Here is a 456264-nt window from a genome sequence, read left to right as displayed (position 1 = left end):
TCGATGCGATCGCGCCCGGCGAACATGCCAAGCTCGGCCCCCTGCTGCGCGAATACGCCGCGCGCGGCCAGGTCGGCGGCGACGTCTTCCGCGGCGAATGGCACAACGTCGGCACGATCGAACAACTGGAAGCATTGAACCCGCCTGGAGGCCCCCGCCCATGAGCTTCAACGCCACGCCCTTCGCCGAGCGCCGCGCGCGCCTGATCGCCAGCATGCAACAAGCCGGCGGCGGCGTCGCCATCATCCCGACCGCGCCGGAAGTCATGCGCAACCGGGATGCCGACTACCCCTATCGCCACGACAGCTATTTCTACTACCTGTCCGGCTTCACCGAGCCGGAGGCGGTGCTGGTGCTGATCGCCGGCCGCGAGAGTCGCAGCATCCTGTTCTGCCGCGACAAGAACCTGGAACGCGAGATCTGGGACGGCTACCGCTTCGGCCCGCAGGCCGCGCAGCAGCAGTTCGCCTTCGACGCCGCGCATCCCATCGACGAACTCGACAAGAGCATGCCGGCGCTGCTGGCCGACGCCCCTGCCGTGTACTACGCGCTGGGCCATGACGACAAGCGCGACGCCCAGTTGCAGCGCTGGATGCAAGGCGTGCGCGCACTCTCGCGCAGCGGCGTGGCCGCGCCCGGCTCGGTGGTCGACGTCAGCGTGCTGGTGGACGAGATGCGCCTGTTCAAGGACGCCTTCGAGATCGACCTCATGAAACGCGCTGGCGTGATTTCGGCCGAAGCGCATTGCCGCGCCATGCGCCTCTCGCGCCCCGGCCTGCGCGAATACCACCTGGAAGCCGAACTGTTGCACGAGTTCCGCCGCAACGGCTCGCAGTACCCGGCCTACGGCTCTATCGTCGCCACCGGCGCCAATTCCTGCGTGCTGCACTATCGCGCCGCCGATGCCGAGCTCAAGGACGGCGACCTGGTGCTGATCGACGCCGGCTGCGAACTCGACGGCTACGCCGCCGACATCACCCGCACCTTCCCCGCCAATGGCAGGTTCACCGGCCCGCAGCGCGAGCTCTACGACATCGTGCTGGCCGCGCAGGCCGCCGCCGTCGCCGAAACGGCGCCGGGCAAGCGCTTCATGGACGGCCACGACGCCGCCGTGCGGGTGCTGGCGCAGGGCATGCTGGACACCGGCCTGCTCGACAAGCGCAAGGTCGGCTCGCTGGAAGACGTGATCGAAAAAGGCGACTACCGCCAGTTCTACATGCACCGCACCGGCCATTGGCTGGGCATGGACGTGCACGACGTCGGCGACTACCGCGACCCGCCGGCGGCCGACGGCAGCAAGCCATGGCGCACGCTGCAGCCGGGCATGGTGCTCACCGTCGAACCGGGGATCTATGTGCGCCCGGGCGAAGGCGTGCCCGAGAAATACTGGAACATCGGCATCCGCATCGAGGATGACGCCCACGTCACGCCCACCGGCTGCGAGCTGCTGACCACCGGCGTGCCGAGCAAGGCCGACGACATCGAAGCGCTGATGCGCCAGGCCTGAACGGCAAGCGCAACACCGGCGGCATGCGCCGGATCAATTCCGCCGCATGCCGCTCCGCTACAATGACCGGGTCTTGTCTTCCGTCCACCTCATCCGTTCCGGCACCATGAATTCCGTCGACTACGACCTCATCATCTGCGGCGGTGGCCCCGTCGGCCAAAGCCTCGCCGGCCTGCTCGCCAGGCGCGGGCGCGCGGCCGCGCGCATCGCGCTGATCGACATGAAGACGCCGGAACAGGCCGCGCAGGATCCGCGCACCATCGCCCTCTCCTACGGCAGCCGCCAGATCCTCGACGAACTGGGCGCCTGGGACGCGGTGGGGAAGAACGCCACCGCCATCGAGCAGATCCACGTCTCGCGACGCGGCCACTTCGGCCGCACGCTGCTGGACCGCGAGGATTACGCGCTGCCGGCGCTGGGCTATGTGGCGCGCTATGGCGAGGTCAACCTGGCGCTGGCCAAGGCCACCGCCGACCTGGGCCTGACGTTCCTGCGCCCGGCCGAAGTGGCCGCCCTGGCAGAAGAGGAAGACCACGTCGCGGTGTCGCTGCAAGACGGCCGCGTGCTGCGCGCCACGCTGGCGATCCAGGCCGAGGGCGGCGTATTCGGCGAGCAGCGGCAAAGGAACCGCCAGCGCGACTACCGTCAGCTGGCGCTGATCGCCCATGTGCATGCCGACCAGGCCATCCCGCATCGCGCCTTCGAACGCTTCACCGACGAAGGTCCGCTGGCCCTGCTGCCGCAGGACGACGGCTACGCGCTGGTGTGGTGCGTGCGCCCCGCCACCGGCGAACGGCTGCTGGCGCTGGAGGACGGCGCCTTCCTGGCCGCGCTGAACCAGGCCTTCGGCCAGCGCCTGGGCCGCTTCACCCGCATCAGCCCGCGCCACTCCTATGCGCTCGGACTCAATGCCGGCCCCGGCCAGACGCGCCGCGTGGCGGCCATCGGCAACGCCGCGCAAACCCTGCACCCGGTGGCCGGCCAAGGCCTGAACCTGGGCCTGCGCGACGCCCGCGTGCTGGCCGATGTGCTGGCGCGCGAGCTCTCGCCCGCCACCCTGCAAGCCTTCGAGCGCCGGCGCGGCGGCGACCGCAGCCTCACCATCGGCCTGACCGACCTCATGGCGCGCGCATTCGCCGGCACGCCGCAGGGCTCGCTGTTGCAGGCCGCGCTCGGTCTCTCGCTGGGCCTGATCGACGCGCTGCCGGCGGCGCGCGACCTGCTGGCCGAACAGATGATGTTCGGCCGTCGCTGAAGGACGCGGCGGCCCGGGCAATACCGCCTCGGGCCGCGCCGTGAGACAATGCCGCATCGCGGCCGCGGCCGCACCAACACAGCCATTTCGTTTGCCGACATGAAACAAGACCCGCGCTTCAAGAACCTCTACATCCTCGATCACCCGCTGATCCAGCACAAGCTCACGCACATGCGCGACAAGCGCACCTCGACGCGCACCTTCCGCGATCTGCTGCGCGAGATCACACTGCTGATGGGTTACGAAATCACGCGCGACCTGCCGTTGACCACCGAGACCATCGAGACCCCGCTGGTGAGCTACCAGGCGCCGGTGATCGCCGGCCGCAAGTTGGCCATCGTGCCGGTGCTGCGCGCCGGCGTGGGCATGAGCGACGGCCTGCTGGAGCTGATCCCCTCGGCGCGCGTGGGCCACATCGGCGTCTACCGCGACGAAAACCACCAACCGGTCGAATATCTGGTCCGCCTGCCCGACCTGCAGGACCGCACCATGATCCTGTGCGACCCCATGGTCGCCACCGGCAACTCCGCCGTGTATGCGGTGGACGCGCTCAAGAAGCGCGGCGTGCCGTCGGCCAACATCATCTTCGTGGCGCTGGTGGCCGCGCCCGAGGGCGTGCAAGTGTTCGCCGACGCCCACCCCGACGTCAAGCTGTACGTCGCCTCGCTGGATTCGCACCTGGACAGCCACGCCTACATCGTGCCCGGCCTGGGCGATGCGGGCGACCGCATCTTCGGCACCAAGTAAGCGGGCTTGCTCCCGCCGCCGGGATAAAAAAAACGCCGCCGCGAATCGCTTCGCGGCGGCGTTTTTCATGCCTGGGAAAAACTCAGTCCACTGCCTTGACCATGTCCTCGATGACCTTCTTGGCGTCGCCGAAGACCATCATGGTCTTGTCCATGTAGAACAGCTCGTTGTCCAGGCCCGCATAGCCGGCGGCCATGGAGCGCTTGTTCACGATCACGGTCTTGGCCTTGTAGGCCTCCAGGATCGGCATGCCGGCGATCGGCGACTTGGGATCCTTGGCCGCGGGGTTGACCACGTCATTGGCGCCCAGCACCAGCACCACGTCGGCCTGGGCGAACTCGCTGTTGATGTCTTCCATCTCGAACACCTGGTCGTAGGGCACTTCGGCCTCGGCCAGCAGCACGTTCATGTGGCCGGGCATGCGGCCCGCCACCGGGTGGATCGCGTACTTCACGGTCACGCCGTTGTGGGTCAGTTTCTCGGTCAGCTCCTTCAGGGCATGCTGCGCGCGCGCCACCGCCAGGCCGTAGCCGGGGACGATGATCACGGTCTCGGCATTGCCCATCAGAAAGGCGGCGTCGTCAGCCGAGCCGGACTTGACGTTGCGCTGTTGCTGCGCCGCGCCGCCGGCGGCCGCGGCCTCGCCGCCGAAGCCGCCCAGGATCACGTTGAAGAACGAGCGGTTCATCGCCTTGCACATGATGTACGAGAGGATCGCGCCCGAGGAGCCCACCAGCGAACCGGAGATGATCAGCATCGGGTTGTTCAGCGAGAAGCCGATGCCGGCCGCCGCCCAGCCCGAGTAGCTGTTGAGCATCGAGACCACCACCGGCATGTCGGCGCCGCCGATGGGGATGATGATCAGCACGCCCAGCACGAAGGCGATCGCCGCCATGATGATGAAGGGCAGCCAGTTCTGGGTCAGCACGAAGATGATGCCGAAGCCGATCATGGCCACCGCCAGCAGCAGGTTCAGGAAGTGCTGGCCGGAAAAGTTCACCGGCGCGCCCTGGAACAGGCGGAACTTGTACTTGCCCGAGAGCTTGCCGAAGGCGATCACCGAACCGGAGAAGGTGATGGCGCCCACGAAGGTGCCGATGAACAGTTCCACGCGGTTGCCCACGGGGATGGGCATGCCGTGGCCGGAGATGCCCAGCGCCCACGGTTCGGCCACCGCCGCCACTGCGATGCAGACTGCGGCCAGACCGATCAGCGAGTGCATCGCCGCAACCAGTTCAGGCATCTTGGTCATCTCGACGCTGCGCGCCAGGTAGGCGCCGATGCCGCCACCCACGATCACGCCGGCGGCCACCAGCAGGTAGCCGATGTTGCCTGCCGAGTCAGCGCCGTCGCCCTTGAGCTTGACGATCAGGGCCAGCGTGGTCAGCACGGCGATCACCATGCCGGCGATGCCGAAACTGTTGCCGCGGCGCGCGGTGGCGGGATGGGACAGGCCCTTCAGGGACTGGATGAAGCAGATCGAGGCGATCAGGTACAGCAGGGTAACGAGGTTCATGCTCATGCTTGTGCTCCCGCCTTGGCCTTGGGCTCTTTCTTCTTGAACATTTCCAGCATGCGCTGGGTCACCATGAAGCCGCCGAACACGTTGACCGCGGCCAGCGCCACGCCCAGGGTGCCGGCGATGCGGCCCACCGGGCCCTCGGTGAGGCCGGCGGCCAGCATGGCGCCGATGATGATGATCGCCGAGATGGCGTTGGTGACCGCCATCAGCGGCGTGTGCAGCGCCGGGGTGACGGTCCAGACCACGTGGTAGCCGACGTAGATCGCCAGCACGAAGATGATCAGGTTGATGATGGTATGGCTGACTTCCATTTCTTGTTCCTCTCTTTATTGCGCGGCGCCGGGCCGCGGGTCAGATTGCGGGTCAGATCGCTTTCAGGCTGGTGATGCGGTTCTTGTCGTCCACGAACACCACCTTCGGCTTGTACTGCGCGACTTGCTCCTCGCTCATGGGCGCATAGGTGCAGATGATCAGCAGGTCGCCCAGGTGCGCCAGGCGGGCCGCCGCACCGTTGAGGGAGATCTCGCCGCTGCCACGCTTGCCGCGGATAGCGTAGGTGGAGAAGCGTTCGCCGTTGTTGACGTTGTAAAGCTCGATCTTTTCGAACTCGCGGATGTCGGCCGCTTCCAGCAGATCTTCGTCGATGCCGCAGGAGCCTTCATAGTTGAGGTCGCACTGGGTGACCGTTGCGCGATGGATCTTGGCGCGCAGCATGATGCGTTGCATGTACTTCTTTCCTTGTATTTCTTGAATTGCCGGACCGGCGGCGCGAGCGACGCCGCACGCGCCGGCGCGCTTACTTGCGCAGGATCTCGCCGCCCTGGCACAGCAGGGTGGCGGCCACGATGTCGTCTTCCCGGTTGACCACCAGCCGGCCTTCGGCGTCGATGACCAGCTTGAGGAAATCGAGCACGTTGCGCGCATACAGCGCCGAGGCGTCGGCCGCCACCAGGGCCGCCAGGTTGCCTTCGCCGATGATGTGCACGCCATGCTTGATGACCGTCTTGCCCGGTTCGGACAAGGGGCAGTTGCCGCCCTGATCGACCGCCATGTCGAGGATCACCGAGCCCGGCTTCATCGCCTTCACCGTCTCCTCGCTGATCAGCACCGGCGCCTTGCGGCCCGGGATCAGCGCAGTGGTGATGATGATGTCGGCCTGCTTGGCGCGCTCGTGGACCAGTTCGGCCTGGCGCTTCATCCAGTCGGGCGGCATCGGGCGCGCATAGCCGCCCACGCCCTGCGCGATTTCCTTTTCTTCATCGGTGATGAAGGGCACGTCGAGGAACTTGGCGCCGAGCGACTCGATCTGCTCCTTGACCGCCGGACGCACGTCCGACGCCTCGATCACCGCGCCCAGCCGCTTGGCCGTGGCGATCGCCTGCAAGCCCGCGACGCCGGCTCCCATGATCAGCATGCGCGCCGCCTTGACCGTGCCTGCGGCGGTCATCAGCATGGGCATGAAACGCTGGTACGTGTTGGCTGCCATCAGCACCGCTTTGTAACCGGCGATATTGGCTTGCGAGGACAGGACGTCCATCGACTGCGCACGGGTGGTGCGCGGCGCGGCTTCCAGCGCGAAGGCGGTCAGCCCCGCGCCGGCCATGGCCGCGATATTGTCGGTATCGAAGGGATTCAACATGCCGACGACAACAGTGCCAGCCTTGATCCGCGCGCGCTCCTGCTCATTCGGGGCGCGCACTTTGAGAATGACTTCTGCGGTATAGACGGCGTCGGCGCTGCCGATGCTGGCGCCCACGGCAACGAAAGCCTCGTCCGGGATGCTGGACTTCACGCCCGCGCCCGACTCGATCATCACCTCGTGCTTGGCGGCCACCAGTTTCTTGACGGTCTCCGGGGTCGCCGCTACACGCGTTTCTCCGTCCCGACTTTCGGCGGGAATACCTATCCTCATTCAAAGCTCCTGTTTGTTGATTCTTACCCGGATCTTACACGACAAAATTTAAAAACCGGCAACTTTACCGGGGCGCTACGGTAGACGGGGATCCGCGCGGCGCGGGGCTTTGCGCTGAAGAGTCCGGCGCAACCGGGTAAAATGGAGGATTAACGAGGCAATCGATGTCTGAAGTCTGGAAACCCTCCGTCACGGTCGCCGCGATCATCGAGCGGCAAGGCCGCTTCCTGATGGTCGAGGAGCAAAGCGGCGACGCCATTCGCATTAACCAGCCGGCCGGCCACCTGGAACCGGGCGAATCGCTGCTGGATGCCGTGGTGCGCGAGGCGCTGGAAGAGTCGGCGCGCAACTTTACGCCCACGGCGCTGGTCGGCACCTATCTTTCGCGCAACGTCTCTTCCTCGCGCGGCGGCATGAGCGTGAGCTACCTGCGCTTCGCCTTCGCCGGCGAGGTCGGCGAGGCGCTGGCCAGGCCGCTCGATGAAGGCATCCTGCGCACGGTCTGGATGACGCGCGACGAGCTGGCGGCCTGCGCCGGACGCCATCGCAGCCCGCTGGTGCTGCGCTGCGTGGACGACTGGCTGCGCGGCCAGCGGGCGCCGCTGGAACTGGTGCATGCCGATCCCAGCGCGATCGGCGATCTGGAATGACGGGTTTCAACGACGGGCATGGCCCCGATCAATTTACGGGCAATATCATGAGCAAGAAAAGAGTGGTCATCGGCATGTCGGGCGGCGTGGATTCGTCGGTTTCGGCGTGGCTGCTGAAGGAACAGGGTTACGAAGTGATCGGCCTGTTCATGAAAAACTGGGAAGACGACGACGATTCGGAATACTGCTCGACGCGCGAGGACTGGATCGACGCCGTCAGCGTGGCCGATGTGGTCGGCGTGGACATCGAAGCGGTCAACTTCGCCTCCGAGTACAAGGACCGCGTGTTCGCCGAGTTCCTGCGCGAGTACCAGGCCGGCCGCACGCCCAATCCGGACGTGCTGTGCAACGCCGAGATCAAGTTCAAGGCCTTCCTCGACCACGCCATGAAGCTCGGCGCGGACTACATCGCCACCGGCCACTACGCGCGCGTGCGCCAGAACCAGGCCGGCAGCTTCGAACTGCTCAAGGCGGTCGACGCCAGCAAGGACCAGAGCTACTTCCTGCACCGCCTGAACCAGGAACAGCTCTCGCGCACCGTATTTCCGTTGGGTGAAATCCACAAGACCGAAGTGCGCCGCATCGCCGAGCAGCTGCAGCTCCCCAATGCCAAGAAGAAAGATTCGACCGGCATCTGCTTCATCGGCGAGCGTCCGTTCCGCGAATTCCTGAACCGTTACCTGTCGTACAAGCCCGGTCCGATCAAGACCGCCGACGGCGACACCGTGGGCGAACACGTCGGCCTGTCCTTCTATACGCTGGGCCAGCGCAAAGGCATCGGCATCGGCGGCGTCAAGGCGCACCAGAACGCCGACGGCAACAGCGAGGCTTGGTACGTGGCGCGCAAGGACGTGGAAAACAACACGCTATATATCGTGCAGGGCCACGACCATCCCTGGCTGCTCACGCCCACGCTGTCGGCCGGCCAGATCAGTTGGGTCGCCGGCAGCGCGCCGGACAGGGAGGCGCTGTCGGCCAAGACGCGCTACCGCCAGGCCGACGTCGCCTGCCGTTTCGCGGCCGGCGACGGCCAGTTCTCGCTGCGCTTCGACGATGCCCAGTGGGCGGTCACGCCCGGCCAGTCCGCGGTGCTGTACGACGGCGATGTCTGCCTGGGCGGCGGCATCATCGAAACCGGAGCCTCCGCAGCCTGACATTCCCCCAAGGCAATACAAGACAACGCCCTGCCCGCAATATTTGCCGGCGGGGCGTTTCCTTTTTGGCAATCAGGACGGCTTTTCCTGGGCTGCGTCGGCCGATGATGCCCCGGGGAAATTCCCAGACGATAAAAATAATCAATCTCACTCATAAAGAGCTTGCAATCCGCCCGTAAATGGCAAATAATCTAAATAAGAATTGTTCGCATTTAATAGGAGGTGTTATGAGCCAACTGAACGAACACGGCATTGACCGTCGCAACAAGCCCGGCACGACCGCGAACGGCACTCCCATCACCCGCATCAAGAGCACGGACCTGTTCCGTCAGATGCGCGAACTGGAGATCGATCACGGCGGCCGTATCTACAAGCTGCGTCTGACCCAGCTGAACAAACTGATCCTCACGGCGTAGCCACGGATCGCAGTAACAGGTGGATAAACAGGCCAGCCAGCGTTGAAGCCATTTGACGTTTAGCCAGCAAAGCTAGCCAAGTGAGGAGAGTTTGATGGTTACCGACCAAATGCATTCCGCCTTCGCGGAACCCAACAGCGCGCCGGCCCAACCTGAACTTCTGGTTTCTGCCGTATTGCATCTGATGTCGCACTACACCGCCAACAACAATCAGGAAACTCAAAGCTGCGTCAAACTGGCGTCGGTCATCGAGAGGCACCTGAAAGCGCTGGCGGACCTGCCGAACCTGGCGCCGGTGTTGCGGGCAACCTGCCAGCAACTATCGGAACAGTGGGCAACCGTAGTGGAACGGACGATGCCGCAGCCGGAAAAATTTAAATTCTTCTCGCGCATAGTGTCAGGGGCGAGATCCGCATAGCCTGATAAAGCAGGCGGCAAGGCGTACAATGATCGTATGTGTTTGTAATAACATCTCCGAAGGCAAGATTCATCAGGCGGTTGATGCAGGCATGACATCCATGACCGAGCTGCGCAAGCAGCTCGGTGTCGGCACTTGCTGCGGCAAATGCCACTCTTGCGCCAAGCACGTACTGCGTGAGTGTCTCGACAAAGCCAATCAAACACATCAAGGCGCGCGGCCGATGGTTTTCCATCCATCGATGGCTGCAGCGTAATCCAAATTCATGAACGCAATTTCGCCGTCTGTTATGAGTAACAGCTCTCCCAGCGCATTGGTGCGCCAGGTTCGCAAGATCGGCCCGCTCGGGCTGATCATCCTTTTGCACATCGCTTTCTTCTGGGCCCTGCAAAGCGGCCTGGTGCATCAGGTCGCCAGCGCCATTCCCAAGGAAGTGATCGCCACCTTCATCGTGCCCGAGAAGGCGCCCGAACCGGCGCCGCCCAAGGCTGAACCGACGCCGCCGAAGGTCGTCAAGACCGTCAAGCCCGTCGTGACCCCGCCCAAGCCGATCCCGGTCACCCAGGCGCCCGCGCCGACCGCCATCACCGCGCCGCCGCAACCGCCGCAGCCGGCTGAACCGAGCCCGCAGGTGGCGGCCGCGCCGACTCCGGCGCCGGCATCGCCGCCGGGCCCGATCCTGCCCAAGCAGATCACCTCCGGCATCGAATACATCGAGCCGCCGCACGTGAACTATCCCGCCGTCTCCAAGCGCATGGGCGAAGAAGGCGTGGTGCAGTTCAAGGTCACGGTCAACACCAGCGGCCGCGCCACCGATGTCCAGATCACCAAGTCGTCCGGCTATCCGCGCCTGGACGAAGAAGCACGCCGCGCCGTCATGCGCGCTGTCTACAAGCCGTATATCGAAGATGGCAAAGCCATCGTCGTTGCCACCACGGGCAGCATTGCCTTCAAGTTAAATTCTTAATTCATAAACCATAAAGTAGCAAAGGGAAGTCATCATGGAAGTTAGTCCGTACGGATTGGAAAGCCTTTGGGCTCAAGGGGATTTCGTCACCAAGGGCGTCGCCGTCCTGTTGCTGGCCATGTCGATCGCATCCTGGTATGTGATCATCACCAAGGCGCTGCAGCTGCTGCGCTTCCGCAAGGCCTCCGACGCCGCCGGCCATCAGTTCTGGGACACCACCAGCCTGCCTGAAGGCGTGGCGACCCTGGGTCATGAAAACCCGTTCGCAGACGTCGCCAAGGCCGGCGTCACCGCGATGAGCCACCACACCGCCCACAAGGGCCACCTGCACGACCAGCTGTCGGTAAGCGACTGGGTCACCCTGTCGCTGCGCCAGGCCATCGACGAGGCTTCGGGCAAGCTGCAGGCCGGCATGGCCGTCTTGGCGTCGGTCGGTTCCACCGCGCCGTTCGTCGGCCTGTTCGGCACCGTCTGGGGCATCTACCACGCGCTGGTGTCGATCGGCACCACCGGCCAGGCCAGCATCGACAAGGTCGCCGGCCCCGTGGGCGAGGCGCTGATCATGACCGCGCTGGGCCTGGCGGTGGCGATTCCCGCCACCTTCGGCTACAACGCCCTGGTTCGCGGCAACAAGACCACCATCGCCAAGCTGAACAAGTTCGGCTTCGACCTGCACGCCCTGTTCGTGACCGGCTCGCGCTCCGCCTCCGAGGAGAGCGAAAAAAACGGCGCTAAGGCCAAGCTGACCGCCGTCGGGAGAGCGTAATGGCCATGGGTTCCCTGTCCGATTCGGACGACGACTTCAACCCGGAGATCAATACCACGCCGCTGGTCGACGTGATGCTGGTGCTGCTGATCATCTTCATCATCACCATTCCGGTGATGAACCACGCGGTGAAGATCGACCTGCCCAAGGCCAGCAGCCAGCCCGACGAGGTGAAACCGGAAAGCATCAACCTCTCCATCGACGCCGGCGGCGACGTGTTCTGGAACGAAGAGAAGATCGACAGCAACCAGCTGAGCCTGCGTATTGCAGCCGCCGCGCAGAAGCAGCCGCAACCCGAGCTGCACCTGCGCGCCGAACGCACCACGCAATACGAGAAGGTGGCCCAGGTCATGTCGGCGGCGCAGTCCGGCGGCTTGACCAAGATCGGCTTCGTGACGGATCCGGACAAGAAGTAAGCGCAACAATGCGGCGCCCGCATGGGCGCCGCGGCAAGACAAGAACCTCCCTCGCGCTGCGACGGAGGTTTTTTTGTTTTTCGGGGCCGCTGCGCCGCGCTTGCGGCCCTTAGTGCGCGGCATCACCCGGCGGGCCGCAAAGCCTTGCCGCGCCTGACTCCCGGACGACGGGCCCGGGCGCAAGGCAACGACGAACCATGACAAGAATGATTCGCGCTAATTAATGATGAAGAAACAAAGTGCCTGCGCTATGATGCGTCCGTTCTCGCCGCGTGGGTCTGCAGTCTGTTTTCCGACCGCCATGCGGCCTCCCCCATCTTCCAACGAATTCAGAGGTTTCCATGAAGGGCGATCCCGCAGTCATCAAGTTGCTCAATGCGCAATTGACCAACGAACTTACCGCAATCAATCAGTATTTCCTCCACGCCCGCATGTACAAGCACTGGGGCCTGGACAAGATCGGCGCCAAGGAATACGCCGAATCGATCGGCGAGATGAAGCACGCGGACAAGCTGATTGACCGCATCCTGATGCTGGACGGCCTGCCGAACCTGCAAGCGCTGCACAAGCTGATGATCGGTGAAAACACCAAGGAAATGATCGAGTGCGACCTGAAGCTGGAAAAGGCCGCGCACAAGACCGTCAAGGAAGGCATCGCCACCTGCGAACAGCACGGCGACTACGTCTCGCGCGAGCTGTTCCAGATGATCCTGGACGACACCGAAGAGCACATCGACTGGCTGGAAACGCAGCTGGACCTGATCGAAAAAGTCGGCATCCAGAACTACCTGCAAAGCCAGATGTCTCCGGCCGGCGAATAAGCCGTTCCGCCAGACGAAAAAAAGCGCGCTTCGTGAAGCGCGCTTTTTTCATTGCGCCGACGCGGCGCGCCGGCATCCGACCCTGGGCCTGCGATCAGATGTGGGGCACCGTGTCCTTGAACGACGGGCGCTCCGACACCTTGTCGAACAAGCGGGCCAGCTCGGGGTAGTCTTCCCGCCAGGGCATGTCGGGAAAACGAAACGCCATCCATCCCAGCGCACAGCCGACGGCGACGTCGGCCAGGCTGTAGTGGTTGCCCACGCAGAAGGGCTTTTCGCCCAGCCCCTCGGCCATCGCCTTGATCGAGGCTTCTACCTTGCTCCACTGGCGCTTGATCCACTCCGGGCTCTGCTGCTTGGTCGGGCGCATGGTCTTTTCCAGGCGCACCAACACGGCGGCGTCCAGCATGCCGTCGGCCAGCGCTTCCCAGCACTTGATCTCGGCGCGCTCGCGGCCGTTGGGCGGCAGCAACTTGCCTACCGGCGTCAGGGTGTCGAGGTATTCGACGATCACGCGCGAGTCGAACATGGCGCCGCCGTCGTCCATCAGCAGGCAAGGCACCTTGCCCAACGGATTGCTTTGCTGGATGGTGGTCGATGCGCTCCAGACGTCTTCCAGGATGAATTCGAAGTCGATCTTTTTTTCCGCCATCACCACGCGCACTTTGCGCACGTAAGGGCTGGCGTAGGAGCCTATGAGTTTGAGCATGGAATTTGGAGTAATTATGTGAGGCGATTATAACATTCGCATTTTCATCGAAATCCGCAGGCCTGCCGCACAACGTTGGAAAGCAACAGCCCGGTAAACTGGGCCGGTCGGCTCGCGGGTGGTAAAATCCTGCGTTCGGGCGCTTCGACTTTTGATTCCATTAACGTCAAAAGCCGGCCAAACTTCAGTCAACGTATCTCTTCCGTCTTTCATCCGTTTCCATCATGTCCCTCTCCGCTCTCTCGGCCCTGTCCCCGCTGGACGGCCGCTACGCCGCCAAAACCGACAAACTGCGTCCCATCCTGTCCGAAGCCGGCTTCATGCACCATCGCGTGAAGGTTGAGATTGCCTGGCTGCAAGCCCTGTCGGAAGCCGGCTTCGCCGAGATCAAGCCATTCTCCGCGGCCGGCAAGAGCCTGCTGGACAAGCTCGCCGCCGACTTCACCGAAGCCGACGCCGCCCGCATCAAGGAAATCGAAGCGGTCACCAACCACGACGTCAAGGCCGTGGAATACTGGCTGAAGGAAAAAGTGAAGGACGTGCCGGAGCTGGTAGCCGCCTCCGAATTCATCCACTTCGCCTGCACCTCGGAAGACATCAACAACACCTCGCACGGCATGATGCTCAAGGCTGCGCGCGACACGGTGATGCTGCCTTCGCTGCAAGGCGTGATCGCCAAGCTGACCGAGCTGGCGCATGAGCACGCGGCCGTGCCGATGCTCTCGCGCACCCATGGCCAGCCGGCCAGCCCGACCACCCTGGGCAAGGAAATCGCCAACGTGGTGGCGCGCCTGCAGCGCGCCGCCAAACGCATCGCCGCCGTCGAGATCCTGGGCAAGATGAACGGCGCGGTGGGCAACTACAACGCCCACCTGTCGGCCTACCCCGACACCGACTGGGCCGCGTTCTCCAAGGACGTGATCGAGCAGCGCCTGGGCCTGGCCTTCAATCCCTACACCATCCAGATCGAGCCGCACGACTACATGGCCGAGCTGTTCGACGCCGTGGCGCGCGCCAACACCATCCTGCTGGACCTGAACCGCGACATCTGGGGCTACATCTCGCTGGGCTACTTCAAGCAGCGCACCAAGGCCGGCGAAATCGGTTCCTCGACCATGCCGCACAAGGTCAACCCGATCGACTTCGAGAACTCCGAAGGCAACCTGGGCATGGCCAACGCGGTATTGAAGCACCTCTCCGAAAAGCTGCCGGTCTCGCGCTGGCAGCGCGACCTGACCGACTCCACCGTCCTGCGCAACATCGGGGTCGGCTTCGGCTACGCGCTGCTGGCGTATGACAGCTGCCTGCGCGGCCTGAACAAGCTGGAAGTCAACCCGCAACGCCTGGCCGACGACCTGGACGCCACTTGGGAAGTGCTGGCCGAGCCGGTGCAGACCGTCATGCGCCGCTACGGCATCGAAAATCCGTACGAGCAATTGAAGGAACTGACCCGCGGCAAGGGCATCTCGAAGGACGCCCTGCGCGACTTCATCAACGGCCTTGCGATTCCGCAGGAAGCCAAGGATCACCTGCTGGCCATGACACCGGCCAACTACATCGGCAGCGCCGTCGCGCTGGCCAAGCAGATCTGATCAGCAAGCCCGTCCTGCCGGCCTACCGGCAGGATTTGCCCAGAGATGGCGCGCATGCCCTGCGCGCCATTTTTATTTCCCAGCTCCAACGCCTGCCTCGGCGCCTGCCTGCATTACTCGCAAAAGCGGACGGCTGAAATTCCATTTGCGCAAGTAATGGCTTGCCGCAAAGCTCTTTATACTCACAAGCTGCCAAAAGAATGGCATGATGCAACGCACCCAATGCGTCCGCCGTCGCTGCATTGCTCGCATCGATGGCACGTCCTCACCGGCGAAACCATATTGGGCATTGCCGTTCCGACCGCAACAACAAGACTACGCTCGCTATGGACCGCTACACCAAACCCGCCGTGCTGCTGCATTGGCTGATCGCCCTGCTGATCATCTCCGCCTTCGGGCTCGGCCTGACCATGGTCAACATCCCCGGCCTGACGCCGACCAAGCTCAAGTACTTTTCCTGGCACAAGTGGATCGGCGTGACCGTGCTGGCACTGGCTTGCGTGCGCCTGCTGTGGCGCCTGACGCATAAAGCGCCCGCCTATCCGATCCACATGCCGCAATGGCAGCAGGCGGCTGCGCATTGGCTGCACCTGGGCCTGTATGCGCTGATGTTCGCCATCCCGGTGTCGGGCTACTTCTACAGCCTGTCGGCCGGCGTGCCGGTGGTGTACCTCGGCGTGGTGCCGCTGCCGGTGCTGATGGCGCCCAACCCCGAGTTGAAGCCTCTGCTCAAGGAAGCCCACTATCTGCTCAACATGACGCTGCTGGCCGCCTTCGCCATGCACGTTCTGGCCGCACTGAAGCACCAGTTCATCGACCGCGACAATATTTTCCGGCGCATGCTGCCGTAAGCGGCGCCGGTCCGGATACGCCGCACGCCAGCCGCCGCGGCGCGTTTCACTCGCATCACCAGCAAGATTTCCCCACGCCGCACCGTTTTTCCAGCTAGTTTTTACCGGGATCCGATATGACACTGAGAAGCATCTTCAAACCCACCCTGGCCGCCATCGGCGCCGCCGCCATCGCGGCCTCGGCGCACGCCGCGCCGCTCAAGGTCGATGCCGCCAAGAGCAGCGTCGTCGCCACCTTCAAGCAACTCAACGTGCCGGTCGACGCCAAGTTCAAGAAGTTCACCGCCGCCATCGATTTCGATACGGCCAAGCCGGAACAGGGCAAGGCCAGCCTCGATATCGACATTTCCAGCTTCGACCTGGGCGAAGCCGAGTACAACAAGGAAGTGCAGAAGAAGGAATGGTTCAACGCCGCGCAATTCCCCAAGGCGACCTTCGTAGCCAGCTCGATCAAGGCTGCCGGCGCCGGCAAGTTCGACGTCGCCGGCAAGCTGACCATCAAGGGCAAGAGCACCGATGTCAGCTTCCCGCTCGCGGTGAAGAAGGATGGCGCCGCCCAGGTATTCGACGGTAGCCTGCCCATCAAGCGCCTGACCTACAACGTCGGCGAAGGCGAATGGAAAGACACCGGCATGGTGGCCGATGAAGTCACCATCAAGTTCCACATCGTCGCGCAATAACAGCAATCCCCCCGGCCGCGCCTGGCGCGGCACCCCATCACCTCAAGGAACCGATACATGAAACTGAACCAGATCCTCGTCGCTGTGCTCGCCGTCGGCGCCGCCGCTTCCGCATTCGCCGCCGACACCTACACGATCGACCCGAACCACACCTACCCCAGCTTCGAAGCCGACCACATGGGCGGCGTGTCGGTCTGGCGCGGCAAGTTCACCAAGACCAGCGGCACCGTGACGCTGGATCGCGCCGCCAAGACCGGCAGCGTCGACATCACCGTCGACGCCTCGACCATCGACTTCGGCCACGCCAAGATGAACGAGCATGCCAAGGGCCCGGAGATGTTCGACGTCGCCAAGTTCCCGACCGCGGTCTACAAGGGCACCGCCGTGAAGTTCGACGGCGACAAGCCGGTATCGGTCGAAGGCACCCTGACCCTGCATGGCGTGACCAAGCCGGTGACGCTGGCCATCGACAAGTTCAAGTGCATCCAGCACCCGATGCTCAAGCGTGAAGTCTGCGGCGCCGACGCCACCGCCACCTTCGACCGCGCCGACTTCGGCGTGGACTACGGCGCCAAGTACGGCTTCTCGACCGTGACCAAGCTGGCCATCCAGGTCGAAGCGATCAAGAGCAACTGATCGCTCCCGCAGCACGCAAAAAGCCGATGCCCAGCATCGGCTTTTTTTATGCCCGGCGCATGGAGTATTCTTGCATTGGATCATTGAGCGCAACGGCTGCAAGCCGCACAATGGCTCGCATTCGCCGTTTTGCCCTTCTGCAAAACTTTTTAAAACGCGCTAACCTAGCGCTGTTCCATGAGGACCAAGTAGCATGTCGATAGCAGACCTACGTAAAGACTACAGCCGCGCCAGTTTGTCCGAACTCGAAACCGCCGCCGATCCGATTGATCAATTTGCAATCTGGTTCGACGAAGCGGCCAAAGCACAGATACCCGAGCACAACGCGATGAGCGTTGCCACCGTCGGGCCCGATGGAAGACCGTCTTCGCGCATCGTCCTGATCAAGCAATTCGATCGGGATGGCTTTACCTGGTTTACCAACTACGACAGCCGCAAGGGAAGGGATGTCGAGTCGAATCCGTATGTCGCCCTGTTGTTCCATTGGGTAGAACTTGAACGCCAGGTTCGCATCGAAGGAAGGATCACGCGCGTCGCCGCGGAAGAAAGCGATGCCTATTTCTTCAGCCGACCGCTGGGCAGCCAGCTGGGAGCCATTGCTTCCAACCAGAGCCAGGCAGTCGCCGATCGCGAAACACTGGAACAACAATTCGAAACGACGAAACGGCAATTCGGCGAACATCCGGTGCGCCCTGCCCACTGGGGCGGCTACCGGGTCATTCCTGACCGCATCGAATTCTGGCAAGGCCGGCCATCGCGCATGCACGACCGCGTGCTCTACACACGCACCGACGGCGAACAATGGCAACGGCGGCGCCTGCAGCCCTGACGCCCACCACGACGACAGGACTGTTAAGCATTCAACGTCACAACGCGGAGGACAATCGTGTTTTGGGAAAAGAAGCTTGACGCCTGGGTAGAGAACATTCGCAACGTATCGGCGCTGCCGCTGCGGCTGGTGCTGTGGAACGGACAGCAATACGACTTCAGCACGGGTACGCCTGAAGTCACGCTGAAGGTACCGCAGGCATCGGCCATCACCTCGCTGCTCAACCCCTCCCTCGCCAATCTCGGCGAGGCCTACGTCGAGGGCAAGATCGAGGTGGAGGGCGCGGTGAAGAACATCATCAAGGTCGCCAACGACCTTGCCTCCAGCACGCTGAAGGCGGAAGGAAAACTGGGCCGCATGGTGCGCAGCGTGACCCACAGCAAGAAGAAGGACGCCGAGGCGATCCAGTACCACTACGACGTCTCCAACGACTTCTACCAGCTGTTCCTGGACGAGAACATGGTCTACTCCTGCGCCTACTTCGAGAACGGCGACGAGGACCTCGCCACGGCGCAGATCAAGAAGATCGACCACATCCTCAACAAGATCCAGCTCCAGCCCGGCCAGACCCTGCTCGACATCGGTTGCGGCTGGGGGGCGCTGGTGCTGCGCGCGGCGCAGAAGTACGGCGCCAGGTGCGTCGGCGTCACGCTGTCGAAGAACCAGTACGCGCTGGCCCGCGAGCGCGTGGAGCGCGCCGGCCTCTCCGACCGCATCGAGATCCGCCTGCAGGACTACCGCGACGTGACCGGCAGCTTCGATCGCATCACCAGCGTGGGCATGTTCGAGCACGTCGGCATCAAGAACCTGCCGGCCTACTTCCGCCAGATCAACCGGCTGCTGGCCGACGGCGGCATGGTGATGAACCATGGCATCACCAGCACCGACATCGACAACGGCGAGTCGCCCTATGGCGCCGGCGAGTTCATCGACAAGTACGTGTTCCCGGCCGGCGAGTTGCCGCACATCAGCGCGGTGCTCAAGACCATGCAGGAGGGCGGCCTGGAAGCCTTCGACGTCGAGAACCTGCGGCGCCACTATGCCAAGACCTGCGCCATGTGGGCCGACAATTTCGAAACCAACACCGACGCCATCCGCAAGGTGACCGACGAGAAGCATTACCGCATCTGGCGCGTCTACCTGGCCGGCAGCTCGTACGGCTTCGAGCGCGATTGGATTTCCCTGTACCAGGTGGTGTGCACCAAGGCCGACACCAGCGCGCAGACGCTGCCCTGGTCGCGCAATTACGTCTACGGCAAGTAAGCCTGCGACAACGGGCAAGAAAAAACGGGCGCCGGCCTGGCCGGATGCCCGTTTTTTTTTTGCGCCGCGATGGCGGCAGCTATTCCGGCTTGCTCTTCTGCGCGAAGACCTCACGGAATTTCGCCAGCTTGGGCGCCACCACAAACGCGCAATATCCCTGGAAGGGATGCTGCTGGAAATAGTTCTGGTGATAGTCCTCAGCCTTGAAGTAAGGCTGCGGCGCGCTCAGCTCGGTGACGATGGGAGCGTCCCAGACCAGCGCCATCTCGGCGACGATGTGCCTGGCGATATCGTGCTGCTGCTCGTCCTGGTAGTAGATGACCGAGCGGTATTGCGTGCCGACATCGTTGCCCTGGCGGTTCAGCGTGGTCGGATCGTGGATGGTGAAGAAGATCTCCAGGATCTCGCGATAGCTGATCTGCAGCGGGTCGAAGCGCAACTTGATCACCTCGGCATGCCCGGTCTGGCCGCCGCACACTTGCTCGTAGCTGGGATGATCGACGGCGCCGCCGGTATAACCGGATTCGACGGCCTCAACACCCTTGACCTGCTGGTAGACGGCCTCCAGGCACCAGAAACAGCCACCACCCAGGACTGCGATTTCGCTAGCCATGTCGACTCCCTTTCTTGATTGCATTGATTGAAACTCTAACGCAAAACCGCAGCGGCCGCGCAAACCATGTTGGCGCACGCCAATGCGCTATTGCAACCCGGGCGCGACGCGCCGGGCCTTGATCCGCTATGATGTAGGCTTGCGGCCAGCGCCAAGCCGGCGCCGCCACCCAGAATCAAGCCCATATTTCAGATGCACACACGCTTTCCGCGCGCCGACACGCGCGAATTCGACGCCGCCCATTTCCGTCAGGCACTGTCCCAGTTCGCCACCGGCGTCACCGTGATCACCACGCGCCTGGCCGACGGCACCCTGCTCGGGCTGACCGCCAGCTCCTTCAACTCGGTCTCGCTGGATCCGCCGCTGGTGCTGTGGAGCCTGGGCACCAAGGCCAACAGCCTGCCGGTATTCTCGGGCAACTCGCACTACGTCATCAACATCCTCGGCGCCGACCAGGGGCATGTCGCCCAGCAGTTCGCCAGCCGCAAGGAAGACCGCTTCGAAGGCATCCCCTACTCGCTCTCGCGCACCGGCCAGCCTGTGCTCGACGGCGTGTCCGCCTGGTTCGAGTGCCATAACCGCAGCCAGTATCCGGAGGGCGATCACGTCATTTTCGTAGGTGAGGTCGAGCACTGCGAAATCAATCCGCAGGCCGCGCTGGTGTTTCACAACGGGCGCTTCGTCAAGACCGGAGAGATCTGAGCCTCCGCCCGCGAATGGCAGGAAATAAAAAAAGCGCCCGAAGGCGCTTTTTTTATTGGCGACGCGTTCAGCTCAGAACTTGTAACCGACCGACAGGAAGCTCACGATCGGGTCCAGGGTGATGCTGGTCTTGTAGCGCTGGGTGCCGAATGCGGCAGCCGGACCGGCGGGAGTCGCCGTGATGTCGGCATCGGTCTTCAGCGGGATGTAGGACACGGACAGGCTCAGCGACCAGCGGTCGTCGAAGTTGTAGGTCGCGCCCAGGTTCAGCACCGGCGCCAGCGAGGAGCTCAGCGATGCCGTGGCGGAGCCGCCCAAGGCACCCGAATTGAGCGCGGCGCGGTTCTGGAAGGAACTGGACAGCTTCACGTCCGAGTACCAGACGTAGGTCACGCCGGCGCCGACGAACGGACGGAACTTGCTGCTGGCGTCGCCGAAATAATACTTGGCCACGATCGCCGGGCTCCACTGCTTGGCCTTGCCAAGCTCGCCCAGGCCGGCCAGATCACCCTGGCCCGTCAGCTTGAAGGTCGGCGGGATGCCCAGGTCGGCGGTCAGCGCGAAGTTATCGGTGAAGAAATGGGTGAATGCGATGCCCAGCGTGTCGGCATCGCCGACGCTGGAATGGCTATTCGGATAGTAGCCGGCGGGAAGGCCGCCGTTGGTCAGCTTGGTCAGGCCGGCGCTCGAATCCTGCGGGCTCAGGTGGAACCAGCCGACGTTGACAATATTGCTGCCAGCCTGCTGCGCCATTGCCGGAGCGGCGCAGGCGGCCATGACGGACAGTGCGGCGATTTTGGGCAAAAGGGAAAATTGTTTCTGCATTTTTTGTCTCCAAGAGTTACGGGCTGTGCCCGGATTTTTATTCCCGTCGGCTGGCGTCGACGGGCTGTTTCCCAACGGCTGATTTACCGTTTTTCATTTTTTAGCGTAACTCGGGGTAATTGCTGCGCCCCTCGTACTTACAGTCCTCAGACAAAAAGAACGCGCGTGCTATTCTTCGGAGATACTATGCCAGCTTTGTTTCAATTTGTATAGAAGATGTAAGGCGATGTCTTGTTTTGACAACCGGCAACTGACCTGGCGGTCAGTACCGGTGCGCTTCGCAGCGCGGCAGGAGATGCCGCGAGCGCGCTCAGGCGCCCGTCAGGCGCTGCAGGATGCCTTGCGAATCGAAGGCGGCCCGGCGCAGGCGATCGTTGACGCCCTGCCACCGGGCGTCCACCGGCAAGGCCTCGACGACGATGATGTCGGCGCCGGTGTGGTCCATGTCGCGCAGCGCGGCGTACAGGTCGTGCGCATAGGCATGCGCGTCCTGCGGCATGGCTTGCGCGAAGGCGGTCCGATGGCCGTCCCGGGTGCGGAAGATCAGCGCAACCTTCTGGCCGGCCGCGTCCAGCTTGTCCAGCACTGCAGCCAGCGCTTGCGGCTCCACCTGCACCACCGGCGTATTGGGCGCGTAGTGCGCATCCAGCGTGCCGGAGGCGCGCGGTGCGGCGGCGTCGGGCATGGCGGGCGCCACGCCGAGCACGGCGGCGATCTGGTCCGCGCCGATGCGCCCCGGGCGCAGCAGCACCGGTCCGTGGGTCTCGATGCGCGAGAGGTCGACGATGGTCGACTCGATGCCGACCTCGCTCTGTCCGCCATCCAATATGTAATCCACCAGGCTGTCCCGGTCATCGCCGAACTCTTCTCGCACGTGCGCGGCGGTGGTGGGACTCACATGGCCGAACTTGTTGGCGGACGGCCCGGCGATGCCGCCCTTGCCGCCGCGGAATTCACGCAGCAATGCCTGCGCCACCGGATGCGAGGGGCAGCGCAGCCCGACCGAGTCCTGGCCGCCGGCCACCGCGTCGGGAATGTGCGGCGCGCGTTTCAGGATCAGGGTCAGCGGCCCAGGCCAGAACGAGGCGATCAGGCGGCGCGCTTCCACCGGCACCGATGCGGCCCAGTAACCGATATCGGCCTCGGGCGAGACGTGCACGATCACCGGGTGGTTGGCGGGACGCCCCTTGGCGGCGTAGATGGCGGCGATCGCCGCGGGATTCTCCGCATCGCCGCCCAGGCCGTAGACGGTCTCGGTCGGGAACGCCACCAGGCCGCCCTGCTCCAGCTTGCGCGCGGCCAGCATGACGGCCGCGGCATCGATGGGATGGTCGGTGGGGGTGCGCTTGTCGTCGCTCATCGCCGTTTCCTGCATGTCAGATGATTCGGATCAGGCGGCAATGCCGAGGATGGCGCAGGCGGCGGCCAGCTGCCGCTGCGCCTCGTCGATGGTGGCGGCGGTGAAGGTCACGTGGCCCATCTTGCGGCCGCGGCGCGCCTCCGCCTTGCCGTACAGGTGCAGGTGCGCGCCGGGCAACGCCAGCACTTTTTCCCACGCCGGTTCGCGCAGCGCCTCGCCGTCGTACCAGATGTCGCCCAGGATATTGAGCATCACCGCCGGCGAATGCTGGCGCGCGTCGCCCAGCGGCAGGCGGGCCATGGCGCGCGCCTGCTGCTCGAACTGGCTGGCGACGCAGGCGTCGATGGTGTAGTGACCGCTGTTGTGCGGGCGCGGCGCCATCTCGTTGACCACCAGCGAGCCGTCCTGCAGCACGAAGAATTCGATGCACAGCACACCCACGTACTGCATCGCGCCGATGATCTGCAGCGCCGCCTGCTGCGCGCGCTCGGCGGCTTCAGGCTTGATGTTGGGGCCGGGCACGGTGGTGGTGAACAGCACGCCGTCGCGATGCACGTTCTCGGCGATCGGGTAGACCACGGCCTGGCCGTCGTCGCCGCGCGCCACCAGCACCGAGACCTCGTAGGCCAGCGGCAGCATCTTCTCCAGCACGCAGGTCACGCCCTGCATGCCGGCGAACGCGGCGCGCACTTCGTCCTGGGTGCGCACGCGCACCTGGCCCTTGCCGTCGTAGCCCATGCGGGCGGTCTTGAGGATGCCGGGCAGCAGATCGTCGCCGATGTCGGCGATGTCGGCTGCGGTATGGATCACGCGGTACGGCGCCGGCAGCACGCCGGAATGCGTCCCGCATTCGGTGAAGAAGGCCTTCTCGGCGGTGCGGTCCTGGGCGATCGAGACGCCCGATGCGGCCGGCGCGACGAAGGTCTGCCCGGCCAGCGCGGCCAGGCTCTGCGCCGACACGTTCTCGAACTCAGTGGTCACGGCGGCGCACAGCGCGCCCAGCTCGGCCAGGGCGCGGGCGTCGTCATAGGGCGCGGCCAGCAGGCGGTCGGCCACTTGCCCTGCCGGGCAGTCGGCGTCGGCTTCCAGCACGGCGACCTTGAAGCCCATGCTCTGCGCGGCGTGGGCGAACATGCGGCCGAGCTGGCCGCCGCCCATCACGCCCAACCAGGTGGCGGGCGTGGTAGAAGGAATGGCGAAAGGCTGTTTCTTCACGGACTGCTGGGTCATACAGGCAACTTCATATCGAGGGCGACTTGCGTCTGGGTCTTGCGGAAGGCTTCCAGCTTGGCGGCCAATGCGTCGTCGGTGGTGGCCAGGATGGCGATGGCCGACAGCGCGGCGTTGGCGGCGCCGGCCTCGCCGATGGCGTAGGTCGCAACAGGAATACCCTTGGGCATCTGCACGATGGACAGCAGCGAGTCTTCGCCGCGCAGGTACTTGGACGGCACCGGCACGCCCAGCACCGGCACGATGGTCTTGGCCGCCACCATGCCCGGCAGGTGGGCGGCGCCGCCGGCGCCGGCGATGATGGCGCGCAGGCCGCGCTCGCGCGCCGTCTCGGCGTAGGCGAACATCTGGTCAGGCATGCGGTGCGCGGAAATCACCTGGGCCTCGAAGGGCACGCCGAAATCCTTGAGGATGGTCACGGCGTTCTGCATCACGTCCCAGTCCGACGAGGACCCCATGATGACGCCGACCAGCGGCTTGATCGCGTTGCTCATGACTCAGTCCTTCAGCTTGTTGCCGGTCAGGCGCTCCAGCGCTTCGCGGTACTTGGCGCCGGTCTTCTCGATCACGTCGGCCGGCAGCGGCGGCGCCGGCGGGGTCTTCTGCCAACCATCCACGGTTTCCAGGTAGTCGCGCACGAACTGCTTGTCGAAGGACGGCGGCGAGATGCCGACCTGGTAGCTGTCGGCCGGCCAGAAGCGCGAAGAGTCGGCGGTCAGCACTTCGTCCATCAGGTGCAGCACGCCCTTGTCGTCCAGGCCGAACTCGAACTTGGTGTCGGCGATGATGATGCCGCGGGTGGCGGCGTAGTCCGCGGCGGCGGTGTAGAGCGCGATGGCGGTGTCGCGGATCTTGTTGGCCAGCTCGGCGCCGATGCGCTCCACGGTTTCTTCGAAGCTGATGTTCTCGTCGTGCTCGCCCAGGTCGGCCTTGGCGGCCGGGGTGAAGATCGGTTGCTCCAGCTTGGAAGCCTGCTGCAGTCCGGCCGGCAGGGTGATGCCGCAGATCGCGCCGGTGGCCTGGTAGTCCTTCCAGCCCGAGCCGATGATGTAGCCGCGCACCACGGCCTCGACCAGGATGGGCTTCAAGCGCTTGGCCACCACGGCGCGTCCGCGCACCTGTTCCACCTCGGCCGGCGTCACCACCGACTCCGGATCCACGCCGGTCAGGTGGTTGGGCACGATATGGCCCAGCTTCTCGAACCAGAAATCGCTCATCTGGTTCAGCACCTTGCCCTTGCCGGGGATCGGTTCGTTCATGACGACGTCGAAGGCCGACAGGCGGTCGGTGGTCACGATCAGCAACTTGTCGTCGCCGACGGCGTAGTTTTCACGGACCTTGCCCGTGCCCAGGAGCGGCAGGGAGGTGATCGAGGATTTGTACAGACTGCTCATGGTGGTCTTCCGTAAAGTCAAAAAACCGGGACCGCTGCAAACGGATCCCGGTCGGTTGGTGCGTGGTGCGCGCTGCGGCTTACTGAACGATTTGCGACAGCTCGCCCTTCTTGTACTTCTCTGCGATCTTTTCCAGCGGCAGGGCCTTGATCTTGCCGGCCTGGCCTTCGCAGCCGAACGACAGGAAGCGCGCCTTGCAGACCAGCTTGGCGGCTTCGCGCGCAGGCTTCAGGTAGTCGCGCGGGTCGAACTTGGAAGGGTTCTCGAACAGGTAGCGGCGGATCGCGCCGGTCATCGCCAGGCGGATGTCGGTGTCGATGTTGATCTTGCGCACGCCGTGCTTGATGCCTTCCTGGATCTCTTCGACCGGCACGCCGTAGGTTTCCTTCATGTCGCCGCCGAACTCGCGGATCTCGGCCAGCAGTTCCTGCGGCACGGAGGAGGAACCGTGCATCACCAGGTGGGTGTTGGGAATGCGGGCGTGGATTTCCTTGATGCGATCGATCGCCAGGATGTCGCCGGTGGGCTTGCGCGAGAACTTGTAGGCGCCGTGCGAAGTGCCGATGGCGATGGCCAGCGCGTCGCACTGGGTCTGCTTGACGAAATCGGCCGCCTGGTCGACGTCGGTGAGCAGCTGTTCGCGGGTCATCTTGCCGTCCGCGCCGTGGCCGTCTTCCTTGTCGCCCATCATGGTTTCCAGCGAACCGAGCACGCCCAGTTCGGCTTCCACGGTCACGCCGATGGCGTGCGAGAACTCGACCACCTTGCGCGAGACTTCGACGTTGTACTCATAGCTGGCGACCGACTTGCCGTCTTCCATCAGCGAGCCGTCCATCATCACCGAGGAGAAGCCCGACTTGATCGCGGCCATGCACACCGCCGGCGACTGGCCGTGATCCTGGTGCATCACCACGGGAATGTGCGGATAGGCTTCCACGGCCGCCGAGATCAGGTGGCGCAGGAAGGCTTCGCCAGCGTACTTGCGGGCACCGGCCGAGGCTTGCATGATCACCGGCGAACCGACTTCGTCGGCGGCCTGCATGATCGCGGTGACCTGCTCCAGGTTGTTGACGTTGAATGCCGGCAGGCCATAGCCGTTTTCGGCGGCATGGTCCAGCAATTGACGCATGGATACGAGAGGCATGATGAAAACTCCAGAACGATAAAAAATCAGTACTCGCCGACCTTGAGGATCTTCAGGGCGTTGGTGCCGCCGACCTGGCCGATGGGCTCACCCCAGGTGACGACGACGAGATCCCCCTTCTGCACCACGCCCTTGGCCAGCAGCAGATCCTGCGCGCCCTTGAGCATGGTTTCGGTGTCGGCGCACTGCGCCAGTTCCAGCGTGTACACGTTGCGGAACAGCGCGGCCTTCTGGCGCGTGCCGACATTGGGGGTAATGGCGAAAATCGGGATATCGATGTTATGGCGGCTCATCCACAGCGCGGTCGAGCCGGACTCGGTCAGCGCCACGATGGCCTTCACGCGCAGGTGGTGCGCGGTAAACAGCGCGCCGTAGGCGATCGACTGGTCGACGCGGGTAAAGCGCTGGTTGATGAAATCGGCGTCGACCTTGGCTTCTTCCGAACGCTCTGCTTCCTCGCAGATGGCCGACATGGCTTCCACGGTTTCCACCGGATACTTGCCGGAGGCGGTCTCGGCCGAGGTCATCACGGCGTCGGTGCCGTCCAGCACGGCGTTGGCGACGTCGGACACTTCCGCGCGGGTCGGCACGGCGTTGACGATCATCGACTCCATCATCTGGGTCGCGGTGATGGTCAGCTTGTTGGAGGCGCGCGCCATCTTGATCATGCGCTTTTGCAAACCCGGCACGGCGGCGTTGCCCACTTCCACGGCCAGGTCGCCGCGCGCCACCATGATGCCGTCGGAGGCGTCGAGGATTTCCTGCAGCAGCGGGATGGCTTCGGCGCGCTCGATCTTGGCGATCATCATCGGCTTGTGGCCGTATGGCTCGGCGGCGACGTTGGAGAGCTGGCGCGCCATCTCCATGTCAGTCGCGTTCTTGGGGAAGGACACGGCCACGAAGTCGGCCTGGAAGCTCATCGCGGTCTTGATGTCGTCCATGTCCTTGGCGGTCAGCGCCGGCGCCGACAAGCCGCCGCCCTGGCGGTTGATGCCCTTGTTGTTGGACAGCTCGCCGCCGATCTTCACCACGGTGTGGATCTCGTTGCCCATCACGCGTTCGACCGTCAGCACGATCAGGCCGTCGTTCAACAGCAGCACGTCGTTGCCCTTGAGGTCGCGCGGCAGCGCCTTGTAGTCCAGGCCCACGCGCTCCTGGTTGCCCATCTGGCAGTCGGCGTCGAGGATGAACTTGTCGCCGTTGACCAACATGACGCGGCCGTTTTCGAACTTGCCCACGCGGATCTTCGGCCCCTGCAGGTCGGCCATGATGGCGACCTTGGTGCCGCATTCGTCAGCCACCTCGCGCACCAGGGCGGCGCGGTCGATGTGGTCCTGCGGCTTGCCGTGCGAGAAATTCAGGCGCACCACGTTCACGCCCGCGCGGATCATGCGGGTCAGGGTTTCGCGGTCGCTGGACGCAGGGCCGATGGTGGCGACGATCTTTGTTGCTCTGGACATGAGGACTTTCTATTTTCGACTTGATTAAGAAGCCCGCCAGGTCACGGCCTTGGCGCCGGGACTTGGCGGTTGGCTTCCCGCCCCGGAATGCGCGTCTCCTGCGCACCCTGTAATTCAAAACATGCGATACGACAGCAGCGCGGATTACTGCGCGCGCTGCAGCAGGATGTCGACGGCCGGCAGGGTCTTGCCTTCGAGGAACTCCAGGAAGGCGCCGCCGCCGGTCGAGATGTAGCCGATCTTGTCGGCGATGTTGTACTTGGCGATCGCCGCCAGTGTGTCGCCGCCGCCGGCGATCGAGAAGCCCTTGGAGGCGGCGATGGCGCGCGCCAGGGTTTCGGTGCCATGGCCGAACTGGTCGAACTCGAACACGCCCACCGGGCCGTTCCAGACGATGGTGCCGGCGCGGTCCAACTGCTCGGCCAGCAGGGCCGAGGTTTGCGGGCCGATGTCGAAGATCATGTCGTCGTCGGCCACGTCCTGCGCGCTCTTGACGGTGGCCGCCGCAGTCGGCGAGAACTCCTTGCCCACCACCACGTCGGTGGGGATCGGCACCGAGGCGCCGCGCTTGGCCATCATGTCGATGATGGCGCGGGCGTCTTCGACCAGGTCCGGCTCGGCCAGCGACTTGCCGATCTTGAGGCCGGCGGCCAGCATGAAGGTGTTGGCGATGCCGCCGCCGACGATCAGGTGGTCCACCTTGTCGGCCAGGGTCTTCAGGATGGTCAGCTTGGTGGAGACCTTGGAACCGGCCACGATGGCCACCAGCGGACGCGCCGGCTGGTTCAGCGCCTTGCCCAGCGCATCGAGCTCGGCCGCCAGCAGCGGACCGGCACAGGCCACCGGCGCGAACTTGGCCACGCCGTGGGTGGTGGCTTCGGCGCGGTGTGCGGTGCCGAAGGCGTCGTTGACGTAGACGTCGCACAGCTTGGCGATCTTCTGCGCCAGCTCGTCGCTGTTCTTCTTCTCGCCCTTGTTCAGGCGGCAATTTTCCAGCAGCACCACCTGGCCGGGCGCGACATCGACGCCATCGACCCAGTCGGAGACCAGCTTGACCTCGAAACCGAGCAGCTCCGAGAGACGGCGGGCGACCGGCGCCAGCGAGTCCTCGGGCTTGAATTCGCCCTCCACCGGACGACCCAGGTGCGAGGTGACCATCACCGCGGCGCCGGCCTTCTGCGCATCGCGAATTGCAGGAACCGAGGCGCGGATGCGGGTATCTTCGGTGATATTGCCGGCATCATCCTGCGGCACGTTCAGATCGGCGCGGATGAAGACACGTTTTCCTTGCAATTGGTTGGCGGAAATCAGGTCGCTCAGTCGGTTGAATTTCATGGGTCCGGATTCGAAAAAGGGGGCGAAAAACGCCGTATTTTACTCCAGCCTGACCTCTCCCTGACGGCTTTTTGGGACAGCGGCGGCAATCGGAGAGACGGCGGGCGCGGGGGCCGGAGCGGGCTGCGAGTCGTTTTATTGATGTGGCGGCAACATTTCCACCATGGAGCTCAGAGCACCAACCTCAGCATAGTAAAGAGTGCCATTCCGGCCACAATAGTTCCCAGAAGATGGCGCGTCGCAGCAAAGAAAATCGCGCCGCCCAGGCCGGCCAGCAATTTGGGATTGGCCAGGCTGAGGTCGATCGCGCCTCCGGCGACCACCAGGTCGGGGATGACGATGGCCGCCATGGCGGCCGCCGGCGCGTAGCTCAGCGCGTGCTTGAGGCGCGGCGGCAGCTTGACGGCATGGCCGAACAGGAAGAAGCCGCTGCGGGTGATCAGGGTCGACAGCGTCATCAGGGCGATCGCCGCCCACACGTACCAGTCGCTCATGCCGGCACCCCGCCGTCCTTATCATCCTTGTCGCCGGCCGGCAGCAGGCGGTCCACCGCCAGCGCCGCCGCCATGCCCAGCACCATTGCCGCCAGCAAACCCAGGCGATAGGGGAAGTTCAGCGCCAGCACCGCCACCGTGCCGGACACCACCACGCCGGCCAGCGCCGCGATATTGTTGGTCATGGGGATCATGATGGCGATCAGGGCCAGGGTGCCGGCGAAGCCGATGTTCCAACTCTCGGGAATCTGGCTGGCCAGCAGGATGCCCACCGTCGCGCCCAGCTGCCAGCTAAGCCAGCCGGGATAGCAGATCGCGGCAAAATAGCCGATCTTGCCGGGCGGCTGGCCGAAGGTGTGCGGCGGGAAGCGTTGCGGGAAGAAGGCCATGGAGATGTCGCCGTTGAAGAAGCCGTACCACACGCGGCGGTACCACGGCAGGTGCTCGAAATGCGGCGCCACGGCGGCCGAGAAGATGACGAAGCGCAGGTTGACGATCATCGCCGTGAAGAACACCACCAGCAGCGGCGTGCCCACCGCCAGCAGCGGCAGCACCGCGAACTGGGCCGAGCCGGCGTAGACCAGCAAGGTCATGCCCAGCGACTGGAAGATGCTCATGCCCGACTTGACCATGGCCATGCCCGACACCACGCCCCAGGCGAACACCGCCGGAATGGTCGAGGAGCTGGCGCGCCAGCCCTCCTGGAAGGCATCCTTTTCAATACGGCGCGCCTCGGACGCGCTACGGTCGTCCCGTGGCCCGGCGCCGCCTGTCTCCGTCTGCATTGTTGTTTCGCTTCGCGCTTTGCGCTCGATGGGGCCGGGTGTGCGTCCCCGGGTGCGCCCCCGGGTTGCGCGTCCACTTCCCGCCGATGGAAGGTGGCGCCGGCTTTCGGTATTTTTACCCAGGCCCAACATTCTATAGATGAAAGTTTTTGCTCGCTTGAATCCGCTAAAATGGAGCTCTTTCGTTCCGTTACCGATTCATCGCATCAACGTTTCAACGCTCAACAGCACCACCTACGGAGAACAACATGAGCCAGGCTCAAGCATCCCAGGCAGTCGTCCAACTCGAAGGCAAGGACCTTCCGGCCCACTGCCCCAACCCCAACATGACCAGCTGGAGTTCGCACCCGCGCGTGTTCCTCGAGCTGGACGAGCACGGCGCCGCCAAGTGCCCGTACTGCGGCACCCAGTACCAGGTCAAGCCTGGCACCGTGCTCAAGGGCCACTGAGCAGCACCGCAACGAAGAGGGCCGATGGCCCTCTTCTCATCTGATCCGGAGATTCCCATGCCTCGCGCCAAACTGATCCATGGTTCCCCCGACGAAATCGAAACCGCCTACTACGACGCCCTCGCGCGCGCCGACCTCGAAGCCCTGATGGACCTGTGGGCCGAGGAAGAGGAAATCGTCTGCGTCCACCCCGGCGCCCAGCGCCTGGTCGGCCATGCCGAGATCCGTTCGGTGTGGGAAGACATCCTCGGCAACGGCGGCCTGCACATCCGCCCGCGCCAGTTGCACGCCACGCAGAACATGATGACGGCGGTGCACAGCGTCATCGAGGAAATCGACCACGGCGACCAGCAGCAGCCTGACGTGCACGTCATCGCCACCAACGTCTATCTCAAGACGACCCTGGGCTGGCGCATGGTGATGCACCACGCCTCGGTGGCGCCCGGCGCGGCGCCGGCCGAACCGATCTCCAGCGGCGCCATGCTGCACTGACGGCGGCGCGCAACCACAGCAAGGCCAGGCAACATGCTTTACATCCCTCCCCGCTGGCTTCCCGGCGGCCACCTGCAGACCATCTATCCGTCGTCGTTCATTCCCAAGCCGCCGGTGGCTTACCGGCGCGAGCGCTGGGAAGCGCCGGATGGCGACTTCATCGACATCGACTTCGTCGACGGCCAGCCCGGCCGGCCGCTGGTGGTCCTGTTCCACGGCCTGGAGGGCTCATCCGACAGCCACTACTGCCGCGCGCTGATGGCCGAAGTGCGGCGACGCGGCTGGCACGGGGCGGTGCCGCATTTCCGCGGCTGCTCGGGCGAGATCAACCTGGCGCCGCGCTTCTATCACTCGGGCGACGCGGCCGAGCTGGACTGGATCCTGCGCCGGCTGAAACTGCGCCAGCAAGACCTGGCCGCCACCCACCTGTACGCCACCGGCGTCTCGCTGGGCGCCAACGCGCTGCTGCGCTGGCTGGGCGAGTCGCAGCATGAGGCCGAGATCGTCGACGCCGCCTGCGCGGTATCGGCGCCGCTGGACCTGGCCGGCGGCGGCGCGGCGCTGGCGCGTGGCTTCAACCGCCTCTACACCTGGGTGTTCCTGCGCACCATGCGCCCCAAGTGCCTGGAAAAGCTGGCGCAGTTCCCCGGCCTGTTCGACCGCGAGGCGCTGCTCTCGGCGCGCGACCTGTACGCTTTCGACAATATCGTGACCGCGCCCTTGCACGGCTACCGCGATACCGACGACTACTGGGACCGCGCCAGCGCCAAGCACATCCTGCACGACATTACCGTGCCCACCCTGGTGCTCAACGCGCAGAACGATCCCTTCCTGCCGGCGCGCCACCTGCCGCGCAGCGCGGCCGCCGAGGTGCGGCTGGAGTATCCTGAGCAGGGCGGCCATGTCGGCTTCGCCGCCGGCGGCCCGCCGGGCAGCCTGGAGTGGCTGCCGCGCCGCCTGCTGCACTTCCTCGAAGGCAAGGCGGAGACGGCCAGCCCGTCGCCGCGGCAACGGGAGCATGCGCATGGATGAGATCGTCCGCCAGGCCATGGCCAAGTGGCCCAATGTGCCGCACTGCTTCGGCTGGCTGCGGCTGGATGCGCGCGGCGGCTGGCGCATGCGCGACGAGCGCGCGCAGCACCTGGGCCTGCCCGGCGAACGCATCGCCCACCCCACCCTGCTGGCCTTCATCGAACGCAATTATGCGCATGACGAACAGGGACGCTGGTATTTCCAGAACGGGCCGCAACGCGTGTACGTGGATCTGGAACTGACGCCCTATATCGTGCGCACGCAGCCCGGGGCCGAGGGCCGGCTGCAGCTGCTGCTGCACACCGGAGAAACGATTGCGCAGCCCGACGCCGCCTGGCTCGACGAGCACGGCAGGCTCTACCTCAAAAGCGGGGAGAAATTCGGCGGCGTGGACGACCGCGATATGGCGCAACTGCTGCCGGCCCTGCACGCGGGCGACGGCGCCGACGAGGAAGCGCTGCTGCGCTGGATGGAGGGCGACGACGGCGTCCAAGCCCGCCTGATGCTGGGCGCGCGCCCGCTGCGGCTGGAACGCATCCAGTCGGCGCAACTGGCCGAGCGCTTCGGCTTCGTCGCTGCGCCGCGCAGCCCTGGGAACGCGGGCTAGCCGCGTTCCTTCATTTCCTTCGATTCATCCTTCCAGCGCTCCTTCCACTCGCGCTCGCGGGCATCGATCTGCGACTGGTCGTAGAAGGTCGCATCCGGCGACTTGCGCGCGATGCCCAGCTGTTCGATGGCCGACAGCAAACTGCCGTTGAGCGCATACGACTCCGCCAACGCCAAATGCTGCAGCGCCTGCTTGCCTTGCGCGGCATAGGCCTTGGCCAGCAAGCCCTGGATCTGGGCGTCGGAACGATAGAGCTGCGCCTGGTCGCGCAGGTAGGCCACCGCCTCGTCATAGCGCCGGGCCGCCGTCAGCGCCTCGGCATACTGGCGCGCCGCCACGCGCGAGATCGGGTACTGCTTGCGCATCGCGTCGGCCAGCTGCAGCGCCGCGGCCGGTTGCTTGCGGGCGATCTTGATATCGATTTCCAGGCTGGTGAGCATGATGCCGGTCTTCAGCGGCACGGCGGCCTCCTGCGCATCCTTGAGCACGGCATCGGCCTGCTCCAGCTTGTTCTGGCGATAGTACACATAGGCCAGCCCGTACTTGGCCGCGACCGTCTGCAGCTTGGTGTTTTGCTTCATCTGGTTCTGGAACCGCTCGGCCGACTCGCGCAGGCCCTGCCCGGAGTCGTTCTGCAGCACCTGGGTGCGCGCGCGCACCAGCTGGAATTCCGGGTTGTCGACGCGCTGCCGGTAGCGCTGGTCGCGGATGCGCCCCTCGATGTCGGCGATGCGGTCGGTGGTCAGCGGGTGCGTCAGCAAGTAGGGCGGCACGACGTCGCTGTAGTTGCGCGACGCCGCCTGCAGGCGGCCGAAGAAGGTGACCATGCCGGACGGGTCGAAGCCGCCGTCGCGCATGATGCCCAGGCCGATGCGGTCGGCCTCGCGCTCGGCGTCCCGGCTGAAGTTGAGCTGGCGCTGCACGGCGATGCCGGTGCCGCCCATCATGGTGGCCATGGCGGCGTCGCCGCCGGCCTTGGCGACGCCGGCCAGCGCGCCCAGCACGAGGGCGGCCAGCTGGATCATCGAGTTCTGCTTCTGCTGGCCCAGCATGCGCGCGATGTGGCGCTGGGCGACGTGGCCGATTTCGTGCGACAGCACGCCGGCCAGCTCGGACTCCGACTGCGCGGCCAGCACCAGGCCGCTATGCACGCCGATGAAACCGCCCGGCAGCGCGAAGGCGTTGAGCATGGGATCGCGCACCATGAAGAACTGGAAATCGAAGCCGGCCTCGCCGCGCACCTCGGGATGCACCGACACCAGGTTCAGACCGAAATTGTTGAGGTACTCCGAGACCGGACCGTCGTCGATGTAGTCGCGGTCGCTGCGGATGTCGCGCATGATCTGCTCGCCCAGCTTGCGCTCCGTCAGCGGCGACAGGCCTTCGCGTTCGGTGTCGCCCAGCGTCGGCAAGTTCTGCGCGACGCCGGCGACCGGCGCGATGGTCAGCGGGACGACGGGCAGCCACAACAGCGCGGCAGCCAGCATGCGCGCCAGCATCTTGCGCGCGGGACGGACGGGACGGCGTTCGGAAGGGATGGCGTATCGTTGCATGGGCGAAGACGAAAAGGAATGGCTTGCCGCTTGCGGCGAACAGGCATCCGGCTCGCCCGCGGCAGCTCGCCTGCTATGATACCCGCTCCGTTTCCATCCTCACCATTTTCAGCATCCGACATCATGAGCACATCCGGCGACCAGGACGCGCCCAACGGCGGCCTTACCCACTTCGACAACAGCGGCCAGGCCCACATGGTCGACGTCGGCGGCAAGCACGAGACGCATCGCGTGGCGGTGGCCAGCGGCGTGATCCGCATGAAGCCGGCAACGCTGGCCATCATCGAGTCCGGCACCGCCAAGAAGGGCGACGTCCTGGGCATCGCCCGCATCGCCGCCATCATGGCGGCCAAGCGCACCGGCGAGCTGATTCCCCTGTGCCACCCGCTGGCGCTGACCCACGTGTCGGTGGAGTTCGAGACCGACGCCGCCACTGCCAGCGTGCTGTGCACCGCGCGGGTGGAAACCTACGGCAAGACCGGGGTGGAAATGGAAGCGCTGACCGCCGTGCAGGTCGGCCTGCTGACGGTGTACGACATGAGCAAGGCGGTCGACAAGACCATGGTCATGACCGATATCTGCGTGACCGAGAAGCGTGGCGGGAAGAGCGATATCAGCATGGCGCGGCCTTGACCTTGAATCACGCGTTCCGCATGGCTGAAAAAAAAGCGCCTTGAAGGCGCTTTTTTATGTGGCTTGCTTTACCGCACCGGGACTTAACTGCGGCAATTGGCCGGCGCGAACTGCGCGGGAAGCGTGCCTGCAACAAAATCGGTGTTGTCGATCCCGCCGGCAGGTACAACCGCCTTCTTGACGCCGGCCGCCGCGCACTTCCATTGAATGGATCCCAGGCCCAGCGTCGGTGTCAGGGTCAGGCTTCCGCCTCCTCCGACGCGCTGATCGAAGGCAACGGTGATGACACCGCCCACACCGCGGGGGCTCATGGGCGACACCGTGATATTGCTCACATTGTCGGTCGGGGTGAACGTGGGCGACAAGCCGAGCTGATCCACGGTGAAGGTGCCATTGTTGGCTTGCGCCTGTTCGGCTACCGCCAGCTTGTACGGCGCCGCCAGGTTCAACCCCTCGGCCACGCGCGAACGCGCGATGTAGTCCTGATACTGCGAAGCGCCGATGGTGGCCAGGATGCCGATGATGGCGAGCGTCACCATCAGTTCCAGCAGGGTGAAGCCTGCTTGCTTGTTCTTGCGTGCGACTGGTTTCATTGAATCCCCAAAAAAGAAAAAAGGCCTTGCCAGTATCGGCAGCGCCGGCGCTGCGGCCTAGCGAATTAATTCCAAAACTATCAGGCTTTTTCGCCGGCAGCGCTGACGTGCGTCAAACCCCGTTCGATGCGGAGCGGAAGCTCCGGCGATGCCGAGAAAATAGATAAAAGATTTCGCCCTCATCGTCGTCAATCCGGGCGAGGACGGGCTGGCGTGCTTCAAGGCTGGCGCTGCTCCTGCTTCCTGCGCTTGAGGCTCAGGCCGATCAGCACCACGCCGATGGCGCCGACCAGGCCCGGCAGGCTCAGGTGCAAGTCGGCGCCCGGCACCACGAACTCGGTCTGCGGGATGAAGCCGTGCAGGTAGGCCTGGACGCCGGTGTCGCTGAAGATCATGCCGCCGGCGATGTAGCCCAGCAATGCCGCGCCCAGGGTGATGATAACCGGGAATTTTTCCATCAGCTTCAGCACCAGGGTGCTGCCCCAGACGATGATGGGAATGCTGACCACGATGCCGAACACCACCAGCGCCATCTGGTGCCGGCCGGCCTGCTCGGCGGCGCTCGCGATGGCGATCACGTTGTCCAGGCTCATCACCAGGTCGGCCACGATCACGGTCTTGACCGCGCCCCACAGGCGGTCGCTGCCGTCGACCTCGGCATGGTCGTCATCCTCGTTGAGCAGCTTGACGCCGATCCACAGCAGCAGCAGGCCACCGATCAGCTTGAGGAAGGGCAGCTCCAGCATGGTCACCGCGAATGCGATGAGCGCGATGCGGATCGCGATGGCGCCCACCGTGCCCCACAGGATGCCCTTCATGCGCAGCCTGGCCGGCAGGTTGCGGCAGGCCAGCGCGATCACGATGGCGTTGTCGCCGCCCAGCAGGATGTCGATCAGGATGATTTGCCCGACCGCCAGCCAGTTCAGGTTTGCCAGAAACTCCATGCCGGTCCTTGTCCTTATGAATTCTTGATATCCGTGAGATCCGCGATATCCGTGAAAAAACATGGGGAGCCGCAGCTCCCCATATTGGTCTTGCAGTGGCCATCCCAAGGCGCCAGGCGCTCCGGGACGACCACCATGACAGCATTGATTACAGCATGGCCTTCAGCAGACGCGCCATTTCGGACGGGTTACGCGTGGCCTTGATGCCGCACTCTTCCATGATCGCCAGCTTGGCTTCGGCAGTGTCGGCACCGCCCGAGATCAGCGCGCCGGCGTGGCCCATGCGCTTGCCCGGAGGCGCGGTGACGCCAGCGATGAAGCCAACGACCGGCTTCTTCATGTTGTCACGGACCCAGTACGACGCGTTGGCTTCGTCGGGACCACCGATTTCACCGATCATGATGACGGCATCGGTGTCCGGATCGTCGTTGAATGCCTTCATGATGTCGATGTGCTTCAGACCGTTGATCGGGTCGCCGCCAATACCGACTGCCGACGACTGACCCAGGCCCAGCGCGGTCAGCTGACCCACTGCTTCATAGGTCAGGGTGCCGGAACGGGAAACCACGCCGATGCGGCCCTTCTTGTGGATGTGACCCGGCATGATGCCGATCTTGATTTCGTCAGGGGTGATCAGGCCTGGGCAGTTCGGGCCCAGCAGCTTGGTCTTGGAACCGGCCTTCGCCATGCGGTCCTTCAGGGCCAGCATGTCGCGAACGGGGATGCCTTCGGTGATGCAGATGGCCAGGTCCAGGTCGGCTTCGACAGCTTCCCAGATGGCAGCGGCGGCGCCGGCGGGCGGCACGTAGATCACCGATACGGTAGCGCCGGTAGCCTTCTTGGCTTCGGTCACGTTGGCATAGATGGGGATGCCTTCGAAGTCTTCACCGGCCTTCTTCGGGTTCACGCCAGCGACGAAGGCGTTCTTGCCGTTCGCGTACTCACGGCACAAGCGGGTGTGGAACTGGCCGGTCTTGCCAGTGATGCCTTGCGTGATGACCTTGGTGTCTTTGTTGATGAGGATCGACATTTTTCTTCCTTGTCTGTGATGCCTGCACTGCTCGCGGCCGGGATGCGTCTTGTCGCACCTGGCGCAGCCGCAGCGGCGCAGACTTGCATGTATGAGTTCTTACTTGCCTGCGGCGGCAGCCACAACCGACTTCGCCGCCTCTTCCATCGAATCCGCCGAGATGATCGGCAGACCGGATTCGGCCAGCATCTTCTTGCCCAGGTCTTCGTTGGTGCCCTTCATGCGAACCACCAGCGGGACGCCCAGCGACACTGCCTTGGAGGCAGTGATGACGCCTTCGGCGATCACGTCACAGCGCATGATGCCACCGAAGATGTTGACCAGGATGGCCTTCAGGTCGGGGTTCTTCAGCATGATCTTGAAGGCTTCGGTGACCTTCTCGGCGGTGGCGCCGCCGCCCACGTCGAGGAAGTTGGCCGGCTCGCCGCCGAACAGCTTGATGGTATCCATGGTGGCCATGGCCAGGCCAGCGCCGTTCACCAGGCAACCGATGTTGCCGTCCAGCGAGATGTAGGCCAGGTCGAACTTGGAAGCTTCGACTTCAGCCGGATCTTCTTCATCCAGGTCGCGGTAGGCGACGATTTCCGGGTGGCGGAACAGGGCGTTGGAGTCGAAGTTGAACTTGGCGTCCAGGGCGATGACCTTGCCGTCGCCGGTCAGGATCAGCGGGTTGATTTCAGCCAGGGAAGCGTCGGTTTCCCAGTAAGCCTTGTACAGGCCTTGCAGGTTCTTGCGGGCTTCGGGGATGGAAGCGGCGGGCACGCCGATCTTGGCGGCCACGTCATCGGCGTCGGCATCGGTCAGGCCGGTGACGGGGTCGATGATCACGTTGTGGATCTTTTCCGGGTTGCTGTGGGCAACTTCTTCGATGTCCATGCCGCCTTCGCTGGAGGCCATCAGGACGACCTTCTGGCTCACGCGGTCGGTCACCAGGGAAACGTACAGTTCCTTCTTGATATCGGCGCCTTCTTCGATCAGCAGGCGGCGAACCTTCTGGCCTTCGGGACCGGTCTGGTGAGTCACCAGTTGCATGCCCATGATCTGGCCGGCGTATTCCTTGACCTGTTCGATCGACTTGGCCACCTTCACGCCGCCGCCCTTGCCGCGGCCGCCTGCGTGGATCTGGGCCTTCACGACCCAGACCGAGCCGCCCAGCGACTTGGCTGCCGCTTCGACTTCGTCGACCGACATGCAAGGAACGCCGCGCGGGACGGTTACGCCGAACTGGCGCAGGATTTCTTTACCCTGATACTCATGGATTTTCATGGGAGCTTCCCTTTAGACACTGAATGAATGAAACTTGCCGGATTGAAATTCTGCCGACGGCGTGATGCCGGCGGACGAGAAAGCAGACCGCAACCCGCAGGCGGGCGTCGCATCCGTCGCCGGATGGGAACTGGCGCAGGCGTGAGCTGCGCGGGTTGCGAAAGAATTCTTAGAATGGGGCATATGCATGCCGTCTGCATGAGTTGGTCTTGATATTCGTACACCGCCGGACGGCCGGCGGGATCCGCATTATCCATCTTCACTGCTGTCGCCAGCCTTACATCGATGCGCTGTTTTGAAAAACAGCTGCCGCCGATATCTCCTCAGGCTGCCGCGTCGCAGCAAAAACTTCCGAATTTTAGCACAGCCCAGATGGCCTGAACGCCGGTAGCGCTAACATCGCAGATAAACGGCGGAACGTGCGCTGCGGCAGGGCCGAACGCCGGCGCAGGCGCAAAGAAGGAAGCAAACGGACTTCGGCGAAGATGCGCCTCAGCCGTCCCCTTCCTCATCGGACCATGCCTGCTTGAGCGCATGACGGATGCTGCCGTGGGAAAAGCCGCGCTGCTGCAGGAAACGCATCTGTTTGGCGCGGGTCTCGGCATCACCGGCCGGCTCAGCAAATTTGCGCCTGAGCACCTGCGCGGCACGCGCCCCTTCTCCGGCGGCGAGATCGGCTTTCAGGTCGGCCAGCCCCTCCCCTTCGATGCCATGCCCATGCAATTCGGACAGGATGCGGTTGTTGCCGTAGCGTGCCGCGCGGCGGTTTACCAACGATTCGGAAAAACGTTCCTGGGAGAGAAAGCGCGACTGTTCAAGCCAGTTGAGCAGCGCGTCGATGTCATCGCCTTCTTGCGCGTAAGGGGTGAGCTTACGCGCAAGTTCCAGGCGACTATGCTCACGTGAAGAGAGATATTTGAGCGCCCGTGCTTTCAGGCTGATCGGCGGTCTGGGCATGACGTTCGACTACACGGACGATGATGCGGTTGGAACAATTGAAACGGATGGAGCGGGCGAAACGGATGAAGCTGATACAGCGGTAATGCGCACTACAGCCGCCGCGAAAACCTGCGATGCAGATCGATGGCATCCACGGCGATTACGACCACCGGCGGGACGGCGGCGGGCCAGGCAACCCTGGCCGCCACGCCGGCGTACTCGTTCTACGGGGATCGACAGGGAGTCGCCGATCAGGAAGCTTGCTCTTGCGCCTGGGCCTCGCCACCGGCCAGCTCGGGCACGCCCAGCGCGATGCGGACCTTGTTCTCGATCTCGCGCGCCAGTTCCGGGCGCTCCTTCAGGAAGTTGCGCGCGTTGTCCTTGCCCTGGCCGATCTTCTCGCCGTTGTAGCTGTACCAGGCGCCGGACTTCTCCACCACCTTGTGCTCGGAGCCGAGGTCCAGGATCTCGCCTTCGCGCGAGGTGCCTTCTCCATACAGGATATCGAAGTGCGCTTCGCGGAACGGCGGCGCGACCTTGTTCTTGACGACCTTGACGCGGGTTTCGCTGCCGATGACTTCGTCGCCGGACTTGATCGAACCGGTGCGGCGGATGTCCAGGCGCACGGAGGCGTAGAACTTCAGCGCATTGCCGCCGGTGGTGGTTTCCGGGTTGCCGAACATGACGCCGATCTTCATGCGGATCTGGTTGATGAAGATGACGGTGGTATTGGTGCGGTTGATGCTGCCGGTCAGCTTGCGCAGCGCCTGCGACATCAGGCGGGCCTGCAGGCCGGGCAGCGAGTCGCCCATGTCGCCTTCGATTTCAGCCTTGGGCGTGAGCGCCGCCACGGAGTCGACCACGATCAGGTCGACCGCGCCCGAGCGCACCAGGGCGTCGGTGATTTCAAGCGCCTGTTCGCCGGTGTCGGGCTGCGAGATCAGCAGGTCGGTCAGGTTGACGCCCAGCTTTTGCGCGTAGGTGACATCCAGCGCGTGCTCGGCGTCGATGAAGGCGCAGGTGCCGCCCAGTTTTTGCATTTCGGCAATGGCTTGCAGGGTCAGCGTGGTCTTGCCCGACGACTCCGGGCCGTAGATCTCGACGACGCGGCCGCGCGGCAGGCCGCCGACGCCCAGGGCGATGTCCAGCCCCAGCGAGCCGGTCGACACGACCTGGATTTCCTCGGCGACGCTGCCGTCCTCCATGCGCATCACGGAGCCCTTGCCAAACTGCTTTTCAATCTGCGCCAACGCGGCGGCCAGCGCTTTACCCTTTTCAGAGTTGTTCGCAGCTTTTTTGTCGTCCATAAATCTCTCTCGGCAAAAGGTCGTGAAGAATTGTCGTACAGGAAAGGTATTGCCTGATGCACCTGCCGCAGCCGGGCATGTTGCCGGGCGCCGCAGATCAACTAGGCAGTACTGTATAAAAAAACAGTGATTCGCGCAAGCGTTTTTGCGCGATAGTTGGAGGGCGCAATTATAAGAGACCCCGGGGATTACAGCGGCAGGGGACGAGAAAGAATGATGCAGGCCCGGCCAAAAACCGGCACACTCGCTGCTTCCCGAGAAATGCACAAGGATTCGGCCCCTATCTTTGCTAGGGATTCATGCCGAATTGATATACATTTCGGCTTAGCAATATAACGAGATAAATAAGACTGTTTTATAGACTGTTGTCATGAGTTTAGTTCCCTTTAGCCATATCAGCGCCCTACGCAGCCTGATCATCGACGACATGCCGACGATGCGCCAGAACATTCGGATGCATCTCGGCCAGCTCGGCGTGACCAAGGTAGACCAGGCAGCCACGCCGGACGAGGCGATTCGTTTCGTGCAGGCCGGAACTTACGACCTCATCATCTGCGACTACAACCTGAACAAGGAAAGCAACGGCCAGCAATTGCTGGAGTTCTTCCGCACCCAGAACATGCTCTCGCCGACCTCCATGTTCATCATGGTGACCGCCGAGAGCGGCTACAACCTCGTTGCCAGCGCCGCGGAGTTCCAGCCCGACGCCTACATGCTCAAGCCGCTGACGGCCAGCCGCATCGCCGAGCGCGTCGATCGCCTGCTGGAGAAGCAGCACGCCATGCTGCCGGTGACCGAGAAGATGAAGCGCAAGGATTTCGCCGGCGCCATCATCGAGTGCGACACCGTGCTCAAGAACGCGCCCAAGTGGATCGTCGAGATCATGAAGACCAAGGGCACGCTGCTCATCGAGCAGCGCCGCATCGACGAGGCGCGCGAGGTCTACGCCCAGGCGCTGGGCATGCGCGACGACCTGGTGTGGGCCAAGATCGGCCTGGCCCGCTGCAACATCGTGGCCGGCCAGCTCAATGACGCGCGCACCATCGTCGAAGACGTGCTGGCGCAAAACAAGCAGTTCATCGCCGCCTACGACCTGCTGGCGCAGATCGACGAGGCGCAGGGCAACCAGGAAGGCGCGCTGGCCGCGCTGACGACCTCCTCCGAGATCATCCCGTCGGCGCGCCGCAGCCGCCTGGTGGGCGAAGTGGCCTACCGCAGCGGCCATCTCGACCAGGCGCGCGAAGCCTACGACCGGGTGCTCAAGCACACCAAGGGCTCGCTCACCGCGCAGCCCACCGACCTGCTGTCGCTGGCCCAGGTGCACGTCGACAGCGGCGATCCGGACCAGGCGCTGCGCCTGCTGGAAAGCGCCCCGCGCCGCTACGAGGAATCCAGCGTCTTCACCTCGGCCCAGGCCGCGGTGCAGGCCCAGGCCTACGTGCAGCTGGGCGACACCATCTCGGCGCAACAGGCCTTCGAGACCGCCAAGCAAGCCGCCGGCAAGGATATCTCCGAAGTGGCCACGCTGGCGCTGGCCAAGGCCGCCTTCTCGATGGGCAAGGACGAGGAAGGCGCCAAGCTGATTGCCGACGCCATCAAGTCCGATCACGAGAACAAGACGCTGCAGACGCTGGCGCGCAAGGTACTGGCCGACACCGGCAAGACCGCGCTGGCCGAGGAGCTGATCGACGGCGCCGTCAAGCACTGCATGAGCATCATCGCCGAGGCCAACGCGCTCATGCGCAGCGCCAAGCCCGACGAGTCGCTGGTTAAGCTGGAGGAAGCCCTGGCCAGCATGCCGGAGAACACCGGCGTGCTGCTGGCGGCGGCGCAGCTGCACCTGCTGTGGATGAGTCAGCGCGGCTGGAACGACGAGTACGTCAAGCGGGTACGGCGCTATCTGGCCACCCTGGACCGCCTGATTCCGGGCAACGACCGTGTCGCCAAGATGCACAAGTTCCTGCGCGACACGCTGAGCAAAGTAGCCCCCAAGAGCTGACCATGGATCCCAAGCTTGCCGCGATCATCATTCACGACATCAAGAACTCCCTGGGCGTGCTGGAGGGCGAGCTGCGCCGTCTCTCCGACGACGTGCCGCGGGTGCAGCAGGCGCACGTCACCTGCCTGGCCCTGCAGGAAAAGCTGATCGCCTTCCTGACCCTGTACAAGGCCGACTCGCAGGGACTGCGCGCCCAGGTCGAGGCGGTCTCGCCGCTGGACTTCCTCGAAGCGCTGCTGCGCGAACAGAGCGTGGGCCGCAACGGCCAAGGCATCGATGTGCGCATCGACGAGACCGACATGCCGCTGATCGGCTTCTTCGACGAGCACCTGGTGGCGCTGGCGCTGGAAGCGGCAATGCAGAACGCCAGCCGCTTCGCCCGCGCGCGCATCGAGCTGGGATGCCGCAAGCATGCCGGCGGCGTGGTCTTCACCGTGCGCGACGACGGCCCCGGCATCGGCACACAGGAAAAAAAGCCCTCCACCGGGCTGGGCATGGATCTGTGCAACGCCATCGCCACCGCCCACAACAAGGAAAACCAGCACGGCGAGGCGCGCCTGTCCAATCATCCGGACGGCGGCGCGCTGTTCGAGCTCTGCCTGCCCTGAGCCTCCCCTCCGACTCCCGCGGCAGCCGCTGCGGGAGCATGCGCAAAGCGCATATCCAAGCGTGAAAATAGTCGTTCTGCCGCACCGCGTTCGTCCTTAGAGTGTTTGTCTGCACCGCAGACTCCCCCAACACGACAAGAACGGACCTCATGGAACGCAGACACTTCCTCCGCCTGGGCGCAGCCGCCGGACTGGCCGGCGCCGTCCCGCTGATCACACGCGCCGCGCAGGCGCCCAAGACCCTACGCCTGGACTACGCCTACTACTCGCCGCCCAGCCTGGTGCTGCGCAAGTTCGGCTGGCTGGAGGAAGACCTCAAGGCGCAGGGCACCGAGGTCAAGTGGGTGCTCAGCCAGGGCAGCAACCGGGCGCTCGAATACCTCAACAGCGACAGCGTCGACTTCGGCAGCACTGCCGGCCTGGCGGCGCTGCTGGCGCGCGCCAACGGCAACCCGATCAAGGCGGTGTATGTCTATTCGCGTCCGGAGTGGACCGCGCTGGCAGTCGCCAAGGACTCACCCATCAAGTCAGTGCGCGAGCTCAAGGGCAAGAAGGTGGCCGCCACCAAGGGCACCGATCCCTATCTGTTCCTGCTGCGCGCGCTGCACGAGAACGGCTTGAAGAAGGGGGAGGTCGAGATCGTCCACCTGCAACATCCGGACGGCCGCGCCGCGCTCGAACAGGGCCGCGTCGACGCCTGGGCCGGCCTCGATCCGCACCTCGCGGCCAGCGAGCTGGAAGCCGGATCACGCCTGATCTATCGCAACGTCAATTTCAACACCTACGGCTTCCTCAACGTCAGCGACACCTTCGCGGCCCGCCATCCGGACCAGGTCAAGCGCGTGATCGCCGCCTACGAAAAGGCGCGCGCGTGGATCATCGCCCATCCGGAGGACACCGTGGCGCTGCTGTCGGAAGAGTCCAAGCTCTCGCCGCAGGTGGCGCGCCTGCAACTGAAGCGCAACGACTTCTCGCATCCTCAGATCGGCCGCGAGCATATCGATGCCTTGCGCGCGGCCGCCCCCATCCTCACCGAGGAGGATCTGGTCAAGAGCGGCACCGACCTGCCGCGCACCATCAATGCGTTGATCGATCCGTCCTACGCGCAAGGCGTGGTGAAGGCGTGACGAGGGCCGGTCCATGAGCGAACCGGGATCCGGCAGCCTGCCGGCGCAAGCCCTCCCCGCCGCGCCGTCGGCAGCCCCGCGCCGCGCAGCCAGGCGCGGCTGGCCGCATGACGACGGCTATCGTCCCGGCAAATTCACCGGCTGGATCCTGCCGCTGGCCTTCTTCCTGCTAGTGGAGGCCGGCGCGCGCCTGGAACTGATTCCCGCGCGCCTGCTGCCGCCGCCCAGCGAACTGGCGCAAACGCTGTGGTCGCTGGCCGCGCGCGGCGAACTGCTGCCGCACATCTGGGCCAGCCTGACCCGGGTGTTGGCCGGCTTCGTCATCGGCAGCGCGCTGGCCATCGCGCTGGGACTGCTGGTGGGCACCAGCCGACGCGCCGAGGCGCTGCTGGAACCGAGCTTCCAGGCGCTGCGCGCCATTCCCAGCCTGGCGTGGATTCCCTTGCTGCTGCTATGGTTGGGCATCGATGAAACGCCCAAGATCGTGCTGATCGCCATCGGCGCCTTCTTCCCGGTCTACCTGAACCTGGTAGCCGGCATCCATGACATCGACCACAAGCTGGTCGAGGTCGGCACCAGCGCCGGCCTCGGCTCTGCCGAACTGATTCGCCATATCCTGCTGCCGGCCTCCCTGCCCTACCTGTTCGCCGGCCTGCGCGGCGGCCTGAGCCTGGCGTGGATGTTCCTGGTGGCGGCCGAGCTGATCGCCGCCACCCGCGGCGTCGGCTACCTGCTCTCCGACGGCCGTGAAAGCAGCCGGCCCGACCTGGTGCTGGCCGCCATCCTGATCCTGGCGCTGCTGGGCAAGCTCAGCGACAGCCTGCTGCGCCTGGCCGAACACAAGACGCTGCGCTGGCGCAACGCGCATCGCGTTGCGCGCGCCAAGCCCTGAACCCTCTTTCCGATCCGAACCGCCCCATGAAAAACACACCGACTCTCGACCTGTCCCGCCGTCGCCTGCTGCAATCCGGCGCGGCCCTGGCGGTCGCCGCCGCCCTGCCCTCCGCCGCGCTGGCCCAGGCCGGCGGCCGCGCGATCCGCATCGGCTACCAGAAATCCTCGACGCTGCTCACCGTCATCAAGGCCAACGGCACCCTGGAAAAACTGCTGGCGCCCGGCGGCGCCAAGATCAGCTGGCACGAATTCTCCAGCGGCCTGCCGCTGCTGGAGGCGCTCAATGTCGGCGGCGTCGACCTCAGCGCGGACGTGGCCGATACCGTGCCGGTGTTCGCCCAGGCCGCCGGCGCCAGGCTCACCTATCTGGCGCAGGAGTCGCCCTCGCCGTCGGCGCAGGCCATCGTGGTGCGCGCCGATTCTCCCATCCGCAACATCGCCGACCTCAAGCGCAAGAAGATCGCCGTGACCAAGGCCGCCGGCGTGCATTACCTGCTGATCGCCACGCTGGAGAAAGCCGGCCTGAAGTTCTCCGACGTCGACGCCGCCTACCTTTCGCCGGCCGACGGTCGCGCCGCCTTCGAGCGCGGCAGCGTGGACGCCTGGGTCACCTGGGATCCGTTCCTGGCCGGCGTGCAGCGCCAGTCGCAGGTGCGCGTGCTGTCCGACGGCCGCGGCGTCGCCGACTACCAGCGCTACTACCTGGCCGCCACGCCGTTCGCCGAGGCGAATCCGGACGTGCTGCGCGCCGTGTTCTCCGAATTGCAGAAGACCGGGCAATGGGTCAAGCAGCACCCCAAGGAAGCGGCGGCCTTCCTCGCGCCGCTGTGGGGCCTGGACGCCGACACCATCGAACTGGCCAACAGCCGCCGCAGCTATGAGGTGCGCGCGGTGAGGCTGGATGCGCTGGGCGAGCAGCAGCGCATCGCCGATGCCTTCTTCGGCGCCGGCCTGCTGCCCAGGAAGGTCAATACGGCCGACGTGGCGATCTGGAAACCGGCATAAGCACGGCAAGAGACAGGAGACTCGCGACATGGACGGACTCGACAAGATCACGCTGCTGCTGATGGTCTGCCTGGTGGTGGTGGCGCTGCTGTTCCCTCTGTCGGGCGGGCATCTGCCCCAGCGCAGGCGACGCTCCGAGGGCGAGCGCGAGAAAGAAAAGCGCCCCTGACGCTGCAAAAAAAAAAGCGCCGCTGATGCGGCGCTTTTTCATTGCGTGCCCCTTGATCAAACCAGCGTGGCCGTCACCGAGATGTCCGCATTCAGGACCTTTGAAACCGGGCAGCCGGCCTTGGCCGCCGCCACCGCCTCGTTGAATTTCTGCTCGTCGCGATCGTCCAGCTCGACCTTGACGGCCAGCTGGATGGTGGTAATGGTGAAGCCCGGATCGGTCTTCTCCAATGTCAGCGTGGCCTCGGTGTCGATGCGCTTGGGGCCCAGCGCCGCCTTCTCCAGGCGCGCCGACAGGTCCATCGAGAAGCAGCCGGCGTGCGCCGCTGCGATCAGCTCTTCAGGGTTGGTGCCCACGCCGTTCTCGAAACGGGTGGAAAACGAATACTGGGTGTCGGACAGCGTCTTGCTTTCGGTCGTGAGCGCGCCCTTGCCGTCCTTGAGATTGCCGATCCATACCGCCGATGCCTTGCGTTTCATTGCAGCCTCCTGTTCGCTTGTCGGAACGCGCGCAGCGTGCGCGCGAGTCTTCCATCATGCGTGCCCCGGGCAAGCGCGACGATAGGACAACAGCGCGCCCACGCGTAGGACTTCGCGAGGCCGGTCAACGCGTGCAATACGGAGGGGAAGATCGGCCGCAACGGCCAGGAAGGAAGAGTGCAGGAAGAATCGAACAGCGGACTTCAGGCGTGGAATGCAGATAAAAAAACCGCCGGCAGAGCCGGCGGTAAAACGGACTGGCGACGCTCATCCACTAACCGCCGCCTTCCGCGCCAAACTTTTACTGATGCATGAGCTTGCTCAAGCCGAAACGGGATCCAGCTGCTGGATGCCTGCCAGCACCCAGCCGCCCTGGCCGGCGGCCGGCTTGGACAGGTTCCAGATCTCGGCGAATTGGGCCGGCGACGCGTTCTGCTCTTCCTTGATGAAGCCGAAGAACTTCACGCTGGCGACGTAATCGTTGCCCACGGTTTCCACGCCCAGCACTTCCGCATCCAGCGACACCACGTCGGTCTGGTTGGCGGCCGCGCCGCGCTCCTGCAATTGCAGGCGCAGCTCGGCGAACATTTCCGGCGTGGTGAATTCGCGGATATCGTTGATGTCGGCCTTATCCCATGCCGCCTGCAGGCGGATGAAATAGGTCTTGGCGTTGCGCACGAAACCGACCGTGTCGAAACCTGCGGGCACGCCGTAGGCCACCGCTTCGGCATTGCCGAAACCGCCGCCGCCGAAGCCGCCCTGGGGTGCGACCGGAGGTTGCGCCGGCTCGAGCAGCGAGCCGATCTTGGGCGTCGCGGTGCTGTCGGCGGCCTGGCCTTCATTGGCGCCAGCCCAGGCCGGACGCGGCTGCGAAGCCTCCTGCTTGCGGCGGAACATGCGGTAGATGAACATCGCGGCCATGGCGATCAGGGCGACCATGAGGATGGTGCTGATCATGCTGGCCAGGGCGCCGCCCAGGCCGAAGTGCGAGAGCAGCGCGCCCAGGCCGAGGCCCAGCAGTGCGCCGCCCAGGATACCCTTCCATGGGCTGGGCTTGGGGGCGGCAGCCGGCGCCGCCGCAGGCGCGGCCGGCTTGGCGGCCGCGGCCTGGTTCTGCATCGGGGCCGGGCTCTGGGCCTGGCGGCTGGCGCCCGACGACTGTTTGCCGATCGAACCGCCGCCGCCGAGACGCTTGGCTTCGACCGTCGATATGCCAACAGACAGCGTCATCACCGCCACTATCAGCGCGACAAATGCTTTTTTCATACTATCTCCTAGATGGAATCTGATGTGATGCGGTCACATCGGCCGTATTGTCTGAAATGCTCGTTACCTGGTTGGGCGCCGGGGCAAACCGGCAAGCGAAAGTCGCGTGCGGACATGCGCATGCTGTCGCACGACGCGAAGCCACGGTTGGATCAGGAGCGGTTCAGCGGGCGCAGCAGGCATGTCGCGCGAGGCGACAGGATCAGGCCCGGGGAGGACGGCCGGCGAGCGGCAGGAACGGAGGCTGGCTGGCGTCGTCGCTGCGCAGAGCGGGAGCCAGGCTGGAGGTTTCCGGCAGGATTGCCAGGGATTGGATCAGCACCGGCTCGTCGCCAATGCCTGCATGGGTGGAGAAGTCTTCGCCGGCGTCGGCATAGCTGCTGCCGTCGTCGTCCGAGGAAGTCTTGTCGGCTACGGCGCCGTGTTGCTGCTCGTCGGCGACGGCGTGGTCGGCCACGGCGACGGTCTTGGACACGAGGTGCTTGACCGCGGCGCTGGATTGCACCTGCACTTGTTCAGGCGCCGAGAAATCGGTTGCGGCGATCGAGCTGGCGTACGTCAGCACCGCTGCAAATACTTGCACCGGGAACAGACAGATCAGCAAAAGAACCCACAAACGTTTCATCGAATTTTCCAGCAATGGATGCGAGAAATTATAACAACAAAAAATTACGCCAAGGACAAGGCCAACAAATTAATTACAGCAATCAGATTGGATCGAAAGTCCGATCTTCAAGGGCTGCCATCGCACTGTTACATTTGCGGCGATCGCATGGCGCCGATTTCCCCACGGCGGCCCCGAGACCCATTCGCCTACTCGCCTGCCCGGCATTGAATCATGGGCAGCCGCGTGAATTGCGAGCTTATATTCGGAACAATTCGGCACCACCATTTCCCTCATTTGCATTGGTGGTTGAATTAGTAGATTATGCGTGAAAATACCACAATAATTCCACAACACGAGACAAATCAGACGAGACTCCTCTCTGAGCCATCCCTATGCGCATCCTCCTTGCTGAAGACGACAGCGTTCTTGCCGACGGTTTGACGCGTTCGCTGCGCCATTCGGGCTATGCCGCCGATTGCGTCAAGAACGGCGTGGAAGCCGATTCCGCGCTCTCCACCCAGGACTTCGACCTGCTGATCCTGGACCTGGGCTTGCCCAAGATGTCAGGGCTGGAGGTGCTGCGCCGCCTGCGCGCGCGCAACTCGCGCCTGCCGGTGCTGATCCTGACGGCGGCCGATTCGGTCGAGCAGCGCGTGCAGGGACTCGATCTCGGCGCCGACGATTACATGGCCAAACCCTTCGCGCTGTCCGAACTGGAGGCGCGCGTGCGCGCGTTGACCCGGCGCGGCGCCGGCGGCGGCCCCACCGTCATCAAGCACGGCCCGCTGTCGTACGACCAGGTCGGCCGCATCGCCTACATCGGCGAGCAGATGCTGGAATTATCGGCGCGGGAACTGGGGCTTCTCGAAGTATTATTGCAACGCACGGGACGGCTGGTGTCCAAGGAACAGCTGGTCGACCATCTGTGCGAATGGGGAGAGGAAGTCAGCAACAATGCCATCGAGGTCTATGTCCATCGCTTGCGCAAGAAAATCGAAGTCGGCGGCGTGCGCATCGCTACCGTGCGCGGGCTGGGCTATTGCCTTGAAAAGCTGCCGGAAGCCGGCGCACCGCCCGCCCCTGCGCCTGCCGCCAGCGGCGCGGCCTGATCCGGCGCCGCCGCGGCGCCTCCTCGTTGCCCATCCCATGACCGCTCCCGCCGCGGCGCATGCCCATGCCCGCGCGTGAACCCGCGCCGCCCGCCCGCGAACCGGGCGGGATCGATCCGCCTCCCGCATCGCCGCGCAAGAAGCGGCGCGCCATCGCCACCCAGCCGGTGGAGCGCATCCAGCGCTCGCTGTTCGGCGAGATCCTCGACTGGATGCTGGCCCCGCTGCTGCTGCTGTGGCCCATGAGCATCGCCATCACCTACCTGATCGCGCAATCGATCGCCAACCAGCCCTTTGACCGCGCGCTCGAAGACAGCGTCACCGTGCTGGCGCAGCAGGTTTCCGAGATCAACGGCAAGGTGGTCGCGCGGCTGCCGGTCTCGGCGCGCGACCTGCTACGCGCCGACGATATCGACAACATCTACTACAAGGTCAGCGGCCCCGCCGGCGAATACGTCGAAGGCGATGTCGACATGCCGCAGCCCCCGCCCGACGACGACCGCAGCAACCTCGGCACGGTGCAGTTCCGCAATGACATCCTGCACGGCAGCGACGTGCGCATCGCCTACGTGCAAGTCGACCTGCGCCGCAGCGCCGCGCAGCGCGCCGCTTCGCACGAACCGCGGCTGGCCACGGTGCAGGTGGGCGAGACGCTCGAGAAGCGCGCCCAGCTGGCCAACGAAATCATCAAGGGCGTGATCCTGCCGCAGTTCATCATCCTGCCGGTGGCGCTGGCGCTGGTGTGGTTCGCGCTCTCGCGCGGCCTGTCGCCGCTGTCCGAACTGCAGCAGCGCATCCGCGCGCGCCGCCCCGACGATCTCTCGCCGATCGACTCCGGCCAGGTGCCCGAGGAAATCTCGCCGCTGGTGCGCTCCCTGAACGACATGCTGGCGCGCCTGTCGCAGACCATCGCCATCCAGAAGCGCTTCATTGCCGACGCCGCGCACCAGATGAAGACGCCGCTGGCGGGCATGCGCATGCAATCCGAGCTGGCGCTGCGCCAGGACGACCAGGTCGATGTGCGGCGCTCGCTGGAACAATTGGCCCAGAGTTCGGAGACCGCCACCCGCCTGGTCAATCAGCTGCTGTCGCTGGCGCGCGCCGAGAACCAGCAATCGCAGGCCGGCGGCATGGCGCCGGTGGAACTGAACGAGCTGGCGCGCACCGCGGTGCAGGACTGGGTGCCGATGTCCTTCACCCAGCGCATCGACCTGGGCTTCGAGCAGCCCGGCCATCCGATCATGATCACCGGCAACCCCATCATGCTGCGCGAGCTGCTCTCCAACCTGCTCGACAACGCCCTGCACTACACGCCGCACGACGGCAGCGGCCGCGTGACGGTGCGCGCGCGCACCGAGGAAGGCGGCGGGCTGGCGATCCTGGAAGTGGAAGACAATGGCCCCGGCATTGCGCCGGCCGAACGCGCGCACGTGTTCGAACGCTTCTACCGCATCCTCGGCACGCCCAGCACCGGCAGCGGTCTGGGGCTGGCCATCGTGCGCGAGATCGCGCAGCAGCACGACGCGCTGGTGGAAATCTCCAACAACCCGCGCAGCGCCGACCCCAAGCATCCGGGCAGCCTGTTTCGCGTCAGCTTCCGGTTGATGCCGCGCACGCCCTTCATCGACGACATCGGCTGACATGAACCAAGCCCCCTCCCACAGCACCGGCGACGCCGGCAACCATTGGAGCAAGACCCGGCGCCTCACCGCCGTGCTGCTGTCGGTATGGTTCCTGGTCACCTTCTTCTTCATCTTCTTCGCACGCGAGCTGGACCAGGTGCACCTGTTCGGCTGGCCGATCTCCTTCTACATGGCGGCCCAGGGCATGATGCTGATCTACCTGGCCATCGTGGTGATCTACATGCGGCGCATGAAGCGCATCGAACAGCTGATGTACGGCGACCAGGGCGAACACATCGAACAGGGCGAGCACCGGCATGGAGAGTAACCGCGACTTCTTCTGGCGGCTGACCCGCTACTACTCGCTGTACACGGCGGGCTTCATCGCCTTCCTGTGCGTGCTGGCCATCCTCGAGCACGAAGGCATGCCGCGCTCGTGGATCGGCTACCTGTTCCTGTTCGTCACCATCGGCCTGTACGCGGCCATCGGCGTGGTGTGCCGCACCTCGGACGTGCCCGAGTACTACGTCGCCGGGCGCCGCGTGCCGCCGCTGTTCAACGGCATGGCCACCGCCGCCGACTGGATCTCGGCGGCGACCTTCATCAGCCTGGCCGGCGGCCTCTACCTGCAAGGCTTCGACGGCCTGGCCTACATCCTGGGCTGGACCGGCGGCTATTGCCTGGTGGCGCTGCTGATCGCGCCCTACCTGCGCAAGTTCGGCCAGTACACCATCGCCGACTTCCTGGCCGCGCGTTACCCCGGCAAGTACGGCGGCAACCTGATCCGCATCCTGGCGGTGGCCGCCACCATCCTGATCTCCTTCACCTATGTGGTGGCGCAGATCTACGGCGTCGGCCTGATCACCTCGCGCTTCACCGGCATCGACTTCTCGATCGGCATCTTCCTCGGCCTGGCCAGCATCCTGGTGTGCTCCTTCCTGGGCGGCATGCGCGCCATCACCTGGACCCAGGTGGCGCAGTACATCATCATCCTGTTCGCCTACCTGATCCCGGTAATCTGGCTCTCGGCCAAGCACACCGCGGTGCCGGTGCCGCCGGTGGCTTACGGCGCGGTGCTGCCCAAGCTCAGCGCCATCGAGCACAAGCTGGAGAACGACCCGAAGGAGCAGGAAATCCGCAAGATCTTCCAGGCGCGCGCCGACGACTATGACGCCAAGCTGAAGAACCTGCCGCATTCGTGGGAAGAAGGCCGCCTCGAGGCGCAGCACCATATCGACGACGTCAAGCGCGACACGCGCGCCTCGCTGGCCGAGATCAAGGCCGCCAGCCGCGCGCTGTCGTCCTACCCCAAGACCCCGGAGGAGGCCGAGCGGCGCTGGAGCGATGCGCGCGCGGCCAACCTGGCGCGCGCGCAGCCGCCGATCTCGCAGACCGAACCCTTCCCCGGGCGCGGCAAGGGCCGGGAGCGGGAGAGCTCCGACATCCAGCGCAACAACTTCCTGGCGCTAGTGTTTTGCCTGATGCTGGGCACCGCCGCGCTGCCGCACATCCTGATGCGCTACTACACCACGCCCACGGTGTCGGCGGCGCGCAAGTCGGTGTTCTGGACCCTGTTCTTCATCATGCTGATCTACCTCACCGTGCCGGCGCTGACGGTGCTGGTGAAATACGACATCTACACCTCGCTGGTGGGCAGCAGCTACAGCCACCTGCCCGACTGGGTCTACTACTGGGCCAACATCGACAAGATCAATCCGCTGGTCTCGATCACCGACATGAATCGCGACGGCCTGGTGCAGCTGGGCGAAATCTCGATGGACGGCGACATCATCGTGCTGGCCATGCCGGAGATCGCCGGCCTGCCGTATTTCATCTCCGGCCTGGTAGCCGCCGGCGGCCTGGCGGCGGCGCTGTCGACTGCGGACGGCTTGCTGCTGACGATCTCCAACGCGCTCTCGCACGACATCTACTACAAGGTGGTCGACCCCAGCGCCTCCTCGCAGAAGCGCGTCACGATCTCCAAGCTGCTACTGCTGGTGGTGGCGCTGCTGGCCGCCTACGCCGCCTCGCTCAAGCCCGGCGACATCCTCTCCATGGTCGGCGCCGCCTTCTCGCTGGCCGGCTCCACGCTGTTCCCGGCGCTGGTGCTGGGCGTGTTCTGGAAGCGCGCCAACCAGGCCGGCGCGGTGGCCGGCATCGTGTGCGGTTTCCTGATGTGCGTGTACTACATGCTGCACACCAATCCCACTTTCGGCGGCAACGCGGCGGCGCAATGGTTCCACATCGCGCCGATCTCGGCCGGCGTGTTCGGCGTGCCGGTGGGGATCGCCGCCATGGTGATCGTCAGCCTGCTCACGCCGCCGCCCGACGAGGGCACGATCGCGCTGATCGACCACATCCGCACTCCCTGAAAAAAGCCGGCGGCGCCCATTGCGAACCGGAGCTCCGGCCCTACATGCGTTGGCAAAGCGCCATCAGGGAACTCCCGATGCCTGCGCGGCGGCCATCGGCTATCATGAAACGGCCAGCCATATCCCAATCGCCGCCACAAGCGGCGCCAGCCCGTACATGTCGCCACACGCCCAATTACCGCAGAGCAATGGGCCAGAGCCGGCCCACCGGCCATCGCCAATGCAGCACCCATGCTCCCTGCCGGGAGCCGCAGCACCTCATCCACGGCAATACCTCATACCGGCGCCGCCCGGCGCCTTCGCTCGTCACCAAGGGGAAAAACATGCCGTTCAAACAGACAAAGGTCGCGACCAAACTGGGACTGGGCTTCGGCCTGGTGCTCCTGCTGCTGGCCACCATCACCGCCATCGGCATCGCGCGCATGGTGCAGATCAACAGCCAGGTCGACAATATCGTCAACATCAACAACGTCGAGATCCGCGCCGTGATGACCATGCGCGCGGCCATCTTCGAACAGTCCATCGCCGTGCGCAACGTGGCATTGATGACCGACCGCGCCGCCATCGACCGCGAGCTCGACGGACTGCTGAAACAGGATGCGCGTTACAAACAGGCGCAGGCCAAGCTGCAGGAGATGTTCAGCATCGACCAGCAGACTTCCGGCCGCGAGAAGGAATTGCTTGCCGCCGCCACCGCCCAGTCGACCGCCGCCAGCGCCCTGTTCACGCGCGCGCTGGAACTCAGCCGCGGCGGTGAAGAGGCGGAGCTCAAACGCTTCATCACCGATGAGATCGGGCCGCGCCAGATCGAACGCCGCACCACCCTGGCCGAACTGGCCACGCTGGAGGACGAATCCAACCAGCAAGCCGGCCTGCACGCGCAAGAGGTCTACCAGAGCGCGCGCCTGCAGATGTTGGTGATCGGCGGCCTGGCGCTACTGATCGGCGTGATCGCCTCGCTGCTGATTGCGCGCAACCTGCTGCGCCAGCTGGGCGGCGAACCATCCTATGCGGCCGACATCGCCCAGAAGATCGCCCAGGGCGACCTGACGGTGGAGGTCGAGGTGGGCGATCAGGACAAAACCAGCATGCTGTTCGCCATGAAGCAGATGCGCGACGCGCTCACCCGCATCGTGGCCCAGGTGCGTCACGGCACCGATACCATCGCCACCGCCAGCGGCGAGATCGCGCGCGGCAACCTCGACCTGTCATCGCGCACCGAGCAGCAGGCCAGCTCGCTGGAAGAAACCGCCTCGTCGATGGAAGAACTCACCTCCACCGTGAAGCAGAACGCCGACAACGCGCGCCAGGCCAACCAGCTGGCCAGCTCGGCCTCCAGCGTCGCCTCCGAAGGCGGCCAGGTGGTGCAACAGGTGGTGGACACCATGGGATCGATCAACGCATCCTCGCGCAAGATCGTCGACATCATCGGCGTGATCGACGGCATCGCCTTCCAGACCAACATCCTGGCCTTGAACGCGGCGGTGGAAGCGGCGCGCGCCGGCGAACAGGGACGCGGCTTCGCCGTGGTGGCCTCGGAAGTGCGCACGCTGGCGCAGCGCTCGGCCTCGGCGGCCAAGGAGATCAAGCAGCTCATTGACGACTCGGTGGCCAAGGTCGACACCGGCAGCAAGCTGGTGGCGCAGGCCGGCGGCACCATGGACCAGGTGGTGGCGAGCGTGCGCCAGGTCACCGACATCGTAGCCGAGATCTCGGCCTCCAGCCGCGAGCAAAGCGAGGGCATCGAGCAGATCAACCAGGCGGTGCTGCAGATGGATCAGGTCACGCAGCAGAATGCCGCGCTGGTGGAAGAAGCGGCGGCGGCGGCGCAGTCGCTGCAGGATCAGGCCGACTCGCTGCAGCAGATCGTCAGCATCTTCCGCATCGACGGCCGCCAGTTGGCCGCCATGGGACGCCCAGCGAAATCGGAACCTCAGCGCAGCGCGCCGGCCGCGGTGGCGGCAGCTCCCGCGCCGCGCGCGCAACAGGCGCCGCAGTCGCGCCCGGCCTTGCCCGCCAAGCCGGCGCCGGAACGCAGCAAGGCGGTGGCCGGCGATGACGATTGGGAGCAGTTCTGAGTTATCGATAGAAAACGGCCGACGCCGGATGCCGTTCAGCCAGGTGCGGAACGGCATTTTTCTTTGTCAGAAGTCTTATTGAATCGACGCGCGCGAGAGAGAAAACGACGCTGGGCGCCTGCTTTCGCAGGGGCGACGGGGGTGGGGTTTCGGGTAATTTTTCCTCACTGGGAAAAGCGCGACCCAGTATGGTTGAGCGCATCTCGCCGGCCGCCTCAAATCGACAACTGCAAACCCTGCGCCTCCTCGCCCGGCATCACCGTCACCGCCACCTGCATGCTCTGCTGGCCGCCGCCGATCAGCACGCCGCGCAAGGGCGAGACGTCGAGGAAGTCGCGGCCCCAGCCCAGCGTGATGTGGCTGGTGTCGGCGAACACGCCATTGGTGGGATCGGCGTCGATCCACGCGCCGCCGTCCTCGCCCGGACAATACACCGAGACCCAGGCGTGCGAGGCGTCGGCGCCGATCAGGCGCGGCTGGCCCGGCGGCGGCTCGGTCAGCAGGTAGCCGCTGACGTAGCGCGCGGCCAGCCCGATCGAGCGCAGGCAGGAGAGCATCAGGTGCGCGAAGTCCTGGCACACGCCGCGGCGATTGGCGAAGACCTCGGTGACCGGCGTGGACACCGTGGTGGCGGCCGGGTCGAAGGCGAACTCCCGGTGGATGCGCAGCATCAGCGCGCGCACGCCTTCCACCACAGGCAGGCCGGGGCGGAAGCATTCGGCCGCGTAGCGGATGAACTCGCGCTTGATGCGCACATGCGAGGACTCGAACAGGAAGTTGGACGCATCCAGCATGCCTGGCGCCATCGACTGCGCGCCGTGGTAGGACATCAGCGCCACCGCCTCCTCCCATGACATGCCGGCCTGTGGCAGCCCGCGCGGCGTCAGCTCGACCCAGGAGTCGGCGTGGACGTCGAGGCTGGTGTGGTCGGTATCCAGCGAAAACGCCTTGATGACGTTGCCGAAGTTGTCTTCATAGCTGCGCACCAGCTGCGGCGCCGGCTGGATATCGACGTTGTGCGACAGGCAGCGCTGCCACGGCAGCTCGCGCGGCGTCAGGTGCAGCATCTGGTGCGACAGGCGCACCGGCAGCGCATAGCTGTAGGTGGTCTGGTGGCGGATCCGGTAGACCAGGCGTTCGGACCCGGCCGCGATATCTTGCGTCTGCATCTCAGACCCCCTGGCTGACCGGGGCGGTCAGCGGCGTGAAGTAGTGACGCGACAAATCGTCGGACAGCATGTAGCCGCCGTTGACGGCGTCGCGCATGAGTTGCGCCAGGCGCGCGTTGGCCTCGGCGGCGCCGGGCGATCCGTGCGCGAAGTCGGCCAGGTTCATCGCCTCCAACTGATGCGCCAGGTGCGAGGGAATGGTCATGCTGAGCAGGCCCAGCTGCTGCGCGATGTCGGCCAGGTATTGCTGCAGCATGCGGAACTGGTAGGCCATGCCGTGCGGATTGCTGATGTCGAACACCAGCAGGTGCAGCACCGGCAGCCACTCCGGCGTGCGCCGGTAACGCACGCGATAGGTGACGATGCTGCTGGCCGACTCCAGCAGCCAGGACAGCGCGGCGGTCTGGCGCTGCGGCGGCAGGCGCAGGAAATTGTCGAACAGCGTGGCCATGTTGGCCATGCGTTCGATGTGGCGCCCCACCATCAGGAACTGCCAGCCGGCGTCGCGCGTCATGTCGTCCAGCGCATGCCCGGCCAGGCCGGAGCAGGCATCGATCACGTTGCTCAGCACCTGCTGGGCGGCGGCCGGCGTGTTGGCGCGGTCCTGCACCATGGCCGGCATCTTGTTCAAGGCATGCCAGTTGTCCAGCGACAGGTGCTCGCGCACCTGGTAAGCGGCATTGGCCAGCTGGCGCAACTGGGTGGCGATGCTGACCGGCACCGACGGATCGACCACCGCCGCCTGCAGGCTTTGCTGCAGGCCGGTGATGGTCGGGCGCGGATCGGACTTGGGCATCTGCACGCCCAGCTGGCTGCAGATCCAGGACACGCTGCCCAGCATGCCGCGGCTTTCGGTCTGGCCGTCCATCGTGTATTGCAGCGTGGTGCGCAACAAGCGCGCGAGGTTCTTCACGCGCTCCGAATAGCGTCCCATCCAGAAGAGGTTCTCGCCGGCATGCGAAGAGACGTCTACCGTGCTGCGGATCAGCGTGCCGTCGGCGGCGGCGACGCCGGCCGCCTCGTCGCCCAGCTGGTCCGGCGCGGATTCGCCTTCGCGCAGGACCCACACGTCCTTGGTGGTGCCGCCCTGCTGCATCGACACCACGTCGCGCCGCTGGCGCGACGCCACGCGCGTCAGGCCGCCGGGCATGACGTGGTAACCGCCCTCGCCGTCGGCCACCGCGAACACGCGCAGGCTGACGGTGCGGCTCATGAGGCGGTAGTCGCCGCTGCGCGACATCACCGGCGCCTGCGACAGGCGCACCCACTCTTGCGCGGCATAGGCGTGCGGCTGCAGCTGCAGGCTTTCGATCAGGCGGCGCCGCGCAGCGCCCGTGACCGTGTGGCCGAACACCGGCAGCATGCGCATGCTGGAAAATGCCGGCACGATCACCAGGTCGTCGAAATGCTCCAGCGTGTAATCCAGCGCCGGCTTCTCGCCGCACCACCACGACGCCACCGCCGGCAGCATCAGCGTCTCGCCCAGCAGGCGCTCCGAGATGGCCGGCAGGAAACCGTGCAGCGCGGTCGACTCCAGCACGCCGCTGCCCAGCGAATTGGCCACCAGCACATTGCCCAGGCGCGCGGCCTGGGTCAGGCCGGGCACGCCCAGCGCGGAGTCGGCCCGCAATTCCAGCGGATCGCAGTAGTCGTCGTCCATGCGGCGCAGGATGGCGTGCACCCGGCGCAGGCCGTTCAAGGTCTTCAGGAACACCTGGTCGCCGCGCACCGTCAGGTCGACGCCCTCCACCAGCGGGAAGCCCAGCGTGTGCGCCAGGAAGGCGTGTTCGGAATAGGTTTCGTTGTACGGCCCGGGTGTGAGCAGCACGATCAGCGGCGCCTCGCCGTTGGCCGGCGCCAGCCGCGTGAGGGTGGAGCGCAGGGTATGGAAGTAGCCGTGCGGCGACTCCACCTGCATGTCGCGCAAGGCCTCGGGCATGGCGCGCGACATGATCTGCCGGTTCTGCAGCGCATAGCCGGTGCCCGAGGGCCCCTGGGTGCGGTCCGAGACCACCCACCAGGTGCCGTCGGCCGAGCGCGCCAGGTCGATCGCGTAGGCATGCAGGTGCACCCCGCCCGGCGGCTTCAGGCCGTGGCAAGGCATCAGGTAGCCGTGCTGGCCGAACACCAGCGCCGGCGGCAGCAGGCCTTCACCGATCATCGCCTGGTCGCCGTAGATGTCGGCCAGCACGGCATTCATCAGGCGCGCGCGCTGGCTTACCGCGCGCGACAGGAAGCGCCATTCGTCGGCCGCCACCACTTGCGGCAGCAGGTCCAGCTCCCAAGGCCGGTTGGCGCCCTTGGGATCGGCATAGACGTTGTAGGTGACGCCGTCCGAGGCGATGGCGTCGCGCACCTCGGTGGCGCGCCGGCGCAGCATGTCCGGCGACAGGTGTTCCAGCTGGTCGATGAGCGTTCGCCAGTGCGGCCGCAGGCTGCCGTCGGGCAGCAGCATCTCGTCGTAGCGATCGCTGCTGACCGGATAGCTTTCCAGTAAACGCTGGTGCATAGGTGAGGTCGAACCGGGCCGCGCGGATCGCCCGCGCCGGCGGCGCGGCGGGCCGCGCGGCCCGGCTGAGTTAGAAGTAGCGCAAGTCTAACGTAAAAGGAAACTCGATAGACGGCCGTCCCGGCTGGATATCGAATTTTCCCGGCGTATGGTTCAGGCGGAAGTAGCGCGCCAGGCGGCGGCTTTCCGCCTCGAAGGCGTTGACCGGGAAGGTCTCGTAGTTGCGCCCGCCCGGATGCACAACGTGGTACTGGCATCCGCCCAGGCTGCGGCCGTTCCAGGTGTCGACCAGGTCGAAGGTCAGCGGCGTGTCCACCGCGATGGTCGGATGCAGCGCCGACGGCGGCTGCCAGGCGCGGTAGCGGATCCCGGCCACGAACTGGCTCACCGTGCCGGTGGGCTGCAGCGGCACGGCCACGCCGTTGCAGGTGAGCACGTAGCGGTCGGGCGCCATGCCGGTCACCTTCACCTGCAGCCGCTCCAGCGAGGAATCGACATAGCGCGCGGTGCCGCCGGCGGTGCTTTCCTCGCCCAGCACGTGCCAGGGTTCGAGCGCGGTGCGCAGTTCGATCTCCATGCCCTTGACGGCGTAGTCGCCGATCTTGGGGCAGCGGAACTCCATGTGCGGCGCGAACCACTCCGCCTTCATCGGATAGCCGGCCTCGTTCATGTCGGCGATCACGTCGCCGAAATCCTGCTCGATGAAATGCGGCAGCAGGAAGCGGTCGTGCAGCTCGGTGCCCCAGCGCACCAGGCGCGCCGGCTTGTAGGGCTGCTTCCAGAAACGCGCCACCAGGCCGCGCAGCAGCAACTGCTGGGTCAGGCTCATGCGCGCATGCGGCGGCATCTCGAAGGCGCGCAGTTCCAGCAGGCCCAGGCGGCCGGTGGCGCTGTCGGGGGAGTACATCTTGTCGATGCAGAACTCGGCGCGGTGGGTGTTGCCGGTGACGTCGATCAGCAGGTTGCGCAGCAGGCGATCCACCAGCCACGGCGGGCATCCGCCGCGCGCGACCTGGCGCTCCATCTCGCTGAAGGCCAGCTCGATCTCCACGGTGGAGTCGTTGCGCGCCTCGTCGATGCGCGGCGCCTGCGAGGTGGGGCCGATGAACATGCCCGAGAACAGGTAGGACAGCGAGGGATGGTTGTGCCAGTAGGAGATCAGGCTGCGCAGCAGGTCCGGCCGCCGCAGGAAGGGCGAATCGCCGGTGGTGATGCCGCCCAGCACCATGTGGTTGCCGCCGCCGGTGCCGGAGTGATGGCCGTCGAGCATGAACTTCTCGGTGGTCAGGCGCGAGGCGCGCGCGGCGTCGTACAGGTGGGTGGTCTGCTCCACCAGCTCGTTCCAGTCGTTGGCCGGCTGGATGTTGACCTCGATCACGCCGGGGTCGGGCGTGACGCTGAACTTGCGCAGGCGCGGATCGTTGGGCGGCTCGTAGCCCTCCAGCAGCACCGGCTGCTTGAGCTCCTCGGCCACCGCTTCGATCGCGGCCACCAGTTCGAGGTAATGCTCCAGATGCGACAGCGGCGGCATGAAAAGGTAGAACACGCCGTTGCGCACCTCGGCGCACAGGCCGGTGCGGGTGATGTGCTTGGCCGACTCGAACGCGGCCGGCGCCGCGGAGGATGCCGCTGCCGATTCGCTGCCGGCCGCCGCCGGCGACGATGCTGCGCCCGCTCCCGCCGCGCCTACGCGCGCCACGAGCTCCTGCGGCCCGCCCGGCTGGCGGCGGATCATGGTCGCGCCGGGCAGCGGACGGAACAGCTGCGAAGGATCGGCCGCATGCACCGCCGGGTATTCGCTGTCGGTGACCCAGGGCAGCGAATCCAACGGCAGGCGATAGCCCAGCGGCGAATCGCCGGGATGCAGGTAGCAACGCTCGCTGCGCAGGAACCACGCGCCGCTCTGCCAGCCGCTCTCGTCGAAGCGGCGCGCCAGCGGCAGCACATGGCCGACCGCGCTTTGCAGGCCCTGGGTGAACACGCGCATCAGGCGCGCGCGCTCATGCTTGTCGTCCACGCGCGAGTCGAAGGGATCGACGTTGCCCGGCAGGCGGCGCTCGCGCCACATGTAGTAGAACACGTCCTCGTAGGCGGGGAAGACGTTCTTGCCGTCCACGCCCAGGCGCTGCGCCACGCGGTGCAGGAAGTGGCTGGTGACGATCTTGTCGGTGACGTTGGGACGGGTCTCGTCGCCGATCAGCGCCGGGTTGTGCCAGATCGGCTCGCCGTCGCGCCGCCAGTAGCAGTTCAGCGCCCAGCGCGGCAGCTGCTCGCCCGGATACCACTTGCCCTGGCCGAAGTGCGGCAGGCCCTGCGCGGCGTACCGGTCGCGCATGCGATGGTAGAGCTCGGCCGCCAGCGGCTTCTTGGTCGGCCCCATGGCGGCGGTGTTCCATTCCGGCTCGTCCGGGTAGTCCAGCGCCACGAAGGTCGGCTCGCCGCCCATGGTCAGGCGCACGTCGCCGGCGGCCAGGTCGGCGTCGATGGCGTGGCCCAGCGCCTCGATCGCGCTCCACTGCTCCTCGCTGTAGGGCTTGGTCACGCGCGGCGCTTCCCACACCCGCGTAACGCTCATCAGGTGCTCGAACTCCACTTCGCAGGGATCGACCAGGCCCGACACCGGCGCCGCCGAAGCCGGCTCCGGCGTGCACGATAAGGGAATATGGCCTTCTCCGGCGAACAGGCCCGAGGTCGGGTCCAGCCCGACCCAGCCGGCGCCCGGCAGGTAGACCTCGCACCAGGCGTGCAGGTCGGTGAAGTCGGCCTCGGGACCGGAGGGGCCGTCCAGCGATTTCTGGTCGGCCGTCAGCTGGATCAGGTAGCCGGAAACGAAGCGCGCCGCCAGGCCCAGGTGGCGCAGCAACTGCACCAGCAGCCAGGACGAATCGCGGCAGGAGCCCGACTTCAGCTTCAAGGTCTGCTCGGGCGTCTGCACGCCGGGTTCCATGCGGATGGTGTAGTCGATATGGTCGGCCAGCTGCTGGTTCAGGGCCACCAGGAAATTGGCGCTACCCATCTTCTCGCGCGGGATGCCGTCTAGGAACTTCTTGAACAGCGGCGACAGCGGCAGTTTCTGGCGGTACGGCAACAATTCGTTCTGCAGCTCTTGCGCATACTCGAACGGAAACTCTTCGGCGTAGGGCTCCAGGAAGAAATCGAAGGGATTGATGACCGACATCTCGGCCACCAGGTCGACCTCGATCTTGAATTCGGTGGTGGGCTCGGGGAACACCAGGCGGGCCAGGTAGTTGCCTTCCGGATCCTGCTGCCAGTTGATGAAATGCGGCTCCGGCAGGACCCGCAGCGAATAGCTCAGGATGCGGGTGCGGCTGTGCGGCGCCGGGCGCAGGCGGATGGTTTGCGGCCCCAGGTTGATGGCACGGTCATAGTGGTACGAGGTGACATGGTTCAACGCCACGTGAATTGACATGTAGATCCTTTACGGCGAGCAAATGGTTGAAGTGCTGACGATCTTGGCCGGCATGCCTGCCGTTCGATGCGGGCCGCATCCGAACGCACGGCGCTGCCGGATTGTTCTTACCGCTTCATTACCTGTTTTCCCGAGGGCCCGGCCATGCCGGCGCGCCTACCTGTGGTGCATATTAATGAAATCCCTCAGGCGCGGATAGATTTCGTTCTCCCAGCGGCGGCCGTTGAATACGCCATAGTGCCCTACCGCCGTCTGAACATGGTGCAAGCGCATGTAAGGCCGGATCGCGCTGCACATTTCCTGTGCGGCCAGGGTCTGGCCGACGGCGCAGATGTCGTCCTTCTCTCCTTCGATGGTGAACAGCGCGGTGCGCCGGATCGCAGCCGGCTTCACGGCGCGTCCGCAGTACTGCAATTTTCCCAGCGGCAGGGCATGCTCCTGGAAGACCGCGCGCACGGTCTCCAGGTAGAACTCCGCCGGCAGGTCGGCCATGGCGAAGTACTCCTCGTAGAAGGTCTTGATCTGCATGGCCTTCTCGTCCTCGCCCTCGACCAGGTGCTGGTAGAGGTTGCGGAAGGCGTCGACGTGGCGGTTCAGGTTCATGTTCATGAACGCCGTCAGCTGCACGAAGCCGGGATAGACCCGGCGTCCGGCGCCGCGGTGGCGCGCCGGCACGGTGCTGATCATGTTGTCCTCGAACCAGGCGATGGGCTTGCTCTTGGCCAGCGCGTTGACGGCGGTAGGATTGACCCGCGTGTCCAGCGGCCCGGCCATCAGCGTCAGGCTGCGCGGCTGCGCCGGGTTGCCGTCCTCGGCCATCACCGCGGCCGCGGTCAGCGCCGCCACCGTGGGCTGGCACACCGCCAGCAGGTGCGCGCCCGGGCCCAGCGTTTCCAGGAAGGAGATCACGTGGGAAACGTATTCATCCAGGCCGAAGCGGCCGTGCCCGGCCGCGACGTCGCGCGCGTTGTGCCAGTCGGTGATGTAGACGTCATGATGGCGCAGCAGGGTCTTGACGGTGCCGCGCAGCAGCGTGGCGAAGTGGCCCGACATCGGCGCCACCACCAGCACCTTGGGTTGGGCGTCGGATGTTTCCTTGCGAAAACGCAGCAGGCTGCAGAAGGGCGTGGCGGTCACGACTTCCTCATGCACCGCAATTGTGCGCCCACCATCTTCCACCTCGGGAATGCCGAAGTCCGGCCGGGCATGGGTGAGCTGGGTGCGCGCGAAGACGTCGCAGGCCGAGGCCAGCTTGCGCATGACGGGATGGGCCGGCAGGCCGGGCCACTGAACTCCGAACACAGGCGCCAGCATCCTGGCCGAGACCCTCAGCGGGTCGGTGGCGTCGGCGTATTGCTGGTAGAGCTGGTAGGTATTGATCATGAGGACGCCGCCCTTTTCGTTCTGACTCGTTTTTGTCTCTTCTAGCTGCCCGCTCGTCCCCCTTCGATGCAATATGCATGCCACGGACGGCGCCGGGCCAATACAGGCGCAGCCTCTGTTTGCCGACGCCTGGCGGCGACAAAACGATGGGCTGGCACGCGCTTTGCAAGCGCACAGGACAGGCGCTTGCATATGGGCCGCCTGCCCTCCCGGAGGAGTCGCGATGCGCGACGCCGGACGGCAGTTGCAACGTCGCCATCGCGCGCCTTGTGCGGCCACCGATACGACGTGCTCAAAGTCAACATTCGCGACAAGAGAGATAAAGGACTGACATGCCTAAGACGACTTTGCGCATCACCAGCAAGAACTACTCCTCGTGGTCGCTGCGCGGCTGGCTCCTGGCCAAGTTCGCGGGCCTGTCCTTCGAGGAAGACATCGTGCCGCCGGACGACCCGACGGCGCGCGCGGAGATCCTGCTCTTGTCTTCCTCCATCCTGGTGCCCAGCCTCAAACATGGCGAGGTGCTGGTGTGGGACACGCTGGCCATCGCCGAATACCTCAATGAAATCCGCCCGTCCGCCAAGCTGCTGCCGGCCGACCAGGCGGCGCGCGCGCATTGCCGCTCGGTCTGCGGCGAAATGCATTCGGGCTTCTCGGCGCTGCGCGCGGCGTTGCCGATGAACCTCAAGGCGCACTTCCCCAACTTCAAGGTGTGGTCGCGCGCCGAAGCCGACATCGTGCGCATCACCACCATCTGGAAGGAATGCCTGGCCAAGTACGGCGGCCCGTTCCTGTTCGGCGAGCAGCGCACCATGGCCGACGCCATGTATGCGCCGGTGGTGACGCGCTTCATGACCTACGACGTCAAGCTCGATCCGGTGTGCACGGCCTACGGCAAGCGCATCATGGCCATGCCGGAGATGCAGGCCTGGATCGCCGCGGCGAAGAAGGAGCCTGAGGATATCGATGAGCTGGACGTAGAGTTCTAGGACGCGCCCGAGTCGTTTTCAGCGAACGCGTCCGGGGGCGCGGCATCCGCCGCGCTCATTTGTCGCAAGCCGAATGCGGGACGCCGCAGAAAGGATGGATGTGATGAACACCGTAGCTGAAAGCGCATTGACGAAGAACAGTTTTTCCCATGTGTGCGAGGGCGACACGCCCTATGAATCCGGCGGCCTGCGCGACTTCTTCCTGTACCGCGACCTGGGCATCGCCGCGGCCACCGGAGGGCAGGTCGTGGCGCAGCTGGTGAAGGCCAACATGGCGCCGGAACAAGGCACGGGGTGGCACCGGCACGAGGCCAACTTCCATATCGTCATCATGCTCAAGGGCTGGGCGCGCTTCATGTACGGGCAGGAAGCGACGCTGGTGAAGGCGGGCGACTGCGTGCACCAGCGGCCGGGCATCGTGCATTTCCTGTTCGACTACTCGCCTGACATGGAGTACCTGGAGATCGTCAGTCCGGCCGACTTCACCACCATCGACATGCCGGCGCCCTGCGCGGTGCCGGCGCCGACGCCGTGGAGCTGAACAGCCGGATCGGACTAACTTTTCCAGAACGCGCCGGCCGCTCGCGTTGCGGCGCCGGCGCGGCATGCAATCGCAACGTAACCGGCAAGTCAAAACCATGAAATTTTCCACTGTCCAAAACCATATGCCTCTGATAGTCTTTAATCGCGCACGCCAGCAGGCGCGCGCAGTTTCAGCAGATCCCCTCGCCGCATTCGTCGTTTAATTCAACCTAAAAAAGTTCCTGTCCAGGCAGGAAAAAATGAATCAAGTCTATGGCACATTTTTTCGATGAGATGTATTCGGGAAGCGCCGCAAGCGACGACCCGCAAGTGCGTCAGCACTATGCCGAATTCGCCAACTGGCTGTCCGCGCAATCGGCTGAAACCATCGCCCGCAAACGTGCCGAATCCGATCTGATCTTCCGCCGCGTCGGCATCACCTTCGCGGTCTACGGCAACGACGCGGGCACGGAGCGGCTGATCCCGTTCGACATCATTCCGCGCATCATCCACAAGGCCGAGTGGGCCAAGCTGGAGGCCGGGCTGGTGCAGCGCGTCAAGGCGCTCAACATGTTCATCCACGACATCTATCACGAGCAGAAGATCGTCAAGGCCGGCATCATCCCGGCCGAGCAGATCTTCCAGAACGCGCAGTACCGGCGCGAGATGCAGGACGTGAACGTGGTCAACGACATCTACGCGCACATCGCAGGGGTCGACATCGTGCGCGCCGGCGAGGGTGAGTTCTACGTCCTGGAGGACAACCTGCGCGTGCCCTCCGGCGTGTCGTACATGCTGGAGAACCGCAAGATGATGATGCGGCTGTTCCCCGACCTGTTCACGCGCCACAAGATCGCGCCGGTGGATCATTACCCCGACCTGCTGCTGGACAACCTGCGCTCGGTCGCGCCGGCCGGCGTGACCGATCCGGTGGTGGTGGTGATGACGCCGGGCATGTACAACTCGGCCTACTTCGAACACGCCTTCCTGGCCCAGCAGATGGGCGTGGAGCTGGTCGAGGGCCAGGACCTGTTCGTCAAGGACAACGTGGTCTACATGCGCACCACGCGCGGCCCCAAGCGCGTGGACGTGATCTACCGCCGCATCGACGACGACTTCCTCGATCCGCTGGCCTTCCGCCCCGACTCCGCGCTGGGCGTGCCGGGCCTGCTGCAGGCCTACCGCGCCGGCAAGGTGACGCTGACCAACGCCATCGGCACCGGTGTGGCCGACGACAAGTCGATCTATCCGTACGTGCCGGACATGGTCAAGTTCTATCTCTCGGAAGAGCCCATCCTCAACAACGTGCCGACCTACCAGTGCCGCAAGAAGGAAGACCTGTCCTATACGCTGGCCAACCTCGACAAGCTGGTGGTCAAGGAAGTGCACGGCGCCGGCGGCTACGGCATGCTGGTGGGGCCGGCTTCCACCAAACAGGAAATCGAGGACTTCCGCGCCCGCGTCATCGCCAAGCCCGACGGCTACATCGCCCAGCCGACGCTGGCGCTGTCGGTGTGCCCGACCTATGTCGAGGCCGGCATCGCGCCACGCCACCTGGACCTGCGTCCGTTCGTGCTGTCCGGCAAGAACGTGACGATGGTCAAGGGCGGGCTGACGCGCGTGGCGCTCAAGGAAGGCTCGCTGGTGGTGAACTCGTCGCAGGGCGGCGGCACCAAGGACACCTGGATTCTGGAGAAATAAGATGCTCAGCCGTACCGCCGATCACCTGTTCTGGATGGCCCGCTACACCGAGCGCGCCGAAAACACCGCGCGCATGCTCGACGTGCATGTGCAGACCGCGCTGCTGCCGCAATCGACCGACGACGCCGAGCAAGGCTGGCGCGCCGTGCTCGGCATCTCCGAGCTGCTCTATGGCTACGACCAGAAATACGACAAGCTCACGCAGAAGGACGTCATCGACTTCATGGTGCGCGACCCCGACAACCCGTCGTCGATCGCCTCCTGCCTGCGCCAGGCGCGCGAGAACGCGCGCGCGGTGCGCGGCGCGCTGACCACCGAGGCCTGGGAAATCCAGAACGCCACCTGGATCAAGATGCAGTCCTACCTGCAGACCAATGCGCTGGAGCAGAACCCGAGCGACTTCTTCGAATGGGTCAAGCACCGCTCGCACCTCTCGCGCGGCGTCACCATCGGCACCATGCTCAAGGACGAGGCCTTCCACTTCATCCGCCTGGGCACCTTCCTGGAACGCGCCGACAACACGGCGCGCATCATCGACGTCAAGTTCCACGGCGCCAAGGAAAGCCAGTCGCAGAAACAGAACGGCCAGTTGCAATCGCAATCGCAGTCCGGCGTGGAAGACAGCAGCCAGATCGACTTCTACTACTGGGCCGCGATCCTGCGCTCGGTGTCGGGCTTCGAGATCTACCGCAAGGTCTACCGCGACGTCATCACCCCCGAGCGCGTGGCCGAGCTGCTGATCCTGCGCTCCGACATGCCGCGCTCGCTGCTGGCCTGCATGGGCCATGTGCTGTCGAACCTGAAGAACGTCCACAACGACGTCTCGGCCGATACCGAGCGCTTCGCCGGCAAGCTGCACGCCGACCTCAAGTTCGCGCGCCTGGAAGAGATCCTCGACGAGGGGCTGCACGACTACCTGACGGTGTTCCTGGAGCGCATCTTCGAGCTGGGCAATCGCATCAGCCGCGATTTTCTTGTTCCTTTGGCAGCATGAATATTCATTTATTGGAGCCCGCCGCCTAAGAAAATTCTGAATCGCGCCGTTAGTGTAGGTACACGGCGACAGTCCGGCCCGCCCGCAACTTTTGCCGGCGGGCCTTATTGTAAAATCCGGCTTTTACATTTTCAGATCACATCATGACCTATTGCGTTGCCATGCGCCTGAACACTGGCCTGGTATTCCTGTCCGATTCCCGTACCAACGCAGGCGTCGACCATATCGGCACGTTCCGCAAGATGAGTGTTTACGAGAATCCGGGCGACCGCGTCATGGTGATGATGACCGCAGGCAACCTCTCGATTTCGCAGTCGATCCGCCAGATGCTCAACGAGCGCACCAACGCCGAGGGCCGCACCATCTGGACCGCCACCTCGATGTATGAGGCCGCGCAGATCCTGGGCGACGCCATCCGCGCGGTGCACGACCGCGAGGCCGGCGAGCTGGGCAAGTTCGGCATCGACTTCAACGTCAGCATCATCTTCGGCGGCCAGATCAAGGGCGAGCGCTGCCGCCTGTTCCAGATGTACTCGGCAGGCAACTTCATCGAGTCGCACGACGAGAACACCTATTTCCAGATCGGCGAGGCCAAGTACGGCAAGCCCATCATCGATCGCGTCGTCACGCCGCAGACCACGCTGGACGAGGCCGCCAAGTGCGCGCTGATCTCAATGGACTCGACGCTCAAATCGAACATCTCGGTGGGCCTGCCGCTGGACCTGCTGATCTACCGCAGCGAAGAGCTGGCGGTGTCGCGCTTCGTCACCATCGACGAACAGAACCAGTATTTCCAGATGATCCGCCGCAGTTGGGGCTCGCAGCTCAAGCGCGTGTTCGAGGCGATCGACGATCCGGTCTGGGATGCGGCGCCGGAAGCCACCGCGAACGTGCTCTCTTCGGTGTCCGACCACAGCGAGCCGGTGCGCGTGCCGCCGCCGGCCGGCGTGGCGCGCGAGCCGCAGGCCGTGCCGCGCCAGATCCTGGCGCACCAGGACGGCGACTCGGAACAGGCCAGCTGACAAGGCATTTGCATCGAGGCAATAAAAAAGGCTGCAATCGCTTGCAGCCTTTTTGTTTCCCGCGGAGAACATGGCGCCCGCAGGCGCCATGGCTCGCCGTTCAGCGCACGATGGTCTGCGCTTCGCCTTCGGCGCGGGCGCGGATGGCGCCGATGCGGTAGACGGTCTCGCCGGCCGCCTTCAGGTGGGCTTCGGCGGCGTCCGCGTTTTCCTTGGAGACGATCACGGTCATGCCGATGCCGCAGTTGAAGACGCGGTGCATCTCGGCGTCAGCCACGCCGCCATGCTGCTGCAGCCAGGTGAACAGCGGCGGCATGGTCCAGGACTTGGCGTCCAGCTCGGCGGTCAGGTTGTCCTGCAGCACGCGCGGGATGTTTTCGACCAGGCCGCCGCCGGTGATGTGCACCATGCCCTTGACTTCCAGCTTCTCCATCAGCGACAGCAGCGGCTTGACGTAGATGCGGGTCGGGGCCATCAGCACGTCGGCCAGCTTGCGGCCGTGGAAGTCGGCGTTCAGGTCCGGCTTGGCGACTTCCAGGATCTTGCGCACCAGCGAGTAGCCGTTGGAGTGCGCGCCCGAGGAGGCCAGGCCCAGCACCACATCGCCCGGGGCGATCTTGGTGCCGTCGATGATCTTGGACTTTTCCACCGCGCCGACGGCGAAGCCGGCCAGGTCGTATTCGCCGTCCGGGTACATGGAGGGCATTTCGGCGGTCTCGCCGCCGATCAGGGCGCAGCCGGCCTGCTCGCAGCCGGCGGCGATGCCCTTGATGACGTCAGTGGCCGAGGGCACGTCCAGCTTGCCGCAGGCGAAGTAGTCGAGGAAGAACAGCGGCTCGGCGCCCTGCACCAGGATGTCGTTGACGCTCATGGCCACCAGGTCGATACCGACCGTATCGTGCTTGTTCAGGTGGAAAGCCAGCTTGAGCTTGGTGCCCACGCCGTCGGTGCCGGAAACCAGCACCGGCTCCTTGAATTTCTTGCTGATTTCGAACAGGGCGCCGAACCCGCCAATGCCGCCCAGCACGCCTTCACGGGTTGTACGCTTGGCAAAAGGCTTGATCGCCTCGACCAGGGCGTCGCCGGCATCGATGTCGACGCCCGCGTCGCGGTAGGAAAGGGAGACATTGGATGGTGAAGTCATGATGAAATATTGCCAGTGAAGACGGTAAAATAGGAAGTTCTGGGCGAAAATGCCCTGCCAAGCCGTGATTTTAACAAAACCGACACCCCCAAAGCCCGATTCCATGCCTTTTTCTTTGTCCGAAGAGCAAAAACAAAATCTGGTGTGGCTGATCGTCGGACTCCTGCTGTTGGCGCTGCTGGCCGCGCTGGGCCCCATGCTCTCGCCCTTCATCGCCGCCGGCATCATCGGCTATGCCTTGAATCCCGGCGTGGACTGGATCGCCAGCCGCCGCATCGGCCCGGTGCGGGTGCCGCGCTTCGTGGCCGTGACGGTGATGGTGCTGCTGCTGATCCTGGCGGCGCTGGCGCTGGCGCTGATCGTGGTGCCGCTGGTGCTGCGCCAGATCCCGCAGTTGCAGGCGCAGGTGCCGCCGCTGCTCGACAAGCTCAACGCCACCGTCTCCCCGCTGCTGCACCAGCTGGGCATCGACGTGCGCCTGGACCTGGCGGGCATCAAGGCCCTGCTGACGCAGCAGATCAGCACCAGCGGCGACGAACTGTGGGCCTCGGTGCTGGCCTCGGCCCGCGCGGGCGGCACCGCCCTGCTGGCCTGGGCCGCCAACCTGCTGTTCGTGCCGATGGTGCTGTTCTACCTGCTGCAGGACTGGCATCCTTTCCTCAAGCGCTTGCAGACCATGATCCCGCGCCGCTGGGCCGGCCGCATCAACACCATGGCCGTCGAGGTCGACAACCTGCTGGGCCAGTACCTGCGCGGCCAGTTGCTGGTGATGCTGGTGCTGGCGGTCTATTATTCGGCGGCGCTGAAGCTGGCCGGATTCGACAGCGCGCTGCCGGTGGGCGTGCTGACCGGGCTCCTGGTCTTCATTCCCTATGTCGGCTTCGGCATGGGCCTGGTGCTCGCCATCCTGGCCGCCATCCTGCAGTTCGACGGCATGGTCGGCCTGCTGTGGGTGGCGCTGATCTACGGCGCCGGCCAGGTGCTGGAGAGTTTCATCCTGACGCCCAAGCTGGTCGGCGAGCGCATCGGCTTGCATCCGCTGGTCGTCATTTTCGCCCTGCTGGCTTTCGGCCAGCTGTTCGGCTTCGTCGGCGTGCTGCTGGCGCTGCCGGCATCGGCCATCGTCTCGGTGATCGCCACGCATGTGCGCCGCGAGTACCTGGCCAGTCCTTTTTACAACCGCCAGTCATGAAACAGATTCCGCTCGATTTAAGCGCGGACCAGCCGCAAAGCTTTGACACTTTCGTTACTGGCCGCAATGAAGAACTGCTGCAACGCTTGCAGCAGCTGGCCGCGGCCGGCGCGGACAAGTCCGCGCACACCGCCAGCGCCAGCACCGATCGCTTCATCTACCTCTGGGCCGAAGCCGGCGCCGGCAAGAGCCACCTGCTGCACGCGGTGGCGCACCGGGCCGGCGCCGACGCCCGCCTGATCCCGGCCGGCGCGCCGGAATCGGCCTTCGACTACAGCCCGCAGGTCTCGCACTATTTGATCGACGGCGCCGACCAGCTCGGCCCCGAGACCCAGATCGCCGCCTTCAACCTGTTCAACCAGATCCGAGAACAGGGCGGCTGGCTGGTCTCGACCGGCGAACTGCCGCCGACCCGCCTGGAGCTGCGCGAAGACCTGCGCACGCGACTGGGCTGGGGCCTGATCTACCAGGTGCACGGTCTGTCGGACGACGAAAAAATCGCCGCGCTCACGCAAGCGGCGCAGGGTCGAGGACTGGAGCTGCCACCCGGCATGCTGCCTTATCTGCTGACCCACTACAGGCGCGACATGCCTTCGCTGTCGCGCATGCTCGATGCGCTGGACCGCTACTCGCTGGCGACCAAGCGCGCCATCACGCTGCCCTTGCTGCGCGATCTGTTACAACAGGAAGCTGAACAACAATGAACCTCGCCTTATTCGATCTCGACCACACCCTGCTGCCCCTCGACTCCGACCACGAGTGGGGCGAATTCCTGGCCCGCATCGGCGCGGTCGAAGCGGAAAGCTTCCGCAAAGCCAATGACGAATGGTTCGCCCACTACCAGGCCGGCACGCTCGATCCCATCAAGTATCTCGAATTCGCCTTCGGCATCCTGTCGCGCTTCCCGCGCGCGCAGCTCGACGAGATGCACCGCCGCTTCATGGAGGAAGTGGTGCGGCCGGCCATCCTCCCGCAATCCGTGGCGCTGGTGAAGAAGCACCTGGATGCCGGCGACCTGGTGGCCATCGTCACCGCCACCAACCACTTCGTGACCAAGCCCATCGCCGAGCAATTCGGCCGCGTGCACCTGATCGCCGCCATGCCCGAGCTCGACGCCGAGGGCAACATCACCGGCAAGCTGGTGGGCACGCCGACCCTGGGCGCGGGCAAGGTCACCCACACCGGCGCCTGGCTGGCGGGACTGGGCCACACGCTGGAGAAATTCGAGCGCAGCTACTTCTACAGCGACTCGCAGAACGACATCCCGCTGCTGGAGCTGGTGACCCATCCGGTGGCGACCAATCCCAATGCCAAGCTGCTGGCGCATGCGCAAGCGCGCGGCTGGCCGGTGCTGAACCTCTTCGACGAACACGCCCAATGATCAAGAAACTGATTCGCTCCATCCTGGGCAAAGGCAAGAAAACCGCAGGCGGCAGCGGCGGCAAATCGACCGAACCCGACGTGCTCGGCCCCAAGCAGCATGGCATCGATCCTTCGCTGGTCTCGCCCAACGCGGTGCGCGTGACGCAGACACTGCAGGAGGCAGGCTTCAAGGCCTTCATCGTCGGCGGCGCGGTGCGCGACCTGCTGCTGTCGATCAAGCCCAAGGATTTCGACGTCGCCACCAACGCCACGCCGGAGCAGGTCAAGTCGCTGTTCCGCCGCGCCTTCATCATCGGCCGCCGCTTCCAGATCGTGCACGTGATGTTCGGCCAGGAGCTGATCGAGGTCACCACCTTCCGCGGCTCCTCTTCCGACAATGCCCCCAAGGACGAGCACGGCCGCGTGCTGCGCGACAACACCTTCGGCGAACAGCATGAGGACGCCGAGCGGCGCGACTTCACCATCAACGCCATGTACTACGACCCGGCCTCGCAGACGGTGCTGGACTACCACGGCGGCATCGCCGACATCCGCGCCAAGAAGCTGCGCATCATCGGCGAACCGGAAGCGCGCTATCGCGAAGACCCGGTGCGCATGCTGCGCGTGGTGCGCTTCGCGGCCAAGCTCAAATTCACCATCGACCCGGCCAGCAGCGCGCCCATCCGCGTGATGGCGCCGCTCATCGACAACGTGCCGGCGGCGCGCGTGTTCGATGAAATGCTCAAGCTGCTCATGAGCGGCCACGCGCTGGCCTGCCTGCAGCAGCTGCGCAAGGAAGGCCTGCATCACGGCCTGCTGCCGCTGCTGGACGTGGTGCTGGAGCAGCCGCTGGGCGAGAAGTTCGTCACCCTGGCGCTGGCCAACACCGACGCCCGCGTCAAGCAGGGCAAGCCGGTGTCGCCGGGCTTCCTGTTCGCCTCGCTGCTGTGGCACCAGGTGCTGGAGAAGTGGCGCGCCTACCAGGCCGCCGGCGAGTATCCGATCCCGGCCCTGCACCTGGCCGCCGACGACGTGCTCGACGCCCAGACCGAGAAGCTGGCCCTGCAGCGCAAGATCGCGTCCGACATGCGCGACATCTGGGCCATGCAACCGCGCTTCGAGCGCCGCGTCGGCAAGGCGCCGTACAAGCTGCTGGAGCACCTGCGCCTGCGCGCCGGCTACGACTTCCTGCTGCTGCGCTGCGAATCGGGCGAGCTCGAGGCCGAGGTGGGCGAGTGGTGGGATGCATTCATCGCCGGCAACGGCGCCGAGCGCGAGGAGCTGATCGCGCGCAAGCCGGGCGACAGTTCCGCTGCCCCGGGTCCCAAGAAGCGCAAGCGCCGCGGCGGCCGCAACCGTTCCAAGAGCGGCGCGGACGAGCAGGCCGAAGCGGGCGACGACGAAGCCGCGCCGGCCGAACCGGCCCCGGCTCCCGCAGCCAGGCGCAATGCGCCAGTGCGCGAGGATGACGGCGATGTCGCGCCCGTCGAAGGCGAAGCGCCCAAGCGCCGACGTCGCCGCCGCAGCGGCGGCGCGGGCGGCAGCGGCGGTGGCGACGCCGCGCCTGCGGCCGACTGATCGGTTCATCCGCATGGATACGCGGCAGACCGTCGCCTACATCGGCATCGGCGGCAATCTCGGCGATGCCCGCGCCACGGTGGAACAGGCCATCGCGCGTCTGGCGGGCCTGCCGGACTCCCGGCTGCTGCGCACCTCCTCGCTGTACCGCACCGCGCCGGTGGACTCCGGCGGCGACGACTACGTCAACGCCGTGTCGCAGATCTCCACGTCCCTGGCGCCGCTCGAATTGCTGTACGCGTTGCAGCGCATCGAGCTGGACCACGGCCGTGAACGCCCCTACCGCAACGCCCCCCGCACGCTCGACCTCGACCTGCTGCTGTACGGCGAGCTGCGCATCGACAGCGCCGAGCTCTGCGTGCCGCATCCGCGCATGGCGCAGCGCGCCTTCGTGCTGGCGCCCCTGCTCGACATCGAGCCGGCCATCGACATCCCCGGCATCGGCGCGGCGCAAGCTTGCCTGGCCCGCATCGTCGACCAGCCCATCAGCAAGCTCTGACAGCGGCGCCGGCAATGCCGCCGGCGCGCGAACTTCACGACGTCATCCGGTTCTCAGCGTGAGAGGCGCCCCGCGCCCGTCTATCCACGCCAAGGAGATACGCATGAAACTGGAAGGATCCTGCCACTGCGGCGCCGTGCATTTCAGCCTGGAAAGCGACACGCCCTATCCCTATCAGCGCTGCTACTGCTCCATCTGCCGCAAGACCCAGGGCGGCGGCGGTTACGCCATCAACCTCGGCGGCGACTTCAGCACGCTCAGGGTGCGCGGCCGCAATGCCATCAGCATCTATCACGCCCGCATGAAGGAAGCCGGGGACAAGCGCGCCCGCCGCAGCACGGCCGAACGCCACTTCTGCAGCAAGTGCGGCAGCGCGCTGTGGCTGTATAGCCCGGAATGGCCGGACCTGGTGCACCCGTTCGCATCCGCCATCGATACGCCGCTGCCGGCGCCGCCTGAGCGCACGCACCTGCTGCTCGACTCGAAGGCGCCGTGGGTGGAGGTGGAGAAGAAAAAGAAGGACAAGAGCTTCCGGCATTTCCCGCAGGAGTCCTTGCTGGAATGGCACCAGCGCCTGGGCTTCGCCAAGCGCTAGCGGCGGCGGGACTGCGGGATCAGGCGGCGCCGCCCGACGAGAGCGGGCGCAATTCAGGCAGGCGGCGATGGTGCCCCTTCAACCATACCGGCAGCTCGTTGGCCGGCATCGGCTTGGCGATCAGGTAGCCCTGGCCGATGTTGCAGCCGGAGTCCTGCAGCAGCCGCCAGTCTTCCATGGTCTCGATGCCTTCGGCCACCGTCACCAGCTCCAGCCGATTGGCCATGTCCAGCGCAGACTGCAGGATCACGCGCAGGTTCTTGCGTTCATGCGCGCCGTGCACAAAGGAGCGGTCGATCTTCAGCTCGGTGAAGGGGATGCGCGCGAGCTGCTGCATCGATGAGAAGCCGGTGCCGTAGTCGTCGATCGAGAGCCCGAAGCCCTTCAACCGCAGGCGCGCCAGCATGCCCAGCGAGCTGCCTTTGTGCGCCACCACCGAGCTCTCCGTGATTTCCAGCACCACCTGGTCGGCCGGCAGCGCGTGGCGGCCCACCAGCTCCATGATGCGCTGCATGAAGTCGGGCTGCTCCAGCGACAGCGGCGACAGGTTCACCGCCACCTTGATCGCCAGGCCGCGGCTGTGCCAGATGGCGGCCTGCGCCATCGCGTGATCCATCATGCTGATGGTGAGGTCGTGGATCAGGCCGCACTGCTCGGCCATCGGGATGAAGCGATCCGGCGCGATCATGCCGCGCTCCGGATGGATCCAGCGCGCCAGCGCTTCCACGCCCTTGAGGATGCCGGTCTGCACGTCGACCTTGGGCTGGTAGTAGGGCACGATCTGGCCGCCGGTGATGGCCGAGTAAAGGTCGGCCTCGCACATCGACGGCGCCGGATCGGCGTTCTGATGGGCGTCGCCGCGCGCCGGCTTGAAGGTGCGCAGGGCCGATTGCAGCTTGTCCTGGTTCAATGGCTTTTGCAGGGCGCCGATGACGCGCATGCCCAGGGCCTGGATCATGGTTTCCACCGACAGCAGCAGCGAGGCCTCGCGGCTGGAGGCGACGATCAGCGGCATGTCCACGCCGTCCTGCTGCAGGTGCTGGATCAGTTCGATGCCGTCCATGCCCGGCATCTCCAGGTCGATCACGGCCAGGCCCGGCGGCAGCTTCAGCAAGGCCAGCAGCTCAAGCGCCTCGTTGCCGTCGCCGGCCTCGTAGATCATGTCGATCCCCAGCTCGCGCAGCAGGCCGACGGTGTGCTGCCGCTGCAGCGCACTGTCGTCGACCACCAGCGCCGACTCGATCAACTCACTCAGGTTCTCGGAAGCCATATCGTTCAATCACTGCAGAAATGTTTGCAAGAGGGACGACGTCGCCCACGCCCCCCAACTGTATCGCTTCTTTCGGCATGCCGAAGACGACGCTGCTGCGCTCGTCCTGGGCATAGGTGGCGGCGCCCCGCTGCGCCATTTCCTTCATGCCGCGCGCGCCGTCGTCGCCCATGCCGGTCATGATGATGCCCACCGCGTTGCCGCCGGCGGCCTTGGCCACCGAGCGGAACAACACATCCACCGAGGGCTTGTGCCTGCTCACGAGAGGGCCGTTGACGACCTCGACATAGTATTGCACGCCGTCCCGTTTCACGAGCAAGTGCATCCCGCCCGGCGCGATCAATACGCGGCCCGGCATCACCATGTCAAGGTGCTCGGCTTGTTTCACCTCGACTTGTGAAATTTTGTGAAGCCGTTCGGCGAAACTTTGCGTGAAGCGCTCCGGCATGTGCTGCACCACCACCACGCCGGGACTGTTCGCGCCCAATGCGCCCAGCACCCTCTCCAGCGCCTGCGGCCCGCCGGTGGAGGCGCCGATGGCGACGATCTTCGCCGTGGCCGGGGGAAAGGCGTCGGCCGGCCCCGGCGGCGGCAGCACCGCATCGGCGCTGTAGCGCTGCAGGTCCGTGGGCCAGCCTTGTGGATGCAGCAGCTCGCGCGGCGCGGCGCGGGCGGCCTTGGGGACGACGGCTGTGGCCGGCGCCGCGTGGCGCTGCGCGCCCGCCTGCACGGCGGCGCGGATGGCACGGGCCAGGTCGTCGCGGGCGACGTGCAGGAAGTCGCGCACGCCCAGCGCCGGCTTGGAGATCACGCTTACCGCGCCGGCTGCGAGCGCCTCGGCCACCAGGCGGGCGTCGCCGTTGCTGTGCGCCGTGCAGATGATCACCGGCGTGGGCCGCGTTGCCATGATCTGCCTGAGGAAGGTGATGCCGTCCATGCGCGGCATCTCGACGTCGAGCACGATCACATCCGGCCAGTCCTGGCTCATCTTGCGCATGGCGAAGATGGGATCGGACGCGGTCGCCACCACCTGGATGTCGCTGGTGGCCGTGAGCAGCTCCTGCATCAGCTGGCGCACCACCGAGGAATCGTCCACCACCATCACGCGGATCATGGCGCGCTCCCGACGGGAGGACTGCCGATGGCGGGCGCCGCGTTCATTGCGGCTTTCGGTAGATGGACGGCGAATGCATCTCCAGCCCGAGGTCCATGCCGTGCAGGGATTCGGAATGACCCACCACCAGGTAGCCGCCGGGCTTGAGCCGCTCAATCACCGAACGCACCACCTGCACCTTGGTCGGGAAGTCGAAGTAGATGATCACGTTGCGCAGGAAGATCAGGTCGAAATCGCCGTCGTCGGCGGCATCCAGGTCGGTCAGGTTGCGCTGGCCGAACTCCACCTTGCGGCGCAGCTCGCCGTCGACCAGGAAATGTCCCTCATACTCGCCGGTGCCGCGCAGGCAATAGCGGCGCAGGTAGGCCTTGGGAATGTTCTGTCCGCGCGCCATGGGATACAGCGCGCGCCGCGCGAAGCTGAGCACGCGCGTGCTGATGTCGGAGGCGAACACCGACCACGCGGCGTTGGGCCGGTGGTGGTCCAGCAGCATGGCCAGCGTATAAGCCTCCTCGCCGGTAGAGCTGGCCGCGCTCCAGGCGCGCAGCGTCTTGGCGCCGGACCAGGCGGGCAGGAACTCGCTGCAAAGGAAATCGAAGTGGCCCTGCTCGCGGAAGAAATAGGTCTCGTTGGTGGTGATCAGGTCGATCGCGCGCTGGCGCTCGGCGGCGCCGTCGGCGGCGGCGATCATGGCGTGGTACTGGCCCAGCTCGCGCAGGCCCAGTTCGTGCAGGCGGCCGCCCAGCCGGCTTTGCAGCAGGGCCTTCTTCGACACCGGGAGATGAAGGCCGATGTAGCGCTTGAACAGCTGCTGGAACAACAGCATGTCGCGGTCGCTGACATCGGGATCAACCAGTGCGGGGCCGCTGTGCATGGCGCTATTCCTCCCGCCCTTCGGCATGCGCGCGCAGCATCCGCTCTTCCGCGCCGGCCCGCTCGTCGCCGCCCAGCACGCCGTCCGAGCTCATGCCCAGCAGGCTCGCCAGCTCATCCACCGACAGCGCGCGCGGCACGTCCAGCACCACCACGAAACGCCCGTTGATGTTGATCATGCCCTCGATGAAATCGGCGCGGATGCCGGCGCCGAAAGAGGGGCGCGGCTCGATGCTGCCGGCCTCCACGCTGAGCACCGCGCTGACGGCGTCCACCATCACGCCCAGCAGCAACTGCTGCTCGTCCTGCAACAGCTCGAGGATGATGACGCAGGTGCGCTTGGCCACCACCGTGGGGGCGCGCCCGAAGCGCACCGCCAGGTCGATCACCGGCACCACCGCGCCGCGCAGGTTGATGACCCCGCGCAGGAAACTGGGCATCAGCGGCACCTCGGTCAGGCCGCCGAATTCGATGATCTCGCGGATACTGCCGATGGGCATCGCAAAACTCTCGGCGCCGACCAGGAAGGTCAGGAACTGGCGGCTCTCGACCGCTTCTTCCTGCTGACGCTTCTTGAAGGAATCGCCGTTCAACGACACGCTAGGCATTGCCTTCTCCCCTTGCTAAACCTGTTTCGTCCATCTTGCTCATGCCGGCCTCCGGGCCGGCCGCATGTCAAAAGCGCTTGAACGACGACTCGTCGATCGGCGGCTGGCCGTCGGCGCCGTCCAGCATCGACAGGCGCCGCACGCGCGGCTCCGCGCCGATATTGGGCTTCTGGTTCACCACCGTCTCCGGGCGTGTGGGCACCTTGCGCGCATCGCCCACGCGGAAGAAACGCATCAGGTCCTGCAGGTGGATCGCCTGCGCGCTCATTTCCTCCGAGGTCGACGACAGCTCTTCGGACGCCGACGCCGTCATCTGCGTAGTCTGCGCCATCTGGTGCACGGCGTTGTTGATCTGCTCCAGGCCGGCCGACTGTTCGTGGGAGGCCGCCGCGATCTCCTGCACCAGGTCGGCGGTCTTGCGGATCGACGGCACCATCTGGTTGAGCAGGCCGCCGGCCTTCTCGGCCAGGCCCACGCTCTGCTCGGCCACGGCGATGATTTCCTGGGCCGCGGTCTGCGAGCGCTCGGCCAGCTTGCGCACCTCGGCCGCCACCACCGCGAAGCCCTTGCCGTGCTCGCCGGCTCGCGCCGCCTCGATGGCCGCGTTCAGCGCCAGCAGGTTGGTCTGGTAGGCGATGTCGTCGATGATGCCGATCTTGCTGGCAATCTGCTTCATCGCCGCCACCGTCTCGCGCACCGCATCGCCGCCCTCCGTGGCCGCGCTGGCCGAGAGGCTGGCGATGCCGTCGGTGGTGCGCGCGTTCTCGGCGTTCTGGGCGATGGTGGCGGTGATCTGCTCCACCGAGGCGCTGGTTTCCTCGACGTTGGAGGCCTGCTGCGAAGCGTTGTGCGACAGCGCCTGCGAAGAGGAGGAAATCTGCTCCGAGGCCGAGGCCAGCGAGCTGGCGGTGCCGCCGACATCGCCGATCACGTCGGTCCACTTGTTGATCATCTGCTGGGTGCTGTAGAGCACGCTGACCTTGTCCTTCTTGCGCAGCGGCACCGCCACCGTGAGGTCGCCTTCGGCCACCCGCCGCAGCACCGTCATGGCGTCGCGCGGCTCGCCGCCGATCTGGGAACGGATCGTGCAGTAGGCGAACCACAGGCAGCCGAACAGCAACAGCACCGAGGCGCCCAGCAGCCAGAAGATCTTCTGCTCGAGGTCGACGTAGTCGCGCTGCGCACGCTCCACCTTGGCCTGGGTGCGCTCGTCGACCAGCCGCAGGAAGTCGTTGATCGGGCTCATCACACGGCCGAACAGGGCGCGATAGGTCTGGTCGAACACCAGCTCCTGGGCCATCGCCTGGTTGGGCGCGCCGACTACGGTGAACTTGCCCTCGCCGTCGTCGAACTCGCCCTTGACGGCGTGGAAGGCGGTGATGTCGATCCTGGAGAGCTGGTCGGCCACGCCGATGGCCTCCTGCATTTTGCCCAGCTCCTGCTCGGTGAAGCCGGACTGCTTCATCAGGTCGGTCAGCGGCACCGGCTTGGCGCCGGTGTCGGCCGGCAGCTTGCGCGCGCTGACCAGGTCCCAGTTGAAGCGTTCATAGTTCTTCGGACGCGCGCGCTTGCCGTTGCGGATGTCCATGATCATGTAGTAGCGGTCTTCGTCGTTGGGGTCTCCCGTGGTGACGTAGGCGCGCGCGAACTTGGTCATGTCCTCGGTGGTGCGGCGCAGTTCGTTGGCCAGCGCCGATGAGTAGTAGCGCGACTCGTGCGCGCGCTCCAGCGCCAGGTTGGCCTCCTTCAACGCGCCGGTCAGGCTGACCACCACCGCCACCAGGATGGACAGCACCAGCGCCAGCCAGATGAAGAGCTGCTTGATGCTCATCCTGTGGGTCATCGTATTTTGCATAGTGTCGTCCTCTGTGCCGGCATTTACTGTTCCGACGCCACGCCGCGTTCGGCCTGGGTCAGCGGATTGCTGTGTTCCTGCTGCTGCGTGTACTGCACCAGATGCGGGATATCGATGATCAGCGCCACCCGGCCGTCGCCCAGGATGGTCGATCCGGACAAGCCCTTGACCTTGCCGAACAGGCGGCCCAGCGGCTTGATCACGGCCTGGCATTCGCCCAGCAGGCCGTCCACCAGCAAGCCCGCGCGCAACTGGCCGTACTGCACGATCACCAGGCTGTTGCGCCCGCGCTCGCGCGCCGGCAGGTCGAACAGTTCGCGCAGGTGCACGAAGGGCAGCGGCTCGTCCCGTACCGAGACGATATTGTGCTCGGGGCGCTGCGGCGGCATGTCGATGCATTCCACCACCATATCCAGCGGAATCACGAACACCGCGTTGCCGACCATCACCTGGAAGCCGGAGATGATCGCCAGCGTCAGCGGCAGGCGCACGCGCACCACGGTGCCGCGCCCGCGCTCGGTATCGATGGCGACCTCGCCGTGCAGCGCGTCGATGTTGCGCTTGACCACGTCCATGCCGACGCCGCGGCCGGACAGCGCGGTCACCTGGCGGGCGGTGGAGAAACCCGGCTCGAACACGAAGCGATAGATGTCGGCGTCGGCGAGGTCGGCGTCCGCGGTGGTCAGGCCGCGCTGGATGGCGGTGGCCAGGATGCGGTCGCGATCCATGCCGCGGCCGTCGTCCATCACCTCGATCACCACGCTGCCCGATTCATGGGTGGCATTGAGCTGCAGCGTCGCCTTGGGCGGCTTGCCGGCGGCGATGCGCTCGGCCGCGGGTTCGATGCCATGGTCGATGGCGTTGCGCACGATGTGCATCAGCGGATCGGCGATGCGTTCGATCATCGACTTGTCGAGCTCGGTCTCGGAGCCGGTCAGCACCAGCTCGATGTCCTTGTCGAGGTCGCGTGCGATATCGCGCACGATGCGCGGGAAGCGCTGGAACACTTCGCTGACCTGGACCATGCGCAAGGTCAGCGCGGCGTCGCGGATCTGCTCCATCAGCGCGTCGATGGCCTGGGTGGCTTCCTCGAACTGGGCGTCCTTGCGGCGTCGCGCGACCAGTCGCGCGCTGGCGCCGGCGATCACCAGCTCGCCCACCAGATCGATCAGCTGATCGAGCTTGGAGACTTCGATCTTGATGAATTTCTGTTCCTGCGCGCGACGATCTTCCAGCGCGCGCGGACGCACGCCGTCCAGCGCCAGCGCGGCGGCAGGGGCCGCGCGCAGGTGCGGCAATTCGTGTTCCGGGCCGCGCTCGGCCGCGTGCGCATCGACGCCGGCGCCGCCCAGCCGGCCCCACTCCTCGTCGCTCAGCGCGCCGTGGCTGCGCCACATGCAACCCAGCGCGGCGGCGCCCTGCTCGCCCAGGCGCGCCAGCAAGGCGGCGTAATGGGCCATGGGGCTGTGCGGCGGCAGGATGTCGATGCGGCTGTCGTCGCGCACGAACTCGAACACGTTGTGCAGCGTCTCCAGCGTGGAATCCGAGACCAGGCAGATTTCAAAGCCCAGGTAGCAGCTCTCGGGATCCATCTGCGCGGCGTCCGGCATGTATTCCAGCACCGGCGTGATGGCGACGATGCGCCCCAGGGTGCGCAGGTAATGCAGGAAGGACAACGGGTCGAGGCCGTCGCGCAGCACGTCCTCGTTGAATTGCAGCGACAGGTGCCAATACGGGTTGGAGGCCGGCGCATCGCCGTCGACCAGGGCCAGCAATGCCCGCGCCAGATCGGCGTCGCGCGCCTGCCCGGCGCCGGCCGCAGGTTCCGCGCCCGGCGCCGCTGCGGCGTCCTGCGCTGCGGCCACGCGCTCCTCGGCCTTGCGCGCCATCGCGCGCAGTTCGGCTTCCAGCGCCTGGCGCCGGTTCAGGTCGGGTTCCTGGCCCTCCTCGCGGCGCTCGATGGCGTCGACCAGTTCGCCGATGTAGTCGCCGCACTGGAGCAGCAGCGACATCATGTGATCGTCCAGCGGCAGTTCCTCGTTGCGCACCTTGTCCAGCACGTGCTCCAGCTGGTGCGTGAACTGCACGATGCTGTCGAAGGCGAACAGGCCGGCCGAACCCTTGATGGTGTGGGCGGCGCGGAAGATGGCGTTGATGGTGTCCTTGCCCGGGCCGTCCATTTCGATCTGCAGCAGCGCGGCTTCCATGGCCACCAGCAGTTCGCGGGCCTCCTGCACCACGGCGTCGCGCGCGGAGTCCTTCCTCATGCGGCCCCCTCTTGCCCGGGGCCGGCGCCGAACAGGCCGTGCAGCTGCAGCAGGTCGAACACGGTCAGCACCGCCGGGCTGTACGCCGCGACGTCGATGCCGCGGCCGCCGCGACGCGCCTCGCGCTGCAGCAGCAACAGCAGCTGGACGCCGGCGGTGTCGATCTCGTCCACGCCCGACAGGTCCAGCGCAATGTCCTCGGCGGCCGACGACAGCGCGTGCAGCAGCTCAGGCTTGCGCTCGGCAGCCTGGAAGATGGTCAGCCCGCCGCCGATGGTCAGCAGCAGCTTGCCGTTGTGGACGGTGTGCTTGAGCGGCATGGTGAAACTCTTGGTTCTTTCCGTATTCGTTTTACGTGGCCGTCAGGGCTGCACCAGCTTGGCCACCGCGTCGAGCAGCACCGGCGGCTGGAACGGCTTGTTGACCCAGGCGCGGATGCCGATCGCCTTGCCCTCCTGCTTGCGCGCCTCGCTGCTCTCGGTGGTCAGCATGATCACCGGCGTGAACTTGTAGGCCGGCATCTGCTTCATCTCGCGCACGAAGGACAGGCCATCGAGGTTGGGCATGTTGAGGTCGGAGATGACCAGGTTGAACTTGCGGCCGTCCAGCGCCTTCAACGCCTCCTTGCCATCGGCCGCCTCGACGACCTGGTAGCCGGCGCCCTTCAGGGCGATCGAAATGGTCTGCCGCAGGCTGAATGAATCGTCGACGATCAATATGCATTTTTCCATGAAGGCTCCGTCAAAAGAAGTCCACTTGCGACTGCTGTGCGTTGTTGGTCTGCTGGCCGGCGTGCATCTGGCGCTGCTCCGGAGTGGTGTAGGTCTTTTCCAGGTCGGCCAGCCATTGCTCGGGCGATGGCAGCGCGGGCGCGACGGCGGCCTGCTGCAGGCGGCCGATGTCGCGCTGCACGTGGTCGAGGATCTGGCTGATGCGGTCCTGGAATTGCAGGTTGACCAGGATGTCGCACACCTCGCGGTCGACTTCCCGGTTCTCGCCCTCAAGCTGCTCGACGGAGGCCGAGAGCTTCAGCGCCGATTCGCGGAAGTCGGCCACGACGCGGTCGATCACTTCGCGCGGGTTCTCGATGATGCCGCCGGCGGCCACCGAGGCTTCGCCCGCGCTGCCGATGGCGGCGATGATCTGGTGCCGCACGTTCTTGGCGCGCGTGGCGATCTGGCGGCTGTTCTCGGCCGAGCGTCCGGCCAGCTCCTGCCAGCTCTGCTCGTCGCTGAGGAGGTCGGTGACGCCGGTACGGCCGGCCAGCTGTTCGTTCTCCTGCGCCAGCCGGCGGATCTCGTCATTGGCCGCAGCCAGCGTGTCGAGCCGGGCCAGCAGCGCCTGGCGCGAGGCCAGCACGCTCTCCAGCGCCGAGGCGATGCCATCGAGCTGCGTGGCCGCAGCTTGGATCGCCTGCAGCACGTCGGCATTCTTGCCGCTTTGCGACAGGTCGAGCGCGCCGCCCAGCCGCTCGTGGATGCCGACGAACCGCGCGGTCAGGTTGTCGATGGCGGACTTGGTCTGTCCGCGCGCCAGTTGCACATGTCCCTGCCAGACCGGCAGCAGGCGCTGCAACAGGCCGGCCAGCGCGCCGTCGGCCGCAACCTCGCCGGCCTGCGTCGGCGCGGGCAAGCCGGCGACCGGATCGGGCGCCGGCAGGCAGGTCAGGTAGAAAGAGCCTCCGATCAGCAGGCCCACCAGGCCGCCCAGCCACCAGTGCTGCGACAGCAGCATGAACAGCAGCAGGTTCACCAGGCACAGCACCGGCAAGATATTGCGTAGCGATTTCACAGCCACCCATCCAGAAAATGTTGTTGTTTTTACCAGCAGATACCGGAGTCCCCCCGGCGTCCATCCATCGTTATCGGCAAGCCTGAACTGTTTTTTTAGCAATATTCCGGGAATTTACCAAATATTGCCCTTCCTCAGCCTGCTGCGGGCATGCGCGGCCAAAGGCACTAATCGACCCGGCTTCCGGTCTATCATGCTGCGCATGCGGCGCCGCACGGCCGCAGCACGGAAGAAGGGGCAAGTTTATTGTGCAGGCTCCCCGGCAGCGGCCTTATGACGAATAAAGGCCGAATTCCTGCTGAGTTATCCGTCACATGCGCCGACGCCGCCTCAACATTATCAAAACACCAATTAGAAGAAGACAGCCACATGTTCAACTCCATTCCCGTCTGGGCGCAGACCGCCGGCCTGCTGACCCTGTCCAACCTGTTCATGACCTTCGCCTGGTACGGCCACCTGCGCAGCCTGGCGGCCAAGCCATGGTGGATCGCCGCCATCATCAGCTGGGCCATCGCCCTGTTCGAATACCTGCTGCAGGTGCCGGCCAACCGCATCGGCTATACCCAGTTCAGCCTGGCCCAGCTGAAGATCATGCAGGAGGCGATCACGCTCACCGTGTTCGTGCCCTTCGCCATGATCTACATGGACCAGCCGTTCAAGCTCGACTACCTGTGGGCAGGCCTGTGCCTGCTGGGCGCGGTGTTCTTCATCTTCCGCACCTGAACGTCGCGGCCGGGGCGCCGCGATGAAATCAACTACAATGCCGCACCCGGCGCATCCGGAAGGACCCATGGAACTGGAAAGCTACCGCTACATCGCAATCGAAGGCCCCATCGGGGTCGGCAAGACCTCGCTGGCCGCCCGCCTGGCGACGCTGTTCGGCGCGCAGGCGATCTTCGAGCAGCCGACTGCCAATCCTTTCCTGGAAGCGTTTTATCGCGACGCGCCCCGGCACGCATTTCAGACCCAGACGTTTTTCCTGCTGCAGCGCATGGCGCAATTGCAGGCGCCGCTGGATCCCGCGCTGCTCGCCGAGCGCTTTGTCGCCGACTTCATGCTGGAGAAGAACGTTCTGTTCTCTCAGCTGACCCTGGCCGGCGACGAACTCCAGCTGTACCAGGAACTGCATGCGCGGCTGCGTCCGCAAGTGCGCTTGCCGGACCTGGTGATCTATCTGCAGGCGCCGCCGGAGACCTTGCTGGAACGCATCGCGCAGCGCGGCATCGGCATGGAGGAAGCGATTTCCGCCGACTACCTGCAGCGTTTGTCCGAGCGCTACAGCGATTTTTTCTATCACTACGACGAGGCGCCGGTCTTGACCGTCAACACCGAACACCTGGATCCGGCGCACAGCGATGCCGATCTCCAGGTGCTGCTGCAGCACATCGAAACGATGCGCGGCATGCGCGCCTTTCTCAATCAGGGAGGTTGAACTTTCAATGGCAGGCTATCTTCAGGAACCGGGCGCGGCCCGCAGCAAGCCGGTGACCACGCACACGCTGCAGGCGATGCGCGCCAAGGGCGACAAGATCACCATGCTGACCTGCTACGACGCCAGCTTCGCCACGCTGATGGAACGCGCCGGCGTGGAGACGGTGCTCATCGGCGATTCGCTGGGCATGGTGTGCCAGGGCCACAATTCGACGCTGCCGGTGTCCATCGCCGACATCGCCTACCACACCGCCAGCGTGGCGCGCGGCGCCGGCACCATGCTGGTGATCGCCGACCTGCCCTTCGGCACCTACCCGACGCGCGAGGAGGCGTTCAGGAACGCCGCCATCCTGATGCAGGCCGGCGCGCAGATGGTCAAGCTGGAAGGCGGCGTGTGGCTGGCCGACACGATCAGGTTCCTGACCGAGCGCGGCATCCCGGTATGCGCCCACATCGGCCTGACGCCGCAATCGGTGCACCAGCTGGGCGGCTTCAAGGTGCAAGGCAAGACCAGCGACGGCGCCACCCAGCTGCACGCCGATGCGCTGGCGGTGCAGCAGGCCGGCGCATCGCTGGTGGTGATCGAGGCGGTGCCGGCCGCCTTGGGCAAAGAGGTCAGCGACCGCATCGCCATTCCCACCATCGGCATCGGCGCCGGTCCCGACTGCTCGGGCCAGGTGCTGGTGATGCACGACATGCTGGGCGTGTTCCCCGGCCACAAGAGCCGCTTCGTGCGCAACTTCATGGACGGCGCCACCGGCATCGAGGGGGCGGTCAAGGCCTATGTGGCGGCGGTCAAGGACGGCAGCTTCCCGGCGCAGGAACATTGCTTCTGAAGGCGCCGCGCATCGCATGGACGATGCGCGGATAAAAAAAGCCCGGCATGCGCCGGGCTTTTTTCTTGGCCGCGCCGGCCGCAATCAGCCGCGCACGTCGTCGTAGCGCACCAGCGCTTCGGCCAGGTGCGTCTGGCATTCCTCGGCGTTGCCGATGGACTTGGTCAGGTTGCGCAGCAGGCCGTCGTGCACGCCGTAGACCAGGCCATAGAAGGACAGCTCCTGGCCGCGCTCCCAGGCGTCGGTGACGATGGTGGTGCGGCAGATGTTGGCCATCTGCTCCAGCACGTTCAGTTCGCACAGGCGGTCGTGCTGCTCGGTGTGGGTCATGCCGTCATGGAAGCAGTGAGCGTGCTTCTCGTGCACGTCCTGCACGTGCTGCAGCCAGTTGTCGGCCAGGCCGACGCGACGCTTGGTCAGCGCCGCGGCCACACCCGCGCAGCCGTAGTGGCCGCAGATGATGACGTGCTTGACCTTCAGCACGTCGACGGCGAACTGCAGCACCGACAGGCAGTTCAGGTCGGTATGCACCACCACGTTGGCGATGTTGCGGTGGACGAACAGCTCGCCCGGCAGCAGGCCCAGCAGGTCGTTGGCGGGGACGCGGTTGTCGGAGCAGCCGATCCACATGTATTCGGGAGAGCGCTGGGCGCCGAGCTTGGTGAAGAAGTCCGGATCGCGTGCGGTGATTTCGGAGGCCCAGCGGCGGTTACCCTTGAGCAGCTGTTCCTGGATCATGTCTTGTGGGCTTGGTGTTGTCATGGTCGGCAAGATCTGGTTGTTCAGGCACACGCTCGCGCCACGCGCCGGGCGCGTCGCACAACATGTGCATGAGGTTGGATGAGCGAAAGACATGCGGCTTGCGGCCTCCGCGATCTTGTGGACGATCGCGGTGTTGCTGCCGGTGTCGCGCGCCCGCAAATGCGGCCCCTGCGCGACGCTGCTATCCGGCCCCTTGGGGCGCGGGTCTTTCGGCGTTGCCACGGCGCATCATGGTCTGCATGGTCTGATGCCGCGCCGCCCCGGGGATCCCGGCGCCGGCGCATCGCCGCGTGTGCATTGTATAGAAAAATGCACAAGAAAAACCGGCCGGCCTCGCGGCCGCCGGTCATGGACTGCTTACTCGAAGAATTCCTTGACCTTGTCCTTCCAGGTCTTGGTCTGCGGGCTGTGCTTGGCGCCGCCTTCGGTGGTCAGCTGCTCGAACTCGCGCAGCAGTTCCTTCTGGCGCTCGGTCAGCTTGACCGGGGTCTCGACCACCACGTGGCAGAACAGGTCGCCCGGGAAGCCCGAGCGCACGCCCTTGATGCCCTTGCCGCGCAGGCGGAAGGTCTTGCCCGACTGGGTGCCTTCGGGAATCGAGAACGAGGCCTTGCCGTTGAGCGTGGGCGCTTCGATCTCGCCGCCCAGGGCAGCCTTGGCGAAGGAAATCGGCATTTCGCAATGCAGGTCGTCGCCGTCGCGCTGGAACACGTCGTGCGGCTTGATGTGGATTTCCACGTACAGGTCGCCCGGCGGGCCGCCGTTGACGCCCGGCTCGCCGTTGCCGGAGGAGCGGATGCGCATGCCGTCGTCGATACCTTCCGGAATCTTCACTTCCAGCGTCTTGTTGCGCTTGATGCGGCCGGCGCCGGCGCAGGTCGGGCACGGCTCGGGAATCACCTTGCCGCTGCCGTGGCACTTGGGGCAGGTCTGCTGGATGCTGAAGAAGCCTTGCTGCATGCGCACCTGGCCGTGACCGCCGCAGGTGGCGCAGGTCACCGGCGTGGTGCCCGGCTTGGCGCCGTTGCCGTGGCAGGTATCGCACTCGTCCCAGGACGGCACGCGGATGGTGGTGTCGAAGCCGTGGGCGGCCTGCTCCAGCGTGATTTCCAGGTTGTAGCGCAGGTCGGCGCCGCGGTACACCTGCGGGCCCGAGCTGCGGCCGCGGCCACCGCCGCCACCGCCGAAGATGTCGCCGAAGATGTCGCCGAAGGCATCGGCGAAGCCGCCCGCGCCGGCGCCGCCGCCCGCGCCCATGTTGGGATCGACGCCGGCATGGCCGTAGCGGTCGTAGGCCTCGCGCTTCTGCGGATCGGACAGCATCTCGTAGGCTTCCTTGACCTCCTTGAACTTCTCTTCCGCGCCCTTGCTGTCGGGATTGCGGTCAGGATGGTACTTCATCGCCAGTTTGCGATAAGCCTTCTTGATTTCATCGTCGGTGGCGTTTTTCGCCAGGCCGAGAATTTCGTAAAAATCGCGTTTTGCCATGTTCTCTAACCACCTTGTTATTGTGCTGCGTCGCGTGCCGCGAAGCCTCGCCTCATCCGGCGGCGCTGCCGCAAGCCAACAATGTGAAAAAGCCGAGTTCAGCTTTTGGCTGCAGGACTCGGCGTATCCGGCCACGCAGTACTGCCGCGCCGGCCGGAGTGATGCATCTCAAAAATCCGCCCGGGCCGCGAAACCGGCACGGTTTCCCATGCCGGTTTCGCCCCGGGCGCGAGGCCAGATCTTGCGATCAGGCTCGGATTACTTCACTTCCTTGAAGTCCGCATCGACGACGTTGTCGTCCTTGGGCTGGCCGTGGCCGGCCGCGCCTTCAGCGGCGCCGGCGCCCGCCGCACCGGCGGCGCCGCCGGCCGCGGCTTGCGCCTGCTGGTCGGCATACATCTTCTCGCCCAGCTTTTGCGCGGCAGTGCCCAGCGCGGCGGTCTTGGCGTCGATGGCGGCCTTGTCGTCAGCCTTCAGGACGTCTTCCAGCTCCTTGATGGCGGCTTCGATGACTTCCTTCTCGCCGGCGGCCAGCTTGTCGCCGTATTCGCCCAAGGCCTTGCGGGTCGAGTGCACCAGGGCGTCGCCCTGGTTGCGGCTCTCGGCCAGCTCGCGCAGCTTCTTGTCTTCCTCGGCGTTGGCCTCGGCGTCGCGCACCATCTTTTCGATCTCGTCTTCGTTCAGGCCCGAGTTCGCCTTGATGGTGATCTTGTTTTCCTTGCCGGTGGCCTTGTCCTTGGCGCCCACGTGCAGGATGCCGTTGGCGTCGATGTCGAAGGTCACCTCGATCTGCGGGGTGCCGCGCGGCGCCGGCGGGATGCCTTCCAGGTTGAATTCGCCCAGGCCCTTGTTGCCGGCGGCCATCTCGCGTTCACCCTGGTAGACCTTGATGGTCACGGCCGGCTGGTTGTCGTCGGCGGTCGAGAACACCTGGCTGAACTTGGTCGGGATGGTGGTGTTCTTCTTGATCATCTTGGTCATGACGCCGCCCATGGTCTCGATGCCCAGCGACAGCGGGGTCACGTCCAGCAGCAGCACGTCCTTGCGGTCGCCCGAGAGCACCGAACCCTGGATCGCGGCGCCCACGGCGACGGCTTCATCCGGGTTGACGTCGCGGCGCGGATCCTTGCCGAAGAACTCCTTCACCTTCTCGATGACCTTGGGCATGCGGGTCATGCCGCCGACCAGGATCACGTCGTCGATCTCGGAAACCTTGACGCCGGCATCCTTGATGGCGGTGCGGCAAGGCTCGATGGTCTTGGCGATCAGCTCTTCCACCAGCGACTCCAGCTTGGCGCGGGTGATCTTCAGGTTCAGGTGAACCGGCGCGCCATTGGCCATGGCGATGTACGGCTCGTTGATTTCGGTCTGCTGCGAGGACGACAGCTCGATCTTGGCGCGCTCTGCCGATGCCTTGATGCGCTGCAGGGCGATGGCGTCCTTGGACAGGTCCAGGCCGTTGATCTTCTTGAACTCTTCGATGATGTAGTCGATCAGGCGCTGGTCGAAGTCTTCGCCACCCAGGAAGGTGTCGCCGTTGGTGGACAGCACTTCGAACTGCTTTTCGCCGTCGACGTCGGCGATCTCGATGATGGAGACGTCGAAGGTGCCGCCGCCGAGGTCATACACGGCGATCTTGCGGTCGCCCTTTTCGGCCTTGTCCAGGCCGAAGGCCAGCGCGGCCGCGGTCGGCTCGTTGATGATGCGCTTGACGTCCAGGCCGGCGATGCGGCCGGCGTCCTTGGTGGCCTGGCGCTGCGCGTCGTTGAAGTAGGCCGGCACGGTGATCACGGCTTCGGTGACTTCTTCGCCGAGGTAGTCTTCGGCGGTCTTCTTCATCTTGCGCAGCACTTCAGCCGAAATCTGCGGCGGCGCCAGCTTCTTGTCGCGCACGCCGATCCAGGCGTCGCCGTTGTCGGCGGCCACGATCTCGTAGGGCATCAGGTTGATGTCCTTCTGCACTTCCTTTTCCTGGAACTTGCGGCCGATCAGGCGCTTGGACGCGTAGATGGTGTTGCGCGGGTTGGTGACGGCCTGGCGCTTGGCGGGCGCGCCGACGAGGATCTCGCCGTCTTCCTGGTAAGCGATGATGGACGGCGTGGTGCGCGCGCCTTCCGAGTTTTCGATCACCTTGGGCACATTGCCTTCCATGACGGAAACGCAAGAGTTGGTGGTGCCCAGGTCAATACCGATGATTTTTCCCATGATTTTTCCTTCGTTCTTTCAGCCCTGGATGCCGGGCTACAGTAGTTTTTAATGGTTTTAATATGTGGAGGAAAGCCGGACTTTCAAGCGCCTGAGCCACGCCGAAAAGCAATTTCCATGCCTTTTTTTCTCAGGCGCCGGTCCGCTTACTTTCCCTGGGCCACCGTCACCAGCGCCGGGCGCAGCAGACGGTCGGAAATCATGTAGCCCTTCTGCAATACGGCCACCACGGTATTGGCGTCCTGCTCGGCGGGCACGGCCGAGACGGCCTGGTGCTTCATCGGGTCGAGCTTTTCGCCGGCCTGGGGGCTGACTTCCTGCAGTTTGTTCTTCTCGAAGGCCGAGGACAGTTGCTTCAAGGTCATGTCGACGCCTTCCTTCAGGGATTCCAGCGAGGCGTTTTCGATCTTCAGGGCCATTTCCAGGCTGTCCTTGACGGCCAGCAGCGATTCGGCGAAGCCTTCGATGGCGAACTTGTGGGCCTTGGCGATATCGTCCTGGGCGCGGCGGCGGATGTTCTCGCCTTCGGCGCGGGCGCGCAGGAAGGCGTCCTGCAGCTCGGCAGCCTTGGCTTCGGCGGCGGCCAGCTTGTCGGCCAGGGTCGGCTCGGCGGGAGCCGCCTGGGCGGCGTCAGCCGGGGCGTCGGCGGCAGTGCCGGCAGCAGCAGCGGCGGCTTGCGCGGCCTGTTGCTCGTTCTGCGCTTCCTGTTTTTCCATATCTTGCATTCCTGAATTACCTCCAACAAATCAATCAGTTATGTACGACTCGGGCGCCGGTGTCGCGACCTTTCCCGGCACACCTGCGCGGCAATGCCGCTCAAATAAGGCATACCCTTGGTTTTTCAAGGGCTTTCACCGCGCTTTTGCCCGGTTTTTGCCTGTTTCTCCTGCTGCAACCTGAAAACTGCCGGCGCCTCCCAAAACGATTTGCCGAGCCCATCGTCAAGTTGATACGCGCTTGTTCTACTATGAATTCAAGCCTGAGCCTGTTTGCGCTCAGCGCGAACTGGATACGGCACAGCCCGGTCTGGACCTCCGGGCCCCGTTCCTTCCGCCAAATGGGGTGACACCATGAAACTGCCACTGATCGCGGCCACCATCCTGGTCGCCGCCTACAGCCTCCTGGCTACCGCCTGGATCAGCTATTCTCACCTGGTCGGCCTGTACGCACTGTAGTCCTGTCGCGCGGCTGCGCGGCTGCGCGGCTGATTTCCCGCCGACGCCGCCCGCCTTCCGCCAGCCCCTCCCCTTCTTCTTTTGTCGAAGAGCATGCCGCGTCTTGTCGTTCCGGCAAGCGGCGCATTGCCCGCGCGCAACCGGGTAGCCCGCTATTCTAGCAGGCCGCAGGCGGCTTTCCGCCGAATCCGGGCGTCAGGAGAAAGGAAGAAGGGAAAAGCCGAGCCTCAGCCCGGCGCACCCATCGCGGCGGCGCGCTGCGCGGCGATCGCCGCCTGCCGCGCAGCGTCCTCGCGGGCGGCGGCATTGCTCATGGTCGGCCAGCCGGCCAGGTGCTGCTCGACGATGTCGACCATGCCGTCGATCCAGTCCGGAGCCTCGTTAAGGCAGGGGATGAAATGAAAGGCCTCGCCGCCCGCGTGCAGGAACTCGGCCTTGGCTTCCATGGCGATTTCTTCCAGCGTTTCCAGGCAGTCGCTGGTGAAGCCCGGGCACATCACATCGACCCGCCGCACACCCTGGCGCGCCAGCTCCTGCAGCGTCGGCGCGGTATAGGGCTGCAGCCATTCGGCCTTGCCGAAGCGCGACTGGAAGGTGACCAAGTACTGCTCCGGCGCCAGGCCCAGGGCCTCGGCCAGGAGGTGCGCGGTGCGATGGCATTCGCAGTGGTAAGGATCGCCCAGCAGCAGCGTGCGCCTGGGCACGCCGTGGAAGCTCATCACCAGCTTGTCCGGCCGGCCGTTAAGCGCCCAATGGTCGAGCACCGAGCGGCACAACGCCTGGATGTAGCCGTCGTGGTCGTGGTAATCGCGGATCATGCGCAGCTCGGGCACGTTGCGCACGCGGCGGTAGTGCTCGAACACCGAGTCGAAGATCGAGGCGGTGGTGGTGCCCGAATACTGCGGATAGGCCGGCAGCACCAGGATGCGGGTGCAGCCCTGCGCCTTGAGTTGGTCCAGCACCTCGGGCAGGGCCGGGCTGCCGTAGCGCATCGCGTAGACCACCCGCAGCTGGTGATGGCCGCGCGCATGCAGCTGCGCGCCCAGCGCGGCAGCCTGGCGTTCGGTATGCACCTTCAGCGGCGAACCCTGCTCGCTCCAGATGCTGGCGTACTTCTCGGCCGACTTCGAGGAGCGGAACGGCAGGATGATGCCGTGGAGGATGAACCACCAGACCGCGCGCGGTATTTCCACCACCCGCGAATCGGACAGGAATTGTTTCAGGTAGCGCCGCACGGCGCGCGCATCGGGCGCGTCCGGGGTGCCGAGGTTGACCAGCACCACCGCGCTGGACGGCGTGCTGCCATGGATATGGCTGGGTTCTGTGCGGAAGGCCATCGGTATCAGGTTCTCATGAAGCCAGCAGCTCGCGCGCGTGCTTGCGGGTGGTAGCGGTGATTTCCAGGCCGCCCAGCATGCGCGCGATCTCTTCCACGCGCGCCTTGGCGTCGAGGCCGTCGATCTGCGACAGCGTGCGGCCGGCCTCGTTTTTCTTGCTGACCTGGAAGTGCTGGTTGGCCTGGCTGGCCACCTGCGGCAAGTGGGTCACGCACAGCACCTGGCGCTCCTGCCCCAGGCGCTTCAACAGGCGGCCGACCACTTCGGCCACGGCGCCGCCGATGCCGCTGTCGACCTCATCGAAGATCAGCGTGGGGGTGCTGGTGGCGGCCGAGGCAATCACCGAGATGGCCAGCGAGATGCGCGCCAGTTCGCCGCCGGAGGCGACCTTGGCCAGCGGTCGCGGCGCCACGCCGGCGTGACCGGCCACCAGGAACTCGACCTGCTCCAGGCCATAGGCCGCGGGTTCGCAGTCGTTCAGGGCGATCGAGAAACGGCCGCCGGCCATCGACAGGTCCTGCATTGCCGCCGTCACCGCCTCGCCCAGCGCGGCGGCGGCCTTGGCACGCGCCTTGGAAAGCTTTTGCGCCTGGCCGAGATAGGCCGACTTGAGCTTGTCTTCCTGCGCGCGCATCGCGTCGAGGTCGCTGGCGTCGGCCAGCTGCTGCAGCTGTTCGGACAACGAGATGAACTCCTGCGGCAGGTCGTCCGCCGGCACATGGAACCGGCGCGCGGCCGAGTGCACCGCGTCGAGCCGCTCTTCCACCGCCTGCAGGCGCGCCGGATCGAGCTCGACCCGGCCCAGGTAATCATTGAGCGCGTACACCGCCTCCTGCAGCTGGATCTGCGCCGGCTCCAGCGCATCGAGCACCGGCTTCAAGGCGACATCCACGTCGACCAGCTTGCCCAGCTTCTGGGCGATGGCGGACAGCTGCGAGAGGATCGGCGACTCGGATTCGGAGATCGCCGCCAGCGCCTCCTGGGCGCCGCCGATCAGCGCGGCCGCGTGCGACAGGCGGCTGTGCTCGGCGCTGATCTCGGCCCACTCGCCGGGCTTGACGGCCAGCTTTTCCAGCTCGGCCACCTGCCACTCCAGGCGCTCGCGCTCCAGCAGCACGTTGCGCGCGTTCTGTTCGAATTCCTCGCGCTGCCTGGCCAGCGCGCGCCAGGTCTTATGGGCGGCGGCGACCTCGCGCGCCTGCTCCAGCAAGCCGGCCTGGCTGTCCAGCAACTGGCGCTGGGCATCCAGCTTCATCAGCGACTGGTGCGCATGCTGGCCGTGGATGTCGACCAGCATCTCGCCCAGCTCGCGCAACTGGCCGGCGGTGGCGGCGATGCCGTTGACGTAGGCCTTGGAGCGCCCGGCGTTGTCGATCACCCGGCGCAGCAGCACGCCGCCTTCCTCGTCGGCGAATTCGTGTTCGTCCAGCCACGCCTGCACCTCGGGGGTGGCGGCGAAATCGGCCGTGATGTCGGCCTTGGCGGCGCCCTCGCGCACCACGCTGGCGTCGCCGCGGCCGCCCAGGGCAAGCGCCAGCGCATCGATCAGGATGGACTTGCCGGCGCCGGTTTCACCGGTGAAGACGGAAAACCCGCGGGCGAATTCGAGCTCGATGGCATCGACAATCACAAAGTCGCGGATCGTAAGGGTACGCAGCATGGTGGTCTTGGAGTGTATTGTGAGCGAACTGCCAGTGTCGGGCGTCATCGTGACGCCCGGATGACGCCGCCGCTTATTGTAGTCTGCCCTCGATGGAGGGATATTCATTCCAGTGCAGCTTCTGCCGCAGGGTGTCGAAATAGCTCCATCCCTCGGGATGGAGGAAGGTGATCTTGTGCGCCGAGCGGCGGATCACGATGCGGTCACCGTGCAGCACGCTGGTCAGCGACTGCATGTCGAAGTTGGCGCTGACCTCGCGGCCGGCCACCACCTGGATCACGATCTCGCACGAGTCCGATACCGTGATGGGGCGGTTCGACAGCGCGTGCGGCGAGATCGGCACCAGCACGATGCCATGCAGGCTGGGATGCAGGATGGGGCCGCCGGCCGACAGCGAATACGCGGTGGAACCGGTGGGCGTGGCCACGATCAGGCCGTCCGAGCGCTGGTTGTACATGAAGCGGCCGTCGACCTCGACGCGCAGCTCGACCATGCCGGAAGTGGCGCCGCGCGCCACCACAACGTCGTTCAATGCCAGCGCGCGGAAGATCTCCGCGCCCTCGCGGTAGACCCGCGCTTCCAGCAGCGAACGCGACTCGGCCTCGACCTTGCCGTCCAGCATATCGCCCAGAGCCGGTATCATGCGATCCTGAGAGATGTCGGTAATGAAGCCCAGCCGTCCCTGGTTGATGCCGATCAGCGGCACGTTGTAGGGCGCGAGCTGGCGCGCGATGCCCAGCATGGTGCCGTCGCCGCCGACCACGATGGCGACGTCGGCATGCGTGCCGATCTGCTCCGGCGTCATGCTGTCATATCCCTGCAGCGCGACGTTGTCCGCAGTCTCCGCTTCGAACACCACGGTATGGCCGTGCGATTCGAGGAACACGGCGATCTCCGACAGGATCTGCGCGATGCCGACGGCCTGGAACTTGCCGACGATCGCGACGGTTTTGGGGACGGCTGCCTGGACGGGTAATTTGATGGGCCACATGCTGCGGATTAGACCATAATTTGAGATGACTTTGTAATGAAACCACCTGCCACCGCCCCCTCCTCCCCGACGTCGCCGGCCGCCTCCCGCGCCGCCATCAGGGCCGTGCTGTTCGACCTCGACGATACGCTCTGGGCGATCGAACCGGTGCTGGTGCGCGCCGAAGGCCTGCTCTACGAATGGCTGCGCGCCAACGCGCCGCGTGTGGCCGCCGCGCACACCGCCGCCACCCTGCGCGAGCGCCGTATGGCGCTGATGCAGAGCGACCCGCTCTACCGCATCGACCTGTGGAAGCTGCGCCATGCCGCGCTGACCGAGGTGTTCGCCGAGCATGGCGAGGACGTGGCGCGGGTGGATGAGGCGATGGCGCTGTTTTCCGAGGCGCGCAGCACCGTGGACCTGTTCGCCGACGTCGAACCGGCGCTGCAAAAGCTCAAGCGCACGCTGACACTGGGCTCGGTGTCCAATGGCTTCGCCGACCTTGAGCGGATCGGCCTGGCCGCCCATTTCGGCGTTTCCATCGCCGCCCACCGCTTCGGCCGCGCCAAGCCCGACGCCGCCATCTTCCACGCCGCCTGCGATGCGCTGGGCGTGGCGCCGGCCGAGACCGTGTATGTCGGCGACGACCTGCAGCTCGACGTGCAAGGCGCCCAGCAGGCCGGCCTGCGCGCGGTCTGGATGAACCGCTTCGGGCGCGTCCTGCCGCAGGGCATCGTGCCCGACGCCGTCTGCCGCGACCTGCACGAACTGGCCGACTGGCTGGACGCGCAGGCCGCTCAAACCTGAGCGGCGGCGAATAACGGCCGCTTCGCCCGATAACTCGTTAGAATATGGCTCATGCAACTCGATAACCGCGCCCGCACACTCTTGAAGGCGCTGGTCGAACGGTACATCGCCGACGGCCAGCCGGTGGGTTCGCGCGCGCTGTCGAAGCTGTCCGGCCTGGAACTGTCGCCGGCCACCATCCGCAACATCATGGCCGATCTCGAGGAGATGGGCTTCGTCGCCAGCCCGCACACCTCGGCCGGCCGCGTGCCGACGCCGCGCGGCTATCGGATGTTCGTCGACACCCTGCTGACGGTGGAGGCGATCGACGAGAGCGCGCTGGAAAGCCGCCTGCAAAACCGCCTGCAAAATTCCTCGCCGCAAAAGATCATCACCAACGCCGCCCAGGTGCTGTCCTCGCTGTCGCAGTTCGCCGGCGTGGTGCTCACGCCCAAGCGCGAGTCGGCGTTCCAGCAGATCGAGTTCCTGCGCCTGTCGGAAAAGCGCATCCTGCTGGTGATCGTCGACCATGGCGGCGATGTGCAAAACCGCATGCTGCTCACCGAGGTCGACTACACGCCCAGCCAGCTGACCCAGGCCGCCAACTACATCAACCAGCATTACGCCGGCCAGTCCTTCGAGCAGGTGCGCCTGCGCCTGCAGAGCGAGCTGCGCCAGCTGCGCGACGACATGACCGTGCTGATGCAGGCCGCCGTCGAGGCCGGCAGCGACGCCATGAGCGAAGACGCCGACAACAACGTGGTCATCTCCGGCGAACGCAACCTGCTGTCGGTCACCGACCTGTCGTCCAATATGAATTCGCTGCGCCGCCTGTTCGACATGTTCGAACAAAAGACCGGCCTGCTGCAGCTGCTGGACGTGTCCAGCAAGGCCACCGGCGTGCAGATCTTCATCGGCGGCGAATCACAGCTGGTGCCGATGGACGACATGAGCATCGTCACCGCGCCCTATGAAGTCAACGGCCGCATCGTCGGCACGCTGGGCGTGATCGGGCCGACCCGCATGGCCTACGAGCGCGTGATTCCCATCGTCGACATCACCGCCAAGCTGCTCTCCAGCGCGCTGAGCCAGCACTGAGCCAAGGTCGCGGCGCCCGCCGCAAAAAAGAAAAGCCACGTGCGCTCACGTGGCTTTTTCATTTTCTTGCCGCTGTAAAGCCGGGCAAAAATTCGTTGTGGTGATGGCGGCAAAGGCCGCCGTCATCTTCACATCACTTCTTCAGCTTCTTGCAATTCTTGCAATGACCGTACAGCGCCAGCGCGTGGTCGGCGATTTCGAAACCATGCTCCTGGGCGATCTTGAGCTGGCGCTTTTCGATCTCGGCGTCGAAGAATTCCTCGACCTTGCCGCAGTCCAAGCAGACCAGGTGATCGTGGTGCGAGCCTTCGTTGAGCTCGAACACGGCCTTGCCGGTCTCGAAGTGATTACGCTGCAGCAGGCCGGCCTGCTCGAACTGGGTCAGCACGCGGTAGACGGTTGCCAGGCCGACGTCCAGATTGTCGGACAGCAACTGTTTGTAGACGTCTTCGGCGCTGAGGTGGCGCACGGAGGTGTTCTGGAAGATCTCGAGGATCTTCAGCCGCGGCAGGGTGGCCTTGAGGCCGCTGGCTTTCAGTTCGGATGGATTATTAGGCATGGTTCAGTAAATTCCCGGTTATCTGGCTTATCATATAGTGTTTTAGGCCCATGGCTCAACCCGGTTGAAATCTTTATGCGAATGCTCTCCCGAATGAAGTCTCGTTACCAACCTGCCGCCGCCGTCCTGTGCGCGGCCCTCGCCGTTGTGCTGGCCGGCTGCTCCTCCACCAAGGCGCCGGAGAAGACCGCCGACGCCGACAACGCGGGCGTGAAGGTCTCCGGCAAGAGCAGCGGCGTGCTGGGCTTCTTCAAGCCCTATCGCATCGACATCCAGCAAGGCAACTTCGTCTCCAAGGAAATGGTCGCCCAGCTGCGCCCGGGCCTGACGCGCGACCAGGTCCGCTTCGTGCTGGGAACGCCGCTGCTCAACGACATCTTCCACTCCAACCGCTGGGACTACGACTTCCGCCTGCACAAGGGCAGCGGCGAGCTCATGACCAGCCGCGTCTCGGTATTCTTCAAGGACGACCTGCTGGAGCACGTAGAAGGCGGCCAGGACCTGCCCACCGAGAGCGAATACCTGACCCTGATCACCAATTCCAAGGTGGGCGCCAAGCCGGCGCTGTCGGACACCAACATCAAGCCGGCCTCGCCGTCGGCGCCGTCCTCCGCCAACCGGTAATCCCGAGATTCCTATGACCGTATTGAACGTCGCGGTAGCCGGCGCCTCCGGGCGCATGGGCCGCATGCTGATCGAAGCCATCCTCAACGCCGACGACCTGAAGCTGGCCGGCGCACTGGACGCCCCCGGCTCGGCCGCCGTCGGCACCGATCCCGGCGCCTTCCTGGGCAAGCCCACCGGCGTGACGATCGAATCCGACCTTGCCAGGGGCCTGGCCGGCGTCGACGTGCTGATCGATTTCACCCGCCCCGAAGGCACCCTGAAGCACATCGAGTACTGCGCCGCGCACGGCGTGAAAGTGGTGATCGGCACCACCGGCTTCGAACAGCCGGGCAAGGACGCCATCGCCGCAGCCGCCCAAAAGACCGCCATCATGGCCGCGCCCAACATGAGCGTGGGCGTGAACGTGACCCTCAAGCTGCTGGAAATGGCGGCCAAGAATTTCGCCCAGGGCTACGATATCGAGATCATCGAAGCGCACCACCGCTTCAAGGTCGACGCTCCCTCCGGCACCGCGCTGAAGATGGGCGAGGTGATCGCCGGCGCGCTCGGCCAGAAGCTCGACGACGTCGCCGTCTATGCGCGCGAAGGCGTGACCGGCGAACGCGATCCTTCCTCGATCGGCTTTGCCACCGTGCGCGGCGGCGACATCATCGGCGACCACACCGTGCTGTTCGCCGGCATCGGCGAGCGCATCGAGATCTCGCACAAGTCGTCCAGCCGCGTCGCCTACGCCATGGGCAGCCTGCGCGCCGCGCGCTTCCTGGGCGGCAAGCAGGCCGGCCTGTACGACATGCAGGACGTGCTGGGCTTGCGCTAAGTCCAGGCCCCACGAACCCGCCATGCGATTCGCTGCCGCACCCGCCCAGGTCCGGCAGCGAATTTTTTTGCGGCCCACCGCTCCAAGCACCAGGCGCTTACCCCTCCGCCCGGCCGGGCGATTTTTCCCGAAAGAATGACAACATGGAATCCAACGTAGGCTTTGCCCACTACTGGGCGCAAGGCGATGCCGTCTCCCATACCGTGGCCTACCTGCTGCTGATGATGTCGATCGCCAGTTGGTTCTACATCCTCTCCAAGGCCTGGGCCGCGTGGCGCATCCGCCGCAGCAGCAACGCGCTGGAGCAGTTCTGGCAGGCGCCCTCGCTGGGCGACGCCGTGGCCGCCATGCAAGGCGTCGACAGCGAACTGATCTACACCCCCATGGCCGAACGCGCCTCCGAGGCGGCCGGCATCTTCAACCGCCAGCAGGCCGCGCCCTCGCTCAACGCCGCCACCGCGCCCGACGAACTGATCACGCGCACGCTACGGCGCGAGATCAACCGCGTCTCGGCGCGCCTGGAACGCGGCCTGACGCTCCTGGCGTCGGTCGGCTCGACCGCGCCCTTCGTCGGCCTGTTCGGCACCGTCTGGGGCATCTATCACGCGCTGGCGGCGGTCTCGGCCAGCGGCACGGTGCAGATCGACAAGGTCGCCGGCCCGGTGGGCGAAGCGCTGATCATGACCGCGCTGGGCCTGGTGGTGGCGATCCCCGCCGTGCTGGCCTACAACGCCTTCACCCGCATCAACCGCGTGGTGCTGGCCGAGCTGGACGGCTTCGCGCACGACTTGCACGCCTATCTCACCACCGGCGAGCGCGTCGGCGGCGACCGGAGGCAGCCATGAGTTTCGGCGGCTTCAACGACAACCAGAACTCGGCGCCGATGGCCGACATCAACGTCACGCCCATGGTGGATGTGATGCTGGTGCTGCTGGTCATCTTCATCATCTCGGCGCCGATGTTCACGCACGCGCTCAAGCTCGACCTGCCCACCGCCAAGTCGCAGCCGGCGCCCGAAAAGCCCGAGACCGTCACGGTCGGCATCGACGCCGCCGGCAAGCTGTACTGGAACGACCAGCCGGTCAGCGCCGCCGACATGGACGCGCGCCTGGCCGCCGCCGCGGCCAGGAAGCCGCAACCGGAAATGCAGCTGCGCGCCGACAAATCCACCCGCTACGAAGCCATCGCCGAAGTCATGTCCGCCGCCCAGGGCGCGGGCCTGACCAAGCTGGGCTTCGTCACCGATCCCAAACCCGGCGCGGCGCAAGGCGCCCCGGCGACACAGTAGGCATACGCAATCATGGCAACCGTACAACTCGCGGGCGACCGCATCACCGACTGGGACAGCTTCCACACCGAATCGGCGCAAGCCTTCGGCTTCCCGGATTTCTATGGCCGCAACATGGATGCCTGGGTCGACTGCCTGTCCTACCTGCGCGATGAGGACGGCATGACCAGGTTCAGGCTCAAGCCCAAGGAAATGCTGCGCATCGAGATCAGCGGCAGCGCCGAGCTGCACAAGCGCCTGCCGGACCTGGTGGAAGATGTGGAATTCTGCTGCACGGCGATCAACGACCGCTGCGAGGATTACGAAGAAGCGCCGATGATCGAGCTGATCTGGAAATAAGCTCGGCCCTGCGCTGACGGGGGGTTGGGTAATGTGCAACGAGCGCCGCTGGGTCCCCGCTTCCGCGGGGACGACGGACTAAATGAAATAGCGCGCCGACGCATCGGTTGCGATTGCGCAGCCGAGCCTGATCAAGCGGCAAGGCCAGGCTGCCCGTCCCGGAAGAACTCACTCAGTCGATCAGCTCATCCCCATCGTAGAACGGATAAGGCCCCTCAAACTCGCCGATGGAAGCCGTATGGCTGACCAAACCCCGCGAGGCCTCATCCCACCAATGCAACTGGAACCCCGGCGGCTCCATCACGAAGCAGGACGGCGCGGCGGGATCCAGATCCAGCACCACCTGATGCGATACGCCCGGGCAAGTGGACGCCAGCGTCCCGCCAAAGCGGCGCTGGATGGAGCGATGCAAATGCCCGCACAGCACGCGCTCGACCTGCGGATGCTTGCGCACCACCGCCTCCAGCGCCTGCACGTCGGAACGCGCCAGCCCGATCTCGTCCATATGCCCGATCCCGGTGGTGAACGGCGGGTGGTGCATCGCGATCACGGTGGGCCGATCGGGTTCGGCCGCCAGCACATCGTCAAGCCAGCGCAGGCTGGCAGGCGACAACGCCCCCTTGCTGGAACGCGGGATCACCGTATCCAACGCGACGATGCGAACGGCATGATCCTCGATCACATACTCGATGCGATCGCCGCCTTGCTGCAGGTAGGCATGGTCGGGAAAGGCCGCGCGCAGCGCGGCGCGCTCGTCGTGGTTGCCCGGCAGCAGGTAGTAAGGCATGGCCAGCGGCGCCAGCAGGCGGCGCAAGAATTCATACTCCGACGGCTTGCCGAAATCGACCAGGTCGCCGGTGAACACCACCACGTCCGGCCGCTGCTTCAAGGCATTGACCTGCGCCACGCAGCGCCGCAGGCTCTCCGCCGTATCCACCACGCGGTAGGACTTCTTGCCGTCGGTCTTGATGTGCAGGTCGGAAATCTGTCCCAGTATCATGCTGCCTCCTTGCCCGGCGCGGCCGGCACCTTCACCAGCGCCGAGGCCGGCACCGACAGCGCCACGCGCTGCCCCGGCTGCCACACGCCGCGCCGGCTGGTCTCGGCGACCAGCGCGCGCTGTGCGCCGATGTCGATCTCGAAGCGGGTGCGGTCGCCCATGAAAAAGGTATTGACGATGGCGCCGCGCAGCGTGTCGCCGGCGGCATCCTCGGGCTCCAGCACCTGCACGTCCTCGGGCCGGAACATGGCGGTTGCCGGCTGGCCTTCGGCCGCGTCGTCCGGCAACGGCAGGCTACCGGCGGGCAGCCGCAGGCGCCCGCCCGAAGCGATGCCCTCGACGCGGTTCATGGCGCCGATGAACTCGGCCACGAAGGCGTTGGCCGGGCAATAGTAGATGTCCTGCGGGCTGCCGATCTGCGAGATCTTGCCGCGTTCCATGACCACGATGCGGTCGCCCAGCGCCATCGCTTCGCCCTGGTCGTGGGTGACGTAGACGGCGGTGATGCCGAGCTTGCGCAGCAGTTGGTTCAGGTCGCTGCGCACGGCTTCGCGCAGCTTGGCGTCGAGCGCGGTCAGCGGCTCGTCCAGCAACAGCACCTTGGGTTCCACCGCCAGCGCGCGGGCCAGCGCCACGCGCTGCTTCTGGCCGCCCGAGAGCTGGTCCACGCGACGGTGCGACAGGCCTTGCAGATGCACCATCCCCAACAGGCGTTCGACGCGCTCGGCGCGCTCTTCGGCCGGGATGCCGCGGATCTTCATGCCGTAGGCGATGTTCTCGCCCACCGTCATGTTGGGGAACAGCGCGTAGTTCTGGAACACCATGCCGACGCCGCGCTTCTCGATCGGCAGGCCGGTGACGTCCTCCTCGCCGAACTGCACGCGGCCGCCTTCGTCGGGGAACTCCAGCCCGGCGATCATGCGCAGCGTGGTGGTCTTGCCGCAGCCGGAAGGGCCCAGCAGCACCAGCGTCTCGCCGGCGCGGATCTCAAGGTCGAGCGGCTGCAGCGCGCGCGTACCGTTGGCAAAGGACTTGGCGCATTGCGTCAATCGTATCGAAACAGCTTGCTTCATAAACTAACTCTCTTGCGTGTCGCCTGGGTCACCCACTGCATGCCGATCAACAGCGGGATGATCATGAAAAAGAAAATCAAGGTATAGGCCGAACCGACCTCCAGCCGCATCGAGGCGTAGGCGTCGGCCAGGCCCACCGGCAGGGTCTGGGTCAGCGGCGTATGCAACATCCAGGTGATGTTGAATTCGCCGATCGACAACGTGACCACCATCAGCGCGCCGGCCAGGATGCCGGAGGCGACGTTGGGGATGACGATGCCGAAGAAGCGCCGCATCATGCCGGCGCCGAGGCTGGCCGCGGCCTCTTCCAGCTGGGCCAGCTGCGAGGACTGCATCACCGCCAGCACCGGGCGCACCATGAAGGGCAGCGTGAACAGCACATGCCCGACCAGGATGAAGGCGATGCTGGCGCGGAACTGGCGGTACTGGCCGTAGGCCATGATCAGCGCCAGCGCCGTGGCCAGGCCGGGCACGGCGACCGGCATCATCAGCAGTTCCTCGATGGCGCGCGCCAGGAAGCTCTTGCCGCCCTTGTAGCGCGCCAGCATGTAGGCCAGCGGCACGCCGACGACAACCGTCACGGCCAGGCAGGCCAGCGCGATGGCGACCGAGCGCCAGATGGTGGGCTGGTACATCTCCCACACCTGCGCCACCCAGCGCAGCGTCAGCCCGCTGGAGAGGCCGACGAAGAAGTTCTCGGTCACGCCGGCCAGCATGGACAGCAGCACCGGCACCACCAGGAAGGCGCAGACCAGGAGCGTGAAGCCCAGTTGCGCGTAGAAGCGGATATTGCGTTTCATCGCCGCTCCTTATGCCGCTGCGGCCACGCCGCTGCCGCTCAGCGAACGCGCCAGCGCCAGCACCAGCCAGGTGATCGCGCCCAGCACGATGGACAGCGAGGCGGCGGTGGCGAAGTTGGCGTAGCCGGTGAATTCGTTATAGATCGTCATGGGCAGCACGTCGATGTTGGCCGCCAGCGTGAAGGCGGTGCCGAAGGCGCCGACGCTGGTGGCGAAGCAGATAGCGCCCGACGAGACCAGCGCCGGCGACAGCGCCGGCAGCACCACGTGCGCCAGTATCTGGCGCGGCCTGGCGCCCAGGGAGCGGGCCGCCTCTTCCAGCGAGGGGTCGAGCTTTTCGGCGGCGGCCACCACGGTCAGGATCACGCGCGGGATCGAGAAATACAGGTAACCCAGGAACAGCCCCGGCAGCGAATAGGCGAACACCAGCGAGTCGCCGAACAGCCAGCCGGTGAAAGCGCCGATCAATCCCTGGCGGCCGGCCAGCATGATCACCATGAAGCCGACCACCACGCCGGGGAAGGCCAGCGGGAAGGTCAGCATGGCCAGCAGCAGCGACTGGCCGGCAAAACGGTTGCGCTGCAGGAACAGGCCCACGAACACCGAGATCGCCAGCGTGGCCAGGGTCACCGCGGCCGACAGCGCCAGCGTCGACACCAGGCTGGTGAAGTAATGGCGGTTGGTGAGCACCGCCAGGTACGCCGCCGCGCCGTCAGGGCCCGATGCGCCCACGCCCAGCAGGCGCGCCATCGGCAGCAGCCAGAAGGCGCAGAAGATGCTCAGGCCGGGCGCCGCGAACCACAGCCAGACATGGTCCGGACGGGTGCGCGGGCGGCCGCTTGCGGCCGGCTTGCCGGCGGTGGACGTTGGGAGCACGGTGTTCATGGTCTGTCCTGCAAGTTGCATCAGCGCACTTCCGCCAGGTAACGCTCGCCGAACTTGCGCTGGGCTTCAGCCATCTTGCCATAGTCCACCGACTTGGCGCGGGCGTACTCGGCGGCCGGCAGGAAGCGCGACTCGGCTTCCTTGGACATGGCCGAGGCGCGCACCGGGCGCAGGTAGGCGTTGGCCCAGATGGCCTGGCCCTGGTCGGACAACAGGAAGTCCAGCACCTTCCTGGCATCGGCCTGGTGCGGCGCGTTCTTCACCAGCGACACCACGTAGGGCACGGTCACGGTGCCTTCGCTGGGGATCACGAAGGCGACATTGGCGTGGTCCTTGTACTTGGCGCGGTAGGCGTCGAAGTCATAGCCCAGCAGGATGGGGATCTCGCCCGAGATCAGGCGCGCATACGAGGTCTGCTTGGGAACGATGGGCTGGTTCTTTTGCAGGTTCTTGAAGTAGGCGATGGCCGGCGAGAAGTCGTCCAGCGAGCCGCCCAGCGCCTGGTTGATGGCGACCGCGCCGACGTAGCCGACGAAGGCCGAAGCCGGGTCGAGGTAGCCGATCAGGCCCTTGTATTCAGGCTTTTGCAGGTCGGCCCAGGACTTCGGCACCGGCTTGCCCTTCAAGGCGTCGACGTTGACCATGATGCCCATGGTGCCGGAGTGGATGGTGAACCAGTAGCCGTCCGGATCCTTCAGGCCGTTGGGAATGTCGTTCCAGTTGGCCGGCTTGTACGGCGCGACCAGGTCCTTGCCCTTCGCCTCGATGCCGAAGGACACGCCCAGGTAGGTGAAGTCCGCCACCGGGCTGGCCTTCTCGGCCGTCAGCTGCGCCAGCGCCTGGCCGCTGTTCTTGTTGTCGGGCGGCACGGTGACGCCGGTCTTGTCCTTGATCGCCTTGATCTGGGCGGCCCAGTCGGCCCACTCCGGCGGACAGTTGTAGCAGATCGCGGTCTGCGCGGAAGCGGCGATGGATGCGGTCAGCAGCAAGGCGCCGGCGGCGGTTTGAACAACACGTTTCAGGAACATGTCGGATCCTTTCCATTGAGGGTGAATGACAAAAACACGGTGAAAAACAACTGGGATAAAAGCACTACACGATCATCACGGCTGGCCCGGCGCGGCGGCCGAGCCGCCCTCCCGCACCGTGTGCGGCAAGACCTGGCGCGTGGCGGCAACCGGCGCCCCGCCCGCGGCCGCGGCGGCGGCGCCGCGCTCGATGGCGGCCACCAGCGTGCGCAGGGCGACGTCGCCGATCTGCTCGGAGGGTTGCACCACGCTGGCCAGCACCGGCTCCATCAGCGCACCCACGGGGATGCCGTCGAAGCCCATCACCGAGATGTCGCGCGGCACGCGCAGGCCCAGCGCGCGCAGGTCGCGCATGGCGCTCATGGCCAGCAGGTCGTTGGAACAAAACAGGGCGGTCGGGCGCAGGGCCGGATCGGCCATCATTTGCTGGTAGTCGGCGGCCGCGGTCAGCGTGTGATGCTCGGCCTCGATCGCCGGCAGCGGCGCCAGGCCGGCCGCCTGCATGGCGTCGAGATAGCCGTAGTAGCGCTGGATCGCGCGGTCGGAGGCATTGAAGCGGCCCGACAGCATCTGGATGCGGCGGTGGCCGAGCCGGATCAGGTGCGCCACCGCGTCGCAGGCGGCGGCGCGGTTGTCGACCGAAACCGAGGCCCGCGACTGGGCCTGGCCCTCGGCCGCCGGCGCCAATTGGTTGTAGGTCAGCACGAAGGGAATCTTCTCGCGCTCAAGCAAATCCAGCGTGGCGTTGGCGCCGGCGTCGGCCACCGTCAGGATCACGCCGTCGACGCGGTGGCCCAGCAGCAGCTCGACTGCGGCCGACTCGTCCTGCGGCAGGTATTCGGTGGTGGTGAACATGACCGAGTAGTCCAGCTCGCGCGCGGCCAGTTCGATGCCCTGCAGGCATTGCGCAAAGACCGTGTTGGACAGCGTCGGCACCACCACGCCCACGGTGCGCGAATTGCCCGCGCGCAGGTTGCGGCCGGTGAAGTTGGGCCGGAAGCCCAGCTGCTCGATGCTGCGATGGATCTTCTCGGCGGTCTCCGCGCTGACCGATCCCGGTTTGTTCAGCAGGCGCGAGACGGTGGCGATGGACACGCCGGCCAGGTTGGCCACTTGCTTGATGGAAGGTCGCACGGAAATCGCCCGAGGAAGATGAAAACGATTACATCGTGCCTGTCCAATATGACGGCCTGATGACCTTCGCGCGCTTGTCCGCCCGGCAACACCGGCGGGAGTCGGCACATTGCCGCCAGGCAAGCGCGCCGCGCGTCGGGCGGGCGGTCTTTACATCCGCGCCCCGGCATCGCCGCCGGACTGCGTCGCCCGGGGGAACGAGCCGGTATAATGCAGGGTTTCGAATTCCAACCGCATTCCATCGCGTCCCACCGTTTATTACCGCTTCTCACGTCATGCAAGATAAATACAGCCCAGCCGAAGTAGAACAGTCCGCACAACAGCATTGGAACGCCATCGACGCCTACAAGACCGTCGAGAACGCCCGCGACAAGGAAGGCCGCGACAAGAAGAAGTTCTACGCCTGCTCGATGCTGCCCTACCCGTCCGGCAAGCTGCACATGGGCCACGTGCGCAACTACACCATCAACGACGTGATGTACCGCTACCTGCGCATGAGCGGCTACAACGTATTGATGCCGATGGGCTGGGATGCCTTCGGCATGCCGGCAGAGAACGCGGCCATGGCCAACGGCGTGCCGCCGGCGCAGTGGACCTACTCCAACATCGACTACATGAAGAAGCAGATGCAGTCGATGGGCCTGGCCATCGACTGGTCGCGCGAGATGACCGCCTGCCGTCCCGAGTACTACAAGTGGAACCAGTGGATGTTCCTGAAGATGCTGGAGAAAGGCGTCATCTACAAGAAGACCGGCACCGTGAACTGGGATCCGATCGACCAGACCGTGCTGGCCAACGAGCAGGTCATCGACGGCCGCGGCTGGCGCTCGGGCGCGCTGATCGAAAAGCGCGAGATCCCGATGTACTACGCCAAGATCACCGACTACGCCGACGAGCTGCTGGAACACGTCGAGACCAAGCTGCCCGGCTGGCCCGAGCGCGTGCGCCTGATGCAGGCCAACTGGATCGGCAAGTCCACCGGCGTGCGCTTCGCCTTCCCGCATGACATCAAGGGCGACGACGGCGTCCCGGTCAACGACGGCAAGCTGTACGTCTTCACCACCCGCGCCGACACCATCATGGGCGTGACCTTCTGCGCCGTGGCGCCGGAGCACGCGCTGGCCACGCTGGCGGCGCAGGACAATCCCGCGCTGCAAGCCTTCATCGCCGAATGCAAGCAAGGCAGCGTGATCGAAGCCGACATGGCGACGATGGAAAAGAAGGGCATGCCCACCGGCCTCTACGTCACCCATCCGCTGACCGGCGACAAGGTCGAGGTCTGGGTCGGCAACTACGTGCTGATCACCTACGGCGACGGCGCCGTGATGGGCGTGCCGGCGCACGACGAGCGCGACTTCGCCTTCGCCAAGAAATACAGCCTGCCGATCAAGCAGGTCATCGCGCTGGAAGGCAAGACCTACTCCACCGACGCCTGGGAAGAATGGTACGGCGACAAGGAAGCCGGCAAGACCATCGCCTCGGGCAAGTACGACGGCCTGAACTACCAGGCCGCCGTGGACGCGGTGGCTGCGGACCTGGCCGCCAAGGGCGTCGGCGAGAAGAAGGTGACCTTCCGCCTGCGCGACTGGGGCATCTCGCGCCAGCGCTACTGGGGCACCCCGATCCCCATCATCCACTGCCCGGATTGCGGCGACGTGCCGGTGCCCGAAAAGGACCTGCCGGTGGTGCTGCCGGAAGACTGCGTGCCGGACGGCAGCGGCAACCCGCTCAACAAGCACGAGCAGTTCCTGAAGGTCGATTGCCCCAGCTGCGGCAAGCCGGCCCGCCGCGAAACCGACACCATGGACACCTTCGTGGACTCGTCCTGGTACTACATGCGCTACACCTCGCCGGGCAGCGACAAGGCAATGGTCGACAGCCGCAACGACTACTGGATGCCGATGGACCAGTACATCGGCGGCATCGAGCACGCCGTGCTGCACCTGCTGTACGCGCGCTTCTGGACCAAGGTCATGCGCGACTTCGGCCTGGTCAAGTTCGACGAGCCCTTCACCAACCTGCTCACCCAGGGCATGGTGTTGAACGAAACCTACTTCCGCGAAGACGCGTCCGGCAAGAAGACCTGGATCAACCCCGAGGACGTCGAGCTGTCGTTCGACGACAAGGGCCGGCCGGTCTCGGCGCTGCTCAAGTCCGACGGCCAGCCGGTGGAAATCGGCGGCACCGAGAAGATGTCGAAGTCCAAGAACAACGGCATCGACCCGCAGGCCCAGATCGACCAGTACGGCGCCGACACCGCGCGCCTGTTCACCATGTTCGCCTCGCCGCCGGAGCAGACGCTGGAATGGTCGGGCGCCGGCGTGGAAGGCGCCAACCGCTTCCTGCGCCGCGTCTGGGCCTTCGGCCACAACAACGCGGCCCGCATCGCCGCGGCCGGCAAGCTCGACGCCGGCGCGCTGGACGACAAGCAGAAGGAACTGCGCCGCGAGGTCTACAAGGTGCTGCAGCAGGCCGACCACGACTTCAAGCGCATCCAGTACAACACCGTGGTCTCGGCCTGCATGAAGATGCTCAACACGCTGGAAGGCGCCAAGCTGGAAGACGGCGCGGCGGCCAACGCCGTGATCGCCGAAGGCTTCTCGGTGTTCCTGCGCGTGCTCAACCCGGTGGCGCCGCACATCACCCACGTGCTGTGGCAGGAACTGGGCTACGCCAAGGCCTTCGGCGACATCCTCGACGCCGAGTGGCCGCAGGTCGACGCCGCCGCGCTGGAACAAAGCGAGATCAAGCTGATGGTGCAGGTCAACGGCAAGCTGCGCGGCGACGTGACCGTGCCGAAGGAGGCCGACCGCGCCGCCATCGAGGCTGCCGCCCTGGCCAACGAGGACGTCAAGAAATTCCTGACCGGTGAACCCAAGAAGGTGATCGTGGTGCCCGGCAAGCTGGTCAACATCGTGGTCTGACGCTCAACCCAAACGACGGATATCCATGCACTCCTTCCGACATAGCAAACGCGCGCTGCAATGGCTGGCGATGCTGGCCGCCTGCCTGACGCTGGCGGCCTGCGGCTTCCACCTGCGCGGCGCGGCCGACCTGCCGTTCAAGACCATCTACATGGACTTCGCCCCCAACTCGCCGGTGGGCGTCGAGCTCAAGCGCAACCTCGCCGCCAGCGGCGCCCAGGTGGTGGATGACCGCGACGGCGCCGAGGCCAACCTCAAGGTGCTCAACGATACCCGCGGCAACCAGGTGCTCACGCTCAACACCAACGGCCGGGTGCGCGAGTACGCGCTGTTCCAGTACTTCACCTTCTCGGTGAGCGACGCCAAGGGCGCGGTGATCATCCCGCCCACCGCCATCACCCTGCGCCGCGTGATCACCTACGACGAAAACCAGGCGCTGGCCAAGCAATCCGAAGAAGCGCTGCTGTACCGCGACATGCAGTCCGACCTGGTGCAACAGATCCTGCGCCGCCTGTCGGCCTCGAAGTCGGCCCTGGCGACCGAAAAGTCCGCCACCGACGGCAACGACTGAACGGCGCGCCGACACCATGCAACTGCGGCACGACGCCCTCGACGCGCATCTCGGCAAGAACCTTGCCCCGTTGTACGTGATCGCCAGCGACGAGCACCTGCTGGCGCTGGAAGCCGCCGACAAGATCCGTCGCGCCGCGCGCGCCAACGGCTATACCGAGCGCGAGGTGCTGGTGGTCGAGCGCAGCTTCAAGTGGGGCGAGCTGCTGGCGGCCAACCAGTCGCAATCGCTGTTCGGCGACAAGAAGCTGATCGAGCTGCGCATCCCCACCGGCAAGCCCGGCAAGGATGGCGGCGCGGCGCTGCAGGACTACGCCGCCAGCTTGAGCCCGGACAACCTGACCATCATCACCCTGCCCAAGCTGGACTGGGCCACGCAGAAGGCGGCCTGGGTCGGCGCGCTGCAGCAGGCGGCGGTCTACATCGACATCCCGCTGGTGGAGCGCGCCCAGTTGCCAGGCTGGATCGGCAACCGCCTGGCCGCCCAGCAGCAGAGCGCCGACCGCCCTTGCCTGGATTTCATCGCCGACCGCGTGGAGGGCAACCTGCTGGCGGCGCACCAGGAGATCCAGAAGCTGGCCCTGCTCTACCCGTCCGGCAAGCTGTCCTTCGAGCAGGTGCAGGATGCGGTGCTCAACGTGGCCCGCTACGACGTCTTCAAGCTCAACGAAGCCATGCTCTCCGGCGACGTCGCGCGCCTGACGCGCATGATGGAAGGCCTGAAGGGTGAAGGCGAGGCGCTGCCGCTGGTGCTGTGGGCGGTGACCGAGGAGATCCGTACGCTGCTCAAGCTCAAGTCCGGCATGGCGCAGGGCAAGCCGGTCGGCTCGCTGCTCAAGGAATACCGCATCTGGGGACCGCGCGAAAAGCTGATGGAGCCGGCGCTGCGCCGCATCAGCCTGCCGGCCCTGCAGAACGCGCTGCGCGAGGCCGCGCTGATCGACCGCATGGTCAAGGGCCTGCGCGCCAAGGCCTTCGCCGGCGATCCCTGGGATGCGCTGTCGCAGCTGGGCCTCAAGCTGGCGCGCGGCCGCTGAGGCCGATCACATCGACAACAGGATTTGCCGGCAGCGCCGCCGCGAGCGCCCTGCCGATGAACGGGAAAGAAACGACATCATGGACAACATCGAGCTCTACATGAACGGCATCGGCAAGCAGGCGCGCGCGGCATCGCGCGCCATGGCCCGCGCCGACACCGCCGCCAAGAACCAGGCCCTGCTGCTGATCGCCGCCGCCATCCGGCGCGACGCCGATGCGCTGCGCGCGGCCAATGCGAAGGACCTGGACGCGGCGCGCGCCAACGGCCTGGCCGAGGCCATGCTGGACCGCCTGACGCTGTCGGACAAGGCCATCGCCACCATGGCCGAAGGCCTGGAACAGATCGCCGCCCTGCCCGACCCGATCGGCGAGATCAGCAACATGAAATACCGCCCCACCGGCATCCAGGTCGGCCAGATGCGCGTGCCGCTGGGCGTGATCGGCATCATCTATGAGGCCCGCCCGAACGTGACGGTGGACGCCGCCGGCCTGTGCATCAAGAGCGGCAACGCCACCATCCTGCGCGGCGGCTCGGAGGCGATCCATTGCAACCAGGCGCTGGCGAAGCTGGTCAGGGAAGGCCTGGCCGGGGCCGGCCTGCCCACAGAGGCGGTGCAGGTGGTCGAGACCACCGACCGCGCCGCGGTGGGCGCGCTGATCACGATGCAGGAATACGTCGACGTCATCGTGCCGCGCGGCGGCAAGGGCCTGATCGAGCGCCTGATCAAGGAGGCCAAGGTGCCGATGATCAAGCACCTGGACGGCATCTGCCATGTCTACATCGACGACAAGGCGGATGCGCGCAAGGCATTGGACGTGGCGTTCAACGCCAAGTGCCACCGCTACGGCACCTGCAACACCATGGAAACCCTGCTGGTGGCGCGCGGCGTCGCCGCCGCCATCCTGCCGCCGCTCTCCGAGCTGTACCGCGTCAAGGACGTGGAGCTGCGCTGCGACGCCGAGGCCGCCGAGATCCTGGCCGGCTATCCGCTGCTCAAGGCCGCCGTGGCCGAAGACTGGGACACCGAATACCTGGCGCCGATCCTGGCGGTGAAGGTGGTGGCCGACATCGAGGAAGCGATCGAGCACATCAACACGCACTCCTCGCAGCACACCGACAGCATCGTCACCGAGGACTACACGCGCGCCATGCGCTTCCTGCGCGAGGTGGATTCGGCCTCGGTGATGGTCAACGCCTCGACGCGCTTCGCCGACGGTTTCGAATACGGCCTGGGGGCCGAGATCGGCATCTCCAACGACAAGCTGCACGCGCGCGGCCCGGTCGGCCTGGAAGGCCTGACCTCGCTCAAGTACGTCGTATTGGGCCAGGGGCAAGTGCGCCAGTAAGCAGCACCCGCAGTAAGGTCTTCAGGCAGACACACGGCGCCGCCATCATGCCCCTCGGCAACGGCGGGCGCCGCGTGTCCCACCCATCGCCATCGTCAAGGAACGTCATGCTCTGGATCAAAGCCCTGCACATCGTCTTCATCGCCGCGTGGTTCGCCGGCCTGTTCTACCTGCCGCGCATCTACGTCAACCTGGCGCAGGAAACCGAACTGGTGGCGCGCGAGCGCCTGCTGGGCATGGCGCGCCGGCTGTACCGTTTCACCGGCATGACCGCGCTGGCCGCGCTCGGGCTGGGCGCCTGGCTGCTGGCGGTGACCTGGCAGTTCTGGAAGGGTCCGGGCAACGGCTGGCTGCACGCCAAGTTGTTCCTGGTGGTGCTGGTGATCGGCTACCACCATGCCTGCGGCTCGCTGCTCAAGAAGTTCGAGCTGGGCAAGAATACCCGCAGCCACGTCTGGTTCCGCTGGTTCAACGAGGTACCGGTGCTGCTGCTGCTGGCCATCGTGATCCTGGTCGTGGTCAAGCCGTTCTGAATACATGCATCAAGTCGTTTCGGTTTCAGGTCGTACACCATCCACTCTCATCAGCCATCCGGAGCCGGTCATGAGCAAAGTCTGTGAATACTTCTTCGCGCCGCATTCGCCGTTCGCCTACCTGGGCCACGACCGTTTCGTCGCGCTCGCCGAAAAATACCAGGTGCAGATCCTGCCCAAGCCCTTCGACCTGTCCAAGGTCTTCGGCGTCTCCGGCGGCCTGCCGCTGGCCAAGCGCGCGCCGCAGCGCCAGGCCTACCGCTTGAAGGAGCTGGCGCGCTGGAGCGAGTTCCTGGGCAAGCCGATGATCCTGCAGCCGACCTATTTCCCGGTCAACAGCGACACCGCGGCGCGCATGATCATCGCCTGCCAGCTGGCGCACGGCACCGCCGCCGCGCTCAGGCTGGCCGGCGCGGTGATGCGCGGCGTGTGGGAAGACCAGAAGAACATCGCCGACAACGACACCCTGGTGGCGATCGCCAACGCGCTGGAGCACGACGGCGCGGCGCTCCTGAAGTCCTCCGAGACCGCCAGCGCCCAGGCCGAGTTCGACCGTTTCACCGATGAAGCCAACGCCGCCAGCGTGTTCGGCGCGCCGTGGTTCGTCTACCAGGGCGAAGGCTACTGGGGCCAGGACCGGCTGGACTTCGTCGAGCGCGCATTCGCCGGATCCTGAGGTCTGGCGCGGTAAAATGACGCCGGGCCGCGCATCCGCGGCCCGGCGTCTGCATTTTTGACAACAGCAGTTTCACTACGGACAAAAGGTACTCCCATGCAATCGTTCCAAACCAGTTACTCCTACTTCTGCCCCTGCCCGCGCGGCCTGGAAGCCGCCCTGGCCGAAGAGCTCAACGAGATCGCCGGCCACGCCGGCCCGGCCGCCGCGCTCAAGGTGCATAACCAGGTGCCGGGCGGCGTGCACTGCTCGGGCACGCTCCTGGCGGCCTACCAGCTGAACCTGCATTCGCGCATCGCCAGCCGCGTGCTGCTGCGCATGGCGCACGGCGCCTACAAGACCGAAAACGACATCTATGACCTGACGCTGGCGCAGCCCTGGGAAGACTGGTTCAAGGTCAACCACACCATCCGCGTCGACATGACCGCGGTGAAGTCGCCCCTGCGCAGCCTGGAATTCACCACCCTGAAGATCAAGGACGCGATCTGCGACCGCTTCCTCGACCTGATGAAGCTGCGCCCCTCGGTCAACACCAAGACGCCCGACATGCGCATCGCCGGCTTCGTCGACGCGCACAACTACACCGTCTACCTCGACACCTCCGGCGAGGCGCTGTTCAAGCGCGGCTGGCGCGAAGAGACCGGCGACGCGCCGCTGCGCGAGAACCTGGCCGCGGGCCTCCTGCGCACCTCCGGCTGGAAGCCGGGCGTGCCGCTGTTCGACCCGATGTGCGGCTCCGGCACCATCCTGGCCGAGGCCGCGCAAATGGTGGCCGGCGTGCCGCCGGGCGCGCGGCGCCGCTTCGCCTTCGAGAAATTCAGCAACTTCAACGCCGAGGCCTGGCTGTCCATCAAGGGCGATTTCAAGCCCAATGCGCTGCCGACCACGCCGACGCTGTTCGGCAGCGACATCTCGGGCGACATGGTCGAACTCACGCGCGAGAACCTGCGCCGCGCCGGCATCCAGTTCGAGATCCCGCTGAAGCAGATCGAGGCCCAGGAAGTGAAGCCGCCGGTCGGCGCCGACGGCCGGCCGCTGGTCGGCATCATGCTGTCCAACCCGCCCTATGGCGAACGTATCGGCGTGCGCGGCGACCGCGCCCTGCCCACCGAGGAACTGTTCATACAATTCTTCAGCGCCTTCTCCACCACCCTCAAGCAGCGCTTCGCCGGCTGGAGCGTGTTCCTGTTCTCGGCCGACCTGGGCCTGCCCAAGCTGATGCGCCTGAAGGAGTCGCGCAAGACGCCGTTCTTCAACGGCGCTCTGGAGTGCCGCCTGTTCCGCTTCGACATGGTGGCCGGCTACAACCGCCGCGAAGAGGCCAAGCCGCAGCCGCGCGACGGCGAGGACTGAGCGCGCCTGCGGGCCGGATTGTCAACGCAGCATGGACGATCCATCCCGCCGGCGCCGGTTTATCCGGCGCCCATCTTTCCCTAGAGTGTCGTCAAAGGACACCGGCGGCGCCATGACGCCGACCGGCAACGCCATCCGATCGACACTCATCCGGGGAAAACATGACTACCGTTACCGTCAACACCAAAGCCGACTACGCCGCCCTCCTGCTGCGCGTGACCATGGGCATCTTCTTCCTGGCCCACGCGGCCCTGAAGATCTTCGTCTTCACACCCGCCGGCGCCGCCGGCTTCTTCGCCTCGCTGGGCGTGCCGGGCTGGCTGGCCTATCCGGTGATGCTGCTGGAAGTGGTCGGCGGCATCGCGCTGGTGCTGGGCTACTACGGCCGCTGGCTGGCCATTCCGCTGGCGCTGGACCTGCTGGGCGCGATCGTGCTGGTGCACGGCCCGGCCGGTTTCTTCTTCACCAATCCGCACGGCGGCTGGGAATACCTGGCGCTGTGGATCGTCGGCCTGGTCGCGTTGTTCCTGCTGGGCGACGGCGCCTATGCCCTCAAGCGCGAAGCGCGCAACTGACCAGCGCGCCGGGCCACCTGATGTTTTAATGATTTCAGTTTGATGCATGCTGCAAGGCGCACCTGGCGCCGCAGCCTTCGGAGCACCGCCATGACCGATACCAACCACCTGCCCTCGCTGTTCGTCTCGCACGGCTCGCCCATGCTGGCCGTAGAACCCGGCCGCACCGGCCCGCTGCTCGCCGACATCGGCGTCGCACTGCCCAAACCGCGCGCCATCGTAGTCGTCTCACCGCATTGGGAAACCGTGACCGCGCGCGTGGGCAACCAGTTGAAGCCGCCGGTGATCCATGACTTCGGCGGCTTCCCGCAGGCGCTCTACCAGCTCGACTATCCCGCGCCCGGCGCGCCGGCCCTGGCCGAGCACGTGGCGCGCCTGCTGCGCGACGGCGGCGTGGAAGCCGGCGCCGACGGCAGTTGGGGCCTGGACCACGGCACCTGGGTGCCGATGCGCTATCTCTATCCGCAAGCCGACGTGCCGGTGATCCAGCTCTCGCTGCAATCCCACATGCCGCCCGACTACCACTTCCGCGTCGGCCGGTTGCTGGCGCCGCTGGCGCAGGAGGGCATCCTGCTGGTCGGCTCCGGCAGCTTCACGCACAACCTGCGCGAACTGCGCCGCAACGATCCGGATGCGGAAGAACCGCCGCATACCGCCGAGTTCCTGCACTGGTTCCTCGACCGCATGCGCGCCGGCGACCTCGAGGGACTGTTCGGTTACCGCACCACCGCGCCGCACGCCGTGCGCACCCATCCCAGCGACGAACACCTGCTCACGCTGTTCTTCGCCATGGGCGCGGCCGACGATTGGACGCAGTTCGTGCACCTCGACAGCGGTTCGACGTATCATAGCCTGCGCATGGATGCCTTCGCCTTCGGCTCGGCCTCCAGACTGCTGGCACAACTACCGGCGGCCGCCTGAGCCACTCGTCCCCACCAACCCGGGAACGGCGCTCGCGCGGCGCCATTTCCAGGATTGCGGGGACAGGGAATTTGAACAAACTGCGGGAAATCGAATGCTTCGTGGCGGTGGCCGACCTGGGCAGCTTCGTCAAGGCCGCCGACGCGCTCGGCATCTCCAAGGCTGCGGTGTCGCGCACCGTGCTTGAACTGGAGGCGCGCCTGGGGTCGCGCCTGATGCAGCGGACCACGCGCCGGCTGTCGCTGACCGAAGCCGGCACGCTTTACCTGGAGCGCTGCAAGCAAATCGTAGCGGCCCTGGAAGAGGCCGACGACCTGCTGACCGCCGGCGCCTCCAATCCTGCCGGCCTGCTGCGCATCAACGCGCCGCAGACCTTCGGCGTGCTGCACCTGGCGCCGCTGTGGCCGATGTTCCTGGAGCGCCACCCGGGCGTGGCGCTCGACATCACGCTGTCGGACCGCATCGTCGACATCATCGACGAGGGCTTCGACATGGCCATCCGCATCGCCCGCCTGTCGGACTCCACGCTGGTGCACCGCAAGCTCACCACCACCAACCTGCAGGTGTGCGCCTCGCCGGCCTACCTGGAACAGCACGGCACGCCGCTGCACCCGCATGAACTGGCGCAGCACCAGGCGATCAGTTACAGCTACAACGCCAGCAAGGACGACTGGCAGTTTACCGGCCCCGAGGGCCCGGTCACGGTCAAGGTGAATTCGCGCATGCACGTCAACAACGGCGACAGCTGCGTGGCGGCGGCGCTGGGCGGCGTGGGCATCACCCGCCAGCCCACCTTCATGATCGACCAGCACCTGCGCAGCGGCCAGCTGGTGCCCATCCTGACCGACTACAGCTCGCCCGAACTGGGCATCTACGCGGTCTATCCCAGTCGCACCCACCTGCCGGCCAAGGTGCGCGCCATGCTGGACTTCCTCTCCGAGGCCTTCCGCCAGGTGCACTGGAACGGCTGATCCCGTCACGGCCGCATTGCGGCCGCCTTGCTCCCGCCGGCTGGGATGAATGCGCGCACGCGCAATTTTCATCGCTCCGGCGCGATGTTTTCACACCGCACTGGATTACACTTCGACCTCCGATAAATTGGTATTACCAATCTATTGGTCGGCAAGCTTGTCGCCGCCCGGCCACTTTTCGTCGGCGGGCTGCAGCGCAGGCTCGCGTTAATAACCGGTGCCGGATGTCGTTTCTCCCTCCGTCTTCCGGATGAAAACTGGCGGCGCTTGATGGCCGTCAATAAGTGCAGCTCGTTTTCATGCTGGATCCGGCTGCAAATCCCGCCTTGACAGACGTTTGGCGATCGCTCAAAGTGACCACATTACAGACTAAATGTCCATATAGTGAACATTAGTCCTGCGAATTGAACCCATGAGGAGAACCCAATGAGCGCGACCATGCCCGCCGATTCGAAGCTGATGCCGTACCAGTACCCCAATCCCAAGGAAGCCCCGCTGGAGATCGTGGTCAACCCCGCGATCCCCGAGGATGAGCGCATCTGGGTGCCGCAGGCCGAGAACGTCTGGTTCCGCCCGCTGTGCCTGAACGTGTCGCAAGGCTACTGGACCAACCTGCTGCGCGTGCGCAAGTCGGGCGTGCTGTCGCGCCACCGCCATCCGGCGCCGGTGCATGGCATGGTCTTGAAGGGCAAGTGGCGCTACCTGGAGCACAAGTGGATCGCCGAGCAAGGCAGCTACGTGTTCGAACCGCCGGGCGAAACGCACACCCTGTACGTGCCGGAAGACGTCGAGGAAATGATCACCTACTTCCACATCACCGGCGTGATGTTCTACTGCGATCCCTGGGGCAAGTTCGAGGGCTACGAGGACGTCTACACCAAGCTGGAAATGTGCCGCAAGCACTACGAAGCGGTCGGCCTGGGCGCCGACTACGTCAACCAGTTCGTGAGATGAGCATGGGCTACCGCAACGCCGAATACGATTTCAAGGATTGCGTGGCCGTCGTCACCGGCGGCAACGGCGGCATCGGCGCGGCCATCAGCGAGCGCCTGGCGCGCGCCGGCGCGCGGGTGGCGTGCTGGGACCTGAAGGCCGATCCGGCCTCGCCGTACCGCCAGTACCAGGTGGACATCGCCGACCCGGCCTCCACCGACGCCGCCGCGCGGCAGCTCGTGGCCGACTTCGGCCGCATCGACTTCCTGGTCAACAACGCCGGCTATGCCGGCTCCACCGTACCGCTGGACGAGTACGACGTGGCCGAGTGGCACCGCATCGTCAACGTCAACCTGCTGGGCGTGTTCCACGCCTGCCGCAGCGTGGTGCCGGCCATGCGCGCCGCCGGCTCGGGCCGCATCGTCAACATCGCCTCGCTGGCCGGCAAGGAGGGCACGCCCAACGCCTCGGCCTACAGCGCGGCCAAGGCCGGCGTGCTGGCGCTGACCAAGTCGCTGGGCAAGGAACTGGCCAACGCCGGGGTGCTGGTCAACGCCCTGGCGCCGGCGGCGGTGAAGACCTCGCTGCTGGAACAGATGGCGCCGGCGCACGTGCAGAACATGATCAACAAGAGTCCGATGGGCCGTCTGGGCACGGTGGACGAAGTGGCGGAGATGGTGGCCTGGCTATGCTCGGGCTCCTGCACCTTCAACACCGGCGCCGTGTTCGACCTCTCGGGCGGGCGCGCGACGTATTGAAGCAATGACGTGACGACACAAGGGCAGGCTGCGCGCAGCCTGCCCGCGAGAATGATCCGGGCAAGGGGCGATCGCGGCAAATACCACGGGGGTAAGCGCCGCGCCGGACGGGACGCAAATTCCCTCACAGACGCGCAGGCGGCATCCACAACGCCTGCGACGACAGCATCGCTTCCAAACAAGATAGCTTTCCGCATCAAGCGCCGCGACAAAGACGGCGTCGGGCAGGAAGCGACCAAATGGCTTACTCATTCACTTTGGAGACGTATTTCATGGAAGTTCAAAAAGACCCGGCCGCCCGGCCGGAAAAGAGCCCCCGGCTCAAACGCGTCCAGGTCATTGCCCTGACGTTCCTGATGCTGGCAGGCATCGTCAACTACCTTGACCGCAGCACCCTGTCCATCGCCAACCATTCCGTCAGCCAGGAGCTGGGCCTGTCGGCCTCGCAGATGGGCCTCTTGCTGTCGGCCTTCTCGCTGGCCTACGCCTTCTCACAACTGCCCATCGGCGCCATGCTCGACAAGTTCGGCGCGCGCGTGATGCTGGGCGCCGGCATGTTCATCTGGTCGGTGGCGCAATTGGCGGGCGGTTTCGTCAACTCGCTGCAGCAGTTCCTGGTGGCCCGCGTGTTCCTGGGCCTGGGCGAGGCGCCGCAGTTCCCGGCCGGCGCCAAGGTGGTGTCGGAGTGGTTCGCCATGCGCGAGCGCGGCGGCCCGACCGGCATCTTCGTGGCCTCCTCCACCATCGGCCCGGCCCTGGCGCCGCCGATCCTGACCATCCTGATGCTGTCCTTCGGCTGGCGCATGATGTTCGTCATCATGGGCCTGCTGGGCATCGCCGTGTCGGTGGGCTGGTACATCTTCTACCGCAACCGCAACGAGGTCGAGCTGACGCCGTCCGAAGTCCTGTACCTGGCCGACGACAACGACAATGATCCGAACGCCAACGCCAAGCTGACCTGGTCCGAGTGGAAGAGCCTGTTCAAGTACCGCACCACCTGGGGCATGCTGTTCGGCTTCATGGGCGTGATCTACATGGTCTGGCTGTACCTGACCTGGCTGCCGGCCTACCTGGAGCATGAGCGCCATCTCTCGATCGCGCGCACCGGCTGGGTGGTGGTGATCCCCTACATCTTCGGCACGCTGGGCATGCTGTCCTCGGGCTACATCGCCGACGGCCTGATGAAGCGCGGCATGCCTGCCATCCGCAGCCGCAAGTGGCCGATCTGCGCGGGCCTGATCGGCGCCGGCGCCTTCACCATCCCGGCCGCCTACACCCCGAGCACCACCATGGCGATCGTCTACATCTCGCTGGCCATGGCCTTCGTGAACATGGCTTCGGGCGGCGCCTGGGCGCTGGTCTCGGTGGCGATCCCGCGCCGCCTGGTGGCGTCGCTGGGCAGCATGCAGAACTTCGGCGGCTACCTGGGCGGCTCGCTGGCCCCGGTGATCACCGGCGTGGTGGTGGATCAAACCCACTCCTTCGTCAATGCGCTGCTGATCAGCGCGGCCGTGGCCTTCGCCGCCGCACTGGTCTACATGTTCGTGGTCAACAAACCCATCGACGCGCACGCCTGATGCGGCGCCGGCATGCCGCGGCCCACGCCCGGCATGCGCAGGAGCCTGACCCGATGGCATCGCCGCCCACGGCGGCGATGCCATCCAGCCAGTCCCCCGCATTCAAGTAAAGGAAACGACATGACTTTCTCCCCCGATCTGTTCAAGGGCAAGACCGCGCTGGTCACCGGCGGCACGCAAGGCATCGGCGGCGGCATCGCGCGCCAGCTGGCCGGCATGGGCGCCAAGGTGATCGCCGCCGGGCTGCCGCCGTTCGCCACCGATGAATTCAAGGGCACGGGCGTGACGCTGGTGGAAATGAACGTGGCCTCGGAAGAGAGCGTGCGCGGTGCCATCGCCGGCATCGACGAGCTCGACTTCGTGATCAACTGCGCCGGCATCATCAAGCGCGGCGCCGAGCTGGAAACCGAGGTGTTCGAGCAGGTGATCGCAGTCAACCTGACCGGCACCATGCGCGTATGCGCCGCCGCCCGTGAGCTGCTGAAGCAGTCCAAGGGGTGCATCGTCAATACCGCCTCGATGCTGAGCTTCTTCGGCGGCGGCCTGGTGCCGGGCTACAGCGCCAGCAAGGGCGGCGTGGCGCAGCTGACCAAATCGCTGGCGATCGCCTATGCCGCCGACGGCATCCGCGTCAACGCCGTCGCCCCGGGCTGGATCGCCACCCCGCTGACCCAGGCCCTGCAGGACGACCCGGCGCGCTCCGGCCCGATCCTGGCACGCACCCCGCTGGGCCGCTGGGGCACCCCCGAAGACATCGGCAATGTGGTGGCCTTCCTGTGCACCCCGGCCGCCTCCTTCATGACCGGCGCCATCGTCCCGGTGGACGGCGGCTACCTGGTCGCCTGATCCGCGGCACTGTAACCCTTGCATGCCATTTGCCCGCGCCTGCGCCTCCATGCCGGCGCGGGCTTTTTTATGATGGCAACGCCCATGGGCGGCAAATGCGCTCCGCTATAATTTGCCGCCGAACCACGACTCCGCAACGAACCCAGCCGCCTCCATGCCCGCACAAGACAAAGCCACGGAAGACCAGACCAAGATCGCCGGCACCGCCGCCTTCTCCAAGTTCGTGGCCGTGCTGCAGCTGATCGCCGACCAGGACGCGCCGCTGAGCATCGCCCAGCTGGCCGCGCTGTCGGGCTATCCGCGCCCCACCGTCTACCGCATCCTGGCCGCGCTGATGGCCGAAGGCATGGTAGTGGAAAATCCGCGCACCCGGCAGTTCGAAGTCGGCCCGCGCCTGATCAACCTGGCCAGCCGCGCCTGGGACCGCAGCGACATCCGCGCCACTGCCATCGACAGCCTGCGCGCGCTGCGCGACGCCACCCGCGAGACGGTGCACCTGGCCCTGCCCAGCGACGCCGGCATGGTCTACATCGAGAAGCTGGAAAGCCCGCAGGCGGTGCGCATGACCTCGCGCATCGGCACGCGCGTGACGCTTTACTCAAGCTCGGTCGGCAAGGCCTACCTGGCCGGCCTGGACGAGGAGCGGCGTGAACGCCTGATGGGCGCCATCCGCATGGAGCGCTTCACCGAACACACCATCACCGATGTGGCCGCGCTGCGCGCCGAGATCGGCGACACGCAACGGCGCGGTTACGCCGAGGACCGCGAAGAGAACGAGGCGCAGATCTTCTGCTACGGCGCCGCCATCATGGGCCCCGACGGCGTGCCGGCGGCCTGCATCAGCATCAGCATTCCGCTGTTCCGGCGCCAGCAGGATGCGCAGGCGACCTACATCCGCCCCCTGCTGGACACCTGCGCCGACATTTCGCGCAAGCTCGCCGGCCCCGGCTGATCAGGCCTCCGGCGGCAACTCGACCTTGTAGAGCTCGCGGCCGTCGACGTCGTGCAGCGACATCGTCAGGGCCCGGGTCTTCGCATCGATCTTTCCGATGCCGAAGAACTGGAACAGGTCGGCCGGCGAGCGGTTCTGCTTCATGTCGGCCGGAATGCCGACGAAGCGCACCTCCGGCCCAAAGGTCCGGTCGATCTCGCCGGGTCCGAAGGTGCCGGCGTTGAGCGGGCCGCCGACGAATTCCCAGAACGGCTTGAAATCGGTGAACTGCGCGCGCTCCGGCGCGTAATGCGTGGCCGAGGCGTAGTGCACGTCGGCCGTCACCCACACCACGTTCTTGATGTCGTGCCGCTTGATGAAGCGCAGCAGCTCGGCCACCTCCAGCTCGCGCCCCGACGGCTTGCCGTTGTCGGCGTTGGCCCAGGCCTCGAAGGTGCCCTTGGGCACGTCGGCGTTGAGGTCCGGCACCACGATGGAGATCGGCATGTCGCTGGCGATCACCTTCCACACCGAGCGTGAACGCAACAGCGCCTGCTTGATCCAGCGCATCTGCTGCGGGCCGAGGAAATCGGCGCCGCGCCCGCCCTGCTGGCGATTGGCCGAGTTGGCGCCCCGATAACTGCGCTCGTCCAGCATGAACACCTCCAGCAAGGGGCCGTGCCTGAAGGCGCGGTAGACGCGCTGCGGATCGGCGCCGTCGATGCGGAAAGGGTTGTGCTCGAACATCGCCTGGCGCGCCCGCGCCGCCAGCACATCCAGGCTGCGCTCGCCGTAGCGCGTCTCCTCCTTGCCGATCACCTGCCCCGGATACCAGTTGTTGCGCACCTCATGATCGTCCCACTGCACCAGGAACGGCACCTCCGCGCAGAAGCGGCGCTTGTTGGCGTCCAGCATGTTGTAGGCGAAATTGCCGCGGTAATCTTCCAGCGTCTGCGCCACCTTCGACTTGGCCTCGGTGACCAGGTTGCGCCACAGGCTGCCGTCGTCCAGCTTCACCTCGGCCTGGATCGGAGCATCGGCGTAGATCTGGTCGCCCGAGTGGATGAAGAAGTCGGGACGGAAACGGCGCATGCTTTCATAGATGCGGTAGCCGCCCCAGGCCTCGTTGATGCCCCAACCCTGGCCGGCCTCGTCGCCGGAGTAGGCAAAGCTGACATCCCTGACGGCGCCCTCCTGGGCGCCGGCCGGCACCATCAGGCTGCCCGACACCGGCTCGCTCAGCGCCGACTCATGCGTCAGGTCCTGGAAGCGTACGCGGTAGTACACGCGCCGGCCGGCGGGCAGGCCGCGCAGGTCCATGCGCGCGGTGTAGTCGTTGCGCGCCAGCGCCAGCGGTCCCTGGAGACGGATGGTGTCGGCGAAACTCTCATCGGCGGCATATTCGATCAGCATGCGCGCGTTGCGGTCGGCGCGGCTCCAGACGATGGCCGAGTCGCCGGTAACGTCGCCGCTCATCACGCCGGCCGGCAGTTGCGGACGCAATCGCTGCGACGTAACGATGGCGGCGGACTGCCCTTGTGCCGGCGACATGCCGGCAATCAACGCGCCGGCCCCGGCGGTGGCGACGGCGCTGTCGCGCAGGAAGCGGCGGCGGCCGCGATCAGCTGGATCCTTGTGGTCTGGCATGGCAACTCCCGTGGGCTGGATGAGGACGTTGCAATCTAGCAATCGGGTGTGACCGTTCGATGAAACCGGCCGTGCTTGCCACGATTTTCATGGATTGTGGAGATTTCCAGGCCATCCCATCGACGCACCAAAAAGTCTCCCGCCCTCCGGCGAGCCGGCCGTTTCGCACGAAGTTCGTGCAAATCACGATCTTCCCGGCAAGAAACTTCCAGCAATAAGGTTTTAAAATCAAACACCTGCACAATTTTCACCAAAATGGAACGAAACTTGCTTTAATCCGGGCTTTCGATTCTTGAGTTGCACAATTTTTGGGAGATTTTCAGGTGGAAGATCACAAAAACGGCGCAGACGCGCTGTTCATCCTGCTGGGCGCCATCATGATTTTGGCCATGCACGCCGGCTTCGCATTCCTTGAGCTGGGCACCGTGCGCAAGAAAAACCAGGTCAATGCCCTGGTCAAAATCCTGGCCGACTTCGCGGTCTCGACCATCGTCTACTTCTTCATCGGCTACTACGTCGCCTACGGCGTGTCCTTCTTCGCCGGCGCCGAGACGCTGGCCCAGAGAAGCGGCTTCGAGCTGGTGAAGTTCTTCTTCCTGTTGACCTTCGCCGCCGCCATCCCGGCGATCATCTCGGGCGGCATCGCCGAGCGCTCCAAGTTCAACCCGCAGCTGGCGGCAACCGCCGTGCTGGTGGGGCTGGTCTACCCCTTCTTCGAAGGCATCGCCTGGAACCAGCACTTCGGCGTGCAGGCCTGGCTGGCCGCCACCTTCGGCGCCGAGTTCCATGACTTCGCCGGCTCCATCGTGGTCCACGCGGTAGGCGGCTGGATCGCGCTGCCGGCGGTGCTGCTGCTGGGCGCACGCCGCGGCCGCTACAGCAAGGAAGGCGCGGTCGCCGCGCACCCGCCGTCGAACATTCCCTTCCTGGCGCTGGGCGCATGGATCCTGACGGTGGGCTGGTTCGGCTTCAACGTGATGAGCGCACAGACGCTGGACAAGATGAACGGCCTGGTCGCCATGAACTCGCTCATGGCCATGGCAGGGGGCACGCTGGCGGCGCTGCTGATGGGCAGGAACGACCCCGGCTTCGCCTACAACGGCCCGCTGGCCGGCCTGGTGGCGGTGTGCGCCGGCTCCGACCTGATGCACCCGCTGGGCGCGCTGGCCACCGGCGTCATCGCCGGCATCATCTTCGTGTGGATGTTCACCCGCACCCAGAACAAGTGGAAGATCGACGATGTGCTCGGCGTGTGGCCGCTGCACGGCCTGTGCGGCCTGTGGGGCGGACTGGCCGCCGGCATCTTCGGCCTGCAGGCGCTGGGCGGGCGCGGCGGCGTATCGCTCATGTCGCAGCTGATCGGCAGCGCCATGGGCATCGCCATCGCCGCGGCCGGCGGCTGGATCGTCTACGGCGCGCTGAAGAAAGCGGTCGGCATCCGCCTCGATCCGGAACAGGAATTCGAAGGCGCCGACCTCGCCATCCACAAGATCTCGTCGACCGCGGAGCGGGAGACCAGTTGGTGACTGATGATAATTAACAATAAAGTCTGTATTCGGAAAATAAAGTCTGCATGAAAGCGCAAAGTCTGCAAAAGGATTTGAGACCCTGCTGATTTCTTTGTCGCAAGACAAGTGTTCCAAAAGCAAAAGCCACCTTCTCTTGTGGCTTTTGCTTTTGGAACACTAATGATCATTCTCGCTAGTTGAGGTCTGCAATTGGCCGGTTGCTGCCGTTCCCGGTTAATTCGATGGTGGCGCAGCCGCGCAAATGGTGGGGCGTTTGAAATGCAATTACTTTGTGCTTTTAGACGCAATTAGGTGGGGCAAGTGGGTGCAAATATTCAATCGATGACTGCAACGAATAAAGTTGTCGGACATGATGACCGTCCGCTGACAGAAGCAAGAAAGCCCGCAGATGCGGGCTTTCTATTTCGTGGCCACCTTCACAGAGGTGAATAGACCGTATTCGGGAGGATATTCATCTCAGGTAAAAATATCCGAAGCTGCTTTCCGAACAGTGGCTACAAATTCGAGGCCCAAGATGTGAATCTTGGCCTGCTCATCCCCAAGTTTCACTCCCCAGCGGCGCTCCATGAAGGTGAGCAGCCTGACTCCCCTGGAAACAATTTCTTTTGCAGTCCAATCAGCCAATCGCGATACTTCGATCTCGCTGTAGCAACCATACGCATAACCGACGCTTTTCTCCGAGTTGCCCTTCTTCTCCTCAAAAGACTTGTTCCCGAGTGAAGCATTCTTCGGCGTTGAAAGTGGCAAAAGATTACCAATTGAATTTCTCAGAGTGTTTCGCTGTTTCACACTGTAAAGAGTGAATTTTTCTTTCCAATATGAATGCGTGGCTTTTTGAGGATAAATGTGTTCGATGCTGCGATAGTCGGAGTTATAGCCCTCTTTCGAGAACTCCTCCCAATCCAACTTTTTTCGGTCCGCCTTCGCCGTTTCAAGCAAGGACTGCTCATACTCGAAAAGAAAATATCGGGTCGCTTTCCAGCCATAAAACCCGTTTGTAGATTTTCCAAGGCTTGAAATAGCATCGTGAAACTCAGTGGATGAAAAATACAGTTCATTTACTCGAGCAATCTCGCCGATCGCCTCATGCACGTTTTTTTCTCCGCGAATAACTTCCAAGGCAAGCTTTTCTATATTTATGTCGTGTACTCCGCGTCGTCCAGCTGAGAAAAGCAATAACCTATCAAATTCTTTTAAGAATTCCACCTTTGTTTGCCACTTAGTCCCTTTGACACGATAAAAAGCAAACAAAAGAATGAGGGCACCATGGGCATTATGGCGAGCAATTCGCTCCAACCACACCTTCTCTTCACTCCTCAGAGCTGTAGATTCTCCAGGATTTTGCAGCTCGTAATAGAGCTTTACTGCCGCCTTGATATCATGTGCGTACTCATACACACGCGCCACATCAAGCTTTCCGAGCTTCGGATGATCGTCGGTTAATCTACGCGTAGAAAAAATGTCTTCTAGCAAGAGGTCCTTATAACTATCCTCCTTCGTGAAGTACCACAGAGGATAGCTACTTTCTTCCTTAGACTTCTCTATTAACGCAACGGAAAAGTAGATAAAGAAATGGGCCAGAAGAAAGTCGTCGTCATCAATAGGGCGATTCTGGTTCTTCCCTAAAAAGTGGTAAAGAGTTTTCCAACACTCATTAACAACCGACCTCAACCGATTCTTTTGTACGTCGTCAACGTCAAACTTAGTTGAGAGATAAATTAGGCGGTTTTTTAACAACTCCAAATGAGATAGCGGCTTCCCGCGGTTATTCATTGTCTCGAACGCGACGAACACATCAATATCGCGTGAAATTGTATAAATATTAAAAAGGAAATTCTGAGTAACTTTTCTGAAGACGGATTCAATTTCTTTCTTCCCGAGCTTCTCTATTTCATTTTCGAAGAACTCTTTGGCTCGCTTCAGATTTTTCGTATAAATCGTTTCTTCATTGGTGCTGTGACTGTCAGAGCTTTCTTGGTAAATATGAGTTTTTAGATACTCATAACTCGGATTGTCCTTCTCATACCCAAAAATATAGGATCGGGAAATATCCCTGTCTTTGGACAGGAAAATATACTTGCGCCTAATCTCTTCTTTGGTATCGAAGTTAAGCAAGTCCCCATCTGACAAGTGCTCAGTGATAACCTGAAGCAATATGATTATGGATGTAAGCCTCTGCTGGCCATCCACAACATAGTAAGGTACGAAACTCTTAGAATTGATGATCCAGAGATCCTCATTCCATTTTGAGTACGCCTCTTCAGAGGCTTCCTCAAGAGTTAGCACCCCCGTATAGTGGTTTTTTTTATCCTCGAGCTGAACTATGTCCATCCAAAAATCTTTAATGTGCTTACGTGTCCACGCATAGCCGCGTTGATAATCGGGAATGCGAAAAAGATTTTGGGAAAATATCTTGGCAATAGGTAGAAGATTGTTATCCAATTCCGGCCCCCATTCGTGGGTTTAATTGTTAGTTATCGCTATTGCGCCCATCGTGTTACGACATTCTGAATTTCTCTGATTGCACAGAAAAACTGCGCAAATGGAATGTATCAGGATTTCCATAAATACAACAATGACCTCGCCGTGCTTACCGGAAGTTCCCGACTCCCGATGAGTCGGCCACTGGCTCTTAAGAATCCACCCCAGCGATAGCAAAGCTTCTTAACGGGGCTTCAATTTCCGACCAAATTTATTCGGGTCCGACCAGCTTTAATCATTGCAGTCAGTGTTGTGACCACAATGATTAAAGTTGGTCGGACACGGAAGTCAGCTCCTGGCCGACTGCGGTCCTTAAAATTCTTCGGATTTCAATTTGCTAGCAAGCGAATAGATTTCTTGCCGCAATACTGAAAATTGTTCGTTTTCTGCAGATGGCACTATCAAACTGTTTCCGTCATAACGCTGCAGAACAACATCATTCAAGCTTCCCATTCCTCCGAATGCGCTTAAAAGATGCTCGATTCCGTAGAAATCTAATTGCAGAATCATGCGAGCATCTGTCATAAGCCAATCAGCCCATTCAATGTTCTGGTGGGCCTGCAATAGCTGCGTAGCCTCACGAAGCCTTAGCAAGAGCAATTCAATTTCTGGGTGCATTTTCTTGAGCATCGCTGGGTTCAAGGTTGACCGCTCCTGGCCGGAAGCGGACCTTCATGGATGCGCAAAGGTCGTTGACTGAGGATCGCTCTTCCGACCTGGATGCCCAATCCTAGGAAATAGCTAGTATGATTAATTTAAATTTAATCATATAAGTTCCGGGAATTTCTCCTTGAGAATGCCCGGAAGACACCACCTTTTCATGTTTCTCTCCCTTCGCGCCGTACTCAATGACTCCGCTCCCCGACTGAGGAACAAGGTCGTTAGCATCTATGCCTTTCTCATCCTCTTCAACGTCGCCACCTGGATAGCCACGTTCCTGGCCTTCAAGTATACGCCACTGCTGCTGGGAACCGCATTTCTGGCCTACAGCTTTGGCTTACGGCACGCGGTAGATGCCGACCACATTGCCGCCATCGACAACGTCACCCGCAAGTTGATGCAGGATGGGAAAAAGCCGGTAGCCGTCGGCCTGATGTTTTCGCTCGGGCACTCGACGGTCGTCATCCTGGCGTGTCTCCTCCTGGCGCTGAGCGCCATGGCCTTGAAGACGCACATGGAGTCATTCCACGAGATCGGCGGCATCATCGGGACGCTGGTCTCTGCTTTCTTCCTGCTGTTGATCGCAGTGCTCAACCTGATCGTGCTGATTTCCGTCTGGCGCAAGTTCCGGGATCTGCGCCAAGGCAAGCCTTATGTTGAGGAAGACGTGGATTTGCTGTTGAGCAATCGAGGTTTCATGGCGCGCATTTTCCGGCCCATGTTCAATCTCATCACCCGTAGCTGGCATATGTATCCGCTGGGTTTTTTGTTTGGTCTCGGCTTCGATACCGCTACCGAGATTTCTCTGCTTGGTATTTCGGCGACGCAAACCGCTAATGGTTTGCCGATCTGGTCGATCCTGCTGTTTCCGTTGTTGTTTACCGCTGCCATGTCACTGGTCGATACGACAGATGGCATTCTGATGCTGGGTGCTTATGGCTGGGCCTTCGTCAAGCCGGTGCGCAAGCTTTACTACAACATGACCATTACCTTCATGTCGGTCTTGGTGGCAGTTGCAGTCGGTAGTATTGAAGTACTGGGGCTTCTGGCGGAAAAACTGGAATTGTCAGGGGCGTTCTGGGATTTCGTCGGCGAGCTTAGCGACAATTTCGGCGTGATTGGCTATCTCATCATCGGCGTTTTCATGGCCGGCTGGCTGCTATCCCTGCTGATTTACAAGTGGCGCCGCTATGACGAGATGGAGTTGCCGCAGGCATCAGATGTCAGCTGAGAGCCCGGCGCCAAGGTAAGCAAGGCGGCGAGCAGGGATCGGCCGCTTGTACATTGACGCAAACAAGCGCCAGGCCACACGTCAGGTTTTCGGCTGGAAATGCACGTGGCCATGCCCGTGGCTGGCGCGCACATATTTCTCTTTCTTCATTTCCACTGGCACGATGTGAACGTTGCCGTGCCGTACGCCAGTTTGCGAAATGATTGCGTCGGCGCAGGCGCGCACTTCATCGAGGCGCCCCTTGAGAATCACGGTTTCCAGGCAATTGTCGTGATCGAGATGGACGTGCTGGGAAGCGGTGGCGACGTCGTGATGGTCGTGCTGCAGCTGGGTCAGTCGATTGGCCAGCATACGCTCGTGGTGGTCGTAGATGTAGCTGACGGTGGCGACGCACCACTTGGTCTTCCCATCGTCTATCTCAGACTGGCCCAGTTCCTTGCGCACCAGGTCGCGGAAGGCTTCGGAGCGGTTTGAGTAGCCCTTGCTTTCAACGAACTTATCGAAATCTTCCGCCAGGTCGTCATCGACCGAGATTGTCCAGCGCTGCATTGCCATTCCCCTAGAGTGATCACCGGATGATAGCAATGCAGCGCCGTGGCGGTCAAAATGCTCAGAAATTGCGCGTGAACGTCAGTCGGAAGGTACGCGGCTCAACCGGATGGAAGTGCACATCGTTGATGCCGTCGGTCGGCTCGCCGGCTAGGCGCGACGGATAGTAGTAGTCGATGTCGCTGGCCTGACGGTTGAACAGGTTGAACACGTCCAGGCTCAGCTTGGTCTTGCTGTCTACCTTGTAGCCCACGCGTGCGTAGGCCAGCGTGGTCGATTGCGAACGTACGCTGTTGTCCTCGATCAGCGGGCGCGGGCCGAAATAGCGCAACTGGAAGGCACCCGACCAGCGGCCGAGGTCGGTCAGCGTCACGCCAAAGGACGCCACCTTGTCGATGGAGCCTGGGATGTAGTTGCCAGCCGGATCATCTTGCGTATAGCGGGCACGCGAGGCGGCCAGGTCGATGTCGAACATCAGCCAGGAGTTGGCGATGTAGTGGTTGTTCCATTCCACACCATAGCGCTTGCTGGCGCGGCTGGGTTCGGTTTCGCCGGCATCACCCACAAACACCAGTTCCGAATCGATGTCGAGTCGCCACAAGGCCAACGAGCTTTGTAGGCCAGGCACGATTTCGGTGCGCGCGCCGATTTCATATCCCTTCGTACGCACTAAAGGCGTGACCGGTGAGGCGGGGTCGCCATTGGGCAGGCGCGTCTGCGTGGTACCGCGGGCATCGTTGCTATGAAAGCCGCTGCCGTAGTTGATGAAATACTCAGTCTTGGCCCAGGGGCCGAAGATCAGCGACAGCTTGGGCGAGACGATATGGTCGTTGGCCTTACCGGAATTGCCGTCGATGCTGCTGTTGACGTTGAAGTGATAGGCGTCGTAGCGGATGCCGGCGATGGTGCGGAATCTCTCCAGCCACTGCATGGTGTTTTCTGCATACAGGCCGATGCTTCCTTCGCGCACGTTGCTTTCGCTGATGACGCCGGTCTGCTGGCGCGCCGTGGTGCTGTACAGGCCAACCGGAGAGAGCCAGTCATAGCGGCCCTGCACGCCGAACTTGTTGGTCATGTCCATGCCGGCCAGCTTGCCATAGAGCGTCTGGCTGGCATCGAAGCCGGCGATACGGCGCTTCTCGCTCTGGTGGAATTGATCCCCATCGGTAGGATTACTCAGCAAATAGGTAAAGTCGCTGTACAAATCCAGTTTGGACTGGATGAAGTAGGCGTTCATCTGGAACAGGCCATTCTCGTCGCGCTTGTGCATGGAGTAAGAAAGGCTGTAGCGCGAGGTGTTGCCACCATCGGTCGGATCGAGCGAGCCGTAGCGTCCAATCTGGCCAGATTGAACGGCGCGCAACGGGATCTGATCGGTCGAATCCCAGCGGTTGCTGTAGGCCATCGCCGTGATCTCATAGCCGTCGGCCTTGGTGCCGCCGCTGTAGCGCAGCGTCCCGCTATATTTGCGCAGGCCTTCTGGGGTGTCCCAAGGGCCGTTGTTGCGAGTGACTTCCAGACCGTACAGCAGGTTGCCCGACCCCAACGCCAGGGAATCCGCCAGCAACGCGCGCTGGTAGCCGTGGCCGCCCACCGACAGCGAGGCAATACCTTGCGGCAGCGTGTTGGCGAATCGCATGTGGGCGGCGCCGGCCGATGCAAAATCGCCTTCGTCGGCGAAATACGGCCCCTTTTTGTAGTCGATACGATCAATCAGCTCGGGGATGATGAAATTCAGGTCGGTATATCCCTGGCCGTGCGCGTGGGTGCGCATGTTGATCGGCATGCCATCGATATAGGTCGCGAAATCGGTGCCGTGATCAAGATTGAAGCCGCGCAGGAAATACTGGTTGGCTTTGCCGTCGCCGCTGTGCTGGGTGACGATCATGCCGGGCACGAACTCCAGGATCTCGCCGGTACGCAACGTGGGCCGATTTGCGATCAAGGTGCTGTTGACGGTGCCCTGGCTGGCGGCATCCGAGCTGCCTACCGAGTTGTCGTAGTTGCCGACGACTTCTACCTGGCTGAGTCCGACACCCTGCGCGGCATTGGCGATATTAAATCCCTGGCTGGCGGCCAGGATGGCTAGGGCCATCTTCTTTTTGGTGCAGAACACTTACGCTCCTTTGTATGATTTTTTAAATAATTGTCATATCATGCAAATTTTATACCAAGAGAAAGATGTGCTACCCACACAATGGCTCGTTTTTCTTATTTGATATTTGCAACATAGTTGCATAAAATGTTGGGCTTACATCCAATACCCTGCATCCGGCCACGTATGGTTCGGCCAGCAGTCATCTCGGGGAAATCAATCAATGAAGTTGAAGGTTCTACGCGCCGCTGTTCTCGGTGCACTTGCATTTGGGCAGGCGCCGCTGATGGCAGCGGAAACTACGACTGACGTTGGAACCACGGGTGGCGATGGCCTCGGCCAAATTGTCATTACGGGGGAAAGCCAAAACGAACAATATCGGCCTGTTCGTTCTTCCAGCGCCACGCGTACCGATACACCGTTGCAAGAACTGCCGCAATCGGTACAGGTGGTGTCGCGGCAATTGATTGACGATCTCGGCGCCACGCGTTTGGACGATGTCTTGCTGTACGTCAGCGGCGTAGCGAAGCAGAACAATTTCGGCGGCATTTGGGACAACTACTCCATTCGTGGCTTTTCGGGCAACGAGAACGGCGGGATGAACATCCTGTGGAATGGTTTTGCCTCCAATCGCGGCTATGCCCCGCCTCGCGACATGGCCAATGTGGAGAGCGTTGACTTCCTCAAGGGGCCGGCAGCCGCACTCTACGGTAACAGTGAGCCCGGTGGCACCATCAATGTCGTGACCAAGAAGCCGCAGTTCAAGGCAGCTAATTCGCTGGACCTGTCGATTGGAACCCAGGATGCGTATCGCGCGGCCGTCGACTCCACTGGCGCGCTCAACAGCGAAGTAGCGTACCGCCTCAATGCGGCGATGGAAAACAAGGGCAGCATGCGCGATAACGTGCGCAATTCCCGTGAGTTCTTCGCGCCGGCATTTACCTGGGTGTTGAGCGATAGCACCGTTCTGAATTACGAAGGCGAATTCTTGCGGCAGAAGGCGCCGCTGGATCGCGGTGTGGTGGCCGTCAACGGCAATCCGAGTGTGTTGCCGGTCTCGCGCTTTTTGGGCGAGCCCAACGATGGCGACATCAAGATGGAGAACCAGAACCATCTGCTGACGCTGGAACACCGGCTCAACGAGAATTGGCATCTGCGCACCGGTATCTTCCACAAGGACGGGACGTTGGACGGCTACTCCACCGAAGCCTCGGCGCTGCTCGCAGACAACACCACCTTGCGACGCCAGCGCCGGTACCGCGACTTCTCGTGGCACGATACGTCGCTGCAAGCCGAGATCGGCGGGAAATTCCAGGCCGCAGGCGTAGGCCACGAAGTGCTCTTTGGTACTGAAGTGGACTGGCTGACGCTGGACCAGCGCATGCTGCGCATCAACCCGACTGCCGGCTCGCCGTATGCCGTCAATATCTACGATCCAGTCTACGGACAGGCGCAGCCGACACCTGTTGCTAATACCGATACCAGCGAACGCCAGATCAGTACTGGCTTGTATTTTCAGGATCAGATCAGCCTGTCGCAACAATGGAAACTGCTGGCCGGGGTTCGCGCGGACTCCTTCCGTTCGACGCTGGACAATCGTCGTACCGGCGCCACCACGCGGCAGGACAAGGGGGCCTTTTCGCCGCGTCTGGGCCTGACCTACCTGATCACGCAATCCTTGTCGGTCTATGCCAGTGCCAGCAAGTCCTTCCGTCCCAATACCGGCAGCGACGTCAACGGCAATGCCTTCGCCCCGGAAACCTCGCGTGCCGGCGAGGTCGGCCTGAAATTCCAAAGTGAAGACAAGCGCAGCGGTGCAACTCTGGCTGTCTTCGACATCACCAAACAGAATGTGCTGACCACCGATCCGGCCAATCCTGCATTCTCGATCTCTGCCGGAGAAGTGCGCAGCAAGGGTGTCGAGTTAGATTTCAGCGGCAAGATCGACCTGCATTGGCGTGTCACCGGCAACCTGGCCTATACCGACGCCTACGTCGCCAAGGACAATACACTGGCGGTCGGCTCGCGCCTGGTCAATGTTCCGCGCACTTCCGGCAGCCTGCTCGCCGTCTACGAGAGTGCGGATACCCGCGGCGCGCCTTATGGCATCGGCGGTGGTTTCAATTACGTGGGCGAGCGTACCGGCGACCAGGCGGGCAGCTTCAAGCTGCCCAGCTACGTGACGGCGCGGGCGCTGGCGTACTGGCAGTTCACGCCAAAGATGAAGCTGTCGCTGGATGTGAACAACCTGTTCAACAAGCGCTACTACGCCAGCTCCTACAGCAATCTGTGGATCATGCCGGGTGACGAACGCAGTGCAACGCTCGCGCTCAACGTGAAGTTCTGACACATGCACGACCCCACGATGAAATCTGCCGGCCGGCGCAGTTTGCTGGCGACCATGGCAATCGCTGCCGCGGGCACGTTGTTGCCGAGCAAGCAGGTTCTGGCGCATGGCGATGACGGTTCGCATACCCACGATATCGCACCGGTGTCGGCCGATATACTGACGGTGGTCGGGCCGTGGGAGATGACGGGCCTGGATCCGTCCCGCGCCGGCTACATGTTCGCCCGCATGGAAGTGGTCGAGACCCTCTTGGAAGTCGACGACAAGGGCCAATTGCAGCCGGGGCTCGCGTCATCCTGGCAGGCTGGTCCGGATGGCTTGCAGTGGCGTTTTACGCTGCGCTCCGGCCGCAGCTATCACGACGGCACGCCGGTCACGGCGACCAGTGTTCTGGCCTGCCTCAAACGAGCTCACGCCCGGCCGGGCGTGCTGCGCTTGGCCGACATCAAGGCCATTACCCTGGCGGAACATGACATTGTGGTGAACCTGGGGCGCCCCTTCAACGCCCTGCCTTACCTCCTCACGCACTATTCGACCCAGATCTTGGCGCCATCGTCGTTTGCCGCCGATGGCAAAGTGGAACGCATCGTCGGCAGCGGGCCGTTCCGGATCAGCTCGCTATCCCTGCCGCAGCAATTCAACGTAGAGCGCTTTGACGGATACGACGAGACGGGCAATCGGGCGGCCAGGCGGATACAGCGCGCCCGTTACATCAGCGTTGCTCGCTCGGAAACACGCACGCTGCTGGTTCAGAGCGGACAGGCGGATTTGGCCTTTTCGCTCGATCCGCCCAGTATCCGCGCGCTGCAGAATAGCGACAAAGCCGTGCTGCTGTCTGCCATGCTGCCGCGCACGACCTTCATCAAGCTCAATGCCGGCCATCCCTTCTTGTCGGACTTGCGCGTGCGACGTGCGATCGCCTTATGCGTGGAACGCCAGGGCATCGCACGCGCGTTGTTGCGCGATCCCGACTTGGGCGCTACGCAGCTGTTCCCGCCGTCGATGGCCTCATGGCATGACGCCGCATTGCCCGCATTACGCACCGATCCGGACGAGGCAAGGCGCTTACTCGACGCGGCCGGCTGGCGGTTGGCCGGTGACGGTATCCGCCGCCGTCATGGCGAGCGCTTCGAGCTGAGCTTGACGACCTTTGTCGACCGTCCCGAGTTACCGCTGATTGCGGCGGCGCTGCAAGAAGAGATGCGCCAGATCGGCATTGCAGTGCGCGTCGTCATCGGCAACTCCAGCGACATTCCCGCCGGCCACCGCAGCGGTACTCTCCAGATGGGCCTGGTGGCACGCAACTTCGGCAACTTGCCGGATCCGGCGGCCACCTTGCTGCAGGATTTCGGTCCGGAAGGCGGCGATTGGGGTGCCATGGGGTGGCGCAATGAGGAGTTGCTGCAAGTGCTGCAACGTCTGTCCAGCAGCCAGCGCGCCGATACGCTCGCCGGGCAGGCGGGGCGAGCAAAGGTGGCCGCCATTCTCCAGGCCGAGCTGCCCGTGATCCCCGTGGTCTGGTATCGACAGACCTGCGCTGTCAGCCGACGCATGGCCGGCGCCAGTATTGATCCCTTCGAACGTAGTTACAGAATCTCTCAATTGCGATGGATATAAGGATGCGACTCTCCGGCGGCATACCTGCATGGCGGCAGCTCGGTGGCGCGCTGACCCATCGCCTGCTGCAGGCGGCCATTGTGGCGTTGATCGTCGGCACCCTGTGTTTCTTCATGACGCGCATGCTGCCGGGCGACATGGCCTATCGGATCGCTGCCGGTCGCTACGGCTACGATATGGTCACCTCCGCCGCAGCGGAGGCAGTACGCCAGGAACTCGGTCTGGATCGGCCCTGGCTGCTCGCGCTGGGTGACTGGTGGGGCCGCCTGCTGCACCTTGACCTCGGTGTGTCGCAGGTGACGGCACAACCGGTGATCGTCGAAATTGCACATCAACTCGGGCCAACCCTGCGCCTGTCGTTGCTGGCGATGGCGTTTTCGTTGCTGATCGGCCCCACGCTGGGCGCGCTGGCAGGGCTCAATCCCGGCGGCCTGCTGGATCGGGCTACGCTGGCGATATCGGTCGTGCTGCGCGCCTTACCATCCTTCCTGCTGGGGCTGATCCTGGTGCTGATCTTTTCGGTCAGACTGGGGGCGCTGCCGGCGGCGGGGCACGATGACCACGGCAGCATCATGTTGCCGGCGCTGACGCTGGCATTGGGCATGGCCGCCGTCTCCTGCCGGGTAGCGCGCGATGCGATGACGAAGGTGCGTGGCTCCGCTTATTTCGCCTTCGCCTTGACCAAGGGGCTGAGCCTGCACCAAGCGCTGGCGAGGCATGGCCTGCGCAACGTCGCGGCCCCGGTGGTGGCCTATCTTGGCGTGCAGCTGGTATATCTGGTGGAGGGCGTGGTGCTGGTAGAGACCATCTTCGCCTGGCCGGGAATCGGCCATGCATTGGTACATGCCATCTTCGGGCGCGATGTACCGATGATCCAGGGCACTGCCCTGGTGCTGGGCCTGATGTTCGTGCTGTTCAATGCCTTGGTGGATGCGGCTTGTGCCTTCCTCGATCCGCGCCGTCGCGCATGACTCCGATGACATTCTCTTCACCTGAATTTCCTGATATTGCAGATTCCCGACGCCGACTCAGCCTGGGGCAAGCAACAGGTATTGCCACGCTTGCGGCGATCGTACTATTTGCTTTGTTCGGCCCCTGGCTGATCGGCATCGACCCGGCACGCCAGCAGTTGGATCACTTTCTTGAGGCGCCCAGCCTCATGCATCCGCTCGGTTTCGACCAGCTCGGCCGCAGCATGTTGTCACGGCTAGCCAACGGTGCGCGCCTGTCGCTCTCGCTGGCATTGATCAGCATGCTTTCGGCCGCTATCCCCGGTACGCTGCTTGGCCTGTTGGCCGCTTGGCGTGGCGGCTGGTTCGAACGCTCCTTGGCGGCGCTGGCCGATGCCGTGCTGGCGTTGCCGGGCCTGTTGCTGGTGCTGCTGCTTGCCGCCTTTACGCCGGGCGGTTTCTGGCCGCTTTACGTGGGTATTTCGCTGGCGCTGTGGGTGGAATACTTCCGCGTGGTGCGCGCCGCCAGCCGTATCCTGCTGGCTAGTCCGCAAGTGGAAGCTTCGCGCTTGCTTGGTTTCGGATCGGGCTACGTGGTTCGTCGCCATCTGTTGCCGGAGCTGCTGCCAAGGCTGTTCACGCTGATGCGGTTTGGTTTCGCCGGCGCGATCCTGGCGATGTCGGCGCTAGGCTTCGTCGGTGTCGGCCTGCAGCCGCCCACGCCCGAACTGGGCGTGATGATGATCGAGTTACTGCCCTACTACGGCGAGGCACCATGGCTGGTGGGGGCGCCTGTGCTTGTGCTATTCCTGACGCTGATGGGCTTGCTGTTGCTGTCTCCGGAAAAGGAGGCTGCATGATGGAAAAATCTGTATCGCCGGCGCTGGCGGTGGAGAAGTTGCGTGTGCTGCATGGCGCCCAGGAACTGGTACGCGGCATCTCTTTCTCCATCCCTGTCGGCGGCGTGCTCACGCTCTTGGGAGAAAGCGGCTCCGGCAAGTCCTTGCTGGCACAGGCCATCATGGGCAATCTCCCGTCCACGTTGCGTTGCGAAGGCGAGGTGAGCATCGGTGGCGAGCGCAGCGACGCAGCAGACCAGGCCAGCCGCCATGCTGGTTGGGGGCGCCGTCTGTCGTTGTTGCCGCAAGAGCCCTGGTTGGCCCTGGATCCGACCATGAAGGTGCGCCGTCAAATCGAGGAAACCTACGAACTGGTCAGCCATCCGGCCCTGAGTAGCCAGAATGACAGCCTGCATGCCGCCAAAGTGGGGGCCCGCGAACGTGCCATGCGTGCATTGGCAGGATTGGGACTGCAAGACGCAGCCGCCAAGTATCCCTTCATGATCTCCGGCGGCATGGCGCAACGCGTCGCTTTTCTTGCGACGCACGCAGCGGGTGCGCCGGTGATGATCATTGACGAGCCGACCAAGGGACTGGATATCGCGCGTCGCGACGAAGTCCTGGCTTTGCTGAAAAATGCACTCTCCGAAGGCATGAGTTTGTTGTGTATCACCCATGACGTCTGGTTGGCGCGTGCCCTTGGTGGACAACTTTCGGTGATGCTCGACGGCGCGATGATTGAGCACGGAGAGGCGCAGCAGGTCCTGGATGCGCCGTCTCATGACTACACACGCCGCCTCTTGCAAGCAGAACCAGGTAATTGGCCTCGACAGCTGGGAGGCTCTAGTACCAGCGCAAAGATCGTTGCGACGATGACTAACGTCGCCAAATCTTTTGGCCGCCAGAAACTCTTCTCAGGTATGAGCGCGGAGATCCGTGCCGGTGAAATCATTGCCGTCAGCGGCCCCAGCGGATCAGGCAAGACGACCTTTGGCAATGTTGTGCTGGGACTGGCGAAGCCGGATCAGGGGCAAGTGACACGTACGGCCGGCCTGCCAGCGACCGCGTTCCAGAAGATCTACCAGGATCCGGCTGCCGCTTTCGCCCCCGGTGCCAGTCTACGTCGCTCGTTACAGGATTTGGTGACCTTGCATCGGCTGGACTGGTCAGCGCTGGAAGCGCTGTTGTCTCGTATGCGCCTGACGCCGGCGCTGTTGGATCGCAAGCCGGGGCAGGTATCGGGGGGCGAGCTGCAACGCATTGCCTTGGCACGCGTGCTGCTGATGAAGCCCGCGCTCATTTTTGCCGACGAGCCTACGTCACGGCTGGATCCGGTCACTCAACAGGACGTTATTGCCTTGCTGATGGAGAAAACGCGTGCCAGTGGGTGTGCTGTGCTGCTCGTTACGCACGATGCAGATATCGCGAATAAAGTTGCAGACCGAAAACTCCAACTGGTTAGTTAGATGTCTGCTTCTGGCCGAAAGACGACATTTATTGTCGAGTCGCGATGCATTTGAATTGCATTTCGGGCGTCGCGTAGGAACCGATGGCGTTCTCGCGGGACAGATTCACGATTTGCTGCATCCGGCGTCCCTGGGCTTGGCAAAAACCGTCAGCCTTTTTAAGCATTACATCCTTCATGCCGTTCACCGATAAATTCCCGGTGTTGCTTATCGGGGGAAGCAAATAGATATCGGGCGCAACCATGACGATGCCTTGCGCTTCCGGGGCGGCGCATCCAACGAGAAGAGATGCGCTGAGCAGCGCTAAGAATAAATTTCCCGCCATTGCCTCCCCCTTCAAATATGGAATTTATTCGGTTTATTCCAGCTAATAACGTCTTCCACAATTTTGACTTCCGGCCGAGAACGGCCAGCCCAGCGAAATCGAGTGCTTAACTGCGCACTTCGCGTCTCATCGACTGTGGCGGCACACCAAAGCCACGCAGAAAAACCTCCCTCATGTGCCTGCGATCGCGAAAGCCGGTCTCGCGGGCAATGATTTCAAGCGGGTGGCGGCTTTTCTCAATCATCAGCCGTGCCGCTTCAAGGCGCAGGCCTTCGATAGCCTTTGCCGGAGACATGCCGGTCTCCGCCGTGAAGACCCGGCTGAACTGTCGCGGACTTAGATTCGCCTCTTCGGCCAGTTCGTCTACGGTCAACGCACGCGCCAGGTTTTTACGGGCATAGTTCATGGCGTTCTGGATGCGGTCGGATTTAGGGGCCAGCGTCAGCATTTCTGAGTGCTGCGACTGCCCGCCGGAGCGGTGCTGGTGCATCACCAGATTGTGCGCCACGCCGCGCGAGACTTCGTCTCCCAGGTCTTTCTCGACCATGGCCAAGGCCAGGTCAAGGCCGGCAGTCATGCCGGCTGAAGTCCAGATCGGGCCATCTACGATATAGATGCGATCATTTTCAACCTGGATATCCGGGAAAAGCGTTTGCATGTCGCGCGCGAACACCCAGTGCGTGGTTGCGCGACGCCGGTGCAGCAAGCCAGCCTCAGCCAGGACGAAGGCGCCGGTGCAAATGGCAGCTACTCTGCGCGCATCCTTGACGACATCCTGCAGGAAGGCGCGTTCTTCAGGGCTCGACGGCGATTCAAGCGGGTTGCCGACGCCGCACACTACCCAGGTGTCTATCTGGTCTGCGGTCGATGCCTTGCGAGTGGCGATCCCAACGCCCAGTGAGGATCGCTGATCACCGCCGGCGGCTGAGAAATTCTGCAGCACGTAGAACTCTTCTCCAGCGACCTTGTTGGCGTACTCGAACACCGTCTGCGTCGCCAGTCCCATCACCTGAAAACCTTCAGTCAGCAAATAGCCGATGTGATGCATGTCCGTTTCCCTGTTCTTTTTATGTCCTGAAACACGACCATATCCGTCATTCGGGAAATCGGCAAGATTTCTATCATTCACTCCATCAACCAACCCAACACAAGGAGTGAAACATGACACAGACCAAACGCGGCACCGCCCTGATCACCGGCGCTTCTTCGGGCATCGGCGCCATCTACGCCGATCGCCTGGCGCGCCGCGGCTATGACCTGATCTTGGTCGCCCGAAATCGCGAACGGCTCAATGCCCTGGCTGAGCGCATCACCACCGAAACTCGCCAGATGGTGGAGGTGCTGGAGGCCGATCTGAACGATCCGCGCTCTCTGGCTCAGGTGGAAGACAAACTGCGAACCGACGCCAGCATCACCTTGCTGGTGAACAACGCCGGCGTCGGCACGCATAGTGCCTTGCTGGAAAGCAAGGTGGACGACATGGCGGCGATGATTGCGCTGAACGTTACCGCGCCCACTCGCCTGACCTACGCCGCCGTACCTGGTTTCGTGAGCCGCGGCCATGGAGAGATCATCAACATCGCCTCCATCGTCAGCATCGCTCCGGAGCTGCTCAATGGCGTCTATGGCGGAAGCAAGGCCTTCATGCTGGCCTTCAGCCAGTCACTCCATCATGAACTCGCGGGCCGAGGTGTTCGCGTGCAAGCCGTGTTGCCGGGCGCTACCGCCACCGATTTCTGGGCTACCGGCGGCTTGCCGGTCGAGAACCTGGATCCCGCCATCGTCATGCCCGCCGGCCAGATGGTGGACGCCGCGCTGGTCGGTTTTGATCGCGGCGAGCTGGTCACCATCCCTTCGTTGCATGCCCTGGGCGAATGGGAGGCGTATGAAGCAGCGCGCCAGGCCATGCTTACCCAGCTCTCCAACAACACGCCGGCGCCACGCTATACCGTCGTCCACTAAAGCAGTGCTGCGCGGCTCTCCAGGGCAGGCGCATGCACTCTTTCGATTTCAAATTCAGCGTCACCAAACACGAAAGCCATCATCATGAAACTCACCGACAACACCATCTTCATCACCGGCGGCACCTCGGGCATCGGCCGCGCCCTGGCAGAGGCCTTCCACAAGCTGGGCAACACCGTGATCATCGGTGGTCGCCGCAAGCAATTGCTTGAACAGGTTACCGCCGCCAACCCAGGCATGGGGGCGATCGCGTTCGATGTCTCCGACCCGGCCAGCATTGACGTCGCTGCGGCCGAGCTCATGGCGCGCTATCCTGGACTCAATGTGCTGATCAATAACGCCGGCATCATGCCCTTCGACGATGCCGGCGCCAAGATGGACGACAGCGTCTCGCGCAGCATTCTCGACACCAACCTGCTGGGCCCCATCCGCCTGAGCTCGGCGCTGATCGAACAGCTCAAGCGTCAACCTAGCGCCACGATCATTCACAACACCTCGGTGCTGGCCTACGTGCCCCTGGCGGTCACCGCCGTGTATTCGGCATCGAAAGCGGCCCTGCACTCGTACGCGATGTCGCAGCGCTTTATGCTGCGCAATACCGGCGTGCGCGTGCAGGAGATCGCGCCGCCGTGGGTCGACACCGACCTGGTCAAGAAGAGCGGCGATCCGCGCGCCATGCCCTTGGACGCGTTCATCGCGGAGACGCTGACCAAGCTGGCCGGTGATGATGAAGAAATCATCGTCGACGCCATCAAGCCGATGCGCGCCAACCCGGGGCAGGGCGAACATGCGCTGGTCAACGGCTTCAACGAGGCGCTGATCGCCAATCCCATCCCCATGTAAGCGAGACCAGGCAGCAGGCTCCGGCGCAGGGGCCTGCGCTGCGACAGTGTGGCCGCCGAAGACAGATTGCAAAAATCACTCTATGACAAATCATGAAGAGACCAATTGAAGATCGCATGTCCGTCGCTGTCTCCGAGGCTGAGATATCCACTGGATTTTATCGGCGTTCGTTTCGCGCCGAGGTGGTGAAGCAGATCCGCCTGGTGCAAGGAATGTGGGTGATGAACGATCTGGCCATTGCAAACAGGCCGGGATTGATGATCGAAATGATCAGGAGAAAGCGGATTAATGGCTGCAATCTGGCTTATGTCGTTGCGGATGTGGCGGCGGCGTGCAAGGAGCTGGAGACTTCCGGCGCCAGAGTATGCACTCGCACGCGGAACGGCGAAATGGCATGCGTGTCATCTCCCGATGGCGTTTGCGCTGAACTGATCCCGCTCTCCGAAGGCCGGGTTGGAACTGCTGAGACCGGTCGCGCTGCCAGCCGCTGAACTCGGCGGAATTGACTTATTCCTTCGCGCCCGCCAGCCCGTACAGCTGCGGGCTGGCGACATTGGCGAGAGATGACAGCTTCTGGCCGGTAGCAGGCGTGACTCATCACTCGCCGAAGCGCTTCAATAAAGAAGCGCATGCCGGGGAACCAAATACTCTGGCTCGCTCCTCAGCTAAGTGTATTTCTGGCTGTAGTCCTGACGCGGGTTCCAAGTCGATGGAAATTACAGACTTTATTGTTAGTTATCACTGAGCAGTAAAAACAGAGTCTGCCAGGTTCCCGGATCCCCGTACCGGCGCCCCCAGACAAAAAGATGTTCGCCAATGCCAAGGCCGCCTCAAGAGGCGGCCTTTTTAACAATGCCAACCGGCCATCGTCATGGACATCCGTTCAGGCCGAGAACGCACGCTCCACGTGCTCGGCAAACGCGCGCGCCGACGGCTTGGCCGCTTTCCCGGCCGGAAACACCGCATGCAGCTCGACGCGCCCGCAGTCCCAGTCCGGCAGCACGCGCGCGAGCGCGCCATTGGCGAGCTCGGCGCGGCATCCCCAGTAGCTGGTCTGCACGATACCCAGGCCGGCCAGCGCCGACGCCATCGCCACCTCGTTGGTGGAGGCCTGCAAGCGGCAATCCACCCTGACCGACGCGCTGCGGCCGTTGCGCTGGAACTCCCAGGCGCGTACGCCCGTGGGGCCGAGGATGATGTCATGACCGGAGAGATCGGCCGGCGCCTGCGGCACGCCATGCCGCTCCAGATAGGCCGGCGCGGCCAGCAGCATGCGCGGCGAGATGGCCAGGCGCCGCGCGGTGGCGCTGGAGTCGGGCAGCACGCCAAAACGCAGCGCCAGGTCGGCGCCGTCCTGGACCAGGTCCTGCAGTTGGTCGTTGAGCAGCAATTCCAGCTTCAAGGCCGGATGGCTTTGCATGAACGCCGGCAGGATCGGCACCACCTCGCGCACCGCGATGCTGGAGGTGAGCGCCACGCGCAGGCGGCCGCGCAGTTCGCCGGTGCCGCGCACGGCATGGTCGGCCTCTTCCAGCGCCGCAAGGATGGGCTCGATGCGCGCCAGATAATCGCTGCCGGCCTCCGTCAGCGTGACCGCTCGGGTGGTGCGGGTAAACAGCGCGGCGCCGACGTCCCTCTCCAGCTCGGCGGCGATGCGCGAGACCGACGGCTGCGACAGCCCCAGTTCGCGACCGGCCTTGGAAAAGCTGCCGCCGCGGGCAATGCGGACGAATACGCGCAAGGAAAACAAACGGTCGCCCATGATGATCCATTCATTTGAAATATGAATAAATCATAGTTGCACAGGCCAACTTCTCGCAAGTATCCAAATGAAAGATAGTTCTCCTACGCCATGTGGCGCAACCAATCTGACCCAGGAGAACCAAGATGAAACTGCCCGAGAAACTCGCCGAATTTCGCCGCAACTTCGAAGCCGGCGGCCCGCCATACAACGCGCCCGCCTGGATCCACGAACCGATGCACCGCGCCACCGCCGAACTGGTAGCGTCGCACGCCGCCGAGCGCGCCCTGAAGGCCGGCGACCGCGCCCCGCAATTCGCGCTGCCGGACGCCGACGGCCGGTTGCACAGCTCCGAAGAACTGCTGGCGCGTGGCCCGCTGGTGCTGACTTTCTATCGCGGCGTATGGTGCCCGTATTGCAACATGGACCTGCAGGCGCTGCAGGAAGCGCTGCCGCAGATCGAAGCGCTGGGCGCGCAACTGGTGGCGGTGTCGCCGCAAACCGCGGCCAACACGCGCCGCTCGGTGCGCGAGAACAAGACCGCCTTCCCTATCCTGTCCGATCTCGGCAACGAGGTGGCGCAGCGCTTCGGCCTGCGCTTCACCCTGCCCGACTACCTGCAGGATCTGTACAAGAACGTGTTCAAGAACGACCTCGCCGTCAACAACGGCGAACCGAGCTGGACGCTGCCCATGCCGGCGCGCTATGTGATCGCACAAGACGGCACGATCGCCTACGCCGAGGTCAATCCGGATTACTCCGAACGTCCTGATCCGGAAGAACTGCTGCCGGTGCTGCAGCAACTGCAAGCCGGCAAGGCTTGAGGACGGAAGCGGCCGGCGCCGTCCGGCCGCGCAGGCGCACATGCCCACGGCCCGGCCGCGGCATGTGTGCGCCGACCATTTCGCTACCCGTCGTGAGCGAATATTGTTCGAAGAACGTCCGCAAGCCATCCGGTAATCCTCTAATCGGCGTGCCAGCCTCTGCATATCGGATCCGAGCGCTCGCTTTCGGAAGCGCTAACCTGGCGTCCCCCGCGCCTTCCTCTACTTCATTTCCCTCAGAGATATGCAGTCTCGGTTAGGATGGACATCTATCGACACTGAGAAGGGATGGCCCATGGAACACGAAAGCAGACGCCAGCCGTCCGACCGGCGCATTGCCTTGCTGATCGACGCCGACAACGTCTCGCACAGCAAGATCGCGGCAATGCTTGCGGAGCTGTCCAAGTACGGCACCGCCAACATCCGTCGCGCCTATGGCGACTGGAGCAGCGCCAGTCTCAAGGGTTGGAAGGACAAGCTGCACGAATTCGCCATTCGGCCGATCCAGCAGTTCAGCTATTCCAGCGGCAAGAACGCCACCGACATTGCCCTGGTGATCGACGCCATGGAGTTGCTCTATACGCAAAGGCCCGATGCCTTTTGCCTGGCCTCCAGTGATGCCGACTTTACGCCGCTGGTGATGCAGCTCAAGGCCAATGGTCACGATGTCTATGGCTTTGGCGAGCGCAAGACGCCGGCGCCATTCGTCAACGCCTGCACCACGTTCCTGTACCTGGACAGCCTGGGCGACAACGCGGCGGCGGTGGAAGCTCCCGCCAAGGACCAGCCTCGCCAGCGCAAGAAGGCAAGCGCGGAGTCTCCCAAGGTCGGAGCGAAGAACACAAGCAAGACTGCCGACAAGTCCTTGGAAAAGGCCGCGGTCAAGGCCGGCGACAAGTCGCTGGCGCAAGACAGCACGCTGGTGACCATCCTGCGCGGCGCAGTCGAGGCCGCGGCCCAGGAAGACGGCTGGGCCTCGCTCTCCGCGGCCGGCAGCGCCGTCAAACGCCAGGCGCCGATCGATCCGCGCAACTACGGCGTAAGGAACTTCCCGGCGCTGTTCGCAGCGACCGGCTTGTTCGACATCGTCAAGGGCGAAAACGGCTTGAGCTATGTGGCCGACAAGCGGAATCGGGACCGGACGGGCAAGCCGGGTGGATGAGGCGGCGCCATCGAGGCATCCGGGCAGTCCGGCAGCGATCGCCGGCCTCGCGGCACTGCCTGCGGCGTACGCCGGATCGTCGGCCTGTGCGCAATGATGGCGATGGCGGGCATGCGCCCCGGGCCCGCCATCCATCGCCGTATTTTCCGCGACTTTTTCACCTTCCGTCCCGCCCTCCTCCTGAGCAACCGGTATAACCGGAAGCAATACAAATATAAGAAGCTCTCAATGGTCACTCCACCAGTTTTCCGCTACGTTTGCGCTGAATCCAGACAAGAAAAAACAAGGTGAGAGACACACGCATGGCTGATATCCCCACTGCGCATTTGCCGCGATACCGCGGCCGCCTGGAATCGCAGGCGCCGACGCACGCAGGCTGCCCCGGGATCGGCCTTTTGAATTCCTAGCTAATTGATTGTCATGGCTGCCGCGCCGCCGTTCATCGGCCGTAGGCAGCCGCAATGCAACAGCCGCCGCCAGAGCGGTAGTACCAACGCCAACAATACAGGAGACATTCATGATGCTTGAAACATCGGCAGGCCCCATGCCGGCTGCCGCAATGATCGACGAGGAAAAGATCTTCAACAAGGTGGTCTGGCGCATCGTGCCGCTGATCATCGCCTGCTTCGTCGCCGCCTATCTGGACCGCGTCAACATCAGCTTCGCAAAATTGCAGATGCAGTCCCAGCTGGGATTGAGCGAAGCAGCATACGGCCTCGGCGCGAGCGCCTTCTTCGTCGGCTACCTGCTCTTCGAGATCCCCAGCAATGCCGTGATGGCAAGGACCGGTGCGCGGCTGTGGATCGCACGCATCATGATCAGCTGGGGCGCCGCCTCGGTGGCGATGATGTTCGTCAGGACCGAGGGATGGTTCTATTTCCTGCGTTTCCTGCTGGGCGCACTCGAGGCCGGTTTCGTGCCGGGCGTCCTGTACTACTACACGCAGTGGTTTCCCGCTTCGCGCCGCGGCCGCATCAATAACCTGTTCTTCGGCGCCATCGCGCTGTGCGGCATCATCGGCGGTCCTATCTCGGGCGGCATCCTGAAGTTCTTCGACGGCATGTACGACATGCCCGGCTGGCAATGGCTCTTCCTGCTCGAGGGGATTCCGTCGATCCTGCTGGGCGTGGTCGTGCTGCTGGTGCTGGAAGACCGCGTGGAGGACGCCAAGTGGCTCACCGCAGAGGAGAAGAAACAGCTCAGCGCCGCGCTTGCGCGCGATCCCCGCGTAGACAGCACCCATTCGTTCGCCATCGCGCTCAGGCGACCGGTGACCTATCTCTTTTCCTTCATTTACTTCGGCCTGTGCATGGGCATCTACGGCTTCCTGTTCTGGATGCCGCAGCTGGTCAAGACGGCGGGCACCAGCGATCCGCTGATGATCGGCCTCATCACCATGCTGCCGTACATCGCCGCCATGATCGGCACGGTCGCGCTCGGAAGAAGCTCGGATCGCAGCGGCGAACGCCGCTGGCACCTGGCAGGCTGTGCGCTGGCCGCGGCCATCGGCTACATCGTGAGCGCCGCCTATGGCGACAACACGGTAGTGCTGGTCATTGGCCTGAGCATCGCGGCCACCGGCGTGATCGCCTCGTTCGGGATCTTCTGGCTGTTCCCGGCGCGCGTGCTCACCGGGACGGCGGCGGCGGCCGGCGTGGCGCTGATCAACTCGATCGGACAGATCGGCGGGCTCATTGCGCCCTACATGGTCGGCAAGGTAAAGGACGTGACCGGGAGCGCCTCGATGGGCCTGTACGCCATTGCGCTGGTCTGCATACTCACTGCCGTACTGATTGCCTACGCGATGCCACAGCGGATCCGGTTCCGCGACGCTCGCATGGATCCCTGAACGCAGGCTGGTCGACCGCGACATTTGCCGCAACGCCGCCGCAAGAAAAAAGCGCCCGCAGGTCGCGGGCGCCTTGCGCGCTCAGGCGGTGGGCGCGCCGATGCCATCGAGGGCAGCAACTGCTTCCGGCGACAGCTTCAATTGCGCAGCGGCGATGTTCTGTCGCAGGTGGCCGACCGAAGAGGTTCCCGGGATCAGCAGAATGTTAGGCGAGCGCTGCAGCAGCCAGGCCAGTGCGGTTTGAAGCGGCGTCGCTGCGCATTCCATCGCCACGCGCTCGAGCGTGGACGACTGCAGCGGTGAGAAACCGCCCAGCGGGAAAAAGGGCACGTAGGCAATGCCGTCGTTCGCCAGTTGCGCCACCAACGCATCGTCGCCCCTGTGCGCCAGGTTGTACTGGTTCTGCACGCAGACGATATCGGTGATCTTCCTCGCTTGCGCGACCTGTTTCGCCGTCGCGTTGCTCAGCCCGATATGCCGCACCACCCCTTTGCGCTGCAACTCCGCTAGCGCTGTCAGGGGTTCCTCCAGATCTCCCTCCGCAGGCCCCATGACGTCGAACATCAGGCGCAGGTTCACCACATCCATCACGTCCAGGCCCAGGTTGCGCAGATTGTCGTAAACCGCCGACTCCAGTTCGACGGGCGACATCGCTTTCTGCCACGACGCATCGTCGCCGCGGCGCGCGCCGATCTTGGTGACGATCACCAGGTCGTCGCGGTAGGGATGCAGGGCCTCGCGGATTATCTGGTTGGTGACGTGCGGGCCATAGAAATCGCTCGTATCGATGTGGTCCACGCCCATCTCCACCGCAGCGCGCAACACGGCGATCGCCTGTTGGCGGTCTTTGGGCGGGCCGAATACATGCGAGCCGGCGAGCTGCATGGCGCCATAGCCCATGCGAGTGACATCGAGGTCGCCGAGCTGGTAATGGCCGGCGTGTTTGGCTTGGTTCATTTCTTTGCTCCTTGGTGGCTGAACAAGTGGGGACTGGAGAGCAGTCTAGGGACTTGTGCACTGTGCGACAATACCGCTCAATAGAACAGCTTGTGCCGAATTCAGGACAATTAGGAAAAGTTCATGGCGGATCTGCACGACATAAGCGCCTTCGTCGCCGTCGCCACCCATGGCGGCTTTCGCGGGGCCGCACGCATGACCGGCAGCAGCGCTTCGCAACTAAGCGAGGCGGTACGCCGGCTGGAAGCGCGCCTCGGTGTGCGCCTGCTCAACCGCACCACACGCAGCGTGGCCGCGACCGATGCCGGCCAGCGTCTTCTGGAAAACCTGACGCCGGCGCTGGACGCCATCGAATCGGCACTGGACGTGGTCAACGGCTTCCGTGACCGGCCCGCCGGACGATTGCGGCTGAACGTCCCGCTATCCGCCTCAAAGCTGGTATTGCCGCGCATTGTTCCTCAATTCCTTGCAGCCTATCCCGAGATCTGCCTGGAAGTGACCGTGGAAGATCGCTTCGTCGACCTGCTGCAGTCGGGCTGCGACGCCGGCATCCGCTATGAAGAAAGCATGGACCAGGACATGGTCGCCATTCCCATCGGCCCCCGGCTTCAGCGGATGGCGCTGGCCGCTTCCCCGTCCTATCTCACACAGCATGGCCGACCGCGCCATCCGGACGACCTGCGCAAACACATCTGCCTGGCGGGGCGCTTTTCCAGCGGCGCCATGCCGCCATGGTACTTCGAGCGCAAAGGCAGGTCCGTGACAGTGGAAACAAACGGCCCATTGATCGTGAACCTCGGCGCCGCCGCTGACTTGGCGGTGGATTGCGCGGCGGCCGGCACGGGCGTGATCTATTTGTTCGAGGAATGGCTGCAGCCCTACATCGACCGCGGCGAGCTGGAGCCACTACTGGAGCCTTGGTGGCCCAGTTTCACCGGTCCCTCGCTATACTATCCTGGCCGCCGCTACTTGCCTGCACCATTGCGGGCCTTCGTGGATTTCGTGCAGACCATGCGCTGGTAGCAGCCAGGGCGTTACGCGCTAGAATGAAGAGCGCTTGCTAGACGCTTACAGGCCTGATCATCAGGCTTTGACGTCAATCCCCGGTGCCGTGAATCGCTGCCGCCATTCAACAGCGGACATCCACGAAATGAAAAGCTCCCACGCGCGCTCTTTCATCGCTAGGCAAACAGGGATAGCCCTGCTGCGTTGGAAATCAATTCCAACGCCTTCATCGCCCGAACCGAATTGCCGCGCGCGTCCAGCCGCGGCGACCAGATGCAGATGCTCCCGCGTCCCGGCAGGATGGCCAGCACGCCACCGCCTACGCCGCTCTTGGTTGGCAGGCCGATGGCGAAGGCGGTCATGCCTGAATATTCGTAAGTCCCGGTAGTGAGCATCAATGCGCAAACGCGTTGCGCCTCGTGCGCCGACAGCAATTGTCGTCCTCCCTCGATGGCGCGGCCGCCATTGGCCAGGAACAGCCCGGCACGGGCCAGTTCCACACAAGAAGCTTCGATGGCGCAGCTGGCGCAATAGGCGCGAACCACTTCGCTGACCACGTTGGAGAAATTGCCGTGGCTCTGCATGAGATGGGCCGCGGCAAAATGCCGCGAGGCGCAACGCAGTTCGCTGTTGAAGACTTCCGAGTCATAGTTGATCCCGGCGCTGCCGGCCAGCTCGCGCAGCAACGCCACCATGGCGGACTCCAGATGCGTATGCCGGCTCAGCAAGGCATCGGTCACCACCAGCGCTCCCGGATTGAGGAAGGGATTGCGCGGGATGCCACGCTCCAGTTCCAGTTCGATCAGGGAATTGAAGGGATTGGTGCTCGGCGCTTGTCTCACCCGCTCCCACAGGCTCTCGCCATAGCTGCGATAGGCCAGCGACAGCAGGAAGACCTTGCTGATGCTCTGGATCGAAAAGCGCGTCGCGCAGTCTTCCACAGAATGGATGCTGCCATCGAGCGTGGCGACGGCGATACCGAATTGGTCGGGAGCCACACGCGCCAGGGCCGGAATGTAGTCGGCCAGTTGTCCGTCGTGACGGCAAACTGCGGACAACTGCGCTGCGTCTTCCAGGATCTGCCCCCAAGGCAGCGCGGCGAAATAGGCGGCGCGCGCAGAGCGTGACTGCTGTGCGGCATCGCCCATCACAGCTGCTTGTAACAGCATGGGATCGGTCACTGGCGACGTCAACCCGCTACGCCCAGATAGCGTTGCACCAATGCTGTCCAATACGCCACGCCGGCATCGATGATGTCGTCATTGAAATCGTAGAAGGGATTGTGCAATTCGCGCGAAGTGGCCTGTTGTCGGGACGCTTGCTCCGTAGCGATCAGGCCGTTGCCGAGGAAGGCGTAGCATCCCGGCTTGTGCTGCAGGTAGAAAGAAAAATCCTCGGAGGCGAAGGCCGGTTCGGTGTCGCCATCCACCTGCTCCGCGCCGACCGCCGCCATCATGGCCTGCATGGCCTGCCGGGTTTCTTCGGGATGGTTGACCAGCGCCGGATACAGGCGCTCAAAGTCGAACGATACGCTCAGGTCGAACATCTTGCCGGTGGCCTCGGCGATGGCGCCCATGCGGTGCTCGATCAGGTTCAGCGTGGCGGCGTCGAAGGCACGCACGGTACCCGAGAGAGTGGCCTGTTCAGGAATGACATTGTCGGCCGTGCCGGTGTGTATCTGGGTCACCGAGATCACCGCCCGGTGATTGGGATTGATGTTGCGCGTAAGGATGCTTTGCCAGGCCAGTGTGAGCTGGGCCGCCGCCACCACCGGATCGATGCCGCGATGCGGCTGGGCGGCATGCGCCCCGCGTCCGGACAGGGTTGCGCTGAAGGTATTGCTGGAAGCCATCAGCGGCCCGGGGCGTACACCGAAACTGCCGGCCGGCAGTCCCGGCCAGTTGTGTACACCAAAAATTGCGTCGGACGGAAAGCGCTCGAAGAGACCGTCTTCGATCATTGAGCGCGCACCTGCGCCGCCCTCCTCCGCCGGCTGGAACACAAGGTGCACAGTGCCGTCGAATTCGACCTCCCGACTCAGGCGCGCCGCCGCGCCGAGCAACATTGCGGTATGGCCGTCATGGCCACAGGCGTGCATTTTCCCCGGGCTGGAGGACGCATGGGCGAAGGTGTTTTCTTCCTTCATCGGCAATGCGTCCATGTCCGCGCGCAGTGTGATGGCGCGCGCCGAATTGCCTTTGCGCAGCGTGCCGACGACTCCGTAACCGCCGATGTTCTCCTGGACGGCGAGACCATATCCGCGCAGCAGCCCTGCAACGTAACCGGCCGTACGCTCTTCCTCGAATCGCAGCTCGGGATGGGCGTGCAGATGACGCCGGATGGTCACCAGGTCCAGTGCTTCGGGCAACGCCATCTGCCCACGATCAACTATATCCATGTAGCCCTTTCCAGGTTGATTGATTGACGACGGCGCGGGAAAGCGGACCTCAAGCCATCACGCTCTTGCGCTGCATGCGCACCAGCGTAGCGATCAGGGCCAGGCTCAGCAGCGCCGCAGCGGTCAGGTACAGGCCGATGATGAGCTTGTCGCCGCTGACCTGGATCAGGGTGGTGACGATCATCGGCGTCAGCCCCCCGAAGATCATCACGCCCAGGGCGTAGGAAGTGCCGATGCCGGTGGCGCGATAGCGCGTCGGGAAGATCTCCGACATGACCAGCGGCGCACAGGCGGCATACAGGCCCAGCGTGATGGAAATGGCGATCTGCACCATCAGCAGCACCGGCAAGGTCGGCGTGGCGGCCAGCATCTTGAACAGCGGATAGGCCAGCACGCCAGCCAGGCCTGCGCCCCAGGCCATGGGCTTGTAAGGGCCGATACGATCGGCCAGCATGCCCACCAGCGGGCAGATCAGCAGCAGGGTCAGGCCGGAGGCGATCTGGCCCAGGTAGGTCGAGGCCACCGGCATGTTCAGTTCACGCACGGCATAGGTGGTGAAGTAGTTGGAGACCTGGGTGGCGACGGTCCAGAAGATCATGATGGCAATACCGATCAGGATGCGGCCGGAGTTGGCCTTCACGCTGGTGAGGAAGGAATCGGCAGGTCCTTGCCGCGCGCTCCTCTCGAACTCCGGAGTCTCCGGCAGCGCGCGACGGATGTACCAGCCCACCGGGCCGATCACCAGGCCCACGATGAAGGCCAGGCGCCAGTAGTCCTGCAGCATGCGCTCCTGGCCGTAGACCACCGCGATGATGAAGCCGACCACGCCGCCCAGCAGCACCCCGCCGCCTTGGGCCATCTGCTGGAAGGAGCTGAACAGCGCGCGATTGCGCCCCGAGGCGTTTTCCACCAGCATGGCCACGTTGCTGCCGATCTCGCCGCCGGCCGAAAAGCCTTGCAGCAAGCGTCCCAGCACCAGGATCACGGTAGCCGCGATGCCGATCGAGTCGTAGGACGGGCACAGCGCCGGGACTATGGTGCCCAGCGCCATCAACAGCAGCGTGAAACTCAGGGCCTTCTTGCGGCCGACCTTGTCCGCGTACTGCCCGAGCACCAGCGCACCGATCGGACGCACCACGAAGCCGGCGGCGAAAGTCATGAAGGTGAACATCAACGCCGCATACTCGTCCCCACTAGGGAAGAACGTCCGGGAAATTGCCACAGCGAAGATGCCGAAGATGATGAAATCATAGATCTCAAGGACATTGCCGATGGTCGCCGCGATCACCGCACGGCGTTGCGTTTTCGGATCCAGGCCGTTGGCTTGGTTATTCATGGAGTCTCCAATTGTTATGTTTGGTGGGTGCAGTGTAGGTCTTATGCTCTATACTGAAAACTTCCTTTCAGATATAAAAAATATACCTACAAGGCATAGGTAATCCATCATGGAATTGCGTCATCTCCGATATTTCCTGGGTGTGGTCGAGCATGGCAGCGTGGCCGAAGCAGCCAGGCGCTTACACATCGCGCAGCCTGCGCTGAGCAGGCAGATCAAGGACCTGGAGGAGGAGTTGGGTGCAGTGCTGTTTGAGCGCAGCGTGCGCGGTGCGACGCTCACCACCGCAGGCCAGCAGCTGGCTGTCGATGCGCGCCGCATCCTGGCCGACCTGCAGAGTACGCGGCAGCGCGTGACGCGCGTAGCCGAAGGCCTGGAAGGTAATTTGCGAATGGGCATCACGCCCAACTTCGGCTGGCACCCCAAAATCCTGGGGTCGCTGCGCAGCTTCCACCAGGCCGAACCGCAGATTGCAATGTCTTTGGAACCCGGGTTGTCGGCCCGGCAACTGGAACGGATCAGGGAAGGTGAATTGGACGCAGGATTCCTGGCCTGGCGCTATCCTCCCAACGACCAGTTCCTGGCGCGAGAATTCGGCGAAATCCAGGTTTTCGAATGCCGGCTCAAGTTGGCGCTGCCGCGCGACAGCCGGCTGGCGCGTCAGGTGCCGGCGCACCTGTCGGCGCTGCGCGACGAGCCGGCGATCTGGTTCCCGGCCGAGGTGGCTCCCGGCTACGACCAGTTCCTGAATTACCAGTGCCAGACGGTCAACCTGGTACCGCGCAAGGCCCAGCTGGCCAGCGATGTACTGAGCATCCTGGGCCTGGTCGCAGCCGGCGTCGGCTATGCCATCGTCTCGGACGTAAGCGCATATACCTGCCCTGAGGGCGTGGCACTGGTTGACCATCCGGAACTCACCATGCGCCATCCGGTGTCCTTCGTCTATCGCGCCGACAATGGCAACCCGACACTGGACCGCTACATCGCCCACCTGGAACGCGCGCAACCCGACGGCGCGGCGGGCCGCCTCAGGGATTAGAAATCATCGGGGGCAACCGGGCGGGCGCATGTCCGCTATCGGCGGCGGTTTCAACCGGTGGCTGCAACAGATTGATAGAACCGTTGTGCCGGCGTTTCGTAGTCTAACGTTTTCCTGGGCCGTTCATTGAGTCGTCTGGCGATGGCATTGAGTTGCGCCTGCGAGTATCCGGAGATATCCAGCCCCTTAGGGAAGTACTGACGCAGCAAGCCGTTGATGTTCTCGTTCGATCCGCGTTGCCATGGGCTGCGTGGATCGCAGAAGTACACCTGGATGTCGGTCGAGAGTGTGAAGCGCTTGTGGTCGGCCAGCTCCTTGCCTCGGTCCCAGGTCAGCGACTTATACAGCTCCTGCGGTAACTTCCTGGCGTGCTTGATCAAGGCATCTACGACCGTCTGCGTGTCTTTCCGAGCTATTTTCACCAGCATCACGTAGCGGGTATGGCGCTCCACCAAGGTTGCAATCTGGCTGTTGGCGCTTCCGAACAGCAGATCGCCTTCCCAGTGACCTGGTACCGCACGATTCTCTACAGCGGCAGGCCGCTCGCTGATCGATACCGCATCGCTGATCTGGCCGTGGTTATCCGTCTTTTGCGTGTGATGCCGTGACCGGCGCATCACGCGTGTACGCCGCAAATGCTCAGTCAGTTCCTTCTTCAGCGCGCCACGCGCCTGGATGAACAAGGTCTTGTAGATGGTTTCGTGAGACACATGCAATTCCATATCGTCCGGATAGCTGTACTTGAGCCATCCTGCTATCTGTTGGGGAGACCATTGCTGACGCAGCTTGACGGCAACGAGCCGGGCCAGATGGCGATGCTCCAGTAGCTTACAAGGTTTAGGTCGATGCGCGCGATCCCAAGCCGCTTGGTCTGCATCAGATGGCGGTAGTGATCGGAACCACCATTGCGACTCAGCTCCCGGCTGATCGTTGAAGGCGAACGCCCTAAGTCCCTGGCGATAGCCCGTATCGATTGCCCGGCAACCATCGCTCTTGATATCTCTTCCCGTTCAGCGAGGGACAGGGCATTGGCGGCGCGCTTGCGCGGTGGAGGCCTGATTCCACCGGTGACTGACAGGATGTTGGAAACGGAAGAATGATTGCGATCAAACAGCTGAGCGATCTGCTGGAGGGAGTCTCCCTTCCTCCAACGATCCCACATCAACGCCTTCTGGCTATCGGTGTAGATGATCCTGGTTCTGCGTCCCATGGCAACACTCCTGCTATTTGCATAGCCTTAGTATGTTGCATTCACCGATTGAAACCGCCGACAAAAGCGGACCTTAGTCCTCAACTTCATAGGCTTCAAGCACACTCAGCATACTTATCAATCCGTGCTTAAACGCCCCATCCACAGCTCTGCCACTCCAGACTCCTGCCATTCGCCGCGAGATTGTTCAAAAAACTGAACAGTCAATTCGAAGCTCCCTTGTATATCCACGCAGCTGGCGTCGATAGAATTTCCACACCGAATTGCAGAACAATCCGGATGTCCCGAAATTGAAGGAGCGAACAGTGAGCACTGACATTCCCAGCCTGCCCACAGGCTACACGCCAGCCAAAGTTTGGAGCCCGAAAGCCGAATACGCTGGCACCTTTGGCAGTATCAACCGCCCGGTATCGGGCGCCCGTTTCCAGCGCGAACTTCCGGTGGGAAAGCACCCTTTGCAGTTGTACTCGCAAGGGACACCCAATGGCCAGAAGATCACCATCATGCTGGAGGAGTTGCTGGCGGCAGGTCATGCCGGGGCCGAATACGATGCCTGGCTGATTGACATCTTTAAGGGCGACCAATTCGGCAGCGGCTTTGTCGACATCAATCCCAACGCAAAGATTCCCGCGCTGGTGGACCGCAACATCGATCCGGCTCTGCCGCTGTTCGAGAGCGGCTCAATCCTGGTCTACCTGGCGGAACGCTTCGGAGCCTTCCTGCCGACGGAGCCGAGAGCGCGCGCAAAGACCTTCAACTGGCTGATGTGGCAGGTGGGCTCGGCGCCCTTCGTCGGCGGCGGCCTGGGTCACTTCTACGCCTACGCACCGGTCAAGATCGAATACGCGATCGACCGCTATGCAATGGAAACCAAGCGCCAGTTGCACGTACTCGATACCCACCTGGCCGTGCACGAATTCCTGGCCGGCGACCAGTACACCATCGCCGACATGGCGGTCTGGCCCTGGTATCCGGGCAGCCTCTACGGCGTCTATGGCACCCATGAATTCCTCGCCGTCGATGAATACAAGAATCTGCTGCGCTGGTACCGGACTATCGCTGAACGCCCTGCGGTGGCGCGCGGACGCGTCGTCAACCGGGCTTCCGGTGCGCCGGGGGAATTCCTGCCCGAACGCCATGACGCCGACGATTTTGACTCTCTCATCACTCCCAAATAGGAAGTTTCATGAAACTGTATTTCTCGCCCGGCTCCTGCGGCCTCGCTACCCAGATCACATTGCGCGAGGCGGGCCTGGACTTCGATCTGATTAAGGTCGACTTCCGCACCAAGACCACGATCGAGGGCGACTACTACCAGGTCACGCCCAAGGGCTTCATTCCCGCCCTGAAGCTGGACGACGGCGACATCCTGACCGAAGGCGCGGTGATCTTGCAGTGGATCGCCGACCATTACCCCGAAAGCGGCATGCTGCCGCCGGCCGGTTGCCGTGAACGCTACACCGCCATGGAGTGGCTCAACTACATCGCTACCGACCTGCACCGCGGCATGGCCGTGATGTTCTCGCCCTTCATCAACAAAGAGTCGAAGGCCCTTTTCGCCGAGGGCAACCTGCTCACCCGGTTCGAGTACATCAATGAGCATCTGTCGGACCGGGAGTTTGTGCTGGGTGAGAAATTCTCGTCAGTGGATGCTTACCTGTTCAACGTGCTGTCCTGGCCAGGACGTGTCGGCATCGACATCTCCGGATACGCTGCCATTCAACGCTTCATGGGCCGGATCGGGCAGATCCCCAGCGTCCGCGCCGCCCTGGAGGCGGAGAGCCTCGCCGCCGGTTGAGCGCTCTTGCCTCCCCGACTTTCACAGAAAATTTCCCTTCGATACAAACATGAATCACAGGAGCACACCATGAGCAAGCCATATGCCGATATCGGCGCCATCCGCGCCACGCAGGAGGCTGTAGGCAAACAACCCGCGCTGGGCAATGTCACCTTCAATGTCCAGGGCAAGTCCAGCGGCGGCCTGGCGTTTGTCGGCATCACCGGCCCGCTGGTGCAGAACGGCAAGGCCGACGACAGCCGTCGCGGCAAGTTCACACTGATCAGCGACGAACCGGCCTCGCTGCTGGGCGGCGACACCGGCGTCAGCCCAGCCGAATACCTGCTGCAAGGACTGGCCGGCTGCTACACCGTGACCCTGGCCTCGATGGCCGCCCACAAAGGAATCGAACTCGACACCATCGAGCTGAGCCTCGACTTCGACATCGACCTGAACGGCTTCCTCGGCCTGAACCAGCAGGTACGCAAGGGCGCGCAAGGCATCAGCGTCGATGTCAAGCTGGAAAGCGGCAGCGCCACCCGCGCCCAGTTGGAAGAACTGGTGCGCGAGTTGCCCCTGAATTCACCGATCCATGACACGCTGGCCAATCCGGTGAACGTCAAGACACGCCTGGCCTGAAAAACAGACCGCCTCGCGGTGGTCTTTCCCTGCGACCGGACGATGTGCAATCGCCCGGTCTCTTCGTGCAAGAATCACACGCTGTCTGGATGCACGAAGGCCGGCCAGCCGCGCATATGCGTGATGAAGCGCTCGCTCAGTCCGCCGCGGCGAAGATAATCGGCCGTAACCGGCAGCGCCGGACTGTCGTACCGCGGATTGGCCAGCACCTGCAGCGGGAAGTCTCGCTGCAGAATGCCGGCCCTTCCTATCAGCACAAAATCGCAACCTTCGTCCAGCAACTGCGTAGCGCGTTGCGCACTCATGATCTTGCCCGCTGCCCCGAGGCGTACGCCACGGCGGTCAAGGCTGGTAAAGACGCTCAGCATACTTTTCCCCCTGAACACTCCCTCCGCCACCACCTGCGCCGAATCCCAGAGCGCCAGATCGAGATAGTCGATCAGCTCGCGCGTCATGATCTCCGCAGTGACCTCACGCAACTCCTCCAGACGTAGCCCGTAACGCTCCACCGACAGCCGCCAGCCGATCTGGAAGTCAGGGCCGCACGCGCGACGTATGCCTTCGATCACCTCAATAGTCAGGCGCGACCGGTTTTCGATGCTACCGCCGTACTTGTCGGTCCGTTCATTCAGGTAGGGCGACATGAACTCGGACAAGATCCAGCCAAAGGCGCCGTGTACCGCCACACCGTCGAAACCGGCCAGTTCGGCGCGCCTGGCAGCAGCGATGAAACTGTCGCGGATGCGCTCCACCTGCTCCGTCGTCAGCGCCCGTATGCCCGGCAAGGTCGAACCCGACGCTGGCGCAGGAATCCCGCCCAGGCGGGGATTGGCACGATGCCCGGCATGATGCAACTGCACCGCGGAGAGGCCGCCGCCGGCGCGGATCGCGCTCGCCATCCCGGACAGGCCTGGCAAATGATCGTCGTGATGAATGCCGAGCTGGCGCGCGAACGCAATGCCGCCGGCCTCGACCGTCGTGGCGCAGGTCTGGATCAGCGCGTAGCCGCCTTGCGCCAGCTGTTCGATCCAGTCTTGGTCGAACTCGGAAGCGATACCGTCGACGCCGCTCTGCTGGTTGGTCAACGGGGCCATCATGAAGCGGTTTCTCATCGCCGGGCCGTGCATCAGCGATAGCGGCTTGAAAAGGTCGGAAACAGACATGCAATTTCTCCAGATGACAAAACAATGGATACGCCTCGCCCCAGTCGGCCGGGAAGGCAGACCAGGGCGCGACGACGGATGATGGAAACGGACGGAAAGTTAGCCGCGAGATCAGCCGCCGGCGTCGGAGAGTTCGGCGGCAGAAGATTGCCACCCACCTCCCAACGCCCGTACCAGATCGACCGTGGCGCGGGCGCGCGCTCCCTCGGACTGGATGAGCGACTGGCGGCTGTGCAGCAGCGTGCGTTCGGCATCGACCACCGTCAGGTAGTCGACATCGCCTTCGTCGAAGCGCGCCTTGGCGGCTGCGGCGACACGCGATGAAGCCTGCTCCGCGCCGCGTTGCTGGACAATGCGCGCATCGAGGGTTCGCATCGACGCCAGTGAGTCTTCGACCTCGCGGAAGGCCTGCAGCACGGTCTTGCGATACTCCGCTACCCGCTCCTGGTAGACCCCGCGTACACGCTCCACATCGGCCCGGCGTCGACCGCCGTCGAACAAGGGCATGCTCAGTGCGGCGCCCACCAGTGGGCCCAGCAGGAAGGTGCGCTGCGACCAGCGGGCTAGGTTGCCCAGCTCCGCCGACTCATAGCCCAACGATCCGGTCAGCGACAGTGACGGGAAGAACGCCGCCCTGGCCACACCGATACGGGCATTCTCAGCAGCCATGGCACGCTCGGCGGCGGCGATGTCAGGACGTCGCTCCAGCAGCGTCGACGGCATGCCGGCTGGCAGCTGCACGTCGATCGCCTGCAGCGGCTGGGCCTGGAGCGTGAATGAGGCCGGCGCCTTGCCTAGCAGGATCGCCAGCGCATGCGCTGACAGTGCATGCTGCTGCTCCAAAGCCAGCTGTTCGGCACGCGCAGTAAACAACTCCGTCCTGGCCTGGTCCAGTACGAACTGGGCCACGGCGCCGGCACCCAGCCTTTGCTCCAGCAAGGACACCGCGTCCGCCCTCAGCTTGGTGGTCTCGCGGAGCAATCGCAGTTCGCCTTCCAGCTGGCGCAGGCTGAAATACGTCCCCGCCACGTCAGCCTGCACCAACAGCAGCATCTGATGCGCCAGCGCCTGCTGCTGGGCCTCGTCGGCCCGGGCCGCCGCAACCGAGGACGACACACGCCCGAACAGGTCGGCCTCGTACGCAACGGAGACCTGGGCGCGCCACAGCGTTTGCGTGCTGGCCGGCGCACCGTCGCCGCGACCGGCCGAGGCGCCGGAGCTGCGCTGGCGGGTCGGACCGAAACCGGCATCGATCTCCGGCCAGCGCTCCGACTCGCCACGCGAGTTCAGTGCCCGTGCCTGCTTGAGGCGGGCCATCGCGATGGAAACGTCTGGATTGGCCTGCAGGGCTTCTTCCTCCAGCTGCACTAGAAGCGGATCGCCGAACACCTGCCACCAAGGCGAAGGCCGTTGCTGATCCGCCGGCTGCGCCGGCTGCCAGCGACCGGGGTCTTCCGCGGGCGTCAGCGAGGACGTCGACTGATGCGCTGACTCGGCGAATATCGCTGGGATCGCCAGCTCGGGCCGCTGCTCGACCGGCGCCAGCGAACATGCCGTCAACAGGATTACTCCGGCCGCAAGGGCGATCGCGTGCTTGGCCATGCGCGCCGCCGGCCGGCTGGGTTCAATTGCGTGCTTCATGCTTGGCCCTCCGGCTGCTTCGTATCGATGTGATGGGGGACGGTTACAGGCGCCTCATGGTGAGCCGCCGAATGCAACGGCCGCCCTCCGCTCAGCGCCCGCACGGTCACGTAGAACAGCGGCGTCAGGAACAGTCCGAACAGGGTCACACCCAGCATACCGAAGAACACCGAGATGCCCATGGCATGGCGCATTTCTGCGCCGGCGCCGCTCGACAGCACCAGCGGGATGACGCCCATGATGAAGGCCAGCGAGGTCATCAGGATGGGACGCAGGCGCAGGCGACAAGCCTCGATCACGGCCTTCAGCGTAGACATACCCGCCATCTCCAGTTCGCGGGCGAACTCGACGATCAGGATGGCGTTCTTCGAGGCCAGGCCGACCAGCACGATCAGGCCGATCTGGGTGAAGATGTTGTTGTCGCCCCTGGTCAGCCACACGCCCAGGAGCGCCGAGAAGATGCTCATCGGGATGATCAGGATGATCGCGAACGGCAAGGTCAGGCTCTCATATTGGGCGGCCAGCACGAAGAACACCAGCAGCACGCATAGCGGCAGGATCCACACCGCGCTGTTGCCGGCGATGATCTTCTGGTAGGTCAGGTCGGTCCATTCATAGGTCATTCCGGGCGGCAGGGTCTCGGCCGCGATACGCTGGATCGCCTCCATCGCCTGGTCCGAGGAGTAACCGGGCGCCGGGCTGCCGTTGATATCGGCGGCGGTGAAGCCGTTGTAGCGCACCACTTGGTCCGGACCGTAGGTCTGGCTGACCGTCAGCAGCGATCCCAGCGGCACCATCTGCCCGGATTCGCTGCGCACGTGCAGTTGTCCTATGTCGTCCGGCTTGGCGCGGAATTTGGCGTCGGCTTGCATGCGCACCTGATAGACGCGCCCCAGGAAGTTGAAGTCGTTGACGTAGTACGAGCCGAGGAAGGATTGCAGCGTGCTCAGCACCGCCGGTGTATCCACGCCCAGCTGTTGGCCCTTGGCACGATCGATGTCGAGCTTGAGCTGCGGCACGTTGACGGTGTAGGTCGAGTACAGTGGACTCAGCTCAGGTGCTTCGGCGGCTTTCTTGATGAAGGCCTGGGTTGCCTTGTACAGCGCCTCGTAGCCGAGGTCGGCACGATCCTCGATCTGCAGCTTGAAGCCGCCGGTGGTGCCCAGCCCGAACACCGGTGGCGCCGGGAAAACCGCCGTGAAAGCGTGACCGATGCTGCTGTATTCGCGATTCAGATCGGCCATGACCTGGTCGGCGCTCACGCCCGGACGATCCTTGAAAGGCTTGAGCAGGACGAAGGTCAGCGCGGTGCTGGAGCTCTTGGTGACGCCGTTGATCGACAGCCCGCTGTAGCCCGAGGTGCCCATCACCGCCGGGTGCCTGAGGGCGATCTCGTTCATGCGGTTCATGGTGGCCTCGGTTCGGTCCAGCGTCGAACCTTCCGGCAGCTGGGCCATGCTGACCAGGTACTCCTTGTCCTGCGCCGGCACGAAGCCGCCTGGAACATGGTCTGTCAGCCACCAGGTAGCCACCAGCAGCACCGCGTACACGGCCAGCATGGCGCCCTTGTGCCTGACCAGACCGCCGACACGGCCGCCGTATCCTTCCGAGGCGCGATCAAAGCCGCGGTTGAAGCGCACGAAGAAACCACCGAACAGGCGCTGCGTCAGGCGCGTCACGGTATCCGGGGCGGCGCCGTGCGGCTTGAGCAGCAACGCCGACAGCACCGGCGACAACGTCAGCGAGTTGAACGCCGAGATCAACGTGGAAATCGCAATGGTGACCGCGAATTGCTTGTAGAACTCACCAGTCAGGCCGCTCAGGAAAGCCAGCGGCAGGAACACCGCCGACAGCGTGAGCGCAATGGCAATGATGGGCCCGCTGACTTCGCGCATGGCCTGGTAGGTTGCTTCGCGCGGACTCAATCCGCGTGCGATGTTGCGCTCCACGTTCTCGACCACCACGATGGCATCGTCGACCACGATGCCGATGGCTACCACCAGCCCGAATAGCGAAAGCGTATTGATCGAATAGCCCGCCAGCAGCAGGAAGGTGAACGTGCCGACGATGGAAATCGGCACCGCCAGCAGCGGAATGATGGACGCGCGCCAGGTCTGCAGGAACAGGAACACCACCAGCACCACCAGCGCCACCGCCTCCAGCAGCGTCTCGACCACCGCCTCGATACCAGTCTGCACGGCCCGGCTGGGTTCATAGACCACGCGATAGACCACATCCTCGGGGAAGTCTTTTTCGAGCTCCCTCATGATCCGGTGCACATCGCGCGAAATCTCCAGCGAGTTCGCGCCCGGTGCTTCCTGCACGGTCACGGCGACGGCCGGGGCGTTGTCCAGGGTCGCGCGGATGCCGTAGTCCTCGGCGCCCAGTTCCACGCGGGCGACATCGCCCAGGCGCGTGATGGCGCCATGGGTATCGGATTTGATGACGATGCCCTTGAACTCCTCGGGCGTCTTCAGGCGGCCGTCGGCACTGACGTTGAGCTGGAACACGGTATCGGGCGTGGTCGGCGCGCTGCCGATAGTGCCCACCGCGGCCTGGATGTTCTGGCGGCGGATGGCTGCCGCGACGTCGCTCGCGCTCAATCCGCGCTCGGCCAGCGCGGCCGGATCCAGCCAGACACGCATGGCATAGCCGCCGGGTCCCCAGATTGCCACGTCGCCCACACCGTTGATCTTTGCCAGGCGGTCCCGCACGTGCAGGATGGCGTAGTTGCTGATGTAGTTGTTGTCATAGGTGCCCTTGGGCGACACCATGTGCACCGCGATGGTAATCACGGGCGAGTTCTTGACGGCGGTGACGCCCAGACGCTGCACGTCCTCGGGCAGGCGCGCCTGAGCCTGCGAGACTCGGGTCTGGACGAACTGCTGTGCGCGATCCGGATCGGTACCCAGCTTGAAGGTGACCGTCAGGTACAAATGACCGTCGCCGCTGGCCTTGGAGTCCATGTAGAGCATGTTCTCGACGCCGTTGATGGATTGCTCCAACGGCGCGGCGACCGTCTCGGCGATAGTCTTGGCATTGGCGCCCGGATACTGGGCGTGCACCACCACCGACGGCGGGATAACCTGGGGGTATTCCGAGACAGGCATGCTGAACGAAGCCACCACGCCTGCCAGCAGGATCAGCGCCGACAGCACGCAGGCGAAGATCGGCCGGTCAATGAAGAATCTGGAGATGTTCATGAACGGCCTCCGCGCAGTGCGCCGGCGGCTTCGGGTACTTCGGCGGCAACCGCCGACACCGCGGTGCCGGGCGGCGCGCGGAAGGCGCCATCGACGATCACCCGCGCGTCGGCATCAACACCGCTGCTCAGCACGCGTTCCTTGCCCTGCAGGCTGCCCAGCACGACGAAGCGGCGCTCGACCTTGTTGTCGGCGTTTACGATCAGCACATACTTTCGGTCTTGGTCAGTGCCGACCACGATGTCATCCACCATCACGGCGTCGTACGCCGTCGATCCCTGCAGTCGCACGCGCGCCTGCAGGCCGGGCAGCATCTCGGGGCTCACCTTGTCCAGGCGCGCGCGTACACGCACGGTACCGGAGCGCGTATCTATCTGGTTATCGACCGCTTCGATGGACGCTGTATAGGGGAATGCGCTGTCGTTGGCCAGGCCGACCTTGACCGTCGGCTGCTTTCCGTCGCGCAGCGATGGGGCGATCAGGCGCAGGTAGCTTTGCTCGTCGACGTTGAAGGAGGCATAGAGCTTGCCGTCGGAGACAATCCTGGTCAGCGGCGCTGCTTCGCCGCCGGCGCCGACCACGTTGCCGGTGGTGATTTCCGCGCGCGACACGCGTCCCGCGATCGGCGCCCGGACCTGGGTGTACCCCAATTGCAGCTGCGCATGCGCCAATGCGGCCTGCGCTCCCTTGAGCGAGGCCGCCGCTTCGCGTGCCGCATTGTCCAACGCATCGAACTCCCTGCGCGCAATGGCGTTCGACTCCAGCAGCCGGCGCGCACGCGCCTGCTCCATGTCGGCCAGGCGCTTGCGTTCCTCGACACCGGCCAGCGTAGCCTGCGCCTGACGCACCAGAGTCTCGAACGGCGCCGGGTCGATCGTGAACAGTAGCTCCCCTTTGCGCACGTGCTGGCCATCCTTGATATGCGCCGCCAGCAAGGTGCCGGGCACACGAGGACGCACCTCGACCAGATCCACCGCTTCCAGGCGGCCGGTGAAGTCTTGCGAATCGAATACTGCGCGCAGCACGGCCGGCCGGTACTTGACCAAGGGGAGCGCGGCGGCCGCCTCGGCGTGCGCTTCGGAGCCATGCTGCCAAAGCACGCCACCGGCGCCAGCCACCGCGAGGGCAGCTGTTGCCGCTGCCAGGCGATACTTTGTTAGGGAGTTCATACGACGAGTCGATCAAGTTGAAAGAGCTCGCAGTCTGGCCCAGCCGAACCTCAACATCTAGACTCGGATTTGGCTAAGTTTATTGCCTCATTTAGAATAATCAGGCCAGGCCCCTTTGATAAAATCGCCAAAAAACTGGCCCTCTATCGTTGATGAAAGCCCGATTTATTGCAGCAGGTGCAATTAATTTTCTTCACAGGAGAAGCAGAGTGGACCGCCTCCAGTCAATGCAGATTTTTGCTCGCGTGGTCGAGATGCACAGTTTCACGCGTGCCGCCGAAAGCCTTTCCCTGCCCTCCTCACGCGTCACGCGGGCGGTGAAGGAGCTGGAGGCGTTCCTCGGCGTGCGCCTGCTGCAGCGGACCACGCGCCACATCAGCCTGACGCCCGAGGGTACGCATTACTACGATCATTGCCGCCGACTGCTGGCCGACATCGAGGCGGTGGAATCGGGATTTCCGGGCAGCGCCGGCCAGCCGCGAGGTCGCCTGCGCGTGGATATGACGCTGTCGCTGGCGCGGCTGGTGGTGATACCGGCCATCAAGGATTTCCATTGCCGCTTCCCGGACGTTGAGCTGACGCTGACGATGAATGACCGCACCGTCGAACTGGTGCAGGAAGGCATCGATTGCGTGATCCGCGCGGGCACGCCCGAGGATTCGCCGACGCTGGTGGCGCGTCGCATCGGCTCCTTCGAATGGGTGACCTGCGCCTCGCCCGACTACCTGGAGCGGCACGGCGCGCCGCGTACGCTGGAAGACCTGTCCCGGCACCACGCGGTCGGTTACCTGTCGACACGCACAGCCCGTCCGCTGGAGTGGCACTTCGTGGTCGACGGGGAAGAACGTTTCGTGCGCATGCGCGAGCGTCTGATCGTCAACGACACCGACGGCTACGTCGCCTGCGGGCTGGAGGGACTGGGGCTGATTCGCGCCGGCAGTTACATGGTGCGCCAGCACCTGACCAACGGCCGCCTGCGCCGAGTTCTGACCGCCTACTCGTCGCCGGCCGTGCCGCTGTCGGTGCTGTATCCGAAGAACCGTCACCTTTCTCCCACGGTGCGAGCGTTCGCCGATTGGGTCGGTGAGGTCCTGCGCGAGGCCGAGACAGGCTGGCGCATCGACACCGACGCCGCGCCGCCGGCGTCCTGATCCCGCGCGACCGGCGCTCCTGAACCAACCACCGGAATAAACAGATGAACAAGCTCTTGGCGATGGAGGTATTTGTCCAGGTCGTCGACGCCGGCGGATTTACCCGCGCAGCCGAAAACATGAAATTTCCGAAGGCAACCGTCTCCACACTGGTGCAATCGCTGGAGACGGCGCTGGCCGTCAAGCTGCTGCACCGGACCACGCGCCATGTCAGCGTCACGCCAGACGGCGCCGCCTACTACGAGCGCTGCGTGCGCATCCTGTCCGACGTGCGCGACACCGAGGAATCGCTGTCCTGCACCCACATGAATCCTTCCGGGCGGCTGCGCGTGGACGCCCCCACCGGCCTGGCCAGCGAAGTCATCATCCCGGCGCTGCCGGAGTTCTTCGCGAAGTATCCGAGCATCCAGCTGGAGCTGGGCTGCAGCGACCGTCCGGTGGACCTGCTGGAGGAAGGCGTGGACTGCGCCGTACGCGGCGGCGAACTGGAAGACTCCAACCTGATCGCGCGCCGTGTCGGCACCATGCATTACATCACCTGCGCCTCGCCGGCCTATTTGGCTCGCCATGGCAGGCCGGCCCATCCCTGCGACCTGAAGCATCACCGCTGCGTGAATTATTTCTCCGCACGCACCGGCAAGATCTTCGACTGGGACTTCACGCGCGACGGCGAGCGCATCCAGGTCCCGATGGAAGGTCACATCGCGCTCAACGACAGCTATGCCTACACCGCAGCGGGGCTGGCGGGACTGGGCATCGTGCAGATGGCCAATTTCATGCTGGAGCCGATGATCAGGGCCGGACGCCTGGTGTCGGTACTGGACGACTGGGCCAACGACCCGATGCCGGTTCACGCCGTCTATCCGCACAACCGCCACCTGTCGGCCAAGGTGCGCGTGTTCGTCGACTGGATCGCCGACCTCTTCCTCAGCCATCCTTGCATGGGTAAGCCGTCAAATCCGGCATAGGGATTGCTCCATCACGAGCAATAGAATTAGCCAGATCTGGGCCTGTATATGCGCCTTGCGCGAATTCATACTGCACTCCGTCGTGAATTCATCAACGCAACCAAGGAGCTTGCATGCCCACGCTGTTCGACCCCGTCAAATTCGGCACCCTGCGTGCATCCAACCGCGCCGTCATGGCGCCCCTGACCCGCGCCCGCGCCACGCGCGAACACGTGCCCACCGCCATCATGGCCGACTACTACGCACAACGCGCCTCGGCTGGCCTGATCATCGGCGAAGCCACCGGTATCTCGCGCCAGGGTATCGGCTGGCCTTACGCGCCGGGCATCTGGTCCGACGAACAGGTGCAAGCGTGGAAGCCCGTCACGCAAGCGGTGCACAAGCAAGGCGGACTGATCGTGGCCCAACTGTGGCACATGGGCCGCATGGCGCATTCGGCCGTGACGGGAGTGCAGCCGGTATCCTCCAGCGCCACCGCCATGACGGGCGAGGCCCACACCTACAATGGCAAGAGTCCCTTCGAGATTGCGCGCCCGATGACGCTGGAGGAAATCCCCGGCCTGGTCGACGACTACGTGCGCGCAGCCCGAAACGCGATGGCCGCCGGCTTCGACGGCGTCCAGATCCACGCCGCCAACGGCCAGCTACTGGATCAGTTCCTGCGCGACAGCAGCAACGCGCGCAATGACCGCTACGGCGGCAGCGTCGAAAATCGTGTGCGCCTGCTCATCCAGGTCACGCAGGCGGTCGCCGACGCCATCGGCGCCGATCGCACCGCAGTGCGCCTGTCGCCCAACGGCGAAAGCTACGGCGTGGACGACAGCAATCCCGAACCGCTGTTCATTGCAACCGCGCAAGCGCTGGACGCTATCGGCATCGCCTTCCTGGAGCTGCGCGAGCCGGGTCCGAACGGCACCTTCGGCGCCACCGACGTGCCGCGACTGTCGCCAGTGCTGCGCACGCATTTCCGTGGCCCACTGGTGCTCAACAGCGACTACGACCTGGCGCGCGCCCGGCGCGACCTGGACAGCGGCCTGGCCGATGCCGTCAGCTTCGGACGTCCTTTCCTGGCCAATCCCGACCTGGTCGAACGACTGCGTCTCGGCACTCCGCTGAACCGGGACGACATGGCGACCTACTACAGCCAGCAGGCCGAGGGCTATACCGACTATCCCACGCTGACGAGCGGCAAGGCGGCTGCCTGATCGCTCGACTTTGCCATCAGAACTGCACCGAGGGATGAAATTTGGTATTTCATCCCGTAACAGCCGGCATCGCATCGGCTGACAGAAAAGAGGCCGGAGGATGAACGTCGGCCCCGACATGCCTGGAGGCGCATGCAAAACCGCCATTCTGCCCGCGATGCCAGCGACGGCATGCACGCTGGGGCTGACAATACGAAAAGACAATGTGGTGGACCAGCAACTGAAACCGTGGCCGATGCCATGCATGAAGCAATTGCCAGGAGCACATCCGAGAAAATCCGTAGCACCAAAATTTACATTTTTCCTTGCATGAAGAAAATCCAGCAGGTATTATTTGGAATCAATTGGTTCCAAATAATCCATGAGCTTATCCGATACCCCATCCGGACCAGGACGTCCGCGCGAATTTGAGATTGACGCCGCCGTCGAATCTGCGATGCAGGTCTTCTGGACGCGTGGCTATCACGGCACATCGCTTGTCGACCTGATTGATGGCACCGGTTTGTCGCGCGGCAGTCTCTACAAGGCTTTCGGCGATAAGCATGGTCTGTTTCTTTTCGCCCTCGACCGCTACATTTCCCAATCGCTCGTACGCTTGCTCTGCACCCTCCAAAAACCCGGATCGGCGAAGGCCGCAATACGGGAAACGGTGACACGCCTGGCGGAATTGTCTTGCAAGAAAGAGGGCCGTCGCGGCTGCATGCTGGTGGCGACGGCGACTGAAATGGTCCCGCACGACGACGCCATCGCTGAACGTGTCAACGCCATGATCGACCGCATCCGCCATGCGTATGCGGAAGCAATCGTACGTGGGCAGGCGAGCGGGGAAATTGCTCCGCACCACGATGCCCAGGCATTGGCAACGCTGATTGTTTGCCTGACCCACGGCATGCGGACACTTGGAAAGGTTGGCGCTGTAGACAAACAAATCAATGCGCTTGTCGACTCGGCGATGCGGCTGCTCGACTGAATTTTTTTTGCCTAATTTGGAACCTTTCGGTTCTTATTTAAATGAATCCTCCCGTTACCTCTTCGCTCGCAGAGCCTGCCCCTCATCCACGTCGATGGTTGGCGTTTGCCGTCTTGCTGGTCGGCGCATTCCTGCCGCCGCTCGATTTTTTCATTGTCAATGTCGCGCTCCCGTCGATTCGCGCCGGGTTGGGCGCGGATCCCGCTGAGGTGCAATTGGTGATATCCGGTTACGCGGCCGTCTATGCGGTGTTCTTGATTACCGGCGGACGGCTGGGAGACCTGTACGGACGAAAGAGGGTGTTTCTCGCAGGCTTGATGGGCTTTGGCCTGTCGTCAACGCTATGCGGTTTTGCGACTTCACCTGCGATATTGATCGCCGGACGGCTCTTGCAAGGCTTGAGCGCGGCGATCATGGCGCCGCAAGGATTGGCATCGATTCAAGCGCTTTTCCCCGAGCGCGAGCGGGCCCGGGCGTTGAGCATGTATGGCGCGACCATCGGACTGGCAGCCATTGCCGCCCAGGCGCTCGGCGGACTGCTGATCGCTGCCAATATTGGCGGCCTCCAATGGCGCGTCATCTTTCTGATCAACTTGCCGGTCGTGGCAATCGTATTCCTCGGAGGGATTCCCTTGTTACCCGATACGCGCAGCGCCAATCCTGCGCGACTGGATCGGATGGGAGTGCTTTTGTGCGCACTCTCGCTGGGCCTGCTGGTGGTGCCGCTGGTGAAGGGGCCGGAGGCCGGCTGGCCGTGGTGGACTTGTCTGATGCTGGTTTCGTCGCCAGGATTCGCCATCGCATTCTGGCGTTACGAGCTGGCACTCACACAACGCGGCGGAACTCCGCTGGTGAGTCCTCAACTGGCCAAGGCGCCAGGCCTCGTGGTCGCGCTGACCGGTGTGCTGTTCTTCTACGTGGTCTCGGCATTCTTTCTTACCTTCTCCATTTACCTGCAGGAGGCCATCGGGAAGAGCGCCTTTTCAACCGGGTTGATGTTTGTTCCTTGCGGCCTGGGTTTTCTGATCGGACCGTTGACGACACCAGCGGCGACTCGTTGGTTTGGGCGCTGGACGCCGGTATTGGGAATGGCGCTTGAGGTGGTTGGCTGCCTGGTCCTCAGTGCGGTGGTGGCCACTACACCCGTTGCGCATGCGCCGGCATTGGCAGGTGTCGTGGTGGCGCTGTCGCTGATCGGCTTCGGGCAGGGAATAGCCGTGCCGACCCTGGTGCGATCGGTGATCGATCGCGCCCCAACGGGCGGTTCCGGCATGGTGGCCGGCATTGTGAATTCCGCCTTGCAAATCAGCGCCGCGCTTGGCGTGGCAATCATTGGCAGCGTGTTTTTCAGCCTGGCCGGCTCCGGCCACACTCCGTCTTCCCTGGCGCATGCCTTCAGCTGGGCAATGCTATGCGTCGCCGCCAGCTTGACGGCGGCTGCGCTCCTGGTGGCCCGCGCGTCGCGTACACATGAAGACGCCGTCAAAGCAGCCATATCCGACCAATCTGCATGAATACCGGGTCGGACCGGGTCAGGCGCGTCCCGGCACAGGTATTCAATCCCAATGTTGTCCAACTTGATCAAGACAGGAATATCCGATGTCCCCTAAATTTTTGAACCACGTATCCGTTGTCACCGGCGGCTCCACTGGAATTGGATTGGCTATCGCCCAAGGATTGCTGGCCGAAGGCGCCAAGCGGGTTTACGTCACGGGGCGCTCCCCAAAGAACCTCGATGAGGCGATTGCCTTGCTGGGCGATTCTGCTGTGGCGATCGTGTCCGACGTGTCAAATCTCGCCGACCTGGAATATCTGAAAACCGAAATAGAGAAGCGCGGAGACCGCCTCGATTCGATTTTCGCCAATGCCGGCATTTGCGAAAAACACCCATTCGGCGCCACCGCCGAGGCGGACTACGACCGCACCTTCGATATCAATGTCAAAGGCGTCTTCTATACCGTGCAGACGCTGCTCCCGCTGCTCTCGGATGGCGGCTCCGTGGTGCTTACGTCCTCTATCTGCTCAAGCAACGGCATGGCGGAGCTCAGTGTCTACAACGCCTCCAAGGCGGCGGTGCGTTCCTTCGCACGCACCTGGACCAATGACTTGCGGGGGCGCAAGATTCGCGTCAATGCGCTTAGCCCGGGGTTTACGCGCACGCCGTTGATGGACAACAGCCTCAAACTCGACGACGCGCAGATCGATAGCCTGAAAGAGCATGTCTCCCAAATCACTCCGTTGGGATACATGGCTGATCCCGCGGAAATCGCGAGCGCCGGACTGTTCCTGGCGTCGGCTGATGCCCGCTACATTACCGGTATTGAACTGACGGTGGATGGCGGCCTGTCTCAAATCTAAGCGTTCTTCCAGCTCACCGCCGAACCTCATCGTCGGTCTGCGCCGGGGCGTTTCGGGTCGAACCCGTACGGCAGGAGTGCAGTCGCGCTGATCGCCACCCTCTCGGCAATGACGCGATTGCTGTAGCATCCCAATCTGCCGCCGGACGCGCCGGCAGCCTGGCAAGCGCAATCCCTTGAGGGTCGGCTCATTGAGCCGCCGCACGCACCACACAGGAACAACATGACTACCATGAAGAAACTGCATAAGGAGCAGGCCGGCTCGACATTCGAATTCGTCGTGCCGCTGCCACGGGGATACAAGCCGGTCGACGCGCTGACTTTCCACGGCCGCGACAAGGATGCGGTATCCGAGATCGTGACCGACTCCCGCCTGCGCAAGGGCATTCTCCTGAACGACCTGCCGGCCGTCTTCGATATCGACTTCGGGACGGCCAGGAACCAGGCTGCATGCCAGATAGCGGTGGATGGAAAAGTTTCCGCCGCCATGCGGCAGCAGGCCCTGGACATCACCGCCGGCCTGGTCGGCTTGCGCCTGGATCCCCGGGACTTTGCGACCTTTGTCGCAAGCGACCCTGTTTTTGGTCCGCTCACCAAACGACAAAAGGCGCTGCGCATCATCCAGTCCTCCTCCATCTTCGAGGCGTTGACCTGGGCAATCATGGGACAGCAGATCAACGTCTCCTTCGCGGTATCGCTTCGGCGCACCTTTGTGCGGCTGGCCGGGCGCCGGCATAGCAGCGGCCTGTGGTGCTATCCGTCGCCGGCCGATGCGGCCCGGCTGCCGCTGGAGGAGCTCACGACCAGGCAGTATTCGCGCTCCAAGGCCGAGACGATATTGCGCCTCGCGTCCCTGGTGGCCGGCGGCGAGCTGGATCTCCTCGCCGGCCCGGACAATCCGGTGGAGTCGATCTGCCAATCGCTGCTCAAGGTGAAAGGGATCGGACCATGGACCGTGAACTATGCAATGTTGCGCGGTTATGGGCATGCGGACTGCTCCCTGCATGGGGACGTGGCCGTCAGATCCGCCATCGCCAGGCTTTGGGGGCATGAGGTGCGCCCGGACATCGCAGCGACCGAGGCGTTTCTCAAGAAGTACAGTCCGCACAGGACAATGGCTGCGGCCCATCTTTGGGCCAGCTTGAATACGACATCCAGCTATTGAGCCCGATGGGGCCGCCCGGCAAATCCATAGCGATTTGGCAGGCTCGCGACATGGAGCGGAACCCGGACCATCGCGCGGCCGCCCGGCGGCAAAAGTTCAAAGCGCGCCAGGCGCGGCGATGTTGCGATATTGCCCCTTGAAATACAGCAATGGCTGCGCCGCAGCCGCTTCTTGCAGGCTCAACGCTTTCACTTCGCCGATCACGATCAGGTGGTCGCCGGCGGCGTGCTCGGCGTGGATGTCGCAATCAAGCCAGTGCAGGCTGCCGGCAATGATCGGATTGCCCAGCGGCGACTCCTGCCATTCGATCCCCTGCCACTTGTCCGTGCCTCGTCGAGCGAACTGGTTGGAAATCCCGACCTGCCCTTCCGCCAGGATGTTGACCGCGAAGCGGCCTGCCCGGCGAATCCTGGGATAGCTGGCCGAACCCGACATGACGCTGAACGACACCAGTGGCGGGCTCATCGATACGCTATGGAACGACTGGCAGGTGAAGCCGATCGGCTCGCCGTCAATGAGCGACGTAATCACCGTGATGCCGGAAGCGTAGTGCCCGAGCGCTTCGCGAAAGCGCGACGGCGCGATGGCGGTAGTGGAGAGTGACATGGCAGGAACCGGATACGGATGCAGCTCGAAGGTGGGTTGAAGAAGTACCTGCGCCGCCGGAGGGTGTCGGCAACCCGCGTCGGCAGACTTCGGCCCTTGCCGGGGTTGACATCGCGCGTCAATCGGCGCCGGCCGAAGGGCCCGGCGGCTCCCGGCGTTTGGCGTTTTGCCGCCGCGGGCAGTTCGCGGCGGCCGTTTCTCGCCGCGGAATTACCTGGCGAGTTCCTTGCGGACGATTTCTGCCCCGGCGCTCAATGCATTGAGCTTGCCCCTTGCGACATGACGCGACAAGGGAGCCATGCCGCAGTTGGTGCAAGGATAGAGCTTGTCCGCATCGACAAACTGCAGGGCCTTTCGCAAGGTGTCGGCGACTTCCTCGGGCGTCTCGATGGCATTGCTCGCCACGTCGATGGCGCCGACCATCACCTTCTTGCCCCGGATGAGCTCGATCAGATCCATCGGGACATGAGAGTTGTGGCATTCCAGCGAGACGATATCGATACTGGATTTTTGCAGCTTGGGGAACGCTTCCTCATATTGCCGCCACTCTGATCCCAACGTCTTCTTCCAATCCGTATTGGCCTTGATGCCGTAGCCGTAACAGATATGGACGGCGGTTTCGCATTTAAGGCCTTCAATGGCCCGTTCCAGGGTGGCGACGCCCCACTCGTTCACCTCGTCAAAGAAGACATTGAAGGCGGGCTCATCGAACTGGATGATGTCGACACCGGCCGCTTCCAGCTCCCTGGCTTCCTGGTTGAGGATCTTGGCGAATTCCCAGGCCAGCTTTTCACGGCTCTTGTAGTGGCTGTCATAGAGCGTGTCGATCATGGTCATGGGCCCCGGCAGCGCCCATTTGATCGGCTGCCGGGTCTGCTGGCGCAAGAACCTGGCGTCGTCGACAAAGACCGGCTTCTGGCGAGAGACCGCGCCGACGACCGTCGGCACGCTCGCGTCGTAGCGATCACGAATCCTGACGGTCTCGCGCTTCTCGAAATCAACGCCGTCGAGGTGCTCGATGAACGTCGTCACGAAATGCTGGCGCGTCTGTTCGCCGTCGCTGACGATATCGATCCCGGCGTGCAGCTGCTCCTGCAACGACAAACGCAAGGCGTCTTGCTTGCCGTCGCTCAATTCCTCGCCTTGCAGTTTCCATGGAGACCAGAGCTTCTCCGGCTCGGCAAGCCAGGAGGGTTTAGGAAGGCTGCCGGCAGTTGAAGTGGGTAATAGTTTGTTCACGGTAGATGACCTTGTTTTCTTGGGGCTTCAAAGAGCGTAGTGAGCGGACCATTGATCGAGAATCGCGCGGTATGGCTTGATAAAGTTCTCCTCGACGAACCGTCCCTGCTCGATAGCCAGCCGGCTGCGTTCTTCCCGATCGTAGACGATCCGCGTCAATGAATAATCCTGGTGCTTCAAGCTGGGCTGATAGGACTTTCCGGCCGCGGAATTCGCGTTATAGATCTCTGGCCGGTAAATCTTCTGGAAGGTGTCCATCGTGCTGATGGTGCTGATCAGCTCGAGGTTCGTGTAGTCGCTCAGCAGATCGCCGGAGAAATAAAATGCCAGCGGCGCGGCGCTGTTGGCCGGCATGAAATAGCGAACCTTCAACCCCATCTTCCTGAAATATTCATCCGTCAGGGAGTATTCATCCTGCCGGTATTCCACACCCAGGACGGGATGCAGGTTCTCAGTCCGATGATAGGTCTTGCTGCTGGACACGCTGAGACAGATCACGGGCGGCTTGGCGAAATGTTCCTTGTAGGTATTTGAATTCACGAAACACTTGAACAGCTTCCCATGCAGGTCCCCGAAGTTGTCCGGAGCGCTGAATTCAGGCTGATTCCTGGTGTGCTCCAGCAAGAGCACGCTGAAGTCGTAATCGCGCACGTAGGAGGAAAAGTTATTCCCTACGATGCCCTCGATGCGTTCGCCGGTTTTCCGATCGACGATATTGGTCTTCAGTATCTCGATCAGAGGGAGAGCATTGCCGCTGCTTTCACCATCGATCGCCATCTCAACGGAAATGATTTCAAGCCGGACCTGATATCGATCGCCCTTGGGGTTGTCCCAATGCGCCAAGGCGTTGAAACGGTTGTCGATCATCCTGAAGGTATTGCGCAGGTTCTCCTGGCGGCTCGCCCCCCTGGCCAGGTTGGCAAAGTTGGTGGTGATACGCGTATTGTCTGATGGACGATAGTGTTCATCGAAGCCAATACTCTTGATGGCAAATGTGAATTCCTTACTCATGATGATCCTGGCCCCTGGTTTCTGACATCAAGCCTGCGCCCGCTGCTTGCTTTTCAAGCGCATCCAACCTCTTCTTGGGCTCTTTGATTCGGCAGTCTTGATGTCGTTGATAGCTGAGACGAATCTTATGCCGGGCCAATCATGAATAAAAGTGAATTGATCTCATAAAACCATTAGATCCACTCATGCATCAATGCAGCTGCTGATTTGCTTGCGGGCTTGCCCGCAAGGCCGTCGGATGCTTGGCGAGCGCCTTGAGGGACGAGAGGCTCACTCGCTTCGGAGCGAAGCCGGCGGCGAACCGTGGATGAGGGAATGCGTGAGAAAGGCGTCTCTCACGGCGGGGACAAAGAATGAAGGATGGGCGCGGCGCCTTCAGGCCAGATGGTCGCCGACGGTGAGAACTGGAAATGAGTACGCGTTGGGTACTGGTTCGATAATCGTCGGGGGATCGTGGAGCCTGCTGCCACGAAGAAATCAGGCCAACGCGGGCCGTTTCGCCTGCTCGATGAATGCGCGCAGGTAATCGATGCCCACGTCCGCCTCGCGCGCTCCCAGGAAGATATTCTTGGCGATGCCGTGCTTGCCCAGCCGGACGGGCACCACATCCATCTTGTCCGCGTATTCCAGCACCAGCCAGCGCGGCAGCGCAGCCACGCCGCGGCCGCTGGCGACCATCTGCAGCATGATGTCGGTGGTCTCGATCGCCTTGTGGCGCTTGGGCGTGATACCGGCCGGAGCGAGGAACATGCTGTAGATGTCCAGGCGGTCGACCGGCACCGGGTAGGTCACCAGCACCTCATTGCTCAGCTGCCTGGGCTTGATGTATTCCTCCTTGGCCAGCTTGTGGTTGCCGGCGACGACCAGGACCTGCTCGTAGTCGAACACCGGCTCGAACACGAGGCCCGGCTTGTCCAGCGGGTCGGGCGTCACCAGCAGGTCGATCTCGTAGCCGAACAGCGCGCCGATGCCGCCGAACTGGAACTTCTGCTTGACGTCCACATCCACATCCGGCCACTTGGCCAGATAAGGCGAGACGACTTTCAACAGCCATTGGTAGCAAGGGTGGCATTCCATGCCGATGCGCAGCGCGCCCCGCTCGCCCTGGGCGAACTGCCGCAAACGTTCTTCCGCCAGGTTGAGCTGCGGCAGCACCCGGTTGGCCACCGCCAACAGATACTGGCCGGCCTGCGTCAGGCGCAGGCTGCGGCCTTCGCGCAGCCAGATGTCGGTGCCCAGCTGCAGCTCCAGCTTCTTCATGCTGTGGCTCAGCGCCGACTGCGTCACGTGCAGGACGCCCGCAGCCGCGGTCAGGGAGCCTTGCTTTTCCACTTCCTGCACGATGGATAAATGAATGCGGTCAAGCATGATGAATGGAATTCATGTTTCTCTAAGAAAAGACAATTCTACTTCATCATTTATTTTGCGGTGGAAGAGTCGCGCTCGCTCAAGGACGACGTCGGACTGGCTCGTGGCACCCTGCCACCGATCACGGCGTCGGCCCTCATCGAGCGTTGCCGCACACCCGGCCTCGGCAGTGCGAGATCCTTTGGCATCGGGCGCGTATGTTCGCCAACGGACGGTGACAAAGGGGCGGAAGGCACATGCTCCGTTCATCGAAACCACGCTCAGGCCTGCGTTGCGGCCCATGTGCGATTCCACCACCCGAGAGATGAATTGAGAAATGAGCAGAACCACATTATTGCAATCCTCCCCTCCGGTGATCGGGCGCGTTTCTTGAGGCAATGCACACTGGTTGAACTCGCCACCGGCGAGATCGCATCGCCGCACCGGAGCGACCAGGTCTACTTTCCCGTCGACGCCCTGATCTCCATCCTGTCTGCGGGAGAAGCGACGCCGCGCTTCCAAGTCGGATTGGTGGGCAGCGAAGGCATGTACGGCATCCCATGCGTCTTGGGATTGAGAAACACGCGCGTCCATGCATCTGTGCTCTCGCCGGGCCGCGCATGGAACATTTCCGCCATGGATTTCCAGAAGGAACTGAGTGATAACAAAAGCCTGCAACCGGTATTGAATCGATACATCAATGTCGTGATCCAACAGCTGTACAGCACCTGCCGCTGCATCAAGTTTCACACCATACGCCAGCGGCTCGCCAAATGGCTCCTGATGAGCCATGACCGCACCGACGCGGCTGAACTCCGGATTACGCAGCAAACCCTGGCCTCGCTGCTGGGCGTGCGCCGTGTAGGCATTACCGCAGCGGCGACGCAATTGCGCAGGAATGGCGCGATCGAATACAGCCGCGGCCATGTCACCATCCTCAGCCGGAAAAAACTGGAAAAAGAGGCGTGCGCCTGTTACGCCGATGAGACGACGCTGTATGCGCATGCGCTGTAGCGCCTTGCGCATGTATCGGTATCCTTGCCGTCCGGCATGCTTCAGCGATACCGTCCCGCGCACATGGAATGATCGATATCATGCATTCCGCCGCGCTGGCGGCAAGAGGCGCCGCGTCTCCTTCCTGACCACCGCATAGCATTCGCAGCACAGCTCCTCCAGACGGGGACGGTCCAGCACTGTGAGGCGTCCCCTGCTGTACTCGATCACCCCTTGTCGCTGAAGCTTCCCGGCCGCCTCGGTGACGCCCTCCCGGCGTACGCCCAGCATGTTGGCGATCAGCTCCTGCGTCATCGTCAACTGATTGCCAGGGAGCCGATCCAGCGAGAGCAACAGCCAGCGGCACAATTGCTGGTCGATGGAATGATGTCGATTGCATACGGCGGTCTGGGCCATTTGGGTAATGAGGGCCTGGCTGTAGCGCAACATCAGATGAAGGGTGCTGGTGTCCCGATGGAATTCGTCTTTGAAGCGCGCGGCCGAGAGGCGATAGGCGCCTCCTCCGCTTTGCACGATGGCCCTGCTCGGCGTGCTTTCGCCGCCCATCAGGATGGCGATGCCGATGAAGCCGTCATTGCCGACGACCGAAATCTCTGCCGAGGCGCCATCTTCCATGACGTACAGCAACGAAACGATGGAGTCGGTCGGGAAATAAACGTGTTGCAAGGCATCGCCCGACTCGTAGAGAACCGAGCCCAAGGGAAGAGCGACCCATTCCAGCCGGGCGATGACGCGTTGCTGCACTTCCGGCGCCAAGGCGGCCAGCAGCTGGTTCTTCAATGGAGAATCCGCGGGGGGCATCTCGAGTCCGATATTGGAGGGAAAAAGCGGGCGGGACCGACGTCGCAAAACTCCAGCGGCGAGGCTGGAAAGCACCTATGTTCGATGCCGGACATACAAATGCGTTCACCGAAAAAAACTGCCCCGCAGGGCAGTTTCAATATCCGTCCCTTGCCGATCATGCAGGCATGAGACCGCCGGACCTTACCTCATCGGCCGCGGCTTTGCGGCGGCGGCGCGTGGCGACGAAGCCGATCAGGCCCAGCCCCGCCAGCATCATTGCCACGGTGGAATTCTCAGGCACGGCCGCCACGCTGATATTGCCGCCGAAGCTGCCGCCGGCCGAACCCGTCACCTTGCCGATGGCGGACAAGGTGTAGAGACCGGAGGCGAGATTGGAGGCGCTCAGCGTCCACGTCTGCGATCCCGAGCCGGATGTCATCGAACCGCTGGCCGTCATGCCGTTGCCGCTCAGCGTAAAGCTGGTGATATCGAGGCCCGAGACCGAATCCAGGGCAATCGAAATCACCGCCGAGGAGACGTTGAAGAACGTACCCTGGTCAAACGTGAAGTTCTCGGTAAAGGTCTTCCCGGTCGTGCCTGCCCCGTACGAAGCGCCGATGGATGAACTGGGTCCGTTGAAGGTGATGGTGGATGTATTGTTGATGTCCGTCGATGCCTGGACGGCGGCGCTGGAGAGCATCAGGGACGCGGACAGGAATACCCCGAAAATGACGTTTTTCATTGAATGGCCTCTTGGTAAATGTGGCATAGATGGTTGCAAAGCGGACTTCTACGATTTGATTCTGATGGCGCCTTGGGAACAGCAAGGATCGGCGCGCTTTTTTGTTGAGCAGCGATGACTCTTCGCCATTCGTTTTTTCCGCCCGAAGGAATCATCTCCTTTCCGGACATCCTTTATCTGTTCTGCAGCGAACATTGCGCACGGATTTCCCTGTGTCCGCATGCGCGGGGCGCCGCATCATGGCTTGCCGTCGCCCTTCTTGAGCGTCAGCAGCGGCCTGCCGCGCAATACGTCGCCATCCTGATACAGCGCCCGGCCGGCATCGCTCTGCTGACCGGCTTGCCGCCGCCGGATCTGGTCCAGGGCCGATGCGTCGCCGGCTTCTTCGACGGGCGGATCGTCCTTCGCCGTGTCGGCAACCTCCGGCGGCGCGCCGGATGCGTTCGAGGTCGGCCGGGCAGCGATCGATTCAAGACGTCGCGCCCGCTTTATTCTCAGGGCAGTATCGCTGGCGCGGGACTTCTCCTGCGTGTGGTCATCGGCGCCGGCGCCCAGCGGCTTGGCGGGAAGAATGGGATCAGACATGTGTATTCCTTGTCACGGTCGATATGGCGTCGGCGGGCAGACCGTGATGTCCGTTGCGCTTGCGGCCCCTGCCTGCTTCGGCATCGCGGCCGATCCAATGCAGGGGTAATGCACGATCATGCGCCTGCGCCGAAGGACTGGATGTAGGCGCAACTCCTCTAACGCAGGCGACACGGACGTAATCGTTGTTTTATGAAACAGCAGGCTGCGCAACGCGCGACGGCGCCCGGCGAAACAAGGTGATCTCCACCGTATGATCCTGCCCGTCGTCCACCAGGTTCAATGAGGAAGACGGCAGTGCGGCGCCGTCCAGAACATAGCGGTCGGGACGATCGGAGGTCCCGTCCCGCGACTGGACGATCGTCATCCGATAGCATGCGCCGTGATGCCGGTAGTCCAGCCGGTAACCTTCCCAGGCCGGCGGCAGGCACGGATGGACGGTGAGGATGTCGCCCCGTATGTCCAGTCCCAGCAGGGACTCCACCAGGAGCCTGTACATCCAGCCGGCCGATCCGGTGTACCAGGTCCAGCCGCCGCGGCCCATATGGGGACTGGCCGCATAGACATCGGCCGCCATCACGTAGGGCTCCACCTTGTAGACGTCGACCTCCCGCTGCGTGCCGGCGTGCAGGATGGGGTTGATCATGCGCGCGATCGTCCATGCCGAGCCGCTGTCGCCCATGCGCGCGAACGCCATGGCGGCCCAGATGGCGGCGTGGGTGTACTGGCCGCCGTTTTCCCGCACCCCCGGCACATAGCCGCGGATGTAGCCGGGATTCTGGCCGGCATGGTCGAACGGAGGATCCAGCAGCTGCACCACGCCCTGCTCCGGGTGGACAAGGTGGCGATTGACCGCGTCCATCGCCGCGCTGCTCCGCTGCGGCATCCCGGCCCCGGAAAGAACCGACCAGCTCTGCGAAATCGAATCGATGCGGCATTCGACGTTGGCGGCCGAGCCGAGCGGGCTGCCGTCGTCGAAATAGGCGCGCAGGTACCACTGGCCGTCCCATCCGTTGGCCTCGATATTGCCGCGCAACAGCGCCGCCTGCGCGCGGCACTCCGCCGCGAAGGCGGCGTCGCCGCAAGCGGCGGCCACCTCGGCAAAACGCAGCAGCACCTCGCAGAAGAAGAAGCTGAGCCAGACGCTCTCGCCCCGCCCTTGATGGCCGACCTTGTCCATGCCGTCGTTCCAGTCGCAAGATCCCATCAGCGAGAGTCCGTGGACGCCGAACCGCAATCCATGCCGGATCGCGCGCACACAGTGCTGATACAGCGAGGCGGATTGCGCCGAGGGCGCAGGCAAGTCGTAGTAGGAGTCTTCATCCGCGCCCACGGCGCGACCTTCGATGAAAGCAATCGTCTCGTCCAGCACGCCGTCGTCGCCGGTGACGGCAATATAGCGGCACGCCGCCAGCGGCAACCAGAGATAGTCGTCGGAACAGTGGGTTCTCACGCCGCGGCCGCCGGGCGGATGCCACCAATGCTGGACGTCTCCTTCGACGAATTGGCGTCCGGCGCACAGCAACAGATGCGACCGCACCAGTTGCGGCTCGACATGCACGAGCGCCATGGCGTCCTGCAACTGGTCGCGGAAGCCGAAGGCGCCGCCGGACTGGTAGAAACCGCTGCGCCCCCACATGCGACAAGCCAGCGTCTGGTACAGCAGCCAACCGTTGGCCAGCAGGTCGATGGCGGGTTCCGGCGTGGCGATGCGGATCGCGCCAAGCGTCTCTTGCCAATAGCGCCGCACCGCGAGCAACGCCTCCGCGGCGGCAACGCTGCCGCGGTAGCGCATCAGCAGCGCCACCGGGTCGGTCTCGCGCGTGTCGGCGGCGCCCAACATGAACACCAGCTCCTGCTCCTGGCCCGGCGCCAGCTCGAATGCCACCTGCAGGGCCGCGCACGGATCGAGGCCGGCGCCGCTCTTGCCGGAGAGCCGTTGCCGCCGCATGGCGGCCGGATCGTCCAGCGAATGGTTGCGCCCGATGAATTCCTGCCGATCGGCGGTGACCGACTTCACGGCATCGACATCGAAGAAGGCCAGCCTGTGCGGAAATTCGGTGTTGTAGTGATTGCGGGCAAACAGCGCCCCGGTCGCCGGGTCGATCTCGCTGGTGATATGCATCGCGGTCTTGGCCCGCAGGTCGCCCAGCACCCATTCGACATAGCCGGTCGCCGACAGCCGGCGCGGCCGTCCCGACTCGTTACGGATGCGCAATACCGAATACTTGATTGCGGCATCGAGGGCAACATAGACGGTCAGCGCGCAAGCCAGCCCATCTTCGCTATGCTCGAACACGCTGTAGCCGAATCCGTGCCGCGCAAGGTACTCTCCGCCGCCGCAAGCCGGCAGCGGCGTGGGTGACCAGTATCGCCCGCTATCTTCATCGCGCAGGTAGAAGGCCTCCCCGCCGCGATCGCTGACGGGATCGTTGTTCCACGGGGTAATCCGGAATTCGTGCGCGTTTTCGCTCCAGCTGTAGGCCTGACCGCTTTCGGAAATCACGGTGCCGAAATGGGGGTTGGCAATGACATTGCTCCACGGCGCCGGCGTACGGCGGCCTTCTCCGGTGATGATTCTGTACTCGTCGCCATCTTCGCTGAAACCGCCGGTGCCGTTCTGGAACAGCGGCGCCCGCCCTGAATATGCGGCGAGGCCCTCATCGTCGACGGGCGCAGCTGCGGCCGTGACCGCCAGCATCGGCAGCCTGGACTCCGGCGGCTCGCGCCGGTTCAGCTGCTCGGCCAGGGATCCGTTGCGGTCGCTCAGTATGATGCGCGCGACGGACTGGAACAGCACCCTGTCTTCATCGGAGATCTGGTCCAGAAAACGAATGAAGATTCCTCCGGGACGATCGATCGCATGCGCGCCGGTCACGGACGAGATCAGGCCCAGGATCTGGTCCTGCAGCACCTGCCGATATCCCGCATGGTCCTCGTTCCATATCACCAGATCGACCGCCAGCCCCTTGGAACGCCAGTAGGCATGCGCCTGCACCAGCTGCCGCACCAGCTCGATGCTGGCCATGTCGCCGATCTGCACCAGCACGATGGGCAGGTCGCCGGAGATCGAATAACTCCACAGCGCCGACTGGCCGCGCTGGTTGCGGGCCAGGATGCCGGCATCCGCGCGCAGCAGGGGATTGGCGTAGACCACCGAGCCCGCCAGCCGCCCGTAGAGTTGCGCATCGGCCTCGCTGGCGTTGAGCTGGCGCAGCACTACCTGGTTGTGCGTCCACGCCAGCTCGACCACGCGAGCGCACAGGTGCCGGTCCTGATATTTGCCGACCAATCCCTGGCACGCTTCCCTGGTCGGCGCCACGCCTGCCACCATATCGATGGTGACGGACTGCTCCGGCGCCAGCGTGATGCGGTGGCGGATCGCCATGATGGGATCCAGCACGGAGCCGGCGGCGCCCGCCAACGGTCCGGCCCTGCGCATGGCCTCCGGCGAGGCCGGCGTGTTGGTCCGGCCGAGGAAGGCCAGCCGGTCGGTCTCATAGGACGTCTCCTCGATGGCGGTGCCGTGCACGGTCATCAGATGGAACATCCATGGCACGCTTTCGCCGGGCGAGCGCGCGCGGCGCGTGCACAGGATGGCGCCGCGCCGCGCATCGATCTCGGTCTGGACGAACAGGTTGCCGAAGGTCTGGTGCATGGCGTCCGCGGCCGCCGGCGCCAGCACCACCTCGGCATAGCTGGTCAGCTCGATGGTGCGCGAGGCGGATGAGTGATTCACGATCTTGGTGCGGCGCAGTTCGATATCGTCCTCAGGCGAGACCACCACTTCCGTGTGCGTCTCGAAGCTCCGGTCACGGCGGCGGAATTCGGCCCGTCCCTCAGAGAAGATCACCTCATAGTGAGATGGCTCGGTCCGGGTGGGTTGCGCGGCGGTGGACCAGAACACGCCGTCGCTCATGTCCCGGATATAGCAGAAGCTGCCCCAGTGATCGCGCGTGTCGTCTTCGCGCCAGCGCGTGAGCGCCAGGTCGTTCCAGCGGCTGTAGCTGCCGCCCGCGCCGGTGAGCATCAGGTGATAGCGCCCGTTGGAGAGCAGCTGCACCTCCGGCACGCGCGAGTCGCCCCGTTGCAGCACGCGGATATGGAGGTCCGGTCCGTCCAGCGTCGAGCGGACGTCGGCCAGCTCCAATGCCGACGGGTAGTTGGCGCCAGCCTTGGGTATGCGTTCATGCAGCAGGGACATCGTCGCCTGGAACATGGGGACGGATTCGAAGCGCCTTTGCATCGGTTTCTCCAGCAGCAGGCAAGCCAGGGACAGCAATCCCATGCCCTGGTGATGCGCCATGAAGGATCGGATGAGCGCCCTGCTCTGGCCACGCGCCAGGCGCGACGGCGTATAGTCGATGGCTTCGTAGAAACCGTAGACGCCCTCCATGCCGGAGGCCCGCATCTCCAGCAGATTGGCGCAGGCGCGCTCCGGCGCCACCATCAGCGCCATGATCGTCGCGTAGGGCGCCACCACGAGATCGTCGCCCAGGCCGCGCTTCAAGCCCAGGCCGGGCACCCCGAAGCTGCGGTACTGGTAGTTCAGGCTGGCGTCGAAGGCGTTGTAGCCGGACTCCGACATGCCCCAGACCACCCCGCACTCCATGCCGTAGCCGATCTGGCGCTCCACCACGGCGCGACAAGTCTGGTCCAGCAAGGTGCCGCGGAACGTCGGCATGATCAGCAGCGGCATCAGGTACTCGAACATCGAGCCGCTCCAGGAGAGCAGAATGGGTTCGCCCCCCGCCAGCGTGAGCTGGCGTCCCAGTGCAAACCAGCTGTCCTGCGGCAGTTGCCCCTGAGCGATGCCGACGAAGGTCGCCAGCCGCGCCTCCGAGGCCAGCAGGTCGTAGAAGCCGGTGTCGCGACGTCGCTCGCTCGCGTTATAGCCGATCGCCAGCAGGTGAGTGGCCGGGTCGTACAGGAAGCCGTATTCCATTCGCGCGAATTCCCCGGCTTGGGCGATCAGCGCATCGACCTCCCGGATCCGCGCGGCCGCCAGGGCGCTGGCGGCCTTGATCGCAGCGCGCAAGCCGTGCGCCTGCAACGCCTGCGGATCGCCGCCTCCGAATGGAAGCGCCTCAAAATAATCCTGCGTCAGGCTCTCCAGCTGGGCGATATGCCGCAGGCTCAATGATGTCTCCAGCATCGGGACGATGGCACGGACATCGACGCTCCAATCCGCAGCGCTTGTCATCGGCAGCCAGGGAGCCAGCGTCTCCATCTCATCCAATGCCTCCCGGCACTGGCGCACCAGGACATCCGTCCATCGGGCGATCTCCGCCTCACCGGCGACAAGCGCGCCCGAAAGGGAAAGAGGGTGGCCGCCGCGCTGGCGCCAGCTGGCATGGTAGTCACTTGCCTGCCGCCATAACCGGTGCAGCATGTCGCGAGCGGCGGCGGTGTCGCCAGGTACGTCGCGGCACGCGAGGGCCACGTCCTCGAGCATCATCGTCGGCGCCGGCAACGGCGTGTCGCGCGCCAGCTCGTCCAGGATCGCGCACACATCAGCGATCCCCTGGAACCGGCGAGGATGAAGCACCGGCGCATCCGCCAACCCGTCCAGCCCCGGGACCAGCGTCAGCAGGTTCCCCGCCAGGTTTCCGCTGTCCACCGTGGACACATAGGCCGGCGCCAGCGGCTGCAGGTTGCGCGTGTCATACCAGTTGTAAAAATGCCCCTGGTAGCGTTCCAGCAGGGCCAGCGTGGCGAAGGTGCGGGCCGTGCGGTCGATCAGCTGGCCGGCGGGAATGTAGCCGAAATCGTAAGCGCTCAGGCTGGCCATCAGGCTCAGCCCGATGTTGGTCGGGGAAGTGCGCCGCGCCAGCACTTCGACCGGGTGTTCCTGCAGGTTGTCGGGCGGCAGCCAGTTGTCCGCGGGGCCCACATGATCTTCGAAGAAGAGCCATATCTTCCTCGCCAGCATGCCCAGGTAGCGCTTCCTTGCCTGGCTGAGCTCAGCGTTGCCGTGCGGCACCGGCTGGCTCAAGCGCCAGGCGACATAGGGCGCGATCCACCAGGACAGGAGGATGATCGCGGCTGCCGCCAGCGCCGTCGGATGCATCACGTCAAGATAGAGCGCGGTCGCCAGCGCCAGCGCCGGCGCCGGCCACATCCCGCGATAGCTGGCCCGCAAGTGCTGGCCGGCGTTGCGCGCGACCTCGCTGGAGCTGCGCCACGCCAGCAACCGCAGATGGGACACGTGCAAGCGCCACTGGGTCCGTACGATCGCGTCGAGATGCTGCCACGCCTCGCACGGCAGCAGGCCGACCGACAGCGTTGCCTGGGTCAGCTGGGTCAGCGCCGCCCGCAGCGTCGCCCACACGTGCTGCCGCAACCGGGTTTCCGGCGCGACCCTGAGCAGGCTCAGCAGCACGGCGCACAGCACCGGTGTAAATACGAGGGCAAGCATGGCGAAGGTCCACGACCATGCATTGGAAAGAAACATCCATCCGGCCACCGTGATGCCGGTCAAGGCCGGCGCCACCAGGCTGCGGCGCAGGTTGTCGAACAGTTTCCAGCGCGAGAGCACGGACAGCGGATTGCGCTCGCGGCCCGTGCCGCCGCGCCCCACGCCCGCCGTGGGAACCCAGGGCAGCACCCATGCCGCTATCTGCCAGTCGCCCCGCACCCAGCGATGCCGCCGGCTGGCGTCGGTGCTGTAACGCGTCGGATAGTTTTCATTGAGCTGGATGTCGCTGACCAGGCCGCAACGGGCATAGCAACCCTCAAGCAGATCGTGGCTGAGGATGCGGCCCTCCGGCATGCGGTGACGCATCACCCTTTCAAAGGCCCGAACGTCGTAGATCCCCTTGCCGATGAAGGAACCCTCGCCGAACAGGTCCTGATAGAGATCGGAGACGGCGCGCGTGTAGGGATCGATGCCGATATCCCCGCCGTACAGCAATTCAAAGCGCGAGGCTTCAGGGGTGGGCGCGCTGACCGTGACGCGGGGCTGCAGCATGCCGTAGCCGTCGACGATGATGTTGCTGACCTCGTCATGCACGGGCAGGTTCAGCGCATGGGCCATGGTGGCGATCATCTGGCGCGCGGCGTCACGCGGCAACGCCGTGTCGGTGTCGAGCGAGATGACGTAACGGATATTGGCCAGCCCGTCGGTATTGCCGACCACCAGGGAGAATGCGGTCGCATCGTCCCGTGTCAGCAGGGCGTTGAGCGCTTCCAGCTTGCCGCGCTTGCGCTCATATCCCATCCATGCGTTCTCGGCCGGATTCCAGGTCCGGGGCCGATGCAGCAGCAGAAAGAAGTCGCCGCCGGCGCGCGGATACTTGAGGTTGAGGCGCTCCACGTGCTGCCTGGCGGCCAGCATCAGCCAGGCATCGTCGGCGTTGTGTTCCACCTGCGCATCCATGTGGTCGGTCAAGAGGCAAAAGCGCACATGCCGATCCCGATTCGCCAGGAAGCGCACTTCCAGCGCGTCCACCAATTCCTCGACGCCGGAGGTCGTCTGCATCAAGCAAGGAACGGCGACCAGCGTGGCCAATTCGGGAGGGACGCCCGTCGCCAGATCCATGCGCGGCAGCAAGACCGGGGCGACCGACTGGGATGCTATCCAGTTCACCAGCGATTGCGCCAGCTGGCTGGCCGGAAGCAGGGCCAGCACGGCGAACAGGGCGAACCACGCCGGCCGCCATGCCGCGGCGCCGTCCTGCGCCGCCACCGCCAGCAGCGCATATTCGATGAGCAGCGTGAACAACATCACGCTGCCGAGGTAGAACGGCAAGGCGCGCCTGGCGCCGGCGCGGCGGCCGTGTTCGATCCAGGAATGGCGTATACCCGCGGCCTCCTCCAGGCGCGCGCGCCCGGGGCCGATCAGGTAATACCCCACATGTGAAGTGCGATGCGCGGCCCCGGCCTGCTCGCAGGCCTTATCGGACAACGTCACGGCCTGGGCTGCCACGGCGGCCTCCGGGAGCCAGCCGTTGCGCGCGATCTTCTCCACGGCATGGCGATAGCGGTCGCGCGTGGCGAAATCCATTCGCGCATAGACGTTGGCGGGATCCCGGCGCAAGGTATGCTCCACCTCGCTCATGGTCTCCACGAACTCGTGCCAGTCGGTGCTGCTGAGCAAGCGCAGCGAACCGATGGTGTTGCTGATGGACACCTGGTCCGATGCCTGGCGTTGCCCCTCTTGCTGGACCAGCCCCTCGATGCTCTCGCCGGAAGCCGCCAGCCGTTGCGACAACCAGGTCAAGGGAAGCGCCAGCGTCGAATTGCGCGCTTGCAGGCGCCGGACCAGTTCGGCCACGAAGGCGCTTTCCAGGGCCGGCTCGGAGCGCGCCATATCGGCCACGACCAGAATCAGGTCTTCGGGGATTTCCTGCGCCACTTCCAGCATCCTGTCCGCCCACCGTTGCGCCAGGGCGCTGTGTTGGCGGCTATCGGACAGGCGCGCCGCCACCCGCCTGAGGTTCTCTATCAGCGCCAGGCGCAGCATGATGGGAATGGCCCATAGCTCGCCGAGGTTGAGGGTGGTGACCTTCTGGTAGGAGGCGACGAAGCGGCTCAGGCTTTCCGGATCGACGCGGCCGTCGCCGTGGGCGATCGTCTCGAGGGCAATGTCGTAGACCCGCGGAATGCCTTCACGATGACCATTTTTCAGCTGCGGCAGCGCCTTGCTGTAGCGCTTGGGGAGATGGCGCTTGGCGGTGCGGATCTGCTCATCGATCAAGTAATAGTTGTCCAGCAGCCATTCGGAGGCGGGGGTGACCTGCCTCCCAAGCTTGATCGCGTCGGTCAGCAGGGCACAGGTGGAAACGATGACTTCCTGATTGCTGGACAGCCGCGACAAGAGCCGGTCAGGACGCTGCCCCGAACTCAGGACATGCATCCGGGCCAGAACCTGGCCGTGGCGCTCCATTTGCTGGGCGCTGAACAGCTCGGCGCGCAGCGGCAATTCTTGCTCCGACGAAGCGGATGACGGCGGTGAATTTTCGATGAGCTTGTCCCGGGGCGCCAAGTTAGTCGGCCTAGATTCTGGCGAATACGCCATTGGAGACCAGGTGATCCACGTCTTTCCTGGCGCGATCGAACGCACGCTCCAGCGCCACATGGTTTTCCATGGCGGTGGAGTCGGTCCTCTCGTCGCACACGCCGCTGATCGAGGCGGCCGGTCTTGGACGACAGCGCGCGATGCAGGTAAACGTCCTGAAGTTCTCACCGATCGCCGACACGGTGATGTCGATTCTGAAATCCCTGTAGATCTCGGTCCCCAGCATCACATCGCTCCTCTTGCATCCTGCCGGCCTGAGCAAGGACTGCCGACAGCCCGTCTCACGACGTATGATCACCTTCGCGCCGCCCTTGCAAGGCAAGGCCAAGTCCAGCCATCACCGTAGTCCAGATAGCGTCGCAGGTATGTGCGATGGCATACATAGCGACGCCCGCGCCGCAGGAAGAATCACGCCGCACCAACCGCCGCATCCTGCTTTCGTCTGCGGCGGGGATGACTACAGTCACATAGTCCTTGCACCTACATCCACCGACTTCCGATAAGCACAGCATGGGTCATCGTCGGCGCACGCACATCGAAAGCGCGGGCGAATTGCCAACAGGCGCTCAAGGAGAATCGACATGTCCAGCAACAACCATCGCAGCAAGCAAGAGAGCGGCACCGACAAGAAATCGGCGACCAAGGATAACGACGGCAAGGCGGTGAAATCCGCGCGCGACGACAACGCGGGATCCGCGGCAGGCGACAAGGCCGCGGCCCCCGGCAAGCAAGGCCATTCGTCATCGCACAAGAATGACGGAAAGAAGTAGTAAGTTAAGCGGGACGAGAACGGATTGGGGCGCATGCAAACGCAGCGCGTCAACCTCCGTCCTCGAGCGATGGCCCTGCAATATCCACGCCCTGGAATGGAGCTTTCAATGAACAGCCCCGCCCTATCGATGGGCCGCCCTGCCGAAACCTCGCCGCGCGAGCATGCCGGCGCCGAGCGCCAGGAACGGCTTGACGCTGCAGCCGACGCCGCGCTCGACGATGCGCTCGGCCGTATCCTCCCTGCCGGTAAAGAGAACGTACCAGCGTCCGGCGCAGGGCGATTCGTCAGGCAATGCCTTCGCATCGTCCGAAACGCCGTCAGGAAGCAGCAGATGTGACCTCAACGGATACAGAATCGCAAGAAGGTGGTGAAGCAATGCATAGCAATGCATGCCGGCGGCAATCTGCTCGATACATCGCCCCATGTACGACGCTATGGAGACCGCGCCTGCGCGCGCAGGGACTCGTCCCGGCTCGGTCGGCCGACGGCAAGACGGCTGGCGATGGATTCGCAGGTATTGATGCCATAAGCGATGGCCAGCGCTTGCGTGGGATAAAGGAACATCGCCCCAGGCTGGGACAGCACGGATTCGCCGTCGCGCATGACCTCCAGCAACTCCAGGGCCCAACCCTGCCCGCGACGGGAATACTGCAAGCGATAGGAGAAACTGTCGTCGCTTTCTGCGGTTTCGTAGACAAGCATGAATATTCCTCGGGAAGTAAAAGGGAAGCGCAGCTCAACAATCCGGGGCGCTGGGAAATATCGGCTCCGCGGCAGACGTTGATGAGATCCGTAAGCCCGGCCTCAACAAGCAGACAGTAGTGGAGTTGCCTGAGCAGGACTGTTCGCCACCCCACACAAAGGGAAACATCCCGTTGACGATGGCGGGGGGGAACGGCGCCAACACGCATACCGCGGAACGACGCCGGCTTGGAAGGCCTCGGCCGGGGCTTCCCGGCCCTGCCAGACTCATGCGGCGCAAGAACGTTCCCATTCATCCGACCCAAGGGATCCAATGCATCCGACCGATCGGCAGCTGACCACCGTTCTTGTCGTCGAAGACAATCCCGACGTGCGAGAGATGTTGTCTCAAGCGCTGCAGCTGCACGGCTACAAGGTCCTGGAGACAAGCAACGGCGCCGAAGCCCTGGACGCCCTCAAGACCGGCCGGATCCATGTCGTGCTCACGGATATGAGAATGCCGGTCATGAACGGCTTGGACTTTGCCATGCGCGCGAAAGGCTGTCCGGAGTTCTCTCACATCCCCATCGCGCTTCTCAGCGCCACTCCGTTGCCAAACTCAGCGTCCGCGGCCAAGCTCTTCGACGCCCTGCTGGTCAAGCCGTGCCAGATGGAGCGCCTGCTCCGCACCATCGATCAGCTGGCCGGCGCGGGCTGAGATGCGGCGCTGACGCCGCCGTCGTGGCCTTGCCGGAAGTACTTGCCGCACACCGGACCGCCGGCGTCGCGGCTCGTCCGAGCCTGGATCCTTCCATCGGACCTCGCCACGTATCGGCGGCTCTCCACGAAGAAAAGGCCGCGCAAGCGGCCTTTCGTTTGCCTCGCCCCGTCTTCGGTCAGGGCGTTACATCGGGCGGAGCATCTCCCCGGGCATGCCCACTGCGATAAATATCGCCTTCACCTTCGCCGTCAGCGCCGCGCTCCGATTCCGGATCGCGCTCCTCGTCCGCAGGCTCCGTTTCCGACGGTTCATCGACAAGCTCTCCCTGGTCCGGAGCGGGCTGATCCGGCTCTTCTCCTTTTCCCGGGGACGCCGCGTCCCCGTCTTCCTCCCCGATGCTCCGCCCGGGCTGGGGATCGCTTTCTTCGGGACGCTGTTGGCCCGGTGTCTGATTGATGTTCGACATATCGTCTTCCTTTGCATCACGGTCACATTGAGGCGTCATCGGAACAGGCCGCGATGTCCGTTTTCGCAGCACCGCTGCGGGACAGGCTTGCCGCGAGCGGCGAGTCGATCCTGCTGGGTGTGATTCCGATACTGCGCCCAATCGGGCGCCGGTGATGTAAGAAGAAGTCTTGTCCGCGCGTGGTCTCTTTGGTGGAAAAAAAGCGGCGCCATCCCCCTGGAATCTCGGGGGCCGCGCCACGCACCGGCAAGCCTATGCGGGCTCGGCTAGCAGGAATGCGCTGCGCAGCTCTTCCACATAATCGGTGATCGATACATGGCATTCACTGGCCTGGGGCTCGTTGCCCGCAATCCACTCGGCGTTCCAGTTGCAACCGGTCTCGTCCATGCCGTGCCAGCGTACGCCGGTCAGCGCGACGCCATCGCAGGGCGGGAATTGGGCCATCTTGGAGCGGATCAGCAGCTCGATGTCCGCTTCCGCCTTGATTTCTCGATGTGACATATCTCCTCCCGTTTCGCCGCCATGTTCACGTCGCCAATGCCTCAGGCATCACGTCCTGCTCGGCGAGGACAGTGAGCTTCTCATCGGCCGCCTTCACCTCGTCCAGCGTCTCGCGCATCAGCGTCACCGCCTCGGGATATCCGAGTTTCTTCGCCAGCGCGCACAAGGTGCCATACGTGGCGATTTCATAGTGGTCCACCTTCTGGGCCGCGCCGATCAGGGCCGCATCCAATACCGGGCCCTTCTCCACTTCGTCTATTTGCTCCTTCCCTTCCTCCACCAGGCCTTCCATCGCCGCGCACTTGATGCGCTTCAGGCGCAGCCCGGTGGCCTCCACGATCTGGTCGATACGCTCGATCTGGCCCTGGGTCTCTTGCAGGTTCAGGTCCAGTGCAGCCGTCAAATCCGGATTGGTGGCGGATCGGATCATTCTCGGCAAAGCCTTTGCCAATTGCTTCTCGGCGCTATAGATGTCGGAAAGACCATGGATAAACAGGTCGCTCAATGATTTTACGCTCATGAAATTCTCCTCGTTGAATGAAATGACCGGGACGCCAGGCGCCCCGGCCAGTTCCCGTCGGGCTGATGACGCAGGTCCTGTGCTTCCTGACATTCTCAAGACAATTCCCAGCGGGATGCGCCTGATCTTATGGCCGATGCGGGAGCGCCGTCAGAAGGCCGGGAGGAAGTCGGACGACAGGAAAGCGTCTATTCGCATGTGGGACAACACCGACAAGGATCCGGATTGCCGTCCGACCCAACAAGCCGGACGCGCGATCGCGCAGGACTACACACGCATGGGTCAATGACCTACATCTGAGCCCTGCCAATGGGCGCAACATGCATCGTCGCCGGCAAAAACAACGGCGCGGGCGAATTCGCCATCCATCAGCTTTGAGGAGCTTCGCTATGTCCAGCAGCCGAGGCAGCGGCAACGATGCCCACACCCGCATTGACAAACACCCCGATAAACTGGCCGGCGAAGATAAACAGGAACGGCGCGCCCGTGAGTCCATCGCTATCGAAAAGAAAATAAGCCGGCGCGGCCAGGCGGACGAGAAACGGGAGCAGGAAAGGAAACAGCAAGATCCGCCATGAAGCTTCCGGACCGAAGCAAACGCCGGTGCCTGCGGCATCGTCGCCCTTGCGCGACATTCACTGCAACCCGATCGGCGCTTGCGCGTCGTTTATATGCCCCGAGCCGGGCAACTGAGAATCGACGATGCTCAAGAAAGTGAAACGGCTATGGTTTTCCGGGATGAAGAAGGCGGCCAAGGCGCAGCAAAAGCACGTCAAGACGATGTTGAAGATGCTTGTCGCCAAGCCTTCCCCTGCGGCGGCCAAGTCAAGGCGCCCCGGCTCAAAACGATCCGCTCCCACCGTCGCGCCGCCGGGGTCATGGATGCTCGGCCGCCATAGCCATGACGCCGCCCTGGCGCGCCGCATGCAATACCGGCTGTTCCTGCCCGACAGGCACGGCGCCGGCGCGCCGCTGATCGTGATGCTGCATGGCTGCCAGCAGAACGCCGCCGACTTCGCCGAAGGGACGAGGATGAACGCGCACGCGGCGCGCAAGGGATACGCCGTACTGTATCCGGAACAATCCCTGGGCGCCCATGCGCAGCGCTGCTGGAAATGGTACGACCCGGCGACCCAGCGGGGAGAAGCCGATGTCGCCATGATTGCCGCGCTGGTCGAGGATATCGCCGCCAGGCACGCCATCGATCGCCGGCGCGTCTACGCATGCGGGCTCTCCGCCGGCGCCGCCATGGCGCAACTGCTGGCGCTGACGCATCCCGGGCTGGTCGCCGCAGTGGGCTTGCATTCCGGCCCCGCCTATGGCGGTTGCAAAAGCGCGGCGGGCGCCTACAGGTTGATGCAAGCCGGTGCCGGATCTCCCCTGGCGGCCATGGATGAACTGCTCGCCGTTCGCCCCGCCGCAGCCGGAGTGCCTGCCATCCTGATCGCGGGAGACGCCGACAAGGTGGTGAGGCCGATCAACCATCGCCAGTTGACGCAACAGTTTGTCCGGCTGAACCGGGAATCGAATCTCGAAGCCAGACCGTTGACGGTCAAGGCATTCGGCAGGGTGTCCAAGAAAAATCCGGTACGGCGCCGGATGCTGATCGGGGATTACGTCTCGGGGCGAACACCGATGGTGCGGTCGGTGTTGATCGAAGGCCTGGGCCACGCCTGGAGCGGCGGAGACGAAAAATTCGCGTTCAACTCCGGTGGGCCGGACGCCACGAAAATGGTGCTCGATTTCTTTGCCCGACATCGTCTGCGCTGACGGCGTCGGCTTGACGGCGCCTGCCTCATCCTTGGCCGGCATGCCGCCGCGACGGCGAAGGCCGACAACAAAAAGCCCCGCAAGGCGGGGCCGTTGATCCACCAACAGTTCAATCTTTACCGGTAGAAAGCCTCGACCCGGCCTTTCAGCTTGGTCAGCATGGGATTGCCCTTGCGGTCCAGCGCCTTGCCGGCCGGGATCTTGATCCATCCCTCGCTGATGCAATATTCGCCGACGTTGGTGAATTCCTTGTCGTTGAGCTTGATGCCGACATCGTGCTCGAAGACGGCAGCGTTGTAGTGGGGGCTGCGCGGATCGATCGAGAGCCGGTCGGGAAGTGGGGGGCGTTGTGCGGTATCGTTCATGGCGCCAATTATCGACGATAAAATCGGCCAAAACAATCCTTGCCCTCGCGCACCCCCTCATCGGCTCCCGGGATCAGGGCGCCGCGCTGAAGCGCCGGCTCCAATACGCGCCGGCGCCCAGCATGCCGCCGCTGACCAGCACGGTCACCACGCCCATGGCCATGCCGTCGCCGATCGAGCCCTGCTCGAACTGCTGCCAGATGTAGATCGACACGGTTTGCACGCCGCTGGGCGCCAGCAGCAGCGAGTTCACCAGCTCGCGCGAGGCGATGGCGAACACGATCAGCATGGACGAGACCAGGGCCGGCGCCGTCAGCGGCAGGATGATGCGCCGCATGACCTGGTGCATCGACGCGCCGTGCACGCGCGCGGCGGCTTCCAGGTTGTCGCCGATCTGGCGCAGCGCGGCGCTGGCGTAGCGCACCGGGTAGGGCAGCAGCAGGCAGCTGTAGGCCAGCAGCAGGATTCCCCAGGTGTTGTACGGCGTCACCGGCCAGAACGACTGGTTCCAGGTAAGGATCAGGCCGACCCCGACCACCACGCCCGGCAGCGCGTGCGGCATCAGCGTGAGCGCGTCGAGCAGCGCGCGCCCGCGCATGCGGGTCTTGACGATGGCCCAGGCGCTCAGCAGCCCCAGCGTTCCGGTGATCAACGCGGTCAACGTGGCCAGGCCCAGGCTGGTGGCCAGCGCCCCGGCGCCCTCGCCTTCGTTCCACAGCGCGCTGAAGTGGCCCAGCGTCAGGTTGCCGGCGTTGAGGCCGCCCGACAGCGTGCGCGTGAAGGCGGTGGCGGCAATGGCGAACAGGGGCGCAATCGTCGCCGCCGCGGCGATCGCCGCGAACGCCAGCAGCACCGGCCAACGCCATGGCCCCAGCTCGCGCGGCGTGGCCGCGACCGGCTTGCCGGAGTGCGTCTCGAAATTGCGGCTGGCCAGCAGCCGGTGCTGCAGGAAGAACGCCGCCAGCGCCAGCAACGCCAGCAGCAGCGAGAGCACCGACGCGCCGGAGAGGTCGATCGGCCAGTCCGAGAAGCGCTGCTCGATCGAGGTCACCAGCAATTCGACGCCGGCGCGCTGGCCCAGCGCCGCCGGAATGCCGAACTCCTCGATGGCCATGATGAAGGTCAGCAAGGCGCTGGCCGCGATGGCCGGCAGCACCAGCGGCAAGGTGATGCGCAATACGCTGCGCCAGGGACCGGCGCCGAAGATCCGCGCCACGTCGGTCAGGCGCAAGCCGACCGCCGCCAGCGCGCGCGATACCGAGAAATACACCACCGGGAAGACATTGAGCGTCATGGCCGCGACCACGCCGTTGAACGAGAACAGGAAGCGGCCGAGATGGAAGCCCACCATTCCTTCCAGGTAGCCGTGCGGCTGCAGGAACAGCATCCAGCCGAGCGCCGCCAGGTAGGGTGGAATCAGGAACGGCGCCAGGAACAGCAAGTCCCAGAGCCGCGCCAGCGGCACCCGGAACAAGCCGCGCAAGGCGCCCAGCGGCACGCCGACCAGGACGCTGGCGATGGCCACCACAAGGCCGAAGCGCAACGTATTGAACAGCAGCGGCAAGGTGCGCTCATCGCCCAGCGCCGTGCCGAACGAGGAGAACGGCCGCGCGAACGAACCGGTGTTGATGGCCGGGAAGACCGCTTGCAGCGCGACGAAGCCGATCGGCAGCGCCACCAGCAGGCCCAGCGTCGCCAGCAGCATCAGCAACGGCGCCGAGATCGCTGGCCGCGCGCAGACCGCGGGCGCGCCCGCATTGGAATTTTTCATGGAATCCACGGCCTGCGCTCAGCGCTGCCCGAACAGCTTGGAAAAGCGCTGCAGCGTCTGCTCATGCTGGACCGGCGTGGCCGCGCCTTCCTGCGGCAGCAGCTTCAAGTCCTTGAGGAGCGGACGGTCGCTGCCGACGTCGTCGCGCGCCGGGATCAGCCAGGCGTCGGCGACGATCTTCTGCCCTTGCGGCGAGAGCACGTAGTCGACGAAGGCGCGCGCCTCGTTCTGCGCGCGCGAGGTCTTGAGGATCATCATCGGGCGCGGCGCCACCACGGTGCCGCCGGAGGGGAAGATCACCTTGATCGATTCGCCGCTGACCACGGCGCCATAGGCCACGTAGTCAACCGCGCCGAAGACCGCCGACTTGGCGCCCTGCAGCACGGGATTGAGCGCCTGCGCGTTGGGCCCGAGCACCACCATGCCGTTGCGGTGCAGGTTCTCGAACAGGGCGTCGGCCTGCTTGCCCAGGCGCGCCTGCAAACCCAGCAGCAGGTCCAGCGTGGCGCCCGACAAGGCCGGGTCGGGCATGGTGACCTGGTTGCGGTAGGCCGGTTGCGCCAGGTCGCTCCAGTCGCGCGGCTCGGGCAGGCCCGAGCGCATGTTCCAGACGATGCACAGGGCGGACACGCCCTGCGCGACATATGCGGGCGTCTTCAGCATCGCCGGCACGTGGGCGGCATTGGGGCTCTCGTAGTTGAGCAGCCAGCCGCGCTTGTCGAGGTCGCGCGCGGTGTCCCAGGAGGCCGAGATCAGCACGTCGGCGTGCGGATTGTCGGCCTCGGCTTCCAGCCGCGCCATCACCTTGCCGGTAGTCGCCTGGAACAGGTCGACCTTGATGCCGGTCTTCTTCTCGAAGCCCTGCGCCAGTTTCTTGCCCAGGCTTCCGGGTCCGGCGGTGTAGACAGTCAGTGCGTTTGCGTGCTCCGCCGCGAACCCAAAAGATAACGACATGGTGAAAATGAATAGGATGCTAAAACGTTTCATTATATTGACTCCCGGATCGAAGTGAAGCGTGGGAAATCCGTCCCTGCTTCAGGGTGACGACCTGATGCGCCAGCGTCTCCGCCTCTTCGCGATCGTGCGTCACGTACACGGCGGTGGTGCCCAGCTGCGCCAGCAATTCCCCGATCTCGCGGCACAGGCTCACGCGCAGGTCGCGGTCGAGATTGGAGAGGGGCTCGTCGAACAGCAGGATCCTCGGCTCGGCGACGATGGCGCGCGCCAGCGCCACGCGCTGCTGCTGCCCGCCCGACAGCGCCGAGATGCGCCGCCGGCCGACCTGCTCCAGGCCCACGCGCGCGAGCGCGGCGGCGACCCGCCGCTCGCGCTCGGGCTTGGCGACCCTGGCCATCTCCAGCGGAAACGCGACGTTGCCGGCCACCGTCATGTGCGGCCACAAGGCATAGTCCTGGAACACCATGCCCAGTCCGCGCCGCTCGGGAGCGACGCAGAACTGGGCATCGGCCACCAGCTCGCCGCCGAAGCGAATGCTGCCGGCGCCGGGTTTCTGCAAGCCGGCCAGCAGCTTGAGCAAGGTGCTCTTGCCGCAGCCGGACGGCCCCAAGAGAGCCAGCGTGGTGCCGCCGGGCACGTCGAGGTCGATGCCCGACAGCACGGCCTGGGCGTCGAACGCCAGTCCCAGGCCGCGTACCGAGATCGACGTGCCGGCCGATGGTTTCTTATCCAGTGCGATCATCTCAGAAGGTATGGCGGATACCGATCTGCGTGCCGAACTGGTTGCGTCCGGCCACCACCGACGAGGCGAAACCGTTCAATCCAAGATCGGCGCCGCCGCGGTTGATGACATAGCCGGTGTTGATATACAGGTCGGTGCGCTTGGAGAGGAAGTAGTCAACATCCACCTGGAACGACATCGGCGCCAGCTTGCTGCCGTAGAAGTTCTGGTACATCGCCGTCCCCGACCACAGCAGGTTGGGCGTCATGTGATACGTGCTGCCGAGCCAGAACAGGCTGGACGCCTGCACCGGTCCCTTGGTCAGCGCGGTCAGGTGGATCGCCCTGGAGTTGAGGTAGCGGTAGCCGCCGAACAGGTCGACCTCGCCCATCTTGTACGACATGCCCAGGCCGAGGCGCCGGTCGGTGTTGCCCTCAAAGCCGCCCACCGCAGTGGTCATGGCCGCCGCCGGGTTGGTGCTCTGGCCGTTCTTCTGGTCGTACACCAGGGTCGCGCTGAAGTCGCCGCCGTCGTACAGCACGCCGGCTTCCATCACGCGCCCCTTGAGATTGTCGCCCGCGCCCTGCGCGCCGTAGGCGACGCTGTCGTAACCCATGCTGTATTGCAGGACGGTGGTCACCGGGCCGAACTTCTGCTGGTAGCGCAGTGTCTTGTCGAGCCGGTCGGAGAAGGCCGGGTCCATCATCTTGATGGCATACACGGCGTTGTTGAGCGGGTTGAACTTGCTGACCCAGTCCAGGAACAGGCCGCCGATGCGGCCCACCGAGACGGTGCCGTAGTCGCTGTTGGCCAGGCCCACGTACGACAGTCGGCCGAACAGGCGATTACCCTGGAGCATGGCGCCGGTGTCGGAGGCGAAGCCGCTTTCCAGCAGGAAGAACGAGGAGCTGCCGCCGCCCAGGTCTTCATTGCCGGTGATGCCCCAGCGCGAGCCGGACATGTTGCCGGGCGTCATGCGCGTGACGGTGGCGGTCTTGCCGTTGACGACGGCGGCATTGCTCAGGTACTCGATGCCGGTGTCGACGATGCCGTACAGCTTGACGGACGTCGACGGGATCTGGGATTGGGCGGAACTGAGGGATGGCAGCGCGAAGCAGGCGGCCGCAAGGCAGCCGGCCGCACCAAGGCGGTGGAGAGCGTTCATGAATTGTAGGTCCTCTTTGGGATTAGATGGGTACGCGACCGACGGTCACGTGGCCGAGAGTATCGGGGCTAAATATTTCAGCGCCGTGAATGATTTATGTCAGTTCGATGACATGCGCTCGCCGCGACGGGCATGGGAGACCGGCGCAGCGCGGCTGCCGGTACGGGGCCGCTATAGTAAAATCGGCGCCGATTTCCAAGTATGAGAGGATTCATGATGAGGATACGCGACGCCCTTCCCGGCGATGTGCCGGGCATCGCCGCCATCTACAACGATGCCGTGGCCAATACCACCGCAATCTGGAACGACGCGCAGGTGAGTCACGAGAACCGGCTTGATTGGCTCAACGCGCGCCGGCAAAGCGGCTACCCGGTGCTGGTCGCCGTAGCCGAGGACGACGCCGTGCTCGGCTACGCGTCCTTCGGCGACTGGCGCGCCTTCGACGGCTATCGCCACACCGTCGAACATTCGGTCTACGTGCACAAGGAACAGCGCGGCGCCGGCATCGGCAAGGCGCTGATGCAAGTGCTGATCGCTCGCGCGCAAGACCTGGGCAAGCATGTGATGGTGGCCGGCATCGAAGCCGGCAATAAAGGCTCCATTGCCCTGCATGAAAAGCTGGGCTTCGCGCACGTCGGCCACCTGCCTCAGGTCGGCACGAAATTCGGCGAATGGCTGGACCTGGCCTTCCTCCAGCTGACGCTGGACCAGCGCGCCCGTCCGGGCGCCTGAATCGATCCGGCCGGCGCCGGATCGCCTCCCTTCAAGCCTGCCGCAATCCAAGCTGGCTCAGGCTCTTGCCGTTGCGACAACGATTTCCTGCCGTGGCCGCGCAAGGCGCCCGCGGCAAGCCGCAAAAGCGCGCCGACGGTAAAATAGCGCTGCATTTCATTTCACCGGTTTGCCCCCGGGCAACCCCGCAGCGCCGCCGTTTCCCATGTCACTCGATCCATCCACCATCCTCATCCTCTCCACCGCCCTGGCTGCGGCCGCAGCGCTTTATCTGGCGGTGGAATGGAACACCGTGCGCGAGCGTTCATTGCTGCTCTGGAGCGCCGGCTTCGCCGTCATCACCGTAGGCTGCGTGCTGGCGCTGCTGCGCTCCAGCGGTTTCCTGCTGATCGGGATCTGGTTCGCCAACGGCCTGCTGATCGGCGCGCACTGGCTGTTCCTGGCCGGCGTCGCCTGGTTCACCCGCACCCGCATGTCGCGCGCCTGGTGCCTGGTCGTCGTGGCCTGGCTGGCGGTGTTGCTGCTGCCCGGCGGCCCATGGTGGTCCAAGGTGATGCTGAGCATCCAATCGCTGATGATCGCCGGCATCGTCCTGCGCGCCAGTTTCCTGTTGCGCCCGCACGGGGTTTCGCTGAGCGTGGGCGCGGTGCAGCTGCGTTATGTGCTGCTGGTGCACGGCCTGTTCTACGGCGCCAAGGCCGTCTCCACGCTGGCGCTGAACAGCTCGGTCGACCTCGCCGCCTTCCGCGGCGCGGTGATCCAGATCTCGCTGGTGGAAGGGGCCATGGCGATCATGCTGATCGCGCTCTCCATGACCGGCACCGAGCGGCATCGGCGCGAAGAGCGCATCGAACAGCTGGCCGCGCGCGATCCGCTCACGGCGCTGTACAACCGCCGCGCGCTGGACCGGCGCGCGCCCGGGCTGCTGGCCCAGGCCAGCGCCGCCAGCCCGGGCGCCCTGCTGCTCATCGACATCGACAACTTCAAGCAGGTCAACGACCTGCACGGCCATATCGCCGGCGACAAGCTGCTGGTGACCCTGAGCGAGATGATCCGCGACGCGCTGCCGCGCGGCGCCCTGGCCGCGCGACTGGGCGGAGATGAGTTCCTGATCCTGCTGCGCGAGGCCTCCGACGACAGCGCGACGGCGCTCGGCGAGGGCTTGCGCAAGACGTTTGCGGAGATGGCGAAGGAGACGTTCCCCACGCCCGACGCGGTGACGCTGAGCATGGGCGGCGCCCTGTTCAGCCAGGCGCCGGCGGACCTGGCGGCATTGATCGCACTGGGCGACGCCGCGCTGTATGAGTCCAAGCGCGCCGGGCGCGACAAGTTCAAGCTCACGCCGGCCGCCTGAGCCGATCCCCGCTGCGGCGGTCCGGCCCGGCGAGCCCCTGGCTCAGCCCTTGCTGGCGCCGAAGGTCAAGCCGGCCACGAATTGCTTCTGCATCACGAAGAACAGCAGCACCGACGGCAGCGCCGCCAGGATCGAGCCGGCCGAGACCAGGTTCCAGGCGGTGGTCCACTGTCCGCGCAGCGCGGCCACCCCGACCGTGATCGGCGCGACGTCGTCGCCCTGGGTCAGGCACAACGCCCAGAAGTAATCGTTCCAGACGAAGGTGAACACCAGCACCGCCAGCGCGGCCAGCGCCGGCCGGATCAGCGGCAGCACGATGCGGTAGAACACCGTCCATTCGCCGGCGCCTTCGATGCGCGCCGCCTCGATCATCTCGAAGGGCAGCTGCTTGATGAAGTTGCGCAGGAACAGCGTGCAAAAGCCGGTCTGCATGGCGATGTGGAACAGCATCATGCCGGTGATGGTGTTGAACAGTCCCAGCGACAGCGACAGGTCGCGCACCGGGATCATCAGGATCTGCTGCGGCACGAAGTTGCAGGCGACGAAGGTGGCGAACAGCAGCGTGTTGCCGCGGAACTTGTAGGTCGACAGCGCAAAGCCCGCCATGGCCGCCAGCGCGATGGCGCCGATCACCGAGGGAATGGTGATCAGGCAGCTGTTCCAGAAGTAATGCAGCATCGGCGACGCGGTCAGCGCCTCGCGGTAGTTCTCCAGCATCGCAAAGTCGCGCGGCCAGCCCCAGTAGTTCCCCTCCATCAATTCGTCGTTGGAACGGATCGAGGTCACCAGCGCGGTAAGCATCGGCAAGAGCCAGACCAGCAGCGCCAGCGGCAGCGTCAATTGATAGAACAGGCGATTGAGCGGCTTCCACTTCTCGATGGGCGTCGGAAACATATGGCCCCTCCTAGCTTTCCGCGCGCAGCATGCGGCGCAGTTGATAAACGATATAGACCAGCATGATGGCGAACAGCGTCACCGCGATCGCCGCCGAATAGCCTTGCCGGTAATACTTGATGGCCTGGTCGTAGGCGTAGTAGGCCAGCACGGTGGAGCTCTCATAGGGACCGCCGCTGCTCATGACCGAGATCAGGTCGAAGCTGCGCAGCGCGCCGATGATGCTGACCACGAAGGCCATGAAAGTGGTTGGGCGCAGCTGCGGCAGGATCACATGGCGCAGCATGCTCCAGCCCTTGGCGCCTTCCATGCGCGCGGCCTCGACCTGGTCGTTGTTGATCGCCGTGAGTCCGGTGAGGAACAGGATCATGCAGTAGGCCGTCTGCGGCCAAAGGGCGGCGAAGATGATGCCGAAGGTGGCGTAGCGGGCGTCGCCCAGCACCGGGATGCCGTGCCCCAGCAACAGCGACAGCAGGCCGAAGCCGGGATCGTAGAACCAGCTGAAGATCAGCCCCACCACCACCCCCGAGAGCACGAAGGGCGCGAAGAACAGCGCCTTCACCACGCGCATGCCGCGCACCTTCTGGTTCAGGTAGAGCGCGATGGCCAGGCCCATGGGCGGGGCCAGCAGGAACATCAGCAGCCAGGCCAGGTTGTTCTTGAGCGCGGTGTAGAAGGTGGGCGCGTGCAGCAGCTCGATGTAGTTGCCCAGGCCGATGAAGCGCGGCGCGGTCATGCCGTCCCAGTTGAAGAAGCTGAGATAGATGGTGTAGGCGATCGGGTACAGCACGTAGACCAGCGTCATGGCGCAGGCCGGCGCCAGGAACCACAGCGCGGCGCGGTTCCTGCGGGCGGCCGCGCGCCGGGCCGATGCGGCGGGCGCGGCGGAAATCTCGGCGGCGCTTCCCTGGGCCGTGAGGGCAGGCGTTTGCACTGGCATGGCGGATGAACTCCCGTTTGCGGATGAACGCATGGATAAGATGCCGCGGCCGGGCGGGACCACATCCCCGCCCGGCGTCGCGGCGCACGGTCAGGACTTCTTGTAGATGCGCTTGCGGCTCTGCTCAAGCTCGTTGAGCACGTCGTCGATCTTGCTCGGGTCGCTCACGAACTTCTGCATGCCCTTCATGCCCTCGTCGGCCATTTCCTTGGTCATGTCGCGGTCGTAGAACTGGGCGATGCCGCCCTTGGCGTTGGACAGGATCTGGAATCCGATGCGGGAGATCGGCTCGCTCGGCTCGGGCGACTTGCTGTTGGCCGGCAGCGATCCCAGGCCCTCACCCAGCTTGGCGCTGATGGCCGGCGTGCCGACGAAGGCCAGGAAGCGGCGGGCGTCGGCCTTGTTGCGCGCCTTGCTGGGGATGTGGATGGACTCGGTCGGCCCCTCCTCGGCGGTCGGCACGCTGGGGTCGACGATGGGGAACTGGAAGTAACCCATGTTGGCCGCCATCTTGGCCGGGAAGCCCTTGGCGATGAAGGTGCCCATCAGCATCATGGCGGCCTTGCCCTGGAACAGGAAGGGCTGCGCGCCGTCGAGGTCGTAGGAGAGCTGGTTGTCGATGAAGTACTTGTTGTCGAGCAGCGTCTTCCAGGCGCTGTAGACCTTCTTGACGCGGGCGTCGGTGTAGGGCACCTCGCCGGCCATGAGTTGCTGGTGGAAGGCGTTGCCGTTCAGGCGCAAGTCGAGATAGTCGAACCAGCCGGCCAGGGTCCAGGAGTCGCGCCCGCCCACGGCCAGCGGCGCGATGCCGGCAGCCTTGAGTTTCTTGCAGGCCTCCAGGAATTCATCCCAGGTCCTGGGCTCGGCGGCGATGCCGGCGGTCTTGAAGATGTCCTTGCGGTAGAACATGCCCCAGGAGTAGTACACGGTGGGCAGCGCGTATTGCTTGCCCTGGTAGGAAGAGGCCTCCTTGGTGGAGGCGTAGGTCGCGTCCCAGTTGTTCTTCTTCCAGTCCTCGCTCACGTCTTCCAGCAGGCCGCGGCTGGCGTAGAAGGCCATGCGCTCACCGTTGTGCCAGTTGATGATGTCCGGCGCCTGGGTCGACAGCCAGCCCGGCAGCTGCACCTTGTAAGCCTCTTCCTCGACGAAGGAGACCTTGATCTCGACGTCGGGATTGGCCTTCTTGAATTCATCCAGGGTCGATTGCCAGACCGTGCGCTGCACGGCGCCCTTATAGGCGATGTTGACTGCCAGCGTGCCGGCCGCGGCCGATGCGCACGACAGCGACGATATGGCGGCCGTCGCGAGCAGGCCCGCCAGGGTGCCCATGCGAATCATTTTGCTCATGCTTGTCTCCGAATAGTTTTTTCAAAAAAAGATCGTTCGCCAGTGCTTTTTCCACAGGTTCTTGCCGCCTGTTTGAGCGTCGCCCGCGGTGTGCCGTTCCCACCCGCGCCGCGGCCGTGCTTCCTTCCAGAGTGTGCTTCCGTTATTCCTGCGCGCCGCGGTAGATGGCCACGCCCTGCGGCGGCAGCTCCGGTCCGCCGACGATGAAATCGGCCCCGGCCGCCTGCGGCAGCGTCACCGCCGCGTCGGCGTAATTCAGCGCGAACGTCAGGCCGCCGCGGCGTTGCAGGCGCAGGCCATCGGCCAGGCGTTGCGGCGCCAGGCCGGCGGCCGCGGCCACCTGCTCGAAGTAGCCGGCGGTGAAATCGGCGTCGAAGATCGCGGCCAGGTAGTGCATGCGCTGGTGCTTCAGGACGGCGGGGTGGCCGTCGGCGAAGCGGGCCAACGTCTGCACGCCGGCGTCGTCGGACTCGACCAGGTCGCGCCAATGCGCCGCGCGCCCCTTGAGTTCGCCCAGTTGCACCGGCTCGGTGACCTGCGGCCGCAGCGATTCGACCCGCCACACGCGGATCGGCAGGATGGATTGCAACGCGCCCGGCGGCAGCGTCGGTGGGATCTGCAGCGAGACCGTCTTGGAGCCGCTGCGCGGGCCGAACACCACCTGCGCGCCGCTCTTCTCCAGGCGCGCCGGCAGGTCGTCGGGGATCACCGGCAGCGGCGGCGCCACGATCATGGCGTAGCCGTCCAGCGATGCGTCCAGCGGCACGATGTCGACGTCCAGGCCGAGCGAGCGCAGGGCCGAGTAGTAGTCGAAGGCGAAGCGCGCGTACTGGAAATCGGCGCCCTGGTAGTGGATCTCGAAGAGCCACTTGGCGCTATAGTCGAACAGCAGCGCCACCTTGCCGCGCGGCTGCGCCAGCGCGCCGGCGGCATGCTCCACGCGATCGATCTCCTGCGCCACCCGCTCGGCCTCGACGCCGCCGACGTCCAGGCGATTGTCGGGACGGTTCAGGCCGGCGTGCATCTGCTCCTGGGCGAACGGCACCTGGCGCCAGCGGAAGTACGACACGCAGCCGGCGCCGTGGGCAAAGGCTTCCCAGCTCCACAAGCGCACCATGCCCGGCAAGGGATGCGGATTCCAGTGCGCCCAGTTGACCGGGCCGGGCTGCTGCTCCATCACCCAGAACGGCTGGGTCGACATGCCGCGATACAGGTCGTGGTTGAACGAGGCGAAGTCCGGATGCCCGGTGCGCAGCCAGCGCGCCTTTTCTTCGGGCGGGAACCACATTACTTCCAGCGCGCCCAGCGGGTAGCTGTCCCAGCTGGCGACGTCGAGGTCGGCCGCCACCGGGTAGTGGTCGAACTCCAGGAACATCTGCATGAAGTTGTGCACCATCACCCGGCCCGGTGAATGCGCGCGCAGGATATCGACCTGCATGCGGTTGTAGCGCGCCACCTCGTCCGAAGCGAAGCGCTGATAGTCCAGGCGATGCGAAGGATGCGCCTCGGTCACGGTGCCGATGGGCGCGTCGATCTCGTCGAAGCTGCGGTATTCCATGCTCCAGAACACCGTGCCCCAGGCTGTGTTGAGCGCGTCGATAGTGCCGTAGCGCGCGCGCAGCCAGCCGCGGAAGCGCCGCTGCGCCGAGGCCGAGTAACTGACCACGGTCTGGTGGCAGCCGTATTCGTTGTCGGTCTGCCAGGCGGTGACGGCCGGGTGCCGGCCGTAGCGCTCGCCCAGCAGGCGCACGATGCGCTGCGACTCCTCGAAGTAGGAGTCCGACGAGAAATCGTAATGGCGGCGCGAACCGAAGGCGCGCTGGCGACCATTGGCGTCCACCGCCAGCACGTCGTCGTGGCGGTCGATGAGCCACTTGGGCGGGGTCGCGGTGGGCGTGCACATCACCACCTCCAGGCCTTGCGCCGCCAGCGTCCCGATGGCGCGGTCCAGCCAGTCCCAGCGCAGGTCGCCCGGCGAAGGTTCGATGCGGCTCCAGGCGAATTCGCCGATGCGCACCTGCTTGATGCCGAGGGCCTTCATGCGTTTCGCATCGTCTTCCCACATCGTTTCGGGCCAGTGTTCGGGGTAATAGCAGACCCCCAATCGTATCGACATTGATGCCTCTCCTCTTGGTTGCAAGTGATGAGCGGACGCCGGCGTCAGGCCGCCGCTGCCAGGCCGCGCCGGGCCTGCGGACGCGCCAGCGTGACGCCGTCTTCATCGAACAGGTAAGCGCTCTCCGGCGCCACGCCCAAGCGCAGGCGATCACCGCGCCCGACCTGGGCGTTGCCGGGCGCCTTGGCCACCAGCGGCTGGCCCTCGGGCTGATCCAGGTGCACATAGGTTTGTTCGCCCAGGCGCTCCACCAGTACGACTTCGCGCGTCAGTCCGGGCGATGCGCCATCGGCCAGATCCATGTGCTCCGGCCGCACGCCCAAGGTCAGGCCTTGGCCGGGCTGCACGCCCTCGCCGCTGGCGAGCACCTGCAGGGTCTCGCCGGTGGCCGGCAGGCGCACCGTGATGCGATCCGCCTCCACGGCGAGCGCCTGGGCCGGGATGAAATTCATGCGCGGCGAGCCGATGAAGCCCGCCACGAAGCGATTGCGCGGCTGGTGGTACAGCTCCATGGGCGTGCCGACCTGGGCGATGCTGCCGAAGCGCGCCGTATCCGCGCCCGCGTGCAGCAGCACGATACGGTCGGCCAGCGTCATCGCCTCGACCTGGTCGTGCGTCACGTAGACCACGCTGGCCTGCTCGAACTGGCGGTGCAGGCGCGCGATCTCGATGCGGGTCTGGCTGCGCAGCGTGGCGTCCAGGTTGGACAGCGGCTCGTCAAACAGGAACACGCCGGGCCGGCGCACGATGGCGCGGCCGATGGCCACGCGCTGGCGCTGCCCGCCGGACAGCTCCTTGGGCTTGCGCTGCAGCAGCTCCTCCAGCTGCAGCGCGCGCGCCGCTTCCCTCACCTTGCTCTCGATCTCCGCCTTGGGCAGCTTGGCCAGCGTCAGGCCGAAGCTCATGTTCTCGTAGACCGTCATGTGCGGGAACAGCGCGTAGCTCTGGAACACCATGGCCACCGAACGCTGCGCCGAGGGCACGTCGTTCATGCGCTTGTCGCCGATCAGCAGGTCGCCGGCGCTGAGGTCTTCCAGGCCCGCGATCACGCGCAACAGGGTCGACTTGCCGCAGCCCGAAGGGCCGAGGAACACGCAGAACTCATGCTCGCCGATGGCGAGGTTGACGTCGCGAATCACCGGCGGCGCGTCGCCGTAGGCTTTCTGTGCTGCACGCAAGCTAATGCTGGCCATCGTCTGTTCCCAAAAGAATGAATCACGGCACGCGGCGCCTGGGCCGCCGTCAGTCAGCCGGCTGCGGCAGCCGGCCGGCAAGGTTCCCGGGAGGGCCGGCATGGAGCGCCGGGTGTCCGGGAAGGCAAAAAGGTTAAGCGCTTAATCAGCTCGTTCAAAAAAAAACGCAACGGCTGAGTTTCTTGATCGCAATGCTGTTTGTCTCCACATCGTTGTTCTGATTGTGAGGCCGGTTCCGGCTTGTTGTTGCGTCCGATCATACGCATCTTATTTTGGCGGCGCAATAGTCTTTGCACCTTCCATCGTCCTCGCGCGGCGCACCTGCGCGCGTTGACAAGGCCGGCGATAGAGGATTGAATGCGAAGGCCTTCCACTCCCACTGCCCATGACCACCCTATCCGAAGTCGCCCGTCTGGCCGGCGTCACCTCCGCCACCGTCTCGAATGTCCTGCGCCAGCGCGGCAAGGTCGGCGAGCAGACCAGGCTGCGCGTGCTGGCGGCCGTCGAGGAACTGGGATACCGGCCGCACCTGACCGCGCGCGCCTTGGCCGAGGGCCGCGCGCCGACGCTGGCGCTGATGGTCTCCAGCATCGCCAATCCCTTCTATCCGGAGTTCGCGCTGGCCGCCGAACGCGCGGCGCGCGCGCACGGCCGCTTCCTGATCGTCTGCAACACCAACGATGACCCGGAGACCGGCCGCGCCTACCTCGAACAGATTGCCGGCACCCTGTCGGACGGCGTGCTGATCATGAACGCCAACCTCTCCATCGACGAGCTCAGGAAAGCCCAGCAGCGCGGCGCCCCGGTGGTGCTGTGCATGTGGGAAAAACCGGATGCGCCGCCCGAGCTGCCCTGCATCGCGGTGAACTTCCACGAGGCCGGCGCGATCGCCGGGCGCCATCTCATCGGGCTGGGCCATCGCCGCATCGGCGCCCTGGTCGGCAGCAAGAAGGGCGGCATCCACGCCGAGCGCTACCAGGGTTACCTGGACGCCTGCGCCGACGCCGGCTTCAGGCATCCGCAAAACCGCACGCGCTTCATCGCCGATACCGTGGAAGCCGGCTACCAGGCCACCATGTCCATGCTCGCCTCATCTCCGCAACTGACCGCCATTTTCGCCAGCAACGACCTGCCTGCGCTGGGCGCCATGAACGCCATCGCCGACATGGGATTGAACGTGCCGCGCGACATCTCGGTGATCGGCATCACCGACATCCAGTGGGCGCGCGTCTCGCGCCCGGCGCTGACCACGGTCGCGGTGCCCACCGCCAGCGCGGCCGAGATGGCCATCGACCTGCTGCTGGCCCTGATCAACCGCAGCAGCGCGTCGTCGCCGATGCGGGTGACGGCGACGCCGCAGCTGGTCGAGCGGGCGTCCACGGCGATCGCGCGCGAGGCTTGAGGACGACGGCGCGACGCCTTATTCGAGCTTGAACTTCCCCACCAGCAGCGCCAGGTTGCCGGCCTGCCCTTGCAGCGAATCGGCGGCCGCTGCGGCCTGCTCGACCAGCGCCGCGTTCTGCTGGGTGGTCTCGTCCATCTGCGTGATGGCGCGATTGATCTCGCTCAGTCCGCCGCTCTGCTCATGCGTGGCGGCGGTGATCTCGGCGACGATGTCGGTCACGCGCCTGACGCTGGCCACCACCTCGGTCATGGTCGAACCGGCGCGCTCCACCAGCTGGCTGCCGGCGCCGACCTTCTCCACCGAATCGTCGATCAGCGCCTTGATTTCCTTGGCGGCGGCGGCCGAGCGCTGCGCCAGCGAACGCACCTCCGAAGCCACCACCGCGAAGCCGCGGCCCTGCTCGCCGGCGCGCGCCGCTTCCACTGCGGCATTCAGCGCCAGGATGTTGGTCTGGAAGGCGATGCCGTCGATCACGCTGATGATGTCGGCGATCTTGCGCGAGCTCTCGGTGATGCCCTCCATGGTCTGCACTACCTGCCCCACCACCTCGCCGCCCTGGCTGGCGATCTCGGAGGCCGACACCGCCAGCTGGTTGGCCTGGCGCGCGTTGTCGGCGCTCTGCTTGACGGTGGAGGTGAGCTGCTCCATGGCCGAGGCGGTTTCTTCCAGCGAACCTGCCTGCTGCTCGGTGCGCGAGGACAGGTCGAGGTTGCCGCGGGCGATTTCCTGCGAGGCGGTGCCGATGGTGTCGGTGCCGTGGCGCACTTCGCTGACGATGTCGCGCAGGCTTTCATTCATGGCGCGCAAGGCCTCCATCAGGCGGCCGGTCTCGTCGCGGCTGCCGGCGCGGATGCGCACCGTCAGGTCGCCGCGCGACACGCGCTGCGCCACCTCCACCGCTTCCCTGAGCGGCCGCGAGACATTGCGCCCCACCACCAGCGCCAGCGCGAAGGCGATCAGCACCGCCGCCCCCAGCAAGCTGAAGATCAGCACCTGGGCCACCTTGTACACGTGACTGGCGGCCTGGTCGGCGCGCGCGCTGCCGGCGCCGTTGGCTTTCACGATCGCCTCCAGGTTGGCGACCATGCCGCGGAACAGTTTGCCGGAATCGCCGTTGAAGAGCGCGCGCGTCTCGTCGTATTGCTGGTTGGCGGCCATCTCGGCCAGTTGCTTGTCCAGCTCCATGTAGGCGGCGTAGCTCTTGCTGAACTGCGCGTATTGCGCCCGCTCCTCCGGCTCCGAGATGCGCTGCTCGTAGGCGGCGCGCTGGCGCGCCAGGATGTCGGCGCGCGCCTTGATCGCCTTGTTAGCGGCGTCGCGCTCGGACGGCTGCACCGCCGTCACCAGCTCCAGCTCGGAGATGCGCATGAGCGGCAGCGAATTCTGGATCTCGCGCGCCGCCTCGATGGAAGGCATCCATTTGCTGACGATCTCCGAGGAGGCCTTGTTCACTTCTTTAAGCCGGCTGACCGAGAACAGGCCCAGCATCACCGTCAGCACGATCACCACCGTGAAGGAAAACGCCAGCTTGCGCGCCATGTTCAGATTGTGGAACCAGTTCATGTCTGCCTCGAATCCCTGTTTATGATGTTTTTTAGGGCCGAATATTAATTAGTCGAGGGATGTCTTTCCAATGAATTAAATCGCTCGGCCCATGCGCTAATTGATATCAATGCGGCCACCGGCAAGCGCCGCCGGCATGCATGCGAAGCCCGTACGCAGCGGGGCGGGCCGGATTGCGATACGACAATGGACATCGCACGCTCCCCCGGCCCCTCCGGCCATGCCCCACGGATTGCGCGGGATTATTCGGCGTTTTTAGGGTAAATTCATGCGTTCAAACAACATGAACACATGTTCACCACTCAAGGGACGGGGGAAACCGGTGAAGCTCAGGACGAAAATCATTTGGCTGTGCGCGACCACGCTGGTCGGCATTCTGGTCATCGCGATGGTGTCGCTCAATACCTTGAAGCGCACCATGCTGGAGGAACGCGAAGCGCAGCTGTCGCTGCTGGTGACGCTGGCCAAGGCGGCGTCCGAGAAATCCTACGCGCAGGAGCAGGCCGGCAAGCTCACGCGCGAACAGGCGCAGGCCCAGGCCAAGCTGATCATCGGCAGCCTGGCCAAGGAGCAGAACTACTTCTTCGTGCGCGGCTATACCGATGACTTCAACTACGTCCACCCCAATCCCAAGCGCGTGGGCATCCAGGACAAGACCGCGAAAGAGGATGGCGACCGCTACCGCGCGGCGCTGGCCGGCAAGGAGATCGGCCTGCTGACCGCCGAGGGCACACGCCCCAACACCACCGAGAAGGTGCTGAAACTGTACGCCGTGACCAGGTTCGCGCCCTGGGACTGGACCATCGGCTTCGGCGCCTACATCGACGACATCAACCAGGCGTTCTACCGCAACGCGCTGATCCTGTTGCTGATCGGCGCCGTGCTGATGGCGGCCATCGCCACCATGGCCGCCTTCATGCTGCGCTCCATCCTGCGCCAGCTGGGCGGCGAGCCGGCCAAGGCGGTCGGCATCGTCGAGCAGATCGCGCAGGGCGACCTCTCCATCGCCATCGACCTGCGCGGCAAGGACAGCCACAGCCTGCTGCGTTCGATCGAAACCATGCGCGGCAGCCTGTCGGGCATCGTGCACGGCGTGCGCAACGGCACCGACACCATCAGCACCGCCTCGGCCGAGATCGCCGCCGGCAACCTCGACCTCTCCTCGCGCACCGAGCAGCAAGCCGGCTCCCTGGAGGAGACCGCCTCGGCGATGGAGCAACTGACCTCGATCGTGCGCCAGAACGCCGACAACGCGCGCCAGGCCAACCAGCTGGCGATCTCGGCCTCGGGCGTGGCGGCCAACGGCGGCACGGTGATCGACCAGGTGGTCGGCACCATGGCCGACATCAACAGCGCTTCGACCAAGATTTCCGACATCATCGGCGTGATCGACGGCATCGCCTTCCAGACCAACATCCTGGCCTTGAACGCCGCGGTGGAAGCGGCGCGCGCCGGCGAACAGGGGCGCGGCTTCGCGGTGGTGGCGTCTGAAGTGCGCAGCCTGGCCCAGCGCAGCGCGCAGGCGGCCAAGGAGATCAAGGCGCTGATCGAGGATTCGGTGAGCAAGGTGGACAACGGCTCGCACCTGGTCGAGCAGGCCGGCCGCACCATGCAGGAAATCGTCTCCAGCGTGCGGCACGTGGCCGACGTGGTGGCCGAGATCAGCGCCGCCAGCCAGGAACAAAGTTCCGGCATCGAGGAAGTGAACCGCGCCATCGCGCAGATGGATCAGGTGACCCAGCAGAACGCCGCGCTGGTGGAGCAGGCCGCGGCCGCCGCGGCGTCGATGCAGGATCAGGCGGCGCAGCTGGCCCAGCTGGTCAGCGTTTTCCAGCTGCCGGCGTCCGGCGCGGCGGCGCGGATCGGATAAGGAGGATGGCGGCCGACGGCCGGCACGCCGCTACGGCCCCGACTGCCAGCCCAGCGCGGCGGCCTCTTCCCCGCTCAGCGGGCGGTTGCGCCATTGCGCAGGAATGTGGCCCGCGTCCTCGTCGTTGACGCGATACACGCGCAGGTCGGCGCCAGGGTGCAAACCCAGCGCGCGGGCGCGGGCGACGGCGGCGTCCATGTCCGCCGCCTCGAAGATGGCGTGACCGAGATAGCGCGCCGGCTCACCGCCGGCGGCGACGAAGGCCAGCCAGAAACACCGCATCGGCGGCGGGATTTCCGCGTCCTCGACGGCGTCGCCGAAACGCGCCGCCACGATGGCGCGCAGCGCCGCCTCGATGCGGGTGGCGCCGTTGCCCCAGGGCGTGTCGCGCCCCTTGAGCTCGGCGCCCCAGCGGCCGTTGATCTCGAAGGTCTCGACGCCGTGGCGCGCCAGCAAGGCAGCGCTGAGCGTCTCATCGCGCGTCGGCGCGTACGCATCGCCGCCATGCCCGAGCAGGCAGCGGCCGCCGTCGCGCACGGCATCGAGCCCCTCGGCCCGGGCCACCCAGAAGTCCAGGTCGACGCCGCCGAGGTCGTTGACGTACGCGACGCTCACAACACCTTGCGCAGGAAGTCGCGGGTGCGCTCGTTGACCGGCTCGCCCAGCACCTGCTGCGGCGGACCTTCTTCCATGATGACGCCCTGGTCGATGAAGAACACGCGGTCCGCGACTTCGCGCGCGAAGCCCATTTCGTGCGTCACCACCACCATGGTCATGCCTTCTTCGGCCAGCGTCTTCATCACCGTCAGCACCTCGCCGACCAGCTCGGGATCGAGCGCCGAGGTCGGCTCGTCGAACAGCATGACCTTGGGTTCCATCGCCAGCGCGCGGGCGATCGCCACGCGCTGCTGCTGGCCGCCGGAGAGCTGGTTGGGGAAGGCGTCGATCTTCTCCAGCAGGCCGACCTTCTTCAGCAGCTTCTCGGCCACCAGCACCGCCTCGCGGCGCGACATGCCCTTCACCTGCATGGGCGCCATGATCAGGTTTTCCAGCACGGTCATGTGCGGGAACAGGTTGAAGCGCTGGAACACCATGCCCATGCCGGCGCGCAGCTTGTTGAGGTCGATCCGGGTGTCGTTGAGCTTGACGCCGTCGATGAAGATCTCGCCGTCGCTGGCCTCTTCCAGCCCGTTCAGGCAGCGCAGGAAGGTGCTCTTGCCCGAACCCGACGGGCCGATCACGCACACCACTTCGCCGGCCTTGATCTCGCAATCGATGCCGCGCAGGATGTGCGCCTCGCCGAAGCGCTTTTGCAGTTCATGCACCTTGATCATCGCGCGTCTCCCTTGCCATAGCGTGCTTCCAGGTGGCGCACCAGCGCCGACAACAACAGGGTGATGCCCCAATAGATCAGGGAGATGGTGAGATACGGCTCCCAGTAGCGCGCGTAGGCGCCCGACACCGTGCGCGCCGCGTAGGCGAGTTCGGCCAGGCCGATGGCCGAGGCCAGCGAGGAATCCTTGACGATGGCGATGGCGTTGTTGCCCAGCGGCGGCAGCATGCGGCGAAACGCCTGCGGCAGCACCACCTTGCGCAAGGTCGACAGGTAGGTCATGCCCAGCGAGCGCGAGGCCTCGCTCTGGCCGTGGTCGATCGACTGGATGCCGGCGCGGAAGATCTCCGACACGTAAGCGCCCGAGTTGAGCGTGATGGCCAGCACCGCCGAGGCGAAGGCGCCGTACTGGGAACGGATTTCACGGGCGATGTCGCCGGAGAGGATCAGTCCGCCGCTGGGGTTGATCAGCATCGGCATGAGCGCAAAGTGGATCAGCAGGATCTGCACGAACAGCGGCGTGCCGCGCAGGAAGCTGACATAGAGGCGCACCGGCCATTGGACGCCGTAGCGCAGGAAATATTTCCAGAAACCGTGGCGCGCCTCGGCCAGCCGGCCGACGCCCAGCACCAGCCCCCAGCAGGTGCCGGCGATCACGCAGATGATCGCCGCCTTGATGGTCATCCAGGTGCCTTCGACGAACAGCGGTGCGTATTCGCCGATGATTTCCCATTGAAAAAAGGAATGCATGATTGTGATCCGAAAAAAAATCCGGCCGTCATCCGGCCGGGGGAACTGCGGGCATTACGCGTGGATCATTGCTTCCAGGGCAGCGCCGGCACGTCGCCGTCGAACCATTCCTTGTAGATCTTCGCGTAGGTGCCGTTGGCGACGATCTTCTTCAGGCCGGAGTCGATCTTGTCCTGCAGTTCCTTGTTGCCCTTCTTCACGGCGATGCCGAAGTACTGGCGCACGAACTTCTGGTCGGTGACCAGCTTGAACTGCTTTTCCGGATGGCTCTTGATGTAGAACTTGATCACGCCCAGGTCGCCCACGGCCGCATCGACGCCGCCGCGATACAGCTCTTCCAGCATCAGGATGGTGTTGTCGAAGCGGTGGATGGAGGTGCTGGCCTTGCCCAGTTCCTCGGATACCACGATGTCGCCGGCGCTGGAGTTGACCACCGCGACCTGCAGCTTCTTCAGGTCGGCCAGGTTGGTCGCCTTGGCGCCGGCGGCGGTGATGATGACCTGCTCGGCCGGGAAGTACGGCAGCGAGAAGTCGACCATCTGGGCGCGCTTGTCGGTGATGGTGATGCCGGAGATGATGATGTCGCGGTCGCCCTGGCCCAGGGTGGCGAAGATGCCTTCCCAGGGCGTGCTCACCAGCTTGATCTTGAAGTTGGAGGCGTTGGCGATGGCCTTGATCAGGTCGATGTCGAAGCCGACCAGTTCCTTCTTCGGCGTTTCGAATTCGAAGGGACGGTAGGTGCCGCCGGCGCCGACCACATAGGTCTGGTCGGCCGCCTGCGCGCCCGCGGCGAAGGTCATCGCCAGTGCGCTGCCGGCGATCAGGATGAGTTTCTTGAACGACATGGTGGTTCTCCCTTGATGAAGCGAAATGGATTTCCCGGCCGGCGCATTGCGGCGCCGGCGCAGTGAGTCCGGTTCGAGACGGAATTCCCGTAAGGCGGGAAAGTGAAATGCATGCGAATTTGCGCGCCGGACAGCGCGCAGACCGTGGCTATTCCCCGGCCGCGCCGCCTGACGCGCGAAACCCGACATGATCCGGCATTAGCCCCGTTCCTTCAACCACAAATTGCGATGGCGGCCGGGCGGCGGGCGGATCGGAGACAGTGGCGGCCGGCCGCCGCGCGGACCTGCCACAGGGAAAGGGAGGAAAGGCAAGCGACTTCGCCCGGGTCGGGCATGCCGATGTTTATATCAATGACAAGGCCGCGCCCTATCCCGCCGCATGGGAATATGCGCGGCATCGGGGAGCGCCTGCCGCGACACGCGCTGCGGCAAATTGTCGCAGAGAACGGCTGGACAGCACTGCGGGGATCCTGGGCAAACCCTTGCCCACCAAGGGTTCCGGAGCGCTTTGGCGGTAATGTCGACGCTTGCCGCGCCTGCGTCGCCATGGCTGCGCGACGGTAGAATCTGCCGCCATGAAGATGTCCGCCCCCGCCCAGCGCCTGGTCTCGTGGATCACCATCGCCTCCATCCTGGCGCTGCTGTGGTCGGGGATGGCGCATGCGCGCACCGCCGGCGATGCCCGCGCCGCGCCTTGGGGCGATATCTGCTCGGCCGCGGCCGATCAGGGCAAAACCCAGGACGACGGGCAGCCGGGCGGCGCGCACGTCGGCCATTGCATGTTTTGCAGCAAGCAGGATATGGCGCACGCCCTGCCGGCCCGCTTCGACCACCTGCCGCCGCAACCAGCGCCGGCAACCCGGGCGCCTGCCTCGCGCGCCAGCGCAGCCGCCGTCCCGCAGGCGTGGCTGCCGCCCCATCCGCGCGGGCCGCCCGTCCTCTCCCTCTGACGCCATCCTGATCGCCGCCGGCGCCTGCCGCGCGATCATCTTCCCATCCAGCTCCCGCCCGCCGGCTCGCTCGCCGGCGGACGTCCGGCTTGCAGGGGCAAGCCGCATCGATTTCATCACGACGACAATGACAACAACACGACCGCATCAACCCACCGCATCCCCGTTCGCCCTGCTTCACTTCCAGCAGCGCCTGTCCGCCCGCCTGCGCCGCACGCTGGCGTGCGCGCCCTATACCCTGCCGCTGCTGTGCCTGGGCGCCGCCGCCCAGGCGCAAGACGCCGCCCCCGCGCTGCCGGAAATCTCGGTCAGCGCCCGGAGCCCGGCGCAGCTGCAAAACCCGGTATCGGTAGGCTCCAACCTGGACCTGACGCCCTTGCAGACGCCCGCCAGCGTGAGCGTCATTACCCGCACGCAACTCGAAGAACGCGGCGACGCCGGCATCGTCGACGCCATCACCCGCGCGCCCGGCTACAGCAGCCTGGGCCATCCGGGCAACAGCGGCAGCTCGCTGTCGGCGCGCGGCTTCACCGACACTACCTCGGTGATGCGCCTGTATGACGGCGTGCGCCAGTACGGCGGCGTGGGCGTGAGCTTCCCGTTCGATACCTGGGGCGTGGAACGCATCGAGGTGCTGCGCGGGCCGGCTTCGGTGATCTATGGCGACGGCGCCATCGGCGGCGTGGTCAACGTGGTGCCGAAAAAGCCCACCCGCGGCAAGATCGAGAACGAGGCCGAGGCCACCGTCGGCAGCCACAACACCCGCCGCCTCGGCCTGGGCAGCGGCGGCGCCATCAACGACATGCTGTCCTACCGGGTCGACATCAGCGGCGACCGCTCGGACGGCTGGGTCGATCGCGGCGACTCCAACAACCTCAGCTTCTCCGGGGCGCTGCGCCTGGATGTGAACCCGGAGCTGTTCGTCCAGCTCAGCTACGCCCAGGGCCACCAGCGTCCGATGCGCTACTTCGGCACGCCGCTGGTGAACGGCCGGCAGCTCGACGCCATGCGCGAGAAGAACTACGACGTGGCCGACGGCGAGATCGACTACAAGGACCGCTGGGCCCAGCTGGAGGCGCAATGGACGCCCAGCGCCGACCTCACCGTACGCACCCGCCTGTACCAGATCAACAGCAACCGCTATTGGCGCAATGCCGAGCACTACGCCTACAACGGCGCCACCGGCCTGATCAACCGCGGCGACGCCACCGAGATCCGGCATGACCAGTCGCAGACCGGCAACACCACCGACGCCACCTTCAGGGGCCATCTGTTCGGCCTGAAGAACCAGGTCTCGGTCGGCTTCGACGTCAACTCCAGCTCCTTCACCCACACCAACAACACCTACAGCGGCAGCTTCAGTTCGGTCAACCCGCTCAGCTTCGACCCCGGCAGCTATGCCAGCGGCACCGGCGTGCCGCCCTTCCTGCCGCGTTACCGCAACAGCGCCTCGCAGTACTCGGTGTTTTCCGAAGACAAGCTGGACCTGGGCGAGCGGCTGACCCTGCTGGCCGGCCTGCGCTTCGACCACTCCGACGTCTCGCGCTCGGACCTGATCAACAGCGCCAACAACTTCAGCCAGAGCTTCTCCAACCTGGGTTGGCGCCTCGGTTCGGTGTATGCGGTGACGCCTGAGCTGAGCGTCTACGGCCAATATTCCAAGGCGGCGGCGCCGGTCAGCAGCATGCTGTTCCTGACCCAGGGCAACAGCAAGTTCGACCTCTCCACCGGACGCCAGGTCGAAGTCGGCGTGAAGCAGGTGTTCTGGGGCAAGCGCGGCGAATGGACGCTGGCCGCCTACGATATCCGCAAGAACAACCTGCTGACCCGCGATCCGTCCAACCCGGCGCTGAACGTGCAGGTCGGCCAGCAGTCCTCGCGCGGCATCGAGGCCAGCCTGTCGCTGGCGCTGGCCGAGCGCTGGAAGCTCGACGCCAACGCCACCGTGCTGCGCGCGCGCTTCGACGACTTCGCCGAATCGGTCGGCGGCGTGGCCGTCTCGCGCAGCGGCAACGTGCCCACCAACGTGCCGGAGCGCCTGGCCAACCTGTGGCTGAGCTGGGACTTCATCCCCGCCTGGACCGCCAGCGGCGGCCTGCAATACGTCGGCGCGCGCTACGCCGACAACGCCAACACGCTCAAGCTGCCGGCCTACACCACCACCGACCTGGCGCTGCGCTGGAAGGCCAGCGAGGCCACCACGCTGACCCTGCGCGCCAACAACGTGTTCGACAAGCGCTACTTCACCACCGCCTACTACACGGCCACGCAATGGCTGTACGGTCCCGGGCGCGAGGTGCAGCTGAGCGTGAACCATCGCTTCTGAGCCGATGGCCGGCCTGCCTGCGCGCCTGCGGCGCTGGACCTACCTGACGCACCGCTGGTGCGGCGTCGCCGGTTGCCTGCTGATGGCATTGTGGTTCGCCAGCGGCGTGGTGATGCTGTTCGTCGGTTATCCCAAGCTCACGCCCTGGGATCGCGTGCGCGCGCTGCCGGCGCTGCAAGCCGGCGCCTGGCTGGCGCCAGGGCAGGCGCTGGCGGGCATGGACGCGACGCGGCTGGCGCTCAACGCCGCCTCCGGCCAGCCGCGCTACATCGTGCGCCGGCGCGACGGTTCGCTGGCCACCGTGGATCCGGTCTCGGGCGCGGTGCAAACCACGGTCGACGGCGAGGCCGCGCTGCGCGCCGCGCGCCTGTTCCTGCCCGGCGCGGCGGCGCATGACGAAGGCGCGGTGTGGGAAGACCGCTGGACCCATTCCGGCGGCCTCAATCCGCACCGCCCGCTGCACCTGGTGCAGATGGACGACGACGCGCATACCCTGCTCTACGTCTCCTCGCGCACCGCCGAAGTCGTGATGCAGGCGCCGCGCGCGCAGCGCTGGTGGAATTTCGCCGGCGCCTGGCTGCATTGGCTGTATGTGTTCAAGAGCCAGCCCACCGATCCGGTCTGGACCTGGACCGTGATCGCACTGTCCTCGGCGTGCGTGCTGGTGGCCTGCAGCGGCATCGCCGTCGGCCTGTGGCGCTGGCGTTTCTCGCGCCCGTACAAATCCGGTTCGCATTCGCCGTTCGCGCCGGGCTGGATGCGCTGGCACCATGTGCTGGGCCTGTCGTTTGCCGCCATCACGCTGACCTGGATCTTCAGCGGGCTGATGTCGATGAATCCGCTGGGCGTGTTCTCCGCCGCGCAGCGCCCCGACCTGGCGCGCTACGCCGGCGCCACGCCCGGCGAGCGGCGCCTGGAGGCCACGCCGCAGGCGATCCTGCAGGCGCTGTCGCGGGAAGGTTTCCAGGCGGTCGAACTGGAATGGAAGAACCTGGCCGGGCGTCCCTTCGTGCTGGCACGCGATGCCGGCGACCATACCCGGCTGGTGAGCGCCGACGGTAATCGCCTGGCCGTCGCCGCGCAGTGGCCGCGCGAGGTGCTGGAACAGGCCGCCGCCGCGCTGCTGCCGGCGCCGGCAATTGCGTTCGACACGCTGCGCGGCTACGACGCCTACTATTACCGGCGCGACCCCGAGGCCATGATGGGCGGTTCGGAAAGAAAGCTGCCGGTGCTCAGGGCCAGCTTCGGCGACCCCGGCCAAACCCAGGCCTATATCGACCTGCGCACCGGCCAGGTCGAACTCAGCGCCGACCGCGCCCAGCGCATCGGGCGCTGGCTGTTCAGCTTCCTGCACAGCTGGGACCTGGGCGGCATGCTGGCCGCCGGCTGGCTGCGCGACGCGGTGCTGGTGTTGCTGAGCCTGGGCGGCTTCGCGCTCTCGGCCAGCGGCATCGTGATCGCGTGCCGGCGGCTCGGGAAAAAGGCCGCGGCGCGCTGAACGTGGATATCGCCGACGAAAAGCCGCCCGAGGGCTAATGCCGTTCAGTTAAGCACTGAACGGCATTATTTTTTGGTTGTTGGAAGTGAAGCTCCGTTCGCCCTGAGTAGCCGCGTAGCGGCGTATCGAAGGGCAGCTTAGGGCGAGGCCCTTGGCAAACAGGCTTCGATACGGTCCTGTGGACCTACTCAGCCCGAACGGGGGCGCGTAGGGAGCATCGCGCGCTTAACTGAACGGCATTACCCCCGAGGGCGGCTTTTTTTATGGCTTCCCACATCCCGGAAGATCAGCGGATCTCCGCGCTGTAGCGAAACTTGCTGGCCGCGCCGCGCGACTGGCGCCATTCCAGCGGCTGCCCGTCTGAACCGAAAGCCACGCGCTCGATGACCACCACCGGCGTGTGCGCCGTCAGGCCCAGCAGCTTGGCCTGCGCCGCAGTGACCGTCTCCACCGTCAGCGTCTCGCGCGCGGAGGCGACGATCTGCCCGCATTCGCGCTCATAGAGCGGATACAGCAAATCGCCGAAATCTTCCGGCGCCTTCTCCGCCAGCGCCTTGAAGCGCTGCTCGCACAGGTAGATGTTCTCGGCCAGCACCGGCTGCCCGTCGACCATGCGCAGCCGCAGCAGCTCGATCACCCGGGTGTGCGGCTTCAGGCGCAGGCCGGCCGCCACCTCGGCCGGCGCGGCCATGCTCTGGCGGCTGACGATGACGCTCTTGGGCGCCAGCGGCCGGCCGTCCGATGTTTCGAAGCGGAAGAAGCGGAACAGCGAATTGTCGAAGCGCGCCTTGCGCACGAAGGTGCCCTTGCCGTGGGTGCGCTCGACCAGGCCTTCGGCCACCAGCGTCTCGATGGCGCGACGCACGGTGCCCACCGCGACCTGGTAGGTGCTGCGCAGTTCGCTTTCTGAAGGAATCGGCTGGCCCGGCTGCCAGACCTGTGCGCGGATCTGGGCGGCCAGCTGGTCGCGCAGCTGCAGGTAGAGCGGCAACCGCGTGTCGACGCCGGACTGGTCAAGCATGGGAATCTCGGGAGGCAGGATGGAAAGGCCCAATCTTACCCGCCGTGTGCCCGGCTCACAACGACAAGGGGAACAGTCGGCGTCGCGCGGCGGCAGCACAGCTGCGCAAGGATTGCGCCCGCGCAGGCCGGGCGTGGAAGATGCGCTCAGTTAGCGGCACATACCGGGGAATTGCCGAGCGATGCCTTTCTTGCAAGGATTGTTGAGTACTTGCGCCTGTGTTATCTTTGCGCAACTCATCTATATGAGTAGATGAGCACACACAAAGATAAGCCAATCACATCCGCGCGCCACCGACGTGAACCGCGCGCCTTTCAGCGTAGAGGACGAGACAATGTTTTCATGGTATCGGCAGGTCACTGCCACGGAACGCAAGACTTTTTGGGCCTGCTTCAGCGGCTGGGCGCTCGATGCGCTGGACGTGCAGATGTTCAGCCTGGCGATCCCGGCGCTGATCGCCGCCTTCAGCCTGAGCAAGGCCGACGCAGGCCTGATCAGCGGCGTCACGCTGGTGGCCTCGGCCATCGGCGGCTGGGTCGCGGGCGCACTGTCGGACCGCTACGGCCGCGTCAAGACATTGCAGGTCACCATCCTGTGGTTCTCGTTGTTCACCTTCTTCAGCGCCTTCGCCCAGACCTATCCGCAGCTGCTGGCGCTCAAGGCGCTGCAGGGCTTCGGCTTCGGTGGGGAGTGGGCCGCCGGCGCCGTGCTGATGGCCGAGACCGTGCGCGCCGAGCACCGCGGCAAGGCCATGGGCACCGTGCAAAGCGCCTGGGCTGTGGGCTGGGGTGCGGCCGTGCTGCTGTTCGCCGTGCTGTTCTCCATCCTGCCGCAGCAAACCGCATGGCGCGCGATGTTCCTGATCGGCCTGTTGCCGGCGCTGCTGGTGGTCTACGTGCGCCGCTCGGTGCCCGAGACCGAGGCCTTCCTGGCCGGCCGCAAGGCGGCCGCTGCCGGCAAGCCGGCGGGCAGCACGCTGCTGGGGATCTTCCGCCCGGACGTGCTGCGCCTGACCGTGATCGGCAGCCTGCTGGGCGTGGGCGCGCACGGCGGCTACTACGCACTGATGACCTGGCTGCCGACCTATCTCAAGACCGAGAAGCACCTGTCGGTGCTCGGCACCGGCGGCTACCTGGCGGTGATCATCGTGGCCTTCTGGTGCGGCTGCATCGCCAGCGCCCAGTTGCTGGACCGCATCGGCCGCCGCCGCACCGTGGCCCTGTTCGCCGTGTGCTGCGTGCTCACCGTGCTGTGCTACATCTTCCTGCCGCTGTCGGACACCCAGATGCTGGTCTGCGGCTTCCCGCTCGGCTTCTTCGCCGCCGGCATCCCGGCCAGCCTGGGCGCGCTGTTCAACGAGCTTTACCCGAGCGGCATCCGCGGCACCGGCGTGGGCTTCTGCTACAACTTCGGGCGCGTGGCCTCGGCCGGTTTCCCGGTGCTGGTCGGCCACATGAGCGACAGCATGCCGCTGGGCCAGGCGATCGGCATCGACGCCGCCATCGCCTACTCGCTGGTGGTGGTCGCGGTGCTGATGCTGCCCGAGACCCGCGGTCGCCAGATGGAAACCGCGGCATGACGGCAAGCGCCAGCACCCACACGGCCGGCATGCGCATCGACACGCATGCGCACGTCTTCACGCGCGCCCTGCCGATGGCCGAGCCGCGCCGCTACACGCCCGGCTACGACGTCACCGTGGAGGAATACATCGCCCGCCTGGACGCCGCCGGGATGACGCACGGCGTGCTGGTGCAACCCAGCTTCCTGGGCGTGGACAACAGCTATTTGCTGGCCGCGCTGGCGCGCTGCCCGGCCCGCCTGCGCGGCATCGCAATGGTGCGGCACGACGTCGACGACGAGGAGCTGGAACGCCTGCGCGCCGCCGGCGTGACCGGCATCCGCTTCAACCTGGTGGGCGGCGCCGAGCTGCCCGACTTCGCCGGAGCCTGGCGCGGCACGCTGGAACGCGTGCGGCGGCTGGGCTGGCAGGTGGAGATCCACCGCGAGGCGCGCGACTTGCGGCGCCTGCTCGATCCCTTGCTGGCGGCGGGCCTGAACGTGGTGGTGGATCACTACGGCCGCGTCGACGCCGCCTTGGGCGTCGACGATCCCGGCTTCCAGGACCTGCTGGCGGCGGGGGCCTCTGGGCAGGTATGGGTCAAGCTGTCCGCGCCTTACCGCAACGGCGGCAGCGAGATCGGCCGCCGCTTCGCGCAGCAGGCCTGGCCGTTGCTGCGCGAGCGCTTTGGCCCGCAGCGCCTGCTGTGGGGCAGCGACTGGCCGCACACCCAGCATGAAAGCATGACCGATTACGCCGATGCGTGGGACGGCTTCGCCCGGCTGGTCGCCGACGAGGCCGACCGGCGCATCATCACCGGTGCTTCAGCGGCCGCCCTGTTCGGGTTTTCCTGACGGCGGCCGCAAACAGGAAGCGTGGCGGAAACGACCGGGCGCTTCTGGACCCAGTACCCGAAACGGTACTGGGTCTTTTTTATTTGAGGCGCGAAAGATGACGGAATATCAACTCCGCCCTGCGCGTTCTGGACGTATCGAAAAGGGAAAGTCATGAAGTGGTTCAACGATAGAAAAATATCCACCAAGCTGCTGCTGTCGTTCGCGGTGGTGCTGGCGCTGATGACCATCGTCGGCGTGTTCGCGGTGGTGCAGATGGACAAGGTCAACGGCGCCAGCACCGAGATCGCGCACAAGTGGGAACCGAGCGTGCGCATCAGCCTGACGCTGGAGAAGGTGCTGGCGCGCGTGCGCTCGACCGAGTTCCAGCACATCCTCGGCAACGACGAGAGCATGGCCTCGCTGGAAAAAAGCCTGGGCGACCGCTACGCCGAATTCAGGCAGCTGCAGGAACAGTACCGCCGGCTGCCGCTGACCGCGGAAGAAAAATCCGCCTTCGACCAATTGGAAAAGACGCTGGACGCCTACCTGGTCGAGCACCGCAAGATCATCGCCCTGTCGCACGCCAACCGGAAGGACGAAGCGCTGGCGCTGACCAAGGGCGATTCGCTGAAGGCCTACCGCGCCATCGAGAAGCAGTTCTCGACGCTGCGCAGCTCCAGCGTCGAGCACACCGAGGACGCCAACACGCGCGCCGACCAGGTCTATTCGACCTCGCTGCGCTGGATCGTGGCGCTGCTGGCGGCCGGCATCCTGCTGGGACTGGCGCTGGCGGCGACGGTGGCGCGGGTGGTCTCGCGCCCGCTGCTGGAGGCGCTGGCGCTGGCGCGCCGCGTGGCCGACAACGACCTCACCGGCAAGGTGCGCGTGCACAGCCGCGATGAGACCGGGCAACTGATGCTGGCCCTGAACCACATGAACGGCAGCCTGGCCGGGATCGTCGGCGAAGTGCATCGCAGCATCTCGGTCATCAACACCGCCTCCGGCGAAATCGCCAGCGGCAACGCCGACCTGTCGGCGCGCACCGAGTCGCAGGCTTCCAGCCTGGAAGAAACCGCCTCGGCCATGGAAGAACTGACCTCCACCGTGCGCCAGAACGCCGACAATGCGCACGAGGCCAACCGCCTGGTGGCGGCCGCCGCCAAGTCCGCCGGCGAGGGCGGCGCGGTGGTCGACAAGGTCGTGCACACCATGGGCTCGATCCGCGCCAGCTCCAGCCAGATCGCCGACATCATCGGCGTGATCGACGGCATCGCCTTCCAGACCAACATCCTGGCCTTGAATGCCGCAGTCGAGGCGGCGCGCGCCGGCGAACAGGGCCGCGGCTTCGCCGTGGTGGCCACCGAAGTGCGCAGCCTGGCGCAGCGTTCGGCAGCCGCCGCCAAGGAGATCAAGGAACTCATCGTCGGTTCGGTGCAGCAGGTGGAGGCCGGCGCCGCGCTGGTCGACCATGCCGGCAACACCATGCACGAGATCGTCGACTCGGTCGGCCGCGTGGCCGCGCTGATGAACGAAATCGCCGTCGCCAGCCGCGAGCAGAGCACCGGCATCGACGAGATCAACCACGCCGTGACCCAGATGGACGAGGGCACGCAGCAAAACGCGGCGCTGGTGGAGGAAGCCGCCGCCGCGGCGCACTCGCTACGCGGCCAGACCGACCAGTTGGCGGCGCTGGTGGCACGCTTCCGGCTGGATGACGGCAGCCGCGTGATCGATGCCGCCTGAAACGACCCGACATGAAAAAAGCCCGCACATGCGGGCTTTTTTTTGCGGCGCCGGCTCAATTTGCCGGATGCCGCGGCTTCCATAGCTTCACCCGGGCGTTCTTCTCGTAACCCTTGCCATTGGGATAGCCGACCAGTTCCATGTCGGCGCCCCAGGGCGTGAGGAAGTGCACCCAGGTCTCGCCTTCGGTGTCGCCGCCGCCCATGGTGACGGGCTCGCCCAGCAGCGCGATGCCACGCGACTTCAGGTAGGCCGCGCCGGCCTTGACGTCGTCCGTGTAGAAGGCGATGTGGGCGGCGCCGACGGCGTCCACGCGCGGCATGGCGCTGTCGCCGTTGGCATGCCGGTACTCCAGCAGTTCGATGTTGGCGCCGTCGCCGCAGCGGAGCATGGCGATGGAGAGGCTGTCGGCGCTGAGCGCGCCGGCCAGGCCCTTGTCGGACTTCATGGCGCGCAGGTCGAAGGGGCCGATGCGCGTGACCGGCACGCAGCCGAAGGCGTCGCCGAAGAATTGCTCGGCCTGCTTCAGGTCCGGCACGTTGATGCCGACGTGGTCGATGCCGGCCGTCTGGATGCCGGCGGCCCGGGCCGGCATGCCCGCGGCGAGGACCAGCGCGGCGAACAGGGTGGCGATGTATTTCATGGTGCGGATCCTTTCTTATTTCTTGTCGATGAACACGTAGGCGCTGGCCAGCCTGCCATCCTTGATGGTGAAGATGTCCTCGCCGCGGATCAGGTTGGGATTGTCTTTCGGGCCGTAGCCCCAGGTCACGCGGCCGATGCCGTGGTTCCAGGCGATCTGATCCGGGGTGAAGGAGAAGCCGGCATGCTCGCCCTGCACCCGCTGCAGCAGCTGGCCGACGCTGACATAGCCGGTGGCCGTGCCGGCGTAGTCGGCGACGAAGAAGTTGGGGGTATAGGCCTGCTCGAATTTCGCGGCCCAGTTCCTGGGGTTGGTGTCGTTCCAGATCTCGAAATGGAGATCGATCAGCCGCTGCACGGCGGCGATGTCCTGGGTGGCGGTGTCCATGTGTGATGCTCCCTGCGCGTAAGAAGGTGAGGTGAACGGCAGCGCCGCGAGCGCTGCCGTCAGTAACGCGATGCCGATGCTCTTGTTCATCGTTGCGCTGCGGCTCAGACCTGGGCCATGCCGCCGTCGACGAACAGCTCGATGCCGTTGACGAAGCTGGAGGCGTCGGAGGCCAGGAAGGCCACGGCCTTGCCGATTTCCTGCGGCTCGCCCAGGCGGCCCAGCGGCACCTGCGAGGCCAGGTAGTCGAACAGGCCCTGGCGCGCTTCGTCGGGCACCAGGTCGCCCAGGCCGGGGGTGCGGATCGGGCCGGGGCTGACCACGTTGACGCGGATGCCCCGGTCCTTCAGGTCCAGCGCCCAGGAGCGGGCGAAGTTGCGCACGGCGGCCTTGCTGGCGCTGTAGACGCTGAAGTTGGCGGTGCCCAGCACCGAGGTGGTGGACGAGGTGAGGATCACCGACGCGCCGTCGACCAGCAGCGGCAGCGCCTTTTGCACGGTGAACAGCACGCCGCGCACATTGGTGCCGAAGATGCGGTCGAAGTGTTCCTCGGTGATGGCGCCCAGCGGCATCATGTCGCCGCCGCCGGCGTTGGCGAAGAGGATGTCGAGCTTGCCGGCGGTGCGGGCGATCTGGGCGTACACGGCGTCGAGCTCGGAGAGCACCGAGGCGTCGGCGCGAATGCCGGTGGCGGCCGCGCCGATGGCGGCGACGGCGGCGTCGAGCTCGGCCTGGCGGCGGCCGGTGATGAAGACGCGGGCGCCTTGCGCTGCCAGTTCCTGGGCCGTTGCCAGGCCGATGCCGCTGGTGCCGCCGGTAACCAGTGCGATCTTGCCGTCGAGTTGCTTGTTCATGATGATTTCCTTTTAAATGAATGGATGATGTATGTCGGTTGATGCCGCCGAACCGCGCCTGTTGCTGGTTTGCGCCGTGTTTCGTTTGACATGGGTGTACTTTAGCGGCCTGTCGTTTATGGATAAAGTGTGTAAAATTAAAATCACTATCCACATACGTGGATAATCAATACACACGCAACGGAGCGGCGATGGACCAACTGATGGCGATCCGGGCCTTTGCCCGGGTGGTGGAGGCGGGCAATTTCACCCGCGCGGCGGATTCGCTGGACATGCCCAACGCCACGCTGAGCAAGCTGGTGCAGGAGCTGGAGGCGCACCTGGGGGTGCGGCTGCTGCAGCGGACCACGCGCCGCGTCACGGTCACGCCGGAGGGGCGCGACTACTACGAGAAGAGCGGGCGCCTGGTGCGCGACCTGGAGGATATCGACGCCTCGCTCAACGCCGCGCGCGGCAATCCGCGCGGCCAGCTGCGCATCGACGTCGGCGGCTCGACCGCCTGCGACGTGCTGATCCCCGCCCTGCCGGACTTCCTGGCGCGCTATCCCGACATCCGCATCGACCTGGGCGTGTCGGACCGTTCGGTCGACCTGATCGGCGACAGCGTCGATTGCGTCATTCGCGGCGGCCCGCTGGACAACTCATCGCTGGTGGCGCGCCACATCGGCCAGGCGCGGTTGATCACCTGCGCCACGCCGGCCTACCTGAAGCTGTTCGGGGTGCCGGCCTATCCCGAGGAATTGAAGAACGGCCACCGGCTGGTGAGCTTCCTGTCGCCGCAGAACGGGCGAGCCTTTCCCTTCCGTTTCGAGCGGAAAGGCGAAAAGACGGAAATCAAGGTGGAGCACCGCGTCGGCGTCAACGAAAGCAACGCGCACCTGGCCGCGGGCCTGGCGGGGCTGGGGATCATCCAGACCTTCACCTATGCGGCCGGGCCGGCGCTGGCGCGCGGCGAGCTGGTGGAGATCCTGGAGAAATGGCGGCCGGCGCCCTACCCGTTCCACGTGGTGTATCCCAACAATCGCCACGTCACGCACCGCTTGCGCGTGTTCATCGACTGGCTGATGGAATACTTCCCGGAGAAGGTCGGCGCCGCCGGCAAGAAGAATAGTTGAAAGGCCGCGCGCTCAGCGCAGCGAGCAGTTGAGCCATTTGGCGATGCGCACGCCGTCCAGGCGCGAGCCGTCGCCGGTGTCGCTGCCGAGCATGGAGATCACCACCGGGCGGCGGCCGTGCACCATCAGGCGCATCACCATGTTGTGGCCGGCCTCGTTGATGAAGCCGGTCTTCTGCACGCTGGCGCTGACCTGGCCGTAGCGCACCAGGCGATTCGAATTCACGTACTGCAGCTGGCCGCGGCCGATGTTGACGGTCTTCTGGCGGTCTACCGAATATTGGCGGATCAGCTGGTAGCCGTTGGCGGCGCGCACCATGCCGGCCAGCTCGTGCGCGGTCGAGACGTTCTCCGGCGACAGGCCGGTGGCGTTGACGAAGCGGGTATGCGGCATCCCCAGCGCCTGCGCCTTGGCGTTCATGGCGGCGATGAAGGCTTCGCGCCCGCCGGGGTAGTCGCGGCTGAGCGCGGCGGCGGCGCGGTTCTCGGAGGACATCAAAGCGATGTGCAGCAGGTCGGCGCGGGTCAGGCTGGCGCCGACCGTCAGGCGCGAGGCGGTGTTCTTGAGGGTGTCGAGGTCGTCGCCGGTGACTTCCAGGCGGCTGCCCAGCGCTTCGTGCTTGTGGTCCAGCCAGACCATGGCCATCATCAGCTTGGAGATCGAGGCGATCGGCGCCACGGCGTCGGCATTGCGTTCGTAGAGCGGCTTGCCGGACTGCTCGTCCAGCACATAGATCGCATGCGAGAACAGCTGCCTGCGCGAGGCCTCGGTGAAGCCGCAGCGCGCCAGCAGTTCCGGCTGCGCGGCCGCAGCCTGGGGCGCGGCGGCAGCGGCAGAAGCGGCAGGAGCAGCGGCCGCCGCGCGCCCCTTCCTGGCCGGCGCCGCGCGGCGCCTGGCGGGCGTCGCCTGGCGCGCGCCGCGCTTGCGCCCCTTGGCGCCCGCGGCGCGCTGCTTGCCGGCGCCGGCGCGTTCGGAACCGGCGGCGAAGGCGCGCTCGCCCGCCATGGCCAGCGTCAGCAGCAACAAGCCGCACAGCAGCAGCCGCAAGAGGCCGGCGCAGTTCTTCATCATGGGTTGGGAAAGCGACGGGGGGCTGCCGGCGACGCGGCGCACTGCGAAAGACATCATTGAAAACCTTGGCCGGAACGGTGCGGGACAGGGGCGCTGTCCATGGAGACAAACGAGGTGGCACATTGTCGCGGGAATGCCGCCTCATTTCAACCGCCCGTGGCTGCGGGCGAAAAAAAAGCCGCCTCGCGGCGGCCTCTTTCCCGAACCGTCCCGCGCGGCGCCGTGCATGGCGCCGCGCGCAGGCTCACATCAAAAATCGACCTGGGCCGACAGGATGAAGGTGCGGCCGGCGCCATAGCCGGCGTAGCCGTTCTGCATCACCCAGTAGTTCTTGTCGAACAGGTTCTCGATGTTGGCGCGGTAGGTGACGGTCTGTCCGGCCAGCTTGCTCGCGTAGCGGGCGCCGAGATCCAGGCGGGTCCAGCCCGGCACCCTGATGTTGTTGCTGCCGTCGTAGTACATCGAACCGGTGCGGATGACCCGCGAGTTCAGGGTCAGGCCGGAGAGCCACGGCGTATCCCACTCCGCGCCCAGGTTGAAGTTTTGCTTGGGCACGGCGCCGATGTCCTTGCCGTCGTTGGTGCCGCCGTCGGTATGGAATTGCTTGGCGTCGAAGAAAGTGGCGCCGCCCATCAGGCGCAGGCCGCGCTGCAGTTCGCCCACCGCCGACAGCTCCAGCCCGCGCACGCGCTGGCGTCCGTTCTGGGTATAGGTGTTGGTGACGGTGTCGGCCACGCCGTTGGCGCGGTTGATCTCGAACACGGCGGCGGTAGTCATCACACGGCCCCAATCCACCTTGGCGCCCGCTTCATACTGGGTCGCCTTATACGGCGAGAGGATCTGGCCGCGGTTGGCGTAGGTGCCGCCGACCACTTCGCCGGCGCTCAGGCCGACCGTGTAGTTGGCGTACAGCGACAAGGCGTCGACCGGCTTGACCACCACGCCGACCACCGGCGAGTAGCCGCGCGCATTGCTGCTGGTGCCGTCCTGCAGGTTGCCGGCATAGGCCTGCTGGCGGCGCAGGCCGGCTGTCAACAGCAGGCGGCCGTCGATCATCGACAGGGTGTCGGTCACCGAATAGCTGGTCAGGCGGGTCTGGCTTTGCGGGATCGGGTTGGTGCGCGCCGAGCCGACCGGCGGCAGCTGCACGCCGCCGTACAGGTTGGTCGCAATGGTTGTGGCGCCGGGCGCGTAGAACCAGTCGAGCTGCTTGTCGAGGCTGGTGGCGCCCAACGTCAGGGTGTGGCCGATGCCGGCCGTCCTGAAGCGCGCGCGCAGGCCGACGTCGGACGAGGTGGTGATGGTCTTCTGGTCGTAGTAGGCATTGGTCACGTCGGCGGCGCCGGCCAGCGTGTTGATGGTGGACGAGGCGAAGGTCTGGGCCGAGCTGCCGGTGTGGTAGCCGATGGCGCCGTAGGCGGTCAGCTGGTCGTTCAGGTCGTACTCCAGGCGGCTGGCGACGACCTTGTCATCCAGCTGCAGGGTGCTGCCCTTGAGGAAGTTGCTGTTGCCCGAGGGCGCGTCCGGCATGGTCAAGGTGCCGATGCTGAACTGCGGGCGGAAATTGCGCGTGTCCTCGTGCAGGGTGTAGGCGTCCAGGGTCCAGCGCAGGCGGCGCGTGGTGTAGTCCAGCGCGACCGAGCCCATGCTCTGTTGCTGGTTGCTGCCGGAGATGCCGGTGGCGCCGTCGGCGTACAGGGCGTTGACGCGGATGCCCCATTCCTTGTTCTCGCCGAAGCGGCGGCCGATGTCGCCCTGCAGGCCGAACTGCGCGCTGCTCATGTAGGAAGCGGTGACGCTGGACACCGGTTCTTCGCCGGCGCGCTTGGTGACCAGGTTGATGGCGCCGCCGACGCTGCCGGCCGGCCCCATGCCGCTCATCAGCGTGCCCGGGCCCTTCAGCACTTCGACGCGCTCCAGCATGGCGGTCGACATGCGGCCCAGCGACACCAGGCCGTACAGGCCGTTCAAGGCGGTATCGTCCACCGACACCGCGAAGCCGCGGATCTGGTAGCTGTCGCCGAAACCGGCAGCGCCGTTGGTGTTGCGCACCGAGGCGTCGTTGCCGATGACGTCGCCCACGGTGCGCGCCTGCAGGTTCTTCAGCGTGTCCGCGGTGTAGTTGGTGGTGGAGAACGGCGTATCCATCACGTCCTGCGTGCCCAGCACCCCGAGGCTGCCGCCGCGCGCGACCTGGCCGCCGGCGTAGGCCGGCTTCAGGCCGTTCTCGCTGGCGCCGGTGACGGTCACGGTGGGCAGCGCGGCGGCATCGTCTGCGGTCTGGGCGAACGCCGGCGCGGCCAGGGCCAGGCTGACGGCGGCCGCCAGGGCGGTGGGTTGGAATGCGAAATTGGTGTGGCGATTGAGCGCCAGGGCCTTCCCCATGATCTGACCTTTCAGATGAAATAAAGACAAGAAATCGACACGCCGTCTTTAATGAAAAAGAAGCGTTCTCATTTGCCTGACACCTGAAAGAAGAAAACGGATCAGCCCGGCGCGACTAATTTGTAACAGCCGCCTCCCGGCAACAAAAAGGCCACCGCGCGGGTGGCCCTGGTGGCGACGGCGAAATCGCCCGCGCCTATTGCCGCGCCGCCAGCAGCAAGGCGCCGGCGCCGATGAAGAAGCCGCCGGTGGCCTTGTTGAGGCGCGCCACGCCGCGCGAGGTGCGGATGAACTGGCGGATCCGGGCGCCGCAGGCCGAATACACCGCCGTGGAGACGAACTCGGAGGCCAGGTAGATCGAACCCAGCACCAGGAACTGGTGCGCGGCCGGGCGCGACTGGTCGATGAACTGCGGGAAGATCGCCGCGAACAGCATGATCGCCTTGGGGTTGGTGATGCCCAGCAGGAATTCCTGCATGGCCAGCGCGCCCACGCCGCGCGGCGCCGGCGCGCCTGCCGCAGGGGCGCCGGCGACGCCGTCGGCCAGCTCCAGCCCATGGAATTCGCGACTGCGCCAGGCGCGCCAGCCGAGATAGAACAGGTAGACGGCGCCGACCCACTTCACCGCCTCGAAGGCGGTTTCCGAGGCCAGCAGCATCGCGCCCAGGCCCAGCGCCGAGACCGTCAGGAAGATCGCGAACGCGGCCACGCGGCCGAAGGTGGCCAGCAGGGCCGCGCCGACGCCGCGCCGGATGCCGTTGTTGAGCGCGCAGAAGTTGTTCGGGCCGGGCACCAGCGCAAGCATGATGGCGACAGGGATGAAGAAGAAGGCGTCCATGGGGGCGTCCTGTAAGCGGGATGAGGGCAACTGGAGTGCAGCGCAGATTGTAACGCCGATGCGCCGCTCAGGTGATTTGCCGGCCGGCCGCGCGTTCCAGCCGGGCGTAGATGCGGCGCACGCAGGCCAGCACCGCATGGCGCGTGACCTGCATGCGGCGCGCCGCCTCGCCGGCGGTGAAGCCATGCGCGATCAGTTCGAGCGCCTGCGCCTCGTAGCTCGACAGCACGGGCTCGCCGCGCCGCGCGCGCACCAGCAGGCGATGCGCGATCAGGGGGTTGATGGAGCCGCCGCCGCTGCCGACGCTGCGGATTTCTTCCAGCATCTGCAGGGGGCTGCTGTCCTTGGACAGGTAACCGGCGGCGCCGGCCTCGATGCACGCGAGCAGGTCGGCGCGGTCGCCCAGGGTGGTGCCGGCCATGATGGCGCAGCCGGGCCAGCGGCGCGCCGCCTGGCGGATCAGGGTGAGGCCGGCGCCGTACGGCAGGGAGGCGCCCACCAGCAATACGTCGGCCGGCGCCTGCTGCAGCAGCAGCGCGCCCTCGGCGCCGCTGGCGGCGATGGCGACGAGGCGGGTGTCGTTGCTGTGCTGGACGGCGGCGATGACGGCGCCGCGAAACTCGGCATCGTCGTCGATCAGGGCCAGGTGGATTTGCCGCGGGATGGCGCCGATGGCAACATCGGAAGCCGTGTCGGGCTGCGCGCCCGGCGGCAAGGGTTGTAGCGGCTGGTGCATGATGGCCTGGCTTTCTCCGGGGCGGCACGGCGCGCGATGTGGGCCCGCCGCCGCTGGTCAATACCCTCGTTGCTTTTTTTGACTGATCCCGACAGGCCCGGCGGCAATGATAGGACGGCCGAAAAAAATGCGATGTCCCCAGTTCTTGCGATATGCAGAACCCGCCAACCCGGCTAGAGTCGCCTGCAGCGGACCTGCGCCTTGCATCTTGCCGGCCCGCACACCTGTCCAGTTTTCTTTCCGATTGCCGATCATCCGCCCACCGCCGGCGCCCCGCCATGGAACCAGTCCGCGCCAACTCCACTCCCTTGCCGGAACATCCCTCGCACGAGCCGGATCTTGCGCTGGGTCGGCTGCTGGGCGATTTCACGGCGCTGGCGGGGCAGCTGTGCGCAGCGCCCATCGTGATGGTGTCGCAGCTGCATGGCCACTTCTCGGCCGGGGCGGCCGAGGCCGACGGCGCGCGCGCGCCGATGCGGCGCCAGTGGTGGCGCTTCCCGGGCCAGAGCGGCGTGCTGCGCAGCAATACCGATTTCAACCTGTGTGAAGCCGCGGCCGGTTCGACCGACGAGGTCACCGAGATCGGCGACCTGGCGGCCCATGCCTGCCATGCCGCCTCGCCCATGGTGGCCGGGGCGCCGGGGGTGCGTTTCTATGCCGGCGCGGCCTTCGGCGACACCGCCGAAGGCTTCCTCGGCACCCTGTGCGTGCTGGACCGCCAGGCGCGCAGCCTGACGCCGGCGCAGCGCATCGCCTTGCCGCTGCTGGCGCGCAACCTGGCCGAACGGCTCTGCCTGCAGCGCCAGATCGGGCAGCTGCAGCAACAGGTCCTGACCGATGGCCTCACCGGCGTGGGCAATCGCCGCGCCTTCGACCAGCGGGTGCATGAGGAGTGGGCGCGCCACCTGCGCAGCGGCACGCCGATGTCCCTGCTGATGATCGATGTGAATCGCTTCAAGCAATACAACGACACCTACGGCCATCCGGCCGGGGACCGCGTACTGGTGAAGCTGGGGCAGCTGCTGCGCATGCCCTTGCGCAGCAGCGATTTCGTGGCGCGCTGGGGCGGCGACGAATTCGCCGTGATCCTGCCGGACACGCCCGAGGGCAGCGCCGGCATGGTGGCCGAACGCATCCACGCGGTGGTGGCCGGCGCAGCCTGGCCGCACCGGCAGATCTCACTATCCATCGGCATCGCCAGCGTCTCGCCGGCCGAGCATTGCGACTTCGGCGTGCTGCTGCAGCGCGCCGACCAGGCCATGTACTCCTGCAAGCGGCGCGGCTAGGCCGGTCCCGCAGCCTGCTCCGGAATCACACCCACGGCGCCGTGCGCCGCCAGCGGCAGGTGCAGCACCATGCGCGTTCCCGGCTGCCCCGTTCCCGCCGCCTGCCACCGGATGCGCGCGCCGATCGCCTCGGCGCGACGCAACTGGTTGCGCAGCCCCTTGCCGCCCTGCGCCAGCCCTTGCTCCAGCGAGAAACCCGGACCGTTGTCTTGCACCGTCACGCTGACGCTGTCGGCGCCGACAGCGGTCGACACCGCGATCTCGCTGGCGCCGGTGTGCTTGATGATGTTGGCGAAGGCCTCCTGCAGGATGCGCAGGATATGCAACGCGTGGCGCGGATCCAGCCACGGCAGCGCCGGCACCGTCTCCACCTTCCACAGCAGCCGGATGCCGGCCGCCTCCAGCCGCGGGCCGAGGCGAAAGCGCAAGGTCGCCAGCAACAGCAGCAGGTCGGCGTCCACCGGCTCCAGCGAATCGATGGCCAGCTTCAGGTCGTCGATGCAGGAGCTCAGGATGCGCGACACCTCGCGCTCGTCCAGCTTGCCGCGCTCCACCATGCGCAGCGCGCCGATCAGCGACAGGCCCAGCACGTCGTGCATGTCCTGCATCATGCGCTGGCGCTCCATGCTCAGGGTGCGCGATTTCTCCACCTCGGCCAGCTTGCGGTAGCTCTCCTCGAGCTCCCGTTCGCGCGCCTGCAGGCGCAGCGCCAGGGTCTCCTTGCCGCGCTCGGTCTCGGCCACGGCGTTGACGTAGCGCCGGAACAGGATGTAGGTGATCACCACGAACATCACCATGGCCGCGTACGGCGTCAGGTAGAAGCCTTCCATGTTGAACTGGTACTTGACCTTGAACCAGTCGTAGGTGCCGAAGCTGAGGCTGACGATCATCCACAGGCCCAGCAGGCGCGCCTCGTAGGAGCGGCTACGCCAGCCGTCCCACATGTTGCGCGCGGTCATGACCGCGCCCAGCAGGATCGGGACCACGTACAGCATGGGCTTGACCAGCACCAACCCGTACTGCAGCGCCGACATCGGCAGCGTCACCAGCGTCATCAGCAGGGCGAAGGCCACCGTCGCGCGGTTGAACCAGCGGTGGTCGCGTCCGTGCAGCAGGCGCGCGAAGTATTGCAGGGCGACGATCTGCCAGTTCAGCGCGTTGTAGGTGAGCCAGCCGAACCACTGGTCGGAAATAGAGAGCTGCTCCAGGCCGGCATAGAAATGCCAGCGGCGGGTCACGGTGCAGGCGGCGATGGCGAACACCAGGAAGTAGATCGGCTCGCGCCGGCGCACCGCCCAGATCCCCAGCGAGAACAGGCCGACGGCCAGGAAGGCGACGCTGGCCATGAAGGGAAACTGGTACTCCAGCCACTCGCGCAGCGCGTAGCGCGCGTAGATCTCGCGCTGCGGCCCGGCGTACATCGAGGTGACGGCCCCGGCCGCGCCGGGATAGGTGTCCAGGCGCAGCAGCAGCGTGCGCGGCAGCGGCGCCTCGTCGGTCTGGCGCAACGGGATCACCAGCGCCGGATGGCGGAAGTGGTTCCACACCGGCGAGCCTTGCGAACGGTACAGCAGGCGGCCGTCGCCGTACACCGTCAGCTGCCCCGCCGCCTGCCAGCGCAACAGGTGCAGCGCCATCGGCCCGGGCGCGGCATCGATCCCCGCCAGCGAAACGCGGTACCAGGTGGTGGCCATGGCGCCCGGCTTGCCGGGGCCGGGCGCGGCGGTGGAGGTGTGCGGCAGCGTCACCGCCGTCCACGGCCCTGCCAGCGTCGCGGCGTCGATCGTGGAAGACGGCGGCTGGTACTGCGACGGCGCCACCGACATCGATTCGGCGCGCGCCAGGTGCACCACCCCGGCGGTTGCCGCCGGCGCGGCGCATGCGCCCAGCAGGCACGACAGCGCCAGCCAGGCGCGCAGCGCGAAGTCGGCACGCATGTCTACTCCCGGATCAGGCCGCGGTGGCGCGCCTCGAAGATGGCCTCGGCCTTGGAATTGACTTCCAGCTTGGCGTAGATGCGACGGATGAAGGTCAATACGGTATGCCGCGAGATCTGCATCAGGCCGGCGATTTCCTCGGCAGTGAAGCCGCGCGTGATGTACTCCAGCACCTGCGTCTCGCGGGCCGACAAGCCGCCCGGCGCGGTCGCCTCATCGGCTGGCGCCGCTTGCGGCCGGCCGCGAAAGCGCGTGAGCACCTGGCGCGCGATGAGCGGGCTGATCGGGCTGCCGCCGCCGTGCAGGCTGCGGATCTCCTCGACGATGCGGCCGGCCGCGCTGTCCTTGAGCAGGTAGCCGGAGGCGCCGGCCTCCAGCGACTGCATTACGTGCGCCTCGTCGCCGAAGGTGGTGCACACCATCACGTTGCATGCCGGATAACGCGTATGCGCGGCGCGGATCAGGTCGATGCCGGAGCCGTCGGGCAGGCCGATGTCCACCAGCAGCACATCCGGCGCGCCGCGCTCCAGCAGCGCCAGCCCCATGGCCAGGGTGCCGGAAACACCGGCCAGCGCCATGTCGGGCGCCTGGCCGATGGCTTCCTGGAAGGTGTGCTGGAAGTAGGCGTCGTCCTCGACGAGGGCGACACGGATAGGCGTACCGGAAGAAGATGCCTGCATGAGAGATCCCGCGTATGCCGCGCCTCCCCTTGACGCGCGGCCGCGCCGTTGCGGCGCTGGCGAGCATCTTGCCACAAATCGCGCAGGGCGGCGGCGGTGGCCGCGCCGGCTCCTCTCTGTCGTTCCCGCGAAAGCAGGAACCCGGCGACTTTCGTCATGCATGGAGGCGCATTCCCGCGCCACAAAAAAAATGCCGTTCAGCCAAAGACTGAACGGCATCGGCGCCTGCGCGCGACAGGAGGCCTGCGGCGCGATCAGCGCTTGAGTTGCGACAGGTCGCGCACGGCGCCGCGGTCGGCCGAGGTGGTCAGCGCGGCATAGGCCTGCAGCGCCTGCGACACCACGCGCTTGCGGTCGGCGGCGGGTTGCCAGGCCTTGGCGCCCAGCGCTTCCATGGCGGCGCGGCGGGCGGCCAGGTCGTCGCCGGAAATGCGCAGGTTGATGGTGCGGTTGGGGATGTCGATGTCGATCATGTCGCCCTCTTCCACCAGGCCGATGGCGCCGCCTTCGGCCGCTTCCGGCGAAGCGTGGCCGATCACCAGGCCGGAAGAGCCGCCCGAGAAACGGCCGTCGGTGAACAGCGCGCAGGCCTTGCCCAGGCCCTTGGACTTGATGTACGAGGTCGGGTACAGCATCTCTTGCATGCCCGGACCGCCCTTGGGACCTTCGTAGCGGATGATGACGACGTCGCCGGCATGCACGGTGTCGCCCAGGATGCCTTCGACCGCGGCGTCCTGGCTTTCGAACACGCGCGCCTTGCCGGAGAACTTGAGGATGCTCTCATCCACGCCGGCGGTCTTCACGATGCAGCCCTTCTCGGCGATGTTGCCGTACAGGACGGCCAGGCCGCCATCCTTGGAATAGGCGTGCTCGAGGTCGCGGATGCAGCCGTTGGCGCGATCCAGGTCGCTGCTCTCGAAGCGCTCTTCCTGCGAGAACGCGGTTTGCGTGGGCACGCCGCCGGGCGCGGCGCGGAACAGCTTGTGCACCGCCGGGTCGCTGGAGACGCGGATGTCGTATTTTGCGATCGCCTCGCCCAGGGTCTTGCTGTGCACGGTCGGGCGCGAGGTGTCGAGCAGGCCGGCGCGCGCCAGCTCGCCCAGGATGGCGATGATGCCGCCGGCGCGGTGCACGTCTTCGATGTGGTACTTGTTGGTCATCGGCGCGACCTTGCACAGGCAAGGCACGTTGCGCGAGATGCGGTCGATGTCGGCCATGCTGAACTCCACCTTGGCCTCATGCGCCGCGGCCAGCAGGTGCAGCACGGTGTTGGTGGAGCCGCCCATGGAGACGTCCAGGGTCATGGCGTTTTCCCAGGTTTCCTTGGTGGCGATGTTGCGCGGCAGGATGGAGTAGTCGTCCTGCTCGTAGTGGCGCTTGGCCAGTTCGACGATCACGCGGCCGGCGCGCAGGAACAGTTCCTTGCGGTCGGCGTGGGTGGCCAGGATGGTGCCGTTGCCCGGCAGCGAGAGGCCCAGCACTTCGGTCAGGCAGTTCATCGAGTTGGCGGTGAACATGCCCGAGCAGGAACCGCAGGTGGGACAGGCCGAGCGCTCGACTTCGGCAACGTCGGCGTCGGAGATGTTGTTGTCGCCGGCCTGGATCATGGCGTCCACCAGGTCCAGCTTGATGACCTTCTTGTCGGCGTTGACGGTCTTGATCACCTTGCCGGCTTCCATCGGGCCGCCGGAGACGAACACGACGGGGATGTTCAGGCGCATCGCGGCCATCAGCATGCCGGGGGTGATCTTGTCGCAGTTGGAGATGCACACCATGGCGTCGGCGCAGTGGGCGTTGACCATGTATTCCACCGAGTCGGCGATCAGGTCGCGCGAGGGCAGCGAGTACAGCATGCCGTCGTGGCCCATGGCGATGCCGTCGTCCACGGCGATGGTGTTGAACTCCTTGGCTACGCCGCCGGCGGCCTCGATCTCGCGCGCCACCAGCTGGCCCAGGTCCTTCAGGTGGACGTGGCCGGGCACGAACTGGGTGAAGGAGTTCACCACGGCGATGATGGGCTTGCTGAAGTCGCCATCCTTCATGCCGGTTGCGCGCCAGAGGGCGCGGGCGCCGGCCATGTTGCGGCCTTGGGTGGTGGTGTGGGAACGGTAGGTTGGCATGTTGGGTGTCTCCTCAGCGCTGCGGACGGAAAAAGGGAGCACAAGATTGCTCCTCGACCTGATATTTGTCCAATATATAATTCAGCGCCTTTTAATTCGTATTGAATATCAATCATGCGCGCCGCCGCCGCCTCGCAAGGCCCGGCGGGAGGCGGCTTGCGCTGCGTTCATGTCTATTCGTGCTGCCCCGCCGCACGCGCCGGTATCGTTTTGTCCCAGACAGGGGCGCCGCCGCGCCGCTATATTCCCGCGATCTTTGCCGCCAGGCAAAACCAGTTTCAATCCAACGGGAATGCAGATGAAGAAAACCGCCCTTGCCTACACCACCTCCCTCACCGCCCTGACGCTGGCCGCCGCGACCCTGGCGCCGCCGGCGCGAGCCGGGGAGAGCAACGTGACCGTCTACGGCGTGATCGACATGAGCCTGGCCTACACCAGCAAGGCCGCTCCCGGCAACAACAGCCGCCTGAGCCTCGACTCCGGCGACCAGATGGCGTCGCGCATCGGCTTCAAGGGCCGGGAAGCGCTGGGTGGAGGGTTGTCGGCCGTGTTCCAGCTGGAAACCGGCTTCGGCGCCGACGACGGCGCCATGGCCACGCCCGGCACGCTGTTCGACCGCAAGTCGGTGGTCGGCCTGTCCGGCCGCTGGGGCACGCTGACGCTGGGCCGCCAGACCGACTACCTGGAAGACATCGGCACCAGATACACCTCGTTCCAGATCTTCGGCGGCGGCGGCGTGCGCGCCGGCCACTTCAACAGCCTGGACCGCGTGACCGGGGCTCGCACCAGCAATTCGGTGCGCTTCGACAGCGAGACCTACGATGGCTTCAGCGGCAGTCTGTTCTACGGCCTGGGCGAAACGGCCGGCAGCAACGCCGCCGGCAGCGCCGCGGGCGTGGGCGCCAACTATGCCAACGGCGCCTTCGGCATCGGCGGCGCCTACTACCAGAGCCGGCAGGCCAGCGCCGACACCGAGCTCAGGACCTTCACGCTGGGCGCCAGCTACCAGGCGGGGCCGGCCAAGGTCTTCGCGGCCTGGTCGCAGACGCGCCGTCCGCTGCAGGCGCCGCTGGCCGCCACCGGCCTGGCGCAGATCACCAGCGCCACCCGCGCCAACATCATCGACCTGGGCCTGGACTACGCCTGGGACGGCAAGCTGCACCTGCTGGCCAGCGTGATCCACGACCGCGCCGACCTGGCCCGCGCCGCCGCCGGCGCGACCCGCGCGCGCACCACCCAGCTCAACCTGGGGATGGATTACTTCCTCTCCAAGCGCACCGACGTGTATGCGATGCTGAGCCGCCAGCACGCCGGCGACGCCGTCAACCCGGGCGTGATCGGCGCCGCCTACTCGGTAGCGCCGACCGACGACAGCGCCCAGAACGTGCTGCGCATGGGCCTGCGCCACAAGTTCTGACGCCGCCCGGCTGTGGCCCGCGCGCCGGGAGCACAGCCGGCCGGGCCTTTCGCCGGCGACGGGACGGCGGCACAATTGCCGCATCCGCCAACGCACAGCAGGAGCCATCTTGAACCCGGAGCATCCCATGACCGATCCCAGCCACGGCGCCACCGTGGTGATCACCCACCATATCCGCCAGGGCATGCATGCGCAGTACGAGGCCTGGCTCAAGGACGTGGCGGCCTCCAGCCAGGCAGCCGAAGGCATCATCGACTGGCAGGTGGTGCGCCCGGTCAAGGGCATCACCACCGCTTACACGGTGATCCTGCGCTTCGCCTCGGAGCAGCGCCTGCACGCCTGGATGGAGTCGCCGCAGCGCGCCGGCCACATCGAGCGGGTCAAGCCCTTCCTGGCCGCGGACGATGAGTTCTTCGTGCGCAGCGGCCTCGATTTCTGGTTCACGCCCGAAGGCGCCAAGGCGAAAGTGCCGGTGCGCTGGAAGCAGTTCCTGTTGACCTGGTCGGCGATCTTCCCGCTCTCGCTGGCGGCCTCGCAGCTGGCGCTGCCGCTGCTGCACCGGCTGGGCTTGCCGCCGCAGCGCGTGCTGGACGGCTTGCTCGGATCCGGCATGGTGGTGGCGCTGATGGTGTACCTGGTCATGCCGCGCTACACGCGGCTGGCGCAGCGCTGGCTGTTCGACCGCAACCGCTGAGCGCAAGGCCGCGGGCTTTTTCCATCGGGCCTCAGAAGGCGTCGCGATAGGCGTACAGCGCCGGCGTGCCGCCGGTCATCACGAACAGCAGGTTGGCGCCGGACGCGAACTGCCCCTCCCTGATCCCCGCCAGCAGGCCGGCGAAGGCCTTGCCGGAATACACCGGATCGAGCAGCAGGCCCTCGCTGCGCGCCAGCGCGCCCACGGCGTCGGCCATGGCTCCGGTGGCGATGCCGTAGCCGGCGCCGCGCTGGCCGCCATCGACCACGATGTCGTCCGCGCCCAGCGTGCCCGCGCCCGCCCCCAGCAGTTCCAGCGCCGACTGCGCCAGCGCCTGCGTGGCCTGGCGCGTGGCCTCGGCCTCCCCCAGCACGGAGAAGCCGCGCACCCGCTGCGCCGGCAGGCCGGCGTGGATCATGCCCGCCGCCAGCCCGGCATGGGTGCCGGAGCTGCCGTTGGGCACCACGATGGCGTCGAACGCCACGCCCAGCGCCTGTTGCTGCTGCAGGATCTCCTGCGCCGCGGCGACGTAGCCCAGGCTGCCCAGCGGCGTCGAACCGCCGGTCGGGATGACGAAGGGACGCCGTCCCGCGCGCCGCAATTCTTCGGCCCGTTCGCGGGCGCGCTCGATCGGCGCCATGCCGGTCGGCGCCACTTCGACGCGCGCGCCGAACAAGGCGTCGAGCAACACGTTTCCGCCCAGTTCATATTCTTCGTTGTCCCTGGGCACCATGCGCCCGAGCACCAGTTCGCAGGCCAGCCCGGCGCGCGCGGCGGCGGCCGCCGCCAGGCGCGCATGATTCGATTGCAGGCCACCGACGGTGACGATGGTGTCGGCGCCCTCGGCCATGGCTGCGCCCAGCAGGAACTCCAGCTTGCGCAGCTTGTTGCCGCCGCCGCCCACGGCCATCAGGTCGTCGCGCTTGACGTAGAGATTGACCCCGGCGGTCCAGGGCAGCAGGCGCGCAAGCCGCTCCAGCCGGGCGATGGGAGTGGCCGCGTCAAGCAGGCGGTGGCGGGGGAATTGCCGCAGGGCGGCGAAGTCGGGCTGGTGCATCTGGGTCTCCGGCGAGGATGGCGAGTCTGGCGGACTCGGATCGGCCGAGTATCGCAAGAAGCGCAGCGGCTGGCGACTGCGCGCGACGCAAATCACTTTCAACGCGGCGTTGAAAATCGCCGGCCGCCCTCATGCCGCCGCTGCGCCGGCGATCACATAGGGGACGCCGCCGTCGCTGCCGACGGTGGCATGCACGCCGTACACGGTGCGGATGTTGTCGGGCGTTAGCACCTCGCGCCAGGGGCCGTCGGCGTGGACGCGGCCGTGCGCCAGCATCACCAGGCGATCGGCGAAGCGCGCCGCCAGCGCCAGGTCATGGATCGCCACCAGCATGGCCGCGCCGCGCGTGCGCGCGATCTCGCGCACGGCTTGCATGACCTCCACCTGATGGCGCAGGTCGAGGTCGCTGGTGGGTTCGTCCAGCAGCATCAGGCGCCCTTCCTGGGCAATGGCGCGCGCCAGCATCACGCGCTGGCGTTCGCCGCCGCTCAGTTGGTCCACCGCGCGCAAGGCCAGGTCCTGCAGGCGCAGGCGCTCGATGGCGCGCAGCGCGACGTCGAGGTCATGCGCCGCGCTGCCGCCGCGCCGGTGCGGCGCGCGGCCCAGCAAGACCATGTCGATCACGCGCAGCGCCATGGCGCTGCCGGCCTGCTGCGGCACCCAGGACACCGCCCGCGCCAGCTCGCGCGGCGCCATCGCGACGGCGTCGCGGCCGTCGATGGCGATGCGGCCCCGGTAACGTCCGGCGATCTGGTTCACGCAGCGCAGCAGCGTGCTCTTGCCGGCGCCGTTGGGCCCCAGCAGCGCCACCACTTCGCCGGGCGCGGCGTCGAGGCTGACGCCGGCCAGGATCTCGCGCGCGCCGAGGCGATAACGCAGGGAATCGATGGCCAGCATCACAGCTCTCCCTTGTGGCGGCTCGACAGCAGCAGGTGCAGGAACAGCGGCACGCCGATGTAGGCCACCACGATGCCGACCGGGATGATCACCGGCGCAAACAGCAGCCGCCCCGCCATGTCGGCCGCCAGCACCAGCAGCGCGCCGATGGCCGCCGAGACCGGCAGCAGCCAGCGGTGGTCGCCGCCGGCCAGCAGGCGCGCGATGTGCGGCGCCACCAGGCCGACGAAGCCGATCACGCCGGTGAAGCTGACGATGGCGGCGGTACTCATGACCGCCGCCACCGTCACCACGGTGCGCACGCGGCGCACCGAAAATCCCAGCGCCGCCGCAGTCTCGTCGCCGCCGGCGGCGAAGGCGTTGAGCGCCCAGGCATGCGCCAGCAGCACCGGCGCGCACAGTAGCAGGACCACGCCGGCCACGGCCAGCTCGCGCCAGGTGATGCCGTTCAACGAACCGAAGCTCCATTGCACGATGGCGGCCAACTGCTGCTCGCTGGCGACGAACTGCACGCTGGCGGTGAGCGCGCCGAACAGGTAGGTGAGGCCGACGCCGCCCAGCACCAGCATGGTGGCGGAGACCCCGCGCAAGGCCGCGAACGCCAGCACCATGGCCGCGCAGCCGACCGCGCAGGCGAACGCCGCGGCCACGATCAGGTAAGGCCCCAGGGCTTGCCCGCCCGCGCCCGCCAATATCGCCAGCGAAGCGCCGAAGGCCGCGGCCGGCGAGATGCCCACGGTGTACGGGCTGACCAGGGGATTGCGGGTGATGCCCTGCATGGCCGCGCCCGACAGCGCCAGCCCGGCGCCGGCCACCAGCGCCATCAGCCCACGCGGCAGGCGCAGCTCCAGCAGCACGGCGCGCTGCGCCTCGGGCACATCGACATCGAGCAGCGGCGAGAGCAGGATGCGCAGCGCCGTGCCCGGCCCCAGGCCGCGCGCGCCCAGGCATAGCGAGGCCAGCAGCAACAGCGCCAGCAGCGCGACGGACAGCGCCGCCAGCGCCAGCCGGCGCCGGCGTTCGCGCCGCAGGCCCTGGACCAGCGCGCTCATTTGCGCAACTCCGCCAGCGACACCGAATAGCCGCCCGGCGCCGGCACGTCCTGGAACTGCTCCAGCCAGGCCTTCATCGCCTGCTCGGGATCGACGTCGGTGAAGCGCTCCGGATACAGCCACTTGGCGATCTGCAGCGCGCCGATGATCTTGGAGCAGGCGCCCGCCAGGTAGTAGCTGATGTGGTAGACCTGGCCGCTTCGCACTGCCGGCAGGCCGGCAAAACCGGGCCGCGCGGCGATGCCCTGCAAAACCTGCGCCGAGAACGCGCGCGGATGCGGCAGGTATTGCGCCGGCTCCAGCTTGACGATGACTTCCGGCCGGCGCGCGATGACTTCCTCCGGGTCGACCGAGAAGCCCTGCACCGTGCCGCGCGCCGACGACTGGCCGGCGATCTCGACATCGCCGAAGACATTCTGCCCGCCGCCCAGCTCCACCATGTCGTGCCAACCCGAGCCCTTGAGCAGGGTCTTGTAGTTGCCGACCTCCTCGATGTAGACGCGCTTGCGCGCCACGCCCTTGAGGCGCTGCGCCAGCAACTCGCGGTAGCCGCGATAGAAGGCGTTGAGCTTCTCGGCGCGCTGCGGCTGGCCGAACAGGCGACCCAGCAGGCTGACGTTCTGCTCGTGCTTGAGCACGTCCCAGGCGGTGACCACCACGACCGCGATATGGAAGCGCCCCAGCACCTCGGCGGCCTTCTGCCAATCGCTGTTGCGCGGGAAGAAGACCGCCTGCGGACGCAGCGCGACGATGGCCTCGTAGTTGGGACTGGACTGCCCCTGTCCGGCCAGCATGTCCGGGGTGACGGTGGGCCAATACTCCTTGCCGCGCGCCGAGTCGATGTCCACGCCGACCACCGCCGGCATGCCGCCGACGGCGCGCACGAACTCGGTGGTGTAGCGGTTGAACACTACTACGCGCGTCAGCGGCGCCGGCAGCGCCAGCTCGCGGCCGACGTCGTCGCGGAAATGCAGCTTGCCGCCCTGCTGGCCGAGGATGGCCGGATCGCCGGCCTGCACGGGCGCCGCCAGCAGCGCCGCGCAGGCCAGCAGCAGGGCTGCCAGCCAGGCGACCGGCGAGACGGCCTCAGAACGCATAGTTCATGGTCAGCGTGTAGCTGCGCGGCGCGCCCAGGATCCACTGGGTCGAGGAGCCGGCATAGGTCGATGCGGCGTAGACCTTGTCGGCCAGGTTGTCGATGCGCAGATCGACCTTCAGGCGCTCGTTGGCGCGCCAGGCCAGGCCCGCGTCCAGCACGGTGTAGGCCGGCAGGCGATACAGCTGGGCGTTGTCCGAGTAGCGGTCGCTGACGTAGTGGGCGCCGGTGCGCGCTTCCCATTGCGGCATGAAGCTCCATGCCACGAACAGGTTGCCGGTGCGCTTGGGCACGAACTGCGGACGATAGCCGCGCAGCGAGCTCAGCTTGCCGGCGACGCTGGCGTTGAAGTCGTCGAACTGCGCCTGCAGCACCGAGGCGTTGGCTTCGATGCGCCAGTCGCGGCTGGGCTTGAAGGCGATCGAGGCCTCCAGGCCGCGCGAGGATTGCTGGCCGACGGTGTCCGAAAGCGCGCTGTTGTTGATGTTGGGCGTGAGCAGGTTGGTCTTGATGATGCGGTAGGCGGCCAGCGTCCAGTCCAGCTTGCCGTCCCACAGCGACTGCTTCACGCCCGCTTCCACCTGCTTGCCGCGCGAGACCGCGTACTGCATCTGCGAGGCGCCGATGCTGGCCAGCGAGGTGGCCGGGTCGGAGGCCACCGCGTACTGGGCATACAGCGAGAGGTCGCGCGCCGGGGTGAACACCACGCCCGTGTTCCATGAGGCGGCGTTGATGTTGCCCGAGGCGCGGGCGCCGGTGAGGATATCGTCGCGCCTGGTCTGGTAGTTGTCGCCGCGCACGCCGCCGCTGACCGACCAGCGCTCGGCCAACTGGTAGCGGTCCTGCAGGAACAGGCCGGCCTGGTCCAGCGTCAGGCGGTACAGGTAGCGCATGGCCGCGGTGGTGCCTTGCGCGAATGTGCCCGGCGCAAAGGAAGACGCATTGACCGTGGTCGAGCCCGGGAAATTGCCCGAGGTATTGGTGTTGTCGTTGCGGTCGTAGACCGAGCGGTTGACGTCGAAGCCCACCACCAGCTGGTTTTTCCGTCCCAGCAGCTGGCTGTCGACGGTTGCGTAGCCATGGTCGCCGTATTGCGTCTGGTAGCCGATGATGTCGCGGTAGTTGGAACGCGCCACGTTGCCGGTGACCGGATTGTAGGTGTAGGTATAGGTCTCCTTGTAGCGGCGGTCGTGCTTGATCAGGTAGAGGTCGTTGTTGAGCACCACGTCCGGCGAGAGCTGATAGCGCGCGCGCAGGTAGGTGCGGTTCTCGGTGAAGCGCACCTGGGCGTCGTCGACGTTGAAGTTGCGGTAGCGCAGGCCGGGCACGAGGCTGCCGTTGGCGATCGGCGTGCCTTCGTAGCTGCCGGGATGGATGTCGCCGTAGTCGTTGGACAGGGTTAGCGTCAGGTCTTGCGTGGCCCGCCAGGCCAGCGCCGCCGACACCGCCAGGCTATCGCTGCGGCCGCGCTCCATCCAGCCGTCCGAGCCGGTGTGGCTGGCGTTGATGCGGTAGGCCCACTGCTCGTTCAACGGCCCGGCGCTGTCGATGGCCTGGCGCCAGGTGCCGAAGGAACCGGCCGACAATTGCACTTCGTTGGACGACTTGTCGAAGTCGGGCTTCTTGGGCACCACGTTGACGGCGCCGCCGACGAAGCCGGTGCCGTACAGCACCGAGGCCGGGCCGTTGAGGAACTCCACGCGCTCCACGTTCCACGGGTCGAACGGGAAGGTCACCACGCCGCCGGCGTTGTAGAGCTGCAGGCCGTCGTAGAGCTGCGAGATCGAGTTGGGGCCGTAGAAGCCGCGCGCCGACAACGAGTTGTTGCCATTGCCGGAGAACGGCACCGAAGTGATGCCGGGGGCGCGCGTCTGCGCATCCAGCAGGCTCTGGTAGCCGCGCTCGCGGATGGTGTCGCCGGAGATCACCGTCACGCTGGCCGGGGTTTCCAGGGGCGTGAGTTCAAGCCGGCCGCCGGCCGTGCCGGCCTTCTTGAGATCGCTCTCGTTGCGGGTCGAGACCACGATCTCGGGCAGCGCGTCGGCGTCGCCGGCCTGCGCCCAGGCCTGGGCGCCGCCCATGGCCGAGCAGGCCCCGGCCAGCGCGATGGCCAGGCGCTTGCGCAGCAGGCCCCTGGATGAATGGATGTGCGCGCCCGCGGGCGCCTTGCCGGTGTGCTTCTTCATTGCCGCTTCCTGTTGGTGGCCGCCGGTCGTGCCGGGACGGCCGTTTCTTGTGGAGCGCGCCTCCCCGCGCGCTGCGATCAAGGGAAACAGGCAACGGTAGCCGGTGCGACAGCCAGGGCGAAGAAGCAAGCGATCGGCGCGCAAGCGCATGCGCGCGCATGACGCAACGCGAGGCCGCAAAAAGCCCCGCGCCGTCAGGCACGCTGTTCATCTTGTTCGGAAACTGATCGATTTCGCCAGGCAGTCGCGACACACCCCGGTCGCCTGCGTCCATCCGTCCTGGCCGGTATCCGGGCTGACAGGACCGATCGCCACGCCTTCCCATGCAGCCAGGCTGCACAGTGGACTTTGGAAGCGACCTGCCGCATCGATGGATGCGGCGCCTGTCTTACCGTTGCGGGGGCAGCACACGTTGACCGCCGATGACGCCGGCGCGTGTTTCCCGTTTAACTGCGGCCGGGATTGAAGAGTCGGCCGCGAGCACCAAAACGCGCGTATGTTACCCGCGATGGGGCCGACGGCGCAACGCACGGCGTTGCGCCGTTGCGGCGATTCCGCGCCGGGCATGAAAAAGCCCGCGCGAGCGCGGGCCGATGACAGGCGATGCGTTTGCCTCAGGCGCCGATGTGTTCGTAGAGGATGGCCGCGCCCACGCCGATCAGCACGACCCCGCCGATGATCTCGGCGCGCTTGCCGACGATGCCGCCCAGCATGCGTCCCACCAGCACGCCGATGGTCACCATGAGGGTGGTGGCCAGGCCGATCAGCAGCGAGGCCTCGAGGATGCTGACGTCGACGAAGGCCAGGCCCACGCCCACCGCCATGGCGTCGATGCTGGTGGCCACCGCGGTCAGCGCCAGCATCAGCACCGATTGCTTCTGCGGCTCGGGCGCGGCTTCTTCATCGGCGCCGCCCAGGCCTTCGCGGATCATGCGCGCACCCAGCACCAGCAGCAGCACGAAGGCGATCCAGTGATCCCATTGGGCCACCCACTTGGTGGCGACCGAACCGGCGAACCAGCCGATCAGCGGGGTGATGGCTTCGATCACGCCGAACAGCAGGCCGATGCGCAAGGCTTGCAGGAAACGCGGCTTGTGCATCGCTGCGCCCTTGCCGATGGCGGCGGCGAAGGCGTCGGTAGACATCGCGAAGGCGAGCAGGACGAGTGCGGGGAAATTCATGAGACGGGGTTCCTCGGTCGGGCGATGTCCATGGACGTGTCCGCACGCCCGACCAAGGGCGCGGATACGTCTATGGTCTCGCCTACCAAGTTGGCTACCCGCGCCACGGCTGCTGCCGAGAATGTTGACGCGGGCTCTTCCGGATGACCCGGAAGCTGGCTACTCCCCAAAGAGAAGGTCGCATTCTACCCGATAAGCGCCGGCCCGGCGCGTGCTGTTGCGCGCCAGTCCTTGCATCCGGGCAATCCGCAAGTGTGGGTGCGTCATACCAACGTATGATTTTTCAGCGCCGGCGCGCTTGCTACTCTTCATCGCATTGCCGCGGCCCCGCGCGGCGCCCACGACACCCGCAAGAAAGGACGCCAGCATGGCCGCCTCCGACCTCCACTTCATGATCGTCGACGACTTCGCGCCGATGCGCCGCATCGTCGGCGCCCTGCTCAAGGACCTCGGCTACCCGCGCCAGACCGAGGCCGACGACGGCAGCACGGCCTGGAAAATCCTGGAGTCCGGGGCCAGCTCGGTGGACTTCGTGCTGACCGACTGGAACATGCCGCTCATGGACGGCATCGCGCTGCTGCGCAAGATACGCAGCCATCCCGACCTGGCCCACCTGCCGGTGCTGATGGTCACCGCCGAGACCCACAAGGACAACATCCTGCACGCCGCGCAATGCGGCGCCGACGGCTACATCGTCAAGCCCTTCAACGCCGACACGCTGGAGCGCCAGGTGCGCAGGATCGTCGCGCGCCGGGCCCAGATGCTGGCGGCGGCCTGAGCCCGCCGCGGCGCAACTGTACCGGTCGGGCCGCGCCCGATCTACTCCCTTCGGCCGGCGCGACGCGCGCCTATGCTGGCGGCATCACCCATTGGAGCCAACCATGAACATCAAGGAAGACGACGGCCAGGTCAAACCCTATACCCATGCCGCGGCCGGCTGGGGCGCGCTGAAGTTCGTGGCGCTGAACCTGCTCAAGGAGCGCGTGCAGGGCAGCAACTACAAGATGCTGTTCGGCCAGAACCAGCCCGGCGGCTTCGACTGCCCCGGCTGCGCCTGGCCCGACCGCGAACACGCCTCCACCTTCGAGTTCTGCGAGAACGGGGTCAAGGCGGTCGCCGCCGAATCCACCGGCAAGCGCGTCACGCTGGCCTTCTTCGCCGCCAACACGGTAAGCGCGCTGATGGAGCAGACCGACTACGAGCTTGAACAGCATGGCCGCCTGACCGAACCGATGGTCTACGACGCCGTCACCGACCGCTACCTGCCGATCGCCTGGGAGCAGGCCTACGCGATGGTGGCGCGCCACCTCAACGCCCTGCCCTCGCCCGACCAGGCGGCCTTCTACACCTCGGGGCGGGCCAGCAACGAGGCCGCCTTCCTGTACCAGCTGTTCGTGCGCGCCTACGGCACCAACAACTTCCCCGATTGCTCCAACATGTGCCACGAGGCCACCAGCCGCGGCCTGCCGCAGACGGTAGGCATCGGCAAGGGCACCGTGGTGCTGGACGATTTCGAGCATGCCGACACGCTGCTCATCTTCGGCCAGAACCCGGCCACCAACCATCCGCGCATGCTGGGCGAGCTGCGCGAGTGCGCCCGCCGCGGCGCCACCATCGTCTCCATCAATCCGCTGCGCGAGCGCGGGCTGGAGCGCTTCACCAGCCCGCAGCATCCGGTCGAGATGCTGACCATGTCGAGCACGCCGATCAGCTCCATGTTCATCCAGCCCAAGCTTTCAGGCGACCTGGCGCTGATCAAGGCCATGGCCAAGCGCACGCTGGAGCTGGACGACGAAGCGCGGGCCGGCGGCCTGCCGCGCGTGCTCGACGCCGATTTCATCGCCCGCCACACCGCCGGCTTCGAGGCGTTCGCAAGCGACCTGCGCGCCGAAAGCTGGGGCTTGCTGGTAGCGGAATCGGGCGTGCCGCGCGAGCAGATCGAGGCGCTCACGCAAGTCTTCGTGCGCGGCGAACGGGTGATCTGCACCTGGGGCATGGGGCTCACCCAGCATAAGAATTCGCTGCTGACGGTGACCATGCTGTCGAACCTGATGATGATGCGCGGCCAGATCGGCAAGGAAGGCGCTGGCCTGTGCCCGGTGCGCGGCCACTCCAACGTGCAGGGCAACCGCACCGTGGGCATCGAGGAGCAGCCGTCGCCGGCCTTCCTGGACCGCCTGCGCGAGGTGTTCCGTTTCGAGCCGCCGCGCCGTCACGGCCTGGACGTGGTGCGCACCATCGAGGCCATGCTGGCGGGCGAGGTGAAGGTGTTCATGGGGCTGGGCGGCAACTTCGCCAGCGCCACCCCGGACACCCCGCGCACCTGGGCCGGCCTGCGCCAGTGCGAGCTGACCGTGCACCTGGCCACCAAGCTCAACCGCAGCCACCTGGTACACGGCAAGGCGGCGCTCCTGCTGCCAGTGCTGGGCCGCACCGAGATCGACATGCAGGAGGGAAAGGCGCAGGGCGTGACGGTGGAGGATTCGATGAGCATGGTGCACATCTCCTTCGGCATGAACCAGCCGGCCGGGCCGAACCTGCGCTCGGAGACCGCCATCGTCGCCGGCATCGCCAACGCCACGCTGGGCCGCCAGCCGATCGACTGGCTCTGGCATGCGGCCGACTATGCGCGCATCCGCGAGCTGATCGAACAGGTGTTCGACGATTTCCACGACTACAACGCGCGCGTGGCCAAACCCGGCGGCTTCCACCTGAAGGTGGCCTCGCGCGAGCTGGAATGGAACACCGCCAGCGGCAAGGCGCAGTTCCTGGTGCATCCGATCGAAGCCGACACGCCGCTGCGGCGCGCCCGCGCGCAGCACGGCGAGAAGCTGATGACGCTGATGACCACGCGCTCGCACGACCAGTACAACACCACCGTCTACGGCCTGGACGACCGCTACCGCGGCGTGTTCGGCATGCGCCGCGTGGTGTTCGCCAACGCCGAGGACATCGCCATGCTGGGCTTTCGCGACGGCGACTGGGTCAACCTGGTGAGCGTATGGGAAGATGGCATCGAACGCCGCGCCGACCGCTTCCGCCTGGTCCGCTACGACATCCCGCGCGGCTGCATGGCCGCCTATTACCCCGAAACCAACCCGCTGGTGCCGCTGTCGAGCTTCACCGACGGCGCCGGCACCCCGACCTCCAAGTCGATCCCTATCCTGCTGGAAGCGGCCTGATCAGTTCAGCAGGGCCTGCGCGCCCTGCGCCTTGAGCGCCGAGGGATCCGGCTGCAGCAGCGCCATGGCGCCGATCTGCGCCAGTTTCTGCTGCCAGCGGTACTGGCCGTCGGCAGTGCGGGCGTCACGACCGTCGCGCAGCTGCTCGGCGAAGTCGCGCACGATGGCTGAATTCAGCGGCGTGCTGACGTCGGACACCTTTTCCCCCATCACATACTTGGTCACACGGGTGTTCTGGCTGGCCGACTGGCTCAGGCGCACCTTGGACAGGTAGCCCAGCTCGTAGCCGATTTCCAGCTTGCTGGAGGCCTGGTCGTCGACCTGGTGATAGGTGTAGTTCTGCGACTGCTTGTCGGTGCCCAGCTTGAGCGGCAGGTCCGGCTGGAGCGCTTCGTGCCAGGCTGCCTTGAGGCTGGAGTGCTGCTCTTGCGTGATGCCGCGGTTGGCCTGGTTCCGGCCGGTGAGCGATGTCTGCTGCGAGACCTGGTAGTCGAAGCCGTCGGTCTCGCCGCGCCTGAGCGGATTGGGCGACTCGGTGGCCTGCGAGATCGACGCCGTGAAATCGGCCAGGCCGGACAGCATCTGGCGGTCGGTGCCGTCGGCCGCGACCTTGGGCATGTCATTGCCCGGCGCGCCAGTCCGGACCGGGTAATTGCCGTTGAGCTGGGAGAAGGCGTCCTTGAACAGGTCGTTCAGGCCGGCGTCGCCGTGGCCGCGCCGCGAGGCCGCGTCGAACTGCTGCAGGTAGCTGGCGATGGCGCGCTGGCGCTGCTCGCCGCTGCCGAGGATGGCGGTGTTCTTCAAGTCGACCGCGACCTTCATGGTGCCGGCGCTGCTGCTGGTGGAGAGCGAGCGTTGCTGGGCGTCGACGTGCAGCTGTATCGCCTGGTCGCCGATCCTGGCGTTGAGCTCGACCGAACCGAGGGCGCCGGTGTCGAACTTCATCAGGCCGTCCAGCGCCAGCTTGGGCGGCTGTTGCGCCAGGCCGCCGATGGCGCCCTGGAAGGCGTCGCCCAGCTGGCGGATGGCTTCGCGGTCGGCGTCGGTGAGCTTGCCGTCGATCACCTCGATCTTGACCGCGATGCCGTCGCTGTTGGAGGCGAGGCTGAAGTTGACCTTGGCGCCGCCGGCGGTGGCGACAGACAGGCCGATGCTGTTGGCGGCGAATTTCTGCAGCTGGTCGCGCAGGATGGATTGCACGCCGCTGTCGCCGCCGGTGGCCAGGTCCGATGTCAGCACCGACTGCGAATAGCCGTTGCCGCCCTCGCCGATGTAATCGGTCAAGGCCCGGCCCAGCCCGTGCAGGCGGCCGGCCAGATCGCCCGCCGCCGCGGTATTGGCCATCTGCGCGGTGATGGTGTCGAGCTGCTTGTTTTCCCACACCGGCGACTTGGCGTTGGCAAGCTGCCCCGACGCCGAATACAACGCCAGGTCGGCGGCCTGCGCGCCCAGCGCGACCGTATCCGACCGGACGGCGGCGGAGGCGGCGACGGCGACGGCATTGTTGCGCGCGGCGGCCGGCTGGTAGGCCGGGGAGGAAGAGGACAGCGGGGCAATGGTGGTCATGGCGTCGTCGGTGCGCTTGGAGGGCGATAGCGGCACTAACGGCGGTTTTGCGAAAATCTTTACATGTTGGAACGGGCCGTGTCGGAACGGCGCGTTCCAGCGGCGCGGTCAGCACCGGCGCCGGCGGCCACCGGATCGACATGGGTCATCACGTCCAGCACGTTGTGCGCATCCAGCACGCGCCGACGCGCGGCGGCGGCGATGGCGTGGCCTTCGGCGACGGTGAGCGCACCGTCGATCTCCAGGTGCACGTCGACCTGCGTCATGTCGCCCATGCGGCGCGTGCGCAGGTCGTGCAGGCCGTGCACGCCGGGCGTGTCCAGCAGCGTGGCGCGGATCGCCTGCGACTCTTCCTCGGAGACGGCGCGGTCCATCAGGTCACTCAGCGCGCTCCAGAAGAAGCGCCAGCCCATGCGCAGCACCATCAGGCCGACCACGGCCGCGGCCGCCGGATCGAGCAGCGTGAAGCCGCCCAGGCTGGCGGCGATCCCCAGCGCCACCACCAGCGAGGAAGCGGCGTCCGAGCGCGCATGCCAGGCGTTGGCCACCAGCATGCTGGAACGCACCCGGCGGGCCACCGCGAGCATGTAGCGAAACAGCAGCTCCTTGGCCAGCAGCGCCGCCAGCGCCACCCACAGCGCGGCGGCATGCACCGGCGGCGTGTGGCCGTAGGCCTGGATCTTCTGCGCGGCGGACGCCAGCATGCCGATGCCGACCGCCAGCAGCAGCGCGCCCAGCGCCAGCGAGGCGGCGTTCTCGTAGCGCTGGTGGCCGTACTGGTGATCGGCGTCGGCCTCCTTGCGGCTGTGACGGGCGGCGAACAGCACCACGAAGTCCGACACCAGGTCCGACAGCGAATGCACGCCGTCGGCCACCAGCGCCTGCGAACCGGAGAAGATCCCCGCGCCGATCTGCAGCGCGGTCAGGCCGAGGTTGACGACGATGCTGACCAGGGTGCTGGTGCGGCCTGCGCGGTAGCGGGCATCGGCGCCGAGCGCGTCTTCTTTTTGTGCACTTAACATATCGTCAACTATATACCGTCGATTTGGCTCTAAATGGGCGCAAAACTTGTGCTATGGATCAAATTGCAGGATCATCTTGCCAGAATACAATGTCAGCCGCTTCACGCGAGGGGATTCGCGGCCAATCGCGGTTGGACAATCGAGTCCGTCGTCATGCGCACCCGTTGCGCCGGCATTGCGCCCGGCGGATGCCGGGCGCCGGCTCCGATTTCCGATTGCCAGGCCGGCGTGCGCGAACTTGCGTACACTCGATCATCTCCAGCGACATCCTCCACGGGCGCGATCGCCGCTGGCGCGGCGCAGGTTGGATCGGGCAGACCCACGAGCAGAAACTCATCCGAGGACCAGTATGGACCATGCAACTCCGCAACCGCTGTCGTTTGCGTTCGACAGGGCCAGCGGCGAACTGAGCGCAACCTTCACGCCGACGCCGGGCTTTCCGCCGCTGTCGCTGGCTTTCCTGAAGCAGGCGATGGCCGACAACGGCCTGACCAAGCTGTTCTTCCAGGACTCCATCCTCAACGGCTTCGTGCGCAAGGCCGAAGACGCCAAGGAAGCCGTGACCCAGGTCATCGCCGAACGCCGCGACGGCGAGTTCGCGCTGGAGGTGTCGGACGACCTGATGAGCGCCTCGCTGACCCTGGTGGCGCCCTTCGGCGGCCGCGCCAAGAGCGTGGAAGTGGTCAACGCCGTACGCGCGGCCGGCATCACCTACGGCATCCTGCACGAGCAGCTGCGCGGCGCGCTGACCGCCGGCCACTGCAACAAGCTGGTGATCGCGCAGGGCCTGATGCCCACGCCGGCCGAGCCGGCTCGCTTTGAAAGCCTGCTGGAAGAGAAGGAAGAAGAACTGGCCGAGATCGACGACGACGCCGTGGTCTCCTACGCCGACATGGGCCACCTGCTTCTGGTGTCGGCGGGCGACCCGCTGATGCGCCGCATCCCGCCGGTGCCGGGCCAGGACGGCATCGATATCCGCGGCGGCAAGGTGCCGGCGCGGCCGATCGCCGACATCACCTTCGCCAAGGAATCGATCGGCGCCGAGCCCAGCGCGGACGATCCCGACCTGCTGGTGGCCATGGTGCCGGGCCAGCCGACGGTGATCAAGAACGGCGTCAAGGTGAATCCGGTGATCGACGTCGAGAACGTCGACCTCTCCACCGGCAACCTGACCTTCGAAGGCACGGTGCGCGTCTCCGGCGACGTCATGACCGGCATGAAATTGCACGTGGGCGGCGACGTGGTCGTCAACGGCACCGTGGAAGCGGCCGAGATCGTGGCCGGCGGCAGCGTCACCGTCAAGGGCGGCGTGATCGGCCACAGCGAGGGCGTGACCGCTACCGCCGGCACCACCGCCATCGCCTCGCGCATCAGCGCGCAGAAGTCGGTGCAGGTCATGTTCGCCGAGAGCGCGCACATCGAGGCCGGCGAGAGCATCCTGGTGCTGGGCAATGCGCGCCACTGCGAGCTGCTGGCCGGCGACGAGATCGTGGTCGGCAAGGGCAATCCGCGCACCGGCCACATCATCGGCGGCCGGGTCGAGGCCACCAACTCCATCCGCGCCAACGTCATCGGCGCCTCCACCACCACCTTCACCCGCGTGCAGGTCGGCCTGGATCCCTACCTGGAAGAGAAGATCGCCATCAAGGAACAGGAATACGCGCGCAAGGTGGCCGAGCTGGACCGCACCATCAAGCAGCAGGCCTACTACAAGCTCAACCCGGAGAAGGCCACGCCGGAAATCCTGTTCGAGACCAGCGACAAGCGCAAGGCGCTGGCCTACGAGGTCAAGGTGCTGCTGGAAGAAGTGGGCCAGATGAAGGAAGGCATCGTGGCGGCCGAGGATGCCCGCATCATCGTCGCCAAGGCGGTGTATGAAGGCACCGAGCTGCGCATCGGGCATGAGACCTGGCCGGTGCAGTCCGACCTCGGCGGCGGCACCGCGCAATTGTTCGAAGGCGACATCCGCTACAACCCCAAGAAGTAGAATGAGGGCATGACGGGGCCCCGCGCCCCTCTCCCCAGCCCTCAGGAAAGCCTCATGCAAGACCTCCTCCCCCAGGCCAGCGCCGACGACCTGCGCGCGCTGGCGCGGCAAAGCGCCGCCATCACCCAGGCCTGCAATTGCCGCGCCGCCGACAGCGCGGGCTGGATCAGCCTGCCGCTGTCGCTGCCGGAAACCCAGCTCGCCGACATCGCCACGCTGGTGCGCGATCCCTACGGCGAACCCACCTTCGCCGAATACCATCCCGACGGCACCCGCTACGCCTCGCCGGATGCGCCCATCGCCTTGCGCTACCATCCCTTCAATCGCTGCAACGTGGCGCGCTGCACGCAGTGCGCCCGGCACTACCTGCGCTATGTGGAGGCCGGCGGCTATTTCGTCGACCGCCGCATCCGCGCGCTGGACGACGCCGCCCTGGTGAGCGATCCGGACTGATTCCCGGGCGCCTGGATTCCGGCGCCGCTCAGCCGCGCGAGAGCCGGCTCGACATCAGGATCTGGTACAGCGTGTCCGCCGGCTTGGACAGGCGGCGCGCGGTCAGCGCGACGTATTCCACATCGGGCAGCGCCGGCAGCGCCGCGACGTTGACCGGCGGCTGCAGGTCGCGCGAGGACAGGTGCTGCGGCAGCGCCGCCAGCCCCAGCCCGCCGCGCGCGGCCGCCATGCAGCCGGCGTGGCTGCCGCTGGTGCAGACGATGCGCCAGTGATGGCCGGCCTTTCCCAGCGTCTGCAGCGTCGCCGCCCGCGTGATGCTGGGCTCGGGCAAGAGGATCAGCGGCAGCGGCTGCGACAGGTCCACCATGGTCTCCGGACGCGACAGCCACTGCATGGGCGTGGAAAACATGCTGTGCCCGCGCGACTCGCCGCCGCGCCGCTTGCCTACCAGCAAATCCAGCTTGCCCTGATCCAGCGCCGTGTAGAGGTCGCTGGTGAGGCCGATGGTGATCTCCAGCTCGACCTCGGGATGCTGGCTGCGGAAGGCCGCCAGCATGTCCGGCAAGGGCCCCATGGCGAGGTCGTCGGAGGTGCCGAAGCGCACCCGGCCGCGCAGCCGCGCGCCGCTGAACTGCGCCTCGGCGCGGGCATGCGCCTCCAGGATCAGGCGCGCATGCACCAGCAGGCTCTCGCCGTCGGCGGTCAGCGCCAGCGAATGGGTGTCGCGCACGAACAGGCGCCGCCCCACGCTCTCTTCCAGCCGCCGGATGTGGTCGCTCACGCTGGACTGCGTCAGACCGAGCTGCCGCCCGGCCTCGGTGAAGCTGGAGGAGGCGGCGGCGGTGGTGAAGGTGTGAAGCCAGGCGGGATTGAGCATGGGGATATTGTCATCGAATATTCCGTTCACAGTCAACGTTATCAAAGGGGTTCCCGATCACCCACGCTTTTCCTATCATGCAGACAAAGTCCTTCCATTGCGTCCGCCATCATGAAACGTTTCCTGCCCGACCGCTTCACCCAGCTGCTGATCTGCACCGTGCTGCTGGCCACCCTGCTCCCGGCCACCGGCCGCTTCGAGGAGTTCATGCACGTCGCCAGCAACGTGGCGATCTCGCTGCTGTTCTTCCTGCACGGCGCCAAGCTCTCGCGCGAAGCCGCGCTGTCGGGCCTGAAGCAGCCCAGGCTGCACCTGCTGACGCTGGCCTCGACCTTCATCCTGTTCCCGCTCCTGGGCCTGGCGCTCAAGGCCGCCGTGCCCGACCTGCTCACGCCGCAGCTGTGGATGGGCGTGCTGTTCGTCTGCACGCTGTCGTCCACCGTGCAATCCTCGATCGGCTTCACCTCGATTGCGCGCGGCAACGTGCCGGCCGCGATCTGCGGCGCCACCGCCTCCAACCTGCTGGGCATCCTGGTCACGCCGCTGCTGGTGACGCTGCTGCTGCATCGCCACCATGAAGGCAGCGGCCTGTCGCAGGTGCTCAGCATCCTGCTGCAGCTGCTGCTGCCCTTCGTGCTGGGCAACCTGCTGCGCCCGTGGATCGGCGCATGGATCAACCGCCACAAGGTGATCGTCAACGTGGTCGACCGCGGCGGCATCCTGCTGTCGGTCTACGCCGCCTTCAGCGCCGCCGTGGCGCAAGGCATCTGGCACCTGTTCCCGCCCACCCAGCTGGCCTTGCTGGTGCTGGTCAACGCGGTGCTGCTGGGCGCGGTGCTGCTGATCACCACCTACGGCGCGCGGGCGCTGAAGATGCCGCGCGGCGACGAGATCGTGCTGGTGTTCTGCGGCTCCAAGAAGTCGCTGGCCTCGGGCATCCCGATCGCCTCGGTGCTGTTCGCCGGCAGCGGCGCGGCCGTGGTGCTGCTGCCCATCATGCTGTTCCACCAGATGCAGCTGATGCTGTGCGCGGTGCTGGCGCGGCGCTACGCCGAGCAGCAGGAGCGCAGCGAACAGGGCGGCGCCGCCGATGCCGATGCCGACACTGGCGCCGCGCCCGCGGGCGCTGGCCGCTGAGTCCTCCCCTCTCCCCCTTCCGTCTTCCTTTCGCGCAGGCTCCTGACACCACGCTGTCAGGAGCCTGCCCGCATGATGCGTTCCATGCCAAGCGGCATAGGAACAAGGTCTTACATCACAACACCCACAACGAAAGGAAGACAATCATGCAAACCAACGTCAACTGGTTCGAAATCGCCACCAAGGACCTCACCCGCGCTGCGCGCTTCTATGAGACCGTGTTCGCCACCAGGCTGCACATGGAGACCCTGGAAGAAGAGTCGCCCATGGCCATCTTCCAGCGCGACGACGGCCAGTCGGTCGGCTGCCTGACCGGCGGCCAGTGGATCGAGCCCTCGCTGCAAGGCACGCTGGTCTACCTCGACGCCGGCCCCTCGATCCAGGCCGTGATCGACCGCATCGTGCCGGCCGGCGGCAAGATCGCGCTGGAGAAGACGCAGCTGCCCAAGGAACTGGGCTACATCTGCCAGTTCATCGACACCGAAGGCAACCGCATCGCGCTGCATGCGATGAACTGAGGACGAACCGGCACACGGCGGCGCCATGGATACCGCATTCCACATTGCTTATCCGGCCGCCGGCCTTCATTGCACGGCAGCATCGAAGCTTGTGGCGCCGGCCTGTCATGCATGCCAGAATGGCGCGCACCATTGCTTCCCCGCCGTCCCATGCGCCGAGCCGACCGCCTGTTCCAGATCACCCAATACCTGCGCGGACGCAGGCTCACCACCGCGCGCCAGCTGGCCGAGTGGCTGGCGGTGTCGGAGCGCACGGTGTATCGCGATATCCGTGACCTCTCTCTTTCAGGCGTGCCGGTGGACGGCGAAGCCGGGGTCGGCTATCGCATCAAACCCGGCTACGACCTGCCGCCGCTGATGTTCAACAGCGATGAAATCGACGCGCTGGTGATCGGCATGCGCATGGTGCAGGCCTGGGGCGGGCCGCAACTGTCGGCCTCGGCCGCCGCGGCGCTGGCCAAGGTGGTGCTGGCGCTGCCCAAGGACAAGCGCGACTTCGTCGAGGCCACGCCGCTGTTTGCGCCCAGCATGCAGATGGAGGCGGCGCAGGGCGAACGGCTGGAAGCGATCCGCCAGGCCATCGGCAGCCGCCACAAACTCCTGCTGCATTATTCCGACGCCCAGCAGCGCGCCAGCCAGCGCGTGGTGTGGCCGCTGGCGCTGGCCTTCTTCGGCGGCACCTGGCTGGTGGCCGCGTGGTGCGAGGCGCGCGACGACTTCCGCTCGTTCCGCCTGGACCGCGTGCAGCAGATGAGCGAGCAAGGCTACTACCCCGACCGCAACGGCCGCCGCCTGGCCGATTTTGTGCGCGCCATGCAGCGCGCATCGAAGCAGGCGCCGACACCGCCGCGATAGCGCGCCGACGGCGCGCAGAAAAGCGCATATGCAGATGCGGATTCATTCGTTCGCGCCCGCGCACCGCCGGTTTAGGCTTGAGCCATCGATCACTACCGGTCCAGGTTCATGCGCAAAGACTCCAGCCGAACTGCCCCCGTTCATGCCAACCGAGGCGACGCGCCGGCCGCGCCCATTTCGCTGGATGACCGCTGTGTGCTCTGCGTGGGCGGCCTGACCGGCGCGCGCAACCACTACCGCGCCGAGATCGAAACCCGCGACGGCCGCTTCATCCACCACGACGGCGGACGCGAGGACAACCTGCACCGCCTGGCGCCGATGCTGGCCGCGGCCGACATCGTGATCTGCGCCTCCGGCAACATCAGCCACAACGCCTACCACCTGGTGAAGAGCACCTGCAAGAAACTGGGCAAGCCCTGCGTGCTGGTCAAGGGCACCGGCATCGCCTCGTTCCTCGACGGCCTGGGCACGCTGGCGCAGCCGCGCGCGGCCGACGCCGCGCCGTCGGCGCGCGGCGACCGGCTGCTGCGTCGCGGACGCTGACGCGACACCCGCCTTGCATGCCGATTGGAAAATTCGGCAAAGCCCCCTACAATCGACTCCCTGAGGCCACCCGCGCGTGGCCGAAGTGACAACAAGCCGATACGGCATCATCCTCGGGAGTCTGTTTGAACATCGTACGTCGCCTGGCCACAAGCCTTCCGGCGCTCGCGCTGGCCTGTTCGGCCGCCGTGGCGCCGGCCGCGCATGCGGCCCCGCAGCCGCAGCCCAGTTTCGGGATCGAAATCGGCAATGCCCTGCTCTGCCTGAACCAGCTCAACAGCAAATACTTCTACGACTACCTGCTGGAAGCCTTCGGGCCGCCCTACAAGACCGAGGGCGGCGCCTACTGGTTCAAGGCCACCAACATCAACCTGTGGGGCATGCAGGCCACCGACTTCCTGGTCAACGACAGCAGCAGCCAGGCCGACTTCATCGGCGCCTATTTCAAGACCACGCCGGTCAAGCTGACCGACGCCATCAGCGCCGCCGTCGGCATCCGTTTCACGCCGGAAGACAATTCGGCCTATCCGATGCGGCAGTCGCAGGCCGGCAGCAAGGTGGTCTACAACGACACCGACGCCAAGATGTACTGCGCCAAATCCAAGTTCCTGGTGCCGGCGCAGCAGCCCTGAACCCGGGCGACCGCTACGACGGTGCAAGGATAAAAAAAGCCGCGCATGATGCGCGGCTTTTTCATTGGCGGGACGGAATGGGGCGGATCAGGCCTGGCCCCGGGATTTCTTCAGGTCCTCGACCGTGCGGATGCAATCGCGGCCGGCCGCCTTGGCCAGGTACAGCGCCTCGTCGGCCTCGCGCAGCACGTCCTCTGGATTGTCCACCTGACGCTGCGGCGCCACTGCCGACACGCCCAGGCTGATCGTCAGGTGCCCGCTGGCGCTGGCGCTGTGCTCGATATCCAGCGCCGCCACCGACTTGCGGATGCGCTCGGCCACCATCATCGCGCCTTCGAGCTTGGCGCCCGGCAGCAGCACCGCGATCTCCTCGCCGCCGTATCGCGCCAGCAGGTCTTCCGGACGCAGGTTGGTGTCGCGGATCGCGCTGCCCAGGCGGCGCAGCACCTTGTCGCCGGCCATGTGGCCGTACAGGTCGTTGTATTGCTTGAAGTAGTCGACGTCGATCATGATCACCGCCAGCGACAGGCTGGTGCGCGCGGCGCGGTTGAATTCCTCCTGCAGGCCGCGTTCAAACTGGCGGCGGTTGGCCAAGCCGGTCAAGGCGTCTTCCAGCGCCAGGCGCGAGAGCGTCTTGTTCATTTCTTCCAGGTTCACGCGCGCCTCGTCCAGCTCGGCCTCCATGTTCTTGCGTTCCAGCATCAGCGCGTTGAAGGCGCCGTGCAGGTCGCCCAGCTCATCTTGCCGCACTTCGCCGGGCAGCTGCTCCAGGCTCTTGTCCTGGCGGATGCGCTGGATGTGCGCGTGCAGGCGCGCCAGCGGCTGGAACAGGCAATTGACGAACCACCACGAGAGCAATCCCGCCAGCACCGTCAGCACGGCAGCGCCCAGGATCGCGCGCTCCTGCATCTCGGCGATGGGCGCGTAGGCGTCCCGGGTCAGGTAGTGCGCACCGATGATCCAGTTGGTGCTGGCCATGCGCTTGAAGGCATACAGCGCCTCGTCGCCGGCGCGGTCGACGCTCTCCATGCTGCCTTCGAAGCCGCCCAGCGCGGCGTTGCCGGCCGGGCTCTGGCCGCCGACGGCATCCATGTGCTTGAGGATGCGCTCCTTGTCCGGATGCTCCACCACCACGCCTTCGGCGGTGATGATGTAGATGAAGCCGCTCTTGCCCAGCTTGACGTCGGTGAACTGGCCCAGGAAGTTGTGTTCCTTCAGGTCGATGCTGGCCACCAGCACCAGCTCCACCTCGCCGCGCGTGTTGAGCACCGGCTCGGTCATCAGCACCACCGAGCGATTGGACATCTTGCTTTGCAGCGGCTTGGAGATCAGGCCCTTCCTGCTCTTGACGGTGTCGGTCAGGTAGTCGCGGCCGGCCATGCTGAAACGGCCGGCCTGGCTGGCGTCGGCGTAGTTGGCGATGACGGCGCCGCCGGCCTCCGCCACGGACACATTGAAGAACTGCGCGTTGAGCGACATGTGCTGCTCAAGATAGCGCTGCATCAGCGCCGGATTGTGGCGGATGCCGTCCGGGATGCCTTCGCCCAGCAACCGCAGCGCGATGCGGCGATCCTCGAAGCCGGCGTCCAGCGCGGCGGCGGTCAGCTTCAGGGCGGTGAACTGCTGCTCGCCCAGTTCCTCGCGCATGTCGCGCCGGATGACGAACAGCGAGATGGCGGTGACCACGACCGCGGTGACGACCACGGCGGCCACGACGGCCAGGGCGAGGCGGGTTTTGAGTTCCAGATTTAAACGAGGCATATGCAGATGCTGGCTTTCCTGTCGGAAAGTTTCCTTGGTGGTTGCGACCATCGAGCAGGCTACGCCGGGCGGCGGCCCTGCGATGGCGCGAGATACGGCAATAATCGGGGATTGTTTTCGGCTTCGGACGAACCGGACCATGCGCCGCTTCCGTCATCCGCGCCGGGGCGCCCCCTCTCCTGCGCCTGCCAGCGACGGGCCGGAGAAGTCCGGCCACGCGAAATGCTACAGGCTCATGCAGGTGGGCGCAAACACCGTCCTCAACAGTGCGCGCCGGTGTGACGTTTTATCCACGCGCCAGGCGCGCCCGCAGCTCCGGCTTCACGCCACCCGCAGCGCGCGCAGCAGCGGCAGCCGGGTGCGTTCGAACAGCCGCGCCTGGGTCGCCAGCTCGGCCAGGTTCTCCTGCTCGCCCTCCAGCCGCACGCCGTCGCGCACCAGTTTCTTGCCTTGCGCCGCGATGTGCCGCCACGCATGCGCCGGCCAGGCCTCGACATCGTCGCCGCATTCGCGCCGCGCCAGCAGGAACAGCTGCTCGATGCGATCGACCCGCACGCCGCCGCCGGTCACCGGGCTGCACAGGTGATCGACGCCGCCGTCGGCCTCGGCCGGCGCGGCCGCGGCGGCCTTGCGCAGCAGGTGCAGGTTGAGCGCCTCGCTGCGGCGCGCCGCCTGCTCGCGCGCGGCGGCGTCGGTCTCCGGCGGCAACGGCGCGGCATGGCCGGTGCCGATCAGCATCACCGCCGAGTCGAGCACCTGCGACAGGTTGAGGTTGCGATGCGCCAGCGATGCGGCCAGGTCCACCAGGGTATGCGGCTGGTAGTCGGACAGCGCCTGCAGGATGGGTTCGTAGATCAGGCGGTTGAGCGTGATCTCGGAGGCCACGTTCTGGATGGTCAGCGGCACCTTGTCCGGCTCGGCCAGCAGCACGATGCTTTGCAGCGCCAGCGATTGCACGCGCTGGCGGTCGTCCAGCGGCTGGCCGCCGCGCACCCAGTAATCGCGCCGGAATTGCTGGTTGACCATGAAGTCGCGCACACTCTGCTGCATCACCGGATCGCTCACGCCTTGCATCAACTGGCGCTGCGCCGGCGTCAGGTTGGCCATGTCGAGATGGTCGGCGTAGTTGGCCGGGCAGGCGAACTGCAGGCCGGCCCGCGACAGCCGCCGATGCATGTCGGCGAAGGATTCGGCGTGCCAGTCGCGGTTGAAATACTCATGCGCCAGGTAGCTGCGACCCTGCTGCTGCAGGATCTTGAGGCGGTCGCGCATGAAGGGATTGGCCTGGGCATACACCGGGTCGGCCTCGAACATGCGCGCGGCGAACTCCAGCGCGGCATCGATACGCGCCTCGGTGGGCATGCCCTGCTCCTCATTGCCGGCCTGCTGGGTGTGCTGCACCATCAGGTCGCGCAGCGGCATGAAGGCCGACCAGCCGGGCTGGGTGTTGTAGCTGATGTAGAGCACGCCGCCGGGCTTGAGCTTGCGGTCGATGAAGTCGAAGATGATGTCGCGGTTCTCCTGCGAGACCCAACTCCACACGCCATGCAGGGCGATGAAATCGAAATCGGGCAGGTCGTCGCGGCGGCAGAAGCGCGAGAAGGTGGAATCCTCCATCTGGGCGCCGCTGCCGCTGGCATCGGCCAGCTCGCGGGCAAAGGCGGCCTGCAGCGGATTGAAGTCGTTGCCCCACCAGCGCGTGCCGGAGGCCGCGGCGTGGAAATTGGTCGAGACGCCCTGGCCGAAACCCAGCTCGCAGGCGGTTTGCACCGCCGGCGCCTGCAGCCCGTGGAAGGCAAAGGCCAGCGGCAGCCGCGCCGGGTTCATGCCGGGGTAGTAACCGTAGGTATAGGCGATGTCGAAGACGTAACCGTCGTTCCAGTTGTTCAAGGCGGATCTCCCGGCGGGATGGCGTTGGCGTTTTTTTATCGGAGGTGGGCGGCGCGTGTCATCGGCGCGGCATCAGCCGCCATCCGGATCGTTCCCGTTGTCCTGACGGTCCGCATAGGCCGTGTATTTGCGCGAACTGCCGCGCGCCAGCTCCACCGGGTACTTGCGCCGGTTCAGTTCCATCTTCTCCAGCACCGCGTCGCGCAGGTCGACGCCGGTATGGTCGGCCAGCTGGATCAGGTAGACCAGCACGTCGGCCATCTCATGGCGGATGCCCTCGCGCGCGGCGTCGTCCAGTTCGTGGTCGGCGCCGGTGGGCAGCCACTGGAAATGCTCCATCAGTTCGGCCGCCTCCACCGACAGCGCCATGGCCAGGTTCTTGGGCGTATGGAAACGGAGCCAGTCGCGTTCGCCGGAAAAACGACGGATGATGTCGCGCAATTCGGTCAGGTCGGAGGCGGGTTGCTGCGGGGCTGTCATGGCGGCGTCAGGCGGGCTGGCTGTGGCGAAGCGCACACTGTATCACCATCGCCCAGGGCGCGCGGGAGGCGGCCGCGGCGGCCGACATGCGCAATCCTTGATTTGGAACAGGCCACAAACCGGGCCCTTGATGCACAATACGGCGATCCCCGCGACCGTTGCGAACCGCCATGACACCTGCCTTCCGTACCCTTTTCATCAGCGCCGCGCTCTCGCTGTGCGCCTTGCTGGCCGCCTGCGACCGCTCGGTCGACCGCGAACTGGCCGAACACGCCGCCGCCGAAACCACGCTGGGCGTGACGCCCAAGGAGTTCGCGCGGCGCTTCAACGAGAGGCTGCCTGAAGTGCTGGCCGACATGCAGGTCGAGCAGCCCGACCACATGGCCAACCTGTACCGGCTCGATCCCGCGCGCCTGCATCCGGGCCAGTATGAATACGTGCTGGAGACCAAGGTCGGCCCCTCGCAGACCGCGCTCCTGGGCACGCTCAACAAGAAAGGCGAACTGCGCGCAGTGGGCGTGCTGCTGACCGACCGCTCGCCGGCGGCGCGCGACGAATTCCTGATCTGCGCCGACAGCGCCGCGCGCAGCTTCATCCCCAAGGCCCAGGAAAAGCTGCTGCCCCTGATCACGCGGCTGACCGGCATCGCGTTGAACAACCCCGGCCAGCGCATGAGCGAGGCGGTGGCCGACCAGCTGCTGTCGGTGGAGATCGTGCCGCAGGGCTTGCTGTTCCAGCTCCAGCCGCAGCAGTAAGACCGCGCGCGGATGTTTTCCGCGAGGCAATGCAATTCCTTGCGGCAGCGCGTAATCGTTAATTACCCAAGTTTGTAATGCCTGCTTTTCAAACTGTTCACTGAAATATCGCACTGCCGCGCCATTGTGGCTTGCAAAAAAAAGAATTTCTTTCAACAATAGCTTGCCCGCGCCATATAACGAAAACCAGCCGAGGCCGCGCCCGCGCTGGACCAGAATTACCGACAGGCATTATTCATCCCCCGTTTCACCGACGTACCCAGTTCCAGCACGCTGTAGCGCCAGTTAGATGTTGCAGGGCTGCGCCGTCGGCACAGGCGACGCAGCGACCACAATGAATCGCCGGGACTCCTGGGGAAAGGACTCCCGTATTTCCAGGCAAGGGGAAAATTGCATGCGCAAGAATCTGCCGGTCACCACCAATGAACGCCTGCTCGAAGACGGCAAGTCCATCGTCTCCAAGACCGACCTCCAGGGCAACATCACCTACATCAATCCTTACTTCATCGAGATCAGCGGCTTCGACGAAGCCGAGTTGCTGGGCGCGCCGCAGAACATCGTGCGCCACCCCGACATGCCGCGCGAGGCCTTCGCCGACATGTGGAGCACGCTCAAGGTTGGGCTGCCGTGGAACGGCCTGGTCAAGAACCGCTGCAAGAACGGCGACTTCTACTGGGTGCAGGCCAACGTCACGCCGGTGCGCGAGAACGGCCGCACCGTGGGCTACATGTCGGTGCGCACGCGCCCCTCGCGCGAGCAGGTGCAGGCGGCCGACACGGTATACCGCCGCTTCAGCCTGGGCCAGGCGCGCGGGCTGCGCATCCGGCGCGGCGCCGCGGTGCGCTCCGGCCCCGCCGGCTGGCTGCAGAACCTGCGCGAGCTGCCCATCGCGCGTCGCCTGGGCCTGATCATGGGCCTGCTCACGCTGATGGTCGTCGCCGGCGGCGCGGTGGCCGGCAATGCGGTGATGACCGCCGGCGGCAACCCCGCCATGGTATGGGGCGGCACCGCGCTGGGCGCGGCGCTGCTGCTGGGATCCTGGCTCATGCTCCACGCCAGCATCGTGGCGCCGTTGAAGGAGGCGATCGCCGCAGTGCATGGCCTGGCCGGCGGCGACCTGAACCTGGAAGTGGCCGGCGGCCGGCACGGCGACATGGGCCTGCTGCTGCAGGCGCTGCAACAGCTCAACGTCAACCTGCGCTCCATCATCGGCGACGTGCGGCGCAACGTGGAGTCGATGGCGGTCTCCACCCGGGAGATCGCCAACGGCAACCTCGATCTCTCCGGACGCACCGAATCCCAGGCATCCAGCCTGGAGGAGACCGCCTCCAGCGTCGAGCAGTTCGCCGCCACCGTGCGCCAAAATGCCGACTCGGCGGCCAACGCGGACCGCCAGGCCAACAACGCCTCCGAGATCGCGCAGCGCGCCAGCGCCTCGGTGCAGCGCATGGGCGTCACGATGGAAGACATCGACAGCGCTTCGCACAAGATCGTCGACATCATCGGCCTGATCGACGGCATCTCGTTCCAGACCAACATCCTGGCGCTGAACGCGGCGGTGGAAGCCGCGCGCGCCGGCGAACAGGGGCGCGGCTTCGCGGTGGTGGCGGCCGAGGTGCGCACGCTGGCGCAGCGCTCGGCGACGGCGGCCAAGGACATCAAGACGCTCATCGACGACTCGCGCGTCAAGGTGGAAAGCGGCAACCAGCTGGTGCGCGAGACGGCGCAGACGATGGAGGAGATCGGCAGCGCGGTGCGCGGCATGGCCGTCACCATGGCCGAGATCACCGTCGCCAGCCGGGAACAGAGCGGCGGCATCGACCAGTTGAACCAGGCCATCAACAACATCGACGAGACCACGCAACAAAACGCCGCGCTGGTGGAGCAGGCTGCGGCCGCCGCGGAGAACCTGCGCGAGCAGGCCGGCCGGCTGAGCCAGGCGGTATCGGTCTTCAAGACCGGCGGGGAAGGCGCCGCCGTTCCTGCCCACCATGCCCAGCTCCAGGCCGCGCCGCCGGCGGCGTGGCAGACTGCGCGACCGCTGGAACTGGCGCACCGGTGAGCGCCGCGCCTTTACATTGAATTGCACATCTTTACCGGATTGCCGCGGCTGGACGCCGTTTCGCTGACGCCTCGCTTGCTATGATGAAGACGCGCCTCCATCCGTCCGCGCGACCGGCGGATGGGGGATCCCAACCATCAAGGCAAAGGAGTCCAACATGAGCGTGTCATCCGTTTCCTCGGGCAACAGCAGCTTCTACAACACCGTCGTGCAACCGATCAAGACCGTGGTGCAAGACGTCGGCGACGAGATCGGCGGCGCCTACGACGCCACCGTGAACGCCGTCTCTTCCGCCGCCGATTCGGTGGCCGACAGCGTCTCTTCCGGCATCAAGAAGATCGGCAACATCATCGACACTTCGGCCTGAGGCTGCCGCGGCAAGCGGCGGCAGCGCCGCTTGCCGTTACAATTCCCGTCTCCGCGCCATGCGGATGTACCGATACGACGGAGAATTGCCATGCTGCTGCACACCATCTACCTGCTCGCCATCTGCGCCGAGGCCGTGTCCGGCGCGCTCATGGGCATCCGCAAGGACATGGACATCTTCGGCGTCTGCCTGATCGGAACCGTGGCGGCGCTGGGCGGCGGCACCGTGCGCGACATCCTGATCGGCCACTATCCGCTGGGCTGGGTCGCCCACCCCGAATACCTCGCCTTCACCATCTGCGCCGCCATCGCCGCCGCCGTCGCGGCGCGCGCGCTGCATCACTTCAAGTCGGCCTTCCTGGTGGTCGACGCGCTGGGCCTGGTGGCCTTCACCATCATCGGCTGCAATATCGCTTTCGATGCCGGCGTCTTCCATCCCGCCATCGTGGTGATCCTGGGCATGGTCACGGGCGTCTTCGGAGGCTTGCTGCGCGACGTGCTGTGCAACGAGATCCCGCTGGTCCTGCGCCGTGAAATCTACGCCAGCGTCTCGCTGCTGACCGGCGCCATGTACGTCGGCATCCTGCACCTGGACATCGACCCGCGCATCGCCACCCTGAGTTCGCTGCTGCTCGGCTTCTCGGTGCGCCTGCTGGCGATCCGCTTCCATTGGCAGCTGCCGCGCATGGACAAGGAGCGGGTGCGCGGGTTCGACTGAATTCCGGCACCTGAACGGCCCCTGCGCTCTTCGGCAATACGACGCGAGAAACACCGGCAACGCACATAAAAGCGCCGTGTTCCCGGAGTCATAATAGAATGTGCGACTTTTATTGCCACAGCGCATTCATGCTTTTCAGCCAACCCAAGGCAGCGGCCTCGCCTCCTCCTGTCCACAGCGGCTACCGCCCCGACATCGATGGCCTGCGCGCCATCGCGGTGCTTGCAGTAGTGATATTCCACGCCTTCCCGGAATGGCTTCCGGGCGGCTTCGTCGGCGTCGACATCTTCTTTGTCATTTCCGGCTTCCTGATCAGCGGGATCCTGCTCGACTCATTGCAGGACGGCCGCTTCAGCATCGCCGATTTCTATGCGCGAAGGATTCGCCGCATTTTCCCCGCCTTGTTGCTGGTGATGCTGGCCTGCTTCGTGGCCGGCTGGTTCATCCTGCTGCCGGAGGAATACCGGGAGCTTGGCAAGCACATGCTGGGCGGTGCCGGTTTCGTCTCCAATATCGTCCTTTGGAGCGAAGCAGGTTATTTCGACGCCTCGGCGGACAGCAAGCCGCTGCTCCATCTGTGGTCCCTGGGCGTGGAAGAACAGTTCTACCTGTTCTGGCCCTTGCTGTTGTGGGCCGCGTGGCGACGCCGCCATGGCGTGCTGATTGCCCTGCTGCTGGTCCTGGTTGCATCGTTCGCATGGAACATCGCCTCCGTGCATGGCGATGCCGTCGCCGCCTTCTACCTGCCAATGTCGCGCTTCTGGGAACTGGGCGCAGGCGCCCTGCTGGCCTATCGCTCCCGGCGCCGCCCAGCCCTCGGGCCCGATCGCGCCGACCTGGCGTCGGCCGGCGGCCTGCTGCTGATGGCGATCGGCATCGCCCTCATCACGAAGGAGGACGCCTTCCCGGGCTGGTGGGCGATCCTACCGGTAGCCGGCGCCGCGCTGATGCTGGCGGCCGGTCCCCGGGCGCGCCTGAACCGCGTCCTGCTTTCGCATCGGACCATGGTCTGGGTAGGCATCATCAGTTACCCGCTCTATCTGTGGCACTGGCCGCTGCTGACCTTCGCCCGGCTGGCCACCGGCGCCACGCCGTCGGCCAAGGTGCGGCTGGCAGTGGTTGCGCTCAGCGCGCTGCTGGCGTGGCTGACCTATCGCCTGCTGGAGAGGCCGATCCGCCTGCGCCACCGGAATCGCTGGCTGACAGGAGTGCTGGCCTTGCTGATGATGCTGACCGGCGCGCTGGGCTACTACGTCGTCAAACGCAATGGCATGGAATTCCGCAATCTCGGGCAGGTCGCGCTGTTCAACGACCAGGTGCGCGAAGTAGCTGTCATGAACCGTTTCGAGCTGCCTCACCCATCCTGCGAAGCAATTGCCGGCGCGCCCCATGCGCGCGACTGGTGCAGCCCTTCCGTGGAAGCGTCCCGGCCGCCGGAACTGCTGCTGATCGGCGACAGTTTCTCCGGAGCCTACGCCCCCATGCTGGCGCGCCTGTACGACGCCGGCCGCGAACCCTCGCTGGTGTTCCGGCAATTCGCGCGCGGCGCCTGTCCGTCCCTGCTCGGCTACGGGAGCGATTACTGCCGCGACATCAGCGCCCGCATCGCAGAATTTGCCGATCGCACCCCATCGATCAAGACCGTCGTCATCGCGGCCAACTGGCCGGGTTACTTCCTCCCAAGCGAAATAGATCCGACAGAAGCCCTGGAACAGACGATTGTCCACTACCGCCAGCGCGGCAAGCGGGTCGTCGTGCTGCTGTCGCCACCCAACGGCGCCAGCCCCAAATCCTGCGTGCTGCGCGCCGTGCGCCTGTCGGAAGCGGACTTCTGCAACCTGCCCCGCGCCAAGGCCGACGCGATGGACCATCGTTATCGCGATCGCCTTCTGCCCATCCTGGCGCGTCATGACGTGTCGGTGTTCGACCCCTACCCCTACTTGTGCGACGCGCAGGGGTGCAAGGTCATCGACGGCCCGCGCATCCTGTATTTCGACCCCGGTCACCTGAGCGAATATGGCGGCCAGTTCCTGGCCGACCATGCATCCGCGGAGTTGCGCAAATTGCTGGCGCCGCAGATCGGCGGCGAGCAGAAACGCCCTGTCCGGGCAGCTATACCGGCGCAGGCTTCGAGGTAAGACGAGGACTCAACCCCGTTGAATCCCGGCCGCCAGTGGCCTGCTAGAATGCGCCCATATCGAACGAGGAGAGCAATGAGCAAGCAGCCAGAAGCGCAAGCGGCGCCGGCGAAGACGACGGCTGCGCCGGTATATCGCAGCATCGGCAAGGGAACCCCGAGGATCCTGCGCCCCATCCTGGCGCTCAACGACTTCGAGGCGGCGGCGCAAAAGATCCTGCCCAAGCCGCTGTTCGGCTACATCGCATCGACGACCGAAACGGGCGCCTCGCACCGCGCCAACATCGAGGGGTTCGGCGATTGGGAGTTCCGGCCGAACTACCTGGTCGACGTGTCCCGCCGCAGCCTCGCCACCGAACTTCTCGGCATGCCGTTCAAGGCGCCCTTCGGCATCGCTCCCATGGGCATCAGCGCGATGATGTGCTATCGCGGCGACATCGTCCTGGCGCGCGCCGCCCGCGCGGCGGGGATACCGATGATCATGAGCGGCTCGTCGTTGATCCCCATGGAGTCGGTTGCCGCGCAAGCGCCCGGAAGCTGGTTCCAGGCCTACCTTCCCGGCAACGCCGAGCGCATCTCCGCGCTCATCGGGCGGATCGGCCGCGCCGGCTTTTCCACGCTGGTGCTGTCGATCGACACCGCGGTGCTCGGCAACCGCGAGAACACCATCCGCGCCGGTTTTTCCACTCCGCTGAAACCTTCGCTCCGGCTGGCTTTCGATGGAATAACGCGGCCGCGATGGCTGTGCGGGACGATGCTGCGCACCCTGCTCAATCACGGGATGCCGCATTTCGAGAACAGCTTCGCCGAACGCGGCGCGCCCATCATCGCGCGCAATATCGAACGGGACTTCACCGCGCGCGACCACCTGAACTGGACCCACCTGGCGCAGATCCGCAAGCAATGGCCAGGCAAGCTGATCGTCAAGGGCATACTGTCGGGCGAAGACGCCGCCCGCGCGGTGCTTGAAGGGGCCGACGGCATCATCGTCTCCAACCACGGAGGACGCCAGCTGGACGGCGCCATGAGCGCGCTGAACGCGCTGCCGGAAGTGCGCTCGCAGGCGGGCCAGGTGCCGGTGATGCTGGACGGCGGCGTGCGACGCGGCTCCGACGTCCTCAAGGCCATGGCGCTGGGCGCCGACTTCGTCTTCGTGGGACGTCCCTTCCTCTACGCCGCGGCAGTCGCGGGCGAAGCCGGCGTGCGGCACGCCATCGACATCCTCGCCGACGAAATGCATCGCAACCTCGCCTTGCTGGGTTGCCTGTCGCCCAACGAGCTGAACGAAAAGCACGTGCTCAGGGCGCGCCGCCGATAGACGAAAAAAATCCCGGCGCCAGGCCGGGACGCCATCGCTCATGAGGCTCAGTCGCGGACTTTCCCGCGCATCGATTTGATCTCGCCGCGCTGCGTCTTGCTCTGCAACCGCTTGCGCTGAGAGCTGCGGGTGGGCCGCGTCGGCCGGCGCAGCACCGGCACCCTGGCCACCAGCGCCAGCATTTCGTGCAGGCGCTGCAAGGCATCGGCCTTGTTCTTCTCCTGGCTGCGGTGCGCCTGGGCCTTGATCACCACCACTCCCTCCTTGCTGATGCGCTGGTCCTGCAAGGCCAGCAGCCGCTGCTTCACTTCGTCCGGCAAGGACGAGGCGCGGATATCGAAGCGCAGGTGGATGGCGCTCGATACCTTGTTGACGTTCTGCCCGCCCGCGCCTTGCGCGCGGATGGCAGTCAGTTCGACTTCGTCGTCGGATATGAAGAGGGGAGGAATGGCAGCGGTCCGGTTTGGCAAAGCGCTATTTTAATGGCTGGCGCGACGGTGGCGGCCATTTGGACGGGACGGGCTGGAGGGCACTGCCGCGGCGCTGGGCCGCCTTCAATGCCGCCACCGGCGCCCGCAGCCGGTATGCGCCATGCCTGCCACGCCGCGCCGGTTTTGCCGGCTGCCGCCAAACCCGCGTAAAATACGCCCCTCACGCGGGTGTAGCTCAATGGTAGAGCAGGAGCTTCCCAAGCTTAAGACGAGGGTTCGATCCCCTTCACCCGCTCCACCGCAGACGCGGCCACCCAGTCCGGCCGCACTGCCGCTTCATTTCCGCCTTATCGATCCACGAGTACTCCCATGTCCGAGAACAAATCCGGCAAGCCGCTTTTCTACGATCCGAGCGAGCGCCGCATCCGCAGCTTCGTCACGCGCACGGGGCGCGTTTCCAATGCCCAGGGCCGCGCCCTGGAAGAACTGGGGCCGAAGTTCCTGTTGCCTTACGCCAAGGAGCAGCTCGACCTGGCCGCCGCCTTCGGCCGCGCCGCGCCGGTGGTGCTGGAGATCGGCTTCGGCATGGGCGAGACCAGCGCCAAGATCTCGGCGCTGATGCCAGAGAAGAATTTCATCGGCGTGGAAGTGCACACGCCCGGCGTGGGCAGTTACCTGAAGCTGGTGGACGAGAGCAAGCTGGAGAACGTGCGCATCATCCAGCACGATGCCGTGGAAGTGCTCAACAACATGATCGCGCCGGGCGCGCTGGCCGGCGTGCACGTGTTCTTCCCGGATCCGTGGCACAAGGCGCGCCACAACAAGCGCCGCCTGATCCAGGGCCCGCTGGTGCAGCTGCTCAGCTCGCGCCTGGCCGTGGGCGGCTACCTCCACTGCGCCACCGACTGGGAAGACTACGCCATCCAGATGCTGGAAGTGCTGGGCGCGGAGCCGACGCTGAAGAACACCTCGACCGACCCGTCCGGCTACGCGCCGCGTCCGGATTACCGCCCTACCACCAAGTTCGAGAACCGCGGCCTGCGGCTGGGACACGGCGTGTGGGACCTGGTGTTCGAGAAGGCAGCCTGAGCCGGGCCGCCTGACTACGGCGATCCGGGCAGGCTGCCCGCATGCGAAACGGCATGTCCTTGCGGGACATGCCGTTTTTGCATTGGCGCCGCCGATTCCTCCCCGAGCTTGAACACCGCCACCGCCCGCTGCAAGGCCTCCGCCTGGTCCTGCATGCTCTCGGCCGCCGCGGCGGCCTGCTCGACCAGCGCGGCGTTTTGCTGGGTCACGCCGTCCATCCTGATCAGCGCCTGGTTGACCTCGTCGATGCCGGCGCTTTGTTCGCGGTTGGCGTTGGTGATCTCATCCATGATGGCGGCAACCTTCCGGATCGCCGCGACGATTTCCTGCATGGTGTCGCCGGCGCCGCCGACCAGCGAGGTGCCGGTGCTGATCTTGCCCACCGAGTCGTTGATCAACTCCTTGATTTCCTTGGCGGCGGTGGCGCTGCGTTGCGCCAGGCTGCGCACTTCCGAGGCGACCACCGCGAAGCCGCGCCCCTGTTCGCCGGCGCGGGCGGCTTCCACTGCGGCGTTCAGGGCCAGGATGTTGGTCTGGAAGGCGATCCCGTCGATCACGCCGATGATGTGGACGATCTTGTGCGAACTCTCCTCGATGGCCTGCATGGTCTGCACCACCGCGCCGACCATCTCGCCGCCCCGCACCGCCACGCCCGAGGCTTCCCCGGCCAGCTGGTTGGCGTGATGCGCGTTGTCGGCGTTCTTGCGCACGGTGGAGGTAATCTGCTCCATCGAGGCCGCTGTCTCTTCCAGGAAGCCGGCCTGTTCCTCGGTACGCTCGGACAGGTCGCGGTTGCCACCGGCGATCTCGGTGGCGGCCGCCGTGATGGCAACGGTGCCGTGCCGCACCTCGGCGACGATGTTGGCCAGGTTGCCGTTCATCGCCTTCAGTGAGTGCAGCAGGTTGGCGGTCTCGTCCCGGCCGGACACCGCCAGTCCCGCGCGCAGGTCGCCGGCGGCCACCATGCGCGCCACCTTGACCGCCGCCTCCAGCGGCAGCACGATGCTGCGCACCTGCCACCAGGTGATGCCCGCGCCCGCCAGCAGCGACAGCGCGATCGCCGCGATCAGCCAGGCCCGTTCACGGCGGTAGGAGGAAAGGGTGTCGGCGGCGGCTGCGGCGCGCACGGCCTGCCCGTGCGCCAGCACGGCGGCGACGATGTCGTCGATCATTTTGGTGGGCAGGCGATCCACGCCCTTGACCTGCCGGTCGATGCGGCCGACCGAGGACGGGTCGACCGGCGCGTGGGCCTTGAGCGCATCGAGGTACCGGGCCAGCAGCTCGGCATGGGCCGCCTGCGCCTTGTGGGCGGCGGCGCCATCCATGCCGATCTGCGGCATGAGCTTCTCCAGCCTTTTCAGCGACGCCTGGGTGGCGGCGCTCTCGTCGATCAGGGCCTGGCGGTATTTGATGAAGGCCTCGGGATCCCCGCCGCGCAGCAGGATGTTCTTCCATTCCTGGACCTGGATCTTGAACTGCACCTGGGCGCCGCGCGCCGCGTCGACCGACTGTTCGACCAGCGCGCCCTGGCGCATCGCCTGTTCGCCCTGGCTGTAGATCTCATCGAGCACCATCCAGCTGCGCATGCCGATGAACGCCGTAATGGCCAGCAGCAGGGCCGCCAGCATGCCCAGGCGCAAGCCTATCTTGAAGTCGTTGAGTTTCATGTGTCCCCCGAGAATGGTCGCCACATGATGAACGCCTCTTCGCCCCGGCAAGCGGCGGGACGAAGAGACGTTGGTCAAAACCCAAAAAATTTCGCTAGGCGCAGGCAGGGAAAGGCGCCCGGATCGTGGCGATCGCGGGGATTGGGGCGCCTCCTGGGACGCCGGCGCGTGCGGGTGGCCGGAGGCCTCAGGCCGGGGCTTCCTCGGCGCCCGCAATGAGGGCGATAATCTGCGCGCCGTAGGTGTCGAGCTTCTTCTCGCCGACGCCGTTGACGTGGCGCAGGTCGTCCAGCGACTGCGGCCGCGCCTTGGCGATCTCGCGCATGGTGGCGTCGTGGAAGATGACGTAGGCCGGCACGTTGTGCTCGCGCGCGGTTTCCACGCGCCACCAACGCAGCTTCTCGAAGAGCTCCTGCTCTTGCGGCGAGAGGTCGGTCTCGACGAAGGTGGAGCGCTGCGAACTGCGCTTGGCCTTGACCGGCTTCTGGTACTGGCGCAGCTGCACCTGCTGCTCGCCGCGCAGCACCGGGCGCGCGGCCTCGGTAAGTTTCAAGGCGCTGTAGTTCTCGGCATCCACCGTGAGCAGGCCCAGCGCGATCACCTGGCGCAGGATGGCGCGCCACTCGGCCTCGCCGCGCTCGCTGCCGATGCCGAACACCGAGAGCTGGTCGTGGCGCCATTGCTTGACGCGCTCGCCGTCGATGCCGCGCAGCACCTCGATCACATGACCGGGCGCGAAGCGCTGCTCGACGCGGTAGACGGTCGAGAGCAGTTTCTGCACCTCGACGGTGGCGTCGAAGGAAACCGGCGGCGCCATGCAGGTATCGCAATTGCCGCAGGGGCTGGCTTCCTGGCCGAAGTAGTTGAGCAGGCGCACGCGGCGGCAATGCAGGGTTTCGCACAGGCCGAGCATGGCGTCGAGCTTGCCGCCCTGCACGCGCTTGAAGCTGTCGTCGGCTTCCGACTCGTCGATCATGCGGCGCTGCTGCACCACGTCCTGCAGGCCGTAGGCCATCCAGGCGTCGGCGGGCTGGCCGTCGCGGCCGGCGCGGCCGGTTTCCTGGTAGTAGCCTTCCACGCTCTTGGGCAGGTCCAGGTGGCAGACGAAGCGCACGTCCGGCTTGTCGATGCCCATGCCGAAGGCGATGGTGGCGACCATCACGATCTTGTCTTCGCGCAGGAAGCGCGCCTGGTTGGCGGTGCGCAGCGCGTAGTCCATGCCGGCGTGATAGGCCAGCGCATTGATGCCCTCGCCGCGCAGGAACTCGGCGGTCTCTTCCACCTTCTTGCGCGAGAGGCAATAGACGATGCCGGCGTCGTCCGGGTGTTCGCTCTTGATGAAGTCCAGCAGCTGCTTGCGGCCGTTGGCCTTCTCGACGATCTGGTAGCGGATGTTGGGCCGGTCGAAGGAAGAGACGAACTGCTGCGCCTCTTCCAGCTGCAGGCGATGGATGATCTCCTCGCGCGTCTGGGCGTCGGCGGTGGCGGTCAGCGCGATGCGCGGCACCTGAGGGAAGCGCTCGTGAAGCACCGACAGCTTGATGTATTCGGGACGGAAGTCATGCCCCCACTGCGAGACGCAGTGCGCCTCGTCGATGGCGAACAGGGCGATGCGCGAGGCCTCCAACAGGTCCAGGCAGCGCGGCGTCATCAGCCGCTCGGGCGCGACGTAGAGCAGGTCGAGGTCGCCCTGGCGCAGGCGGCGCTCGATGTTGAGCGCCTCGTCGAAGCTCTGGGTGGAATTGAGGAAGGCGGCGCGCACGCCGACCTCGGCCAGCGCGTCGACCTGGTCCTGCATGAGGGCGATCAGCGGCGAGACCACCACCCCGGTGCCCTCGCGCAGCAGCGCCGGCACCTGGTAGCACAGCGACTTGCCGCCGCCGGTGGGCATGAGCACCAGCGCGTCGCCGCCGCCGGCCACCTGCTGGACGATCTCGCCCTGGTGGCCGCGGAAGGACGAATAGCCGAACACCGTCTCCAGCACGTGCAGGGCGCGGTCTTGCAGCGTGGCTGCGGCGGGCAGGGAGTCGAAGTCAACCATGGATGGGGAGCGGTGCCGGTAGGTGGAGCAAAGACGCTATTTTATTGCAGCCAACCGCGGGCCACAGCGAAAAGCAGGAAAGCGCCCAGCGCGGCTCGATAAACGATGAAGGGCCAGGTCGAAAACCTCTCAAGGAATTTCATCAGGCCCCAGATCGCGGCAAACGCCGACACGCTCGCCACGGCGAGCCCGAACAGCAGCACGCCCCAGGCCTCCAGCGGGATGTGGGCGTGCAGCAGCACGGCCAGTTCCTTCAGGCCGGCCAGCGCGATGGCCGGCAAGCCCAGCAGGAAGGAGAAGCGGGCGGCCTCCTCGCGGCGGAAATTCAGGAACAGCGCGGCCGTCAGCGTCGAGCCCGAACGCGAGACGCCGGGGATGAGCGCGCCGACCTGCGCCAGGCCGACGATCAGGGCGTCGCGCAGGCGCATCTGGTCGACGCTGCGGCGATGACGGCACACCAGCTCGGAAATCGCCAGCAAGATGGCCATGGCGATGCAAGACCAGCCGATCACGGTCAGGCTGCGCAGCGGCGAGCCGCAGGCGTTCAACACGTGCGACAGCGCCAGGCCGGCGATGCCGATGGGAATCGTGGCCAGGATGATGGCCACGGCCAGCTTGAACATCGGATCGTCGAAATCGCGCCGGCGCCAGGCCGCCACGCTGCCGCCGGTGACCGCGGCGACGTCGCGCCGGAAGTAACTGATCACCGCCGCCAGCGCCGCCAGCTGCATGGCCGCGGAAAAGGCCGAACCGGGATCGTGCCAGCCGAGGAAGGCCGGCACCACGCGCATATGGGCGGTGGAGGAAATGGGCAGCAGCTCGGTGATGCCCTGGACGATGCCCAGGAAACCGATCTGCGCGTAGCTCAGGGAGGCGAAGCCGATATCGAGGCCGGCGCTGCAGACATTGGCCATGTGGATGTTCTCTGGAAGGGATTGGCGAAGGTTATAAGTGACGCCGGACGCATCGAGGCGTCCGGCGGGTACGGCAGTGTAGCGCGCAAGCGCCGGGCGCGGGCTTATTCCATCCAGACCACGGTGCCGGTGTAGGCCGTGACCAGCACCACGATACCGAACACGATGCGGTACCAGGCGAACACGGTGAAGTCATGCGAGCTGATGTAGCGCAGCAGCCAGCGCACGCACAGGAAGGCCGAGACGAAGGCGGCCACGGTGCCCACCGTGAACAGCGGCACGTCGGCCGCCGACAGCAGCGCGCGCTCCTTGTAGAGCGAATAGATGGTGGCCGCGAACAGGGTCGGGATGGCCAGGAAGAACGAGAACTCGGTAGCCGCCTTGCGCGACAGGCCGAACATCATGCCGCCGATGATGGTCGCGCCCGAGCGGCTGGTGCCGGGGATCAGCGCAAAGGCCTGGGCGATGCCGACCTTGAGCGCGTCCAGCGGCGTCATGTCGTCGACCGTCTCGATGCGCGCCGAGGCCATGCTCATGCGGTCCTTGTTGCGACGCTCCACCCACAGGATGATCAGGCCGCCGACGATGAAGGCGACGGCCACCGCGACCGGGTTGAACAGCACCTCCTTGATCCTGCGGCTGAACAGGAAGCCGAGGATGGCCGCCGGCAGGAAGGCGATGATCAGGTTGATCACCAGGCGCTGCGCGCGGCGGTCGGTGAACAGGCCGGTCAGCACGGCGGCGATGCGGGCGCGGAATTCCCAGCACACGGCCAGGATGGCGCCGGCCTGGATCACGATCTCGAAGACGTCGGCTTTTTCCTTGGAGAAAGTGGGGCCGGTGAACTGCAGCAGGCTGTTGGCCAGGATCAGGTGGCCGGTGGAGGAGATGGGCAGGAATTCGGTCAGGCCTTCGACGACGCCCATGATGAGCGCCTTGAGCGCGAGGATGGTATCCATACGGTGGCTGGGTGGCTTCTTTTGTGGAGTTGAACGGGAAAACGTGGCGGGGGAAATCAAAAACCGGCGGTTTGACCGCGCTTGCTCAGGAAGGTGCGCCGCAACAAACCGAAATTTTACAATACGCGAGCCGTCGCCCTGCGATATCCGCTTACCGGCGTTAACATGTCGCCTTTCCATGGCCACCCGCGCCGCCAGAAAGGACTTGCATGAGCGACATCACCATCTACCACAATCCCCGGTGCGGCACCTCGCGCAACGTGCTGCAAGCCCTGCGCGACGGCGGCGCCGAGCCCGTGGTGATCGAATACCTGAAAACGCCGCCCGACCGCGCCACGCTGGAAAAGCTGATCGCCGCCATGGGCGTGCCGGTGCGCGAGGTGGTGCGCACCAAGGAAGCGCTGTTCAAGGAGCTGGGCCTGGACGCGCCCTCGGTGAGCGACGAACAATTGCTCGACGCCATGATGGCGCATCCCATCCTGATCAACCGGCCCATCGTGGTGGCGCCCAAGGGCACGATGCTGGTGCGGCCGAGCGAACGGCTGGCAGAGATCTTCCCCTGACGTGAATCGGCAGGGCGGCTCAGGCAGCCGGCGCCGTCGCCGCCTCCAGCTCGCCCAGCCAGAACATCGCGGCCGCGGCGCTGGCGCCGCACATCTCGGCCGAGGGTTGCAGGCCGCCGCAGAAGGCCGGGCGCTCGGGACGGCCGAAGATGCGGCAGCGCATCGACTCGTCCAGTTGCACGCAGGGCACGCCGGCCGGCTTGCCGTCGGGCATGCCGGGAATCGGGCTGGTGATGGAAGGCGCCGTGCAGCAGGCGCCGCACTGGGGTCGGCAGTTCATGGAATGGCGGATCGGGATAGCGGGTCGGGATAGCAAATCGTCAACCCGGCGGGCGGGCAGCCGCGGCCCGCTATTGTAGCGGAGCCGTCGCCGGCGGCGGCTTTACATTCGCTTACGCCTTCGCTTGCGCCGCCTCCTTGACGGCTTGGACTTTGCCACTTACATTGCTGACTCCTCGGTAATTTAGCGTCAAGCTCGTCTTTTTTCGATATGAAAACAGGCCGGCCGCCGCGCCTTGCCCTCCATGTCCGAAGCCGCCAAAGAACCCCGCTGGGAACGCCGCAAGCAGGATCGCCCGCAGGAATTGCTGGCGGCGGCGCTGCAGCTGTTCGTCGAACGCGGCTATGCGGCCACGCGCCTGGAAGACGTGGCCGCCCGCGCCGGGGTATCCAAGGGCACGCTGTACCTGTATTTCGAGAACAAGGAAGGCCTGTTCAAGTCGGTCGTGCGCGCCAACATGCTGCCGCTGCTCGATGAAGCCGAGGCCATGGTGGACGGCTATGCCGGCGCCAGCGCCGAGCTGCTGCGCGAACTGATCACGGGCTGGTGGGAGACGGCCTCGCGCTCCGGGCTGAACGGCATTTCCAAGCTGATGGTGGCGGAATCGGGCAATTTCCCCGAGCTGGCGCGCTTCTATCACGACGAAGTGATCGTGCGCAGCGACGCCATGATCGTGCGCATGCTCGAGCGCGGCATGGCGCGCGGCGAATTCCGCGCGGTCGACGCCGAGGCCATGAAGAAGGTGATCGTGGCGCCGGTGGTGATGCTGATGCTGTGGGACCAGTCCTTCGGCCCCTGCTCGATCACCCGCATCGACCCGCAAGCCTACCTGGCCAGCCTGATCGACCTGTGCATCAACGGCCTCAAGGCCTGAACGCCGCTCACAATAAAAAGCCTGCGCAAACGTCAGCAGGCACAACCCCCGGGACTATCCGAATGACGCTTTCCTTCCTCAAACGCCGCTGGCTGCGGTGGACCTTGCTGGCGGTGGTGCTGCTGGTGGCGGCAGCGATGCTGCTGAAAAAACGCGGCGCGCCGGATGCGGCGAAAACCGCGGCGGCGGCCTCGGCCGCCCCCAGCGCCATGGAGTTCCTGCCCGGCGACCTGTACACCGTGGGCAGCGGCGAGCTGCGCCAGGTGCTGCCGCTGTCGGGCGCGCTGCGCGCGCTCAACCAGGCCTCGGTGAAGGCGCGCGTGGCCGGCGAGGTGCAGCAGGTGCTGGTGCGCGAGGGCGAAGCGGTCAAGGAAGGCCAGGTGCTGGCCCGTATCGACGCCGCCGATTACCAGGCCAAGGTCGACCAGGCGCGCGGCGCGCTGGTGGCCTCGCAAGGCCAGCTGGACATTGCCACCCAGACCCGCAACAACAACCAGACGCTGCTGGACCGCGGCTTCATCTCGCGCAACGCCTTCGATACCGCCGCCAGCCAGTTCGATATCGCCCGCGCCAACGTCGACTCCGCGCGCGGCGCGCTGGAGGTGGCCCGCAAGGCCTTGTCCGATACCGTGGTGCGCACGCCCATGAACGGCCTGATCAGCGCGCGCAACGTGCAGCCGGGCGAGAAGGTGGCGGTCGACGGCAAGCTGCTGGACGTGGTCGACCTGTCGCAGATGGAGCTGGAGGCGCCGGTGCCGACCAACGACATCCTCAAGGTGCAGGTCGGCCAGGAGGTGCAGGTGGCGGTGGAGGGCCTGCCGCAAAAGGTGGCGGGCCGCGTGGCGCGCATCAATCCGGCCACGCAGTCGGGGTCGCGCTCGATCATGGTCTATGTGCGGGTGGACAATCCGCAGGGTCTCTTGCGCGCCGGCATGTTCGCCGACGCCAGCCTGACGCTGGAGAAAAAGGCGCAGGCGCTGTCGGCGCCGGCCACCGCGATCCAGGTCGAGGACGGCAACGCCTACGTCTACGCCATCGAGAACGGCGCGCTGGCGCGCCGGCCGGTGGTGACCGGCATGCAGGGCCGCGCCGGGGACGGCAACGCGGTCGAGATCGTCAGCGGCCTGGCCGCGGGCGCGCAGATCGTCCGCGCCAACCTGGGCATCATGCGCGACGGCACGCCGGTGCGCGTGCTGCAGCCGGGCGGCGCGGCGCCGACGACGTCGGCCGCCATCCCGGCGCAGGCGGCGCAAGCAGGCATCGCCCCGCCGGCGCCGCCCGCCAATCCCTCCACCCAGCCACAGGGACGTTGAACGATGTGGTTCACGCGCATCTCGATCGGCAACCCGGTCCTGGCCACCATGATGATGATGGCCTTCGTGGTGCTGGGCCTGTTCTCCTACCAGCGCATGCGGGTCGACCAGTTCCCCGACATCACCTTCCCGGTGGTGGTGGTGCAGACCAGCTACCCCGGCGCCTCGCCCGAGAACGTCGAGTCCGACGTCACCCGCAAGATCGAGGAGTCGGTCAACACCATCAACGGCATCGATACGCTGATGTCGCACTCCTACGAAGGCCTGTCGGTGGTGATCGTGCAGTTCGACCTGACCGTCGACCCGGCGCTGGCCGCGCAGGACGTGCGCGAGAAGGTCGCGCTGGTGAAGGCGGCGTTCCGCAAGGAGGTGGATGAGCCGCGCATCACCCGCTTCGACCCGGCCGACCAGCCGATCTTCTCGATCTCGGTTTCCAACGCGCCCGGCGCCAAGCCGCGCACCTTGCGCGAGCTGACCACCATCGCCGACCAGGTCATCAAGAAGCGCCTGGAAAACGTGCGCGGCGTGGGCTCGGTGACGCTGGTGGGCGGCGTCAAGCGCGAGGTCAACATCTACGTCAAGCCGGCCGAGATGGAAGCGCTGGGCGTAGGCGTGAACCAGATCATCGATGCCGTCAGGAACGAGAACCAGGAGCTGCCCACCGGCGCCATCCGCACGCTGGACGCGGAAAAGACGGTGCAGGTGCAGGGCCGGCTGAAGAATCCGGAAGACTTCAGGCGCATCATCGTGGCGCGCCGCGGCGGCCAGCCGGTGACGCTGGAGCAGGTCGCCAACGTGGTCGACGGCCAGGAGGAGCAGGAGACGCTGGCGCTCTACAACGGCCGCCGCACGCTGGCGCTGGACATCCTCAAGGCCCAGGGCCAGAACACCATCGACGTGGCCGACGGCTTGAAGCGCGCCATGGCCGACATGGGGCCCAGCTTCGAGAAGCTCTATCCGGGCGTGACGCTGGAGATCGTCAAGGACGGCTCGCGCCAGATCCGCACCGGGGTCGAGAACGTGCGGCGCACGCTGATCGAGGGCGCGCTGCTGACGGTGGCCATCGTGTTCCTGTTCCTGAACTCCTGGCGCTCCACCGTGATCACCGGCCTGACGCTGCCGGTGGCGCTGATCGGCACCTTCCTGTTCATGTACATGTTCGGCTTCACCATCAACATGATCACGCTGATGGCGCTGTCGCTGTGCGTGGGGCTGCTGATCGACGACGCCATCGTGGTACGGGAGAACATCGTGCGCCATGCCGGCATGAAGGTGCACGGCAAGTTCAAGTCGCACCGCATGGCGGCGCTGGAGGGCACGCAGGAAATCGGCCTGGCGGTGCTGGCGACGACCTTCTCCATCGTCGCGGTGTTCCTGCCGGTGGGCTTCATGGGCGGCATCATCGGCCGCTTCTTCCACCAGTTCGGCGTGACGGTGGCCGCGGCGGTGCTGATCTCGATGTTCGTGTCCTTCACGCTGGACCCGATGCTGTCCTCGATCTGGCCCGATCCGGATGCCCACGGCGAGCACGGCAGGAAGGCCGGCTGGTACGACAAGAGCATCGGCCGCGTGCTGCATGCCTTCGACCGCCTGGTGCAATGGCTGTCGGCGCGCTACCAGGAAATGCTGCGCTGGTCGCTCAGGCACCGCGTGGCGACATTGCTGATCGCGCTGGCCACGTTCTTCGGCGGCTTGGCGCTGCCGGCCGCCGGCCTGATCGGCTCGGAGTTCGTGCCGCAGGCGGACTATTCGGAAACCGGGGTCACCTTCTTCACCCCGGTCGGCTCCTCGCTGGAGCTGACCGAGAGCAAGGTGCGCCAGGTCGAGGCCGTGCTGCGCCAGTTCCCCGAGATCACCGACATCTACAGCACGGTCAACACCGGCAACGCCCAGGGCAAGAACTACGCGACCGTGTTCGTGCGCCTGAAGCCGCGCAGCCAACGCAGCCTGACCACCGGCCAGATGGCGCCGCTGCTGCGCGAGAAGCTCTCGCGCGTGGCCGGCATCAGCATCACCCACGTGGGCACGCTGGACGGCGTGGGCGGCGACAACAAGCAGATCCGCTTCAGCCTGCTCGGCCCCGACCTGCAGCAGCTGGCGCGCCTGTCCGAGCAGGTGGAAGCGCAGATGCGCAGGATGAATGGCGTGGTCGACCTCGACTCCAGCCTGAAGGCGCAAAAGCCCACCATCTCGATCGAGCCGCGGCGCGACATCGGTTCCGACCTGGGCATCGGCGTGGCGCAGCTGGGCAATGCGCTCTCGCCGCTGCTGGCGGGCGAGGCGGCCAGCAGCTGGCGCGGGCCGGATGACGAGAATTACGACGTCAACGTGCGCCTGTCGCTGAAGGACCGCAACACCGTGGACGACCTCTCGCGCCTGATGCTGGCCAGCACGCTGACCAACTCGGACGGCTCGCCGCGCATGGTGCCGCTGCGCCAGGTGGCCGAGATCAGGCACACGCTGGGCGCCAACCAGATCAACCGGCGCGACCTGAACCGCGAGGTCGAGCTCTCGGCCAACGCGCAGGGCCGCTCGGCGGGACAGATCAACGCCGAGATCAAGACCATGCTGGACAACATCCACTGGCCGCCGGGCTACCGCTACCAGATCGGCGGCTCGACCAAGAGCATGAACGAGTCCTTCGGCTACGCGGTGGGCGCGCTGGCGCTGGCCATCGTGTTCATCTACATGATCCTGGCCTCGCAGTTCGCCAGCTTCCTGCAGCCGATCGCGATCATGTCCTCGCTGCCGCTGACGCTGATCGGCGTGTTCCTGGCGCTGATGTTCTTCCGCTCCACGCTCAACATGTTCTCCATCATCGGCTTCATCATGCTGATGGGCCTGGTGACCAAGAACGCGATCCTGCTGGTGGACTTCGCCAACCAGGCGCGCCGCGAAGGCATGGAGCGGGGCGCCGCGCTGCTGGAGGCTGCCCACGTGCGCCTGCGCCCGATCCTGATGACCACGCTGGCCATGGTGTTCGGCATGGTGCCGCTGGCCTTCGGCGTGGCCGAGGGTTCCGAGCAGCGCGCCCCGATGGGCCAGGCGGTGATCGGCGGCATCATCACCTCCTCGCTGCTCACGCTGGTGGTGGTGCCGGTGGCCTATACCTACCTGGACGACCTGGGCGCCTGGGTCAAGCGCAAGTGGTTCGGCCGGGGCGCGGACCAGGCCGACGAGGGGACGCGGCATGAAGGCTGAAGCGGCCGGCGCGGTCGCCGCGCCCTGTTGCAACGGGGAAATCCCGCAACAGGCGGGTTTCCCGGGCGTTTTTTCAGCTCTACACGAGCTGTCTAGCTGGGCGGTGTTTGATAAAATGGCGGTTTTCCGTCGCTATTAGAGCCCACCGCCATGAATATCGAACAAGCCCGTTTCAACATGATCGAACAGCAAATCCGCCCCTGGAACGTGCTGGCGCAGGACATTCTGGACCTGCTGACGGTCGTCAAGCGCGAGGAATTCGTTCCCGCCGCGCACCGCAGCCTGGCCTTCTTCGACACCGAGATCCCGCTGCCGGGCGGCGAAAACATGCTGGCGCCGAAGATCGAGGCCCGCATCGCGCAGGAAGCCAACGTCAAGAAGCACGAGGTGGTGCTGGAAATCGGCGCCGGCTCGGGCTACATGGCGGCGTTGCTGGCGCACAAGGCGCGCCACGTGACGACCGTCGATATCTCGCCGGAACTCAAGAGCCTGGCCGAGCAGAACCTGTCGGACTACGGCGTGGCCAACGTCGACGTGCAGCTGGGCAACGGCGCGCAGGGCTGGACCGGCGCCGACGGCAAGGCTGCCGAATACGACGTGATCGTGATCTCCGGTTCGCTGCCGGTGCTGCCGGAAGCCTTCGGCAAGCAGCTCAAGATCGGCGGCCGCCTGCTGGCCATCGTCGGCTCCCTGCCGGTGATGCAGCTCAAGCTCATCACCCGCACCTCGGAGCAGGCCTTCGAGACCGTCAACATCGTCGAAACCGCGGCCACTCCGCTGCATGCGGCGACCACGCCGTCCCACTTCACTTTCTAGGAATATCTCATGGAGCACATCACCGCCCCGGACCTGGCAGCGTGGATCGCCGATCCCGACCGCCCTACTCCCCTGCTGCTGGATGTGCGCGAACCCTGGGAACACCAAACCTGCAACATCGCCGGCTCGCAGCTGGTGCCGATGAACACGGTTCCCGGGCGCTTCTCCGAGCTCGATGAAGAGCAGACCGTGGTCTGCATCTGCCACCATGGCGGACGCAGCATGCAGGTGGCGGCGTTCCTCGAACGCCAGGGCTTCACCAAGGTGATCAACCTGACCGGCGGGGTGCACGCCTGGGCCAACCAGGTCGATCCGTCCATGCCGACCTACTGAGTTGCCGATGCCGCCATCCCCGTTCCTCGCGGACGGGCCTGGCGGCAGTCCGGCGCCGGCGAACTTTCCCCTCCCTTTCACGCCATCCGCCTTGCCGCCGCGTAGCGCGGCGCAGGCCCGGGTTCCGTTTGCCGCCGTCCGCGCCGCCTGTTCCACCCCTTGCCTTGTCCGGAGAATCCGCCGCATGCGTTCCGCCCTGATCGTCTCCCTGCTTGCCGCCCTGGCCACGCCGGCCGCCGGCGCCGCCGACCTGCTGCAGGTCTACCAGCTGGCGCTGGCCAACGACCCGGTCTACACCAGCGCGCGCTATGCGCTGGCCGCCGGCCGCGAGAAGGACACCCAGGGCCGCGCCGGCCTGCTGCCCGCCATCAGCGTCGGCGGCAGCTACACCCGCTCGGACCAGAACTTCGACAGCACCAACAACAGCTACGCGCTGCAGCTGACGCAGCCGCTCTTGCGCCTGGCCAACTGGGAGACCTACAAGCAGGGCAAGCTGTCGGTAGCCTCCAGCGAAGCGCAGTTCGCGCAGGCCCAGCAAGACCTGATATTGCGCTGCGCGCAGGCGTATTTCGACGTGCTGGCGGCGCAGGATGCGCTGTCCTTCCTGGCGGCGCAGAAGATCGCCATCAGCGAGCAGCTGGCCTCGGCCAAGCGTAACTTCGAGATCGGCACCTCCACCATCACTGACACCAACGAGGCCCAGGCGCGCTACGACCTTGCCAATGCGCAGGAGATCGCCGCGCAGAACGACCTGGAGGTCGCGCTTTCCAAGCTGCAGCAGATCATCGGCCAGGCGCCCGCGCCGCTGTCGGTGCTGCGCCCGGGCGTGAAGCTCTCGGCGCCGCAGCCGGCGCAGATCGACACCTGGATCGCCAGCGCCCAGGCCGACAACTACGCGGTGGTGGGCCAGCAGGTGGCGCTGGAGATCGCGCAAAGCGAGATCAAGCGCAACCGCGCCGGGCACGCGCCCACGGTCGACCTGGTTGCCGGGCGCAACTTTACCGACCAGACCAGCGTGCGCTCGCCCTACCTGAACCTGCGCGGCTACAGCAACTCGGTCGGCGTGCAGTGGAACATCCCGCTGTTCTCAGGCTTCGCCACCGGCAGCAAGGTGGACGAGGCGATCGCGCTGGCCGACAAGGCCCGCTCGGATCTGGAGAACGCGCGCCGCACGGCGGTGCTCAACGCGCGCCAGTCCTACCTGGGCGTGGTCAACGGCTTGTCGCAGGTGAAGGCGTATGAGGCGGCCGAAGTGTCGAGCCAGTCCTCGCTGGACTCCAACAAGCTGGGCTACCAGGTCGGCGTGCGCATCAATATCGACGTGCTCAACGCCCAGCAGCAGCTGTACTCGACGCGGCGCGACCTGGCCCGAGCGCGCTATGACACGCTGATGAACGGATTGAAGCTCAAGGCCGCGGCCGGCGCGCTGCGCGAGGACGACCTGGCGCAGGTCAACGCCCTCCTGGGCGGGCCGCAGCAATAAGGAAGAGGGAAGCGGGAAGCTGGATCAGACCGAGGGCGTCTTGCCGTCGGCGTCCTTCTGCAGCGATGGGGCCGTCTTCAAGGCATGCAGCGAGGCGGCCAGGATGCGCTCGCCGTCGGCCACCAGGTCGAAGCTGTCGGGCGCGAAGAACCAGTCCGTCAGCAGGCCGCTGAAGGTGGAGTGCGCCATCAGGCAGGCCACGCGGATGTTGAGCGAGGCCGGCAACTGGCCGCGCGCGATGGCGTTGCCGAGGATCTGCTCCAGGCGCAGCATGCCGTCGACATGGCATTCGCGCTGGCGCACCAGGATCGGGTCGTCGTGATCGGCGAATTCGCACTTGTTGAAGATGATGTCGAACACCCGGCGGCAGCGCTCGTCGGTGGCGGCCAGGGTCAGCACGTAGACGCCGCTGCGCAGGAACTGACCCAACGGGTCTTCCTGCTGCGGGCTGGCGTTCTCTTCCAGCACCGCTTCCATCGGCAGCCGCACGCGCTCGCACATGGCGTCGAACAGGTCGGACTTGTTCTTGAAGTGCCAGTAGATGGCGCCGCGCGTGACGTCGGCGGCCTTGGCCACGTCGGCCAGCGAGGTCTGCGAGACGCCGCGCTCGTGGAACACCTGCTCGGCGGCGTCGAGGATGCGGGAGCGCGTCTCGAGCGCTTCTTCCTTGGTTGAGCGGGCCATGTCAGCGGCCCGGGCGCGGAAGGATGGAAATCTGGATCATGGCGATACCCGATGATGGAAGGAAACGCGCAGCCCGGCCGCGCGGCTTGCCGCGCAAGCCCGGTACATGCCGCGGATGCTGCGCGCGCACATCGGCGACCGATGCGCGACACCACGGCGGCGCGCCGGGCGGGTGCGCGCTGTCATGTTCCCGTAAGACAAGCTTTGGCACAATGGCATGGCTGGCAATCCAAGTCCCGGGCTGCGGCAAATCGACGCAGAAGCGGCAACGGCGACTCGGTTTTTCTCCTGCAGAAATGGCGGCGAGGCGCTCTTGTCGGTTAAATGCAAGGAATCGCTCATATTTACCTACGCTGATTTCCACAAGTTTGCTAAATTAGTGAGAGTTTCCGAATAAATACATACATACATGAATGTATGTATAATAGCACCCGCTTCAAGTCTCTGTCGTCAATCAAACGCAAAAAATCGACCGCCTCCGCCGGGAAGCAGGCATCTTCTTTTTTGCTCTGCAACAAACTGCTTTTACGTGTTTTTCCAGTCTCTCCGCCCTCCGGACGAGGCAGCACCATCCGCTTCATCGAATTCGTTTCATTGCCGCCACGGCGGCCTCACTTTACTTTCGTGCGAGATATCTATGAGCTCAGTCAGTCGTTTCACGCGCCTCACCATGACAATCGCAGTTGCTGCCGCCCTGGCCGCCTGCGGACAAAAACCAGCCGCTCCGGGCGCGATGCCGCCGTCTGAGGTCTCCGTCGTCACCGTGGCGCCGCAACGCGTCGCCATCACCAATGAGCTGCCGGGCCGGGTCGAGGCCTTCCGTGTGGCGCAGGTGCGCGCCCGCGTGGCCGGCATCGTGCAAAAGCGCGTCTTCAAGGAAGGCAGCGACGTCAAGGAAGGCCAGGTCCTCTTCAAGATCGACCCGGCGCAATATAAGGCCACCTACGACAGCGCCCAGGCCACGCTGGCGCGCGCCCAGGCCAACCTGACCCAGGCCGCGCTCAAGGCGCAGCGCTACAAGCCGCTGGTGGAGGCCAACGCCGTCTCCAAGCAGGAATACGACGACGCCGTCGCCGCGCAGAAGCAGGCCGAAGCCGACGTCGCCTCGGGCAAGGCCGCGGTGCAGACCGCCGGCCTGAACCTGGGCTATGCGACCGTGACTTCGCCCATCTCCGGCCGCATCGGCCGCGCGCTGGTGACCGAAGGCGCGCTGGTCGGCCAGGGCAGCGACGCCACCCAGCTGGCGCTGGTGCAGCAGCTCGACCCGGTCTACGTCAACGTGACCCAGTCCAGCGCCGACCTGTTGAAGCTGCAGCAGGCCATGGCCAGCGGCCAGTTGAAGAGCGTGGGCGACAACAAGGCGGCGGTGACGCTGCTGCAGGAAAACGGCCAGGCCTATCCGCTGCAGGGCAAGCTGCTGTTCTCCGACATCACGGTGGATGAAGCCACCGGTTCGGTCTCGCTGCGCGCCGAATTCCCCAACCCCAAGCGCGTGCTGCTGCCGGGCACCTACGTGCGCGCCAAGATCGAACAGGCGGTCGACGAGGCCGCCCTGCTGGTGCCGCAACAAGCCGTGATGCGCGACCCCAACGGCTCGTCCGTGTTCGTGGTCAACGCCGAGAACAAGGTGGAGCCACGTCCGATCAAGACCGGCGCCGCGCGCGGCAACAGCTGGCAGATCCTGGACGGCTTGAAGGAAGGCGACCGCGTGATCGTGGAAGGACTGCAAAAGGTCAAGCCGGGCGCCCCGGTCAAGCCTGTGGCGTGGAACCAGAATCCCGCGGGCGCTCCCGCGCAAGGCCAACCGGGCCAGCAAGCTGCGAGCGCCCAACCGAAAGCTAACTAAGAGGCTGCCAGATGGGAAAGTTTTTTATTGATCGCCCCGTTTTCGCGTGGGTGTTGGCCATCTTCATCATGCTGGCCGGGGCACTGGCGATCACCGGCTTGCCGGTGGCCCAGTACCCCAGTATCGCGCCGCCGACCATCGTCGTGACGGCAACCTATCCGGGCGCGACCGCGCAGACCCTGGACGATTCGGTGACCAGCCTGATCGAACAGGAAATGAACGGCGCCGACGGCCTGCAGTACATGGAGTCGCAAAGCCAGGCCAACGGCCAGGTGCAGATCACCGTGACCTTCTCGCCGGCCACCAACCCCGACCTGGCGGCCGTGGACGTGCAGAACCGCCTGAAGCGCGTGGAGGCCCGCCTGCCGGCGGCCGTCACGCAGCAGGGCGTGCAGGTGACCAAGTCGCGCTCCAACTTCCTGCTGTTCATCGGCCTGTCCTCCACCGACGGCAAGCTTGATCCGGTGGCGCTGGGCGACTACCTGTCGCGCAACGTCCTCAACGAAATCAAGCGCGTGCCCGGCGTGGGCCAGGCGCAGCTGTTCGGCACCGAACGCGCGATGCGCATCTGGATCGACCCGAACAAGCTGATCGGCCTGAACCTGACCCCGGCCGACGTGACCGCGGCCATCACCGCGCAGAACGCGCTGGTGGCGGGCGGCACCCTGGGCGCGCTGCCCAGTCCCGGCTCGCAGCAGATCGCCGCGACCGTGGTGGTGAACGGCCAGCTGACCACGCCCGAGCAGTTCGGCGACATCATCCTGCGCGCCAATGCGAACGGTTCGGCCGTGCGCATGCGCGACGTGGCCCGCATCGAAGTCGGCGGCCAGACCTACGACACCTCCGGGCGCCTGGACGGCAAGCCCTCCTCCTTCATCGGCGTGCAGCTCTCGCCCACCGCCAACGCGCTGGGCACCGCCACCGCCGTGCACAAGAAGATGGAAGAGCTGGCCAAGTACTTCCCGGCCGGCGTGAAGTACACCATCCCTTACGACACCTCCAAGTTCGTGAAGATCTCGATCGAGGAAGTGGTCAAGACCCTGATCGAGGCGATCGTGCTGGTGTTCCTGGTGATGTTCCTGTTCCTGCAGAACATCCGCTACACCATCATCCCGACGGTGGTGGTGCCGGTGGCCCTGCTGGGCACCTTCGCCACGCTGCTGGTGTTCGGCTTCTCGATCAACGTGCTGACCATGTTCGGCATGGTGCTGGCCATCGGCATCCTGGTCGACGATGCGATCGTGGTGGTGGAAAACGTCGAGCGCATCATGAGCGAGGAAGGCCTCTCGCCGGCCGACGCCACGCGCAAGGCCATGGGCCAGATCTCGGGCGCGCTGATCGGCATCACGCTGGTGCTGATCGCGGTGTTCATCCCGATGGCCTTCTTCGGCGGCGCCGTGGGCGCGATCTATCGCCAGTTCTCGCTGTCGATGGTGGCCTCCATGGTGTTCTCGGTGCTGATGGCCTTCACCCTGACCCCGGCGCTGTGCGCGACCATCCTGAAGCCGGTCGAGAAGGGGCACCATCATGAGAAGAAGGGCTTCTTCGGCTGGTTCAACCGCAAGTTCAACACCACCGCGGGACGCTACCAGAGCCTGATCGGCCGCATGCTGGGCAAGGCCGGCCGCTACATGATCGTGTATGTGTTGATCGTGGTCTGCGTGGGCCTGCTGTACGCTCGCCTGCCGGCCTCCTTCCTGCCCAACGAAGACCAGGGCTACATCATCACCAACGTGCAGCTGCCGCCTGGCGCGAGCACCGCGCGCACGGTGGAAGTGGTGAAGAAGATCGAAGAGTATTACCTCAAGGATCCGGCGGTCGAGCACGCCATCGCGGTGCTGGGCTTCTCGTTCTCGGGTAACGGCCAGAACGCCGCGCTGGTGTTTACGCCGCTCAAGGACTGGTCCGAGCGCACCGGCGCGCAGTCGGCCGACGCCATCGCCGGCAAGGCCTTCGGCGCCTTCTCGCAGATCAAGGATGCGATCGTGTTCCCGCTGAACCCGCCGCCGATCCCTGAACTGGGCAACGCCACCGGCTTCACCTTCCGCCTGCAGGATCGCGCCGGCCTGGGCCACGCGGCCCTGGTGCAGGCCCGCAACCAGATCCTGGGCATGGCCTCGCAGAGCAAGGTGCTGGCCGGCGTGCGTCCGGAAGGCCTGGAAGATGCGCCGCAGCTGCAGCTCGACATCGACCGCGACAAGGCCAACGCCCTGGGCGTGCCGTTCTCGGCGATCAACAGCGTGCTCTCCACGGCCCTGGGTTCGTCGTACGTGAACGACTTCCCCAACCAGGGACGCCAGCAGCGCGTGATCGTGCAGGCTGACGCCCAGCGCCGCCTGCAGCCGGAAGACCTGACCAGCCTGTACGCCCGCAATTCGAACGGCGGCATGGTGCCCTTCTCGGCCTTCGTCAGCGCCAAGTGGATCAACGGCCCGGTGCAGCTGATCCGCTACAACGGTTATCCGGCGATGAAGATCGCCGGCGGCGCGGCGCCCGGCCGCAGCACCGGCGAGGCAATGGCGGAGATGGAAGGTTTCGTGTCCAAGCTGCCCGACGGCTTCGGCTTCGAATGGACCGGCCAGTCGCTGGAAGAAAAGACCTCCGGCAACCAGGCGCCGGCCCTGTACGCGCTGTCGCTGATCGCCGTGTTCCTGGTGCTGGCCGCGCTGTATGAAAGCACCTCGATCCCGCTGGCGGTGATGCTGGTGGTGCCGCTGGGTATCCTCGGCGCGCTGTTGGGCGTGACGCTGCGCTTCATGCCCAACGACGTGTACTTCAAGGTGGGCATGATCGCGGTGGTGGGCCTGTCGGCCAAGAACGCGATCCTGATCATCGAGTTCGCCAAGGACCTGCAGGCGCAAGGCATGGGCCTGATCGAAGCGACGCTGGAAGCGGTGCACCTGCGCTTCCGCCCGATCATCATGACCTCGCTGGCCTTCATCCTCGGCGTGCTGCCGCTGGCCATCGCCTCCGGCGCCGGTTCGGCCAGCCAACGCGCGATCGGCACCGGCGTGATGGGCGGCATGATCACCGCGACTGTGCTGGCGGTGTTCCTGGTGCCGGTCTTCTTCGTGGTGGTGCGCAAGATATTCAAGGGCAGCGAGCGTCAACGCAAGTTCGACGCTGACCATTCGCCCAAGATCAATGTGGAGAACAACAATGGCTAAACTGTCGATGCCAAAACTGTCGCAGCTGTGCGCGGTGCTGGCGGTCGCCGGCGTATTGGGGGGCTGCTCGCTGGTCCCCACTTATGAGCGCCCGCAAGCGCCGGTGGAAACCTCGTATCCGGCCAGCGCCGAAGGCCGCGCAGAACTGCAGGCCGTCAACCTCGGCTGGCGCCAGTTCTTCCCCGACCAGCGCCTGCAAGCGCTGATCGCGGCGGCGCTGGAGAACAACCGCGACCTGCGCACCGCCGCCCTGAACATCGAGGAAGCGCGCGCGCAATACCAGATCACCCGCGCCGACCTGCTGCCCAACCTGAACGTATCCGGCGCGGCCGCGCGTACCCGCACGGCGGCCAGCCAGTCGCTGACCGGCCAGCCCTACATCAGCAACAGCTACCAGGTGGGCCTGGCCGTGCCGGCCTACGAGCTGGACTTCTTCGGCCGCGTGCGCAGCCTGAAGGACGCCGCACTGGCCAGCTACCTGTCCACCGAGGAGGCGCGCAAGTCGGCGCAGATCAGCCTGGTGGCGCAGGTAGCGCAAGCCTACCTGGCCGAACGTTCCTATGCCGAGCAACTGCTGCTGGCCGAGCAGACGCTGAAGTCGCGCGAGGACGATATCCAGCTGGCGCAAAAGCGCCTGGACGTGGGCGCATCGTCGGCGCTGGACTTCCGCCTCACGCAAACCCTGGTGGAGTCGGCCCGCGTGGCCAAGGCGCAGCTGCAGCGCCAGCGCGCCCAGGCCGAGAACGCCCTGACGCTGCTGGTCGGCAAGAAGGTCGGCGAGCTCGCGCCGGCGCAATTGCTGTCGGATGAAAAGATCGTCACCGACATCCCGGCCGGCCTGCCCTCGGACCTGCTGGCCAACCGCCCGGACATCCTCGCGGCCGAGCAGACCCTGATCGGCGCCAACGCCAACATCGGCGCCGCGCGCGCGGCCTTCTTCCCGCGCATCAGCCTGACCGGCAGCTTCGGCACCGCCAGCAACACGCTGGGCGGCCTGTTCGACTCCGGCTCGGGCGCCTGGAGCTTCGGCCCGCAGCTGTCGCTGCCGATCTTCGACTTCGGCCGCAACAGCGCCAACCTGGACCTGGCCGAAGTGCGCAAGAACAAGGCCGTGGTGAGCTACGAGAAGACCATCCAGACCGCCTTCCGCGAAGTGGCCGACGCACTGGTCGCCCGCGGCAGCCTGGACGACCAGGTCAAGGCCCAGGAAGCCTTCCTCAACGCCCAGCAGGAACGCCTGAAACTGACCGACCTGCGCTTCAAGAACGGCATCGCCTCCTCGCTCGACCAGCTCGACGCGCAGCGCGACCTGTTCTCGGCGCAGCAGGCGCTGATCCAGGCAAGGCAATTGCGCCTGAACAATGCCATCGACCTTTATAAGGCGCTGGGGGGTGGGCTCAACGAGAATTCACAAGTCTCGCAGTAAAGCACATCCATACGTTCATCTCGTAAAAAAACTCCCGCATTTGCGGGAGTTTTTTTGTTTGCAACATCGAAAACTCATCAATAGGAGATGCGATGAAGACGTAAAGAACTCTTTACGTTTCCGTCAGTCAGAAACGCTGAACAGCGCCGAGAATATCTCAAAGTATGGTGGCGCCTTTCTCGCCCTGAAAGATGGAGACACCATGAGAATACTGATTACGGGAGCTTCCGGCTTCATTGGCAGCGCATTGACGAAGCATTTGCTAGAACAAGGCGACTACGAAGTCCGAGCCGCTTCCCGCGATCCGTCGCAAATATCGTTGTCGGCCGAACACCTCGAGCTTGCACAAATGGATGGCCTGGAACCAGATGGGGACTGGCGCACGATGCTCAAAGATGTCGATTGTGTGATTCACTGCGCAGCCCGCGTACATGTCATGCATGAGAAGGCGACTGATCCACTGGCTGAATTTCGACGGGTTAATGTTGCCGGCACCCTCGCCCTGGCTCGCCAAGCACAAACCTTGGGAGTAAAGCGTTTTGTATTTCTGAGTTCAGTCAAGGTCAACGGCGAGGAAAGTCAACGTGGTGCTCCCTTCCGGGCAGACGACCCGCCCTCTCCATCCGATGCCTACGGCGTATCTAAGCTTGAAGCAGAACAAGCGCTTTCGACCCTGGCCTCAATTGGAGAGATGGAAATCAGCGTGATTCGGCCGGTGTTGGTATATGGCCCTGGAGTCAAAGCTAATTTTCGCAGCATGATTCGATGGCTCGACAAGGGCGTCCCTTTGCCTTTGGGAGGAGTTACGCACAATCGCCGTAGCCTAGTCGCCATAGACAACTTGATTGATATACTCACCCTATGCATCCACCACCCAGCTGCAGCCGGTCAAGTATTCCTTGCCAGCGATGGCGATGACATGTCCACCACTGAGATGTTGCGGCGCATTGGCAAGGCATTGGGAAAACGTGCGCCTCTTCTCTCCGTACCACCGGAATTACTGCGTCTGGCGGCACGTTTTCTAGGCAGGCCCGCCGTTGCTCAACGGTTGTGCTCCTCACTGCAGGTGGATATCTCAAAGAATCAGGCCTTGCTCGACTGGATACCGCCGGTCAGCAGCGATGTTGCGTTAAGCAGAACGGTGGAAGCTTATCGTCGCGGAGTCTGAAGCCGGCCGAATAGGGCAAGCGTACGAATTGTGGCACCTTGATGATGCTGCGCGTAACGCAGCGCGGTGTCGCCCATTTGGTGGCGCCTTAACGGAGCCTGAGCCAAGCTGCGCCAGATTTGCCATAGTTCAGCGGCGTTGTTGATCTGCACGGCCGCCCCTGCTGCAACAGCGTCCTTGGAAATCTGAGCAAAATTGAACGTGTGCGGCCCAATCAGCACCGGCTTGCCCAGCGCAAACGCCTCGATCAGGTTCTGCCCCCCCAGGGGCAGCAGGCTGCCGCCGATGAAGGCGGCATCGCAAAGCGCGTAGTAGGCGAACATCTCGCCCATCGAATCGCCCAGCACCACGTCGATGCCCTCGGCGCCGAAGGCGGCGTCCATCTCCGACCTGCGCCGCATCGACAGGCCCTGCGCGCGCACCAGCGCCGCCACCTCGTCGAAGCGCTGCGGATGGCGCGGCACGATCACGGTCAGCCAGTCCACCTTCCCCAATTTGCCCAAGGCGTCCAGGATCAGTTGCTCCTCGCCCTCGCGCGTGCTGGCGCACAGCAGCACGCGGCGCTCGCCGATGGCGCGTTTCCACGCCAGGCCGCGCTCGACCATCTCGGCCGGCGGCTGCACATCGAATTTCAAACTGCCGGTGACGTCCACATGCCGCGCGCCGAATGCGCACAGGCGCTGCGCGTCAGCCTGCGACTGCGCGCCGACGATATCGATCGCCTCCGCCGCTGGCCGCAGCAGTGAGGCAAAGCGCTGCCCCCGGCGCAGCGAGCGCTCCGACAGGCGCGCATTGGCCAGCATCACCGGCACGCCGTGGCGCTTGCATTGCGCCACCAGGTTCGGCCAGACCTCGGTCTCCATCAGGATGCAGGCGAGCGGACGGAAGCGGCGCAGGAAGCGCCCGCACATGAAGCCGGTGTCGTAGGGCAGGAAACTCTGGACCACGCGCGCGCCATGCTTGCCGAACAGCTGGGCGCCGGTGGCGCGGCCGGTGGCGGTCATGCAGGTCAAGAGGATGGCATGCTGCGGATACTCGCGCAGCAGCGCGTCGATCAGCGGCTCGGCGGCGCGCGTCTCGCCCACCGAGACGGCATGGACCCAGATGAAGCGCGTGTTCGGATCGGGCAGGCGCGGATAGAAGCCCAGGCGTTCGCCGATGTGGCGCCGGTAGCCGGGCTCCTTGCGGCCGCGGCGCCACAGGCGCGCCAGCACCAGCGGCATGGCGATCCACCAGAAGAGGGAATACAACAGGCGCATCTCAGACCAGCGGATGACCGGCCAGGCGGGTCAGGATGGCCAGCGGGCTGGCTTGTGGATCGTATTGCTTTTCCGGCGCCAGGTGCAGCGTCTGCTCCAGCATGTACTGGCCCGACATCACCGCGTGCGAGGCCTGGTCGGAGAAACATACCCAGACCGAACCGGCGGCAAACGGCATGGTGACCTGTTGCGCATCCTGCTGGTATTGCATGTCGCCCTTCATGCCGTCATGCAGCTGCAGCATCAGATGGTCGTATTCGCTGCGCAGGGACTTGGTGACATGCAGCGCCTTGAGCGCGCCGGCCTGCCAGCGCACATAGGGCTTGGCGCGCGGCAGGAAGCGTTGCGCCACGGTCTCGAAGGGCTCGCCCACGCGCCAGACGCGCGGCACGCCGTCCGGGTTGACGTTGGTGAACACGCGCAGGATGCGCTCGCCGTAGTTCGGGCGCGAGGGGAAGGCGTCGACGTGCATGCGGCGGTCGTCGGCGCGCCACGACTGGCTGCGCGTCTCGACCTGCATCGGACGGTAGCTGGTGGGCGCCACGCGCAGCGCGTCGCGGTACTTGGGGAACAACGAGTGCACCAGCGACAGCGCCTGGCCGCGGAAACGGCCGATCATGGCGGCCAGCGCCAGCTGCTGCTCGGTGTCGCCGGCGGCGCCCTTGATGTGGCCGCGCGCGTCCAGGCTGATGTTGCGCGCCTTGGGGTTGCGCACGGACGGGTCGAGCAGGCGGCGTTCGGACGCCAGCAGCTCGAAGCCCAGGCGCGGGAAATACAGCACCTTGCCGGCTTCGAGGCCGGCGATCCAGTCGTGATTGGGAGTGTCGGCCTGCCAGTCTGTCAGGGCGATCTCGATGATTTGCGATTCCATGGCGACATTATGCCCGCAAGCGCCGGGGCCGTGTACCTGCGCAGTTCTGTAAAAGATCGTCAAAACCCCCGCTGCATGCGGCTGCAGGACGGCCTGGAAGAGTTTCAGGACGGGACTTGAGCTGCCTCAACGCATGGCGCCGGGCATCGCCTGTTGTCAGCCGAGCAAGCGCTGCGCTGCGGCCAGCACTTCGTCGCCGCGCGGCGCGGCGCCGCCGTCGCCCAGGTTGATGATGTTGGGCGACCAGTTGCCCTCGGTCTTCCAGCGCGGCGAGTCGCAATAGATCTCGACCGTGGGCTTGCAATACGCCGCGGCGATATGGGTCAGGCCGGTGTCCAGGCCGACCACCAGGCGCGCCTGCTGCACCAGGGCAACCGCCTCCATCAACGGCAGCGCCGGCAGCACGCGGGCGCCGGGGATGCCGGCGGCCAGCGCCTGCGCGGCCTGCTGCTCGGCCGGGCTGCCCCAGGGCAGGAGCACCGGCAGCCCGCGTTCGGACAGCGAGCGTCCCAGCCGTATCCATTCCGCCTGCGGCCACTGCTTGGCTGCGCGCGCGGTGCCGTGGAAGAACACTGCGTAAGGCTGCGCCGGCATCCAGGGCAAGCGTTGCGGTTCGGGCACGCCCAGCGCGAAGTCGGCCGCGCAATCCGGGCGATAGCCAAGAGCATCCGCGGCCACCAGGCGCGCGCGCATCACGGCGTGCGTGCGCCGACCGACCTTGATGCTCTGGTCATGGAAGATGCGCGACAGCGGTTCGTAGCCCGAGCCCTCGGTGGCATTGGCCAGGCCCACCCGACGGCCGCCCGGCGCCAGGCGCGCCATGCGCATGACCACACTGGTCTTCATCAGGCCCTGGGTGTCGAACACGATGTCGTAAGGCTCGGCGCGCAATTGACGCCGGAAGGCCGCCATCTCGGCGCGCGTGGCGGCCGAGAAGAGGGTCTTGCGCCAACGCCGCAGCGCAATGGGGATGATGTTGCGGATGTGGGGATTGAGCCGGACCAGGCTGGTGTATGCCTCCTCCACGACCCAGTCGATTCGGGCATCGGGGAAATGGCGGCGGATATCGGCCGCCATCGGCATGTTATGGACGACGTCTCCCAGCGAGGAGACGCGCACGATCAGGATTTTCAAGGCTGGCCCACTGTATCTTCTTTGTTCCGTGGGCCAGCATCTTACCTGATCAGAACGGCAATGCCACGTCCGGACGCGCGGCCAGGATCACCTTGCGGAACTCGCCCTGGATGCGCTCGAGCGCCTGCGGCGTCTCGGCCTCGAAGCGCAGCACCACCACCGGCGTGGTGTTGGACGAGCGCGCCAGCCCAAAGCCGTCAGCATACTCCACGCGCAGGCCGTCGATGGTGATGATCTCTTGCGCGCCGTCAAACTTCGCGTCGTTTTGCAGCTTGCCGATCAGAGCGAAGTTCTCGCCCTCCTGCAGCTTCAGTTGCAGCTCCGGCGTGCTGACCGATTGCGGCAGCGCGTTGAGCACGGCCGAAGGATCCGCTTCGCGCGCCAGCAGCTCCAGCATGCGCACGCCGGCGTACAGGCCGTCGTCGAAGCCGAACCAGCGATCCTTGAAGAAGATGTGGCCGCTCATCTCGCCGCCCAGGGGCGCGCCGGTCTCGCGCAGCTTGGCCTTGACCAGCGAGTGGCCGGTCTTCCACATCAGGGGCTTGCCGCCGCGCGCCGAGATCCATGGCGCCAGGTGGCGCGTGCATTTGACGTCGTAGAGGATCTCGCGGCCCGGATGGCGGGTCAGCACGTCGGCCGCAAACAGCATCAGCTGGCGGTCGGGGTAGATGATCTGGCCGTCCTTGGTGACCAGCCCCAGGCGGTCGCCGTCGCCGTCGAAGGCCAGGCCCAGCTCGTTGTCGGTCTCCTGCAGGCAGCGGATCAGGTCCTGCAGGTTTTCCGGGTGGGCAGGGTCAGGATGGTGGTTGGGGAAGGTGCCGTCGACCTCGCAGAACAGCTCGGTCACCTCGCAGCCCAGCGCCCGGTAGATCTCGCCGGCGAAGGCGCCGGCCACGCCGTTGCCGCAATCGACCGCGATCTTCAGCGGACGCGCCAGCTTGACGTCGCCGATCATGCGGGCGATGTAGGCGTCCTTGATGTCATGCGTGGCGTAGGCGCCTGCGCCCTTGGGGAAATCGCCCTTGACGATGGCGTGGTACAGCGCCTGGATGGTCTCGCCGTGGATCGCCTCGCCGGCCAGCACCATCTTGAAGCCGTTATAGTCCGGCGGATTGTGGCTGCCGGTGACCATGATGCCGGACTGCGTATCGAGCACATTGGTGCCGAAGTAGACCATGGGCGTGGCCACCATGCCGAGGTCGATCACGTCGACGCCGACCGACTGCAGGCCCTTGGCCAGTTCGGCAGCCAGTTCGGGGCCGGAGAGGCGGCCATCGCGGCCGATGACGACTTTGTTTTGTCCTTTTGCCAATGCCGCGGCGCCGAAGGCCTGGCCGATCTGGTAGGCGACCCGGCCGTCCAGGGTTTTGTCGATGATGCCGCGGATGTCGTAGGCTTTGAAGATGCTCTGCACGAAACGCTCCAAATCAGGATGGGAGACGTTCGACAGTCGAATTCCTAAAATATTCCTCTGACGCCGCATCTTCGTTGGCGACATGCACCCAATCGACGATGGATTTCTCAAAGCGGTATCCGCTGACCAACTCAGACATCAGGAGGCGCACCTCCTCAATGTCGTTACAATCGGCGGCTTTTTGCAATTTTTGCAGGTAGGGCTTGAGAATGTCCCATGCAAGGAAATCCTCGTGGGCCTTCATTATCCTGACATGCGCCGTCGGCTGGGGATTTTCGCCGATCAACAATTCCTCATACAGCTTTTCCCCAGGCCGCATACCCGTAATCTTGATACTGATATCCCCTTGAGGATTGGCCTCATTGCAGACCGACAGGCCGGACAGTTCGATCATCCGGGTGGCAAGATCGTAAATCTTGACGGGTGCTCCCATGTCCAGCACAAAAACGTCGCCTCCTTTCGCCATTGCGCCGGCCTGGATCACGAGCTGAGCCGCTTCCGGGATGGTCATGAAATAACGGGTGACCTCTTCATCGGTTAGGGTAATTGGCCCACCCTCCCGGATTTGCTGGCGGAAAAGCGGCACCACCGAACCGGAAGATCCCAGCACATTGCCAAAGCGAACCATCGAGAACTTAGTCTTGCATGCAATTTTCTTGCGGCTCTCGTCCAAGGCGAGGGATTGCTCGCGGCCGCAAGTCGCTTCTTCGTTGAAAGCCTGAAGAATCATTTCGGCCAGGCGTTTGGTGGCCCCCATCACATTGGTCGGGCGTACGGCCTTGTCGGTGCTGATCAGCACGAAATTCGCGACGCCATGCTCCACCGCCACCGAGGCAAGGTTCAAGGTGCCAAACACGTTGTTGCGCGTACCTTCGGCGACGTTGTGCTCGACCAAGGGGACATGTTTATATGCCGCTGCGTGGTAGACCGCATGCGGCCGATATACGCTGAAAATCTCTTGCAGGCGCCCCATATCGCGAATGCTCGCCAGTAATGGCACCAGGACCACCTCCCCTGCCATCTCGACCATGCGCTTCTTCAAATCTTCGTGGATGGCGTACAAGCCGAACTCGTTGTGATCCAGCAAAAGCAGGCGATCCGGGCGCTCGGCAAGGATCTGCCGGCTCAACTCCCCGCCGATGCTGCCGCCGGCCCCGCTAACCATAACGGTCTTCCCGACAATGTTGCGACGAAGCAATTCACTATCTGGGGGAACCGGGTCGCGTCCCAGCAAATCGTTGATGTCCAGATCATGGATATCGGAGACCGTCACCTTGCCAGCGGCCAAATCGGCAAGGTCTGGCAGTGAGCGCACATGCAACTGAAACTGTCGAAGATAGGACAGGATTTCATTGCGCCGTGGACGCGGCAGTGAAGGCAGCGCGAGCAACACATCGGTGATGGCATGCTGTTCGATCACCTCGGCAACATTGCGCGATGAATAGATGCGTTTGCCGTTGATGGTTTTACCGACCAGGCGAGAATCGTCGTCCAGAAAACCGATGATCTCGAACTCATGCCCGCGCAACAGCGCTTCGGCGACCTGCACCCCCGCTTCTCCCGCGCCATAAACAAGCATCCGCACTTGCTTGTGACGTCGGCGCGCGGAGAGCATGCGAATCAATCCGAAACGAGCGAAAACGCGGCTGGCGCCAACCAGGATCAGCAGGATGATGGGTTGCATCAAACCGACCGAACGGGGAACGTCCGGCAGTGTCAATAACAGGAGCAGCAGGAAGAATAAGGCGCCGCAGAGGGTCACCGCCTTGCCCACGGCAACCATCGCGGACAATCCGGTGTAGCGGAAGATGGCGTGGTATAAGCCAAGCCGGATAAACACAGGCAATGCGATCAGCGGCGCCAGACCGTAGACATACCATTGATATCCAATGGGCCAATGAAGCGTATCCAGGCGAAGCGAGAATGCGGCCCAGGTCGCGAAAACAGACGCCGCCACATCGATCAGCATGACGATGCTCTGCTTGACCACTCGCGACAGATTCAACAGCCGGCTTTGGATTGCGCGAAGCATGGCCGGCTCAGTGAGAAATACCGTCACGGCGCACGACCTTCATGAAGGTCTGCCACATGATGCGGATGTCAAACAAGAACGACCGCCGCCGGAGATATTCAGCGTCGAGCTTCACCTTCTCAGGAATCGACAATTCGTCTCGACCATTGATTTGCGCCCATCCGGTCAACCCCGGCAATATGCTATCTACACCAGCCTGGGTACGCAACTCAATCAGGTCGTACTGGTTGAACAGCGCGGGACGCGGCCCGACAAAACTCATATCGCCGACCAGGATGCTCCAAAGCTGGGGCAATTCATCGAGACTGGTTTTTCTGAGAACACCCCCGATAGGCGTCAGATACTGATCCGGATTGGACAACAAGTGCGTGGCCACCGCCGGTGTGTCGATCCGCATGGTTCGAAATTTAGGCATGCCGAAGGTGCTGTTGCGACGCCCCACCCGTTCGGACCAGTACAGCGCCGGACCGTGCGAACTCAGCTTCACGGCCAGCGCGACCAAGATGAACGGGATCAAGAGGACGACGGCCAGAAGCAAGGCGCAGACGATATCGAACAGTCGCTTAGCAAACATGAAAAACCACTCCGTCGCCAAAGTAGAAATGCGCCCCGCAGGAAAGTCGGGCATTGAATGGCAAAGTACTACTCCTTGGACCAGACGACACGGTTGATGTAATCGATGTAACTCGTCACCACACGCAGGACCTGGGTCGACACATAAGGATTCTCATAATCGGCCACGGCCAGAGTAGAGCGCCGGCCGTCCTCCCCCGCGGTCACGATATCGATAGCGTTGATCACACGATCGCGTTTGAGGCCGCTCATGATCAGGGTGCCGACATCCATGCCTTCCGGCCGTTCGTGCGCATTGCGGATCGTGATGGCGCGTAATCCGAGCAGGGAGGCCTCCTCCGTGATTGTGCCACTGTCGGACAATACGCAGAATGCCTCCATTTGCAGTTTCATGTAATCGAAAAACCCGAGCGGCTTGGAAAAGATGATGTTCGCCCCAAGGTGCGCCCGCTCCATCGCATCGAGCCGCTTGCGCGTACGCGGATGCGTGGAAACAATAATGGGATAGCCGTATTTCTCGCGCAACGCCTCCAGGGTTTCCAAAAGATCGTTCAACGCACCGGGAGAGTCGACATTCTCTTCGCGGTGCGCGCTCACCACAAAAAATTTCCCAGCGGTCAGGTTCATGCGGCCAATGACGTCTGACGCATCAATCTTGGGACGATAGTGATCGATCACCTCCCGCATGTGCGAACCGGTCTTGATGATCGTTTCCGGCCGAATGCCTTCGGCGATCAGGTAGCGCCGGGCATGCTCGGTGAGCACCATGTTGATGTCGGAAAGATGATCAAGCACCTTGCGATTGAGCTCTTCGGGCACGCGCTGGTCGAAACAACGGTTTCCGGCTTCCATGTGGAATACGGGAATCTTGCGACGCTTGGCCGCGATCACCGCCAGCGTGGAGTTGGTGTCACCATACAGGAGCAGCGCATCCGGCTGTTCGGCCTCCATGACGGCATCGGCCTTGGCAATCACATTGCCGATGGTCTGCGCGGGATTCTCGCCGACCGCCTCAAGAAAATAATCCGGCTTGCGAATACCGAGATCGTCGAAAAAGATCTGGTTCAGCTCGTAGTCGAAATTCTGGCCGGTGTGAACCAGGATGTGCTTGGTATGCTGGTCGAGCACAGCCATGACCCGGCTCATCTTGATCAACTCGGGCCGGGTTCCGATGATTGTCATTACCTTAAACACTGAGCTCTCCCTGGATGAAGTCCAGCTTGCGCAGAAGCTGAACGACTTCAGCCACGCCCAGGCGCTGCGTGTTATGCGACGTGTAGTCTTCGAAATCGGCGATCTTTTCTTCTCCGTCGCTGAAATACTTGGCGTAGTTCAAATCACGGTTATCTGCCGGGATACGGTAGTAGTCCCCTTGGTCCTCCGCCTTGGCCATCTCTTCGCGCGACACCAGGGTCTCGAATAATTTCTCGCCGTGACGCGTCCCGATCATGCGGATTTCGCTCTTGCTGGGGAACATCTGGTGCAGGGCCTGCGCAAGATCCTCGACCGTCGACGCAGGAGCCTTTTGGACAAAGATATCGCCTTGCTTGCCGTGCTCGAAAGCATGCAGGACCAAGTCGACCGAATCGTCGAGGGACATGAGGAAACGCGTCATGTTCGGATCGGTAATGGTTAACGGCATGTTGGACTTCAGTTGGGAAACGAACAGCGGGATCACCGAACCGCGCGATGCCATCACGTTGCCGTAGCGCGTGGCGCAAAAGACGGTCTCGCCTTCGTTTTGCATACGTGCTTTGGCGACCATCAGCTTTTCCATCATGGCCTTGGAGACGCCCATGGCGTTGATGGGGTAAACCGCCTTGTCGGTGCTGAGCACAATAACGCGCTTGACCTCATTAGCAATCGCCGCAAGCATGACGTTTTCGGCGCCCAGCACATTGGTGCGCACCGCTTCCATCGGATAGAACTCGCACGATGGCACTTGCTTGAGCGCCGCGGCATGAAACACGTAATCCACGCCCTTCATCGCTTGGGCGACGCTCTGGTAATCACGAATATCGCCGATGTAGAACTTCAGTTTGTTATTGTTCAGCTTGATGCGCATTTCTTCCTGTTTCTTCTCGTCGCGGCTGAAGATACGGATTTCACGCACATCGGTGGACAAAAAGCGTTTCAGGACGGCGTTGCCGAACGAGCCGGTACCACCGGTGATCATGAGGACTTTATCTTGGAACATTGCCTGCATTCCTGTCTTGAAATTGTTGATGCATCTGTTCGACGAGCGTCGGCCAGTCCGGCGGGACGTATCCGAAATCGGCATTGAAGCGGCCGCCATCCAGGGAGCGGTCAATCTTCAGCGCGTCGCTTGGTTCGATCTGCGTGGAGACGCCATATTGCTTGGCGACCAACGTAAGCAGGTCATACTTCGAAATGGGTGCGGCCGCGACCTGATACAGACCCGAAAGCTGCGGGTTGGGCAGAATCGCATCGCGGACGATACGCGCATGCTCCACGCTGGGAAGTCCCGAAAAGAACGCATGCGTAAATCCCTTGCACGTCCCCTTCTGCGCCAGAAACCAGTCCACGAGGCTGTGACTGCTACCCAGCTCGTGACCGATGATGGATGTGCGCAGCGTGATCGCGTGAGGATAAGCGACCTCACCGAGGAACTTGGAGCGACCATACAGGTCATTCGCATCGGGAAAATCGGATTCGCTGTAACGTCCCTTTTTTCCAGAGAAAACGCAATCCGTACTGAAATGCACCAGGCGCGCCCCGGCTTCCGCGCAGAGCTCCGCCAACTGATGCGGAAGCAGCGCGTTGATGGCGATCGACACCAGTGCGTCGTTGGCGGCCGCCAATTGCTTGATCACCCCGATGCAGTTGATGACCACATCAGGTTTAAGACGGGCCAGCAACCCGCGCACCGATTCGATATCCTGCACGTCGAAATCACTGACCAGCTTGCTATGGCTATGCTGATCGAAGCTCTCGAGCTTGCGGTTGTCGCGCAACGTTCCCCATACATCGAAGTCGTTACCCCCGCCCAAAAGGGAAAACATGGCGCTGCCCAGCATGCCGCCAGCACCCAGAACCAATATCTTCATTTTTTCAGTCTTTGCTTGATTCACGTTCGAAATAACCGATGAGCGTGTCGACCAGTTGCTCATGGTCGAAATTTGCGTGGAAATATTCACGCCCCTTGTGCCCCATCTGTTTCAGCGACGCGTCGCTCGCCTTCGACAAAGCCAATATAGCATCGGCGAGGGCCAAAGCGTCATTGGCGGGCACGACGACGCCAGCGCCAGCCTCATCCAGGATACGCCCTCCCTCACCGTTCAAGCAGGCGATGATGGGGCGTCCAGCTGCCAGATACGCCTGAATCTTGCTCGGGATGGTCGCATTGAAAATTGGATCATCCCTCAGCGTGACCAGGAGCGCCGACGAGCTATAGAGGAAATCCGGCATGTCGGCATAAGGCTTATGCCCCAGCAAATGCACGTTTGTCAGCCCTCGGCGCTCGGTTTCGGCTTTCACCCATTGCCACTGGCTGCCGTCCCCGATAACGACAACATGGATATGCGCATGCTCGCGCAGCAGCGTTGCTGCTTCTACGATCACCGGGACATTTTGAGCCGCGCCGACGTTTCCGGCAAATGTAACCGAAAACGGATAGTCCCAATGCCGCGCCACCGGCTCGGTCGCCGCGGCAAATCTGGCATCCCCTGAATTCGGGTAATAACGCACCCGGGCTTCCGGCGCCAGCGCGTGCACGTGGGCTTCAAACGCCTTCGACTGCACCAGGACAAGATCACTACGTCGATAGATGAACCGCACGACCGCTGCCACGGCGCTGAGCACGCGGGCATTGGTGACATACCCCGTGGCCGATAGGCTCTGCGGCCACAGATCTTGCACCCACAGCACAAGCTTCGTCTTTTTCAGGGCGCTGACGAACAACGCCGGCAAGGCCTGCAGGATAGGGGAAAGCCCGAACACAAAGATGGCGTCATAGCGCCTCTTGCGCAGCAGCCAAGGTGCAATCAGCAGGCCCGACGCCACAAAGGACAGGTAATTCAGCACCAGCCGCAATCCGCTCTTGTTCCCTCGGGGAAACAAGGGAATGCGCCAGATGGTCGCGCCCTGCCAATTGCTCCGATCCACTCCCCAGACCTTGTACCCCTCGTAGATCACGCCCTGCGGATAGTTGGGCTTCCCAGTCAACACATCCACTTCGACGCCTTTGGCGACGAGGGATTGCACCAGCTCGTTGATACGAAAGCTTTCCGGCCAGAAATATTGACTAATCACCAGAATTCGCACAATTCCTTATCCGGAACCGACTACGCTCTTTTTATGAACGCACGACAGTCCGAGCCCCTTCCGTATACAGTTGACCGAGCAGATCTTCCATGGCTTGCGCCTTGACCGCCCGAGACAAGGAGTGAATAAAAGCGTCGTCCGGGGCAAGTACCTGCCCCCCGCTGCGATAACGAATAAGGGCGTCATGGATTTCGTCGCTCTTGACAGAAATGACCATATTCAAGCCTGACGCGCGCAAGTACTGCGCCGCCAGCGCTTCCTCGCTGATTTCTGCAATGACCGGTTTCTTGGCGGCGAGATATTCGAACAGCTTGGTGGTCAGCACACCGCGGGCGCTGAGAGACGAGGTATCCGAAGTCTCAACGAAATAGAGCAGGTCGGCTTCCAGCATCGCCGCCAGGGCTTCGCTGTAGCCCAATTGGGGAACAAAGCGAACAAATGGCTGCGCTTCAGGGAAGGTCTTTGGCATCATCGAGCGCAACAGGCCCGACTCGCCGCAAAACTCCACATGAAAAGGCGCCCCCTCCCCACGATTGGCCTGGACTATCGCCTGCAGCAATGCGTGAGGAATGCGGTCAGCTGAAATGGAGCCGGCGTATCGGATCACGAATGCGGTTTTGGGCACCCCGGATGCCGGCTTGTCCACCACCACCTGTTCAATACGAGCAAACGCCTTCTCGTCATAGCCGTTCTCGATGCACTCGACACGTCCATGAAACTGCTCGTAGTAGGTTTTCATCGGCCCGGAAATCACGGACACGCAATCTGCGCTACGCAGCAGCCCACGATCGATCCAGCGCTCCAGCGGCCGCGAGAAGGCGCTTCCGATCTGAATGTGATTGCCGCTGAACTGATCCCGATAGTCGGCCAGCCAGCGCACCCCATAGCGTTTCTTCGCAATCCAGCCGGCGAGGTGGGTGATCCACGGTGGACTGCTCGACACCACGATATCGGCTTCGCTCAATGCACTCTTGACTTCTTTTGCAAGGAAAGGCGAGGCAAACTGGGCGGCAAACAACAAGCGATGATCTAGCAGTTGCCCCAAAAAACGATCGACCATGCGCTTGATCTTCAACAGCCGCATCCCCCCGGCCGAGCGCCCTTGCACGCTGGCTACCGGACTGGAGCTGCGCGCGGAGGCGCCAAGCCGACCACGATTGTCGAGTTCGAACAGACGAACCCCGTCCGGCGTGCCTTCCGTCAACCGGCCGTCGCGTGCCGTCTTGCACGTCGTCACGACAGATACATCATGTCCCTTGTCGACCAAATGCCGGGCGAACGACTCCACCCTTCTGGCGCCAGCGCTGTTAAGGGGAGGAAAGTAATGAACAATGAATACGATTTTCAGAAAAACTCCGCTATACAGTCTGCTCCGGCATCATGCCGCCTGGGCGCACTCAAATCCGCGCAAAAAGCGAGATTTTATAGAGAACAGGAAAAACAATCACCATATTCCGGCTAATTACCGATCAAACCGTTGCACTGTCATTTACCGCTTCGGCCTTACGAAACAAACCAGTAACAAGAATGCGGCAACCCCGTCGCTGAACATCACCCCGAAAAACGAGCCGATCATCAACTGATAGATGAAATAATAATAACAAGCAGTCGCTGCGGGATCGCCGATCCGTTCAAAAAAGCGCGACATCAGCATCACCACGAAGGCGACACCAATTACCCCGATCCAGCCAAAGTTGACAAACATGTCGACCAGGAAGATGGTGTTTGAGGATCCTGTATTGAGGGTCCCGTCACTTCCATACTCCGCGGCAAATACCTCTCCGCTCATATTGAATTTCTGCTGCCCGGTCAAGAAGCTCACCACCAGACTGGTGCGGCCGGTCAGGTACTCCGAATCCAGTTCTCGATTGAAATATAAGATCCAGTCGTAAGCCGTGACGTAGGGAATCCACAAAATGCGGTTGACGAGATAACCGGACAAAGAGCCGGAATCGACCAATGCGAAGCGGTTCTTGAGCGGCTCAATCTTCTCGCCCAGCTTTGCCACTTCAGCAAGGACAAAGCCCAACATCTTGGATTCCGCGCCAGGAACACGCCCCGCCTTGGTTTGATCGAAAGTACGCGACAGCGCCCCTCGTTCAGCCACGCCATCGCCCACATTACCCATTTTGGAAAGAGAGGTCATCGACATCACGATGGCCACCATGAGGGCGCCAAAAATGACGCCGGAGCGACGCGGCATCCATCGATTGATTGCCAGGATGACCAAAGGCAGGAAGGCCTTGATCACCAGCGCCTTCTCCAAGGAAAGTGTCAGGCTAAGCACGAAGGCAAACAGCAAGATGTGCCGATATTTTTTCTTGTCGAGGTACGACGTGGCGATCGCATACGGCAAGAAAACCGAGCTGAGGAAGGCATTCAGGTAAACCAGGATCTTCTCCGGTCCGGTCCTGGTGATGAAAAGCATTTGACGGGCGATAGAAATATCTGACGCATTGGCGCCGCGCAGCGCTTCGAACAAAGCGAGTTTAGGGGCCGTGAATGCTGAATAGGCGATCATCAGGAAGTAGAGCGCCACGATGACGCCAATCACGACATTCGTATTCACGCCCACCCTGCCGCGCCAAGCCGACAAGAAGTCCAGCGATATTCTGCGGCCAATCGCCAGATAGCCGAGTATATAAACAAGCGCGCCTAGCACCAAGATGCCGAGCAAAGTCAACGCGGCTTCATCATGAAACACCAGCAAGCCGATGACGCTTCCCGCGCCATAGATCGTCAGCATGCCAATCAAAGGAACCAGCCAGAGATATTCGAATTTCGCAGGAGCCAGCAGGCGTTCTAATATTTTCATACGCATTATTTCCAATGGGATGCGGCCACAAGCGCGGACAGCCGTCAAAGGTTCAAGGGCGGTCAGTGCCGGCGTTGAGCTGGCGCGCGATTTCCGCGGCGGAGCTGCCGTCACCGTAAAGATTGGCAATCCATTGCGGGCGTCGGCTGTCATCGCAGGCAAACTCGAAACCAGCCTTGAATTGCTTGGCGTCTGTTCCCACCAGGGTGTTCCATTGGCAGTCAACCAACTCAACCCATTCCGTTTCATCGCGCAGGGTAATGCACGGCACCCGATGGAAATACGCTTCCTTCTGCACGCCACCGGAGTCGGTCACGATCACGCGGGCATGCTTCTCCAGCATCACCATGTCGAGGTAACCCACAGGGTCGATCACGCTGATGCGATCCGACAGGCGGCCGCCGCCATCGAGGCGTTCCATCGCCGCCCTGGTGCGCGGGTGCAAGGGCAGTACGACATCCAAATGCCCCGCGGCATGATTGAGGCATTCAATGATCTGCCGTAAACGCTGTGGGTCGTCGGTGTTCTCGGAGCGATGGATGGTGGCCAGGGCATAGAGTCCTGCCTGCAGCCCAGTCGCTTGCAAGATGGTGCTGGAGGCTTCTGCCACGCGACCGTAATACAAGGCCGCATCAAACATCACGTCGCCTACGCGGCGCACGGCGAGCTGACTAACGCCCTCTTGCGCGAGATTCTTCACGGCGCTATCGGTCGGCGCGAAGAGCAGCGTCGAAATATGGTCCGTCAATACACGGTTGACTTCTTCCGGCATGCGCCGATTGAAGGAGCGCAGCCCGGCCTCGACGTGCGCGATCGGAATATGCAACTTGGATGCGGCCAACGCGCCAGCCAAGGTTGAATTGGTATCGCCGTAGACCAGCACCCAGTCGGGCGCCTCCTTGATCAGAACCTCTTCGATCTTGATCAGCATTTGGCCGGTCATCTGGCCATGCCCACCGCCGTGAACGCCAAGATGATAGTCGGGCCTGGGAATGCCGAGCTCGTCGAAAAATATATCCGACATGTTGTTGTCGTAGTGCTGTCCAGTATGCAGGAGAATCTCTTTCGCTCCCGGCAAGGCCGCAATTGCGCGAGAAACTGCTGCCGCCTTAATGAATTGGGGGCGAGCGCCAACCACCGTCACTATCTTCATTTTTCCCTGCCGACGTTAAATTGCTTTACCCACATTCCAAAACTGACAATGCGCCACACGACAAAATTGAAGGGACGCGCACCCGACACAATGTCGTCGAATAGCGCTAGCGCCTTACTGTTCAGAATGCCTTTCGATGCATTGATGGCCGCTTCCACAGCCTGCCGAAACTTCTCGGGAGCCTCATGACGCACCCAAATTTCTTCCGGAGTAACAAAACCCAACTTGTCCATACGCATACGAACCCGTTCCGGCAAGATGTCCTTCATTGATTCGCGTAATACGCGCTTGGTCACGCCTCCGGCTAACTTGAAGCCGTCGGGCAAGGAAAGCACATACTCGACCAGGCGGTAGTCCAGGAAGGGAACCCGGGATTCGATCGAATGCGCCATGGAATCGCGATCCTCCCAGTGCAACAGCATTTGCAGATTGGTCGCAGTCAGTTGGGCGCGGGAAAACTGCTTGAGCGAATCGGTCTTCCCCCCCAGGCTCGCGAACGGATCCTGTGGCTGCATCTTCATCGTTTGCCAATTGAGCCAATCGGCATGCGCGGAAGCCTTCCCCCCCAACTTGCGCAGCGCCTGGCGCATGGCTTCGGGCAAGAGCATGTTTGCAAGGTGTTTCAGCGAGGTCAGTTCGGAGTAACCGTGAACGCGCTTATTGGCCTGGATTTCCCGCCACAGGGTCAGCCACTTCCCTTGTTTGAACAGGCCGGCAAAGTAAGGAGCAAAGAAGGTGTGATATCCGGCCAGTTGCTCATCGGCGCCCTGGCCGTCAAGCATCACTTTTACCCCGGTCTCCGCGGCCAGCTGAAACACCTTCCATTGCGCAAAAATGCTAGTGGACCCAAACGGCTCATCCTGGTGCCAGGTTACCTCTTCGCAAATGTCGAACAGCTCGCTCATCTCGGGGAAGGTGTAGTGCGCCTCCACGCCAGTCTTACCGACCACCTCGCTGATGTAATCCCGCTCGTCGAAACGCTTGACGGAAGAGCAGGCGGAGAAGGTTTTCTGCAACCCCTCGGCGCCGGCCTGCTGCATCAGCTGATTCATCAAGGAGACGATAGAGGAGGAATCAAGTCCGCCCGACAAGCATGAACCGACGGGGACATCCGCTCGCAAACGCAACCGCACGGCCTCGGTCAGGCGCTCCTTGAATCCCTCCGACGCCTGGTTCAGATCGCCATCAAAGCCCTTATCCGCCAAGTGATACCAATCGTAGACCGGCAGCCGGGCGTTGGTCGCCGAAGAGATGCGGCTCAGTTCATCAATGCCAATATCGAGCGCCTGCCCGGCCTTGAGCTGGAAGACGCCCTGGAATAAGGTTTCATCTGTGTGGTCGGTGACCCCCCAATTCAGGAAATCATAGACGCGCTGTTCATTCATGCGCGCTTGCCACGAGGGCAGCCCGGTGAACTGCTTGATTTCCGACGCGAACGCGATACCGTCCGGAGAGGCCCAATAGTAGAGCGGCTTGACGCCAAACCGATCGCGAGCGATGAAGACCCGGCCCTTCAACTGGTCAACCACGATAAAGGCAAACATGCCATTGAAGCGCGACAGGCAATCGACACCCCACTGCCGATAGGCCGCCAGGATGACTTCCGTATCGGAATGGGAATCGAAGCGCTCGCCCAGCGCTTCCAGTTCCACACGCAGCTCAATGTGGTTATAGACCTCACCGTTATAGACGATCCAAAGCTTGCGATCCGAACTGCACATCGGCTGGTGGCCTGCAGGCGAGACGTCGACGATCGATAGGCGACGGTGGCCCAACGCGACCGCCGCATGCGTCTCGGCGGTCGCCTCCAAGACTGCCGAAGGCGCGTAGGCATATGGGCTCGAATACGCGGCGGCAGGCGTATCCTTTCCGCCCAGCGCCGTCGGCGCGCCACTGTCGTCGAACAGCACAAAACCCTCGTCATCCGGACCACGATGGCGAATGATGTCCGTCATACCGCCGATCCGGGAGTGCGCCGCTCCCGAACGGCTGAAAACTGCAGCGATTCCGCACATATCTACGCCAACCTCTTCATGTCGTCGGCCTTGCATACGTATCTTGCGAAAGCGAAATACAGGCCGTACAAAATAACCTCGTGCACCGCGTACACAATCAAGAAAGTCTTAACAGGGACACGTAGCCACGCAACAAGCGTCAGCACCGTGAAACTGCAACAGAAATAAATGAGCTGCCACAGCGCCCCCACACGCACTCGCTCCACAACCAGGAATACCGATGACACAGGTGACACTGCCAGGCGGACCAGGTATGCCACCGCCACCACACGGCCATATTCACCCGCTGTCGACCAGCCTTTGCCGAGCACGAGTTCGAACATGAACGGCGCCAGGAGCACGAACAGCACAAAACAGGGAATGGAGTAAATCAGCAACTTGAGGCTGGTTTGGTTCAGCAACGTCAATAGCGGCTGCTTCTGCCGCCGTTGCTCGGATGCATGCTGGAAAAATGCCTGTGCCACCGATGCCCCGATCAACGCCAGGGGAATGATCAGCAAACGATGCGACTGGGAGTAATAACCTAGCGTGTCGCTGGAATAGAAACGCGAGAGCATGAAGACCACCACGCTTTGTGTCGCAGTATCAAGCAACGCCGCCGGCGCGGAAAACAGGGGATATTGCCGATAACGAACCAGCAAGACGCGCAACCTCAGCCTGGAGACGCCCTGCATCGTCCACCGGAGCGTCCTGAAGAAATAAATGCCTGCGGCCACCAGACCCAACACATAGCCTGCGAGCAAGCCGACGAAACCATAGTGCCCCAGCCCGATCACCACGCCAATCAAGCCCGTGGCAACACTTTGCAGTACGCGGCCGCGCACCAGGCTTGGATATTTCTTCTCCCGGGCAAAATAGATCGCGTATATCTGCATGATGCCCGTCGCAAAAATGGGCAACGCAGACCATTTCACCCAGGGCTCCAGAGTGGACTTGCCAAGGAAACGCGCAATGTGATCGGCTCCCGCAAAAGTGACGCATCCAATCAGGACGCTGCCAATGAGCGTGACAAGCGCCGACAGCGTCAACAGGTTGGACAGTTCCACCTTGTTTTTTGCATGCATGACCGTCAATTCGTAGCGGCCGCAGACCACGACACCCAATACCGACACAAAGGCCGTAAATGTCGCCAGCAGGCCGAAATCCGATGGCGCGTAGAAGCGCGTCAGCACAGGCGTCAGCAACAGGGGAATAGCCTGCACCAATCCTGCGCCGCTCACGAGAGTAATCAGATTTTTTCTAAATTCAGTCATGTTATATGCCGTGCTGGCCTGTCGCCCACCTCGTAAGACAGGAAGGTATCCAACCTCGTTCACCGCTCCATGGCCTCAGCAATCCGATGAGCATCAACGACCTGCGCCAATTGATGGTCGATGCAAATCTCCGCGCGATGCTTACCCGATCTGACCAGAACCGTTATTCTTTTCCCGGACACAGTTCTTGTAGGTTTCAAGCATACGCACCGCAATCTGATGCGGATCGTGCCAACGTTCCACAAATCGCCTGCTGCGCATTCCCATCTCCGGGAGCAGACCCCGATCCGTGGTCAGACAACGTTTAAGCACTTCGTAGATCGTTTCCGGCTCGGCCTGCACCACCGGCAACTGCGCGCGCATTTCCTCCGGGACGAATTTCAGGTCCGCTTCCCGAATGTATGCAATGACCGGCTTGCCCAGAGCCATTAGCTCTACCGCAATCCCGCCATACCAACCTGCCAGTAGCTGATCAACAAGAATATCAGCGCGTTCATAGAGACGCCGCGCCTCATCCTGTCGCATGCCCTCGACCATCACGAACTCGAAATCGATACCCTCTTCCTGCAGGCGGGACACGGCGTCCAAAATGAAACGCGTGCCTTTGACCCCGCGATGGCTGGGCGCATGCAGCACCACGGGGCGGACATTCTGCTCGGCTGGGGTCCGCTCCACCACCGACCATTCACGCAAGTCGATATGACAATACGGCAGAAATTGTGCATGCTCAGGGAGGACATGCAGCAGATCTGGATTCAAAGAAAAAATACGATCCACATATTTCGCGTATTTCGCGATGCGTACCCGCTTGAGACGATCGGACTCAGGCGAGTAGTAGGCTTGGTCCACCTCGTTGGCAAACGTGATGGGAAAATTCTCTCGGCAATAGTCTCCCTGGCGCGCGTCGTCTCCCTGGTATGTCATGACCGTCACCTTGCCGCAAGCCTTCAGCAATTTGACATCCAATAGCTCAAAGACACGGAAATACGCTTGAATCAGCCGACGCTGCAGCCAGTTGAATTCGACGCGATCAATCGGACGGGGCGCCGGCATGATTGCCTGGCCAAAATTGAAATGCACGACGTCGAAGGAAAATGCCCGGAAAAATAATTCCCACTTTGCCAGCTCCAGACGCAGGCGCCCGACCGGCTTAGACAAGAGCATCTTGTCGCTCTTATAGCCGAAACTACTACCACGCAGGGCGACCGCCGTACTGTCAAGTCCGACCTCGCGCTCGGCCTTGGCTAATTGCTGAGCATTGCCACCGACGATCTCGGGACAGTGTAATACCTTCATCGCGGCGCCCTGACGCCGCGCACGGTAATGCCATAGTGATCCTCATGCGCGTGGACAACGGATAGTTGATTCGCACTGAACCACTCGAGAACCTCTTCCATCGTGTGTCGCGAACAGAGCTGGGGATGGTACCAATCGTAGTTGATCACGACGTTGTCGTTCTTGGAAAACTCATTGTTCCAAAAACACTTCATAAAGAAGTGATAGATGAATCGCTGCAGGTCGTATTCTCCGGCCTCAATACCGAGCACATCGACCCCAGGCACGTTGACCGTAACCTTCAGATCCGACAGCACCTTGCCCAATTCGGTAATCTGCTCGCAAGCCTTGTAGGCGTCCTCATAAGACAAGGCGGCAATACGATCCCGCACGAAGTCGTCCACGAACTCGCGAACGGGGGCCTTTTGCTTATAGACATAGATGGCAATTTCGCCATCATCCGACAAAATACCGACAAGATTGCCAAAGGCGCCACGCGGATCGCTGGTGTGATGCAAGACCTCCTGGCAATAGATGAAATCAAAGGTTCCGATGTCGGACAAATCTCCCAGGAGATCCTTGTCGTGGAAAGCCACATTCACGGCCCCTGCCAGATTGGCTTTGGCGATCTGCGCAGCCACCAAATCGATCCCGACCACCTCTGTTTTTTGCGGATCCGAGTATCGTCGCAGCATCGCAGTGACGCGGCCGTTGCCGCAGCCCGCGTCCAGAATCCTTTTTTTCCCGTTCAAGAACGCGCTCAGTCCTGCGCCATCAACCAGTCCGTTGCGCGTGACGATCCAATTGAAGATATCGGATCCTTCATCAGCTGTTTGGTCAAAAGCCAGCTCAGTATTCTTTTCCCACTTGTCCTGGAAACTCTGGCGCGTATTGTTTTTCTCGCTCATTCTATTCTTTAAAGGATATCGTCCAAGCCTGCTGCGAAATGGCGCGAAGGCGTATTGAGGTGTTTTTTCATATTTTCTATGTCACCTATCAAATTCGCGGGCGTAACTTGCATGTCATGCTCAAATACGGGGGCGACCCCCAATCGGTCGCCAATGATCTTCGCAATCCCCTTCAACGTCAACACTTCAGGCCCAGCCACATTGATCTTGTGGAAGCCTTCCAGCGATAGTGCAGCTTGCAGCGCCATGACCGCATCGGAAACATGCGTGGGATTGATCATGATGCCATCCGCACCTTGCAATTTGATGGCAACACCATTGCGTACGTTATCGACAAGTCGCGGCACCAGCATGCTGCGCTTTTGACCTGCGCCATACACAAAGAAGAACCGCAAAGAAATGATGTGCATGTAAGGCCGATAGTTCTCCGCAAGAATTTCGGCGCACAGTTTCGTTGAAAGATAAAAACCAAGGTTTCCGGAGGCGGGGATGGCGAAGTCCTCGGAGAAACCATCACTCCCGGTACCGTACACGCCTCCGCTCGAGGCATAGATGAAACGCTGCGCACCCGCACGTTGCGCGTAATCAAGAAAGGCGAGCATCTGCTCCGTGTTGACCCGGAAGACATCTTGAGCCTTCGCCGGGAAATCCCGGAAGTCCTCGGATTGCGCCAAATAGACCACCGTATCGATACTTTCCGGCAGTTGGCTGCAATCCAGCTCGCGCCGCAAATCCATGAGATGCCAGGTCACCCCTGCCTCAGGCGGTTGCGGCGAACGTGAAATTGCATGTACTTCGCAGGTACCGGCAAGTTTCTTGATGAAATGGGAGCCGATCAGGCCGCTCGCACCTGTAAGCAATAATTTCTTCACGTTATGGTTTCAGCTTCAAAAAGGAATTGAGGAATTTGGCACTTACCAATCCCACCGGTACGGCGCCTGCCAGCACCAGGATCAGCACAAGAAGTTTCACGGCAACCAACCAGGCAACAATATTGCCATCAGGAATCAATATCAGGCCACCCAGCGCCAGCGGAAACAAGCTGCACCCATAAAGCAGCCGGCCTTTTTCCAAGGGTATCGGATGGAGACGCTGCGTCCAATAAAGGAAAAACAAGGTCAACACGAGATACGATATCAATGTGGCAACGGCCGCTCCGATTGCCCCGGCCCAGGGGATGAGCCAAAGGTTGAGTCCGAAATTAGTGGCGCCGGACAAGATCGCTCCGCAGGTCAGAAGTCCGCTTCTCCTTTCCAGCGAAATGCCAACCGCCGTGATTTGCGTCGTCCCGAACGCCGCCGCGCCAAGCGCAACAAAAATCATCACCGGCGCCGCCGGCCAGTATGGGGCCGGCGTAAACGTCATAAGCAGCTCGCCGGAAAATAACGCAATACCAAGCCCAATGAAGGCCAGGCAGAACAGCCAGATCGACAATACCTTGCTATATGTCCGACGGTAGTCCGGATCATCGCGCAGCAGGCGGATGGCATACGGACTCCAGGCCTGCCCAAAGGCGCTGACAACGAACGTGACGATCACGGCGAACTTGAACGCTACACCGTACAAGCCCACCTCGACCGAATTCCCAAGTTGTGCCAGCATCCATCTGTCCATCGCATTGGACACCCAATATGCGATGCCGGCGAAAACGAAGGGATAACCGAAATGGAGCAGGGTCTTCAGGATTCGCGCACTGAATCTCCACACCAGATCCTCTCGCACCATCCAGAGACCAAGCGGCACGGTCAGGAGGGAGGCGAGAAGAGCGCCCAGGAACATCCCCGTCAATCCTCCCTCGTAGTGCAGCACGAAGACCAAGCCGAGGGCAATGCCCAGGATGTTCTTGCAAAACGAAATCAGCAGGAAACGCAACGGCGAAAAGCGCAGGCGAATCGCGTCCAACAGATACTGCAGCATCTGGTCCGGAAGGATCGCCAGCAGCGCCAAGGACAGCGCACTCCAGGGAATGGCGTATTTGTCCGCAATGAATTGCTGTTGCCAGGCGAGACCGAACCACAAGAGCGTGGTCACCGCGACGCCGGTGATCACCAATTGCACAAAACCGGTGGTCACCAGCAGAGGGCGGTCTTCCTCGGGAGTGGCAGGGTCCCAATAGAACCGCTGGACCGCGTTGTTCACCCCGATGTTGATGAAGACGCCGACCAGACTTGAAGATGCCGCCAGTAACGCAATCGTCCCAAACTCGGCGACAGTAAACAGATGCGTATAAATCGGAAAAACCGCGAAACCAATGATCTTGAAAAGAAAATCTCCACCACCGTAAATCGCAGCATCCTTCCCCAGCTTGCGAATCATGCTGCCTCGGAGCGGGAAGGAATATTGTTGTTGACCAGTGGATGCTCCACTTTCGGGGAGCGCTTCACATACGCGGACTTGATGGGATGGAACAGCGACATCAGCTCAACATCCTTGTTACCCTTGAGTATCCGGTCGTAAACAGCCCCGAAGAGATATTGGCTGGCCTCATAGGAATGGTATTTCTGGACATAAGCCCTGTTCGCCAAACCGAGCTCCTTACGCAGGGCTGGAGAGCTGACCAGCGCACGCAGCACTTGCTCAATTGTTTCCGGCGTGGCCGACACCACGGGGCATTCATTCAAATAGGAGAAGCGGCGGAAGATGCTTGTATAACGATGATCGGAAAGATTTGCGATGACAGGCAATCCGGATGCCATGGCTTCGATGGCCGCCATACCATAGCCAGGCAGAATTAATTGATCCGCATGGATGTCTACCTCCTGCATCGTCGTCCTGATTCTGCTGTTCTGAACCCCTGACAACGTCACCAGCTCCACCTGCAACCCATCCCGCTGTAAAGCCGCCACAGCCTCATTGATGAACTCGGTTCCCTTGACGCCGACATGATTTGGATTATGCAATACTCTGACAGCACGATTGCGCCCATCTGAATCAGAATAAGAAGCCTTGCACACCCATTGCTGCAGATCAATGCAAAGCATGTTTCCAATCGGCACGTCCCATCGCGACAAGCCTTCCAGGGTGTAGCCTGCCAGAATGATGTCGGCATGACGCACCCAGTATCCTACACGGGTGTCGATCGCCTTTTCGCGACGCGCGGCCTCTGGATAGGATAGCAACAGGCCATGACGGATGCATGGGTCAAATACCTTGGAATAGACATAGAAATCGGCACCATAAGGCATGATGATCGTTCTGATCCCGAGCATCCGATAAAAGATCGCTTCCAGCCGCCACAGCCGGGTACGACTAAACGCGCCGCCGTCGAAGGAAATATGCAGCACGGCGGCATTTCGGGCAAGGAAACACAGTACCAACCACGGCATAATCGCCTTGCGCAGCAATTGCGGCTTTACCAAAGGAAAGATGTCCTCGAAGTAGAGATCAAAATCCTTCCTGTCGTTGATGCCGCCGTAGTAGCCGGACATCAGCGTCAGAGACTGGTAGCCCAGCGCCCGAACTGCTGCAGACCAATATTTGTTGTTGATGATGGGGGTATGCCCCCATACGAGCCGATCTGCTTTTTGTCGCTTTGACAAGACAAACGCGATCGGTAACATTACCGGCAAGGCAAGCAACAATACAAGATCCCGCACGGCGGCGAGAAAAGGACGAATGAGCATAGATCGGTTATAGAGTCTGCTGAAAGATGACTTCAGGCGGGAGCAAGAACCGCAACACCAAACCCATGCTTCCCGAGTTCGTCACCGTTATAAAGCATCCACCAACGGCCCTGGAATTGGAACACGTTTGGATAGGCAATCATTACCTTGGCAAGCTCATCGCCAACGGTGATGCCAGCGAGTTCATCGTCTCTGCTCCAAGCCAAACCGTCCCTCGATGCCGCGTACCCTATCCGGTACTTCCCCAGAGAAGGATCGACATAGGAAAACCACATGCGGTAATCGTCGGGACCGAATTTAGCAACCGAGGAACGCGCGATATTCTTTTCGCCCGGCGCAAAATCAATTGCGACATTCCCATCACGCCGCCATAGGATTCCATCATTGGATTGAGCATGTTTGATGTGATAGTGTGACTGCAATCGGCTATCGGCATCCTTGGTCCACGCCACCCCAGAAATGTATGTCATGCGCCATACACCGTCCTCGATATAAACATTGGGGGACGATACAAAACAAGGATCGTGCTCTCCACGGCTAAGTATTGGACCGGGTAGTTTTTCGAAATTCAGGCCATCATTGCTAACAGCAACACCTATCGAAGCATAGAATAGCGGCGCCTCCGCGCCTCGGTTCCATCCGATGTAATACATGTAATATTTACCGCGGAAGGACACGACACTGGATGCATAGACTCCATGCTCCTCGAATGTGCCGATTCCCTCGCCTTTAAGGAGAGGCAGAGGCGGGCTGGGTTCAATAAAACGAAGATCATCTCCATCGATCTGCATATCCACGAAATGCACGGCGGAATGCTGATGCTCATTGCGAGCGGCAAAATACACTCGTACCCGTCGCTCATCCATCACCAGCGCCGTTGGCAGCTGCGCATGGGAACACAGCCCGAATTCGGGGCGCACAGGCAGCTTATAGAAACCAACTTTTTTCCACTGATTCATTTCATTTCCTCACAACGATCGTCCACTCCCACAAAGGATAGTCATGGATTAAAGAAACTCGCTTGGAAAAATTTTTCTTGCAGAAATCGAACCAGTCGCAAGGATTGCCATAGTAAAGATGCGGCTCTTCCCAATCAACATAGGAGGTCAGCATGTTGAACGCAAAACCTCGTCGAGAAAATCTATCCATTTGTGCGATTTTTTGCTCAACATAAGATGTCCAAGCCGCTCTTTCAGCATCAAAACGCACGTTGAACGTACCTGAAACAAAGGAATAGTCTGCTTCTGTCGTAATGTCCGGAGACTCTATCAGCTGAAGATTTTTTTGCCTCGGCGACAAGGCGGCACTCGCCGAAGACAGCATTTCCTTGCTGATGTCGTATCCGTTATAGCCGGCGATTTGCAGACCCAATTCATCTTCGAAGAAATTTGCCATCGCGCCGTAGCCACACCCGTAGTCGTTCACGGAAAACGGCTGATCCGGGTCCTGTACGACTTGCGCCAGCTTGATGAATCTCATCTTCTGGCTGTCCTCACTATTCCAGCCTACCGACTGAGAGCTTGTCCCCAAACGCTGTAAATTCGATGTGTAAAGCTCTTCAATTTTCTTGAGTTGGTTGTCGACGCTCATCTCAAAACCCCAATCGATTACTTGTAATTCTTCTTGCTTCAGTACCCTCTGGCATATACACGCTTCGAGGAGCCGTGTCCTGCATGATCAGCGATCCGGCACCGATAAGGGTCTCGTCCGCCACTTTTATTCCGTCCCGGAGTGTCGCGTTGACGCCGATGAATACATTGTCCCCGACCTCGCACGCGCCTGAAATCACCACATGCGAAGAGATGAAAGCATGACAGCCGATCTTGGCGTGGTGGCCGACATGATTGCCGCTCCATAGCGTCGTGTTATCCCCGATCACGCTAAACGGCTGGATAGTATTGTCTTCGAAGATGAAGACATTTTCCCCCAGCTGCGTAGAGTTCCATACTTTCACGTCGGGATGCACGAAGGTCGCGCATTCATAGCCTTTTTCCTTCATCGATTCGAAGAGTCTCTGGCGAATCTTGTTCATCTTGCGGTATCCGACCGCGACGAACACTGCAAAATCACTGGACGGAAACCTCGACGGCAGTTCGTCGATCAAGTGCAAAGGCAAGCCAAGATAGACGTCTGCCTTCTTGAACTCCGGGTCACAGGCAAACGCCACTACTTCGTAGTCGGAGAATTCTTCGAAGTATGCGAAGACCACCTCGGCAAAACTTCCGGTACCGACAATAACGAGCTTCTTTTTCATGCATCCTCCTTACGCAACGCACTGAACGGAAGGACAAAAAATCCCGCATATTCTTGCAGCAACTCTTGTTTTGACGCATTCACAACGTCAGGCGAAAAAAGTCGCGTGTAGTAGTAGTACTGATAATCCGTCGTCCCCCAACGCTTCTTGAAGTCGTAGACGCCACCCTGGGTCAGCCAGGTCCCGCCCCAGTTCCAATGCACGCAGCCGGCGTCGATGGCGTCCTGCATGGCGCGAAAAATCGATAAGGACAAGGCTTGGGTGCTGCGAAACGCTTCTTTGACCACAGGGCAAAAATACTCAACAGTCCGGTTGAAGTAAAAGACCAGCAAGGCCGCAACGCGTATCCCGTCTTTTTTGGCTGTATATATTTTCCAGTCCGACGCCGGCATCGATGACAAGGTCAGGTCGAAGAACTCCCTGCTCTTTGCCAGGCCACCGATGGCGCGCATGTTCTCCACGTGCGTTTCATAAAGAAACTCCATCGCCAGCCTGTCGTTGGAACAGGAAATCTCAATGCCTTCCTTGATCGCCTTCTTGATATTTCTGGGCCTCGGATCCTGAAAGGAGTCCATCAGCGTAGACGATGGTTTCCCATCAAAATGCGTGAACTGGCCGATCCTCTCGTCCAGGCAGTCGTACGCCGTTACCTCGTGATAGAACGGCCCGTCCTTCTCAAGCGGATTCGAAATGAGGGTCGCGCTCGCGGCGCCCTGCTCCATGGCAAGCTCGTAGTAACGGGCAACCAACCGGCGCTTGGCTTCAAGATGCTCATGCTGCTGCACCACGCCGCCATTGCTTCCATAGTAGGCCAGGGAATTGAAGACCGCTCCGTACTTTCCGCTTTTCTTCAAAAACGGCAGTACTCCTGCAATGCTGCCCTCGTCGCGGGCGACCAGCCACGCGGCTTCAGCGGACAGATGCGTGGACACCAGTCGCATGAATCGAGGCGTCGTATAAATCAGCGTGTTGGGACAAGTCTCTAGGTAGGTCTGGATCTCGTCGCCGCCCACGCCTTTTTCCAAGACGATGTTCAGCATGTGGTCTGCTCGAGGAAACTGTTGAAGTTCAACAGAGACCAGATCAGCAAGCGCCTGTTTTGCGTTCCGTTCAAATGTTGATTGACCAAGGCTTCGACACTGGTGCGATCAAAATATTCATAGATCGGCGAAGTGCGGCCCATCAGCTTGCGTCTGACAAAATCGATGCTTTCGCCCTTGAACCAGCTTGCGTCCGGCGCGGAGAAGCCCTGCTTTTCTGCTTGCGTGACATCCTCGGGAATGTGGCGCTTCATCACATCGCGCAAAATCTGCTTGCCATCGCGGGTCTTCTCGAAGAATTTCCCGGTCTTGTTGCCGCTCTCGTTTTCGTTGATACGCACGACCTCGGACAGATTGTTTAGTTTGAGATCCACCGGGCAGCGCATCGCAAACTCGACCAAATCATTGTCAAGGAATGGCACCCGGCTTTCAAGTCCGTGCGCCATGCTCAACTTATCTTCGACGACCAGCAGGCCATGCAGGAAGGTCTTCGCTTCAAAGTACAGGGAGTGATTAATGTAATCCTCAGGAGAACTCAAGGTTGTGTCGTGATGCTGGAATACATCGCGGAAAATATCCCTGGTTCGGATATGGCTCACATCGCCCCAGATCGGCGCAAACACGTCCTTGATCGCGCTGTTGGGGATCAGCCGCTGCCAATACAGGTAATACTTGTCGATGTAGCTCTCAAAATTGTCGTTCACCACCGCGCGATAGTAGCGCCAGGGGTAGCCGCCGAACAATTCATCGCCGCCCGCGCCGCTCAACACGACCTTGACGAACTTGCTCGCCAGTTTCGCCGCGTAGAAGTTGGGATAGCTCTGCCCCACCCGCGGCTCTTCCAGGTGCCATGCGAGGTTTGGCAGCGCACGCTCCATGTCGCCAGCCTTGAGCACCATCTCGTAGTGCTCGGTCTTGAAGTGGTAGGACATGGCCTCGGCCTTGGTACGCTCGTCGAATCCGAGTTCAATGCCGGATGCAGAACTGAGGTCGAAGCCGCAGGTGAAGGTCTTGAGGTATGGGAAGGTCTGCGCCGCCACGGCGGTGATCGAGCCCGAATCCATGCCGCCGCTGAGATAGCTGCCCAGTTCGACATCCGTCATCAGCTGGCGATTAACCGCTTGGCGGAACAGGCGATCGAGCTCTTCTCGATATTCCTCCGGATCTGCGCGATGCGCCGGCTCGCGGAAACGATAGTCCCAGTATTGCGTCGTGGAGAAACGAGGAGACGGCGCATTGAGATCAAGCACGCCATAGTGCCCTGCGGGCAGCAGTTGGATATCCTGCAGCAGGGTGCGGTCGGTGAAGATGTTCTGGAACGTGAAGTATTCCAGCAATGCCTCCTTGTTCAGGCGCGCTGAAAAATCCGGCAGTGCCTGGATAGCCTTTTGCTCGGATCCGAATGCAAAGAAACCGCCCTGGCTGCAAGTATAGAGCGGCTTGATACCGTAACGATCGCGCGCCAGCAGGAGCTTGCGTTCCTTCCGATCCCAAAAGGCGAGCGCAAACATGCCGTTGAAGCGATCGAGCGCCTTGACACCCCACTCCGACAGCGCATTCAGGACGACTTCTGTATCGGTCTGCGACCGGAACCAGTAGCCAAGCGCCTCCAGCTCCTTGCGCAATTCACGAAAGTTGTAGAGCTCGCCGTTGTAGCTCAGCAGGTAACGGTGATCGACGCTGACCATGGGCTGCGCGCCGGAACTTGACAGGTCGATAATGGACAGCCGGCGATGCCCCAGGCCGACGTTACGATCGACCCACTGCCCTTCGCCGTCAGGCCCGCGGTGCGCGATGGCATCGGTCATCCGCTTCACGATGGCGGCGGAGACCTCCTTGTTGTCCAGGCGGACGAGGCCAGCAATGCCGCACATCGTCAGTTCAACGCCTTGATGGCATCCACGACGTAACGATAGTCCTCTTCCGTCATGCGATTATGCAGAGGAATGGCCATTGTGTTGGCGTCGCAATCGCGCGCGGCAGGAAAATCATCCGGCTTCAGCCCGAAGGTCTGGCGATAGTAGCCCAGCATATGAACCGCATGCGTACCCGGACGCGTGGAGATGCCCTTTTCCTGCAGGCGCTCCATGATGACATTGCGCGGCAAGGGCGCTTTCTCCGGGTCGACGTACGTGACGAAAGCCTGCAGCGCATGCACACCGTCCTCGGGGAAGCGCGGCATCTTCAGCCAGTCGATTTCCGCCAGCTCCGCCACATAGAAGTCCGCCCAGCGGCGGCGCTCTGCGATGAGCTTGTCGAGCTTGCCCAGTTGCACAAGGCCTACCGCGCCCTGCAAGTCGGTCATGCGATAGTTGTAGCCCAACAAATTGAAGTCTGCGAGCAAGTACGGACGTGGCCCATTGTGGCGCTGCTCTTCGGAGATCGAAGCGCCATGGTTACGCAGCATGTCGGCCACATTGGCAATGGTATCGTCATTGGTGGTGACCATACCGCCTTCGCCGGTGGTGATCGACTTGCGAGGATGGAAGGAGAACGCCGCCGCATCGCCCAAGCCGCCAGCGTGTACGCCTTTGTAGCTTGCTCCCGCGGCGCAGGCGGCGTCTTCGACGATCTTCACGCCCTCAGGCACGACTGCGCGGATAGCGTCCATGTCGGCGCACAGACCGAACAGGTGCACCACGATGACGGCCTTCGTGCGCGGCGTGATCTTCCTGGCGATATCGGCAGGATCGATGTTATTGGTATGCCGCTCCACATCCACGAACACTGGAGTGGCGCCGCAATAGACGACGACGTTGGCGGTCGCCACCCACGTAAACGCGGGAACCAGCACCTCATCGCCGGGGCCGATGCCCATTGCCGCCAGGATCAGGTGCAATCCGGTGGTGCAATTGGAACTGGCCAGCGCCCGTTTGACACCATGCCGCTGGGCGAACGCTTTCTCAAAAGCCGCCACCTTCGGCCCTTGCGTGAGCCAGCCGCTCATCAGCGGCTCGCGGCAGGCCTCCCACTCCTCTTCCCCGGTATATGGGAGGGAAATCTGGACAGTGCGCTTCATTGCCTGCTCTCCTTCAGATACCGACCGCAGCGCGGCGCGCACGCACTTCTTCGATGTGATTGGCACGCCACTCGATGAGACGACGCAGCCCGTCGCGCAGGTCGATCTGGGCAGTGAAACCGATTTCTTCCGACGCGCGCTTGGGCGAACCGATACGGTTGCGCACCAGGGTTGCCTGACTGCGCGGCGCATAGTTGATAGGCTTGGAGCTATGGGTCAGCTCCAGCAGCATTTCGGCCAACTCCTTGAGCGAGGTGCGCTTGCCGGTGCCGACATTGTAGAAGCGATCCGCGACGTCGGATTTCATGGCGCGCAAGTTCGCCAAGCCGCAATCCTCGACGGCGACAAAATCAAAGGCCTCGGAACCATCGCCCAGGATGGTCGGGCTTTCGCCCCTGTCGATCGCGTCCAGCATTTTCATGATTACGGCGATGTAGGCGCCATGATAGTCCTGACGGGGGCCGTACACATTCATGTAGCGCAAGCCGACGAAATTCAGGCCATAACGGTGATGGAAGGAACGCAACATGGCTTCACCGGCGATCTTGGTGGCGCCGTAGAAGTTCTTGTTGTTGAACGGATGGTCTTCCGTCATCGGTTCTTCGACCGCGTCCCCGTAGACCGAGGCGGACGAAGAATAGACCAGGCGCTTGACGCCCTTCTTCACGCAAGCCTCCATGACGTTGAAAGTGCCACGCACATTCACGTCGAACGCGCTGCGCGGGAATTCATGACACTGCAGCAGCCACAGGGCGGAGAAGTGAAACACGCCGTCGGCGCCGTCAAAGGCGGCCTCGAGAATGTCCGTCTGCAGGATGTCGCCGCCAATATCGAAGATCTTGACTCGAGGATCTTGCAGGGCGTTTTGCAGGTTTTCGCGGCGGCCACGCACGAAATTGTCGTAAATGACGACTTCCTTGACGTCTTCCTTGATCAGATGATCCACCGTATGCGATCCGATCAGTCCGGCACCGCCCACTACTACAATCTTGCTTCCCTTGAGTTCCATGATTTCGCTCTAATTTGTTAATGATCAGTTGCCCTGCCCACGGCGAGATGGCGTAAACCGCCCGCCCCGCATGACGCAACGATTGTCTTAGCGGGCGCGCATTGCTTCCGAGACGGCTGCAACAACACGGTCCTGCTCCTGCTCCGTCAGATCCGCCGACATCGGCAGGCTCATCACGCGCGACGCGGCCAGTTCCGCCTGGGGCATCGGATCGTTGCCGATGTACTGTTTGTAGGCAGGCTGTTGATGCAGAGGAACGGGATAGTGCACGGCAGTAGGTACGCCGGCATCGGTCAACAACTTCTGGATGTCGGCGCGTTGCTCGACGAGAACGGTGTACTGGCCGTAGACGCTGGTTCTGTCGGCGCGCTGCTGTACGCGGGCAACACCCGTCGCATCCAGCAATTCGTTATAGCGGCCGCCGACGCGCTTGCGCTGCTCGATTTCCCATTCGAAGCGATCGAGCTTGGCCAGCACGATCGCGCACTGAATCGTGTCCATACGGCCACCGACGCCGATACGGGTGTGTACATAGCGCTGGCTCTGGCCATGCACACGAATCTCGCGGCACGCCTGCGCAAAACCTTCATCGCTGGTAAAAATCGCGCCGCCGTCGCCATAGCAACCCAACGGCTTGCTGGGGAAGAAGCTGGTGCAACCAATACGCGACAGGTTGCAGCTCTTCTTTCCCTTGTATTCGGCACCGAAGCTTTGAGCGGCGTCTTCGATCACGGCGATGCCATGCCGATCGGCAATAGCGTTGATCTCGTCCATATCCGCCGCTTGCCCATACAGGCTCACGGGCATGATGGCCTTGGTGCGACCGGTGATCTTGGCTTCGATCTTCGAAGGATCGATGTTGCAAGTGTCCGGCTCGATATCGACAAACACCGGCGTTGCACCTGCCAGCACGATCATCTCCGCGGTGGCGACAAAGGTAAACGGGGTGGTGATCACTTCATCGCCAGGACCGATACCCAACGCCATCAAACTGATCAGGAGGGCTTCCGTGCCGCTGGACACGGTAATGCAATACTTGGCGCCGGTATAGGCAACCAGCCGCTCCTCGAGTTCCTTGACCTCAGGCCCCATGATGTATTGACCGTGCTCGAGAACACGATTGATACGCTCCTGAATCTGCGGCTGCAGAGCTTTGTATTGGGATTTCAGGTCGATGAAGGGGATCATGGGGTGAGACATGTGCAGACGCCGTCTTTCAGTTGATATTGGACTCCGGTATGAACGCAGGTGGTGATGGCGTCGCCCTTCAGCGGCAAATCGAGGCGTTCGCCAAAGCGACTCATCCATCCGATCTGACGCGCTGGCACGCCTGCCATCAGCGCATAAGCCGGCACATCCCGGTTGATGACCGCACCCGCGGCCACGAAGGCATATTCGCCGACAGTCGCACCGCACACGATAGTGCAATTTGCTCCCAGCGTGGCGCCCTTGCGTACCAACGTCTTGCGGTATTCATCCTTGCGAACGACCGCCGAGCGCGGGTTGTAGACATTGGTGAACACCATGCTGGGGCCGCAAAACACGTCGTCCTCGATGGTCACCGCGTCATAGACCGATACGTTGTTCTGGACCTTGACGTTGTTGCCGATGCGCACATCGTTGCCGACGAACACATTCTGTCCAAAAGAGCACCGGTCGCCGATGACGGCGCCGCCGGAGATGTGCACCCAATGCCAGACACGGGTGCCCGCGCCGAGCAGCGCACCTTCATCGACGATGGCCGTCGCGTGGATTTGGGCACTCATCTCAATAGTCCAGCGGCAAGGAAATACGCTTGCCATCGCGGGCCGACAGGTAGGTTGCGATCAGAAGCTCCAGCGACTTCAAGCCTTCACGGCCATCGGTTTCGGGGGATGCGTCACCGCGCAGGACGTTGATCACGTTGTCATAGTAGAGCGGATGGCCGAAGCCGTAGACCGATGTGGTCTGGTAACTGGCGTCCTTGATCTTCTCGTCGTCTTCATCGGAATCCGCGAATTCCCATTGCTGCACTTCATTGACGGCAACTCCGCCAATACGTGCAGTTCCCTTTTCGCCGAGGATGGTGATGCTACCTTCAAGATTCTTGGGATACGTCAGCATGGTTACATTCATGGAACCCAACGCACCGCTGCGCCAGCGCAAGCTGATGACACCGGTATCTTCCACCTCGATGTCGCGATCCAGGGTCGCCGTGTAAGCCTGCAGGCTCTCCACCGGGCCGACGATCCAATCCAGCAGATCCACATAGTGGCTGGCCTGGTTCATGAATGCGCCGCCGTCGAATTCCCAGGTACCGCGCCACTTCGCGCTATCGTAGTACTCTTGCGGCCTGGTCCAGAACACGTTCAGGTTGACCATGAAGATGCGACCGAAGCGCTTTTTCTCGACGGCTCGCTTGAGCAACTGCAGCGTGGCATTGCGGCGATTCTGCTTGACCACGAACAGGCGCACGCCTGCCGCGTCGCAAGCGGCGACCATGCGTTTGCCATCGTCCCAGCGGGTCGCCATGGGTTTTTCGGTAATCACATGGTGGCCGGCCTCGGCAATCTGGATCGCCTGCTCGCAGTGCAAGCCAGACGGTGTCGTCAAGATGTAGGCGTCGGCGTTCGACTCCTCGAGCATCTTGGCCAGGCTGGTGTAAGGCTTGGCACCGGTCTCAGCGGCCGCCTTTTGCGCAACATCAGGGTCGATGTCGCACACAGCCACGATCTCGGCGCGTTGCTCGTGCACGCCAATGGATGCGATATGGTTCTTGGAGATGCGGCCGCATCCGACCACTGCAAAGCGAATCTTGCGGTCCGTAATCGCGGGAGGATAGTGTCTCATCGATTGCGTCCTCAGGCTTTCACGACGTTGGGCGCGGCGCTCAGGTACACACCGCGGGTGTCGATAATCAATTTCGCATTATTCAAAATCAATTCGTAATCAAACGCATCGTGATTTGTCGCCAGCAGCAGTACATCATAGGACGCTATCGTCTCAGCGGTCAGCTCTATGCTCGACAGATCGAAATGATGCTCCCGCATCTTCGGAAATACCGGCACATGCGGATCAGCGTAGGAAACGTGGGCTCCTTTGTCGCGGAGAATCTCCATGAGCTCAACCGAAGGCGACTCACGCATGTCATCCACGTTCTTTTTGTACGCGATACCCAACACCAGCACTTTGGCCCCCTTGACGGAGCGCGAGCGGTCATTCAGCGCGTCGGTCAGCTTTTGCAGCACCCAGCTCGGCATATCGCTGTTGATTTCACCCGCCAATTCAATGAAGCGAGTATGCAGCCCGTACTGGCGGGCTTTCCATGTCAAGTAGAACGGATCGATGGGAATGCAATGTCCGCCAAGGCCCGGACCGGGATAATACGCAGTAAATCCAAACGGCTTTGTTGCCGCTGCACGAATCACTTCATGGATGTCGATCTTCATCTTATCTGCGATGATCTTCATCTCGTTGACCAAACCGATATTGACGGCGCGGTGAATATTCTCCAGCAACTTCGTCAATTCGGCCGCTTGCGTCGAGCTCACGGAGACCACTTTATCAATCGCAGGCGAATACAATGCCACGCCGACCTCCAGGCAATTCGGCGTGACGCCGCCACATACCTTGGGAATCGTTCTGGTTTCAAAGTTTGGATTGCCCGGATCCTCGCGTTCAGGCGAAAACACCAAGAACACGTCTTCGCCGACAACCAGACCTCCGGCCTCAACACGCGGCTTCAGTTCTTCTTCCGTGGTGCCTGGATAGGTAGTACTTTCCAGCGACACGATCTGGCGCTTACGCATATGCGGCGCGAGCGCCTCAACGGTATTGAGGACAAAACTCAAATCTGGCTCGCGATACGCATTGAGCGGCGTGGGCACACAAATGATTAATGCATCCGCTTCCGAGGCACGAGAAAAATCGGTGGTAGCCTCAAACCCGGCACTCCCGGCGCGGGCAATCGCATCGGCGGAAATGTGTTCAATGTAGCTCTCTCCGTTATTGAGCTTCTGAACCTTCGCCGAATCAATATCAATGCCAAGTACCTTGAAACCGATCTCGGAGTAGCGCAACATCAGCGGCAATCCAACATATCCAAGACCGACGATACCAATGACAGCCGATTTGTTTTGTAATTTTGCGATTAATTCAGCCTTCACCGCATTCACTTTCTCATTCATATAAATTATGACTATCTTTTCCAGATAAGCGTCTAAAAAATGCACCGCACCGAAGGGCAATTTGCAATTGTACTTCCTGTGCGCTGCAAAATGGCGATCAAGCCAGAGCTCCCGCAACGAATTTGATGGCGACGTTGCTATTTTTTAATGTGCCGGACCGCCCCGCACGACCATAATTGCGACTCATTCTCAAATGCAGCATTTGAATCAGCCCACTACCGCATATGCCATAGGCGACTTACAAGGATGCCATCTACCTTTTAGACGACTGCTCGCGACGCTTGAAGCGCAGCAGAAGCAGTCAGCGCTGATCCTCGCCGGCGACCTCATCAACCGCGGCCCCCAATCCCTGCAAACCCTGCGCACCGTCATGGCCATGGGCGGTCGCGCCCGGGCCGTGCTGGGCAACCATGACCTGCACCTGCTGGCGGTCTCCCAGGGCATTCGCCCGCTGCACAAGGACGACACCCTGCATGAGATCCTGGATGCGCCCGACCGCGAGGAGCTGATCGACTGGCTGCGCCGCCGTCCGCTGGCCATCCGCGAAGGCAATCACCTGGTCGTGCATGCCGGCGTGCTGCCGCAATGGGATCCGGAACAGGCGCTGGCGCTGGCCGGCGAGGTGGAGGCGATGCTGCAAAGCGACGGCTGGGTCGATTTCCTCACGCACATGTACGGCAACCAGCCGGCGCGCTGGAGCGACGAGCTGAGCGGCCACGACCGGCTGCGCTGCATCATCAACGCCTTCACCAGGATCCGCTATTGCAGCGCGGACGGCACCATGGACTTCGCCACCAAGGACGGCGCGAAGGAGCCGCCGCCGGGATTGATGCCATGGTTCGACGTACCGGGCAGGCGCACCGGGGATGTGACCATGGTGTTCGGCCACTGGTCGACGCTGGGGCTGGTGCTGCGCCCCGACCTCATCGCCCTGGATACCGGCTGCGTCTGGGGCGGCAAGCTCAGCGCGGTACGGCTTGAGGATCGGGCGCTGTTCCAGGTTGACTGCCCGCAGGCGCAGAAGCCGGGCTGAGCTCGTCGGCCGAATAACCCAGGCCCTCGGCGATCACCGCACGCGCCACGCGCGCCAAGTCGCGCCGGTGGGCGCCCTCGGTGGCGATCACCGGCAGTTGCCTGAGCTCGGCGGTCATGCCGTCGGACTTGAGGATGGCGAGGATGCTCTCCACGATGGTGGTCTCGCCGATGAAATTGGCGGCCGGGTGCAGCTGGCCGTCGCGTCCCACGTAGCGCAGCGCGTAGGGCTGCACCAACGCCTTCGCGTCGATCGCGGCCTCGAACAGGTTGGCGTGGAACGGCAGCAGCGTGCCTTGCGGCGCGGTCGTGCCTTCCGGGAAGAAGGCCACGTGCTCGCCCTTCTCGATGCTCTCCACCAGTCCCTTGAAGATGCGGCGCACGTCGCTGGCCTTGCCGCGCGAGATGAAGATGGTGCCGGTCTTGGCGCACAGCCAGCCGATCAGCGGCCAGCCGCGGATGTCGGACTTGGCCACGAAGCGGCAGGGCTGCAGCGAGTTCACCACGAAGATGTCCAGCCAGCTGATGTGGTTGGCCACCAGCAGCGAACGCGGAATCGGCTGCGGGCTGTCGATCCGGATGGCGATGCCGCAGATGCGCAGCAGCTTGCGCGACCAGCGGCGGATATGTCCTTCCCTGCCCTTGTCCGACGTGAACGGGAACAGGAAGGCGCAGATCGCCATGCCCAGGAACAAATGCGCGGTCAGGCGCAACGCACGAAAGACGAACATGTCAGGTCTGCCTGGCTGGACTGGCGATCAACGCTCGAACGCGATATGCCCGGACACCACCGTAGCCTTGACCACGCCCGGCAGTTCGTAGCCCAGGAACGGCGTGTGCTTGCCCTGGCTGGCCAGCGCCGACCCCTGCACCTTCCACATCGCGTTGAGATCGAACAGGCACAGGTCGGCCACGCTGCCCAGCGCCAGGCTGCCGGCCTTGAGGCCCGCGACCTTGGCGGCGCGATGGGTGATCTTGGCGATCGCCTTGGAGAGCACGTCGCGGCTCTCGCCTTCGGACTCCAGCGCCCACTTCAGCGACAACGACAGCAGCAGTTCCAGACCGGTGGCGCCGGGCGAGGCTTCGCCGAAAGGCAGCAGCTTCTCGTCGTCGTCCACCGGCGTGTGGTCGGAGCAGACGGCGTCGATGGTGCCGTCCAGCAGCGCCGCGCGGATCGCCTCGCGGTCGCGCTGCGAGCGCAGCGGTGGCGTCAGGCGAGCGTTGGAATCGAAGAAACCGATGTCGAGGTCGCACAGGTGGATGTGGTGCACGCCGACGTCGCAGGTAACCGGCAGGCCTTCGCTCTTGGCCTGGCGCACGAGCTCCAGGCCGGCGGCCGACGAGATGCGGCACAGGTGCACGCGCGCGCCGGTGGCGCGCATCAGTTCGAACAGCGTGTACAGCGCGATGGTCTCCGACATCACCGGCACGCCCGACAAGCCCAGGCGCGACGCCGCCGGGCCGCTGTGGGCGATGCCGGTGCGGCCCAGGTGCGGATCCTGCGGGCGCAGCCAGACGGTGTAGTTGAAGGTCTTGGCGTATTGCAGCGCCGAGAGCAGCACGGTAGTGTCGGTGATCGGCTCCTCGGCCTGCGAGAAGCCGATGCAGCCGGCCTCGGTGAGCTCGGCCATCTCGGTCAGGGCCACGCCCTTCAGGCCGGCGGTCAATGCGCCCAGCGGGTAGACGTGCGCCTGGTTCAAGGAGCGGGCGCGGTGCTTGAGCATTTCCACCAGGCCCGGCTCGTCCAGCACCGGATCGGTATCCGGCGGGCACACCAGGCTGGTGACGCCACCCTGGATCGCCGCCTGCATCTCGGACTCCAGCGTGGCCTTGTACTCGTAGCCGGGCTCGCGCAGGCGCGCCGACAGGTCGACCAGGCCGGGCGCGACCACCAGGCCGGTGGCGTCGATGGTCTTGTTGGCCGTGAAGTCGGCCGGCGCCTGGCCGATGCCGACGATCTTGCCGGCGGCCACGTACACGTCCTGCTGGGCATCGATGCCGTTGGCCGGGTCGATCAGCCGGCCGTTCTTGATATGCAGTTTCATCAGTTCAGTATCTTCTTAACGAGTCGTCAAAACGCCGCTTGCGTGCGCGCTGCTTGCTCTTTCCAGCCTCAGTTGCCGGCCACGATGCTCATCACAGCCATGCGCACCGCGATGCCGAAGGTCACCTGCGGCAGGATCACCGCCTGCGCGCCGTCGGCCACGGCCGAGTCGATTTCAACGCCGCGGTTCATCGGGCCGGGGTGCATCACGATGGCGTCCGGCTTGGCCAGCGCCAGGCGCTCGGGCGTAAGGCCGTAGCTCTTGAAGAACTCCTGCGCCGAGGGCAGCAGGGCGCCGCTCATGCGCTCGTTCTGCAGGCGCAGCATGATGATGACGTCGACGTCCTTCAAGCCTTCTTCCATGTTGTGGAACACGCGCACGCCCATCTGCTCCAGGCCGCCCGGCAACAACGTGCGCGGGCCGATGGCGCGCACTTCGGGCACGCCCAGGGTGGTCAGCGCGTGGATGTCCGAACGCGCCACGCGGCTGTGCAGGATGTCGCCCACGATGGCCACGCGCAGGTTGGTGAAGTCCTTCTTGTAGTGGCGGATGGTGTACATGTCCAGCAGGCCCTGGGTCGGGTGCGCGTGGCGGCCGTCGCCGGCGTTGACCACGTGGACGTGCGACTGCTTCGTGTCGATCAGGTGCTTGGCGATCAGGAACGGCGCGCCCGACTGCGCGTGGCGCACCACGAACATGTCGGCGTGCATCGCCGCCAGGTTGTCGATGGTGTCGAGCAGCGACTCGCCCTTGCTGGCGCTGGAGGCCTGGATGTTGAGGTTGATCACGTCGGCCGACAGGCGCTTGGAGGCGATCTCGAAGGTGGTGCGGGTGCGCGTGGAGTTCTCGAAGAACAGGTTGAACACGCTCTTGCCGCGCATCAGCGGCACCTTCTTCACCTCGCGGTCGCCGATGCTGACGAAGGACGACGCGGTGTCGAGGATGTGGTTCAGGATGGACTTGGGCAGACCCTCGATGGTCAGCAGGTGTTGCAGTTCGCCGTTTTTGTTCAGTTGTGGATTAAGCATGGACCACCGTCAGGGAGAATCGGCCGTCGTCGGCGCGTTGCAGTTGCAGGTTTTCTTGTTTGGAGAGCGTGACCGTCCGGGCCAGGAAGTCGGCGGCGATCGGCAGCTCGCGCCCGCCGCGGTCGACCAGCGCGGCCAGCAGCACGCGCGCCGGGCGGCCGTAGTCGAACAGCTCGTTGATCGCCGCGCGGGTGGTGCGACCGGTGTAGAGCACGTCGTCGATCAGCACGATGGTGGCGCCTTCGACGTCGAACGGGATCTGGCTGGGCTTGACGTCCGAACGCAGGCCCTTCTCGGAAAAATCGTCGCGGTAGAACGAGACGTCGATGAAGCCCAGGCGCTCGCCCAGCTTCAATTCGTCGGCCAGGCGCTCGGCCAGCCAGGCGCCGCCGGAATGGATGCCCACCAGCGCCACGTCGGAGGCGCCCTGCAGGCCCGCTTTGATCTGTTGCGCCAGCGCTTGGTACAGCGCTTCCGCGTCAAGCTGGGAAGGTGTTGTGCTCATGGATGTGCGTCGTCGAAGTATTGCTGCAAAATGATGGCGGCCGCCTGGTCGTCGATCTGCTCGCCGCGCTGCTGCGCGATCACGGCCGACGAATAACGCTCGTCGACCAGCGTCACCTCGACGCCATAGCGGCCATGCAATTGGTTGGCGAAGCGCCGGCAGCGCACGCTCATCTCGTGCTCGGCGCCGTCAGGATGCAGCGGCAGGCCGACCACGCAGCGCTTGGGCTGCCACTCGGCAATGAGCCGGCCCACCGCGGCGAACTTGCCGTCGTTGGTGGGCTCGCCGATCACCGCCAGCGGCTGCGCCTGCCTGAGGCCGGTGTTGCCTACGGCCACGCCGATGCGCTTCAAACCGAAGTCGAAGGCCAGTACGGTTTCCACGGCGACCTCAGGCGCGGCCGGCGTCGCCGGACAGCATCACCGGGTCGATGCCCAGCAAGGCCAGCGCCGCGGTGAATCGTTGCTCCACCGGCAGCTCGAAGATGATGGCCGGGTCGGCCTTCACCGTCAGCCAGCCGTTGCGGCCGAGTTCGCCTTCCAGCTGGCCGGCGCTCCAGCCCGAGCAGCCCAGCGTGACCAGCACGCGCTGCGGGCCGTTGCCGGTGGCCACGGCCTCCAGCACGTCCTTGGAGGTGGTCAGGGCGATCTCGTCGGTCACCTGCAGCGTGGAGGAGTACTTGTCGGAGCTCGAATGCAGCACGAAGCCGCGCTCGACCTGCACCGGGCCGCCGAACATCACCGGGCGGCGGTAGACCTCGGGCATGGCGTCGGGGGTATCGGGCTTGATGTCGAGCTTGAGGTTGATGCGGTCGAACAGCACGTCCATGCTCATGTCGGTGGGCTTGTTGATGACCACGCCGAGCGCGCCGTTATGGTTGTGTTCGCACAGGTAGACCACGGTGCCGCCGAAGATCGGATCCAGCATGGACGGCATGGCGATCAGGAAATGATTGGTCAGGTCCAGCTCCAGCGGCGGGCGGTCTTCCTCGTCGGCCGCGCCGTCGCCGGCCGGGTCTTCGCCGGATTCGGCGGCGGCCGCCTTGCGGCGGGACTGGGCAATGCGGAAAGGATCGAAAGCGCCAAAGGAATCCGCGGACTCGTCGATATCCTCGGCTGACAGGCTGAAGGGAGAATTACGTCTCTTGATCATCCCGACATTTTAGCAGTTTTGGCCGCGCCCCCATGCCCGGCGCGGGTAAAAGCGGGACGGGCGGGTAGCGGCGCGCGCGGCCTGAACTTTCCTCGCGGAAATCCCAGGCCGCATCTTGCCGTTCAGATCACGCCATGGCCCTTGAACCACGCCACCACCTGCACCCAGGCATCCTTGGCGTCGGCCTCGACATAGCTCGGGCGGTAGTCGGCGTTGAAGGCGTGGCCGGAATTGGGGTAGACGTGGAACTCCGACTTGTTGCCGGCCTTTTGCAGCGCTTCCTTCATCTGCTCCACGGTGGCCACCGGGATGCCCTGGTCTTTGCCGCCGTACAGGCCGATCACCGGCACCTTCAGCGACGGCGCCACATCGATCGGGTTCTGCGGGAACAGCGCGCTCTTGTCGCCGACGATGCGGCCGTACCAGGCGGCGCCGGCCTTGACCTTGGGGTTGTGCGCGCTATAGAGCCACACCACGCGGCCGCCCCAGCAGAAGCCGTTGATGCCCAGGCGACTGGTGTCGCCGCCGTTCTCGCCGGCCCATTTCACGTAGGCGTCGATGTCGCCCATGACTTGCTCGTCGGGCACCTTGGAGATGATCTCCTTCTGCAGCTCGGCAATCGAGGTGTAGGCCATCGGATTGCCCTGGCGCACGAAGAAGTCCGGCGCGATGGCCAGGTAGCCCAGCTTGGCGAAACGGCGCGCGATATCGGCGATGTGCTCGTGCACGCCGAAGATCTCCGAGACCACGATGATCACCGGCAGGTTGGTCTTGCCCTCGGGTTGCGCGCGGTAAGCCGGCACGCGCTGGCCGTTGACGGTGATGGCGACCTCGCCGGCGGTCAGGCCGTTGGTGTCGGTCTTGATCATGGTCTGCGCGCACACCGGCAGCACGGCGGCGGCAAAGCCCGTGCCCAGCGCGGTCTTGAGGAAGGTGCGGCGGTCCGGCGCGGCGGACAGGGCGGACTGGCCGAGCAGGCTGTCGAGGTCTTTGCGGAAGTCGTTCATCGGGTTCTCCGTGGTTCAGGCTGGTTGCATTGTTGTCGCAGCCGCGCGGCGCGGCATGCGCTGGGTCACTGCTGAATCGGTCACTGCTGAAGAAGCGGAAATACAGGAAATGCTGGCTGGCGGCGCTGGCGCATGCGGCCGCGCCAATGAAAAAGCGGCCCGCATGCAGGCCGCTTCGACAGGAAAGACAAGGGCTGCACCCTCGCGTTTCCACTGGCCGGCTTGCACTCCAAGCCGGATACTAACCGCAAACCGCGACTCGCGTATGAAACGGGCCCGCGGTGGGCGCGCAGTGGACGATTCAGCCCTGCACCGCCAGCACGTTGCCGGCCGGCAGCCCGGGCGCGGCCGGCGTGACGTCGATGGTGCGCTCGTCCTGCGCCGCATAGGCCGGCGCCGCCAGCGCCTGCGACGCGTCCAGCCGGAACACGCTGACCAGTTGCTGCAGGCCGGAGGCCTGCTCCTGCAGCGAACGCGCGGCGGCGGCGGCCTGCTCCACCAGCGCGGCGTTCTGCTGGGTCATGTCGTCGATCTGGATGATCGCTTCGTTGACCTGCTCGATGCCGCTGCTCTGCTCGCGGTTGGCGTGGGTAATCTCGGTCATCACGTCGGTCACGCGCTTGATGCTGGTGACGATGTCGGTCATGGTGCTGCCGGCCTGCTCCACCAGCTTGCTGCCGTTCTCGACCTTGCCCACCGAGTCGCCGATCAGGATCTTGATTTCCTTGGCGGCCGAGGCCGAGCGCTGCGCCAGCGAACGCACCTCCGACGCCACCACGGCGAAGCCGCGGCCCTGCTCGCCGGCGCGCGCCGCTTCCACCGCGGCGTTCAAGGCCAGGATGTTGGTCTGGAAGGCGATGCCGTCGATCACGCTGACGATGTCGGCCACCTTCTGCGAGGAGGCGTTGATCGACTGCATGGTCTCCACCACCTGCGAGACGATGGAGCCGCCCTGCACCGCGACGTCGGAGGCGGCCAGCGCCAGGTCGTTGGCCTGGTGGGCGTTCTCGGCGTTCTGCTTGACGGTGGAGTTGAGCTGTTCCATCGAGGAGGCGGTCTCTTCCAGCGCGCCGGCCTGCTGCTCGGTGCGCGAGGACAGGTCGAGGTTGCCGCGCGCGATCTCGGAGGAGGCGGTGGTGATGGTCTCGGAACCGCTGCGCACCTCGGCCACGATGGCGGCCAGCTTGTCGCGCATGGCCTTCATCGCCACCAGCAGGCTGTCGCGGTCGCCGGGACGGGTGTTGATGACCACGGCCAGGTCGCCCTCGGCGATCTGGCCGGCGATCTTCACCGCGTAGTCGGGTTCGCCGCCCAGCTTCCTGAGCAGGTGGCGCGTGAGCCAGACCGCGGCCAGGATCGCGGTGATCACGCCCACCGCGCTGGTGACCAGCATCAGCAGCCGCGCCTGCGCATAGGCGACGGCGCTGGCGGCGGCGGCTTCCTTGTTGAGCTTGTCTTCCAGCACGGCCAGCGACTTGAGCTCGACCTGCCAGGTCTTCTGCACCGGCAGGTACTGGTCCTTGAGGAATTGCGCCAGCTCATAGGCCTCGCGACGCTGGCCGAATTCCACCGCCTGGGTGATCAGCTTCTCGGCATTGTCGGCCTGCGCCTTGATCTTGGGCAGCGCCGCCTTCTCTTCGTCGGTGGTGCCTTCCGATTCGGCGAACAGCTGCTGCAGCTTCTGCGCCGACATCTTGTACTTGAGCGTCTGGGCGTCGATGTATTGCGCCTCGATATCCACGTCCTCGGGCGCCGCCGGCAGCATCAGGTTGCGCAGCGAGATGGAGCGCTCGGCAACCGTATCCATCATGTCCTTGACCAGCGCGCCTTCGGGATTCTTGATCTCGACCACGTTGGTGAAACGCGCCTGCACCTGGTGCATGTTATAGATGCCGAACGCGGTCACCATCACCATCAGCAGCACCACCCATGCGAACCCGAGTCCCAGGCGCGCGCCCACTTTCATCCCTGACTTCATCACGTCTCCTCCTAGTGTCATCACCGGAGGCGTTGGTCGATTGGCGGGGGAGCACGCGCGCGGCTGCGCGGCATGTGCGATTGGTGCGATGTCCCCTGCCGGCGTTCCCGCCGCAGCCTCCTGCCCGTGCCGGACGTCCCTGTCCGGCCTGCCCTCTCCGTCGTCCCGTCTTGATTGTGCTGGGGCGGTTGCGGCGGAGTCTTCCTGCTTTCTTGTTGTTGATGCTTGCAGCTTTTTTCGGTGCGCCGGCCAGCGCGTCTTTCGTTTTCTATGTGCGTCGCGCGGGCCGGCTTATCCGGATGGCAATGTCTTTTTATTACGTAACTTCCAGCGTAACTTGAGGCCTTCCGGAATTAATGCGCCTCTTCCCAATTCTTACCGATTCCTACCTCCGCAAGCAAGGGAACTTTCAGCTCCGCAACATTTTTCATCAGTTCCGGCAGCTTTTCACGCACCAGCTCCAGTTCTTGTTGCGGGACTTCCAACACCAGCTCGTCGTGCACCTGCATGATCATGCGCGTGCCCAGCTTTTCCGACTCCAGCCAGTCTTGCACGGCGATCATTGCCAGTTTGATCAGATCGGCGGCGGTGCCCTGCATCGGCGCATTGATCGCCGCGCGCTCGGCGCCCTGGCGGCGCGGGCCATTGGGCGAATTGATCTCGGGCAGCCACAGGCGGCGGCCGAACACGGTCTCGACGTAGCCGCGCGCCTTGGCCTGCATCCGCGTCTCGTCCATGTAGCGCTTCACGCCCGAGAAGCGCTGGAAGTATTTGTCGATGTACATCTGCGCGGCCGAGCGCTCGATGCCCAGGTTGCCGGCCAGGCCGAAGGCGCTCATGCCGTAGATCAGGCCGAAGTTGATCACCTTGGCGTAGCGGCGCTGCTCGGACTCGACCTTCTCGGGCGCGATGCCGAAGATCTCGGCGGCGGTGGCGCGGTGGATGTCCTCGCCGTCGGCGAAGGCCTTCAACATGTTCTCGTCTTCGGAGATGTGCGCCATGATGCGCAGCTCGATCTGCGAATAGTCGGCCGAGACGATCACGCTGCCCTCCGGGGCGATGAAGGCTTCGCGGATGCGGCGGCCTTCGGCGGTGCGCACCGGGATGTTTTGCAGGTTGGGATCGTTGGAGGCCAGGCGGCCGGTGACGGCCACCGCCTGCGCATAGTTGGTGTGCACGCGGCCGGTGGCCGGGTCGATCATCTTGGGCAGCTTGTCGGTGTAGGTCGACTTCAGCTTGGAGAGGCCGCGGAAGTCCAGCAGCACCTTGGGCAGCGGATAGTCCTCGGCCAGCTTCTGCAGCACCTCCTCGTCGGTGGAAGGCGCGCCGGAGGCGGTCTTCTTCACCACCGGCAGCTCCAGCTTGCCGAACAGGATCTCGCCCAGCTGCTTGGGCGAATTCAGGTTGAACGGCTGGCCCGCCAGTTCATAGGCCTGCTGCTCGATCTCCAGCATACGCCGGCCGAGGTCGTGCGACTGCTGCTCCAGGCGGGCGCTGTCGATGAGCACGCCGTTGCGCTCGATCTTCTGCAGCACCACCGAGGTCGGCACCTCGATCTTCTCGTAGATGAAGCGCAGCTTGTCGTCGTGCTCGATCTGCGGCCACATGGCGCGATGCAGCGCCAGGGTGACGTCGGCATCCTCGGCGGCGTATTCGGTGGCGCGGTCGAGCGCCACTTCGTTGAAGCCGATCTGCGAGGCGCCCTTGCCGCAGACCTCGGCGTAGCTGATGGTCTTGCGGTCGAGGTGGCGCGCGGCCAGGCTGTCCATGTCGTGCGTGCGGTGCGACTCGAACACGTAGGACTCCAGCAGCGTGTCGTGCCGGATGCCGGCCACCTTCACGCCGTAGTTGGCGAAGATGTGGCTGTCGTATTTCATGTGCTGGCCGAGCTTGGGCCGGGAGGCGTCTTCCAGCCAGGGCTTGAGCCTGGCCAGCACGTGTTCGCGCGCCAGCTGGGCCGGCGCGTCCTGGTAGTTGTGACCGACCGGGATGTAGGCCGCGCGGCCCGGCTCGCAGCACAGCGAGATGCCGACCAGCTCGGCGCGCATCGCGTCCAGCGAAGTGGTCTCGGTATCGACCGCGGTCAGCTCGGCGGTGCCGATGGCGGCGATCCATTTGTCCAGCTGCTCGTCGGTCAGCACCATCTCGTAGTCGACCGGCGCCGCCGGCGCGAACAGGCCGCCCTGCGCGGGCGCATCCGCCTGCGCGCGCTCGCCCGGCGCGGCGCGGCCGGCCGCGGCCAGCGGCGTGGAGGCGGCGCCCTCTTCGCTGATCTCGCGCAGCCAGGTGCGGAAGTTGTAGCGGGTGAAAATGTCCTTCAGCGCGGCCTTGTCCTGCTCTTGCATGGCCAGCGATTCGAGGATGGAGCTCATGTGCGCCGACAGGTCGCAGTCGGTCTTGACGGTCACCAGAACGCGTCCCTGCGGCAGCCAGTCCAACGCACGGCGCAGGTTGTCGCCGACCACGCCGGTGATCTTGGCGGCGTTTTCCATCACGCCGTCCAGCGAGCCGTAGGCTGCAAGCCACTTGACCGCGGTCTTGGGTCCGCATTTTTCGACGCCGGGCACATTGTCGACGGTGTCGCCGATCAGGCTCAGGTAGTCCACGATACGCTCCGGCGGCACCCCGAATTTTTCGGTCACGCCCTTGATGTCCAAGGTCTCGTTGCTCATCGTGTTGACCAGCGTGACGTGCTCGTTGACCAGTTGCGCCATGTCCTTGTCGCCGGTGGAGACGATGGTCTCCAGGCCGGCGGCGGTGGCCTGCACCGACAGCGTGCCGATCACGTCGTCGGCCTCGATGCCCTCGACCATCAGGATCGGCCAGCCCAGCGCGCGCACCGCGGCGTGGATGGGCTCGACCTGCAGCGCGAGATCTTCCGGCATCGACTTGCGGGTGGCCTTGTATTCGGCGTAGAGGTCGTCGCGAAAAGTCTTGCCCTTGGCGTCGAATACACAGGCGACGTAACTTGCGGGATAATCGTTACGCAGTCGGCGCAGCATATTGATGATGCCGTACAGCGCACCGGTTGGCGCACCTTCCGCGTTACGCATATCGGGCAGGGCATGAAACGCGCGATACAGGTAACTGGAACCATCAACTAACAACAAGGTTTTTTGCATATGGAACAAAGAGGAAAGAAAGTACCGCGCTTGCGGGAAGTGGGCGACGTTGAGCGCGCGACGGCGAAGAAGGCGCGCGAGTCCTGGCACGTACTCACGATTATGGCAGAATTCATCGAATCGACCGAACGCCTGTCGGAGCTGCGCCCGGCCGTTTCGATCTTCGGTTCGGCCCGCACCAAACCCGACGATCCGCACTACGCGCTGTGCATCGACATCGCGCGCCGCCTGTCCGACGCCGGCTATGCGGTGATCTCCGGCGGCGGCCCCGGCATCATGGAGGCGGCCAACAAGGGCGCCTTCGACGGCGCCTCGCCTTCGGTCGGGCTCAACATCGAGCTCCCGCATGAGCAGCACGGCAATGCCTGGCAAGACATCTCGCTGTCGTTCCGTCACTTCTTCGCGCGCAAGGTCGCCTTCGTCAAGTATGCCGACGCCTACGTGGTGCTGCCGGGCGGCTTCGGCACGCTCGACGAGCTGACCGAGGCGCTGACCCTGATGCAGACCGGCAAGTCGCGCCTGATGCCGGTGATCCTGGTGGGCAGCCAGTTCTGGGCCGGCCTGCTGGACTGGATCAAGACGCGCCTGGTCGACGACGGCATGATCTCGCACAAGGACCTGAACCTGCTGCAGGTGATCGACGATCCGGCCGAAGTGGTCAAGGCTATCCAGAAATTCCACGCCGAGAAGGACCAGCCGGCCGACACCCCGGTCGAAGCCGAACGGCAAAGCGGCATGTTCCTCTGATCGGCCCCGCCATCGGATGGCCCGGCCCGCGCCCCGCGCGGGCTTTTTTATGCGCGCCGCCGCCAAATGTTGTCGCAACGACCATGGACTCGCTCAAACGCAGGGAGCCGGGAACGATGGTTTGCTACAATGGCCTAAAACAACACCACCTTTCCCCTATAGATCATGAAACCATCCTCCGTCTGGTCCAAAGAGTCCCTGGCCGCCGCCCTGCTGTGCGCCGCCGCCGGCCTGGCAGCCCCGCTGGCCGTGGCGCAGCAGCCCGCCGCAGCGCCTTCCGCGCAGCCCGCGCCGCCGCCGCCCGAACTGGAGAAACTGGAGGAAGGCGAGCCGCCGGCCGTGACCATCCGCAAGCCGGGCGACGACAACAGCAGCAGCGGCAACAGCATCAAGGAACAGCGCGACCACGGCCAGACCAAGGAAATCGAAGTCAAGTCCGGCCCCAGCACCTACTACATCCGCCCCAACAAGAACCTCGGCGGCTCCACGCCGGGCGACGCCCAGAGCGCGCCCGCCACCTCGGCGCAATGGAAGGTCGGCGAGTTCGACTGGGGCGTCAAGAAGAAGGCCGAGCAGGACGGCGACGCCGCGGCCGACACCAAGAAATAAGGTTGCGCGCGGCAGCCTGGCCGGGCCGGCGCTGCCGCGACGCTTCAAGGTTTTCCCGATCCCGCGCGGATGACGCGCGGTCGGGTTCAGGGACGGGGAAGCGCGGCATCATTACCCCATGAGCAGCCTTCCCGCGGCCTGCCGGACTCGACGCCGGCGCGCCGCATCAGCATCCGCAAGCATCACTTCTTTCATTTTTCGTCATGGCAGTCTTTACTCAGGTCAGTCTGGAACAACTCTCCGACTGGATCAAACAATTCCCGCTCGGCCGCGCCACCTCGATCAAGGGCATCTCCTCCGGCATCGAGAACAGCAACTTCTTCATCGGCACCGAGCGCGGCGAGTACGTGCTGACCCTGTTCGAAAAACTGCACATCGAGCAGCTGCCCTTCTACCTGGAACTGATGCGCCACCTGGCGCAGCGCGGCATCCCGGTGCCGGCGCCGGTGGCCAATGAACAAGGCGCCATCGCCAACCTGCTCAACGACAAGCCGGCCGCCATCGTCAGCAAGCTCGAAGGCGAGTCGCAGCTGGCGCCGCAGGCGCCGCATTGCGCGGCGCTGGGCGACATGCTGGCGCGCATGCACCTGGCCGCCAAGGATTTCAAGATCATGCAGCCCAACCTGCGCGGCCTGGCCTGGTGGCTGGAGACCACGCCGACGGTGCTGCCCTTCCTGCCGGCGCCGCTGGGCGAGCTGCTGCAATCCGAGGTGCAATACCAGAAGGGGTTCGCCGCCACCGCCGACTACCGCGCGCTGCCGCGCGGCCCGGTGCACGCCGACCTGTTCCGCAACAATGCGATGTTCGTGGGAGAGCGCCTGTCGGGCATCTTCGACTTTTACTTCGCCGGCTGCGACACCTGGCTGTTCGACCTGGCCGTGACCGTCAACGACTGGTGCGTGGATCTGGATACCGGCGCGCTCGACCTCGAGCGCAGCGAAGCGATGCTGGCCGCCTACCGCGCCGTGCGCCCGTTCTCGGACGCCGAACGCACCGCCTGGCAGCCCATGCTGCGCGCCGCCGCGCTGCGCTTCTGGCTGTCGCGCCTGTACGATTTCTACATGCCGCGCGAAGCCGAGATGCTCACGCCGCACGACCCGACGCATTTCGAACGCATCCTGCGCCTGCGCATCAACGAGGCGCCGCCGGCGCTCTGAGCGCCTGCGGCGCGATACTGAAGATATGGAAAAAATTCCCGCAAAAGACGGCTGGCTCTGGGTAAGGCAAGGCTTCGCGCTGTTTCGCAAGCAACCCGCCGAGATGTCCACGCTGTTCCTGTCCTACATGTTCCTGATGCTGGCCCTGGGCATCATCCCGGTGCTCGGCCAGATGCTGCCGCTGGTGCTGATCCCGGTATTCGCCATGTCCTTCATGCAGGCCTGCCGCCAGGTCGAGAAGGGCGAGCGCGTGTACCCCAACCTGCTGCTGGCGGGCTTTCGCGATCCGGCGCGCAATACGCTGCTCAAGCTCGGCCTGCTCTACCTGCTGGCGGCCACGCTGGCGGTGGCGGTGTCGGCCCTGGCCGACGGCGGCGTGTTCTGGAAAGCCATGATGGGCGGCGGCCTGTCGGCCGAGGAACTGGAAGCCGGCATCGGCGGCATGCGCATCGCCATGCTGATCTCGGCCGCCCTGTACGTGCCGGCGGCGATGGCCTTCTGGTACGCCGCGCCGCTGATCATGTGGCAGCGCATGCCGCTGGGCAAGGCGCTGTTCTACAGCTTCTTCACGGTGCGCCGCGCCGGCGGCGCCTTCCTGCTGTACGCGCTGATCTGGATCGTGATCGCGGTCATGGTGCCCACGCTGATCAGCCTGGCCATCACGCTGCTGACAGGCAGCATCAACGCCGTCATCTTCGTCATGCTGCCAATCTCGATAATATTGACGGTGGTCATATACTGCTCCTTCTACCCGACATACACTGCGGTTTTCGGAAAGCCCTCGAACGGCCCCGACAGCCCGCCACCAGCAGGAGACAGGCCGCTCTGATCACGCATCAGGCAGCCGCTGCGCCGGGAAGTCGAACCGATCCTGGCGCCTGAGAATGATTGCATCCGCAACGGGAAATGCGGATGCAACCCGCCCGCAGCGCACTCGCGCCCGCCAGCCTCCAGGCAACTTTCCAACAACAATACCGCTTCTCTACACGGGGGTAAGAATGCGCATGAACATGCCGGTCACGGGCGTGGAACGCCTGCTGGTCGACGGCCAGGCGATCGTCTCGAAAACCGATCTCAAGGGCAACATCACCTACGTCAATCCCTACTTCATCGACATCAGCGGTTTCACCGAGGATGAGCTGCTGGGCGCGCCGCAGAACCTGATCCGCCATCCGGACATGCCGGGCGAAGCCTTCGCCGACATGTGGACCACCATCAAGGGCGGCACGCCCTGGACCGGACTGGTCAAGAACCGCAGCAAGAACGGCGACCACTACTGGGTGCGCGCCAACGTCACGCCGATCCGCGAGAACGGCCAGATCGTGGGCTACATGTCGGTGCGCACGCGCCCGGAGCGCGCGGCCGTGGATGGCGCCGAGAAGCTGTACGCCGCCATCCGCCGCGGCCAGGCCCGCGGCATCGCCCTGCATCGCGGCGAGGTGGTGCGCGTGGGCGTGGCCGGCTGGCTGGGCCGGCTCTCGCGCATGCAGCTGGGCACCCGCATCAACCTGTCGATGGGCGCCATGCTGGCGATCCAGCTGGCGGTGATGTTCGCCGGCTTCGCCACGCTGCACCAGTGGTGGATCAGCGGCCTGGCCGCGGCCTCGGGACTGATCTCGATCCTGCTGTGGATGGCCCTGCGCGGCGCCCTCATCGCGCCGCTGCGCCAGGCGCTCGACGTCACCTACGCCATCACCGGCGGCGACCTGTCCTCGCGCATCGAGACCCGGCGTCACGACGAGCTGGGCCGCCTCCTGGGCGCGCTGCGGCAGATGAACGTCAACCTCACCGCCATCATCGGCGACGTGCGTTCCAACGTGGAGACCATCAACGTCGCCACGCGCGAGATCGCCTCGGGCAACCTGGACCTCTCGCGCCGCACCGAGGCGCAGGCCGCCAACCTGGAGGAGACCGCCTCCAGCATGCAGCAGCTGGCCTCGACCGTGCGCCAGAACGCCGAGCACGCGGTGCAGGCCAACCAGCTGGCCGGCACCGCCTCGTCGGTGGCGATGAAGGGCGGCGACGTGGTGGCCAGCAGCGGCGTGACGATGAACGAGATCAGCGACTCCTCGAAGAAGATCGTCGACATCATCAGCCTGATCGACAGCATCGCCTTCCAGACCAACATCCTGGCCCTGAACGCCGCGGTGGAAGCGGCGCGCGCCGGCGAGCAGGGCCGCGGCTTTGCGGTGGTGGCCTCCGAGGTTCGTTCGCTGGCGCAGCGCTCGGCGGGCGCGGCCAAGGAGATCAAGCACCTGATCGACGACTCGGTGGAGAAGGTCACCGTCGGCAACCGCCAGGTCGAGGACGCCGGCGCCACCATGCGCGAGATCGTGGAATCGGTGCGCAGCGTCTCCGGCATCATGGGCGAGATCAGCGAAGCCACGCTGCAGCAGAGCGCCGGCATCAACCAGGTGCACGAGGCCATCACGCAGATGGATGCCGGCACCCAGCAGAACGCGGCGCTGGTGGAACAGGCCGCGGCCGCGGCGGCCAGCCTGGAAGACCAGACCACGCGGCTGCTGCAGGCGATCTCGGTGTTCAAGTTCAACCGCAGGTAAGCCTTCTGCCCAAGTAAAAACGCCACCGTCTTCGGTGGCGTTTTTACTTGGGCGACCGTGCCGCGCATCCTGCGACTCAGCCATCCTCTCCATGCAGGGGCGGAAAGCGCTCATAGACATCGCGATAGCGTTGCAGCCGGGTGCGCAGCACCTCGCGGCGGCGCGCGTCGGGCTCATGCAAGGCCTGCGGCGCCGGCTTGCGGCAGACCTCGGCTTCGCTGCCGCCGTCGGCAAGCCAGGCCAGGCGCGCCGCGCCCAGCGCGCCACCGGCCTCGCTGCCTACATGGGTGACGATCTTCACCTCCAGCGCATCGGCCAGCAACTGCGCCCAGTAGGGACTGCGCGCGCCGCCGCCCACCAGCGACAGCTGGCTCACGCCGGTGCCGGCCGCGCGCAACGCATCCAGGCCATCCACCATGCCGAAGGCCACGCCTTCCAGCACCGCGTAACCGAGCGCGGCGCGCTGGTGTTCCGGCGACAGGCCGTGGAACACGCCCGAGGCGTAGGGGTCGTTGTGCGGCGTGCGCTCGCCCGACAGGTAGGGCAGGAACAGCGGCGCGTTGGCCCGCTGTTCGTCGTCCAGCTGCTCGATCTCGGCCAGCAGGCTCTTCTCATCCACCGAACACAGTCGGCAGAACCAGCGCAGGCAGCTGGCCGCCGACAGCATCACGCTCATCTGGTGCCAGCGCTGCGGCAGCGTGTGGCAGAAGGCGTGGATGGCGCTGGCGGGGTTGGGGCGGAAACGGTCGTTGACCACGAACAGCACGCCCGAGGTGCCCAGCGAGAGGAAGCCGTCGCCCGGGTTGACCGCGCCGATGCCCACTGCGCTGGCCGCGCCGTCGCCGGCGCCGCCGGCCACGATCACGTCCTCGTCCAGGCCCCAGGCGCGCGCCACCTCCGGCAGCAAGACGCCCGAAGGCGCGCTGCCATCCACCAGCGAGGGCATCTGGTCGCGCCGCATGCCGCTGGCCGCCAGCAGCTCATCGGACCAATTGCGCCCTTCCACGTCCAGCCACAGCGTGCCGGCCGCGTCCGAGGGATCCGAGACCTTGCGCCCGGTCATGCGCAGGCGCAGCCAATCCTTGGGCAGCAGCACGGTGGCGATACGGGCGAACAATTCGGGTTCATGGCGCGCCACCCACATCAGCTTGGGAGCGGTGAAGCCGGGCATGGCCAGGTTGCCGGCGATGGCGTGCAGGCGCGGCGCGCGCCGGCTCAGCTCGGCGCACTCGGGCGCCGCGCGCGAGTCGCTCCACAGGATGGCCGGGCGCAGCACCTGCTCGTCCCGGTCCAGCAGCACGGCGCCATGCATCTGGCCCGACAGGCCGACCGCGCGCACGTCGCGAAAAAGTTCGTCCCCCAGCTGCGCGCGCAGCTTGGCCACGGTGTCGCAGGCGGCCTGCCACCAATCGGCCGGGGCCTGTTCCGACCAGCGCGGATGCGGGCGCGACACGTTCAGCGCGCTGCCGGCCAGCGCCAGCAGCGCGCCGTCGGCGCCGATCACTACCGCCTTGACTTCCGACGTACCCAGGTCGATCCCAAGATACATGGCGCTCCTCTTTTATCGTTATTGAACGGCAATTCTATGATGCCTTGGGCCGCGTTCCGGCTTATTTGTTTCCTTGCGCCAGCCATTGACCGACGCGCTCCACGCCTTCGCGCACCAGGGCCAGCAGGCGCTCGTCGCCGGCCAGCTGGCCCCACAGCACGACGTCGTCGCAGTAGGCCTTGACCGGGTCGGTCGCCGCCAGCATGGCGCGCGCGGCTTGCGGGTCGAAGATGCCGTCCTGGTATTGATAAGGCAAGCGGCCCTCGTTCCAGCGCTGCAGGAACACGAAGAACAGCGCCGGCAGCATTGCCGTGGCGCGCGGCGCGCGTCCAGCCGCCAGGCTCTCCTGCAGCGTCGGGCGGATGAAGCCGGGGATCTTGGAGTAGCCGTCGGCGGCCACGCGCTGGTTGGTGTCCTGGATGGCCGGGTTGCCGAAGCGCGCCAGCGTGGTGTCGCGGTAGGCGGCCAGGTCGATCGGGCTGGGCGTGAGGCAGGGGATCACGTCCTGCGTCACGTAGTCATGCGCCATGCGGTGGATGTCCTCGCGCAGCGTGCCCTCGTGGATGTACTGCAGGCCGGCCAGCGTGCCGGCCCAGGCGATGCAGCTGTGGCTGGCGTTGAGGATGCGGATCTTGGCTTCCTCGTAGGGCAGCACCGAGCTCACCATCTCCACCCCGGCATCTTCCAGGCGCGGGCGGCCGGCCTTGAAGTCGTCCTCGATCACCCACTGGATGAAGGATTCGCCCATCAGCGCGCAAGGGTCGTCCACGCCGGTGGCCTGCTTCACGCGTTCGGCCACGGCCGGGGTCGGGCGCGGCGTGATGCGGTCCACCATGTCGTTGGGGCAGCTGGTGAAGCGTTCCACCCATTGCGCCAGCCCCGGCTCGCGGCGCAGCGCCAGGAATTGCAGCAGGCCGTCGCGGAAACGCTCGCCGTTGTGGCGCAGGTTGTCGCAGTTCAGCAGCGTCAGCGCGGCCTGCGGGTGCGCCTGGCTGCGCGCCTGCAGGATGGCGGCGATGGCGCCGTAGATGGTGCGCGGACGGCCGCTGCCGTCGAGCGGGCAGCGCAGGTCGTCGGCCAGGTCGGGATTGGCGGTGTCGAGCCTGAAGGCATGGTCGAGGTAGTAGCCGCCCTCGGTGACGGTAAAGGAGATGATGCGCGTGCGCTCCTCGGCGCCGGCGGCGATGAGCTGCGTGAGCTGCTCGTCCCAGGCGATGATGCGGCCGATGGAGGCAATGCGCTGGTAGCTGCGCTGGCCCTGCGGCGTGACGGTCTCCAGCGTGTAGCTGCCCTGCTGGCGCGCCAGCGCCTCCAGCAGCGGCCCCATGTCGGCGCGGATATTGGCCAGCGCCAGCTGCCAGCGGCGATCGGCGCCGCTCTCGCGCAGCTGGTGCAGGTAGACCGCCTGGTGCGCGCGGTGGAAGGAGCCGGCGCCGATGTGCAGCCAGGTGAGGCTGTCGTCGGCTTGCGCGGTTTGCGTGGTGTGTTGGTCTTGGGTGGTGGCGACGCTTGTCATGCCCTGTCCTCGCTGGTTCGTGTTCCTCGGTGGTTCAATGCTGCACGGCCGGCGCCGCCGCCAGGCGCGGCAGGGCCTGCCCGTCCTGGCGGAACAGGTGGCAACGCGCCGCATCGGCCGCCAGTCCCAGCACGCTGCCGTGCGCGGGGTTCAGGCTGTCGGGCACGCGCAGGATCAGCGGTTCGTCGGCGCCGTCATAGGCGGCATAGAGATAGGAGAAATCGCCCAGCAACTCCAGCGCCGTGAAGCGCGCCTGCAGCGCGGCCTGGCCCTGGGCGATGTTCAGGTGCTCGGGACGCACGCCCAGCGTGACCTTCTCGCCCGCCTGCAGGCCGGAACCATCGACCGCGGCCAGCTGGCGGCCGCCCGCGGGCAGCTGCACGAGCACGCCGTCGGCTTGCACCGCGATCACCGTGCCGTCGATGAAATTCATCTTCGGCGAGCCGATGAAGCCGGCCACGAAGCGGTTGGCCGGGTGGTGATACAGCTGCTGAGGCGAACCCACCTGTTCGATGCGGCCTTCGGAGAGCACCACGATCTTGTCGGCCAGCGTCATCGCCTCGATCTGGTCGTGGGTGACGTAGATCATGGTGGTCTTGAGGTCGTCGTGCAGCTTGGCGAACTCCAGGCGCATCTTCACGCGCAGCGCGGCGTCGAGGTTGGAGAGCGGCTCGTCGAACAGGAACACGCTGGGCTGGCGCGTGATGGCGCGGCCGATCGCCACGCGCTGGCGCTGGCCGCCGGACAGCGCGCGCGGCTTGCGGTCCAGCAGGTGGTCGATGTGCAGGATCTTGGCCGCGTGCTGCACCGCGCTGTCGATCTCGGCCTTGGACTTGCCGGCGATCTTCAGGCCGAAGGCCATGTTGTCGTACAGGCTCATGTGCGGGTACAGCGCATAGGACTGAAACACCATGGCCACGCCGCGCTTGGAGGCCGGCACGTCGTTCATGCGGCGCGCGCCGATGTCGAGGTCGCCGTCGCTGATCTCTTCCAGGCCGGCGATCATGCGCAGCAGGGTAGATTTGCCGCAGCCGGAAGGGCCGACGAAGACCACGAACTCGCCGTCGTCGATCTCCAGGTTGATGTCGCGCATGACCTCGTTGTCTTCGTAGCGCTTGGCCAGGTTACGGATGCTTACTGCTGCCATGTTGCTCTCCTTTGATTCTTGGATTTCGTTCTTTGCTTTGCCGGCGGCTCTCTCAGCGCAGCCAGATCAGCTCGCAGATCAACTCCGGAAACTGCTTCATATCGTCGAATACCTTGTGCGCGCCGGCTTCCTTCAGCTGGCGCGCCATCGCCTTGCGGTCGTGCGCCACGCCGGTGAAGCCCAGTACATGCATGCCGGCAGCCACCGCCGCGCGCACGCCGGTGGCGCTGTCGTCGATGGCCACGCAGCGCTCGGGATCGACGCCGAAACCGGCCGCCGCCGCCAGGTAGACGTCCGGCGCCGGCTTGGGCTTGCCCACCGCGTGCGCGCTGTAGATGCGGCCCTCGAACTGGTTGTACAGGCCGCAGCGGCGCAGTCCGGCCTCGATGCGCGGGGCGTCGCTGTTGCTGGCCACCGCGCGCGGCAGGCGGATCGCCTGCAAGGCCTCGGCGATGCCCGGCACCGGCTGCGCCTCTTCGCCGCAGGCGCGGCCCACGGTCTCGTGGATGCGCAAGACCTGCGGCGCGCTCAGGGCCAGCGAGAACTCGGCGTCCAGCTCGTCGAGCAGCAGGTCGGTGTACATGCCGAGCCGGCTGGCGATGGCGTCGTGCAGTGCCGCGCCGCGCGCCGCATCGGCGTTGGCGGGCAGCAGCGGCAGCAGTTCGCGATGCAGCACGCGCAGCGCGATGCTCTCGCTGTCGAGCAGCACGCCGTCGCAGTCGCACACCAGGTGCGTGATCGGTTGCCGCGTCATCATCACTTCACCGCGCCGAAGGTCAGGCCGCGCACCAGCTGCTTCTGCGCCAGCCACCCGAGTGCCATGATGGGTGCGATCGCCAGCAGCGAAGCGGCCGACAGCTTGGCCCAGAACAGCCCTTCCGGATTGGAATAGGAGGCGATGAACACCGTCAGCGGCGCGGCGTTGACGCTGGTGAGATTGAGGCTCCAGAAGGCCTCGTTCCACGACAGGATGATCAGCAGCAGCGCCGTCGAGGCCAGGCCGGGCATGGCGGTGGGCAGCAGCAGGTAGATCATCTCCTGCCAGGCGTTGGCGCCGTCGATGCGCGCCGCCTCCAGGATCTCCTTGGGCACGTCGTTGAAATAGGTGAAGGCCATCCACACCGCGATGGGCAGGTTGATCAGGGTGTAGATGATGGTCAGGCCGGATACCGAGTCGAGCATGCCGGTGTTCTTGGCCAGCAGGTAGATCGGGATCAGCACGCCGACGGCCGGCATCATCTTGGTCGACAGCATCCACAGCAGCAGCTTTTGCGTGCGGCCGGTGGGGAAGAAGGCCATCGAGTAGGCCGCCGGCACCGCCAGCAAGAGGCTGATCACCGTCGAGCCGAGCGAGACGATCAGCGAGTTCTGCACATAGGCCAGGTAGTTGCTGCGGCCGAAGACCTCGCGGAAGGTGTCTAGCGTGGGCAGGAAGATCAGCGAAGGCGTGTAGGCCTGGTGCTCGGTCTTGAAGGCCGTGACCGCGACCCAGAAGATCGGGAAGAACAGGATGATGGCGCAGGACCAGCCCAGCACCGCGACCCACCAGGGGCTTTTCTTTTGATCGCTCATTTTTCGTTCACTCCTTTCAGGTTCCTGGCCAGCATGCGCACCAGGAAGAAGGACACGATGTTGGCCAGCACCACGGCGAAGATGCCGCCGGCCGAGGCGATGCCGATGTCGAACTGCTGCAGGCCGATGGCGTAGACCAGGAAGGTCAGGTTGGTGGTTTCGGTGCCGGGACCGCCGGCGGTGGTGGTGAAGATCTCGGCGAACACCGAGAGCAGGAAAATGGTCTCGATCATGATCACCACCGTGATGGCGCGCTTCAGGTGCGGCAGCACGATGTAGAAGAAGATGCGTACCGGGCCGGCGCCGTCGAGCTGGGCGGCTTCCTTCTGGTCGGTGTCGAGCGACTGCAGCGCGGTCAGCAGGATCAGGAAGGCGAACGGGATCCACTGCCAGGCGACGATCACGATCACCGAGAACATCGGGTACTGCGCCAGCCAGTCGATCGGCTCCATGCCGAGGTGGCGCATGACGAAGGCCAGCATGCCGTAGACCGGATGCATGATCATGTTTTTCCAGATCAGCGCGGCCACCGTGGGCATCACGAAGAAGGGCCCGATCACCAGCAGGCGCGCAATGCCGCGGCCGCGGAAGGGCTGGTCGAACAGCACCGCCAGCAGGGTGCCGCCGATCACGCTGATGGCCAGCACCGAGCCGATCAGCAATGCGGTGTTGCCGATGGAGGGCCAGAAGGCCGGATCCTCCAGCAGGAAGACGTAGTTTTCCAGGCCGACGAAGCCGGTCTGGTCGGGCGCCATCAGGTTGTAGCGGTTGACCGAAAAATAGATGGTCATCGCCAGCGGCACGATCATCCAGGCCAGCAGGATCAGCACCGAAGGCGCCTGCAGCAGGCGCACGGGGTTGAAGCGCTGCGGCGCGCCGGCGCGGCCGACGGGCCTGGCGGCCTTGGGCGGCGTGCGGGAAGCGGGGGTCGATGGACTCTGCATGCTGGATGGATCGATAGGATGGGGTGGATGGATCGATGACATGGCGGCCTCGCTGGTTCGGTCCGGCGCGGCGGCGCGCAGGCGCCGTCATGGCCGGGAGGACGACGCGGCCGCGCCTTCACACCGAGGGCGCGCCGCATGGAGAGATGCTGCGCCGGCCGCGCCCGGCAAGGGGCGGCATGCGGCGCAGCCGGGGCATTACTTGATGTAGCGGCCTTGGCGCATCATCCGCACCGCCTGCGCCTGCGCCGCATCCAGCGCCGCATCCGAGGTGGTCTTGCCGGCCAGCGCGCCGGCGATGGCCTGTCCGGTCACCGTGCCGATCGACTGGAACTCGGGGATGGTGGCGAACTGCACGCCGGTGTAGGGCACCGGCTTGACGGTCGGGTTGTTGGCGTCGGCGGTCTGGATCGCATCGAGCACGAAGTCGGAGAACGGCGAGACCTTCTTGTACTCGGCCGAGGCGTAGGTCGAGCTGCGCGTGCCCGGCGGCACCAGGGCCCAGCCGCTGTCCTTGGCGACCAGGTTGATGTACTCCTTGGAGGTGGCCCAGGCGGCGAACTTCTTGGCCGCCTCCGGCGACTTGGAGGACTTCGGCACCGCCAGCGACCAGATCCACAACCAGTGCGAACCCTTGTCGGTCACGGCCTTGGGCGCCGGCGCGAACGCGGTCTTGTCGGAGACCTTGGAATCCTTGCCGTGATACAGCATGCCGGCCGCTACCGTGGCGTCGACCCACATGCCGCACTTGCCGCTGGAGAACAGCACCAGGTTTTCATTGAAGCCGTTGGAGCTGGCGCCGGGCGGCCCGTACTTGCGCATCAGGTCGACGTAGAAGGCGACCGACTTCTTCCATTCCGGCTGTGACAGCTGCGGCTGCCACTTCTCGTCGAACCAGCGGCCGCCCCAGGCGTTGGCCATGGTGGTGACGATAGCCATGTTCTCGCCCCAGCCGGCGCGTCCGCGCAGGCAGATGCCATACACGCCCTTGGCCGGGTCGTGCAGTTGGGCCGCCAGCTTGGCGACCTCGTCCCAGGTAGGCTGCTGCGGCATGGTCAGCTTCTTTTGCTCGAACAGATCCTTCCGGTAGTAGGTCATCGAGCTTTCGGCGTAGAACGGCAGCGCGTACAGCTTGCCTTCCACCGACAGGCCCTCGCGCACCGGCTTGATCAGGTCGGCTTCGTCGTAGTCCGCCGGCAGGCCGCTCATCGGCGCCAGCCAGCCCTTCTTGGCCCAGATCGGCGCTTCATACGCGCCGATGGTCATCAGGTCGAACTGGCCGCTGTTGGTGGCGATGTCGGTGGTGAGGCGCTGGCGCAGCACGCTCTCTTCCATCGTGACCCAGCGCAGCTTGATGTCGGGATTGGCCTTCTCGAACTGCGGGGCCAGCTTTTGCAGCTCGATCATGTCGGGATTGTTGATCGACGCGATATTGAGCGTGACCGGTTCGGCGCGCACGGCGGCGGACAGGAACAGGGCTGAAACGGCCGCGGCGGCCAGGGTGAAGCGAACGCTGCTTGGGGCGATGGTACGCATGCTTGTCTCCGGTTATTTATATGTGCCGTCTCGCACGTCCCCCGTCCGGCTTGGCTTGCGCCTTGCCGCTGCGTGTCTGGATCGGCTGACTATGAGCAAATTTTATTTTTGTGAGCAAATAATCAGACATCCGACGATTTGTGTCAAGCTTTTGTAATTGATTTGAGCAAATGCCCATTTTTATGAATAATGGGATGATGCGCGAGTCGCCGTAAAATGGCGAACCCCAGACCAACCGTACAAGAACGCTGCCGCCCACGCCGCGGCACACGAGGAGAACATGTCTTCAGGCGCATCCAAACTCGACCTGGCGGCGCGCGCCGCCTGGATGTACTACGTAGCCGGCAACACCCAGAACGAAATCGCCGAACGGCTCGGCATCTCGCGCCAGATGGCGCAGCGCATGGTGGCCTATGCCGCCGACGCCAACCTGGTGAAGGTGCAGATCACGCATCCGGTATCGTCCTGCCTGGAACTGGCGCAAGGCCTGCAGGAGCGCTACGGCCTGGAAGTCTGCCGGGTGGTGCCGGGCGCCGGCGGCGCCGCCAATGCGCATGAATCGCAAGAGATGCAGCAGATGCTGGCGGTGGCCGGCGCCGAGCTGATGGAGCAATACCTGAGTTCGGAGCAGCCGCTGGTGGTCAATGTCGGCTCGGGCCGCACGCTCAAGGCCGCCATCGAAAAGATCAGCGAGATGGAGCGGCCGCAGCACCAGATCGTCTCGATGATCGGCGCCTTCGCCTCCGACGGCTCGGCCAACCGCTACGACGTCGCGCTGCAGGCGGCCGAAAAGCTGCAGGCGCGCTTCTACCTGCTGCCGGCGCCGCGCGTGGCCGAAAGCGAGAGCGACCGCAGGCAATGGTGCAACCACCGCGCCTACAAGATCGTGACCGGCCTGGCCGAACGTGCCGACATCACCTTCCTCGGCATCGGCACCATCGCGCTGCAGGGCGCGATGCACGAGGACGGCTTCATCGACGACAGCGAAGTGGCCGAGCTGCAAAAACAGGGCGCGGTGGGCGAGATGATCTGCCACGCCTTCGACCGCGAGGGCCGCATCCTGCCCTCGACGCTGGCCTCGCGCGTGACCACGCCGCCGCTGGCGCAGCAGCCGCGGCGCCCGGTGATCGCCTTCGCCGGCGGCAGCAAGAAGGCCGAGGCGGTGCGCGGCGCGCTGCGCGGCGGCTGGCTCACCGGCCTGGTCACCGACGAGGTCTGCGCGCGCCGCGCGCTTGAGGACAACTGAACACGCAACCACGCCGGCGACCAGACCGGCAACGGAGACACCGCATGACCCGACCCGCAGAATTCGTCGTCTTCGGCGAAGCCCTGACCGACTTCATCCGCCAGCCCGACGGCCAGTGGCGCGCCATTCCCGGCGGCGCCTGCTGGAACGTGGCGCGCGCGTCCTCGCGCCTGGGCGTGGCCACCGGCTACGCCGGCAGCGTCAGCGCCGACGTGTTCGGCCAGGAGCTGTACGCGCTCACGCAGGAGGCCGGACTGGACATGCGCTTCACCCAGCAGCTGGCGAAGGCACCGCTGCTGGCGATGGTGACCTCCACCACCCCGCCCGACTATTTCTTCATCGGCGACGACAGCGCCGACCTGCATTTCGACCCGGAACGCCTGCCCGCCGGCTGGCTGGACGAAGCCCGCGTGCTGCACTTCGGCTGCATCAGCCTGGCGCGCGAGCCCCTGGCCTCGCGCCTGCTGCAGGTGGCGCAAGCCGCCGCCATGCGCGGCAGGAAGATCGCCTTCGATCCCAACTGGCGCAAGCTGATGGATCATCCGTCCTACCGCATCCTGCTGCGCGAGCTGCTCTCGCTGTCGCACTTCGTGAAGGTGTCGGACGAAGACCTGGAACGCCTCTTTCCCGGCGACGCCAATGCCCTGGCGACGCTGCGCGCGATGGCGCCGCGCGCCGAGATCCTGCTCACGCTGGGGGCGCAGGGCATGCGGCTGTTCAAGGACGAACAGGTGATCGACCAGGCGGCCTACCGGGTCGAGGTGGTCGACACGGTCGGTTGCGGAGACGCCTCCATGGGCGGCTGGATTGCCAGCCGGCTGCGCCAGCCCGAGGCGCCGCCGCAAGTCCACCTGCAATGCGCGGCGGCCGGGGCGGCCATTGCCGCTTCCAAGGCCGGCGCCTACGCGGCGACCTGGGACGAGGTGCAGGCGCTCATCGCGCGCGCCTGAGCGCCACGCGAGGCCGCAAGCCAAGGAACGTTCAGCGCGAGCCCTGGGCCGCGGCCAACATCAGGCCAAAGGTCACCAGCAGCGCGCCGAACGCCCGATCTATCCAGTGTCGCGCCGCCAGCAGGCGCCGCCGCGCCCCGCCGCCGGAAAAGCACACCGCCACCAGGGCGAACCACGCCACGTGCGCAGCCGCGATGAACACCCCGTAGGCCAGCTGCACGCCCAGGCTCGTGCCGGGACTGACCACCTGCATGAACAGGCTGACGATGAATACCGTCGTCTTGGGATTCAAGGCGTTGGTCAGGAAACCCATCCGCAGCGCCGCCAGGTCGGAGACGGCCGCGGCGTCCGGCTCCTGCCCGGTGGCCGCATCCGCGCCCGGCTTCGCGCGCATCATCCGGATTCCCAGGTAGATCAGGTACGCCGCGCCGGCCAACTTGATGGCGTTGAACAGCCACAGCGACTGCTGGATCAGCAATCCCAGGCCGAGCAAGGTGTAGCCCACATGCACGAATACCCCACCGCCGATGCCCAGTGCCGTCAGCACGCCGGCGCGCCGCGACAGCAGCAGGCTGTTGCGCGAGACCATGGCGAAATCCGGCCCGGGGCTGACGACCGCCAGCACCGTGATCGTGACAACGGCTAACACTTCGGCCGCGGCCGGCGCCATCGCCGTCGTCGCGGACACCATCGATGTATCCATCGCACCCCTTTCGGTAGAATGACAAATGGCGCCCATGATAGGCGCGCCCCCTAACGCCGACCAACGATGATTTCTGACCAGGATGGTGAGCCAGGCTCACCGATAAATGAGACCCGGCTGCCGTCGCTGCTGGCGCTGCGCTGCTTCGAAGCCGCCGCGCGACTGGAGAATTTCACGCGCGCCGCGGCTGAATTGCACCTCACGCACGGCGCCGTCAGCCGCGCCGTGCGCATGCTGGAGGAAGACCTCGGCGTGCCGTTGTTCGACCGGCGCAGCCGTCGCGTCTTCCTGACCGACGCGGGGCGCCAGCTGGCGCACGCGGTGCGTGACGGCCTGGGCCTGATGCGCGGCGCCGTGCGCGAACTGCGCGCGCAGGCGCGTCGCTCGCGGCAATGGGTTCTTTCCTGCGAGCCTACGTTGCTGATGCGCTGGCTGATCCCGCGCTGGCCCGACTTCCAGCGCCGCCATCCGCAGCTTGACATCCACCTGGTGGCCGGCGGCGGCCCGGTGTCCTTCGGCAACGGCATCGACCTGGCCATACGGCGCGACGATTTCCGGCTGCCGGAGGGCGTGCACGCCGCCAGGCTGTTCGCGGAGCAGGTCGGTCCGGTGTGCCGTCCGGAACAGGCGGCGGAGTGGTTCACCAGCCGGGCGCCCAAGCTGCGCGCCGGCGCGCCGCGCCTGCACAGCAAGACGCGCAGGGATGCCTGGCGCACCTGGGCGAGCGCCGTCGGCGCGCACTTGCCCAACGCCCCGGAGCACGCGTTCGAACACTTTTACTTCAGCCTGCAGGCGGCGGTGGCCGGGCTGGGCGTGGCCATCGGGCCATGGCAGCTGGTGCGCGACGACATCGCTTCAGGCGTGTTGGCCGCGCCGCTGGGATTCGTCGGGGACGGATCGCATTACTGCCTGCTCTCGCCCGCCCCGATTGACGCCGGCAGCGTGCAGGACGATCTGCTGGCCTGGTTGCGCGGCAAGGCCTGAGGCGGGAATGGACGCGTGAAGAAGCCATAAAAAAACCCGCTTCGCAGCGGGTTTTGATTGTCGCGCGGCCGGACTCAGACCTTCTCCAGCTTCGCCACCGACAAATCCAGCAGCTTCATGCCGAACTTGCCGAAATTGATGTGCGCGCGGGCGGCCCCGCCGCCGCCTTCGATGTTGACGATCACGCCCTCGCCGAATTTGGCGTGGGCCACGCTCTGGCCGATGCGCCAACCGGAATCGGGACGGCTGAAGCCCTGCGCGATCTTGTTGTTGCCCGACTCCGGCGCCTCGTCCCAGGCCGACTTGGGATTGGCGAACCAGTTGTGCTTCTGCACCTTGGGCGAGAGCCACTTGATGGCGTCTTCCGGCAGCTCGTCGAAGAAGCGCGAGCGCATGTTGTAGCGGGTCTGGCCGTGCAGCATGCGGGTCTGCGAGAAGGTGATGAAGAGGCGCTTCCTGGCGCGCGTGATCGCCACATACATCAGGCGCCGCTCTTCCTCCACGCCGCCCTCTTCCTTGGCGCTGTTCTCATGCGGGAACAGGCCCTCTTCCAGGCCGGTGATGAACACCGCGTCGAACTCCAGGCCCTTGGCCGAGTGCACCGTCATCAGTTGCAGCGCATCCTGGCCGGCTTGCGCCTGGTTGTCGCCGGCTTCCAGCGAGGCGTGCGAGAGGAAAGCCGACAGCGGCGACATGATGGTCACCAGCGAGGCGTCGGCGTCGATGATTTCCACGCCGTCCGCGGTGGTGATGGCGGCGCCGGCGGCGGCCTGCGCCTGCGGGCCGAGGAAGGCCGGTGCGTTAAGACCGTAGCCTTCTTCGGAGACGAACAGCGTGGCCGCGCTGACCAGCTGCTCCAGGTTCTCGATGCGGTCGGCGCCTTCCTTCTCGCTGCGGTAATGCTCCAGCAGGCCGGACAGCTCCAGGGTCACCTTCACCGTCTCCGGCAGCGGCAGGTGCTGGGTCTCGAAGCGTGCACCCTCGATCAGCTTGACGAAGGCGTTGAGCGAAGAGCCGGCCTTGCCCGCCACGTAAGGCACGGCCGCATAGAGCGAGCAGTTGTACTGGCGCGCCGCGTCCTGCAGCGACTCCATCGCCTTGGCGCCGATGCCGCGCGTGGGGAAGTTCACCACGCGCAGGAAGGCCGAGTCGTTGTGCAGGTTGTCCATCAGCTGCAGGTAGGCGATGGCGTGCTTGATCTCGGCGCGCTCGAAGAAGCGCTGGCCGCCGTAGACGCGATACGGAATCGCCGACGAGAACAGCGCATGCTCCAGCACCCGCGACTGCGCGTTGGAGCGGTAGAGGATGGCGATCTCGCTGCGGCTCCAGCCTTCGGCGATCAGGTCCTTGACCTGCTCGATGATCCAGCGCGCTTCCTCCAGATCGCTGGTGGCTTCATACACGCGCACCTGCTCGCCGTGGCCGGCATCGGTGCGCAGGTTCTTGCCCAGGCGTTTGCTGTTGTTGGCGATCAGCTCGTTGGCCGCATCCAGGATGTGGCCGTGCGAGCGGTAGTTCTGCTCCAGCTTGATCAGGTTCTGCACGCGGAACTCGCGCTCGAAGGCCGACATGTTGCCCACGTTGGCGCCACGGAAGGCGTAGATGCTCTGGTCGTCGTCGCCCACCGCGAACACCGCGTTGTGCGGCCCGGCCATGAGCTTCAACCATTTGTATTGCAGGTCGTTGGTGTCCTGGAACTCGTCCACCAGGATGTGGCGGAAGCGCGCCTGGTAATGCTCGCGCAGCGGCTGGTTGCGCGTGAGCAGCTCATAGGTGCGCAGCAGCAGCTCGGCGAAATCGACCACGCCCTCGCGCTGGCACTGCTGGTCGTAGAGCTCGTAGAGCTCGACGAACTTGCGGTTGTAGTCGTCATGCGCCTCCACGTCCTGCGCGCGCAGGCCCTGGTCCTTGGCGCTGTTGATGAAGTACATCAGGTTGCGCGGCGGATACTTCTCGTCGTCCACGTTCATCTGCTTCAACAGCCGCTTGATGGCCGAGAGCTGGTCCTGCGTATCGAGGATCTGGAAGGTCTGCGGCAGGCCGGCATCCTTGTGGTGCGCGCGCAGCAGGCGGTTGCACAGGCCGTGGAAGGTACCGATCCACATGCCGCGCGTGTTGATCGGCAGCATCGCCGACAGGCGCGCGGTCATTTCCTTGGACGCCTTGTTGGTGAAGGTCACCGCCAGCACGCCGGCCGGCGACACCTGCCCGGTCTGGATCAGCCAGGCGATGCGGGTGGTCAGCACCCGGGTCTTGCCCGAACCGGCGCCGGCCAGGATCAGCGCCGACTGCGCCGGCAGCGTCACGGCGGCCAGCTGCTCTTCGTTGAGGTTGTGGAGGAGGTTTTGCATGGCGACATTATAAGGCGCAAGGGGGCACGCCCGCCGCCCATGACAGTCTCGTTGCTTTGCATCGTGGGCGCGTCATCCGTATTGCCAAAAAAGAAATCTCGACCGATCGCCAGCTGTTTGCGGGAATGCGCCTGGCATATGAGTGAATGATTTCTAGATACGTGTGACGCGCGTCATCCTTGTCGGAATTCTGGCCTTTTTGCGATGGTTCTTCAACGCGCCCCTTCCTAGACTCGACTGCATCTTAGCTCTGCAATCGGGAAGCCAATGAACGGGCAATCACATCGCGTCGCCTTCAACTCCGCATTCGGTCACTTGCGCATGACGCGCCTGGCCATGCACTTCGTCTTGCTTGGAAGCTCCGTGCTCGGCGCCCGCGCCCAGATCGTCGCCGCCCCATCCGGCCCGCACCGTCCTGTGATCGACAGCACCGCCAACGGCCGTGCGCTGGTGCAGATCGTGGCGCCCAACGCGGCCGGCGTATCGCATAACCAGTACCAGCAGTTCAACATCGGGCGCGGCGGCGCCCTCCTCAACAACGCCACCGGCAACACGCTCACGCAGCAAGGCGGCTGGGTCGGCGCCAACCCGAGCCTGGGCGGCAAGCCGGCGCGGCTGATCGTCAACGAGGTCAACAGCACCAACCCCAGCCAGCTGCGCGGTTACCTGGAAGTGGCCGGCCAGCGGGCCGACGTGGTGGTGTCCAACCCCAACGGCATCCTGGTCGACGGCTTCGGTTTCATCAACGCCAGCCGCGGCACCCTCACCACCGGCACGCCGGTCTTCGGCAGCGGCGGCGCGCTCGAGGCGCTGCGGGTCACGCAGGGCAGCATCGCCGTCGGCGGCGAGGGCTTCAACGACAGCGGCACCGCCCAGGTCGACCTGATCGCGCGCAGCGTGCAGCTCAACGCCGCGTTGTGGGCCGATCGCGCCAACGTGATCACCGGCGCCAACCGGGTCGACTACGCCAACCTGGGCGTGCAGGTGATTGCCGGCGCGGGCGGCGCGCCGACGGTGGCGCTGGACGTGGCCGCCATCGGCGGCATGTACGCCAACCGCATCCGGCTGATCGGCACCGAGGCCGGGGTGGGCGTGAGGAGCTACGGCAAGATGGCCTCGGCCGGGGAGTTCGAGATCGACAGCGCGGGCAAGGTCACGCTCCATGGCCCCACGAGCGCCGCCGCAGCGATGCGCATCGGCAGCGGCGAAGCCATCGTGAACCGCGCCACCTTGTCCTCGGGCGCGGCCATGGCGTTGCAGGCGGGCGTGATCGACAACGCCGGCGGGAAAATCCTGTCCGGCGGCGACCTGGCCCTCGCGGCCGGCGCGCTCGGCAATACCGCCGGCGAGATCCGCAGCAACCGCAACGCCAGCCTGGGACTGCGCAGCGATTTCTCCCACGCGCAGGGCGACGCCATCGGCGCGGCCGGCGACCTGGCCATCGCCACCACGGGCGACTTCAGCAACCAGGGGGAATTGGCCGCAGGCGGCAATGTGAGCGTGCGGGCCGCCAATATCGTCAACCGCAAGGACGGGCTGCTCTTTGCCGGCCAAACGACCTTGCTGCAAGCCGAACAGGGCATCGTCAACACCGGCCGCATCTATGGCGAGGATGTCGCCATTGCCGCCAGGAGCGTCACTAACGACCACGAAGGCGTCTACGGCGATAACGTCCCGGCCGGCGTGATCGCCGCGCGCAATAGCCTGAACATCGGCGCGGCCAACATCGTCAATCGCGAGCATGCGTTGATCAAGAGCGATGGCGATATCGCCATCGGCGGCGCATTGGACGGCAATGGCAAGGCGGTGGGCAAAGCCGCCAGCGTCACCAACAGCTCGGCCGCCATCGACGCCGGCGGCAAGCTGACGATTGCCAGCGCCGCGCTGTTGAACGCCAATGCGCACTTTGCCAGTGAGCTTCAGCTTGATCCGAGCAAGACACGTAGCTGGACCGAGTACGAGATCGACGGCTACAGCCACGTCTACGCCGCTGACGCGGTTTATCTGGAGCCGGATGGCAGCGTGATGCAGCTCGTGGTGCGGGACACCGGCGGGCGCTTCAACCACTACACCATCCGCGAGATCACCGAGACCACCCGTAGCACCGTCGTCACGGCAAGCGATCCGGGCAAGATTGTCTCGCGTGGCGATATGCTGTTCTCCGGCGGCACGGTGACCAACGACAAGAGCGCCATCGTGGCAGGCGGTGCGCTCAATGGAACGATCGATGGCGCCAGCAACGGCGGCACCAATCCTCAGGGGGAGATCCACGTTCACCGCGATGTTGTCTCCATACACCGCACCACCAAGAGCTGTGCCGGCGGTACAAGGACCTGCAACAAAGACAGCATCAGTTATCCCAGCTACGACCTGCCGGTCACCCACTTCGATCTGGGTATCTGGAAGGCGCAAGCCCACACTACACCGGACAGCCGCGCCAATCCCGCCGCCGGCCAGGCGCCGCAGGTGGCGCTGCTGGCATCGAGCCAGCTTTATCGTCCGGGGACGGCCCCCGGCAGCACGCACTACATCGAAACCGACCCGGCCTTCGTCAACTATCGCCTCTTCCTCTCCAGCGACTATCAACTGGGCCGCCTGGCCATGGATCCGCAGCGCGCACAAAAGCGCCTGGGCGACGGCTACTACGAGCAGCAACTGGTCAACGACCAGATCCTGAGGCTGACCGGACGCAAGCAGCTCGGCGCCTACGCCAGCGACGAAGACCAGTACCGGGCATTGATGGACGCCGGCGTGACCTATGGGCAACGCTTCGGCCTGGCCCCGGGCATTGCCCTGTCGGCGGCGCAGATGGCGCAACTGACCAGCGACCTGGTGTGGCTGGTTGAGCAAGACGTCAGCTTGCCTGACGGCTCCACCCAGAAAGCGCTGGTGCCCAAGGTGTACCTGTCCCGCCTGCGCGAGCAGGACCTCAAGCCCACCGGCGCCCTGATCGCCGCCGACAGCATCGACCTGCGCATCAACGGCAGCCTGGCCAATGCAGGCACCCTGCGCGCCAACACCACGCTGGCCATCGCCGCCTCGCAGGACATCGACAACACCCTGGGCACGATGGCCAGTGACGCCGGCGCCGGCACGACAACGCTGAGGACAGGCCGCGATTTCAACAACCGGTCGGGCACGATCAGCGGCAACCGCGTGGCCATCGTGGCCGGACGCGACGCCAACATCGGCACGATCGCCAATACCAGCCAAAGCGTCCACGGCACGCAGGTCGCCCTGGAGCGCAGCGGCGGCGTCGACGCCGGCACGCTCTGGCTGCAAGCGCAGCGCGACATCAACCTCAACGCCGCCGCCGTCAACACCACAGGCGACGCCGCGCTGACCGCCGGCAACAACCTGAACCTGAACGCGGTCAAGACGCAGGAAGAACTCAAGGTCACCTACGACGACAGGAACCATCTCTACAAGAAGCAGGAGCAGGCCAACGGCACGACGATGCGCAGCGGCGGCAATACGGCGCTGGCCGCAGGCAACGATCTCAATGCGCAAGCCGCATACGTCAACAGCGACAAGGCCATCACTGCCACCGCCGGCGGCAACATCAGCATCGGCGCGGCCGCGCAAGCCGGCAGCTACGACCAGGAGGTCTATATCTCCTCCTCCGGGCCGCTCACCTCGAGCAGCATGCACAGCAAGGACAAGCAAACCGGCACGCAGGCCATCGGCTCGACCTTCTCCGGCAATACCGTCGCCATCTCGTCCGGCCGGGATACTGGCATCACAGGTAGCAATATTATTTCCACGAACAATACGACTATCTCCGCCGGGAGAAACATCAAGATTGAAGCAGCTGAGGAAACTCAACGCCAAGATCTTCTGGTCATTGAAAAGCAATCCGGCGTGCTCAGCGGCGGCGGTCTTGGCGTGACGATCGGCAGCAGATCCAAGACGGACCGACTGCATACCGAACAAGTCCAGATGCGCGGCAGCACAATAGGATCTTTCGCCGGCGACGTTAGCTTGAATGCGGCAAAGAGCCTGGCAGTGGAAGCCAGCGATGTCGTTGCCGGCCGAAATGCCATGCTGAGCGGTGCGAATGTCGCCATCACCTCTGGCACGAATACCTTCAATCATGAAGAAGAACATCGGCTCAAACAAAGCGGCATTACGCTTGCATTGAAGAGCGCAATTGTCGATACGGCGATGTCCGTCGGGCAAAGTATTCAGAGGCGCAATGAGGTTCAGGATCCACGCCTGAAAAAGCTCCTGGCGCTCAAAGCCATTTCTACTCTGGATACGAATTACGAAAGCATGGAGCAGGAAGCAAAAGCGATTCAAAAGGGAGACATGGGCAGTGTATCCCTCCAAATATCGGTAGGAGCATCCAGCAGCGAGAGCAAAAGCATCATGTTTACCCGGCAGGCCAAGGGAAGCGCCCTATATGCGGGGGAGAGAATTGCCGTGCTTGCCACCGGAGACGGCTTGGCACCTGGGAATATCGACGTGACTGGCAGCAGCGCCCACGCCCGTTCCATCGATTTCAGTGCTAGCGGATCCGTCAGCTTGCAAAGCGCTTACAGCACCATGGTCAGCGACACATCTAACAACAGCGGAGGGTGGAACGCAGGCGTAGGCATCAGCCTTGGCCGACAAACAGGCCTGACCTTCAGCGCCAACGGCTATCGGGGAAAAGGGAAAACCAACGGCCAAAGCGTCAGCCAAGTTAACACCATAGTCGATGGAACCCAATCGGTGCGTGTTACCAGCGGAGGGGACACCAGTATCAGAGGAGCGATAGTTTCGGGAAGGCGCATCGACACTGAAGTGGGCCGAAATCTCATCATCGAAAGCAAACAGGACACGGAGACCTATCGCGGAAAACAAAACAGCACTTCTGCTGGCGCATCCTTCATTTACGGCGCCGGCGGATCGGCCAACATCAACCATCAGCAGAGCAGGACCGATGCGGACTACGCAAGCGTCATCTCGCAAAGCGGCCTGAAAGCCGGAGATGGAGGTTTCGGAATTTCGGTGACCGGGCAAACCGAGCTGATAGGGGGCCTGATATCCAGTGACGCCGAGAGATCCAAGAACCAACTGCAAACTGGCAATCTGAAAGCATCCAGCATCATCAACAACAAGTCTCTGCGCAGCGAAACAAAAGGGTACTCAGCGGGTACCGGCAGCGCATCGATGTACGGCGCCATGAAGGAAACGGCCCGCCACCTGGCCACGGCGGCTTCGGAAAACAGCAGCGACAGCAGCAGTACCTACGCCATGATCAGCCCGGCGCAAGTCGTCGTGCGCGATGGAGACAGAAGCGCTCTGACGGCCATCAAGTCCGACGCGGGCAGCGCTCATCGCGCCTTGAGCAAGGATGACCCCGCCGCAGCCGACAGGCGGGTTCAGGAGAAAGCTGAGGCCGCCAACGTCATCTTCGATATGACCGAAAAATTTGTCGAGGAGAATCTCGCCAAAATGGCGAACCCTAAGCTATATACCGTCTTTTGCCGAAAACAGCCGTGCACCAACGACCAGGTTGAAAACTCCAGGCGCGTCAACGAATACGCGGAAGCGCTTAAAAAATCCAATCCTGATCTCTCCGACGAGGCCGCCTTTCAACAGAGTGTAGCCAAGTTGTTGAACAGTGAATTCGATCCGAACCGGGTGGTGAAGATTCAGGGAAAAGATGGTCGGGAAATGGAGGTCGGGAATATTGCGTCGATTCCAACGACCTTAGCAGAACTCAGTAAGTTGAGCGACGAGGAGAAAAAGAACTCCTCTTTGTTCGCTAACGGAATCTTCAACGACAAAGATCGCGGAGCACAATTAGCCTTGCAAATGGCACCTACACAGAAAGACATATCCGTTATTACCGGCACTGGTGAGACAACCCTTGGCCAAACCTATCTCGTGCACACGAAGCAAGGCGGAATTCTCGGGGAGTATTTTATTGCCGCTGCCGAGAAATTGGCTGAGATAACGGGAATTGCCACTCCCGCATCCAAATTGACCGCATTGGTGGCCAAGGAACTATCAAGCTCTCGCGATAACAACGGAAATCTGGTCAAAGAAGTAGAGAGTGGTGCGATAAAGACAAATACCCCTATCACTGTCGGAGGACACAGTCGCGGTTCGATGACGTTAGTTAACGCCATGCGCGAACTGAAAGGAGAGGGATTTTTTAGCGATTTCTTACAAGTCAACGCCTTCAACCCTGCCGCAGAGGAAAGACGTCTAAAGGAAAACATTGCTGCTGTTAGCTCAAGGCCTCCCTACATCTGGGCGCCGGAGAATGATCCAATCGCGACGATGATTGGAGGTTACCGAGGAAAACTCTCGCTCTCGGATGTCTCAGACATGTACCGCACGAGATTTTCTGTCCATAGCTGTGGAGGGGCTGCTTCTGTCGGATGCAAGAATGAAAACGTTGACTCCAAAAAGCTGTTCAGCTACCAAGGACTGGATATCGAGGAGCTCAACATACGACGGAGTAGCAACATTGAGAAGCTGGAGCAACGACTACAACAACAAGCTACACCCATCCTACCTTCCACCGATTGGAATGCACAACAACAGCAACAGGCACAAGAAAATTGGCAACAACAGAAAAAGGCTCAAACAGAGAATCTGCTTCGGCTGAAGCAACTACGCGATTCTATCTTTGAGGGAAAAAGATAATGAATGCCCTTTTCTTGTCATGCAGCTTGATATTTCTACTCAGCGCGTGCACTCCGGTTGGCTATCGCCACTTCTCCCCAAATCAGCTTCCAGTTTCTGACATTGCAATGGACTTTGAGCAAGGAAGCTTTCGTTTCCTCAAGCAATTCCAGATCTCGCATGAATTCGTCAAAGGCAATATGTACGGGAACATGGGAAGCGCCCCTATCAGTTTCTCAAGCTGTTATTTCCGCAAGCAAATCACGCCACCGATATACGGAGACATGCTTTTGAACGAACTCAAATTCGATCCGAAGACCGGAGAGCCCAATCCTTTGTACAACAAGCTATACCAAGAAACTATCCGACCGGCCAATCCTACGGTCATTGCACGTGCCTATTTGGACTACGTTAGTGAAGGCTTCAAGGGAAAGGTAAACCTCGATGGTTATAGGCACATCGATAGTCCGATATTCGCAAGTCTCTGCGCCCCGGCACTATGGGGAACCGCTTTCGTCGTGGGAATTCGTCGATTCAGCGTGCAAACACCAGAGCGCGCCAACGAAATCCGCCAGCTCTATAAACAGGCATATTCCAAGATGAGCTGGGATGAACCAAAGAAAGTGAGAAGAGGAGCGAACGTCTGGTTGGTTTACAAAACAAGAACTCCCGTGCCTCTATTCGACACTGGGGAAGATTGGTACCTGCCCATTGGGGACACGGATTTCTACTATTCGCTGCAATTCAACTATAAAGGCAGTGAGGCCGAAGCAAACACACCGAACTTCCGCAAGGCGCAAGCCGCTTTCGACCGTATCATCAATTCCTTCGCAATCACCCCTTTGAAATAGAGAGTCATGACCGAACTCCCGATGCTTGACGGATGACTCACTGATGCTTCCCTTCTCTTCCCATTGGTGGCGGCCAGGTTAGCGGCAGGAATCTTCATGCCAGACAAAAAACCAAGGTCAAATTTGCGACCGTGATCGGAACATGATGGCGCTCGCGCCGAGCACTTGCGAGTTTCCCGTCCTTGTTTGGTTTTGGCGTCTTGCAGCGCAAGGCTATACTCGCGACGTTACGTCATCAGGTCTCCGATTTCCCATGCTTAGAACCCAAGCGCCCGTAATCGCCGCACTCTTCGCCGTTGCTGCTCTCCTCAGCGCCTGCACTACCACCCCACCCGGCTCCCCGCGCAGCGACGTCAGCCAGCTCCTTTCCCTGCAAAAAACCCGGCTGGATGTTGCCGCCCCGGTGGCGCGCAGCAAGTGGAATTCCCATGCGCCCATCGATGATCCGGCGCGCGAGCAGGCGATTCTTGACGACGTGGCCACGCGCGCGCAACAGGCCGGGTTGGATGGACAGTGGGCGCGGCGCTTCTTCCAGGATCAGTTCGATGCCGGCAAGATCGTCCAGCGCGACCTGCATCGGCAATGGAAGCTGGAGCAGCGGGCGCCGTTTGCCAATCCGCCCGACCTGGCGCGCGAGGTGCGGCCGGTGCTGGATCGATTGACGCCTGAACTGCTGGCGGCGCTGGCGAGGCTCAAGGGCCGTTGGTGCGATCCGGCCGTGGCGGGCGCGCTTGATGAGCTGGCGCCGGAAATACTCGGCGCCGACTATGCGCCCGCGGTGCGCGAGAAAGCGACCGAGGCCTTGCGCTGCCTGAAGTAAGCGGCGGGCGACCAAGCGCGCGCCTGACTTGCGCGGCCGGCGGCTATGACAATTAACAAAATGCCATCGTCGCGCAAAAGCGACTAACTGCCGCAAAAATCTTTGCTGTCCTGCAGCAATTTCCCTGCGGGAGTAAAATCTGTCGGGTTGTTCACGCGCACACCAGCGCGCGCAACGTCTTCATTCCACCATCCCCCGCCATGTCCGACGATTCTTGTAGTCCCAGTTCCGGCCCTGTGCAGGCGCGTCCGCTGACGCCCGCCAAGCCGGTCAAAGTTACGCAGCAAATCCTTGCCACCGCTTTCTTCACGTTCCTGGTGTACCTGGCCATCGGCATCCCGATGGCGGTGCTGCCGGGCTACATCCACCTCGACCTCGGCTACAGCGCCGTGGTGGCCGGGCTGGGTATCAGCGTCCAGTATTTCGCCACCTTCGTGAGCCGCGCCAACGCCGGCCGCATGATCGACACCATCGGCCCCAAGCAGACCGTGATGCGCGGCATGCTGCTGTGCGCCGGCAGCGGCGGCCTGTTGCTGCTGGCCGCGCTGGCGCAGCCGCTGCCCTTCCTGAGCCTGGTGCTGCTGTTCTGCAGCCGTGCGCTGCTGGGCCTGGGCGAGAGCCTGGTCGGCACCGGCGCCATCATGTGGGGCGTGGGCCGCGTAGGCTCCGAGAACACCGCCAAGATGATTTCCTGGAACGGCATCGCCACCTATGCGGCGCTGGCCATCGGCGCGCCGCTGGGCGTGGTGCTGGATCATGCGCTGGGCTTCGCCGTGATCGGCCTGGCCGGCATGCTGCTGACCCTGGTCGGCTACGCGCTGGCGCGCGGCGGTCCGGTGACGCCGGTGATCCCGGGCGAGAAGCTGCCCTTCAAGCTGGTGCTGCGCCGCGTGTTCGCCTATGGCATGGGCCTGGCCTTCGGCACCATCGGCTTCGGCTCGATCGCCACCTTCATCACGCTGTACTACGCCGACCAGCACTGGGGCGGCGCGGCCTTCGCGCTGACCGCATTCTCCAGCGCCTTCGTCGGCTCGCGCCTGCTGTTCGCCAATGCGATCAACCGCTTCGGCGGCTATCGCGTGGCCATTGTCTGCTTCATCACCGAAGCGGTCGGCCTGCTGCTGCTGTGGGTTGCCAGCGCGCCGGAAGTAGCGCTGCTGGGCGCGGCGCTGGCCGGCTTCGGCTTTGCGCTGGTGTTCCCGTCGCTGGGCGTGGAGGCGGTCAACCTGGTGCCGGCCTCGAACCGCGGCGCGGCGCTGGCGGCGTACTCGGTGTTCCTCGACCTGGCGCTGGGCGTCACCGGTCCGCTGGCGGGCGCCATCGCCGGCCAGCTGGGCTATCCGCAGGTGTTCCTGTTCGCCGCCATCGCCTCTATCGGCGCGGTGGCCTTGTCGCTCTCGCTGTACCGCAGCGCCCAGCAACGCGCGCCGCAGTAAGGCCCGGGCGCTGGTCGCCGCTCGCGCAATGGGGCCGATGGCGTTTTCGCTATCGGCCCCATTGTTCTTTTTGCGCGGGCGCACGATTGAAATCGGGAACACTTGCCCCATCTCTTTATCAATACAGTCGCATCGACAGAGTCCGGCGTCGGCGATTTGCAATAGAATCGCCATGTTGTTTCAAACGCTGACGAAAAACCAAACATCCTCAAGGAGCGAAAAATGGCAAAGAAGAACGTTGCATCCCCCTCGATCAACATCGGCATCAACGACAAGGATCGCAAGAAGATCGCCGACGGCCTGTCCAAGCTGCTGGCCGACTCCTACACCCTCTACCTGAAGACCCACAACTTCCACTGGAACGTGACCGGTCCGATGTTCAATACGCTGCACCTGATGTTCGAAGGCCAGTACACCGAGCTGGCCACCGCGGTCGACCTGATCGCCGAACGCATCCGCGCGCTGGGCTACCCGGCGCCGGGCTCGTACAAGGAATTCGCCAAGCTGTCGTCGATCCCCGAAGCCGACGGCGTGCCCAACGCGCAAGAGATGATCGCCCAGCTGGTGGCCGGCCAGGAAGCCGTCACCCGCACCGCGCGCTCGATCTTCCCGGCCGTGGATGCCGCCGCCGACGAACCGACCGCCGACCTGCTGACCCAGCGCATGCAGCTGCATGAAAAGAACGCGTGGATGCTGCGCAGCCTGCTGGAAGGCTGATCCTCGTCATCTGCTTCGGCATGAAAAAGCCATCCTGCGGGATGGCTTTTTTTACGTCCTGTCGGTCGGTGGCTTCGCTACCTTCTGTCATTGCGCCGAAATCGCGAAGACGGCGACGTCCGCGATGACTCGACCTCAGTTTAACGTCACTGGATCCCGGCTTTTGCCGGGACGACAGGCAGGAGTGACTGCAACCCTCGGCTGTTGGAGATATCCCCTGCCTGTCGTTCCTGCGAAAGCAGGAACCCAGCGGCGTGCGTCATGCCTCAGCGATACAGGTCTGCCAGCTCGCGCGTCTTGCGCTCGGCCTGCGGCACCAGGTAGACGCTGCTGATCACCGCCACCATGTCGGCCCCCTGCGCCACCAGCGGCGGCGCGTTCTCCAACGTGATGCCGCCGATCACCACCACCGGCAGCGGGATCTCGCGCTTGGATTGGGCGATGATCCCGGGCGCGGTGCGGAAGTCGTATTTCTTCACGCGCGAGGGATAGAAGCCGCCGAAGGCGACATAGCTGGCGCCGTCACGGTACGCCGCGTGGGCCAGTTCCAGCGTGCCGTAGCAGGAGGCGCCGACGATCCGGCCAGGGCCGACGGCGCGGCGCACCTCGGCGATCGAGGCGTCGGTGCCGCCGACGTGGATGCCGTCGGCGTCGATCTCATTGCACAGTTCGACATGATCGTTGATGACCAGCGGCGCCTTGTACTGGCGGCACAGCACCAGCAGCGCCTCGGCCTGCGCGCGGCGCAATGCCGGCGAGGCGGTCTTGTGGCGGTACTGCACCAGCGCCGCGCCGTTTTGCAGGGCCAGCTCGGTGGCGGCCAGCAGTTGCGCGGTGTCGTCCCAGTCGGGGGTGACGATGTAGAGGCCCCGCAGGTGCCGGGAGTAGTCGGGTGTCATTGCAAGCTCCTGCCGTTCAGTGGGCGGCATCGAAAGTGGCGATGCGGTTGGGGATGCGTTGCCCCGCCGCGATCGCATAGGAAGTGGACAAGGCGTGCTGTGTGTAGCGCTGCGCCAGGTCGATCGCCTCGCGCATGGGCAGGCCGCGCGCCAGGCAGGCCGACAGCGCCGCGGCCAGCGTGCAGCCGCTGCCGTGGAACTCGTCGGGCAGGCGCTGCCAGCTCCAGCGGGCGCTTTCCACCGCGTCCTCGGCGTACTCGGAACGGAACAGCTGGCCGTACCAGCGATTGACCACGTCGTGCTCCTGCGGGCCATGCCCGCCCTTGAGCAGCACGTGGCCGCAGCCGCGCTTCATCAGCGCGGCCGCCTGGCGCGCCGGCGCGATGTCGCCGCACAGGCGGCGCGCCTCGTTGAGATTGGGCGTGATCACCGTGGCCAACGCGTACAGCGGCTCGATCACGCGCGCGGCGTCGTCGGCGGAGAGGCTGTCGCCGCGGCCGTTGGCCAGCACCGGGTCGAGCACCACCGGCAGCGCCGGGTTCTTCTCGCGCAACTGGACGATCAGCGCGGCGATCGCCTCGGCGTTGGCGCGGCTGCCGGCGATGCCGAGCTTGACCGCGGCGATCTCGAAGCGGTCGATCAGCACCTGCGCCTGGTGACGCACCAGCCCGGGTTCCAGCGGATGCACCGCGAACACGCTGGCGTTGTCCTGCACCGTGAGCGCAGTCGGCACCGACAACGGGTGGCAACCCAGAGCGGAGATCGCCGGGATGTCGGCCTGCATGCCGGCGCCGCCGCTGGGGTCGGAGCCGGAGAACACCAGCACGCAGGGCGGCGTCGGACGATAGGCGGCGTGCATGCTCAGGCCACGCGGCCGGCCATCGGCGAGGACGGATGCGCGCTGAACTTGCGCGGGATGCGGCCGGAGAGAAATGCCTCGCGGCCGGCCTCCACCGCCAGCTTCATGGCGCGCGCCATGCGCACGGGGTCGCGCGCGCCGGCGATGGCGCTGTTCATCAGCACGCCGTCGCAGCCCAGCTCCATGGCGATGGCGGCGTCGGACGCCGTGCCCACGCCGGCATCCACCAGCACCGGCACCCGGGCCTGCTCGATGATCAGCGACAGGTTCCATGGGTTCAGGATGCCCATGCCGGAGCCGATCAGCGAGGCCAGCGGCATCACCGCGGCCACGCCCAGGTCTTCCAGCATGCGCGCCTGGATCGGGTCGTCGCTGCAGTAGACCATGACGTCGAAGCCGTCCTTGACCAGGGTCTCGGCCGCCTTGAGCGTCTCGGGCATGTTGGGGAACAGGGTCTTCTCGTCGCCCAGCACTTCCAGCTTCACCAGCTTGTGCCCGCCGAGCAGCTCGCGCGCGAGCTGCAGCGTGTAGACCGCGTCGGCGGCGTTGTAGCAGCCGGCGGTGTTGGGCAGGATGGTGAACTCCGAGGGCGGCACCGCGTCCAGCAGGCTGGGCGCATTGGGATCCTGGCCGATGTTCACGCGGCGGATCGCCACCGTGATGATGTCGGCGCCGCTGGCGATGGTCGCTTGGCGGGTTTCGTTCAGGTCCTTGTACTTGCCGCTGCCCACCAGCAGGCGCGAGCGGTAGGTTTTTCCGGCAATGGTCAGGCCCGCTTCTTCCTTGAGCGCGGGCACGTCGTTCATGTTCATGTCTGTTCCTTTGAGTTCGATGGCGAGCGCGGCGACGGCGGTTCAGCCGCCGCCGATGGCCCGCACCACGTCCACCTTGTCGGTCTCGGCCAGCGTACGCGCCGCCCATTGCTGCGACGGCACCACCTGCCGGTTCACGGCCACCGCCACCGCCTTGCCGCTCAGTTCAAGCGCGGCGATCAGCTGTTCCAGCGTGGCGCCGTCGGGCAGCGGATGCGGCTTGCCGTTGAGTTCGATCTGCATGGCGGCTCAGGTCTTGGAGTAGATCTCGGCGCCCATCTTCACGAACTCGACCGACTTCACCTGCATGCCCTGCTTCAATGCGTCGATCTCGGAGATGCCTTGCTGGGCCGCATAGTCGCGCACTTCCTGGGTGATCTTCATGGAGCAGAAGTGCGGGCCGCACATGGAGCAGAAGTGCGCCACCTTGGCCGAATCCTTGGGCAGGGTCTCGTCGTGGAATTCGCGCGCCTTGTCCGGATCCAGGCCGAGGTTGAACTGGTCTTCCCAGCGGAACTCGAAGCGCGCCTTGGACAGCGCGTTGTCGCGGATCTGCGCGCCGGGATGGCCCTTGGCCAGGTCGGCCGCGTGGGCCGCGATCTTGTAGGTGATGATGCCGTCCTTGACGTCGACCTTGTTGGGCAGGCCCAGGTGTTCCTTGGGCGTGACGTAGCACAGCATGGCGGTGCCGTACCAGCCGATCTGCGCGGCGCCGATGCCGGAGGTGATGTGGTCGTAGCCGGGCGCGATGTCGGTGGTCAGCGGGCCCAGCGTGTAGAACGGCGCCTCATGGCAGTGTTCCAGCTGCAGGTCCATGTTTTCCTTGATCAGGTGCATGGGCACGTGGCCGGGGCCTTCGATCATCACCTGCACGTCGTGCTTCCAGGCGATCTGGGTCAGTTCGCCCAGGGTGCGCAGCTCGCCCAGCTGGGCCTCGTCGTTGGCGTCGTAGATCGAACCGGGACGCAGGCCGTCGCCCAGGCTGAAGCTGACGTCGTAGGCCTTCATGATCTCGCAGATGTCCTCGAAGTGCTCATAGAGGAAGGATTCGCGGTGGTGCGCCAGGCACCACTTGGCCATGATGGAGCCGCCGCGCGAAACGATGCCGGTCATGCGCTTGGCGGTCAGCGGCACGTATTGCAGGCGCACGCCGGCGTGGATGGTGAAGTAGTCCACGCCCTGCTCGGCCTGCTCGATCAGGGTGTCGCGGAAGATCTCCCAGGTCAGGTCTTCCGCCTTGCCATTGACCTTCTCCAGCGCCTGGTAGATCGGCACGGTGCCGATCGGCACCGGCGAATTGCGGATGATCCACTCGCGCGTCTCGTGGATGTTCTTGCCGGTGGAGAGGTCCATCACGTTGTCGCCGCCCCAGCGGATGGCCCAGGTCATCTTCTCGACTTCCTCGCCGATGGAGGAGGTCACGGCCGAGTTGCCGATATTGGCGTTGATCTTCACCAGGAAATTGCGGCCGATGATCATCGGCTCGACTTCCGGGTGGTTGATGTTGGCGGGGATGATGGCGCGGCCGCGGGCGATCTCGTCGCGCACGAACTCGGGCGTGATCTCGGCCGGGATCGCGGCGCCGAAGGACTGGCCGGGATGCTGGCGCCCCATCAGGTCGGACAGCTTGGCGCCCATCGGGCCGGCGGCCTTGAGCTCCTCCAGGTACTCCTTGCGGCGCATGTTCTCGCGGATGGCGACGAACTCCATCTCGGGCGTGACGATGCCGCGACGGGCGTAATGCATTTGCGAGACGTTGCCGCCCGCGCGGGCGCGGCGCGGCTTGCGGTGCAGGTTGAAGCGCAGCTCTTCCAGCTTGGGGTCGTTCAGGCGCTGCTGGCCGTACTCCGAACTCGGGCCGGGCAGCTCTTCGGTGTCGTCGCGTTCCAGGATCCAGGGCAGGCGCGGCGCGGCCAGGCCGGCGCGGATGTCGATCTTGACCTCGGGGTCGGTGTAGGGGCCCGAGGTGTCGTAGACGTAGATCGGCGGATTGCGCTCGGCGCCGAACATGGCCGGCGTGTCGGCCTGGCTGATCTCGCGCATGGGCACGCGGATGTCCGGGCGCGAGCCGGTCACGTAGATCTTGCGGGAATTCGGGAGGGGCTGGATCGCTGCCTCGTCGACCGTGGCGGTCGCGGACAGGAACTTCGGGTTGGCATTCATTTTGGCTCCTTTGCTTGATGACTCTTGGCTCGGAGCCAGCAAAGGAGGTTGCGGAAGAAGACGCGATCCCGAAGTGCGGAGGTGGGACGTCGTGCTGCCGGTTGCTTCCCTTCGCTGGCATTATCCAGATCAGGTTCAAGGGTATTTCTCACCCGGCCGCCGATGCACTGGCGCCAGGACCCCTAGCGTTTCGACACGTACTGCGCATGTCGTGGGCCGGATTCTACACCGATCCTCCGCACGCGCAACACTTGCACTGCACCAATACCGACCATGCGCGCGGGCGCAGGGCCGCGCCTGCCCCCATCGTCAGAACTTGATCTTCTCCAGCGCCTGGTCGGCGATGGCCTTGCTGCGCGCCTCGCTTTGCGCCTGCGCCGCACGCCGCTCGGCATCGGTCTGCGCGCGATCCAGGCAAACTGCGCGGTAGCGCGGATTGGCCAGCGAACACGCCACCGCCATCTGCTTGGCGCCCTGCGCATCGTTGATCGTCATGTAGAAGCCGATCACGTCGGGCGTGGTGCGCTGCGCGCGGCCGAAGTCGGCGTATTGCTGGTCGAGGAAAGCGCGGGCCCGGGGCTTGTCGCTGCCGGCCAGCGACGTGGCGATCATCATCTGCACCGCCCACGAGCGTTGCGGCCATGCCTGGTTGCGCTGCAAGGCCTTGAGCTGCTCGTTGCGATTGACGCCGCCCTTTTGCATCGCGTTGTAGAGATAGGCCACGGCCGTGCCGTCACCGGCGGTGGCGCCGCTGGCCGCGGTGCGGGCCAGCTTCAAGGCGTCGCGCGGCTTGTTGGCGGCGAGCAGTTGGTCGATGCGCGGGAACAGCGCGTAGTGCGCCAGCACTTCGGCGTTGCGTTTTTCCTTCAGCGCCCGGTTCCAGGGTTCGATGCGCGGCTGCGGACGCGGGCTGGGCAGCAGCGGCACGACCTGCTTGCTCAGCGCGTCCTCGCGCGCGACGGCGTCGGCGTGGTCCTGCGCGGCGCCGGCCAGCAGCGCGCCGACCTGGTCGCTGATGGAGTCGCCCACTTCCCCCACCGCCTTGTCGACGCCGGTCTTGCGGGCCTGGATTGCCTGCGCGCGCTTGGCTTGCGCCAGCGCCTGGGCCTCGCGCGCGGCGTTCTGCTCGACGTCGGCCACGCGCTCCAGGAAGGCCTTGAAACCGGAGGCGTAGGAGTAGCCGTTGCGCAGGCTGATGGTGGCGCCCAGCAAGTCGGCCTGCTCCTCGACCGAGCGCTGCCAGGCCGGCAGGATCAGGCTGTTGGCGGCCGCCGTGGCCACCGAGATGTTGTCCTGGCTGCCCCAGCCGCGGGTGTTGACCTCCTTGGCCAGGGTCTTGATGCCGATGGCCAGCAGGGCCGCCGATTCGGTCACCAGGCGGGCGCGGAAGGCGCTCTGGTGGCCCAGGTAGACGTGCGCGAATTCATGCGATAGCAGCGCGAAGATCTCGTCCTCCGATTCGAAGGATTGCAGCACCGCGATGTTGACGTAGATGTTGCCGGCGCCGGTGGCGTGCGCATTGAGCGTGCTCTCCGAAGAAACATACACCTTGCCCGGCCAGTCAGGCACCTCGGCGGTCTGCTTGATCTTCGCGTAGAGCTGGTTGAGGTAGTCCTCCATGGCCGGCATGTGCACCAGCCCGTAGCCGAGCGCGCGGTTGTCGTTGACGTCCTCGGCGGCGTCGTCCCACTGCGGCGTATCGACCTTGGGAAGGTCGCCGACCTTGGCCACGCTGGGGCCGGTCAGCGCGGCCAGGTTAGGCATCTTGGCTTCCGGCATGTTCTGGCAGGCCGTCAGCAGGCCGGCCGCGCCGGCGGCGATGACCAGCCGGCGCCATTGTTGGTGTCCACGTTGCATGCTTGCTTCCCCTTTTCTTCTTGTCGTTGCGCTCAGCAATTCTTGCCGGCGGCGCCCGGCGTGCCGGCCACGTCCTTGGCGCCCGGCACCTTGGCGCAGCGATGCGCCGACTGGCGGTCGGCGCGCACGTCCATGGAGTCGATCCAGACATCGCGGCCCTCCACGGCGACCTTGAAGAACTCGTTGCGCGACTCCTTGATCGGCCACGGCAGGTTGACCGCGCTCACGCTGCCGGTCGCCTTGGCGTCGCCCGCGTTGGCATACACCGGCAAGGGATTCTGCTTGGCCGCGACCACCGCGCCCAGGCCTTGCGCCATGGCCGCGCCGGCCGCCGCCATCGCCAGCGCGCCGGCCAGCAGGATCGATGCCTTATTGCGTGTGATGCTGTTCATGCTTGCTCCCGTCGTTTGATTGGTCTTCGTTTGCGGCCGCATGTCCGGCCTTGCGCTTTTCCAGGAATCCCAGGAATTTCTCGTTGAGCTCCAGCCACTCCGCCGTGAGCGTGAAGATGACGATGTCGATGATCGTCATCAGGCCGATCTGGAACACGTACTGCCCGATGAACACGGCAAACCCGACCGCCACCGGCAGCGCCAGCGCCTTGCCGATCTTCCATGCGCCCTCGCGGGCGACCTCGCCCAGCAGCCTGAACCTGCCGCCGGCGGCGCCCTCCGGCGCCTTGCGTTCATGGCAAACCTTATAGGCGCGGTGCCCGATCGTCCCCAGCGTGACGCTCAGCGCCAGGAACAGGTACAGCCACAGGTGGGCGCTGTCGATCTTGCCGATGAGATGGATTTCGCGCGGATAGCCGGCGCCGTAGGTCAGCAGGTTGTCCAGCGCCATGGCGTGCAGGTAGACGCCCGGGATGCGCCCGTGCAGCGGCGACTGCACGCGGTCCGGACTGTTGGCCAGGGCGGTGCCGACCATCACGGTGCGCCCTTGCAGCAGCTGCTTGAGGACGGCCTCCTCTTCCTCGGAGCCGGCGGCCAGGTCGCCCGCGTAGAGCGTGTTGTGGAACACGCACAGCGGCTTGTCGTTGCCGGCCAGCTTTTCCCTGGCGCCCGCCGGCAGCAGCGCGTCGCGCCATCCCATGTCGGCGCGGCAGTACAGGCGCGACGACTCGGCGGCGCCCGGCTCCACCCAGCGCACGCCGTAGGCGGCGGTGGACAGTCCCCAGGTCAGGGCCAGCTCGCCCTCTTCCTCGGGAATGCGCCCGGCGTAGGCATGCTCATAGATGGCCAGCGCGGCGTTGGGCAATACCCCGTCTTCGGATTGCTCGCGCAGCGGGTAGGTCCAGGCCAGGCGGTCCAGGCTGTCAGGCGTGTATTGCAGGCCGACCTTGTGGAAGCATTTGCCGGCCAGCGCCTCGAGCTCGGCGCGCAGGCTGTCGCTGCCCTCGGCATCGGGCACGGCGCCGAGGAAGACTTCGGTGCCCTGGCGCCGCAAGGCGCACAGCGCCTCGGCCAGCGCCGGCAGGCTGGGATCGCTGCGCGCCTGGCTGAAGTAGATATCGAAGAAGACGGCCTTGGGACGGTAGCGCGCCAGCGCCTTGGCCAGGCGCGCGTGATAGGCGTAGCGGGCCGGCCAGGTTTCGCCGGCGTCGGCCAGCGTGGCGTCGTCGATGAGCATGACGGTGGTCTGCGCGCGTTCGTGCTCGCCGTAGATGGCGCCGGCCAAAGGCGCGTACAGCCGCGCATATCCGCGCGTGGCGAACTCCTCGCCGACCGCCAGCTGGACGAAGAAGGCCAGGCCGATGCCGAACGCCACGGCGACCAGGACCTCCTTGACGAATCGTGTGATGCGCTTGCCCCGCAGGCAGGCCCGTACGCGTGCGCGGCACGCTTGCAGAAATGTTCTTGTTGTCATCGATCCGATGCCTTGGCATGCGGCGGCGTGGTGTACGCCTGGCGCCACCCCTGGCGCCGAACGCATGTTGCTTGTCTGACTATTGTTATCGTCGGCAGGCTGACGCCTCCCCCCCTGAAGCGCGTTCATTTTGCAGGCCGGCAATGGTGCCGGCAAGCACTTTCTTGAACGACAGGAATTTCCATGACTTGCGGCAAACCGCAAAGAATCGCCGACCGGCATTTTCCCGTGGCGCAGACGGCTCATTTATAATGGACGGTTTCGCAAAAACACACGTCAAATCATGGAATTAGCCAAGTCTTTCGAGCCTGCCGAGATTGAAAAATTCTGGCGCGAGGAATGGGAGAAGCGCGGTTACTTCGCCGCCACCACCGACGCGGACAAGCCGTCGTTCTCCATCCAGCTGCCGCCGCCGAACGTGACGGGCACCCTGCACATGGGCCACGCGTTCAACCAGACCATCATGGACGGCCTGACGCGCTACTACCGCATGCGCGGGCACAACACCGCCTGGATCCCCGGTACCGACCACGCCGGCATCGCCACCCAGATCGTGGTGGAGCGCCAGCTCGACGCGCAGAAGATTTCGCGCCATGACCTCGGCCGCGAGAAGTTCATCGAGAAGGTCTGGGAGTGGAAAGAGAAGTCCGGCTCCACCATCACCGGCCAGATGCGCCGCATGGGCGCCTCGACCGACTGGGCGCGCGAGTACTTCACGATGGACCCGAAGATGTCCAAGGCCGTGACCGAAGTGTTCGTGCGCCTGTACGAGCAGGGCCTGATCTACCGCGGCAAGCGCCTGGTGAACTGGGATCCGGTGCTGGGCACCGCGGTCTCCGACCTGGAAGTGGTGTCCGAGGAAGAAGACGGCTCGATGTGGCACATCCAGTACCCGCTGGCCGACGGCAGCGGCCACATCACGGTCGCCACCACCCGTCCGGAAACCATGCTGGGCGACGTCGCCGTGGCGGTGGATCCGACCGACGAGCGCTACGCCGGGCTGGTGGGCAAGATGCTGAAGCTGCCCCTGGTGGGCCGCGAGATTCCCATCATCAAGGATGAATACGTCGACAAGGAATTCGGCACCGGCTGCGTGAAGATCACGCCCGCGCACGACTTCAACGACTACCAGGTCGGCGCGCGCCACAACCTGGAAAAGATCAGCGTGTTCACGCTGGACGCCAAGATCAACGAGAACGGCCCGGCGAAGTACCAGGGCCTGGACCGCTTCGAGGCGCGCAAGCAGATCGTCGCCGACCTCGACGCGCTGGGCGCGCTGGAGTCGGTCAAGCCGCACAAGCTGATGGTGCCGCGCGGCGACCGCACCGGCGTGGTGATCGAGCCGATGCTGACCGACCAGTGGTTCGTGGCGATGAGCAAGCCGGCGCCGGAAGGCACCTACTTCCCCGGCAAGTCGATCGCCGAGACCGCGCTGGAGAAAGTGGCCTCGGGCGAGATCAAGTTCGTCCCGGAAAACTGGAGCAACACCTACAACCAGTGGTTGAACAACATCCAGGACTGGTGCATCTCGCGCCAGCTGTGGTGGGGCCACCAGATCCCGGCCTGGTACGACGAGGACGGCGGCATCTATGTCGCCCGCACCGAGGAAGAAGCGCGCGCGCAGGCCGGCGGCAAGCCGGTCAAGCGCGACGAGGACGTGCTCGACACCTGGTTCTCCTCGGCGCTGGTGCCCTTCTCCACGCTGGGCTGGCCCGAAGAAACCCCGGACTACAAGCTGTTCCTGCCCTCCACCGTGCTGGTGACCGGCTTCGACATCATCTTCTTCTGGGTCGCGCGCATGGTCATGATGACCACGCACTTCACCGGCAAGGTGCCGTTCGACACCGTCTACGTGCACGGCCTGGTGCGCGACGCCTCGGGCCAGAAGATGTCCAAGTCCAAGGGCAACACGCTGGATCCGATCGACCTGATCGACGGTATCGGCGTCGATGAGCTGGTGGCCAAGCGCACCGTGGGCCTGATGAATCCCAAGCAGGCGACCAGCATCGAGAAGGCCACCCGCAAGGAATTCGCCGACGGCATCCCGGCCTTCGGCACCGATGCGCTGCGCTTCACCTTCGCCTCGCTGGCGACCCTCGGCCGCAACATCAACTTCGACCTGAACCGCTGCGAGGGCTACCGCAACTTCTGCAACAAGCTGTGGAACGCCACCCGCTTCGTGCTGATGAACACCGAAGGCCAGGACTGCGGTTTCGACGGTCATGAAAAGGGTGTGTGCGACAAGAGCTACCTGCAGTTCTCGCAGGCCGACCGCTGGATCGTATCGCTGCTGCAGCGTACCGAGGCGGAGGTCGAGAAGGGCTTCGCCGACTACCGTTTCGACAACATCGCCACCGCAATCTACAAGTTCGTCTGGGACGAGTACTGCGACTGGTACCTGGAAATGGCCAAGGCGCAGATCCAGAGCGGCAACGAGGCGCAGCAGCGCGCCACGCGCCGCACCCTGCTGCGCGTGCTGGAAGTGATCCTGCGCCTGGCGCATCCGGTGCTGCCCTTCATCACCGAGCAGCTGTGGCAGACGGTAGCGCCGCTGACCGACAAAAAGCTGGATCCGGCCGGCGACTCCATCATGCGCCAGTCGTATCCGCGCCCCGACCTGGAGAAGATCGACGCCGAAGCCGAGGCCTGGGTGGGGCAGTTCAAGGCCTACACCGACGCCTGCCGCAACCTGCGCGGCGAGATGCAGCTGGCGCCGTCGCTGCGCGTGCCGCTGATCGTGGAGGCCGCCGACGGCGCCGCCATCGAATCCTTCCTGCCTTACCTGCAGGGCCTGGTGCGCTTGTCGGAAGCGCAGGTGGTGAACCAGCTGCCGGAGTCGCCGGCGCCGGTGGCCATCGTGGGCGAGGTCAAGCTGATGCTCAAGGTGGAAGTCGACATCGCCGCCGAGCGCGAGCGCCTCTCCAAGGAGGTCACGCGCCTGACCGGCGAGATCGCCAAGGCCAACGCCAAGCTATCCAATGAGAGCTTCGTGGCGCGTGCGCCTGAGGCCGTGGTGGCGCAGGAGAAGGAGCGCGTCGCCAACTTCGGCGCGACGCTGGAGAAGGTGAAGGAGCAGTTGGCCAAGCTGAAGTAGTCCTTCTGTCGTCCGGCTTGCTGAAACGCCGTCGCCCTTGGGCGGCGGCGTTTTTTATTTGTCTTCCGATTTCTCTGGCTGCGGCGAACGACGCTGGGTTCCTGCTTTCGCAGGAACGACAGGTTGCCCTTGACCTCACCTCCGTCGCCCCTGCGAAAGCAGGGGCCCAGTGGCGTTAAGCGCGGCCGGCCACCCGCACTTGCCACCGCGCCCGTCCATGCCCTACACTGGTCGATAAAAATTAGAACAACCGTGCTTTTTAATCCAGACAATCGTTATTGACAGGAGACAACCATGACCGCACGCCCCTCCCTCGCCCGCCTGGGCATCATCGCCGCATTGCTCGCCGCCTCGTCCTGCGCCTTCGCCGACGGCTCCCCGGTCGGCCTGTGGAAGAACATCGACGATGCCACCGGCAAACCCAAGGCGCTCATCCGCATCACCGAGAACAACGGCGAACTGTCCGGCAAGATCGAGAAGCTGTTCCGCCCGGCCGAGGAAAACCAGAACCCGACATGCGAGAAATGCGAGGGCGAGCTCAAGGGTCAGCCCATCATCGGCATGACCATCCTCTCGGGCCTGAAGAAGGACGGCGAGGAATACAGCGGCGGCCAGATCCTCGATCCGGCCAACGGCAAGCTCTACAAGAGCAAGCTGACCGTGATCGAGGAAGGGAAGAAGCTCAACGTGCGCGGCTATGTGGGCATGCCGATGCTGGGCCGCACGCAGACCTGGGTGCGCGAAGGGGATTGAGCGCCGCGCAGGGCGGCAACGATGGAAGGCAAAACGGCAACGAGCGCATCGTTGCCGTTTTCGTTTGCAGCCGCCGTCAGCCGGCCGGCTTGTGCTTCTGCACGTAGCGGTCCAGCTCGCGCGCGAAGGCGCGGCCGTCGCCCTGGCTGAACGCCGGCGGGCCGCCGGTCTCGACGCCGCTGCCGCGCAGTTCTTCCATGAAGTTGCGCATGTGCAGGTGCTGCCCGATGTTGTCGGCGGTGTAGAGCTCGCCGCGCGGGTTGAGCGCGGCGCCGCCCTTGGCGACGACGTCGGCGGCCAGCGGGATGTCGGCGGTGATGACCAGGTCGCCGGCCTGGGCCAGCCTGACGATCTCGCGATCGGCCACGTCGAAGCCCTGCGGCACCACCACCGATTTGATGTGGCGCGAGGGCGGCGTGCGCAGCGCGCGGTTGGCCACCAGCGTCACCACGATGCCGGTGCGGTCGGCCACGCGAAACAGCATGTCCTTGATGACGCCCGGGCAGGCGTCGGCGTCAACCCAGATCTGCATGATGTGGAGCCGCCGCCGGCATGGCGGCCAGCGGCGCGGAAGTCAAACGAAGGAAACGGTCAGGCCCGGCAGCGTCACGCCGGAGAAGGCGGTGACCCAGGTCTGCCCGGCCTTGATCGGCAGGGCATCGGTCCAGGTGCCGGTGGTGATGATCTCGCCGGCCTGCAGCTGGCGGAACTGGGTCTGCTTTTGCAGCAGCTCATGCAGGTGCCACAACGCGTGCAGCGGACTGTCCATCTCGTCGTTGCAGAAGCCGGCCGCGCGCAGCACGCTGGAGGTCTCGGTATTGCACGACAGCGAGACGCTGGCGCCGGCCAGGATCTGCGGCAGGTGGTGGCGGGTGGCCGAGGACAGCACATGCGGCTCGCCGACGATCAGCGTGCCGTGCAGGCCGAAGGCGGCGATCGAGTCGGCCACCGTGAACTCCCAGTTGGCGAACGGGCAGGCCACGATCTCGAAGCCGTGCGCCATCCACTCCAGGCAGTCGGCCAGTTCGTCCAGGGTCGCACCCGGGGCCGGCGTCTTGCCCAGCTTGAAGACGATCTCCGGTTCGATGCGCGGCTGCACCGCGCCGGCCAGCGACTGCAGGCCGTGATTGTCTTCGGCGAAGCGCACCGTGGTGTCGTACATCGGCGCCCAGGTCGGGATGCGGGCATCGTCGATCACGCCGTAGCGCGACCACTGCTTGTGCACCACGAAGCCGATCTTGCGGCCGATCGGCTGCTCGCCCTGCGCGACGCGGATATTGCGGATGCTGAAGGCAATGTCGTAGGCGTCTTCGACGGAGAGCGTCTCGGACTGGGAGATGAGGGGGATCTGCCGGGAGTTGGCCCGCGCATCGAGGAGTTGATGCGCGTAACGGCTGGCTTGGCTCGACATTAGCATGACTGGCTCACATCGAAAGATAGTGAATAGCTATGCATTGTCGATGACGATTAGTTTTTGCACAAGTAAAAACTCGCCTTTCTGCGAGTTCAGGCAACAATTTCATGCGATTGAAATGTTTTGTGCAAAGCGCTCTTTCCTGGAGCGCAACAGTCGCTCGCAGCCAGCGGGAATCGGCGCTTTCGCCGGCCTTCCCGAAGGGCCGCTCAACCGCCCCAGAGATCGCCGTTGGGGCTGGTGCGCGGCGCTGTCACGCCGAAGTGCTGGTAGGCGGCCGGCGTGGCGATGCGCCCGCGCGGGGTGCGCTGCAGGTAGCCTTGCTGGATCAGGTAGGGCTCCAGCACGTCTTCGATGGTGTCGCGCTCCTCGCCGATGGCCGCGGCCAGGTTGTCCAGCCCGACCGGGCCGCCGCTGAACTTGAACAGCACCGCCTCCAGCAGCTTGCGGTCCATCAGGTCGAAGCCGACCGGGTCGACGTCCAGCATCACCAGCGCGGCGTCGGCCATGTCGCGCGTGATCTCGCCGCTGCCCTTGACCTGGGCGTAATCGCGCACGCGGCGCAGCAGGCGGTTGGCGATGCGCGGGGTGCCGCGGCTGCGCCGGGCGATCTCCAGCGCGCCCTCTTCCACGATGGGCGCGTTCAACAGGCCGGCGCTGCGCGTGACGATGCGCGCCAGCTCGGACGGCGTGTAGAACTCCAGCCGGGCGACGATGCCGAAGCGGTCGCGCAGCGGATTGGTCAGCATGCCGGCGCGGGTGGTGGCGCCGACCAGGGTGAAGGGCTGCAGGTCCAGGCGCACCGAGCGCGCCGCCGGGCCCTCGCCGATCATGATGTCGATCTGGTAGTCCTCCAGCGCCGGGTAGAGGATTTCCTCCACCACCGGCGACATGCGGTGGATCTCGTCGATGAACAGGACGTCGTTGGCCTCGAGGTTGGTCAGGAGCGCCGCCAGGTCGCCCGCGCGCTCCAGCACCGGGCCGGAGGTCTGGCGCAGGTTCACGCCCATCTCGCGGGCGATGATGTGGGCCATGGTGGTCTTGCCCAGGCCGGGCGGCCCGAACAGCAGCGTGTGGTCGAGCGGCTCGCCGCGGCCGCGCGCGGCGGCGATGAAGATCTCCAGCTGACTGCGCACCTTCTCCTGGCCAACGTACTCGTCGAGCTGCTTGGGGCGCAGGGCGCGTTCGATCGCCTCCTCGTTGGCCGAAGCCGGCGTGGCGGAGATGATGCGCTGTTCGGAAAAATCGTCGGTCTGGATGCTCATGCGATGGTCCTGTGTGCGCGGCTTGCGTTATCCCTTGGACAGGGCCTTGAGCGCCAGCTTGATGCCGTCCGAGACGCTGGCGTCCTTGGGCACCTGCTTCATGGCCAGCGTGGCTTCCTTGTCGGAATAGCCCAGCGCCAGCAGCGCGTTGAGGATGTCGGCCGAGGCGTCGGTATGGACCGCGCCGCCGGCCGCGCCGAGGTCGGCGCCGAGCTTGCCCTTGAGTTCCAGCAACAGCCGCTCGGCGGTCTTCTTGCCGATGCCGGGCACGCGCGTCAGGCGTCCGGCTTCCTGCAGCGTCACCGCCTGGGCCAGGTCCGCCACCGACATGCCCGAGAGGATCGCCAGCGCGGTGCGCGCGCCGACGCCGGAGATCTTGATGAGCTCCTTGAACGTATTGCGCTCCTCGGCCGTCCCAAACCCGAACAGGATATGCGCATCCTCGCGGATGGCCAGGTGGGTCAGCAGCACCACCTTCTCGCCCAGACCCGGCAGGTTGTAGAAGGTGCTCATCGGCACCGCCACCTCGTAGCCGACGCCGTTGCAGTCGACCAGCAGATTCGGGGGATTTTTTTCGAACAGAATTCCGGAAAGGCGACCGATCATGGCGTGGCGTGGTGTGCTTGGAATGCAGCTTCTGTGATAATCACGGGATGATACAACACTGTTCGGATAAACAGTATCGTCCGCGCCCCGATCAAACAACCCGCATGAGCAAAGGAACAACATGGCAGGCAGCGCCTTCTTCGCACTGATCGACGACATCGCCTCGGTGCTGGACGACGTGTCCCTGATGACCAAGCTGGCCGCCAAGAAGACCGCCGGCGTGCTGGGCGACGACCTGGCCCTGAACGCCCAGCAGGTGGCCGGCGTGAAGGCCGACCGCGAGCTGCCGGTGGTGTGGGCGGTGGCCAAGGGCTCGCTGAAGAACAAGGCGATCCTGGTGCCGGCGGCGCTGGCCATCAGCGCCTTCATCCCCTGGGCGGTGACGCCGCTGCTGATGCTGGGCGGCGCCTTCCTGTGCTTCGAGGGCTTCGAGAAACTGGCGCACAAGTACCTGCCGCACGACGACGTGCATCACGAGAGCGCCGCCACGGCGTCCGCCGACGTCGATCCCGCCGCCTACGAACAGGACAAGATCAAGGGCGCGGTGCGCACCGACTTCATCCTCTCGGCCGAGATCATCGCCATCACGCTGGGCACCGTGGCCGGCGCGCCGCTGCAGCAGCAGATCACGGTGCTGGTGGGCATCGCCCTGATCATGACGGCGGGGGTGTACGGCATCGTCGCGGCCATCGTCAAGCTCGACGACGGCGGCCTCTACCTGCTGCGCACGGCCGGCGCCGATGCCTTCGGGCGCGCCCGGGCGGCGCTCGGACGCGCGGTGCTGGCGGCCGCGCCGAAGATGATGCGCAGCCTGTCGGTGATCGGCACGGCGGCCATGTTCATGGTGGGCGGCGGCATCCTGACGCACGGCCTGCCGTTCGCGCATCACGGCATCGAGGCAGCGGCCGCTGCGATCGAACCCCTGCCGGTGCTGGGCGGGGTGTTGTCGGCCATCGCGCCGACGATATTGAATGCGCTGTTCGGCGTGGTCGCCGGCGCAGTGGTGCTGGCCGGGGTGGCGCTGGCGCAGCGTATCTTGGCCGCGTTCAGGAAGTAGGCCTCCCCGCCAGGATCACGCCCGTCAGCCGACCAGCCGTCCGCCGCGCATGCGGATACCCTTCTTGGCCAGCGCGGGCGCCAGCGCGCCCAGGTTGGCCAGCACGTCGCCGCCGTGGGCATGGCAGATCGCCACACCCAGCGCATCGGCCGCATCGGTGCCCGGCAGGCCGGGCAGCTGCAGCAGCCGCGCCACCATCTCCTGCACCTGGGCCTTCTGCGCCTTGCCGTGGCCGGCCACGGCCTGCTTGACCTGCAGCGCGGTGTACTCGGCCACCGCCAGGTCGGCGTTGACCAGCGCGCAGATCGCCGCGCCGCGCGCCTGGCCCAGCAGCAAGGTGGAATGTGGGTTGACGTTGACGAACACCTTCTCGATGGCGGCGCAGTCCGGCGTGTAGGTGCGCACCACTTCGGAGACGCTGGCCAGGATCACTTTCAGGCGCGAGGGAAGATCGCCGTCCGGCGTCTTGATGGTGCCGGAAGCGATGTAGGAAAGCTTGTTGCCCTGCTTGTGGATGACCCCGAAGCCGGTGGTGCGCAGGCCGGGGTCGATGCCGATGATTTTCATGCCCGCCAGTCTAACCGATCGCGGCCTGCCTGTTACGGCGTGGCCGCCTTCATCGCCTGCGCCTGGCGTACCCACTGCTGCACCGAGGGACGCTGCCATTGCGCCTTGGCGTAGCGCGCCAGCTCCGGCGGCAGTTCGTCGCCATGCATGGCCAGGCGGTTGAGCATCAGCGCCAGGTCGGTATCGGCGATGCACCATTGGCCGAACAGGTGTTCCTTGCCGTCCAGCAGGTCCTGCACGGCGACGGTGAGCTTGGCGGCGGCCGCCTTGGCCGATGCCGACAGCGGCGCAAAGCCTTCGCCATAAAACACTACCTCGGTGGGGCGCTCCTGGCGCACCGCCAGCAGGTCGCTGCGCAGCCAGGCCTGGATCTCGCGCGCCTTGGCGCGCAGCCTGACGTCGGCCGGATAGACCGCGCGGTGCCCGGGCGCCGGGAAGCGTTCCTCCAGGTACTCGGAGATCGCGGTCGACTCGGCCAGGTGGAAATCGCCCTCCGACAAGGCCGGCACGCGGCGCGTCAGCGACACGCTGGCATAGCCCGGCGCCTGGTTCTGGCGCGAGGCCAGGTCGATGGACAGCAGCTCGAACGGCAAGTCCTTCTCGGTCAGCGTGACGAAGGCCGACATGGCGTAGGGGCTGATGAACTGGGCGTCGACGTAGAGCTTGAATTGGGGCGTGTTCAATGTGTACTCCCTGTTGGATATCCGGAATTGCGCTGCACGTCGGCGCAGATGCATCGCCGGGCGCATGCCACTATCGCCGTCGTCCCAGCGAAAGCTGGGATCCAGCGACGTTCAGCGTTCAGACGAACTGCCGGTACAAGTCATTCCAGTAAGGATTTTCGGCCTGAGTCAGGGCAATCTTCCATGCCCTGTTCCAGGTCTTTAATTGTTTTTCCCTGGCAATGGCGTCATACGCAGAATCGAAGACCTCAACATACACGAGAATCCTGATCTTGTATTTCTGCGTGAAGCCGGCGACCAGGCCTTGCTTGTGTTCATGGACACGACGGATCAGATCATTGGTCATGCCGATGTACAAGCTGCCGCTTCTTCGGCTTGCCAGAAGGTAGACGTATAGGCCATGGCTCCGAACGTACACTGCGCCGGCACTTGCGTACATCGGCGTTTGTGGAGCAAACCGATAATTCGTAAGCCGTCAACGTCACTGGATCCCAGCTTTCGCTGGGACGACGGATATTTTCAGGTTGTGTGCTTACAAAAAAACGCCCGGGCATGCCGGGCGTTTTCGCGTTTCGCCTGCATCGTCCGCCATGCGTCGGCGGACGTCGCGATCAATGGCGGAAGTGGCGGGTGCCGGTCAGCAGCATGACGACGTCGCGCTCGTTGGCGGCGTCGATCACTTCCTGGTCGCGCATGGAGCCGCCCGGGTGGATCACGCAGGTCGCGCCGGCGTCGACCACCACGTCCAGGCCGTCGCGGAACGGGAAGAAGGCGTCCGAGGCCACGGCCGAACCGGCCAGCGTCAGGCCGGCGTTCTGCGCCTTGATCGAGGCGATGCGCGCGGAGTCGATGCGGCTCATCTGGCCGGCGCCGACGCCCAGGGTCATGCCGTTGCCGCAGAACACGATGGCGTTCGACTTCACGAACTTGGCCACGCGCCAGGCGAACATCAGGTCTTGCAGCTGTTGCGGGGTCGGCTGCTTCTTGCTGACCACCTTCACGTCGGCCAGCAGCACGTTCTTGGCGTCCGGCGACTGCACCAGGAGGCCGCCGCCGACGCGCTTGATGTCGTAGCCGTTCAAGCCGCCGCCCAGGGGAATTTCCAGCAGGCGCACGTTCTGCTTGGCGGCGAAGACCTGCTTGGCCTCGGCGCTGAAGGAGGGCGCGATCAGCACTTCCAGGAACTGCTTGGCCACGGCTTCGGCGGCGGCGCCGTCGAGCTCGCGGTTGAAGGCGATGATGCCGCCGAAGGCCGAGGTCGGGTCGGTCTGCAGCGCCTTGCTGTAGGCTTCCAGCGGGTTGGCGCCGATCGCCACGCCGCAGGGGTTGGCGTGCTTGATGATCACGCAGGCGGCCTCAGCGGCCGCATCGAAGCTCTTGACGCATTCCCATGCGGCGTCGGCGTCGGCGATGTTGTTGAAGGACAGTTCCTTGCCCTGCAGCTGGGTGTAGTTGGCCAGCGCGCCCTCGACCTTCCTGATGTCGCGATAGAAGGCCGCGGCCTGGTGCGGGTTCTCGCCGTAGCGCATGTCCTGCACCTTCTCGAAGTGCAGGTTCAGCGTGGCCGGGTAGGCGCTGCGGGTGGCGTGCTGCTTGTCTTCGCCCAGCGAGGTGAAGTAGTTGGTGATGGCGCCGTCGTATTGCGCGGTGTGCGCGAAGACCTTCTTGGCCAGCGCGAAACGTTTCTCGTAGGGCAGGTCGCCGCCCGACTTCAGCTCGGCCAGCACGCCTTCATAGTCGGTCGGGTCGCAGATGACGATCACGTCCTTGTGGTTCTTGGCCGAAGAACGCAGCATGGCCGGGCCGCCGATGTCGATGTTCTCGATCGCGTCTTCCAGCGAGCATTCTTCCTTGGCCACGGTCTGCTGGAACGGGTACAGGTTCACCACCACCATGTCGATGGTCGGGATGGCGTGCTTTTCCAGCGCGGCGACATGCTCGGGGAAATCGCGGCGCGCCAGGATGCCGCCGTGCACCTTGGGATGCAGCGTCTTGACGCGGCCATCCAGCATTTCCGGGAAGCCGGTGTAGTCGGCCACTTCGGTGACGGGCACGCCGTTGTCGGCCAGCAGCTTGGCGGTGCCGCCGGTGGACAGGATGTTGACGCCCATGGCCGAGAGCGCGCGAGCGAAGTCGAGCACGCCGGCCTTGTCGGATACGGAAATGAGTGCTTGTTTGATCATGGTAGGCAAGACTAGGTAAGGAAGGTGGAAACCTGAAAAACCGTTGGGAAGAAAGCTGCGCAATCGACTGCCGGGACGCACGCATGCGACCCGGCGGCGCTCACAGCAGGCCGTGCTGCTGCAACTTCTTGCGCAGCGTGTTGCGGTTGATGCCGAGGATCTCGGCGGCCTGGGACTGGTTGCCCTCGGCGCGCGCCATCACGGTCTCGAAGACCGGTTTCTCGACCGTCGACAAGACCATGTCGTAGACGTTGGTGGGCAGTTGCTCGCCCAGGTCCCGGAAGTATTTCTCCAGGCTCTTCTTGACGACATCTTCAATGCTTTCTTTGCTCATTGCTTTGTTGCTTCTGTTTTTATCGGCGCCGCCGCGGCCGCACGCAATCTGATGTTGCGTCCCCCGTGGACTGGTTTGTTGCGGTAGCGCCGTGCTGTTGATCAATCGCGCGTCCTGCGCGTCCGATTCGTCCTGTGTTGCCGCCGGCGGCGGATGCCCCGCGAAGCGCCCCGGCATGAATCGCCAAATGCTTCGCCCGCCTGCCCGGCTTTCCTATGGTTCAACCATTCCAGAAAACTCAGGCTGCCAGCGCGACGTCCGCGAGGCCGTACTGCAAGCGCTCGCCGTAGGCTGCCTGTCCTGCGAAGAAATCGCGCACCGCCTTGAGCTGCTCGGCGCAATCCTCGATGCGGTTCATGCCGCGGCGGAAATCCTCGCCGCCCGGCAGGTCGCGCACATACCAACCGATATGCTTGCGCGCCGTGCGTACGCCGAGGTAGTCGCCGTAGAACGCGTAGTGCGCCTGCAGGTGCTCGTCCATCAACTGCTCGACCTCGGTGACCAGCGGCGCCGGCAGGTGCTCACCGGTGCGCAGGAAGTGGTCGATCTCGCGGAAGATCCACGGCCGCCCCTGGGCGGCGCGGCCGACCATGACGGCGTCGGCGCCGGTGGCGCGCAGCACCTCGCGCGCCTTTTCCGGCGTGGTGACGTCGCCGTTGGCGACCACCGGGATTGTCACCGCCGCCTTGACCGCGGCGATGGTTTCATACTCGGCCTGCCCGCTGTAGCCGTCGGCGCGCGTGCGGCCGTGCAGCGTCAGCATGGCGATGCCGGCCTGCTCGGCCAGCGCCGCGATCTTCAGGGCGTTCTTGTTGGCGCGGTCCCAGCCGGTGCGAAACTTCAGCGTCACCGGCACGTCCACCGCACCCACCACTGCATCGAGGATGCGGGCCACCAGCGCTTCGTCCTGCAGCAGGGCCGAACCGCACCAGCTGTTGCAGACCTTCTTGGCCGGGCAGCCCATGTTGATGTCGATGATCTGGGCGCCGCGCTCGACGTTGTACCTGGCGCTCTGCGCCAGCATCGCGGGATCGGCGCCGGCGATCTGCACCGCCTTGGGTTCCATCTCGCCGTCATGGTTGATGCGGCGGGAGGTCTTCTCGCTATGCCACAACCGCGGATCGGAGGCGGCCATCTCGGACACGGCATACCCTGCCCCCAGCTGCTTGCACAGCTGGCGGAACGGACGGTCGGTCACGCCCGCCATGGGGGCGACGAACACGTTGTTTCGCAGGGAATACGGTCCAATGTTCACGAATCGGATCAGGGGGAAAGCGGGGAAGGGCGCTATTTTAGCGCGATTGCGGGCGGCGCCCAACTAGAATCGGGGGCGGTTACATCTTTGTACCGCATTTTCGATTGATTATTTATTGAGCAGGCACAACTAGTTATCCAAGTATCAAGCCCCGACACGGAAAAGGTTTTGTGAATATTTCCGACATCGTCTTCAACGCCCTTTTTCGGCCCCCGAACAGGCGGCAACGGCGCTTAAAAATTAGGCACGATGCCAAGATGCGCAAATGACGAGGCCGCCGTCTCCGAAAAGGGAGCGCGGCGGCCTCGCGATAGGAAATTCCCTTGCAGCTCAGCGGTCGACTTCGTCCAGCGTCTCACGGTTGAGGTGGGAGATCTCGCCCCAGGAGCGGATCTGCGCGCGCTCGCCGTCCCAGTGCAGGCGATTGACGCTGGCATTGAAGATGTCGAAGGTGCGCGGCTGCGCGAGCCCGGCGCCGCTGGCCCAGTGGTGCAGGCATTCCAGCACGCCGCCGTGGGTCACGATGGCGAGCTTGCGATGCCGGCCGTCGCCGATCGCGCGGAGCACGGCCTGGACCGAACGCTGGTAGAACTCGCGCATGGTCTCGGCCTCGCGCTCGCCGGCGGGATAGCGGGCATCCGGATCGCGCGCGCGCCAGAGGCGGTAGGCCTCCGGATACTTCTCTTCGATCTCGCTGTGGCGCAGGCCTTCGAAGGCGCCGTAGCAGCGCTCGCGCAGGCCGGGATCGACGCCGATGTTCAGGCCCGTGACGTCGGCCACCGCCTGGGCGGTGGCGCCCGCGCGCCGCAGGTCGCTGGCGAAGATGGCGTCGATGCCTTCGTCGGCCAGCGCCGCGCCCAGCGCCGAGGCCTGGCGCCGGCCCGCTTCGTTGAGGGCGATGTCGATGTGGCCCTGGATGCGCTTATCCACGTTCCAGTCGGTTTCGCCGTGGCGGATCAGCAGGATGTCGGTCATGCGTGCAATGGGTGAATGCGGTTGAAGAGGCTCAGCGCGTCGCCTTGGGGTTGAGCGAATACAGGCCGGTGATCGAGGCCTGCTCCAGCACGTGGTCGCGCAGCGCGGTCAGCACCACCGAACCTTCCAGGTTGCCCACCACCGGCAACTGCTCCACATCCAGCGCGTAGAGCGTGAAGATGTAGCGGTGCACCAGCGCGTCGTTCCACGGCGGGCACGGGCCGTCGTAGCCGAAGTAGTCGCCGCGCATGTCGCCATCGCCGGCGAACCAGCCGGTATAGTCGTTGATGCCCTGGCGCGCGCCGGGCATGGTGTCGCCCAGCACCGCCGGGCCCGGCTTGCCGCGGGCAGCGACGCCGTTGCTGAACTGGCCGGCCTTGATCTGCGCGGTCGCGGCCGGGATGTCCACCAGCGTCCAGTGGAAGAAGTCCACCCGGGGCAGCTCCAGCGGCACGGTCTTGCCTTCCTGGTTGACGTCGTCGCCGCGCGACGGCACGTCGGGGTCGACCACCACCAGCGCCAGCGACTTGGTGCCGGCCGGCAGGTCGCTCCAGGCAAAATGCGGATTGCGGTTGGAAGACAAGGCGACATGGGTCTTGGGATCGGCCACGGCGAATGCGAATTCGCCCGGAATGGTGTCGCCGTTCTTGAAAGAATCGCTCCAGAATTTCATGTCAGCTCCTCGGAAGAATGGATCGGATCAACGCGTCCTGCAGATTCAGGTTTGGCCGGGCGCGGCCGCCTTCGGCTTGACCTGCAGCCAGAAGGTGACCGGCCCGTCATTGGTCAGCGAGACCTTCATGTCGGCGCCGAAACTGCCGGTGCCGACTCTGGCCTCGCCATGACGCAGGCGCGCCTGCGCCACGACATGCTCGAACAGCTGGCGCCCCAGCGCAGGCGCCGCGGCCGGCGTGAACGAAGGCCGCGTGCCGGAATTGGTGTCGGCCGCCAGCGTGAACTGCGGCACCAGCAACAGGCCGCCTTGCACATCGACAATACTGCGGTTCATCTTGCCGGCCTCGTCGGCGAACACCCGATAGGCCAGCAGCTTGCCCAGCAGCGCGTCGGCTTCGGCCGTGGTGTCGTTGCGCTCGGCGCAGACCAGCACCATCAGGCCGGCGCCGATGGCGCCGATGGTTGTTCCATCCACTACGACAGCAGCCTGGCTGACTCGTTGCAGCAGGGCGATCATGCCAGGGCCTTCTTAAGAAAGCGTGACGCGGGCGAACTTGCGCTTGCCGACCTGCACCACGAACTGGCCGGCCTCGACCTTGAGCCCCTTGTCGCTGATGACCGCGCCGTCGATGCGCACGCCGCCCTGCTCGACCATGCGCAGCGCCTCGGAGGTGGAGGCGCACAGGTTGGACTGCTTGAGCAACTGGCCGATGCCCAGCGGCGCGCCGGCCAGCGCGAGCTCGGGGATGTCGTCCGGAATGCCGCCCTTGGAGCGGTTGACGAAGTCGGCCAGCGCGTCTTCGGCAGCCTGCTGCGAATGGAAGCGCGCCACGATTTCCTGCGCCAGCGCGACCTTGATGTCGCGCGGGTTCTTGCCGCCCTCGACCTCGGCCTTGAAAGCGGCGATCTCGGCGATCGAGCGGAACGACAGCAGGTCGTAGTAGCGCCACATCATCACGTCGGAAATGCTCATCACCTTGGCGAACATGGTGTTGGCCGGCTCGGTGATGCCGATGTAGTTGCCCTTGGACTTGGACATCTTTTCCACGCCGTCCAGGCCTTCCAGCAGCGGCATGGTCAGGATGCACTGCGGCTCCTGGCCCCAGTCCTTCTGCAGTTCGCGGCCCACCAGCAGGTTGAACTTCTGGTCGGTGCCGCCCAGCTCCAGGTCGGACTTCAGCGCCACCGAGTCGTAGCCCTGCATCAGCGGGTAAAGGAATTCATGCACCGAGATCGGCGTGCCTTCCTTGAAGCGCTTGGTGAAATCGTCGCGCTCCATCATGCGCGCCACGGTGTAGCGCGAGGCCAGCTGGATCATGCCGCGGCTGCCCAGCGGATCGCACCACTCGGAGTTGTAGCGGATCTCGGTCCGGGCCGGATCCAGCACCAGGCTGGCCTGGGCGAAATAAGTCTTGGCGTTGACCTCGATCTGCTCGCGCGTGAGCGGCGGGCGGGTGGCGTTGCGCCCGGACGGGTCGCCGATCATCGAGGTGAAGTCGCCGATCAGGAAGATCACCTGGTGGCCCAGGTTCTGCAGCTGGCGCATCTTGTTCAAGACCACGGTGTGGCCCAGGTGCAGGTCGGGCGCGGTCGGGTCCAGGCCCAGCTTGATGCGCAGCGGCTGGCCGCTTTTCTCGGCGCGCGCCAGTTTCTGCGCGAACTCGCTTTCGATCAACAGCTCATCCACGCCGCGCTTGGCGATGGCCATCGCTTCCTGGACGTTGTCGGAAAGCGGCAAGGATGAGCTGGAAGCCGCGTTGGCGGGGGAGGAGGACTGGTCTGCGTTCATCGATATAACTAAAAAATAGGCTTTTGTAGGACAGTGCCGCGAATGCGTGTTGCTATAATTCCGACTTTCGTTTTTCTGCTGGCGCCTGGACGCGGCCTTAGAAGCTCATCAGCAGAGAGTGCATTCACATCCGTGCAGGTGTTTCGCGGGCGCAACATGACGGGGGGACAGTAACGTCATGCGGCCACAGTACGCGCCACCGGCCACGGAAACGTCAGATTTTAACGTATTGCATGTTCCCACAAGATAAATTCAAGCGCGTCACGTCCCGATGCATCTCCGCCCTCCAGTCCAGCCACCGCAAAATCGCAGGCTCCTCGCCTAAGACCCGCATCGTCGGCGCGACCGCCCTGTTCATGGCCGCCTTCACCATCGGCGCCGCCGGTTTCGCGCCGGCCGAGCCCGACATGAAGGATGCGCCGGTCAACCCGATCTCCAAGGACCTGGCCCTGCCCGACCTGCAGTCGCAGATCGCCGCGCTGGAAGACAACGCGCAGTACTACGTCAACGAAGAAAAGGTGCGTACCGGCGACACCCTGGCCGCACTGCTGAACCGCCTGGGCGTGGACGACGACGAGGCCGCCGGCTTCATCAAGTCCGATACGCTGGCGCGCTCGGTGATGCAACTGCGCGCCGGCAAGCGCGTGGTGGCGCAGACCGACGAGAGCGGCGAACTGATCCGCCTGTCGGCCACGCTGGACGACGGCGGCGATACCCCACGCAACCTGGTGATCTCGCGCCAGGACGGCCAGCTGAAGGCCGACGCCGTGCCGGCCACGCTGGAACGCCGCGTCGAGATGCGCGCCGGCACCATCTTCTCCTCGCTGTTCGCGGCCACCGACTCGGCCCAGATCCCGGACGCCGTCGCCCTGCAGCTGGTCGACATGTTCGCCACCAACATCAACTTCGCCTCCGACCTGCGTCGCGGCGACCGCTTCAACGTGGTCTACGAAACGTACTGGCAGAACGGCGACCTGGTGCGCATCGGCCGCGTGCTGGCCGGCGAGTTCGACAATGCCGGCAACCGTTACCAGGCGGTGTGGTTCAACGATCCGGCCAGCAAGACCGGAGGCGGCGGTTACTACGCCTTCGACGGCAAGTCGCTCAAGAAGGCCTTCCTGAAGTCGCCGCTGGCCTTCACCCGTATTTCGTCGGGCTTCTCGATGCGCCTGCACCCGATCCTGGGCAAGTGGAAGCAGCACACCGGCGTCGATTTCGCCGCGCCCACCGGCACCCCGATCCACGCGGCCGCCGATGGCGTGGTCGACTTCGTCGGCCAGCAGAACGGCTACGGGAACATCGTGGTGATCAAGCACTGGAGCGGCTACTCCACCGCCTACGGCCACATGAGCCGCTTCGCCTCCGGCATCAAGAAGGGCATGAAGATCGGCCAGAACGACGTGATCGGTTTCGTCGGCATGACCGGCTGGGCCACCGGCCCGCACCTGCACTACGAATTCCGCGTCAACAACCAGCCGCGCAATCCGCTGTCGGTGGAAGTGCCCAACAACCAGGCGCTGACCGCGCCGCAGATGAAGAATTTCCGCGCCGTGGCGGCCGACATGCAGCACCGCATGTCGATGCTGCGCGTGCCGGGCGCGCCGGACGTGAAGCTGGCCGCGAAGTAATCGCCGGCCATTGCCGGAACCGGGGGCGGTCGCTGTAGAATCAGCGACCGCCCTTTTTCTTTTTGCGCGATGACTTCTCCCCTCTATATCGGACTGATGTCCGGCACCAGCCTGGACGGCGTGGACGGCGTGCTGGCCGCGTTCGGCGACGGCGACGCCATTTCATCCACGCTGGCCGCGGCCTACGTTCCCTTCCCCGACCACCTGCGCGCCGACCTGATGGCGTTGCAGGCCGCCGGCCTCAATGAGATCGAACGCGAGGCGCTGGCCGCCAACGCGCTGGCGGTGCACTATGCCGACTGCGTCGCGCAGCTGCTGCTCCAAAGCGGCAAGCCGGCCGGCGACGTGCGCCTGGTGGGCGTGCACGGCCAGACCATCCGCCATCGGCCGGAGCTGGGCTTCACGCGCCAGACCAACAATCCGGCGCTGCTGGCCGAGTTGTGCGGCATCGATGTCGTGGCCGATTTCCGCAGCCGCGACGTCGCCGCCGGCGGCCAGGGCGCACCGCTGGTGCCGGCCTTCCATCGCGCCGTCTTCGGCGACGACGCCGAGTCGCGCGTGGTGGTCAACATCGGCGGCATCGCCAACCTAAGCATCCTGCCGGCCGGCGCCGGCCAAGGCACCAGCGGCTTCGACACTGGCCCCGGCAACGCGCTGATGGACGGCTGGATCCAGCTGCACCAGGGCCGCACTTATGACGCCAACGGCGACTGGGGCGCCAGCGGCGAGGTGCATGCCGGACTGCTGGCGCAGTTGCGCGACGAGGCCTTCTTCCGCCTGGCGCCGCCCAAGAGCTCGGGCCGCGACCTGTTCCACCTCGACTGGCTGCAGGCTGCGCTGCTGCGCGTGGGCGCGCCGATCGCGCCGGCCGACGTGCAAGCCACGCTCACCATGCTGACCGCGGCCACCATCGCCGAGGCCATCGAGGGCCACGCGCCCGATGCGCGCCAGGTCTACGTATGCGGCGGCGGCGCCGAGAATGCCTTCCTGATGCGCTTGCTGCGCCAGGCGCTGGCGGGGCGCGCAGGGGTGCAATCGACCGCGGCGCTGGGCGTGGCGCCCAACCGCGTGGAGGCGCTGGCCTTCGCCTGGCTGGCGCGCCGCTTCGACCTGCGCCTGCCAGGCAACCTGCCGGCCGTCACCGGCGCGCGCGGCTTGCGGGTGCTGGGCGCCTTGTACCCGGCCTGATCCGGGACGGGCTTCTTGCAGGCAAATAAAAATCCCCGCCTTGGCGGGGATTTTTCATGGGCGCCGATCCCGGATACCGGGGCGGCGTGATGGCGTCATCGCGTCATCAATAGCGCGAAATCTTGCCCTCATCCAGCCGCACGCGATCGCCCACGCGGAAGTCGGTATTGTCTTCCTGCGCGAAGGTCTGCAGCGAGCCGTCGCTCATGCGCACGCGGATGTTGTAGACCTGCTTGCCGGCGGCATTGTTGCGCTGGATCTTGTTGCCGGCGTAAGCGCCGCCTGCCGCGCCGGCGACCGTCGCCACCGCTTGCCCGGTGCCGCCGCCGATGGTGCTGCCCAGCAGGCCACCGGCCACGGCGCCCACCACGGTGCCGGCCACGCCGCTGCTTTCCTTGTGGGTCACTTCGATGGCTTCGACCACGCCGGTGCCGTTGTAGGACGCGACGCGCTCATAGCTTTGCGATTGCGGCGCCGCGCCGTAGGGTTGCTGCGGGCTGGCGCAGCCGAACAGGATGCCGGCGAAGCTCAGGCTGACCACGGCCAGCGATGTGTAGTGATGTCTCGTCGAATGTCTCATGCTGCTCTCCTCGTTTGGACTGCCGATGATGCATTGTGGGAGCGCGCAGCGGCGCGCGGCATCGGAAAACAGCCATAAATCTTGTCAGACAAACAGCCACGGGAGGGCCGGTCTTGCGGGAGGGGACGGCGGCGGGAGCGCGGCTCCCGGCGCATCAGTTGAGCCAGCCACGGCGGCGGAAGTACCAGAACGGCGCGATGGCCGAGCCGATCATCATCAGGATCGCGATCGGGTAGCCGACCTGCCATTCCAGCTCCGGCATCCACTTGAAGTTCATGCCGTAGATGCTGGCGATCAGCGTGGGCGGCAGGAACGCCACCGACGCCACCGAGAAGATCTTGATGATCTTGTTCTGGTTGATGTTGATGAAGCCGACGGTGGCGTCCATCAGGAAGTTGATCTTGTCGAACAGGAAGGCGGTGTGGCCGTCCAGCGACTCGATGTCGCGCAGGATCTGGCGCGCATCTTCGAACTGCTCCGAACTGAGCAGGCGACCGCGCATCAGGAAGCTGACCGCGCGGCGCGTGTCCATCATGTTGCGGCGGATGCGGCCGTTCAAGTCTTCCTCGTGGGCGATGGTGTTGAGCACCTCGGCGGCGGCCTGGTCGGACAGGCTCTTCTTCAGCACGCTGGTGCTGACCGCCTCCAGCTTCTGGTAGATGCCTTCGAGGGCGTCGGCGGAATACTCGGCATCGGTCTCGTAGAGGTCCAGCAGCACGTCGCGGTAGTCGCCGATGGAGCCGGGCCGCGAGCGCGCGCGCATGCGCACCAGGCGGAACACCGGCAGGTCCTCGGCGTGCACCGAGAACAGGATGTTGCGGGCCAGGATGAAGGCCACCGTCATGGTGGAAGAAGATTCGTCGTCGCCCTCGAACAGGAAATCGGTGCGCAGGTGCAAGTCGCCGTTCTCGGCCTCGAAGTAACGCGCCGAGGCTTCGATGTCGCTGAACTCGTCCTCGTCGGGCAGGGTCACGCCGTAGATGCTCTTGACCCAGGCGCGCTCTTCGTCATTCGGTTCCGTCAGGTCGACCCACACCGGTGTTGCCTGTTCCAGGTCGGCGCGGCTGTCGATATTGACCTGGTTGAGTCGTCCGTTTTGCAACACGAATACATTGATCATGGGCTCTCGCTGGCTGGAACGCGGGGAATGGCAAGCGCGTGGACGCTTGGGTTCCGGGCAAGCGCCGGAACGTGCGCAAGTGTACGTTCAACCCCAGGCGCAGGCAAGCTCGGCGCACGCCTTGGGCGCGATGTCACGCGCCTGTCATGCGCCCCGCCCGGCTCACTTGTGGGTGGGCGGCAGCGCGGCCGCGTTCATGCGGCGCAGGATCAGGCCGGTGCGCGCGGCCAGGTAGCCGGAGCCGCGGTTCTTGTCGTAAAAACGCGGGCGCGGCAACATCACCGCCAGCCGCGCGGCCTGCTCCGCCCCGAGGCCGGCGGCGGTGGTGCGGTAGTAGTGCTGGGCGGCGGCCTCGGCGCCGAACACGCCGTTGCCCCACTCCACCACGTTCAGGTAGATCTCGAAGATGCGCTGCTTGTCCATCAGGAATTCGAGCATGTAGGTGATCACGAATTCCTGGCCCTTGCGCAGGTAGCTGCGCTCGCCCGAGAGGAACAGGTTCTTGGCCAGCTGCTGGGTGATGGTGGAGCCGCCGGCGACCACCTTGCCCTTCTTCTCGTTTTTCTCGTAGGCCTTTTGCAGCGCCTCCCAGTCGATGCCGTCGTGTTCCGAGAAGTTGGAATCCTCGGAGGCGATGATGGCGCGCTTGAGGTTGTTGGAGATGCGCGCGTAGGGCACCCATTTGAATTGCAGCTGCGCGTTGGGATCCTTCTCCTGCAGGATGGACAGCTGGTGGCGCATGAAGCTGGTGGAGTCCGGATTGTGATCCACCCACCACCAGATCTGCAGGAAGAAATACGCCTGCAGCAACAGCACGCAGGCGAGCGGGACGAGGACGATCCAGAGGAGCAGCTTGCGCAGGGATTTCATGTGCCGTTCTTGTTATCGTGGCCCGGCGGCTTACTGCGCCAGTTGCCGGCGCAGGCTGGCGAACACTTCCGAGGTGTCGGGACGCACGCCGCGCCAGAGCAGGAAGGCCTCGGCCGCCTGCTCGACCAGCATGCCCAGGCCGTCGCGCACGGTGGCGCCATGTTGCTGCGCGCTTTGCATGAAGACCGTGGCCTGGCGCCCGTACATCATGTCGTAGGCCAGCGTATCGGCGCCGTAGACGGTGGTGGGCAGCGGCGGCAGGTCGTCCGACAGGCTGGCCGAAGTGGCGTTGACGACCAGGTCGAACACGCCGTCCAGGTCAGCGTAGGCGGCGCTGCTGACCGGGCCGTGTTCGGCGAATTGATCGGCCAGCTCGGCCGCCTTGGACTGCGTGCGGTTGACGATCACCAGTTCCGCCGGCTGTTGCTCCAGGAGCGGCAGCAACGCGCCGCGCGAGGCGCCGCCGGCGCCCAGCAGCAGGATGCGGCGCCCGGCCAGGGCGAGGCCGGCGTTGACGGTGATGTCGGTCACCAGGCCGGCGCCGTCGGTGTTGTCGCCATGGATGCGACCGCCTTCGAAGCGGAGGGTGTTGACCGCGCCGGCCAGGCGCGCGCGTTCGGACAGGCTGTCGGCCAGCCCGTGCGCCTCCAGCTTGAACGGCACCGTGACATTGGCGCCGCGCCCGCCGCGACGCTGGAACACCTGCACGCTGGCCTTGAAGCCTTGCAGCGGCGCCAGCAGGCGCTCATAGCTCAGTTGCTGCCCGGTCTGGGCGGCGAACTGCGCGTGGATCTCCGGCGATTTGCTGTGGGCAATCGGATTGCCGATGACGACGTATGCATCCATGTTGGTCCGCCTGTTCCCTAGCTTGTCTTGTTCTGTGCGCCCCGGCATTTCAGCCGGCGCCGATCTGCGTCTGCAGCCCCTGGTCGCGCGTGAAACGGAAGCGCGTCACGATTTCCCATACGTCGTCCTTGCCGGTGCTGCGCATGTTTTCCGGGAAGCGGCCGAACGGCGCCGAACGGCGCACGATGGCCACCGCCGCCTGGTCCAGCGCCGCGTTGCCGGAACTGGTCTTGACCACCACCCCGCCGTCGCGCTCGTAGATGGTGCCGTCCTGGAACACCGGGATGATCACCAGCAGCTCGCCGTACAGCTTCTTGCCGTCCTTGCTCGGGAAGTTGAGCGTGCCGACCTTTTCGATCTTGTCCTGCAGCGTCTTGTAGTACTGCGCGTAACCGACTTCGCGCGTGCTGGGCGTGATCTGGGTCTTCTTCGGACGCTTGTTGTATTCCTCGATGTTCTTGGCCACCTCGGCTTCCATGCGCGCCATCGCGCGGGCCGTCTCCAGCATGTCGCGGGCGTTGAGCTGCGGCGCCTCCCTGGGCTTTTGCTGCTCGGCGCTGGCCACGCTCTGCGCCGACGCCTTGGCCTGCGCCAGCAGCTTGCGCTGCTGCTCTTCCAGCTCGTTCACGCGGCGCTGCGCGGCCTTGACGCTGTCGCCGGTCTCCTGGCGCTTCATGTCGGGCAGCGGCGACTTGGCGCGCCCCTTGTCGACATTGCCGCCGCCGTCGAGATTGGCCTGCGCCAGCGCCTCGGCGTTGACCGGTTTCTTGTCGTGCTTGGCGTTGACCAGGATCACTTCCAGTTCCGGGTCGGACGGCTTGAGCCGGAAAGCGTCGGGCGCGGCGAAGTGCACGGCCAGCAGCACGCCGTGCGCCAGCAGCGAGATGCCCAGCGCGTAGCTCAGCAGACGATGTTGGGAAAACGGATTCACTGCGCGTACCGATGGCCAATGATGGTCAAAGCAGCAATTCTACGCCAGGCCATCGTCATTGGGCCGCATCCGCGGCGCGGTTTTCGCCGTCTTCCGGCGCGTCCGCCACAGGCTGCTCGCCGGCCGCTTCGCCCTCGGCGGCCTCGCCGGCGGCCATGCCTTCCAGCAATGCCTCGTCCTCGTCGCCCAGGTCCACATCCAGCGCCTGGGCGGCGGAGGCAGGCACTTCCAGCAGGCGCGCCTCGACGCTGAGATCGACCTCATCCCAGCGCAGCAGGTCGAGCCGCACCTGCAAGCCGCGCGCCAGTTGCGGCAGGCCGGGCATGCGCAGCACCAGCGGGATCTCGACCAGGCGCAGGATTTCATCCTTGAGCACCACCGCGTCGACCTGGCGCGCTTCCTTCTGCGCCAGCCAGCGCAGGCACCAGTAGCGTTCCATGGTGGACTGGAAGTCGGCGTAGCCGGCGTAGGCGGCGTCGAAGCTGGAGACGATGGCGAACAGGTCGGCGTCGCGCGGCTTGAAGGGCGCCACCAGCGGCGCGGTCACGCCGTGCTCGATGCAGGCCAGGATCTGCCACTGGTTGACCAGGTCGGTGTAGCGACGCAGCGGCGAGGTGCTCCACGCATACTGGTCCACGCCCAGGCCCTGGTGCGGGGCCGCATGGGTCACCATGCGCACCTGCATCTTGGCCGCCCAGCCGCCGGCGCCGCCGCCCTGGGCGCGGTAGATGCCCGGCACGCCATGGTCGGCCATCAGCTTGCCCCAGGTGCTGTTGGCGAAGATCATCAGCTCGGCCACGATCTTGTCCAGCGGGGCGCCGCGCTTGCGGCGCACGATGGAGACCACGTCGTCCTCGACGTAGAAATTGAAATCGACGCGGTTGTTCTGCTCCGGACGCAGGCCGAAGCCCTCGCGCTTGACCATGCGGCCCTGCTCGAGGACCTGCACCCATTGCCACAGGATGCCGATCTCTTCCTTGTGTGGATAGTCGCCCGAACCGGCGGCCAGCGCCTCCTCGGTGACCAGTTCGTCGAGGTCGTTGTGGCGCAGGTTGGCGGCGATCGGCACCAGCTCGGCGCGGGTCTCGGTGGCCAGCACTTCCCAGCTGGAGGCGTCCAGCGTGGCATACAGCGACAGCGCCGGACGCGCGGCGCCGGCGTCCAGCGTGTAGGCCGCGACCAGGTCGTCGGGCAGCATGGTGATCTTCTCGCCCGGCATATAGACGGTGGACATGCGCGCGCGCGCGATCGCGTCGATGGCGTCGTCGCGCTTGATGGCCAGGCCGGGCGCGGCGATGTGGATGCCCACGCGCAGCTTGCCGTCGGCCAGGCGCGTCACCGACAGCGCATCGTCGATCTCGGTGGTGGTGACGTCGTCGATCGAGAAGGCCTGCACGTCGGCCAGCGGCAAGCCGGTAGTGGGCGCGGGAATGGCGATGGCCGGGAAGCCGGTGCCGCGCGGGAAGTGCTCCGACAGGAACTTGGCGTAATGCAGTTCCTTGGGCGAGGCGATGCCGCCGGCGGCCAGCATCAGGCGCTGCGGCGTGGTCTGCAATTCCTTGGCGGCGGCGTCCAGCGCCTTGAATTCGATGCCGTTCTTGTCCGGCTTGAAGAGCAGCTGCAGCGCGATGGGCCGGAACGCCTCGGGCAGCTTGTGCGCCTTCAGCTCGTCGACGTAGGCGGCCTGCGCGGCCAGTTGCAGCTTCTTCTTTTCCAGCCCGGCCAGCGCCGCCTGCAGCGAAGCTTGCGGCGCCGCCTTGTAGCGGCCGCGGCCCTTCTTATAAAAGTAGATCGGCGCGGTATGCAGGCGCAGCAGCATGCCGGCCGCTTCCGGCGGCTGCGGCGCGTGGCCGAAATATTCGGCCGCCAGCTCGGCGAAGCCGAACTCTTCCTCGCCCGCCGCTTCCCACAGGAAGTCGAGGTCGACTTCATCGGAAATGGCCTGGGCCTGCTGCAGCAACTCCTGCGGCGAGGGTTGGGCGAACTGCAGCAGCGCGTCCTTGGCCTTGACCTTGGTGCGCTTGCCGGAGGCCATCTCGACCTGATAGGACTCGCCCTGCTGAGTCATGACGGAGCCGGCCTTGAAGTCGCCGGATTCTTCGAACAGTAAATTCATCGTGTGCTTCTGCTTCTCAATCTTTCAAATTCTCAAATCTCTTGCCGACCCCGGGCTCGGGACGAATCAGCGCACCCAGCGCCGGCAGGAAAACGTCGGTAACCATCAGCACGCCGCCGCGGCGCGAAAACAGCGAGCGGCGCGCGAACAAGGCGGTCGGGATGGCCTCATCCGGCAAGGCCGCGGCGATGCGGCGCATCAACGGATGCTTGGCCTGCAGGCGGGCGTAGAAAATCGGGCTGCGCGCCACCAGCGGGTCGAAAAACAAATTGGCGCCCAAGGGCGTCGTGCCCAGCTTGCTGAAGAAGGGCCAGTCGGACTTGACCGACGCCGTCGACAGCACCGTGTGGCCGAACACCACCGGCCGGCCGCCGCAATGCAGGATCACGTCGCGCTCGACCACCCGGCTGCGCGCGGCCACGCCCAGCGCGGCATGCTCGTCGGCCAGGATCGGGCCGGGACGCTGGCGCAGCAGGCGCACCGAGAAATCGTCGGTGCGCGCCTTGAGCTTCAGGGTCATCGAGCCGGCGTCGGCCAGCCAGGCGCGCGTGCGGCGCGCCAGGTCGCCGTCGCCGGCCAGCAGCGAGGCCAGCGCCTGCGGATGCGCCATCCAGTTGGCGCGGCCCGGGCAATGCGGCATCAGGACACCGCCTTGCCCGCCGCGCCCACGCCGCAAAACGCCAGCACGTCGTCGAGGTGATCGGCGAACTCGGCGATGCCGTGGTCGCTGCCTTCGATGACGGTCTGGCGTGCGCCGGGGTAATGCGCCACCATCTCGCGCCAGTCCAGCACTTCGTCGCCGGTGGCGGCGATGAGGAAGTAACGCTCGGGCCGGGTGATGCGTTCGGTCATCAGCGCGCGCAGTTCGTCGACGTACTCGCGCTTGAATTCGAAGGGTTCGTCGGAATGGTATTGCGTGCTCACGCCGATATAGGACTCCAGCTCGCGCGGCGGCTTTACCGCCGGGTTCAGCAGCACCGCGCGGCAGCCGTATTTCTCGGCCAGCCAGGTGGCGTAGAAGCCGCCCAGCGACGAGCCGACCACGTTCAGGCGCGCCAAGTCCGGGCCGGCCTGTCGGGCGATGAGCGCCTCGGCCAGCGCGATGGCGCCGGCCGGCGAGGCCGGCAGCTGCGGGCAGGCGTACTGCTCCTGCAAGCCCAGTTCGCGCATGCGCTGCCCCATCAGGCGCGCCTTGAACGACTGCGGCGAGGAACGGAAACCGTGCAGGTACAGGATCATGCCAGCGCGTCCAGCAGCTTCTGGTGCACGCCGCCGAAGCCGCCGTTGCTCATCACCAGCACCTGATCGCCGGCGCGCGCGGCGGACTTGACGGCCTGCACCAGCGCGCCCAGGTCGTCGTAGGCGCCGGCCTTGGCGCCCAGCGGCGCCAGCGCGTCGGCCAGGTTCCAGCCCAGCGCGTCGCGGCCGTCGCGGGCGCCATAGCCGAACACCAGGTCGGCGTCGGCCAGGCTGGCCGCGAGCGCATCCTTCATGGTGCCCAGCTTCATGGTGTTGGAGCGCGGCTCCAGCACCGCCAGGATGCGCGCGCCCCCGATTTTCTTGCGCAGGCCGGCCACCGTGGTGGCGATCGCGGTCGGATGGTGGGCGAAGTCGTCGTACACGGCCACGCCGTTGGCGGTGCCGCGCAGTTCCATGCGCCGCTTGACGCTCTGGAACAGGCCCAGCGCCTCGATTGCCTGGGCCGGCGCCACGCCGACGTGGCGCGCGGCGGCGATCGCGGCCAGCGCGTTCATGCGGTTGTGCTCGCCGGAAAGCGACCATTGCACGGTGCCTTGCGGCTGGCCCTGGAACACTACGTCGAAGCGGCCGTCGTCATGGTTCACCAGCGCCCAGCCGCCTTGCGCGGAATCGGCCACGCCGAAGTCCTCGCGTTCGCTCCAGCAGCCGCGCCCGATCACGCGTTGCAGCGCCGGCTCGCGGCCGTTGACCAGCAGCCGGCCGATGCCGGGCACGGTGCGCACCAGATGGTGGAATTGGGTTTCGATGGCTGCCAGATCCGGGAAGATATCGGCGTGATCGTATTCCAGGTTGTTCAGGATCGCGGTGCGCGCGCGGTAGTGCACGAACTTGCTGCGCTTGTCGAAGAAGGCGGTGTCGTACTCGTCGGCTTCGATGACGAAGAACGGCGACGGGCCGCCATGGCCGTCGCTGCCCAGGCGCGCCGAGATGCCGAAGTTCATCGGCACGCCGCCGATCAGGAAGCCGGGCCGGTAGCCGGCGTGCTCCAGGATCCAGGCCAGCATGGCCGAAGTGGTGGTCTTGCCGTGCGTGCCGGCCACGGCCAGCACCCATTTGTCCTGCAGGATGTGGCGACCGATCCATTCGGGACCGGAGACGTAGGGCAGGCCGCGGTTGAGGATCTCTTCCATCAGCGGGTTGCCGCGCGAGACCACGTTGCCGATGACGAACAGGTCGGGCTTGAGGTCGACCTGGGACGGATCGAAGCCCTGCATCAGTTCGATGCCCTGGGCTTCCAGCTGGGTACTCATCGGCGGGTAGACGTTGGCGTCGCAGCCGGTCACCTTGTGGCCGGCTTCCTTGGCGAGGACGGCGAGGCCGCCCATGAAGGTGCCGCAAATGCCGAGAATGTGAATGTGCATATCAAATCTACAGGTGTAATCGCGTGATTTTACCCGACCCGGCCCTATCCGCCGATGCCGGCCGAGCCAAAAAGCGATGCCGCGCATGAGCGGGTATGATGTCGCCCATGCCAGATTTCTACACATCGGAAACCGAACAGCTGCGCGCCGAGATCGCCGCGGCGGCCGCGCGCATGATCGCCGAGGACGGCGCCGACTACGGCACGGCCAAGCGCAAGGCGGCCCGACAGATCCTGGGCAACCAGAAGGCGCGCGGCGAGATCATGCCCGATAACGAGCAGATCGAAGACGAAGTGCGCATCTATAACGAACTGTTCTTCGCCGACACGCAGCCGGCGCGCCTGGCGCACCTGCGGCGGGTGGCGCTGAAACTGATGCAGGATCTGCAAGCCTACAACCCCTACATCGTCGGCGCGGTGTGGAACGGCACCGCCGGCGAGCATTCGGATATCCACCTGCAATTGTTTACGCCCAGCGCCAAGGACGTGGAAATCTTCCTGCTCAACAAGAACGTGAATTTCGAAGTCGGCGAGACGCCGCACTTCCGCCATGGCCAGCCGGTGGAGACGCTGAGCTTCCTGCTGCCGCAAAAGGGCGCGGCGCCGGAACTGGCGCATGTGGCCGTGTACGACGAAGACGACCTGCGCGGCAGCGTGCGCGCCGCCCCCGGCCGCCGCCCGGAACGCGCCGACGCCGGCGCGCTGGCGCGCCTGATAGAAGAGACCTCAAAGGAAGAAGATCGATGAAGAAGCTGCGCAATACCATCATCCTGGCGGTGGTTGCCGTCATTTGCGTGGGCGTGGGCATGTACGCCAGCCATCGCGCCACGCCTGCCGACTCGCCCGAAACCCAGGCCCTGAACCGCCTGCTGTCGCAGTCGATGCCGGACGCGTCGGGCCGGCAGCAGTCGCTGGCCCAGTGGAAGGGCAAGCCGCTGGTGGTCAACTTCTGGGCGACGTGGTGCGGCCCCTGCGTGGAAGAGATGCCCGAGCTGACGGCCTTGCAGCAGGAGATTGCCCCGGTGCAAATTCTGGGAATTGGCGTCGATAGTCAGGAAAATATCGCCAAGTTTGCGCAAAAGTACCAAATCCGCTATCCTCTGTTCGTTGCCGGAACCGGCGCCACCGATTTGCTCAGGCAATTCGGCAATCAGGCGGGCGGTCTCCCCTTCACCGCACTGGTGGGACGGGACGGCAAAGTCAAAAAGATCTACCTCGGCCGCTTGAAGTTCGACGAGCTGCGCCAAGACCTCTCCCAACTGTAAATCCGCGCAAAGAAAGTTTTTCTTGCCAAAAGATGGCATTTGACGGCAAAATGCGCGCATCGTCGTCAAACGGAGCCCAATCTCCATGGCAAAACACCTTCTCCTGCTCAATGGTCCGAACCTGAATCTGCTGGGGACCCGCGAGCCGGAAGTCTACGGATCGACCACGCTGGCCGACGTTGAAAAACGCGCCCAGGAACAGGCAGGCGCCGCCGGCGCCCGGCTGCAGTCGTTCCAGAGCAACCATGAAGGCGCATTGATCGACCGCATCCACCAGGCCCGCGCCGAAGGCGTGGATGCCATCGTCATCAACCCGGGCGGATTGACCCACACCAGCGTGGCGCTGCGCGATGCGCTGGCCGGCGTGGCGATCCCCTTCGTCGAAGTGCATATTTCCAATATTCATCAACGCGAGGAATTTCGGCATTTTTCGTACCTGTCCGGCATCGCCCGGGCAGTCATGTGCGGCTTCGGAGTCGACGGCTACCGCTTGGCGGTCGACTTCTGGCTGCGTCAGTCCTGATGGCGGGATTCGCCTTGCGCTAGCTCCTGACATCACGGATCGCATCACCCAAGCAACAAGCACTACCCCAATACTGCCGGCCGCCATGGACAGCCGGCGAGCTTAAATATTCACCACTCATCTACATTCCGAGGGATTCAAATGGATTTACGAAAACTCAAGACGCTGATCGACCTGGTTGCTGAATCGGCCATCGAAGAGCTGGAAGTTACCGAAGGCGAAAGCAAGGTCAGGATCGTCAAGTCCTCCCCGAATGCGCAGAACCAGGTCGTGATGGTGCCGCAGCAGCAAGCCTACGCGCCGGCCCCGGTCGCCGCAGCCGCCCCGGTCGCAGCCCCCGCCGCTGCCGCGCCGGTGGCCGCCGTGCCGGAAGGCCATATCGTGAAGTCGCCGATGGTCGGCACCTTCTACCGCTCCTCCGCGCCGGGCGCCCCGGCGTTCGCCGAAGTGGGCAAGGAAGTCAAGGAAGGCGACACCCTGTGCATCATCGAAGCGATGAAGCTGTTGAACGAAATCGACGCCGACAAGGGCGGCGTGATCAAGCAGATCCTGGTGGAAAACGGCCAGCCGGTCGAATTCGGCCAGCCGCTGTTCGTGCTGGGCTGATCGCGAAAGACGCATTCCCGGCCTGGCCGGATGGCGCCGCCCGAAGGCGGCGCCGGAAGTGGAAATGCTGTACTGTCGATGCGAGCCGCCGCGCCCTGCGCCCGATGTATCCGGCGCGGCCGGCGGCCCGGCATCCGGAACCTATAACGCTTGATCTTGGCGACGCCTCATTCCTGTTATGTTTGAAAAAATCCTGATCGCCAATCGTGGCGAAATTGCCCTGCGTATCCAGCGCGCCTGCCGCGAATTGGGCATCAAGACCGTGGTCGTGCACTCCGAGGCCGACCGCGAAGCCAAATACGTGAAGCTGGCCGACGAGTCGGTGTGCATCGGCCCCGCGCCGTCGCCGCTGTCGTACCTGAACATGCCGGCCATCATCAGCGCGGCCGAAGTGACCGACGCGCAAGCCATCCACCCGGGCTACGGCTTCCTGTCGGAGAACGCCGACTTCGCCGAGCGCGTGGAGAAATCCGGCTTCGTCTTCATCGGCCCGCGCGCCGAGAACATCCGCATGATGGGCGACAAGGTCTCGGCCAAGCAGGCCATGATCCGCGCCGGCGTGCCCTGCGTGCCCGGCTCGGAAGGCGCGCTGCCGGACAACCCCAAGGAAATCGTCCAGATCGCCCGCAAGATCGGCTATCCGGTCATCATCAAGGCGGCCGGCGGCGGCGGCGGACGCGGCATGCGCGTGGTGCATACCGAGGCCGCGCTGATCAACGCCGTGACCATGACCAAGACTGAAGCCGGCGCCGCCTTCGGCAACCCGGAAGTCTATATGGAGAAGTACCTGGAAAATCCGCGTCACGTGGAAATCCAGATCCTGGCCGACGAACACAAGCAAGCCATCTGGCTGGGCGAGCGCGACTGCTCGATGCAGCGCCGCCACCAGAAGGTGATCGAGGAAGCGCCTGCGCCGGGCATCCCGCGCAAGATCATCGAGAAGATCGGCGAGCGCTGCGCCGAAGCCTGCCGCAAGATGAACTATCGCGGCGCCGGCACCTTCGAGTTCCTGTACGAGAACGAAGAGTTCTACTTCATCGAGATGAACACCCGCGTGCAGGTGGAACACCCGGTGACCGAAATGATCACCGGCGTGGACATCGTGCAAGAGCAGATCCGCATCGCCGCCGGCGAGAAGCTGCGCTACCGCCAGCGCGACATCGAGTTGAAGGGCCACGCCATCGAGTGCCGCATCAACGCCGAGGATCCGTTCAAGTTCATCCCGTCGCCTGGCCGCATTACCGCCTGGCACGTGCCGGGCGGCCCCGGCATCCGCGTCGATTCGCATGCGTACTCCGGCTATTTCGTCCCGCCCAACTACGACTCGATGGTCGGCAAGGTGATCGCCTACGGCGCCACCCGCGAACAGGCCATCCGCCGCATGCAGATCGCGCTGTCGGAAATGGTGGTCGAAGGCATCTCGACCAACATCCCGCTGCACCGCGAGCTGATGGTGGACGCCCGTTTCTACGAAGGCGGAACCAATATCCATTATCTGGAACATAAGCTGTCGGAGCGTCCGTCTTCGTCGGACGCCGACAAATCCAAGAAGTAAGGCAAGGGACCGATGGGCTGGATAGAAATCGTCATTGAAGTGGCGCGCGACCAGGCGGAGGCATTGTCCGACGCCTTGATGGAGGCTGGCGCCCTGTCAGTGTCGGTGGAAGACGCCGACGAGGGCACCGAGGCCGAGCGTCCCCTGTTCGGCGAGCCCGGCATGGAGCCGGAGCAAGCCGCGTGGGATCGCAGCCGCGTGGTGGCGTTGGCCGGCAAGGATGCCGACCACGCCGCCATCGTCACCGACGCCGCCAAGGCGATCGGGCTGGACTATGCCCTGCCCTTCGCCACCCGCGAGGTGGAAGAACAGGACTGGGTGCGCTTGACGCAGTCGCAATTCGAGCCCATCCACATCGGCCGCCGCATCTGGGTGGTGCCGAGCTGGCACGACGCGCCGTCCGACCCGGACGCGCTGGTGCTGGAACTCGATCCCGGCCTGGCCTTCGGCACCGGCAGCCATCCGACCACCCGGCTGTGCATGGAGTGGCTGGAGACGAACGCCGACGCCGCCAGCGGCGTGCAGACGCTGCTGGACTACGGCTGCGGCTCGGGCATCCTGGCCCTGGTGGCAGCCAAGGTCGGCGTGCCGCAGGTGATCGGCGTGGACATCGATCCGCAGGCGCTGGAAGCGGCCGGCTACAACACCGCGCGCAACCAGTGCGAAGCGACGTATTACCTGCCGGAAGAATTCGCCCAGGCGCATCCGGAAGGCGAGCGTTTCGACGTGGTGGTGGCCAATATCCTGGCCGGCCCGCTGCAACTGATGGCGCCGATGCTGGCCGGACGCGTGCGCCCGGGTGGCTCGCTGGTGCTGTCGGGCGTGCTGGACCGCCAGGCCGAGGAAGTGATCGCCGCCTATGCGCCCTACATCCCGCTGACAGTCTGGGCGGCGCACGAAGGATGGGTGGCGCTGGCAGGCCGTCTGCCGGAGTAAGCGCATGGCGCTGGCGACTCAATGTCCGCATTGCTTCACCATCTTCCGGGTCGCCGGCGACCAACTCAAACTGCGCGGCGGCCTGGTCCGCTGCGGTAGCTGCCGCCAGGTGTTCAACGGCCAGGAGTTCCTGGTCGAGGCCAGCATCAGCGACGGCCACTACCAACCAGCCCCGGGCAGCAAGGCCCGCTTCGGCGGACCGCAGGCTGCCTCTTCTTCCGCTGTGCCGCCTGCGGCCGGCGCCATCTCCGAAGTCAATCAAGTCGCCGCAGGCGAACCGCCTGCCGCCGGGCCATCGGCGCCGGCGGCAACTGCTTTCGCCGCGCCCGTCCCTGCCGCTCCCGAACCCAAGGTCTTCCGTTCGCCCGCCAGCCCCGGCTATGTGCCGCTGAACGCGGCATCGGAGGAGTCGATGGCGGCCGACGTGCCTGACGTCGACGAGGAAATCGGCGGCGCCGCGCTGCTGCGCCGCTCCTCGGCCGACCGCGAGGACGAGGCGACCGAAGCGGCCGAAGCAGCCGAAACGCACCCGCGCGCCGACGATGATCCGTTCAAGGCCTACGAAGAGGCCATCGCCGCCGACGCCGGGCAGGACGACGCCGAAGCCGGGGCTCGCGATGAAGGCGAGGACGATGAAGCCGAGGTCGAGGCGCCCGCCTTCGTCAAGAATGCCGAACGCAAGGAGCGCGTCGGGCACGTGATGAAGATCGTCATGATGGTGGCCGCCGGCGTGATGGTGCCGGTGCTGCTGCTGCAGTCGATCTATTACTGGCGCAACCAGCTGGCGGTGGCCGCGCCGCCGCTGCGCCCCATGCTCAACGGCATGTGCGCCGCCTTCCATTGCACGGTGGGCCTGCCGGCCCAGATCGACCGGTTGACGCTGGAGTCCAACGAGCTGCAGGTGGTGCCGCCCAACCAGAACATCTACGCCCTGGCGCTGGTGCTGCGCAACCGCAGCGGCGAGCCGCAGGCCTGGCCGCACATCGAACTCACGCTCAACAACGACGACGAGAAACCGGTGGTGCGGCGGGTCTTCCGTCCGCGCGAATACCTGGCCACCCCGCAGTTGCTGGACGCGGGCATCGCCGGCGAGAGCGAACAGCAGGTCAAGCTGACCTTCGAACTGAGCGATGCGCTGGTGTCGGGCTACCGCATTTACCTGTTCTATCCCTGATTTCACCGCTTTCCGGCGCGGCTACTGCGCGGCCGTGCTGAACTTCGCGCCGCTTTCTTCTACAATGCGGCTTTCGCCACCATTTCTTCCATTCCCATGAGCTCACTGATCTGCGGTTCCCTCGCCTTCGACAACATCATGCAGTACGAGGGCCGCTTCGCCGAGGCGCTGCTGGCCGACCAGTTGCACAAGGTCAACGTGTCCTTCCTGGTGCCGACCATGCGCCGCGAGTTCGGTGGCTGCGCCGGCAATATCGGCTACAACCTGAAGCTCCTGGGCGGCGAGCCGGTGGTCATGGCCACCGTCGGCATCGACAGCGCGCCTTATATCGAGCGCTTCGCCCAGCTGGGAATTTCCACCCGCTGCGTGCGCCAGATCGACTCGTCCTTCACTGCGCAGTGCTTCATCACCACCGATGCCGACAGCAACCAGATCACCGCCTTCCACCCGGGCGCGATGACCTGGTCGCATGAGAACAAGGTAGCCGACGCCGGCGCGGTCAAGTTCGCCATCGTCGCGCCCGACGGCCGCGACGGCATGCTGCAGCACGCCGAACAGGCCGCCGAGCTGAAGATCCCGCTGATCTTCGATCCGGGCCAGGGCATGCCGATGTTCGGCGGCGACGATCTCAAGCATTTCATCGACCTGGCGACCTATGTGGCGGTGAACGACTACGAAGCCGAGATGCTGACCGCCCGCACCGGCCTGACGCTGGCGCAGATCGCCGAACGCGTGTCGGCGCTGATCGTCACCCGCGGCGAGCTGGGCGCCGAGATCTACACCGGCGCCAAGAAGATCGACATTCCCTGCGTCCCCGCCGAGAAGATCGAGGACCCGACCGGCTGCGGCGACGCCTTCCGCGCCGGCATGTTGTATGGCCTGACCGAGGGCTACGACTGGGAAACCACCGGTCGCCTGGCCAGCCTGATGGGCTCGATCAAGATCGCTTCGCAGGGCCCGCAGAACCATGCGCCGTCCCGCGCCGAGATCGAAGAGCGCTTCAGCAAGGCCTTCGGCTACCGCTTCGCCTGAGCCGGCGCGAGGCTTGCGACCCGGCTGCCATCGCAGGATCACCATGAGGAGAGACGCCATGCAGACCACCTTGTCCCAACCCGTCGCGCGCGGTTTGCGCCGCAGCCTCGGTATCGCGCTGCTGGCAAGTGCGGCCTTGCTGGCGCAGCCAGCCATGGCGGCGCTCAAACCCGGAGACAAGGCGCCCGAGTTTTCGGCGCCGTCGTCGCTGGGCGGCCAGGTCTCCACCTTCTCGCTCAATGCCGCGCTCAAGAAGGGCCCGGTGGTGCTGTATTTCTTCCCGGCCGCCTTCACCACCGGCTGCACCATCGAGGCCCACCTGTTCGCCGAGGCGACCGACCGCTACAAGGCGCTGGGCGCAACCGTCATCGGCGTCTCGGCCGACAGCATCGAGACGCTCAACAAGTTCTCGGTCAGCGAGTGCCGCAGCAAGTTCGCAGTGGCGGCCGACGGCGACCAGAAGATCATGAAGTCCTTCGACGCCGTCCTGAACAAGAACGCGGAACGCGCCAGCCGCACCTCGTATGTGATCGCGCCCGACCACACGGTGATCTACGAGTACACCGACATGAACCCCGAGAAGCATGTGGAGAACACCATGCACGCGCTGGAGCAGTGGTCGGCGCGGAAGAAGTAGCAGGCCGCGCCCGAACCCGCAGCCCATGAAAAAAGCCGGACGACAGTCCGGCTTTTTGTTTGCCCGGCCAGGAATGGCCAGGCAGGATCCGTGCGCCTCAGGCGAGAGAAAGCAGCAGCGTGGTGACCACCCGCACCGCGATCTGAAGCAGGATCAGCGCTGCCAGCGGCGACAGGTCGACGCCGCCGATCAGGGGAATGATCTTGCGCAGCGGGCGCAGCAGCGGCTCGTTGAGGGCGCGTACGAACGGCGCCAGCGGCGCGTAGGGGTTGACCCAGCTGAAGATGGCTTCGATGATCAGCGTGGCCATGAAGCCGTAGAAGATCCACTGGAAGAAACGCACCAGCGACAGCAGCAGGATGGTCTTGAACTCGAACCCGGACTCGATGCCGATCGCGGCGATGATGGACAGCAGCACGATCAGGAAGGCGCCCAGCAAGCTGGCCCAGTCGTAGGCGCCGCCGGGCATGGCGCGGCGCAGCGGCTTGACCAGCCAGTCCGACAGCTGATAGACGAACTGCCCCACCGATTGCGGCGGACGCACGCGCACCACCTGCATCCAGAAACGCAGCAGCATGACGCCGGCCAGGATGCTGGCGACGGCGTCGACGATCAACATGAGAATACTATGCAGCACAGAGATCTCCATCAGTGACTAGGCTTGCGGCCGGATCGGCCGAGACATGCAGCGCACATACTAGAGTGCATTGGCGCGCGCGCCAAGCCTCATGCGTGATGCGCTCGCGGACTCTATATTGTGCCATCGCGCCGCTTTGCCAGACCGCGACGACGCAAAACGCCGGGCAAAAAAAACCGCTGCATGGCGCGAGGCCACACAGCGGGATTTTGCCTGAAAAATCCAGGCGACTGGCAAGCCAGTATTACGGACGGCCAGCGCCGGTCGGGAACGGCCAAGCCGCTGCCGGGTTCAGCACGGTCTTCACGGCCGGTGCTGCGGCTGCTGCAGGCTTGGCTGCTGCCTTCTTCGGAGCGGCTGCCTTCTTGACCGCAGGCTTGGCTGCCGGCTTGGCGGCGGCCTTCACTGCAGGCTTGGCTGCCGGCTTCTTGGCGGCTGCTGCCTTCGGAGCGGCGACCTTCTTGGCGACCGGCTTCTTGGCGGCTGCTGCCTTAGGAGCGGCTGCCTTCTTGGCGACCGGCTTCTTGGCGGCGACTGCCTTCGGAGCGGCTGCCTTCTTGGCGACCGGCTTCTTGGCGGCGACTGCCTTCTTGGCGACCGGCTTCTTGGCAGCGACTGCCTTCTTCGCGGCGACCGGCTTCTTGGCACCGACTGCCTTCTTGGCGACCGGCTTCTTGGCGGCGACTGCCTTCTTGGCGGCGACCGGCTTCTTGGCAGCGACTGCCTTCTTGGCGGCGACCGGCTTCTTGGCAGCGACTGCCTTCTTGGCGGCGACCGGCTTCTTGGCGGCGACTGCCTTCTTGGCTGCAACCGGCTTCTTGGCGGCGACCGGCTTCTTGGCGGCGACTGCCTTCTTCGGTGCTGCTGCCTTCTTGGCGGCGACCGGCTTCTTGGCAGCGACTGCCTTCTTCGGTGCTGCTGCCTTGGCGGCGACGGCCTTCTTCGGAGCTGCGGCTGCCTTGGCGGCTGCCGGCTTCTTTGCAGCGGGCTTCTTGGCCGCTGGCTTCTTTGCTGCTGTTGCCATTTTGTTTCTCCTTCTTCACGTGAATGGAAAAAATCAAGCTTGATATAAGCAACCCTCCAGCGACATCGCGATGACGCAGGCGGGCTATTCATCGGCACAAGCAGCCTGTCGCTTGCGCTAATGAATTAGGCACCAGCTGAACTGCTGCATCCCCTCACCTATGCAGCGCTTCAGCTATCTTGGCTGAGCCCCTCCGGTAGTCCCCGCGCTTGGGCGCAGGAGCTGGTCAACTACGGGAGCAGGCCCAAGGCCAAAAAAAACGCCAGCGTGTTCAAACGCCAGCGTCGGAATAACACTCCTGAAAAACCATCAGGTTTTTCAAAGGAAAAGCCGCCTTACCCGACACGATGGGGTTAAGCGGCGATAACAGAGAAGAACGATTCGGCCTCTGACTGTTCATTAATTTGGCGTTTGCCTTTCAGTTTCAGCAGCCGGGCATCTTGCAAGCTACCCGACTGCCGTTGTGCATCATGTCTCGCTGAAGAGTGCTTCGAGACTGCACATCATTCCCAACTCAGCGCACCCCCGGTTTGGTATTCGATGACACGGGTCTCAAAGAAGTTGCGCTCCTTCTTCAAGTCGATCATCTCGCTCATCCACGGGAACGGATTTTCTTCTTGTGCGAACAGCGGGTCCAATCCGATTTGTTGTGCGCGTCGATTCGCGATGAATCGAAGGTAGCTCTTGAACATCGGCGCGTTCAACCCTAGCACACCTCGCGGCATTGTATCCTCTGCGTAACGATATTCCAACTCCACCGCGCGTAAAAACAACGATTTGATCTCTTCGCGGAACTCCGGAGTCCACAGGTGCGGATTCTCCATCTTCACCGTGTTGATCAAGTCGATGCCGAAGTTGCAGTGCATCGACTCGTCGCGCAGGATGTACTGGTACTGCTCGGCGGCGCCCATCATCTTGTTCTGGCGACCCAGCGCAAGGATCTGCGTGAAGCCGACATAGAAGAACAGGCCTTCCATGATGCACGCGAAAACGATCAGCGACTTCAGCAGCTTCTGGTCGTTCTCGACGGTGCCGGTCTTGAACTCGGGATTGGTCAGCGTGTTGATGAAGGGGATCAGGAACTCGTCCTTGTCGCGGATCGATTCGACCTCGTGATACGCGTTGAAGATCTCCGCTTCATCCAGGCCCAGCGACTCCACGATGTACTGGTAGGCGTGGGTGTGGATCGCTTCTTCGAAGGCCTGGCGCAGCAGGTACTGGCGGCACTCCGGCGCGGTGATGTGGCGATAGGTGCCCAGCACGATGTTGTTGGCGGCCAGCGAGTCGGCGGTCACGAAGAAGCCGAGGTTGCGCTTGACCAGGCGGCGTTCGTCTTCGGTCAGGCCGTTCGGGTTCTTCCACAGCTCGATGTCGCGCTGCATGTTGATTTCCTGCGGCATCCAGTGGTTGGCGCAGCCGGCCAGGTACTTGTCCCACGCCCACTTGTACTTGAACGGCACCAGCTGGTTGACGTCGGTGTGGCCGTTGATGATGCGCTTGTCGGCGGCGTTGACGCGATGGGTGGTGTCGGCGGCCGGCGCTTCGCGGGCGACCAGCGCCGGGTTCAGCGCGGCGTCGGCGAACTGCGGATTGTCGAAGGCGGGTTGCAGCTGGGGTTGCGGCATGTGCTGCGGGCGCGGCTGCTGAGCCGGCTTTGCGCTTGCTTCGTCGTCCCAAGAGAGCATGTGGGTTCCTCTTTACTTTATCGGGTGGATGCCGGTGCATCGGATGGGTCCGTGCGCGGCATGGGTATGTTCAGGTGACAACGGCGCATCCGGTGAAGTTCACCGCGATGCGCCGGCTGAGAAGGCCGGCCCGGAGATGCTATCGGCCACTGTCGAGGATGATCTTGATCGTCCTCATGCGCTGGCGATTCCGGGCCGTTCCTGGCTTCCTTGCTGACTGGCTTACTGGCAGGCTTCGCACTCTTCGAAACCGGCGTCGCCCGGACGCATGGTGCAGACCGGGCCGTCGGCGTCGATCGAGGCGCCCGGGCTCGGCAGCACGTAGGCCGACGATGCCGAGGCGGCCGAAGCGATCGGCGCGGCCGCCACCGACGGCGCCGATGCCGCCGAACCGCCGCCCAAGCCGCCGTCCACTGCCACGGCGTTGAGCGCGCCGGTGCGGGAAGTCGACTTCTCGGTGTGGGTGGCGCCGATGGTGCGCAGGTAGTAGGTGGTCTTCAGGCCACGCAGCCACGCCAGCTTGTAGGTCTCGTCCAGGCGCTTGCCCGATGCGCCGGCCATGTAGATGTTCAGCGACTGGGCCTGGTCGATCCACTTCTGGCGGCGCGAGGCGGCTTCCACCAGCCACGACGGGTCGACTTCGAAGGCGGTGGCGTAGATGTCGCGCAGGTCTTGCGGGATGCGGTCGATCTTGGCCAGGCTGCCGTCGAAATACTTGAGGTCGGAAATCATCACTTCGTCCCACAGGCCGCGCGCCTTCAGGTCACGCACCAGGTACTCGTTGATTTCGGTGAACTCGCCCGACAGGTTCGACTTCACGTACAGGTTCTGGTAGGTCGGTTCGATGCAGGCCGACACGCCGATGATGTTCGAAATGGTCGCGGTCGGGGCGATCGCCACGCAGTTCGAGTTGCGCATGCCGTGTTCCTTGATGCGGGCGCGCAGGGCGGTCCAGTCCATGGTCTCGGAGCTGTCGGCCTCCAGGTAGCCGCCGCGTTCCTCGGCCAGCAGCTTGAGCGAGTCCTGCGGCAGGATGCCGCGGTCCCACAGCGAGCCGCGGTAGGAGGCGTAACGGCCGCGTTCCTCGGCCAGCTCGGTCGAGGCCCAGTAGGCGTAGTAGCAGACGGCTTCCATCGAACGGTCGGCGAAGGCGACGGCGTCCATCGACGCGTACGGCACGCGCTTCATGTGCAGGCAGTCCTGGAAGCCCATGATGCCCATGCCCACCGGACGGTGGCGCAGGTTGGAATCACGCGCCTTCTTGACGGCGTAGTAGTTGATGTCGATGACGTTGTCCAGCATGCGCATGGCGGTGCGCACGGTGCGCTGCAGCTTGGCATGGTCCAGCTCGCCATTGACCAGGTGCGCCGGCAGGTTGACCGAACCCAGGTTGCACACCGCGATTTCGGAATCGTTGGTGTTCAGGGTGATCTCGGTGCACAGGTTGGAGCTGTGCACCACGCCCACGTGCTGCTGCGGCGAACGGATGTTGCAAGGATCCTTGAAGGTGATCCATGGGTGGCCGGTTTCGAACAGCATGGACAGCATCTTGCGCCACAGGTCGTTGGCCTGGACCTTCTTGAACAGCTTGAGCTCGCCGCGGGCAGCCTTGGCCTCGTAGCCGAGGTAGGCTTCCTCGAACGCGCGGCCGAACTTGTCGTGCAGGTCGGGAGCGTCGGAGGGCGAGAACAGGGTCCACTCGCCCTTTTCCATCACGCGCTTCATGAACAGGTCGGGAATCCAGTTCGCGGTGTTCATGTCGTGGGTGCGGCGGCGGTCGTCGCCGGTGTTCTTGCGCAGCTCGAGGAATTCCTCGATGTCCATGTGCCAGGTTTCCAGGTAGGCGCAGACCGCGCCCTTGCGCTTGCCGCCCTGGTTGACCGCCACGGCGGTGTCGTTGACCACCTTCAGGAACGGCACCACGCCTTGCGACTTGCCGTTGGTGCCCTTGATGTGGGCGCCCAGGGCGCGCACCGGGGTCCAGTCGTTGCCCAGGCCGCCGGCGAACTTGGCCAGCAGGGCGTTTTCCTTGATGGCTTCGTAGATGCCGTCGAGGTCGTCGGCGACGGTGGTCAGGTAGCACGACGACAGCTGCGAACGCAGGGTGCCCGAGTTGAACAGCGTCGGGGTCGAGCTCATGAAGTCGAACGAGGACAGCAGGTCGTAGAACTCGATGGCGCGGCCTTCACGGTCGATCTCGTTCAGGGCCAGGCCCATCGCCACGCGCATGTAGAAAGCCTGGGGCATTTCGATGCGGGTGCCGCGGATGTGCAGGAAGTAGCGGTCGTACAGGGTCTGCAGGCCGATGTAGCCGAATTGCAGGTCGCGCTCGGGCTTGATGGCGGCGGCCAGCTTGTCGAGGTCGAACTGGGCCAGCTTGGTGTCCAGCAGCTCGGCGTCGATGCCCTTCTTGACGTACTTGGGGAAGTATTCCAGGTACTCGGCCGGGGCGTCGGCCTGGGCCACTTCCTTGCCGAACACTTCCTTGCGGATGGTGTGCATCAGCAGGCGCGAGGTCACCTGGCTGTAGGCCGGGTCCTTTTCCATCAGCGCGCGGGCAGCCAGGATGGCGGACTTGTACAGCTCTTCGACGGGCACGCCGTCGTACAGGTTCTTGACGGTCTCGGCCAGGATGGCTTCGCTGTCGACATGCTTGTCGAGGCCGACGCAGGCCGCCTCGATCAGGGTGCGCACTTCGGCGATGTCCAGCGGACGGCTCTGGCCGTCTTCCACCACGTGCAGCTGCGGCGCCGACACGGCTGCCTTGGCGGCGGAGCCTTGCTGGGCGCGCTCTTCCATGCGCTTGGCGCGGTACAGCACGTAGGCGCGCGCGACGTCGTGCTCGCCCGAACGCATCAGGGCCAGTTCAACCTGGTCCTGGATGTCTTCGATATGGAAAGTCCCGCCCGTGGGTTGGCGGCGCACCAGCGCCGACACCACGTTGGTGGTGAGCTGCTCCACCATCTCGCGCACGCGCGCCGAGGCGGCACCCTGGCCGCCGTTGACAGCCAGGAAGGCCTTGGTCACGGCGATGGAAATCTTGGACGGTTCGAAACCGACCACCGCGCCGTTGCGGCGGATGATGCGGTATTCGCCCAGGCCGGCGACAGCCTTGGCGGCAGCCGACGAAGAGGCGTCGGAAGACACCTCGAGGTCGGCGGCGGTCACGCCAAACGCGGCAGGAGATTTGACGGAAATTTCTTGAGTTGAGCGCACTTAGCCTCCTAAATACATAAAGTCAGGCAACCGAACGGACTGCCCCGAGTTGCTAAAGTAGAGTCTCCCACCTGCCGGGAGACTCGCGAATGACAGAAGCGTCCCACAATGAAGCCCCCTTGCGCGGACATTCATGCTGACGCAAACACTGCTTGAAACTGATGTGTAAAAACGGTTGGAAGAAGGAAAAGCCGGGAAGCGTTGTAGTACTTGGTTACTGCCTCGCGAACCTTTCACCTTCTGAAGCACTGCCATTGCGGATCCACTTGTGGATGAGGATCAGAGCTTACAACTTGAATCTTACAAGAACACTACATCTAGTACCAAAAGATCGATTGAGACTAATTCTAGTATCGGCATTCTGATGTTGCAACCGCTATTTCTCGAAATTTTCTCCCGCGCGCGCTTGACTTTCGGGAAGCCCAGAAGGGAAGCGCAATTGCGCGACGTTAACTATTTTCAGCAATTCGTCGCGATAGCGCGGCCAGTCGAAAAACGGGCCGGGATCGGTCTTGCGCACCGGCGCGATGTGCTCGTGGCCGGCCACGTCGGTCAGCGCATAGCGTTCGGCCAGCGCGGCGCTGAGGCGGGCCAGGGCCGGATACTGGGCCGGCGCGAAGGCCTCGAAGTCGCTGCCCTCGACCTCGATGCCGACCGAGAAGTCATTGCAGCGCTCGCGGCCGTCGAACACCGAGACGCCGGCATGCCAGGCGCGCCGGTTGGCGGACACGAACTGCACCACCTCGCCGTCGCGCCGGATCAGGAAATGCGCCGATACCCGCAGCGGCCGCAGCTGGTCGAAATAGGGATGGGCCTGGTAGTCGAGCCGGTTGCAGAACAGGTCGGCAATCCAGGGGCCGCCGTACTCCCCGGGCGGCAAGCTGATGTTGTGGATCACCAGCAGGTCGGTGATGCAGCCGTCGGGCCGCTCATCGCAGTTCGGGGAAGGCTCGCGGCGCGCGGCATTGCACCAGCCGTCGCCGTCGATGAACCATGCGCCGGCGTCGGTAGGAGTCGATGCCATGGATCAGAAGGAGGCCAGGTGGCGATGCTCTTCGGAGCAATAATGGGCGCCGGAGGCATGCACCACCGCTTCGGAGACGGGAAAGTGGATGCCGCAGTGCGCGCATTGCACCATGGTCTCGGCATTGCCGTCGGCGCTGCGCCTGAAGCGGGAAGCCTTGGGCTTGGGCACGTCGGCGGCGGCGCCGTCGCCGGCATCGCTGCCGGCCAGCATGGATTTCTTGGCGCGCTGGAACCACACCACCACGGCCAGCAGCACCACCAGCCAGATCAGATATTTCATGTCAGTACCCGATGCAGCACGACTTCAAGCACGAACCGGCTGCCCACATAAGCCAATAAAAGGATAGCGAAACCGGCCAGCGTGAAGCTCAGCGCGGTGCGCCCGCGCCATCCCTGCCAGCGGCGGCCGGCCAGCAGCAGGCCGAACAGCAGCCACGAGAGCATGGTGAAGGCCGTCTTGTGATCCCAGCGGAAGGGCGTTCCGAACAGCTGCTCGGAGAAACCCACGCCCGACAGCACGGTCAGCGTCAGCAGCACGAAGCCGAAACCGATCAGGCGGAACAGCAATTTTTCCATCGTCAACAGCGCCGGCAGGCGATCCAGCGCCATCGCGAACCAGCCGTTCCTGGCTGCGGCGCCCGGCCGGGTATGCAGGCGCGACTCCTGCAGCACCATCAAGACGGCATGGAAGGCGGCGATGGTCAGCGTGCTGTAGGCCAGGATGGAGATGGCGATGTGCGCCAGGAACCACTCCGACTTTCCTGCCAGCACGATCATGTTGCCCGGGAAGATGCTGGGCAGGACCACCGACACCGCCGCCACCGGCAGCACCAGCACGCGCATGCTGTCCAGCGAGAAGTTGCGGTTCTCCAGCCAGTAGGCGGCCACCGAGATCCACAACGTGGCCGAGAGCATCACCGCAAACCCGACCCGCATCGCTTCGGGCGCGAACATGTCCGACAGCAGCGCCCCGCCATGCAGCATCCAGCCGACCACGATCCCCAGCGAAATCGGCGTGCGCCGTTCCGAGGGCATGAGAGCGCATCCCAGGTAGAGCAGCGCGGCCAGAATGAAAAAATAAGTTTGCATCGGCTAAGTTTACACCATGTCGGCCCGCGCCTTGCGGCGCAGCCCTGTCCGGACGGGGAGTTGCGGCGGATAGCTCCGCCATGGGCGCGCGGTGCGCCTTGCGCGATCGTGCTCTATATATAGGGGCCGATCCCGCGCAACAAACCCCGCCCGGCATCGAATGACGGGCGGGCGCGCATTTTACACGCCCAAACGAAACACGGCAGGGGAAACCTGCCGTGTTTTTTTGAGGCCATGAATGGCTCAGTCGACCGCGGCCGCCCGCATCTCCGCATTGTGGTGGCGCTGCTGCTCCTCCATGACCAGCTGGCCGAGCTCGCGCTTCAGGGCGTTGAACTCGGGATCGGCCGGATCGCGCAGGCGCGGCAGGTCGACCACGATGTCGCGCTTGATGGTGCCGGGCCGGTAGGTCATGACCACGATGCGGTCGGCCAGGTAGATCGCCTCCTCGATGCTGTGGGTCACGAAGACGATGGTCTTCTTGAACTCGTCCCAGATGCGCAGCAGCTCGTCCTGCAGGTTGCGGCGGGTCAGCGCATCGAGCGCGCCGAAGGGCTCGTCCATCAGCATGATGGGGGAGTCCAGCGCCAGCACGCGGGCGATCGCGACCCGCTGGCGCATGCCGCCCGAGAGGTCCTTGGGGAAGCGGCTGCGAAAGTCGATCAGGCCCAGCTTGTCCAGCAGCTGGGTCACGCGCGCCTGGATGTCGGCCTTGGGCGTGCCCTTGATCTCCAGGCCGAAGGCGACGTTCTGCTCCACCGTCATCCAGGGGAACAGCGCGTATTCCTGGAACACCATGCCGCGATCCGGGCCCGGCTCCTGCACCAGCTTGCCGCCGGTGGTGATGCTGCCCGAGGAGGGCAGCGCGAAGCCGGCGATGGCGTTGAGCAGGGTCGACTTGCCGCAGCCCGAAGGGCCCAGCAGGCAGACGAACTGGCCGTCGGGGATCTCCAGGTCGATATCCTTCAGGGCCACGACCTCGCGGTCGTCGGTCTTGAAGACCTTGTTGACGCCCGATACGCGGATCTGGGGCGAAACAGCGTTGGTGCTCATGTTCAGTTCTCCAGCCCGCGGTGCCAGCGCAGCATGTAGTTGTTCAGGCGGCTCATGCCGAGGTCGATCGCCAGGCCCAGCAGGCCGATGGTGATCATGCCGGCGATGATCTTGTCCGACCAGAAGTACTCGCGCGCCTCCATGATGCGGAAGCCCAGGCCGTTGCTCACCGCGATCATCTCGGCCACGATCACCACGATGAAGGCGGTGCCGATGCCGATGCGCACGCCCGACAGGATGTAGGGCACCGAGGCCGGCAGCATCACGCGCATGAACAGCGTGCCCTGGCTGGCGCCCAGGTTGCGCGCCGCGCGCAGGTAGATGCTGTCGACCTGGCGCACGCCGGCGATGGTGTTCATCAGCACCGGGAAGAACGCGCCCAGCGAGATCAGGAACAGGGCCGGCGGGTTGCCCAGCCCGAACCACAGGATCGCCAGCGGGATGTAGGCGATCGGCGGGATCGGACGGATCACCTGCACGGTCAGGTTCATCAGGCCGTAGATGCGCTGGCTGGAACCCATCAGCAGGCCCAGCGGCAGCGCCAGTCCGGCGCCGATCAGGAACCCGGCCACCACGCGGTACAGGCTGCCGATGGCGTCCATCACCAGCTCGCCCGAGAAGGCCCAGGCCAGCCAGCTGCCGTCGGCCGGATCATAGGCCTTCATCGGCGTGGCGTACTCATACCATTTGTGCAGCACCGCCCAGGGCGAGGGCAGGATCTGGGGATTGATCCAGCCCGCCCGGGACGCCCCTTCCCAGAGCGCGATCACGATCAGGGGCACCAGCAGCCCCTGCAGGATGCTTCCCGTCTTCTGTTTTGCCATGACGTTCCAGCCTTACTTGAGGTTCATGCTCTGCTTGGCTTCATCGAGCAGGTCCAGCTTCACCCAATCCTTGGCCACCGGCGGCTTGGCCATCTTGCCGGTGCCGTACTTGGCCATGGTGTCGGTGGTGACCTGGATGTGTTCGGCCGTGATGTTGTAGGCGTAGGGCGAGTTGCCGATGGCGTCGTAGAAGTCTTCCTTGGTGATCTGGTTCTTGAAGATCACTTCACGCACGTACTTCTCGGCGGTTTCCGGCTTGTCCATGAAGGTCTTGGTGGCCTCCAGGAAGCAGCGCATGAACTTCTCGGCCAGCGGACGCTTCTCCTTGTAGAACTTCTCGGTCATCACCATGGTGCGGTACGGCTCGCCGATCGGGGTGTCGTAAGGCTTCATGACCTCCACGCCGAAGCCCTTGTTGATGGCCTGCGAGGACTGCGGCTCGCTCTGCATCATGGCGTCGATGTTCTTGCCCAGCAGCGCCTGGTTCAGGTCGGCGAAGGCCAGGTAGACAATGGTCACGTCCTTGGCCGAGAGACCGTTCTGGCCCAGCTCCGCATCCAGCAGCACTTCATGGATGCCGCCGCGGGTCACGCCGACCTTCTTGCCCTTGAGGTCCTTGACCGACTTGATGCCCGAATCCTTGCCCGCCACCAGGCGCGCGCCGCCCTTGGCGAAACCGGCCACGACATAAATGGCGGCGCCGTTGGCGCGGCCCGAGATGGCGGCTTCCGAGGCGGTGGTGCCGACATCGAGCTCACCGGCCAGGATGCCCTGCATCACGTCCGGCCCCTTGGGGAAGACCTTCTCATCGACCTTGATGCCGCACTTGGGGGCGATCTCCTTGATATAGGACACCGCGCCATAGTGGGCGAACTTCAGGTTGCCCAGGCGGATGACCTCGTCGGCGGCCTGGCTGGAAGCCGAGAAGCCGGCCATCGCCAGCAGCGCCAGTGCGATCAGTTTCTTTTGCATGTCCACTCTCCTCTTGTGTTCGTTATTGTTCCCGTTGGCCGGAGCGCCCCGGCGGTCTCGATGCTTGGGTGCCGGACTGGTGCCCGGCTTTATTGTTTTTGCTGCGCTTGGAAATTCAGGGCAAATGTATACACAAAGTCCGCCCCCAGTACAAGCTGTTAATTTCCCTTACAGGCACCATATGGACAAGGCCGGCGCCGCGAGAGCGGCGGGCCGATCGGTTAAAATGCGGGATTGCCCGCCGTCGCGCCGCCCCCATGCAAGCCGCAGCCGCGGCGGCCTCACCCCTTTGCAGACATCATCATGCTAGACAACCTGACCCAACGCCTCGCCAAAGTCGTCAAAACCATGCGCGGCGAGGCGCGCCTGACCGAATCGAATACCGCCGAGATGCTGCGCGAAGTGCGCCTGGCGCTGCTGGAGGCCGACGTCGCCCTGCCGGCGGTGCGCGACTTCATCGCCAAGGTGAAGGAAAAAGCCATGGGCGAGGACGTGATCGGCTCGCTCACGCCCGGCCAGGCGCTGGTGGGCGTGGTTCAGCGCGAGCTGGCCAGCCTGATGGGTGCCGACCTCGGCGCCGAGGCCTCGCAGCTCAACTTCGCCACCCAGCCGCCGGCGATCATCCTGATGGCCGGCCTGCAGGGCGCGGGCAAGACCACCACCGTCGGCAAGCTGGCCAAGTACCTGCGCGAAACCAAGAAGAAAAAGGTCCTGACCGTCTCCGCCGACGTCTACCGCCCGGCCGCCATCGGCCAGCTGCAGACCGTGACCGGCCAGGCCGGCGCCGACTTCTTCCCCAGCGAGCCGACCGACAAGCCGGTCGACATCGCGCTGGCCGCGCTGGATTACGCCAAGAAGCACCACCACGAAGTGCTGATCGTCGACACCGCCGGCCGCCTGGGCATCGACCAGGCCATGATGGACGAGATCCGCGCCGTGCACGCCGCCGTCAAGCCGATCGAGACCCTGTTCGTGGTCGACGCCATGCTGGGCCAGGACGCCATCAACACCGCCAAGGCGTTCAGCGACGCGCTGCCGCTGACCGGCGTGGTGCTGACCAAGCTGGACGGCGATTCGCGCGGCGGCGCCGCGCTGTCGGTGCGCCATATCACCGGCAAGCCGATCAAGTTCGCCGGCGTGGCTGAAAAACTGGACGGCCTGGAAGCCTTCGATCCGGCCCGCATGGCCAACCGCATCCTGGGCATGGGCGACATCCTGGCGCTGGTCGAGGAAGCGCGCAAGGGCGTGGACATGGCCGCGGCCGAAGGCCTGGCCAACAAGATCAAGGGCGGCGGCAAGTTCGACCTCAACGACTTCAAGGCCCAGCTGTCGCAGATGAAGAAGATGGGAGGCCTCACCGGCCTGCTCGACAAGCTGCCGGCGCAGATGCAGGCCGCCGCGGGCAACGCCAACATGGACCAGGCGGAGAAGAATGTGCGCCGCATGGAAGGCATCATCAACTCGATGACCGCCGGCGAACGCGCCAAGCCGGAACTCATCAAGGCCGCCCGCAAGCGCCGCATCGCCGCCGGCGCGGGCGTGCAGGTGCAGGAAGTGAACCGCATGCTGTCGCAGTTCGAACAGATGCAATCGATGATGAAGAAGCTCAAGGGCGGCGGCATGATGAAGATGATGCGCGGCATGAAGGGCATGCTGCCCGGCGGCATGCGCTGATCCTCCCCCCGCCGTTTCCCCTCCCGGCGGCCGCCGCGCCGCCGGATTCTCCTTCCCCTCCGCCTTCTCCTCCCTGCCCAGATCCAAAGCTGCAAAAAAATGCAGAAACCGGCAGGCGAAAACCACGCAGGAAAGCACAAAAGTTAAGGCCTCGTTTACATCCTCCCGCGATGCTCGCCGATGATGCTCCGACAAGCCTTTCCCCGGCCATCGCGATCCGCCGCGATCCCTTTACCGGCGCGGCTTGACGGCGGATCGCCCTATCCCGTTGTTTCCCGGTGGTTTTGCGCGGAAAACCCGTAAAAAATACTTGCGTGGCCGCGCAATCCACACCACTATTAGCGATGCGTAATTGACGCATCCAACCTATTCCTTGTCGAAGGAGTCTTTCAGATGGCCACAGCAAAAAAACCAGCAGCCGCAGCAAAGAAGCCCGCAGCAAAACCCGCCGCCAAACCGGCAGCCAAGAAGCCCGCAGTGAAAGCCGCAGCGCCCAAGGCTGCCGCCAAGCCGGCGGCCAAGACCGCAGCAAAGGCAGCTCCGAAAACAGCACCGAAGAAGGCAGCGGCAAAACCCGCAGCCAAGCCGGCAGCCAAGAAGCCAGCCGTCAAGCGCACTCCCAACGCCGCATTCATGAAGCCGCTGACGCCGTCGGCAGCCCTGGGCGAAGTGGTCGGCGCCAAGCCGCTGCCGCGTACTGAAGTCACCAAGAAGGTCTGGGAATACATCAAGAAGCACAAGCTGCAAAACGCCGAGAACAAGCGCAACATCGATGCCGACGACAAGCTCAAAGCCATCTTCGGCGGCAAGAAGCAAGTCACGATGTTCGAGATGACCAAGCTGATTTCGGCCCACCTGAGCTGATCTTCGCCGTCCGCGGTTTGCAAGCGACTTGCAAACAAAAACGCCCGCGCAGCCTGCGGGCGTTTTTGTTTTGCGCCACCGCGTTTCCACGCCCCTCCCACAAGCCTTTTTGCGTCCGCGCTTTTCCTGCGCCGACACTCCGCTTGTCCGACCCGACAACGTCCGCTTATCTGATGGCACCGCCCCCACCGGCGGCCTATGATGGCGCTACATTGCGGTGGTGCCCCTTGGCGCTCCTGTTTCTCCCGCCGACACTTCCGCTCGCAATTGCCCGCGCTCAAGCCGTGCTCCGACGCGGCCTTGCAGCTCGACCGACCGTCATCCAACGATGAGCCTGTGGCCCATCCCACAAAGAAGAGAAAGGAAACGACCATGGCAAACCAGCAACCCCGATTCCATCACCAGATCGCCCGCTCCGCCTGTGCCCTGGCGATCGGCCTGGCCGCCCTGAGCGGCGCCGCGCACGTGTTCGCCGCCGGCAAGGCGGACGACTCCAGCTACAAGCAGGAGGTCGCCGCCTGCAACAACGGCACCTCCAACCAGGATCGCGCCACCTGCCTGCGCGAGGCCGGCGCCGCCAAGTATGAAGCCGGCCGCGGCAACCTGAGCGATCCGGGCTCGGCCCAATTGAAAGAGAACGCCATGAAGCGCTGCGAAGGACTGCCGCAGGCCAATCGCGTCGATTGCGAAAGCCGCGTGAACGGCGGTGGCGTGGCCGAAGGCAGCGCGCGCGATGGCGGCATCTATCGCGAGACCGTCACCATCGTGCCCGGCACTCCCGGCCAGTAATCTCGCGCGCCAAAGAGAAAAGGCGGATGCCAATGGCATCCGCCTTTTTTCATCGCCGCGCAAGGAGCGCCGGCGCGGCCGGCCGCATCAGGCAGCCAGCTTGCCCTTGATGAAGGCCAGCGCATCGGCCAGCGGCACCTGGGTCGCCTCGGTGTCGCGACGGCCCTGGTACTCGACGTTGCCGTCCTTCAGTCCACGGTCTCCCACCACCACGCGATGCGGCACGCCGATCAGTTCCCAGTCCGCGAACATCGCGCCCGGGCGCTCGCCGCGGTCGTCCAGCACCACGTCGACGCCGGCTTCCAGCAATTGCGCGTACAGCTTGTCGATCTCGGTCTTGACCGCTTCGCTGCGGTCGTAGCCCATCGGGCACAGCACCACCTGGAACGGCGCGATCGAGGTCGGCCAGATGATGCCGCGCTCGTCGAAGTTCTGCTCGATGGCGGCGCCCAGGATACGGGTCACGCCGATGCCGTAGCAGCCCATCACCAGCGGTTGCGGCTTGCCGGCCTCGTCCAGGTAGGTGGCCTTCATCGACTCCGAATAGGTCGTGCCCAGCTGGAACACGTGACCCACTTCGATGCCGCGCTGGATCGCCAGCACGCCGCGGCCGTCCGGCGAGGCATCGCCTTCGACCACGTTGCGGATGTCGGCCACCAGCGGCTCGGGCAGGTCGCGCCCCCAGTTGGCGCCGGTGTAGTGGAAGTCCGCTTCATTGGCGCCGCAGACGAAGTCGGCCATGTTGGCCACGGTGCGGTCGGCCACCACCTTGACCGGCTTCTTGGTGCCGATGGGACCCAGGTAGCCCGGCGGCGTGCCGAACCATTCGACGATCTCGGCCTCATTGGCGAAACGGTAGTTGCCCAGGCCCGGGATCTTGCTGGCCTTGACCTCGTTCAGTTCATGGTCGCCGCGCAGCAGCAGCAGCCAGACTTCCTTCTTGGACGGATCTTCGTGGTCCGCCGTCAGCACGATGGATTTGACCGTGCGCGCCAGCGGCAGGCCCAGCAGTTCGGCCACGGCCTCGCACTTGGCCTTGCCCGGAGTGGCGGTCTTCTGCAGCGCCTGCGTGGCGGCGCCGCGGCTGGCGTCGACGGGCATCGCCTCGGCCGCTTCCATGTTGGCGGCGTAGTCCGAGGTGGGGCAATAGACCAGCGCGTCTTCGCCGGTGGCGGCGATCACATGGAACTCATGCGAGCCGGAACCGCCGATGGCGCCGTTGTCGGCGGCCACCGCGCGGAACTCCAGGCCGAAGCGGGTGAAGATGCGCACGTAGGCGTCGTACATGGCTTGGTAGGACTTCTTCAGGCCATCTACGTCGCGGTCGAAGGAGTAGGCGTCCTTCATGGTGAATTCGCGTCCGCGCATCAGGCCGAAGCGCGGGCGGCGCTCGTCGCGGAACTTGGTCTGGATGTGATAGAAGTTGACCGGCAGCTGCTTGTAGCTGCGCAGTTCGGTGCGGGCGACATCGGTGACCACCTCCTCCGAGGTCGGCTGGATGGCGAAGTCGCGGCCATGGCGATCCTTCACGCGCATCAGCTCGGCGCCCATCTTGTTCCAGCGGCCGGTCTCTTGCCACAGCTCGGCCGGCTGCACTACCGGCATGAGCAGCTCGACGCCGCCGGCGCGGTTCATTTCTTCGCGCACGATGGCCTCGACCTTGCGGATCACGCGCAGTCCCATCGGCATGTAGGTGTAGATGCCGGCCCCGAGGCGCTTGATCATCCCAGCGCGCATCATCAGCTTGTGGCTGACGATTTCAGCGTCGGAAGGAGCTTCTTTCAGGGTGGAAATAAAAAAACGTGAGGCGCGCATGACGGTCGGTTCTTTTTAAAAAGAGGAGGGTTATAATCGTCCTAATTTTAAAGGATTAGCTGGCTGATGCACCCACTCTTTGCAGAATTGGTCCTAGTTTCAATGACATCCGCTTATCGATGTGATTGCTCCTGACGCGCCCGCCGCGCCGCCTTTTCCGGCCGCGCGCGTAGTCGCACGAGTCCGCCAGAGAGGGTCTTCCCGCCGCAGAAAGTTTTGAGGTACACCATGCTGGATCGAGAAGGCTTTCGCCCGAACGTCGGCATCATTCTGCTCAATGCCAATAATGAAGTCTGGTGGGGCAAGCGCGTGCGCGAGCACTCCTGGCAATTTCCGCAAGGCGGCATCAAGCACGGCGAGACGCCAGAGCAGGCCATGTTCCGCGAGCTGGAAGAGGAAATCGGCCTGCGCGCCGAACACGTGAAGGTCATCGGCCGCACCCGCGACTGGCTGCGCTACGAGGTTCCCGACCATTTCATCAAGCGCGAAGTGCGTGGCCACTACCGCGGCCAGAAACAGATCTGGTTCCTGCTGCGCATGGTCGGCCGCGACTGCGACGTCAACCTGCGCGGCACTTCGCACCCCGAATTCGACGCCTGGCGCTGGCACGATTACTGGGTGCCGCTGGACGTGGTCATCGAGTTCAAGCGCGAGGTCTACCAGCAGGCGCTGCAGGAATTGTCGCGCTTCCTGAATCGCCCTTCGCACGGCCCGCGTCGCGGCGAACAGGCCGCCGCCCGCCCCTGCCCGCCGTTGCCGCAGCAAGCCGAACCGGGCCTGCCGTCCAATGCGCCCCCATCGTCCGACACCAAGTGAGTCACATGCCATTTTCCCCGCATTTCCGACAACAACAAGAACCGTCGTCCCTGTTGAGCCTCAACAAGTTGCGCCGCGCCGCGCTGGCTTGCTCCCTGATGGCCGTCTGCGCCGGCGCGCTGGCGCAGCAGGGCTTCGATGAGGAGTTCGACGACGAACAGAGGCCCTGGCAGGAGCTCGAGGTCAAGCTGCCGCACACGCCGCAGGAGCAGGACCTGTCCGAGTTCTACCTGAGCCCGAACGCGACCATGAAGGCTTATATCGATACCAGCTCGGTCTCCATCGGCACCGACAAGGTGGTGCGCTACACCGTGGTCACCAAGGCCGACGGCGGCGCCGTGAACGTGATGTATGAAGGCATGCGCTGCGAGACCTGGGAGAAAAAGACCTACGCCTTCGGCCATCCCGACGGCAAGTGGTCGCGCTCGCGCCGCGACAAGTGGCAGCCGATTCGCGACGTCGGCGCTAACCGCATCGACGCCGCGCTGTTCCGCGACTACTTCTGCGACGGCAAGATGATCGCCGACAACGAAAGCCTGAGGAGCATCGTCGCGCGCCTGAAGTCGCAAACGCGCATCGACCCGGTGCGCCGCTGAGGCGCGGCTCCCGGTCCGGAAACAAAAAAGCGCGGCATGCCGCGCTTTTTTATCGTTTATACCATTTGCCGCGCGCTCAGAGCAGCACCATGTTGTCCCGGTGCACCAGCTCCGGCTCCTCGACGAAGCCGAGGATGGCGTGGATTTCCGAAGACGGATGGCGGATGATGCGGCGCGCGTCCGAGCTGGCGTAATTGCTCATGCCGCGCGCGATGGCGCGCCCCGATTCATCCACGCAGGTGATCACGTCGCCGCGACCGAATTCGCCCGCCACTTCCACCACGCCGATCGGCAGCAGCGACTTGCCTTCCGAGCTCAGCTTTTGCACCGCGCCCGCATCCAGCACCACGCGGCCGGCGGTTTGCAGGTGATCGGCCATCCATTGCTTGCGCGCGGTCAGCTGCGCGGTCTCGGCGTTGAGTTGGGTGCCGATCGCTTCGCCGGCGGCCAGGCGCGTCAACACCTGCTCTTCGCGGCCCCAGGCGATCACCGTGTGCGCGCCCGAGGTGGCGGCGCGCTTGGCGGCAAGGATCTTGGTCAGCATGCCGCCGCGGCCGATGCCGGTGCCGGTGCCGCCGGCGATCAGCTCCAGCGACGGGTCGCCGGCGCGGGCTTCGGAAATCAGGGTGGCGGACGGATCCTTGCGGGGGTCGGCGGTGAACAGGCCGGGCTGGTCGGTCAGGATCACCAGCGCGTCGGCTTCGATCAGGTTGGTCACCAGCGCGCCCAGTGTATCGTTGTCGCCGAACTTGATTTCATCGGTGACCACCGTGTCGTTCTCGTTGATGACGGGGACCACGCCCAGCTGCAGCAGCGCGAACAGGGTCGAGCGCGCATTCAGGTAGCGCTCGCGGTCGGCCAGGTCGGCATGGGTCAGCAGCACCTGGGCGGTGTGCAGGTCATGCTTGCGAAAGCTGGTCTCGTAGATTTGCGCCAGGCCCATCTGGCCGACGGCGGCGCAGGCCTGCAGGTGATGGATGCCGGTCGGGCGCTTGTCGAAACCCAGGCGCTGCATGCCTTCGGCCACGGCGCCCGAGCTGACCAACACCACTTCCTTGCCGAGCGCGCGCAACTGCGCGATCTGCTCGGCCCAACGGGCAATGGCGCTGGCGTCCAGCCCGCGGCCGTCGTTGGTGACCAGCGATGAACCTACCTTGATGATCAGGCGTTTGGCGCTTTGAATGACCGATTGCATATTGTTCTGGGAGACGGTACCGACCGCAGGGTCGGAAGCAGAATCGAAAGCAGCGATGATAGCCGGAACCGGCCGGCCGCGCAGCCGCCCGAAGGCGGCCCCGCTCAGTCGATGACCTTGAAGCGCGGATCGTCCGGATCGATGCTGGAGATGCCGCGGGCTTCCTCGGTCATTTGCGTCTCTTCGGCGCGATGCTCTTCGGCGCGCTTGGTTTCGAGATAGCTGTAGATTTCGTTGATCAGGTCTTCGCAGCCGTCGCGATTGAGCGCCGAGATCTCGAATACCGGTCCCTTCCAGCCGAAGCGCTTGACGAAGTCCTTCACGCGCTTGGCGCGGTCGGCTTCGGGCACCACGTCCAGCTTGTTCAACACCAGCCAGCGCGGCTTGTCGAACAGGGATTGGTCGTAGTTCTTCAGTTCCTTGACGATGGCCTTGGCTTCCTTGACCGGGTCGACTTCCTCGTTGAAGGGCGCCAGGTCGACGATGTGCAGCAGCAAACCGGTGCGCTGCAGGTGGCGCAGGAACTGCACGCCCAGGCCGGCGCCGTCGGCGGCGCCTTCGATCAGGCCGGGGATGTCGGCGATCACGAAGCTCTTTTCATGGCTCACGCGCACCACGCCCAGGTTGGGGTGCAGCGTGGTGAAGGGATAGTCGGCGATCTTCGGGCGCGCGTTGGACACGGCGGTGATGAAGGTCGACTTGCCGGCGTTGGGCATGCCCAGCAGGCCGACGTCGGCCAGCACCTTCAGCTCCAGGCGCAGTTCGCGGCGTTCGCCTTCCTTGCCTTCGGTCTTCTGGCGCGGGGCGCGGTTGGTCGAGGTCTTGAAGTGGATGTTGCCCCAGCCGCCTTCGCCGCCCTTGGCCAGCATCACGGTCTGCTCGTGGTGCGTCAGGTCGGCGATGTGCTCGCCGGTAATGTTGTCCACGATCAGCGTGCCCACGGGCATGCGCAGGAACACGTCATCGGCGCCCTTGCCGTAGCAATCGGAGCCGCGACCGTTCTCGCCGCGGCCAGCGCGGTGCAGCTTGGCGTAGCGGTAGTCGATCAGGGTGTTGACGTTGCGGTCGGCCACGGCCCAGATGGTGCCGCCCTTGCCGCCGTCGCCGCCGTCAGGGCCGCCGAACGGGCGGAATTTTTCGCGGCAGAAGCTGGCGACACCGTTGCCGCCGTCGCCGGCCACGACTTCAATGCGTGCTTCGTCGATGAATTTCATGATATTGATGCCTCATGGGAGCCGCGAACAAAACGTCGAAGCGGAATGCCGATGCATCCCGAACGCTCACGCTGCCTGGGTCCCGACAATCGGCAGGTCCGCAGTTTCGGCGCTTTGTTGACGGCTCTTCAAAAAACTAAAAAGGCTCCACCAGCGGCAGAGCCTTTCTTGATACCTGCATCCGGCAAGGCCGGACGACGCAAAAACGCTTAGGCCGTCACGACGGTAGCGTATTGGCGCTGTTGCAGGCCCTTGACAACGAACTTGACCTTGCCGTCCTTCAGGGCGAACAGGGTGTGGTCCTTGCCGACGCCGACGTTTTCGCCAGCGTGGACACGGGTGCCGCGTTGACGGATGATGATGCCGCCCGCGTTGATCACCTGGCCGCCATAAACCTTGACGCCGAGGCGCTTCGATTCTGAATCACGGCCGTTGCGCGTAGTGCCGCCGCCTTTTTTGTGTGCCATTTACGACTCCTTGATAACTTTGAATTGAACTGGTGTCCGGACGCAATCAAGCGTTGATCGAGACGATTTGCAGTTCGGTGTAGTTCTGACGGTGGCCTTGACGCTTTTGATAGTGCTTGCGACGACGCATCTTGAAGATGCGGACCTTGTCATGGCGACCTTGCGCTACCACAGTAGCCAGCACCGTTGCACCTGCGACCAGCGGCGCACCGAACTTGACGGTTTCGCCGGCGCCCACTGCGAGCACCTGATCCAAAGTGATTTCGGAGCCAATGTCAGCCGGTATCTGTTCTACTTTGAGTTTTTCGCCAGCAGCAACTTTGTATTGTTTGCCGCCGGTTTTTATGACCGCGTACATGTGAAACCTCATCGAATAATTAATGAACGATTTTCCCCCGCACCGCGCAGAAAAATCGCTGGCGAAACGGGAAAACCCCAAATTATACATAGACTTAGCTACTCGGTCAAAAGGCTTTCCGCCTTTGGCGGCTGCGGCGCAACACAGTTTCCGCGGGTGCAATAGCCCGGATTGGGCCGCCTGCCGCAGGATATTGCACCTGCTGCAACACAAATATTTCCCTGCAGCATGAGAACCGCCGATGAACGCCTTCCACGGGCTTTGCCGTGGCGACGCGTTGTCATCGTATAATCTTGAGAATAGCCATTTCCCACAGGTTCCGTCTTGTCTGCCGCCGTACAACCCGCTTCGCATCAAACCATCCTGCAACCGATCGTCGCCGACATGGAGGCCGTCAACGGCGTCATCCGCCGGCAGCTGTATTCGGAGGTGCCACTGGTCAACCAGGTCGCCGAGTACATCATCAGCGCCGGCGGCAAGCGCCTGCGCCCGGTGCTGGTGGTGCTGATCGCCAATGCCTTCGGCTACAAGGGCGAGCACCATCATTCGCTGGCGGCGGTGATCGAATTCATCCATACCGCCACCCTGCTGCACGATGACGTGGTCGACGAATCGTCCCTGCGCCGCGGCAAGCAGACCGCCAACGCCATGTTCGGCAACGCCGCTTCGGTGCTGGTGGGCGACTTCCTGTACTCGCGCGCCTTCCAGATGATGGTCGGCGTGGGCAATCCGCGCGTGATGGAAATCGTGGCCGACGCCACCAACGTCATCGCCGAGGGCGAAGTGCTGCAGTTGCTGAACATGCACAACCCCGACGTCGACGAGGACGGCTACCTGCAGGTGATCCGCTCCAAGACCGCCAAGCTGTTCGAGGCCGCCAGCCAGATCGGCGCCCTCATCGCCGGCGCCGACGAGGCCGGCATCGAGGCCGCCGGCGAATACGGCCGCTCCATCGGCACCGCCTTCCAGCTGATCGACGACGTGCTGGACTATTCCGGCAACAGCACCGAGATCGGCAAGAACGTCGGCGACGACCTGCGCGAGGGCAAGCCCACCCTGCCGCTGATCTGGCTGATGCAGCACGGCACCGCGCAGCAGCGCGAACTGGTGCGCACCTGTATCGAGAACGGCGACGAACAGCATTTCGACGAGGTGCTGGCGGCCATCACCCACTCCGGCGCCCTGGCCTATACCCGCGAGCAGGCCGAAATCGCGGCGCGACGCGCGGCCGACGCAATTGTTTCGCTGCCGGATAGCCAATTCAAAAAATCCCTGTTAGAATTATCGGCTTTCGCGGTAGACCGGAATCATTGATTTCAGATCTCACTCGACGGGGTGTAGCTTAGCCTGGTAGAGCGCTACGTTCGGGACGTAGAGGCCGGAGGTTCGAATCCTCTCACCCCGACCAGGAATTCCTATTACAAAACAGCGAGCCAGCGGCTCGCTGTTTTTGTTTGCGCCTTCGCTGCGGCGCATCCCTTCGTCCCTTCCCTCGAACAGTTCTCCCCTGCCAATATCGCCGCCGCGACTGCGCTATGATGGTTCGCGCGCAAGCACGCGTACGCCCTACAACAACCGACGACAAAGCGTCCGCCCGCGCATCCCTGACAGCAAAAACAAGGAGACAGCAATGCCCGAGCAGCATTCGCAGCGCCCACCTTCCCGTCTGACACGATTGATCGGCAGCGCCAGCGCCGTTGCCGCATTGGCAATACTGGCAGGCTGCGCCGCCACCGCCGTCCCCGGCCAGACTTTCACGGGTTCCCTGCAGAAGACCTGCGCCGACCTCGACGCCATGACTGTGCCGGCGTCCGCCATCGGCCTGCCTACCGGCGGCGCGCGAGTGACCCGCGCCGAGACGGTGGCCGCCGCCGGCGACGGCCCCAAGGCGATCGGCGCCTACTGCAAGGTGCTCGGCGAGATCGCGCCGGCCGATACTGCGGCGCCGGCGATCCGCTTCCAGCTCGACCTGCCCGCGCAATGGAACGGCCGCGCGCTGATGCTGGGCGGCGGCGGCTACAACGGCACCGTTCCCGATCCTGCCGGCAATGTCCCGGCCGGCCCCGTCGACCGGCCCACGCCCTTGGGCCAGGGGTACGCCACCTTCAGCAGCGACAGCGGCCACCAGGCCAATGCGACCACCTCGCGCGACGGTTCCTTCGGCCTGAACGACGAGGCCCTGCGCAACTTCGCCGGCGATGCCATCAAGAAAACCCACGACGCCGCCTTGTCCCTCATCGCCGCGCGCTATGGCGCCAAGCCCGGCAAGACCTACTTCGCCGGCGGCTCCACCGGCGGGCGCGAAGCGCTGCTGGCGGCCGGCAACTGGCCGGATGACTTCGACGGCGTGATCGCCCTGTACCCTGCCTGGAACGCGGTGGCGCTGGACCTGCAGTTCGGCCGCATCACGCGGGCGCTGGCGCAGCCCGGCGCCTATCCTTCGCCGCAGCAGCGCAAGCTGCTGTATGACGCCGCCATGGCCGCCTGCGACAAGCTGGACGGCGCGGCCGACGGCGTCATCAGCAACGTCGACGCCTGCAACGCCGCCTTCGATCCGGCCACGGCGACGCTCAACGGCGCGCCGCTGCGCTGCCCGGACGGCGGCCGCGGCGACAGTTGCCTGTCCGACGCCCAGATTGCCGCCTTCAAGGTGATCGCCACACCGCTGCGGCTCGGCTACACGCTGGCCAGCGGCGAGAGCAGCTATCCGGGCTTCAACGCCTGGGGCGCCAACTGGGGTACCGGCGGCGCGGGCGCATTGCAACCCACGATCCTGACGCTGGGCCTGGGCACCGCGCAGCCGGCCAGCCCCATGCCGCCGGTGGCCGCCGGCAGCAGCCCGCCCTACCACAGCACGTTCTGGGATCAGTGGGCGCGCTATTTCGTGACGCGTGACCCCGGGTTCGACTGGGCCACACTCGACCCGCAGCATCCCGGCGCCTGGCAATCGCGCATCGTGCTGCTCAGCGGCCTGCAGGACGCAAACCGCAGCGACCTCTCCGCCTTCAACGCGCGCGGCGGCAAGATTCTTATCGCCCACGGCACCGCCGACGCCCTGGTCAGCACCCAGGCCACGCGGCAATACATGGAACGCCTGGCCAAGGCCATGGGGCGCCCGCGGCTCGACGGCTTCGTGCGCTACTACGAGATCCCCGGCTACGGCCACGTCTTCGGCACCGCCTTCAACGCCGCCTGGGATTCGCTGAGCCTGCTGGAAAACTGGGTGGAGCGCGGCGCCGCGCCGGCCGATCCGGTGGTGACCGACACCGCCACCGTGCCGGGCCGCACCCGCCCGCTGTGCGTCTATCCGGCCTGGCCGCAGTACAAGGGCAGCGGCGACCTGGACCAGGCCGCCAGCTTCAGCTGCACGAACCGGTAAGCAGGACGGCCCGGGGAAGGATCCGCCTTGCGGTAATACAGGCCATCGTCTAGACTTCCCCGCTCCGTGGCCGCCCTGCCGGTGTTGCTGAAGATGCAACGCCGCAGGCCCGCCGACTCCCTCGCATGAGGGCAATCAACCTGACGGCAACGTTTGGAAACCGTACCCATATGGGTGCAAGCCCTTGCACTCTTCATCCTGATCCTGCTCTCGGCCTTCTTTTCGATGACCGAGACGGCGCTGATGGCCGCCAACCGCCATCGCCTGCGGCATCTCGCCAAGCAGGGCAACCGCGCCGCCATCACCATCCTCTGGCTGCTTGACCGCACCGAACGCCTGCTTTCGCTGGTGCTGATCGCCAATACCGCGATCAACGCGCTGGCCACCGCGCTGGTGACGGCGCTGGCCATTGCGGCCTTCGGCAACCACCAGCACGTGATCACCGCCGCCACCGCCGCGGTCGCCGCGCTGCTGATCGTCTTCGCCGAGATCGTGCCCAAGGTGATCGGCGCCACCTACCCCGAACGCATCTCGCTGTTCACCGGCTTCATCCTCAAGCCGCTCATGCGCGTGGCCAAGCCGCTGATCTGGTTCGTCAACATCTTCGTCACGGCGGTGCTGCGGCTGCTGCGCGTGAAGCCCGGCGCGCGCGCCAGGGAGCAGCGCATCTCCCCCGACGAACTGCGTTCCATCGTGCTGGACGGCGGCAGCTTCATCCCGCAAAAGCACAAGAGCATCCTGCTGAACCTGTTCGACCTGGAAAAGATTTCGGTGGAAGACGTGATGACGCCGCGCGCCCAGGTCGAAGCGCTGAACCTGGCCGCTCCCATCGAGGACATCCTGCACCAGCTGGCGACCTGCTATCACAACAAGCTGCCGGTGTTCGAGGGCGAGATCAACCACATCGCCGGCATCCTGCACGTGCGCAAGACAATCTCGCTGTTCAACCGCGACGACGACATCACCCACGACGACATCCGCTCGCTGCTGGCCGCGCCCTACTACGTGCCGGTGGAAACCGACGTCTTCACCCAGCTGCAATACTTCCAGGAGAACCACGAGCGCCTGGGCATCGTGGTCGACGAGTACGGCGAAGTGCAGGGCCTGGTGACGCTGGAGGACATCATCGAAGAGATGATCGGCGAATTCACCACCTCCGCGCCCGGGTCCTCGGGCGAAGGCTTCGGCTGGGACAAGGACGGCACCTGCCTGCTGGAGGGCGGCGCCACGCTGCGCGACATCAACAAGCGCCTGGGCCTGCAGCTGCCGCTGGACGGCCCCAAGACCATCAACGGCCTGCTGCTGGAATACCTGCAGGACATCCCCGAGGCCAACGTGGCCATGAAGCTGGCCGGCTGCGTGATCGAGATCGTGCAGGTGCAGAACCAGGCGATCCGCATGGTCAAGCTGATCGCCGCCCCGCACGCGGCGGACGAGGGCGGCGAAGACGACTCCATGCGTTGAGGCCGATGCGCCGCCGGCATCGAAGCAAGACGAAAAAACAGTTCTAAGCGCAGACCTGCGCCTGCGCGCCCGGAGCGGCATGGGAGACTTCCCAGCCCTGCCGTCGCCGCTTCCCGCTGCGTGACGGCCCTCATCGGGAGGCCATCATCCTCGAACACCATCATCCCCCGGCCGTGCCGGCCACGCCCGTTGGCGAGAACGCGGCCGGCATCGACGATGCGCCGGTGGTCCGGCTGCTGCACAAGATGCTGGCCGACGCCATCGGCATGGGCGCCTCCGACCTGCACTTCGAACCCTTCGAGCACTACTGCCGCGTGCGCCTGCGGGTGGACGGCGTGCTGCACGAGACGGCGCAGCCGCCGCTCACCCTCAAGGACAAGCTCTGCACCCGGCTCAAGATCCTCTCGCGCCTGGACATCGCCGAGAAGCGCCTGCCCCAGGACGGCAAGATGCGGCTGGCGCTGGAGGGCCGCGAGGTCGACTTCCGCGTCTCGACGCTGCCCACCCAGTTCGGCGAGAAGATCGTCCTGCGCATCCTCGACGGCAGCCAGGCCAACCTCGACATCGCCGCGCTGGGCTACGAACCGGAGCAGCGCCAGACCCTGCTGCGCGCCATCCGCAAACCGCAGGGCATGGTGCTGATGACCGGCCCTACCGGCTCGGGCAAGACCGTCTCGCTGTACACTTGCCTGCAACTGCTCAATCGCCCGGGCGTCAACATCGCCAGCGCCGAGGATCCGGTCGAGATCAGCCTGCCCGGCATCAACCAGGTCAGCATCAACGAACGCACCGGCCTGTCCTTCGCGGTGGCGCTGCGCGCCTTCCTGCGCCAGGATCCGGACGTGCTGATGGTGGGCGAGATCCGCGACCTGGAAACCGCCGACATCGCCGTCAAGGCGGCGCAGACGGGCCACCTGGTGTTTTCCACGCTGCACACCAACGACGCGCCGGCCACGCTCACGCGCTTGCTCAACATGGGCGTGCCGGCCTTCAACATCGCCTCCTCGATCAGCCTGATCGTGGCGCAGCGCCTGGTGCGCCGGCTGTGCGCCTGCCGCGAGGAGGTGCGCGCCTCGCCCGATACGCTCAGGCGCGCCGGTTTCGCCGCCGAGGATGTCGGCCCGGCGCCCAGCCTGTTCAAACCCGCCGGCTGCCCGCGCTGCAACCGCAGCGGCTATCGCGGCCGCGTCGGCATCTACCAGGTCATGCCGGTCGGCCCGGCGATGGAGCGCCTGATCCTCGCGCACGGCAATGCGCCCGACATCGCGCGCCTGGCGCGCGCCGAGGGCGTGCTCGACCTGCGCCGCGCCGGCCTGCTCAAGGCGCTGCGCGGCGAAACCAGCCTGCGGGAAGTCATTGCCTGCACCTGAGGCCGGCGGCGGGCGCCCGCGCTTCCACTGGCAAGGCCTGGATCGCCAGGGCCGCCCGCAGAGCGGCGTGCTGGCGGCCGATGACGCGGCCCTGGCGCGCGCGCAGCTCAGGCGCGACGGCATCCGGGTGGCGCGCATCGGCCGCGCCGACGACGGCGCGGCGGCAGCCGGCGCCCCGGCGGTCGTTGCCGGAAGGGGCCTGTCGCGCCGCATTCCCGACAAGCAGCTCGTGCTCTTCACGCGCCAGCTGGCGACCATGCTGCAGGCCGGGCTGCCGCTGCTGCAATCGCTCGACATCGCCATCCGCGGCGCCGGGCAGGGCCCGCTGGCGCAACTGCTGCGCGCGGTGCGCGACGACGTGACCCAGGGCCACAGCCTGCACGCCGCCCTGGCCCGGCATCCGCGGCACTTCGACGCGCTGTACTGCAACCTGGTGCGCGCCGCCGAGCAGGCCGGCCTGCTCGACAGCATGCTGGAACGCGTCGCCGCCTACCGCGAGAAATCGCTGGCGCTCAAGGGCCGGGTGCGTTCGGCGCTGGCCTATCCCTGCGCGGTGATCCTGGTGGCGATCGTGGTGACGACCATCATCATGCTGTGGGTGGTGCCGGCCTTCGAGCAGATGTTCCGCAACTTCGGCGCCGAACTGCCGCTGCCGACCCGCATCGTGATGGAATCGTCGCGCCTGCTGGCCCGCTGCCGGCCGTGCTGGGCGCCCTGGGCATCGCTTCGGCGCAAGCCTGGCGCCGCCTGCCGCGCCTGCGGGCGCAGGTCCAGCGCGCCAGCCTCGGGCTGCCGCTGTTCGGCCCGCTGCTGCGCCGGGCCGCCATCGCGCGCTGGAGCCGCACCTTCGGCACCCTGCTGGGCGCCGGCGTGCCGCTGCTGGAGACCCTGGAGACCGTGGCCGGCGCCGTCGGCAACGTGGTCTACGCCGAGGCCAGCCTGGCCATCCGCGAGGCCGCGCGCGGCGGCGCCTCGCTGCACGGCGCCATGCAGGCTGCCGGCGCCTTTCCCGACCTGGCCGTGCAGATGGTGGCCGTAGGCGAGGAGGCCGGGGCGCTGGACGCCATGCTGGACAAGATCGCCCAGTTCAACGAACGGGAGGTCGACGACGCCGTCGCCGCGCTCACCAGCCTGATGGAACCGATTATCATGGCGGTTTTAGGTATCCTGATCGGCGCCCTGGTAGTGGCAATGTACCTGCCGGTCTTCCGTATGGGGTCCGTCGTCTGATGCATTTCCTCGCGGCCTGGGCCGAACCGAACAATTGCGCCATCGCGCTGGCAGCGGCCTTGCTGGGCCTGCTGGTGGGCAGCTTCCTGAACGTGGTGATCCATCGCCTGCCGCAGATGATGCTGCGCGACACCGCCAACTTCATCGCCCATGAGCGCGGCGAGGCGCAACCGTACACCGGACGCTACGACCTGCTGCTGCCGCGCTCGGCCTGCCCCCACTGCCAAACCCCTCTGCCGCCGCACCACAACGTGCCGGTCCTGAGCTGGCTGCTGCTGCGCGGCCGCTGCGGCGAGTGCCGCGCCCCCATCGGGCTGCGCTATCCGGCGGTCGAACTGCTCACGGCCGGCCTGTTCGCGCTGGCCGCCTGGCGCTTCGGCGCCGGCCTGACCGGGCTGGCGGTGATGGCCTGCGGCGCCTTCCTGGTGGCGCTGGCCTTCATCGATGCCGGCACCATGCTGCTGCCCGACGACCTTACCCTGCCGCTCCTGTGGCTGGGCCTGCTGGTCAACCTGAACCACCGCATCGCGCCGCTGCACGACGCGGTGCTGGGCGCGGCCGCCGGCTATGCCGCGCTGTGGCTGATCTTCTGGATCTTCAAATTGGCCACCGGCAAGGAAGGCCTGGGCTACGGCGACTTCAAGCTGATGGCCGCGCTGGGCGCCTGGCTGGGCTGGCAGGCGCTGCCGCTGGTGCTGCTGTCAGCCTGCGCGATGGGCGCCGCGGCGGGCATCGCGCTGGTGCTCGCCGGCCGCCACCAGCGCGGCCAGGCCCTCCCCTTCGGACCTTATCTGGCGATTGCGGGTATGCTGGCGCTGCTGTACGGCAGCGACTGGCTGACCTTCGGCATTTACGACTACTAAGACTTTCCATGACATCCAATGCGCAGCGCTTCACGGTCGGCCTGACCGGCGGCATCGGCAGCGGCAAGACCACCGTGGCGAACCTGTTCGGCGAACTCGGCGCTTCGCTGGTCGATACCGATGCCATCGCCCATGAACTCACCGTCCCCGGCGGCCTGGCCATCGACGCCATCCGCGAACGCTTCGGCGCCGGCTTCATCGACGCCAGCGGCGCCATGGATCGGGCGCGCATGCGCAGCCACGTGTTCGGCAACGCCGGCGCCCGCCATGAGCTGGAAGCCATCCTGCACCCGCTGATCCGCAGCCAGACCGCGCGCGCGGCCGAGGCCGCCACCGGCGCCTACATCATCTTCGTGGTGCCGCTGCTGGTGGAATCGGGCACCTGGGTCGGCCGCACTTCGCGCGTGCTGGTGGTCGATTGCGAGGAAGAAGTGCAGATCGGGCGCGTCATGCGCCGCAACGGCCTGCAGCGCCATGAGGTGGAAGCCATCATGGCGGCCCAGGCCAGCCGCTTTGCGCGCCTGGCGGTGGCCGACGACGTGATCGAGAACAATGACGGCAATGCGGCGCTGCCGCCGCTGGTGCAGGCGCTGCATGCGCGCTATCTGGCGCTGGCCGACGCCGCCGGCTGATCCCCCGTCCAGCGCCGGCGGCGCGCGAAATTCTTTATATCGGCCCGCCGCCGGGGCGCGGCGCGCATTTCATTGCGCCCCGCATTTGTATTTTTCCTCTGCATGGGTCAGAATCACAAAAATTGCAATGCAGCCGACAATGGCCCGAGCGCCGGCTGACAGTGGCTCTATCGAATCCGGTTCAACCAATTAAGGGATCATGCTTTGATCGTCTACGAATACCCTTTCAACGAGCGTATTCGCACGCTGTTGCGACTGGAAGACCTGTACGAGAAGTTTGTCTTCTTCCTGCACCAGGAAAGCCCGCAACAGCATCACATCGCCCTTGCCACCATTTTTGAAATGCTGGAGGTAGCCGGACGCGCCGACCTCAAGTCGGACCTGCTGCAAGAGCTGGAACGCCAGAAGCAGATCCTGTTGGCCTACCAGAGCAATCCCAATGTCGAGCCCGAGATGCTCAACGCCATCCTCTCCGAAGTCGACAAGGCCAGCAGCGCGCTGGCGGCGGCCCAGGGCAAGACCGGCCAGAACATCCGGGACAATGAATGGCTGATGAGCATCCGCGGCCGCACCATCATCCCCGGCGGCGCCTGCGAGTTCGACCTGCCGGCCTACTATGCCTGGCAACAGCATCCCTTCGAGCGCCGCTTCAACGACATCTCCAACTGGTTCGCGCCGCTGATCCCGCTGTTCGACGCCATCTCCATCGTGATGCGCCTGCTGCGCGAGTCCGGCCACGCAGTCAAGATCAATGCCGAAGGCGGCAGCTACCAGCAGATGCTGCAAGGCAAGGTCTACCAGATGCTGCGCCTGTCGCTGGACATGGAACTGGGCGCCATCCCCGAGATCTCGGCCAACAAGTACATGCTGTGGGTGCGTTTCACCCGCCAGGACGGCGA

At 64.7% G+C, this 456264-nt stretch carries 409 protein-coding genes, 2 tRNA genes, 4 pseudogenes and 3 riboswitches (2 of these 418 only partly in view); of the genes and pseudogenes, 188 read left to right on the top strand and 227 right to left on the bottom strand.

All coding sequences use genetic code 11. The features are described 5' to 3' along the window. The 4 genes from murU to upp all read left to right on the top strand — a co-directional run. Positions 1-164, top strand: the 3' portion of a protein-coding gene (gene murU / locus Herbaro_RS03585; RefSeq protein ID WP_275012473.1) for an N-acetylmuramate alpha-1-phosphate uridylyltransferase MurU. Its footprint begins 550 nt before the window's first position; the window shows 164 of its 714 coding nt (coding positions 551-714); its start codon lies off the left edge, out of view; the stop codon is at positions 162-164. After that, positions 161-1507 carry a Xaa-Pro aminopeptidase gene (gene pepP, locus Herbaro_RS03580; RefSeq protein ID WP_275012472.1) on the top strand — a complete coding sequence of 449 codons (1347 nt, stop codon included), beginning with the start codon at positions 161-163 and terminating at the stop codon, positions 1505-1507. Before murU ends, pepP begins: the two co-directional genes overlap by 4 nt. A gap of 106 nt (positions 1508-1613) precedes the next feature. After that, positions 1614-2762: an FAD-dependent monooxygenase gene (locus tag Herbaro_RS03575; protein ID WP_275013948.1), complete on the top strand. Its 1149-nt coding sequence runs from the start codon at positions 1614-1616 to the stop codon at positions 2760-2762. Positions 2763-2861: 99 nt separating this feature from the next. Continuing rightward, a complete protein-coding gene (gene upp / locus Herbaro_RS03570) occupies positions 2862-3509 on the top strand; it encodes a uracil phosphoribosyltransferase (protein WP_275012471.1) in 648 nt (215 codons plus the stop codon). A gap of 82 nt (positions 3510-3591) precedes the next feature. On the opposite strand, the gene Herbaro_RS03565 is transcribed toward upp, so the two are convergent. From Herbaro_RS03565 to Herbaro_RS03550, 4 genes are all read right to left on the bottom strand, one after another. Next, a complete protein-coding gene (locus Herbaro_RS03565) occupies positions 3592-5031 on the bottom strand; it encodes an NAD(P)(+) transhydrogenase (Re/Si-specific) subunit beta (protein ID WP_275012470.1) in 1440 nt (479 codons plus the stop codon). Then, positions 5028-5342, bottom strand: coding sequence for an NAD(P) transhydrogenase subunit alpha part 2 (locus Herbaro_RS03560; RefSeq protein ID WP_275012469.1), 315 nt, complete (start codon positions 5340-5342; stop codon positions 5028-5030). The genes Herbaro_RS03565 and Herbaro_RS03560 overlap by 4 nt, the downstream gene beginning before the upstream one ends. 52 nt (positions 5343-5394) lie before the next feature. Further along, positions 5395-5757: an aspartate 1-decarboxylase gene (gene panD / locus Herbaro_RS03555; protein WP_275012468.1), complete on the bottom strand. Its 363-nt coding sequence runs from the start codon at positions 5755-5757 to the stop codon at positions 5395-5397. A 70-nt stretch (positions 5758-5827) separates the two neighbouring features. After that, the gene (locus Herbaro_RS03550; RefSeq protein WP_275012467.1) at positions 5828-6943 is read right to left on the bottom strand and encodes a Re/Si-specific NAD(P)(+) transhydrogenase subunit alpha; all 1116 of its coding nucleotides are present in this window, start codon (positions 6941-6943) and stop codon (positions 5828-5830) included. 164 nt (positions 6944-7107) lie between these two features. Here Herbaro_RS03550 and Herbaro_RS03545 point away from each other — a divergent pair, with 164 nt between their 5' ends. From Herbaro_RS03545 to bfr, 9 genes are all read left to right on the top strand, one after another. Further along, positions 7108-7593, top strand: coding sequence for an NUDIX hydrolase (locus Herbaro_RS03545; protein ID WP_275012466.1), 486 nt, complete (start codon positions 7108-7110; stop codon positions 7591-7593). Positions 7594-7640: 47 nt separating this feature from the next. Next, positions 7641-8747 carry a tRNA 2-thiouridine(34) synthase MnmA gene (mnmA, locus tag Herbaro_RS03540; protein ID WP_275012465.1) on the top strand — a complete coding sequence of 369 codons (1107 nt, stop codon included), beginning with the start codon at positions 7641-7643 and terminating at the stop codon, positions 8745-8747. A gap of 227 nt (positions 8748-8974) precedes the next feature. Beyond that, entirely contained in the window at positions 8975-9163 is a 189-nt protein-coding gene (gene hemP / locus Herbaro_RS03535; RefSeq protein WP_209608716.1) for a hemin uptake protein HemP, read from the top strand. A 94-nt stretch (positions 9164-9257) separates the two neighbouring features. Then, on the top strand, positions 9258-9581 hold the full coding sequence (locus Herbaro_RS03530) for a hypothetical protein (protein WP_209608717.1): 324 nt from the start codon (positions 9258-9260) through the stop codon (positions 9579-9581). 28 nt (positions 9582-9609) lie between these two features. Beyond that, complete coding sequence (locus Herbaro_RS03525) at positions 9610-9837, top strand: (2Fe-2S)-binding protein (protein ID WP_275012464.1); 228 nt, start codon at positions 9610-9612, stop codon at positions 9835-9837. Between the two features lie 9 nt (positions 9838-9846). Continuing rightward, positions 9847-10548 (top strand): energy transducer TonB, encoded by a 702-nt coding sequence (locus Herbaro_RS03520; RefSeq protein WP_446719302.1) that lies wholly within the window; start codon positions 9847-9849, stop codon positions 10546-10548. A 34-nt stretch (positions 10549-10582) separates the two neighbouring features. Then, positions 10583-11314, top strand: a complete 732-nt coding sequence (locus Herbaro_RS03515) for a MotA/TolQ/ExbB proton channel family protein (protein WP_275012462.1) — start codon at positions 10583-10585, stop codon at positions 11312-11314. Further along, positions 11314-11730 (top strand): ExbD/TolR family protein, encoded by a 417-nt coding sequence (locus tag Herbaro_RS03510; RefSeq protein ID WP_275012461.1) that lies wholly within the window; start codon positions 11314-11316, stop codon positions 11728-11730. The genes Herbaro_RS03515 and Herbaro_RS03510 overlap by 1 nt, the downstream gene beginning before the upstream one ends. Positions 11731-12071: 341 nt before the next feature. Beyond that, positions 12072-12551 carry a bacterioferritin gene (gene bfr, locus Herbaro_RS03505; protein ID WP_275012460.1) on the top strand — a complete coding sequence of 160 codons (480 nt, stop codon included), beginning with the start codon at positions 12072-12074 and terminating at the stop codon, positions 12549-12551. Between the two features lie 94 nt (positions 12552-12645). Here the strand turns inward: bfr and Herbaro_RS03500 are convergent, their stop codons facing one another. Then, positions 12646-13260, bottom strand: a complete 615-nt coding sequence (locus Herbaro_RS03500) for a glutathione S-transferase family protein (RefSeq protein WP_275012459.1) — start codon at positions 13258-13260, stop codon at positions 12646-12648. Between the two features lie 224 nt (positions 13261-13484). On the opposite strand from Herbaro_RS03500, the gene purB reads away from it, so the two are divergent. The 6 genes from purB to Herbaro_RS03470 all read left to right on the top strand — a co-directional run bounded on the left by purB (position 13485) and on the right by Herbaro_RS03470 (position 19111). Next, positions 13485-14852: an adenylosuccinate lyase gene (gene purB, locus Herbaro_RS03495; protein ID WP_275012458.1), complete on the top strand. Its 1368-nt coding sequence runs from the start codon at positions 13485-13487 to the stop codon at positions 14850-14852. Positions 14853-15178: 326 nt separating this feature from the next. Then, positions 15179-15703 (top strand): cytochrome b, encoded by a 525-nt coding sequence (locus Herbaro_RS03490; RefSeq protein ID WP_275012457.1) that lies wholly within the window; start codon positions 15179-15181, stop codon positions 15701-15703. A 116-nt stretch (positions 15704-15819) separates the two neighbouring features. Next, on the top strand, positions 15820-16383 hold the full coding sequence (locus tag Herbaro_RS03485; protein WP_275012456.1) for a YceI family protein: 564 nt from the start codon (positions 15820-15822) through the stop codon (positions 16381-16383). A 57-nt stretch (positions 16384-16440) separates the two neighbouring features. Then, positions 16441-17019 (top strand): YceI family protein, encoded by a 579-nt coding sequence (locus Herbaro_RS03480; RefSeq protein ID WP_275012455.1) that lies wholly within the window; start codon positions 16441-16443, stop codon positions 17017-17019. Between the two features lie 193 nt (positions 17020-17212). Further along, a complete protein-coding gene (pdxH, locus tag Herbaro_RS03475; protein WP_275012454.1) occupies positions 17213-17848 on the top strand; it encodes a pyridoxamine 5'-phosphate oxidase in 636 nt (211 codons plus the stop codon). Positions 17849-17905: 57 nt separating this feature from the next. Beyond that, a complete protein-coding gene (locus Herbaro_RS03470; protein WP_275012453.1) occupies positions 17906-19111 on the top strand; it encodes a class I SAM-dependent methyltransferase in 1206 nt (401 codons plus the stop codon). 79 nt (positions 19112-19190) lie between these two features. Here Herbaro_RS03470 and msrA read toward each other — a convergent pair whose 3' ends face one another. Next, positions 19191-19724: a peptide-methionine (S)-S-oxide reductase MsrA gene (msrA, locus tag Herbaro_RS03465; RefSeq protein WP_275012452.1), complete on the bottom strand. Its 534-nt coding sequence runs from the start codon at positions 19722-19724 to the stop codon at positions 19191-19193. 192 nt (positions 19725-19916) lie between these two features. Between msrA and Herbaro_RS03460 the strand changes: the two genes are divergently transcribed. Continuing rightward, positions 19917-20426, top strand: coding sequence for a flavin reductase family protein (locus tag Herbaro_RS03460; RefSeq protein WP_275012451.1), 510 nt, complete (start codon positions 19917-19919; stop codon positions 20424-20426). 72 nt (positions 20427-20498) lie between these two features. On the opposite strand, the gene Herbaro_RS03455 is transcribed toward Herbaro_RS03460, so the two are convergent. From Herbaro_RS03455 to Herbaro_RS03410, 10 genes are all read right to left on the bottom strand, one after another. Beyond that, positions 20499-21251, bottom strand: a complete 753-nt coding sequence (locus tag Herbaro_RS03455) for an OmpW/AlkL family protein (protein WP_275012450.1) — start codon at positions 21249-21251, stop codon at positions 20499-20501. 310 nt (positions 21252-21561) lie between these two features. Continuing rightward, on the bottom strand, positions 21562-22611 hold the full coding sequence (locus Herbaro_RS03450) for an L-threonylcarbamoyladenylate synthase (protein WP_275012449.1): 1050 nt from the start codon (positions 22609-22611) through the stop codon (positions 21562-21564). Between the two features lie 30 nt (positions 22612-22641). Then, positions 22642-23841, bottom strand: coding sequence for a 5-(carboxyamino)imidazole ribonucleotide synthase (locus Herbaro_RS03445; RefSeq protein WP_275012448.1), 1200 nt, complete (start codon positions 23839-23841; stop codon positions 22642-22644). Beyond that, on the bottom strand, positions 23838-24335 hold the full coding sequence (gene purE / locus Herbaro_RS03440) for a 5-(carboxyamino)imidazole ribonucleotide mutase (protein WP_050468178.1): 498 nt from the start codon (positions 24333-24335) through the stop codon (positions 23838-23840). The genes Herbaro_RS03445 and purE overlap by 4 nt, the downstream gene beginning before the upstream one ends. 3 nt (positions 24336-24338) lie before the next feature. Further along, complete coding sequence (locus Herbaro_RS03435) at positions 24339-25235, bottom strand: phosphoribosylaminoimidazolesuccinocarboxamide synthase (RefSeq protein WP_275012447.1); 897 nt, start codon at positions 25233-25235, stop codon at positions 24339-24341. A gap of 79 nt (positions 25236-25314) precedes the next feature. Next, positions 25315-26379: a class II fructose-bisphosphate aldolase gene (fba, locus tag Herbaro_RS03430; RefSeq protein WP_275012446.1), complete on the bottom strand. Its 1065-nt coding sequence runs from the start codon at positions 26377-26379 to the stop codon at positions 25315-25317. A 26-nt stretch (positions 26380-26405) separates the two neighbouring features. Further along, positions 26406-27839 carry a pyruvate kinase gene (gene pyk, locus Herbaro_RS03425; protein WP_275012445.1) on the bottom strand — a complete coding sequence of 478 codons (1434 nt, stop codon included), beginning with the start codon at positions 27837-27839 and terminating at the stop codon, positions 26406-26408. A gap of 144 nt (positions 27840-27983) precedes the next feature. Then, positions 27984-29174 (bottom strand): phosphoglycerate kinase, encoded by a 1191-nt coding sequence (locus tag Herbaro_RS03420; RefSeq protein WP_275012444.1) that lies wholly within the window; start codon positions 29172-29174, stop codon positions 27984-27986. A 170-nt stretch (positions 29175-29344) separates the two neighbouring features. Then, positions 29345-29668, bottom strand: a complete 324-nt coding sequence (locus Herbaro_RS03415; protein ID WP_275012443.1) for a branched-chain amino acid transport AzlD family protein — start codon at positions 29666-29668, stop codon at positions 29345-29347. Continuing rightward, entirely contained in the window at positions 29665-30453 is a 789-nt protein-coding gene (locus Herbaro_RS03410) for an AzlC family ABC transporter permease (protein ID WP_275012442.1), read from the bottom strand. Before Herbaro_RS03410 ends, Herbaro_RS03415 begins: the two co-directional genes overlap by 4 nt. 248 nt (positions 30454-30701) lie before the next feature. Here Herbaro_RS03410 and Herbaro_RS03405 point away from each other — a divergent pair, with 248 nt between their 5' ends. The 4 genes from Herbaro_RS03405 to Herbaro_RS03390 are packed head-to-tail and all read left to right on the top strand — an operon-like array spanning position 30702 to position 33033. Further along, positions 30702-30902 carry a zinc-finger domain-containing protein gene (locus Herbaro_RS03405; RefSeq protein WP_275012441.1) on the top strand — a complete coding sequence of 67 codons (201 nt, stop codon included), beginning with the start codon at positions 30702-30704 and terminating at the stop codon, positions 30900-30902. Positions 30903-30959: 57 nt separating this feature from the next. Then, complete coding sequence (locus Herbaro_RS03400) at positions 30960-31394, top strand: YybH family protein (RefSeq protein ID WP_275012440.1); 435 nt, start codon at positions 30960-30962, stop codon at positions 31392-31394. A 33-nt stretch (positions 31395-31427) separates the two neighbouring features. Beyond that, positions 31428-32426: a YheT family hydrolase gene (locus Herbaro_RS03395; RefSeq protein WP_275012439.1), complete on the top strand. Its 999-nt coding sequence runs from the start codon at positions 31428-31430 to the stop codon at positions 32424-32426. After that, the gene (locus Herbaro_RS03390) at positions 32419-33033 is read left to right on the top strand and encodes a DUF2946 family protein (RefSeq protein WP_275012438.1); all 615 of its coding nucleotides are present in this window, start codon (positions 32419-32421) and stop codon (positions 33031-33033) included. Before Herbaro_RS03395 ends, Herbaro_RS03390 begins: the two co-directional genes overlap by 8 nt. On the opposite strand, the gene Herbaro_RS03385 is transcribed toward Herbaro_RS03390, so the two are convergent. After that, positions 33030-34586 (bottom strand): beta-barrel assembly-enhancing protease, encoded by a 1557-nt coding sequence (locus Herbaro_RS03385; protein WP_275012437.1) that lies wholly within the window; start codon positions 34584-34586, stop codon positions 33030-33032. The two genes, Herbaro_RS03390 and Herbaro_RS03385, sit on opposite strands and share 4 nt — an antisense overlap. A 123-nt stretch (positions 34587-34709) precedes the next feature. Between Herbaro_RS03385 and moaC the strand changes: the two genes are divergently transcribed. After that, positions 34710-35219 carry a cyclic pyranopterin monophosphate synthase MoaC gene (gene moaC / locus Herbaro_RS03380; RefSeq protein WP_275012436.1) on the top strand — a complete coding sequence of 170 codons (510 nt, stop codon included), beginning with the start codon at positions 34710-34712 and terminating at the stop codon, positions 35217-35219. A gap of 83 nt (positions 35220-35302) precedes the next feature. On the opposite strand, the gene Herbaro_RS03375 is transcribed toward moaC, so the two are convergent. The 6 genes from Herbaro_RS03375 to recA form a co-directional block, all read right to left on the bottom strand. Further along, positions 35303-35812, bottom strand: coding sequence for a pilin (locus Herbaro_RS03375; RefSeq protein WP_275012435.1), 510 nt, complete (start codon positions 35810-35812; stop codon positions 35303-35305). Positions 35813-36030: 218 nt separating this feature from the next. Beyond that, the gene (locus tag Herbaro_RS03370; protein WP_275012434.1) at positions 36031-36756 is read right to left on the bottom strand and encodes a TerC family protein; all 726 of its coding nucleotides are present in this window, start codon (positions 36754-36756) and stop codon (positions 36031-36033) included. A gap of 148 nt (positions 36757-36904) precedes the next feature. After that, entirely contained in the window at positions 36905-37786 is an 882-nt protein-coding gene (sucD, locus tag Herbaro_RS03365) for a succinate--CoA ligase subunit alpha (RefSeq protein WP_079216758.1), read from the bottom strand. A gap of 99 nt (positions 37787-37885) precedes the next feature. Beyond that, on the bottom strand, positions 37886-39052 hold the full coding sequence (gene sucC / locus Herbaro_RS03360; protein WP_275012433.1) for an ADP-forming succinate--CoA ligase subunit beta: 1167 nt from the start codon (positions 39050-39052) through the stop codon (positions 37886-37888). Between the two features lie 492 nt (positions 39053-39544). Next, the gene (gene recX / locus Herbaro_RS03355; protein ID WP_275012432.1) at positions 39545-40009 is read right to left on the bottom strand and encodes a recombination regulator RecX; all 465 of its coding nucleotides are present in this window, start codon (positions 40007-40009) and stop codon (positions 39545-39547) included. A 233-nt stretch (positions 40010-40242) separates the two neighbouring features. After that, a complete protein-coding gene (recA, locus tag Herbaro_RS03350; RefSeq protein WP_275012431.1) occupies positions 40243-41298 on the bottom strand; it encodes a recombinase RecA in 1056 nt (351 codons plus the stop codon). A gap of 370 nt (positions 41299-41668) precedes the next feature. On the opposite strand from recA, the gene Herbaro_RS03345 reads away from it, so the two are divergent. The 6 genes from Herbaro_RS03345 (at position 41669) to Herbaro_RS03320 (ending at position 47100) form a co-directional block, all read left to right on the top strand. Further along, positions 41669-43297 (top strand): tetratricopeptide repeat-containing response regulator, encoded by a 1629-nt coding sequence (locus tag Herbaro_RS03345; protein WP_275012430.1) that lies wholly within the window; start codon positions 41669-41671, stop codon positions 43295-43297. A gap of 2 nt (positions 43298-43299) precedes the next feature. Then, positions 43300-43905 carry a sensor histidine kinase gene (locus Herbaro_RS03340; protein ID WP_275012429.1) on the top strand — a complete coding sequence of 202 codons (606 nt, stop codon included), beginning with the start codon at positions 43300-43302 and terminating at the stop codon, positions 43903-43905. Between the two features lie 149 nt (positions 43906-44054). Then, positions 44055-45032 (top strand): aliphatic sulfonate ABC transporter substrate-binding protein, encoded by a 978-nt coding sequence (locus Herbaro_RS03335; RefSeq protein ID WP_275012428.1) that lies wholly within the window; start codon positions 44055-44057, stop codon positions 45030-45032. A 13-nt stretch (positions 45033-45045) separates the two neighbouring features. Continuing rightward, positions 45046-45924 carry an ABC transporter permease gene (locus Herbaro_RS03330; RefSeq protein WP_275012427.1) on the top strand — a complete coding sequence of 293 codons (879 nt, stop codon included), beginning with the start codon at positions 45046-45048 and terminating at the stop codon, positions 45922-45924. A 26-nt stretch (positions 45925-45950) separates the two neighbouring features. Next, the gene (locus tag Herbaro_RS03325; protein WP_275012426.1) at positions 45951-46931 is read left to right on the top strand and encodes an aliphatic sulfonate ABC transporter substrate-binding protein; all 981 of its coding nucleotides are present in this window, start codon (positions 45951-45953) and stop codon (positions 46929-46931) included. 28 nt (positions 46932-46959) lie between these two features. Continuing rightward, positions 46960-47100 carry a hypothetical protein gene (locus Herbaro_RS03320; RefSeq protein ID WP_275012425.1) on the top strand — a complete coding sequence of 47 codons (141 nt, stop codon included), beginning with the start codon at positions 46960-46962 and terminating at the stop codon, positions 47098-47100. Between the two features lie 56 nt (positions 47101-47156). Here Herbaro_RS03320 and Herbaro_RS03315 read toward each other — a convergent pair whose 3' ends face one another. The 3 genes from Herbaro_RS03315 to Herbaro_RS03305 all read right to left on the bottom strand — a co-directional run bounded on the left by Herbaro_RS03315 (position 47157) and on the right by Herbaro_RS03305 (position 49470). Then, positions 47157-47579 carry an OsmC family protein gene (locus Herbaro_RS03315; protein WP_275012424.1) on the bottom strand — a complete coding sequence of 141 codons (423 nt, stop codon included), beginning with the start codon at positions 47577-47579 and terminating at the stop codon, positions 47157-47159. Between the two features lie 321 nt (positions 47580-47900). Continuing rightward, a complete protein-coding gene (locus tag Herbaro_RS03310) occupies positions 47901-48845 on the bottom strand; it encodes a Tim44 domain-containing protein (RefSeq protein WP_275012423.1) in 945 nt (314 codons plus the stop codon). A 202-nt stretch (positions 48846-49047) separates the two neighbouring features. Continuing rightward, positions 49048-49470, bottom strand: coding sequence for a hypothetical protein (locus Herbaro_RS03305; RefSeq protein WP_275012422.1), 423 nt, complete (start codon positions 49468-49470; stop codon positions 49048-49050). A gap of 374 nt (positions 49471-49844) precedes the next feature. Here Herbaro_RS03305 and Herbaro_RS03300 point away from each other — a divergent pair, with 374 nt between their 5' ends. The 5 genes from Herbaro_RS03300 (at position 49845) to Herbaro_RS03280 (ending at position 56633) form a co-directional block, all read left to right on the top strand. Then, the gene (locus tag Herbaro_RS03300; protein WP_275012421.1) at positions 49845-50561 is read left to right on the top strand and encodes a response regulator; all 717 of its coding nucleotides are present in this window, start codon (positions 49845-49847) and stop codon (positions 50559-50561) included. Positions 50562-50626: 65 nt separating this feature from the next. After that, positions 50627-52201 carry a sensor histidine kinase gene (locus Herbaro_RS03295; protein ID WP_275012420.1) on the top strand — a complete coding sequence of 525 codons (1575 nt, stop codon included), beginning with the start codon at positions 50627-50629 and terminating at the stop codon, positions 52199-52201. A gap of 1 nt (position 52202) precedes the next feature. After that, positions 52203-52511, top strand: a complete 309-nt coding sequence (locus Herbaro_RS03290; protein ID WP_275012419.1) for a DUF4212 domain-containing protein — start codon at positions 52203-52205, stop codon at positions 52509-52511. After that, positions 52501-54555 (top strand): sodium:solute symporter family protein, encoded by a 2055-nt coding sequence (locus Herbaro_RS03285; protein WP_275012418.1) that lies wholly within the window; start codon positions 52501-52503, stop codon positions 54553-54555. Before Herbaro_RS03290 ends, Herbaro_RS03285 begins: the two co-directional genes overlap by 11 nt. A gap of 323 nt (positions 54556-54878) precedes the next feature. Then, complete coding sequence (locus Herbaro_RS03280) at positions 54879-56633, top strand: methyl-accepting chemotaxis protein (RefSeq protein ID WP_275012417.1); 1755 nt, start codon at positions 54879-54881, stop codon at positions 56631-56633. A gap of 215 nt (positions 56634-56848) precedes the next feature. On the opposite strand, the gene Herbaro_RS03275 is transcribed toward Herbaro_RS03280, so the two are convergent. The 4 genes from Herbaro_RS03275 to Herbaro_RS03260 all read right to left on the bottom strand — a co-directional run bounded on the left by Herbaro_RS03275 (position 56849) and on the right by Herbaro_RS03260 (position 65124). After that, entirely contained in the window at positions 56849-57802 is a 954-nt protein-coding gene (locus Herbaro_RS03275; RefSeq protein WP_275012416.1) for a transglutaminase family protein, read from the bottom strand. Position 57803: 1 nt separating this feature from the next. Continuing rightward, entirely contained in the window at positions 57804-60311 is a 2508-nt protein-coding gene (locus tag Herbaro_RS03270) for a circularly permuted type 2 ATP-grasp protein (protein ID WP_275012415.1), read from the bottom strand. A 70-nt stretch (positions 60312-60381) separates the two neighbouring features. Further along, positions 60382-63741 carry a transglutaminase family protein gene (locus tag Herbaro_RS03265; protein WP_275012414.1) on the bottom strand — a complete coding sequence of 1120 codons (3360 nt, stop codon included), beginning with the start codon at positions 63739-63741 and terminating at the stop codon, positions 60382-60384. A gap of 156 nt (positions 63742-63897) precedes the next feature. Then, positions 63898-65124: a polyhydroxyalkanoate depolymerase gene (locus Herbaro_RS03260; protein ID WP_275012413.1), complete on the bottom strand. Its 1227-nt coding sequence runs from the start codon at positions 65122-65124 to the stop codon at positions 63898-63900. Between the two features lie 332 nt (positions 65125-65456). On the opposite strand from Herbaro_RS03260, the gene Herbaro_RS03255 reads away from it, so the two are divergent. From Herbaro_RS03255 to Herbaro_RS03235, 5 genes are all read left to right on the top strand, one after another. Next, entirely contained in the window at positions 65457-66113 is a 657-nt protein-coding gene (locus Herbaro_RS03255) for a glutathione S-transferase family protein (RefSeq protein WP_275012412.1), read from the top strand. A gap of 103 nt (positions 66114-66216) precedes the next feature. After that, entirely contained in the window at positions 66217-66654 is a 438-nt protein-coding gene (locus Herbaro_RS03250) for a cupin domain-containing protein (protein ID WP_275012411.1), read from the top strand. 254 nt (positions 66655-66908) lie between these two features. Next, entirely contained in the window at positions 66909-68336 is a 1428-nt protein-coding gene (locus Herbaro_RS03245) for a circularly permuted type 2 ATP-grasp protein (RefSeq protein ID WP_275012410.1), read from the top strand. A 1-nt stretch (position 68337) separates the two neighbouring features. Then, positions 68338-69330, top strand: a complete 993-nt coding sequence (locus Herbaro_RS03240) for an alpha-E domain-containing protein (protein WP_275012409.1) — start codon at positions 68338-68340, stop codon at positions 69328-69330. Positions 69331-69473: 143 nt separating this feature from the next. Beyond that, positions 69474-70352, top strand: a complete 879-nt coding sequence (locus Herbaro_RS03235; protein ID WP_275012408.1) for a proteasome-type protease — start codon at positions 69474-69476, stop codon at positions 70350-70352. A gap of 100 nt (positions 70353-70452) precedes the next feature. Here the strand turns inward: Herbaro_RS03235 and purM are convergent, their stop codons facing one another. Next, positions 70453-71496 carry a phosphoribosylformylglycinamidine cyclo-ligase gene (purM, locus tag Herbaro_RS03230; protein ID WP_209608776.1) on the bottom strand — a complete coding sequence of 348 codons (1044 nt, stop codon included), beginning with the start codon at positions 71494-71496 and terminating at the stop codon, positions 70453-70455. Positions 71497-71599: 103 nt separating this feature from the next. On the opposite strand from purM, the gene Herbaro_RS03225 reads away from it, so the two are divergent. From Herbaro_RS03225 to Herbaro_RS03200, 6 genes are all read left to right on the top strand, one after another. Continuing rightward, the gene (locus tag Herbaro_RS03225) at positions 71600-72688 is read left to right on the top strand and encodes an AI-2E family transporter (RefSeq protein WP_275012407.1); all 1089 of its coding nucleotides are present in this window, start codon (positions 71600-71602) and stop codon (positions 72686-72688) included. Further along, a complete protein-coding gene (gene hda, locus Herbaro_RS03220; RefSeq protein ID WP_275012406.1) occupies positions 72685-73392 on the top strand; it encodes a DnaA regulatory inactivator Hda in 708 nt (235 codons plus the stop codon). The genes Herbaro_RS03225 and hda overlap by 4 nt, the downstream gene beginning before the upstream one ends. After that, positions 73389-74069: a histidinol-phosphatase gene (locus Herbaro_RS03215; RefSeq protein WP_275012405.1), complete on the top strand. Its 681-nt coding sequence runs from the start codon at positions 73389-73391 to the stop codon at positions 74067-74069. Before hda ends, Herbaro_RS03215 begins: the two co-directional genes overlap by 4 nt. After that, positions 74066-75628, top strand: coding sequence for a polynucleotide adenylyltransferase PcnB (gene pcnB, locus Herbaro_RS03210; RefSeq protein ID WP_275012404.1), 1563 nt, complete (start codon positions 74066-74068; stop codon positions 75626-75628). Before Herbaro_RS03215 ends, pcnB begins: the two co-directional genes overlap by 4 nt. 13 nt (positions 75629-75641) lie before the next feature. Continuing rightward, positions 75642-76127 (top strand): 2-amino-4-hydroxy-6-hydroxymethyldihydropteridine diphosphokinase, encoded by a 486-nt coding sequence (folK, locus tag Herbaro_RS03205; RefSeq protein ID WP_275012403.1) that lies wholly within the window; start codon positions 75642-75644, stop codon positions 76125-76127. 103 nt (positions 76128-76230) lie between these two features. Continuing rightward, positions 76231-76722, top strand: coding sequence for a GFA family protein (locus tag Herbaro_RS03200; protein ID WP_275012402.1), 492 nt, complete (start codon positions 76231-76233; stop codon positions 76720-76722). A 19-nt stretch (positions 76723-76741) separates the two neighbouring features. Here the strand turns inward: Herbaro_RS03200 and Herbaro_RS03195 are convergent, their stop codons facing one another. From Herbaro_RS03195 to Herbaro_RS03155, 9 genes are all read right to left on the bottom strand, one after another. Beyond that, complete coding sequence (locus Herbaro_RS03195; RefSeq protein ID WP_275012401.1) at positions 76742-77992, bottom strand: EAL domain-containing response regulator; 1251 nt, start codon at positions 77990-77992, stop codon at positions 76742-76744. Continuing rightward, positions 77970-79106 (bottom strand): protein-glutamate methylesterase/protein-glutamine glutaminase, encoded by a 1137-nt coding sequence (locus Herbaro_RS03190; protein ID WP_275012400.1) that lies wholly within the window; start codon positions 79104-79106, stop codon positions 77970-77972. The genes Herbaro_RS03195 and Herbaro_RS03190 overlap by 23 nt, the downstream gene beginning before the upstream one ends. 43 nt (positions 79107-79149) lie before the next feature. Beyond that, on the bottom strand, positions 79150-79980 hold the full coding sequence (locus Herbaro_RS03185) for a CheR family methyltransferase (RefSeq protein WP_275012399.1): 831 nt from the start codon (positions 79978-79980) through the stop codon (positions 79150-79152). 4 nt (positions 79981-79984) lie between these two features. Next, a complete protein-coding gene (locus Herbaro_RS03180) occupies positions 79985-80587 on the bottom strand; it encodes a chemotaxis protein CheW (protein WP_275012398.1) in 603 nt (200 codons plus the stop codon). Positions 80588-80654: 67 nt separating this feature from the next. Beyond that, positions 80655-82442 (bottom strand): methyl-accepting chemotaxis protein, encoded by a 1788-nt coding sequence (locus tag Herbaro_RS03175; protein ID WP_275012397.1) that lies wholly within the window; start codon positions 82440-82442, stop codon positions 80655-80657. A gap of 23 nt (positions 82443-82465) precedes the next feature. Next, complete coding sequence (locus Herbaro_RS03170) at positions 82466-84709, bottom strand: chemotaxis protein CheA (RefSeq protein WP_275012396.1); 2244 nt, start codon at positions 84707-84709, stop codon at positions 82466-82468. Further along, positions 84706-85029: an STAS domain-containing protein gene (locus tag Herbaro_RS03165; RefSeq protein ID WP_275012395.1), complete on the bottom strand. Its 324-nt coding sequence runs from the start codon at positions 85027-85029 to the stop codon at positions 84706-84708. Before Herbaro_RS03165 ends, Herbaro_RS03170 begins: the two co-directional genes overlap by 4 nt. A 42-nt stretch (positions 85030-85071) precedes the next feature. Next, positions 85072-85440, bottom strand: a complete 369-nt coding sequence (locus Herbaro_RS03160) for a response regulator (protein WP_275012394.1) — start codon at positions 85438-85440, stop codon at positions 85072-85074. Between the two features lie 10 nt (positions 85441-85450). Further along, on the bottom strand, positions 85451-86500 hold the full coding sequence (locus Herbaro_RS03155) for a coiled-coil domain-containing protein (RefSeq protein WP_275012393.1): 1050 nt from the start codon (positions 86498-86500) through the stop codon (positions 85451-85453). 369 nt (positions 86501-86869) lie between these two features. On the opposite strand from Herbaro_RS03155, the gene Herbaro_RS03150 reads away from it, so the two are divergent. The 3 genes from Herbaro_RS03150 (at position 86870) to panB (ending at position 88767) form a co-directional block, all read left to right on the top strand. Continuing rightward, on the top strand, positions 86870-87223 hold the full coding sequence (locus Herbaro_RS03150) for a DMT family protein (protein ID WP_275012392.1): 354 nt from the start codon (positions 86870-86872) through the stop codon (positions 87221-87223). A 67-nt stretch (positions 87224-87290) separates the two neighbouring features. Continuing rightward, entirely contained in the window at positions 87291-87932 is a 642-nt protein-coding gene (locus Herbaro_RS03145) for a deoxynucleoside kinase (RefSeq protein WP_275012391.1), read from the top strand. A 7-nt stretch (positions 87933-87939) separates the two neighbouring features. Further along, a complete protein-coding gene (gene panB / locus Herbaro_RS03140) occupies positions 87940-88767 on the top strand; it encodes a 3-methyl-2-oxobutanoate hydroxymethyltransferase (RefSeq protein ID WP_275012390.1) in 828 nt (275 codons plus the stop codon). Between the two features lie 84 nt (positions 88768-88851). On the opposite strand, the gene can is transcribed toward panB, so the two are convergent. The 7 genes from can to Herbaro_RS03105 form a co-directional block, all read right to left on the bottom strand. Further along, entirely contained in the window at positions 88852-89529 is a 678-nt protein-coding gene (gene can, locus Herbaro_RS03135; RefSeq protein ID WP_275012389.1) for a carbonate dehydratase, read from the bottom strand. A 357-nt stretch (positions 89530-89886) separates the two neighbouring features. Further along, the gene (dnaJ, locus tag Herbaro_RS03130; protein ID WP_275012388.1) at positions 89887-91017 is read right to left on the bottom strand and encodes a molecular chaperone DnaJ; all 1131 of its coding nucleotides are present in this window, start codon (positions 91015-91017) and stop codon (positions 89887-89889) included. 258 nt (positions 91018-91275) lie between these two features. Beyond that, positions 91276-93222 carry a molecular chaperone DnaK gene (gene dnaK, locus Herbaro_RS03125; protein ID WP_275012387.1) on the bottom strand — a complete coding sequence of 649 codons (1947 nt, stop codon included), beginning with the start codon at positions 93220-93222 and terminating at the stop codon, positions 91276-91278. A gap of 146 nt (positions 93223-93368) precedes the next feature. Beyond that, positions 93369-93947, bottom strand: coding sequence for a nucleotide exchange factor GrpE (grpE, locus tag Herbaro_RS03120; protein ID WP_275012386.1), 579 nt, complete (start codon positions 93945-93947; stop codon positions 93369-93371). Between the two features lie 677 nt (positions 93948-94624). After that, positions 94625-95734, bottom strand: a complete 1110-nt coding sequence (hemH, locus tag Herbaro_RS03115; RefSeq protein ID WP_275012385.1) for a ferrochelatase — start codon at positions 95732-95734, stop codon at positions 94625-94627. 13 nt (positions 95735-95747) lie between these two features. Next, positions 95748-97394: a DNA repair protein RecN gene (gene recN, locus Herbaro_RS03110; protein ID WP_275013947.1), complete on the bottom strand. Its 1647-nt coding sequence runs from the start codon at positions 97392-97394 to the stop codon at positions 95748-95750. 73 nt (positions 97395-97467) lie between these two features. Then, the gene (locus Herbaro_RS03105) at positions 97468-98385 is read right to left on the bottom strand and encodes an NAD kinase (protein ID WP_275012384.1); all 918 of its coding nucleotides are present in this window, start codon (positions 98383-98385) and stop codon (positions 97468-97470) included. Positions 98386-98421: 36 nt separating this feature from the next. On the opposite strand from Herbaro_RS03105, the gene Herbaro_RS03100 reads away from it, so the two are divergent. Together Herbaro_RS03100 and hrcA are read left to right on the top strand one after the other, a co-directional pair. Beyond that, the gene (locus Herbaro_RS03100; protein ID WP_275012383.1) at positions 98422-99171 is read left to right on the top strand and encodes an HAD family hydrolase; all 750 of its coding nucleotides are present in this window, start codon (positions 98422-98424) and stop codon (positions 99169-99171) included. A 51-nt stretch (positions 99172-99222) separates the two neighbouring features. Beyond that, the gene (hrcA, locus tag Herbaro_RS03095) at positions 99223-100248 is read left to right on the top strand and encodes a heat-inducible transcriptional repressor HrcA (RefSeq protein WP_275012382.1); all 1026 of its coding nucleotides are present in this window, start codon (positions 99223-99225) and stop codon (positions 100246-100248) included. A gap of 133 nt (positions 100249-100381) precedes the next feature. Here the strand turns inward: hrcA and fur are convergent, their stop codons facing one another. Further along, positions 100382-100807 (bottom strand): ferric iron uptake transcriptional regulator, encoded by a 426-nt coding sequence (gene fur, locus Herbaro_RS03090; protein WP_013232645.1) that lies wholly within the window; start codon positions 100805-100807, stop codon positions 100382-100384. 93 nt (positions 100808-100900) lie between these two features. On the opposite strand from fur, the gene Herbaro_RS03085 reads away from it, so the two are divergent. The 5 genes from Herbaro_RS03085 to Herbaro_RS03065 all read left to right on the top strand — a co-directional run bounded on the left by Herbaro_RS03085 (position 100901) and on the right by Herbaro_RS03065 (position 103878). Beyond that, on the top strand, positions 100901-101431 hold the full coding sequence (locus Herbaro_RS03085; protein ID WP_275012381.1) for an outer membrane protein assembly factor BamE: 531 nt from the start codon (positions 100901-100903) through the stop codon (positions 101429-101431). 13 nt (positions 101432-101444) lie between these two features. Continuing rightward, positions 101445-102251 carry a 4-hydroxy-tetrahydrodipicolinate reductase gene (gene dapB / locus Herbaro_RS03080; RefSeq protein WP_275012380.1) on the top strand — a complete coding sequence of 269 codons (807 nt, stop codon included), beginning with the start codon at positions 101445-101447 and terminating at the stop codon, positions 102249-102251. A gap of 143 nt (positions 102252-102394) precedes the next feature. After that, positions 102395-103096, top strand: coding sequence for a MotA/TolQ/ExbB proton channel family protein (locus tag Herbaro_RS03075; RefSeq protein WP_275012379.1), 702 nt, complete (start codon positions 102395-102397; stop codon positions 103094-103096). Next, positions 103093-103539, top strand: coding sequence for an ExbD/TolR family protein (locus Herbaro_RS03070; RefSeq protein WP_275012378.1), 447 nt, complete (start codon positions 103093-103095; stop codon positions 103537-103539). Before Herbaro_RS03075 ends, Herbaro_RS03070 begins: the two co-directional genes overlap by 4 nt. A 12-nt stretch (positions 103540-103551) precedes the next feature. Then, complete coding sequence (locus Herbaro_RS03065; RefSeq protein ID WP_275012377.1) at positions 103552-103878, top strand: barstar family protein; 327 nt, start codon at positions 103552-103554, stop codon at positions 103876-103878. A gap of 172 nt (positions 103879-104050) precedes the next feature. Here Herbaro_RS03065 and Herbaro_RS03060 read toward each other — a convergent pair whose 3' ends face one another. The 6 genes from Herbaro_RS03060 to Herbaro_RS03035 form a co-directional block, all read right to left on the bottom strand. After that, positions 104051-104878: a phosphodiesterase gene (locus Herbaro_RS03060; RefSeq protein ID WP_275012376.1), complete on the bottom strand. Its 828-nt coding sequence runs from the start codon at positions 104876-104878 to the stop codon at positions 104051-104053. Then, complete coding sequence (locus tag Herbaro_RS03055; RefSeq protein ID WP_275012375.1) at positions 104875-105951, bottom strand: ABC transporter ATP-binding protein; 1077 nt, start codon at positions 105949-105951, stop codon at positions 104875-104877. Before Herbaro_RS03055 ends, Herbaro_RS03060 begins: the two co-directional genes overlap by 4 nt. Then, positions 105948-106751, bottom strand: coding sequence for an ABC transporter permease (locus Herbaro_RS03050; protein WP_275012374.1), 804 nt, complete (start codon positions 106749-106751; stop codon positions 105948-105950). The genes Herbaro_RS03055 and Herbaro_RS03050 overlap by 4 nt, the downstream gene beginning before the upstream one ends. Before the next feature lie 9 nt (positions 106752-106760). Beyond that, entirely contained in the window at positions 106761-107636 is an 876-nt protein-coding gene (locus tag Herbaro_RS03045) for an ABC transporter permease (RefSeq protein WP_275012373.1), read from the bottom strand. A 20-nt stretch (positions 107637-107656) separates the two neighbouring features. Beyond that, positions 107657-108664: an ABC transporter substrate-binding protein gene (locus tag Herbaro_RS03040; RefSeq protein WP_275012372.1), complete on the bottom strand. Its 1008-nt coding sequence runs from the start codon at positions 108662-108664 to the stop codon at positions 107657-107659. Positions 108665-108739: 75 nt separating this feature from the next. Further along, positions 108740-109798: a LacI family DNA-binding transcriptional regulator gene (locus tag Herbaro_RS03035; protein ID WP_275012371.1), complete on the bottom strand. Its 1059-nt coding sequence runs from the start codon at positions 109796-109798 to the stop codon at positions 108740-108742. Positions 109799-110073: 275 nt separating this feature from the next. Between Herbaro_RS03035 and leuS the strand changes: the two genes are divergently transcribed. From leuS to Herbaro_RS02960, 15 genes are all read left to right on the top strand, one after another. After that, a complete protein-coding gene (gene leuS / locus Herbaro_RS03030; protein WP_275012370.1) occupies positions 110074-112722 on the top strand; it encodes a leucine--tRNA ligase in 2649 nt (882 codons plus the stop codon). A gap of 25 nt (positions 112723-112747) precedes the next feature. Then, the gene (locus tag Herbaro_RS03025; RefSeq protein WP_275012369.1) at positions 112748-113293 is read left to right on the top strand and encodes an LPS-assembly lipoprotein LptE; all 546 of its coding nucleotides are present in this window, start codon (positions 112748-112750) and stop codon (positions 113291-113293) included. 16 nt (positions 113294-113309) lie between these two features. Then, complete coding sequence (holA, locus tag Herbaro_RS03020; protein ID WP_275012368.1) at positions 113310-114329, top strand: DNA polymerase III subunit delta; 1020 nt, start codon at positions 113310-113312, stop codon at positions 114327-114329. 79 nt (positions 114330-114408) lie between these two features. Then, positions 114409-115677 carry a glutamate-5-semialdehyde dehydrogenase gene (locus Herbaro_RS03015; RefSeq protein WP_275012367.1) on the top strand — a complete coding sequence of 423 codons (1269 nt, stop codon included), beginning with the start codon at positions 114409-114411 and terminating at the stop codon, positions 115675-115677. A 107-nt stretch (positions 115678-115784) separates the two neighbouring features. Beyond that, positions 115785-116210: a CopD family protein gene (locus tag Herbaro_RS03010; protein WP_275012366.1), complete on the top strand. Its 426-nt coding sequence runs from the start codon at positions 115785-115787 to the stop codon at positions 116208-116210. 70 nt (positions 116211-116280) lie between these two features. Further along, positions 116281-116886, top strand: coding sequence for a 2-hydroxychromene-2-carboxylate isomerase (locus Herbaro_RS03005; protein ID WP_275012365.1), 606 nt, complete (start codon positions 116281-116283; stop codon positions 116884-116886). A 96-nt stretch (positions 116887-116982) separates the two neighbouring features. Next, on the top strand, positions 116983-118239 hold the full coding sequence (locus tag Herbaro_RS03000; protein ID WP_275012364.1) for a THUMP domain-containing class I SAM-dependent RNA methyltransferase: 1257 nt from the start codon (positions 116983-116985) through the stop codon (positions 118237-118239). A gap of 161 nt (positions 118240-118400) precedes the next feature. Next, entirely contained in the window at positions 118401-118814 is a 414-nt protein-coding gene (locus tag Herbaro_RS02995) for a DoxX family protein (RefSeq protein WP_275012363.1), read from the top strand. 90 nt (positions 118815-118904) lie between these two features. Then, positions 118905-119735 carry a dioxygenase family protein gene (locus Herbaro_RS02990; protein ID WP_275012362.1) on the top strand — a complete coding sequence of 277 codons (831 nt, stop codon included), beginning with the start codon at positions 118905-118907 and terminating at the stop codon, positions 119733-119735. A 71-nt stretch (positions 119736-119806) separates the two neighbouring features. After that, the gene (locus Herbaro_RS02985; protein ID WP_275012361.1) at positions 119807-120706 is read left to right on the top strand and encodes a LysR family transcriptional regulator; all 900 of its coding nucleotides are present in this window, start codon (positions 119807-119809) and stop codon (positions 120704-120706) included. Positions 120707-121132: 426 nt separating this feature from the next. Further along, positions 121133-121660, top strand: coding sequence for a 2,4'-dihydroxyacetophenone dioxygenase family protein (locus Herbaro_RS02980; protein WP_275012360.1), 528 nt, complete (start codon positions 121133-121135; stop codon positions 121658-121660). A gap of 2 nt (positions 121661-121662) precedes the next feature. Further along, on the top strand, positions 121663-122397 hold the full coding sequence (locus Herbaro_RS02975; protein ID WP_275012359.1) for an SDR family NAD(P)-dependent oxidoreductase: 735 nt from the start codon (positions 121663-121665) through the stop codon (positions 122395-122397). A 272-nt stretch (positions 122398-122669) separates the two neighbouring features. Next, positions 122670-123974 (top strand): MFS transporter, encoded by a 1305-nt coding sequence (locus Herbaro_RS02970; protein WP_275012358.1) that lies wholly within the window; start codon positions 122670-122672, stop codon positions 123972-123974. Between the two features lie 120 nt (positions 123975-124094). Beyond that, complete coding sequence (locus Herbaro_RS02965; protein WP_275012357.1) at positions 124095-124820, top strand: SDR family NAD(P)-dependent oxidoreductase; 726 nt, start codon at positions 124095-124097, stop codon at positions 124818-124820. 154 nt (positions 124821-124974) lie between these two features. After that, positions 124975-125772, top strand: a complete 798-nt coding sequence (locus tag Herbaro_RS02960; RefSeq protein ID WP_275012356.1) for an IclR family transcriptional regulator — start codon at positions 124975-124977, stop codon at positions 125770-125772. Here the strand turns inward: Herbaro_RS02960 and Herbaro_RS02955 are convergent, their stop codons facing one another. After that, a complete protein-coding gene (locus Herbaro_RS02955) occupies positions 125773-127398 on the bottom strand; it encodes an alkaline phosphatase D family protein (RefSeq protein WP_275012355.1) in 1626 nt (541 codons plus the stop codon). It lies immediately after the preceding gene. 323 nt (positions 127399-127721) lie between these two features. On the opposite strand from Herbaro_RS02955, the gene Herbaro_RS02950 reads away from it, so the two are divergent. Then, a complete protein-coding gene (locus Herbaro_RS02950) occupies positions 127722-128924 on the top strand; it encodes an ammonium transporter (protein WP_275012354.1) in 1203 nt (400 codons plus the stop codon). A 459-nt stretch (positions 128925-129383) separates the two neighbouring features. Here the strand turns inward: Herbaro_RS02950 and Herbaro_RS02945 are convergent, their stop codons facing one another. Together Herbaro_RS02945 and Herbaro_RS02940 are read right to left on the bottom strand one after the other, a co-directional pair. Then, positions 129384-131369: a DUF262 domain-containing protein gene (locus Herbaro_RS02945; RefSeq protein WP_275012353.1), complete on the bottom strand. Its 1986-nt coding sequence runs from the start codon at positions 131367-131369 to the stop codon at positions 129384-129386. A gap of 351 nt (positions 131370-131720) precedes the next feature. Further along, positions 131721-132050 (bottom strand): DUF6966 domain-containing protein, encoded by a 330-nt coding sequence (locus tag Herbaro_RS02940; RefSeq protein WP_275012352.1) that lies wholly within the window; start codon positions 132048-132050, stop codon positions 131721-131723. Between the two features lie 178 nt (positions 132051-132228). Between Herbaro_RS02940 and Herbaro_RS02935 the strand changes: the two genes are divergently transcribed. Then, on the top strand, positions 132229-133299 hold the full coding sequence (locus Herbaro_RS02935; protein ID WP_275012351.1) for a HoxN/HupN/NixA family nickel/cobalt transporter: 1071 nt from the start codon (positions 132229-132231) through the stop codon (positions 133297-133299). A gap of 81 nt (positions 133300-133380) precedes the next feature. On the opposite strand, the gene nikR is transcribed toward Herbaro_RS02935, so the two are convergent. Together nikR and Herbaro_RS02925 are read right to left on the bottom strand one after the other, a co-directional pair. Beyond that, the gene (gene nikR, locus Herbaro_RS02930; RefSeq protein ID WP_275012350.1) at positions 133381-133848 is read right to left on the bottom strand and encodes a nickel-responsive transcriptional regulator NikR; all 468 of its coding nucleotides are present in this window, start codon (positions 133846-133848) and stop codon (positions 133381-133383) included. Positions 133849-133909: 61 nt separating this feature from the next. Continuing rightward, positions 133910-135943 carry a TonB-dependent receptor gene (locus Herbaro_RS02925; RefSeq protein WP_275013946.1) on the bottom strand — a complete coding sequence of 678 codons (2034 nt, stop codon included), beginning with the start codon at positions 135941-135943 and terminating at the stop codon, positions 133910-133912. A gap of 223 nt (positions 135944-136166) precedes the next feature. On the opposite strand from Herbaro_RS02925, the gene Herbaro_RS02920 reads away from it, so the two are divergent. The 5 genes from Herbaro_RS02920 to Herbaro_RS02900 are packed head-to-tail and all read left to right on the top strand — an operon-like array spanning position 136167 to position 143162. Next, positions 136167-138290, top strand: coding sequence for a TonB-dependent siderophore receptor (locus Herbaro_RS02920; protein ID WP_275012349.1), 2124 nt, complete (start codon positions 136167-136169; stop codon positions 138288-138290). Positions 138291-138293: 3 nt separating this feature from the next. Beyond that, a complete protein-coding gene (locus Herbaro_RS02915) occupies positions 138294-139907 on the top strand; it encodes an ABC transporter substrate-binding protein (protein WP_275012348.1) in 1614 nt (537 codons plus the stop codon). Between the two features lie 2 nt (positions 139908-139909). Continuing rightward, positions 139910-140878: an ABC transporter permease gene (locus tag Herbaro_RS02910; RefSeq protein ID WP_275012347.1), complete on the top strand. Its 969-nt coding sequence runs from the start codon at positions 139910-139912 to the stop codon at positions 140876-140878. A gap of 5 nt (positions 140879-140883) precedes the next feature. Continuing rightward, positions 140884-141717, top strand: coding sequence for an ABC transporter permease (locus Herbaro_RS02905; RefSeq protein WP_275012346.1), 834 nt, complete (start codon positions 140884-140886; stop codon positions 141715-141717). Further along, positions 141714-143162, top strand: coding sequence for an ABC transporter ATP-binding protein (locus tag Herbaro_RS02900; protein ID WP_275012345.1), 1449 nt, complete (start codon positions 141714-141716; stop codon positions 143160-143162). The genes Herbaro_RS02905 and Herbaro_RS02900 overlap by 4 nt, the downstream gene beginning before the upstream one ends. A 28-nt stretch (positions 143163-143190) precedes the next feature. Here Herbaro_RS02900 and Herbaro_RS02895 read toward each other — a convergent pair whose 3' ends face one another. Both Herbaro_RS02895 and Herbaro_RS02890 read right to left on the bottom strand, forming a co-directional pair. Beyond that, entirely contained in the window at positions 143191-143487 is a 297-nt protein-coding gene (locus Herbaro_RS02895; protein WP_275012344.1) for a hypothetical protein, read from the bottom strand. A 106-nt stretch (positions 143488-143593) separates the two neighbouring features. Next, positions 143594-144535, bottom strand: coding sequence for a GlxA family transcriptional regulator (locus Herbaro_RS02890; protein ID WP_275012343.1), 942 nt, complete (start codon positions 144533-144535; stop codon positions 143594-143596). Between the two features lie 113 nt (positions 144536-144648). On the opposite strand from Herbaro_RS02890, the gene Herbaro_RS02885 reads away from it, so the two are divergent. The 3 genes from Herbaro_RS02885 to Herbaro_RS02875 all read left to right on the top strand — a co-directional run bounded on the left by Herbaro_RS02885 (position 144649) and on the right by Herbaro_RS02875 (position 146783). Then, a complete protein-coding gene (locus Herbaro_RS02885) occupies positions 144649-145449 on the top strand; it encodes an SDR family NAD(P)-dependent oxidoreductase (RefSeq protein WP_275012342.1) in 801 nt (266 codons plus the stop codon). An 84-nt stretch (positions 145450-145533) separates the two neighbouring features. Further along, positions 145534-146292: an SDR family oxidoreductase gene (locus Herbaro_RS02880; RefSeq protein WP_275012341.1), complete on the top strand. Its 759-nt coding sequence runs from the start codon at positions 145534-145536 to the stop codon at positions 146290-146292. Between the two features lie 92 nt (positions 146293-146384). Next, positions 146385-146783 (top strand): hypothetical protein, encoded by a 399-nt coding sequence (locus Herbaro_RS02875; RefSeq protein ID WP_275012340.1) that lies wholly within the window; start codon positions 146385-146387, stop codon positions 146781-146783. 392 nt (positions 146784-147175) lie between these two features. Here the strand turns inward: Herbaro_RS02875 and Herbaro_RS02870 are convergent, their stop codons facing one another. Next, positions 147176-148054: a LysR family transcriptional regulator gene (locus tag Herbaro_RS02870; RefSeq protein ID WP_275012339.1), complete on the bottom strand. Its 879-nt coding sequence runs from the start codon at positions 148052-148054 to the stop codon at positions 147176-147178. Between the two features lie 125 nt (positions 148055-148179). On the opposite strand from Herbaro_RS02870, the gene Herbaro_RS02865 reads away from it, so the two are divergent. The 3 genes from Herbaro_RS02865 to Herbaro_RS02855 all read left to right on the top strand — a co-directional run bounded on the left by Herbaro_RS02865 (position 148180) and on the right by Herbaro_RS02855 (position 151868). Then, complete coding sequence (locus Herbaro_RS02865) at positions 148180-148857, top strand: peroxiredoxin-like family protein (RefSeq protein WP_275012338.1); 678 nt, start codon at positions 148180-148182, stop codon at positions 148855-148857. Between the two features lie 295 nt (positions 148858-149152). Continuing rightward, on the top strand, positions 149153-150019 hold the full coding sequence (locus Herbaro_RS02860; protein WP_275012337.1) for an NYN domain-containing protein: 867 nt from the start codon (positions 149153-149155) through the stop codon (positions 150017-150019). A 517-nt stretch (positions 150020-150536) separates the two neighbouring features. After that, the gene (locus Herbaro_RS02855; protein WP_275012336.1) at positions 150537-151868 is read left to right on the top strand and encodes an MFS transporter; all 1332 of its coding nucleotides are present in this window, start codon (positions 150537-150539) and stop codon (positions 151866-151868) included. Positions 151869-151949: 81 nt separating this feature from the next. Here Herbaro_RS02855 and Herbaro_RS02850 read toward each other — a convergent pair whose 3' ends face one another. Continuing rightward, on the bottom strand, positions 151950-152825 hold the full coding sequence (locus tag Herbaro_RS02850) for an aldo/keto reductase family oxidoreductase (protein ID WP_275012335.1): 876 nt from the start codon (positions 152823-152825) through the stop codon (positions 151950-151952). Positions 152826-152948: 123 nt separating this feature from the next. Between Herbaro_RS02850 and Herbaro_RS02845 the strand changes: the two genes are divergently transcribed. Next, positions 152949-153848: a LysR family transcriptional regulator gene (locus Herbaro_RS02845; protein ID WP_275012334.1), complete on the top strand. Its 900-nt coding sequence runs from the start codon at positions 152949-152951 to the stop codon at positions 153846-153848. A gap of 158 nt (positions 153849-154006) precedes the next feature. Here Herbaro_RS02845 and Herbaro_RS02840 read toward each other — a convergent pair whose 3' ends face one another. Genes Herbaro_RS02840 through Herbaro_RS02830 form a run of 3 tightly spaced genes read right to left on the bottom strand, consistent with a single transcriptional unit; the run spans position 154007 to position 157564 of the window. After that, on the bottom strand, positions 154007-154978 hold the full coding sequence (locus Herbaro_RS02840) for a glutaminase (RefSeq protein WP_275012333.1): 972 nt from the start codon (positions 154976-154978) through the stop codon (positions 154007-154009). A gap of 41 nt (positions 154979-155019) precedes the next feature. After that, positions 155020-156228, bottom strand: a complete 1209-nt coding sequence (locus Herbaro_RS02835) for a M20 aminoacylase family protein (RefSeq protein ID WP_275012332.1) — start codon at positions 156226-156228, stop codon at positions 155020-155022. Positions 156229-156277: 49 nt separating this feature from the next. Next, positions 156278-157564, bottom strand: coding sequence for an MFS transporter (locus tag Herbaro_RS02830; protein WP_275012331.1), 1287 nt, complete (start codon positions 157562-157564; stop codon positions 156278-156280). A gap of 109 nt (positions 157565-157673) precedes the next feature. On the opposite strand from Herbaro_RS02830, the gene Herbaro_RS02825 reads away from it, so the two are divergent. Beyond that, on the top strand, positions 157674-158603 hold the full coding sequence (locus Herbaro_RS02825) for a LysR family transcriptional regulator (RefSeq protein WP_275012330.1): 930 nt from the start codon (positions 157674-157676) through the stop codon (positions 158601-158603). Between the two features lie 50 nt (positions 158604-158653). Here Herbaro_RS02825 and Herbaro_RS02820 read toward each other — a convergent pair. Next, positions 158654-159813, bottom strand: a pseudogene (locus tag Herbaro_RS02820) (IS30 family transposase). A gap of 305 nt (positions 159814-160118) precedes the next feature. Here Herbaro_RS02820 and yghU point away from each other — a divergent pair. The 3 genes from yghU to Herbaro_RS02805 all read left to right on the top strand — a co-directional run bounded on the left by yghU (position 160119) and on the right by Herbaro_RS02805 (position 162229). After that, positions 160119-160991, top strand: a complete 873-nt coding sequence (gene yghU, locus Herbaro_RS02815; RefSeq protein ID WP_275012329.1) for a glutathione-dependent disulfide-bond oxidoreductase — start codon at positions 160119-160121, stop codon at positions 160989-160991. 8 nt (positions 160992-160999) lie between these two features. Continuing rightward, entirely contained in the window at positions 161000-161611 is a 612-nt protein-coding gene (gstA, locus tag Herbaro_RS02810; protein WP_275012328.1) for a glutathione transferase GstA, read from the top strand. Between the two features lie 69 nt (positions 161612-161680). After that, a complete protein-coding gene (locus tag Herbaro_RS02805) occupies positions 161681-162229 on the top strand; it encodes an OsmC family protein (protein ID WP_275012327.1) in 549 nt (182 codons plus the stop codon). Positions 162230-162303: 74 nt separating this feature from the next. Here the strand turns inward: Herbaro_RS02805 and Herbaro_RS02800 are convergent, their stop codons facing one another. The 4 genes from Herbaro_RS02800 to Herbaro_RS02785 all read right to left on the bottom strand — a co-directional run bounded on the left by Herbaro_RS02800 (position 162304) and on the right by Herbaro_RS02785 (position 169405). Continuing rightward, positions 162304-163392, bottom strand: coding sequence for an NADH:flavin oxidoreductase (locus Herbaro_RS02800; RefSeq protein WP_275012326.1), 1089 nt, complete (start codon positions 163390-163392; stop codon positions 162304-162306). A 111-nt stretch (positions 163393-163503) separates the two neighbouring features. Next, the gene (locus tag Herbaro_RS02795; protein ID WP_275012325.1) at positions 163504-165033 is read right to left on the bottom strand and encodes an efflux transporter outer membrane subunit; all 1530 of its coding nucleotides are present in this window, start codon (positions 165031-165033) and stop codon (positions 163504-163506) included. Then, positions 165030-168236 (bottom strand): efflux RND transporter permease subunit, encoded by a 3207-nt coding sequence (locus Herbaro_RS02790; protein ID WP_275012324.1) that lies wholly within the window; start codon positions 168234-168236, stop codon positions 165030-165032. Before Herbaro_RS02790 ends, Herbaro_RS02795 begins: the two co-directional genes overlap by 4 nt. After that, complete coding sequence (locus Herbaro_RS02785; RefSeq protein WP_275012323.1) at positions 168233-169405, bottom strand: efflux RND transporter periplasmic adaptor subunit; 1173 nt, start codon at positions 169403-169405, stop codon at positions 168233-168235. The genes Herbaro_RS02790 and Herbaro_RS02785 overlap by 4 nt, the downstream gene beginning before the upstream one ends. Positions 169406-169632: 227 nt before the next feature. Here Herbaro_RS02785 and Herbaro_RS02780 point away from each other — a divergent pair, with 227 nt between their 5' ends. The 7 genes from Herbaro_RS02780 (at position 169633) to Herbaro_RS02750 (ending at position 177221) form a co-directional block, all read left to right on the top strand. After that, positions 169633-170556 carry a LysR family transcriptional regulator gene (locus tag Herbaro_RS02780; RefSeq protein ID WP_275012322.1) on the top strand — a complete coding sequence of 308 codons (924 nt, stop codon included), beginning with the start codon at positions 169633-169635 and terminating at the stop codon, positions 170554-170556. A 44-nt stretch (positions 170557-170600) separates the two neighbouring features. Then, complete coding sequence (locus Herbaro_RS02775; RefSeq protein WP_275012321.1) at positions 170601-171524, top strand: LysR family transcriptional regulator; 924 nt, start codon at positions 170601-170603, stop codon at positions 171522-171524. Between the two features lie 113 nt (positions 171525-171637). Beyond that, positions 171638-172729, top strand: a complete 1092-nt coding sequence (locus Herbaro_RS02770) for an alkene reductase (RefSeq protein WP_275012320.1) — start codon at positions 171638-171640, stop codon at positions 172727-172729. A 361-nt stretch (positions 172730-173090) separates the two neighbouring features. After that, entirely contained in the window at positions 173091-173699 is a 609-nt protein-coding gene (locus Herbaro_RS02765) for a TetR/AcrR family transcriptional regulator (RefSeq protein WP_275012319.1), read from the top strand. A gap of 113 nt (positions 173700-173812) precedes the next feature. Next, positions 173813-175213, top strand: a complete 1401-nt coding sequence (locus tag Herbaro_RS02760) for an MFS transporter (RefSeq protein ID WP_342456503.1) — start codon at positions 173813-173815, stop codon at positions 175211-175213. An 85-nt stretch (positions 175214-175298) separates the two neighbouring features. Then, positions 175299-176057: an SDR family oxidoreductase gene (locus Herbaro_RS02755; RefSeq protein WP_275012317.1), complete on the top strand. Its 759-nt coding sequence runs from the start codon at positions 175299-175301 to the stop codon at positions 176055-176057. A 222-nt stretch (positions 176058-176279) separates the two neighbouring features. Beyond that, positions 176280-177221, top strand: coding sequence for a DNA-3-methyladenine glycosylase family protein (locus Herbaro_RS02750; RefSeq protein ID WP_275012316.1), 942 nt, complete (start codon positions 176280-176282; stop codon positions 177219-177221). Between the two features lie 96 nt (positions 177222-177317). On the opposite strand, the gene Herbaro_RS02745 is transcribed toward Herbaro_RS02750, so the two are convergent. The 4 genes from Herbaro_RS02745 to Herbaro_RS02730 all read right to left on the bottom strand — a co-directional run bounded on the left by Herbaro_RS02745 (position 177318) and on the right by Herbaro_RS02730 (position 181445). Next, positions 177318-177827 carry a flavin reductase family protein gene (locus Herbaro_RS02745; protein ID WP_275012315.1) on the bottom strand — a complete coding sequence of 170 codons (510 nt, stop codon included), beginning with the start codon at positions 177825-177827 and terminating at the stop codon, positions 177318-177320. 210 nt (positions 177828-178037) lie between these two features. Continuing rightward, positions 178038-179066 (bottom strand): methionine synthase, encoded by a 1029-nt coding sequence (locus Herbaro_RS02740; RefSeq protein ID WP_275012314.1) that lies wholly within the window; start codon positions 179064-179066, stop codon positions 178038-178040. A 27-nt stretch (positions 179067-179093) separates the two neighbouring features. Continuing rightward, the gene (locus Herbaro_RS02735; RefSeq protein WP_275012313.1) at positions 179094-180077 is read right to left on the bottom strand and encodes a DUF1852 domain-containing protein; all 984 of its coding nucleotides are present in this window, start codon (positions 180075-180077) and stop codon (positions 179094-179096) included. Positions 180078-180554: 477 nt separating this feature from the next. Then, a complete protein-coding gene (locus Herbaro_RS02730) occupies positions 180555-181445 on the bottom strand; it encodes a LysR family transcriptional regulator (protein WP_275012312.1) in 891 nt (296 codons plus the stop codon). Between Herbaro_RS02730 and Herbaro_RS02725 the strand changes: the two genes are divergently transcribed. Beyond that, complete coding sequence (locus Herbaro_RS02725) at positions 181428-182438, top strand: Crp/Fnr family transcriptional regulator (RefSeq protein WP_275012311.1); 1011 nt, start codon at positions 181428-181430, stop codon at positions 182436-182438. The genes Herbaro_RS02730 and Herbaro_RS02725 overlap by 18 nt on opposite strands. Positions 182439-182516: 78 nt before the next feature. Here the strand turns inward: Herbaro_RS02725 and Herbaro_RS02720 are convergent, their stop codons facing one another. From Herbaro_RS02720 to Herbaro_RS02700, 5 genes are all read right to left on the bottom strand, one after another. After that, the gene (locus Herbaro_RS02720; RefSeq protein ID WP_275012310.1) at positions 182517-183239 is read right to left on the bottom strand and encodes a Crp/Fnr family transcriptional regulator; all 723 of its coding nucleotides are present in this window, start codon (positions 183237-183239) and stop codon (positions 182517-182519) included. 157 nt (positions 183240-183396) lie between these two features. Further along, complete coding sequence (locus Herbaro_RS02715) at positions 183397-183963, bottom strand: FxDxF family PEP-CTERM protein (RefSeq protein ID WP_275012309.1); 567 nt, start codon at positions 183961-183963, stop codon at positions 183397-183399. 237 nt (positions 183964-184200) lie between these two features. Next, the gene (locus tag Herbaro_RS02710) at positions 184201-184548 is read right to left on the bottom strand and encodes a hypothetical protein (RefSeq protein WP_275012308.1); all 348 of its coding nucleotides are present in this window, start codon (positions 184546-184548) and stop codon (positions 184201-184203) included. A gap of 190 nt (positions 184549-184738) precedes the next feature. After that, positions 184739-193471, bottom strand: a complete 8733-nt coding sequence (locus Herbaro_RS02705; protein WP_275012307.1) for a glycoside hydrolase family 94 protein — start codon at positions 193469-193471, stop codon at positions 184739-184741. Positions 193472-193544: 73 nt separating this feature from the next. Then, positions 193545-193793, bottom strand: a complete 249-nt coding sequence (locus Herbaro_RS02700; RefSeq protein ID WP_275012306.1) for a hypothetical protein — start codon at positions 193791-193793, stop codon at positions 193545-193547. Positions 193794-194148: 355 nt separating this feature from the next. Here Herbaro_RS02700 and Herbaro_RS02695 point away from each other — a divergent pair, with 355 nt between their 5' ends. Beyond that, complete coding sequence (locus tag Herbaro_RS02695; RefSeq protein WP_275012305.1) at positions 194149-194337, top strand: hypothetical protein; 189 nt, start codon at positions 194149-194151, stop codon at positions 194335-194337. 108 nt (positions 194338-194445) lie between these two features. After that, positions 194446-194676, top strand: a complete 231-nt coding sequence (locus Herbaro_RS02690) for a hypothetical protein (protein WP_275012304.1) — start codon at positions 194446-194448, stop codon at positions 194674-194676. A gap of 95 nt (positions 194677-194771) precedes the next feature. Here the strand turns inward: Herbaro_RS02690 and Herbaro_RS02685 are convergent, their stop codons facing one another. Then, a complete protein-coding gene (locus tag Herbaro_RS02685; protein WP_275012303.1) occupies positions 194772-195041 on the bottom strand; it encodes a hypothetical protein in 270 nt (89 codons plus the stop codon). Between the two features lie 313 nt (positions 195042-195354). On the opposite strand from Herbaro_RS02685, the gene Herbaro_RS02680 reads away from it, so the two are divergent. Next, positions 195355-195738 (top strand): response regulator, encoded by a 384-nt coding sequence (locus Herbaro_RS02680; protein ID WP_275012302.1) that lies wholly within the window; start codon positions 195355-195357, stop codon positions 195736-195738. A gap of 178 nt (positions 195739-195916) precedes the next feature. Here Herbaro_RS02680 and Herbaro_RS02675 read toward each other — a convergent pair whose 3' ends face one another. From Herbaro_RS02675 to Herbaro_RS02665, 3 genes are all read right to left on the bottom strand, one after another. Then, positions 195917-196207, bottom strand: a complete 291-nt coding sequence (locus Herbaro_RS02675) for a hypothetical protein (protein ID WP_275012301.1) — start codon at positions 196205-196207, stop codon at positions 195917-195919. A gap of 252 nt (positions 196208-196459) precedes the next feature. Next, a complete protein-coding gene (locus Herbaro_RS02670) occupies positions 196460-196708 on the bottom strand; it encodes a hypothetical protein (protein WP_275012300.1) in 249 nt (82 codons plus the stop codon). A gap of 25 nt (positions 196709-196733) precedes the next feature. Next, positions 196734-197228 (bottom strand): YciE/YciF ferroxidase family protein, encoded by a 495-nt coding sequence (locus tag Herbaro_RS02665; protein ID WP_275012299.1) that lies wholly within the window; start codon positions 197226-197228, stop codon positions 196734-196736. Here Herbaro_RS02665 and Herbaro_RS02660 point away from each other — a divergent pair. After that, the gene (locus Herbaro_RS02660) at positions 197227-197517 is read left to right on the top strand and encodes a hypothetical protein (RefSeq protein WP_275012298.1); all 291 of its coding nucleotides are present in this window, start codon (positions 197227-197229) and stop codon (positions 197515-197517) included. The genes Herbaro_RS02665 and Herbaro_RS02660 overlap by 2 nt on opposite strands. A 79-nt stretch (positions 197518-197596) precedes the next feature. On the opposite strand, the gene Herbaro_RS02655 is transcribed toward Herbaro_RS02660, so the two are convergent. Then, on the bottom strand, positions 197597-197863 hold the full coding sequence (locus tag Herbaro_RS02655) for a hypothetical protein (RefSeq protein ID WP_275012297.1): 267 nt from the start codon (positions 197861-197863) through the stop codon (positions 197597-197599). Positions 197864-197930: 67 nt separating this feature from the next. Between Herbaro_RS02655 and Herbaro_RS02650 the strand changes: the two genes are divergently transcribed. Further along, positions 197931-198998: an extracellular catalytic domain type 1 short-chain-length polyhydroxyalkanoate depolymerase gene (locus Herbaro_RS02650; RefSeq protein ID WP_275012296.1), complete on the top strand. Its 1068-nt coding sequence runs from the start codon at positions 197931-197933 to the stop codon at positions 198996-198998. Between the two features lie 116 nt (positions 198999-199114). Here Herbaro_RS02650 and Herbaro_RS02645 read toward each other — a convergent pair whose 3' ends face one another. The 5 genes from Herbaro_RS02645 to Herbaro_RS02625 all read right to left on the bottom strand — a co-directional run bounded on the left by Herbaro_RS02645 (position 199115) and on the right by Herbaro_RS02625 (position 203977). Beyond that, positions 199115-199363: a DUF3297 family protein gene (locus tag Herbaro_RS02645; protein ID WP_275012295.1), complete on the bottom strand. Its 249-nt coding sequence runs from the start codon at positions 199361-199363 to the stop codon at positions 199115-199117. Between the two features lie 73 nt (positions 199364-199436). Continuing rightward, positions 199437-201134 (bottom strand): ABC transporter permease, encoded by a 1698-nt coding sequence (locus Herbaro_RS02640; RefSeq protein ID WP_275012294.1) that lies wholly within the window; start codon positions 201132-201134, stop codon positions 199437-199439. 18 nt (positions 201135-201152) lie between these two features. Then, complete coding sequence (locus Herbaro_RS02635; RefSeq protein WP_275012293.1) at positions 201153-202088, bottom strand: ABC transporter substrate-binding protein; 936 nt, start codon at positions 202086-202088, stop codon at positions 201153-201155. Between the two features lie 19 nt (positions 202089-202107). Beyond that, positions 202108-202833 (bottom strand): ABC transporter ATP-binding protein, encoded by a 726-nt coding sequence (locus tag Herbaro_RS02630; protein ID WP_275012292.1) that lies wholly within the window; start codon positions 202831-202833, stop codon positions 202108-202110. A 1-nt stretch (position 202834) separates the two neighbouring features. Then, complete coding sequence (locus tag Herbaro_RS02625) at positions 202835-203977, bottom strand: porin (RefSeq protein WP_275012291.1); 1143 nt, start codon at positions 203975-203977, stop codon at positions 202835-202837. Between the two features lie 216 nt (positions 203978-204193). Between Herbaro_RS02625 and Herbaro_RS02620 the strand changes: the two genes are divergently transcribed. Together Herbaro_RS02620 and Herbaro_RS02615 are read left to right on the top strand one after the other, a co-directional pair. After that, entirely contained in the window at positions 204194-204709 is a 516-nt protein-coding gene (locus Herbaro_RS02620; protein ID WP_275013945.1) for a GNAT family N-acetyltransferase, read from the top strand. Positions 204710-204914: 205 nt separating this feature from the next. Continuing rightward, a complete protein-coding gene (locus Herbaro_RS02615) occupies positions 204915-206063 on the top strand; it encodes a GGDEF domain-containing protein (RefSeq protein ID WP_275012290.1) in 1149 nt (382 codons plus the stop codon). Between the two features lie 42 nt (positions 206064-206105). Here the strand turns inward: Herbaro_RS02615 and Herbaro_RS02610 are convergent, their stop codons facing one another. The 5 genes from Herbaro_RS02610 to Herbaro_RS02590 all read right to left on the bottom strand — a co-directional run bounded on the left by Herbaro_RS02610 (position 206106) and on the right by Herbaro_RS02590 (position 212553). Further along, positions 206106-206957 (bottom strand): carbohydrate ABC transporter permease, encoded by an 852-nt coding sequence (locus Herbaro_RS02610; RefSeq protein ID WP_275012289.1) that lies wholly within the window; start codon positions 206955-206957, stop codon positions 206106-206108. A gap of 10 nt (positions 206958-206967) precedes the next feature. After that, entirely contained in the window at positions 206968-207897 is a 930-nt protein-coding gene (locus Herbaro_RS02605; protein WP_275012288.1) for a carbohydrate ABC transporter permease, read from the bottom strand. Between the two features lie 90 nt (positions 207898-207987). Further along, on the bottom strand, positions 207988-209244 hold the full coding sequence (locus Herbaro_RS02600) for an ABC transporter substrate-binding protein (protein ID WP_275012287.1): 1257 nt from the start codon (positions 209242-209244) through the stop codon (positions 207988-207990). A gap of 142 nt (positions 209245-209386) precedes the next feature. Continuing rightward, positions 209387-211354 (bottom strand): beta-galactosidase, encoded by a 1968-nt coding sequence (locus Herbaro_RS02595; protein WP_446719323.1) that lies wholly within the window; start codon positions 211352-211354, stop codon positions 209387-209389. A gap of 50 nt (positions 211355-211404) precedes the next feature. Then, on the bottom strand, positions 211405-212553 hold the full coding sequence (locus Herbaro_RS02590; RefSeq protein WP_275012285.1) for an ABC transporter ATP-binding protein: 1149 nt from the start codon (positions 212551-212553) through the stop codon (positions 211405-211407). Between the two features lie 385 nt (positions 212554-212938). Between Herbaro_RS02590 and Herbaro_RS02585 the strand changes: the two genes are divergently transcribed. Next, positions 212939-213955, top strand: coding sequence for a LacI family DNA-binding transcriptional regulator (locus tag Herbaro_RS02585; protein WP_275012284.1), 1017 nt, complete (start codon positions 212939-212941; stop codon positions 213953-213955). A gap of 18 nt (positions 213956-213973) precedes the next feature. Here Herbaro_RS02585 and Herbaro_RS02580 read toward each other — a convergent pair whose 3' ends face one another. After that, the gene (locus tag Herbaro_RS02580) at positions 213974-215521 is read right to left on the bottom strand and encodes a methyl-accepting chemotaxis protein (RefSeq protein WP_275012283.1); all 1548 of its coding nucleotides are present in this window, start codon (positions 215519-215521) and stop codon (positions 213974-213976) included. 283 nt (positions 215522-215804) lie between these two features. Between Herbaro_RS02580 and Herbaro_RS02575 the strand changes: the two genes are divergently transcribed. Continuing rightward, positions 215805-217391 carry a methyl-accepting chemotaxis protein gene (locus tag Herbaro_RS02575; RefSeq protein ID WP_275012282.1) on the top strand — a complete coding sequence of 529 codons (1587 nt, stop codon included), beginning with the start codon at positions 215805-215807 and terminating at the stop codon, positions 217389-217391. A gap of 30 nt (positions 217392-217421) precedes the next feature. Here the strand turns inward: Herbaro_RS02575 and Herbaro_RS02570 are convergent, their stop codons facing one another. The 4 genes from Herbaro_RS02570 to Herbaro_RS02555 all read right to left on the bottom strand — a co-directional run bounded on the left by Herbaro_RS02570 (position 217422) and on the right by Herbaro_RS02555 (position 220319). Continuing rightward, positions 217422-218006: a phage protein NinX family protein gene (locus Herbaro_RS02570; protein ID WP_275012281.1), complete on the bottom strand. Its 585-nt coding sequence runs from the start codon at positions 218004-218006 to the stop codon at positions 217422-217424. After that, the gene (locus Herbaro_RS02565) at positions 218003-218725 is read right to left on the bottom strand and encodes an amino acid ABC transporter ATP-binding protein (RefSeq protein WP_275012280.1); all 723 of its coding nucleotides are present in this window, start codon (positions 218723-218725) and stop codon (positions 218003-218005) included. The genes Herbaro_RS02570 and Herbaro_RS02565 overlap by 4 nt, the downstream gene beginning before the upstream one ends. Beyond that, a complete protein-coding gene (locus tag Herbaro_RS02560; protein ID WP_275012279.1) occupies positions 218722-219474 on the bottom strand; it encodes an amino acid ABC transporter permease in 753 nt (250 codons plus the stop codon). The genes Herbaro_RS02565 and Herbaro_RS02560 overlap by 4 nt, the downstream gene beginning before the upstream one ends. A 65-nt stretch (positions 219475-219539) precedes the next feature. Continuing rightward, positions 219540-220319, bottom strand: a complete 780-nt coding sequence (locus Herbaro_RS02555; protein WP_275012278.1) for a basic amino acid ABC transporter substrate-binding protein — start codon at positions 220317-220319, stop codon at positions 219540-219542. A gap of 575 nt (positions 220320-220894) precedes the next feature. Here Herbaro_RS02555 and Herbaro_RS02550 point away from each other — a divergent pair. The 3 genes from Herbaro_RS02550 (at position 220895) to Herbaro_RS02540 (ending at position 225093) form a co-directional block, all read left to right on the top strand. Then, positions 220895-221269 (top strand): DUF2946 family protein, encoded by a 375-nt coding sequence (locus Herbaro_RS02550; RefSeq protein ID WP_275012277.1) that lies wholly within the window; start codon positions 220895-220897, stop codon positions 221267-221269. A 127-nt stretch (positions 221270-221396) separates the two neighbouring features. Beyond that, positions 221397-223595 carry a TonB-dependent receptor gene (locus Herbaro_RS02545; protein ID WP_275012276.1) on the top strand — a complete coding sequence of 733 codons (2199 nt, stop codon included), beginning with the start codon at positions 221397-221399 and terminating at the stop codon, positions 223593-223595. Between the two features lie 4 nt (positions 223596-223599). Next, on the top strand, positions 223600-225093 hold the full coding sequence (locus Herbaro_RS02540) for a PepSY domain-containing protein (RefSeq protein ID WP_275012275.1): 1494 nt from the start codon (positions 223600-223602) through the stop codon (positions 225091-225093). A 286-nt stretch (positions 225094-225379) separates the two neighbouring features. On the opposite strand, the gene Herbaro_RS02535 is transcribed toward Herbaro_RS02540, so the two are convergent. Beyond that, positions 225380-226114 carry a GntR family transcriptional regulator gene (locus Herbaro_RS02535; RefSeq protein WP_275012274.1) on the bottom strand — a complete coding sequence of 245 codons (735 nt, stop codon included), beginning with the start codon at positions 226112-226114 and terminating at the stop codon, positions 225380-225382. A 334-nt stretch (positions 226115-226448) separates the two neighbouring features. On the opposite strand from Herbaro_RS02535, the gene Herbaro_RS02530 reads away from it, so the two are divergent. The 3 genes from Herbaro_RS02530 to Herbaro_RS02520 all read left to right on the top strand — a co-directional run bounded on the left by Herbaro_RS02530 (position 226449) and on the right by Herbaro_RS02520 (position 230251). Continuing rightward, positions 226449-227693, top strand: a complete 1245-nt coding sequence (locus tag Herbaro_RS02530; RefSeq protein WP_275012273.1) for an MFS transporter — start codon at positions 226449-226451, stop codon at positions 227691-227693. Further along, positions 227690-228526, top strand: a complete 837-nt coding sequence (locus tag Herbaro_RS02525) for an amidohydrolase family protein (RefSeq protein WP_275012272.1) — start codon at positions 227690-227692, stop codon at positions 228524-228526. The genes Herbaro_RS02530 and Herbaro_RS02525 overlap by 4 nt, the downstream gene beginning before the upstream one ends. Positions 228527-228679: 153 nt before the next feature. Then, positions 228680-230251 (top strand): methyl-accepting chemotaxis protein, encoded by a 1572-nt coding sequence (locus tag Herbaro_RS02520; RefSeq protein ID WP_275012271.1) that lies wholly within the window; start codon positions 228680-228682, stop codon positions 230249-230251. A gap of 55 nt (positions 230252-230306) precedes the next feature. Here the strand turns inward: Herbaro_RS02520 and Herbaro_RS02515 are convergent, their stop codons facing one another. The 3 genes from Herbaro_RS02515 to Herbaro_RS02505 form a co-directional block, all read right to left on the bottom strand. Next, the gene (locus tag Herbaro_RS02515) at positions 230307-230894 is read right to left on the bottom strand and encodes a VOC family protein (protein WP_275012270.1); all 588 of its coding nucleotides are present in this window, start codon (positions 230892-230894) and stop codon (positions 230307-230309) included. A gap of 15 nt (positions 230895-230909) precedes the next feature. Beyond that, on the bottom strand, positions 230910-231281 hold the full coding sequence (locus Herbaro_RS02510) for a nuclear transport factor 2 family protein (protein ID WP_275012269.1): 372 nt from the start codon (positions 231279-231281) through the stop codon (positions 230910-230912). A 104-nt stretch (positions 231282-231385) separates the two neighbouring features. Beyond that, positions 231386-232135 (bottom strand): SDR family oxidoreductase, encoded by a 750-nt coding sequence (locus Herbaro_RS02505; protein WP_275012268.1) that lies wholly within the window; start codon positions 232133-232135, stop codon positions 231386-231388. A 191-nt stretch (positions 232136-232326) separates the two neighbouring features. Here Herbaro_RS02505 and Herbaro_RS02500 point away from each other — a divergent pair, with 191 nt between their 5' ends. Next, positions 232327-233250 carry a LysR family transcriptional regulator gene (locus Herbaro_RS02500; protein WP_275012267.1) on the top strand — a complete coding sequence of 308 codons (924 nt, stop codon included), beginning with the start codon at positions 232327-232329 and terminating at the stop codon, positions 233248-233250. A gap of 12 nt (positions 233251-233262) precedes the next feature. Here the strand turns inward: Herbaro_RS02500 and Herbaro_RS02495 are convergent, their stop codons facing one another. The 4 genes from Herbaro_RS02495 to Herbaro_RS02480 all read right to left on the bottom strand — a co-directional run bounded on the left by Herbaro_RS02495 (position 233263) and on the right by Herbaro_RS02480 (position 238280). Next, positions 233263-234378 (bottom strand): serine hydrolase, encoded by a 1116-nt coding sequence (locus Herbaro_RS02495; protein ID WP_275012266.1) that lies wholly within the window; start codon positions 234376-234378, stop codon positions 233263-233265. A gap of 192 nt (positions 234379-234570) precedes the next feature. Then, positions 234571-236706 carry a TonB-dependent receptor gene (locus Herbaro_RS02490; protein ID WP_275012265.1) on the bottom strand — a complete coding sequence of 712 codons (2136 nt, stop codon included), beginning with the start codon at positions 236704-236706 and terminating at the stop codon, positions 234571-234573. A gap of 196 nt (positions 236707-236902) precedes the next feature. Further along, entirely contained in the window at positions 236903-237544 is a 642-nt protein-coding gene (locus tag Herbaro_RS02485) for a LysE family translocator (RefSeq protein WP_275012264.1), read from the bottom strand. Between the two features lie 67 nt (positions 237545-237611). Next, positions 237612-238280 (bottom strand): response regulator, encoded by a 669-nt coding sequence (locus tag Herbaro_RS02480; RefSeq protein WP_275012263.1) that lies wholly within the window; start codon positions 238278-238280, stop codon positions 237612-237614. A 278-nt stretch (positions 238281-238558) separates the two neighbouring features. On the opposite strand from Herbaro_RS02480, the gene Herbaro_RS02475 reads away from it, so the two are divergent. Next, a complete protein-coding gene (locus Herbaro_RS02475) occupies positions 238559-239566 on the top strand; it encodes a GGDEF domain-containing protein (protein WP_275012262.1) in 1008 nt (335 codons plus the stop codon). Here Herbaro_RS02475 and Herbaro_RS02470 read toward each other — a convergent pair. The 3 genes from Herbaro_RS02470 to ilvD form a co-directional block, all read right to left on the bottom strand. Then, the gene (locus tag Herbaro_RS02470; RefSeq protein WP_275012261.1) at positions 239563-241503 is read right to left on the bottom strand and encodes a sensor histidine kinase; all 1941 of its coding nucleotides are present in this window, start codon (positions 241501-241503) and stop codon (positions 239563-239565) included. The genes Herbaro_RS02475 and Herbaro_RS02470 overlap by 4 nt on opposite strands. 2 nt (positions 241504-241505) lie before the next feature. Continuing rightward, positions 241506-242183, bottom strand: a complete 678-nt coding sequence (locus tag Herbaro_RS02465) for a response regulator transcription factor (protein WP_275012260.1) — start codon at positions 242181-242183, stop codon at positions 241506-241508. 254 nt (positions 242184-242437) lie between these two features. Further along, positions 242438-244303 carry a dihydroxy-acid dehydratase gene (gene ilvD, locus Herbaro_RS02460; protein ID WP_275012259.1) on the bottom strand — a complete coding sequence of 622 codons (1866 nt, stop codon included), beginning with the start codon at positions 244301-244303 and terminating at the stop codon, positions 242438-242440. A 298-nt stretch (positions 244304-244601) separates the two neighbouring features. Here ilvD and Herbaro_RS02455 point away from each other — a divergent pair, with 298 nt between their 5' ends. Continuing rightward, positions 244602-245720, top strand: a complete 1119-nt coding sequence (locus Herbaro_RS02455) for a porin (RefSeq protein WP_275012258.1) — start codon at positions 244602-244604, stop codon at positions 245718-245720. Between the two features lie 127 nt (positions 245721-245847). Continuing rightward, the gene (locus tag Herbaro_RS02450) at positions 245848-246414 is read left to right on the top strand and encodes an antibiotic biosynthesis monooxygenase (RefSeq protein WP_275012257.1); all 567 of its coding nucleotides are present in this window, start codon (positions 245848-245850) and stop codon (positions 246412-246414) included. Positions 246415-246445: 31 nt separating this feature from the next. Here the strand turns inward: Herbaro_RS02450 and Herbaro_RS02445 are convergent, their stop codons facing one another. The 6 genes from Herbaro_RS02445 to mntP form a co-directional block, all read right to left on the bottom strand. Next, positions 246446-247471 (bottom strand): D-cysteine desulfhydrase family protein, encoded by a 1026-nt coding sequence (locus Herbaro_RS02445; RefSeq protein ID WP_275012256.1) that lies wholly within the window; start codon positions 247469-247471, stop codon positions 246446-246448. Between the two features lie 129 nt (positions 247472-247600). Further along, positions 247601-248368, bottom strand: a complete 768-nt coding sequence (locus Herbaro_RS02440) for an ABC transporter ATP-binding protein (protein WP_275012255.1) — start codon at positions 248366-248368, stop codon at positions 247601-247603. Next, complete coding sequence (locus Herbaro_RS02435) at positions 248368-249420, bottom strand: FecCD family ABC transporter permease (RefSeq protein ID WP_275012254.1); 1053 nt, start codon at positions 249418-249420, stop codon at positions 248368-248370. Before Herbaro_RS02435 ends, Herbaro_RS02440 begins: the two co-directional genes overlap by 1 nt. Beyond that, a complete protein-coding gene (locus Herbaro_RS02430) occupies positions 249417-250517 on the bottom strand; it encodes an ABC transporter substrate-binding protein (protein ID WP_275012253.1) in 1101 nt (366 codons plus the stop codon). Before Herbaro_RS02430 ends, Herbaro_RS02435 begins: the two co-directional genes overlap by 4 nt. Continuing rightward, a complete protein-coding gene (locus tag Herbaro_RS02425; protein WP_275012252.1) occupies positions 250507-252702 on the bottom strand; it encodes a TonB-dependent receptor in 2196 nt (731 codons plus the stop codon). The genes Herbaro_RS02430 and Herbaro_RS02425 overlap by 11 nt, the downstream gene beginning before the upstream one ends. Positions 252703-252966: 264 nt before the next feature. Beyond that, a riboswitch (cobalamin riboswitch) is annotated at positions 252967-253205 on the bottom strand. Between the two features lie 111 nt (positions 253206-253316). Beyond that, entirely contained in the window at positions 253317-253883 is a 567-nt protein-coding gene (mntP, locus tag Herbaro_RS02420; RefSeq protein ID WP_275012251.1) for a manganese efflux pump MntP, read from the bottom strand. Between the two features lie 12 nt (positions 253884-253895). Next, positions 253896-254063: riboswitch (yybP-ykoY riboswitch) on the bottom strand. A gap of 187 nt (positions 254064-254250) precedes the next feature. Between mntP and Herbaro_RS02415 the strand changes: the two genes are divergently transcribed. Together Herbaro_RS02415 and Herbaro_RS02410 are read left to right on the top strand one after the other, a co-directional pair. Continuing rightward, the gene (locus Herbaro_RS02415) at positions 254251-254661 is read left to right on the top strand and encodes a response regulator (RefSeq protein WP_275012250.1); all 411 of its coding nucleotides are present in this window, start codon (positions 254251-254253) and stop codon (positions 254659-254661) included. Positions 254662-254764: 103 nt separating this feature from the next. Continuing rightward, on the top strand, positions 254765-257065 hold the full coding sequence (locus tag Herbaro_RS02410) for an FdhF/YdeP family oxidoreductase (RefSeq protein ID WP_275012249.1): 2301 nt from the start codon (positions 254765-254767) through the stop codon (positions 257063-257065). Here Herbaro_RS02410 and Herbaro_RS02405 read toward each other — a convergent pair whose 3' ends face one another. Both Herbaro_RS02405 and Herbaro_RS02400 read right to left on the bottom strand, forming a co-directional pair. After that, positions 257066-258631, bottom strand: coding sequence for a hypothetical protein (locus tag Herbaro_RS02405; protein ID WP_275012248.1), 1566 nt, complete (start codon positions 258629-258631; stop codon positions 257066-257068). Positions 258632-258690: 59 nt separating this feature from the next. After that, the gene (locus Herbaro_RS02400) at positions 258691-259653 is read right to left on the bottom strand and encodes a cation diffusion facilitator family transporter (protein ID WP_275012247.1); all 963 of its coding nucleotides are present in this window, start codon (positions 259651-259653) and stop codon (positions 258691-258693) included. A gap of 349 nt (positions 259654-260002) precedes the next feature. On the opposite strand from Herbaro_RS02400, the gene Herbaro_RS02395 reads away from it, so the two are divergent. Next, on the top strand, positions 260003-261640 hold the full coding sequence (locus tag Herbaro_RS02395; RefSeq protein WP_275012246.1) for a flagellar assembly protein A: 1638 nt from the start codon (positions 260003-260005) through the stop codon (positions 261638-261640). 54 nt (positions 261641-261694) lie between these two features. After that, complete coding sequence (locus Herbaro_RS02390) at positions 261695-262093, top strand: hypothetical protein (protein WP_275012245.1); 399 nt, start codon at positions 261695-261697, stop codon at positions 262091-262093. A 28-nt stretch (positions 262094-262121) separates the two neighbouring features. Here the strand turns inward: Herbaro_RS02390 and Herbaro_RS02385 are convergent, their stop codons facing one another. Beyond that, on the bottom strand, positions 262122-262970 hold the full coding sequence (locus tag Herbaro_RS02385; RefSeq protein WP_275012244.1) for a LysR family transcriptional regulator: 849 nt from the start codon (positions 262968-262970) through the stop codon (positions 262122-262124). Between the two features lie 111 nt (positions 262971-263081). Here Herbaro_RS02385 and Herbaro_RS02380 point away from each other — a divergent pair, with 111 nt between their 5' ends. From Herbaro_RS02380 to Herbaro_RS02360, 5 genes are all read left to right on the top strand, one after another. Beyond that, the gene (locus tag Herbaro_RS02380) at positions 263082-264107 is read left to right on the top strand and encodes a bile acid:sodium symporter family protein (RefSeq protein ID WP_275012243.1); all 1026 of its coding nucleotides are present in this window, start codon (positions 263082-263084) and stop codon (positions 264105-264107) included. Positions 264108-264253: 146 nt separating this feature from the next. Beyond that, positions 264254-264625 (top strand): VOC family protein, encoded by a 372-nt coding sequence (locus tag Herbaro_RS02375; RefSeq protein WP_275012242.1) that lies wholly within the window; start codon positions 264254-264256, stop codon positions 264623-264625. 150 nt (positions 264626-264775) lie between these two features. After that, positions 264776-265480: a helix-turn-helix transcriptional regulator gene (locus tag Herbaro_RS02370; protein WP_275012241.1), complete on the top strand. Its 705-nt coding sequence runs from the start codon at positions 264776-264778 to the stop codon at positions 265478-265480. 108 nt (positions 265481-265588) lie between these two features. Beyond that, complete coding sequence (locus tag Herbaro_RS02365) at positions 265589-266023, top strand: DUF2325 domain-containing protein (RefSeq protein WP_275012240.1); 435 nt, start codon at positions 265589-265591, stop codon at positions 266021-266023. A 125-nt stretch (positions 266024-266148) separates the two neighbouring features. Beyond that, positions 266149-266655, top strand: a complete 507-nt coding sequence (locus Herbaro_RS02360) for a hypothetical protein (RefSeq protein ID WP_275012239.1) — start codon at positions 266149-266151, stop codon at positions 266653-266655. An 87-nt stretch (positions 266656-266742) separates the two neighbouring features. On the opposite strand, the gene Herbaro_RS02355 is transcribed toward Herbaro_RS02360, so the two are convergent. From Herbaro_RS02355 to Herbaro_RS02345, 3 genes are all read right to left on the bottom strand, one after another. Then, on the bottom strand, positions 266743-268416 hold the full coding sequence (locus Herbaro_RS02355; protein WP_275012238.1) for a diguanylate cyclase: 1674 nt from the start codon (positions 268414-268416) through the stop codon (positions 266743-266745). A 321-nt stretch (positions 268417-268737) separates the two neighbouring features. Next, the gene (locus Herbaro_RS02350) at positions 268738-270306 is read right to left on the bottom strand and encodes a methyltransferase regulatory domain-containing protein (RefSeq protein ID WP_275012237.1); all 1569 of its coding nucleotides are present in this window, start codon (positions 270304-270306) and stop codon (positions 268738-268740) included. 72 nt (positions 270307-270378) lie between these two features. Continuing rightward, positions 270379-270786, bottom strand: a complete 408-nt coding sequence (locus tag Herbaro_RS02345; RefSeq protein ID WP_275012236.1) for a nucleotide pyrophosphohydrolase — start codon at positions 270784-270786, stop codon at positions 270379-270381. Between the two features lie 170 nt (positions 270787-270956). Here Herbaro_RS02345 and Herbaro_RS02340 point away from each other — a divergent pair, with 170 nt between their 5' ends. From Herbaro_RS02340 to Herbaro_RS02315, 6 genes are all read left to right on the top strand, one after another. Further along, positions 270957-271541: an attG domain containing protein gene (locus Herbaro_RS02340; protein WP_275012235.1), complete on the top strand. Its 585-nt coding sequence runs from the start codon at positions 270957-270959 to the stop codon at positions 271539-271541. Between the two features lie 394 nt (positions 271542-271935). Beyond that, positions 271936-273603, top strand: a complete 1668-nt coding sequence (locus tag Herbaro_RS02335; RefSeq protein WP_275012234.1) for a methyl-accepting chemotaxis protein — start codon at positions 271936-271938, stop codon at positions 273601-273603. 157 nt (positions 273604-273760) lie between these two features. Then, positions 273761-273970 (top strand): protamine P1 domain containing protein, encoded by a 210-nt coding sequence (locus Herbaro_RS02330; protein WP_275012233.1) that lies wholly within the window; start codon positions 273761-273763, stop codon positions 273968-273970. Between the two features lie 90 nt (positions 273971-274060). Then, a complete protein-coding gene (locus Herbaro_RS02325; RefSeq protein WP_275012232.1) occupies positions 274061-274687 on the top strand; it encodes a trimeric intracellular cation channel family protein in 627 nt (208 codons plus the stop codon). Between the two features lie 128 nt (positions 274688-274815). Then, entirely contained in the window at positions 274816-276825 is a 2010-nt protein-coding gene (locus Herbaro_RS02320; protein WP_275012231.1) for an acyltransferase family protein, read from the top strand. Positions 276826-276873: 48 nt separating this feature from the next. Continuing rightward, positions 276874-278142, top strand: coding sequence for an alpha-hydroxy acid oxidase (locus tag Herbaro_RS02315; RefSeq protein ID WP_446719301.1), 1269 nt, complete (start codon positions 276874-276876; stop codon positions 278140-278142). 47 nt (positions 278143-278189) lie between these two features. Here Herbaro_RS02315 and arfB read toward each other — a convergent pair whose 3' ends face one another. After that, positions 278190-278612 carry an alternative ribosome rescue aminoacyl-tRNA hydrolase ArfB gene (gene arfB, locus Herbaro_RS02310; protein ID WP_275012229.1) on the bottom strand — a complete coding sequence of 141 codons (423 nt, stop codon included), beginning with the start codon at positions 278610-278612 and terminating at the stop codon, positions 278190-278192. 185 nt (positions 278613-278797) lie between these two features. Between arfB and Herbaro_RS02305 the strand changes: the two genes are divergently transcribed. Beyond that, positions 278798-278871 (top strand) — tRNA-Gly (locus Herbaro_RS02305). Between the two features lie 71 nt (positions 278872-278942). Then, positions 278943-279662, top strand: coding sequence for a tRNA (guanosine(46)-N7)-methyltransferase TrmB (gene trmB, locus Herbaro_RS02300; protein ID WP_275012228.1), 720 nt, complete (start codon positions 278943-278945; stop codon positions 279660-279662). Between the two features lie 14 nt (positions 279663-279676). Here trmB and Herbaro_RS02295 read toward each other — a convergent pair whose 3' ends face one another. The 4 genes from Herbaro_RS02295 to Herbaro_RS02280 form a co-directional block, all read right to left on the bottom strand. Beyond that, entirely contained in the window at positions 279677-281329 is a 1653-nt protein-coding gene (locus tag Herbaro_RS02295; protein ID WP_275012227.1) for a methyl-accepting chemotaxis protein, read from the bottom strand. 187 nt (positions 281330-281516) lie between these two features. Next, positions 281517-283370: a DNA helicase RecQ gene (gene recQ / locus Herbaro_RS02290; RefSeq protein WP_275012226.1), complete on the bottom strand. Its 1854-nt coding sequence runs from the start codon at positions 283368-283370 to the stop codon at positions 281517-281519. A 41-nt stretch (positions 283371-283411) separates the two neighbouring features. After that, positions 283412-284284: an undecaprenyl-diphosphate phosphatase gene (locus Herbaro_RS02285; RefSeq protein ID WP_275012225.1), complete on the bottom strand. Its 873-nt coding sequence runs from the start codon at positions 284282-284284 to the stop codon at positions 283412-283414. Between the two features lie 104 nt (positions 284285-284388). Further along, the gene (locus Herbaro_RS02280; RefSeq protein ID WP_275012224.1) at positions 284389-285243 is read right to left on the bottom strand and encodes an undecaprenyl-diphosphate phosphatase; all 855 of its coding nucleotides are present in this window, start codon (positions 285241-285243) and stop codon (positions 284389-284391) included. Between the two features lie 209 nt (positions 285244-285452). Between Herbaro_RS02280 and arsC the strand changes: the two are divergent. Continuing rightward, a pseudogene (gene arsC, locus Herbaro_RS02275) lies at positions 285453-285803 on the top strand (arsenate reductase (glutaredoxin)); the annotation flags it as partial. A gap of 22 nt (positions 285804-285825) precedes the next feature. Here the strand turns inward: arsC and Herbaro_RS02270 are convergent. Then, complete coding sequence (locus tag Herbaro_RS02270; RefSeq protein ID WP_275012223.1) at positions 285826-286086, bottom strand: YkgJ family cysteine cluster protein; 261 nt, start codon at positions 286084-286086, stop codon at positions 285826-285828. A 244-nt stretch (positions 286087-286330) separates the two neighbouring features. Between Herbaro_RS02270 and Herbaro_RS02265 the strand changes: the two genes are divergently transcribed. From Herbaro_RS02265 to Herbaro_RS02240, 6 genes are all read left to right on the top strand, one after another. Next, positions 286331-286960 (top strand): TetR/AcrR family transcriptional regulator, encoded by a 630-nt coding sequence (locus Herbaro_RS02265; protein ID WP_275012222.1) that lies wholly within the window; start codon positions 286331-286333, stop codon positions 286958-286960. A gap of 62 nt (positions 286961-287022) precedes the next feature. Continuing rightward, on the top strand, positions 287023-288273 hold the full coding sequence (locus Herbaro_RS02260) for an efflux RND transporter periplasmic adaptor subunit (RefSeq protein WP_275012221.1): 1251 nt from the start codon (positions 287023-287025) through the stop codon (positions 288271-288273). Between the two features lie 3 nt (positions 288274-288276). Beyond that, the gene (locus Herbaro_RS02255; protein ID WP_275012220.1) at positions 288277-291474 is read left to right on the top strand and encodes an efflux RND transporter permease subunit; all 3198 of its coding nucleotides are present in this window, start codon (positions 288277-288279) and stop codon (positions 291472-291474) included. 150 nt (positions 291475-291624) lie between these two features. Next, positions 291625-292290 carry a protein-L-isoaspartate O-methyltransferase family protein gene (locus Herbaro_RS02250; RefSeq protein WP_275012219.1) on the top strand — a complete coding sequence of 222 codons (666 nt, stop codon included), beginning with the start codon at positions 291625-291627 and terminating at the stop codon, positions 292288-292290. 9 nt (positions 292291-292299) lie between these two features. After that, positions 292300-292623: a rhodanese-like domain-containing protein gene (locus Herbaro_RS02245; RefSeq protein ID WP_275012218.1), complete on the top strand. Its 324-nt coding sequence runs from the start codon at positions 292300-292302 to the stop codon at positions 292621-292623. Between the two features lie 184 nt (positions 292624-292807). Further along, positions 292808-294106 (top strand): TolC family outer membrane protein, encoded by a 1299-nt coding sequence (locus tag Herbaro_RS02240; protein WP_275012217.1) that lies wholly within the window; start codon positions 292808-292810, stop codon positions 294104-294106. A gap of 24 nt (positions 294107-294130) precedes the next feature. Here Herbaro_RS02240 and Herbaro_RS02235 read toward each other — a convergent pair whose 3' ends face one another. Both Herbaro_RS02235 and Herbaro_RS02230 read right to left on the bottom strand, forming a co-directional pair. Next, on the bottom strand, positions 294131-294790 hold the full coding sequence (locus Herbaro_RS02235) for a TetR family transcriptional regulator (protein WP_275012216.1): 660 nt from the start codon (positions 294788-294790) through the stop codon (positions 294131-294133). A 1-nt stretch (position 294791) separates the two neighbouring features. Next, entirely contained in the window at positions 294792-295154 is a 363-nt protein-coding gene (locus Herbaro_RS02230) for a hypothetical protein (protein WP_275012215.1), read from the bottom strand. Between the two features lie 273 nt (positions 295155-295427). Here Herbaro_RS02230 and Herbaro_RS02225 point away from each other — a divergent pair, with 273 nt between their 5' ends. From Herbaro_RS02225 to Herbaro_RS02210, 4 genes are read left to right on the top strand one after another with little or no spacing between them, the layout of a single operon-like run. Next, entirely contained in the window at positions 295428-296636 is a 1209-nt protein-coding gene (locus Herbaro_RS02225; RefSeq protein ID WP_275012214.1) for an efflux RND transporter periplasmic adaptor subunit, read from the top strand. A gap of 11 nt (positions 296637-296647) precedes the next feature. After that, positions 296648-299803, top strand: coding sequence for an efflux RND transporter permease subunit (locus tag Herbaro_RS02220; protein WP_275012213.1), 3156 nt, complete (start codon positions 296648-296650; stop codon positions 299801-299803). Further along, positions 299796-301229 carry an efflux transporter outer membrane subunit gene (locus Herbaro_RS02215; protein ID WP_275012212.1) on the top strand — a complete coding sequence of 478 codons (1434 nt, stop codon included), beginning with the start codon at positions 299796-299798 and terminating at the stop codon, positions 301227-301229. Before Herbaro_RS02220 ends, Herbaro_RS02215 begins: the two co-directional genes overlap by 8 nt. Before the next feature lie 58 nt (positions 301230-301287). Beyond that, positions 301288-302397, top strand: a complete 1110-nt coding sequence (locus tag Herbaro_RS02210; RefSeq protein WP_342456502.1) for a UDP-glucose 4-epimerase family protein — start codon at positions 301288-301290, stop codon at positions 302395-302397. Here Herbaro_RS02210 and waaA read toward each other — a convergent pair. The 31 genes from waaA to Herbaro_RS02055 form a co-directional block, all read right to left on the bottom strand. Next, complete coding sequence (waaA, locus tag Herbaro_RS02205; protein WP_275012211.1) at positions 302379-303656, bottom strand: lipid IV(A) 3-deoxy-D-manno-octulosonic acid transferase; 1278 nt, start codon at positions 303654-303656, stop codon at positions 302379-302381. The two genes, Herbaro_RS02210 and waaA, sit on opposite strands and share 19 nt — an antisense overlap. Before the next feature lies 1 nt (position 303657). Beyond that, a complete protein-coding gene (locus tag Herbaro_RS02200; protein WP_275012210.1) occupies positions 303658-304527 on the bottom strand; it encodes a Kdo hydroxylase KdoO in 870 nt (289 codons plus the stop codon). Positions 304528-304683: 156 nt separating this feature from the next. Next, positions 304684-305661, bottom strand: a complete 978-nt coding sequence (waaC, locus tag Herbaro_RS02195; protein WP_275012209.1) for a lipopolysaccharide heptosyltransferase I — start codon at positions 305659-305661, stop codon at positions 304684-304686. A 49-nt stretch (positions 305662-305710) separates the two neighbouring features. Continuing rightward, a complete protein-coding gene (locus Herbaro_RS02190) occupies positions 305711-307075 on the bottom strand; it encodes a phosphomannomutase/phosphoglucomutase (RefSeq protein WP_275012208.1) in 1365 nt (454 codons plus the stop codon). Between the two features lie 13 nt (positions 307076-307088). Further along, positions 307089-309107: a polysaccharide biosynthesis protein gene (locus tag Herbaro_RS02185; protein WP_275012207.1), complete on the bottom strand. Its 2019-nt coding sequence runs from the start codon at positions 309105-309107 to the stop codon at positions 307089-307091. A 7-nt stretch (positions 309108-309114) separates the two neighbouring features. After that, the gene (locus Herbaro_RS02180) at positions 309115-309681 is read right to left on the bottom strand and encodes a sugar transferase (protein ID WP_275012206.1); all 567 of its coding nucleotides are present in this window, start codon (positions 309679-309681) and stop codon (positions 309115-309117) included. A 68-nt stretch (positions 309682-309749) separates the two neighbouring features. Then, positions 309750-310874, bottom strand: coding sequence for a non-hydrolyzing UDP-N-acetylglucosamine 2-epimerase (wecB, locus tag Herbaro_RS02175; RefSeq protein WP_275012205.1), 1125 nt, complete (start codon positions 310872-310874; stop codon positions 309750-309752). Further along, positions 310867-311877, bottom strand: coding sequence for a polysaccharide biosynthesis protein (locus tag Herbaro_RS02170; protein ID WP_275012204.1), 1011 nt, complete (start codon positions 311875-311877; stop codon positions 310867-310869). Before Herbaro_RS02170 ends, wecB (Herbaro_RS02175) begins: the two co-directional genes overlap by 8 nt. Next, on the bottom strand, positions 311864-312811 hold the full coding sequence (locus tag Herbaro_RS02165; RefSeq protein ID WP_275012203.1) for a dTDP-4-dehydrorhamnose reductase family protein: 948 nt from the start codon (positions 312809-312811) through the stop codon (positions 311864-311866). The genes Herbaro_RS02170 and Herbaro_RS02165 overlap by 14 nt, the downstream gene beginning before the upstream one ends. Next, positions 312753-313964: a glycosyltransferase family 4 protein gene (locus Herbaro_RS02160; protein WP_275012202.1), complete on the bottom strand. Its 1212-nt coding sequence runs from the start codon at positions 313962-313964 to the stop codon at positions 312753-312755. Before Herbaro_RS02160 ends, Herbaro_RS02165 begins: the two co-directional genes overlap by 59 nt. A 31-nt stretch (positions 313965-313995) precedes the next feature. After that, positions 313996-315252, bottom strand: coding sequence for a glycosyltransferase (locus Herbaro_RS02155; protein WP_275012201.1), 1257 nt, complete (start codon positions 315250-315252; stop codon positions 313996-313998). 201 nt (positions 315253-315453) lie between these two features. Beyond that, positions 315454-316779, bottom strand: coding sequence for a hypothetical protein (locus Herbaro_RS02150; RefSeq protein WP_275012200.1), 1326 nt, complete (start codon positions 316777-316779; stop codon positions 315454-315456). 52 nt (positions 316780-316831) lie between these two features. Further along, positions 316832-317932: a non-hydrolyzing UDP-N-acetylglucosamine 2-epimerase gene (gene wecB / locus Herbaro_RS02145; RefSeq protein WP_275012199.1), complete on the bottom strand. Its 1101-nt coding sequence runs from the start codon at positions 317930-317932 to the stop codon at positions 316832-316834. Continuing rightward, positions 317929-319947, bottom strand: a complete 2019-nt coding sequence (asnB, locus tag Herbaro_RS02140) for an asparagine synthase (glutamine-hydrolyzing) (protein WP_275012198.1) — start codon at positions 319945-319947, stop codon at positions 317929-317931. Before asnB (Herbaro_RS02140) ends, wecB (Herbaro_RS02145) begins: the two co-directional genes overlap by 4 nt. Before the next feature lie 2 nt (positions 319948-319949). Continuing rightward, positions 319950-321200 (bottom strand): oligosaccharide flippase family protein, encoded by a 1251-nt coding sequence (locus Herbaro_RS02135; RefSeq protein WP_275012197.1) that lies wholly within the window; start codon positions 321198-321200, stop codon positions 319950-319952. Between the two features lie 141 nt (positions 321201-321341). Continuing rightward, a complete protein-coding gene (locus Herbaro_RS02130; RefSeq protein ID WP_275012196.1) occupies positions 321342-322496 on the bottom strand; it encodes a glycosyltransferase family protein in 1155 nt (384 codons plus the stop codon). Further along, entirely contained in the window at positions 322493-323383 is an 891-nt protein-coding gene (locus Herbaro_RS02125; protein ID WP_275012195.1) for a class I SAM-dependent methyltransferase, read from the bottom strand. Before Herbaro_RS02125 ends, Herbaro_RS02130 begins: the two co-directional genes overlap by 4 nt. Positions 323384-323391: 8 nt before the next feature. Next, a complete protein-coding gene (locus Herbaro_RS02120) occupies positions 323392-324255 on the bottom strand; it encodes an NAD-dependent epimerase/dehydratase family protein (RefSeq protein WP_275012194.1) in 864 nt (287 codons plus the stop codon). 1 nt (position 324256) lies between these two features. Next, the gene (locus Herbaro_RS02115) at positions 324257-325699 is read right to left on the bottom strand and encodes an oligosaccharide flippase family protein (RefSeq protein ID WP_275012193.1); all 1443 of its coding nucleotides are present in this window, start codon (positions 325697-325699) and stop codon (positions 324257-324259) included. Next, positions 325696-327006 carry a glycosyltransferase family protein gene (locus tag Herbaro_RS02110; protein WP_275012192.1) on the bottom strand — a complete coding sequence of 437 codons (1311 nt, stop codon included), beginning with the start codon at positions 327004-327006 and terminating at the stop codon, positions 325696-325698. The genes Herbaro_RS02115 and Herbaro_RS02110 overlap by 4 nt, the downstream gene beginning before the upstream one ends. A 32-nt stretch (positions 327007-327038) precedes the next feature. Beyond that, entirely contained in the window at positions 327039-327965 is a 927-nt protein-coding gene (locus Herbaro_RS02105) for a glycoside hydrolase family protein (RefSeq protein ID WP_275012191.1), read from the bottom strand. 1 nt (position 327966) lies between these two features. Beyond that, entirely contained in the window at positions 327967-328596 is a 630-nt protein-coding gene (locus Herbaro_RS02100) for a class I SAM-dependent methyltransferase (RefSeq protein WP_275012190.1), read from the bottom strand. 1 nt (position 328597) lies between these two features. After that, the gene (locus Herbaro_RS02095; protein WP_275012189.1) at positions 328598-329260 is read right to left on the bottom strand and encodes an acetyltransferase; all 663 of its coding nucleotides are present in this window, start codon (positions 329258-329260) and stop codon (positions 328598-328600) included. Beyond that, positions 329257-330300, bottom strand: a complete 1044-nt coding sequence (locus Herbaro_RS02090) for a GNAT family N-acetyltransferase (protein WP_275012188.1) — start codon at positions 330298-330300, stop codon at positions 329257-329259. The genes Herbaro_RS02095 and Herbaro_RS02090 overlap by 4 nt, the downstream gene beginning before the upstream one ends. Then, the gene (gene asnB / locus Herbaro_RS02085) at positions 330294-332174 is read right to left on the bottom strand and encodes an asparagine synthase (glutamine-hydrolyzing) (protein WP_275012187.1); all 1881 of its coding nucleotides are present in this window, start codon (positions 332172-332174) and stop codon (positions 330294-330296) included. Before asnB (Herbaro_RS02085) ends, Herbaro_RS02090 begins: the two co-directional genes overlap by 7 nt. 2 nt (positions 332175-332176) lie before the next feature. Then, the gene (locus Herbaro_RS02080) at positions 332177-333319 is read right to left on the bottom strand and encodes a DegT/DnrJ/EryC1/StrS family aminotransferase (RefSeq protein ID WP_275012186.1); all 1143 of its coding nucleotides are present in this window, start codon (positions 333317-333319) and stop codon (positions 332177-332179) included. A 13-nt stretch (positions 333320-333332) separates the two neighbouring features. Next, positions 333333-334328, bottom strand: a complete 996-nt coding sequence (locus Herbaro_RS02075; protein WP_275012185.1) for an NAD-dependent epimerase/dehydratase family protein — start codon at positions 334326-334328, stop codon at positions 333333-333335. 87 nt (positions 334329-334415) lie between these two features. Next, entirely contained in the window at positions 334416-335513 is a 1098-nt protein-coding gene (locus Herbaro_RS02070; protein ID WP_275013943.1) for a DegT/DnrJ/EryC1/StrS family aminotransferase, read from the bottom strand. Then, complete coding sequence (locus Herbaro_RS02065; protein WP_275012184.1) at positions 335513-336094, bottom strand: acyltransferase; 582 nt, start codon at positions 336092-336094, stop codon at positions 335513-335515. Before Herbaro_RS02065 ends, Herbaro_RS02070 begins: the two co-directional genes overlap by 1 nt. Before the next feature lies 1 nt (position 336095). After that, a complete protein-coding gene (locus tag Herbaro_RS02060) occupies positions 336096-337157 on the bottom strand; it encodes a Gfo/Idh/MocA family protein (RefSeq protein WP_275012183.1) in 1062 nt (353 codons plus the stop codon). A gap of 11 nt (positions 337158-337168) precedes the next feature. Then, entirely contained in the window at positions 337169-338494 is a 1326-nt protein-coding gene (locus Herbaro_RS02055; RefSeq protein ID WP_275012182.1) for a nucleotide sugar dehydrogenase, read from the bottom strand. Between the two features lie 193 nt (positions 338495-338687). On the opposite strand from Herbaro_RS02055, the gene Herbaro_RS02050 reads away from it, so the two are divergent. After that, positions 338688-339527: a symmetrical bis(5'-nucleosyl)-tetraphosphatase gene (locus Herbaro_RS02050; RefSeq protein ID WP_275012181.1), complete on the top strand. Its 840-nt coding sequence runs from the start codon at positions 338688-338690 to the stop codon at positions 339525-339527. Here the strand turns inward: Herbaro_RS02050 and Herbaro_RS02045 are convergent. The 9 genes from Herbaro_RS02045 to polA form a co-directional block, all read right to left on the bottom strand. Next, positions 339457-340257: a lysophospholipid acyltransferase family protein gene (locus Herbaro_RS02045; RefSeq protein ID WP_275012180.1), complete on the bottom strand. Its 801-nt coding sequence runs from the start codon at positions 340255-340257 to the stop codon at positions 339457-339459. The two genes, Herbaro_RS02050 and Herbaro_RS02045, sit on opposite strands and share 71 nt — an antisense overlap. 27 nt (positions 340258-340284) lie before the next feature. After that, complete coding sequence (locus Herbaro_RS02040; protein WP_275012179.1) at positions 340285-341571, bottom strand: dihydroorotase; 1287 nt, start codon at positions 341569-341571, stop codon at positions 340285-340287. 68 nt (positions 341572-341639) lie between these two features. Further along, positions 341640-342599, bottom strand: coding sequence for an aspartate carbamoyltransferase catalytic subunit (locus tag Herbaro_RS02035; RefSeq protein WP_275012178.1), 960 nt, complete (start codon positions 342597-342599; stop codon positions 341640-341642). Further along, positions 342592-343104 (bottom strand): bifunctional pyr operon transcriptional regulator/uracil phosphoribosyltransferase PyrR, encoded by a 513-nt coding sequence (pyrR, locus tag Herbaro_RS02030; RefSeq protein ID WP_275012177.1) that lies wholly within the window; start codon positions 343102-343104, stop codon positions 342592-342594. The genes Herbaro_RS02035 and pyrR overlap by 8 nt, the downstream gene beginning before the upstream one ends. Then, a complete protein-coding gene (gene ruvX, locus Herbaro_RS02025) occupies positions 343101-343487 on the bottom strand; it encodes a Holliday junction resolvase RuvX (protein ID WP_275012176.1) in 387 nt (128 codons plus the stop codon). The genes pyrR and ruvX overlap by 4 nt, the downstream gene beginning before the upstream one ends. Positions 343488-343494: 7 nt before the next feature. Continuing rightward, positions 343495-344256 (bottom strand): YqgE/AlgH family protein, encoded by a 762-nt coding sequence (locus tag Herbaro_RS02020; protein ID WP_275012175.1) that lies wholly within the window; start codon positions 344254-344256, stop codon positions 343495-343497. A gap of 122 nt (positions 344257-344378) precedes the next feature. Beyond that, on the bottom strand, positions 344379-345263 hold the full coding sequence (locus Herbaro_RS02015; protein ID WP_275012174.1) for a dienelactone hydrolase family protein: 885 nt from the start codon (positions 345261-345263) through the stop codon (positions 344379-344381). Between the two features lie 301 nt (positions 345264-345564). Beyond that, positions 345565-347241: a methyl-accepting chemotaxis protein gene (locus tag Herbaro_RS02010; protein ID WP_275012173.1), complete on the bottom strand. Its 1677-nt coding sequence runs from the start codon at positions 347239-347241 to the stop codon at positions 345565-345567. 353 nt (positions 347242-347594) lie between these two features. Continuing rightward, positions 347595-350363 (bottom strand): DNA polymerase I, encoded by a 2769-nt coding sequence (gene polA, locus Herbaro_RS02005; RefSeq protein ID WP_275012172.1) that lies wholly within the window; start codon positions 350361-350363, stop codon positions 347595-347597. On the opposite strand from polA, the gene Herbaro_RS02000 reads away from it, so the two are divergent. From Herbaro_RS02000 to Herbaro_RS01980, 5 genes are all read left to right on the top strand, one after another. Continuing rightward, positions 350364-351110 (top strand): LOG family protein, encoded by a 747-nt coding sequence (locus Herbaro_RS02000; RefSeq protein WP_275012171.1) that lies wholly within the window; start codon positions 350364-350366, stop codon positions 351108-351110. Positions 351111-351275: 165 nt separating this feature from the next. Continuing rightward, entirely contained in the window at positions 351276-351719 is a 444-nt protein-coding gene (locus tag Herbaro_RS01995; protein WP_275012170.1) for a hypothetical protein, read from the top strand. A 203-nt stretch (positions 351720-351922) separates the two neighbouring features. Beyond that, on the top strand, positions 351923-352876 hold the full coding sequence (locus tag Herbaro_RS01990; RefSeq protein ID WP_275012169.1) for a homoserine kinase: 954 nt from the start codon (positions 351923-351925) through the stop codon (positions 352874-352876). A gap of 25 nt (positions 352877-352901) precedes the next feature. Next, positions 352902-353705 (top strand): BPSS1780 family membrane protein, encoded by an 804-nt coding sequence (locus tag Herbaro_RS01985; protein ID WP_275012168.1) that lies wholly within the window; start codon positions 352902-352904, stop codon positions 353703-353705. Between the two features lie 169 nt (positions 353706-353874). After that, positions 353875-355437, top strand: a complete 1563-nt coding sequence (locus Herbaro_RS01980; protein ID WP_275012167.1) for a methyl-accepting chemotaxis protein — start codon at positions 353875-353877, stop codon at positions 355435-355437. 76 nt (positions 355438-355513) lie between these two features. On the opposite strand, the gene xylB is transcribed toward Herbaro_RS01980, so the two are convergent. The 7 genes and pseudogenes from xylB to Herbaro_RS01945 all read right to left on the bottom strand — a co-directional run bounded on the left by xylB (position 355514) and on the right by Herbaro_RS01945 (position 363701). Beyond that, complete coding sequence (xylB, locus tag Herbaro_RS01975) at positions 355514-356986, bottom strand: xylulokinase (RefSeq protein ID WP_275012166.1); 1473 nt, start codon at positions 356984-356986, stop codon at positions 355514-355516. A 61-nt stretch (positions 356987-357047) separates the two neighbouring features. Continuing rightward, the gene (gene dalD / locus Herbaro_RS01970) at positions 357048-358502 is read right to left on the bottom strand and encodes a D-arabinitol 4-dehydrogenase (protein ID WP_275012165.1); all 1455 of its coding nucleotides are present in this window, start codon (positions 358500-358502) and stop codon (positions 357048-357050) included. 34 nt (positions 358503-358536) lie between these two features. Next, positions 358537-359649: an ABC transporter ATP-binding protein gene (locus Herbaro_RS01965; protein WP_275012164.1), complete on the bottom strand. Its 1113-nt coding sequence runs from the start codon at positions 359647-359649 to the stop codon at positions 358537-358539. A 52-nt stretch (positions 359650-359701) separates the two neighbouring features. After that, on the bottom strand, positions 359702-360406 hold the full coding sequence (locus tag Herbaro_RS01960; RefSeq protein ID WP_275012163.1) for an HAD family hydrolase: 705 nt from the start codon (positions 360404-360406) through the stop codon (positions 359702-359704). Beyond that, a pseudogene (locus Herbaro_RS01955) lies at positions 360406-361167 on the bottom strand (carbohydrate ABC transporter permease); the annotation flags it as partial. The gene Herbaro_RS01960 and the pseudogene Herbaro_RS01955, both read right to left, overlap by 1 nt. A 50-nt stretch (positions 361168-361217) precedes the next feature. Continuing rightward, entirely contained in the window at positions 361218-362165 is a 948-nt protein-coding gene (locus Herbaro_RS01950) for a carbohydrate ABC transporter permease (RefSeq protein ID WP_275012161.1), read from the bottom strand. Between the two features lie 198 nt (positions 362166-362363). Next, a complete protein-coding gene (locus tag Herbaro_RS01945; RefSeq protein ID WP_446719300.1) occupies positions 362364-363701 on the bottom strand; it encodes an ABC transporter substrate-binding protein in 1338 nt (445 codons plus the stop codon). Between the two features lie 280 nt (positions 363702-363981). On the opposite strand from Herbaro_RS01945, the gene Herbaro_RS01940 reads away from it, so the two are divergent. Together Herbaro_RS01940 and Herbaro_RS01935 are read left to right on the top strand one after the other, a co-directional pair. Next, positions 363982-364947 carry a sugar-binding transcriptional regulator gene (locus Herbaro_RS01940; protein ID WP_275012160.1) on the top strand — a complete coding sequence of 322 codons (966 nt, stop codon included), beginning with the start codon at positions 363982-363984 and terminating at the stop codon, positions 364945-364947. Between the two features lie 44 nt (positions 364948-364991). Beyond that, complete coding sequence (locus Herbaro_RS01935; RefSeq protein WP_275012159.1) at positions 364992-365897, top strand: carbohydrate kinase family protein; 906 nt, start codon at positions 364992-364994, stop codon at positions 365895-365897. A gap of 31 nt (positions 365898-365928) precedes the next feature. On the opposite strand, the gene Herbaro_RS01930 is transcribed toward Herbaro_RS01935, so the two are convergent. After that, entirely contained in the window at positions 365929-366600 is a 672-nt protein-coding gene (locus Herbaro_RS01930; RefSeq protein WP_446719299.1) for a LysE family transporter, read from the bottom strand. Between the two features lie 66 nt (positions 366601-366666). Here Herbaro_RS01930 and Herbaro_RS01925 point away from each other — a divergent pair, with 66 nt between their 5' ends. Then, complete coding sequence (locus Herbaro_RS01925; RefSeq protein ID WP_275012158.1) at positions 366667-367584, top strand: LysR family transcriptional regulator; 918 nt, start codon at positions 366667-366669, stop codon at positions 367582-367584. Between the two features lie 74 nt (positions 367585-367658). Here the strand turns inward: Herbaro_RS01925 and Herbaro_RS01920 are convergent, their stop codons facing one another. Continuing rightward, positions 367659-369935 (bottom strand): UvrD-helicase domain-containing protein, encoded by a 2277-nt coding sequence (locus Herbaro_RS01920; RefSeq protein WP_275012157.1) that lies wholly within the window; start codon positions 369933-369935, stop codon positions 367659-367661. 267 nt (positions 369936-370202) lie between these two features. Between Herbaro_RS01920 and Herbaro_RS01915 the strand changes: the two genes are divergently transcribed. The 5 genes from Herbaro_RS01915 (at position 370203) to Herbaro_RS01895 (ending at position 380380) form a co-directional block, all read left to right on the top strand. Continuing rightward, positions 370203-376577: a two-partner secretion domain-containing protein gene (locus Herbaro_RS01915; RefSeq protein WP_275012156.1), complete on the top strand. Its 6375-nt coding sequence runs from the start codon at positions 370203-370205 to the stop codon at positions 376575-376577. Further along, positions 376577-377407 carry a DUF769 domain-containing protein gene (locus tag Herbaro_RS01910; RefSeq protein WP_275012155.1) on the top strand — a complete coding sequence of 277 codons (831 nt, stop codon included), beginning with the start codon at positions 376577-376579 and terminating at the stop codon, positions 377405-377407. The genes Herbaro_RS01915 and Herbaro_RS01910 overlap by 1 nt, the downstream gene beginning before the upstream one ends. A gap of 142 nt (positions 377408-377549) precedes the next feature. Beyond that, positions 377550-378227, top strand: a complete 678-nt coding sequence (aroQ, locus tag Herbaro_RS01905; protein WP_275012154.1) for a gamma subclass chorismate mutase AroQ — start codon at positions 377550-377552, stop codon at positions 378225-378227. Positions 378228-378427: 200 nt separating this feature from the next. Continuing rightward, positions 378428-379663 carry an MFS transporter gene (locus tag Herbaro_RS01900; RefSeq protein WP_275012153.1) on the top strand — a complete coding sequence of 412 codons (1236 nt, stop codon included), beginning with the start codon at positions 378428-378430 and terminating at the stop codon, positions 379661-379663. Positions 379664-379885: 222 nt separating this feature from the next. Further along, positions 379886-380380 carry a Dps family protein gene (locus tag Herbaro_RS01895; protein ID WP_275012152.1) on the top strand — a complete coding sequence of 165 codons (495 nt, stop codon included), beginning with the start codon at positions 379886-379888 and terminating at the stop codon, positions 380378-380380. Between the two features lie 266 nt (positions 380381-380646). Here the strand turns inward: Herbaro_RS01895 and thiE are convergent, their stop codons facing one another. The 8 genes from thiE to Herbaro_RS01855 all read right to left on the bottom strand — a co-directional run bounded on the left by thiE (position 380647) and on the right by Herbaro_RS01855 (position 388836). After that, positions 380647-381279, bottom strand: coding sequence for a thiamine phosphate synthase (gene thiE / locus Herbaro_RS01890; protein ID WP_275012151.1), 633 nt, complete (start codon positions 381277-381279; stop codon positions 380647-380649). 16 nt (positions 381280-381295) lie between these two features. Next, positions 381296-382138, bottom strand: a complete 843-nt coding sequence (gene thiD / locus Herbaro_RS01885) for a bifunctional hydroxymethylpyrimidine kinase/phosphomethylpyrimidine kinase (RefSeq protein WP_275012150.1) — start codon at positions 382136-382138, stop codon at positions 381296-381298. Positions 382139-382140: 2 nt separating this feature from the next. Beyond that, positions 382141-382950, bottom strand: coding sequence for a thiazole synthase (locus Herbaro_RS01880; protein WP_275012149.1), 810 nt, complete (start codon positions 382948-382950; stop codon positions 382141-382143). 42 nt (positions 382951-382992) lie between these two features. Then, positions 382993-383193 (bottom strand): sulfur carrier protein ThiS, encoded by a 201-nt coding sequence (thiS, locus tag Herbaro_RS01875; protein WP_275012148.1) that lies wholly within the window; start codon positions 383191-383193, stop codon positions 382993-382995. Positions 383194-383199: 6 nt separating this feature from the next. Then, on the bottom strand, positions 383200-385113 hold the full coding sequence (gene thiC / locus Herbaro_RS01870) for a phosphomethylpyrimidine synthase ThiC (protein ID WP_275012147.1): 1914 nt from the start codon (positions 385111-385113) through the stop codon (positions 383200-383202). An 89-nt stretch (positions 385114-385202) separates the two neighbouring features. Beyond that, positions 385203-385307: riboswitch (TPP riboswitch) on the bottom strand. A 115-nt stretch (positions 385308-385422) separates the two neighbouring features. Next, a complete protein-coding gene (locus tag Herbaro_RS01865; protein ID WP_275012146.1) occupies positions 385423-386970 on the bottom strand; it encodes a M48 family metalloprotease in 1548 nt (515 codons plus the stop codon). A gap of 32 nt (positions 386971-387002) precedes the next feature. Then, positions 387003-387362 carry a hypothetical protein gene (locus Herbaro_RS01860; RefSeq protein WP_275012145.1) on the bottom strand — a complete coding sequence of 120 codons (360 nt, stop codon included), beginning with the start codon at positions 387360-387362 and terminating at the stop codon, positions 387003-387005. Continuing rightward, entirely contained in the window at positions 387340-388836 is a 1497-nt protein-coding gene (locus Herbaro_RS01855; RefSeq protein ID WP_275012144.1) for a CHASE2 domain-containing protein, read from the bottom strand. The genes Herbaro_RS01860 and Herbaro_RS01855 overlap by 23 nt, the downstream gene beginning before the upstream one ends. A gap of 283 nt (positions 388837-389119) precedes the next feature. Between Herbaro_RS01855 and Herbaro_RS01850 the strand changes: the two genes are divergently transcribed. Both Herbaro_RS01850 and Herbaro_RS01845 read left to right on the top strand, forming a co-directional pair. Next, the gene (locus Herbaro_RS01850; protein ID WP_275012143.1) at positions 389120-391930 is read left to right on the top strand and encodes a valine--tRNA ligase; all 2811 of its coding nucleotides are present in this window, start codon (positions 389120-389122) and stop codon (positions 391928-391930) included. Positions 391931-392224: 294 nt separating this feature from the next. Next, the gene (locus tag Herbaro_RS01845) at positions 392225-392683 is read left to right on the top strand and encodes a DUF2147 domain-containing protein (protein WP_275012142.1); all 459 of its coding nucleotides are present in this window, start codon (positions 392225-392227) and stop codon (positions 392681-392683) included. A 76-nt stretch (positions 392684-392759) separates the two neighbouring features. Here the strand turns inward: Herbaro_RS01845 and Herbaro_RS01840 are convergent, their stop codons facing one another. From Herbaro_RS01840 to ruvA, 4 genes are all read right to left on the bottom strand, one after another. Next, entirely contained in the window at positions 392760-393215 is a 456-nt protein-coding gene (locus Herbaro_RS01840; protein ID WP_275012141.1) for a YaiI/YqxD family protein, read from the bottom strand. A gap of 42 nt (positions 393216-393257) precedes the next feature. Continuing rightward, positions 393258-394100 carry a 2-keto-4-pentenoate hydratase gene (locus Herbaro_RS01835; RefSeq protein ID WP_275012140.1) on the bottom strand — a complete coding sequence of 281 codons (843 nt, stop codon included), beginning with the start codon at positions 394098-394100 and terminating at the stop codon, positions 393258-393260. 206 nt (positions 394101-394306) lie between these two features. After that, positions 394307-395362 (bottom strand): Holliday junction branch migration DNA helicase RuvB, encoded by a 1056-nt coding sequence (ruvB, locus tag Herbaro_RS01830; protein WP_275012139.1) that lies wholly within the window; start codon positions 395360-395362, stop codon positions 394307-394309. A gap of 27 nt (positions 395363-395389) precedes the next feature. Further along, positions 395390-395968: a Holliday junction branch migration protein RuvA gene (gene ruvA / locus Herbaro_RS01825; RefSeq protein ID WP_275012138.1), complete on the bottom strand. Its 579-nt coding sequence runs from the start codon at positions 395966-395968 to the stop codon at positions 395390-395392. 121 nt (positions 395969-396089) lie between these two features. On the opposite strand from ruvA, the gene Herbaro_RS01820 reads away from it, so the two are divergent. Further along, positions 396090-397025: a DUF808 domain-containing protein gene (locus tag Herbaro_RS01820; RefSeq protein ID WP_275012137.1), complete on the top strand. Its 936-nt coding sequence runs from the start codon at positions 396090-396092 to the stop codon at positions 397023-397025. A gap of 24 nt (positions 397026-397049) precedes the next feature. Here the strand turns inward: Herbaro_RS01820 and ruvC are convergent, their stop codons facing one another. The 10 genes from ruvC to tyrS form a co-directional block, all read right to left on the bottom strand. Further along, positions 397050-397592 carry a crossover junction endodeoxyribonuclease RuvC gene (ruvC, locus tag Herbaro_RS01815; protein WP_275012136.1) on the bottom strand — a complete coding sequence of 181 codons (543 nt, stop codon included), beginning with the start codon at positions 397590-397592 and terminating at the stop codon, positions 397050-397052. A 32-nt stretch (positions 397593-397624) separates the two neighbouring features. After that, entirely contained in the window at positions 397625-398275 is a 651-nt protein-coding gene (gene yfcF / locus Herbaro_RS01810) for a glutathione transferase (RefSeq protein WP_275012135.1), read from the bottom strand. Positions 398276-398393: 118 nt separating this feature from the next. Further along, a complete protein-coding gene (locus Herbaro_RS01805) occupies positions 398394-398714 on the bottom strand; it encodes a GIY-YIG nuclease family protein (protein WP_275012134.1) in 321 nt (106 codons plus the stop codon). Positions 398715-398886: 172 nt separating this feature from the next. Continuing rightward, a complete protein-coding gene (gene purH / locus Herbaro_RS01800) occupies positions 398887-400458 on the bottom strand; it encodes a bifunctional phosphoribosylaminoimidazolecarboxamide formyltransferase/IMP cyclohydrolase (protein ID WP_275012133.1) in 1572 nt (523 codons plus the stop codon). A gap of 100 nt (positions 400459-400558) precedes the next feature. Then, on the bottom strand, positions 400559-400792 hold the full coding sequence (locus Herbaro_RS01795; RefSeq protein WP_008117471.1) for a Fis family transcriptional regulator: 234 nt from the start codon (positions 400790-400792) through the stop codon (positions 400559-400561). Positions 400793-401030: 238 nt separating this feature from the next. After that, positions 401031-402047 carry a tRNA dihydrouridine synthase DusB gene (gene dusB / locus Herbaro_RS01790; protein WP_275012132.1) on the bottom strand — a complete coding sequence of 339 codons (1017 nt, stop codon included), beginning with the start codon at positions 402045-402047 and terminating at the stop codon, positions 401031-401033. Between the two features lie 330 nt (positions 402048-402377). Continuing rightward, entirely contained in the window at positions 402378-403022 is a 645-nt protein-coding gene (locus Herbaro_RS01785) for a histidine phosphatase family protein (RefSeq protein ID WP_275012131.1), read from the bottom strand. Positions 403023-403053: 31 nt separating this feature from the next. After that, a complete protein-coding gene (locus Herbaro_RS01780; protein WP_275012130.1) occupies positions 403054-403695 on the bottom strand; it encodes a YbhB/YbcL family Raf kinase inhibitor-like protein in 642 nt (213 codons plus the stop codon). Between the two features lie 45 nt (positions 403696-403740). After that, complete coding sequence (dtd, locus tag Herbaro_RS01775) at positions 403741-404214, bottom strand: D-aminoacyl-tRNA deacylase (protein WP_275012129.1); 474 nt, start codon at positions 404212-404214, stop codon at positions 403741-403743. Positions 404215-404226: 12 nt separating this feature from the next. Next, complete coding sequence (gene tyrS / locus Herbaro_RS01770) at positions 404227-405486, bottom strand: tyrosine--tRNA ligase (RefSeq protein WP_275012128.1); 1260 nt, start codon at positions 405484-405486, stop codon at positions 404227-404229. A 233-nt stretch (positions 405487-405719) separates the two neighbouring features. Between tyrS and Herbaro_RS01765 the strand changes: the two genes are divergently transcribed. Together Herbaro_RS01765 and Herbaro_RS01760 are read left to right on the top strand one after the other, a co-directional pair. Next, the gene (locus Herbaro_RS01765; RefSeq protein ID WP_275012127.1) at positions 405720-407114 is read left to right on the top strand and encodes a M23 family metallopeptidase; all 1395 of its coding nucleotides are present in this window, start codon (positions 405720-405722) and stop codon (positions 407112-407114) included. A 69-nt stretch (positions 407115-407183) separates the two neighbouring features. Beyond that, positions 407184-408302 (top strand): anhydro-N-acetylmuramic acid kinase, encoded by a 1119-nt coding sequence (locus Herbaro_RS01760; protein WP_275012126.1) that lies wholly within the window; start codon positions 407184-407186, stop codon positions 408300-408302. 106 nt (positions 408303-408408) lie between these two features. On the opposite strand, the gene Herbaro_RS01755 is transcribed toward Herbaro_RS01760, so the two are convergent. The 9 genes from Herbaro_RS01755 to mpl all read right to left on the bottom strand — a co-directional run bounded on the left by Herbaro_RS01755 (position 408409) and on the right by mpl (position 417473). Next, positions 408409-408882 (bottom strand): outer membrane lipoprotein, encoded by a 474-nt coding sequence (locus Herbaro_RS01755; protein ID WP_275012125.1) that lies wholly within the window; start codon positions 408880-408882, stop codon positions 408409-408411. A 154-nt stretch (positions 408883-409036) separates the two neighbouring features. Continuing rightward, the gene (gene corA, locus Herbaro_RS01750) at positions 409037-410002 is read right to left on the bottom strand and encodes a magnesium/cobalt transporter CorA (protein WP_275012124.1); all 966 of its coding nucleotides are present in this window, start codon (positions 410000-410002) and stop codon (positions 409037-409039) included. 162 nt (positions 410003-410164) lie between these two features. Further along, positions 410165-410872 carry a monofunctional biosynthetic peptidoglycan transglycosylase gene (mtgA, locus tag Herbaro_RS01745; RefSeq protein ID WP_275012123.1) on the bottom strand — a complete coding sequence of 236 codons (708 nt, stop codon included), beginning with the start codon at positions 410870-410872 and terminating at the stop codon, positions 410165-410167. A 30-nt stretch (positions 410873-410902) separates the two neighbouring features. Continuing rightward, positions 410903-411718 carry a shikimate dehydrogenase gene (gene aroE, locus Herbaro_RS01740; RefSeq protein WP_275012122.1) on the bottom strand — a complete coding sequence of 272 codons (816 nt, stop codon included), beginning with the start codon at positions 411716-411718 and terminating at the stop codon, positions 410903-410905. Between the two features lie 49 nt (positions 411719-411767). Continuing rightward, positions 411768-412649 carry a TonB C-terminal domain-containing protein gene (locus Herbaro_RS01735; RefSeq protein ID WP_275012121.1) on the bottom strand — a complete coding sequence of 294 codons (882 nt, stop codon included), beginning with the start codon at positions 412647-412649 and terminating at the stop codon, positions 411768-411770. 55 nt (positions 412650-412704) lie between these two features. After that, positions 412705-414765, bottom strand: coding sequence for a ribonuclease catalytic domain-containing protein (locus Herbaro_RS01730; RefSeq protein WP_275012120.1), 2061 nt, complete (start codon positions 414763-414765; stop codon positions 412705-412707). A 16-nt stretch (positions 414766-414781) separates the two neighbouring features. Beyond that, complete coding sequence (locus Herbaro_RS01725) at positions 414782-415405, bottom strand: chorismate--pyruvate lyase family protein (protein WP_275012119.1); 624 nt, start codon at positions 415403-415405, stop codon at positions 414782-414784. Beyond that, a complete protein-coding gene (locus Herbaro_RS01720) occupies positions 415405-416004 on the bottom strand; it encodes a YqiA/YcfP family alpha/beta fold hydrolase (protein WP_275012118.1) in 600 nt (199 codons plus the stop codon). Before Herbaro_RS01720 ends, Herbaro_RS01725 begins: the two co-directional genes overlap by 1 nt. Then, on the bottom strand, positions 416001-417473 hold the full coding sequence (gene mpl, locus Herbaro_RS01715) for a UDP-N-acetylmuramate:L-alanyl-gamma-D-glutamyl-meso-diaminopimelate ligase (protein WP_446719298.1): 1473 nt from the start codon (positions 417471-417473) through the stop codon (positions 416001-416003). Before mpl ends, Herbaro_RS01720 begins: the two co-directional genes overlap by 4 nt. An 11-nt stretch (positions 417474-417484) precedes the next feature. Here mpl and Herbaro_RS01710 point away from each other — a divergent pair, with 11 nt between their 5' ends. The 9 genes from Herbaro_RS01710 to Herbaro_RS01670 all read left to right on the top strand — a co-directional run bounded on the left by Herbaro_RS01710 (position 417485) and on the right by Herbaro_RS01670 (position 425113). Beyond that, positions 417485-418132, top strand: a complete 648-nt coding sequence (locus Herbaro_RS01710) for a hypothetical protein (protein ID WP_275012116.1) — start codon at positions 417485-417487, stop codon at positions 418130-418132. Next, the gene (locus Herbaro_RS01705) at positions 418129-418650 is read left to right on the top strand and encodes a TlpA family protein disulfide reductase (protein WP_275012115.1); all 522 of its coding nucleotides are present in this window, start codon (positions 418129-418131) and stop codon (positions 418648-418650) included. Before Herbaro_RS01710 ends, Herbaro_RS01705 begins: the two co-directional genes overlap by 4 nt. A gap of 85 nt (positions 418651-418735) precedes the next feature. Next, complete coding sequence (aroQ, locus tag Herbaro_RS01700; RefSeq protein WP_275012114.1) at positions 418736-419173, top strand: type II 3-dehydroquinate dehydratase; 438 nt, start codon at positions 418736-418738, stop codon at positions 419171-419173. 141 nt (positions 419174-419314) lie between these two features. Continuing rightward, positions 419315-419779 carry an acetyl-CoA carboxylase biotin carboxyl carrier protein gene (gene accB / locus Herbaro_RS01695; protein ID WP_275012113.1) on the top strand — a complete coding sequence of 155 codons (465 nt, stop codon included), beginning with the start codon at positions 419315-419317 and terminating at the stop codon, positions 419777-419779. 178 nt (positions 419780-419957) lie between these two features. Further along, positions 419958-421334 carry an acetyl-CoA carboxylase biotin carboxylase subunit gene (gene accC, locus Herbaro_RS01690; protein ID WP_275012112.1) on the top strand — a complete coding sequence of 459 codons (1377 nt, stop codon included), beginning with the start codon at positions 419958-419960 and terminating at the stop codon, positions 421332-421334. A 12-nt stretch (positions 421335-421346) separates the two neighbouring features. Then, on the top strand, positions 421347-422270 hold the full coding sequence (gene prmA, locus Herbaro_RS01685; RefSeq protein ID WP_275012111.1) for a 50S ribosomal protein L11 methyltransferase: 924 nt from the start codon (positions 421347-421349) through the stop codon (positions 422268-422270). A 4-nt stretch (positions 422271-422274) separates the two neighbouring features. Continuing rightward, positions 422275-423444, top strand: coding sequence for a DUF3426 domain-containing protein (locus tag Herbaro_RS01680; RefSeq protein ID WP_275012110.1), 1170 nt, complete (start codon positions 422275-422277; stop codon positions 423442-423444). A 96-nt stretch (positions 423445-423540) separates the two neighbouring features. Further along, positions 423541-424476, top strand: coding sequence for a carbohydrate kinase family protein (locus Herbaro_RS01675; protein WP_275012109.1), 936 nt, complete (start codon positions 423541-423543; stop codon positions 424474-424476). Positions 424477-424534: 58 nt separating this feature from the next. Beyond that, positions 424535-425113 (top strand): peroxiredoxin, encoded by a 579-nt coding sequence (locus Herbaro_RS01670; RefSeq protein ID WP_446719297.1) that lies wholly within the window; start codon positions 424535-424537, stop codon positions 425111-425113. A gap of 97 nt (positions 425114-425210) precedes the next feature. On the opposite strand, the gene Herbaro_RS01665 is transcribed toward Herbaro_RS01670, so the two are convergent. The 10 genes from Herbaro_RS01665 to Herbaro_RS01620 form a co-directional block, all read right to left on the bottom strand. After that, entirely contained in the window at positions 425211-425750 is a 540-nt protein-coding gene (locus tag Herbaro_RS01665) for a YggT family protein (protein WP_275013939.1), read from the bottom strand. 244 nt (positions 425751-425994) lie between these two features. Next, entirely contained in the window at positions 425995-426774 is a 780-nt protein-coding gene (locus Herbaro_RS01660) for a histone H1-like DNA-binding protein (protein WP_275012108.1), read from the bottom strand. Positions 426775-427277: 503 nt separating this feature from the next. Continuing rightward, the gene (locus Herbaro_RS01655; protein WP_275012107.1) at positions 427278-428459 is read right to left on the bottom strand and encodes a ribonucleotide-diphosphate reductase subunit beta; all 1182 of its coding nucleotides are present in this window, start codon (positions 428457-428459) and stop codon (positions 427278-427280) included. Between the two features lie 222 nt (positions 428460-428681). Next, positions 428682-431675, bottom strand: coding sequence for a ribonucleoside-diphosphate reductase subunit alpha (locus tag Herbaro_RS01650; protein ID WP_275012106.1), 2994 nt, complete (start codon positions 431673-431675; stop codon positions 428682-428684). Positions 431676-432051: 376 nt separating this feature from the next. Further along, positions 432052-432699, bottom strand: coding sequence for a 1,6-anhydro-N-acetylmuramyl-L-alanine amidase AmpD (gene ampD / locus Herbaro_RS01645; RefSeq protein ID WP_275012105.1), 648 nt, complete (start codon positions 432697-432699; stop codon positions 432052-432054). Between the two features lie 3 nt (positions 432700-432702). Then, on the bottom strand, positions 432703-432981 hold the full coding sequence (locus Herbaro_RS01640; protein WP_275012104.1) for a PP0621 family protein: 279 nt from the start codon (positions 432979-432981) through the stop codon (positions 432703-432705). Next, the gene (locus Herbaro_RS01635; protein WP_275012103.1) at positions 432978-433790 is read right to left on the bottom strand and encodes a cytochrome C assembly family protein; all 813 of its coding nucleotides are present in this window, start codon (positions 433788-433790) and stop codon (positions 432978-432980) included. The genes Herbaro_RS01640 and Herbaro_RS01635 overlap by 4 nt, the downstream gene beginning before the upstream one ends. Positions 433791-434033: 243 nt before the next feature. Further along, complete coding sequence (locus Herbaro_RS01630) at positions 434034-434843, bottom strand: ABC transporter ATP-binding protein (RefSeq protein ID WP_275012102.1); 810 nt, start codon at positions 434841-434843, stop codon at positions 434034-434036. Positions 434844-434845: 2 nt separating this feature from the next. Then, entirely contained in the window at positions 434846-435667 is an 822-nt protein-coding gene (locus Herbaro_RS01625) for an ABC transporter permease (RefSeq protein ID WP_275012101.1), read from the bottom strand. Between the two features lie 12 nt (positions 435668-435679). Further along, positions 435680-436639: an ABC transporter substrate-binding protein gene (locus tag Herbaro_RS01620; RefSeq protein WP_275012100.1), complete on the bottom strand. Its 960-nt coding sequence runs from the start codon at positions 436637-436639 to the stop codon at positions 435680-435682. Positions 436640-436942: 303 nt separating this feature from the next. Here Herbaro_RS01620 and ffh point away from each other — a divergent pair, with 303 nt between their 5' ends. The 3 genes from ffh to Herbaro_RS01605 all read left to right on the top strand — a co-directional run bounded on the left by ffh (position 436943) and on the right by Herbaro_RS01605 (position 439966). Then, positions 436943-438313, top strand: coding sequence for a signal recognition particle protein (gene ffh, locus Herbaro_RS01615; RefSeq protein WP_275012099.1), 1371 nt, complete (start codon positions 436943-436945; stop codon positions 438311-438313). Positions 438314-438706: 393 nt separating this feature from the next. Then, the gene (locus tag Herbaro_RS01610; RefSeq protein ID WP_275012098.1) at positions 438707-439177 is read left to right on the top strand and encodes an SWIB/MDM2 domain-containing protein; all 471 of its coding nucleotides are present in this window, start codon (positions 438707-438709) and stop codon (positions 439175-439177) included. Between the two features lie 372 nt (positions 439178-439549). Beyond that, a complete protein-coding gene (locus tag Herbaro_RS01605; protein ID WP_275012097.1) occupies positions 439550-439966 on the top strand; it encodes a hypothetical protein in 417 nt (138 codons plus the stop codon). Between the two features lie 87 nt (positions 439967-440053). On the opposite strand, the gene Herbaro_RS01600 is transcribed toward Herbaro_RS01605, so the two are convergent. Continuing rightward, positions 440054-441781 (bottom strand): proline--tRNA ligase, encoded by a 1728-nt coding sequence (locus tag Herbaro_RS01600; RefSeq protein ID WP_275012096.1) that lies wholly within the window; start codon positions 441779-441781, stop codon positions 440054-440056. A 228-nt stretch (positions 441782-442009) separates the two neighbouring features. On the opposite strand from Herbaro_RS01600, the gene Herbaro_RS01595 reads away from it, so the two are divergent. Next, entirely contained in the window at positions 442010-442597 is a 588-nt protein-coding gene (locus Herbaro_RS01595) for an RNA pyrophosphohydrolase (protein WP_275012095.1), read from the top strand. 5 nt (positions 442598-442602) lie between these two features. Next, positions 442603-443193: a CNP1-like family protein gene (locus tag Herbaro_RS01590; protein WP_275012094.1), complete on the top strand. Its 591-nt coding sequence runs from the start codon at positions 442603-442605 to the stop codon at positions 443191-443193. 76 nt (positions 443194-443269) lie between these two features. Here the strand turns inward: Herbaro_RS01590 and proB are convergent, their stop codons facing one another. From proB to rplU, 4 genes are all read right to left on the bottom strand, one after another. Next, positions 443270-444388 carry a glutamate 5-kinase gene (gene proB / locus Herbaro_RS01585; protein ID WP_275012093.1) on the bottom strand — a complete coding sequence of 373 codons (1119 nt, stop codon included), beginning with the start codon at positions 444386-444388 and terminating at the stop codon, positions 443270-443272. Between the two features lie 104 nt (positions 444389-444492). Continuing rightward, complete coding sequence (gene cgtA, locus Herbaro_RS01580; protein ID WP_275012092.1) at positions 444493-445602, bottom strand: Obg family GTPase CgtA; 1110 nt, start codon at positions 445600-445602, stop codon at positions 444493-444495. A gap of 209 nt (positions 445603-445811) precedes the next feature. Then, a complete protein-coding gene (gene rpmA / locus Herbaro_RS01575) occupies positions 445812-446069 on the bottom strand; it encodes a 50S ribosomal protein L27 (RefSeq protein WP_039790468.1) in 258 nt (85 codons plus the stop codon). 46 nt (positions 446070-446115) lie between these two features. Then, positions 446116-446427 carry a 50S ribosomal protein L21 gene (rplU, locus tag Herbaro_RS01570; protein ID WP_006713215.1) on the bottom strand — a complete coding sequence of 104 codons (312 nt, stop codon included), beginning with the start codon at positions 446425-446427 and terminating at the stop codon, positions 446116-446118. 384 nt (positions 446428-446811) lie between these two features. Here rplU and ispB point away from each other — a divergent pair, with 384 nt between their 5' ends. The 5 genes from ispB to Herbaro_RS01545 all read left to right on the top strand — a co-directional run bounded on the left by ispB (position 446812) and on the right by Herbaro_RS01545 (position 452640). Continuing rightward, a complete protein-coding gene (gene ispB / locus Herbaro_RS01565) occupies positions 446812-447741 on the top strand; it encodes an octaprenyl diphosphate synthase (protein ID WP_275013938.1) in 930 nt (309 codons plus the stop codon). A 17-nt stretch (positions 447742-447758) separates the two neighbouring features. Next, positions 447759-447835: transfer RNA gene (locus Herbaro_RS01560), tRNA-Pro, on the top strand. Between the two features lie 222 nt (positions 447836-448057). After that, on the top strand, positions 448058-449806 hold the full coding sequence (locus tag Herbaro_RS01555; RefSeq protein WP_275012091.1) for a tannase/feruloyl esterase family alpha/beta hydrolase: 1749 nt from the start codon (positions 448058-448060) through the stop codon (positions 449804-449806). A 153-nt stretch (positions 449807-449959) separates the two neighbouring features. After that, positions 449960-451270, top strand: coding sequence for an HlyC/CorC family transporter (locus Herbaro_RS01550; RefSeq protein ID WP_275012090.1), 1311 nt, complete (start codon positions 449960-449962; stop codon positions 451268-451270). 245 nt (positions 451271-451515) lie between these two features. After that, positions 451516-452640, top strand: coding sequence for an ATPase, T2SS/T4P/T4SS family (locus tag Herbaro_RS01545; protein ID WP_275013937.1), 1125 nt, complete (start codon positions 451516-451518; stop codon positions 452638-452640). Here the strand turns inward: Herbaro_RS01545 and Herbaro_RS01540 are convergent. Continuing rightward, positions 452624-453040, bottom strand: a complete 417-nt coding sequence (locus Herbaro_RS01540; protein WP_275014087.1) for a hypothetical protein — start codon at positions 453038-453040, stop codon at positions 452624-452626. The two genes, Herbaro_RS01545 and Herbaro_RS01540, sit on opposite strands and share 17 nt — an antisense overlap. Here Herbaro_RS01540 and Herbaro_RS01535 point away from each other — a divergent pair. The 5 genes and pseudogenes from Herbaro_RS01535 to zapD all read left to right on the top strand — a co-directional run. Continuing rightward, positions 452921-453187 (top strand): annotated as a pseudogene (locus Herbaro_RS01535) (type II secretion system F family protein); the annotation flags it as partial. The gene Herbaro_RS01540 and the pseudogene Herbaro_RS01535 overlap by 120 nt on opposite strands. Before the next feature lie 155 nt (positions 453188-453342). Next, entirely contained in the window at positions 453343-453870 is a 528-nt protein-coding gene (locus Herbaro_RS01530; RefSeq protein ID WP_275012089.1) for a type II secretion system F family protein, read from the top strand. Then, on the top strand, positions 453870-454733 hold the full coding sequence (locus Herbaro_RS01525) for a prepilin peptidase (protein WP_275012088.1): 864 nt from the start codon (positions 453870-453872) through the stop codon (positions 454731-454733). Before Herbaro_RS01530 ends, Herbaro_RS01525 begins: the two co-directional genes overlap by 1 nt. A gap of 8 nt (positions 454734-454741) precedes the next feature. Continuing rightward, on the top strand, positions 454742-455365 hold the full coding sequence (gene coaE, locus Herbaro_RS01520) for a dephospho-CoA kinase (protein ID WP_275012087.1): 624 nt from the start codon (positions 454742-454744) through the stop codon (positions 455363-455365). 204 nt (positions 455366-455569) lie between these two features. Continuing rightward, positions 455570-456264, top strand: partial view of a cell division protein ZapD gene (gene zapD / locus Herbaro_RS01515; RefSeq protein ID WP_275012086.1) — the 5' portion only. Its footprint extends 61 nt past the window's final position; only the first 695 of its 756 coding nucleotides appear in the window; its start codon is at positions 455570-455572; the stop codon falls past the right edge of the window.

Origin of the sequence: Herbaspirillum sp. WKF16 (assembly GCF_028993615.1) — a bacterium.
In the GTDB taxonomy this organism is placed as follows: domain Bacteria; phylum Pseudomonadota; class Gammaproteobacteria; order Burkholderiales; family Burkholderiaceae_D; genus Herbaspirillum.
Note: the sequence above shows the minus strand (reverse complement) of the source record. Positions and strands in the feature narration are given on the sequence as shown.

Coding starts and splice junctions, on each gene's coding strand:
- Herbaro_RS02035 (WP_275012178.1), bottom strand. CDS start 342,599: ATGCTTAATCCACAACTGAACAAAAACGGCGAACTGCAACACCTGCTG.
- Herbaro_RS02045 (WP_275012180.1), bottom strand. CDS start 340,257: ATGTTCGTCTTTCGTGCGTTGCGCCTGACCGCGCATTTGTTCCTGGGC.
- Herbaro_RS03525 (WP_275012464.1), top strand. CDS start 9,610: ATGATCGTATGTGTTTGTAATAACATCTCCGAAGGCAAGATTCATCAG.
- Herbaro_RS02975 (WP_275012359.1), top strand. CDS start 121,663: ATGGGCTACCGCAACGCCGAATACGATTTCAAGGATTGCGTGGCCGTC.
- Herbaro_RS02500 (WP_275012267.1), top strand. CDS start 232,327: ATGGACCAACTGATGGCGATCCGGGCCTTTGCCCGGGTGGTGGAGGCG.
- fur (WP_013232645.1), bottom strand. CDS start 100,807: ATGCCTAATAATCCATCCGAACTGAAAGCCAGCGGCCTCAAGGCCACC.
- Herbaro_RS03160 (WP_275012394.1), bottom strand. CDS start 85,440: ATGGAAAAATGCATATTGATCGTCGACGATTCATTCAGCCTGCGGCAG.
- Herbaro_RS02390 (WP_275012245.1), top strand. CDS start 261,695: ATGCAAGACCTCCTCCCCCAGGCCAGCGCCGACGACCTGCGCGCGCTG.
- Herbaro_RS03395 (WP_275012439.1), top strand. CDS start 31,428: ATGCTTTACATCCCTCCCCGCTGGCTTCCCGGCGGCCACCTGCAGACC.
- Herbaro_RS03260 (WP_275012413.1), bottom strand. CDS start 65,124: ATGATCAATACCTACCAGCTCTACCAGCAATACGCCGACGCCACCGAC.
- Herbaro_RS01865 (WP_275012146.1), bottom strand. CDS start 386,970: ATGCAACGTGGACACCAACAATGGCGCCGGCTGGTCATCGCCGCCGGC.
- Herbaro_RS02720 (WP_275012310.1), bottom strand. CDS start 183,239: ATGCCCCCCGCGGATTCTCCATTGAAGAACCAGCTGCTGGCCGCCTTG.
- Herbaro_RS03405 (WP_275012441.1), top strand. CDS start 30,702: ATGAGCCAGGCTCAAGCATCCCAGGCAGTCGTCCAACTCGAAGGCAAG.
- Herbaro_RS02355 (WP_275012238.1), bottom strand. CDS start 268,416: ATGCCTCGTTTAAATCTGGAACTCAAAACCCGCCTCGCCCTGGCCGTC.
- recQ (WP_275012226.1), bottom strand. CDS start 283,370: ATGGTTGACTTCGACTCCCTGCCCGCCGCAGCCACGCTGCAAGACCGC.
- Herbaro_RS03235 (WP_275012408.1), top strand. CDS start 69,474: ATGACCTATTGCGTTGCCATGCGCCTGAACACTGGCCTGGTATTCCTG.
- Herbaro_RS02270 (WP_275012223.1), bottom strand. CDS start 286,086: ATGAACTGCCGACCCCAGTGCGGCGCCTGCTGCACGGCGCCTTCCATC.
- Herbaro_RS02620 (WP_275013945.1), top strand. CDS start 204,194: ATGAGGATACGCGACGCCCTTCCCGGCGATGTGCCGGGCATCGCCGCC.
- Herbaro_RS03305 (WP_275012422.1), bottom strand. CDS start 49,470: ATGAAACGTTTGTGGGTTCTTTTGCTGATCTGTCTGTTCCCGGTGCAA.
- coaE (WP_275012087.1), top strand. CDS start 454,742: ATGACATCCAATGCGCAGCGCTTCACGGTCGGCCTGACCGGCGGCATC.
- Herbaro_RS02480 (WP_275012263.1), bottom strand. CDS start 238,280: ATGCACCAGCCGCTACAACCCTTGCCGCCGGGCGCGCAGCCCGACACG.
- Herbaro_RS02150 (WP_275012200.1), bottom strand. CDS start 316,779: ATGAAAATATTAGAACGCCTGCTGGCTCCTGCGAAATTCGAATATCTC.
- Herbaro_RS02700 (WP_275012306.1), bottom strand. CDS start 193,793: ATGCTGGGGACCGAGATCTACAGGGATTTCAGAATCGACATCACCGTG.
- Herbaro_RS02970 (WP_275012358.1), top strand. CDS start 122,670: ATGGAAGTTCAAAAAGACCCGGCCGCCCGGCCGGAAAAGAGCCCCCGG.
- purH (WP_275012133.1), bottom strand. CDS start 400,458: ATGATCAAACAAGCACTCATTTCCGTATCCGACAAGGCCGGCGTGCTC.
- Herbaro_RS03040 (WP_275012372.1), bottom strand. CDS start 108,664: ATGTTCCTGAAACGTGTTGTTCAAACCGCCGCCGGCGCCTTGCTGCTG.
- Herbaro_RS03295 (WP_275012420.1), top strand. CDS start 50,627: ATGCCCGCGCGTGAACCCGCGCCGCCCGCCCGCGAACCGGGCGGGATC.
- Herbaro_RS01820 (WP_275012137.1), top strand. CDS start 396,090: ATGGCAGGCAGCGCCTTCTTCGCACTGATCGACGACATCGCCTCGGTG.
- Herbaro_RS03385 (WP_275012437.1), bottom strand. CDS start 34,586: ATGCAACGATACGCCATCCCTTCCGAACGCCGTCCCGTCCGTCCCGCG.
- Herbaro_RS02800 (WP_275012326.1), bottom strand. CDS start 163,392: ATGTCTGTTTCCGACCTTTTCAAGCCGCTATCGCTGATGCACGGCCCG.
- Herbaro_RS02430 (WP_275012253.1), bottom strand. CDS start 250,517: ATGCGTTCTGAGGCCGTCTCGCCGGTCGCCTGGCTGGCAGCCCTGCTG.
- wecB (WP_275012199.1), bottom strand. CDS start 317,932: ATGAAGATAGTGACGGTGGTTGGCGCTCGCCCCCAATTCATTAAGGCG.
- Herbaro_RS02775 (WP_275012321.1), top strand. CDS start 170,601: ATGAACAAGCTCTTGGCGATGGAGGTATTTGTCCAGGTCGTCGACGCC.
- purE (WP_050468178.1), bottom strand. CDS start 24,335: ATGAGCAACGCGATCAAGCCGCTGGTCGGCGTCATCATGGGGTCCTCG.
- Herbaro_RS02665 (WP_275012299.1), bottom strand. CDS start 197,228: ATGAGCGTAAAATCATTGAGCGACCTGTTTATCCATGGTCTTTCCGAC.
- Herbaro_RS03325 (WP_275012426.1), top strand. CDS start 45,951: ATGAAAAACACACCGACTCTCGACCTGTCCCGCCGTCGCCTGCTGCAA.
- Herbaro_RS02825 (WP_275012330.1), top strand. CDS start 157,674: ATGGAATTGCGTCATCTCCGATATTTCCTGGGTGTGGTCGAGCATGGC.
- recX (WP_275012432.1), bottom strand. CDS start 40,009: ATGCCCAGACCGCCGATCAGCCTGAAAGCACGGGCGCTCAAATATCTC.
- Herbaro_RS01620 (WP_275012100.1), bottom strand. CDS start 436,639: ATGCAAAAGAAACTGATCGCACTGGCGCTGCTGGCGATGGCCGGCTTC.
- Herbaro_RS03085 (WP_275012381.1), top strand. CDS start 100,901: ATGAAGTCTCGTTACCAACCTGCCGCCGCCGTCCTGTGCGCGGCCCTC.
- Herbaro_RS02925 (WP_275013946.1), bottom strand. CDS start 135,943: ATGGCCCTAGCCATCCTGGCCGCCAGCCAGGGATTTAATATCGCCAAT.
- Herbaro_RS01985 (WP_275012168.1), top strand. CDS start 352,902: ATGGAAAAAATTCCCGCAAAAGACGGCTGGCTCTGGGTAAGGCAAGGC.
- Herbaro_RS02690 (WP_275012304.1), top strand. CDS start 194,446: ATGAACAGCCCCGCCCTATCGATGGGCCGCCCTGCCGAAACCTCGCCG.
- Herbaro_RS01795 (WP_008117471.1), bottom strand. CDS start 400,792: ATGAGCAAAGAAAGCATTGAAGATGTCGTCAAGAAGAGCCTGGAGAAA.
- Herbaro_RS02600 (WP_275012287.1), bottom strand. CDS start 209,244: ATGAGCAAAATGATTCGCATGGGCACCCTGGCGGGCCTGCTCGCGACG.
- Herbaro_RS01900 (WP_275012153.1), top strand. CDS start 378,428: ATGTCCGACGATTCTTGTAGTCCCAGTTCCGGCCCTGTGCAGGCGCGT.
- Herbaro_RS02730 (WP_275012312.1), bottom strand. CDS start 181,445: ATGCTTGACCGCATTCATTTATCCATCGTGCAGGAAGTGGAAAAGCAA.
- Herbaro_RS02235 (WP_275012216.1), bottom strand. CDS start 294,790: ATGGCCCGCTCAACCAAGGAAGAAGCGCTCGAGACGCGCTCCCGCATC.
- Herbaro_RS03335 (WP_275012428.1), top strand. CDS start 44,055: ATGGAACGCAGACACTTCCTCCGCCTGGGCGCAGCCGCCGGACTGGCC.
- Herbaro_RS02565 (WP_275012280.1), bottom strand. CDS start 218,725: ATGATCAAGGTGCATGAACTGCAAAAGCGCTTCGGCGAGGCGCACATC.
- Herbaro_RS01950 (WP_275012161.1), bottom strand. CDS start 362,165: ATGCAGAGTCCATCGACCCCCGCTTCCCGCACGCCGCCCAAGGCCGCC.
- Herbaro_RS03010 (WP_275012366.1), top strand. CDS start 115,785: ATGCTCTGGATCAAAGCCCTGCACATCGTCTTCATCGCCGCGTGGTTC.
- Herbaro_RS02895 (WP_275012344.1), bottom strand. CDS start 143,487: ATGGCGGGAAATTTATTCTTAGCGCTGCTCAGCGCATCTCTTCTCGTT.
- dnaJ (WP_275012388.1), bottom strand. CDS start 91,017: ATGGCAAAACGCGATTTTTACGAAATTCTCGGCCTGGCGAAAAACGCC.
- Herbaro_RS02200 (WP_275012210.1), bottom strand. CDS start 304,527: ATGGAATCGCAAATCATCGAGATCGCCCTGACAGACTGGCAGGCCGAC.
- Herbaro_RS01960 (WP_275012163.1), bottom strand. CDS start 360,406: ATGATGACGCGGCAACCGATCACGCACCTGGTGTGCGACTGCGACGGC.
- Herbaro_RS02530 (WP_275012273.1), top strand. CDS start 226,449: ATGTTTTCATGGTATCGGCAGGTCACTGCCACGGAACGCAAGACTTTT.
- Herbaro_RS02765 (WP_275012319.1), top strand. CDS start 173,091: ATGAGCTTATCCGATACCCCATCCGGACCAGGACGTCCGCGCGAATTT.
- Herbaro_RS02380 (WP_275012243.1), top strand. CDS start 263,082: ATGAAACGTTTCCTGCCCGACCGCTTCACCCAGCTGCTGATCTGCACC.
- Herbaro_RS02590 (WP_275012285.1), bottom strand. CDS start 212,553: ATGGCCAGCATTAGCTTGCGTGCAGCACAGAAAGCCTACGGCGACGCG.
- Herbaro_RS01760 (WP_275012126.1), top strand. CDS start 407,184: ATGACTTCTCCCCTCTATATCGGACTGATGTCCGGCACCAGCCTGGAC.
- Herbaro_RS02615 (WP_275012290.1), top strand. CDS start 204,915: ATGTCACTCGATCCATCCACCATCCTCATCCTCTCCACCGCCCTGGCT.
- Herbaro_RS03060 (WP_275012376.1), bottom strand. CDS start 104,878: ATGATACTGGGACAGATTTCCGACCTGCACATCAAGACCGACGGCAAG.
- Herbaro_RS03370 (WP_275012434.1), bottom strand. CDS start 36,756: ATGGAGTTTCTGGCAAACCTGAACTGGCTGGCGGTCGGGCAAATCATC.
- mtgA (WP_275012123.1), bottom strand. CDS start 410,872: ATGAAATCCCTGCGCAAGCTGCTCCTCTGGATCGTCCTCGTCCCGCTC.
- Herbaro_RS01940 (WP_275012160.1), top strand. CDS start 363,982: ATGTCTTCAGGCGCATCCAAACTCGACCTGGCGGCGCGCGCCGCCTGG.
- hrcA (WP_275012382.1), top strand. CDS start 99,223: ATGCAACTCGATAACCGCGCCCGCACACTCTTGAAGGCGCTGGTCGAA.
- Herbaro_RS02090 (WP_275012188.1), bottom strand. CDS start 330,300: ATGCTGAACATCGTCTTGGAAAAAGGCGTGGGCGGCGACGAGATCCAG.
- recA (WP_275012431.1), bottom strand. CDS start 41,298: ATGGACGACAAAAAAGCTGCGAACAACTCTGAAAAGGGTAAAGCGCTG.
- Herbaro_RS02750 (WP_275012316.1), top strand. CDS start 176,280: ATGACTACCATGAAGAAACTGCATAAGGAGCAGGCCGGCTCGACATTC.
- Herbaro_RS02905 (WP_275012346.1), top strand. CDS start 140,884: ATGACATTCTCTTCACCTGAATTTCCTGATATTGCAGATTCCCGACGC.
- Herbaro_RS02850 (WP_275012335.1), bottom strand. CDS start 152,825: ATGAACCAAGCCAAACACGCCGGCCATTACCAGCTCGGCGACCTCGAT.
- Herbaro_RS02295 (WP_275012227.1), bottom strand. CDS start 281,329: ATGAAACTCAACGACTTCAAGATAGGCTTGCGCCTGGGCATGCTGGCG.
- Herbaro_RS02170 (WP_275012204.1), bottom strand. CDS start 311,877: ATGTTCCAAGATAAAGTCCTCATGATCACCGGTGGTACCGGCTCGTTC.
- Herbaro_RS02325 (WP_275012232.1), top strand. CDS start 274,061: ATGCTGCTGCACACCATCTACCTGCTCGCCATCTGCGCCGAGGCCGTG.
- asnB (WP_275012187.1), bottom strand. CDS start 332,174: ATGTGCGGCATTGCTGGCCTCGTCCGCCTGGACAACAAGGAGGTCTCC.
- Herbaro_RS02475 (WP_275012262.1), top strand. CDS start 238,559: ATGGAACCAGTCCGCGCCAACTCCACTCCCTTGCCGGAACATCCCTCG.
- moaC (WP_275012436.1), top strand. CDS start 34,710: ATGAGCACATCCGGCGACCAGGACGCGCCCAACGGCGGCCTTACCCAC.
- Herbaro_RS01780 (WP_275012130.1), bottom strand. CDS start 403,695: ATGAAATTCTGGAGCGATTCTTTCAAGAACGGCGACACCATTCCGGGC.
- Herbaro_RS02405 (WP_275012248.1), bottom strand. CDS start 258,631: ATGACCACCATTGCCCCGCTGTCCTCTTCCTCCCCGGCCTACCAGCCG.
- Herbaro_RS02445 (WP_275012256.1), bottom strand. CDS start 247,471: ATGCACCAGCCCGACTTCGCCGCCCTGCGGCAATTCCCCCGCCACCGC.
- Herbaro_RS01965 (WP_275012164.1), bottom strand. CDS start 359,649: ATGGCAGCAGTAAGCATCCGTAACCTGGCCAAGCGCTACGAAGACAAC.
- Herbaro_RS02900 (WP_275012345.1), top strand. CDS start 141,714: ATGATGGAAAAATCTGTATCGCCGGCGCTGGCGGTGGAGAAGTTGCGT.
- Herbaro_RS01925 (WP_275012158.1), top strand. CDS start 366,667: ATGATTTCTGACCAGGATGGTGAGCCAGGCTCACCGATAAATGAGACC.
- Herbaro_RS02845 (WP_275012334.1), top strand. CDS start 152,949: ATGGCGGATCTGCACGACATAAGCGCCTTCGTCGCCGTCGCCACCCAT.
- Herbaro_RS02165 (WP_275012203.1), bottom strand. CDS start 312,811: ATGAGCAACTGGTCGACACGCTCATCGGTTATTTCGAACGTGAATCAA.
- Herbaro_RS03345 (WP_275012430.1), top strand. CDS start 41,669: ATGAGTTTAGTTCCCTTTAGCCATATCAGCGCCCTACGCAGCCTGATC.
- Herbaro_RS02880 (WP_275012341.1), top strand. CDS start 145,534: ATGAAACTCACCGACAACACCATCTTCATCACCGGCGGCACCTCGGGC.
- Herbaro_RS01895 (WP_275012152.1), top strand. CDS start 379,886: ATGGCAAAGAAGAACGTTGCATCCCCCTCGATCAACATCGGCATCAAC.
- pcnB (WP_275012404.1), top strand. CDS start 74,066: ATGATCAAGAAACTGATTCGCTCCATCCTGGGCAAAGGCAAGAAAACC.
- Herbaro_RS02280 (WP_275012224.1), bottom strand. CDS start 285,243: ATGGATACCATCCTCGCGCTCAAGGCGCTCATCATGGGCGTCGTCGAA.
- Herbaro_RS02125 (WP_275012195.1), bottom strand. CDS start 323,383: ATGAGCGAGAAAAACAATACGCGCCAGAGTTTCCAGGACAAGTGGGAA.
- Herbaro_RS03455 (WP_275012450.1), bottom strand. CDS start 21,251: ATGCAGAAACAATTTTCCCTTTTGCCCAAAATCGCCGCACTGTCCGTC.
- ispB (WP_275013938.1), top strand. CDS start 446,812: ATGGAGGCCGTCAACGGCGTCATCCGCCGGCAGCTGTATTCGGAGGTG.
- Herbaro_RS02040 (WP_275012179.1), bottom strand. CDS start 341,571: ATGAAACTGCATATCAAGAACGGCCGGCTGATCGACCCGGCCAACGGC.
- Herbaro_RS02520 (WP_275012271.1), top strand. CDS start 228,680: ATGAAGTGGTTCAACGATAGAAAAATATCCACCAAGCTGCTGCTGTCG.
- Herbaro_RS03300 (WP_275012421.1), top strand. CDS start 49,845: ATGCGCATCCTCCTTGCTGAAGACGACAGCGTTCTTGCCGACGGTTTG.
- Herbaro_RS03315 (WP_275012424.1), bottom strand. CDS start 47,579: ATGAAACGCAAGGCATCGGCGGTATGGATCGGCAATCTCAAGGACGGC.
- Herbaro_RS01860 (WP_275012145.1), bottom strand. CDS start 387,362: ATGAACAGCATCACACGCAATAAGGCATCGATCCTGCTGGCCGGCGCG.
- Herbaro_RS03015 (WP_275012367.1), top strand. CDS start 114,409: ATGGACAACATCGAGCTCTACATGAACGGCATCGGCAAGCAGGCGCGC.
- Herbaro_RS02580 (WP_275012283.1), bottom strand. CDS start 215,521: ATGAACTGGTTCCACAATCTGAACATGGCGCGCAAGCTGGCGTTTTCC.
- Herbaro_RS02285 (WP_275012225.1), bottom strand. CDS start 284,284: ATGGCCAATGTCTGCAGCGCCGGCCTCGATATCGGCTTCGCCTCCCTG.
- Herbaro_RS02020 (WP_275012175.1), bottom strand. CDS start 344,256: ATGATCAAGAGACGTAATTCTCCCTTCAGCCTGTCAGCCGAGGATATC.
- Herbaro_RS02630 (WP_275012292.1), bottom strand. CDS start 202,833: ATGATCGCACTGGATAAGAAACCATCGGCCGGCACGTCGATCTCGGTA.
- Herbaro_RS02535 (WP_275012274.1), bottom strand. CDS start 226,114: ATGCTTGACCAGTCCGGCGTCGACACGCGGTTGCCGCTCTACCTGCAG.
- Herbaro_RS01655 (WP_275012107.1), bottom strand. CDS start 428,459: ATGCTCTCTTGGGACGACGAAGCAAGCGCAAAGCCGGCTCAGCAGCCG.
- Herbaro_RS02250 (WP_275012219.1), top strand. CDS start 291,625: ATGAATATCGAACAAGCCCGTTTCAACATGATCGAACAGCAAATCCGC.
- thiE (WP_275012151.1), bottom strand. CDS start 381,279: ATGACACCCGACTACTCCCGGCACCTGCGGGGCCTCTACATCGTCACC.
- Herbaro_RS02525 (WP_275012272.1), top strand. CDS start 227,690: ATGACGGCAAGCGCCAGCACCCACACGGCCGGCATGCGCATCGACACG.
- Herbaro_RS02755 (WP_275012317.1), top strand. CDS start 175,299: ATGTCCCCTAAATTTTTGAACCACGTATCCGTTGTCACCGGCGGCTCC.
- Herbaro_RS03515 (WP_275012462.1), top strand. CDS start 10,583: ATGGAAGTTAGTCCGTACGGATTGGAAAGCCTTTGGGCTCAAGGGGAT.
- Herbaro_RS02550 (WP_275012277.1), top strand. CDS start 220,895: ATGAAGATGTCCGCCCCCGCCCAGCGCCTGGTCTCGTGGATCACCATC.
- Herbaro_RS03290 (WP_275012419.1), top strand. CDS start 52,203: ATGAACCAAGCCCCCTCCCACAGCACCGGCGACGCCGGCAACCATTGG.
- ilvD (WP_275012259.1), bottom strand. CDS start 244,303: ATGCCAACCTACCGTTCCCACACCACCACCCAAGGCCGCAACATGGCC.
- Herbaro_RS02010 (WP_275012173.1), bottom strand. CDS start 347,241: ATGAAGTCAGGGATGAAAGTGGGCGCGCGCCTGGGACTCGGGTTCGCA.
- pdxH (WP_275012454.1), top strand. CDS start 17,213: ATGTCGATAGCAGACCTACGTAAAGACTACAGCCGCGCCAGTTTGTCC.
- Herbaro_RS03240 (WP_275012409.1), top strand. CDS start 68,338: ATGCTCAGCCGTACCGCCGATCACCTGTTCTGGATGGCCCGCTACACC.
- Herbaro_RS03250 (WP_275012411.1), top strand. CDS start 66,217: ATGAACACCGTAGCTGAAAGCGCATTGACGAAGAACAGTTTTTCCCAT.
- Herbaro_RS01640 (WP_275012104.1), bottom strand. CDS start 432,981: ATGAAATATCTGATCTGGCTGGTGGTGCTGCTGGCCGTGGTGGTGTGG.
- Herbaro_RS03510 (WP_275012461.1), top strand. CDS start 11,314: ATGGCCATGGGTTCCCTGTCCGATTCGGACGACGACTTCAACCCGGAG.
- Herbaro_RS03150 (WP_275012392.1), top strand. CDS start 86,870: ATGTTCAACTCCATTCCCGTCTGGGCGCAGACCGCCGGCCTGCTGACC.
- Herbaro_RS01625 (WP_275012101.1), bottom strand. CDS start 435,667: ATGGCAAAACAGAAGACGGGAAGCATCCTGCAGGGGCTGCTGGTGCCC.
- accC (WP_275012112.1), top strand. CDS start 419,958: ATGTTTGAAAAAATCCTGATCGCCAATCGTGGCGAAATTGCCCTGCGT.
- Herbaro_RS01730 (WP_275012120.1), bottom strand. CDS start 414,765: ATGAATTTACTGTTCGAAGAATCCGGCGACTTCAAGGCCGGCTCCGTC.
- Herbaro_RS02080 (WP_275012186.1), bottom strand. CDS start 333,319: ATGAAGCGCACTGTCCAGATTTCCCTCCCATATACCGGGGAAGAGGAG.
- Herbaro_RS01855 (WP_275012144.1), bottom strand. CDS start 388,836: ATGACAACAAGAACATTTCTGCAAGCGTGCCGCGCACGCGTACGGGCC.
- Herbaro_RS01680 (WP_275012110.1), top strand. CDS start 422,275: ATGGCGCTGGCGACTCAATGTCCGCATTGCTTCACCATCTTCCGGGTC.
- waaA (WP_275012211.1), bottom strand. CDS start 303,656: ATGCGCCTGTTGTATTCCCTCTTCTGGTGGATCGCCATGCCGCTGGTG.
- holA (WP_275012368.1), top strand. CDS start 113,310: ATGCAACTGCGGCACGACGCCCTCGACGCGCATCTCGGCAAGAACCTT.
- Herbaro_RS02915 (WP_275012348.1), top strand. CDS start 138,294: ATGCACGACCCCACGATGAAATCTGCCGGCCGGCGCAGTTTGCTGGCG.
- Herbaro_RS01755 (WP_275012125.1), bottom strand. CDS start 408,882: ATGAGACATTCGACGAGACATCACTACACATCGCTGGCCGTGGTCAGC.
- Herbaro_RS02410 (WP_275012249.1), top strand. CDS start 254,765: ATGAACATCAAGGAAGACGACGGCCAGGTCAAACCCTATACCCATGCC.
- Herbaro_RS02635 (WP_275012293.1), bottom strand. CDS start 202,088: ATGTCGTTATCTTTTGGGTTCGCGGCGGAGCACGCAAACGCACTGACT.
- upp (WP_275012471.1), top strand. CDS start 2,862: ATGAAACAAGACCCGCGCTTCAAGAACCTCTACATCCTCGATCACCCG.
- ruvA (WP_275012138.1), bottom strand. CDS start 395,968: ATGATCGGTCGCCTTTCCGGAATTCTGTTCGAAAAAAATCCCCCGAAT.
- Herbaro_RS01880 (WP_275012149.1), bottom strand. CDS start 382,950: ATGAACATGAACGACGTGCCCGCGCTCAAGGAAGAAGCGGGCCTGACC.
- Herbaro_RS01635 (WP_275012103.1), bottom strand. CDS start 433,790: ATGCAAACTTATTTTTTCATTCTGGCCGCGCTGCTCTACCTGGGATGC.
- bfr (WP_275012460.1), top strand. CDS start 12,072: ATGAAGGGCGATCCCGCAGTCATCAAGTTGCTCAATGCGCAATTGACC.
- Herbaro_RS02465 (WP_275012260.1), bottom strand. CDS start 242,183: ATGCAGGCATCTTCTTCCGGTACGCCTATCCGTGTCGCCCTCGTCGAG.
- Herbaro_RS02735 (WP_275012313.1), bottom strand. CDS start 180,077: ATGAGTAAGGAATTCACATTTGCCATCAAGAGTATTGGCTTCGATGAA.
- Herbaro_RS02225 (WP_275012214.1), top strand. CDS start 295,428: ATGAGCTCAGTCAGTCGTTTCACGCGCCTCACCATGACAATCGCAGTT.
- Herbaro_RS01540 (WP_275014087.1), bottom strand. CDS start 453,040: ATGCCGGGCCAGGGCGGCGTGCAGGCTGTGGCCCTGGGTCACGTCGTC.
- trmB (WP_275012228.1), top strand. CDS start 278,943: ATGTCCGAGAACAAATCCGGCAAGCCGCTTTTCTACGATCCGAGCGAG.
- Herbaro_RS01710 (WP_275012116.1), top strand. CDS start 417,485: ATGTCGCCCATGCCAGATTTCTACACATCGGAAACCGAACAGCTGCGC.
- pepP (WP_275012472.1), top strand. CDS start 161: ATGAGCTTCAACGCCACGCCCTTCGCCGAGCGCCGCGCGCGCCTGATC.
- Herbaro_RS02260 (WP_275012221.1), top strand. CDS start 287,023: ATGACGCTTTCCTTCCTCAAACGCCGCTGGCTGCGGTGGACCTTGCTG.
- Herbaro_RS02050 (WP_275012181.1), top strand. CDS start 338,688: ATGCAGCATTTGAATCAGCCCACTACCGCATATGCCATAGGCGACTTA.
- Herbaro_RS01545 (WP_275013937.1), top strand. CDS start 451,516: ATGCTGGCCGACGCCATCGGCATGGGCGCCTCCGACCTGCACTTCGAA.
- Herbaro_RS03045 (WP_275012373.1), bottom strand. CDS start 107,636: ATGAACACCGTGCTCCCAACGTCCACCGCCGGCAAGCCGGCCGCAAGC.
- Herbaro_RS01610 (WP_275012098.1), top strand. CDS start 438,707: ATGGCCACAGCAAAAAAACCAGCAGCCGCAGCAAAGAAGCCCGCAGCA.
- Herbaro_RS03280 (WP_275012417.1), top strand. CDS start 54,879: ATGCCGTTCAAACAGACAAAGGTCGCGACCAAACTGGGACTGGGCTTC.
- Herbaro_RS02870 (WP_275012339.1), bottom strand. CDS start 148,054: ATGGGCGACCGTTTGTTTTCCTTGCGCGTATTCGTCCGCATTGCCCGC.
- Herbaro_RS01850 (WP_275012143.1), top strand. CDS start 389,120: ATGGAATTAGCCAAGTCTTTCGAGCCTGCCGAGATTGAAAAATTCTGG.
- Herbaro_RS02075 (WP_275012185.1), bottom strand. CDS start 334,328: ATGGAACTCAAGGGAAGCAAGATTGTAGTAGTGGGCGGTGCCGGACTG.
- Herbaro_RS03105 (WP_275012384.1), bottom strand. CDS start 98,385: ATGTGGCCCATCAAATTACCCGTCCAGGCAGCCGTCCCCAAAACCGTC.
- pyk (WP_275012445.1), bottom strand. CDS start 27,839: ATGTCCAGAGCAACAAAGATCGTCGCCACCATCGGCCCTGCGTCCAGC.
- mntP (WP_275012251.1), bottom strand. CDS start 253,883: ATGAATTTCCCCGCACTCGTCCTGCTCGCCTTCGCGATGTCTACCGAC.
- Herbaro_RS02320 (WP_275012231.1), top strand. CDS start 274,816: ATGCTTTTCAGCCAACCCAAGGCAGCGGCCTCGCCTCCTCCTGTCCAC.
- Herbaro_RS03175 (WP_275012397.1), bottom strand. CDS start 82,442: ATGCAAAATACGATGACCCACAGGATGAGCATCAAGCAGCTCTTCATC.
- Herbaro_RS02065 (WP_275012184.1), bottom strand. CDS start 336,094: ATGAGTGCCCAAATCCACGCGACGGCCATCGTCGATGAAGGTGCGCTG.
- Herbaro_RS02605 (WP_275012288.1), bottom strand. CDS start 207,897: ATGCCAGTGCAAACGCCTGCCCTCACGGCCCAGGGAAGCGCCGCCGAG.
- Herbaro_RS02115 (WP_275012193.1), bottom strand. CDS start 325,699: ATGATTCGCAAGCTGGGGAAGGATGCTGCGATTTACGGTGGTGGAGAT.
- Herbaro_RS01595 (WP_275012095.1), top strand. CDS start 442,010: ATGCTGGATCGAGAAGGCTTTCGCCCGAACGTCGGCATCATTCTGCTC.
- Herbaro_RS01590 (WP_275012094.1), top strand. CDS start 442,603: ATGCCATTTTCCCCGCATTTCCGACAACAACAAGAACCGTCGTCCCTG.
- Herbaro_RS02345 (WP_275012236.1), bottom strand. CDS start 270,786: ATGACAGCCCCGCAGCAACCCGCCTCCGACCTGACCGAATTGCGCGAC.
- Herbaro_RS03410 (WP_275012442.1), bottom strand. CDS start 30,453: ATGCAGACGGAGACAGGCGGCGCCGGGCCACGGGACGACCGTAGCGCG.
- Herbaro_RS03190 (WP_275012400.1), bottom strand. CDS start 79,106: ATGATCCGCGTGATGGTGGTGGACGATTCCTCGGTGGTGCGCCAGCTG.
- cgtA (WP_275012092.1), bottom strand. CDS start 445,602: ATGAAATTCATCGACGAAGCACGCATTGAAGTCGTGGCCGGCGACGGC.
- Herbaro_RS03185 (WP_275012399.1), bottom strand. CDS start 79,980: ATGCACAGCGGCCCCGCACTGGTTGATCCCGATGTCAGCGACCGCGAC.
- Herbaro_RS03550 (WP_275012467.1), bottom strand. CDS start 6,943: ATGAGGATAGGTATTCCCGCCGAAAGTCGGGACGGAGAAACGCGTGTA.
- Herbaro_RS02435 (WP_275012254.1), bottom strand. CDS start 249,420: ATGAGCGCGCTGGTCCAGGGCCTGCGGCGCGAACGCCGGCGCCGGCTG.
- Herbaro_RS02835 (WP_275012332.1), bottom strand. CDS start 156,228: ATGGATATAGTTGATCGTGGGCAGATGGCGTTGCCCGAAGCACTGGAC.
- Herbaro_RS02990 (WP_275012362.1), top strand. CDS start 118,905: ATGACCGATACCAACCACCTGCCCTCGCTGTTCGTCTCGCACGGCTCG.
- Herbaro_RS03050 (WP_275012374.1), bottom strand. CDS start 106,751: ATGAAACGCAATATCCGCTTCTACGCGCAACTGGGCTTCACGCTCCTG.
- Herbaro_RS02470 (WP_275012261.1), bottom strand. CDS start 241,503: ATGCGTGCCGACTTCGCGCTGCGCGCCTGGCTGGCGCTGTCGTGCCTG.
- Herbaro_RS02840 (WP_275012333.1), bottom strand. CDS start 154,978: ATGGGCGATGCCGCACAGCAGTCACGCTCTGCGCGCGCCGCCTATTTC.
- Herbaro_RS02715 (WP_275012309.1), bottom strand. CDS start 183,963: ATGAAAAACGTCATTTTCGGGGTATTCCTGTCCGCGTCCCTGATGCTC.
- Herbaro_RS03480 (WP_275012455.1), top strand. CDS start 16,441: ATGAAACTGAACCAGATCCTCGTCGCTGTGCTCGCCGTCGGCGCCGCC.
- Herbaro_RS02655 (WP_275012297.1), bottom strand. CDS start 197,863: ATGTCGCGCAAGGGCGACGATGCCGCAGGCACCGGCGTTTGCTTCGGT.
- Herbaro_RS01670 (WP_446719297.1), top strand. CDS start 424,535: ATGCAGACCACCTTGTCCCAACCCGTCGCGCGCGGTTTGCGCCGCAGC.
- Herbaro_RS03285 (WP_275012418.1), top strand. CDS start 52,501: ATGGAGAGTAACCGCGACTTCTTCTGGCGGCTGACCCGCTACTACTCG.
- Herbaro_RS02255 (WP_275012220.1), top strand. CDS start 288,277: ATGTGGTTCACGCGCATCTCGATCGGCAACCCGGTCCTGGCCACCATG.
- Herbaro_RS02875 (WP_275012340.1), top strand. CDS start 146,385: ATGAAGAGACCAATTGAAGATCGCATGTCCGTCGCTGTCTCCGAGGCT.
- Herbaro_RS03460 (WP_275012451.1), top strand. CDS start 19,917: ATGCACACACGCTTTCCGCGCGCCGACACGCGCGAATTCGACGCCGCC.
- Herbaro_RS01785 (WP_275012131.1), bottom strand. CDS start 403,022: ATGACCGACATCCTGCTGATCCGCCACGGCGAAACCGACTGGAACGTG.
- Herbaro_RS02265 (WP_275012222.1), top strand. CDS start 286,331: ATGTCCGAAGCCGCCAAAGAACCCCGCTGGGAACGCCGCAAGCAGGAT.
- Herbaro_RS03145 (WP_275012391.1), top strand. CDS start 87,291: ATGGAACTGGAAAGCTACCGCTACATCGCAATCGAAGGCCCCATCGGG.
- Herbaro_RS02180 (WP_275012206.1), bottom strand. CDS start 309,681: ATGTTTGCTAAGCGACTGTTCGATATCGTCTGCGCCTTGCTTCTGGCC.
- Herbaro_RS02130 (WP_275012196.1), bottom strand. CDS start 322,496: ATGAAGGTATTACACTGTCCCGAGATCGTCGGTGGCAATGCTCAGCAA.
- Herbaro_RS03170 (WP_275012396.1), bottom strand. CDS start 84,709: ATGAGGAAGGACTCCGCGCGCGACGCCGTGGTGCAGGAGGCCCGCGAA.
- Herbaro_RS02645 (WP_275012295.1), bottom strand. CDS start 199,363: ATGAACGATACCGCACAACGCCCCCCACTTCCCGACCGGCTCTCGATC.
- thiD (WP_275012150.1), bottom strand. CDS start 382,138: ATGCACGCCGCCTATCGTCCGACGCCGCCCTGCGTGCTGGTGTTCTCC.
- Herbaro_RS01845 (WP_275012142.1), top strand. CDS start 392,225: ATGACCGCACGCCCCTCCCTCGCCCGCCTGGGCATCATCGCCGCATTG.
- Herbaro_RS01835 (WP_275012140.1), bottom strand. CDS start 394,100: ATGCTAATGTCGAGCCAAGCCAGCCGTTACGCGCATCAACTCCTCGAT.
- fba (WP_275012446.1), bottom strand. CDS start 26,379: ATGCCTCTCGTATCCATGCGTCAATTGCTGGACCATGCCGCCGAAAAC.
- Herbaro_RS01660 (WP_275012108.1), bottom strand. CDS start 426,774: ATGGCAACAGCAGCAAAGAAGCCAGCGGCCAAGAAGCCCGCTGCAAAG.
- mnmA (WP_275012465.1), top strand. CDS start 7,641: ATGAGCAAGAAAAGAGTGGTCATCGGCATGTCGGGCGGCGTGGATTCG.
- Herbaro_RS02450 (WP_275012257.1), top strand. CDS start 245,848: ATGACCGATCCCAGCCACGGCGCCACCGTGGTGATCACCCACCATATC.
- Herbaro_RS02980 (WP_275012360.1), top strand. CDS start 121,133: ATGAGCGCGACCATGCCCGCCGATTCGAAGCTGATGCCGTACCAGTAC.
- Herbaro_RS03330 (WP_275012427.1), top strand. CDS start 45,046: ATGAGCGAACCGGGATCCGGCAGCCTGCCGGCGCAAGCCCTCCCCGCC.
- Herbaro_RS02650 (WP_275012296.1), top strand. CDS start 197,931: ATGCTCAAGAAAGTGAAACGGCTATGGTTTTCCGGGATGAAGAAGGCG.
- Herbaro_RS02000 (WP_275012171.1), top strand. CDS start 350,364: ATGGAACAAAGAGGAAAGAAAGTACCGCGCTTGCGGGAAGTGGGCGAC.
- Herbaro_RS02805 (WP_275012327.1), top strand. CDS start 161,681: ATGAGCAAGCCATATGCCGATATCGGCGCCATCCGCGCCACGCAGGAG.
- Herbaro_RS02505 (WP_275012268.1), bottom strand. CDS start 232,135: ATGAACAAGCAACTCGACGGCAAGATCGCACTGGTTACCGGCGGCACC.
- Herbaro_RS02220 (WP_275012213.1), top strand. CDS start 296,648: ATGGGAAAGTTTTTTATTGATCGCCCCGTTTTCGCGTGGGTGTTGGCC.
- Herbaro_RS03195 (WP_275012401.1), bottom strand. CDS start 77,992: ATGGCTTCCGAGAACCTGAGTGAGTTGATCGAGTCGGCGCTGGTGGTC.
- accB (WP_275012113.1), top strand. CDS start 419,315: ATGGATTTACGAAAACTCAAGACGCTGATCGACCTGGTTGCTGAATCG.
- Herbaro_RS02640 (WP_275012294.1), bottom strand. CDS start 201,134: ATGAAAAATTCCAATGCGGGCGCGCCCGCGGTCTGCGCGCGGCCAGCG.
- Herbaro_RS01765 (WP_275012127.1), top strand. CDS start 405,720: ATGTTCCCACAAGATAAATTCAAGCGCGTCACGTCCCGATGCATCTCC.
- dapB (WP_275012380.1), top strand. CDS start 101,445: ATGACCGTATTGAACGTCGCGGTAGCCGGCGCCTCCGGGCGCATGGGC.
- pyrR (WP_275012177.1), bottom strand. CDS start 343,104: ATGAGCACAACACCTTCCCAGCTTGACGCGGAAGCGCTGTACCAAGCG.
- rpmA (WP_039790468.1), bottom strand. CDS start 446,069: ATGGCACACAAAAAAGGCGGCGGCACTACGCGCAACGGCCGTGATTCA.
- Herbaro_RS03310 (WP_275012423.1), bottom strand. CDS start 48,845: ATGAAAAAAGCATTTGTCGCGCTGATAGTGGCGGTGATGACGCTGTCT.
- hemH (WP_275012385.1), bottom strand. CDS start 95,734: ATGGCCTTCCGCACAGAACCCAGCCATATCCATGGCAGCACGCCGTCC.
- Herbaro_RS02135 (WP_275012197.1), bottom strand. CDS start 321,200: ATGACTGAATTTAGAAAAAATCTGATTACTCTCGTGAGCGGCGCAGGA.
- Herbaro_RS02015 (WP_275012174.1), bottom strand. CDS start 345,263: ATGAACGACTTCCGCAAAGACCTCGACAGCCTGCTCGGCCAGTCCGCC.
- Herbaro_RS02585 (WP_275012284.1), top strand. CDS start 212,939: ATGACCACCCTATCCGAAGTCGCCCGTCTGGCCGGCGTCACCTCCGCC.
- folK (WP_275012403.1), top strand. CDS start 75,642: ATGGATACGCGGCAGACCGTCGCCTACATCGGCATCGGCGGCAATCTC.
- Herbaro_RS03340 (WP_275012429.1), top strand. CDS start 43,300: ATGGATCCCAAGCTTGCCGCGATCATCATTCACGACATCAAGAACTCC.
- ruvB (WP_275012139.1), bottom strand. CDS start 395,362: ATGAGCATCCAGACCGACGATTTTTCCGAACAGCGCATCATCTCCGCC.
- purB (WP_275012458.1), top strand. CDS start 13,485: ATGTCCCTCTCCGCTCTCTCGGCCCTGTCCCCGCTGGACGGCCGCTAC.
- Herbaro_RS01930 (WP_446719299.1), bottom strand. CDS start 366,600: ATGGATACATCGATGGTGTCCGCGACGACGGCGATGGCGCCGGCCGCG.
- Herbaro_RS02095 (WP_275012189.1), bottom strand. CDS start 329,260: ATGAAAAAGAAGCTCGTTATTGTCGGTACCGGAAGTTTTGCCGAGGTG.
- Herbaro_RS03415 (WP_275012443.1), bottom strand. CDS start 29,668: ATGAGCGACTGGTACGTGTGGGCGGCGATCGCCCTGATGACGCTGTCG.
- Herbaro_RS02555 (WP_275012278.1), bottom strand. CDS start 220,319: ATGTCGTTCAAGAAACTCATCCTGATCGCCGGCAGCGCACTGGCGATG.
- Herbaro_RS02695 (WP_275012305.1), top strand. CDS start 194,149: ATGTCCAGCAACAACCATCGCAGCAAGCAAGAGAGCGGCACCGACAAG.
- Herbaro_RS03005 (WP_275012365.1), top strand. CDS start 116,281: ATGAGCAAAGTCTGTGAATACTTCTTCGCGCCGCATTCGCCGTTCGCC.
- dtd (WP_275012129.1), bottom strand. CDS start 404,214: ATGATCGCCCTGCTGCAACGAGTCAGCCAGGCTGCTGTCGTAGTGGAT.
- Herbaro_RS02670 (WP_275012300.1), bottom strand. CDS start 196,708: ATGTCACATCGAGAAATCAAGGCGGAAGCGGACATCGAGCTGCTGATC.
- Herbaro_RS02910 (WP_275012347.1), top strand. CDS start 139,910: ATGCGACTCTCCGGCGGCATACCTGCATGGCGGCAGCTCGGTGGCGCG.
- Herbaro_RS02680 (WP_275012302.1), top strand. CDS start 195,355: ATGCATCCGACCGATCGGCAGCTGACCACCGTTCTTGTCGTCGAAGAC.
- Herbaro_RS02055 (WP_275012182.1), bottom strand. CDS start 338,494: ATGAATGAGAAAGTGAATGCGGTGAAGGCTGAATTAATCGCAAAATTA.
- Herbaro_RS03450 (WP_275012449.1), bottom strand. CDS start 22,611: ATGAGCGACGACAAGCGCACCCCCACCGACCATCCCATCGATGCCGCG.
- tyrS (WP_275012128.1), bottom strand. CDS start 405,486: ATGAACGCAGACCAGTCCTCCTCCCCCGCCAACGCGGCTTCCAGCTCA.
- Herbaro_RS02455 (WP_275012258.1), top strand. CDS start 244,602: ATGAAGAAAACCGCCCTTGCCTACACCACCTCCCTCACCGCCCTGACG.
- Herbaro_RS03445 (WP_275012448.1), bottom strand. CDS start 23,841: ATGACCCAGCAGTCCGTGAAGAAACAGCCTTTCGCCATTCCTTCTACC.
- Herbaro_RS01995 (WP_275012170.1), top strand. CDS start 351,276: ATGAAACCATCCTCCGTCTGGTCCAAAGAGTCCCTGGCCGCCGCCCTG.
- Herbaro_RS01555 (WP_275012091.1), top strand. CDS start 448,058: ATGCCCGAGCAGCATTCGCAGCGCCCACCTTCCCGTCTGACACGATTG.
- Herbaro_RS02770 (WP_275012320.1), top strand. CDS start 171,638: ATGCCCACGCTGTTCGACCCCGTCAAATTCGGCACCCTGCGTGCATCC.
- Herbaro_RS02215 (WP_275012212.1), top strand. CDS start 299,796: ATGGCTAAACTGTCGATGCCAAAACTGTCGCAGCTGTGCGCGGTGCTG.
- Herbaro_RS02575 (WP_275012282.1), top strand. CDS start 215,805: ATGAACACATGTTCACCACTCAAGGGACGGGGGAAACCGGTGAAGCTC.
- Herbaro_RS02560 (WP_275012279.1), bottom strand. CDS start 219,474: ATGCATTCCTTTTTTCAATGGGAAATCATCGGCGAATACGCACCGCTG.
- panB (WP_275012390.1), top strand. CDS start 87,940: ATGGCAGGCTATCTTCAGGAACCGGGCGCGGCCCGCAGCAAGCCGGTG.
- Herbaro_RS03320 (WP_275012425.1), top strand. CDS start 46,960: ATGGACGGACTCGACAAGATCACGCTGCTGCTGATGGTCTGCCTGGTG.
- ampD (WP_275012105.1), bottom strand. CDS start 432,699: ATGGCATCGACTCCTACCGACGCCGGCGCATGGTTCATCGACGGCGAC.
- Herbaro_RS02105 (WP_275012191.1), bottom strand. CDS start 327,965: ATGAATCAGTGGAAAAAAGTTGGTTTCTATAAGCTGCCTGTGCGCCCC.
- xylB (WP_275012166.1), bottom strand. CDS start 356,986: ATGTATCTTGGGATCGACCTGGGTACGTCGGAAGTCAAGGCGGTAGTG.
- Herbaro_RS03245 (WP_275012410.1), top strand. CDS start 66,909: ATGGCACATTTTTTCGATGAGATGTATTCGGGAAGCGCCGCAAGCGAC.
- Herbaro_RS02240 (WP_275012217.1), top strand. CDS start 292,808: ATGCGTTCCGCCCTGATCGTCTCCCTGCTTGCCGCCCTGGCCACGCCG.
- Herbaro_RS01920 (WP_275012157.1), bottom strand. CDS start 369,935: ATGCAAAACCTCCTCCACAACCTCAACGAAGAGCAGCTGGCCGCCGTG.
- Herbaro_RS03215 (WP_275012405.1), top strand. CDS start 73,389: ATGAACCTCGCCTTATTCGATCTCGACCACACCCTGCTGCCCCTCGAC.
- Herbaro_RS02860 (WP_275012337.1), top strand. CDS start 149,153: ATGGAACACGAAAGCAGACGCCAGCCGTCCGACCGGCGCATTGCCTTG.
- Herbaro_RS02425 (WP_275012252.1), bottom strand. CDS start 252,702: ATGAAGAAGCACACCGGCAAGGCGCCCGCGGGCGCGCACATCCATTCA.
- aroQ (WP_275012154.1), top strand. CDS start 377,550: ATGATGGCGCTCGCGCCGAGCACTTGCGAGTTTCCCGTCCTTGTTTGG.
- Herbaro_RS02795 (WP_275012325.1), bottom strand. CDS start 165,033: ATGAAGCACGCAATTGAACCCAGCCGGCCGGCGGCGCGCATGGCCAAG.
- Herbaro_RS03200 (WP_275012402.1), top strand. CDS start 76,231: ATGAAACTGGAAGGATCCTGCCACTGCGGCGCCGTGCATTTCAGCCTG.
- Herbaro_RS03065 (WP_275012377.1), top strand. CDS start 103,552: ATGGCAACCGTACAACTCGCGGGCGACCGCATCACCGACTGGGACAGC.
- panD (WP_275012468.1), bottom strand. CDS start 5,757: ATGCAACGCATCATGCTGCGCGCCAAGATCCATCGCGCAACGGTCACC.
- Herbaro_RS03565 (WP_275012470.1), bottom strand. CDS start 5,031: ATGAGCATGAACCTCGTTACCCTGCTGTACCTGATCGCCTCGATCTGC.
- Herbaro_RS02335 (WP_275012234.1), top strand. CDS start 271,936: ATGCGCAAGAATCTGCCGGTCACCACCAATGAACGCCTGCTCGAAGAC.
- Herbaro_RS02865 (WP_275012338.1), top strand. CDS start 148,180: ATGAAACTGCCCGAGAAACTCGCCGAATTTCGCCGCAACTTCGAAGCC.
- gstA (WP_275012328.1), top strand. CDS start 161,000: ATGAAACTGTATTTCTCGCCCGGCTCCTGCGGCCTCGCTACCCAGATC.
- Herbaro_RS03000 (WP_275012364.1), top strand. CDS start 116,983: ATGCAATCGTTCCAAACCAGTTACTCCTACTTCTGCCCCTGCCCGCGC.
- Herbaro_RS01525 (WP_275012088.1), top strand. CDS start 453,870: ATGCATTTCCTCGCGGCCTGGGCCGAACCGAACAATTGCGCCATCGCG.
- Herbaro_RS02490 (WP_275012265.1), bottom strand. CDS start 236,706: ATGGGGAAGGCCCTGGCGCTCAATCGCCACACCAATTTCGCATTCCAA.
- Herbaro_RS02340 (WP_275012235.1), top strand. CDS start 270,957: ATGACACCTGCCTTCCGTACCCTTTTCATCAGCGCCGCGCTCTCGCTG.
- Herbaro_RS03500 (WP_275012459.1), bottom strand. CDS start 13,260: ATGCTCAAACTCATAGGCTCCTACGCCAGCCCTTACGTGCGCAAAGTG.
- ffh (WP_275012099.1), top strand. CDS start 436,943: ATGCTAGACAACCTGACCCAACGCCTCGCCAAAGTCGTCAAAACCATG.
- hemP (WP_209608716.1), top strand. CDS start 8,975: ATGAGCCAACTGAACGAACACGGCATTGACCGTCGCAACAAGCCCGGC.
- Herbaro_RS03075 (WP_275012379.1), top strand. CDS start 102,395: ATGGAATCCAACGTAGGCTTTGCCCACTACTGGGCGCAAGGCGATGCC.
- Herbaro_RS02440 (WP_275012255.1), bottom strand. CDS start 248,368: ATGCTGGCCATCGATTCCCTGCGTTATCGCCTCGGCGCGCGCGAGATC.
- Herbaro_RS03390 (WP_275012438.1), top strand. CDS start 32,419: ATGGATGAGATCGTCCGCCAGGCCATGGCCAAGTGGCCCAATGTGCCG.
- Herbaro_RS02545 (WP_275012276.1), top strand. CDS start 221,397: ATGACAACAACACGACCGCATCAACCCACCGCATCCCCGTTCGCCCTG.
- Herbaro_RS03420 (WP_275012444.1), bottom strand. CDS start 29,174: ATGAAATTCAACCGACTGAGCGACCTGATTTCCGCCAACCAATTGCAA.
- Herbaro_RS03180 (WP_275012398.1), bottom strand. CDS start 80,587: ATGCCTAGCGTGTCGTTGAACGGCGATTCCTTCAAGAAGCGTCAGCAG.
- Herbaro_RS03070 (WP_275012378.1), top strand. CDS start 103,093: ATGAGTTTCGGCGGCTTCAACGACAACCAGAACTCGGCGCCGATGGCC.
- Herbaro_RS03490 (WP_275012457.1), top strand. CDS start 15,179: ATGGACCGCTACACCAAACCCGCCGTGCTGCTGCATTGGCTGATCGCC.
- polA (WP_275012172.1), bottom strand. CDS start 350,363: ATGCAAAAAACCTTGTTGTTAGTTGATGGTTCCAGTTACCTGTATCGC.
- Herbaro_RS01840 (WP_275012141.1), bottom strand. CDS start 393,215: ATGCAGATCTGGGTTGACGCCGACGCCTGCCCGGGCGTCATCAAGGAC.
- Herbaro_RS02885 (WP_275012342.1), top strand. CDS start 144,649: ATGACACAGACCAAACGCGGCACCGCCCTGATCACCGGCGCTTCTTCG.
- prmA (WP_275012111.1), top strand. CDS start 421,347: ATGGGCTGGATAGAAATCGTCATTGAAGTGGCGCGCGACCAGGCGGAG.
- Herbaro_RS02495 (WP_275012266.1), bottom strand. CDS start 234,378: ATGATGTCTTTCGCAGTGCGCCGCGTCGCCGGCAGCCCCCCGTCGCTT.
- Herbaro_RS02415 (WP_275012250.1), top strand. CDS start 254,251: ATGGCCGCCTCCGACCTCCACTTCATGATCGTCGACGACTTCGCGCCG.
- Herbaro_RS01910 (WP_275012155.1), top strand. CDS start 376,577: ATGAATGCCCTTTTCTTGTCATGCAGCTTGATATTTCTACTCAGCGCG.
- Herbaro_RS02745 (WP_275012315.1), bottom strand. CDS start 177,827: ATGTCACTCTCCACTACCGCCATCGCGCCGTCGCGCTTTCGCGAAGCG.
- msrA (WP_275012452.1), bottom strand. CDS start 19,724: ATGGCTAGCGAAATCGCAGTCCTGGGTGGTGGCTGTTTCTGGTGCCTG.
- dalD (WP_275012165.1), bottom strand. CDS start 358,502: ATGACAAGCGTCGCCACCACCCAAGACCAACACACCACGCAAACCGCG.
- Herbaro_RS01630 (WP_275012102.1), bottom strand. CDS start 434,843: ATGAGCACCAACGCTGTTTCGCCCCAGATCCGCGTATCGGGCGTCAAC.
- Herbaro_RS01915 (WP_275012156.1), top strand. CDS start 370,203: ATGAACGGGCAATCACATCGCGTCGCCTTCAACTCCGCATTCGGTCAC.
- Herbaro_RS01705 (WP_275012115.1), top strand. CDS start 418,129: ATGAAGAAGCTGCGCAATACCATCATCCTGGCGGTGGTTGCCGTCATT.
- Herbaro_RS02625 (WP_275012291.1), bottom strand. CDS start 203,977: ATGAACGCTCTCCACCGCCTTGGTGCGGCCGGCTGCCTTGCGGCCGCC.
- Herbaro_RS02780 (WP_275012322.1), top strand. CDS start 169,633: ATGCAGATTTTTGCTCGCGTGGTCGAGATGCACAGTTTCACGCGTGCC.
- purM (WP_209608776.1), bottom strand. CDS start 71,496: ATGACTTCACCATCCAATGTCTCCCTTTCCTACCGCGACGCGGGCGTC.
- Herbaro_RS02710 (WP_275012308.1), bottom strand. CDS start 184,548: ATGTCTGATCCCATTCTTCCCGCCAAGCCGCTGGGCGCCGGCGCCGAT.
- Herbaro_RS02540 (WP_275012275.1), top strand. CDS start 223,600: ATGGCCGGCCTGCCTGCGCGCCTGCGGCGCTGGACCTACCTGACGCAC.
- Herbaro_RS02830 (WP_275012331.1), bottom strand. CDS start 157,564: ATGAATAACCAAGCCAACGGCCTGGATCCGAAAACGCAACGCCGTGCG.
- Herbaro_RS02920 (WP_275012349.1), top strand. CDS start 136,167: ATGAAGTTGAAGGTTCTACGCGCCGCTGTTCTCGGTGCACTTGCATTT.
- thiC (WP_275012147.1), bottom strand. CDS start 385,113: ATGAATGCCAACCCGAAGTTCCTGTCCGCGACCGCCACGGTCGACGAG.
- Herbaro_RS01605 (WP_275012097.1), top strand. CDS start 439,550: ATGGCAAACCAGCAACCCCGATTCCATCACCAGATCGCCCGCTCCGCC.
- Herbaro_RS03025 (WP_275012369.1), top strand. CDS start 112,748: ATGCACTCCTTCCGACATAGCAAACGCGCGCTGCAATGGCTGGCGATG.
- grpE (WP_275012386.1), bottom strand. CDS start 93,947: ATGCAAGATATGGAAAAACAGGAAGCGCAGAACGAGCAACAGGCCGCG.
- aroE (WP_275012122.1), bottom strand. CDS start 411,718: ATGGATGCATACGTCGTCATCGGCAATCCGATTGCCCACAGCAAATCG.
- Herbaro_RS02315 (WP_446719301.1), top strand. CDS start 276,874: ATGCGCCCATATCGAACGAGGAGAGCAATGAGCAAGCAGCCAGAAGCG.
- Herbaro_RS01805 (WP_275012134.1), bottom strand. CDS start 398,714: ATGTACGCAAGTGCCGGCGCAGTGTACGTTCGGAGCCATGGCCTATAC.
- dnaK (WP_275012387.1), bottom strand. CDS start 93,222: ATGGGAAAAATCATCGGTATTGACCTGGGCACCACCAACTCTTGCGTT.
- Herbaro_RS02685 (WP_275012303.1), bottom strand. CDS start 195,041: ATGCTTGTCTACGAAACCGCAGAAAGCGACGACAGTTTCTCCTATCGC.
- Herbaro_RS02675 (WP_275012301.1), bottom strand. CDS start 196,207: ATGTCGAACATCAATCAGACACCGGGCCAACAGCGTCCCGAAGAAAGC.
- Herbaro_RS02790 (WP_275012324.1), bottom strand. CDS start 168,236: ATGAACATCTCCAGATTCTTCATTGACCGGCCGATCTTCGCCTGCGTG.
- Herbaro_RS02785 (WP_275012323.1), bottom strand. CDS start 169,405: ATGAACTCCCTAACAAAGTATCGCCTGGCAGCGGCAACAGCTGCCCTC.
- aroQ (WP_275012114.1), top strand. CDS start 418,736: ATGGCAAAACACCTTCTCCTGCTCAATGGTCCGAACCTGAATCTGCTG.
- leuS (WP_275012370.1), top strand. CDS start 110,074: ATGCAAGATAAATACAGCCCAGCCGAAGTAGAACAGTCCGCACAACAG.
- Herbaro_RS02330 (WP_275012233.1), top strand. CDS start 273,761: ATGAGCGTGTCATCCGTTTCCTCGGGCAACAGCAGCTTCTACAACACC.
- Herbaro_RS03435 (WP_275012447.1), bottom strand. CDS start 25,235: ATGAGCAGTCTGTACAAATCCTCGATCACCTCCCTGCCGCTCCTGGGC.
- recN (WP_275013947.1), bottom strand. CDS start 97,394: ATGCTGCGTACCCTTACGATCCGCGACTTTGTGATTGTCGATGCCATC.
- Herbaro_RS03100 (WP_275012383.1), top strand. CDS start 98,422: ATGAAACCACCTGCCACCGCCCCCTCCTCCCCGACGTCGCCGGCCGCC.
- Herbaro_RS03270 (WP_275012415.1), bottom strand. CDS start 60,311: ATGCACCAGCGTTTACTGGAAAGCTATCCGGTCAGCAGCGATCGCTAC.
- Herbaro_RS02855 (WP_275012336.1), top strand. CDS start 150,537: ATGATGCTTGAAACATCGGCAGGCCCCATGCCGGCTGCCGCAATGATC.
- Herbaro_RS03275 (WP_275012416.1), bottom strand. CDS start 57,802: ATGCAGACGCAAGATATCGCGGCCGGGTCCGAACGCCTGGTCTACCGG.
- Herbaro_RS02110 (WP_275012192.1), bottom strand. CDS start 327,006: ATGCTCATTCGTCCTTTTCTCGCCGCCGTGCGGGATCTTGTATTGTTG.
- Herbaro_RS03485 (WP_275012456.1), top strand. CDS start 15,820: ATGACACTGAGAAGCATCTTCAAACCCACCCTGGCCGCCATCGGCGCC.
- rplU (WP_006713215.1), bottom strand. CDS start 446,427: ATGTACGCGGTCATAAAAACCGGCGGCAAACAATACAAAGTTGCTGCT.
- Herbaro_RS03055 (WP_275012375.1), bottom strand. CDS start 105,951: ATGAAGCAAGCTGTTTCGATACGATTGACGCAATGCGCCAAGTCCTTT.
- sucC (WP_275012433.1), bottom strand. CDS start 39,052: ATGAAAATCCATGAGTATCAGGGTAAAGAAATCCTGCGCCAGTTCGGC.
- corA (WP_275012124.1), bottom strand. CDS start 410,002: ATGATCAATGTATTCGTGTTGCAAAACGGACGACTCAACCAGGTCAAT.
- Herbaro_RS02965 (WP_275012357.1), top strand. CDS start 124,095: ATGACTTTCTCCCCCGATCTGTTCAAGGGCAAGACCGCGCTGGTCACC.
- Herbaro_RS02725 (WP_275012311.1), top strand. CDS start 181,428: ATGAATGCGGTCAAGCATGATGAATGGAATTCATGTTTCTCTAAGAAA.
- Herbaro_RS03560 (WP_275012469.1), bottom strand. CDS start 5,342: ATGGAAGTCAGCCATACCATCATCAACCTGATCATCTTCGTGCTGGCG.
- Herbaro_RS02660 (WP_275012298.1), top strand. CDS start 197,227: ATGAAATTCTCCTCGTTGAATGAAATGACCGGGACGCCAGGCGCCCCG.
- Herbaro_RS03530 (WP_209608717.1), top strand. CDS start 9,258: ATGGTTACCGACCAAATGCATTCCGCCTTCGCGGAACCCAACAGCGCG.
- thiS (WP_275012148.1), bottom strand. CDS start 383,193: ATGCAGATCGAACTCAACGGCAAGCCGCATCCGCTGCCCGACGGCGCC.
- sucD (WP_079216758.1), bottom strand. CDS start 37,786: ATGTCGATCCTCATCAACAAAGACACCAAGGTCATCACGCAAGGCATC.
- asnB (WP_275012198.1), bottom strand. CDS start 319,947: ATGTGCGGAATCGCTGCAGTTTTCAGCCGTTCGGGAGCGGCGCACTCC.
- Herbaro_RS02935 (WP_275012351.1), top strand. CDS start 132,229: ATGTTTCTCTCCCTTCGCGCCGTACTCAATGACTCCGCTCCCCGACTG.
- Herbaro_RS01675 (WP_275012109.1), top strand. CDS start 423,541: ATGAGCTCACTGATCTGCGGTTCCCTCGCCTTCGACAACATCATGCAG.
- Herbaro_RS02245 (WP_275012218.1), top strand. CDS start 292,300: ATGGAGCACATCACCGCCCCGGACCTGGCAGCGTGGATCGCCGATCCC.
- Herbaro_RS02485 (WP_275012264.1), bottom strand. CDS start 237,544: ATGGACGCCTTCTTCTTCATCCCTGTCGCCATCATGCTTGCGCTGGTG.
- proB (WP_275012093.1), bottom strand. CDS start 444,388: ATGCAATCGGTCATTCAAAGCGCCAAACGCCTGATCATCAAGGTAGGT.
- Herbaro_RS01720 (WP_275012118.1), bottom strand. CDS start 416,004: ATGATCCTGTACCTGCACGGTTTCCGTTCCTCGCCGCAGTCGTTCAAG.
- Herbaro_RS02365 (WP_275012240.1), top strand. CDS start 265,589: ATGCGCAAAGACTCCAGCCGAACTGCCCCCGTTCATGCCAACCGAGGC.
- Herbaro_RS03255 (WP_275012412.1), top strand. CDS start 65,457: ATGCCTAAGACGACTTTGCGCATCACCAGCAAGAACTACTCCTCGTGG.
- Herbaro_RS02995 (WP_275012363.1), top strand. CDS start 118,401: ATGACTACCGTTACCGTCAACACCAAAGCCGACTACGCCGCCCTCCTG.
- Herbaro_RS03375 (WP_275012435.1), bottom strand. CDS start 35,812: ATGAAACCAGTCGCACGCAAGAACAAGCAAGCAGGCTTCACCCTGCTG.
- Herbaro_RS02890 (WP_275012343.1), bottom strand. CDS start 144,535: ATGCATCACATCGGCTATTTGCTGACTGAAGGTTTTCAGGTGATGGGA.
- can (WP_275012389.1), bottom strand. CDS start 89,529: ATGACAACACCAAGCCCACAAGACATGATCCAGGAACAGCTGCTCAAG.
- Herbaro_RS02955 (WP_275012355.1), bottom strand. CDS start 127,398: ATGCCAGACCACAAGGATCCAGCTGATCGCGGCCGCCGCCGCTTCCTG.
- Herbaro_RS03165 (WP_275012395.1), bottom strand. CDS start 85,029: ATGCCGCTCAAGCACACCGTCCACAACGGCAAGCTGCTGCTGACCATC.
- Herbaro_RS01600 (WP_275012096.1), bottom strand. CDS start 441,781: ATGCGCGCCTCACGTTTTTTTATTTCCACCCTGAAAGAAGCTCCTTCC.
- nikR (WP_275012350.1), bottom strand. CDS start 133,848: ATGCAGCGCTGGACAATCTCGGTCGATGACGACCTGGCGGAAGATTTC.
- hda (WP_275012406.1), top strand. CDS start 72,685: ATGAAACAGATTCCGCTCGATTTAAGCGCGGACCAGCCGCAAAGCTTT.
- Herbaro_RS02185 (WP_275012207.1), bottom strand. CDS start 309,107: ATGCTTCGCGCAATCCAAAGCCGGCTGTTGAATCTGTCGCGAGTGGTC.
- Herbaro_RS01725 (WP_275012119.1), bottom strand. CDS start 415,405: ATGCCGCATTGCCCGGGCCGCGCCAACTGGATGGCGCATCCGCAGGCG.
- Herbaro_RS02375 (WP_275012242.1), top strand. CDS start 264,254: ATGCAAACCAACGTCAACTGGTTCGAAATCGCCACCAAGGACCTCACC.
- Herbaro_RS02385 (WP_275012244.1), bottom strand. CDS start 262,970: ATGCTCAATCCCGCCTGGCTTCACACCTTCACCACCGCCGCCGCCTCC.
- Herbaro_RS02100 (WP_275012190.1), bottom strand. CDS start 328,596: ATGAGCGTCGACAACCAACTCAAGAAAATTGAAGAGCTTTACACATCG.
- Herbaro_RS02370 (WP_275012241.1), top strand. CDS start 264,776: ATGCGCCGAGCCGACCGCCTGTTCCAGATCACCCAATACCTGCGCGGA.
- Herbaro_RS03265 (WP_275012414.1), bottom strand. CDS start 63,741: ATGTCAATTCACGTGGCGTTGAACCATGTCACCTCGTACCACTATGAC.
- Herbaro_RS03400 (WP_275012440.1), top strand. CDS start 30,960: ATGCCTCGCGCCAAACTGATCCATGGTTCCCCCGACGAAATCGAAACC.
- Herbaro_RS02960 (WP_275012356.1), top strand. CDS start 124,975: ATGCCCGCACAAGACAAAGCCACGGAAGACCAGACCAAGATCGCCGGC.
- Herbaro_RS02060 (WP_275012183.1), bottom strand. CDS start 337,157: ATGAGACACTATCCTCCCGCGATTACGGACCGCAAGATTCGCTTTGCA.
- Herbaro_RS02610 (WP_275012289.1), bottom strand. CDS start 206,957: ATGTTTCCGACGCCCATCGAGAAGTGGAAGCCGCTCAATCGCCTGTTC.
- Herbaro_RS02395 (WP_275012246.1), top strand. CDS start 260,003: ATGGACCATGCAACTCCGCAACCGCTGTCGTTTGCGTTCGACAGGGCC.
- Herbaro_RS02400 (WP_275012247.1), bottom strand. CDS start 259,653: ATGTTAAGTGCACAAAAAGAAGACGCGCTCGGCGCCGATGCCCGCTAC.
- ruvC (WP_275012136.1), bottom strand. CDS start 397,592: ATGAAAATCATCGGCATCGACCCCGGCCTGCGCACCACCGGCTTCGGG.
- Herbaro_RS03520 (WP_446719302.1), top strand. CDS start 9,847: ATGAACGCAATTTCGCCGTCTGTTATGAGTAACAGCTCTCCCAGCGCA.
- Herbaro_RS01990 (WP_275012169.1), top strand. CDS start 351,923: ATGGCAGTCTTTACTCAGGTCAGTCTGGAACAACTCTCCGACTGGATC.
- Herbaro_RS01935 (WP_275012159.1), top strand. CDS start 364,992: ATGACCCGACCCGCAGAATTCGTCGTCTTCGGCGAAGCCCTGACCGAC.
- Herbaro_RS02510 (WP_275012269.1), bottom strand. CDS start 231,281: ATGGACACCGCCACCCAGGACATCGCCGCCGTGCAGCGGCTGATCGAT.
- Herbaro_RS01945 (WP_446719300.1), bottom strand. CDS start 363,701: ATGCGTACCATCGCCCCAAGCAGCGTTCGCTTCACCCTGGCCGCCGCG.
- Herbaro_RS02515 (WP_275012270.1), bottom strand. CDS start 230,894: ATGAAATACATCGCCACCCTGTTCGCCGCGCTGGTCCTCGCCGCGGGC.
- Herbaro_RS01980 (WP_275012167.1), top strand. CDS start 353,875: ATGCGCATGAACATGCCGGTCACGGGCGTGGAACGCCTGCTGGTCGAC.
- Herbaro_RS03545 (WP_275012466.1), top strand. CDS start 7,108: ATGTCTGAAGTCTGGAAACCCTCCGTCACGGTCGCCGCGATCATCGAG.
- Herbaro_RS03225 (WP_275012407.1), top strand. CDS start 71,600: ATGCCTTTTTCTTTGTCCGAAGAGCAAAAACAAAATCTGGTGTGGCTG.
- Herbaro_RS03575 (WP_275013948.1), top strand. CDS start 1,614: ATGAATTCCGTCGACTACGACCTCATCATCTGCGGCGGTGGCCCCGTC.
- mpl (WP_446719298.1), bottom strand. CDS start 417,473: ATGCGCGGCATCGCTTTTTGGCTCGGCCGGCATCGGCGGATAGGGCCG.